This window comes from Paenibacillus sp. FSL F4-0236 (assembly GCF_038000135.1).
Taxonomy (GTDB): Bacteria; Bacillota; Bacilli; order Paenibacillales; family Paenibacillaceae; genus Paenibacillus_AQ.
Genome location: NZ_JBBOBK010000001.1, coordinates 4497590 through 4958962, shown reverse-complemented (window position 1 = coordinate 4958962; position 461373 = coordinate 4497590). Strand labels below are relative to the sequence as shown.

The following is a 461373-nucleotide window of genomic DNA, read 5'->3' as shown; positions in this document are numbered from 1 at the left end:
CCTTTTACCCAACATACATATTATCATTTTTTTTCGTTTATTGCACAGAAGAAAGGAGAATACATACAGCGAAATCAATATACATAGCTTATAGCTTGAAGTGCTAAAATAAGATGTATAAAGCTTTATTAATGGCAACATGAGATAACAATACAGTAGAAGTGGTGAAGATATGGGGATAACTGTAAAAGATATGCTGCAACTTCCTTCCTTTCGAGGAGCAAAGGTGCTAACTGGAAATAATAATCTACACCGCACCATTTCTTCTTTATCCGTACTAGAGGTTTCAAATGCGGATTATTCTTCTCGAATTGTCCATTCCATTCAAGAAGAGTGGTATGCGGAAGAGATAGTGATCAGCTCTTTTTACTCCATTAAGGACAGTGTAGAGAAACAGTGTGAAACGATTGAGTACTTGCACGAGCTTGGAGAAGTAGGATTGATCTTATACTATGTAGGAATTATCATTCCTGAAGTAGCTGACGAGGTACTGCAATTAGCAGAGTCCAAAAATTTCATCATCATTTGTATGCCGGAAAATGATTTTTCACTTCGTTACAACGAAGTGATTTATGAAGTGATGGAAGCGATTGTTCTGAACAATCAGACGATCAATGATAATTTTGTAAATGAAGCGTTAGAGAAAGTATCCCTTTTGCCAGAACACTCACGGAGCGTCGAAATTACGCTGAAAATATTGTCTGATCGGCTGAAAGCGAACGTCATCCTGACGAACACCCAGTTAGATATCGTAAATCAAGTAATGTGGCCCCGTAATTCATCGTTAAACGTGGGGTATATTATTGAGACCTTCGCCCCCTATTTGATGAATATGACGAAAGGACAAACAGAGCCTGTTTCAAATTGCTATGTGGAATACAAGAGTATTCATCAAAAAAACGGAGAAGCGCTGCATTTATTTTTGATTAAAGAGAACTCAAAATTACCTGCGAAGACCATCGATAAAATCAGCGAGGTTGTACAAGTAGCGATCAATTTGTGGGGGGATAAGCATAACGAGGTTAGCGAATATGCCTTGGTAAAAGCAATTATTAATGATGAAAGCGAAAAAATGCGAAGACTGGCTCATTTTCTCCACATTGATGTCTCTTCCATTCAGATGATGTGGTTAGTATATATTCACGATTTATCGCAAGAGAAACAAATTCGTGAAGAGCTGGAAGAGCATTTGTTCAAATATTATAAAACGGCGGTCATTCAAACTATCGATCATTGTATAATAGCCCTTATGGGAAATTGCTCTTACAAGTACAATGAGTATGAAATTGCAGGGGAGTATATTGACACGACGAATTCAGCCCCGCTTATTTCCGAAATGGTCTATGCTCCCCGAATGAGAAATACACAAGATGTACGACGCATGTATCGGCTGGTGAACAGTGTGGGACGGAAAGTCCATCTGATGTATGAGCATCGTAAATTGTACACAGCAGCCGAGATGCGTTCTATGAAACAAGCTATTGAGTTAAGTGAACAGGGAGAAGAAATACTTGAAGAATGGATGTCTGTGATTGACCCCATTCTAGGTGATCCAGAGTCGATAAAAACACTCATAACCTTCTTGTTAGATGCAAAGGGGAATTTTGATAACTGTGGGAAAATGCTGTTTGTTCATAAAAATACAGTAAAATATCGTATTAGAAAGATCAGTGAATTAATTGGCTATGATGTAACCGTCAACTCCGAATCTTACGATGTGTATATCGCTTGCATGATTTATCGACTCACACATAGCTAGTATAATCCGTAGTTTTTGTCGAATAAGACAAAAATCACGGATTTTTTTTTATTTTAGAAAAAGACGTAATCTCATGGTTCCTTCTATAATAAGAAAAATTACTTTTCGAGGAGGAGAACTAACATGAGAAAGGACGGAGCACCTCAGTCTTGGTTCACTCTGGGGATGGTATGGGCCGGAGCGGTGATCAGTATACCTGGCCTCCTGGTTGGGAATACGTTGATATCTGGTATGAGCTTACCTATGACATTATTGATCGCTTTTTTAGGGTACGCCATTATCGTTGTCCTTATGATACTTCAGGGGATTCAGAGTACGGATCTTGGGAAAACAACCGTTCAAGTCGCAGCCCAAGTCTTTGGCAAAAAAGGCTCGCGAACGATTTTATCCATTATTCTCGCTATTGCTTGCCTCGGTTGGTTCGGGATTCAGGCTAATGTATGCGGGGCGGCACTGGCGAACCTGCTGGCGGAGTATGGAGTGATAGTCCCAGTTCCCCTTGCTTCTTTAATTAGCGGTTTGGTTATGGTGATCTCAGCAATGTACGGAATGAAAGTGCTGAGAGTACTTAGTTATATTGCAGTACCTTTATTAATCGTGATTTGCATATATGGTTTAGTTCAAGTGTTCACTATGGATTCCGTGCAGAACATTTGGAGCTACCAGCCTGAGAAGCATATGAATTTCATGGATGGCTTAGCTGTAACAATAGGCTCATTTGCCTTAGGGGCTGTCATTGCAGGCGACTACTCTCAGTTCTCAAGAAAACGTTCTGACGTATTAAAAGCAGCGTTAATCGGAATTGTTCCTTCTGGCGTACTGATGATTAGTGTGGGTGCTATTTTATCGATTGCTTACCAGACTAGCGATATTGCGGCCGTCTTTATAAATATTACAACGCCTTTTATTGGGGGTACTGTTTTGATTCTGGCTGCTTGGAAAACGAATATGGTCAACGCAATCTCGGGTGGATTTGCGCTTACCAATGTATTGCATATTTCCAAAGAAAAAGAGAAATGGGCAGTAGGGATTGCTGGACTCATCGGGACTGTACTCGCCGTGATCGGTATCTTGAATTACTTCACGCCAGTGATGTCGATCTTGTCAGCTATGGTTCCGCCGGTAGCAGGGGTTATGATTGCATCCTATTGGATCATGAATAAAGGCGATAAGAACCGTTGGAAGGAAACAGAGGGCGTTAATCGTCTAGGGGTATTTTCTTGGCTGATCGGATCCATTATTGCTTGTATGCCCGTTGTGCTGTCCTTTTTCCCAAGCTTACCTCAATTATCAAATCAGCCATTACTCGGTATCGTCATTTCATTTGTCTTATACATTGTCTGCTACCGATTTGCTACCTCAAAAACTGTCATACTGGAGGGAAATAAATGAGATATTTAGATAAACAATCGATTGAACATATTGCCGTAGGCGCTGCATTTTTAGGCACAGGTGGAGGAGGAGATCCTTACATCGGTAAACTCATGGCTCTTTCGGCTATTGAAAAGTACGGACCTGTAAGACTTTACTCTGTGGATGAAATCGAGGATGAAGATTTTTTCATTCCTTCCGCCATGATGGGTGCGCCTTCTGTATTAGTGGAGAAATTTCCGAAAGGCGATGAGTTTGTTAAGGTGTTTCAGATGCTGGCCAAATATTTGGGCAGAGAAAAAATTACAGGCACGTTTCCGATGGAAGCAGGCGGAGTCAATTCGATGATTCCGATCGTCGTTGCAGCACAGCTGAATTTACCGCTTATTGATTGCGATGGGATGGGGAGGGCATTTCCTGAATTGCAGATGGTGACGTTTAACCTGGATGGCATTTCAGCTGCGCCGCTCGCAATTTCGGATGAAAAAGGGAACATTGGTATTTTTGAGACGATCGATAATAAATGGACCGAACGGTTAGCCCGTACAGCTACTGTGGAGATGGGAGCTAGTGCTTTGGTAAGTCTGTATCCAACGACGGGGGCTCAAATCAAGAACAGCGGTGTCCATAACATCGTGACGCTATCTGAGCAGATTGGAGAGATCATTTCTTCAAACAACAGAGATGCAAAAGTGAAGCTTGAAGAGCTTCTAAACCTGACATCCGGTCACGAGCTGTTCCAAGGGAAAATTACAGATGTCATCCGGGAAACCAAGGGTGGCTTTAATTTAGGGGAAATGATCCTAGAAGGCATTGATGGAAATAAAGATGAGCAAATGAAAGTTTATTTCCAAAATGAGAATCTGCTTGCCGAGAAAAATGGTCAGGTTATAGCCATGACACCGGATTTAATATGCCTAGTCGATTATGAAACTTTATTGCCTGTTACAACAGAAAGCTTGAAATATGGAAAACGCGTACGCGTCATTGGCTTGCCGTCACATCCCAAATGGAGAACGGAAAAAGGAATCGAAACGGTAGGACCGAGATACTTTGGGTATGATTACGATTATGCTCCTATTGAAGAATTGGTAAGTAAGGCGGTGGCTAAACATGTTTAGAATTGGAATAGATGTAGGTGGCACGAATACCGATGCTATTATTTTGGACGAGCAAAGCAGATTAATTCATAGCGTTAAATCCCCAACGACACTGGATATAAAAACGGGGATTGAGACGTCACTGCGTAATATATTGAAGGAAGCGAGCATTGATAAAACGAAAATCACACATGCAATGCTTGGGACAACGCAGTGTACTAATGCCATTGTGGAACGGAAGAAATTAGCCAAAGTTGGTGTGATTCGGTTAGGATTCCCTGCTACCGCTTCTGTTCTGCCATATACGGCTTGGCCTAAAGACATGGTGGAAAAACTATCAGGAAACTATGCATTAGTTCATGGTGGGTATGAATATGATGGTAAGTTGCTCAGTGAGCTTGATGAGGAGGAGATTAAAGAGCTTCTAGTAGAATGGCGAAATAAAGTAGAATCTATTGCGATCATTGGTGTGTTCTCATCCATCAAAAATGACCAGGAGCTCAAGGTTCGAGACTTAATCTGGGAAGCATACGGGACAAATTATCCGGTTTCTTGCTCCTCCTTGATCGGGTCTGTTGGCCTGATTGAACGTGAGAATGCAACCATACTGAATGCGGCTTTATGCAAAGTCATCGAGACCACTAGCACAGGTTTTGAAAATGCGTTAGAAGCAGAAGGGATTCAAGGCGCTGAGGTGTACTTATGCCAAAATGACGGTACACTTATGTCGATTGAATATGCTAAGCAATTTCCGATCCTTACGATTGCCTGTGGACCAACAAATAGCATCCGGGGAGCTTCTTATTTAGCGAACATTAAAAATACGATGGTACTCGATGTTGGTGGCACCACATCGGATATAGGTGTCTTACAGGATGGATTTCCAAGAGAGTCTTCTGTAGCAGTGGAAGTAGGAGATATTCGCACGAACTTTAGAATGCCAGACATTATCTCTGTAGGACTTGGCGGCGGAAGTATTGTTCGCGTAGACAATGGCAAGATTACAGTTGGGCCGGATAGCGTGGGCTATAAGATCACAGAAGAAGCACTCGTATTTGGTGGAAGCACCTTGACTACGACGGATATTGCGGTTCGCCTTGGGTTAGCTGACGTGGGAGATAAAAGTTTAGTAAGTCACATCGATGAACAATTTTCCAAACAAGTCCTATCCGTAATTTCTTCGATCATAGCCAAGGCGATTGATAAGATGAAAACTTCTTCCGAAGATGTACAGATTGTACTCGTAGGCGGGGGCAGTGTTATTATTCCAGATGGAATTCCCGGAGTAGCCAGCATTATTAAAGTAGAGAACGGTGGAGTTGCCAATGCCATCGGTGCATCGATTTCTCAAATTAGCGGACAGTATGAACAAATTTATATTTATTCGCGAGAGCCGCGAGAGCAGTCGTTAAGGGATGCTGAGGAAAAAGCGGTGAAACAAGCGGTATTGGCAGGAGCCGATCCTACTACGATTAAATTGGTTGAGGTTGAAGAGACGCCACTTGCCTATCATCCGGAAAATGCAACCCGATTAAGAGTTAAGGTTGTAGGTAAAATGAGTTAGAGACCTTTTGAACAGCTCTTTGAAGCAAAATAATTCCATGATGTAAAACTAGAAGCTTCTCATGAGTTCTTTGAACTTGTGTGAAGCTTCTTTTTTTATGAAAAATAGGATTGCTCAATATAGTCTAAATGAGTATTATGAGTAGGTATGTTCTTATAAAAATAGAGACAAATAGGATGGAGAGCACCATGACAACATCACGACAGAACGCATTGATTTTCTCGTTTACTTTTATGGCGTTTATTCTGGGTACGACGGAGTATATTATCGTTGGTTTACTCTCGGAAATATCCTCGAGCCTCGGAGTAACGTTAGCGACAGCCGGGGGCTTGGTATCTGGTTTCGCGATCGCTTATGCCATTGGCACACCCATTATGATGTCTTTGTTCAGCCGTATCCCGAAACGGATTACGATTCTTGTATCGCTTGTATTGATTCTGCTGCTGAATTTGTGGAGTGCTATAACTGGAACCTACAGTATGCTGCTAGTGACTAGAATAGTTACTGCTGTACTATGTGGTTTTGTTCTTTCTGTAGCCATTACGGTAGCGAATGAAGCGGTGGACCCGGAGAAAAGAGGCAAAGCGATCGCTACAATTTTGAGCGGTTTCGCTGTTGCGAATGTATTTGGTGTACCGATCGGCACTTTTGTAGGGCAGTATTTCAACTGGCCTGCAGCATTTGTACTAAATGGGGTATTAGCCGGAATTGCCATCGCGCTAAATTATGCCTATATTCCACGCAAACTACCGAAGCCTGTACCTAGCTCACTTAAGGATCAGATCGAACTGCTCACGAATGGACGCATTATTCTCGCGTTTCTCATTCCAGTTACGGCAGTGGGAGCGGTGTTTGTGATGTACACGTACATTACACCATTGCTGGAGCAAGTGATGAATATTCCTAAGAGCTCGGTTAGTGGCGTACTGTTTGTATACGGGATTGCCACGATTGTCAGCAACTGGATTGGAGGCAAGGTTGCAACCGGAAATGCGGTAAGTAAGCTTAGATTCGTATTTCTTATCCAAGCTGTGGTCTATATCATCTTTAGTTTGACCGCATCGATCTCGATTCTAGGAATGATCGTACTAATGATGCTAGCCGTAATGTCGAGTATTGTTAGCGCACCAGCCCAGCTCTATTTGATAGATTTGGCCAAGCAGTATTCACCAAGATCGAAGGACCTAGCTGCATCGTTGAATCCAGTAGCGTCTAACCTGGGAATCGCAGGAGGATCCGCAATTGGTGGAGTGGTTGCCCAGCATGGAGGATTAATCTCCCTTCCTATAGCTGCTTCCATCCTGGCGATATCAGCATGTGTGATTGCTTTGATATGTTATAAGTTGGATCAGCAAACTCAAGAAGGGGTTATTGCTCAGCATCATAACTTAACCTGAAGAGAAGTTATAGAGGTTGTCGGAAATAATCCGGCGGCCTTTTCGTATATCAACTAGTAATCTAGTAAAACAACACAAAAAATCCGTCGGAAGGAAAAATTCCATAGACGGATCGTGAGTTATTATATGCAAATCCAACCAAGGCCGGGGATTTCTTTCCAAGTGCAGTTACCAGGGCCGCTACCAGAGCCACTACCGGAACCACTACCAGGTCCCCCGCCAGATCCACTACCAGGAGTAGCTGGCATTGTGGGAAACGGCCCTTCAGCCATGGATATCATTTTTACGTCAATGACAGCACTTTTGCCATCTGCAAATAGCACACTAATTGAATCAGCATTAACTGTATTGACATAGGCTACAACCTTTTGACCACTACTTAAGGTGAAAATCCCCCATTTTCCGAGGAAAGGTTGAATATCAGTGATGGTTAGATATGCAAATACTGGGCCACCACTAGAATGCATCTGCATTCCTGGTTGTTGGGTGCCGCTTCCAGAATATATGGGCATGGGTCCGCCTGATTGCATGCCACCTGGAGTCATTGGTTGGAATGGGGGGAAACTACGACCTGGGCACACATAGTACGGATTTCTGAAGTAAAAATATCCCACTTATTAACCTCCTTAGATACCTCTAATTAACAGATACCTAAAGTCTATGCTCCTGCCTATGTATTGGTGTATGACACGAATAAGGGCTTCAACTTTACTATAATTGACTATATTCATAATTGTGTTATAATTCAAACATATGTTATTAATGCAACAATATATATTGGTAATGTAACAAATGAAATATCCTGGAGTTATTAGAAGGAGGAGTGTGATTCAGAACAGTAGTTGTTCCTGTGAGTTATTGGGGGAAAACCTGATTTGTAGCGGAAGCAGAGGAATTGCAACTTATACCGATACATATTAGGAGCACTTATTAGTTGCAGTTGCACGCACCCAGAGCTCGGTTCTTCACCTTCAATGGCTATGGAAAAACTAGTTACATGTAGTGCAATAACAATTGTTAGAATATTAACATTTTAAACGTTTTATAATTAATTATTAAGGGAGAAGTGAACAGAATGGACGTTAAAGATATATTAGGAAAAGTAGATCATACCCTCCTTGATGTTACTGCTACATGGGATGATATAAAGAATTTATGTGATGATGCGATGAAATACCAGACGGCCAGTGTTTGCATCCCAAGTGCTTATGTTAGAGAAGCTGCAAATTATGTAGAGGGCAAAATAGCAATATGTACAGTTATCGGATTTCCGAATGGTTATAGTGCACAAGCCGTTAAAGTATTTGAAGCAACAGATGCAATTACAAATGGAGCATCGGAAATTGATATGGTAATCAATGTGGGCTTCTTAAAAAGTGGACGTTATGAGGAAGTTTGCGACGAAATACGTGCCATTAAAAATGCATGTGGAAGTAGAGTATTAAAGGTTATTGTTGAAACCTGTTTGCTCACCCAAGAGGAAAAAGTGAAAGTATGTGAGCTTGTTACAAAAGCTGGTGCTGATTATATCAAAACATCCACTGGATTTTCAAAAGCTGGAGCAACTAAAGAGGATGTCAGCCTGTTTGCACAGAACATAGGTCAGAATGTGAAGATTAAAGCAGCTGGAGGCATTCGCTCTTTGGATGATGCTAAAGCATTTATCGATTTGGGCGCAGACCGTTTAGGAACTAGTGCCATAGTTAAAATTGTAAAAGGGCAGGAAGTATTGGGGTATTAGATATGGTATAATTCTGATAATTATACTTTATTATTAGTAGTTAGGATGAACCGGTATGGATAAGCAAGAGAGAGTAAATACAATTGTATCAATCCTAAAAAATAAAAGTGGCGCATCCATCAAAGAACTTTCACATCAACTTGATGTCACAGAAATGACTGTTCGCCGAGATATTAAATATCTAAAAGAAAATAAAATCGTTCAAGTTGTTTCAGGTGCGGTTATTTATAATGGTTCTGACCCTAATGAGAATAAACAAGATGAATATGATTTGACAACTCAAAAAAATAATCGAGCATCAGAAAAATATAATATAGGTAAGTTAGCAGCTTCACTAATCGAGCCTAACGATATTATTTTTATTGATATTGGTACAACAACCGCTCAAATCATCGAACATATTCCGTCAAATCATTCTGTGGAAATTGTTTGCTGTACTATGAACGCATTAATTGAGATTCATAAAAAAGGATTTAAGGATTTTATTCTTATTGGTGGTCATTACCGTCCAGAACTTCAAATGTTTGAAAGCAGAGAAGGGTTGGATTTAATAAGTAGAACACGAACAACAAAAGCATTTATTTCTGCTGCTGGAGTTAATGCTAAATTAGGCATTACTTGCACGAACAGTTGTGAAGTGGACACAAAGAATGCGGCAATTAATTGTGCCCTTGAGAAAATTTTAGTGATTGATTCCTCTAAGTTTGATATGGTTAAATCCACTTACTTTGCTTCGTTAAATGATTTTGATGCGATTGTAACCGATAGAGGTTTATCAGAAGAGTGGATTGAGAAAATCAAACAATTAAATATTTCTCTTTATCTAGCTTAGAAATTCAGCGCGTGCCGGTACTCAATCGGTGCGCGCTGTTTGTTTTTATACTTTTAAACTACTTTCTTATATGTTATAACTAATGCTACATTCTGAAGATCATTTGGCATTTGATTAGTTGAGGGGAGATTTAGTTTTTGCATTCACCACAGACACAAGACAACAAGAATTCGTTATATATCATTTTACTCATTTCGGGGATTGTTCTGGTAGCCTTTAATTTACGCCCTGCGATTACATCGGTAGGTCCATTAGTGGGTATTATTCAAGATGATGTGGGGCTTGCACATTGGAGTGCAGGTTTATTAATGAGTATACCTTTGATATCCTTCGCTGTTATGTCGTCTCTCGTTCCTAGAATCGCTGCTCGTTTATCCAACGAGAAGACGCTATTGTTAGGTTTGGTTATTCTTTTGGTCGGAATTTGCATTCGTTCCATTTCAATGACACTCTTTATTTTCGTTGGTACGCTATTGATTGGAGTAGGGATTGCCATCGGAAATGTTCTATTGCCGGTAGTTGTGAAGGAGAAATTCCCACAAAAGTTCGGTCTAATGACAAGTATCTATTCCACTTCAATGGGATTGTTCGCATCGTTAGCATCAGGTATTAGTATTCCTCTAGCCCATGGTCTGAAGCTTGGGTGGGACGGAGCCTTAATCGTATGGGGAATTCCGACAATCATAGCGATCGTGGTATGGGTCATTCTAATTAGATTAAATCCAGCCAAAGATAATGCAGTAAAAAGTGTAAGGATCAGTGCTAAGCAAATCTGGCGTTCACCACTCGCTTGGAAAATAGCGCTATTCATGGGATTTCAGTCTTCATTATTTTATATAACGATGTCTTGGTTACCTGAAATCTTATATAACTATGGCATAAGTAGGGGTACAGCAGGCTGGTTATTATCCTTCACACAAATTGTTGGCGTACCTGTTAGTTTTCTTGTTCCTATTCTTGCAGGACGACTACGCTCTCAAGTATGGATTGCATTCGCATTAGGCATGTGCTCCATTGTTGGTTATGGTGGCCTATGGATGGGCTCATCTTACCCCATAATGATCCTAAGTATTATCTTAATTGGTATCGCTTTGGGAGGGAATTTCCCATTGGCGCTAAGTTATATCGGAATTCGTGCCCGAAACGGAAATCAAGCTGCAGAATTATCTGGAATGGCTCAATCCACGGGATATATGCTTGCAGCCATAGGACCTATATTGATCGGTTATTTATACGATATGACCCAAGTGTGGACGATTCCACTGATCACACTGATCGTTATCTCTGGAGTAGTTACAACGTTTGGAATGTTGTCTGGCCGAGATAAGTATGTATAAAAAGACTCCCCATGTAGTAGACAGGTGTAATAATGAACCCTGCTGCTGTATGGGGAGTTTTTTTAAATCGTTTTATTTAAAATACTAAATATCTTTAGCGCTATTTGAATTCGTAGTAATTCTTCTGAATGCTTTAAGTCCAGATTTAGGATTTCCTTTATTTTCTCAATGCGATAGATAAGTGTGTTTCTGTGTAAAAACATAGCCTTTGAAGTTTCGGTGACATTCAGATTGTTAATAAAGTAATTTTCTAAAGTTAACATGTAGCTTGTACCATGTAATTGATCATGATCATAGATTTTACCTAGACACTTCCGAAAAAATTCTTCTAAGGCAACGACTTTGATATTTGCTTCCAACAGATGGTAAACCGAATAATCTTCGAAATGTGAGACCTTGTTTTGAAGGTTTTTTTGTTGCATCAATTTAATCATTTCGTTCGCCTCAGAAAAGCTATTATGCAGCGAGCTGATTGTACTGTATTGCTGACCAATGCCTATTAAGAGTGTTTCCTTCGTTCTTTCAATAAGTACCTCAAGCAGTTCATTTGCATATAACTTGGCATCACTAATCGCAACAGGAGGTCTTTCTTCATTTTGCCCTACTAGAATGATGACTCTATTATTTCTATAAAAGCACTTTATTTCTCCAATCGCTTTATGCGACAAGTCATAAATGATGTCCACACATTTTTTTGCAATAGACTCCATTTTGTACTTTCCGATAATCATATCTTCAAACTTGTCTGCTTCATTCATTTCAATATTTATCACCATACTGTAATACATATAGCTCGGATTTAATCCATGTAAATAACATAAGGTTTGCAGCGCTTCATGGGATGATATTTTCCCCGAAAGTAAATCATCAATGGAGTCCTGCTTAATTCTTATTTCAAGTTCGCTAATTTCCTTTGCTTTGATCAGCTCGAGTGCCATGATGGTGGAGGCTTGCTGCAAAATAATGTAATCAAATTCTGATAGCTCTTGCACTGTCTGCCAAATCACAATATAGCCATAAATATAGTTAGAAGCAGCGACAGGAATCACTCGACATTTTATTTCTGCACCTTCTGAATGATAGGTCCTCTTAATAGACTTTTTCATTTCATTTAGATTGGTAGGAATAGTATTGATGAACGCTTTATTAAAAACAGGCTGTCGATTTGAAAAATCAAGATAATACTCAAGAGGACTGTTGTTCTTAGCATGTTCAGTGTGATGCAATAATCGCCAATCCTTGTCTACGACAATAATAGGATTACTAATCGTTTCGGATAACATGGAAGTTATTTTGGCAATACCACCGCCTTCGAGGGTGATTTTGAAGAACAAGTTATGTATATCTAAAGTCTTTCTATTGAGCAAATCATATCTTCCGGAAACCTTCTCATTAATGATCGAGATCATGTTAGAGAGTGTGTATTCAAAGGGCAGTTCTAAAAGGGGCAACCCATACTTATTGGCTTCATCAATCATGTTCTGAGGAAGCTTGTCAAAGTACCGTTTCATTTTTACAACCAATCCTGAACAGTTCAGCTCCGCAAGTTCCTTAATAATTCGATTTTGTAGTTCTGCATTATTTTTAAAGATGTAGCCTGTTGATAAGAGTAGTTCGTTAGGTGAAAGCCAGTCAAAGGCGTCAGGATTCTCAATAATGTTAACGATGGATATGGATTTATCAATGCCTTGTTCTCCAGCAACAATTTTTATTCCCTCTATAGCCTTGATCTTCATTAAGTCTTTAACAGTTAGCAATTTTTGGCACGCTCCTTAGACACACTTTTAACACATTCGCTTGTATAACATGCACAAATAGGATGCACTCTTTTTGGTTCGCTTAAACGATGACGATCCCTACCAGTATATTATATATTAAGTGCGTAAGGTAGTTACGCTCGTCGTTACCTTTGTATGATGTAACCAAATCATATTATTCAATGCATTCATCCATCTGTTGAAGTGAAAAGGAGGTCAATCACCTTTTTTTAAAATATAAGGAATTAAAACAGAGGTGACTCTAGTGAGGTTTGCGAAATCCGGTGATGCAGAATTTATTCAACGAATCATTCATCATAAGTTTCATGGTTTTGTTCATAGCACGTTTAATCGCACAATCAATATTCAATGTTTGGATCGTGGAGATTTGTATACTATTGCGTGTAAGGGAATCGATAACGCTCCTAATACACTTATTATTGACTTAGAACACTTTGAAGAAGCAGATATCAGGGTGAATGACATTGTAAGTTCAGATCATTCCGTTTTATCAATTGCTAATAAGATGTCTATCACAATGAATGGTGTTAAGAAATGGAATTGTAAACTGCCTAAATATCCTTCAGAAGCTGATGTCTTAATAATGAATGTATCCACCATGAAGCAATATATCAAACTTCACGGAAATAACAGCAGAATTGAAAGGGCTTTCAAGAGCAGCAATCCTTTTGACGATGAAATGTCTAGAATGCTTCATGAACGGACGCAGTTACTTGTATCGGAATTGCAAAACAAGCGAATCTCTACTGCAATCACACATGCAACTTCGCTCATAGGCCTTGGACCAGGCTTAACGCCAGCCGGTGATGATTTCTTGGTGGGATTGTTTACCGTCATGGGCATCGAGAATCATCAATACTTTTCACACCAATCGTTTTGTGAAGAAGTCGTCTTACATGCGAAGGCTTTAACCAATGATATCAGCTATATGGCATTAGCTAAAGCAGCAGGTGGCCAGGTAAGAGAGTCTATAAGTGACTTAATGGAAGCTTTATTTAGAGGTAGCGAAGAGGAATTGCTATTGGCTTTAGATAGGGTACTGGCTATAGGGTCCACTTCGGGTACTGATATAGCTCTAGGAATTGTTGCAGGGCTGGAAATGAACATGTAAATGGGAGGTAAAAGTATGACTGTTCAAGTTTTAGTAAAACCAAACACGTATATCGATTCCGTATCTTTGATGTCACTTTCAACAAAAGCGAATCAGATCGAAATCGTAGAACAAGCCATTATTGCAATGGGTACTGAAATGAATAAAGAGGTCATTAGAAATGTTGGATTGATGACACCAGAGGTGGAAAGTGCGAAAACAAGTGACTTAGTGATTATTGTGAAGGCAGCATCTGAAGAGCTTTGTGAGGGCGCTTTCGAAAGCATCAATGAATTATTAACGAAAAAGAAAGATACATCTAAAGGAAAAAGTGAGGTTAAATACTCAACAATTTCCTCGGCAGTAAACGGTAATCCAGAAGCTAACTTAGCGATTATTGCTGTAAATGGGAGCTACGCTCCTAGAGAAGCAAGAAAAGCTCTAGAAAATAATCTTCACGTCATGTTATTTAGCGACAATGTAAGCATTGAAGATGAAATTCAATTAAAGACTTTAGCACAAGAAAAAGGCTTGTTAATGATGGGGCCAGACTGTGGGACTGCGATTATTGGTAATGTCGCATTGTGCTTTGCAAATGCCGTGAGAAAAGGAAATATCGGGATCGTTGGCGCATCAGGAACAGGTAGCCAAGAGGTAACGGTTCGTATACATGAATTTGGCGGTGGAATCACACAGTTGATAGGTACAGGCGGTAGAGATCTAAGTGAAGAGGTTGGCGGCATTATGATGCTGGCCGGAATTAAAGCGTTAGAAGAGGACGATGCAACAAAGGTTATTGTTCTCGTATCTAAACCACCAGCACCAAGTGTAGAAGAGAAAGTACTTGCACAAATTAAACAATGTAAGAAACCAGTCGTGGTTTGGTTTGTGGGTGGGAATGAAGAAAAGGTCACCCAAGCAGGCGGTCATTTTGCAAAAATGTCAAAAGAAGCGGCACTTAAAGCGGTACTTTTAGCTGGAGCAGACGAATCGAAGCTTAACAAACGTGCGTTAAATCTTCCGCTTATTGAAGAAGTGCGTGCGAAGTTAAATCCTCAGCAAAAATATATCCGTGGACTATTCAGTGGCGGTACGCTCTGTGATGAAGCGATGCACATTGCTATGGAGAAATTCGATAATGTCTACAGTAACATTCAGAGAGATCCTGAATATCGCTTAAAAGATGTTAGAGTAAGCCAAGATCATACCTTTATTGACTTCGGAGACGACCAATTTACACAAGGTAAACCACATCCAATGATAGATCCATCCACTCGGATTGAAAGATTTATTCAAGAAGCAAAAGATCCTTCTGTCGGTGTTATTGTGATGGACTTTGTTCTAGGCTTCGGAGCGCACGAAGATCCTGTGGGCGCAATGCTTCCAGCGATTATCGAAGCGAAGCAAGCCACTGAAGATGAAGGAAGACATCTAGAGATTATTGGATACATTCTTGGAACTGAGCTAGATAGTCAAAATATTGAAGGTCAAATTAATAAATTGTTAGCTTCTGGTGCTACACATGCAAGCAGCAGTCAGAACGCAGGTCTACTAGCAAGAGAATTCGTTGTGAAAGGAGAATAGTCATGAGTAAAATCAATGAACTTTTTACGAATAAACTAAATGTCATAAATGTAGGCATTGCGAACTTTAGAGATGATTTGTTAAAACAAAACGCGAATGTAACTCACTTGGAGTGGACGCCGCCAGGCAGAGGGAATCCAGAATTAATCGCTGCGCTGGATAAGCTTGAAGACCCAAGTGTTACAGATAAGATTGAAGCTGCTAACAAAGAGGCTGTTGAGCGAATTATTAACTCGCAACCGGTACTGATTGGCTTTGACCAAGCGATCAATGTGGTTCCTGGTATGACGAAAAATACGATTTTACATGCTGGCCCGCCAATCACTTGGGAACGAATGAATGGTCCGATGAAAGGTGCGGTAACAGGGGCTATTGTATTTGAAGGACTTGCCCCCAATATTGAAGCAGCAGCTGTACTAGCCGCGTCCGGAGAGATTATTTTCTCGCCATGTCATGAACATAACTGTGTTGGTTCCATGGCTGGTGTAACATCGGCTTCCATGTTTATGCATATTGTTGAGAATAAAACTTATGGAAATATTGCCTATACAAATTTAAGTGAACAAATGTCCAAAATCCTTCGTATGGGTGCCAATGACGAGAGTGTTATCCAGCGTTTGATTTGGATGCGAGATGTATTGGGTCCTATTTTAAGAGATGCGATGAAACTTAATCCAAATGGGATTGACTTGCGCCTAATGCTCTCACAAGCCCTTCATATGGGGGACGAGTGTCATAACCGAAATGTAGCTGGAACAACCCTGCTCATTCAAGCACTAACGCCTTATATTATCCAAACCGATTTCACGGTTGAACAGAAAAAAGAAGTGTTTGAATTCGTTAGCAGCAGCGACTATTTCTCGGGTCCGACATGGATGGCGCTTTGTAAATGTGCCCTTGATGCTGCGCATGGCATTGAGAATAGTACGATTGTTACCACAATGGCACGTAACGGAGTGGAATTCGGTATTCGCGTGAGTGGAATAGTTGGAAACGTATGGTTTACAGGTCCTGCACAACAAGTAATTGGTCCTATGTTTGCTGGATACAAACCTGAGGATTCTGGTCTTGATATTGGCGACAGTGCAATTACGGAGACCTATGGAATTGGCGGATTTGCTATGGCAACTGCACCGGCTATTGTTTCGCTTGTGGGGGGTACCGTTGATGATGCAATCAGCTACACCACAAAAATGGCGGAAATCACAACCACTGAAAATCCTAACGTGACGATTCCAATGCTTGACTTTATAGGGATTCCAACAGGTATTGATATTCAAAAAGTCATCCAAACAGGAATTATGCCGATTATTAATACAGCCATTGCACATAAAGATGCGGGGATTGGAATGATTGGTGCAGGTATCGTTAACCCTCCAATTGAAGCATTTGAACAAGCATTACTTGCATTAAGTGAAAATATTAAATAAGAAGAGGGCTAACTTGCTTAGCCCACCATTCTTATTTCGAACTAGACGAACATCTTTGTGCTAGGCTGTGAAGGAGTGAACAATTTTGGATAGTCTATCCTTGAATACAAAACTTATTGAGGCGAGTGAACAGGGAGAACTGGCTTCTGTTGAGAAACTATTAGGCGAAGGTGCCAGTGTTGAATATAAAGATGCTGCAGGGCGAACAGCGTTAATGGCGGCAACTCAAAACAATCAAATCGCGATTGCTAAAAGGTTAATAGAAGCAGGAAGTGACGTGAACACTAGAGATATTACACAACTCTCACCGTTTATTTGCTCAGCAGCAAATGGCTTTTATGAAATCCTGCGTCTCATGATTGCTGGTGGAGCTGATTTGAAGAGCGTGAATCGATTTGGTGGAACAGCGCTGTTACCATCGAGCGAAAAGGGCTATTTAAAAACAGTAGAAGTGTGTATTGATGCTGGGGTTCCAGTGAATCATGTCAACGACTTAGGCTGGTCAGCCCTACTTGAAGCAGTCATATTGGGGAATGGCGGACGACTATATTCTGACATTATTGAAGCGCTTGTTCATGCAGGGGCAGATGTGCATTTGCCTGATCGAGATGGGCTCTCATCCCTACAACGTGCCGAAGAGAACGGTCAGCATAAAGTCGTGAAGATTCTAGAACAAAGCTTCCAAGAAAATAACGAATATGTGAAGCAGGCAAAGGCTCTCGCTAACAACGATCAATATGAAGAAGCTATATCCATCATCAATAGAGCGCTAGAAGTGGATGCTGACAACCTGGATTTCATCTATTATAAAGGTTATTTCTTGCAGGAATTAAAGAGATACGAAGAGGCACTTCAATGCTATGAAAGCGTTTTATCTATGGATTCTGCTAATTTAGAATTTTATTTCTACACAGCGAATTGTTTGAGACTGTGGAAAAAACCGGAGGAGGCTCTTCAGGAATATGATAAAGCCTGTGAGCTGGCACCTAATGAAACGTTCTATCGCTACCACAAATCCAATTATTTAAGAGAACTTGGGCGACACCAAGAAGCAGTTATCGAGATGGATAAGCTGCTAGCGCTTCAGCCGAATAGATATGACTTCTCCTTTCATAAGGCGAACAGTCTAAGATCGCTTGGTAAGCATAAAGAGGCCATTGAGGCTATCGAGAACGCAATTAAGAATGATCCAACGAATCCGTTATACCACTCACACAAAAAGCAATCTCTTGAGTTACTCGGTTAGCGCATAAAAATTGCAACATAGGAGGCATCAGATGAAAGAGACTGTAATCGTTGCTATTGGCGGGAACTCATTGGTCAAGGAAAATGGGCTGGATTCGATTCATGACCAATCTGAAGCAGTAAAAGAAGTTGTCGTCAATATTGTTGATATGGTGCAAGAAGGCTACAATGTCGTCGTTACTCATGGTAACGGACCACAGGTAGGGTTTGGACTAAGAAGATCTGAGATTGCACATGAAATTGCCGGCATGTCTCCTGTTCCACTAGTGAATTGTGGAGCCGATACACAAGGTGGAATCGGTTATTTAATTCAACAAGCTTTAATTAATGAATTTGCAGTTAGAGGGATCCACAAGAATGTAGCTACGGTGATTACACAAGTCGAAGTAAGCTCAGAAGACCCTAATTTCAAGAATCCAACGAAACCAGTAGGATCCTTCTTTTCCAAAGAGCAAGCGGAAGAAATGAAAAAAGAACATCCGGAATGGAGCTTTGTAGAAGACTCTGGCAGAGGATACCGTAGAGTAGTTCCATCCCCAAGACCTATAGATATTGTGGAGAAAGACGCGATTAAGTCATTAATCAACGGGGGCTTTGTCGTTGTCGCTGCAGGCGGTGGAGGTATCGCAGTCGTGAAGTCTGATGATAACACGTACAAAGGTGTTGATGCAGTCATCGATAAGGATTTTGCAACGAGTCTTTTAGCAGAACAAATTCATGCGGAGACCTTAATTATTACAACGGGAGTGTCTAGAGTATGCATCAACTATGGTAAGCCGAATCAACAGGAGCTATCCAAAATGACGGTTGATGAGACCAAACAATATGTGCTAGAAAATCACTTCCCAGCAGGAAGTATGCTGCCTAAAATCGAGGCGAGTTTAAGCTTCTTAGAGAAAAGTGGAACGCGAGTTATTATTACGAATCCGGAAAGCTTGAAGGATGCGATGAATGAACAAGCAGGCACTCATATCGTGAAGTAATTTAAGCGAGGGGAAGTGTAGATATGGATCAAGCAAAGTTGGAACGAAATTATGATAGGTACAAATCATACGGTTACGGTGAGGAGTTACTGCCTAAAAAGCCTGAGCAAAGAGACTGGGGAATGTCCAACTATATAACCCTTTGGATGGGTGCTGTTCATAATATTATGTCGTATATGACAGTTGCAGGCTTCTTCGTCTTAGGATTGGATACAACACAGGTGCTCTTTGCCGTTATGCTTTCGGCCATTATTGTCTCCGCATTTTATGCTTTAAACGGATATTCTGCCTCCAAATATGGGCTGCCATTCGCGATGTTGCTTCGTGATTCATTTGGGGTAAAAGGAGCCATTATACCTGCATTAATACGAGGACTTGTTGCCGGATTAGTATTCTTTGGAACCACTACCGTTGTTGGTGCAGAATCATTAAATGTTATATTTGCTAGATTTATTCCGAATTATATGGATTTAGGCGGTGGCTTCACACTATTCGGGTTAGCATTCCCGACAATGATCTCCTATGCGATTCTTTGGACAGCAACGGTTCTGTTGTTCTTAGGTGGAATGAAAACATTAGGTAAGTTCGGTAACTGGTCTTCCCCAGTAGTGTATGTGTTTATTATTGGTGCTGCTGTTTGGGCGATCAAGATTGCTGGAGGGTTTGGTCCGATTTTAGAGTATGTACCAGCGAACCCAAGCTCAAGTCCATTAGTCTTTATTGCTTGCGTGAGTGCATTGGTATCTAACTGGGCGGGTCCTGTTGTGAATATGTCGGACTTCACACATCGTGCGAAATCACCAAAAGCGGCTATGATTGGATTGCCAGTAGGGTTTATCTTGTCTTATATTCTTTTTGCTATCACTTGTGTGGCCTTAATCACGGGTACAGAAATTGCGTTTGGTGAACCGATTTTCAATATCGTTCATGCCATTGATAAAATTGAAAACACTTTCGCTGTTGTTGTATTGATTCTAGCGCTAAACGTAGGAGCAATCGCCTTCGTAGTGTTTGCAAACCTATTGCCAGCTGGCTTGCAAATGTCATCTCTTTTCCCGAAAAAATTCACTGTAAAGACTGCAGGTGTCTTAACAGCCGTTGTTGGAACTTTGATTTTGCCATGGAAGCTTGTAGAAAGTACAACGACCTTATTCTACTTCTATAGCTTTATTGGGTCCATCTTTGGTCCAATTGCGGGCATTATGCTTTCAAGCTTCTTTATTCATCGGAAAAGAGTATTAAATCTTGATAATATCTATGTCCCAGCAGGCAGCAATGGTGAATATAAGAATGGTTACAATCCTGTTGCGATGGCTGTTCTAGCAGTCAGCTTCATCCTTCCTATGTCAGGTGCATTTCTTAAGGGTATCCCCTTCCTAGTTAGGATGAATGATTTTGCTTTCTTTAGTGGCTTAATTGTTTCTTTTGTTCTATACACCATCTTTAGCAAAACACTAAAATCATCCCAATTAAACTAGAGGAGGAATTTTGAAATGGATTACATGAAATTGGCCGTAGATGCAACGATCGAGGGTATGAACAAGAAATTTGGAGGCCCGTTTGGTGCAACGATTGTCCGAGGCGATGAGGTGATTGCAGCGGTTAGCAATACAATGATGAGAGACACGGATCCTTCCGCACATGCGGAAATGGTAGCTATCCGAGAAGCTTGCAAAAAGCTAGACACGATGGACTTATCGGATTGTGTAATTTATGCCACATGTGAACCGTGTCCGATGTGTATGGGCGCTATTATTTGGTCAGGTGTTAAAGAAGTTCATTATTGCAGCACAAGAGATGATGCGAAAGAGCACGGCTTCTCTGACATTCACCTTCGCGAATATTTTGTGGGTCATGATGAGAGTGTTGTTAATATGATTAAAGTGGAAGCTAGAGAAGATTGCGATCATTTATGGACGCATTTCCACGAATTAAACAAGAAATAATTCATACGGTCTCCTATATTTTCCGGCACTATTTTAGTGCCGGATTTTCCTGTTCTTCTACAGACCTACTCAGCAAGATGAAGCTGAAGGAAATCAATCACCTGATGAAGAGCTTTTTGCACAACAGGGTTATCGAAATCTTTTTCAAATACATGCTCTCCGTTTGGAATAGTAATAAGCTTTGCCGGTACTCCTTCTTTCACTAGCGCAGCTCTCATGAATACCGATTGTTCATACGGCACATCTACATCGTTCGTTCCGTGCAGTAACAATGTAGGGGGGAATTCCTTAGTTACATGATGAATAGGACAGAATTTGAGGATTTCTTCCTTATGTAGAGAAGGATTCAAGCCCGTCACTTCTTCGATCCAACGACCGGATTGTCTTGCATATAAATAGAGAAGAAAACGCTCGTCAACGCTTGCGCTCGTAATGATTTGATCGGACACTGTACCTTTTGCAATCTCCATGGAGACGATATCCTTTTCACAATAGAATTTACTTGGTTCGAGTGCCCATGGAGCGCTAATATCGCCATATCCATAGAAGGAGACAATCGCACGTGGCTTATGGGTAAACATTCCTGTGCTTAGTGCAAGGAAACCACCTGCTGAGCTTCCCACTACAGCGATCCTCGAGGGGTCAATGGAGAATTGTTTTGGTCCTTCATTCACTAACCATAGAAGGCCATCTTGGACATCTTCAAGGATGTCAGATAGGGTTGACCTAGGGGCTAATCTATAGTCAATCGAAAATAGCGCAAAGCCATTATTAGTGTAAAGTTGTATCATTTCCTCGGATAGATCTTCTCGATCACCCCAAAGTAGGCCGCCTCCGTGAATGTACACAATAGCAGGGGCTTGGGGACGGTTTGTTTCATAAAAATCAGCTTTAATTGTAAATTGATCATTTTCTTTAAAAATAATAGTCTTCTTCATAGCTATCCATTACACCTCATCAAGTAAGTAATTTTTAAAGACTAGCACTACCTCTATTGTATATCATTCACGAATTTTGATGAAACCATAATCATGAATACCCAGGATTGGAGATATTAGCATGGATAGAAAGAGAAGATATCAGGCTTTATTTGATAATATTAATCAATATAACTCGGGTGAGAAGGGCATCACTAGAATTGCCTATACAAATGAAGAGCAGACATGTACGAGTGCTTTTATGCGGATGTGTAAGGCTGAAAATTTAGATATCCGGATGGATCATTGCGGAAATGTGATTGCTAGAAGGAATGGGAAGATAGAAGGGCTCCCACCCGTTGTAATGGGCTCTCACTTGGATACGGTATATCAAGGTGGGAAGTACGATGGTGTAGTAGGTGTAACGGCTGCTTTGGAAGTGATCAAACGTCTAAACGAAAAAGGGATTGAAACGGATCATCCGATCGAAATTATCTCATTTGCCTGTGAAGAATCCTCGCGTTTTGGTATTTCAACAGTAGGCAGCAAAATAATGTCAGGGTTATTTCAGAAGGAGAAATATAGATCTTTGAAGGACAAAGACGGTATTACCATGGAAAAGGCATTTTCGCTATGTGCACTGGATTATAACAGTATTGATCAGGCGATTAGAGAGAATGAAGAATTAAAAGCGTTTTTTGAATTACATATTGAGCAAGGTCCTGTCTTAATAAACAATAATAAAAGAATTGGAATTGTGACTGGAATTGCTGCACCCGTGAGGCTTCATATTCAAATATCAGGGAAGGCATCCCACTCTGGAACGACACCTATGAATATGAGAAAAGATGCTTTTCTAGGTGCCTCAGAAATAGCACTTGAGCTTGAGAAAGCAGCCAAACTCGAACTAGAATTTGGAACGGTTGCGACGCTAGGGGTGATAGATATCTTGAATGGCGCTATGAACGTGGTTCCGGGAGAGGTGGAAATTAAAATTGATATCAGATCTACTTCAGTGGCATCCAGGCAACGTGTGTTAGACCATTTGTATCAAACAATATCCTTAGTACAAGAAAATAGACAACTTGTAATTGAGAGTACGGAAATTATTTCGGAGGAACCCGTCCTATTATCTGATGAGATCAGTCAGGTTCTAGTATCCATTTGTGAAGAGAAAGGGATATCGAGTCAACGGATGATTAGTGGGGCAGGGCATGATGCCATGAACATGAACAAACTTTGCCCAGTAGGGCTTATCTTTGTTCCTTCTGTAGATGGACTTAGTCATCATCCCAATGAATATACAGACTTGGATGATATCATTATGGGGATTGATATTTTAGAAGAAGCTGTTCTTCGTTATGCGTTTGTAAGACAAACATAGATTTTTTCACAGCCTTGTTCATTATTCTTCACATACTGAACAAGGCTGTTCTGCATATCTACTATAGTGTTTTGTTGACAACAACAAATGAGTATGTTAAATTTATCTTAAGTTAAAGATAATTAATGTAAAGATAAATTGTTGGGAATAGGGTTCTGTGAAACATAGGATGAAATGTTGGAAAGAAATTTTTTTTGAATGATATCTTAACATTAAGATAATTCAATTAATCTTTCTGAATCTAGGGAATTATATTACAAAATCAAACTAAACTTTAGGAGTGTATAATCATGAGAAATTTAAAAGGGATTCACCACGTTACAGCCATCACAAGCAGCGCAGAGAAAAACTACGAGTTCTTCACTTATGTATTGGGAATGCGTCTAGTGAAGAAAACCGTCAATCAAGACGATATTCAAACGTATCACTTGTTTTTTGCAGATGATAAGGGCAGTGCAGGAACGGATATGACGTTCTTTGACTTTCCTAACATTCCTAAAGGTGTACACGGAACCAATGAGATCGCCAAGACATCCTTCCGAGTACCAACTGATGCTGCATTAGACTACTGGGTAAAACGTTTTGATCGCCTGGATGTGAAGCATACCGGAATTAAAGAGCAGTTTGGCAAAAAGACTTTATCCTTCGTAGATTTTGATGATCAACAATATCAACTTATCTCCGATGAATTTAATGAAGGGGTCGCATCAGGTACACCATGGCAAAAAGGACCAATTCCTTTAGAGTTTGCGATCACTGGTTTGGGACCGATCTTTGTACGTATAGCTGACTTCAGCTATTTTAAAGAAATGTTGGAAAGAGTCATGCTGTTTAAAGAAATCGCTCAGGAAGAGGCTTATCATTTGTTTGAAGTCGGCGAAGGTGGAAACGGGGCGCAAATTATTGTTGAGCATAATGAGGGTTTACCGAATTCACGCCAAGGTTTTGGTACGGTTCACCATGCGGCTTTCCGAGTAGAAGACCGTGCGATGCTGGATGAGTGGACTAAGCATTTTGAAGACTTTGGGTTCCGTACCTCAGGTTATGTGGATCGTCATTTCTTCGAGTCGCTGTATACACGTGTTGCTCCACAAATCTTGTTCGAGCTTGCAACAGATGGACCTGGATTTATGGGAGACGAGGAATACGAAACGGTTGGAGAAAAGCTCTCATTGCCACCATTCTTGGAACCTAAACGTGAGCAAATCGAGAAATTAGTACGCCCTATTGATACCGTTAGAAGCACGATTGATTTCGTGAAAGAGTGAAGAAGGAGCTGGGGAGATTGATTTCGATTGATCCGAAGCAAAATAGTGAGCGGGAAAATTATAAATTATTAATTGGTACTGTAATTCCTAGGCCCATTGCTTTTGTCACTACTCAATCAGAAGATGGCATTTTGAATGGTGCGCCGTTTAGCTATTTTAATATCGTCTCGTCTAATCCTCCAATGGTTTCACTGTCTATTCAAAGACCGGCGGGGCGATTAAAAGATACAGCCCGTAATATCTATAACAATCAACAGTTTGTTGTGCATATTGTAGATGATGAGAATGTTGGGAAAATCAATCAAACCGCTGCCTCATTGCCAAGAGCAGAAAGTGAAATTGAACTTGCCAATCTTACACCGGTCCCAAGTAAAAATATAGCTGTACCTGGTGTATTGGAAGCAAAGGTTCGAATGGAATGTAAGCTTGTACAAGCGATACCTCTAGGAGCAGAAGAACCTGGGAGTGATTTGTTCATCGGCGAAATTGTTCAGTTTCATATCGATGAATCGATTTATCAGGAGGGGCGGATTGACCCTAGAGCCTTAAATGCAGTAAGTCGTTTAGCGGGAGCTAATTACTCTACGATTGGTGAGATTTTTGAAATTGAGAGACCGGAATAATAAACTAAGACCTGTTCGTAAGCGATGAAGCCTACCGAACAGGTCTTTTTGTGGGCTAATTATAGTTCATCAGCTACGCCAAGCAAACCGTAAGGTTTTCTCTCGAAGTTTATCTGGACTGATCGTTCCAGATATGTTATATTGCCATTACAGGAGGTGTTACCCATGGCAAGGACAAGAGAGTTTAACGAGGATCAAGCACTACATCAAGCGATGCTGTTGTTTTGGAAAAAGGGTTATGAGGCAACAAGCATACCGGATTTGCTGCAGGTTATGGGCATTAGCCGTTCTAGTCTTTACGATACTTTTTCTGACAAGCAAACGTTGTACATTGCCGCACTGGAACATTACAAAAAGGTAAGCTTCAATAGACAGGTCATTCTTGAACAGGCGTCAAGCGTTAGAGCAGGGATTCAACAATTTTTTGAGCAACATATTACTTCAGCGTACGATACGAGCCTACCCGGCGGGTGTTTTGTAACGAATGCAGCTACAACACTAGAGTCGCGGGATGAAAAAATAAATGAATTGATAAAGACTAGTTTTTTGAATTTAGAACAGGCTTTTTGCGAGCTTTTGGAAAAAGGCCGACAATCAGGCGAACTTGATAAAACCACTGATGTCAAAGCGTGGTCTTATTTATTGCTGAATTTACATCAAAGCATAAATATTATGGCAAAAGCAGATCAAGATCAGCAACGTGCCAAAGAGATGATAAGCTTTGTAATTGCAGGAATATAAATTTTTTTTGGTTATTCTGGAACGATCGTTCCGTTATTGTAAATCATCCTTAATGCGGAGAAGAGACTTATGAAAATATCATTTATCGGGCTTGGGAAAATGGGCTTTCCAATGGCCCAAAATTTGTTGAAAGCTGGTAATGAATTAATCGTTTTTAATCGTACTCGTGAAAAAGCGCAACCCCTAATAGATCAAGGAGCGCATTATGCCGAGACACCATTGGAGGCAGCACAAAAGAGCGATATGGTCATAACCATGCTTTCTGACGATGCCGCTTTGGAGGAGATTGTTGAGGGTCCGAATGGAATTTTGAATGGATTATCAGAAAAAGGAATTCACATATCTGCCAGTACGATCAGTGTAGATCTGGCTCGGAAATTATCCGCGGCGCATGCGGAGAGAAAGCAATACTTTGTGTCTGCCACAGTGCTGGGGCGTCCGGATGCCGCTAAAGCAGCTAAATTGCGCATCATTTTGGCAGGTCCGGAGCAAGCCAGACGACAGTTAATTCCTGTTTTAGAACAATTAGGTCAGGAAATATTCGAGATTGGGGATTATAGCGAAGCAGGAAATGTTGTGAAAATAGGCGTAAACTTTTTAATTGCTTCTATGCTGGAAGCTTTATCAGAAACGCAGCTGATGGTAGAAAAGTATGGCATAGAGCCAGCCCGTTTTATGGATGTGGTGAATGCTCTTTTTCAATCTCCCTTATATCAGAACTATGGGGCGATAATGACAGAACAGCGGTTTGAACCAGCAGGTTTTAAAATGAAGCTAGGGCTGAAGGATGTTGCACTGGCTATAGAGGCAGCGCAGTCCGTCCAAGCTCCTCTACCTTTGGGCCAACTTATCCATCATCATTTATCTGAAGGAATAGCCCGTGGTTATGGTGAGATGGATTGGACAGCTTTAATCCGTTGTCTAGAGCATTCTTCTTAAAAAATAGGGTTGCCCCAAATCTCTGTTGGTTGTAGTGCAGGAGAAAAATTAAAAGAGGTGTGATAAATCATGGAAATAGGTGTTACTTCGTTCGTAGAAACAAAGCCTGATATTGAGACTGGAATTGTAATGAGTCATGCACAGCGATTACGAGAAGTAGTCGAAGAAATCGTCCTTGCGGATCGGGTGGGACTTGATGTTTTTGGTATCGGTGAGCATCATCGTGAAGATTATGCAGCTTCTTCACCAGCAATCGTGTTGTCCGCTGCTGCGTCCTTGACTAAACGGATTCGCCTGGCTAGTGCTGTGACGGTCCTTTCATCTGCTGATCCTGTACGTGTGTTTCAGGATTTTGCTATGCTTGACGGCATCTCCAATGGACGTGCCGAGATTATAGCGGGCAGGGGTTCATTCGTTGAATCCTTTCCGTTGTTTGGTTATGGCTTACATGACTATGAGGAGCTATTCAATGAAAATATCGAACTGCTTATGAAAATACGGGGTTCCGAGAAAGTAACTTGGAAGGGAGGCCATCGGCCAGCAATTCATAATTTGGGCGTATACCCGCGGCCCGTCCAAAGCTCTTTACCAATATGGATTGGCAGCGGAGGTACGCAAAGCTCTGCCGTTCGTGCAGGACTTTTGGGTCTGCCATTGATGTTGGCGATCATTGGCGGGAATCCAATGAATTTTGCTCCGCTTGTAGAGCTGTACAAGAAGGCGGCGGCCCGCGCTGGACATGATGTATCGCAGCTTCAGGTGGGATCTCATTCGATTGGATTCGTCGCAGAAGATACGGAACGGGCAGCAGATATCTTTTTTCCATCTACCCAATACGGCATGAACAAGCTCGGGAAAGAACGAGGATGGTCGTATTATGACCGTTCCAGCTATGATGCGGCCCGAAGCTTTGATGGCGCATTGTACGTTGGAGATCCAGAAACAGTTGCTCAGAAGATCATTCATCTACGGAAGCATGTAGGTATTACACGCTTTATGATGTATGTTCCACTAAGCACGATGCCACATGAGCAGGTGTTGCGGGCTATAGAACTGCTCGGAACGGAGGTTGCTCCACGAGTACGAGAGGAAATTGCCAAGTGGGAAGCTGAGAAGGAATAGGAATTATACAAGCAATCATTATTGTATTGGAGGATTTTCATGAGTATCGATAAACGTATACTACCAGAATTAAGAGAGGCATATTCACAATTTCCAGGGTTTCAATTGGAAGAGAATTTAGAGTGGAGCAGAAGTTTAGTGTCGGCTCCGTCAGTGAAGAGATCAGAGCATGTAAACACAACCAGTCGAAAAATACCGGGTGTTGCAGGGGAGATGCTGGTGAAAATATATGAACCTGCTGGGCGAAATGCTGACAAGCTTCCAGCTATGCTGTGGATTCACGGGGGCGGATACGTATTAGGACATCCTGATATGGACGACAAGTTGTGTGAACGCTTTGTTCAGACGGCGAGATGTGTTGTCGTGTCGGTTGATTATAGGCTGGCACCCGAGCACCCCTATCCAGCTGCAATCGAAGATTGTTATGCTGGCTTGGTATGGATGACGGAGGAGGCGGGATCGCTTGGCATTGATGAGAATCGGGTTGCAATTGCTGGTGCAAGCGGTGGCGGCGGGCTGACAGCAGCACTTGCGCTGATGGCACGAGATAAAGGTGGACCCTCCATTATCTTTCAGATGCCGTTGTATCCGATGCTCGACAACCGTAACATTACGCCATCAAGCCATGAGATTACGGAAGAAGGTGCAATCTGGAACCGGACGGACAACTTAACGGCTTGGAACATGTACCTGGGCGAGGAGAACGATGCCAGTAGGATATCTTCCTATGCGGTACCAACGAGAGCGGAGAATTTAGCTGGACTGCCACCAACCTATACCTGTGTAGGTCAGCTTGATCTATTCCGAGATGAGACGATCGAATATGTAACACGACTTGCGCAAGCAGGTGTAGATATCGAATTTAACCTGTATCCCGGATGTTTTCATCTTTTCGAAATATTCGTTCCAGAAGCGGAAGTGAGTCAGCGCGCCGTTCAGAGCTATATGGATGCGATGGCCCGGGCACTTCACCCCAAACACTCTCCATCCCCAAGCGAGAGCTGTTAATAATGCAAGCACAAACCATATGATCATTGCTCCTTGTTCTAGGGTGGTCATTTCATCACACACAAAAAATACACCCTTAGAATAGACCGGACAAACCATAGGTTTATCAATGTCTATTCCAAGAGGTGTATTTCATAATATTAAAGCGGGTGATCTTAACGAAGCGTCTTGAGCGCACCGCTCCAAGCCAATACTTGATCAAGCATGCCATTTACATTGGTCAGGTGGAGATCCGCTGGTTTGAACACAGAACCGTTCTCGAAATCAGTGAACAGGGACAGGGCCGGATGTACACGAACGTCTGCTACTGACAGTTCTCCCAAGATTCCACGTAAATGCTCAGCTGCACGAGCGCCACCTACAGAACCATAACTCACGATACCCGCTGCTTTGTTGTTCCAAGCTTCACGCGCGTAATCGAGTGCATTTTTCAGTGATGCGGAAATACTGTGGTTGTATTCTTGAACGATAAATACGAAACCGTCTAACGTAGCAAGCTTTGTATTCCAAGCAGTTGCTTGTTCAGTAGCATCAACTTCTCCCATTAGTGGAAGTTTGAAGTCCGCGATATCTACGATCTCATAATTAGCATCTCCACGTGCATCTGCTACCTTTTTAACCCATTCCCCTACTTGTGGGCTTAAACGACCTTGACGAGTACTTCCCAGAATGATTCCGATGTTTAATTTAGACATTGTTTGTTCCTCCTCGATTTTTGTTCTACCAAATAGTTTGTCTAGAAATCCCATGAATTACACAACCTTTAAATAAATAATATTAAGCGTGTTACGCTCTAGTTGTCTTTAAATTAAGTATCTTTAACATGAGATAATAATACCGTTTTTAGTTTACTTTGTCAAGTAACTTAATAATAGTTAGTTTATAATTTTGTCTCACCTTTACAAATTTAGTTGTCTAGAATATAATTGTTTAAGCAACTATTAAAAAGAAGATGAAATGAGAAGAGGTCTGATCATGACGACAAAGCATAACCAATCCGAACTTACGTTAGGATTTATGATGGGAACGACCTATCGCAAATTAAGCGCGTTATTCCAAAATGGGCTAAAGGAATATGATATAACACCTGAGCAATGGTCAGTGCTTTTTCAAGTCGACAGAACGGAAGGGCTGATTCAGAAGGATATCGCGAAGCGTTCGGGTAAGGATAAACCAACTACGACGCGAATTCTGGATCACTTGGAGGGAAAAGGACTGGTCTATAAAAGAACCGGGGAGAATGATCGGCGTTCTTTTAAGGTTTATATTACGGAAAAAGGGAGAGCTCTGATTAAGGAGACTTTTCCTATTGAGGATCAAGTCACAGATGAGATTATGAACTGTATTTCCAGTGATGAATATGAGCTGCTCATGGGGTTGCTGCTAAGAATAAACAATCATATTGATCAAATAAATGATGGAGAGTAGGAACGTAAGTTATGCCAGAACAACAAGAACTACGTACGAAACTATGGACCAAGTCTTTTATTGCTTTAACGTTTAGTGCTTTATTTTTATTTATGAATTTACAGATGCTGCTATCTTCATTCCCGTCTTATGTTAAAAGTGAATTTCAAGCCGGAGATATTATGGTCAGCTTGGTTACAAGTGTATTTGCGCTAACTGCGATTGCTTCACGTTTTATGACTGCTTTTCTGATGCGGAGGGTTAGCCGCAATGTACTACTATATATTGGTTTAGCTATCGCGGCCGCCATAACCGGTCTTTATGTGGTAGCAGACTCAATCGGGTCACTATTGCTGATGCGGGTAGGCTATGGGATTGGGTTCGGGATTGCCAGCACGATTATTCCCACGATTGTTTCACAGATTATTCCTAGCAAAAGAATGGGTGAAGGGATCGGCTATTTCGGCTTATCAACCAGTCTTGCAATGTCCATTGGTCCTATGATTGGTTTGAACGTAATGAAGCAATCGGGGTTCGGAACACTGGCGATGATCGGAACATTCACCTTGCTTCTTGCCTTTCCAGTCTTATTGTTCTCACGTTCACTTCCAGCTGTACCGAAAAAACAGCCTATTGAGCGATCCATTGCACCATCCAAACCACTCAAGGTTCCTTTTAATACAAAGTTAGTATTGCCTGCAATACTGAATGTCTTACTCGCGATTACTTATGGTGGATTGCTTAGCTTTATCGCTTTGTTCGGCGAATCGGTGCATTTAGAGCAAGTGGGTTTGTTCTTCTTATTTAACGCGATTACAATCATTATTATTAGACCTATCTCCGGAAGATTATTTGATAAAAGAGGTCCGGCTGCTGTTCTGATTCCCGCAGCGGTTTGTGTCGTCGCGAGCTTAACAGTGCTCTCGTATACAACATCCATGCCAATGCTCATTATATCCGCATTGCTGTATGGACTCGGCTTTGGAGCTATCCAGCCTACTATACAGGCTTGGATGCTTCGGACATCTACACCTGCACAGTATGGTATGGCGAACAGTATGTTTTATAACTCAACAGATTTAGGGGTAGCCAGTGGGGCCATTATTCTTGGGGCAATCTCGGCGGCATCCGATTATGGGATGATGTATCGTTATTCTGCTGGGTTCATGGTGCTGTTTCTAATTATTTATATTGGGATTCAGATTACTAAGGCCAGAAATAACCCTTCAGCTTTAAGCCAATAAGGGATGATTTCAGATTAAGCTAATCTTTAGGTACTATTCATATCGTTTTAAGCTAAGGGGGTTATAGTAATCACATAACCCCCTTAAATATAGACCTTGACCCTGCCGGACGTTGGCAGGGTCCTTTTTTTGTTGATGAAGAGGACAGAGATCTGTAGATTAAGCCAATCTTTATCTACTATTCATATTCTTTTAAGCTAAGAGGGTTATAGTAATCACATAACCCCCTTATAATATAGACCTTGACCCTGCCATACGTTGGCAGGGTCCTTTTTTTATGTTCTTGCGCCATCCCGAAAACATAGGTAGTATACAGATTTTATCCACTAAGGACGGTATAATGAAGAAATCAGGGATGGCCAAAGAGTAGAGGAGAGGTTCACAAATGAATATGACATGGAATCTGGATAGCTTATATCCTTCCTTTGAGTCAGAGAAGTTAAAAGGGGATCGTGAGCTACTCGGTCAACTTATTATAGATTTAAAAGCCTGGGCTGAGGGCAATCTAAAGCTTGAGGGTGTTTCCGTCGCAGCGATCGAGGACTTTCTAAGACTCTACAACGATTATAAAAGCGTATATGTATGTTTATTAGCCTATGCAGAGTTAACGCTTAGCGCAGACAGTAGTTCTGAGGAAGCCATGAATCTTGCTGATGATATTGAACATTTGAGCTCAGAGATTGCTGGGGTAGTTGCGGGTTTTAAACGATGGATTAGCACTTGTGAACACATAGATGAGCTTATCGTTAGCTCAACTTATCTTCTGAAACATCAATTTTATTTAAAGGAGCTTCTTCTGCAATCCCGTTATGTGTTAAATGAGGAAGTGGAAGTTGCGATTGCCAGAATGCAGAGCACGGGTTCCAAAGCGTGGGGAAGGCTCTACATGGAGAGCGTATCGAGTACACTTGCAGATGTGGTAGTACAAGGGGAAACTAAGAAAGTAACGCTTGCAGAACTAAGGAGTATGGCCTATGAGAATAACGTTACATTAAGAAAAGCGGCTTATGAAGCCGAGGCTGAAGCTTGCAGTCGTATTGCTGGGGTTTGTGCAGCTTGCATGAATGGAATAAGTGGTGAGGCGCTAACGATTTATGGCATGCGTGGATATCAATCTTCTCTGGAAAAGGTGTTAGTGGCATCGCGAATGGACAGTGAAACTTTATCGGCAATGCTCGCCGCTCTTCAGGAGAGTTTGCCAGCTTTTCATACCTATTATCAAAAGAAAGCCGAACTGCTGGGACATTCCACAAAGCTGCCTTTTTACGATATTTTTGCACCGATTGGCGAAGAAAGTGTAAAAATCTCTTACGAAGATGCTCAAAAAACAATTGTCTCTAGCTTCGGAACCTTTAGCGAGGAATTGGCCAATTTAGCTCAAAAGGCTTTTGATCAGCAATGGATTGATGCAGAACCTAGAGCGGGTAAGGGTGGATATGGGCTCTGCATTGATATTTTTCCGATAGGCCAGAGCAGAATCATGACACAGTTCACTGGAAATGCTATAGATATTAGTATCCTTGCTCATGAGCTCGGCCATGCATATCATAGCTCCTGTCTGGGAGAAGAAACGATGCTGAACACAGATTATCCGATACCGATTGCCGAAACGGCTTCGATCTTTTGCGAGACGATCGTAAATCAGGCACTACTCACTAGTTCGACCAAGAAGGAAGCGCAGCTTCTATTGGAGAGAAGTATTTCCGATGCTGGGTATTATCTTGTAGACTTCTATGCCCGTTATTTATTTGAGCTTAAACTATATGAGAGAAGAACCTCGGGTCCGCTTCCTGTTCAAGAGCTGAACGAACTGATGATTGCTTGTATGGTGGAAGCTTACGGTGAGAGCATTGATCCTGATACGATCCATCCTTACATGTGGATGAACAAGGCCGGATATTTTATGGCTGGTTATGAATTTATGAACTTCCCGTATTCTTTCGGACTGTTATTCGCTAAAGGACTCTACGCAGAATATTTAAAAAAGGGCGAGGAGTTCGTCGCCCGGTATCGTCAGTTCCTTAGTGCTACCAGCAAGCATAATATTGCAGATGTAGCAAAGTTTATGGATATTAATGTACACTCCATTGATTTTTGGAGAGGTGCTTTAATGCTGATTGAAACCGATATTGAGGCATTCATCAGTACGACCTAAACAACTCTCCAGTTGTGATCACAGGTAGCTTCAATTTGGCCGCGTTTTTCAATGTAATTCGTGACAATTTCAGACATGTCGATCAGTACTTCTTTGACAATCGGCTTGCCCTTATACATCTCATAATCTCCACCACCGCTTGCTCTATAGTTGTTCATAACAACATCATATTCCTTAGAGTCCTCTACAGGCTGCCCACGATGCAGCAGATGGAGGACTCTTTTGCCTACAGGTTTATTGATATGAAGCTCGTAGTGGATGCCTTCCCACATATCATAATTGTAATGTTGCGATTTAGGTTCTACATAAGCAGGGTTAACAATTACATTTCCCTCTAGATCCTTTTGAAAATAGTTGGCGGTTTGTTCCAGTGCCTCTTTTATATCTTGTCCGGTCAGTCTTAGCACAGTTAGCGTGTTAGGATAAATGAAGTTGGAAAGAATATCTCTCCGAGTAATGGTGTTACTGAAGCCCTTGCAATCGTTGCTAAGTAAAGCTGCTGTCGAGATCTCTACACCTGTAGCCTCCATTTGTACCTTATTCATGAATTCTATAAAGGGATGGTCAGCCAATCGGCATTCATCTGCACTAGAAATAGAAAGGTCACCGATAACTGTACCTATTCTCTCATCCAACCAGGCTTCTGTTTCTGATTCAAGCGTGCTGCTAAGCTCTAGAATTGTATCATCTACAGCGGTCTTGTCGCCTACAGCAAGGAGTTCGGCTTGTTTACTCTTAATCTTCCAACGTTCGTTTTCTTTTTGAAAGACTACTGAAATCTTACCGAGGGAATGTCCATTACAACCAGGCTGTATGATCGTCACACCATTTAGCTCACTAGCTATGAAGCGATGCTGATGTCCGGTAATTAATACATCTAAGCCTTCAACCTCTGTGCACATTGCATAGGCTTGATTCTCTCCAGTTAGTCTCTCTACAGGTTCACCACTAAGGAGGTCGCGCTCGAACCCGCCATGATAAGCTACAACGAGTAAATCGGGCTGTTCTTCTTCTCTAATAGTGGCACACCAAAGCTTTACAGTCTCTAACGAATCCTTAAATTGAAGTCCTTCTATATGGACAGGATTCTCCCAGTGGGGAATGTAATGTGTGGTAACTCCTAGAATGGCTACTTTGATTTTTTTGTCTACCCATTTGATGATATAGGGTCTACCAAATGCAGGTTTACATGTCGCGCGATCTATAATTCCAGCAGATAACCAAGGAAATTTGGAATCCTGAATGGCTTTATTAAGCAGTGGCTTACCAAAATTAAATTCATGGTTGCCAATAATTGCAGCGTCATATTTCAATTCATTCAATGCAGCTATGCCTGGATTTAGTTTGTCACTGTACTGTGTGGCTGCATAATAAGCTAGCGGTGTACCTTGAATAAGATCACCGTTATCGAGAAGTATTAGCTCTGGACAATGGGATCTTTCTTGTTTAATAAGGCTAGCAATGGTTGCTAAGCCTTTTTGTCGTTTCTCACCCGTGCGGTAATCAATGGGCCCTAAATGCCCATGTAGATCACTTGTTATGAGGATTTCGCAGGTTAAGGTGTTGTCTTTATTCATGGGTAGCCTCCTACGGATAATAAGTTCAGACCTCATTCTATCAGATAATTTGGAAATTTTAAGAGATTAAAATAAATTTTACATATATTTAATAGTTAGAGGCCTTAGATTTAATACAAAATATTTATAGTCTAGAAGTACTAAAAAAAAGAGAACAGTGGAGGTCTTTCGTTTGAGAAAAATAAGTAAATTCGTATTGCCGCTAATGATGTCTATTACTTTGCTTAGTGGTTGTGGTGCTAATAACACTACTAATACTGCAAATCAAGGATCGACGGATGGAGCAAATGCACCGAAGGAAACGGCAGCTCCTGTAGCAGAGGGTTATGTTCCAGAGAAGCTCACAGTACAATTTGTCCCTTCCCAAAATGCGGATACGCTCGAAGCTAAGGCGAAACCTCTTGAAAAATTACTGGGTGATAAACTCGGTATTCCTGTAGAAGTAAGTGTCTCTACTGATTACAACACTGTTATCGAAGCTATGGCTTCCAAAAAAGTAGATTTAGGTTTCCTTCCTCCAACAGCTTACGTATTGGCAAAAGAAAAAGGAGCTGCTGAAGTTATTCTTCAAGCTCAACGTTTTGGTGTAAATGATGAAACGGGTGCTCCGACAGATGAATTGGCTGACTTCTATAAATCTATGATTATCGTTAAGAAAGATTCTGCGATCCAATCCGTTGCCGATTTGAAAGGCAAAAAAATCGCTTATCAAAACGTTACATCCTCAGCAGGTTTTGTATGGCCGGCTGCAACACTAATGGATGCAGGACTTGATCCGTTGAAGGATGTACAAGCTATCACGGTTAAGGGACATGACCAAGGCGTACTTGCTGTACTGAACGGTGATGTAGATGCCGCAGCTATTTTCCAGGATGCACGTAATATAGTCGTTAAGGATTATCCGAAAGTATTTGAAGATACTCGTGTTCTCGCCTTTACTGATAAAATCCCTAACGACACGATTTCGGTCCGTTCAGATATGAATAAGGAATGGATTGAGAAGATTCAGCAGGCGTTTATTGATATCGCTGCTGACAAAGAAGGACATGAGATTATCAAAGATATTTACTCGCATGAAGGTTATGTGAAGTCACAAGATAGCAACTTTGACATTGTTCGTGAATACAACAATAAAGTAAAAACAGAGTAGTTCAGGCCGTTCAAGGATACAACGATGTTGGTGTATAACAGGAACTAAGGATAGCCAGCTCCGGATTCCCCCCCGGACCTGGCTTTCTCTTTTATACGAATATACGAAAACACAAAAAGGAATGATTTTCATGATAGAGCTTCGTAATGTGTCCAAGACGTATCTAAACGGAACCAAAGGCTTAAACAACATTAACCTGACTATTCCAGCTGGAGAATTTGTAGCTATTGTTGGTCTTTCGGGTGCGGGAAAGTCAACCCTGCTACGTTCCATTAACCGGCTTCATGATATTTCAGAAGGCGATATTCTTATCAATGGGCAATCCATCACGAAGGCAAAGGGAAGCCAGCTCCGAATGATCCGTAGAAATATCGGAATGATCTTCCAAAGTTTCAACTTGGTGAAACGTACGACTGTGCTTCGTAATGTATTGGCAGGGCGGGTCGGCTATCATTCCACAATACGGACGATAATTGGCAAATTCCCACAGAAGGATATTGATTTAGCCTTCGAGTCTCTCGATCGGGTCAATATTGCTGAGAAGGCCTACACACGTGCAGATCAACTATCTGGAGGTCAGCAGCAGCGCGTGGCTATTGCTCGTGTTCTTGCGCAGGAGGCGCAAATTATCCTTGCAGATGAACCTGTCGCTTCACTGGATCCACTGACGACCAAGCAGGTTATGGATGATTTGAAAAAGATTAATATGGAGCTTGGGATTACGACCATCGTGAATTTGCATTTTATCGACCTCGCTAGAGAATATGCCACCCGGATTATTGGGCTCCGGGCAGGAGAAGTGGTCTTCGATGGTCCTGTATCCGAGGCCACCGATGAGAAATTTGCTGAGATTTACGGCAGACCGATTCATCAGGATGAGTTGTTAGGTGAGCCTGTAAGCGGAGGCATGTGATATGAGTGTGAATGCAGAGAAGCTACATCCCAAACCACCAAGGAAGATAAAGCATTATTTTACAGCCATTATATTAGTAGTATTACTGTGGAGAAGTGCGGTCTTGACCGATTCATCCATTGGAGAGCTGATCTCCGGTCTGCCAAATATGCTGGATCTGCTTAAGGAAATGTTCCCTCCAAACTGGGGGTATTTTGACAATATTATAGATGCGATGCTGGAGACGATCCGGATGGCATTGGTCGGTACAACGTTTGGTGCCATTCTGGCGGTTCCCATTGCCTTGCTGTGTGCAAGCAATATTACGCAAAGCCGATGGCTTCATTATCCGGTACGTATGCTGCTGAATTTGATCCGCACAATTCCCGATCTACTGCTGGCTTCTATTTTTGTCGCCATTTTTGGCCTCGGTGCGCTTCCGGGAATATTTGCTTTGACGGTATTTTCGCTAGGGCTGATCGCCAAGCTTACCTATGAATCGTTGGAGACGATTGAACAGGGACCTTTGGAAGCAATGACTTCAGTCGGAGCGAATAAGACTCAACGAATTATGTTCGGCGTCATTCCGCAGGTACAGGCTCATTTCATGTCTTATGTGTTGTATGCCTTTGAGATTAATGTTCGTGCTGCAGCAGTTTTAGGTTTGGTAGGCGCGGGTGGAATCGGCCATTACTATGAAGTGACATTAGGCTTTTTAGAATACGATAAGACTTGCACCATCATCTTGTTCACATTAGCAGTAGTCTTGATTATTGATTATGTAAGCACTAAGCTGCGGGAGAAATTAATATGAGTAAATCATGGAATACCCTAGTACCCAAACCTCGTAAAAATCGTTTCCGATGGCTGATTTATGTAGCATTAGCGGCAGTTTACATCTGGGCTTTTTCGGGAGTGCCGTTTAATGGATTTAAAGAAACTGCCGGGATCATTACTAAGGCAATCTTTGCCGGGATATTCTCTCCTGACTGGGCCTTCGTTTATTTACCAGATGGGGAGGATCTGCTTCGAGGATTACTTGAGACATTAGCTATTTCAATTTTAGGGACTTTTATCTCGACTTTCATATGTATTCCCTTTGCTTTTTGGGCTGCGGTCAACATGAGCAAGGGAAAGGCGATTTCGGGTTCCGGCAAGCTAATATTAAGCTTTATACGGACATTTCCTGAGATCATTATGGCTTTGCTGTTCATCAAGGCTGTTGGGCCGGGTTCATTTGCGGGTGTACTGGCACTAGGACTGCATTCCGTCGGCATGCTCGGCAAATTGTTCGCGGATGAGATTGAGAATATTGATAACGGTCCACTCGAAGCCTTAATCTCTTCTGGTGCCAGCCGCATGCAGGTGTTATGGTTTGCTGTTGTGCCGCAGGTATTGCCAGGCTTTCTATCCTACACTTTATACAGATTCGAAATTAACGTTCGCTCAGCTACGATTCTGGGTGTGATTGGAGCAGGCGGAATTGGCACACCGTTAATCTTCGCCCTCAGTTCACGGAATTGGGACCGTGTCGGAATTATCCTGCTAGGTATCATTGCGATGATTACGATTATTGATCTGATTTCCGGCATGATTCGGAAGAAGCTAGTGTAATAGAATCGCATAATTACATGTTAGACAAAGACCTCCTTAGGGTATGAATCGAGCCTATGGGGGTCTTTTTATGATTAGCGTACTATTCGGAAAAGCTATATAGAAGTAATAATACTTTTTGTGTTAACATATGTTGGTCTATCAGAATTGTAATGAAGGAGTTGAAGGTTTGGAATCTGCGCTTATTGGCAGCTTTGTATCAGCAATGGCTACGGTTCTTGGAGCGTTTCCGATCCTGTTCGTGAAGAGGTTATCTGAGAAATGGAAGGACGTTCTCGTTGCTTTTACTGCAGGTATAATGGTATCGGCTTCTACATTTGGACTCATGCCGCAAGCGATTAAAGAATCGGGGATTATCGCATTAACCTTGGGCCTGATTACAGGAGTTCTACTGCTTGATTTAATTGAAAAGAACATCCCGCATATCGACGTGGAGAATAAACCCGGATATACCAATATGGATTCCAAGGCGCTGCTCGTTTTGATTGCATTGTTCATTCACAATATACCAGAAGGTCTTAGTACGGGATTTAGTTATGCCAGTGAGCAGGCGAGTCTGGGTCCCACCGTGGCCATAGCGATTGGTGCGCAAAATATGCCTGAAGGATTGATTCTCGCAGTCTTTCTGATGAATTCTAGAACAACTAAGTTAAAAGCCTTGGGAATCGTTACGCTTACCGGACTTATGGAAATGGTATCTGCGGTTATTGGGTATTTTACGGCGAGTTACCTACATAATGTAGTGGGCTATGGTCTTGCTTTTGCCGCCGGGGCTATGCTATTCATCGTCTACAAGGAACTTATTCCAGAGAGTCATGGTCATGGTTACGAACGGCCTTCGACGTATTCGTTTATCTTTGGATTATTAATTATGGTGTATATCACGCAGATATTTGGGTGAGTAGGGAAAAGACGGCCAATGAAGTGCCAGAGCAGCTTAAGCTGCCTGACCTCATTGGCCGTCTTTATGGTTTAATCTATAATTATCCTCGCAAAATCGTCTCGATTTGCTCCAGCTCTTCTGCACTTAGCTCTGGTGCATTCAAGGAGGCGACTGCATCTTCAATCTGGCTCACCTTACTTGCACCGATCAAAGCTGAAGTGACTTTACCTCCGCGGAGTACCCAAGATAACGCTAGCTGAGACATTTTTTGTCCACGTGCAGCAGCAATCTCGTTCAGTTTGCGAACTTTAGCGATCTTCTCTTCCGTAATGGCATCTTCGGACAGGAATACACTTGGTCCAGCAGCGCGAGAATCAGGAGCAATTCCGTTAAGATAGCGGTCGGTCAGAATGCCTCCTTGTAGTGGAGAGAACACAATCGATCCGATACCCTCCTCAGTTAATACATCCTGCAAGCCATCTTCAATCCAGCGGGACATCATGGAGTAGTTAGGTTGATGAATCAGGCATGGCGTTCCAAGTCGACGCAGAATTTGTGCCGCTTCGCGTGTCTGTTCAGGGTTGTAATTCGAAATCCCAACATACAGCGCTTTACCTTGACGTACAATAAGATCCAGCGCAGCCATAGTCTCTTCCAGTGGCGTATTCGGATCTGGACGGTGGTGATAGAAAATATCTACATAATCAAGGCCCATACGTTTCAAGCTTTGGTCTAGACTGGAGACGAGATATTTCTTGGAGCCCCATTCGCCATAAGGACCGGCCCACATATAATATCCGGCTTTAGTCGAGATGACCATTTCATCACGATAAGGAGCAAGATCCTTCTTAAGGATTTGACCAAAGCTTTCTTCTGCGGAGCCAGCTGGAGGACCGTAGTTATTAGCGAGATCAAAATGAGTGATTCCAAGATCGAAAGCTCTTCTTGCCATGGCGCGACCATTCTCGAATAAGTCGTTTCCGCCAAAGTTATGCCAAAGTCCTAGCGAGATCGCCGGAAGGAGTAGACCGCTTTTTCCAGTGCGGTTATATTTCATATTGTCATATCTGGTAGCGCTTGCGTTATACATCATTATTTCCTCCTAAAAAGACTTATTTCTGATTACGTTACGTCCTTATTGTAGCGAAAGATCCCGGACAAACGTATGTCAGCAAGGAAGAAGTTTATAGCACAATGTCATTTTCGAGATGACGGATACGGTATTCTTTTGGAGAACAACCTTTCACCTTCTTGAACATTCGCGAAAAGAGTAAGGGGTCCTGATAGCCGACGGAACGCGAGATCTCACCGATAGTACAGAGGGTTTCTGTCAGAAGCTCGCATGCTTTAGCGACACGGTAATTCAATAAATACTGCTGTGGTGGCATACCAATGGTCCGTTTGAACAAGGAAGATAAATATTTGCGATCCAGCTTGAGAGAAGAAGACAGCATTTCCACCGAAATGTTCTCACAATAATGTGTATGCAAAAAGTGGAGACTTTGCTCGACGTAAATACTCTTTTGACGCGGTAAAGGTAGTACATCCGGAACAGCTGGCACCGCTTGTAGCAAGAGGGAGAAAAACTCATACATGATCGCTTTTAGCGGCAGGTCAAGACAATCCGAATTGTCGGCTCCTTCTGTCAGGCGTTCGTAGAGATTAGGCATAAGCTGTTTATCCATCGGGAAGATTGGTTGCTCAGGGGTCAAGGAGGTTTTGGATAAAATATATGATACCTGTTCTCCGGTAAAGGCTACCCAGGAATAGATCCAAGGATTGGTTAGGTCCGCTGCATAAGAAGTAACGATATGAGGGTAGGTAAGAAAAGCTTGTCCCGCTTGCAGGATATGGGTTTGTTCACCCACAGATACCTTTCCAGTTCCCTCATGAATGAAATGTATTTTGTAAACGTCACGAACTCCGGGTCCGAAAAAATGCCCAGGTAGACACTGTTCCCGCCCCCAGTAATGGAGATGCAGATCGGGATTACCTCTGAAGGGACGCTCAGAATTATAATTAAATATCGCCATGAATGCTTCAGTCTCTTTCTTTTATAGAGTTAACTAAGGATGATTGTGCCCATTTTCTTTTATTATACAGCATATTTTAGTGGGAACATTACTTGGAATGGTTTGCGAATTCTGTGATAGAAGTTTATCCCTGCCCAGTTTGGTTAAGTAAGCTATGAAGCTGAACGTATGAGCTAACTTCGATCACTAGGAGGTAATGGAGATGAATAAGAGAATAGTGGGTGTCTTTGCTGCCGAATACGAAGCTTCGAGGGCTATTGAAGAGTTGAAACGTCAAGGCTGCAGAACAGAGGACATATCGATTATCGCGAGAAATTCAGAGAGTGCGGATACGCTTAGAGATGAATCAGGGACCCAAGCGCCGGAAGGAATAGCTACTGGTGCAGCTACGGGTGGTCTGCTGGGTGGATTAACTGGGCTCTTGATGGGGATAGGCGCTTTGGCTATTCCAGGCATCGGGCCGATCATTGCAGCCGGACCGCTTGCGGCAACACTTGCTGGAGCGGCAATAGGTGCAGGCAGCGGTGGATTAGTTGGCGGTCTTATTGGACTAGGCATTCCTGAAGAGGAAGCCAAGCGTTACGATAACTACGTAGATGAAGGCCATATTCTTGTAATGGTGGATGTGGAGGGCGAGCAGAAAGAGGAAGAAGTGAAGCGGATCTTCGTACAGCATAATAGTCTGAATGCAGACCGTTTTGAGGATATTGCGAATATGAATACAGCTGAGAATCGAAATTATGATGGTAGTGTAAAGGAAAGCGATGCGCTCAGAGCCGCTGATCAACAAGAGGCGAGAAATTTGGCTCAAGCTACCGGAACCATGGATGCCATGGATACCTTAGCGAGTGAGCGCATTAGAAATAAATAAGAGATGATTATCTATTTAGTAATAAAAACAGACTATTTCACTAGCCAAGGGTGAGCTGGTGAGATAGCCTGTTTTTTTGTGTAATGCTATAGTGAGGCAACATTCTGTCTAACGGTTAGTCCATCCGGTATTTCTTTGCCAGGCAGGAAATGAATACTACGGATGTAGCGGATTGTTCGACTCTGTGCCCGCATGATGACCGAATGCGTCTCAGCGCGCTCTTTGCCGATAAAACGGACACCGTTCAGGAATTCACCTGAGGTGACGCCAGTGGCGGCAAAGAGTACGTCGCCTGTGCCAACCATGTCCTCCATGTATAACACTCTCGTAGGATTAGAAATTCCCATACGGACACAGCGCTGCTGCTCAAGAGGTCCATCGGGAAGCAAACGGCCCTGCATTTCTCCACCAAGACATTTCAGTGCGGCAGCGGCAAGGACGCCTTCAGGTGCTCCGCCCGAGCCCATGTACAAATCGACATCGCTATCCGGCAGGGCTGCTGCAATAGCGCCAGCCACATCGCCGTGACCGAGTAGCTTAATCCGTACACCCGCTTCTCGAAGACTATGAATGAGCTCCTCATGCCGTTTGCGGTCAAGTACCATTACGGTTAGCTCGGAGAGGGACTTGCCACTGAAGAGGCATGCTTTCTGGAGAGTGACCTCCACAGGGTCTTCAAGACTAAGCTTCCCGGCAAGCTCAGGACCGCAGGCGAGTTTCTCCATATAAATGTCTGGAGCATGCAGCAGGCTGCCCTTATCTGCTATGGCAATCACGGATTGGGCATTGTGAAGACCACAGGCCACCACTTCAGTGCCTTCCAGAGGATCGACGGCTACATCGACAGAAGGACCCTTTTGATTCCCGACTTTCTCGCCAATATAGAGCATTGGAGCATCATCCATCTCTCCTTCACCAATGACGACCGTTCCGTCGATGGAGACGGAATCAAACATGGAGCGGATGGCAGTCGTGGCTGCATCATCTGCCGCATTTTTATCTCCCCGCCCGATCCAGCGAGCTGAGGATAATGCACCTAGTTCAGTTACCCGTACAATCTCAAGAGCCAGTTCGCGATCCATTCTAATTCCCTCCAGTACATCCCATAAATTTTAATCTGAATGTTAGATATAACCCATAATAATACCAGCGGTTTCTTCTATAGCTTTGTCGGTAATATCGATTACAGGACAGCCTAGCTTATTGAACAGAGAAGAGGCATATTCCATCTCCTCTGTAATCCGCTCCAGACTTGCATATTGGGAGCCAGTCGGTAACCCAAGCGCCTTCAGCCGCTCGGAGCGAATCTTCAGCATATACTCCGGCTTCATGGTTAGTCCGATCAGTCGGTTCGACGGCAAGCTTAGCAGCTCTTTCGGAGGAGCAATTTCAGGAATAATCGGATAGTTAACGACCTTTTTCCCCCGATGGGCCAAAAAGATACTAAGTGGTGTTTTTGAAGTACGGGACATCCCTAGTAGAACGATATCGGCCTTCAGCATAGCGCCGAGATCGCGGCCATCATCACAGGCAACTGTGAATTCGATAGCCTCCATACGGCGGAAGTAGTTCTCATCAAGCTGGTGCAATAAACCCGGTCGCTGCTGAGGAGCGTCGTCAAACGTATCAATGAAAGCTTGCATCATTGGACCCATAATATCTACGATCCGAAGGTCAAGCCGTACAGCCTCTTCTTTAATCATTTCTCTTAGCTCCGGCTGCACCAGCGTATAGACGACAAAACCTTTATGCTGCGCGGCTTCTTCCATAAGCTTCCGGAGCTCATCTTCATGTCTAATGTTCCCGTATCTTTTGATGGTGATCTGCTGATTCTGGAATTGATGAATGACGGCCTGCACGACAGCTTCCGCCGTATCTCCTATAGAATCTGAGCAGATCGTTATTAGGTTGGAAGATTGCTCGATGCTCATGAATTCCTCCTGTTATCCTTTGGCTTCTAGTTCGAGGAGAAGTTTTACGATAGCAGTTTTCGTCAAGCGTCCTATGACATCCAGTTTCGTACCATTGTCTTCTGTGACGCTGGGAACAACTACCGGTAAACTATCTACCTCGTGAAAAATCATTTTATGTGCGGCATCAAGCACCGTCTCATCTGGTGAAGTTGTGACTACTTTGGGCTGGCGTGTCATGACCATGCTTACGGGCATGGATACAGCACCCGGATTGCCAAGGGTTACTTTCAGGAAATCCTTACGTGAAGCAACACCGGTGAGCTTGCCCTCTTCGTCACAAATAATAAGGGTGCCAACATCCTGTAGAAATAGCGTAACTACGGCATCTTGAACCGTAGTAGTCTCACGGATAATAATAGGTACACTTTGAATCTCTTTTACCTTTGTCTCCTGCAACAAATAATTGCTTCCCAGACGATTAGATGATTTGAGTCCCGGGAAGTAACCGACTTTAGGTTTAGCATCGATATATTTGAGCATAACCAGAACAGAGAGATCGGAGCGAATCGTTGGCCGTGTTAGATTCAGACATTCGGCAATCTGTTCGCCGGTAATCGGAGCTCTTTTGTTCACAATATCAATGATTTCTAGTTGACGTGATGTCAGTTCGATCGCAATTCCCTCCACTTCAGATAAAAAGGCATTCCTCTTTAGAAAAGAAGCGCCGTTAAGCGAATCCTCCTTTCATATATGAGTCATATATAGATGTTTTTAATTTAACTTGGTTATATAATACGCAATAGTGGTCATAAATGCAATATATAGTACGTCATATATTCATTTTTTTTGACGCAGATGTACGGACCCTACGCTTTAACATTAATTGTTTCAAGGCATCAGCATTGACCAGGATGGTCCCAGCAATGATAGTGAATACACCGAGGATCGTAACCCAATTCACGGCTTCATTATAAAAGAAAAAGCCAACCCCTACGGCAATCGGTGGAGAGATATAGAGCCAGGTAGAGGGAAACACAGGATTTGTCTTAGCGACGAGCCAGTAGAACAACGAATGACCGACCATCGAGCCGATTACGATTAGATAGAGCAGTGAACCTGCGATCTCGTAAGAGAGCAGAAACTCAGGATGTACATTTTCGGTGGCTAAGGAAAGAATGAATAACAGCACTCCACCATACATCATTTGGGCTGCATTTAGTGCGATTGGAGAGACCTCGGGCATGCTATTGATTACTTTTTTAGAATAAATCGCACCTACTGCGTAACAGCATTCCCCAATGAGGACAGCTGCGCAGCCGATGAGCCATAACGGTGAAATATCAACGACAAGATTAGGAAGAACGAGCAGCAGTACGCCAGTCAACCCGATGATACAACCATATAGTGAGATGGCAGGTGCTTTTTGACGAAGAATAGAAGTTTGGAGCAACAGAATCATGATCGGACCTGTGGCAGAGAGTACAGCTGCTAACCCGGAAGATACATATTGTTCAGCCCAGTAGAGACCTGCAAAGGTGCCAAAGGTTAACGCAGATCCGGTGAAGAGCATTTCTTTACGCAGGAGCAGGGAGAAGCTAGCTTTTCGTTTCCAGACCATCCATAGAAATAGAACAGCGCCTGCAACAAAAAATCGCAAGCCTGCTGAAAAGAAGGGCGGCGCACCGGCATCCACACCGATTTTGATAGCTAGAAAGGTCGTGCCGAAGATCAGACATACAAGTGCATAAGCGAATAAGATCATTTTGAAAGTCCCCTTTAGTGTGTGTATATAACGATCCTTGAACCAGTTCGTTAATCATATAGGGGAGAACACAGAACAGATGATGTTGAGTAGAACAGATGACTTCGGAAATCGTGTACAATACTGTAAATAGGAGTTGTTCGGAGAGGAGTTGCTGTGAGGTGAAAAAGTCAGCGAACGTGGAGCATAATCATCCCTTGTTTCGGCAGGTATATGAATTTCTAGTGAATCGCATGGAGCGAGGGGAGTGGGGGGCACATGATAAGCTTCCTTCTATACGGCTGCTGGCGGAGGAATTACAGGTACATCGACTGACAGTATTCAAAGCGTATAGAATGCTGACAGAGGATGGAAAAGTTTATGTGAAAGATAAATCAGGTTATTACGTATCGCCTGTTAGCTTGGTTCCTATTGTAGAAAAAGGAGCAGCAGTGACTGCCTATGCGCTCACTAATCCTCTTTCGGATATACAGAGAATGCCTGCTAAGTATCAGTTCTCACAGGCGCTGATTGATCCAGGTCTTTTGCCAAATCTTTTTCTATCCGACTATGTCAAAAAAGTGTTCGATTTATATCCCAAGGTCATGGGGACGTACTCTTCGGTTCAGGGAGATGAGGAGTTACGGGAGACGCTAAGTCGTCATTTTCGGAAGAAGCATTGGCTACAGTTATCTTCGGAAGAGCTGCTTATTACTTCAGGTGCGCAGCAGGCGATCAATCTGATTGCACGAATTGTGCTCGGGCCTATGGACACGGTGCTTGTGGAGCGACCAACCTACAGTGTGGCCATGGATATTTTTCGCCGGGAGGGGGCAAGGCTGGTTCCGGTGGAGATCACTCCGATGGGCTACGACTTGGAAGAAGTAGAAGCTTTGATGAAAAAGCATAAGCCGCGTATGTTCTACATTAATCCAACGCATCACAATCCAACTGGATACACGGTGCCTGTGCAACAGCGCAAGCTGTTGGTAGAACTGGCCGAACGTTATCGCTGTTTACTGGTGGAGGATGATCCGTTCCGCGATATGTATTTTGAAGAGGAGCCCCCGCCGCCCTTTTTTGCTTACGATACCGAAGGTTGGGTGATCTATATTAGCAGCTTCAGTAAATATGTAGCCCCAGGCTTACGGATCTGTGCGGTGGCTTGTCGCTATCCGTTTATGGAGCGCTTGATCACGGCCAAATCACTCGCGGACAATGGTACTCCGCTGCTTAACCAGAAGATATTCCTACATTACTACACGTCATCACGTTTGCAACAGCATCTCGGTAAGCTACGCATTGCACTTCAGGTGCATAAGGAGATTGTAGAGGAGGAGCTGGCTGGGACTGGGTGGGAGTGGACGCCTCCGCAAGGGGGCTTGAATTTATGGGTGAAGCTGCCGGACCATCTTTCGGCGGATCGACTGTTTGTCTCAAGTATGGCCCAGTCGATTGCTTTTGTGCCAGGAGAGTTGTTTGATCCGCTTGGTGAGATGAGGTCGAGGATTCGAATAAGTTACTCCTTTGCAAGCGAAGGGGTGCTACGTGAGGGGATTCAGCGGATGATTGCAATTGCGCGAGGGTTATGAGTAGGTACAGTAGACATGAGGAACTAATGAAGACTATTTAGGATGGAAAAGATTAGACTTGTATAACTTGTTTGGAAATTGTTGTAACACTTTCTTCTTCTGTTCCGTCTGTAGAGTAAAGAAGGAGGTTATTATGATGTTTAAGACCAAGTTCCGCAGTCCACTTATGATGTTCCTAAGTATAACGTTAATATTTATGGCCTTACTGACGGTGCGTCCCTCCGTTACTTATGCGTGTTCCTGTGTTGTACCTGCGGAGCCACTTGAGGCGCTGGAGTCAAGTTCAGCCGTCTTTACTGGGAAAGTAGTGGACAAAAAGGAGCCAAAGGGGACTATAATCTCATCTGCGGATCCAGTAAAAGTAACCTTTGAAGTCGATTCCAGCTGGAAAGGAATTAAGGGGAATAAAGTTACCTTGAGTACTGCTTTATCGTCTGCCAGCTGTGGGTTTGAATTCGTGGAAGGGGAAAGTTATATCGTCTATGCGTATGCTAATGACGAAGATGACTCTGGTAAATTAGAGGCCAGTTTATGCAGCCGAACGAAGCTGCTTGCCTCGGCATCAGAGGATCTGAAGGAGCTTGGACCTAGTATATCGGCAGGTACTCCTACAGCTTCTCCGGAGGTAACATCAAACCATTCGCCGAAATCCGAAACTGGGAATAATGGGGCGACTGAAGTTGAGGGGAAACCAGCTGCGGAGAGTGACTCTTTTCCACTTGTGAATGTAGGGATCAGTGGAATCATTATCGTTTTGATAGCGATAGCTGGCGCTGTACTCTACCGTCGTAGAGATGGTGGAACGCGTAAGAAATAAACTGTTGGTCTGATGAAGCGGTCGCCCGGGAAGTATTCGGGCGGCCGCTTATTTGTTTGAGCTGACCTTAAGTAGGTGGTGGGCGGTGTGGGTACTGGTGCTTAAGTATAGCTCGGGTCATCAAAACTCGAAGTAAGTGAAATCCTTCTTAAAATTGTCGTGGTTTACTCGATATTATCGATAATTAGGGAAAATCTCCCTGATTCAATCGTATTTTACTCTATATGATCGATAATTGGGGAATTCCTCCCTAAAATTCTGCGGAAATGCCCTATTTTTCCTATAATCGACTATTTATTAGGGAGAATTTCCGCAAAAAGTTTAATTTGCGCTTATAAAGTTCGAATTTGGGGGAGGATTTCCCTAATTATGAGTTCAAGGAGGGCAGAATTTTGTGAAATACGGTGAACATTAGATGTTGTAAGGTGAGACAAAGTAAATTTAGCTAATGTAAGTTGAAATCAGTTAAAGTTCGCTGCTGTAAGATGAATCCATGCTACAAGCTTCGTCACACCCACCCGAATAACCGAGCAAGCTGAGCGACAGCAAACGTAACACCAATGGCGATGCCGAGCGGGATGACTGCTGAGAGAACAGCCCACTTCATGCTTTTCGTCTCCTTATAGATGTTCACGAGTGTAGTGCCGCAAGGATAGTGGAGCAGGGAGAACAACATCATATTAAGTGCGGTCAGCCAAGTCCAGCCATGTGATAAAAAGACATCTTTGATGCTGCCCAAGCTGTCGATATCGACCATAGCTCCTGAGGACATATAGCCCATAAGCAGAATGGGCAGTACGATTTCATTCGCAGGAAGTCCTAGAATAAAGGCCATGATGATAAAGCCATCCATGCCGAGCATGTGTGCAAAAGGATCGAAGAATGCAGCCATATGATTCAGGACAGAATCTCCACCAACAAACAGGTTGCCAAGAATCCAAGTGATAATACCGGCAGGGGCAGCAACGACGATGGCACGAGTAAGTACGTTAAGAGACTTATCTTTAGAGGAAATAAGTATGGTCTTCCAAATTTGTGGACGACGATAGGGCGGGAGCTCTAGTGTATAATGCGTTGGAACACCGCGTAGCGCAGTTTTGGACATGACCCAGGAAACCGTCAGAGTAACGATGATGCCGATCAGCACCATCCCCATAAGTACGGAGGCGGTGGTGAGGGTACGGAGTGCGCCTGTCGTAGCCGCTCCTGCCATGAATAAGGAAGACAATAGAATCAATGTCGGCCAGCGGCCGTTACATGGAACGAAATTGTTGGTCAAAATCGCGAGCATCCGTTCACGCGGCGATTCGATGATTCGTGTGGAGAGGATGGCGGCGGCATTACAGCCGAAACCCATAGACATGGTCAAAGCTTGCTTGCCGTGACCACCTGATTTTTTGAACAACCGATCCATGTTAAAAGCAACCCTCGGCAGATATCCGAAATTCTCAAGCAGCGCAAACACTGGAAAAAATATCATCATTGGTGGCAGCATGACGCTGATGACCCAAGAGGTTCCTCGATATAATCCCAGAACAAGTACACCGTGTAGCCAAGCGGGGGCATGGATCGCCTCAAATCCGGCAGTGAGATAGCCTTCGATGAAGCCGAAGAAGGAAGCAAGCCAGCTTGAAGGATAGTTGGCGCCGGCAATCGTAATCCAGAACACGATACCGAGGATGGCGAGCATAATGGGGAATCCCCATATTTTTGAAGTTACGATATTATCTAGCTTATAAGTGCTGTTCAGCTTCTTCTTATCCCTATAGGTGACTGCATCCCCGCAGATGCCTGCGGATACGCCATAGATACCACTGACAATCTCATCCCGTATCGCTCCGCCGTCAGCGAGCTTTTTCGCGGTGGACAGCAAGGAATCTAGAGGATCTAATCCCTTAGTGATATGCGGTGACTCCATGACCGATGACCTCCTTTGCTTCAGGTAATTCTTTATTCTTCATATTCTCTTTAAGTGAGGTAAGAAGGCTGTCATCACCATCTAACAGGCGCAATGCAATCCAGCGGGCCGGGTATTTGCTGCCAATGGTTTGTTCTACCAGCGGTGTAAGCTCTGCAATTCCTCGTTCAATCTCCTCGTTGTACGTAATACGCAGTGGCTGTGCAGTGAATGCGCCTGTAGCCACTCGCTCCACCTGATCCAATAACGCCTCAATACCGATTTTATTGCGAGCCGATATCGCTACAACAGGCACGCCGAGACGTTTGGAAATACGTTTTAGATTGATGTCGATACCGAGCTTACGGGCTTCATCGATGAGGTTGATGCAGACTACAGCCCGCCCGGTAATCTCCAGCACTTGTAAGGCAAGGTTGAGATTTCGTTCTAGCGAGGTAGCGTCAAGAACAACTAGTGTCACATCGGGCTGTTCAAAAATAATATAATCTCTAGCCGCTTCTTCATCAGCAGAATTCGAGTACAGCGAATACGTACCAGGAAGATCTACTGCGAGGTACGTATGGTCCTTATGCTTAAACTCGCCTTCAGCAGTAATGACGGTTTTACCTGCCCAGTTTCCTGTATGCTGGCGCATGCCGGTCAGCAGATTGAAAAGCGTGCTTTTGCCAGTGTTAGGATTGCCTGCAAAAGCGACTGTGAAATGACTCATGCTTCTACACCTCCGATGACTTCTCCAAATATTAAAGAGCTTTCTTCTCTACGTAATGCAATGGTCGTGTTGCTTACCCGAAAAGCTATAGGATCTCCTAAGGGACTACGCCGTAACACCTCAACGGCATTACCGACTACAAACCCGAGATCCAGTAATCTTCTTCTAAGCACACCCTGAACTTCAATGCCGCTGATACGCAGTGTGCTTCCTTTAGCCGCTTCTGATAAAGGAATACTAGCTCCAGACATTAGATCCCCTTCTTTCATTTATTATTATTTGTATTTTTATGGTTATTATTTTGTGCATTGGAATTTTTCTTGTGGTCTGACACAATATTAGTATATGTGAACAACTTTGTCCCTGCAACAAGAATGTTTCCCTAAGGCAAAATTAATTTAGGCGCAAAAAAGCCCCTAACGGAAAGAAGGCTTGCGCTCTCCAGCCGAGGGGCTAAGGTTGAGTCAACTTATAGGCTTGTCTTTAATTGGAATAGTCTAATCCAAGTTTTTATTAGTCGTGAAGTTATGTCCAGCTTCCAAAATCAAGCGTGCGTCCAGTCTCTACTAAAGTCTTGGTATTACTTAGAACCTGCCACCAAGCGCTGATGCTGCCTGCATACGAAGGATCTTCAGGATGCCATTCATCATGGATAAGCGTGAGCTTAGTAGTTCCGCCCACTGGTTCAAGCAGCCAAGAAATACGCGATTCATATCTTTCATATCCTTTATGATAGGAGGGGCCGACCTTATGTGTGAAACGCAGTGCTTTTTGTGGGGTGAACTCCAGCAGAGTCCCATAGACATGCAGCGTTTCATCTCCATCTGCACCCGGTCCGATGTATTCCAGTAATTCTCCTTCTTTGAAGGTTGAACGAATAACGCTGCCGTAATAAATCTGCTTCGTACCTTCCGGAGAGATTAAGGTTTCCCATACCTGCTCAGGTGTTCCGCCAATATAAAATTCATAGTGTAGTTCCTTCATTCGTTATTCCTCCTTGATTTATAGGTTCATTTATTCCCTCAGACTCATTTACACTATACAAAAGGATCACTGACAACTACGGTCAGTGATCCTAAAGAATAATTTATGTCTTATAATGAGCTGCTAAATTGGAGGCTATGGAGGCTAGTCTTTCTCTAAGTGAGGAAGGCTCCATGATTCGTAATGTGGTTCCATAAGGCAACAAGAAGTAGGGTATATAAGTCAGTAAAGAAGTTTCGTCCACTTGAAAGCGGGCTTGTCCTTCCATGCGCTGTACCAGCGTATGTCCGAACAACCAATGACTGCATAGATCATTCAAGACTCCCTCGTCGGATGCGATGACTACTGTAACTAGTTTCTCTTCAGTATTACGTGCAGGCAGTAAGCTCTTTAACAAAAAATCACGTGCAGAGAAGTCAGCAGGACGAGCGAACACAGCTTCTGTACGGTGCAGTTCAATGATTCTATCCACCCTGAAACTACGAATTTCATGTCGCTCGTGGCAGTAAGCTACGGTGTACCATTGGCCCTTCCAGAGTACAAGTCCGTAAGGATCAATGGCACGGGATGATTTGGTTTCTCCATTACCCTTACGATATTCCATTTGCAGGGTGTATCCGTTCGCGGTCCCCAGTTCCAATTCTTGAATCAGATGGCTAAGCGGCGGGGAAGGAGAATGGATCGTCTCAATGCCATTCTCATGGCGCTCCATTTGTTCTAATTGCTGGGCATTGCTGTATCTTTTCAACTTGGATAGGGCTCGGTCCAGAGCTTCAACATAAGGATATCCGGTCCCCCTGGCAAAAGAAGAAGCTTGTAGAAGGGCACGCTGCTCTTCGGAGTCAAAGAATAATGGAGCCTCAATAAAATGTTCCGGTAAGCTGTAACCGCCACCAGGCCCGCTATCCGCAATAACGGGTACACCACTGATGCATAACGCATCGATGTATCTGTAGACAGACCGAACACTGATCTCTAACGCTTCCGCTAGTTCTCCGGCGGTTCTTCCCCGCTGCTTAAGCATCCAAAGAATGGATAACATATGATCAGCCTTGGACATAAATCTGGAGCCTCCTTGCTGCAGAAATTAGTAGTTCAACTATAGCAAAATGCTCATAGATCAGCCAGAATCCTTTCGATAGGATCTTATTGCTGTTTAACCATACGTTTTTTGCCATAAGTTCCGAGTCGCCATAAATATTCTACCGGTCCCATCCGGAACCGTTTGAGAATAAGGGTACTAGATATGATTTGTAGAAGCAGTATGGCCGCCGCTGCAATCATCTGTGTCGATACATGCACTGTACCAGGCCAATCTAACAGATTGGATAGTGTTAGTATAATAACGGTTTGCAATAAATAATTGGTTAAAGCCATTCTGCCTAGAGAAGCTAGGGGCGCAAGTAGTTTCTGTACAACTCCATGGCGCATGAGTAGGGTTAGCGTTGTCACATGAAAAATACTGACTGGAAGTCCGCCTACTGCGAAAGCTACATCCAGAGCGCCTGTTTTATCCATGATACTCTGTTGCGCAAAATACATCGGAATGATTAGCAGCAGAGAAACCACTTGGGTGATCCGTAATCCTAGCTTATACCGTGACGGATTCTGAAATAATCCAATCAGACCACTCCAATGCCCAAGCAGAAACATACCAAACGTTACCACTATCGGGCCTAAGTAGAGACCTGCAAGGGTGACCACAATGCCTGCAATCAATACAAAACTTGACTTTAACTTATAAAAAGGAAGGAGAATCAGTCCAATGACTGCATAGATGAGCAAGGTTTCACCGGGTTGGAAATAATGGTGCACCAGACCGATTAGAAATAAAATGAACAGCCTACGCAGAAATAATAAACGGGGCTTAGACTCCCCTTTAGCTTCAGCCCGGGATAAGAATAACTGAAAGCCAACACCGAATAAAAATGAGAATATCACAAAAAATCGGTGATCCACTGCTACATCAAGAAAACGAATAATCTGCAAATCGAGCGAGTTAAATTCCATCGTACCGAATACCATCTGACGAATGTTTATGAAGATGATACCCATTAGAGCAAAGCCACGGAGCACATCGAGTGTTACGATTCTTTTCACCATATTCTTTATACCATCATCTTCTTGAGACTTTGTATGTAGCGTGATCGCGCTATGATGAAATATATAGTTTGCACAGCAAGGAATGCACCAGATGTAATTAGGACAGGTACCGTTACATTCGTGATACTAATTTGCTTCAATACCGGTCGGATGACGACAAGCGTCTGGATAGTAGCGACAATGATCGGAATATAGAACAGCACAGAGATTTGTCTGGTGGCAGAAGCAGACATTTCTTTGACGCTTAAACCGATTTTAGACAAGGCATTATACATTTGCTTATCTGCATTCAGCTCAGTATGAAGCTTGAAGAAGAGGAAGCTGGCTGAAGAAAGTGAGAAGATAAGCGCGATAAAGATCCCTATAAAGCTAAGCATAGCCGTGCCTTGTTTGGTAGTTAGATAATCATCTGCTCGAGCATTTAATATGGAGATATATTGATTGTTGGTATTGTTGGAATCTCTACTCCACTGGATCAGTTCATTGGTGATGATGGTTTCAGGTGAGGTATCCACAGGTAGTGGACCGTCCCAAGCAGGGATTTTATATAGATATTTCACATATGATCTCGTGTACTTCGCTGCTGAAGAAGAGATATTCTTGTACAAGCTGTCATCTACAATTAAGAGTGAGCTTGAATATTGCCCCATGGGATGGTTCTTCGGAATTCGTACCTCTTTCAGCATAAGCTCCGCATCGTTTTGAACCTTCAGCAGAATCTTTTGATTAATAGTATAGTTCTGTGAATCCACCTGAGGGTTTAGCAGTAAGACAGCTTCTTTGTCAGATAAGGGAGCAACTTCGGACATATCCATTTTTGAAGTTAACTGATTGAACTGGGACCAGGATATTAAATCAATGCTTTGGGTAGCTTCTTTACCCAGACTCTGAATGGAGGCAGAGATTAGCTCGATTTTATTCTCTGTATACTCCACTTTAGCGTTTTGTAATTTATTATGAATGGGTTCTAAGTCAGGGGGAGTTTTCCCTGGTTTATAAATCGAATACTCCATAGCGAATGGACTATTTTTATAGAGTTCTACGTTTGCTTGATTAATCGATAAAATAAATCCTGACGCCATGCAAGCAAGCGAGGTTACAACCGTTACAAGAAACAGCATTCTTGCATTATCTTTGATCTTGTAACTCATCTCGGAAATCCATAACAGGTTGGTTCCGCGCCAAAGTCGCTTGCGGCTTAGTTTAAGCAGACGTATTCCGAGTACGGACAGCTGAGAGTAAAAAAAATAGGTACCTGCGATCCCCGTGACAGCAGCAACTAATAACGTAATTGGAGACAATTGCTTTCGAATGGCGAGTGCCCCTGCCGTCAATAACAGAAGCCCAAGGAGTGAGAGCAGCCAAGACACACGGGGCTCCTTTTTAGGTTTAACACTCCCTTTTAACAGATCAAGGACTTGATGTTTGCGGATAAATAACAATGTGAAGATAGAGATGACCAGAAACAGTGAGATAAACGAAATAGATGTGATCAACAGCGGTTTAACTGGCCAATAGAAGGGTAAATGATCCATTCCCATAATGGTCGTGCTGAGCAGCAAAAATAACTTGGATAAAAGCATGCCGAAAGACATACCTGTTACTATGGACAGTAGTCCGATCAGCATATTTTCTATAAGAATCAGTTTGTTGATCTGACCGGAACGTGCACCTAACATCATTAGTATGCCGAACTCCAGATTACGAAGTTTCAGAAATGCACTAATCGAGTAAAGAACGAAAAAGAAAGCAAAGACAAACACAATATAAGAAGCGATTTTCATACCAGCGGCTGAATTTGTACCTAGCTCGATACTGGCAACCCCAGGATGATAAATAAAGACGGAATATGAAAAGAAGATCATGACCATAAAAGCACTACTTAAGAAAAAGGCAAAATACGCCCGAGAATTACGCTTCACATTGTTAAACGCGAATTGAGGAAAGTTCATGACTATTCCCTCCCCAGAATGAAAGTGTGTCGATAATTTTTTGGAAGAAGGCTTGGCGGTTATCTCCCCGGTGAATTTCGGCTGCTAGCTTCCCATCTTTTATAAAAATAATCCGATTGCAGTAGCTCGCTGCCAGCGGATCATGTGTCACGAGCATTAGCGTAGTGCCTTCTTTGCAGTTAATATCCTCTAGCGACTCCATCACAATTCGTGAGGAATTAGAATCAAGTGCCCCTGTGGGTTCATCTGCTAGAATGATCGAAGGCGAAGTAATAATGGCACGGGCAATCGCTGTCCGCTGCCGTTGTCCGCCGGATATTTCATAGGTGCGTTTATTCAGAATTTCCGTAATGTTCAAGCGTGCAGCGACCTTTTGCAGCAAGGCTTCCATTTCGGAGAGCTTGCGATTATCCAGCGTTAGAGGAAGCACGATATTTTCGGCTACCGTTAAAGTCTCCAGGAGGTTAAAGTCTTGAAATACAAAACCGAGTTCTCTGCGACGAAAGTGAGCAAGGTCTTTTTTGTTCAAAAGATAAGGATTGCTGCCGTTGATATTCACCTCACCTGAGGAGGGCTGATCGATGGTAGACACCATGTTAAGCAGAGTGGTTTTGCCGCTCCCTGAGGGGCCCATGATGCCAACAAATTCGCCGCTTTCAATGCTAAGATGAATATCGGTGAGGGCCTGTGTCTTTACTTTGCCCGGATATACCTTATTAAGACCTTTGACTTCTAAAACATCCATTCCTATCATTCCTTCCATTACAATCTAATTTCATCCGTCCTTAAGAGGGGACGTGTTATGTATATAATTTACAAGATCGGGCTATGTGCTGCTATGGATTTACCTTAACGTTATCTTACAACCCGTTTAAGGTTATGTTCGTACGTGAAGCGAGTAGGCCATACATAAAGAAGAGGGACTCCGTAGCCATAAGTTAAGTATGACTAGAAGTACCCTCCGATCTTATTTCTGTAAATGGTCACTGTTGTGAAATGTAATTTGGACTGTAGTGCCTTCTCCAAGCTTAGATTGAAGCTCCACAGTATGTCCTAGCCGGATGCAAATTTCTCGCACTAGATACAGTCCCATTCCTGTTGACTCATGGTATTGGCGTCCACGTTCACCGGTGAAGTATGGATTAAACACTCGTTTGAGGTCTTCAGGAGAAATGCCGATACCTTGATCTGTAATATTAAGTAAGAAATCCGTTCCGATGTGCTTTGATGAAAGAGTTACGGTTTTATCGTTGCCGGAGGTGTAATTCACAGCATTGGTTAAGATTTGGGTTAGCATAAACATTAACCATTTGGCATCACTATATACGGTGAAGTTAGGATTGATTTGTATATTTACTTTTATGCCTCTTCGGATGAAAAGCCTGCGGTTCTCAGCTACAGATTCACTAACCACTTTACTGAGAACTAGCGGCTCCACTTGGAAATCATCCTCAAATTGATCCAGCCTTGAAGTATAAATCACCATTTCCAGCCCTCTGCGCAGACGTTCCAATTCCTCCTGAATACTTATAGCAGCCTCATCCTCAAGATCCTCTAGCGAAAGCTGAATGACTGAAAGTGGGGTCTTCATCTGATGAACCCAGCGGTTCATGAATACGATATGCTGATCCATTTGGCGGACATGCCCATTTACCTGCTCCTGATACTGGCGGTCAATAAGCTGTAATAACTCATGGATCGCTTCTGGTAGCGGGGTGTCTCCTAAGGAAACAAGATGTTCCTCTAGCATATTCTTGGGATTACTTAAGGCTGCGTATAATCTCCGGTGCTGAGCGTATCGGTAGCCAAGATACAAGAGAAGAACTGCAGTGCTCAGGGCTATGCCATAGAGCATGATCGAGAGGGGTCTATCCTCACCTGTCAGCCAATATAGTGGTGGAACAAGCAGTACTTGAAGCAGGTAGAATAGGATAAATGGAAGCTGGTCTCTCCAAAATAGCTTCATAGCATATCCTTAGTGACATTAAGCCGATAGCCAGCGCCTCTTACAGTTTCCACAATATCGCCAAGACCGAGGTCCTTGAGCTTTTTGCGGACACGGGTTATGTACACATTTAAAGTATTGTCATCTATAAAATGCTGATCCTTCCACATGAGATCTAGTAGACGCTCCCGGTTAACAACTCGTCCTTCTTTTAGCAATAAGGCTTCCAGTAGAACCGCTTCTTTCTGTGTCAGTTCGCTGGATTGCCCGCCATATTGAATCACAAACCGCTCAGGATAAAGAATTAGTTCTCCGGCTTGGAGCGTCCGTTCCTCTTGAATTTGTGAGTAAGAGCCGTAAGCTCTGCGTAAATGGCTGCGGATTTTGGCAAGTACGACTTCATAATGAAAAGGCTTGGTGATGTAATCATCCCCGCCATTTTCTAGCGCCATCACCTGATCCATTCCACTATCCCGAGCGGATATGAAAAGAATAGGGCAGAGTGAGGTAGTGCGAAGCTGGCGACACCAATAAAACCCGTCGTATTTAGGCAGGTTAACGTCCAGCAGAACAAGGTCAGGATGGTTGTCATTAAAAATCTCCAATACCCTGTTGAAATCCTCTACTATCACCGTACGAAATTCATATTTAGATAGATACGTGCTTAGAAGGCTTGCGAGCTTAGCATCGTCCTCTATGATTAGAATAGTCTCCATAGTTGTGCTCCTTTGATCAAATATAAGAATGCAGTGGTTCACACGGTTATACAGTAACACGCACTAGGAAAATTATGCAAAAAGGACGTCTAGCTGCCGAAAAATAATATGAGGAATAGTTGCACTTTGTACAATAGATTCTATCAAAAAGACATTGGAATTTGATTCTATTGCACATTCTGCAACCAATTGGTTACCAAAACGTCTTATTATTACAAATGGGTCGAATTCTAATGTACAAAGTACAACAGCATCCTATTTTCCTATAAAAAAGAATGCATCTATTGCACAAACTGCAATAGATGCATCAAAAAAAGTATTCTTAGAAGTAGAAGCCGAAACCTAGCACAGCGCTCGTACATGACGCTGGTTAGATCATTCTATTGATATTTAACCACAATTGCGTTGCTAATCTGGCGCCCAGGGGTCGTGAGATATTTGCCATTGTAGTATAATCCGCTCGATGCGCCGCCATCCAGATTCATGGCTTGATACGCTCCAGCCTGCTTCATCATTTCTGCGAGCTGTGGGATAGTAGCTCCACCAGTAGTTAGCAGAATTAGCTTGTGGTCGCGAGTGAGGCCGAGTGCGCTGCGGGCTCCGCCGCCTGTTAAGATTTTGGCATCTTTGAAGCCTTCTGCCGCAACATTAAGAGATACCTTACCATTCACAAGCAGACGTGGTCCGGCTTGGAGAGCCCCTTCCATAGATCCGGAAGCGAAATGGTTCGTAAACTCTAGTCCGGGAATAAGTGAGGCCAGGTGATTGCTGTCATAGGTGAAAATCGTGCGGCGATCTCCAGAGCTGTTTTTGAGCATTTTTCCACCACTGACCATGTAACCGTAAGGAGCTTTGTAGGCCCCTTTAGTATAGGCATCAAAGAACGTACCATTAATAGCCACTACGGCATTATTGCGCTTGGCTAGACTGCTCAGGTCTTCCACTTTTCCCACCGTATTTCCTGCTAGTACAACGTCGAGCTTCACTTTAGGATGCAGTAGGGATACCGTAACCGTTTGGGCTTTGAAGGATCTGCCGCCCACCTTGAAAGTTTTACTAGCACTGACAACGGGGGAAGAATCTGCTTTGATAAGTGCGCCAGTCAGTACAGGTACCGTTGATGAAATCCCGTTATTAGTAAGGGTTACAGAAGAGGCTTCCTGATTCCACTCTAATTGAAAGCCCAGCGTTTTGCTGATAAAGGACAAAGGGATATATACCGTACCGTTATCACTAAAAGCGGAATCGGTTAGTGTGACTGGCTTGTCGTTGACTAGCGCAGCTGCTTGTCCTACAGTAAGTGTAATCTTAGTGTCTGCGTTCGTAATGGTTATACGTTTGTCACTAGCATTCATTTCAGCATGTATACCAGTGAAATTATTTAAGAGACGCAGCGGGATGTACGAGTGATTATTCTTGGTCACATACACGGTGTTTTTCGGAACCGGAGCAGCACCAGCAGTGGAGGAACAAACTGTATAAACCGGAACCAAACATAGTAGAAATGCGAGAAAGAACGGAAACAATAACTTTTTCATATTAACCAAAATCTCCTTATCCTGTAGCTGATGTAAAAAGCGGTAAGGTTTATTATACCTCAAGTTCTAAAACATGGATAACCTCATTTTTCAAATATCCATGGAAAGATTCTGATAGAATGTAGATACCATTACAAGAATAGTACTAGAACTCAACAACTAAAGGGAGATCTTTATGACTACAATAGGTTTAATTCGCCATGGAAGTACCGCGTGGAATAAAGAAGGCAGAGCGCAAGGGCATACGGATAATCCATTGGATGCTGAGGGTGTGCAGCAGGCGGTTCTTCTTGCTGAACGGCTCAGCACTGAACAATGGGACTATTTATATTCGAGTGATCTGCTTAGAGCGCGACAAACAGCAGAGGTAATTGCAACAAGGCTTGGCATGGAGATCGCCGGTTTAGTACCAGGGATCCGTGAGATGAACGCAGGGCAGATTGAAGGTACTACGGAACAAGATCGCGTTGAACGATGGGGAAGTGAGTGGAAGAAGTTAGATTTGGGACTGGAAAGTCCGGAGGCTAGTGAGATCAGAGGCAGTCAGGCTATCGAAGATATCGCGGAGAAACATCCGGGCAGTCGTATATTGGTCGTTAGCCATGGTGCGATTTTACGGAGTAGTCTTAGAAGACTTTTTCCAGAACTGAATGTAACTGTTTTGCTGAGTAATACATCTATCACCCGGATTATTAAATCCGATTCGAGATGGAATTGCGAACTATACAATTGTGCACGGCATTTGAAGATATAATTAGTGTTCAGATAATGTTCAGAGCATTTTAATATAGTAATTGCTCAGATAGTTAATCATTTTTGTAGTCAGAAGGATGTGCGAATTTAAGGTGGCAGAGGTCCAGATTTACTTACAAACGTTATTCTCCATTCTCATCGCAGCAGCGGCCGGTTATTTAGTGCTAAGACTTTACCGGGATATTTCATCTAAAACGCCTCAAAAAAGAGCGATTCATACCGGTCTTTCCGTGATCATTATCGTCGCCTCCCTATGGGTCATGCACCAGCTAGGTGTAGAAACCTTACTGGGAAATGAAGTGGACGATGATGGGGTTATTATACCGCTGGTGGTCTATAGTCTTACGATAGCCCTATGCATGTTTTTACTTACACGCATGAATCTAGTATTGGCTGAAAGAGAGCAATTGAAAGAACTGGCGTATAAGGATGCTTTAACGGGGTTATTGAATAAGAATGGAATGGATCATTTTTGGGATCGATGCAAAGTAAATGAGCAGCTTGCTGTTTTGTTTCTGGATCTGAATCGTTTCAAATCGATCAATGACAGCTTGGGGCATCATGTGGGGGACTTACTGCTGCAAGAAGTGGGTAAAAATCTAATTCAATTCTCCAGCAAAAGAAAACGTCATATTTTCCGCGTCGGCGGGGATGAATTTGTGATTGTCGCCAAAGGTAGCACTCAGAAGGAAGCGGAGCAGCTTGCTGTGCGGATTCTGGAGAAGACGACTAAGAGTTACCAGCTTGGCGAACATAACTTGTTCGTATCCATGAGTATAGGGATCAGCATAAGTCATGGTAAGGTAGATCATTTTAGACTGCTAAATGAAGCAGATACAGCGATGTACGCTGCCAAACAGCTTGGTACGGGGCGTTACTCCGTCTATAAGAATTAGAATGAGTTGGTATAAAATACAAGCGGCAGCCATGGACCTCTACAATAGGTCCTAGACTGCCGCTATTTTTATTGGACTAACTATTCTACTTGAAATGAAATTATGCGCCAGGCGAATGAATGCTGTTAGTCACATCCTTGCGGCCTTTCATGAGGAACAAGCAGACAAGAGCAACTGCCATACTAATCGCCGCCACGTAGAACAGGATCGAGTAATCAAAGATATCAATCATAAGTCCCAATAGTGGAGGCGAACTGATGGCCGCAAGGGAAGAGACGAGATAATACATCCCAGTTCGTGTACCAATGCTCTCTTCTGTCCCTGTTGCCACAACATAAGGATAGGAATTGATATTAATACAAGCCCAGAAGACTCCACCTAGCAACAGTAACCCTCGAAGGAGCAATAAGTCCTTTGCAAAACCGACGAGAGCAAAAATGGTCATTAGTCCGCATACGCCGATGATGATCATTTTTTTCTTCCCGAATCTTCCGCCCAGCCAACCGCTCGGAATGGCGAACAGCACAAAGGCCAAAGAGAAGAAAGTGAGCGAGAAGGAGGCCGCCTGTTCGCTTAGGCCGAGATGATGTTTGCCATATAAGGTAAACAGTGTCTCAACGCCTTGATATGCTACGAACCAGAAGAAAATCGCCGCTAGCAAAAATACTGTGGTACGGTCAAGCTGACTTCGAAAGGAAATACGAGTTGGCTTGGTGGCAGTAGCTGCTTCTGAAGGAAGCTCCATTTGCACGTTTACGCCATCCCGATTTTCTTTTATGAAGCGTGATACGATAAACAGACATAACAAGGTAATCAGTCCAGCAACGATAAACGGAAGCGCTGGATTTGATTTATACAGGATCGAACCTACGCCGAAAGCGAGTATAGAACCGAACCCACCCATGAAATTAATCAGCCCGTTGGCCTTTGTACGCTGCTCTTCTGGCGTAATGTCCGGCATAAGGGCGACGGTTGGTGAACGGTATAAGCTCATGGCCAGATTCATTAGCATCATAAACAACAGAAGTGTAAATAGTCCGGTATGAAACGGAATCAGCATGGTTAGCACGGCAGCGAAAGGCATACCGATCATAAGATAAGGCATTCTGCGTCCAAAACGCGAGGTAGTGCGGTCACTACGGTTGCCAATCCAAGGCTGCAGGAATAAGGCAAAGTAATTATCAATCGTCATCAAGAAGCTGATAAGTGCCACACTATGTACGTATTTTTCTAGAAAAAAGGGTACAAATGCGTTATACAGACTCCACGTAATGCTGATGCTGAAAAAGCCGAATCCGAGCAACCAGACTTTTTTCACACAGTCACACTCCCTTATTATTTAGCTAGAAGCCCAGCCAGCACATCTGGATGATCTGTAATAATACCTGACACTCCAGCTTCGATTAAAGCCTTCATCCGCTCTGGATCATTAACAGTCCAAGGATGATAAGCGATGCCATGCTTAGCGGCTTCTTCGACGAATTCAGGAAGCACTGCTTGATGATAAGCATGTAGTGCGTTTGCGCCAAGCGTAGCTGCATAATCCCAAGGACGATACAGACCTTCCCCGTATAGAATTCCTGTCTTGATCTCAGGTGCGATCGTTTTACTGTGAGCTAGTGAATAATGGTTGAAGCTTGAAAAAATCACGCGATCGCTCATCTTGAACTCCCGTACAGCCGCGATAACCTTTTCCTCCATACCCGGGTAAAAGAAAGTACCATTTTTAAACTCGATGTTCAGTACTGTATCTCGACCTTGCAGCAGATCTAACAAATCTTCTAGCAACGGGAGTTTCTCGCCTTTGAACTCGGGACTGAACCAAGAGCCCGCGTCCACTTCCAGAATTTCTGCAAGGGTTTTATCCTTCACATAGCCACTTCCGCTTGTCGTACGGTTTAGGGTTTCATCATGAATAAGAACAAGCCCGCCATCCTTGGTCATTTGTACATCGGTTTCAATGCCGGTTGCACCTAACTCAAGACCTTTGCGGAACGCTGCCATAGTATTTTCCGGACACACTGCCGATGCGCCGCGATGCGCAAAATTAATAATGTTTTTCATCAGCTATTCATCCCTCCAACTTAGTGTTTGCTGTCGCCCTGTAGACGAGGGCTACTTTTCATATTCCACACGAAGACAAGAAACCCTGTCTAGAAATACTGACAGGGCTCTATTTCTTGAAATTTAACATGCAGTTAACCTTACTGCAAATTCTCGCCTCAATGATTCATAGCGCCATAAGGGATCCGTTCGAGCAGACCTGATCCATAGATGTTTTGCAGCTTCAGCTCTGGCATATGAATATAACCGATATAACAGTCGCATACCTTCATTCGGCAGGCTCTTACAGCGGATAGGCCTTCCAAGCCATCGCGGTAGAGATTGCCTATGACACCTCTGTCCTTATAGCAGCGTTTCACCAGTCCAGCGCCTTGTACATAAAAGACTTCATTTCCAGCGTTGCAGGTTTGACCAAGGCTCTCGTAATCCATAGCATTCACAGCAAAATGCGGATCAATTTTGCTAAGAATGGAAAGATCCTCGGCAGTATAGTAATCCGGTTTATCTTTATAAGCATTGACCCATAGATATACACTCTCCGGTAATGCTGCGCGAAGCGAGGCTATAGCAGGAAAGGCGCTGCGGATCCCAACGCTCCCTACACTGAAAGGCACATTATTCTCATACAAAGTCATGCATTGCGTTAGAAACTTATCCTCGCTCACCTGTCCGGGGTGGTAAGTAGCCCAAAAGGCAGCCTTGTTTCGATTCAGCTTATGAATGAAGTCAAGATTTGCTGAAAGGTTCGTCTGAATCGCTACCTTCTCCACATGCTCCATATTGGAGAGCAAGACCATCGCTTCTTTGTACCAGCGATGAATCAGACCTTCGCCATAAGGATTGAAAAAGATAGACAACCGATGGCCCGCTGTACCTTGCAGAGAGGCCCACTCGACAAAGGTTTCCAATCCTTGTCGATCCTTCGCGAGAGTGGCTGCGCTGTCTCTTGTTTTGCCGAAAGGACAGTAGGGGCAGTCATAGTTGCAGGAGGTGAGAGACCCACGGTAGTAGAGGACCGCATTCATGGCAATACGAACCTTTCCATCTGCTCTCGTATCTCTCCTGAAATAAACCAATCACCGATGGAATCGGAGTAGCCCATGCCTTCAGTAGTGAGGCGTAATACTCCATCTTCTTCTTTCCCTAAGCCGGTATGAAGTAGGTTAGACAGTTCAGGATAATCACTCCAGAGTGAATTTCCGAAGCGCAGACTATAATCTTCAAGCCTCAGACCTTCACTATGTAAAATCGCCTTTAGAATAAAGCGGCGCGTCTGTTCTTCTAGACTTAGCACAATTCCGTAATCTGCCGTATCGTAACGATCTGCACTGACGTAATCGGCAATAATGCTCTCGGTTGCTTTACGGCTCACCCCATAACGGGAAGCGTAATGCACATTGCGGGTATAGGACCTAGCCCCGCAGCCTAGCCCGACCATTCCTTCTTCCTGGCAGCTGTAGTCAAGAATGCGTTTATCCGTTCCTGCGGTTTCCTTGGCGAAACGGCGCATGGAATATTGGCGATAACCTCTGGCTTTAAGCAGCTGCCCAGCGGCCTTGTAGCAGTCTAGGCGAATATCTTCCTGACGCTGGATATCATCAGGCTTTACGATGGTATGCTCACGGGTATAGAGCGGATAAATAAAGATTTCCTCAGGATCATAGCTAAGCGTCTGATTTAGCGAATACAGCCAAGAATCGACGGTCTGCCCTGGAAGACCATAGATCAGATCCAAATTCAGAATGGGAAAATCATATTTTCCCAGCAGCTCCAGTGCGCGATACACCTCATCCGGATTTTGTGGGCGATAGATGGCCGCCGATTCAGCTGCGACAAAGCTTTGAATGCCCATGCTGACCCGATCCACCGTATATTCTTTTAGAATATTCAGCTTCTCTTCGGTGATCGTCTCCGGTGAAGTTTCCACTGAGATGGAGGCTGAGCTAATATCCAGTCCCATCGTATCAACGGCAATGTGGAACAAACGGCGCAGTTGATCTGCCGCCAGTAATGTAGGCGTACCCCCACCAATCGCGAAACGGGCATACGGCTTATGTTTGGTGAACGCGGCCCACTGCTTGGCTTGACGTTCTAGCGCGTCTACGTATGTAGCGTGAACATTCGCGCGTTTATCAGGCAAGGTGAACAGGTTGCAGAATCCACAGCGAGCACCGCAAAACGGGATATGCATATATAGAAAAAAAGATTCTGCAGGCTCATCTCGCCATAAGGATTCTAGTGGTATCGGAGGCTGTAGATCCCTGTAAGCTGTTTTGTGTGGATAGGAATACAGATAAGATCGGTAAGGGTTAGCAGTAATATTGTCTTTCCATTGGTGAAACTCTTCTAAAGAGAAGGACGATAACGTCATAACAGTTCTCCATCCTTTCCTTTTATAAAATAAATTCCCGATAAGGGACGTTCCATACGGTCTCGTGAGCCAAGCGATGCCCCTGATAGCCATCTTCACCAAAAGCGGTTCCATGATCAGAAAACGCCAGACAGAAGGTAGGATTACCGCGTTCCCGGAAGGCATCGAATAACCGGCCCAGTTCACCATCCACATATCGGAGTGCTGCGCGCTGGCTGTCTACGGAGTCCTTTTTAGCACCGGGTATAAAATAATGGTTCGGCCCGTGGATGGCTGAGACATTGAGGAACATGAACAATCTTTGTTCGCCCGGAGTATCCTTCAACAGCTTCAAGGCATGATTCACCTGATGCTCTGTGGAACGCGGATTGGTGACCCCAAACGTCATCCGCCAGTAGCTTTGCTGGAAATAGCTTGGTAACACACGCGCGAGTGGATTTTTTTTGGTGAAAAAAATAACGCCCCCAATACAAACCGTACGGTAGCCCTCGGCAGCAAGCCCGGAAACGATATCAGGTGTATCGAACAGCCAGGTATGGGGATGCGTCTTCATTCCGGTGTTTCGGGAATGGAACATTCGGATATGTTCCGTCTTATCCGTTGTGGCTGGAGTAGGCAAAAAACCGCCGAAGAAGGCGTGATGAGCCGCATAGGTAAAGCTGCCTGGGGTATGTCTTTTCTCCCATGATCCGGTTCCGCACAAGTTCGGGCAGTTTGATTCTTCCATAACAGCAGCATCATAACGAAGAGTATCGAGTGTGATCATAAGAATGTCATGAGTGCCGACGATGGTGTTCATATCCATTAAGATAATCCTTCCTTTATAAGCGGTGTGGAGGGAGGTGTGATATAGTCTCTAGCCGACAATACCTTCATTTCCCATTCGTAGGTGCTGCAGCCGCGGTATTTCACATCGTACAGCAAGTCGCCAAATGGATTGACATCCGCGACAAAACATTGCTGTGAACCCCCGGAGACGAGTACATCGATTCCGGCTACCCCGGAACGGGGAAAAGCAGCCAGTGCTTGCACAGCGGTATTCCGCACCTGCTCCTGTACGGATTCAGACAGACCGGCTTCCGAAAGAGACATCCGCTGGTTGCGTAAATGCAGATTCGTAATTGGTGTAGGGCTGACCCGAGCAACCGCGTGGCAGGCCTCGCGGAGAACGACTAGCTGGCGAATATCGAATGCTTTTCCCTTAAGCCCCGCTTTAGGGATCCATTGCTCAGCATAAGCACCGTGCTGGTAGATCCAGTTTATAATTCCCGAAATTGTGGCGGTATCCGTGTACCGTCGCAGTTTACCGGAATTATAGTAAATGGGTGGTCGAGTGATGTAATCCTCGACCCCCACTGTTGTTAAGGCAATTTCGGCCCCCGTCACAGGATGGATTTGATAGGCGATCACTCCAGAAGCGGCAGAACCAAAGGCCAGCTTAATGAATACCCGGTGCATGCGCCGGGATAACATCATCTCCCGGAGAGAGTCATAATCCGTAGGCTGCTGATCTTCGCCTACTGGGCGAGGGATTGGAATCCCTGCCTCGCTCAGAATCTGTTGTGTCTGGCGTTTATCGGTCATGGCCGCAATGTCAGTAGGGTCATTTAACCACAGTGAACCTGGACACGCGGTGTTGGCCTCTCGCTGTAGTCTAGCCAGCATTCGGCAGTAGCCACGGAACCATTGTGCTGGATGATGCAGGACACCTTGCATTTCCTTCAATTGACGGGCTACCTTCACGCGGAGTGGTCGCGGATCAGGTCTATCGGCAAAGGGATGAAGGGAATCGTCCATATCTTCCGAATCCGGTGCACCCAGAGCGATAATGGCTCGTTCTACCTCGAAGCTGCTGCCAGGCGATTCCAGTCTCAGTAGCGGGGGAGCTGCACTGAGATCTACTCCGTTATAAACGGAGGACTGACGGGGTATCTGTTTCTTCTGCTCTTCCATAAGATCGCCTAACGATCTTCCTTGCAGAAACTCAGCGTACGATAAAATAATGGCAGGGGGCATTCCAAGATCGGAACGCGCTTGCTGGATGCCGCTAGTCCGTTTATCACCGGGAATACCGATAACGATCATCGGCCTCATGAGAGGCTCACTCTGTGATGGAAGGATAACGCCAGTCTTCCTCATCATCGCTTTCCTGCTTGTCGCTAACATCAACAGGCAATCCACTTTGCTTCCAGCGGCTAATCATCTCGTCAGACATATAATGATGGCTTAGGTTTAATGCTTTTAATTTTTTGATTCTGTCGCTGGCTAGTAGCAATTCTGCCCCCTCGTCGCTTAGGGTACCGAGTGATAGATCGAGCGTATCTAGCTGATCCAGAATAGGAGCATTTGCTAATGCACCTGCGATCTCATCTTGGATCTGGCTATTTTTTAAACCTAGATAAGTAAGCTTAGGGAACTTTCCTACTTCTATAAGAGGGAGAAGATCTGCTAGGCTGCCGTCAAATCCGTAGTTATCTACGCCGAGATATAGCTCCAGCTTGCGCAAATTCGGCAATTGGCTAGTTGCAATCTGTTCAAGAACGGCTTTACCTAAGCCTCCACTTATAATAATCAGTTCTTCTAGCTTGTCGTGTTTGAGTTCTGAGAGGCTCAGCTCATTCCCACCTTGAATCGTGAGTGACTGTAGCTCTGGAAAAGCAGGGAGCAACGGCGATAGATCACTTTGGGTAATCCAAGAAATCTCGCATTCCTCATAGCCCATCTCGCCTATGAAAAGCTTGCGCAAAGCAGGGAAACTAGCACTATGCGTAACCAGTGACTCTACAACTTCTTCTGAACTATTTTCGTAGGCTTGCCCCCAATCACCGATAATTAGACTTGTCAGCGAAGAACTTTCAGGGCTGCTACTAAGTTTCTCAATTTCAGTGCCAATTCTTTGGCCTTCTTCGAATTCGTCGTATCCGATACTAAGCTTTACTTCCGTCATGGGCATTCCCTCCCGGAAAAATTTAACTTCGAAAATACCCTATCATCTGTAGCCGAGGGAGTCAAATCACAGGTTTAAATAATTATAGTCAAATTCGTCATGTCCTTGAGTTAATCATTTATGGTAGGTTTATGCTAGGGAGAATTACATTATTTTGAAATATAAGAAAGTATACGTTTCACGCTATATTTTATCCTTATATTTCTCGCTAAACGCTTACCGTCCTTATAAGGACGCCGAAGGCGATTATACTTGAAGGAGCTGTTCTGATGAAGATCAAAATTCAGGAATGGATAATAGAAGCGGATATTGCAAAGCTGCAAGCGGCTATGGAAGCAGGCGTAGTCAGCTCAGAAGATTTGGTAGCAGCCTATTTGGAACGGATTCATAAGTACGATATAGACATAAACGCAATCTTAGAAATCAATCCAGAGGCTAAAGACATCGCTAGAGCACTGGATATTGAACGTAGGGAACAAGGAAGTCGGGGAAGTCTACACGGTATTCCTATATTGTTGAAGGATAATATAGATACCGCGGATAAAATGCATACGAGTGCTGGGTCAATAGCTTTAGCAGGATCATTCGCGGCAAAAGATTCCTTCGTAGCTGCGAAACTTCGGTCGGCAGGAGCTGTTTTGCTTGGAAAGGCGAATATGTCGGAGTGGTCTAACTTCATGTCTAGTTCAATGCCAGCTGGGTATAGTTCCCGGGGAGGGCTAGTGCTGAATCCTTATGGACCTGGGAGCGTATTTGTCAGCGGATCTAGTTCTGGACCTGCAGCAGCTATTGCGGCGAATTTGGCAGCAGCATCGATCGGAACGGAAACCGCGGGATCAATTGTTGGGCCAGCCTGTCAGCATGCTCTCGTCGGGATCAAACCAACGGTCGGATTAGTCAGTCGTACTGGAGTGATTCCTATTTCAGTTAGCCAAGACACTCCTGGACCTATTGCTAAAACGGTTACGGATGCGGCGATTATTTTGGGGGCATTAACGGGAGTGGATGACAAGGATGAAGCAACATTATCGAGCGAGAAGCATGCTTTTACGGACTATACTCCATTTCTAGATAAAAGCTTTATACGGCAAGCAAGAATAGGTGTCCCACGGCATTATTATAACCATTTAGATGCAGAGCGACTTTCAATTATGGAAGCAGCTATCCAGACTTTGAAGAATGAAGGGGCTACGATTATAGATCCGGTTACGCTTTACGTTGAACAACAAAACTGGAATAATGATGTAATCTGTTATGAATTTAAAAAGGAGCTCAACGCGTATTTATCTGGGGTAGATGATTCCGTTCCGATTCACTCTTTGCAAGAACTGATAGTGTATAATGAGCTCCATGCTGAAATCGCATTACAATATGGGCAAGACACATTAACTAGGTCAGAGGAAGTAACTTTAACAGAAGAAGAATATCAGCAAAAGAAACAAGAATACAGAAAGCTAGCGCTCGAGCAAGGAATAGATTACGTGTTGGAACAATATAGTTTGGATGCGCTATTACTGCCAGGTGATGTAGATGGTATGTATATTGCGGCACGCTTAGGGTATCCGTTAATTACCGTTCCGGCAGGGTATGTAGAACAGGGCATTATTGATGCTGATGGTGATCCTACTCGGGGTCCCTTTGGTGTAGTTTTTTCCGGAAAAGCCTATAGTGAGCCTACGCTCCTATCCATAGCCTATGGGTTTGAACAAGCTACGCAGCATCGTGTTCCACCGCAACTGGAATAGGTATTGACTACTTTATTATAGAAGGAAGAGATCAGCTTGAAATATTGTCTAGAGTGTGGAACAGCGTTAGTAATGAAAGAAAGCGATGGGGAAGGGCAGGTACCTTATTGTAATGCATGCGAAACGTTCAGATTCCCTATTTTTAGCACGGCGATCAGTACAGCAGTATTAAATCGGGATATGAATAAGATTCTATTGATTCAGCAGTATAACCGACCAGATTATATATTGCTTGCAGGGTACGTGAATAAAGGTGAAGATGCGGAAACCACACTTATTCGTGAGGTAAAAGAAGAGGTAGGAATTGATATTGTAGCTTATGAGTATATGCGCAGCTTGTATTTCGCACCTTCTAATACGCTGATGCTGAATTTTATAGGTGTTGCAGATACGGAGGACTTAAGTCAGGTGAGTGCTGAGGTAGATCATGCAGAATGGTTTACTTTGGAAGAGGCCGCCAGTGCTATTAAAAAGAATAGTCTAGCCGAAACCTTCCTGTTGGCGATTATTGAAAAATTGCATGCAGATCAGGTACAGGTAAATCCAGTGTCGGTAGGAGGAACAATGTAAGATGATAGTATATAGCTTTCAGCGGAGAATATGGGTTTGACGATGCCAATTGTGCAGGAGATTCTTGAGCGGAGGTAAAACAATGTTTAATCAAGAGAAAAGAACAATGACGACCGAAAGATTGATTTTGAGACCCTTTGAATTATCTGATGCAAAACGTGTCTCTGAACTCTGTAATAATTATAATATCTACAAAAGTACGTTGACTCTACCTTATCCGTACACTATCGAATGTGCAATATCATGGATTGAAGCTCATGAAGAGAATTTTATCAATAATATGTATTATGAGTTTGCGATTACTGATAAAAGTACAAACGAGCTTTATGGAGCTATAGGACTGACAAATAAGCAAGCACACAGAAATGGTGAAGTTGGATATTGGATCGGTGAGGAATATTGGGGTAAAGGATACGCGACTGAAGCAACAAAAGCGATCATTGCGTTTGCTTTTTCAGAAAAGCATTATCATAAAGTATTTGCAAGACACTTTGCTTCAAATCCCGGCTCTGGGAAGGTAATGCAAAAATGTGGAATGGTGGAGGAAGGCATATTCATGCAACATATCTATAAAGAAAATAAATATGATGACCTTATTCATTATGGAATTATTAACTCTGAGGATTAAGCTACATAAAGTGAATTTTAAAGTTTTTACAAGCATATAAAACAAAAAGGAGCCGAGGGCTCCTTTTTATAGTTCTACCATTGACCTTTGCTGACAGATCGGATGGATTTTATTATTTAAGCTTATATACACGAGCTTCATAAGGACGAAGCTGAATTGTGTTTAGTTCTTCTTCTGGATTTACTTCGTAGTTGGCAATAAGCAATTCCTTCGCTTGGAATTTCACAGTAGAAGGAAGTTCGAAAGTCGTAGGCTCTCCGAAGAAATTCAATACAACCAGTAGCTGTTCTTCTCCAAGAGTACGTAGATAAGCGTATACCTGCTCATTCTCCTCGGCCAAGATTGTATAGTTTCCGTATACGATAATTTCATGCTGCTTACGCAGTTCAATTAGCTTCTTATAGTAGTGGAAAATAGAATCGGGATCAGCCAGTGCCTTCTCTACGTTGATATCTTTGTAGTTAGGGTTCACAGCCAACCACGGATTGCCGGTAGTGAAGCCTGCCTGCGGTTCCGAGTTCCATTGCATCGGCGTACGGCCATTGTCCCGACCTTTGATGTAAATGGAATTCATGATTTTTTCTTCCGAGTGTCCGGCAGCCAAGTATTCCTTATACATATTTACAATTTCAATATCCTTGTAGTCATCGATGGAAGCAAATTGTACATTTGTCATGCCGATTTCTTCACCTTGATAGATGTAAGGTGTACCTTGGAGCGTATGAAGCAGTGTTGCTAGCATTTTGCCAGACTCTTTCGGGAACAGCTTATCATCACCAAAGCGGGATAGCATACGCGGCTGATCATGGTTGTTCATATACAAGCTGTTCCAACCCTTACCGTCGAGTGCGACTTGCCACTTGGAAATAATGGACTTAATGTCCGCCAGCTTCCAAGGCTGTACATTCCATTTACCTCCAGGACCGGAATCGACGTCCATGAGCTCGAAATGGAATACCATGTTCAGCTCGTTACGATCCTCGGAAACATACAGTGAAGCTTCTTCTGGAGTGACATTAACGGCTTCGCCCACTGTCATGATATCGTACTTGGATAGCACCTCACGGTTCATTTCCTGCATATACTCATGTACGCGTGGACCGTTAACGAAATAGTCTCCACCGAAGTGGTACGTAGGCTGTTCTCCGTTACTTTCCCCAGAAACGCTAGGCAATTCCGGTACTTTGGAGATCAGGTTGATCACGTCCATGCGGAATCCGTCAATTCCTTTATCTAGCCACCAGGTCATCATATCGTAGATTTCCTTGCGGAGCTTTGGATTGTCCCAATTTAGATCGGGTTGTTTACGGGAGAATAGATGGAGGTAATATTCCTCCGATTTCTCATCGTATTCCCAAGCTGATCCACTGAAGAAGGAGCCCCAGTCGTTCGGCGGCTGTCCGTCTTTACCCGGACGCCAGATATAATAATCACGATAAGGATTATCCTGCGATTTGCGGGACTCTACGAACCAAGCATGCTCATCTGAGGAATGGTTGACCACAAGGTCCATAATCAGCTTCATGCCACGGCTGTGAAGACCAGCAAGCAGTTCCTCCCAATCGGAGAGCGTTCCGAAATCATCCATGATACTTTGATAATTACTGATATCATAACCGTTATCGTCATTAGGCGACTGGTACACTGGGCACAGCCACACCACGTCGACACCAAGATGGTTTAAATAATCAAGTTTCGAAATAATCCCTTGCAGATCACCAATACCATCCCCGTTACTATCTTTAAAGCTGCGGGGGTATATTTGATACACTACGCTTTCTTTCCACCATTTTTTATCCAAGGTTGTAATCTCCTATCTCTATATAGATCTTACTATTTTATTTAATGGATCCTGATGTAAGTCCGCTGATAATCCATTTTTGAGCGAACAAATAGACGATGAGCATCGGGGTTAATGCGAGCAAATATGAAGCGAAAGCTAAGTTAAAATCTGTACTGAACTGCCCCTGGAATACATATTGTACCAGCGGAAGTGTGTAGGAATCCTGATCGCCGAGCAGAACCAGCGGTAGCATAAAGTCATTCCAAGTAGATAGACAAGACAGGATACCGATCGTTGCACTAACAGGAGCAAGAAGTGGAAAAATAATCTTCCAGAACGTTCCGAAGGTCGATGCACCGTCTACAGTAGCCGCTTCTTCCAGTTCATACGGAATGGAACGGATATAACCGGTGTAAACAAACACGTTAAAAGCCAGACCATATACGACGTATAGAATAATAATCCCTACAATGTTGTTCATGTGCAGATCCGTAGTCACTTTGACCACAGGCAGCATGATAATCTGGAAAGGGATAAACATTGCGCTGATAAAATAGAAGTACAGCACTTTGAAAAATCTTCGCTTCATATTACGTGCAATAGCATAGGCTACCATGGAGTTGGTAAGCAATATGAACACGACTGTTGTAATGGTAATCACGGTACTATTTCCTAATGCATTGAAGAAATTCGTTGCTTTAATTGCATTGGAGAAGTTCTCAAAATGCAGGCCAGTTGGCAGCGAGAAGATTGATTGAGCCATTTCCTCGGGATTCTTGAGTGCGATGGCAATGGTCATGTACAGCGGAAACAGGATCAGTATTGAGCCTAGGGCGATAAGAATCGTTACAGGCCAGTTGGTTGATTTTTTGATCATAAGTCCATCTCCCGTTTCTGCAGAAATTTAAGCTGAAGGGCGGAGATAACGACAATCACGATAAAATAAATCACGGCGTTCGCCGATTGATAGGCAAATTCTCCGCCTTGGAAGCCGCCTGTGTAGATTAAGTGGGCAATGGATTGCGTTGAACGACCTGGACCCCCGCCTGTCAAGGCAACGATTTGGTCGAATACCATTAGACCGCCCTTCATCGCGAGCACCATATTGATGGTGAAGAAGGAAGCAAGCATTGGAAACGTAATGCTCCAGAATTCTCTCCAGCGACTAGCGCCGTCCAGATTGGAAGCTTCGTAAAGATCATGAGGAATGGTTTGAAGACCCGCCAGATAGAGAATCGTGTTATAAGCAATCCCCTGCCAAACGGCTACAATGACGATACCGATCCAAGCCCAGTCGGAGTTACCGAGAATGTTCTGTGATAGGAATTCGCTGCCGATTTTCGCACCCCAAATAGGGAATACATTAGCGAACAAGTAGTTAAAAATAAAACCAACAATCAATACGCTGAGGATATTCGGCAAGAAATATACGCCACGGAAAAAGTTTTTAGCTTTAATTTTGGCGTTAAGTCCAAGCGCAATCAACAAGCTGATGATATTGATAAGAATAGTGGTTAGAATGGCATATTTAAAAGTGAACACATATGAATTCAACACATTTTCATCTTGAAAAATGTTAATGAAGTTCTTAAATCCTACGTAATCAAAGCTGTCACTAAAGCCGTCCCAGTTCGTGAACGAATAATATATACCCTGGATTGCAGGAAAGGTATGGAAGGCAAAGAAAAGAAGTAATGCCGGTATAGTCATCAGATAAAAGGCGACTCGGCGTTTGGCCATCATGTAATCCTCCTCATTGTAAAAGCGAAAGAGAAGAGGGGAAGCCCCGTTCTCTTTCGCGGTTCATGTTTGTCTGATCAGTTTATTTCCGGTTAGCTACTTTATCCCATTCCTTATCAAGCTGTTCTAGGTAAGCTTTAATGTCTTTCTTTTGCAAGAAGGATTGGTTGATGGTATCCACTTTCATCGCACTTGGAATGTAGTGGTCAGCAAAGTCAGCCAAGTTGCCAGCGCTAAACGCTTCTTTGAAGCCATCCATCGTTGGATCATCTTGTGTTACACCTTTTACAGCTGGGAATGCTTTTTGCTCATTGATGTATAGGCTAACATTCTCAGGTTGAAGCAGGAAGTCTACGAATTTCTTTGCTTCTTCTTTATGTTTAGTGTTCTTGGAAATCGTCAGCAACGTATCTACACCAGAAATGACTTTGTTATCGGCAGCATCATTTGTTGCTGGGAATGGGAATACGCCAAGTTCAATGGAAGGATTGGCTTTCACGATTTCTGGGATCGCCCATACGCCTTGCAGGTACATTGCGGATTCACCTTTAGCGAATGCTGTGTTTCCGTCATTGTAACCTTTACCAAAAATATCTTTTTGTCCGTATTCCGTCAGCTTAAGCAGCTTTTCAGCAACCTCGTTAAAGCTGTCTGCGAAGGTTACAGTGCCTGCCGCACGCTCCTTGAAGAAATCATTCCCTTTAATGATCGTGGAGAGGGAGTTGAACGGCGTAAGTGTTGTCCATGAATCCTTAAGTGTCAGGTAAAAAGCATTTTTACCGCTGTCCTTGAACTTTTGAGCGACAGCCATGAACTCATCCCAAGTAGTTGGAACAGTAACACCGGCTTCAGCGAACATCGCTTTATTGTAAATGACACCACTTGCGTTTGAAGAGAATGGAAGACCATTCAGTTCGTCCGAACCCGTCAGGTCTTTCAGCATTTGAAGATATGCTGGCTGGATATTCTCAGCGAGTGGATCGCCTGTGAAATCTTCAAAAAGACCGCTGCCAGATAACGTCTTGTAGGTGTCAGTTGCTCCGATCCCTACCACGTCAGGAATATCTTTCTTCGCTGCACGAGTTTTCAATACCGTTTCAGCATCTGGCGGGTTAACCTGTGTGACAACAATATTTGGATTGGCTTCATTGAATTTCGCAACCAGCTTGTCGAAGGTGGCTTTGGCTTCGGTTTTATTTTGGAAAAACTCGACTTTTACCTTTTCACCGGAGGAGGCATTTCCACCACTATTTGCGCTGTTGTCAGCCGCATTGCTACCACAGGCACTAAGTACGGACATAGCCAGTACGCTAACCACTACGGGTTTGATTGTTTTTTTCATGATTAAATCCTCCTAATAATTTGTTGGTATTATGAACATGTAAGAGATTAAACATGTACGTAAATGAAAACTAATTGATATTCTGCTACTTATAGGCGGCAGATATGCATCACCAATAGAGAGAGTAAACGTTTACGTAAAAGGGGTAAAAAGACTCAGGTAAGTGATCTTACCGTTTGTCTTTCCACGATTAAGTGATCGACAATTTTACTATCCACAGTCTCGCCTGTTTCAATCATCTGAATAAGCTTCTCTACGGCGATCTTACCAATATCGTACAGTGGTTGACGCACTGTAGTTAACGGAGGAATAATCATTTTCGCCATTCCAAGATCGTCATAACCCATAATGGATATATCGTCGGGAACACTTAAACCATATTTGATGACCGTGGAAAGAGCACCAATCGCCATTTCATCACTAGCGGCAAAGACGGCAGTGACATCAGGGGCTTGCTCCAAGAGAGCTTCCATTGCAATGCTCCCGCTTTCATACAGAAAGTCTCCAAAGGTGAGATAGCGGCTGTCGAAAGGAATCCCACTCGCTTCAAGCGCTTTACGATATCCTTCGGCTCTGGGTGCACCAGCGATAGCATCGCTTGGATTTCCGCTGATCATGGCTATTTTGCTATGACCTTTGGAAATTAAGTAGAGGGTAGCATCATAAGCAGCCTGGTAATCGTCTACTTTCACGTAAGGTACACTGGCAAATTCCGTTTGAGAAGAAACCAACACAACTGGGATCTTCATGGTTTCTAGCACATCGTAATACTCTTTCTTCAAGACCTCACTAGAGTAAATAATGCCATCGACCTGCTTCTCCCTTAAGAGCTGTAAGTACTTTAACGTTCGTTTACCATCCTGGTCGGTATTACAGACCATTACACTGTAATTGCGGTCATTGGCCAATTCCTCAATGCCTTTAAGCAGATCGGAGGAGAACGCTCCAGAAACACTTGGAAACATTACACCAATCGTCTGCGTACGCTTATTGATTAGGCCACGAGCAATCGCGTTAGGTTGATAGCCGAGATCTTTGATAGCTTCATTTACCTTTTGTTTCGTCTTGTCGGAGTACCCACTTAAATTGTTTAGCACGCGAGAGACTGTTGCAATGGAAACGTTCGCTTTTTGTGCAACATCTTTAATTGTTGGGTTCATTCATACGACTCCTTAGATTACGGTTAGCCTTAGATTAAACGTTTACGCTTCGAAAATCAAATTACTTAAAAAGTATTACGTAAACGCTTACCCTGAATATAAATCCTGGCAGGTATGCTTGTCAACTCCACTTAAAAAATATGTGAATGATAGGAACCATGAAAGGTAATTATTTTTTAATAGAATGAAACCGATTAAATTACCAGAAAATCTCTGTTAAAGTGGTGTATAAGAGGGAGAAATGTAGTTGGAGCAGGATATTAAGAATACAGAGACCCAGAATTGACAAAAGAATATTAGAGGACTAACATTTAGACAGTAAACGCTTACGTGAAATCGGATTGACATGTTTATCGTTGGTTTAGTGTTTAACCGGATAAGGAGCTGCGCTTATGAATATTTATCTCGAAATTCCAGATGTGGATAAGCATTTTCCTTTTAGAAGTTTACTATGTGGAGGAGATACGCTGTGCTATCCGCATTGGCATAAAGAAATTGAAATTATATATGTAACTAAAGGAAGTCTAAATCTGGGAATAAACGATACCCCTATTCACATGGAGCAGGGTGAGGTTCAATTTATCAACGGTGGGGATGTCCATTATTTTCTCGCCTCACCTGAAAGCGAACGGGTAGTAATTCAATTCGATCTTAACCTGTTTCAGGAAGTCGCAGCTTTGAGCGGAAATGATTATTCGCTTCGTGAGGTTTTTACGCTTATGGAGCATTCTAGTTCAAAATGGCCCGAAGCAACCGCCGTGAAGATCAAAGGGCTGATTGAGAGTATTTATGAGGAAGACGTGCAGCGAAGAGATGGGTACGCTTACTTAATCAAAGCTAGATTGTTTGAACTATTGACCGTTATTTTACGGGAAGTGCCGAAGAGTACACTCAATAAACAGCCTAAGTTCTCGGAAGATACGCTGAACCAGTCTAGAGAAACACTGGAAAGATTAGAGCGGATTTTTATCTATGTAGAGCAGCATTACCAGGAAGCCATTACGCTAAATGAGGTAGCTAGCTATATGGGCTTTAGTCCGTATTATTTTACCAAGCTATTCAAGAAGAATACTGGTATGACCTTTATAGCTTTCTTAAACGAATATCGGCTTAACAAAGCTAAATGGATCTTAATTAATGAAGATTTGCCGATGTCTGCGGTGGCGGAAGCCGCCGGGTTTGGCAGCGTGAAGACATTCCATCATTTTTTCAAAGATGCCACGGGGATATCCCCCCTAAAATACCATAAGACAATATTCGGGAATAATACAGCAAGAATGCAGGAAGAAAGACGCCCCCGGGCTTTGTATGATAGAGATATCAAAACAGGAACAAGTGGAGGTTAGAACAAAAATGACATTAACAGTAGGAATTATCGGCTGCGGAGGCATTGCAAACGGCAAACATATGCCAGCGTTATCAAAAGTGGAAGGTGCTCGAATGGTTGCTTTTTGCGATATCGTTCCAGAGCGTGCTGAGAAGGCAAAAGCGGAGTTTGGGGATGAGGGCTCCGTGGTCTACACAGATTATAAAGAGCTTCTTAAAGATGCAAGTATAGATGTAATTCATGTATGTACACCAAACATTTCTCATGCAGAGATTTCCATTGCGGCAATGGAGGCAGGCAAGCATGTAATGTGTGAAAAGCCGATGGCTAAGACCACAGCAGAAGCGCAAGCAATGATCGATGCTTCAAAACGAACTGGGAAGAAGCTGACCATCGGTTACCAAAACCGTTTCAGACCAGATTCAGCTTATCTGCATACGGTATGCGAGAATGATGGTCTTGGAGAGATTTATTATGCTAAAGCTAAGGCGATCCGTCGTCGTGCCGTTCCAACGTGGGGCGTGTTTCTGGACGAGGAAGCGCAAGGCGGAGGTCCATTGATTGATATCGGTACTCATGCCCTTGATTTGACTCTTTGGATGATGGATAACTACAAACCAAAATATGTTGTCGGTAACGCTTATCATAAGCTGTCCGGTCGTAAAAACGCTGCGAACGCTTGGGGCCCGTGGGATCCTGAGAAATTTACAGTTGAGGATTCCGCCATTGGATTCATTACTATGGAGAATGGAGCTAGCATCGTTCTCGAAGCAAGCTGGGCGCTGAATACCCTTGATGTTGGTGAAGCTAAAACTGTGCTTTGCGGTACTGAAGGTGGAGCGGATATGGAAAACGGTCTGCGCATTAACGGAGAAGAATACGGCAAGACATTCGAGAAGCATATCAGCCTGGAAGCCGGTGGCGTTGACTTTTATGATGGCGCGGGAGATGATCCTGCATTGACTGAGGCTACTCAGTGGATCGAAAGCATCGTCAATGACACCGAGCCTGTAGTGAAGCCAGAGCAGGCGCTCGTTGTTACCCGCATCTTGGAGGCTATTTATAAATCCTCTGAAACTGGCATGCCTGTATTTTTTGAAAAGTAAGAAAGTATAAGTTCCACGTTATACTTAATCCTTACTTTTCTACGAGAAACGTTTGTCATCTTCTGAGGATGACAACGGCGTTTCTTCTTGAATAAACAGTCAAGTTTAACGACATAGATAACTATGAACTAGGAGTGTGTCCAAAGTGACCAGAGTAACGGTATGGAATGAATTCCGCCATGAACGGCAGGAAGAGAGAATTCTCAAGGTCTATCCGCAAGGGATTCACGGACAATTGGCAAGCTTCCTTCAGGAAGCTGGACTGGACGCTCAGACAGCTACGCTGGATGAACCGGAGCATGGACTGACACAAGAAGTGCTGGATAACACAGATGTACTGATTTGGTGGGGACATGTTGCCCATCAAGAAGTTAGCGATGAGATTGTAAATCGTGTTCACCAAAGAGTGCTTCAAGGCATGGGGCTAGTGGTGCTTCATTCGGGTCATATGTCCAAAATATTCATGAAGTTAATGGGCACCAGCTGTGATCTAAAGTGGCGTGAAGCAGGGGAGAAGGAGCGTCTTTGGGTCATGGACCCAAGTCACCCGATTGCTGAGGGCATTGGTGAATATATCGATTTGGAGCAAGAGGAAATGTACGGAGCACATTTTGATGTGCCAGCACCAGAGAGTCTAATTTTTGTCGGCTGGTTTGAAGGCGGCAATGTGTTCCCAAGCGGATCGACCTATCGTCGTGGGAACGGGAAGATCTTTTATTTCCAACCTGGTCATGAATCTTATCCAACCTATTACAACAAAGAAATCCAAAGAGTGATCATCAATGGCGTGAACTGGTGTGCACCAACGAAGCGTGATTATCCAGTTTACGGACATTCTGAAGCTTTGGAGCCAATCAAAGAAAAGGTGGTATTATAAATGAAATTAGGCGTATTTGATCCTGTATTTGGAAGTTTGACTCTCGATGAGATGCTTGATAAAATCGCTGCTGCTGGTTTGAATGCGGTAGAGATCGGTTCAGGAGGCAATCCCGGAAATGCCCACTGTCCAACAGATGAGCTGCTTGCCAGCGAATCAGCTCGTAAGGAATATCTGGAGAAGTTCACGAAACGTGGCATTATGATCAGTGCATTCAGTTGCCATAATAACCCGATTTCGCCGGATAAAGAAGAAGCTCGTGAAGGCGACGAAATTCTGCGTAAGTCGATCAAGCTAGCTTCGCTAATGGGCGTTAAGGTAGTGAACACTTTCTCGGGAACCGCGGGAGACAGCGACGATGCAAAAGCACCGAACTGGCCAGTTACACCCTGGCCTACCGTGTACAGCGACATCAAAACCTGGCAGTGGGAGCATAAACTAATCCCTTACTGGAAGGAAATCGGTAAGTTGGCTGAGGAGCATGGCGTTAAGATCGGTATCGAGCTTCACGGCGGATTCCTCTGCCATACTCCTTACACGATTCTGAAGCTTAGAGAAGCAACCTGTGATGCGATCGGCGCGAATCTAGACCCGAGCCATCTGTGGTGGCAAGGCATCGATCCTGTAGGCGCGATCAAGATTCTTGGTAAAGCTGGTGCGATCCATCACTTCCATGCCAAGGATACGTACCTGGATCAGGACAATATTAATATGTATGGTCTGACGGATATGCAGCCTTACGGCGATGTACAGACCCGTGCATGGACCTTCCGCTCCGTTGGCTGTGGACACAGCATATCTGAATGGTCGGATATCATGAGTGCGCTGCGTACTTACGGTTATGATTATGTGGTCAGCATCGAGCATGAAGACCCTCTTATGACGGTAGACGAAGGCTTCCAACGTGCAGTAACCAATTTGCAATCCATTCTTATTCGCGATCAACCACAAGGTATGTGGTGGGCGTAAGAATAGTTTAAGAACGAAAGGTCTTGATTCTCTAGTGTTTGTAGAGGATCAAGATCTTTTTTTGCGTGTTTATGTGGATGTGGGTTAGGATAATGTGCGGATGAAGAAAATAGCAGAAAGCAAGGTTCTAAGATGAATAAAGGAGAGACAACAATGTTACTAGAAGTTATTGCTACAACATTAAGTGATGCAGTACTGGCCGAGCGTTATGGAGCTGATCGAATTGAATTGATTACTGGGATCAGTGAAGGGGGATTGACGCCCAGTCTGGGACTTATTGAAAAAGTGCGCAATGCTGTCTCTATCCCGGTCAGGGTAATGGTTAGACCCCATGCCAGATCCTTTTATTATGATAAGGATGATATAGAAACCATGGAGCAGGATATTCAGCATATCGTATCTATCGGTGGGTTATCTGTCGTAATGGGTATGTTACGCCCTGATGGAACAATTGACGAAGAGTCACTTCAAAGGCTGCTTCATACTGCAAAAGGTTTGGAGGTGACATTCCATCGTGCTTTTGATGAAGTGAGGGATCAATTTGAGGCGTTAGAAATATTGATGCGTTATCCTCAAATTACTGACATTCTAACATCAGGAGCCGAGAATACAGCCCCTAAAGGTGCGGAACGTCTTGCTGCGCTGGAGCAGCTTACCTCGGAGCAATCTATATCTATTCTTGCTGGCAGTGGGTTAACGGCAGACGGGTTAAGTGATTTTATAAAACAAACGGGTGTGCGACGAGTGCATTTCGGTTCAGCCGTTAGAGAAGATGGAGATGCGCTAAAGCCGATAGATCCTCTTCGCGTGCAGGCTGTTCGAAACCTTCTGAATAAAAGGAAAGATCACTAGCTTACCGTCATTATTGATTCCATTCTTCGATAAACTTGTCAGCAGATTTCGATTTAATTTCCGTATATTGGATGATATTATAAAATTGGAATATTAAATTTACAAATGTTGATCAAGCCAAATATGACAATCGGAGGATGATCCACAGTGAGTAAGGTACAGTTCTCGGTTCAAGTAAGGTTAGTATCCAATCTGGAGCGTTCCAAGGAATTTTACGCTACAGTGTTAAGCTGTGAAGTGAATGATTGGTGGGCGGTACGCGATGAATTTGCACTGGGATTCAAGCTAATACAGGCAGCTCGTACGGAAGATGTTCAACCAAATATAGCCGGACAAGGTCAGATCACTCCGTGGGACACCTATGCTTATGTGGAGACTCATTCTGAGCTTGACGAGCTATATGAAGAGCTAAAGGGTAAAGGAGCAGAATTTGTTCAAGAGCCTGATCTTCAGGAAGCAGACTGGGGGAGCTGGAAGGATTTTGCGATTAAAGATCCGGATGGATACGTGATTGCATTTGGTTCAGGTAAGAAACATTAGTTGTCTAATCATGAAATACTGAGCATATAAAATATAGAGCTGATCTTTGGTTATCCAAAGGTCGGCTTTTTTAATGTGCGTTCACTTGGTTACAGTATTGCAATCTCTGCGTCAAATGTGGGGGACGAGTTGAAAAGAATAGGTACAGGTTGGTATGCAACAAAATTGAAATGATTTCGTCTTTATATATGGAGGTGGAGAAAATTGGGATTTTTCGTTTCGGGTGGCCGGTTTGAATCATTATTACAGCGGAACATGAAGCTGATGCTTGTATTTGGACTTCTGTTCGCTGCATGTTTTACAGGTGTGGGAAAGGCGGAAGCTGCTGCTGGATCCGATCTGATTATCGTGAACAAAAAGACAAACAAACTCGCGTATTTCAGTGATGGCAAGCTTGTGAAGACTTTTCCAGTCGCAACAGGAAAATCAAAGGAACTGACGCCTGAAGGCAGCTTCAAAATGGTAGTTAAAGTAAAGAACAGACCCTATTACAAAGAGAAAATACCCGGGGGTGATCCGGCCAATCCACTTGGCGACCGCTGGCTAGGGCTAGAAGTGAACGGAACTTATGGTACCACATATGCGATTCACGGCAATAATAATGAGTCCTCCATAGGAAAGTATGTCAGCGCCGGATGTATTCGAATGCATAATGATGACATCCACTGGCTGTACCCAAAAATAGCTAAAAATACAAGGGTCATTATTACAACAAGCACACTGGCTATGGAGAGTATTGCGACTAAAAATGGGTATTCCGTAGGAAGTAAGATGTTTGCTGGAGCTTTTGAGCTGGATGGAGTCACGACAAAGCTAAAAGATCCTTTTTTAATGGATAACTCCCGTGTATTTGTTCCGCTGAGAGAATCTGTAGCCTTGTTAGGTGGAACTTTACAGAGCAAAGCTGGAACAGGTGCACTGCTAATTACGATAGGAAATCTTACGGTGGCACATCAGCCTTTATCCGATCAGGCTGTTGTAAATGGAAAGACGCTTACGATACCAGCGTCCCGTAATGAAAATGGTCGATTGATGATTCCGCTGAGCATCTTGCCCGAATTATTTGGTATTCAGGTGCAATGGAGTTCACAGTCTCAGTCGGTAAAGATTATTTTATAACTATTCTTGAACTTTTAATTTTGGCTTAAATGGGTATATACTATATTCATTCAAACCAATTCGGACAATGACGGAGGACCACCGACTAATGAATAACTAACACGTTTCCTAGAAGAAGACCATAGAGCTTGTGAAGTGCATATGCACAAGTCACGGATCACCCGTTCAGGGTGATAACGGTCAGGGATACGTGTGTCGGTCGGGGGTCTTACGTTGCTTTTATATGAATAGATCTATTGTTTGGTTTACTCTGCACACAGCAGGTGATCACGGCCGTAGTCTATTCATGTTATGGCTTATTTCCCCCCCATCATACGCTATTTGACCGCAGAGCGCTGGCTGCGGTTTTTTATTTGCAATATAATCGGAGGAATGAAATATGACCCTAATAAAAGCAAAAAATATACGTAAAGAATGGAACGGGACCCTGTTGTTCGAGAAGGTGTCCTTTGAGATATCAGAAGGAGAGCGTGTGCTCTTGTTCGGTCGTAATGGAATCGGCAAAACCACATTGCTTAAGGGGCTGATCGGTCGCCTCCTCTTTGAGGAGGGAAGTATCTATCATGGTTTGCCACGTGAGGAATGGGGTGTGCTGGATCAGCAGCTAGAAGTGTCCGAAGAAGTGACCGCCTTGGATTACGTAATCGCCGGATCGCCAGAGCTCCCCCAATTGAAGCGCAGGCTTGAAATTCTCAGTCAGAGGTTGCAGGAGCAGAACGACGAGAGTGAAGCGGGACTTACTGAATACGCCGAAGTGTACGATCAATACTTGCAGCTTGGTGGATATGACTGGGAGGCAAAAGCGGAAAAATGCTTGAAGCAGCTCAAACTTGAGCGTTCGGTTTGGAATGTGCCGTACCCATCGCTAAGCGGTGGGCAAAAGACACGTGTTCAATTGGCAGCATTGTTAGCCCAGCAGCCGAAGCTGTTGATTCTAGATGAGCCGACGAATCTCTTAGATGGAGAAACGATGGAATGGTTGGAACAATGGGTCCATACCTATCCCGGAACTGTGCTTTATGTTTCCCATGATCGTACGTTCATCGATCGAACGGCGACGGCGTTGCTGGAGCTTAGTCCAGAGGGGTGTCGCCGGTATTCGGGTGGATATACGCAGTATCGGGAGCAGAAGGCGGTAGAGGCGCGAACGCTAGAGGGACAATATAAGAAGCAGGAACAGGAAAAGGAGAAGCTGCTGGAGAGCATCAGAAGGTATTCCGAATGGTTCCAACAGGCACACCGTGCTGCCGGACAGCATGATTTCCTGCGTGCGAAATCAAAGAAGAACGTATCTCGTCTTCATGCGAAGGAAGCTGCACTCGAACGCTTAAATAAGAACCGTGTGGAATTACCACGCGAGACAAGTAAGCTGAAGATGAAGCTGGAAAGTGAAGCGTTTATGGCGGACACTTTGCTGTCACTCCGTGAGATTGATTTTGCATATAAGGGTAGGGCGCCTGTACTGAAAAATTTCAGTTTGTCATTGAATCGAGGCGATCGTCTCGCTATTCTGGGTCCTAATGGTGTCGGTAAGTCTTCTTTGCTGAAGCTGATTGCTGGTATTCATCAACCTAGCAAAGGTGAAGTGCGGCTGCATCCGCGTACGAAGGTTGGTTATTTTGCGCAAGAGCTCGATAATCTAGCGGTGTCGTCCACCATTCTGGATAGTTTGCTTGAACTGCCAGGTATGACCCAAACGGAGGCACGAACGATTCTGGGCTGCTTTTTATTTTCGCGGGATGATGTATTTAAACGAATTGGTGATTTAAGTCTGGGGGAGAAATGTCGTGTAGCTTTCCTTAAACTGTACTTTGGAAAAGCTAACCTATTAGTACTGGATGAACCCACCAATTATCTGGACATTGACACTAGGGAACGAGTAGAAGAAGCGCTAAGGGTATATCCGGGAGGAATTGTGATGGTCTCACATGACCGGTATCTTCACACTAAAGTAGCTAATCGTTTGGTAATACTAGCACCGACTCAGGCACCGAAGTTTTTTCAAGGTTCCTATGAGGAATACATCTCAAAAGACAGGAGTCGAGTGCTTACCCGTAAAGAACAGACCCTTGAGGACGACCTCGTTCTTCTGCAGCTGCGTCTGAATCAACTGATCCAGAGCGGAACTAGGAATACAGAGGAGGAGAATGAAGCGTTAATGGCGGAAATCGTTAATCTGAGGGCGCAGATTCAGGAAATAGAGGGTAAGGAAAAAACTATACACTCATAGGGAAGAACCGACACAACCTAGCTCAGGATAGAGGGTATCTTGGGCTGGGTTGTTTTTTTATTCCGTTAGAAGTCATCACAGTCAAAGTGTATAATTGGGTGAATATGGATGTTTTGCGTACAGAAAATTTTGAAGAGGAGGCTGTAGAAATGACAAAACTAGGTTCTTTTATATTGGAATTACTTCGAATGTGTGTATTGCTTGTGTTGACCTTGTTTATTTTAGGCGGGGTAGAGAGATTTATATATCAATCTATATTTGGTCAGCCTGTGTATAACTGGAGTATGGCGCTCGGGAATTTATTGATATTTTTTATGCTGTATCGGAATCATTTTCAGTTTAAAGGTTGGTACAAATCGCAGAAAAATCAAAAGCTAACGATCCTCACTACGAGAATCATAACTGTTATATCGCTTGGACTTATCATCCTGCCGATCGGGCTCGGCTAAGCCTATGAGGATTAGAATCATCGGGGGCTGTGATGATTTTGAATGGAATCGGGGATATGATCAGGAAGCGATACATAGAATAGTTGAATTAACGAATAAATTTTCTGATAGACGGGTGATTCTAAAGCATAATAAGGAACTGGAAACCATTATTGAAGAGCGGATAATCAGGATGAATGAATAAAGTAAGCATAGAGAGTGAGGCCTAATATGGATAATTATAAGGTTGAACGTTTGGAGCAGGAGGATTTCATAGGCTTTTGGAAAAGAGTTCTCGCTACTATTCTTGATCTCCTTATCATTCTGATACCTGCGGTTATTGTATACTGGATATTCAATTCATTAGCTATATCCTTGCATTCGGAGATTCCCATCATCCTTGAGTATATTTTCTTCGTCGTGTTTGATGTTTTTATGATCGTTAGATTTGGAGGAACGCCTGGGAAGCTGGTTTTAAAGATGAAAATTGTCAATCAGCAAGGGAATATCCCAACGTTGAAGGAAGCACTAATTCGAAATATTTTCCGAATCATTAGTACGATTTTTTCAATGATTGTTGGCGTAAGCCTCTATGATCTCACTGTGATTTCCACCACTCTTAATTTATGGGCACCTTTAGCTACTGACCTCAGTAAAATACTTGGCCTCATCATGCTTGTGGATTATCTATTTGTCGCATTTACTCCCCGTAAACGGGCGCTTCACGATATGATGGCTGGTACTTATGTTGTTGATAAATCCGCAATCTAAAGGATGCTTTTATAAGCATTCTTTTTTAATATTAAGTTTTTTACTATTAAATATTTTACTATTAAATATTTTAGTGTTAAAATATATCTCGAAGCAGCTAATAATTATGAATATCTAAGGAGGATGTCTTGGAAAACCCAGATATTTTTAGACTCATACATGCAGTTGAATTATTCACGAATGAAATTATTGTTCGATGGATGAATGCTTTTGACCACAATATTGGGATATCTCCTGTTCTCGTCTTGGGAGAATTGAATAAAAAGGGTCCCCAGAAGCAAACTACTTTGGCTAAGAAGCTAGGTTATACGCCGGGGGCGATGACGAATATTGCCAATCGCTTAATTAAGCAGGAAATGGCCGAGCGCAAATATAACGAGGATGATCGCCGAAATGTACTGCTGTCTATCACGGACAAAGGCAGAGATGTACTGAAGGAAGCACAGCTAAAAGGGCAGGAGCTCCGAGCTGAAATGTTTCAGAAGCTCGATGAAGAAGAACTGCAGCAATTCTTGAAAATCTATGAAAAGTTGTTAACGAGCTTTGATAGCTCTGAAACATAAATGAAGTCATCTAAGAATCTTAATCACATTATAAAGGGGTATGAATATGGGAAGAGTTCAAGGTAAGGTTGCATTAGTAACTGGAGGCGCTTCAGGTATTGGCTTATCAGCCGCTACTTTAATGGCTAGAGAAGGAGCCAAAGTTGTCATCGCCGATTTTAATGTAGAGGCTGCCAAAGAAGCAGCGGCTAAGATTAAAAGTGAAGGTGGAGAGGCGGAAGGTCTTTTCCTGGATGCATCCCAAGCGGATTCGATCAAGGAAGCTGTTGATTTCACAGTCGCTCAGTATGGCACAATTACAGTCTTATTTAACAATGTAGGTCTAACTAATCTGCAAAAAGACCTAGATGTCGTCAACATAGATTTGGAAGAATGGGATCGCTTGATGAATGTGAACACCAAAAGTGTTCTGTTAGGCAGCCGGTTTGCCATTCCACATATGATTAAAGCGGGCGGGGGTTCGATCATTAACACAGCTTCCATGTCAGCATTTGCTGGAGATTCATTGCGCACGGCTTATGGCTCCTCTAAGGCAGCTGTTGTGAACCTAACTCGTTACATCGCCACACAATATGGTAAAGATAAGATTCGTTGCAACGGAGTGGCTCCGGGCCTGATCTTAACACCTGCGGCTGCAAGAAATATGCCGCCAGCTGTGCTAGATATTTTTCAGAAGTTCAACGCTCTGCCTTACCATGGAGAAGCGGATGATATCGGAAACACAGTGTTGTTCCTGGCATCGGATGAATCTAAATTCATTACTGGTCAAACGATTGAAGTAGAGGGTGGTCACTATATGTCCAACCCGAGCATTACGGACTTCCAGAATTACATGATGGAAGCTAAAGGTAAATAAAATCATGCGTAATTAAAAAATCCGGTCTATGCTCGTGTTCAACGAGCGGGACCGGATTTTTGTTTGTATAAGTGAGTTAGGCTAAGTCAGCTTACCTTTTGAACAGCTTGCATAAAGGTCTTCAATGCGGAGGACTTTGCCCCTTCGATCCATTGCTTCAAAACATCTGTCTGACCATTTACATACCACCCGAGTTTTTCCTTCAGCTCTTGGTCAAAGTTGTTAGGCTGTTTTGTTCGTTCAGCTATGAGCTGTTTAATCATTTGTGGCCAACGATACCCATTAAGACCAAAGCTGTGTTCGGGGTAATGTTCAGCCAGTGTCATTACAGAAGAAAGCGACTCACCAGCGTATAATTCTGCCGCTAAATAGCTGCCAATAAAACGATGGCTGTTATCATGCTCTAAGGCGATAGCAAATTGCTCCCGAGCTTCTGTAAGCTTGCCTTGATGCATGAGAGCTACGGCGTTTATAGAGCATACATAACTGTTTAATTCGATTGGGTTTAACTCGTTGTAGCGTGAATGAAATTCGTTATATGATTCCCAGTCCGCATGGTCAAAATAGTACTGTGACAATGTGAAGGCATAATTAGAATAAGGATGCAACTGTATGAGCTTTTGGAGTAGCGGAATCGCCTGATCTTCTAATGAGTCATCCTTCGTCAGGGAGGATTTAGCGAGCATCAGCTTCACAAGCATATGCAGGGCATGAGCATCCTGTGGATCATCGGCAACATTCTGTTGGTACATTTCTATGGCTTGATCAGGTTTCTTATTTAACAATAGTCTATCGGCTGTGGTTAATTCTCGTTCCTTGAGATAGAAGAAGGGCAGATTACCAACGGTGTCTTCGTTCAATCTGTAGCCATTACTACGGGTAAGCAGATGTCCATCCGCATCAAATGCTTCGATATTCCAAGAAAAGCGTGCTTCAGGATTCATGAACACGAGAAAAGATAGAGGATCAATCGATTCAAAGCCCTCTCCGCCACTGCCGTAGGAGAAACCACTATTGTAATAGAGTTCATCTACTGGAATAGAGACTTGATTGTCCGTGATATGGTCCCGAATCTGCGAACTGAAGGAGCTCCCCACCATTGAGACCCCACCGCTTAAACGATAGTAAGCCGCACCTTCAACAGCCTTCCAGTGGAAATCTACAGACTGACCCGTTATAGTCTCCTGATTAATAGGAGACTGAAGCTCAAGCAGAGGTTGTAGAACAATGCTCTCATTCAACCTATCATCCGGTTTAACTTCAATCCAATCGTCATACTGTACAGGCCAAGTCCATCCGTCGATCTGATCATAGCTAAGTCCAAGCTGCAATTGATAGAAGCCCGGAATCACACCGTGGAATTCGAAACGCCCTTCATCGTCGGTAACGATTCGGTACGGTTCAGCAGCTGTGATGCTGTGATTAACTTCGCTTTCAGCACGGAGAAAAATACCTGCGCGCGAGATTGGTGTCCCATTGCTTCGGGTTAGGGTTCCAGATATGACAGCTGTTGAGGTACTTCCCATATCTACAGCTGACTGAATGGCAGATATTAGCGCTTCAAGCTGCATTTCGGCTTCTGAAGTGCCCATCGTTGGTGCTGAACTTGATGATGAGCCCGCTGCTTCGCTGCCTACGGTGTCTTTATCAGAGTTACTAATGACAAGACTCATTTGTTTATGAATATCCTGCCAGTATTTTTTGTAGCTCTCCAAGCCATTGGTTACTACGGCAAGGGCTTCCTGCGCTTTGCCTTTCGTGAAGAGCAGGCGCCCGGTAAGCCATGCTTTTTGCGCTTCTAAATCTTTCTGATTCTCGTATGGAAATGTGGTTTGTTCAAGAATAGATTCAGCGGCTGTTGTATCCCCACGATTCAGGGCACGTTCTGCTTGAAGCAGCGCCAGTTCTTTTGCCACGCTAGAATTACTGTCTAACTGTTTCGCGGCGGTGTTTAGCGCTTGATCTCCGTCGTCTCTACGACCAAGAGCATCATATTCGTAGGCAAGCAGCTTTACCGCAAATATACGTGTATTATTCGCTGGCCCATCAAGAATGTATTCCTCTAGCAACGCGATTTTATCCTCTGACAGCAAGTCGGAAATACTCGGTTCATCATGATTCCACTGACTCATAGAGGGGCCAATATTTACGTCGTATCTATAGGGATCGTAGCCATGCTCCTTATCGATGATATTTGTTTGAATAAGCTCCATACGTTTACTGCCAGTTGTAGACTCTAGCTTTTTCAGAAGTTCTGTACGGGCCAGGTTAGATTGAATAGCTGGGCTTTCCTCCATTTGTGCCTTTGAGGAGGGCAGAAAGTTAAATAGAAGAATGAGCAGGGAGGCAGGGAGTAGCACGAATGACACTAGATGTTTGACTTTGATCTTAATTCGCATGTCTCTTCACCGCCTGATCATAGATATCCTTCCAGTACGTATTGCCCCCAGCCTCAATAAGTTCACGGTTCGGGTGCTGCTGGACGTTTTGTTGTGGTTGATGTTTAACCTCTGGTTGATGCAGAGTCAATGATACGACTAGAATAATGGCACCAATCGCGCCTATAGGTTTCAAAGGGATCTCGATTTCTTTATTCCAGAAAGCCAAGAGACGAGCTCCAAAGGTTGGAGGGTGGGTCATCTTGAGGACGCGTTCATGTCCTTCGAAGTGTATGGGTTGTAGTTCTTCATCTAGCTGTTGCTTGATAGCTCCGCGTTTCGTATTCTCCGTGTTCCCCGTATTCATAAGAAATGTCCCTCCTTCTCCAACATCTTTTTTAAGAGTGTCCGTCCTCTAACTAACCGGGATTTAATGGTATTCTCCGGTGTATTCAATTGCTCGGAAATTTCACGGATGCTCATCTCATGAAAGTAATATAACGTCAGACATTCGCGGTATACATAATCGAGATTCCTGATGAACTCGGCGAGTCTAACATTATGCCATTCCACCATAAAAAGCTCTTCTGCCCCGGCAGTGAAGCCCGAATCATCGCTGGCTTGTAGCTCTGACCCACCCGAGGGGAAAATATTACGCCAGCTCCAAGTCCGTTGCTTCATGCGGCAGCGGTTGACTACGATGCGAATGAGCCAAGCCCTTAACCGTTCCGGATCCTGCAACTGATTCATTTTGGCATAGGCTTGAATAAAAGTATCTTGTACCGCCTCTTCGGCACTCTGTCGATCTTTGAGCAGTAAGCAAGCGGTTCGGAGCAGCATATCGCCGTAATCGTCCATCAATAGGCGGAGAGCTGACTCATCCTTTGCTTTGATTCTCTCTATAATATTCAGATGAAGCTCCCCTCCCTTTACTAATAAGATGCGGCTTGGAGGATTAAGGTTGCGTTTGTGTGGAATATTTTTACTAAGGGGGAGTATCTCCCGAGATGATGTCCCGTAATTTATTGATGTTCAGCAGATTTGGGTAAATGATATTTAGACCAAGCCAAGCCCTCCTTGGCTGATGAAACTTTTTCATTTCAGCATCGTCTATATTTTCAGTTCCATTTTTTTGCAAGCTGGTTTTGAGCTAACCTACTAAGGAGATGGCATCATGTCGGTACAGATTAAATTTTTAGCAGCTTCTATTTTGCTCACAGGAATGATTGGATTAGCTGGATGCAGCTCGAACAATGAGCAAGCTAATTCTGCTTCCCCAACTACGGTGCCAACTGAAACGGTAACAGCAACCGCAGAACCAGAAGTTAGCCCATCAGCCACTCCTTCGGAAGCCGCACCAGCAGCGACCGCTTCCCCTATGGAAACTAATAAAGATACAGCCAATGCGAATCCGCAGAATAGCGACAAACAACTTCAAGAATTACTTGAGCTTGCTAAAAAGGGGAAGGTGCCCGGTGTTGAATATGCTGCTCATACCGGACTAATTGATGAGGTAGAAGCCGATTGGGGTAAACCTGATCAACAAGAGTCAGCGGGAAAAGGTATTTATGCTACCTATACTGATGAACATGTCGTATTCGGATTCAATAAAGGGAGCCTAATCTTCGATGTTCGTTCCAGTGATGCTGCACTGCAAGAGCTAACACTGAAACAGATCGAGTCTACACTGGGCAAGCCGGATGATACCAAAGTAAATGGCGAGGATAAGATCTACACTTATCAAGCCAATGATCAATTCCAGTTGAAATTCATTATTCCAAACTCGACGGGTAAGGTAGGTCACATCTCTGTTTTTAGTGAACAGGATTCCATTAATAATATGGCTGGATAAGAACGGCAATGGATGCAAGGAGCAATCATGCAGAGAAATCTGCGGGTTGCTCTTTTTGTATGTTTTTTTAATCTGGAGTACGCCTTGGATGGGCTGATATAATGTAACCAATGAGCGGATTCGGGGGAAAGAGAGGTTCTATCATGCAGCTGGAATTAATCGAAAGTGAATATAAAGTGACCGGAGATGGGATAACGATTGAATTATTCCCAAAAGAGTTTACGCTTTTTCAGTTCTTGTACAAAAATAGAGGGCGTACGTTTAGTCGAGAACAACTGTTGGATAAGGTGTGGCCGCTAGAATACCCGGTAGAGCGAACGGTTGATGATCATATTTATCGCCTTCGTAAAAAGCTTAGCAAGCTACAAGGCTTGGATATTAAGACTGTTCGTGGATTTGGCTATAGTCTGACGATGCGGGAACCCTCAGTAACTATGACCAATCCGACTACATATGACGCAAAGATGCAAGAGACGATGCGGGAGGTATTCGTAAAATATCATCAATACGGCCAAGGACGATCCATGTTAACCTTAGCGCGACAACAGGATGTTTTGGGGTATGAAATGGATCCGTTCTATTCGATCTATATTCATTTTGTGCAGGGAGATTTGGAATGGCTTCTGAACACAGAGGAAGTTGAGATAGAAGAGCGTTTCTATTCTTTGATGATCTGTTATATATTTTTGGGTGATCCGAAGAAGAAATTAGAGTTCTGTGAGCTAGTCCTTGAGAAAAAGATTCTTTTGCCGCCCCAGCATCGTGAAATGGAGATCCTTAATATTCTGGATTTGTACACATTTGCCGGGCAACCGGAAAAAGCAATAGAACGATTAAAGCTAACGCATGAAGTGATTAAAGAGCCTGGGTATGAGAACTTCATTCCTGTAACGGCCATTTCCGAAATGCTCGTACACTTGTGGATGGGGACAAAAGATCAGGAATTGGAGCGGATGGCAAAAGACATTGAAGTGCTTTTGCAGGAGAAACCTTTTTTGCGTGAGATCGGCAGTTATAAAGTTGCAAGAGGCTTGTGGTGTCTACGGCGCAAGTCTTGGCGTGAAGCAGAGCAGTTATTGGATGAGGCGCTTCAGGTGCTAGAGATGTCAGGATTCGTGCCGATGCGGATATATGCGTTATACCGAATTGTTCATTATTGTAACGAGTTTTCTCCACAGTCAACTTTGCATCAGAAATATGCAGATTTATTTGAACATGAGAAGGAAGAGCGGGGATTCCATCGTTTGGAGCAATCCTTGGAAAACGTGCTTATGAATATCGTGACAGCTCTCTGATAATTCTCTGACAATTCTCCGTTACATTAAGATCATGCTTCATATGTTCTTGTTCTTAATCGTATCTTGGAGGAATGTCCGATGAATGCTTCATCACAAGCAGGAACGAGTCTGCTAAAAAACAAAGTGTATATGCGTGTGTACAGCGCATATGCGACAGCCACTTTTGGGGATTGGTTCGATGCACTGGCGATTCAAGTACTCGTAGGGTACCGCTGGCAGGCTAGTCCGTTAATGCTGGCTTTGATTCCAGTCTCCATAGCTTTACCTGGGATTCTGCTCGGCTCCGTGGCGGGGGTAGCGGCTGACCGACTAAATAAGCTAAAGCTAATGCGGATGTGTGATCTACTAACGGCATTGTTAACAGTACTAGTTCTTTTCGCTCCCAGTATGGTGTGGCTACTCCCGTTACTGATGTTGCGTGCTGCTATCTCGACGTTAAATGTGCCTGCCCAGCAGTCGATGACCCGCAGTATGGTTAGAGAGGATCAGCTGCTTCAAGCCACTTCACTTAATGGAATCGTAAATCAGGGTTCCAAGATCGCTGGGCCTTTGCTGGGTGGTTTTGCATTGTCTGTGCTGACGCCACAGTGGTGTATTTTGATCAATGCTTGTCTCAGAGGCTGTTCTTACTTGCTCCTACTTACTGTTAAAAATAGTGAAGCAGGACAAGTCAGCTCAGAGAGCAAGGGGGGTCCAGAGGAGCATGTTTCTCTCCGCACGATGTGGAAGGAAGGCTGGAGCTTTATGCTGCGCAGCAGACTGCTGCTAAACAGCATGCTATTCGGTTTAGTTGGTGCGTTAGCTATTCAGATGATCGATTTTCAGTTTACAAGTCTATTCAGAATTATCGCACCTGCTGAGGAATCTATGCTGGGCTGGCTTGTCGCGGCAACTGGTGTGGGTGCAATATTGATGATCATGGTCATGAACAAAATGAACCGGGGAACAGGCTACGGCTGGAAGCTAGGTACGGGTTATGCACTTATTGGTGTATCGGTCGGAGGGCTTGGCCTGCTTCAGCCAGGCGTCACTAGCCTTCCTGTACTGCTGCTAGGATTCGTACTGGGTCTCGGAAACGGAATGTTTATGATTACCTTCAATTATTGTTTACAAAAAGAAACTCCCCCGCACATGACAGGGCGTGTGTTCGGTATTCAGAGCACCATTCTTAGCGGAGTTATGATTGGCGCTCCACTCCTCGGTGGAATACTGGTTCAGGCTGCTGGGCCTAGTCGAATCTTTTTAAACTTTGGTATCGTAATCGCTTTGATAGGTGTGCTTGGGATAGTATTTGGCCGCGTGCTGTGGCCTGTGCAGAAAGAGAAAAGTGATAGCTCAACGGAGCAATCGGGGAAGGTTAAAATGATGGAAACTTGAGGCTGCTGATAGTGAAGGTCAGGCAAACTAGCCAGACTAGAAAGCTTGAGTAGCACAGACTACCTAGCGGGCTTACCTAGCATTTAGTTGCAGAATCTGCAATTAAATGCTGTTCCATCGTTCAAAGCGAACTTTAGTTGTATTTAGTGCAGCTATAATTTGATTTTTTCTCTTTTGGGGTAGAAATGATGGTTTTTAGTTGCAGAAACTACACTTATTTGCTCAGCAGACCTCTTTTTACGCTTAATAGTTGTATAGAGTGCAATTAAGAGATTTCCTAGCTCGCTAGGATCGATTCTTGCCCGTAAGGGCTTTTTTTATGAAGGAATTCGGATAGAACACGAGAAATGTAAAGGTAGAGGAGGGGGAAGAATGACAACTTTTATTTATATGGTAAGGCATGGAGAGTCACCCAAGCTGCCCGGAGGAACTGAGAGAACACGTGGATTAACAGCGAAGGGGGAGGCGGATGCCCGTAAGATAACGGAGAAATTACGTCTCGAAGGAATTGAAGTCTTTTATTCAAGTCCATATCTTCGGGCTATACATACGGTTTCTGGCTTGGCGCAGGAGTTAGGGGCAGAGATTCAAAGTGTTGAAGATCTTCGGGAAATCCATTTTTCGGATGGAAATATGATCATGCCTGACCAGGAGCTATATCCATTACTGGAAACAATGTTTGCTGATCCGGATTTTGTTCCGGTTGGTGGAGAGTCCATTCATGCGTGTCAGAAGCGATCAGTTAGCGTACTGCAAGATATACTGAAACAACACAGTGGGCAAAAGATTGCGATTGGCACTCACGGTGCAGTCATGACGCTTATGATGAATTATTTTGACGCCAAATATGACCTGGATTTTCTACTACAAACCACAAAGCCGGATGTTTATAGAATGGAATTTACAGGCGCAACGTTAGTGGGTGTGGAAAGGTTGTGAACTCCCAAATTGGGATAAAGCTGTGATTATTCATAAGGATGGCCTAGCTTAGATAATGTTCGCTAGGAACCATCCTTTTGTTTATTTACAAGCTATAAAATCGCTTAGTATTCGCAGTTAGTATCTCTTCTGCTTGGCTGGAAGTGTAGCCATGTAGCGCTCCCCAAGCGGCAGCAACATCTCGAATCATAGATGGATGCGTGACTCTACCCGCAAAAGGTCCTTCAAATGGCCAAGGACCATCGGTCTCCGCCATGACAAGCTCTGGGGGATAGCGGCGGGCAAGCTCTTGGATCTCCGTCTCATAAAGGATGTCAGGGGTGAAAGAGATGTAGTAGCCATTCTTAATCATACGGGCAATGGCTTCTTCGGGTCCCTTGAACCAGTGGAAGTGGGCACGCTTTATACCATGTTTCTCTAAAAGATCACAGGCAATCAGCGCATCCTCATAGACAGCGTGCAGGACCACTGGTTTATCTATACGGGCGGCAAGCTCAAGCAACTGATCAAGAAGCTGAATGTAAGGCTCCATATCAAAAGCTTCGCCGCGCTCCAGCGCTTCAGCACGCGAATAATAAGGCAGTCCAATTTCACCTACAGCGATGAAATCCTCCCGGGCTTGACGCTCAATCCATTCCAGCAAAGAGGATAACTCAGCTTTCTGCGGTATGGGTTGCTCTGGATGAAAACCATAAGCTGGACGTACCACTCCGGGATAGGTAGCGGCAAGCTTTTGAGTGCGAACGCAAGAGTCTAAATTCATGGAGACAGCAATCAGGGCTTCGATCCCCAAGTTAGGAATCTCACTCAACATTTGTTCTGAAACCTCAGGCTCATATTGCTCTAAATGTACATGGGCATCAATCATAGCTGCTTACCCACCACATAAGAGGCATACTCCTCATGCGGCTCAAAACGAATGGATTCAGGTTCCATTCCATCATTCCCTGATTTGTAGGAAAAGGTTAATGTGCCAATACTCTCTAAAAATCCAATATAAACATTGGTTTCAGCTTTCAGCTTGCCTTCTTCTACCATGTAGTAAGTCACAGCACCAATCCCGGCTTTTTCGCCAAGATTGCCATCCCCGCCACGATCCGGATATCGCATAGTAACCATAGATGGAGTTGAACCTTTTACCTGAATTTGAATTAAGGCATCGCCTTTTTCATTGGAGATTTTTGAGGTAACAAATGCTGAGACAGCTTTATCTGCGGAAGGTACATTCATTTCTTTCCACTGGTCAGGCTTAATGACGTGAAGCTCCTGCATAGACATGCCCGTACCTGTTCCTAGCCACAGTATGACAACAACTTCTTCCTGCCCATCCTGATCTATGTCGGCATAATGAATCTCAGGAGTGTAACCTAACAATCTTGGTGCTTCCCAATTAAACGTATGCTTGTTACCGTTCACCTCTACAACAAATCCTTCGTAGGTACCGCCATTTTTGAGGGCAGTATAAAGCTTAACTTGGTCATTTTCTGTAGCAATCGCGAGAGGTTCGCTGGGTGTTCTTACGGTAGTACTAACATCCCCTGATGTAATGGAAACTTCATTTTGCGAGGCATTCAGCTGCGCAGTGGCACCAGAGAGAGAGTTTAGAGAGTCTGCCGGAATATAAAAAATACCATTTCGTAGAATTGCAGGTCCCCCCAGCTCATTTTGATAACCGTCACCTTGCATATACTCATTACCTGGCTTCAAAACATATTTACTGCTTCCATCAGAGATGGTTAAGGTTTTCGTAGCATTATCCCATTGTTGTTCAGATGAGTAGTACTCCATGAGTACTTTTGCAGGTACATAGACCTTATCACCTGAGAAAAAAGGTGGGAGAGAAGGAAGAACGGTTTCTCCATCAACGATTAGCTTCAGTGGTGCTTCAGTAGTTTGTGTTTGGTTAATTGCCATTGTTGTATCCATATCTATAGATGCCGATGCTCCGCATCCGGCTAAAAAGAGCGTGATAGCTCCGATTACGATGATTTTATTCATAATTACCTCCGAGGATTAAGTCCAATCCTCTTAAGTATAGATTAAATCAGCGCGTAGTAGGTCACTTTCTGTAAACAAAGCAGAGACAAGGTTGTTACGTTTGCTATTTATTTAAAAATACGGTCCGAGTAACTTGTGATTTAGGGTCTACCGTTAGACTTTTGGTATAGCGGATCTCCCCAATAGAACAACCCGGTCCGATGACAATATCTTCACCGCAGACGAGATCTGCTGTCGTTCGATATAACATGATGCTAGTCCCTTCAATCGTTTTGCAGGTAAGCTTCCGGAAGTAGGGGATTAGCGCATTCATTAGCTTCAAAGATGGCTTAACAGTAATGGTACCGCTAGATTTTATGACATTGATTGTGCTTCTGTTTCCTAAACGTAGCTCAATGGATGATTCAGCAGTTAACCTATGAATCTTCACAGCACCTTCGGCATAAAAGGTTTCGAGTGCAGCATCTTGTGCTGCAGAAAAGTATCCAGACGATTGCAGTCTGTGTGCCTGGATGTGTTGAACTCGTAGACCTCCTAGATTGATAACCTGTTCGGCTCTACAATGACCTCCAATCGAACAATCACCAGATACTTTTAACTTAGCGGTAGTAACATTCTTCTGTGCACTTAAATGGCCGACAACATCGATGCTATCCGCACGAACATCTTCTTTGAGGGTCAGTGAACCTCTTACTTTCAGCGGTGGACCGATCATTTCCTGGCGTTCAAAAAGATCATTAGCATTGGACATTTACAGGGGCCGCCTTTCGAAATATATTTTAATGATTAAAATATATAATTATTATAATATATAGTCAATATAGTATTTTGGACATAAAAAAACTGCCGTCAGTTTCCTGACAGGCAGCATATATAACCCAAAGCTTTTAGTTCATCATTTTATCCATTAGCACATTTATTTGTTCTAAGGTTCCTGAGATTTTATCCAAATCCGAGGTAGGAAAGGCTTCAAAGATATGGAGAATCCGCTGATGCCCTTGTTCTGTAAGGACAATGTTGACGACTCTGCGATCCTCCTTCGTCCGCACACGTTCGATAAGACCGGCATCTTCCAACTTATCGCACATCGAGGAAGCGGCTCCTGGTGTAATAATGAATCGTTCGGAGATGTCAGTAATGTTCAAGCTACCTATAAGCCTGAGCTGGAACAGCAGTAGGATCTGATTGTGAGTCAGGGTCTCCTGCTTGGTGATCATATCAATGAAGAACTGGGATTTCTGCTGCACATTTGCCATAGATTCCATAACCTTATGGATAGCATATTGTTTATCTTGCTCTGTGCTCATAGCCACGCTCCAATTTACTTTAGTTCCTAAAATATATAGAAGCTATAATAAGCTTGTCAAGTTAAGGGGCTCTCTCTTTCTTACAGGCGAATTTATTTAGCTAAGTAAATTTTGCGGGAAAGGATAGTTTGAGTGATGCCAGAGCGCGTGGTGCTTGGTCCATAACGGCGGTCAAACCACTTGAACCTGATGCAGCTCAAAAGGCTGGGTTAAATTCGTTAAAATAAATCGAACGATATCTCTTTGATTTACCAATATATAGTGTAAGACCGAAGGAGGGATTGAGAGGGATGAAACATCCAAATGAATATTCTCAGCTCATTGCGCTTACGCTAGCCGGCAGTCGTGAAGCGTATGGTGAGCTATATGAAGCAACGATCCGGGATGTGTATCAGACCGTTCATTTCCTCGTTCGCGAAACCTCCGATGTGGATGATATCGTTCAGGAGATTTACATTCAGGTGCACCGTTCTCTTGAACAATTTGACGTAAACCGCCCCTTTAAGCCTTGGCTGATGGGAGTGGTCATGCGGCAAATTCATGCCTATCGAAGAAAGAGATGGACGCATCTCCGAATGGTAAAAAAAGTAGAACAAAAAGATCTAATGCTGGAGCATGATTTCACGAGTGATGTTGTGGACAGGTTATCTAACCGCCGCCTGCTAGCAAGTGTAGATCGTCTTCCATTTAAGCTGAAGCAGGTGATTATTCTGCATTATTTAAACGAATATTCACAGGAAGAAAGTGCTGCGATACTGGGTATTCCGCTCGGAACCGTGAAATCCCGTATTCACGCTGCACTGCAGAAGCTTCGTCAGAAGCCAGACAATCATACTCTTTTTAAGGGAAAGGTGGAGGACCTGCATGAATTTCAATGAAGAGTTACGGACAGTTCTGCAGGAAGAGGCGAGAAATATAAGTGCCCCACCGGAACTGAAGGAGCAAATATTAAATAGGGCCGTAGCCAAACAAGGGGGAAGACGTATGAAGAAATGGCTCGTGGCAAGTATTATGGCGGCTGCACTATTAATTCCTACTGGAGCTTATGCCGGATATCATTATTTGGCAGACAACATGTATGGATCCCCAGCAACTGCTGCTACGATAGGAGTAACCCAGCAACAATATGACAGGCTTGAGGCCAAACTGCAAAACGCGAAGCAAAGCTTTGACGAAGAGGAATTCACAAAGCTGATGTCCTTACTAGAGGAATTGGGAGCTTATAATCTGCAAATGGCCGATGCTGAAGGCGTCTTTCACCTAGAACAGTTAGGTGCGAAGGACCAGAAGGCATATAAAGAGTTACAGGCTAAGCTTGAACCTTATTTCGAACAAATAAATGAAGCGAAAACATCAAAGAAATCAGTGCAATCCGTAGATCGTGATGCTTTCTGGAATGGATTGCTTGAAAAAGCTGAACAGAGGCTTACTAAAAAAGAGTTTGATGAGATCGAACGATTAATCGTAGATTTACAAAGCTATGATGCTAAGGTATTTGATGCAGATGGGAGTGTTCATATGGATCGGCTTTCGAAAGAAGAGATTCAAAACCAAGAGAAGTTAATTGAAACGCTAGATCCTTATATTAAAAAGCTGGATATGATGATTAAACCTAGCTCCTAGTTGAATTTAAATGCATGTATTGAATAACTATTGATAGTAATATCATAAGAAAAACCATCAGAAAAGGTCTATTACACCTTGTATTCTGGTGGTTTTTATCTTTTACTAATCTAAAGTCTATACATTGATCACCGAATAATTGCATAATGAAAAGGAATAGAAAAAAAGTATTTGACCACTGGAATAATTAGACATATATTTATTAAAATGCTATTTGCTTATCTATGAATTATGTTGGCGGAAGGTGGCTTTGATCATGAAGCAGATGACCATTCGTGCAGAACTGGCAGACTATCTCAAGAAGCAGGGGATAACGATCAATCAGTTCGCAGAGGTGTCTAAGGTAAATTCAGGCACGATCAGTAATATCATCAATGGGAATCGCCCAATAGCCATGCAACAATTAGATCGGATTACAGAAGGTATGGGATTAGAAGAAGGCTGCTACTATGATTTGTATGTGGATGAGTGTTTTGTTCACTCCAATCCGAATTGGAGACGTCTTCGGCCATTTCTATATCGCTGTGCAGAGCTGGATAAGCTGGAATGTATTGCACGGGTAGTTGGGATCATGATGGATAGCTTATCTTATACGCCTTCGTTATTTGATACTGCAGAAGATTTTTTTACGCTAGGGAAGCACAAAGCAGCAGCGATGTTATATCAGAGTGTGGCTGAGAGTGAGAAGTATCAACATTCAGAGCGGCTGGCCCTTTGCCAATACAGGCTATTCACGATCGCTTTGGGTGAAGATCGGGATGCTAATTTGCGAGCAGCTGTGCAATTTGAAGGATTTGTTAACCGGCTTGATGAGGTGGACCAGCTTGATGCGCTGAAAGATTTGGCGAATACATATAGTGCTTTACGACATTGGGACAAGGTAATGGCAATGGCTAAGGAAATGGGGAATAAAGCAACAATTCAATATCATGCTAAATACGACCGTGCCAGAAAAAGCAGGCTTCAAAAGGAACCTGAAATACCACTATTCTCATATATTCAATACTCTTACATGTTACGTTCAGTAGTTTATAGAGAGCTAGGAAATTATGATAGGGCTTTACATTATGTTAACATGTATATGGATATGAACTGGATTCGGGAAGACACGGAAGAAGCTTTGCAGCTTATGAATCAATGCATGGAGTGGGCACGGGCTAATATTAACTTGCTGCGAATTTTAAAAGGGGATATAACGGTGCTGCCGGAATATGTGGCATACCTTGAACAAAGGGAGGAAGAGATCCTCTCAGGTCTGTTCAAAATCCTTCAAGCAGCTAATTATTACCGATTTAACGTGGATGATATTCTTCTGCAGTTTGAGGGAAAAATATCAGATTGTAAAGACCGTCATCAGCTAGAGTTTAGATCCTATAATCAACAAATCTTTGAAGATAGATATACCAACTTGATGGCTGAGATAGCGTTTTATTATATAAGAAGAAATAAATATGAGATTAGTATAAAGTATATAATGGAAAGTTTAGAATATTCAGTAAAAATCAATAGCGAATCATGTATTATAAAATGTGTTGGAATGTTCGAAGAGCTTCGTCATACGGTATCTTTAGAAACGCAAAAAGAATACCGAAACCTAATTAGTAAGGTACAGCGAATCAACGAAAAGAAAAATGGCTTTGTTGTTAGCAGTGCATAGTAACGTAATTATTACCTTCCTTCTAGTATTTCTTAGAATCATTTCTTTATAGTACTGCACTTATTTGTAAAATATAGAATTTGACATATACCTCTAGTATATTAATTTGAGGAGGTAGTGTAATGAATAATCCAGAAATTATCCAAAAGAGAATAGAGGGTGCTAGAGCCAAACTTTATTTAATGGAAAGGGAATACGGTGGATTGTTACATCCAAATGTGATCAGACAGTCGATGAGGTTGGATGAATTAATCAATCAGTACAATAAAGCAATACATAGTGATAATGAGAGTTGAAACAAGAAACTGATCGTATAATTTTCTCTCTATTCAAAAGATAAGACCTACATAATGTTATTACATTTCTGTATAAAACATAAAGCCAGCGCTATGCGTGGGCTTTTTTTGTTTGTATGTTCCTAAAAAATAAATCTAACTCCCAGCTTGTCATGCCCGTCTGCATATTGCGGCCAAGTCCCTCATAGACATGTACTAATCAATGCATTCAAAACAGGTTAAGGGGATGATGTCATGCGCCGGACAATATGGGTACTCGCGATCATTATGAGCGTGGCCCTGGTGATGACGGGGTGCGGGAAGAAGGATGCCGCTTCCGTGGTCAAGGATTTGAACAATGTGGCCGACAAGTTGGAGAGTAAGCAGGGAACGTATCAAGCTTCAGGCATTATGACCCTATTCACCGGCGAGCAGCCGCAGGAGTATAAGGTAGAGGTATGGTACAAGAACCCTTCTTATTACCGGATCAGCTTGGCGAATGTACAGAAGGATATTACGCAGATCGTGCTTCGTAATGATGAGGGAGTGTTCGTACTTACACCAAGTATGAATAAGAGCTTCCGCTTCCAGAGTGATTGGCCGGACAATCAAGGTCAGGTTTATTTGTATCAGACACTAGTTCGGGGCATCGTCTCAGATAACAATCGTCAATTTGTGGAAGATGGAGATAACTATGTGTTTGAGGTAGCTGCGAATTATCAGAGCAATGCCCTTGTGCGGCAGAAGATTTGGCTGGATAAAAAGACTTATGAGCCTAAACAGGTTCAAGTCTCTGATTCTGAAGCCAAGGTAGTTGTAGACGTGAAGTTTGACACCTTTAAATTCGATACAGATTTCACTAAGGATTCCTTTGATATGCAAAAGAATATGACTACAGGTGCTGCTTCAGAAAGTACAGTAGCTCAGGTTGACGAAAATGGAAATCCGGTTGTAGTTCCTGAGGGTCAGGAGCAAGAGGGGCAACCTGTCGCTGCTGAGCTGGGTGACTTTGGTATTATCGAACCGGGGTACGTTCCGGCAGGTGTCGAGTTGAAGGACTCCCATAAAATGGAGGGGAACAAGGATCATGCTGTTCTCATCCGGTATGATGGGGTTTATCAATACACCATTATGGAAGCCCGTCCATTGGACCGTGCAGTAGCATTGGCTCCTGGAACGCTGATAGATCTTGGTTTTACCGCAGGACTTCTGAGTGGTGATGAGCAGCAGACTTTGACTTGGATGTCTGAGGGTATAGAGTATCGAATTACAAGTGCTAATCTTCCTGTTAACGAAATGATGCAAATTGCCGCTTCTATGGAGGCACAATCGGGTAAATAATATAAAGTAGGCGGATACTGCGTTTTGTGGGATTCTTTCCTCTACAACGTAGTATCCGCCTTTCTATATTTGCCAGCGCTCCAGCCGCTTTGAACTGAAGCGAAAAGATAACTGAGCTCACATTGACAGCCACCTTCCGTAGCATTACCATGAGTACTAAGACAATGATCATTACAGCTATGACGTTTTACTACAACGTAAGAAGGTGACTTTGAAGTGCAAGCAAGCTATCGACCGACAGTAGCCGAAATTAATCTGGATGAATTGCGTGCCAATTACGAAGCCTTTCGCCGCTACTTGCCGGCAGAGACAAAGTTTATGGGATGCGTCAAAGGAAATGCGTACGGCCATGGAGCAGTGGAAGTGACACGGGAACTGGAAAGACTCGGAGCAGATTATGTTAGTGTGGCTTTTTTGGATGAAGCATTGGAGCTGCGTCAGGCGGGAATACTGATTCCTATACTGGTGCTTGGCTACACTTCTCCAGAAGGAATAGCCGTTGCCTGGGAGAACCATGTAACTGTAACACTGTTCACACCGGAAGTATTAGAGGCTGTTAGACAGCTTCCTATAGATCCGGAACATCGGCTGAAGGTGCATATCAAGATTGATAGCGGGATGGGGCGACTGGGTCTTTTACCAGATGACGCACCCGCATTTATCTCTGAAGTGCAGTCTGTTGCGCAGGCGGAGCTGGAGGGTATGTTTACCCATTTTGCCAAGGCAGACGAACTAGACAAAAGCTATACACTGGAACAGCATCGACGGTTCATGAGCGTGGCGGAAACGCTGCGGGAGCAGAACATTCAGATCCCGATCATACATACGGGCAATAGCGCTACGGCCATTGATTCACCTTATTTATCCAGCAACATGGTGCGGGTAGGCATCAGCTTGTACGGATTTTATCCCTCAACTGAGGTAAACCGTCAGCTGGTAGAACTACATCCGGTAATGACGCTGAAGACGCAGGTTGTATATGTGAAGAGCCTGCCTTCTCATTGGGGCGTCAGCTACGGCACTCGGTACTTCACAGACAGCGAGGAGATTATCGCAACGTTACCTGTGGGGTACGCAGATGGATATTCCCGCATGCTAACTGGCAAAGCGGAGGTGTTAATACGTGGACGCCGCGTTCCTGTCGTCGGAACAATCTGCATGGATCAGTGTATGGTATCACTCAAATCTTTCGCTGAAGAAGCGGAACAAATTAAAGCAGGCGAAGAAGTTGTACTCATCGGCCGTCAAGCTGACGTGATGGTCACGGCAGACGAGTTGGCTCTCCATCTTGGAACGATTCACTACGAGGTAATTTGCATGCTGGCTCATCGGGTGCCGCGCGTTTATATCCGTGAAGGCACACTTCCTAAATTAGTAAATGCTCTGTTACAATCTTAAAGTTCTTGACAGTGATGTTATTCAAGGGAGAAAATAGAAGGAATTGTATCGTTTTAGGAGATATGACTAAAAGCCTATACGAACCGCCATTTCTAGTTTATAATGGGATGCAGCATACTTGATATACTGGCGGCATATATTCCTTGTATAAAATTCCTTGTATATTGCAACACTGGAACACAAGGGCAGAAGGTTTGTGGGGGTGGAAGAGAAGGTGGCCAATTTGCAGAACACCAAAAGAATCATGATCAGCTTGCCCGATCATCTCTTGCAGGAAGTGGACGGAATTGTTCAATTGGAGAATTCCAACCGGAGTGAATTGATTAGGCAGGCCATGAAGCTGTATTTGAGCGAACGGAGGAAACGTTCTATCCGGGAGTCCATGCAGCGCGGCTACATGGAAATGGCTAAGATCAACTTGACCATGGCATGCGAGGCGTTCCTCGCGGAGGAAGATGCAGACAGCACTCTTGGCCGCTTAGTAAGCGGGGTGTAGACATTGATCGTTAAACGTGGCGATGTTTTTTTTGCTGATCTTTCGCCGGTTGTAGGTTCTGAGCAAGGCGGAGTAAGGCCAGTACTGGTAATCCAGAATGATATTGGCAATCGCTTTAGCCCGACGGTAATTGTGGCCGCAATCACGGCCCAAATCCAGAAGGCTAAATTACCTACGCATGTGGAAATTGACGCAGCAGCTCATGGCTTTGACAGAGACTCTGTTATACTGCTGGAGCAGGTTAGGACGATTGACAAACAACGCTTAACTGACAAGATCACCCACCTTGATGATGAGACTATGAAGAAGGTGGATGATTCGCTGCAAATCAGCCTCGGACTGATTGATTTTTAATCACCCAGGGTTATAGATAATCCATGAGATAGGCGCCCGGGTATGAATCCGGGCGTCTTTTGATGTGCATTTTTACGAACTCATGGTAAAAAAGGATTAGGGGTTCACTTTTACAAAATGATCTGATAGTATTAGACCGTACGGTCGGTTTAGGAGGTGCTTAGAATCAGAGGACGTTCAGACGGAGAAGAAACAAAGAAACGAATTGTACTTAAAGCCACACAGTTGTTTGTTCAGAAGGGTTATGCAGCTGTAACCATGAATGAAGTTTGCGTAGCCTCGAATGTTAGTAAGGGCAGCTTATATCACCATTTTCCGAGCAAGGATGAACTTTTTCTATATGTGGTAGAAGAGGATACCGCGCAGTGGTTACAGGCGTGGGAAGATAAGAAGAATGAAATTGTTGGTGTTCAGGAGCGTTTATATGCTTTAGCCGAGCACTATGCAAATGATTTTCAGAATCCGTTGATTCGGGCACTTGAGGAATTCTCAAGAAGCAGAGTTCATCCGGAGGAAATCACTAAGCGGCTTGCTCATTTATATGAGGCTGCCTCGCATGCGTGTCGTGATCTTCTGAAAGAAGGCATGGACACGGGGTATTTTATTAAGGGTGATTTAGAGGATTATGTGATTATTGTAAATGGTATGCTCGAAGGGATCGGAAGAGCTGCTGAATGTTCTATTCCTGAAAAGACTCCGGATGATATCAAAAAATATTACCGGGAATCAGTACGATTGTTATTACAAGGGATATATACGGGGTAAGATATAATGGGGCTTGAAAGGAGCTTTACATTCAGGAATCAAGAAGGCTGAAGCTTCTTAAAGGCACCGGATTAGAAGGACTATTTTTTTGCTATAATTTAGACCGGATGGTCGGTCTCTAAAAGGAAACTATTCGAAGACTTGGCTTTAGAAACTACGGAGGTTAACACAATGTCATTACTACTTAGAAACAGGGGCGCTATGCTACTTGTTATGCTTAATATTTTTCTTGCTTTTACAGGGATCGGACTTGTAGTCCCTATCATGCCTACTTACATGAATGAACTTGGGATCACAGGAAGTACCGTTGGGCTGTTAGTGGCTTCATTCTCCCTTGCCCAATTATTAGTATCGCCATTCGCGGGCAGGTTATCCGACAGAATTGGCCGAAAAAAAGTGATCGTTGCGGGTCTGATCGTGTTTGCTTTTTCAGAGCTGCTCTTTGGTCTGGCGAATGTGTCCTGGCTCTTGTTCGTTTCAAGACTGCTCGGTGGTGTAGGCGCTGCGTTAATTATGCCAGCAGTTATGGCTTATGTAGCGGACACGACTTCTTTTGAAGAGAGAGCGAAAGGCATGGGGCTTATTAATGCAGCCATTACTACCGGATTTATTATCGGTCCAGGGATTGGCGGTTATCTTGCTGAGCTTGGCATGCGGGTACCCTTTTTCTGTGCGGCTGGTGCGGCTGGGATCGCAGCTCTAATCACAGTTTTGATCTTGCCTGAGTCTCTGTCTGTAGAGAAACGGATGGAAGCGAAGCTATCTAAAAATAATCAGGAGAGCTTCTTCACGCAATTGATGCGTTCTTATCGTGAACCTTACTTTTTCGGGTTAATTATTGTATTTGTTATGGCTTTTGGATTGGCTAACTATGAAACGGTGTTCGGATTGTTCGTGGACCATAAATTTGGCTTTACCCCTAAAGATATTGCTTTTGTGATTACCTTTGGCTCAATCGCCGGTGCTGTGGTGCAGGTATCCGCGTTTGGCTGGATTCTGAATAAATTCGGCGAGAATAAGGTAATCTCCACTTGCCTTATAACTGCTGCAATGTTTATTCTGTTGACGCTGTTTGTAAGTGGCTTCTGGGCGATTTGTGCGATTACCTTTGTCGTATTCTTGGCTATGGATATTCTTCGACCAGCGGTAGGCACCCAGTTATCCAAGATGGCGGGGGAAACGCAGCAAGGCTTCGTAGCAGGAATGAACTCTGCTTATACGAGTCTTGGAAATATCGCAGGGCCTATCGTTGCAGGGTATCTTTTTGATCTAAGTATTAACTTTCCATATGTGGCAGCAGCGTTTGTTCTAGCATTATGTTTTATGTTGTCACTTAGTTCTGGAAAAAGGGGAATGGGACAACGCGCGTAAACCACCCAATCTACCTCCTCTCTAGGCTGGACTTTGGAACAGAGCCGATCTGTGATACTATTTTAGTTATGAGAACAAGAATTGTATAAGCAGATTGTGTACGGGAAGAGGGATACTAATGACGGTAGATAACAGCAATACGGGAGTCATTACGGATGAGGCGGCCGCACAGCGGGAGCAGGAATTGATTACTGTAGCGATTGCCAAGGAATTGAACATTAGCCTGAAGCAGGTGCGTACAACGGTTGGACTGCTGGATGAGGGGAATACGATTCCGTTCATCGCCAGATACCGGAAAGAAATGACGGGTGAGCTGGACGAGAATGCGCTGCGTGATATTGAAGAGCGCCTGGCTTATCTTCGCAATTTGGGCGAACGTAAGAAAGACGTTATCCGCAATATTGAAGAGCAGGGCAAGCTGACCAAGGAGCTTCATGAACAAATCACCAATGCGGTCAAGCTGCAGGAAGTGGAGGACTTGTATCGTCCTTTCCGTCAGAAGCGTAAGACTCGTGCTAGTGTTGCGAAGGAAAAAGGCTTAGAGCCGCTTGCAAACTGGATGATGGAGCAGCAAAGACAAGGTGACCCACAAACTGAGGCAACGAAATATATAGATGCTGAAAAAGGAGTGGAGACCGCAGATCAAGCGCTTCAAGGTGCACTGGATATCATCGCCGAGAACATTGCAGATGATCCTGCGATCCGCTCTTGGGTTCGGCAATATACGGCAAGTCAGGGCATCCTTGTGTCTGAAGCTAAGGATGCAGAGCAGGAATCCGTATACGAGAACTACTATAGCTATCGTGAGCCTGTACACAAAATGCCACCTCACCGTATACTCGCTATTAACCGCGGTGAACGTGAGAATATATTAAAGGTAGGCATTGAGGTTGTCACTGACAAAATTCATGCCTACATTGCGCGGAAGATTATTAAAGGGCCATCCCCAGTGAAGGAACTGCTAGAAGCAGTAACTGAGGATGCCTATAAGCGTCTGATTGCTCCTTCTGTGGAGCGTGAGGTTCGTGGGGAGATGACCGAACGGGGTGAGAACCAAGCGATTTCGATCTTCTCTGGTAATCTACGTAGCCTACTGCTGCAGCCGCCCGTTAAGGGACGCTGTGTGCTGGGTGTTGACCCTGCCTATCGTACCGGCTGTAAGCTGGCCGTCGTAGACGATACTGGTAAGCTGCTTGAAGTAGCCGTGACCTATCCTACGCCGCCGAACAACAAGAAAATTGAAGCTGCTGCTAAGTTTAAAGAACTAATTGCTAAATATGGCATTCAGCTCATCGTGATCGGAAATGGGACAGGCTCTCGTGAGACCGAGCAATTTACGGCAGAAGTGATCGCCGAAATTGGCGATCCAGAGCTGGCTTACCTGATCGTTAATGAGGCTGGTGCGAGTGTTTATTCTGCTTCCAAGCTGGCGCAGGAGGAGTTCCCGGATCTGGATGTAGCAGAGCGTAGTGCAGCTTCTATCGCCCGCCGTGTGCAGGACCCGCTGGCGGAGCTGGTGAAGATCGATCCGAAAGCTATCGGTGTGGGTCAGTATCAGCATGACGTCTCCCAGAAGCATCTGGAAGAGAGTCTTAAGGCTGTCGTAGAATCGGCGGTTAACCATGTGGGCGTGGATGTAAATACGGCATCTCCTGCCTTGCTCTCTTATGTGGCTGGCGTTAACGGTACAATTGCTAAAAATATCGTTAAATATCGTGAAGAGAACGGTAAGTTCACGACTCGGAAGCAGCTGCAAAAGGTCCCTCGTCTGGGTGCGAAGTCCTATGAGCAATGTATCGGCTTCCTGCGGATTCCAGGTGGAGACAACACCTTGGATCGCACACCTATTCACCCCGAGTCATATCCGGTGGTGGATCGCTTGTTCCGCGAGCTAAGCCTCGATGTAAATAAGCTTGGCAGCAAAGAAGTGGCTTCACAGCTGGAGGCACAAAATGCCGAGGAGCTGGCTGTGAAGCTGGATGTCGGCGTGCCAACGCTTCGCGACATCCTGGAGAGCTTGCAGCGTCCGGGCCGCGATCCGCGCGAGGAGCTGCCGTTGCCGATCTTCCGCACCGACGTGCTGAAGATCGAGGATCTGGTTCCCGGCATGGAAATGCAGGGAACCGTCCGCAACGTGATCGATTTCGGCGCATTCGTCGATATCGGGATCAAGAACGATGGGCTGGTGCATATATCCCAGCTCAGCGGCAGCTTTGTGAAGCACCCGATGGATGTTGTCTCCGTAGGAGATAATGTCACCGTCTGGGTGATGGGTGTTGACCTGAAGAAGGGCCGGGTCAGCCTGACCATGCGTCCGCCGCGTGTTGAGGCAGGAAGTCTTAGCTAAAGTGAACTAAGTGAACAAAGAAAGCCATCTACTTCGTGAGGAGTAGATGGCTTTTTCTTTTGACTGAATGGTATTGAAACAAACAGCTGTATCTATGAAGATCTCGTTAAATTGTCTAACTTAATAGCTAACTCATTTAGATTGCTGATGCTAATCACCGTTTCAGAAACATGTTGTTGCTGGACCTCAGCGCTAGCGAGGACTTGTTCAATAGCTGCGGTATTCTCTTCGGTAATTGCAGCCACTGAATTAACTTCGCCGAGTACAAGGGTGGATGCATGCCGGATATGATCGCTCCTATCCTTCAGGTCTTCGGCTTGTTCAAGCACCTGGTGTGTATTATTTCGAATGCCCTCGAATAATCGAGCGATATCATCAGTGGAATTTTTTCCTGATTCTACAACTAGCAACCCGTTAGAAACCATATCGCCAACCTGGGCAATATTATTTTGAATGCTTCTGAGAATCCGGGCAATGTCCGCCGATGCATTGTGGGAGCTCTGTGCCAATTTTCGGATTTCATTGGATACGACTGCGAAACCTTTGCCGTGTTCCCCCGCATGAGCGGCTTCAATGGAAGCATTTAGCGACAAAAGATTCGTCTGCTCAGCAATTCCTACGATGCTGGAAACAATCGATTCAATCTTCTGATTTTCTTCATTCATTTGTGTCATCAAGCCAGCAGTACTCGTTACGATATCCGTAACTTCAGACATAGTTCCAGTTAAGCGAATGATTTCATCTTGCCCCTCTTGCGTAATTTGATCCGTTTCACGGCTTCTATTGCTCATGGAGACGGAGGCAGCATTTGCCTGCATAGCTGATTCGTTTAACTGCTGCATAGCATTTGAGATATCGCTAACACTCTGTGCTTGTGATTCTACTCCACTAGCTATCTCTTGGAAGGCGGTTACGACTTCTTTGGAAATTCGATCTGTTGTCAGTACGTTGTTATGCATTAGATTACTAGATTGACTCAGAACTCCTACGGATTCAGTAACACCTGTAAGGATGGTCTCCATTTCCGCTCTGGCACGTTCAGCTTCGTTGCTGCTCTTAGACATATTTTTGAACATTTTCGCACCAATCTGACTCTGATAGATCAGAACCAGTATCATCATGATGAGAAAAACGTTAACACTTAAGGCATCAACGGATTCGAAAGCGGGTTTGGTCATCAGAAAATAGTTGAGTAAGATGCAAGCTATCACTCCATTAAGGAGCAATGGGCGATAGTTGTGATAGAGGGATACGATGCCTAGACCCCAGTATAGAATTAACGTACTAATGATGTTTGCCCCTGCATCGATGTAGAAGTATGTAATGATATTAAAGCCAATAGCTGTTATGTACATAATATAGGGTGTAGCCACACGTTTCCAAATTAGTACCGTACACAATAATCCAAGGGGGACTGCTGCTGATATAATCGCCATGATTGTTTGTGGAAATCTGTAAAGCGAAATTGAACCGAACAACAAACAGCCCCAAAACAAGTAAATAATTAATTTGTTTCTCTGGTGTAATTCGGACATCTGATTCAAGGGCATATTCACACTCCATAATGTAATAGTACTTCTGATTTTTAAGTTTAAGAGATTCACGAAATGATGTCTATGATGTTAAGGTAAGTGTCTGCGATCCTTAAAAAAACACGAAAAAAACCTCCCTTAGGTAAAATGGAAGTACCACACAACCATTCAGATCCGAGAGAGGTTTCTTTTGTAATATTATTCCGCAATTATCAAGCTCGTGCGTTTGGTTTTAAACTTCTGCTGGAAGCTTCGATCTATATTACGGTCGGTAATAATGTACCCAATTTTATCGAGTGAGGCGATGCCGATGGTCACATCTTTCCCGAATTTAGTATGGTCAGCAGCAACATAAACTTCTTTGGAGAGATCGATAATTTTTTTGCGCGTTTGGGCTTCCTCCAGGTTATAGTCGGAGATGCCTTTTTCAAGGGTAATGCCGCTTGCGCAAATAAAAGCCTTAAGGATATTTAATTCACTGAAATTAAATAGATAATCATATGCAATGACAGACTGCTCATTTAGTCGGACCTTTCCGCCAATGATAATAAGCTCAACCGCACTGTTCATCAGCTCGTTTACCACAGGAATGGAGTTCGTAATGACCGTGAGATTCTTTTTATTCTTGATATATTTGGCGATCTGATAGGTGGTAGAGCCGCTGTCCAGATAGATACAATCCCCATCGTTGATATATTCGCTGCACTTTTGGGCGATCATTTTCTTTTCCTCTAAGTGACCGACCATCCGCGCATCCATTGGAGATTCAGCAAACTCCGATTCCACCAGTTTAATTCCACCATAAATCTTCTTGATCTTCCCTTGCTTGTCCAGCAGGTTGATATCTCTGCGAAGGGTATCGATAGAAATATTAAGCTCTTCTGCTAGCTCCGGCAGCTTCTGAACCTTTTTGAACATTAAGATTTCTATGATTTTCTTTTGTCTTTCCAGTGGAAACATGTAATCACCCATTCAAAGTTTATATCGCTTTCGATAGTTGAAGTATAAAGGGATTAATATAGGGTAGCAACTACTCCTTTCTAAGTTAGTCATGATATACTTATAATATACTCACAACTTATTTATAATTTACATACATTTTACGTAACTGTTTATCCTCAAAAACAAAACCTTTTTATACTGAGGTTGTACTTGAGGAGGTGGAACCTTTGCTTAAATTACAAAACATAAGCAAGCATTACGATAACAAGGTTGTTCTAGAGGATATTAGTCTAGACATCCAAGCAGGGGAAATTGTCTCCTTACTCGGCCCCAGCGGGAGTGGCAAAACCACCTTGCTAAACATCATCTTGGGATTGGCTAAGATGGAGCAGGGGCAAATCATTTTTAATGATCAAGATTTAAGCAATGTACCCATGAAGAAACGCGGATTTAATATAGTGTTCCAGGATTATGCGCTCTTCCCCAACCTTAATGCTTACGAAAATATCGTTTATGGTCTGAAAAATAAAAAAGGATTAACGTCGGAGCATGAGGTTCAGGAGTATATCGAGTTTCTGGAATTAAAGCCGCATTTAACGAAGAAGATCGGCGCTCTATCGGGTGGGCAGAAGCAAAGGGTGGCTTTGGCAAGAACGCTCGTAATGAAGCCCAAATTATTACTGCTCGATGAACCTCTAAGCGCACTGGATGGAATCATCAAGGAATCTATTAAAGCTCGGATTAAATCCATCGCCAGAGAATATAAGCTTACGACGATTATCGTCACCCATGACCCTGAAGAGGCGTTAACCCTGTCGGATAAAATTCTCATCATTAATCAAGGTCATATTGCCCAATTCGGAACGCCTCAAGAGATCATTCAACAACCTAGCAATGATTTTGTAAAAGAATTTATTCTGGGGCAACTGCAAGTGAAACGGGAAAATATCTATAACCTGTTCGGTGAACATTATGCCTAAAGCTAAACCGGAAATGCGGATCATTTTTATCCCAATCGTATTGTTATTTATCGTTTTCCTGATCTTGCCACTGGCAGTTTTATTTATCCGCTCGTTTGAAACGGGCCAAGGTTATTCGGTATCTAATTATCTCACCATTCTGGCAGATCAAGAGATTCGAGAGTCCATCGGAAATAGTATGAAGGTCTCCGGTGTTACGGCACTCATCACGACGGTTCTAGCTTTTATCCTAGCCTATTCTATCCACTGTACAAGAATCTATCGCCCGTTAAAAAGCATCATTAGAACTGGAATTCTGATTCCTATGCTGCTGCCTACGATTACTTACGGGTTTGCGATAATGTACTCTTTTGGCAACCAGGGACTGATTACTAAAATCTTCGGACGGAATTTATTCGAGATTTATGGATTTAGTGGTCTGTTGATAGGCTACGTAATTTACACCTTACCTTCTGCTTTCCTGCTGATTCATAATTCGTTCAAGTACATTGATAAAAAGTTCATCGTCGTATCCAAGCTTATGGGGGATGGGACGCTGCGAAGCTTCATGAACACGATCGTTCGGCCTTTGTGGGGCACTTTGGGAGGGGCGTTTGTTCTTTCTTTTATCCTAAGCTTCACGGATTTTGGGATCCCTGCATCGGTGGGGGGGACGTATAACGTGGTTGCTACTCAGCTGTATCAGGTCATGCTTGGGGCTATACCGGATTTCAACAATGGGGCAGTTATTGCTGTACTGATGTTAATACCGGCGGCGTTCGGGGTTGTACTGTTAACGTATCTTGAAAAATTCAACTTCCATTATGACAAGGTGACTGAAATCGAGATGATCCCGAATAAAGGCAGAGATTCGGTTCTTGGACTAATCTCATCCGTGATTCTAATCGGTCTACTAGCTGTATTTGCAGTCATGTTCGTTGCACCACTGATGAATGGCTATCCTTATGATCTTACGTTTACATTCAAGCATTTTGTGGATGTTTTTCAATCAAGCGATTTAATCAATGTATATAAAAATTCCTTGCTCGTAGCAGGACTGACGGCAATCGTAGGTACGATCGTGGCTTATGCTGCGGCTATCATCAATGTGCGAACGCCTATAAAAGGGAAAGCGACTTTTGACATCCTATCGATGGTGACGAACACGGTACCGGGTATGGTCCTTGGTCTGTCGTATCTACTTCTGTTCAATAACAGCAGTCTCAAAGGAACCTTTACGATTCTTGTGCTCTGCACCCTTGTTCATTACTTTACGACTCCTTATTTGATGGCAAAGAACTCTCTGGCGAAAATGAATCCATCGTGGGAAACCACTGCTGAATTATTAGGTGACAGCTGGCTGCAGACGATCCGCCGGGTCATTCTACCGAACTCTGCATCCACGGTGATAGAGATGGTCAGCTACTATTTTATCAATGCGATGGTGACCATTAGCGGAATTATCTTTTTAGTGACTGCCCAAACCTCGGTAGTTGCCAGCAAAATAAAAGAGCTGCAGCATTTCGCCAAATTTAATGAGGTGTTTGTCCTATCCATCCTGATCTTTTGCACCAACCTTATCATTAAGCTCCTAGGTGACTATCTCCAGAAACGGCACTCAAACTCTCGTTAGTTAACGATTTTAAATATAAAAAAACCAGTTAAAGTGAGGGAGAAATTATGTCTAAGAGAATTAAGGGATTCAAAGGAATTATGTTGTCTATCGTGGCTTTGAGTTTGGTGTTCACATTAGCAGGTTGTGGAAATAAAGCAGCGGGTGATGCGAGTAAAGTAGTGATTTTGACCAATGCGGATGAAGAAGCTGTAGCCTCTATGGAGACTGCGCTAAAAGGTGCGGGGTACGAAGGGCAATATCTCTTTCAATCCTTGGGCACTTCTGAGCTGGGTGGAAAGCTGATGGCAGAGGGAGACAAAATTGAGGCTAACCTGATCACGATGAGCTCTTATTTTGTAGAAAGTGCGCAAGAGAAACATGGCATGTTTAAAGATCTATCGTTTACGACTAACGCGCTAGATTCCTATTCAGCGTACTATACGCCGATTTTGGCGAATACCGGTGCTATTTTTGTAAACACAGCGGTGCTTAAAGATAAGGGCTTGGCGATGCCAACGTCCATTAAGGATTTAACAAAACCAGAATTTAAAGGCTTGGTATCTGTTCCGAACATTATGGACTCTTCGACAGGCTGGTTGTTGGTTCAGGCGATTATTTCGCAATACGGGGAGGAAGAAGGTAAAACGGTTCTGCATGATTTAGTTGCTAATGTAGGCCCACATCTGGAAAGCTCTGGTTCCGGTCCGATTAAAAAGGTAAAAGCAGGAGAAGTAGCTGCAGGCTTTGGACTTCGTCATCAGGCAGTATTAGCTAAAGAAGAAGGCGCACCGATTGACTATGTAGATCCAACAGAAGGTAACTTCTCGCTTACAGAATCCGTAGCCGTGGTGAAAAAAGACGATGCAACAACAGAGCTGGCTATGAAAATGGCAGAAACCATTATTAAAGATGCTAGAAAAGACTTAATTACAAATTACCCAGTGGCTCTATATAAAGATGAAACGGTTAGTGATATCCATAAGCCTGCACACAGTATGAAATTTGTTAAGCCGTTGACTGTGGAACTGCTGGAGCAACATCAACAATTCTTTAAAGAAAATAAATAAGATTAGAACAAGGAGTGAAGGGCCATGAACAACTATAAATTGCTGACACCCGGTCCATTGACAACTACTAACACGGTCAAAGAGCAAATGCTCTTTGACCGTTGTACTTGGGACCAGGACTATAAGAACATTACACAACAAATCAGATCCAGACTTCTGGATTTGGCAAGGGCAACGAACGATGAATATACGACAGTTCTCATGCAGGGTAGTGGTACGTTTGCAGTGGAATCTGTGCTTACTACGGCGATTTCAGCGGATGATAAGCTTTTGATTATTACAAACGGTGCCTACGGAGAACGTATTGTGCAAATGGCGCAATATATCGGACTCCATTATCGTGTGTATAGTACCCTATATAATGAATTCCCCCAAGAGGCAGAGCTTAGAGGGATTCTTAAAGAGGATCCAGCCATTACGCACATTGCGATGGTGCATTGCGAGACGACGACAGGGATTCTTAACCCGCTTGAGATGATCTCACAACTGGCAAAAGCCTACGATAAAACATTAATTATCGACGCGATGAGCAGCTTCGGTGGAATAGAGATTGATGTACCTGGGCTTGAAATTGACTATTTAATCAGCAGCGCCAATAAATGTATTCAGGGTGTTCCGGGATTTGGGTTTGTCATTGCAAAGCTGGATAAGCTGCTCACATGTAAAGGGAATGCACGTAGTCTATCACTTGATCTATACGATCAATGGAAGGCGATGGACGCGGATGGGAAATGGCGCTATACGTCTCCGACCCATGTAGTGGCTGCATTTTCGAAAGCGATTGAAGAACTGATCGAAGAAGGTGGCATTCCTGCAAGGGCAGCAAGATACCAGAATAATAACCGCATACTGAGAGAAAGACTTGCGAGAATAGGAATAGAGGCGTATATCACAGACGATAAGCAGTCTCCTATTATAACCACCTTTCTTTTTCCGAACGAGACATTCAGCTTTGAAGATTTCTATGAATATGTGAAAGAAAAAGGCTACGTCCTCTACCCAGGCAAATTAACGGAGCACGACACCTTCCGGATTGGGAATATTGGTGAGATTTACGAAGAAGATATTCAGAACTTATGTAATATTATCGAAGCATACATGGGAGGAATGACACAATGAATCAAGTCGAAGGCGTAATTCTGGATTGGGCAGGAACAGCGGTTGATTTTGGCTGCTTTGCACCGGTGAATGTGTTCCTTGATATTTTTCGGGAAGCTGGGCTTGAAGTTACGATGCAGGAAGCAAGAGCCCCTATGGGGATGCTGAAAATAGATCATATCCGTTCGATGTTATCCATGCCAAGAGTAGGTGCCTTGTGGGAAGAAAAGTATGGCAGAGCTTTTACTGAACAGGATGTAGAGAACCTGTATGCTGAATTCGAACCGGCATTGATGGCATCCTTATCCGAATATACTGATCCGATTCCGCAGGTTATTGAGACCGTCCAATTGCTCAGAAGCCAAGGACTAAAGATTGGTTCAACGACTGGATATACAGAGTCCATGATGGATGTTGTAATTCCGAATGCCGCTGGGAAGGGCTATCAACCGGATTATGTAATCACGCCAGATGGAACGCATTCACTGGGAAGACCTTACCCGTATATGATTTATCATAATATGGAAGCTTTAAAGTTATCGGCAGCATGGAAGGTTGTTAAGGTAGGCGATACGATTTCAGACATTCAAGAAGGTGTTAATGCAGGCGTCTGGTCCGTAGGTGTAATCATTGGAAGCTCTGAAATGGGCTTAAGCCAGGAGGAATTTAATTCACTTTCAGACGTGGAGAAGGAAACGGTGATCTCAGCGACACAAACCTCTTTTATTCAAAACGGGGCAGACTTTACGATTCAATCGATGAGTGAGCTGCCTCAGCTGATTGGGCGAATCAATGTACTGATTTCTCAAGGAATCAGACCTTATGCGAGATAATCATGAGCTGAAAAGAGAAGGTGACATCAACTTTATCCCTTTGCGGACAGAGTGGATGACCCAGTTAAGCGCTGTGAGTATAGATAGGATCGAAGCGGACGTGCGTGCATATATGCGACAATCCATGTCAACGCCGTGCTTGAACAGTATCGTAGATGCTGAGGGATGTTATATCACAGATGTGAATGGACGCAAATATCTTGATTTTCATGGAAATAGCATTCATCAGATTGGCTACAAGAATCCATACGTAACTGAAGCTGTGAAAAAACAGATCGACGAGCTACCGTTCATTCCAAGAAGATTTACGGCAGATATTGCGGTGAAAGCTGCAGAAGCTTTAATCAACAAAACGACCTCGAAGGACTATAAAGTATTATTTACGCCTTCCGGAAGTGCAGCTGTAGGTCTGGCCCTTAAGGTTGCTCGAAAATGGACGGGGAAGCATAAGGTCATTTCCATGTGGGAGTCCTTTCATGGCGCGGGGCTGGACACAATCGCTGTCGGAGGAGAATACGTGTTTAAAAAGGACATGGGCCCGCAAATGCCAGGAATGCTGAAAGCCATTCCTTTTAACGCATACCGCAACCTGCTGGGAAGTCATTCCCATGAAGCAGTGGCTACCTTCTGCCTCGACTATCTGGAATATATGATTCAGCATGAGGGAGAGATCGGGGCGATCTTACTTGAGCCTATTCGGGCGACGGATACGCATATCCCGCCTATCTCTTATTTCACAAGATTAAGAAAAATATGTGATGAATATGGGATTCTACTGATTTTTGATGAGATTCCTACAGCGCTGATGCGAAGCGGTAGGTTCTACGTCCATCAGAATTTCAATATCGAACCGGATATCCTCGTGCTAGGAAAAGGGTTAGGTGGAGGGGTGATCCCGCAAGCAGCGGTGCTTACCAGAACGCAATATGATTGTGCGGGGGATATTTCTTTGGGGCACTATACCCATGAGAAACCGGCGTTAGGAAGTGCAGCGATCTGTGCCACCATCGATTATATCGATGACTTAAATCTGCAGGAACAATGTATCAGCAGGTCTGAATTTGTAAGAGGGAAGCTTGACACTCTGTCGGCTAAACATCTTTGCATAGGAGATATCCGTATTGCTGGACTACTGATTTCTATTGAACTTGTGAAGTCCAGAGACACCAAAGAGAAGAATGAGGAATTAGCTGAGCGAGTACTGTATTATTGCTTGGAGAAGGGTCTTTCTTTTAAATTGGCTGGAGGAAACTGCATCACTTGGCATCCTCCGCTTATTGTATCTGAAGAGCAATTAACTTTTGCTGTTAATCTTCTGGATGAAGGATTGTGTAAATATAGTTGAGAGATAGGCAAGCTTCAAAACAGGTTTCTTCCGCTCCGTACATGGGGGGAGAAACCTGTTTTGTCGTTTAAGGAATGAAGACCTGCTCTTTTTGGGTAAGTTTAGAGTAACAGTTGAGCCAATAGATGAGATGAAGGGGACGGAGGAGGGTTTTGGAACTGGAGGAGCTTTAGTGTCCGTCTTTGTCTTCAGATTTCTACCACGAATACTGGTTTGAAATCAAGAAATCTGAAGACAAGAGCGGGCGGAAGTCCAAACATTCACCGCAGTTACAAGGTAGATTAATTATACGAATGGGCTGGGGCAGCATTTAAAAAGATACGCAACAGCTCGTCCACCGCAGTGTCTAGACGGGAATGATTGTTAGCTGCAAGCCAAACCTCTTGCACGATGATGTAGCTGCAGGAGCTGCTTTTTAAATAGCTGTATATAATTTGTGCTTCGTCAATTTCATGGCGAGTAATTGCTGCCGGGGCCTGGTTAAGTTCACCGCAGAAAGTGTCCATAATCGCTGATGTTATAACGGCTTGCAGGTAGGTAATATCGGGTTGATCGTATTCGAGCTTAGTATGCGCCAGGATACGATTGCCTTTGAGCAATATGAGTTTAAGCGTCTGTTCATCCATGGCCTCAAGGATCGCGATATTCTGATTCTCTGCAGCGAATTCGATAACCTTCTCTTTGTGATTCAGGAAGCTGATGGCTCCGATGTAATCCCTATATTTGGCGGCGGTTTCGAAGTCAAATTGCTCTGCAGCTTCAGTCATCTGTTGCTCCATCTCCACAAGGAGACTGGAATCCGTTCCGTTTAGTAGGGCTATGACTTTATCAATGATTGTATTATATTGAACGGCAGCATCGCCGCCAGCACACATCCCTATGCATAAGCCAAGCGAATGGTTTAGGCATAAAGAATTTTTGAAGCTTGGATTGCTGCAAAGGATTTTTGAGCTTTCCTTGATGCCTTGCACGGCTCTTTCCACGGTACTTCTGCTCGTGTAGGGGCCCCAAATATGGTTACCTTTTTGAACAGCAGGATCATAGGTAATCTCTAACGAAGGCATTTTATCATCCGTTCCTATTACGATATACGTATAGGCTTGCGGATTTTTCATTTTTCTATTGTACATGGGCTTTATTTCTTTAATTAATTTGCACTCCAGCATAAAAGCTTCAAATTCGGTATCTGTAAGGATAATATCCAAGTCTTTAATATGTCGAACGAGCTGTTTTACCTTTGGGGAATGAGACTTCGAGTTTTGAAAATAGGATTTCACTCTCCGTTTCAGCTGTTTCGCCTTACCCACATATATAATATGGCCAAGGCCATCCTTCATGAGATACACGCCGGGAGTCAGGGGAAGGCTTTTAAGTTTTTCTGTTAAATGAATAGTAACCCCGCCCTCTCATAAGAGTTGTTTGACTGATAGTTTTAGTATAAGCCTGCAACCTTCATTTGTTCAAATCAGTCTAAAGAGCGAGGGATCAAAAACGAGGAGGGATCTTATGTACTTCGCAAGAAATATCGGTGGTTTGGCGCTGATAGCAGCTATGTTATGGCTTACAGCATGCAGAGGAACGCCAGAAGCGGGAACGGAACCGAAGGTGACCCCAGAACAGACGCAAATGCAGATGCCTGAGCAAACGCCAGAGCAGACACAAACTGCACAACCAGCGGCTACTACGGAGCCACTACAGGAGACGGAGCCATCAAGCACGGATCAGCCACTGGATCAGGAGGGACTTCCGCCAACTGTAGAGGAAGCTGCGACGACAGTCATAAGGTCTATTAAAAATAAGGATATGAAGCAATTGGCCGCATGGGTACATTCAGATAAAGGGTTACGTTTTTCTCCATACGCATACGTAGATACGAAGAATGATCTTGTATTCAGCAAGGATGAAGTGGAAGGATTAATGAATGACTCTACCAAAAGAGTCTGGCGAACATTTGCTGGATCGGGTGATTTAATTGAGCTGACATTCGCAGATTACTACAAGCGGTTTGTCTACGATGCAGACTTCATTCAGACGGCCGAAATTGCTGTGAACAAGGGGCTTGGGCAAGGTACAACGATCAATAACTTGAACGAAGTGTATCCCAAGGAGCAATATGATTTCGTTGAATATCATATTACTGGCATCGATCCTTCTGTCGAAGGGATGGACTGGCGCAGCCTGCGTCTAGTTTTCGAGAAGATTGGAGAGGATCATGCACTAGTAGGCATTATTCACGATCAATGGACACCCTGAGAAGTAAGAAATTCTTATTAGTCCTTGGGTAGTTTAGAACATGGGGGAGAACCCAAAAAACGAAGGTGCCTCAGTAGCCATTTTACGGCTTTTGGGGCACCTTCGTTTGATTCGTTCCATAAGAATCGAGTCCGGAGCTTTTATTGCGTAGCGCTAGATGTAGATCCGGATACCGATTTAGCGATCGCTTTATATCCCTCTGGCAGATAAGTGACAACAGATGCTTTTGAGATCACCTGTGCGTACATTTTGCCTGGATCAGGAGCAGTCACATTAAAATAAATCACAGCGGTCTTGTCTTTGCCAAATTCGATTCGCTCAATCACTAGTCCATATCCAGAATGCGGTAAGTTGTTAACGGTCAATGTAGCCTTGTTTACTCCTTCACCCGCTTTGGTTAGTGTAACCTCAGTCTCATAGGTTGGAGTAGTAGGGCTGCCATTAGACACAATTACGCGTTTGGCAAAAGCAGCTGCATCGTAGGTCATCGCGGCTGCTTCCGAACGGGTAATGGCATCATTTGGCCGGAAATTACCGTTCTTATCGAGTGTGGCGATATGTGTATTCAACAGGATCTGGAGACTATTTATAACCTCTGTAGAAAGTTTATCGCCATCCTTAATGTCTACATACATGAGTGTAACCGGGAAGTTACCTTTACTTTGCAGTGCTTGCGTCAATAAGTGAGCGAACTGAGCACGGGTGATGGTTCCGTTAGGATCTACTGTTCGATCAAGTGAAAGACCATTTTGCTTGGCAGTCAGGAAGGCTGAAGCATACCAAGATTTGTCGTTCACCTTATCAAAATAATCACTAGCTTTGGATGAGCTGTTACCCGCCTCTGACTTCGGAGACAGATTCAGACCCCCAACGATGAACTGAATCCCTTGGGCAAAGCTTACTTTAGATTTAGGCGCGAACTTATCTTTGTCTACTCCATTTATAATCCCCTCTTTATGCAGGGAGTTAATTTTTGCTTCCGCAGGATCACCTTTCAAATCCGAAAAAGCAAAAGCGGATGCTCCAAATGACAGGCTTGCTGCTAGAATACCGCAGGCTATCGTCATTGTTTTGACATTACTTATGAATAATAATTTCTTCATTATGCGTCACCTCCATACTCTTAGATGGTAGATTAGACCAAAATGTTGCAGGCAATTTAAAATATTATAAATATTCAAGTAAAACGTTATCCGCGAAGGAGTGACTCGGCACCATCTACATAGATCTCAGTTCCTGTGACATGGAAAGACTCATCCGAGGCGAGAAATAATACTAGATTGGCTACTTGTTCAGGTTTACCGGGCGCATCTTCCAGAGGATGATTGCCTTTTGGAAATTCTACAGGAATCTTCACTTCTTGAAGATCATTACTCTTATCCGTATTATCTCCAATTTGAGTGTCGATTGATCCAGGACAGACCGCATTTACGCGGATACCGTATTGCGCCAGCTCTAGCGCAGCCATTTTCATAAAAGCGACTTGTCCAGCCTTGGAAGAGGAGTACGCAGCAGCGCCGATGTTCGAGAACACTCGATTTCCGTTAATAGAGCTAGTGATAATGATGCTTCCGCCATTTTCTTTCATATGGGGGATAGCATATTTTACTGTGGCAAAGGTACTGCGTAGGTTGGTATTTAGCGTCTGGTCCCAATCTTCGATTTCTAGTGTTTCTATTGGAGCCCATGTACCATTAATGCCAGCATTCGCAAAAATGATATCAATCTTCCGAGCCTCATCCGCAACCTTACGAATACTTTCTTCGACAAGACCTGGATTGGAAACATCGCATTCGATAACTGTAGCTGTTCCTCCAATGGATTCAATTTCACGTTTAGTTTCATAGGATTCCTCAGGGGTGCGATCAAGCATATATACCTTAGCTCCGTGCTGAGCAAACCTTATGGCTGTAGCTTTTCCAATACCGGACCCTGCGCCTGTGACTACTGCAACTTTATTTTGCAATCGTTGATCTAACATGATGAATTTCCTCCTTGGCGTTAGACTTCTTACTTAGTAATTACATACCCGGCATAGCTGAATTTAACCAATTTAGTAGGAGGGTGGAACAACAAGGAGGGATGTATTACTATGAGACATAAGGATGTGTACAATATAAATTTAGATCAATCTAGCTCATGATAGGGGTACTATAGATGATTCAGCAGCAGGGAGCAAAACGGATTAATGTGGGGATATTTGCCCATGTGGATGCCGGCAAGACAACAACAACAGAGCATATTTTGTATGAAAGCGGTCGCATTCGAGCGCTCGGCAGTGTAGACAGTGGGACAGCATTGACCGATTCTATGGATGTGGAGCGGCAACGAGGAATATCCGTTCGGGCGGCATTAGCTTCTTTTGAATGGAAGGGTGTGCAGATCAACCTCGTTGATACACCAGGACACGTCGATTTTCTGTCAGAGGTTGAACGGTCTTTGCGAGTGATGGATTGTGCGGTGCTAATTTTGTCGGCGGTAGAGGGTGTGCAGGCTCAAAGTGAGATGATTTGGAACGCGCTGAGGAAGCTGGGAATACCGACGCTTATTTTTATGAACAAAATGGATCGTGTAGGTGCAGACCCTGAGGCTGTGCTGGCGCAAGCGCGAAATTATTTGTCTAGTGATATCATTCCTGTACAGCAACCCACCGGGAAAGAGCAGGAGTACATAGGCGCAATAGATTTGTGGGGGAGCGATGCCGATCCTGCTGCACAGACTGAATTGTTGGAGGCATTGGCTGAGCGGGATGAAGATCTGCTAGAGACGTATATGTCAGGTAGTTCGATTGATCTTGCAGCTTGGAAAAAATATATGAAGACAGCTTCCGCTTCAGGACGCTTCTTCCCAATGGTTTATGGTGTTGCCGCCAAGGGGCTTGGCATTACTGCATTGCTGGACGCGATGGTTGAGTATTTTCCGCGAGCTGGTGGCAATGTTGAGGGGCCGGTGTCCGGCATTGTCTACAATATTCAGCGTGATAAAAGCATGGGGCGAATGGCGTTTGTCCGCCTTTATGAAGGAACGATCCGTAACCGCGATACGGTAATGAACTACACGCAGAATATTCAGGGAAAAGTGACCCAGATCCGCAAGGTCGAGGGTGGTCGTACTGAGGATGTCGGATCGCTTGAAGCGGGGGATATCGCTGTAATCTATGGTCTTTCAGGGGTACGGATCGGAGATGTACTCGGCCATCCGGAGGCGATTCCGGAGGAAGCGAAGCTGGCTGTACCGCTGCTAACGGTGCGCGTATTCTGGGGAACCGATATGGATGACCATAAGGTTATCGGAGCATTGCAGGAGCTGGCGGATGAAGATCCGCTCTTGGATGCGCAGTGGCTGCAGGATGAGCGAGAGCTGCATATCAAAGTAATGGGACCTATTCAGCTGGAGATTCTGAATAGTGTTCTGGAGGAGCGGTATGCGCTGAAGGTTACCTTCGGTCAGCCTTCTGTCATCTATAAAGAAACGCCAGCCTCTGCTGGGCAAGGCTTTATCGCTTATACGATGCCGAAGCCGTGCTGGGCGATTCTGCGGTTTCAAATTGAGCCCGGACCTCCTGGCAGTGGTTTAGTTTATGATTCGGTAGTGCGGAGTTCCGATCTGCTGCCGCAATATCAGAGCGAGACCGCACGGCGTGTACCAGAAGCCTTGCAACAGGGCTTGTACGGCTGGGAGGTTACCGATCTTAAAGTGACCTTAATCGAGGGACAGCATCATGTATGGCATACCCATCCGCTGGATTTTGCCGTAGCGACTCCTATGGGGATTATGGATGGACTCGCGCGGGTAGGCACTAAACTACTGGAGCCGATTCTTCAGGTTCGCATCGTTGTCCCTGAGGAGAATGGCGGCCGAGTGATGAACGACCTGGTTCAGATGCGCGGCACCTTCGAGCCACCTGTGCTGCAAGGCGAGCGGATGATCATCGAAGGCCGTCTGCCGCTGGCAACGTCGCTTGATTATCCTGTTACTTTAAGCTCCTATACGAAGGGGCGTAGCACGTTCACTTCTTTTTTTGCCGGCTATGAAGAATGTCCTCCAGACGTATCCGCTGAGCGCACCCGCCGGGGCGTGAATCCATTAGATCAGGCGAAATATATATTAAGCGTGCGAAAGGCGCTGCAGGGGTGAGATAAAATGAAGATCAGAGAAGCAACAGCTAGTGATATAGACGGGATCGCTTTCGTCCACGCTACGAGTTGGAAAACCACGTATAAAGGACTAATATCAGACGAGTTTCTTGATAATTTCACAGTAGAAGCTAGAAGGAAGCGTTGGATTCAGAATTTTGAAAATCCCAATAAAGACGAGGTAATGTATGTTGCTGAAGATGAGTCTGGGATGATCATTGGCTTTGCAAATGGAGGGGCGCGAAGAGAGCCGGATCTCTACGATGCGGAGCTTTACGCACTTTATTTGCTTAAGGAACACCAAGGAAAAGGTCTAGGGAAGCAGCTCATAAGAAGTGTAGCACAGAATTTATTGAAGAAAAATTATAGCTCGTTCATGACTTGGGTGCTGGTGGGCAATCCGGCGATTCATTTCTACCACAGCGTTGGGGGAGAGTCTATCTCAAGTATAGAAGTTAAGATAGGGAATGAATTATTAGAAGAAATAAAAATAGGATGGCAAGACATTAGAGGCATAGGGATTGATGAATGACTTTTTACGCAAAAAAAGACTCATAAGGGATACAAAACGCATACCCCTTATGAGTCTCATAATGATTTATTTAATGTACGTACGGCTGACCAGAACATCTGCAATTACATCTGTTGGAATGATGAATTCTCTAACGCCCATGTAGCCAGGAGCCACATCATATTTGTTAAAGGAAATAACCAGCTGGTACTTATCGTTGATATAGAAATCTTGATCTTTAGCTATATTTTCAAATTGATAAAAAAGGTCTTCATTGGGTTCATCTGTTGAAATCCAGTAGAACATATCTTTATCTGCTTTCATTTGGGAGCGCATCTGTTCTTTAATATTTTCACTTATGATACTGATATATCGATCATCCTTAAATAACATAGGCAGACTTAGCAGGATTTGATTCTTCTTGTCTATCGTATCGTGCTGCATTGTTGTTGACGATGAACCTACGGTATTTACCACGTATCTGCTAATAGCAAATAGCTCAGCATTGTCCGTTTTAACCTCAAAGCCTGTATCGACCCCTAAATGCCCCTCTCCGGATTGCTTTAAAGACTCCATCTCTGCTTGAAACTCATCATATAGTTTTTTGTTTTCTTCGAGATATTTTTCATTCAGAGTCGATTCCAGCTCTTTATTCTCTAGGTTAGTAATGATGGGGACCTTTATGTCTGCATTATAGGTCTGCTCATCCACTTTGTATTCTCTAAAAGTTAGCACTTTAACAATACTGTCTACACCAGGTATAGCGGAGAAGGCATTGGCAATGTTAACATTGACATTAATCCCAATCACGAAAAATAGGGCTGCCGCACAAACTCCAGATATCCACTGGTAACGTATTCTTCTTATCTTCCTTTTCTTTAATGCTTTACTTACAACGAAATCTAATTCCTCAGGAATAGGGAGTTTGTTATAATCTTCTATAATTTTTTTGATTTGGTTATCCATTCTAATTGATCTCCTTTGAGGATTCTTCCTGCATGTTGACTCTTAATAACTGGAGTGCTTGATATATTCTAGTCTTTACTGTATTGACGTTTTCATTTAATACTTCCGCAACTTCCTCGATCTTTAAATCTTCGATATATCTAAGGACGATGACATTTCGATACTTAAGGGGTAGATCATCCAGCGATCTTTCTAAATCAATATCTGGATACACGTCTATCGCACCAGGGATAAAAAAGTCGAGTGCTTCATCATCTACTGGTTGAACTCTTTTATGTTTCCTCAGAAAATCCAGAGAGGTAGTTACTACGATTCTAAACAACCAACTCTTTACGGATTCTGGGTTCTTTAGCAACCCTATAGAGGAGAGAGCTTTATAAATCGAATCCTGAACAACATCTAATGCATCCTCTTTGTTCTTCACATAGCTGTAAGCTAGACGGTATATGTTCTCCTTGTTATCTGTAATACAAAGAGTGAGTAATTTCTCTTTATTCCTCTTAAGCATATTCGTAAAACCCTTCTCTTTTTATATTGCGTAGCTTTAGTTTGTTAGATTACTATTCTCATTGATTCTCCTTTTGTATGGCTTTAGCTACAAGTGCGGCATAGGATTTGGCACCTTCTCGTTTTAGATGAACGCCATCCTCATAGAAGTAAGAATCCTTTCCTTCGCTTGAGGAATGCCAGTCTACAACCATAGCATTGGGGAATTCTAAAGCCACTTTCTTAAGCAAGGTATTCACAGTATTTTGCCATTTTTTCGGTACACGTGTGTTTACTAGTACGACTTGCTGAACATCTTCAAGTGAAATAAGTAATTTCCGCAATTGATTGGAGTTAAAAGCTCCGTTTGTACCTAGATTAATGATCACTCGAGTGCCAAGTTTCCCCTTCGTCCTAAGTTTATCGACCACTTCTTGTGCCTGTGACATCTGCCTGCCTACCTTACCATCGATAACAATGCCTGGCAGAAGTTCTTGTAGATAAGGAGCAGCATCGAGGATTACGGAATCACCTATCGCAGTAACACCTTTACCTGCTTCTTCTACCTGAGGCTGAGGTTCTGGCTTCTTCGGTGGATCTAATGGTACTGGTACAGGTACAGGTACAGGTACAGGCGTAGGTGTTGGTACATTTTGAGGGGGTACTAGTGTGACATTATGTTCATTCTTATCGGGATTAGTAATAGTGCCTGTATTCGGATCTGCGGATATCTTAGTATCCAAGTTGCTACTGCAGGATATGGACAATATGATTAACGGGACTGCAATAAAGATGAATAAGGGTCGAATCTTGAATTGCAGACGAATGCTTAATTTAGTACACCATCTTCCTAATAAACCTTGACGAATAGGTTCTTCGATATATTTCCACGATAGTGAGGCTAATAGGAGGCTAACTCCCAGCTGAAAAAGAACACGGAAACCATCGAACCCACCTGTATCTACTGTAGGATTAGTTAGAATGATGACTGGATAATGCCATATGTAAATACTATAGGAACGTACGCCAATCCAACGCAAGGGCTTGCAACCCATGATTTTAGCTAGTCGGCTCGCAGGATGTGCGAGTACAGCTATTACAAGTGCGGAAAGGATCGACACGAGAACCAAGCCGCCATAATAAAGAGATTGTCCGTACTCATTCGTCCGCCAAATCATAAGAATGAGGGTGATTAATCCGATTGCACCACTGAAGTCAAGGATATAGCGAGATCTGCGTGAAATCTTATCGGTCAAATTTTGACTCGGCCATGCTAGAGCGAGAGCGGCTCCAATCAGTAGAGCAAAAGCTCGAGTATCAGTACCATAATAGACTCGGCTTGGGTCAACTCCAGGTTGATAGATTAGCGCCATAGCAAGTGCCGAGAGGAATGCCCCTGTTAGACACATCACAATGAGTTTACCTCGTTGAGGTGCAAGGCGTAACCCTACAATAATAACCAATGGCCAAATGAAGTAGAACTGTTCCTCAATAGCGAGCGACCACAAATGACCTATAGGAGAAGGAGGTCCAAAGCTCTCGAAATAAGATACATCGTGAAAAATAAGCCACCAGTTATTGAAGTATAACGTTGAAGATATAAAGTCCCCTTGTAATGCTGCTAATCGTGAACGATCGAACAACAGAAGCCACATAGCAGTGACAAAAAGCATGACAAACATAGCAGGCAATAGCCGTCGCGCTCGTCTGATCCAGAAATCTTTAAGGTCGAACCGTCGGTCTTGCTTCCACCTTTGGATGATTTGATCCGTGATCAGATATCCAGACAGAACGAAGAATATTCCGACCCCTATAAGTCCTCCTGGAGCCCAATTGAGGTCGAGATGATACGCAATAACTGCGATCACAGAGAGTGCGCGAAGTCCATCTATTCCCGGCATATAACGCCTTCTAGTCGTGGAATTGTCAGGTTCTAAAGAGTTAGTCGATGGTGTAACCTTGATTTCTTTCATGGTAGTTCATTCCTTCGTCATCAGTTGTCTTATGTCAGCAAGACGTATGACTAACTTAAAAAAGTTCTTAACTTCTCTTGGTAAATAAAGGAGTGACCATGAATGGATCAGAAATCGGTACACAAGTGCCTATGAATTTAAAAAGGCATTCTAGAACAAAAAATCATTCTGGAATGCCATTAGCCTAATTAGCCGTTCTTAATTTCCACACGTAAAATATCGGTAACCATTTTAACCGGAACGTATATCGTATCGTTCTTTAGGATAGGAGCAGTACCTAAAGTGACAGGAGCCATTTTGGCAAAAAAGTAAGAATCTTTACCTAAGGTAACATTTGTCCACTGTGCACCTTTCTTTAGCTCAGCTGAGCGCGACGTTTGATTCCACTTGATTTCATATCCTAAACGATTCGCCACATCTCGTAATGACACCATTGAAACCCCATTAGCATTCTTAAATGTAGCTATTGTACTTAAATCGAGCTTCGGGTTGTTCGTAATATGGGTACTGAAACGAAATTCAGGAGTTCCCATGGCGCCTGGAGCAATACTATATTTAGGGAAGAGGATGACAACCTCACCATTTTCAATATAAAAACCTTGTTCTTCGTCGATCCCTTTGAAATCCTCAATAAAATAGTTCTCAGGTTCCTCATTGATCTTCGCAAGGATACCGGCATTCAACTTTTCCTTAAAGTCGTTTCCAAAGAAATCTGACAAGGCAATCCGCTTCGCTTGTTTCGTATTAAATACATTGTATGTATCTACACGAGGCATACCCGTTCCACCAGTTTCACCTTGAGAAGTAACGACAAGTGATATCATTCCAGAAGGGTTATCCGTTTTATTTTCCTTTAAGTCATAAATAATATTAAGCTCATATGGGCGATACTCAAAACCAGCCTTTTTAGCGTCTGCAGCTGCTTCAGTTGCATCCTTTTCCCAAAGAGCAAGGTCTTTCTGCGCATTAGAGAGAATGACACTGTTGATCTCTTCTTGAGCCTTCGTATCCAACATACCTACGATCTGTGGCACTTTAATATTTGTATTCAGAAGCTCCGTTGAAGATGTGAGAATTACTTCTTTGATTTGGATCCCAGTGTTATTGATGGTGGAAATCGTTACAGCTGAAATCGGGGCATTGATGGCAGGCTTCGTCGTGTTCACTGCATCAGCAAAAGCAGTGCCATTCATTGGTAACATGCCAGCGCTTATTCCCATAACCGTTAATCCGACTACACCAAACTTCAATACGTTAAAAGGGCTCTTTTTCATTGTTTGTTCACGCTCCATTTAGTTGTAATAAGTGTGTTATTAGCGCACTTACTAGCAAGACGTATTAGGAGTGTTGAAAAGTTTGGGGGGGATAAATGTTGATCGAAATTCGTCATCCCGCAAGAGTTCCTTTGATAGTCACTCCGAACCCTTTTCAGCCTTCTTCCGCGCCCGGAACCGCCGCACCTTCATGAGGTTGCCACAGGCCTTGTCATCGCAGTACCGCTTAGAGCGGTTGCGTGTATCATCATAGTACACCCAGAGACAATTAGGATTCTCGCAGATACGGAATCTTGAGGGTTCTTTTTCAAGCAAAGCCTCCGCAAAAGACGCCGCTATCTCCGCCATCACCTGCTCCCAACCGCTATGTAGTGGCAATAATGAAATCTCCGCTTGCTCGGCACTTTTCCATATCATTCGCCGCGTAACAGGACCCTTGTCCATATAGATATTGAGCTGCTTCAGCATTTCTCCATCCATCGATTTTCCTTGTACAATAGTCTGTACCCAGTCCCATAGTAGGGATCGAAGCTTCTTTAGCTGTTCCAGTTCTATCGTATTCGGCAGCTGTGTTTCTAACAGAGCATGCTTCTTCAGCCATTTCGCAATCCACTCCGGATCTTCGAGTTCATCCCGATCCTTATTCTTATCTCCTGTTCGCCAATCCCGCCAGTAACTATTAATGAAATCCTCCCACAACAAGTCCTGTTCATCCTTTCCGCACAACTCTCGATTACAACGATTGTAACAGTTAAAATTGTGATTAGCTAGTTACTTGATTGAATGCTGGAAATATGCTACATTTCTAATGTAACCACTATATGATGGTTTAAGTAGTTACATAATTCAGTAAGTATTAGGAGGTTGAACATGCAAAATAAAATCAGTGAGGTTCTGCTGCAAAATTGGGATTATTGCATGGATATCGAGGATTGGGCCCCGCCGTTAAGTGATGCACTGGAAGGCGTGGACAGTAAACAGGCACTTTGGAAGCCAGAGGGGGGTACAGTCAATTCCATCTGGGAGACGGTTAACCATCTAACATATTATAAGGTGCGTTTGCTGCGAAAGTTAAAAGGGTTGCCCAAACAACCTGATGCTGAAAGCAACGATGATACCTTTACTGTAACAACGGAAGGGGAAGAAGCATGGGCGAAGGCCGTTGCAGACCTGAAGGACGTGCACGCTGCTCTTAGAGAAATCATTGAGGCGTTGGAAGAAGGCGCATATGATTGGGGTGGTTCGGGTCATGCCCCAGGGGAAGAGGTAATGAGTCTTATCCTGCATGATTCATACCACACCGGACAAATTATTATGCTTCGTAAACTGCAAGGCTCCTGGGTTTCCAACCGTAGTTTTAATTAGAACCTCTACAATAAAAATATAAGCCACACTCCACTATACTGGTTTACCTGGTGCAGCGGTCGTGTGGCTTTTCTTTATTTTAACCTTTTGGGGTGCTTCGATATTGAGTCGGCGAGCATCCCATTATTTTTTTGAACAATCTAGAAAAGTAGTAGGGGTCCTGCATCCCGATAGCACTAGAGATTTCTTTAATATGTAGATCGGTTAATGCCAGCAGTTGACTGGCACGCTGCATTTTGAGGCGCAGATAGAATTCAATCGGGGGAACCCCGGTTTCTTGATTAAATAGATAAATTAGATGCTGCTTCGATAACCCCATATGCTTCGCTACATCCGGGAGTGAAATGGAGCTGTTGATTCGATCTGTCATGTAGCGAATGGCTTGCTCAAGATAACGTTCGTTCTTTTTATCTTGCGCAGAGTTCATGGTACTCAATCCCACGTGGCTGATCAGATGACGAATGCACTGAGACACATAGATATGATTACGCATGGCATAAGGCTTATCCGATAACAGGGCATAACATTGCTCGAAATCTTCGATCCATTGGGTATGAAGGTTCAGTGTAAAGGTTAGCGGCTCTACGTCCATGGCATAAGTTTGAATCAACGCAGCGGCATGCGTTCCTTTTAGATGCATCCAGTAGATCGTCCAGGGATTCACATCTGAAGCACCATATCGATGGGGTGTTCCGGCAGGAATGACAGCTAATTGCCGTTCTTTTATTTGAATCAGCTTATTGTGATGACTCTCCATCCACCCTTCACCCTCTACGCAATACATAAGAATATGCGAGTCACATCCTTGTGGACGCTCTCGATAATGAAACTTCGCTCTTGGGAAGCAGCCAATGTCACTTACATAGAAGGAATTTGTTAACGGATTCTCATGTAATTCATTCATCATGAAATCGGGCAGCACAAAAAGCTTCTGCTCATCGAAGCCATCCGGCTTTAATGAGATATCTGTCATGATAACCCTCCTTTTTAAGAACATAATTTATTTATTTGAATTAACAACCTATTCATAAGGAGAATATTATTTTTAGGATAAGAATATTGTCCATCAGTTACAGATTATCGTCAATTGTTTAAAAGCGCATACAACGATAAATTAGAGCTATATCACGAAGGAGGAGAGAACGAAATGAGTATGAAAGAGCCTTCTGCAATCTTAACGAACAGCGTCCGCATATGGGAGGAAATGGTTGAAATTCCTACCTATGAAACAGGTGAACCCGATAAAAATCCAATGTTCCTCGAGAAGCGAGTCTATCAAGGCAGCTCGGGGCGAGTATATCCACATCCTGTGGTTGATAAAATTATGGATGAGAAAGAAATGAAATCGTATCAGATGGTAATGCTCGAAAATGAATATGTACGCATCGAGATCATGCCTGAAATTGGCGGCCGTATCTATCGTGCTCTGGATAAGACAAACAATTATGATTTTGTTTATTATAATCGCGTGATTAAACCTGCGCTTGTTGGTCTGACAGGACCATGGATTTCAGGTGGAATTGAATTTAACTGGCCGCAGCATCATCGTCCGAACACGTTTGGCCCTGTGGAGCATGTAATTACGGAGAATGAAGATGGCAGTGCAACCGTATGGGTGAGTGAAATTGACCGGATGTATGGAACGAAGGTCACAACGGGCTTCACGCTGCATCCTGGAAAAGCCTATCTCGAAGTTACAGCACAGCTATATAACCGAACTTCGGAGCCACAAACCTTCTTATGGTGGGCAAACCCTGCGGTTGCAGTCAATGACCATACGCAATCGGTGTTTCCACCGGATGTCACAGCCGTATTCGACCATGGTAAGCGTGATGTGTCCAGATTCCCTATTGCAACAGGAACGTATTACAAGATGGACTATTCCGAAGGCGTAGATATTTCACGCTATAAAAATATTCCTGTTCCTACGTCATACATGGCGTACAAATCCGATTATAATTTCGTGGGTGGTTATGATCATGGGGTTGAAGCGGGTCTGCTTCACGTAGCGAATCACCATGTATCCCCAGGTAAAAAGCAGTGGACTTGGGGGAACGGCGAATTTGGTCAAGCGTGGGACCGTAATTTAACCGATGAGGACGGACCCTATATTGAATTAATGACAGGGGTATTTACGGATAATCAACCGGATTTCACTTGGCTCCAGCCGTATGAAGAGAAGTCATTCACACAATATTTCATGCCATATAAGAACATCGGTGTTGTGAAAAATGCTTCTATTGATGCCGCCGTTAATCTTGAGGTGGATGAGACTTTACGGACTGCCACTGTGATGGCCTATGGAACTTCGGTATTCGAGGGAGCGGTTATTGAACTTAGAGGACAGCATAGAACGTACGTGAAGGATACGATCACGCTCTCTCCAGAATTAACCTACAAATCGGTCATTACGTTAGATGATGCCGATCGACCGCATCACTTAATCCTAACGGTGTTTGATGTGAACGGAAACAGCCTCATATCTTATCGTCCAGCGAAGCCTAGCATTGAACAGGTTCCAGATGCAGCTAAGCCACTTCCACTACCGGAAGAATTAAAAAGCACAGAGCAGTTGTATTTGGCTGGAGTTCACCTGGAGCAATACCGTCATGCCACGTTCGAGCCAGAGCATTATTATGAAGAAGGCTTAAGAAGAGATGCATCCGATATTCGGCTTAATGTAGCTTATGGGACGCTGCTGCTTCGTCGAGGATTGTTCAAGCAAGCGGAAAATCATTTCCGTACGGCTATACGATCGCTGACTTGGTTCAATCCGAATCCATATGATAGTGAAGCATACTATCAGCTTGGTGTAGTTCTCAGACTGCAGGATCGCAAGGAAGAAGCATTTGCTGCCTTCTACAAGGCGGTATGGTCTGCAGCATTTCAAGACAGTGGATACTATGCATTGAGTCAAATTGCTTGTGAACGTGGGGCGTATGAAGAAGCGTTGGAACTTGCAACTAGAGCTTTGGCACGTAACACAAGAAACTATAAATCAAGACATGTAAAAACAGCACTTTTACGCAAGCTTGGACGTTACTCTGAGGCGATTACATTCGCAGAGGAGACATTGAAACTAGATATCGCGGACTTCGGGGCAGCGTATGAGAGAGTGCTTACGCTTACATTGCTCGGGCGACAAGAGGAAGCAGCTGAGGCTCAGATGAAGCTTGCACGGTTCATGCGAAACGATGTGCATAACTATTTAAATCTAGCTTCCGATTATGCAGGTAGTGGATTGTTCGCGGAAGCTGCACAGGTGTTAGAGCAAATTCGTAGGACATCGAATGAACCCAATTATCCGATGGTGCATTACACATTGGCTTATGTACACGAGAAAATGGGCCGTGAGGAAGATGCGACAGCGCAGCTTCAGCTTGCTCAAGCAGCATCTTCTGATTATTGCTTCCCGAACAGCTTGTTTGAGCTGCAGGTATTAGAAAGCGCGATTGCCTGCAATCCGCTAGATAGTAAGGCTCATTATTATCTAGGAAATCTATTCTATGATAAAAAACGTACCGACGATGCCATTCGCCATTGGGAGCAATCCGTCGCGCTTGATGATCGTTTCCCGACGGTTCATCGTAACCTTGCGCTTGCTTATTACAATAAGCGTAATGATGCTGAGGCTTCCTTGCAGTCACTTGAACAAGCTTTCCAGTGCAATACGAATGATGCGAGAGTATTCTACGAGCTGGACCAATTGTATAAGAAGATGGGTGTTTCTGCTCAGGAGCGGATGGCAAGACTGCAGCAGCATATGGAGCTGGTGGAGAAGCGGGATGATCTATACCTTGAATATGTGACCCTACTGAATTTGCTTAGCAAGTATGAAGATGCTTTGTCAGTTCTATTACGACGCCAATTCCATCCATGGGAAGGTGGCGAAGGGAAAGCTACGGGGCAATATGTTTTGGGGCTTGTTGAACTGAGTAAGCAGGCGAATCAGGTAGGCCAATATGAAGAGGCTATCTCATTATTAACACGTGCGCTTCATTATCCAGAGAATTTAGGTGAGGGTAAGCTCGATGGTGCGCAAGAGAATAATGTGTATTACGAGCTTGGTGTGGCTTATAACGGATTAGGCAATATGCAAGAAGCTGCACGACACTGGGCGATTGCGTCTCAAGGCTTGAAAGAACCAGCCAGCGCGATGTACTACAACGATCAGCCGCCAGAAATGATCTTCTATCAGGGCTTAGCATGGGTACAGCTGAATCATCCGAAGGAAGCGAACCGGCGTTTTAATAAGCTGATCGATTTCGCAGAAAGACATCTCTTTGATGAGGTGAAGATTGATTATTTTGCCGTATCCTTACCTGATTTCCTCGTATTTGAGGATGATCTGAATAGACGCAATCAAATTCATTGCTTGTTCATGATGGGTTTAGGTTTATTAGGCTTAGGGAAAATGGCAGAAGCGAAAGAACGATTTGAAGAAGCGTTGCACTTGGAGCCGAACCATCAGGGAGCTCGAATTCACAAGGCGATGTGCTTGGAATCATAAAAGAAATAAAGCAGTTTCATGATGAAGGAAAATAACTGGTTCGATTTGGAATTTTGTTTCAACTCTGAAAGCCCCGGGTTAATGGAGACTATCTACCAGCCTATATTCGAAAGGAGAGATTGATGATGGAACCGGGCTATAAAGATAGAAGCGTTGAAGTGGAGCATACAGAGGTGCAACGGAAATCGGATTCCAGTGTTGTCGCATCTACCTTTATTAAATATGCTGCTTATATTATTATTTTTTTCGGAGCACTTTTCTTCTTGGTCAGATATGTATTCCCTATGTTCTAATTCGGATTCCAACGAATCCTATACAAAAATCCATCCCCTGTAAGTAGCGGGATGGATTTTTGAATTTAACGAATCCTATAAATTTCTCTGGATGGAATCCGGTGATTCCGCAGAATTACGATAAAAGAACCAGCACTCGTTCAGCAGCTTGATCTGACGGCGGTCTTTTTTGTAATAGGCTTTCATCAGTTGATGGCAGAGCCACTGTGGCAAGGGTATCACTCCTCTAACTGCTTACGTAAGTTAGCATATGGAGAAATGAGCCTAAAGGTGACGATTTACAGAATGCTTTCTGCTTCCTCTTCGTACCACTGCTCTAATTGAGCTTGCAGCGCCCGAATCTCGGTCAGCAGGGAGATGAGTGGATAGTTCTTTTGCTCCTGAACAGAGGCAAAGGCCTGTTCCAATCTATTGATATAATCCAGACCGGACTCCAGGGAGTAATCTTCGCGTAGCAGATCCAATGAATCACACTCAGCAATAGCTAAGGGCAGATCAGGTACATTATCGGCTGTCAGCTTGTCGATTTCTTTGTTTAGACGTAAATTGAGCGCACTTAACTGGTACGCATATTCCTCGGGCATTTCCACGAATTGTAATTCTTGATGTTGCTGCAAAATTACATACCGCATTTTCGGCATTGGTCATTCTCCCTCCGTACTTGTCTTCCTTCTTGACAGTTTAGCCTATGCACAAGTTACAATTCAAGTAGAGATCTTAATTCCCGTGGAAAGGACTTGTGATAGAACGCTATGGAAACGATGAGCAACGAAGAGCTGCAGCTGTGGATTGAGCAGGTATCACGGGACAGCTTTGGCGTACCCTTTAGGCACAAGGCAAGCTTTAACAGCCGATTATCTTCAACAGGCGGTCGATATTTTACCAAGAGCCATAATATAGAGATTAATCCCCATCAGCTTGCTATGTTCGGTAGAGAAGAGACGGAGAAGATTATAAAACACGAGCTCTGCCATTATCATCTGCATTTGGCGAAGCGAGGGTATATGCATCGTGACACTGATTTCAAAAGACTGCTGGCACAAGTCGGCGGGAGTCGCTATTGTCAGACATTGCCGGGTGCGAAAGCTCGAAAGTCACTCCCTTACCGGTACAAGCTGATCTGTACAGCATGTGCTATGGAGTATCCGCGTAAGCGAAAAGTAGACCCAAAGCGCTACCGCTGCGGCAAATGTTCGGGTAAGCTGAAGCTGCTAGCGCTGGAAGTCCAGTAAGTAGAACAGCCCGTTATTTTATAACCAGACCCATCAATCCAACAAAGGAAACAGCTTGCTGAGGCGAAATGATACATCCCTCCAAATCTTGTATATCCACGATCAAGCCACTAAACTCGCAGTCACTAAGATCGATCCCGTTAAGCTTTGATCCTGACAATGTGGCTTGATCAATATTACATTCGCTGAAGCTGACTTTCTGGAAATTCGATTGGTAGTAATCAGAGCTCATCAATGAACTATTCTCAAAAGCAACCTGCTTCAGATTAGCCATTCGAAATGTTGCGAAATCCCCGATACAATCTACCACGCGAACATTCTGGAATCTGCCTCTTGTGAAGTCCGTACCGATGAGCTTGCAGTTCCTGAATTCGGTTCGATGAATAATTGCATTCGTAAAATCCACATTGGATAGATCGCATCGCTCAAAAATTACATCCATCAGTTCAATCCCAGTTAAGGACGACTCGATAATCGTAACATTTTTAAAAACCACTTGATCAAAGCTGACTTTATTCGCCTCTTGATTATCAATAACTGTATCGCTTATGCTGCAACGACTGAATTCATCTTTGGTTTGCAGCGAGTATATTTGCTCAGGGAGTAGGGCGTCTGGATCTGATATTTTTGGTGAATCCATTTTGAATTTCATATGTACCTCCATTTAATGAATGCTCGTTTCTAATTAAATTAACTATCTTAGGGTTCAGCAGATTTGTCAATTTGAGTAGCGCTCAGACCTTTCGGGAGATACGTACAAATACACCTTTTTCTGGATAAAATCACACATCGTTTTGTAAGCGTTGCCAACTTAAGATGGAAGGGAAGTCCATATTAGGTAGAGGGGGCACATTTATGAAAAGATTCAGGTCCGCGATGGCGGGTCTGCTCGCGATGCTGCTGATTTTCTCAAGCTTGCCTGTGATGGGAATCGGTAGCGGTTCCGTAGGAGCAGAAGGGGTTGGAGGAACAGGCGCAGGGCAAATTCCATCAGGGACGGTACTCATCAAGAATAAGTGGAAAAATAATTTCTTATATGAAACGTCTGATGGTATCGTGCGTTATGGCATGACCAATCCAGCGGACACATCATCGCATTGGACAGTGGAGACGGTAAATGGTCTGTCACGAATTAAGAATGTGAAGACGGGCCACTACATTACAATGTCTGGTAATAACGGCAAAGAGGATACGCTTAAGGCGGCAGATCTACAAGGATCAGGAAGTGTTACGGATCAATGGTTGATCGATACTTCCAATAGAAACGGATATATGATCATCCGAAGCGCAACAGTGCCAGAGAGTAAACTGGTTATCCACGAGGAGAATCAGCTTGGTTACGCGCAAGTAAGCTCGGATATCAATATTACGTTTGAGAGTCCGCAGTGGGCTTTTATTGATCTGAATTCAGTACCAGTAGCTGTAAGGCTGGAAAGCCGGATGCGTCCCGGTCAGGTAATGTATGAGGACGAAAAAGGAAATGTTCTCTACGGCAAACAGCCTTTGAAAAATGAAGCAGCCCAGTGGTATCTTGATCAGGGAACGGACGAAGGAACGTTGATGATTCGTAACCGTGAGACGGGTCATTATATTAAGCAGAATGAGCAGACTTGGGCAGGAGTTTTTTCGCAAGAAATCGATATGAATAATGTAAAGCTAAGTGAGTGGTTCCAAGAGAGTGCACCAGATCCAGATGGAACAGGCTTTATTACGCTTCGTAACAGTGGTTTAACTGATAGTGGGAGTCCGTTATGGCTAAATCCACAATTCAACGATGACAATAACGTGCGCTCTAACGGCTGGCCGGGATCAGCCTCTAATCCAAGTGCGCAGTGGAGCATCGTGCCAATTTCTGAATTTAAGCCGGTACGATTGGCTACTTATACAGATGCACAAGTAGCTACAGATTTTTTATATGAAGCTGCAGACGGCGAGCTTAAGCATGGCGTTATGGCTTTAGAGGATGCAGATTCATCCGATTATCTATGGTATGTAGAGGATTATGATGGCAATAAGCGTATCCGTAATGCGGAAACTAATCATTATATTTCATACACTGACGGCACAGCCAAGGCTGTAGAGATCAGTAAAAGTCAACTATCGGATCAGTGGAAATTTAAAGATTCTGATGATTATGATGATTACCTGACACTAGAAAATGTTGAGAGCAAAGACATCTATATCTCTACCTTGGGTGGAGGTAATGCTGGAGCAAATGGGGATGCGACTTCCTTGAGCGCCCAGTGGCAGCTTCTAGATCCCAATACACCGACTGATGGAACCATTCCATATTATCGAATTCAAAATGGATGGAAGTCTTTTTATTGGTATGAGTCTGCTGACGGCCTCTTGAAGTATGGAAATATGCAGAAGGATGGCTCCGATCAGTGGCTCGTGGAGAAATATAATGGCCGCAAGCTATTCAAGAATAAGAAAACAGGCCATTACATTAACACAGTGAACATGCCAGATGGCCATATTCAGGTCACTGAGCTTCCAGACAGGAATAATGTGGAGCGGGAATTTATATGGACAGGCAAAAATATTGGCGACAACACATACGTAATTAGCAGTGTTCTCGACAAGGAACCTAATAAATTCCCTGAGAAGTTTATTTCACTTCAAAATCTCACTAAATACGCCGAGTATGGTGTGATAAATCCAGGCTGGGGCAGCCCACAGTGGCGATTTGTTACCGTTACTGAGAAAAAGCCGGACTTGTTCCGCTTCAAACTAGACGCTGTAAATGGTGAGGATCAATATCTTAAGGATGGTCCTTTGTTGACTTCTCCAGATGTACTAGAGAAATTGCTAGAATCTAAGACTGTCACCGAAGCTGTCTATGATTCGCAGGACACTGAAGCAGTGGTGCCGCTGGATAAGTCGGAATCTGCAACCGCTGATCCAAATCCTGTAGCTTTAGCTGCTGTGAACGAGGATGTAACAGTAGGTCAGGCTACTTATGGTTCACTTGATATGAATGACGATACCTTTGTCTGGCAGCTGCAAGAAATAGCTGGCAGCAATGGATCTGTGAAGATTAAAAATAAAGGTACTGGACGTTACCTCTCCCTGGAGCATATAGGTGGTGCAGTAGATGAGATTGAGCCTAATGTTGCCGTTCAGACATTGCAAACCGTCTATGATGTATGGGGCAGCATTAAGTGGATTGTGGATATGCAGCCTTCAGGTCTGACTACTTTCAAGAGTGGATGGGCTGGCCACTATATGTATGGGGCTTCTGACGAGAATGGGAATCCGATTATAAAGATCAGTAAGGCTCCTGATGCAGCGGATAGAAACAGTGCTCATTTTGCCGCTGAAGCCGTTGAAGCAATTGAGCCACCGATCCCTGCTTACCCTATAAGATTTAAGAATGCAAGCAGTGGGGAGTATTTATATGAAAATGAGCATGGAGTTGTTCTGTACGGACAGCCGTCAGCAGACAATGGATTCTCGCATTGGAATATATCTGTGCAGGATGGCAAACAGACGATCATTAACCGAGCAACCGGTCATTATTTAACAGTGAATGGGGATTATTCTTACTTGGAGAGCAGTAATGCGGAACCGGCTATAGACGGAGCATCTGCATGGGAAGTAAGCTTGGCCTCGGATTATACGAATTACACCATTCGTAGTCTCTATGGAGAGTACGACGATGAATTAATAAACATTGCGAATAAGACAGGATATGCTGAACGGGCACTCCTACTAGAGAGTGACGGCTCAGCTCAATGGAAGCTTGAAGCAGCTCCACAGGAGTTTACTACTCCGTCTGGAGAACTGCGCAACAACAATACAACAACTCCAGTTCAGAACGATACCAACATTATAACAATCGTACCGAAAGGGACGACTGGCAAAGTATTGGCAGAAAAAGAAGGGGCAGTCGTATATGCAGAAGCTTCTGATAAGACGGCTCACTCCCAGTGGATCGTTCAGGATGTAAATGGACGTAAACGCATAATGAATGTTCAGACGAAGCAATATCTCTCTTTAAATGAAGGGGATCAAGTCGTCTTGTTATCTTCCGGGGAAACAGAACGTTCCCAGTGGACGCTGGAAGAGAAGTTAGGCTACAACCTCCTGCTAAGTGCTGATAGAACGGGCTTTCTTACTCACAGCGCATCGGCGGTTCAACTTGGTTCTGCTGTGGGAACCGATAGCACTCTTTGGAGCTTCTTGCCTATCCCTTCAGATGCGATTTATGCAGGAGGAGAAGCATTCCAAGGCGATCATGTTATACGGTTTGCAGTTAATGCCCAGCAAGCCGGTGAATATGATGCCGTTGTTCGTTACAAGAATACTTCCAGTGATGTAACAGATCTGTTGCTTGAGGTGAACGGCCTGAAGGAATCAGATAAAGTTAACGTGGTCAAGACTTCCTCTTGGAAGACTGTACAGGTGAAGCTGCAGCTGCGTGCAGGAATCAACACCGTTTCTCTAAGCAACGACAATATCGATTGGAATAAAGTAGGCATTGATAGCCTGACAGTAAAAAATAGCGTGAACAAAGTTTACCGCGGGGCAACAGTTCCTTATATTAGCTATGAAGCTGAGGATGCAGTGACTAACGGAACACTAATCGGTCCTTCGCGGAAATATCGCACTATGGCTTCTGAGGCTTCTGGACGACAAGCCGTCGCCTTGAAGAATACTGGGGACTATATAGAGTTCAAGCTTGCAGAAGCAGCTAATTCTATTGTTCTGCGCTATTCCATTCCGGACAGTTCGGATGGTGCTGGTGCTGAAGAAACATTGACTCTATATGTAAATGGAGTTAAGAAACAGCTTAATTTGACTTCAAAATATGCTTGGGAATATGGTAGCTACCCATGGTCAAATGATCCTCGTCAAGGTAGTGGACATCGCTTCTTTGATGAAATTCATGCTCTGATTGGCGATGCTCCTGCCGGAGCAACCATTCGTTTAGAGAAAGGAACAGGAGACCAAGCGACTTCATACGTCATCGACTTGGTGGATATGGAGCAGGTAGCCCCTGAGTTGACTCGCCCTGCCGGCTTTATTTCTGTAACGGATTTTGGAGCGGTAGCCAATGATGAGGGAGATGATACCGCAGCCTTTAAGGCAGCGCTTGCCGAAGCGAAGGCAACAGGGAAAGGGGTTTGGTTCCCGGTAGGTACCTTTAATGTCGGAGAGGGTCTGCTGGATCTGGATACAGCCGAAATCCGTGGAGCAGGCATGTGGTATACGGTTCTGAATGGCGCCAAATTTTACGGTCACGGTGGTAAGGTTGGTGTATACGATCTATTGATTGAAGGTGGCATTAATGTACGGGACGATGAAGCGTTCACTAACGCCTTCCATGGTGCTTTTGGCCAAGGCTCGGTCATTCAGAACGTATGGATTGAACATACCAAAGCAGGCTTGTGGTTAACACAACCTATTGGTGAGAAGGCTCGCACGAATGGTCTGTATATGGCAGGTCTTCGAATCCGCAATCTGATGGCGGATGGAATTAACTTTGCTGTAGGAACTGGCAACAGCATGATGGAACAAAGTGACATCCGCTATCCAGGGGATGATGGTATTGCGATGTGGTCGTTCACAGATGCCAAATTGAATGAAGTGAATGGCGCGGAACGGACATTTAGCTATAACAATACGGCACGTTTTAATAACGTCTCACTGCCATGGTTGGCCGATAACATTGTGGTCTTTGGTGGTAAAGATAACAAAGTTCAAGATAACGTGGTAAAAGATACTGTGACTAACGGAGCCGGGATCGCTGTATCTACCCGTTTCTCCGCAGAGCCGTTCCAAGGAACAACAATCGTTGAGCGGAATACACTGCTTCGCACAGGTAGTTATGATTCGGGATACGGGGTAAACCTCGGTGCGTTATGGCTGTACGCTGGTGAGAGCGACCTAAAAGGAAAAGTACTCATCCGTAACAATATGGCGCTCGACAGCACCTATTCTGGCCTGATTGCCCACGGTAATCTGAATATGGATGGCGTGGTTCTCACGAATAACGTGATTGACGGAGCGGGCACAAGCGGGATTGAGGTTACAAAGGAGCTGAAAGGAAATCTGCTCGTCGACAACTTGATTATTCGTGGTGAACGGATGAACCTCCTGTTCAATGCATCTCCTGAATTTAGCATCATTGAACAGAATCAAGGGATAGCCACAGCTGTTAAACCTTTCTCCATCAAGCTAGCAGATGGACAGAGCGGACCTGTTGTACTAGAACAAGGAAAGTCAGCTATTCTTCAGGTGTTGGACAAAGAAGGAGCGGATATTACTACACAAGCTACATTTAATGTTGTGAGCAGTGACATTGCTACTTTTACAAACAACAGTATTCATGGAGTTAAAGCGGGAGGCACAGACTTCACGGTAACTGTTGGCAATAATAAGAGGGTGTATACAGTTGAGGTGGTGTTACCTAATGGTGGGACGGATCCTGTGGATCCGACTGAACCATCGAGTACTCCTGATCCGGCGGGGTCAGTAAATCCTGTTACACCTGTCGCTACACCAACGCCAACACCAGCTGCTAATCATGATGCGCAGCTAAAAGCTAAGGCGACTGCTGGGCAAGCTCTTATCGAGATTTCAGCTAACGGAGAGGGTATAGCTCGCTTTAGCGCAGAAGCTTTACGCGATGCAGCAGCACTTAGCCCGAATGCGGTGCTTGTCATTGCCAGTGGCGATATGAGCTATCGCTTTCCGTTAGGACTCGTGGAGAGCGTGCTGAAAGCTGCACAAATGCCGGCAGGCACGCTAGAGTTTCAGCTAAGTCCGCTAAGTGGAAAAGGATTGGAACAACTGCTTGCCAAGGCTAAGCAGCAAGGCTTTATTGTACACGGAACTCCGGCCAGTATCACCTTAAAGGTTACAGATGGCAAAACCACTGTACCTACTAATGGTTTCGGTACTACGTATGTAGAGCGTACATTTATGATTAAGGAAGTACTGGATGCGAAGACGGGAGTAGTTCTTATATACGATGAGCAGACGGGTTCCTTCCGTTATGTACCTGCATTGTTCGAGATCGTAGGCGGGATGACCAAGGTTACTGTTAAGAGCAGCAGTGCTAGCGGGATATTCCTCGTTGCACAACATCCTGTAACTTTTGGAGATATTTCTTCACACTGGGCAAAGAACGAGATCGAAACGCTTGCCAGTCGACTGATCTTGACCGGACAATCCAAAGATAACTTTGCACCTCAGAATTCCGTTAGTCGTGCTGAGTTCGCAGCTATGCTAATTCGCTCTTTAGGCCTAGCCGCTGCGAACACAACGAAGACCTTCAGTGATGTGTCTGATTTATCATGGTATGCTGCAGACGCCAAAGCTGCGGCAGCCTTAGGACTGGTTCAAGGCTATGAGGATGGAACCTTCCGTCCGAACGCCCCTATTACACGGGAGCAAATGGCTGTTATGGCAGCTAGGGCACTGAAGCTGTTAAACCTTGGAGCAGGAGAATTGGGAGCTAACCCTGCGACAAATGTATTTACAGATTCATCTGCTATTTCTTCTTGGGCTAAAGAGGCTGTGAATGTCTTAACAGCAAAAGGAATCATGAAAGGCCAATCGGCAGATAGCTTTGCACCTGGTAATGATACTAGCCGTGCAGAGGCAGCCGTGATCCTATCAAGATTACTTAAAGCTGCCGGATTATTGAATTAAATTTCTACTAAAAGAGCAGCTATTCTCCAGTAATTGGAGAATAGCTGCTCTGCGTTTTTTGGACGAAGGCTGTCTGCCAGAACATATTTGGTTATTTTCATGCCAATAGCGACTAGAGGGTCCGTTAGTATGCCAAATAATCGATTATGCTGCGTAAAAGGTCAACTGGCTCCGATAGCGGCCTCATAGGCGATACAGCCTTATTTAAGCTTCCCCATCGACAAATTGACTCTGTAATTTCCGAACTTTAGCAGCTCGTCGAGAAAGTTATTCAAATCCTCTTGGCTTCCCGTACGAACACGTATCCAATAGCAGCCTTCTCCACTGACGCGATGCATTTCTTTTACGCTGTCATGCTGCTTTGCGAATGTTTGAAAGGCTGGATGTACCGTATTCGAACCTAGAAAGACCGTTATAAAGGCATTGATCGCCTCACCAACTTTATCTGGATTCCAGCGGACGGTGTAGCCTTCAATCACTCCGGTGTCCTGCATTTTGCGAATACGTGCACCCACTGCTTGGCCTGTCATATGCACTTGCTGCCCAATGTCTCTGTGACTGATCGTGGAATCATCAATTAGAAGCTGTAAGATGCGAAAATCCACATCATCTATGGAATAAGAACTCGTCATTATTTAAAATCCTTTCTGCGTGAAAGTAGAACAGGCCAATCTCTTTCCAATCTCAATGTATTCTGTTTCAAGGTCCAACTATAATTAATTGTAGCAGAAGATATCTGAAAGAAAGAAGGGCTTACGATGAAAATACAGCATATTCGCAACGCGACCCTATGGATGGAGTATGGGGGAAGTACATTTCTTATTGATCCTATGTTGAGTGAGCAGGGCGCTAATCCTCCCATTTTTAATACGGAAAATGACCGTCGGAATCCGCTTGTATCGTTACCGGGATCAGTAGACAAATGGCTGAATCCTAATGCAATAATAGTCACGCATCTTCATCCAGATCATTGGGATGCCGCTGCCGTTTCCTTGCTGCCGCATAATCTCCCGTTATTTTGTCAGGAGGGGGACAGGGATACCCTAGTAGAGCAGGGATTTGAGAACGTCTCGGAAATCACCGATAAGCTGACATTCCAAGGAGTAACTATAACACGTACCGGTGGACAGCATGGAACCGGAGAGATTGGCAAGCTGATGGGGAAGGTATCCGGGTTTGTCTTTCAGGCGGAAAACGAACCAGTTGTGTATTTGGCAGGAGACACGATTTGGGGTGATGAGGTGAAGATTGCACTCGATGCCTTTAAACCTGAGGTGACGATCGTTAATGCTGGTGGAGCGCAGTTTTTAACTGGAGGTCATATCACAATGAATGAGCAGGATGTCGTAGACTTATGCGAATATGCTTCTTCTACTAAGGTGATCGCTGTACACATGGACGCCATCAACCATTGCCTTGTTACCAGGGATAAGCTAAGAGCTCACTTGGAGAAGGAGGAGCTACAGGATCGAGTACAGCTTCCGCAAGACGGGGAATGGTGTTACGTATAAACTAAAGGGGGGAGTGATCCCCTCTTAAATCTAGCTAATGGCAGAAATAATGCATGAATTTGAAAACGATCACAAAAATTATTTTACCTGCTTGACTAGACCTTGAAATCATGATAAATTAATTCATGTTCACTTCTAATTTACTTCTAATGTTCCCTGATAGCTCAGTTGGTAGAGCACTCGACTGTTAATCGAGTTGTCACAGGTTCGAGTCCTGTTCGGGGAGCCATTTTTATGGAGAGATACCCAAGTGGCTATAAGGGGACCCTCTGCTAAGGGGTTAGACTGCGTAAGCGGTGCGTGGGTTCGAATCCCACTCTCTCCGTTCTGAATTACATAAGAAGAGCTTCCATTATGGGGGCTCTTTTTTTGTTACGTAAAATTATTTTCGGTTGCTAAATGTGATATATATGGAATTGAGGAAGTACCGGGACAGATCACACGAATGTGTGATTTGTCTTTTTTAATCTGAATTATCAGTGATTATATTCTATATTTTGGAAGGTAAATAGAGTGAGAAAGGCGAAAGTTTACTGAAGTATACGCAAAATAGAAGACGTTTGAGAAATCGATTTTAGCATCAAATACATCAGTGGTATCCTGAATCTAGAGACTATTAGACTGTATAGGAACAGATGATTAGGTGAGTGGTAGTTTGGAGTTGTGGGAGATTGACGAAAAAATTTGAAATGAGGAAAATTCATGGATACCAAACATAGGCAGGATCGACTTCAATATCTATTACAACATCAAGACAAAAAGAATAAAAAGATTATAACAAGTTCTTTGTTTGATGAATGCATACAAACTCTTGGAAAGCAGACCCTTATATTTAGTTCAGAGAAATCAAAGGAAATATATAAAGATTTTAGTGCAGAGTATGAAATCACATTTTATGGTCGAATCGAATGGTCAAATTATGATTTTATAGAAATAACGGCAGAAGTAATAGAAAACAACACAAGATATATTGATAGATCAAATGAGATGTATGTACTGTGGAGTCATGGCGAAAATCCAGTTATACAAACTACGTTAGAATCTGCATTAAAGAACTTAAATAATATAACTGCGGTCTCACCAGATATATGGTTTTATCGACCAAATGAATTTGTGATTGAGATCTTTCATGATGGAGTAATAAGAGGACATAAAAAATATTGAAATATTGTTTATGTGATTCATGAAGTCGTCAGCAAGACGAATTATATTCATGATCAAAAAGGCGATCATAAAAAAACATCTGTGGGAGCGTAATTAATGGATAATATATTATTGATAATATCTGGAGTTCTTCTTTTATTATTTAGTTTTTCAATGTTTATATTAATAATTCGAAGTGCAATTGATGGATCAAATATGTCAAAAAAAATGGATGTTTTAATTGATGAAATTAGAATGCTTAGAACAGAAATTAAGAACAACAAACATATAATTGATAAGAAAATTTGAGAGTGTTTCATTGAAGTAGAAACTTTCGATAGCATAGCGTCTACGCATCGTAGTCTTACTGATGGTCCACTCAAGGAATTTCGAATAGAGTTGAATCAGGAGAATAACCCTGCGAGGCTACCTACGTAAAACACATAAAGTTCATAGGATCTGCAAGGTGAAGTTTTTTTGTATGAATTCTATGCGTCTTTGAGCTTTGAAAAAAGGAAATAACCAAAAGGTGAACAAGCATTATAAAGGCGTAATCAAAGCAGAATTAACCTGCGGATAACGTCGTATTTCTGCTTTGTAAATTAACCGATGCTACGCAACTGAAGCGGCTTGGACGTCAGAAATGCATATGGCATACGACTTAATCTGAAAGGGTTTTATAATGCCATATTATAATTTTATTGTTGGACTACAGTCACAAATTCATTTAGCCTTAAAACCAGAAGGTATTGATCGTTAAATGAATCACTTTGATCAAAATTCTGAGAATTCAATATCCTGGTTTGTGGGTTTCTAGTGGTCACTTAAATGAGATAGGTTACTATTTATAATAGAGTGGTTAACCACTCAGAAACGTTAGTCGAAATGTTAGAGATAAACCATCAGGAGGAACTTATGTCGATTAATCCTAAGATATTTTATAGCACAAATGAAGAAACAGATTACGTCAGAAAAAAACTTATTGAATTTAACTCTAAACAAGTACCAAACGGCATTTATGAGGAGATAAATTTATGCTTGAAGGATGATAACGGAGATATTGTTGCCGGTATCAACAGTGCGATATGTTGGAATTGGATGGAAATTGGTATTTTGTGGGTGGGCGATAACTATCGTAGTCAAGGTTACGGGAAAAGATTATTGGAAGAAGCAGAGAAAGTTGCCAAAGCAAAGAAATGTACTTTTATCAAATTAGATACATTCAGTTTTCAAGCGCCCGAATTTTATAAGAAGTATGGATATAAAGTAATTGCAACTATCGAAGATGCTCCGCTTGGAAGTAAACACTTTTACTACAAGAAGGATCTTAGCTATGATTAAGGTGGCTTGAGGAAGGCATAAACCTAAAATCAAAGGAGAGAAACAACTGTGGAGCTTTTTAAACAAATACCCTTGTATAGATTTTTGGCATTATGTAATGAAAGTGGCATGGAAAAGACCATATTAGATTGTGGGGCAGGAGGAGATACTCCTCCACTAAGTTTGTTTGCGAGTTATGGATACGCTACATACGGAATAGAGATGAATGTTGAACAAATGAACAGAGCTAATCAGTTCGCAGCAGAAAGAGGGCAGAATTTAAACATACATCAGGGTGACATGAGACAGTTGGCATTAAACGATGAGTCGATGAGTTTTGTGTATTCTTATAATTCTATTTTTCATATGAAAAAACAAGATGTGAAAGAAGCGATAAATGAATTGAAACGGGTGCTAAAACCTGGTGGCTTATTATTTGTTAATTTTTTAACTATCAAGGATTTTCGAGTCGGTGACGGAGTTGATTTAGGAGAACATCAGTATGAGCAAATGGAAGATGATGAATTAGTAATTCACTCTTATTATGATTATGATGAGGCGGACTCTATGTTTTCTGATATGCAATTAATATATAAAGAAGATCGAGTGCTTGAAAGAAAGTTTGAAGGCGAATGGATACGACAAGGGTTTATCGATTACATATATATAAAATAGAGATATGATTCAACCTAAATTTGTTTCTCTAGGAGTTAATAGATATGAAACGTATCTATAAACATATAGAAGAATATACCGATCATGAAATCAGAGAGATTTTATTTAGACAAGAATTAGAAGAACTAATTTACTTGCCAATTTCAGTTGGTCTTTATCATCATAGTTGGAAGTTTGCTCAGGATATATGTATTAAACTAGCTCAGCATGAGGATGCAAGAGTGAGAGCTAATTCAATTTTTGGTTTGGCGCATATAGCAAGAACTAAAGGTCGATTAGATAAGAGACTAGTAAAACCAATCATTTTAAAAGAATTAAGATATAACGAAATCCATAGAGGGATAATATTAGATGCGATAAGTGATATAAATATATTTATGAAGTGGGAAATTGGAAGGAAGCATAATTTGTAGTCAGAGGAGTTGGTTTACATTATATAGCAAGGGCATATTTAACTGGATAAGTTAGAAAAGAGGTGTTTTTTTTTGGTGAACGAGATGGTAGTTATGTAACTTATACGCAGAAACATAGAGATATCATAATTACAGGAGTGACTGCAATCAACGATTTTTTGAATCGTAAAGATGTTTCTGAAAAGAGAGGTCTATTATTTTGTTTGGACAGGTACTTGGATCCATATTTCGGATATGATTTGCCGTACTTTGATGATATTATCTTGCTCCTTGAAAAACATCTACTCTTTAATCATAGTAAAGAAATCAACCAAGATATTCTTCAATTACGGCAAAAAATGCACTAATAGAGCTTTCAAAAAAACCGTGAGAGTACCCATATAACAGTTTGTTATTGAGATAATGTATCAAGAGAGTATTAATAAATGCTGTTAAAGATGTTTACTAAAAAAGGAGATGTGCCAATGAATAACAGATCAGACTTGCTAAATCAGTTTAAGGAATGGAATGGATTTGTTCTAGAAATTATTGATTTAGATTGGAAAACACCCATCGCTGAAGGAAAATGGACCATTCATGATGTTGTTAGTCATATTTTGTTGTGGGATAAATACTTCTATGAATCGACGATAGAACCGATAGCATGTGATAAAGCGATAACACTTCAACTTATTGATTTCGATCAATTCAATAATGATGCTGTTACATATGGTAAGACAAAAACCAAAGACGAATTAACAGAATTGACTATGAAGTATCGTAACTTACTATTAGATTGTATAAGTAGCCTTGAAGAGGGGAAATACTCGAAAAAATATGTTGACGGAAGGTTTTCCTTTGAGTCCTATTTAAAGGATTTTATATCGCATGACCGACATCATATGATGCAGATTAAAGAATTGGAATTAAAAGGGAGAATATGAACAACTTATTCTCCTTCCGTTTATCGGTTGGGAACAAGCTTTTTTTGTATGTACCAATGAGACAAATGTTATATCCAATCTAGCAGCCTCTTAAATATCCCTCGTTCTTACACAGACAGCTATACTTTCGTTTACACATCAAGGGGATATGTCTTATTATAACGGTCTTGTGGCGCAGATTTTTCTATTGAACTTATTCGTTACGAGGATCATGGTCCTAGAAGGAAGCTTCTTTATGTTCATGAGATACACAGCACTCCAGGGAACAATATGAGGAGATAAAGGTCAGAATTAGATCTGATTGGGATATAGAGATGGATAGAGATGATTGAAGAATCGAAGAATGCTACAGGCTGAAGTGGTGTGAAAAAAAAGTGCTTGCCATGTCTTATTATTTCTGGTATCATAATTTTTGTTGTCACGTTAGACAACCTTGCTAAGGCCCGTTGGTCAAGGGGTTAAGACACCTCCCTTTCACGGAGGTAACATGGGTTCGAATCCCATACGGGTCATATTATGCGGTAGTGGTGGAATGGCAGACACGCTATCTTGAGGGGGTAGTGGGTGTATACCCGTGGAGGTTCGAGTCCTCTCTACCGCATACAAATAAAAAAGTAAGAAATCCTTTGCTTCGCAGAGGTTTTCTTACTTTTTTTTATAGGGTTAGACAAGTTGATTAATTCTTGAAGGCTCTTGCATATTGGGGATAGAGCTGTCTGACACAGTCTGGGCAAATATCATGGGTGAATTGCAGAGAAAGCTGATGTTTTAAAAAATGTTCAATGTTGATCCATTCATCCTTAGAATTTCGAATGGATTTGCAGGAAGCGCAGATGGGGATTAACTCTTGTGTTGGCTGACATGTCGAACAGATGCTTGTGATCCCCGACATCTTAGTTCCTTCTATAAATACACCCAAATCATATAGAGAAATTATAAAAGCAGCTTCTAGGTAATAATCAGAGAGCAGCGGATAGATTTCCAAACGAAAGATACGCGTCCCTTTATAGGCGGTTTGTATGATGAACTCAGAGGTATAAATCTGTTGCTCTCTGCGGAGTATAATTTTCACCGAATCATAAAGCTTGGCCCATTGATCGGAATCGATGATCACATCTTGCAGAAGCTCCGAATAATAAGCTCCAATCCATTGTTTGTGAGGGGAGAGGCCGTATTCATGACTAAATGCTTTCCACTTCCTGTTGGTGAACTGGATAACTCCTTGGCTGTTGATGACCACTGCATTGTGCGGCAGATATTCAAGTGAATGGATAATGGAAGATGATAAGCATTTTGACAAAAGTCACCGCTCCCTCCTAGAGATCCTTCGGGATGACATGTTAATTAAGGGGGTCAGACGGCATTACATCAGACACTTGTCACCTGAGTCGCCTCTTATCGTCACTCTAGCCATATGATATAATCGGATAATACATAGTAACACCAATTATATACTTTTTTGCGTTATTTTGCAATAGATAATTACTTAAATAAGTCTTTTTTTATTTTTTTGTGAAGGGCGGTTTACGGATGCAGACCATATACGAACGTATAGAGTACTTAATTAAGCAAAAAGGTCTCACCAAGAAATCATTCTGCGAGCAGTTAAATATAAGCACAGGTAATATGGGAGATTGGAAGCGGGGCAAATCTACTCCGGGAACACATAAATTAATTGAGATCGGCGCTTTTTTTCATGTAAGTCTGGACTGGCTTATTTTAGGTAGAAATACATCTGAAATATTGAAAGAGAGCAATGAGGACTATGATTTCGGAGAAGTGAAGTTGAATGAAGATCGAACGAATGAATTGCTTCCAGAGGAAAAGGAATTCATTAAAGAATACCTAGCATTCACTGAATATCGTAAGCAGAAATGGGCCGACGAAAATTCTTAAATCAACGCCTTTACATTTCGGGGAAGTACATTTATAATAATGAATGTTGACCTCAAACAAAGTTTTATGTTTTATCTCACCGCGCGGTAGTGGTGGAATGGCAGACACGCTATCTTGAGGGGGTAGTGGGTGTATACCCGTGGAGGTTCGAGTCCTCTCTACCGCATACAGAATGACGGAAGAAGCCTTGCGATGCAAGGCTTCTTTTTTATGCTTAACGAGCAATCGGAAAGCTGTATTTTCGTATATTGGATAATGACAAAAAGGATACTGACCGCATATCACTTAGTGGGCTGAGTGATGTGGCCAGTATCCTTTTTTAAAATTTCTTATTGAATGGATTATTTCAGAAGCTTGGAGATATAGGATTCGATCTGCTGAGGAGTAGTTTTAGGAGCAAAACGTTTAAGGACACGGCCTTCTTGATCTACCAGGAACTTGGTGAAGTTCCATTTCACGCTTTTTGAGCCTAGAACACCAGGTGCTTCCTTTGATAAGTATTTGAATAATGGGTGTGCTTCATCACCTTTTACATTAATCTTCTCGAACATTGGGAAGGTTACCCCATAGTTAATCTCGCAGTATTCTGCAATTTCATCACTTGCGCCAGGCTCTTGGCCAGCAAACTGATTGCTTGGAAAACCAAGTACCTCAAATCCACGATCCTTAAATTTCTCGTACACTTCCTGAAGCCCTTTATACTGAGGCGTAAACCCACATTTGCTAGCTGTATTCACAACAAGGAGTACTTTACCTTTGTACTTGGACAATGATTCTTCTGCACCACGAAGAGTGTTGACCTCAAAATCATAAATACTCATGGATGCCACCTCCTTTGTAATTTCCAATATTAATTTATCACAATTTAATTGTACACTATTTATGAGGGGGAGCCAAATAAGAAAATTCTATGAACCATTAACGCCCATTCGGTTTATCAAATCACAGCAAAATGAATGATCATAAATTAAATGTATCTGTATATATTTTATGGAAATAATGACTGAATAAAGGCGTTGATCAGAAAAGAGCAATAAATAGCCTCCGTGTTAGGCGTCTTTGGTTGACATCACTCTTAAAATTCTTTAATATGTCTAAGTATCTGAGAATATGTTGCGTGTGCAATTTACAACCAAAAATTTAAATAATGGGTGATGAAGATGTCTTACAGACCGAATATTACGAATGTGACCAAAGCCAGCAGCAACGATAAGGAAGGATTGTACGAGTTCATTATCAAGCTTGCTGATGGAACGGAGTGCCGTGCGTTTTATAATCGGTTTCCGGAATGGAAAATGACGAACATCAGCCGCCTGCTTAAAACTCCATGTCCAATTTGCCGCAAAGATTTCATCTGTAAATGCATGGAGGCATTCACTGCTGATTTCGAAGGACAAATGATCGGTGATCAATGGATTGAAAAGGCAATTGCTGAATAATTAAAGAACGGTACATGTTGGCGCGGGATTCTATCCCGCGTTTTTGTTTACCCAAAATATGCGATACACTTATCTTTATAGGGAGGGGGAGCTATGAACGAGGAGCTGAACATTATGCAAAATAAGTCCATTGTGTTGATTGATGGGGTGTGTCATCTTTGCCAAGGTTTGATTCGTTTCATCATCCCGCGTGATCCCAAGGCTAAATTTCTATTCGCCCCTTTACAAAGTGAAATTGCCGCTAAGCTAATGAGTGAGGCTGGACTCCAACCTGGGCAGTTGAACACAGTTGTATTGCTGGAGAACGGTGTGTATTATACAGAGTCGGCTGCTGTACTGCGGATTGCACGTAGATTGAGATGGCCTTGGCCTGCTGCGTATATCTTCATTATAGTGCCGCGCCCAATACGGAATACCCTCTACCGCTATGTTGCAAGGAATCGTTACCGTTGGTTCGGGCGCGATGAGCAGTGTCTACTCCCAACACCGGAGATTAAACAAAGATTTTTGTAATCTGGGATTTGGCTAGATGTTATAATGTAACCATAATTTGGTATAATTAAGGACATTTAGCGAGGGGCGAAGGGATGTTGCGAAAGGCAGGGCTTTATCTATTAATAGTTATGCTAGTTTCTTTAGGTACGATGGGAACGGTATCCGCAGATGCTAAGCTCAAGGTAATGGTGAATAATTCGAGCGTGAATTATGGCGTGCAAATCGTCTCTGGACAGACGATGGTTCCGCTGAAGGCTTTTGAGAGCTTCAAGAATACTTCTATTCAGTGGGAAGCCCGTACAAAGCAAGTAACGATCGTTAGAGACTCCATGAAGATTATGCTTGCTGTGGGTTCTCGAACGGCGTGGAAGAACTCCGAATCTGTACAACTGGATGCACCTGCTAGCATCATGGATGGAAGAGTTACAGTGCCGCTGAGATTTATTGCGGAAGCTCTTGGAGCAAGAGTAACGGTAGATGCTACTACGAATACTGTCTGGGTTCAGGAACGTGCAAATGCGAAGCTTGTGCAGAATTATAATAGTAGGGACTTGGTAGTTTCCCGCATTGCTGCTTTACAATTCCCGGTTGAAGAAAGAGAACCGTCCCAATTAACGGGTGATAATGAAGCGTTGTCTATGTCGTATTATTTCCTGAAGGCAGATCTGATGGATATTTCATAATCTATGGGCATTTTGTATCGTATTATGAGATTAAAGACAACATTAGAACAGTCGTATGGGAAGCAGATTTGGACAATTCGAAAGAGGCTGATAAAAAAGATTTTACCGCGATATTCGGACACCCCATTGCAAAGGAATATGGTAAAGCCCCTGTTTTAGCCCCATCCTATGCCTATTATTATACGAGTGTATGGGGAAGTCAGATTATTTGCGGAATCGTTAATGCGGATGGAACGACTAAAGTATCAGGGAAGTCGCTGAACTGGGAGAACAACAAGCCCTTTATCGTGGCTATTCCCGGCGAGACGGAGCTTTAAGCGCTCTACAAGTCATATTAAATATGGAGATGAATTATGAATAAAGGCAAGCCCAAGGGATTTATGCGTTTTGATTGGCCTTTTCATTTTGTGACGATGCCGCTTGCGCTAATTTTGTTTGTGTGGTCGGCGATTTATGCTGTTCAAGAGATACGTGATGATGGTGCTTTAACGGTGCCATTGCTATTATTCGTGATGTCCTTATGCTTACTTTTTGCGATTACAAGAATTCGTATATATGCGACAAAAAATCAGGACCGCGTGGTGAGAGTGGAAGAGCAGTTCCGCTATTTCCGTCTGACAGGCGAAGCTTTGAGCCCAGAGCTTGAAATAGCCCAAATTATAGCGCTACGTTATGCGGGTGATGATGAGTTTCCAGGACTGTGTCAACGGGCGGTGAAGGAGAAGCTCATTCCTGCTGATATTCGGTCTGCCATTAAAAACTGGCGCGAAGATAAGATGAGAGTGTAGTATCCAGCTAGTGTGCGAAAAAACTTATTGCTGCCTTCATATATATATGCTACTATAGCTGTAAATTAAAGGAATAGTAACGGAAGCACCGTTCAATTACCGTATCCACGGTTATTGTCGGTGCTTTTTTTGCTGTCTTTTTTTGAGGAAATAATGGATTTCTTCTTATCGAAAGGAGCGTGGTTTCATGGCGGCAAGGATTGTGCTCGCAGTGCGTGAAAGTCAATATATCGAACCATTATTGCACTATCTTCATCACAGCGAGTACGGAGAAATGCTGCGTATTACGGCTTTTAGCCGAATGGATGCTTTTATCGAATTTATGAGGGGAGAGGACATCCCGGATGCTGTTGTGGGGGACTCTTCTTTTATCGAGGCTTGGCTAGTAGAGGGGAAAATCACGGTTCCATGGGCAGTTTTGAGTGAGGATGGAGGTTATCTCGGTAAGAGTTCTAAAAGCCTGGGAGGGGGAGTGATGATTGCCAAATATCAGGCGCTTCCTTCCCTCCTGGGAGCATTTCTCCAGTTATGTGAAGTTCAGAGAGGTAGAGGATCTTCTGTGCTAGATGAAACGCTGTTGCTGGGGGTTGTTTCTGCTAGCGGCAACATGGGCAAAACAACGATAGCATTGAATATGGCGAAGCAGCTTGGTGAAATGGGCCTTTCGGTGTTTTATCTGAACCTTGAGAGTGTAGACAGCAGTGGGTTGTTTCTCAGAATCCCTACAGGTCATACGGCTGGACTAGAGCGACTGCTATATGAAATAAAGGCTAATCGAGACAAGGATGAAGCGGATACGATTGAATTAGGACAATACTTCATTAGATATGATCACCTCCGAACTGCTGCTTTCAGACCAGTTATTAATGTGAAGGAAATGCTGCAGATGACTTTGCAAGATACGCTGGATTTGTTAGAGCGGCTGGTTGCGGAGAGAAACTTTGATGTTGTTATTGTGGACACCGGCAGCATCGAGGAAGAGCGTGCGAAAGCTGTGCTGCAGCGAAGTGGGGTTCTACTTTGGGTCCTGAAAAATGATGATGTAAGCATGTATAAGACTATGAGATGGCTGTCGCATTGCACCGCTCCTAACTCTGGCATGTCCCCCCATGTGATGGACAAGAGTAAATTTGTAGTGAATTTTGCAGTGGATCGTTTGGAAGAGTGGGTGCCTCCTGAAGGAATTATCATTGAAGGCGTATGTCCCTTTATCCCATCATGGACGCTGCAACACCGTGAGGAGCTCTTTTTGAACTCTCCACAATTTCAGCAGGAGATCTTGCAGTTGTGCAAGCGGATTGTAGAGCCAGCACTCCCATTAGTTTTTACAGGGAAGAATATCCATGAATGAGGAGATGTTCAGGGCGCTGCGTAGTGAGATTCGTGCAGGGCTTGATGTGACTTCTGCAGTTGGAAACCGTGAGCTTACTGGGTTTATCGAACGAACGATTCTAGAAAGTGAAAGCCTCCGTTACTTAACAGCACAGGAGAAGCATGAGTTAGTTAAGAGACTATTTGACTCCTTCCGAGGATTGGATGTGCTTCAGCCATTAGTGGATAATCCGGCGATCACGGAGATTATGATCAATAGTCATACTGAGATTTTTATAGAAGAGGAGGGTCAGATTCGTCGTCTTCCTTTGGAATTTGAATCCAGTAGCAGGCTGGAGGACATTATCCAAACGGTAGTATCCGGTGTTAACAGGGTAGTAAATGACTCCTCTCCTATCGTTGATGCCCGGTTGAAGGATGGATCCCGTGTGAATATTGTACTTCCGCCAGTCTCACTGAAGGGACCAGCGATGACCATACGTAAATTCCCGGAGAAGCCGATGACGATGAATGAATTGGTGAGTCATGAAGCTTTAAGTCAGGAAGCAGCAGAGCTACTGCAAATCTTAGTAGCTGCTAAATACAACATTTTTATAAGCGGGGGAACGGGCTCGGGAAAGACCACCTTTCTAAATGCGTTATCTCAGTTTATCCCTTCACAGGAGAGGGTCATCACAATAGAAGATTCTGCTGAGCTACAGATTGTAACGGTGCCAAATCTTGTTTCCCTGGAGACTAGGAACGCGAATACGGAAGGTAAAGGGGAGATTTCCATTCGAGATTTGATTCGTTCTTCGCTGCGGATGAGACCCAATCGAATTGTTGTGGGTGAGGTACGGGGAGCGGAATGCCTCGATATGCTACAGGCGATGAACACTGGACACGATGGAAGCTTGTCCACAGGGCATAGTAACAGCGCGCACGATATGGTCAGTCGACTGGAGACGATGGTGTTAAGTGCTGCGGATCTGCCGGTAACGGTTGTTCGTCAGCAAATCTCATCGGCGATTGATATATTCGTACACTTATCCAGGCTCCGTGATCGTTCTAGGCGAGTGATGGAGATTAGTGAGGTTGCAGGCCTGAAAGATGGAGAAGTGGTCTTGAACCCTCTATATGAATTTCGAGAGTCCGGTGAACGAGAGGGCCGGGTACAAGGAGGGCTGGTTTCTTGCGCAAACCCGCTTATGCATACAGCAAAGCTTAGAATGGCTGGTGTGACCTCCTATCCGTTATCACAGGCTGGATTCTGAATTCTAAAAGGGGGAAGAGGTAATGTTTAAGATTAAGTTTGCTGCTGAAAAGCCTAAGAAAGCTGATTCCAGAGGCCATTCATTATTGCCGGATTATACGGTATATGAGTTGACCTTGATACAGAAAACTCTGGCTATTGCAGTAGGTGGTTTGCTGCTGTTTGGAGTGGGATATCTTTTTTATCATCATTGGATACTGTCGTTACTACTTATGCCAGGTGGGCTGTATGCACCTCGTATGCTGCGTAATTATTTGCTGAAAAGACGCCGGAGTATGCTTAATTTACAGTTTAAACAGACGTTATTTTCATTGTCTTCCTCACTCTCAGCAGGGCGATCGGTCGAAAATGCTTTCCGGGAAGCGGTCCAAGACTTACGTATGCTGGACCCGGAGGGGGGCGGCGATATGATCTCGGAGCTAAATATTATCTGTACGCGCATGGAATACGGTCAGCCAGTGGAGGAAGCGCTTCGGGATTTCAGTGAAAGAGCAGGAATGGAAGATATTGAGCGGTTCGCTGACGTGTTCACTGTATGTAAACGTACAGGCGGTGATCTGGTAGAAGTAGTGCGCCGTACGTCTACGATTATTGGAGAGAAGCTGGATATTCAGCAAGATATTACTGTAAGCATTTCACAGAAGAAATTCGAAGCGAAAGCGCTGTTAATATCTCCACTAATTATGGTGATCTTTATGAGTTTGACTGCAGGAGACTACATGCAGCCCATGTACACAGGAGCGGGTATAGCCATATCGACGCTTGCATCAGTAGCTTTGTTTTTATGTTATCTCTGGACTACTAAAATAATGGACATTCCGCTGTGAAGGGGATGAAATCATGCGATGGCTATGTGCAGTAGTCACTATATTTTTACTTGTTGTCTGGGCTCTGTTACGAATTAAATGCGGAAAAAGATATGACGGATTAAGAGAACTTCCTATGGAAGGATTACGACTTCGGAAGCTGGGTGAACCGCTGCTGCTGCTCATTGAGAAAACCGGCATTGCCAGTCGTTTTCCATCGTTGATGTTCAGGATTCAACGTTCCCTGCAGCGAAGTTATGGGATGCGTTACAGTGCAGAACGGACCCTGTTGTTCATGGGTGAGATGCTTAGCTATAGTTGGTTGCTGCTTGTGGGTGGAAGTTTGATCACAGGGTTTAGCGGCGATCAGACAGGTCTGATTCTAGGTTTTTTCTTGGCGGTAGCTCTACCAGCTGCTATGGTGAGTGATTTACATAAAAAGGTGAGGGTGAGAGAGCAGAATATTATGCTCGAACTACCAGAACTTCTGAACAGTATTGTATTGCTGGTAGGAGCAGGTGAGACCGTGCAACGGGCGATTATCCGCTGTGTGGAGAGCCACCGGGGTGATGTTAATCACCCATTGTATAAGGAGCTTAGAATCATGACCAGTGAATGGGAAGGCGGGTATTCATTTCAGCAGGCATTTGAGAATTTTAGCAAGAGATGTGCAGTGCAGGAGGTATCGTTGTTCACGACGACGGTTCTTCTGAATTATCGCAGAGGTGGAGCGGATTTTGTGTTATCGCTACGCGATCTATCGCGAATGCTGTGGGATAAACGGAAAGCTATCAGCCGAACACGAGGGGAGCAAGCTTCCTCTAAACTAGTCTTTCCGATGGTAGTTATCTTTTTAATAGTAATTGTACTGGTGGGAACACCAGCATTCATGATGTTAAAAATGTAGGAGGGTGAAACAAATGATGACGACAATGTTGGGTAGTGTGAAGAATCTTTGGAAGGACGAGGAAGGTCTGGGGACACTGGAAATGATTCTGATTATTGCAGTGCTGATTGCGGTCGTTCTTTTGTTTAAGGACAAAATTCAGGAAGTAGTGGAGGCTTTGATTAAAACTGCGGGAGAAAAGAGCCAGGAAGTATTCGATTGAAAAAGCTTAAGGACGATCGAGGCAGCTTTACTATTGAAGCTTCAATTCTACTACCAATGGTCATGTGTATTACAATGCTTCTTCTGTTCTTCTGTTTGTATAGCTACCAGAAGTCTATGCTCCTGCAAGTGGCCTCAGGGACTACTGAGCGTGCGGCTTACAATTGGGACAACAGCCATAAAGAGGTTTCTGGCTCCTATGCTGCCGGTGAGTATGACTCCCTTTATTGGAGAATTGGAGACGATGCTTTGCTAGCCTCTTTATTCGGCGGAGAAGCTGGAAGTGATGGCGCGACAATAGAGCTACCTGGTGAAGTGTCAGAGGAAAGTGATCTACCAGTGCTTAAACTTAGACATTCGTCCTCTATGATTCCGAATAATATGCCGGGAAATTTGAACTACGCATATTCACTTGCAGGACGGAAAGTAAGTGCTGAATTAAATCGTCTACTGCACTTACCTGTACTTGATGAAGTTTTGTCTGATGAGGCAAAGCCAACTGTAAAAACTCAATCTATCATCGCTGAGCCTGTTGAGTTTATCCGTACGGTCGACCTGATGCGTTACTTCGGGGCTAAGTTCAAGGGAGGTTCAGAGGGTACTAGTGGGTCTGGAGTCCACATGGAGAAGAAGGATGCATCCGCGATGATGACCAAGCTTCAGGATAAGTGAATATTTCCTTGCTAATGGATCTTGTATCTATTGAAGGTAGGGATAAGGAGGGAGGTTTTGATGAGGAGCATCTTTACCAGTTGCCTTGTTAGCGGTAAGAGTCGAAAGAAACAGAGGCAGGGTAAAGTCAAAACGGAAGGTTCAGTCTCAATTTTTTTAATTATGGTACTGGCTTTCGTCTTTTTATTTACCGCTGTGCTGATTGACTATGCGCGGATTGCTGCCTTCAATGTTCAGGAGGAACGTTTAGCGAGGGCTAGCGTTCGCTCTGTAATGTCATCTTACGATGTTGAGCTACGAGAAAAGTATGGTTTATTCGCCTTTGGAGAGAGTGACGGGGATATGCTGCTGTCTCAGGTACTCAATGATAATATGCATAAAAGTGGTAGGAGTGACGCGTTCAATCTTGTACCCTTCGCTTTGGAATCGTCGTCTTTGAAATGGAGCAGGCCGCTGGGTAGCTATGATGTTGTGAGTCGACAAATACTGGAGGAAATGAAGTATAAGGCTCCGGTGGATTTTGCTTTGGAATTGGCAGGTAAATTCAAGCCGATGTCAGGAGTAATGGCAGAGGCCTCACGGGCTACTGAACTACTCAGTAAGCTACAGCCGTTATATGACGAGCGAGAAGAGGCTTTGGATCTTATGTTAGAGCAGAGAAGCCTGGCTGCGGAGAGTGGAAGAAGGTTACTTCAATGGATTATGAATCCGCCTGCAGAGTCCATTTCTGCCAGTTCACTCGGAAGTATGCAATCGGCGGCGGATATTCCCGCACAGTATAGTGACTATCTTGGGAAATATTACGATGATCTTTATCGTGATAGTAAAAAGCCTGCAAAGTACACTTATCAATTGTCTCTCTACCGGAGTCGAACTACTGAAATGTTATCGCGGCTTCCTGCCTTATTAACAGCTTTTCGTGAAGACCATGAAAGATCAATGGAGGGAGCGAATAAAGCGTTAAAGAAGGCAGAGCAATTGAATGACGAGATGAGAAATATATTGGAACAGTCACGAATGGAGGGGGTGGATCTATCAAATGATCCTGCTAATGACTGGGATATTCCGGCGAGCTCAGGAGAGATAAGCTCAGACCCGCTTAAAAAGCTGCGTGAGCAGGAAGATGCACTGATTCTCTCCTCAACTGATCTAAGTCAGATGGAGAATAGTATATCTATGCAGCAAAGTTCTTACGAGGCCATTGAACCTATCGTAACAGGAATGTCGGGTGTGCTGTATGAAGCTTTGAGTGAATATGGTGACTCCTATCAAATGATCTCTTCTGTTCTTGAAGCTTCACGCGTAGTGAATAACTATCTACAGAATTACGGTAAGAAGGGAAGTATTATCGTTAGTGATTTGGCTTTAATCGAACAGCACCGTAGCTCGGATAAAGAGCGTAAGCAATTGGAGAGAGAAGCAAAATCGAAGCTGGGTGAAGCGAAAGCATTGCTTGATAAGATTCGAATGATGGGTAACGGAGTGACAGATTCTCTGAAAAGCTATGATACACTTCGTCAATATTACGAGGAGAATATTGCTTTTAATAAGGAATTAGTATCAGATCCACTTGTTAAATCTGAAGTAAGCACTAACCCGTATACTGCTGGGAGTTCGGCGATGGAGGATATGGACGGAATCTATGCAGCGATGGGTGGCATTATGGGAGGGGCTAGAGATAGACTTTTTCAAACCGAGTATTCTGCTCTCTATTTTCAACATTTTGATGTTTCCAAGTTAGCTACTCTAGCACAAGGTTCTGAGGGCACAGCCGAACTTACAGACCAGCTTAATCCTCAAGCGCAAGAGCTGGAATACATTCTTTATGGATTTCATAATCCCGCTGGAAATGTAGCCGCAGCGTATGCTGAAATATTTGCCATGCGGCTGTCTATTCGAACGATGGAAGGTTTTATTGAGAAGGCAAGTTTAGGAAACCCATTGGCTGTTCTGGCCGCAGCACTGTTGTATGGGATCCAGCAAGCTATTCAGGATATGTTGTTACTCTGTGAGAAAGATTCCATACCACTGTCTAAATATTTACCGGCCCAGCTGACTTATCGTGATCATTTGCGTCTGTTCATGATGCTGCATGGAGGCGGGAATGTTCAATTATCTCGGATGCTGGCTCTCATTCGACTGAACACAGGAATAAATCCAGATGAAAGAAGTACGTATGTCTCATCGAATATTAAGCTTGGAATGCGACTATGGTTTCTACCGGGTGTTGTGAAGCTATTGGATTATAGCGCTGGGTATTCTGGAGAAGTGCAAGGCAGTACATATATGAGAGCAGTGCAGGCTGATTTTTCATACTAGCAGGAGGTTGGTAAGGATATGGGGGACGGGTACCGGATTAGGAGGAAGACGCAGGAAGAAGGCAGCATGGTAGTAGAAGCGGCGATGGTACTTCCGATCTTCCTACTGTTTGTTTTGTTCCTAATTTCTATCGTACAGATGACCTTGTATTCAACAGCCTTACAAAGCACAGCATCTGATACTGTGAAATCTATTTCAACGCATATGTACCCGGCAGCTTTGGCTGTGCAGAAATGGGGAGCAACAAGCGAAGCTGGCGCTAATCCAGTGAAGGATGGCACCGACCTATCCGCTGGCAATCAAGCCGAATCGAATTGGACGATTCCTCGCTTGTCACTTACAGATTGGGGCAGTAGTTATGCAATGTCATTACCTAAGCCGCTGAATGAGTGGGTCATGTCAGCTTTAGAGAAGGGCGAGGGACCTCTGCAGAAGCTACAGGCTGAGACCTCAGAAAGTGTACTGGATCTAGCGATAAAACCCCTATTAAAGCCGTATCTGTCATCAGACTTACTGGATTATGACCGAATTCATGTATCCAACATTATCGTGCCTGAGTTAAAGAATGGTACCCGACCTTACTTTGGATTGGTGGTTAGCTATGAGCTGCCGATGAAGGTTCCCTTTCTAAACCAACGCATTGTACTTGAGGCAAGTGCTGTTGAACGTCTTTGGATCGGGGATACAGGAGAGGGTACAAATAAGGGCAATGACGGCACTGGTCAACCAGAGGATTTTATTAAGATTTTGGAGAAACCGAATCCAGCTGTAGCCAATAAGCAAGGCAAAGTTCGTGCTAAAATTCCGCCGAATGCTTCCGCTAGCTTATCCGTTTTTTATAAAAGCGGGGGAAGCACTGCTAAATATTTAGGCTGGAAACAAGCGGATGCGGACGGATATATCGAGTGGGAGTGGAAAATTGGTGTGAATACCACACCGGGCTCGTGGCCATTTGTAATTCAGCTCGATGACGGTAGATCTATTGAGGTGATGTTCACAGTAGTGAAATGAGTGAAGGGGAAAGGAGTGTAATCCATGGCGGAGTGGGCCTTCTGGGGATGTCTGCCGTTTCTGGCAGCTGCATTTATTACGGATATAAAGTCGATGAGAATACCAAACTGGATCACTGTCTCAGGCTTGCTTGCTGGTCTGCTTGCTCAAGCGCTGATGAACGGCTGGGATGGACTGCTTAAGGCTGGTGTGGGTGGCGCTGCAGGATTTGCAGTGCTTCTAATTATGCATTTGATAGGGGCGGTTGGTGCAGGGGATGTTAAGCTTTTTGCCGGGATTGGGGCGTGGACAGGAATGCTATTTACATTGCAGGTCGTGATGTACTCCGTACTGTTTGGGGCCTTGATAGGCTGGCTAATTGTCTTAAAGAGACGGGAGACAGGCAGGCGTACGCGTAAGATCTTTAACACAATTTCCGGATTTATATTATTGAAGAGTTCATTCCTATTAAGAAATAAAGATAATGAACTGTTGAGATTTCCCTTTATGCTGGCTGTAGTCCCTGGTACCATTTGCGCTTATCTTTATTTTTAAAATAGGAGGTGGTGATGCTTGTTGTACGGATTATCCCGTGACTTTATGCAGCAGGACGGTATATATATGATGCTTGGCGAACCAGAAGGAATGCCGGTAGGTAAGCTTAATATGGTTCAAGCTCGTATGCTGATGAACACTGACATTCCTCATCATTTAAGGTTGTTACTTAGGGAAATTGATTTAAAGGTTACGATGGAATATGCTGTTCTGCGTAAAAAAATGCTCAGTCATTTGCTCAAAAGTGAGAAGTTGAGCATGACCTCATTTTTTGGATTACTTCTACAAATTGCGCAAGGGATGGAAGATGGCAGGTTATATATGCTTCGGGCGGATCAGTATGCTTTGCATGAAGATTATATTTTTATTGAAGGATCATTGCAGAGTGGTAAGGTATATCTCACCTATATCCCTGTTCAGGGGAATGAGCCTGTTTCTAGGCTGGGAGAGTCTCTCAAATCGCTGATCATGGTGATGATGGCTTCTATCACAGAGCTTACTGGGAGTGGTGTTCAAAGAGTACTGCAATACTGTGGGGAAGAAGAATTTACACCAGCGGGCTTAAAGGGTCTTCTCTCAGAGCTGTTGACAGAGGGCGACTCTAGTAAAGGACAATTCAGTAATAACGCAGAAATGGCATACACATCACCTAAGTTGACAGAAGTACGTCCGGCAGAGCCTGAAAGACGAATGCAAGAGAGAGTAAGGGAACTGTTTGTGAATGAGGTACCTGCTCCCCAGAAAAAAATGAGTGAGCGGAACGAGGATAAGGGTCTGCGTACGCAGCAGAATTCAGCTCCGTGGTTAAATAGCTATTCCAGTCCGAATCTTAGGGTGAAAGAAGAGGAAAGGTCTCTTCGGTCTACAGACGATAATAAGTTGACGAATTCACAACCCTCAAGCTCAAGAACCTATATTATTCTAGGTTGCTTATTGGGTGATGCATTATTATGGAAATTCCTATATTTGAATAACCCAAAACCGTTATGGCTAGCCGTTTGTGGGATCGCAACGATTGCCTTGGCTACTTTTAGCTGGATGGTATGGAGCGAAAGAATTAGGTTTGGAAGTGACGAAGAAAAGGAACATACGAGTGAGGATTCTGAAGATACAAACCGGAGTCCGAATCGAAGAGAACTGGAGTGGGATTTCGGTAGGAATCCTGTGACCCCTGTGCGTCCAGCAGCATCGATTCCAAAGGGAGATCAGCATCCATCCGACCCTTTATCTAACATTCCGTCTGTGCGATCTGAATCAAGGAAAGAGGAGGATAGTTCTGTAATACCACCAGGTCCAATAGCCCCAACCGCTTTATTATCACGGGAGGAAACACCTGAGCAAGGCAAACGAAATGAGAAGCTAGCTCGAAATGTTCCTTATCTCAAAAGAAGCGATGAGGAAGAGGTAGAGTCGGAAACTATAGCGTTAAACCGAACTAGTTTTATCATTGGCCGATCGGCAGAAGTAGCTCAGTATGTAGAAAGATCAGAAGGAGCTTCAAGAGTACATGCGGAGATATCTAGGAGCCCAAGCGGATACGTACTTAAGGATCTCGACTCCAGAAATGGAACGCTTTTTCAAGGCGAAGCCATGATCCCTTACAAAGAGTACCCGCTGTCAGAGGGGACCGTATTCAAGATTGTAAAAGGAAGTTACACATTCCACATGGGATGAAGAGTGCAAGTAAAGAGTGTTGATTCTGCTATTTTTGGCTTTTCAAATCTTCTAAAGCGATTTGAAGTGTAGGGAAGGTAAAGTTAAAGCCCTGCTCTAATGCCGCCGATGGAAGGACGCGTTGTCCTTTGAGCAAGATCTCAGACAATTCACCTACTGCTGTTTTTAACAGGATGGCGGGTAGTGGGAACCAATGCGGCCGTTTGTATACTTTGCTGATCGTTCTACCGAACTCTTCGTTCGTGACCGGATGTGGTGCAGTCGCATTAACAGGACCGGCGATGGTGGGATTCTGAATACAAAAATCGATTAGACGGACGATATCCGTCAGGTGAATCCAGGATACCCACTGGTTTCCCGCGCCGATGTTACCACCAAAACCCAGTAAATAGGGAAGCTTCATCTTGGGGAATGCTCCGTTTCGGTTACCGAGCACAACCCCAGTACGCAACTTGATCACACGGATATTCATGTATGCTTCATCAGTAGCTTCTTCCCATGTCATAACCACGTCAGAAGGGAAGTCCATGACATGGGCTGGCGATGATTCATTAAAAGTATCTTGCAAAGAGGTTCCGTAAATAGCCACAGCTGACGCCTGAATGACTACAGAAGGTTTGTGTTTCAAACGGTCGAGTAGCTTAGCAGCAGCGGAAACGGTTGCAAGACGGGATTGCATGATTGCCTTTTTACCACTTGGACTCCAACGTTGGCTAAGAGAAGCGCCAGCAAGATTGACCAAGGCATCCGCATTTTCTATGGGTGCTTGATCTTTGTTAAGGCTGTCCCATGTGTGGTAACTCAGCTTAGGATGATAAGGTGCAGTCTTAGGTAGATTGCGACCGACGATTGCAACTTCATTGCCTGCTAGTAGCCAGTATTTTGCTAGTTCGCTGCCAATAAAACCGGTGCCGCCACATATCACATATTTCATAAGGTGGGCCTCCGTTCTGAACGCAACATCAGATTATCAATCACTTGAACAAATGCTGGTAAGCAGAGTAGTCGATTTTATTCTTTTCAAGAAAATTGACGAGGAAACGATTGTCACGCCGTGGTGTGGCGACTATGTAACCTTTAATGCAGTGATCACGAGTAACCTCTTTTGCATTACTTTCCACAGCGATCTTACCGATCTCGGCAGCAATGGAATGTTTGGCGATATCGCGAAAAGGGCTGGGCACAGGCTGAACAAGCTGGTCTAAGAAAGCTTTTGATTCATCACTCCAGAGTGAACGGCTGCGTTCTACCCAGTAATTTTGCCAGTCCAGCTTTGATTTTCCATCAGCTTTCGGCAACACCTTTAGGAATTTCCGGAACATAAAAAAACCGCCGATACACATGGAACCCAGCAGCATAAATGTCCAGAAAGCGATAGAGTTCATGAACCAATTGCTCGGTGTTGCGGATAATAAACCAAGTCCTGATTGGATAGACATGCATACACCACCTTTTGGCAATGAGTATTCTCACATAATTTAATCTCATATTAAAGTATAGCTTATTTCCAAAGTTTTGCGAAGCAGAACCCAGCATATTGACCTTGTCTAGATTTATTTTTCTGATCACGGTAGAATAGGGGGTAATTCGTGAAGGAAAGAGGGAAGAAGTATGCTGAAAATAGGTTCACACGTGTCTTGCTCGGACAAGGGTCTTTTGACCGCAGCAAATGAAGCAAATGAGTATGGTTCCAGCTCATTTATGATATATACAGGAGCGCCACAGAACACGCGCCGCAAGCCGATTGATGCCATGTATCCGGTTGAAGGAAAGCAAGCAATGAAAGAAAACGGTGTGGAGGAAATTGTCGTCCATGCACCTTACATTATTAATCTCGCTTCCTATAAAGAGAATACGTATCAATTGGCTGTTGATTTCTTACAAGAGGAAATCCGCCGTACGCATGCGCTTGAGGTCAAGCATATCGTATTACATCCGGGTGCATTCACTGATAAGGATGCAGAATACGGTATTCAGCGGATTGCAGATGGACTTAATGAGGTTCTTGGGGGAACCAATGAAACGGAAGTTCATATCGCCCTAGAAACTATGGCTGGTAAGGGAACAGAGATCGGGCGCAGCTTCGAGGAGATTGCTTCTATTATTGATAAGGTTGAACATAACGAGCGTTTGTCCGTATGTCTTGATACTTGTCACATTCATGATGCTGGCTATGATATCGTTAATGATTTGGATGGCGTTCTAAACAAGTTTGATGAGATTATCGGCTTGAATCGTCTTGGGGTTATCCATATCAATGACAGCAAAAATCCATGTGGAGCAGGTAAAGACCGTCACACTCCAATTGGTTCGGGTTGGATCGGTTTTGATACGATTAACAAAATCGTCCATCATGAGAAATTGACAGGTCTGCCATTCATTCTTGAGACGCCATGGGTTGGTAAAGATGCGAAGAAACAGCGTCCGATGTATGAGGTAGAGATTGCTTTGCTCCGTGGTAACGTAGCGGAACGATTTGGACCGGAGTTTATAGAGGATGTTGAAAAACTGCGTGATTTTTTTGCTAATAAGGAGATCGATTCCCGTCAATTTGTGCTTAATGTCTGGGAGATGCTGAAGAACGATGCCAAGGCTAAAAAAGCTGATCCACGTGAACCGCTGGAGCGTCTATATGATGAAGTCATCGCTGCCGAGCTGTTCCCGCAATTGAGCGAGGAAGCCATTAATCATCGCTTGATTGCATGGTTAGCAGGCAAGTAAGTGCTCGTTCACGCATAAGTTAGACTTCAGATTGCACATGTAGATGAGAGGATGGGATGAGGATCATGGAATTACACGTAAAAAGAAACAATTCGTCAGGTGTTGAGTCTTATTCCAACCGGGCGCGTATGCTCATTTCTTGTCCTGACGGACCGGGAATCGTGGCGGCTGTATCACACTTTCTGTATCAGCATGGCGCGAATATTGTGCAATCGGATCAGTACACAATGGATCCAGATGGCGGAATGTTCTTCATGAGAGTTGAGTTTGACCTTCCCGAATTAGGAGATCGTCTGGAAGAGATACGTTCTTTGTTCGGCGGGGTGGCTGAACGTTTCAAGATGAACTGGAAAATTTTCAATGTTCGTCATAAGAAAAGATTAGCCATATTTGTCTCTAAAGAAGACCATTGTCTTGTGGAGCTGCTCTGGCAGTGGCAAGCTGGTGATCTAGAAGCCGACATCGCTCTCGTCGTGAGCAACCATTTGGATATGAAATCGTATGTCGAGTCCTTCGGCATTCCCTTTCACCATATTCCAGTTACAGCTGATACTAAGGCTGAGGCGGAAAAACGTCAGCTTGAGGTCATCGGAGACGACATTGATGTTATAATTCTGGCTCGGTATATGCAGATTATCTCGACGTCGTTTATTGAGCACTATCGCCACCAAATTATTAATATTCATCACTCCTTCCTGCCGGCCTTTATTGGTGGTAATCCTTACGCTCAAGCGTACCAACGCGGGGTAAAGATTATTGGAGCAACTGCTCACTATGTTACAGAAGAGCTTGATGGTGGCCCGATTATTGAACAGGATGTACAGCGGGTTAGTCACGGTGATGATGTCATCGAGCTGAAGCGGATTGGACGCACCATTGAACGGGTTGTTCTGGCTCGTGCGGTGAAGTGGCATATCGAAGACCGGATCCTCGTCCATCAAAATAAGACCGTAGTGTTTAAATAAAAGGTTATTTTCCGGTGAGAGCCTATGGTATGAACCTGAGCGCTTTTACCGGAACTCTATAATCTAATAGCTCTCTAAATCTCTACAGGTAAAAAAGCATTTTACCAGCAGCTTGGCTATTTACGCCAAGTTGCTTTTTGTCGTTTTTCAAAACTGTGTTTTTGAGGAGGTGGAAGGCTTGGCTCTACAGCGTGGGCAACTGTTGAAACGCAATTATTTCTTCGCAAGTCTCATTTTGATTACTGGAGTCGGTGGATTGCTAGGCTATGATCTCTACTTCAAGCCCTACGTACTATCCCGAACTGTGGTCAAAATCAAGGTGGAAGGCGGGGAGCTTCTTCCAAAAAACTATGAGCTGAAAGCAAGTGATTTATATCTGGATTCTGTTCAGACCAAGGATATACCTTCAGGTGTAATTACAGAAATCGCACAAGTGGAGCATAAAATTACGAATGTAAATCTGACCAACGGAAGTATTTTGACGGCATCCTTAGTGGATGTTAGTGATTTAGAACCTCTCAAAGATGAAGGGATTTTTCCTATACCAAAGGAAGCGATCTATGCCATCAATGGTTCACTGCGCAGCCGGGATAAGGTAGATATTTATCTTGTTGATGGAGACCGAGAGAGGCGGAGTGAATCGCTTAGCCCAAACAAGAAGGAAGAGGAGGAACTGATCGTGCAGAGCTCAATTAGTGAACCTGCAAAGGAGGTGTTTATATCTGGAGTCACCGTGAATTATGTGCGAACAGAAGACAATAATGATGTGCTGGATTCAGAAAAGGGAAACAACAATAATCGGTTCACTTCGACTGGCAAGGTGGCGACACCAGAATTGAAGCTGAAGAAAAGTGATGGCGAGCGGCTCGGACAATTTTTGGAGCAGGGAAAAAAGCTGTGGATCGTACGGGTCGAGTAGGAGGGAAGAGTCTTGAAAATATTTAGTCTAGGCATAGATCAGTTAACCATTAATGATATCAAAAATGCAGGATTTATTGTAATTACACAAAGCGTACTTCCTGATCCATCTCATGCAGAGAGCCATATGCTAATGGTTACCAGTGACCAGATTCAAGCTCAGTCACTTAGCGAACTGCGCCGGAATTATCCGAGCTCAATGATCCTATATGTATATTTGCAAAAGGGAATCAGTGGTTACCAAGCTGTACATATGCTGTGTGAAAGCTTAGGAATCTATTTTATCCCTCCTCGTTCTACCTCGTCAGTGGTGATAGAGAAGATTCGCTTTATTCTAGACGAGGACGGGGAGGAACGAAGTAATCTGGTTGGTTTTTTTGGATCTGGTCCTGGGATCGGCTGCACTAGTGTAGCCAAGCTGTTCGCAAGACGAATTGCCGCGGCAGGCCTTCGTGTTATTGTCCTTGGACTTGATTTATATGATCCCGGATATGACCGCAAAGCGACCATTAGTCTGGATAGGCTTCGATCAAGGCTCACAGGGAAGATGATTCATGATGAGGATCTTGAGCAATTGATTAAGCAAGACGGTTACTCATATCTCCCAGGTAATTACGATTACTTGAGTGCACAAGATTATCAGGAGGATGAGATTGAATATTTTTTGGCTAGGGCTGGGGCAAATGCAGATGTGGTTATTGCTGACTTTGGCTCTATTCCGGAAAGTGCTGCATGGTATGTCGGAATGCACAAATCGGCACTTCGTATGATCGTCACTCATCCAAAGCATGAATACAGACTCGAACCTCTACTAGAGCTTGCTGGGCATATGGATCTACGTCCACATGATTTTCAACTGATTATTAACCGCAGTAATGTGGAAGAAATATCTTCTCCTAAAAATCTAGCGCTTCGCTTCGGGACTGAAATCTTGCTGGAGCTGCCGTATTACCAACCTTTGCAGGAAAGCTTACCTTTAGGTAAAAAAGAGCTGCAGCATGTGGATGATAAGGTGCATTCTTTGCTCGTGTCCATGAGCCTGGCGCCAGAAGCTAAAAAGAAAGGTATATTCCTATGAATGGAAATCAACCGAGCCGTCCGTTGTTCTCTCTAAAACAAAGTATCCTACGCATGAGCAAACCGGGCAAGGAAGACTTTTATGCATTTTTGCAAAAAATGAAAAACGATATGAACGAAGGGCTGGAACGTGAGGATGATGCTTACTTCGAGTTAAATGCGAAGGCGCTAATTGGAGATCCGCAGGCGGTTAGCTTTTTTATGAATGAGATAGAGAAATACTTGAGGAAGACACCCTTTACGGGCAAGGTTCCAGAAGCATACAGAACGGCTGCAGAAGCGCTCTATCATGAGTGGAAGGGTTTTGGTCCGGCGTATCGTTGGTTTACTGATCGTGCATACAGTGAATCAACCGGGCTACAGATGATCGGAAAGCAGATCTTTTATAACCAGAAAGGTGAGTTTGTAGCTTATCCATATGAGATGCCTTCACTAGATCGGGTTGAACAGTTAAAGCGCTCCTTATTAAAAAGTGATCCCAACAAAAAGCTGAACAAGGACAACCCTTCAGTGGAGTTTAAAATGGATGACCCGCTCTGGCCTGGTCGATTTATTAGGCTTGCCATTTGGGTATCCCCGAGAGTATGGGATGGCTTCACCACAATATCGTTACGGCGGCAGGTTGTAGAGTTTCTGAGTCTAGAAGATCAGGCGGGTACAGAATGTATTCCTGCGGAAGCGGTTGAAATGATTCGGGCGTTATCGTCTACCTTTCGCAATACCATTATTGCGGGCGCTGTAGGCTCGGGAAAAACAACCTTTGCAAATACGATCGTCGGTGAGCAACTGCTCGGATCTTCATCCTGTATGGGTGTAGTAATGATAGAAAAGCATCCGGAGTCGATTTTACCTTACCAGATTAAAGGGCACCGAATTATTCCAATCCAGGCTGCGAACGAGGAATTGATGGAGGTAGGGGTAGAATCGCTGCGGCATGACCCAAACATTTTGTATATGACGGAAATGCGTTATAACGAATGGGAATTTTATCTGTGGAGTGGGGAAAAAGGGTATGACGGCATCACCGGAACCTTCCACACCGTTGATTCGGAGGATATTCCTTATCAAGGCGCTTTTGCCGTGTCGACAAGGATTGGCGGGAGCCTAAAGGGGCATTTGATCTCTGCACTGAAATCATGCGAGTTGGTCTTTATTTTGGAAAGTGTTCCGAACGGGAAGAAGCGGTTAACGCGAATATCGGAAGTCTTTTATGACGAGGAAAAGAACTCTGTATTTGCGAATGATCTGATGCGCTGGGAACCCCAGAAGATGTGTTGGTCCTATAATGACAAACTGACAAAGAACCTGATTCTGAAGATGACTAGGAAAAATGAGCAGGCAACACAGTTGCTCCAGAAAGAGCTGGGACAGCTTGCAGCAGCAAAACCAATGGATCAGCCTATCAAAGAAAGCTTGAAATCTAAGATCATTCTTAACGAGTGAGGAGGTGAAACCGTGGATTTATTATTGTATATTCTTCGTTTTGTCCTTCATTTGTTAATTGTATGGGGAATTTGGCTGCTCATTAAACCGCTAATCGAACGGCATTTACGACAGGTAGGTCAGAAAGTCGATTTTCGTATCAAACATAAAATGAGTATTTTTGGCAAAAGAGTTAGCTCGGTAAAAAAAAGGCTGTGGCTCTACCGTCATCTGGATAATCTTTTATATTTCGTACACCGAAAATATGAGCCGGGAATTAGCGTTATGCGTTTTATGACGCGTACAGCAATAGTGTTTATCGCGGTTTTTCTATCAGGACTACTGACGCTAAGCGAGCTTCCTGGGCAATTGAGCTTTAACAATCCTTTTCTGGAGGGGATAACTTTTAATGAAGGGCGTTCTATTCAAGGGGCTTGGAGATTTCCACTTTTTATGGCTGTGATTTCTGCTACGATTCCTTATTTTCGTATGAGATACATTTACGCGCAGAGGAAGGTGCATGGAAGCTATGATTTACTCGATGTAGTCAAAATCTCCACCAAATTCACTCACTTGTCGGTAGATTCCGTTCTCGATCGGACAGCGGATTTTCTTACGGATAAGAATGTGCTGAAGGGTCCTTTGAAACTGCTAGGGGCTGCATTTTCCAATTACAGTAATGAGAAGGAGCTTGTTGAGGAAGCAGGGAGATTTTCCAATGCGATTGGCACTACTTTCGCCCTAGAATTTATATCGGATTTGCTCTATGCCGAGAAGGAAGGAACCCGTTATTTAAAAAGCTCACTGATGCTGTTAAACCGTTCTATGGAGCAACAGAGAGAAACCATTTTGACTGTAAAAGCGGGAAGTAGAGATGCGATTAGCCTTGGCTTATACGGGAATCTTTTGGTGCTGGTATCAACGGTTGGCACCTTTATGTACATGCTGAAGCCTGATATCTATTTCCAATTGCAGTTTGAGACTACAGTAGGACTTTCTTTTTTGATGGTGATCGTCTCCGGTCTTTTTATTTCTTTTGTGATCAGCACTATTCTCGCCAGACCTAAACTGGACTACCACTAAGGTGATGAGCTATGGACAGATTGTTACTATTAGTTACTGTAATCGGGATTGTTTATGTCGCATTACTTGTCTTTGTAAGCAGTAGTAGTAAACAGGAAAGATATCTTGTCCGATTAGGACTACGGTGGAATGAGCTTGGGGATCGGGTGCAGGGGGATAGACTTCAGCAATTATTAAATGATTCTGGTTTATCGATTTCGGCCCGTAAAATTACGCTTTTCCGTTACTCTGCAGCGCTGATTTATTTAATAACTCAAGTCGTCAGTGATTTCATTCGTTCTAATTCTTTTTCTATTTATGACCCTCTAATTGCTCTACTTATTCTCGTAATCAGCAGTCCGATGCGCTATCTTCCGTTTGGCTGGGTGCTTGCATGGCTTCATCAAAAAACGGTTATTAAAAAAGACGGTGAGCTGATCTCTTTCATCCGTCTATATGAGAATAATCGGCTACGCAAGCGCGGATATGCGCAATTTGGCACTTTTTGCGGGAGTACGGCTGGACATTTTCAATATATACGTCAGGATCTGTACGAGTTGTCAGAACGAGCAGTAGATGTGGGTGTGGAGGGGGCGATTGAATGGTTTTGTGCAAAGTTTCCGGATAATCATAGTTTTATTAATGACATTCGGTCCATTTTGCTGGCTACTGAGGGTATGGATGACGACACAGAAGCGGCGAATTATTTGCGTGAGCAAGGTAAGATTATCTCCAAAATCTCCAGCGATCAGTATTTGAAAAAGTGGTCTTTTATCGGTGATCTATCTACGATCATTAATGTTATCCCATCGATTGCTACTTTTTTGATGATCGTCGCGATGGCGATGCAGTACATTTTACTGATCAAAGGGAATTTTAATGGGGTCGGCATGTTCCAGTGAAAAATTGTATATTCAATATTATTTAAAAAATATAAAATAAAAGGGAGATTTTAACAATGAAAAAGGACGCTATTTCTACAGGTTTGTTTATTGCTATCGGATTTTTATGTGTGGCCATCGTAATTGCCGTTTTGATTCCTGTAGTTCGAGATGTAATTGATGCTACGGATGATAACAAACCGACGATTCCGGGTGTGACATTTATTCAACCGCTGGATTCCAGCCAAACTGCAACTGCTCGGGTCTTAACCCATACTTCGGTTTAATTCGATTATGAAAAAAGACTCTATCTCCATAGCAATGTTTCTGGCTATTGGCTTTGTGATCGCAGGGATGTTTATCACAGTAGCTACGCATATCATTGGCAGCAGTCAAGACGATATCATCACACATACTAAGCAAGTAGAGCAATATTAGAAGGAGTCGTTTCTATTGAAGGAGACCGTCCTCCGGGCATTATTCATGTGGCTTGTCCTGTTTATTATCCTGCAGCCCATATTCACCTATATTGATTATCTGCTAGATTTACAGGTCAAAGCTAATACGTCCTACATCACACAAAAAGCTGCAACGGAGGGGATGGTCACAGCGTCTATGCGGAACGAAGTGATTTCAAATCTGAAGGCGATTGGGTTCTCAGAGGGTTCTATAGAAATTACGAGCAGTACAGATACCATTCAAGAACGCAAGCAACGAATTGATGTGTATGTAACAGCACCACGGATAAATTTGTTTCCTTATAACTTTTCCACGGTTTCTCAGCCGACCCGATATTATGGACATGGGTCAATTATGAGTGAATATCTCGATTGATTAAGGGATGAGCCTAATTTATGGATTACATTATTAAGCTGGCATTTGTCCTACTGATCTTTATCTACTCCTGGTTCTTTCAGATCCAGAATCAGGAGTGGGACATGCTGCGCAGCATACTAAAAGATGCAAACAATATCGCTGTTCATGATGCCGCGCAGGAATTAGATGAAACTGAACTCACACGAGGTCGTCTAATTATCGATCCCGCGCTTGCTTACGATACTTTTCAACATGCCTTGCAGGCGAATCTTGGGCTTGATAACGGCCTTTCTCCCCAAGTAGGCAGCCGTTTTAAGAATCAAGTAAAGATTGTGAAGTTTGATATTGTTGATGATTCCGATGGAGTAACTTTTCCGCTTTTATACGAGGATAGTGAATATGGCATTACCAAATACATAGAGGGTCCCTCGGTTATTGCCGTCATTGAGACGGAACATCCGTTGCTGATCTCCAGAGCCAAAACACAAGAGCCAATCAGAGTACCAGCAGTTCAGGAGTATAAGTTCAATAAGTAGGAAATCCAATTGAGACTAGGGAGAGATTTGGGATGAAGAAGAGAGTTGTAGAGGCGACTTTGGTAGCGGCAATGTTATTTAGTGTGGTTTTGGGGCAGGGACTGGTTGCAAAAGCGGAAACGATTACATCAGTAGTTACGGCTAAGCCAACAGCGACCGTGAAACCTACCGCAACGCCAACGCCTATTATGAGGGATAATCTGTTTAAATTTGGTCTGAAAAAAGAAGTGGATCTTCCGGTAACAATCAGCGCGGGAGGATTAACGTACACGTTGGAGAAGCTGATGTTTTACGATGTAAAGTCTAAAGAAGCACAATCTCTAATGAAGCTGTATGATTACTCTGATAATATTTATAAATCACCTACTAAATATATGGTATGGACTAAGCTCACCGTTGAAAATAAGGGGAGTAAAGTCATTCAATTAAGTGCTAAAGATTCGAGTGCAAAATGGGTTTTGAAAGTGGATGGTTTTAATCTTATTGCACCTGCACCTGGTAATAAAATGTTAGAGTTGAACAATAAGGAAGCATTGTATAATTGGGTGTTGAAACCGGGTGAAAAGCTATCTAGCTATCAGATGTATGGGTACATTAAAGACCCTTCAGTTATTTCTATATACGTTAATCTTGGAGGCGATTTTGAAGAAAAATACATTGTTAAACGTCCAGGGGAGTAATTTATATGAAGAAAATTTGGACTTTTCTACTTACTATTATACTAGTTTTTGTATATATCCCACAGAACATAAAGGCAGCTAATTCGCAAAGCAAAACAGTGTCAATACCTTCAGAAATTCTTAATGGGTCTGCAACTGCTCAAAAATCTTACTACTTAGATCTTCCAAGTGGAGTATCCAATTCGGCAATTAATGTCTCTTCTCTTAAATATAATGGCACTAATCAAAAAGTTGCTCTTACAATGGAGAACGGGAAAATAAAGGTTACTTTAAAGGGCGTTGAAGCAAAACAACGAATAGATAATGTACTCGGGTATAATGCTTCGTTTGGAACCCTTTTTTTTACGAATCCTGGTAATTCCATTTGGCGATATTCAGACGGTGTAAGATGGCAGATAAATGAATGGGACCCATACATTAATGCTCAGAAACATAACGATAGGAATGGACAAGGAAATGGTACACCTAGAAATGATCCCCCTGATATGACGGTAGTAACTCAATCAGCAGTATCACGTTCGGGAATTAAATGGTACAACCAAAACGTGAATGCGGTAATTGATTCATCTCAGATCATAGAGTCAACCGTCCAATTAGTTGTACCTAAAGATAGGCTTCCTTCAACCTATGTTAATCATAATGTTATAAATGGTAATCAATTTATTATTTATTATAAAACTAACGCAGCTTTAAAAAATTATGATCCTGAACAATTAAGTTCAAATTTTGATCCAAGTGGTCATGCGCTGGGGAGACGTTATAAAACAGACTTAAGCTACTACTTTACAGGTTCGGCTAATGTAACTACGTACAAATATAGTGGAAATGTCTCCTTTGATTACACTCTCCCTACAGAACCAACACTTACCGGTACGGTAACTCTAAATAAACCTAATCCAAATCCTACGAAATTGGGAGATAAAGATGAACCCGTTCAAATTTTGTTAATGGGGCAGCTGCAAGGATACAATGATGCTTCAAATATTGATGAGTGGGTGTTCTATGCTAAAGAGAAAGACAGGAACAATACACTCAAAACGAAAAAGGAATCTGCAAAGACATTTAACGTAAGCACTTTGTTTGACTTTGAGATCAAAAAGTCGAGTGTAACGGGCGAATATTTTACTCAGGAATATGCTTTAACCGTTCTCGTCCGCTTTAAAAAGCCAATCGTCACAAAGAGTGGAACCATTACCTCTCTGGAACAGCCTCTACAGATTTCAGCAGGTGTTTATAAAAACAATCCTCAAGTTACTTTTCCTCCAAATCCAACTATTCCAACAGAACCTGAAGGAAAGCCACCTATTGCAAGAATATCAACAGCTAGATACATAAAAGCAGGGTCTGATATGCTCGTTAGTGGAAATGCTTCCTATGATCCGGATGGATATATTACTGATTATGCTTGGAGCACATCTGGAGCGCAGGGAGAAATCGGAAATGTCCCAAGGGGGTATGTATGGTATACCATAGAGCAAGTTGGAGAGACATTTCCTATAGCTCTCACAGTCGTTGACAATGATGGACAAATAGGTAGTACAAGTACAGAAGTTACCGTCATTGAGCCGAAGCCAGCAGCAATTTTAAATATAGAAGGAATACTTAAACAAAATCGTAAAACGACATTGTTCAATAGAAGCCAGAGTCCAACACGCTTTCCGTTAATACCATCGAAAACACGAGTTACCATCACTGCTGTATCTGGCGGTACGAATGCAGATATTAAATATAGTGGTACTTTATCTGAACTTGAAAGCAAAGACATCTTATTTAAAAAACCTGGAAAATATAAGGCTACGATTTATGTGGAAAATACGCTTGGGTATTCTGATAGTGATGAGATTACTTTTGATATTGTGCCAGATGAAGCGCCGTACAACTATTTTACTCTGCCTGGAGTGGTATATCGAAGTCCTGATTACGGTAATAAAGCGGTGGTTTCATTGGATGATATCTCCTATTCGCCTGATAAAGATGTAGTGGGTCGGAGACTCTGGGAGTATCGCTATGATTCAAATAATGACGGGAGTTTTAGCGGAGAAGCATGGGTGATCTTCAGTAATGAGAACAAGGATCGCTTAAATTTAGAACTGAGCGAGGTAGGGAAATATGAAGTCCGACTTACTGTGTTTGAAGAGTTTGGTCAACCAACCATTGATGAGTTTGTGACAGAATCTGATCGGAAATCTACAAATTCAGATGGACAAAAGTTAAGCTCACGGATTGTAGAAGTGAAAAACCGAGCGCCAGAAGTTGATTGGTCCTGGTAGGAGAGGTGCTTAAATGAAAAAGACAAAAAAAATACTTTCACTAGTAATTATAATCACTATCCTATTCGGGGCTTTTCCTAGTCAGGGAGTGTATCTTCAGACAGCAGAGGCTGCGACTGGTGATCCTAATTTCATCACGTATAAAGATATAAATATACCCGCTGATGGTGATTTTTATGACGCTGGTTGGAACTATGGTACTATGCGTGGGACAATAAATAACCAAAAGCTAACGAATATTAAATATAATCGTACCACTAAGCAACTAACATTTGATATTAGTTCAGATGCAACATTGACTGTAGGAGTAAACTTGTATCGTTCAAACAGTGCTCTAGATAGACGTGTTGTTCGAGCGGATCTCTGTGTGGCGGCAATACCAGAGGGGGCACCATTAGATTTACCAGTCTACCAATATAATTGTCCGAGCCACTGGTCAAATCCAAATACCAATTGGACCCCATTGTATAGGAGCTTTTTTGATGGACCGTTTGACGAGAATACATTCGATCATACATTTAATCTTGTGACAGATGTTCCTTACTACAACTATATAGGGAATTTAAGTTACGGTGAACTTCCAAAAGGATTAGTTATTAATTACAGTTTTGGTGCAGGTCAACAGGACCCATTTGGTGGATATAGTCCAGATAAAGGATATGGAGGGCCGTATATTGGTTGGAGTTTTCAAAGAGTATTTCCTTTGATACCTAATAGTCCACCTACCATTTCGTTAAATACACCTAATAATCAAGTCCTGCAGAACGAGCCTGGAAGAAACATACTTAACATCGAGGGATATGTTCACGATCCAGATAATGATGATCTTATCGTAAGCGCTGAGATACCAAATATATTTTATAGGAAGACGGTAGTATCTCAAACGAAAGGGTATCAGTATTTCTCTATCCCTGTAGACGCTGTGGCTGATTCGATCCCGCCGGGCGATTATACGATGACTGTAAAAGTAGCAGATCCTTCAAATATGTCAGAATCCGCGAGTATGACCTTTAAAGTTACAAACCGACTGAAGCGAAACGCTTTTGTTCTCGTTAATAGTCCTATAGAGAATAGCGGCACCACCTACGAAGATTATGAGTGGGATGCTAAGTACGCTGATCGAGTGAGATATGATCATGATCCGAATTATTTTGATAACTCAATGGGGATTATAGGGGATTCGGGACTATGGAGGACGAGCCTTTACACTTCATTTCCGTATACCGGACAATATGTAGTGAGTTATCAAGCTAAGGATATACCGAAACAGGATGCTCGCTTTGCTGAATATCAGATGTGGAGTAAAGATGCCGCATCTACGATGAGCTTTAAAGTCCATCGCAAGCCAATAGCGCTTTTTTCAGCAAGGCTTATCAACGGAAATGTTCAATTAACAGATACGTCCTACGATTTAGATCATATTACAAGTTCTGATAAAGGGATTATGCAGTGGCAATGGCAATATAAAAAGAGTGTAGATGAGATGTGGATCGACGGGCAGCCGCCTGGGGGAGTTTTTGAAAAGGACGGTTACGATATACGTTTAAGAGTCCGTGATGTGGATGGAGATAATGGAGTCGGTGTATGGAGCGATTGGTGTCAACGTACTGTGGGGAATGCTGCTGTTAATCTACCACCTGTTGCATTATTTACCGTTAATCCGAATACCGTTTCTTATCGTAAATCTACGACCATTACAGACAAATCTTTCGATCCAGATAATGATCCATTGGATGTATATTACTGGACTGTAATCAAAGACGGATGGAATAAAGTATGGGAACATTGGGGTGGAGCAACAACACCTCCGAATATCGCTTCATTTGGAGAAGGCAATTATCAAATTAATCTTCAAGTACATGATAATCGTGGATTGTGGTCGGATTGGTACAGTCAAAATGTACAGGTAGTTAATCATCCACCGGCTGCAGCATTTACAATGCCTAACGAAATATACCGCGACACGATCATCACAATGGATAACTTAACACCAGATCCGGATGAAGATGGAGATGTTTTATCTTATGCCTGGAATGCAAAATTTAATGATTCTCCTTACTACTGGGCAGGAAACAACCGTTATCAATCAATGACCATTCGTGATCTTATAAATCGTAACGGTATCTCACATAAAAAGGCCATTTCTGATGGTTGGGAAATGCAGCTCACAGCCTCTGATGGAAGGTTAAGCTCTTATGCGACGCGTACATTTATGGTTAAGAATCATGTTCCTGTTGCTAAGATTAACGGACCTTCATCCGTAAATCAGTATGATACGAAACAATTTACATCAGGAGATATCGATGAGGATACATCAGATCAAGGCTCGTTAGAATACTACTGGAAAGTAACGAACAGTACTGGTGAAATGAAATCATATCTCACTCGGGATATTACGCTTACTTTCTCAGATCCAGGGGTATATACGTTAGAACATTGGGCAATCGATCAAATAGGAGATAAGTCGAATATCGCTGGATTGCAAGTCCAAGTGAAAGAGAATTTGGCACCTTCTATGACTTTAACTAGTCCTTCAGGTACAGCTTCGAACCCATCTGTGATTGACTCAGACCAAGGAGATCCATTAATTAAGTGGACATACGCAGATCCAGAAAATGATCCACAGGAGAAATATAGATTAGAGTTTTTTACGAAGGATGATCTATTAGTCTCCACGATAGAAAATCCGGATCCTTCAGGACTGCTCAGACAATATCAAATCCCAAATAATACATTTGAACGGTTTGAATACTTTACAGTGAAAGGTCGGGTATACTCCAAATTTTCATGGTCAGATGTATCAAATGAAAAAACATTCATCATCGATAACGCACCTAATCCGGGATTCACTCTGATCACAGATACTGGTAAAGATGCGACTAAGGTACCGATCTACCGGACGGACGTTCTGAACATTAAGAGTACCGCCTCTGATCCGGACGATCCAAAAGGAGATACAATAAGCCACAAGTATTTCTTAAAACCATCAAGTGGAACAGAAGCCCTAGCAAGCATTCAAAAGGACTTTACGAAGCAGTTTAGTAGTAATGGTGTATTCACCTTTAGACAGCTTGTAACGGATTCTCTGGGGCTGTACCGTGAAATATCCCATAGTATAACAGTTGTGAATAGAATTCCAACAGTTAATATTACGTATCCAACCAGTACGGACTCGTCAAAACCAACGATCGCAAGTACACTTACACCGATCATTAAATGGGATTATCAAGATGAGGACGGAGATATGCAGCAACGTTATAAGGTGCGAATTATTAACTTGGCCACTGGTGCAATCAAGGTCCAATCCGGTGAACAAGTATCAAGCGCTAAGCAATGGCAGATTCCAGTCGGTTCACTGATTGAGAATGAAAAATATGCCGTTGAAGTGGAAGTCTTTGATGGTTACAACTGGAGCAATATCTCTCCACGTAAATACTTCATGGTGAATTTACTGAGTATTAAAGGTGGCGTTAAGCACACCGAAGAGTGGAACAACAATCGTAAAGGCTACAATTTGAAAAAAAGCGGAAATGAGGAAAGTCCAAGAGGATACAACGTATTTTGGGCAGGAGAACGTTTTGTTCTGCAAGGTACAGCAACAGGTCTCCCGGATACTGTGCAAGTAACCATGAACGGAGGGTTCACTACGCAGCTCAGCCCAACTAACGACGATAAAACCTTCTGGAGAGGTGAAATGTACGATAGCTCTTTTGAAAAGCTACCAGATGGCCCTGTTACTTTTACCTTTACGGCTCAGAATGCGTATAACACCAAAACGGATACAGTTACCGTTGTTATATCATCGGATTGGTCGGAGTATTTCCAGAGTCATCGAATTAAGTAGAGTAGGAGCCTATATCACCCTATCTTTTTTGCGTGACTTCACAGGATCATGTTAATGTTGAAGTATTGTATCAAACATTGATAGGGGTAGGGGACATGATTCGAGAGTTAACACCAGCGGAAATGAAATCAATCTTGAATTCGATTAATAGGGAACAGCATTTTTTATACTATTCATACCTTACAGCTCGTAAGCATAATTCGGTACACTATGGACATTTTACTGACCAGGGAGAATTGCTCGGCGTATTGGCCTTTTTAAGAGGGCTTCCATTCTATGCTTTTTCCGTATTCCCTGTGGAGAAGTCATTTTGTCTCCGGTCCGTGCTTTCATTTATGAAAGAACAACTGAATTTACCTGATGATGCTGTCGGTAATGTAATCGTGAATGAAGAAGTTATGGCTGTACTCGCTTCACAGCTTGAACTTGTTAGGTCACCCAAAAAACTGCTTCTAATGAAGCATATCCATCAAGAAGCGTTACCGCCGGTGGATACAAGCGTTTTACAATTGGGTCCCCCTTATTTTGAACTCATTGAGTCGAAAATGGCCGATTTAGATACAATGGCGTTCTCAAAAGAAGAATTACAGTATCCGTTCTATGGTGTCATGGAACAACATGAGCTGATTGCGGTAGGTGGATACCATATTTATAGCGAAGATTACGTTGAATTGGGGAACATCGGAACGGATGTAAGATGGAGAAGGCAAGGCTACGGGAAAAAGATCTGTGCCGAGCTCACCCGAGCGGGGGGAAGGGTTACATCTAACGTATATTTGAATGTCCTTGAGGAAAATGTAGGCGCAATTTCTCTATATCAATCCATCGGCTTTGAGCTTATGTGCAAACAGTACATGGTCCAATTTGTTATTTGATGGTTAATGAAAAAGGACTAAGCGGATTTAAATCCGCTTAGTCCTTTTTCACAAGCATAGAACCTTTTATACGACCCCTTCAGTCCGGTCTTCATTCATTCGCATCATTCGTGCGGCAACCGAAGTAGTATGTAATGGTAAAGAGGATGGGCGCGCAGAGGCTCTCTGAGCTCTACGTAAATAATAGGATAGCTTGCCAGTAAAAATCTTATGTGCACAGAGTGAAAGCGCGAAATCTTCCGGTGTAACGAAGCAGGAAGGCTTATTCACAGGCTGAACTGCAGTTTCTTCAAATAAAGAGGCAACGAAATGGGAACAAAAATAAGCATTTTCTCTATCGATTTTAATATTCAGAAGCACACCGATTAATCCTAAAAGATGGTATTTATAACGCTCCTGATTTTGCATCATCCCTTGGACGTGATTGTACATCGTATCGTATTCCTCAGCGCTAACACGCAACTGATAGATGGAACAATTAGCACTGCTATAAAAAGGGTCGATAAAGTTCTCCTGGATTAGTCCTGCCACAAATGGATTGTGCATTTTTTTTCTTCCGAAGCTGTATACCTCCCGCAGTTCATAGTCAAAGGCGATCGAAGCATGATTCAGATCGGCTTTTGTAAACCACTTAATAAAACCACTAAAGGCCGTACCTGTACCGGTAAGCACAATAAAGATGTCCTTATTCGAACTCATGTTCAAAGTTCCTTTCCACTAGGAAATGTTGGGTAATGAATGAAAATTATGCTTAACTAACTCCATCTTACTGTATATTTGAGCATTGTAAAACAATCTTTAGTCGCAATTAAAAACTAGACCATAGACTAGTGCAATTCTGGCTTGTCTCATAGTTCTTGTGTGTATATAAATACGTCGATATTGCAAAAGATAAGCTGTTCAAATAAAGAGTTTTTAAAAACAATTGGAATTGCTTCCACACTAATGATACAATAAGAGTCAAAATGACATTCTTGAGATTTCAGAGGAGGAACTATTAAATGAGTGAACAAGAACAAGCGATTCAAAAGGAAGAAAACTCAACTGTAGATAACCTGTCCATTACAACGATTCGTACTTTGGCGATTGACGCCATTGAAAAAGCAAACTCCGGCCACCCAGGTATGCCAATGGGTTCTGCACCAATGGGTTACCAATTGTTTGCAAAAACAATGAAACACAACCCTGATCATCCAACATGGGTAAACCGTGACCGCTTTGTATTGTCCGCAGGACATGGTTCTATGCTTCTGTACAGCTTGTTGCACCTTAGTGGTTATGATCTTCCTATGGAAGAATTGAAAAATTTCCGTCAATGGGGCAGCTTGACTCCGGGTCACCCAGAAGTAGGTCACACCGCTGGTGTCGATGCAACAACAGGTCCACTTGGACAAGGTATTGGTATGGCTGTTGGTATGGCTATGGCAGAAGCTCAATTGGGAGCTACCTACAACAAAGATGAACATAAAGTGGTTGACCACTATACTTACGCTATTTGTGGTGATGGTGACCTGATGGAAGGGATCTCTTCCGAGTCCGCTTCACTCGCTGGTCATTTGAAACTGGGCAAATTGGTTGTATTGTATGATTCAAATGATATTTCCCTTGATGGTAAATTGAACCTTTCCTTCTCCGAGAACGTGGCTCAACGTTTTGATGCTTATGGTTGGCAAGTACTTCGCGTTGAAGACGGAAATGATCTTCCGGCTATTGCCAAAGCGATTACTGAAGCTCAAGCTGAGACTAGCAAACCGACTTTGATCGAAGTGAAAACTGTAATTGGTTATGGTAGCCCTAACAAACAAGGTAAAGGCGGCCATGGCGGTACTCACGGTTCCCCACTTGGAGCAGAAGAAGCTAAGCTTACCAAAGATTTCTACAAATGGGTATACGAAGAAGATTTCTATGTACCTGACGAAGTGCGTGCTCATTTTGCAGAAGTGAAGAAAAACGGAATCGCAGCTAACAAAGCTTGGGATGACAAATTCGCAGCTTACAAAAAAGCATATCCAGAGCTTGCTGCACAGTTCGAAACAGTAATCAACGGCGATCTTCCAGAAGGCTGGGATGCTAACCTCCCAACTTACACTACTGAAGATAAGGCAGTATCGACTCGTGTAGCTTCCGGTAGTGCGCTTAACGGTCTGACTGCTGGCGTTCCTCAGCTTGTGGGTGGTTCCGCTGACTTGGAAAGTTCCACTATGACACATTTGAATGGTTTGACATCGTTCACACCAGAATCTTATGATGGCCGCAACATCTACTTCGGCGTACGTGAGTTTGGTATGGCTGCTGCAATGAACGGTATTGCACTGCACACGGGTCTTAAAGTATTCGGAGGAACATTCTTCGTGTTCACAGACTACCTGCGTCCAGCCATCCGTTTGGCTTCGATCATGAAATTGCCAGTAACCTATGTACTGACACATGACAGTATTGCAGTTGGTGAAGATGGTCCTACGCATGAACCAATCGAACAATTGGCTTCCCTGCGTATCATCCCAGGTCTGACTGTTATTCGTCCGGCTGATGCTAACGAAACTTCTGCAGCATGGGCTTATGCTATGGAAAACAAAGAGAATCCAGTTGCTTTGGTTCTGACTCGTCAAAACTTGCCAATTCTTGCTGGAACAGTTGATGGCGTTCGTGAAAACATCAAACGTGGTGGTTATGTTGTTTCTGATTCCAAGAATGGCACTCCACAAGCACAACTGATCGCTACAGGTTCTGAGGTACAATTGGCTGTTAAAGCACAAGCTGCTTTGGCTGAAGAAGGTATCGATGTTCGTGTAATCAGCTTGCCAAGCTGGGATCTGTTCGAAAAACAAGATAAAGAATACCGTGATTCCGTAATTCTTCCAGGAGTTAAGGCTCGTCTTGCAATCGAAATGGCACAAACCTTTGGCTGGGAACGTTACACTGGTGACCAAGGCGATATCCTCGGCATCACTACTTTCGGGGCTTCCGCACCTGGAGACAGAGTAATGAAAGAATACGGCTTTACTGTTGAGAACGTAGTTAGCCGTGTGAAAGCACTTCTGTAATTAACTGAATAATCATTAGGGGGAGAACAAGTAATGAGTCAGTTTAACAACGCAACGATTGAAAAAGCAGCCAATGTATATTATGGCGGACAAGTAACAAGCCGTACGGTAATTTTGCAGGATGGAACTAAGGTCACCCTTGGTATCATGTTGCCTGGTGTATATGAATTTGGTACGGATGGTCCTGAAATTATGGAGATTCTGTCCGGCGATCTTAAAGTGCTGCTTCCCGGCACTGAGGTATGGCAGGAGATTAAGGGAGCGGCAACGTTCAATGTCCCTGGCAACTCAAAATTTGCGTTGGAAGTATTTGAAGTAACTGATTATTGCTGTTCTTACCCGGTTCTATAAAGACATAACTAAAGGAAGCTCTGCTGAAAAGCAGGGCTTCCTTTTTTTCTTGCACTACAAAGAATAATTTAGTATTATTATTGCAAACAAGCGTTCGTATTTTTAGATTGGAAATTCGTTAAAAAAGACCGCCTCTCACATTGGAAATCATGTGGAAACGGTCATGAGTAAGTGAAATGTTATTCGGATACAGTAGAACCCATTTTTTGTCCGATCCACTCTTCATAGCATTTCACTACAGCGGAGAGGTCTTCGTCGCCATAGCCTTGGGTAAACCCAGCTTGGAACATGCTTTTAGCTAGTCCCAGCATTGGAGAAGGGACGCCTGTGAAATCGCTGTGGGCGGAGGCTAACTTCAAATCCTTTAACATTAATGCAAGGGAGAACTGATTGCTGAAATCATTTTCTATGATTTTACGGCCTTTAAGCTCTGCTTGTTTGCTACCCGCAGAACCAAGCTGTACTAGTTCAAGGAACTTGTCAGCTGGAACACCTGATTTTACAGCGATAGCGAATCCTTCAGCCAGGGCAACGTTGTGAATGCCGACCATAGCATTATGAGCCAGCTTGGCTACAGCACCACTGCCGTTCTCACCCATATGTATCAGCTTTTTGCCCAAAGTATCGAATATATCGCGATGCTGTTCTATAACTTCAGCACTGCCGCCAACCATGAACACCAAGGTTCCTTCAATAGCTGCCGGCTTGCTTCCGGTCACTGGCGCGTCAAGGAAATGTCCACCTCGTGCTTCTACAGCAGTGGCAATTTCGTGAACTAGTCCTGGAGAAATTGTGCTGGAATCAATAATTAAGCCGCCTGGCTTAAGTGCATCAAGAATACCATCCTGACCATAAAACACTTCACGAACCGAATCATCATTACTGATCATGGTAATAATAACATCCTTACCTTCAGCGGCGGCACGTGGCGTAAGGGCAGTCAGGGCACCTTCTGCTTCAAGAGGTTTACATTTAGCTGCTGTACGGTTGTACACCGTCACCTGAAAGCCGCCACGAAGCAAGTTGGAAGCCATTGGCGCTCCCATTGTTCCAAGTCCGATAAAACCGATTTGTTTCATTTGTATAGCCACCTTCCGTTTTCTTCATTCTATCACGGCACTTAGGCTAGCACCACAGCTCAGCCATGCCTAATGATGCGGGAAACGCTTCCATGAAACTTTCGAAAACTTGGTTCTAAAGCCCGGGATGTGCCCTAAGACCTTGCCAGTCAAGGCAAATTAAAGTATCCTAATTATAAAGTTGTAACAAGCGGTTTCAAATTTAAAGAGATAAACAGGAGGTTTCCATTACCGATGTCTAAGAAGATTAATTTTGACTACACCAAAGCCCTTACTTTCTTCAACCAACAAGAAATTGACAACCTTGCCGCTCCAGTTAAGTTAGCGCACGAACAGTTGCATAATAAGACTGGTGTAGGTTCCGACTATCTTGGATGGATTGATCTTCCATCAGCTTATGATAAGGAAGAATTCGCACGCATTCAGCAAGCCGCAAAGAAGATCCAGAGTGATTCCGAAGTACTGATTGTAATTGGTATTGGTGGTTCTTATCTGGGAGCACGCGCAGCGATTGAAGCGCTCTCGCATTCTTTTTACAATAACCTTTCTAAAGATAAGCGCAAAACTCCAGAAGTTTATTTCGCTGGTAATAACATCAGTTCTACATACATCACGCATTTGCTTGATTTAGTAGAAGGCAAAGACTTCTCCGTGAACGTAATCTCCAAATCAGGAACTACGACTGAGCCAGCCATTGCTTTCCGCATTTTCCGCGCAGCTCTGGAGAAGAAATATGGTAAGGAAGAAGCTCGCAAACGTATTTACGCTACTACAGACAAGGAAAAAGGTGCCCTTAAGAAATTGGCTACCGAAGAAGGTTATGAATCCTTCATCATTCCAGACGATGTAGGCGGACGTTACTCCGTATTGACACCTGTAGGCTTGCTTCCAATCGCTGTAGCAGGTATTAACATTGAAGAGATGATGCAAGGTGCAGCTGCCGCTGCGGATGAGTTCAATAATCCAGATGTAGCTACTAACCAAGCTTATCAATATGCTGCAGTTCGTAATGCTCTGTATCGCAAAGGTAAGACAACTGAAATCCTCGTTAACTATGAGCCTTCCTTACACTTTGTATCGGAGTGGTGGAAACAATTGTTTGGCGAGAGCGAAGGTAAGGATTTCAAAGGGATTTATCCTTCTTCCGTTGATTTCTCTACGGATCTACACTCCATGGGTCAATTTATCCAAGAAGGTAACCGTAATATCTTTGAAACGGTAATCCAAGTAGATCAAGTGGCTCATCATGTGACCATTGAGAATGATCCAGATGATCTGGATGGCTTGAACTTCTTAACAGGAAAGACTATGGATTTCGTAAATAAGAAGGCTTTCCAAGGTACTATGCTTGCGCATACAGATGGTCAAGTACCTAACCTTATCGTTACTATTCCTGATCAAACACCATACACATTTGGTTATTTGGTTTACTTCTTTGAAAAAGCTTGCGGCATCAGCGGTTACCTGCTCGGTGTTAACCCATTCGACCAACCAGGCGTTGAAGCATACAAGAAGAATATGTTTGCGCTGCTTGGCAAACCGGGTTACGAAAAAGAAAAGGCAGAGCTGGAAGCAAGACTTACAGAATAGTATTGCAGCAGTAATTTAGAGACCATTCATACTAGTGTAAGTCACCAGGAGCAGTCCATAGGTAATCCAATACCGGGGCTGCTCCTGACATTATATGAAGACATCATATGTATATAAGGACTGGAATAATTATGTTAGAACATTATCGAACGGTGCGCTCTTCCGGTTCTAAGGAAGTCGTAATCCGCAAATCTCGCTTCATTGGTCATGTTATGCCAGTTGAGAATGAAGAAGAAGCATTGTTGTTTATCGAAGACATCAAGAAGAAACATCGGGACGCAACGCATAACTGTTCTGCTTATGTGATTGGGGAGAGAGACGAAATCCAGAGGCAATCGGACGACGGGGAGCCGAGTGGAACAGCCGGCAAACCGATTTTGGAAGTAATTCGCAACCAGGGAGTTAAAAATGTCGCAATTGTTGTTACCCGTTATTTCGGAGGCATTATGCTGGGTGCCGGAGGGCTAATTAGAGCTTATACGGATGGGGCAGTGCTTGCGCTTGAAGCAGGAGAAGTAATCACCCGTGTGCTAAGACGAGAGGTATTCGTAGAAATTGATTACACTTGGCTAGGCAAGGTTGAGAACGAACTTCGGGGAAGAGGTATTCAGACCGGCGAGACTTTGTTCACCGATAAAGTAACGTTGTTATGCTTACCGCGAAATGACGAGGGAGACGCATTTATGGCATGGATAACAGATCTAACCCAAGGGCAAGCCTTGGTAACAGAAGGGCGGCGGATTTACTACAGCGAAGGGGATTAGGTATATGGCAAGGAGAGCAGTGGAGCAGGAGTTGTCGAGGGAAAGAATATTAGAGGCCGCTAGGCATCTGTTTATTACCAAAGGGTATCGAGCGATTTCAATGCGAAGCATCGGTCAGCATTTGGGATACAGCCACGGCTCTCTCTATTATCATTTCAAAGAGAAGGCGGAATTGTTCTACGCCATTGTTGTCGAAGATTTTAATCATGTGGCTACTTTGCTTGGTCAAGTAATGAATAAGCCACCTGAAGAGGGTATGACTCGAGTAGAGCAGCTAATTATGGAGTTTATAAGGTTTGGAATAGATCATCCTTATCAGTATGAAATTATGTTCATGATTCGTGATGAAGAGCTGCTGGCTTATTGTAGGGCAGAGCAGGGACGATGTTTTGATTTATTCTCAAGTATTGTACGCCGTCATATGAAGGAAGAGGGATATGTATCCGAGGATTGGCAGAACGTGCCGCTAACCTTGTTCTTATCCGCTCACGGATTTATATCTTATTATATCCAAGATAAAGTATCATTTGAGGATGTAAAAGAGGCAGCATCAGCTCATATCAAGGTTTTATGTCGCAGCCTTTAACATGCTGTTTTTTTTATAAGTTCACACTTTAAAGCTGTGCATTGGTATAACGCTACTTCTCTGCTTGGTCAAAGTAATATTTAATTCTAGTTATATTTTAATGGCCGCTCCGTAGCAATAACGGAAGCGGCCATTCATCGTTTATCCCTCAATAATTTTTAAGAAACATTGTCTACGTCTAGGTCCATCAAACTCACAAAAATAAATACCCTGCCAACGTCCAAGTAATAGTTCGCCATCATGGATGATTATGCTCTGGGAAGGTCCGGATGTAATAGACTTAAGGTGGGAGGCAGTATTGCCTTCAGCATGTCGATACTTCGGGTGCTCCCAAGGGTAGACTTCATCCAAACGCATCAGAACATCATGCCTCACATCAGGATCTGCATTCTCATTGATTGCAATTCCTGCGGTGGTATGTGGACAATAAACTACGACCACCCCGCTACGCACCCCGCTTTTTTTCACAAAAGAAATGACTTCACGAGTAATATCCCGTAATTCATCCCGTTTCGTCGTAGTAATCTCCAGTGTATGCAGCATAATCATTCCCCTTCCTGTGATGTGCCACTTTTTCCTAACCTTTGTTATATATATTTTACCCCAAATTCACTTGAAAGTAATTGACGACAACGAGAAGGATTTGGTAAAGTAGTAATAATATAAAACCAAGTATATAAATAGGAATAATTAATGGAGATGTTGGTTAGTATACCGACCGGTTATCCGGAGGTGGGAGGGCAAAATCATTGAATTCGCTGCTTAGACACAAAGGTTGGACTTGGGGTTTCCGAACTACAATTTTGCTCTATTTTGTAGTATTGATCGTGCTGCCTATACTTGGGGTCTATTACAACTCTTTTTCACTGGGTTTCGGTAATTTTGTGGAAAGCATAAGCGACCCGATTGCCTGGAAGTCGGTGCTGTTAACCTTAAAGCTGGCGATTATCGCTACTTTAATTAATGTCTTTTTAGGAACAATGATTGCCTGGGTTCTTATTCGCTATCAATTCATTGGTAAAGCATTGCTTAATAGTCTTGTGGATTTACCATTTGCACTGCCGACGGCAGTTGGCGGTTTGATGATTTTGCTCTTGCTCGGACCTGGTAGTCTTATCGGCAAGGCTGCAGAAGCGCTTGGTTTTGAAATTGTTTTTCATCAACCGGCAATCGTAATTGCTATGGTCTTCGTAACCTTTCCCTTCGTGATTCGAGCGGTTCAGCCCTTGCTGGAGGAACTTGATCCTTCCGAAGAGGAAGCGGCATATACAATGGGTGCCAAGGGAACTAGAGTCTTCTGGCATGTTATTCTCCCCTCTATGGCTCCTGGGATGATCAGCGGTGGAATGCTTGCTTTCTCGCGGGCACTTGCTGAATTCGGCGCTGTAGTCCTCGTAGCAGGCAATATTCCAGGTCGTACACTCGTATCTTCTGTTTTTATTTTTGGTGAAGTTGAAAGTGATAATCCGGTTTCCGCAGCAGCGGTTTCTGTCATTCTCTTGACCTTATCTTTTCTCATTCTTTGGCTCATTAATATGCTGCAGATGCGGGGGAGACGCTCATGAGAAAATTGTGGATCGGACTCACCTACTTGGTGTTTTTTCTGCTAATCGCTGCGCCGCTAGGGAAAATGGCTATAGGTGCTTTTAGTGAAGGACTTGGTGGTTTCTGGGATGCTCTGACTAGGCCTGAAGCGCTGCATGCGCTTATGATGACTGGGCTTGTTGTGATCGTAGTTACGTTATTAAATACGTTGTTCGGAATTATGATGGCGCTGTATCTTGTTCGAGCGAACTGGATAAATAGACGTCTAAAGGGCTTGCTTAACAGTATTGTTGATTTGCCTTATGCTGTGTCCCCTGTTATTGGCGGGCTGATGATTGTCCTGCTGCTGGGTCCGGATAGCGCCTTGGGTGCGATTTTTGAAGGGATTGGGCTGAAGATCGTCTATGCGATTCCCGGAATGATCATTGCCACCTTGTTCGTAACCTTTCCTTTAATGGTGCGTGAGGTAATGCCGGTGCTTCAGGAGATTGGTTCACAGCAGGAGGAAGCTGCTTCTACACTGGGCGCTCGTGGCTGGACAATTTTTTGGAAGGTGACTTGGCCTTCGATTCGTTGGGCGGTTGTGTATGGGGTCATCCTTACGGTGGCTCGTTCACTAGGTGAGTTCGGGGCGGTGCTCGTGGTCTCGGGTAACATTATGAACAAAACCCAGACGGCGACGACGCTAGTCTATCAGGATGTTGAGAATTTTAATGTAACGGCTGCTGGAGGAATAGCGCTAGTTCTGGCTGCATTTTCCGCAGGTCTACTGTTGTTGATGGAATGGACCAAGAGAAGAAAGGAAGTGCAGTAATATGCATGTTGAAGTGCGGGGATTAAATAAGCATTTTGGAGATTTTCATGCGGTCAAGGACGTCAATTTCACCATTACAAAAGGTCATCTGATCGGACTGCTCGGCCCGAGTGGTGGCGGTAAAACTTCGATTCTTCGTATGCTCGCAGGGCTGGAGACACCGGATAATGGCGAGATCATTTTTCATGGTCAGACAGTTAACAATCTTCCTCCTCAAGAGCGTGGGATCGGCTTCGTTTTTCAGAACTATGCATTATTTAAGCATATGACTGTTTTTGATAATATTGCTTTTGGATTAAAAGTTAAGAAGGCCAGCAAAACTGCCATTCGTGACCGTGTTATGGAACTGGTGGAGCTTACGGGATTAAAAGGCTTCGAGAAGCGTTATCCGCATCAGCTATCTGGTGGACAACGTCAACGTGTAGCCTTTGCCCGTGCACTTGCGCCTGAACCACAGCTATTACTCTTAGATGAGCCGTTCGCAGCTATTGATGCGAAGATCCGTCAGGAGCTGCGCGCTTGGCTACGTGAGCTGATTGAGCGTGTTGGCATCACTTCCATCTTCGTAACACATGACCAAGACGAAGCGATTGAAGTCGCGGACGAGATTATGATCATCAACCAAGGGCAGTTGGAACAAAAGGGTACACCTTGGGATATTTATAAGGAGCCTAAAACACCATTTGTGGCAACTTTTATCGGGGAGTCGACACTGATTGAAGATGCTTCTGAGGTGAAGGGCTTTAAAGGCGCTGGTGACGGTAAGCCTACCAAAGCACTAATTCGTCCTGAGTATATTGAAGTTGGTAACCTGCATGAGTTCAAGATGGCTTCAGCTACGGAAAAAGGCGTCGTAAAGCATCTGCATTTCCGTGGAAGTGAATGGCTCGTTGAGGTTGAAGTTAATGGTCATAAGCTGGTCACTTACCGTTCTTTGGAGAAAGAAACATTGCAGCCGGGACAGGATATCTCAGTCCTTGTGCACCGCGCTTACCTGTTTAATGATGAGCGAAGCTGGATCCAGGAGAACAACCTGAAAGAAGATCCGATGCCGATATTTATTTAATATAAAATAAATAATATGATTTTCAATTTTTTTTTTGAAGAGTAGCGAATGTGATGAGCTAGGATTAGAGGAACTGAAGTATTGGTATAGAGTAATGGAGTGGAAGTTTGGAACTGTAGGAGTTGTAGCGACCGCCTTTATGCTCTAATTTCAACCGTAATACGGTTCCAATCAAGAAATTAGAGCATAACAGCGGCCGAAAGTCCAAACATTCCGCGTAATTACGGCAAATACCGAACTTTGTTACTTGAATTTTTAGTTCAGCCATAGAGCTACTTTCAAGGAAACATTAAAATCATTACCTCGAAGGATGTGGGCCGCAATGAATTTCAAAAGGAGCAGACAACTGCACGGATGTTTTGCTGCCCTAATGCTGGCCATACTCACGCTGGCGGCAGTCGGTTGCGGGAATGAGAAGGCGATTACGACGATGGCAGATCCTTCGAAGCAAGGGGATGTTACGCTAGTCGTTGGCGCATACAGTGTGGCTAAGGATGCGATGGAAGATATTTTGCCGTTATTTGCAGCGCAGTGGAAAGCGGATACTGGACAGGAGATTAGTTTTCAGCAGTCCTATGAAGCTTCCGGAACACAGGCACGTGCAATCGTAGGTGGGTTCGAAGCAGATGTTACACTGCTAGCCATGGAAGGTGATGTCGAGAAGCTGGTTAAGGCTGGACTCGTAGCGCCAACGTGGAAAGAGCAGGGTGAACAAGGCATGGTGACACGTTCGGTAGTCGCACTTGGTACCCGTGAGGGAAACCCCAAAGGAATTCACGATTTTGCGGACTTAGCCAAGCCAGGGATTAAAGTGTTATACCCAAATCCCAAAACATCCGGTGGTGCGCAGTGGGATATTAACGCGATCTATGGGGCTGGTCTGAAGCTGTCAGAGGAGCAAGAGGGCGTTAAGGATCCAGCAGCAGCGAAAGCTTTTTTAGAAAGTGTACATGCCAATGTGGAGTCTTTGGATAAGAGCGGACGTGCATCTATGGCTGCCTTCGAGTATGGAGTGGGTGATGTCATTGTCACCTATGAGAATGAACTGCTGGCCCGGATTGCTCAGGGTGTTAAATATGAAGTCATTATTCCTAGAAATACAATGCTGATTGAGAACCCGGCGGCTGTTGTAGAGAAGTATGCGGATAAGCATGGGACACGCACGGCAGCAGAAGCATTAGTTGATTTCTTGATGACCCCACAGGCACAAGAGATCTTTGCAAAATATGGCTTTCGTCCCGTAGATAAACAGGTCTATGCGGAGAACAAAAGCCGCTACCCCGATCCAGCGGGTCTCTTCGATATTAATTATTTAGGGGGCTGGGATGAGGTGCGAAGCACGCTTTATTCCAAGCGGGGAATTTGGTATCAGGTACTTGCCGGAATATAGGTAGAGGTGTAAAAATAGAGTCATCCTAGCAGGGCAACTGCTTAAGGGATGACTTTTTTGACGAAAGTATATATTTGGGGCCCCCGCAAAGTACCTGGGTACGCATCGAAGCAAAGCTTCACTTTGTGGGGATATTTTGGTGAGCATCTTTAAGATAGACATATGATAATTTAAGACTTCCTTGATGGGAACTGAAGGAGAGATAGATTATGGATACGTTGGTGTTTTTGGGTACTGGGGATGCCATGGGTGTTCCACGGATATATTGCAGCTGCGAGACCTGCACAGAAGCAAGGGAGCATGGGAGCAATGCAAGGCTGCGTTCCTCTGTACTTATAGATAATGGCAGTGACTTTCTAGTGATTGATTGTGGGCCAGATTGGCGACGTCAGATGGAGGCGCAGGGAGTTCGGAATATGCGAAGACTGCTGGTGACGCATGCTCATTTTGATCATATTGGTGGGCTACCGGAATGGGCAGATGCTTGTCGATGGACGGGCATTAAGGGTGAACTTTATACTCCAGCAGAAGTTATTCCTATTATCGAACGGCAATACCCTTGGCTGCGAAATCACATCGAGATGATTCCCTGTGATGAAGGGATAGAACTGGACGGCTGGAAGATAGATACCTGGAAAGTAAACCATGGTAAGAATGGATATTCGTACGCCTTTCGGCTAGAGAAGGAGGGTTATACATGGGTGTATTGTCCTGATTCCATATCTCTTGGGGCTGAGGAGACACGCCTGATGCATGGGGCGGACTTGCTGGTCCTTGGTACAAGCTTCTATTACGAAGCGGCGGAGCTATCCACCCGCTCTGTGTACGACATGACGGAGGCAGCGGAGCTACTGCAAATCGTGAAGCCTAAAAAGGCAGTGTATACCCATATGTCGCATGATGTGGATATGAGAGAAGCATATATTTTACCGGAGAACGTTACTCTAGCCCAGACAGGTATGAGAATTCCAATATACAAAAAACCATTCTCTTCACTTTAGAAGAGAATGGGCAAGTAGAAATAAACGGATTAAACAGTTAATTGTTCTGGTTCATTTAAAGGGTGACGTCCGCTTACCGCGAGCATGACTAAGGAAACAATGATGAGTATAAAACAGAGCACAAATGAATACCGGTAACCTACAATACTGGCTAAGCCCCCGCCAACAAGACTCCCAATCAGTCTACCGATCGTGGATGAATTAGAATAAAGCGTGGAAGCATACCCAGGCATGTTTGGAAGCAGATCCTGGATGTAGCTAATGCCAATCGCTGAAATCACAGCAACGAAAACGGCTAGTAGAACTTGGGCTGCAAGCATCTGCCACATCGCGCCTGAGAAAATGACAACGAGATAATATGCTCCTCCTAAAATGGCCCCGCACATCATCAAGGCTCGGTTACTGTACTTCGCACTGAGTAGACCGAGCATAATCATAAATGGAATTTCCAGCGCAGCACATATACTGCTGACTAGACCGACATCACTTGTCGATCCCCCTAGATTGTTTGTAATAAAGAGGGCCGTATTGATGCTGCTCGTCCAGTGAGCTACATACATGAGTATCAGAATCAGAAAAGGAAGCAGAATATTGCGGTTCTGACTGAGCCGGAAAGTTTTCACTTTTACTTCAGCCTTGTTGCTGCTCAGCTCTGTGTCTGTATTTGATTTGAGAAAGAAGAAAACGAGTAAGGCAACAAGCAGGAATACTCCGATCGTACCCGTGAAAATCCCCTTAAACCCAACAGCAGCGATTAGCAGCGTGCCGATTAAAGGACCTGTAATAAAGCCGAGAGAGAAAGCAGAACGCAAGGTAGAATTAGCAAACGCAGTATCCGTAAAATTGCTCTTATTCACTGCTTCTCTAGCAATGGCGAACAATTGTGGCATCCCTGGTACACCGAGGGCGGTGAACACAATCATGTAGATGAACAAGATCGTGAAATCCTGAATGAGCAAGTACCCGCTATAAGCCAGCGCATTACAGAGTGTGGCAACAAGGTAAATGTTTTTTCGATTTAAGCCGAGGTCAGAGCGTCTCCCGATTAGTGTACTGATCCATATTCCGGCAATTAACGTGGTGGCTAGAAAAACACCAAACAATCCGACAGATACGCCAAGCTGTTCCGTGAAATAAATGGATAAGAAGGGTGAACTGAGTGAAATCCCCATTCCCTGAAGTAGCATACATAAAAAGAGTAAGGTATAAGAGGGAATTGAAAATAATGCAGTAAGTCTTTTGATCATGTTGTGAAGTTACTCCTCTATTATTGTTAAGATAGTCAAACTGGTTCTAGTATACATGAAAAAGACAGTAACAATATATATGCGGTTTGGCTAAGGGGAATCACTCGTGTGAATCTCAGACTGTTGATGTCCCTTTTGTGATATCTATTGCATTCGGTATTCAGAATCATGTTTATACTTTATAATCAGAAAGTATTGCCGTCTTATATTTACATATATAGAATAATTATCAACGAAAGGAAGGGAATAAGTAGCTAATAGGGGAGAGGGTTGATTTTTTTTGAAGCAGAAAGGTGTTTTCTCAAGATTAAGTACATACATGTTAAGGCACAAGCTCTTATATACGGTTTTATTGTTTACGACTTTATTTGGGATTGTTCTGGATTTAACGATTGCTTGGCTGCTCTCAGTAATTACGGATGCGGCGGTTAGACTTGATGTGAAAGCTTTTAAAGGGCTGGTTATATTCGGATTAATCTACTTATTAGTGAGTGCAATCAACGGTTTTTTCGATCGCTATCTCAAAAATAAAATCTCAGCCAAGATCAGAAACGAACTGCGGCTAGATATGATGCGACATGCTTTAGCTCTTCCTCAGTCTTATTTTGACCGTAATCACTCCGGAGATTTGTTGTCCCGTTTTACTAATGATAATCAATCTGTGGGTAATGCTACCGGCGAGGTAATGATTGATTTAATCCGTAACCCTTTGCTTGCTCTTGCGGCTTTTGGTTATTTGCTCTATATTAACTGGCTACTGGCATTGATCTGTTTTGCAATGGGGCCTTTGATGTTCCTTACGGGAAAAATCTTCGGTTCAGCGATGCGTGAGAACAGTGTGAAGATTCAGACTAATATGAGCAAGATTACTTCCTTTTTACATGACATTCTAGGCAGTAGTATGGTGTTTAAATCCTTTAGCATTGAACGCAGACTAATGAAGCAGTATCAGGAACATAGTGAGAATATCACTTCCGAAGAATTAAAACGGGGAAGAATTGAGGGAGCTACTGGCTCATTCTCCTCTTTTTTGGGAAACTTTACGTTTCTTCTGGCGCTGGTCGTGGCTGGTTATTTTGTGGCAAAAGGATCACTTGAGGTCGGTGCGATGATTGCTTTCATCCAGCTCATGAATTATTTAGTGATGCCGTTCTCGGCATTGCCAGGACTGATCAATTCGATGCAGCAATCACTTGGGGCGGCGGGACGGATCTTTGAAGTGTTGGATAGCCCTGTAGAAGTGGAGGCTTTACCCGAAGCAGCTACGAAACAGCCTGAATTTGAGCGTATGGTCATGTCCTCGGTATCCTTCTCTTATCCGGGAGCGGAGAGACGTAGTTTGAACAAAATCAGCTTAGAGCTTCACAAAGGGGCTCAAATGGCAATTGTGGGACCGAGCGGTGGAGGGAAATCTACACTTTTTAAGGTACTCCTTGGGTTGTATGAACCTGATGAGGGTGAAGTGTTTATAAATAATGAGAAGACAAGCGAGATGAGTTTAGCTAAACTTAGGAGTCACTTCTCTTATGTGCCGCAAGAGTCAGGGCTTTATACAGGAAGTATCCGTGATAATATCCGAAATGGAAATCCAGATGCAGATGAGCATGAAATTTTGGAAGCTTTGCGACAAGCGAACGCTTATGATTTTGTAATGGAGTTGCCGGAGGGCCTCGATACAGATATCGGTGAGGAAGGTTCACGCCTGTCCGGTGGACAACGCCAGCGACTATCGATTGCGAGAGCGATTCTTAGGAACTCTCCAATTTTGTTGCTGGATGAAGCTACTGCTGCGCTTGATAATGAATCGGAGAAGCTGGTGCAGCAAGCGATTCGTAAATTAATGGGAGACAAAACCACACTCGTTATCGCTCACCGTCTATCAACGATTCAGAACGCTGATGTCATTCTAGTGATGGAGAACAGTGAAATTGTGGAGAGTGGTACCCACGAGGAGCTACTTGCAGCAGAAGGAAGATATCATGATTTGTACTATTCTCAGCTGGAAGAGGAAGAGGCTGGGGAGGGTGAGCAAGAGGCATTAGAGTTTGCATCTACAGGAATACCGAGCTTGCTGAAATAACAAAAGGGTGTTGCAACGTCATAAAATATGGCGTAGCAACACCCTTTTGAACTTTAAAACATTCTAAAAAGGGAAAAGTGACGGAGGGGAAGTCCAAACATTCCCCGTAGTCACGCACTTACCTTAATAGAAAAATCTTAAGTTTAACGTATATAAAACTATTAAGTTCAGCCGATTTAGTTTACTTTATTGAGAATGAATTTATCAATCGCGTATTTTACGCCATCTTCATTGTTGCTCAGGGTTACGAAATCAGCAATTTCTTTCAGCGCAGGAATAGCGTTCGCCATAGCAACGCCCAGACCGGCAGCTTCCAGCATCTCATGGTCGTTCCAAGAGTCACCCATAGCCATAGTCTCGGAGAGATCACAACCAAAATGATTGGCTAGGAATTCAAGCGCAATTCCCTTGGTTCCTTCATGATGCATGATTTCTAGGAATTGTGGTTTAGATTTGGTAATATGCACGGAATCGCCGAGCAATTCACGTAGAATTGGAGCCAGCTCATCCAAGAATGCAGGATCATCGATAATCAGCATTTTTGGTGTTTTTTGTGGGACAAGCTTCTCCCAATCTGGTTCAATATAATATGGCGTTTTGTTCAGGTCTGTATAATCTTTGATCTTCTGGTTGTCTTCACGGGCATACAGCTTGTCGTCAATGTAAGTTTGCAAATGCAGATTATGCTCCACACAGTAAGTGAACAGCTTGTGTACCGCATCTTGTGGTACGTAACGCTCATATAGTACCTTTTCATCGAGCAAGTTCTTAACGAGTGCGCCTTGGTAAGTGATGATTGGCACGTTAAGTCCAGTTTGACGGGCAATGGCTTGTGCAGAAGCATAAGCTCGGCCTGTAGCAAGGGTTACAACAACGCCAGCGGCTACAGCCTCTTCAAGCGCAGTCTGTGTAGCGGGTGTTACTTCCTTATCATCGTTAATTAGAGTGTCATCAATATCAATCGCGATCAATTTGTACATTTGTCTCTCTCCTTATCTCTTTCTAAATAAATGTAATTTGGAAAAATAATTCTTTTTATGTTGATTCTGACCCGGTTCCGGACTCAGCTCTGCCATAAGCATAGCTCCCAGAATACAACCACAACCGAGCAGAGCGGACATACCAAGCGTTTCTCCGCCAAAGACTAGGCCTGTCAGAACAGCGAATACAGGTTCTGTGGCATAAATAATGGCTACCCGGGAAGGCGTAGTGTACTTCTGGCAGGCGGTTTGAATCCAGAAAGCAAAAGCGCTGGTAGGACCAATAGAGATTAAAAGTGCCCAGAGAACGTCCGGGTCCTTGATAAGCTCTGCGCTGTGTGCCAGCGGTGCAGCTCCTTCAAAGATAAGCGAAGCGACAATGCTCAACAGTCCAACGAAGGCGAGCTGCAAGGTTGCCAGCGGCAACGCCGGATAATGAGGTGCATAAACGCCAGTATATGCGACTTGTAGCGCAAAAGCTATGGCGCAGAGCAAGATCAAAGCATCGCCTTTATTCAGGGACAAAGCAGAGCCGGTGAAGGTTAGCAGATAAAGACCTACTGCGGCAAGCGCCGCGCTGAACCAAGTGTAACGTGAAATGGCATGCTTTAGTAGCGCCAGAGAGAGAAACGGAACCAATACGACCGATAGACCGGTAATAAACCCGGTATTGGAGGTGGTTGTATATAGAAGTCCCATGGTCTGGAAGCCATAGCCCATAAACAAAAAAAGGCCTAGCAGCAGAGAATCACGTACCATGCGGAAACTTAGCTGTTTCCACTCCTTGCGGTAAAAAATAAAAGTGATTAGAGCCAGTAACAGGGCAGCACCTGTAAAGCGGATGCTGTTAAACGCGAGTGGAGGGAGCACTTTGACAGCATTTTGAACAATCAGAAAGGTGCATCCCCACATCATCGCCACAAGTAGCAGGCTGAAATCGGCCATACGGGAACGCTTCACTTCTTAGGTCATCCTCTCTTCGGCAAATGCCGTCCTTGTAAGAACGACAAGGTCAAGTTGTCCAAATTGTATCGTATATTCATGGGGAGGACAAGATAGGAATCGCTCAAAGGCTTATATTTAAAGGGATTTAAGGGATTAGGCTAGACAAAAAAACAGGGTCTTGATATACTTCGATAACCGCACATTTGTTCTTGTTTTTCGCATCTTAGAAAGGAGCGGTTTCACCATGATGGGCAGATCCCATTTAATAATCAGCACTGGGGTTACCCTATCTGTAATGAGTTTGATGTCACACGAGATTACGATTCCAGTTATTGCAGTCGCAGCGTTAAGCTCTTTGCTGCCTGATATCGATGAACCGAATTCGCTGCTTGTGCGCAAGGCGATTCCAGAATTTCTATTAAGAGCGCTGCAAATTGCTTTGATAGGCGCGGCGATCTATCTCTATTTTGCCGGAATCGTGGAACGTCCTTGGAATATTGTGCTTGCACTGCTAGTCGGAAGTGTATCTTTCCTGCCTAGTCGAAAGCTGCGCCATTTGGTCATGATCTTGATTGCCATAGCACTCTTTGCCTTCGGGGAAGCCTATGATCCATGGAACTACATTGCAGCGTGCGTGCTTGTAGTCTCATCGGTTGTTCCTCATCGTGGACTGACACATACCTTGTATGGAGTTGTGGGCTGGAGCGCCTTATTGTATTTTGCCTCAGCGGGTATAAATGATGGTGGCAGTCTGTGGATAGCTGGCGGTATGTCGTATGCACTTCATCTACTGGCAGACTCCCTTACTCAAAGAGGAATTACACCATTGCCGCCAATACCCTTTAAGCTGCGTCTAAAGCTAATGAGTACAGGCACGAAAAAAGGTGGAGCCGTAGAGAACATCTGCATCATGCTGACTCTAGCGTTCGTTGTCTATGTATTTATACTTTCTCCTTGAACTAAAATGAATATGAAAGAGGGGCTTGTCTATTCTTTACGCAAATTGCGCATAGGATAAGCAGGCCCCTTTATTTTTGTGTAACTATTCCTCTAAGAAAACCAGTCCGATAAAGTCCTCCGGCTCAATACGTCCGAAATAATGCTTCAAATCCAGATCAGCTAATGCTTCTCTAACCTCTACCTCATTATAACGTTTGCCACGAAGTGCATTTTCAACATCTACTACGTCACCAACCCCAAAGAAGTCACCATAGATTTTGATGTCCTTAATGAGGGAATCCTCAATATCCATACGAATATCAATAATTCCAGCAGGGAATTTACGTGTGTGTTTGACATTGCTTTTTGGTGACAGACCGTAGTTCCAGTCCCAGTTCTGGTAGTGCTCTTTGGAAATTTCGTGGATTTTGTCCCAGTCTGCTTCCTGAAGCTTATACTGAGGGACCTCGGATGGCTCCATGCCAAAGATCGAACGTAGGAGACCGGAGCGGAACTCTTCAATGGTCATGTCTGTACCTAGCAGCTCTTTGATGTTGGCTACGCGACTACGTACGGATTTGGTGCTCTTCGATTTGAACTTCTCTGGATTTACTTTTAGAGAAGCTTGTACATTGTCCAAATTGAGGTCAAACATCAGTGTGCCATGGCTGAACATGCGTCCACGTGTGGAGAATTGAGCGTTGCCGGAAATTTTTTGTTCGCCGACTTGAAGATCATTCCGTCCACTAAGCTCAGCGTTTACACCCATGCTTTGTAAGTAGTCGATCACCGGCTGGGTGAATTTCAGGAAGTTATGGAAGGACTGGCCGTCGTCCTTAGTAATGAAGCTGAAGTTAAGATTTCCGAGATCGTGATAGACCGCTCCACCGCCGGACAAACGCCGCACAACCTTAATATCATTCTCTTTAACATATTCCTGATTGATTTCTTCAATCGTATTTTGATGTTTACCGATGATGATAGATGGGCTGTTAATATAAAAAAGCAGGTAACTCTCGTCCATCGGCAAGTGTTTCAGCGCATATTCCTCAATCGCCAAATTGATGGAAGCGTCAGTAATCCCTGTGTTATCAATAAAAATCATAGTGAATTCCTCCGTTGCAGCAAAATTGATTACAGTTCTCATTTTAAACCAAAAGCAGTTTTTTAACAAAAGAGATCGCTTCGTGTTTCGGTGGAAATAAAGTATTAGACTAGATTCGTTGAATGATTGCGATTTTTAAATTGAAGAATTTCCAGCGCTCAGTCTTATTGTTAAGTACTTCATTATATCGAAAATCAAGAAATCTTTTGCATTTTTTCAGCCCATGGGTTACTATTTTTTATATTGACAAATTTGCAGGTCTAAATAAGGAGGTTACACGTTATGTGCCCTCGTACCAAAGAACAAAATGAGCTCATACGCATACAGCGCAAAGAACAGATCCTGGACGTCGCCGCGCGCTCCTACTTTCGCACGGGCGGCAACTTTGATATTCGCGACGTCGCCCGCGAGGCAGGTCTTGGTTACGGCACAGTATACCATTATTATCCCAACCGGCATTTATTAATAGAAGATGTGTTAGAAAGCGGCTTTGAGCGATGTGAGCAAGTTATCGCAAAATGGGCGGACATCAGCGGCAGCCCACCGGATGACAGGCAGTTGTTGATGTATTGTAAAGCGCTGCTCCAGCTGTGGCAGTCGGACGCCCGCGCATATCTCGTCTACAAAATGGCGGCGGAACATTATGTAGGCTTGTCTGAAAGGGATCGACACCACGCCAAGAGACGGTTTATGGAACGCCTGTACGTTCCACTCCAATCGATCGCCCAGTGCGAAGATGACAGCGTCGACCATATGCTTGCTGTGCTGGTCGGTTGCTGTGGGCTGCACTACTATGCGGGCAATTCCGATCTGAACGTCGATCGAATCGCCCGACTCGCTATCCAAGCTATTACGAAGGGGTCCTGATACGAACATGGTCATTTTAAAAAGCAAGCATGAAATTGAGGCTATCCGCAAGGCATGCCAAGTGGTGGCTGAATGTCATCGTACAATCGCCCCGCTTATCAAACCGGGTATTACCACCAACGAGATTGAGCGCATATTCGAGGACATTATGTTGAAGCACGGCGCAAAGCCATACCAGAAAGGCTATAGGGGCTATCAATATGCGACCTGTGCCTCCGCCAACGATGTAATCGCGCATGGCTTCCCTAGCAATAAGCCACTTGAGGAAGGCGATATCGTGACGATTGACACGGTCGCTGAGCTCGATGGCTGGCTCGGCGATTCGGCCTGGAGTTATGCGGTAGGGCAGATCTCGCCGATGGCCGAGAAGTTGATGCGTGTCACGAAGGAATGTCTTGATCTGGGCATCGAGCAGGCTCAGCCTGGCAATCGACTCGGCGATGTGACGAGCGCGATTCAGCGGCATGCGGAATCACACGGTTTCGGCGTCGTGCGCGACCTTCTCGCTCATGGCATCGGCCGCGACCTGCACGAGGAGCCGACTTATATGCATGTCGGCAAGCCTGGAAAAGGCCCACGTATCAAGGAAGGTATGGTGTTCACGATTGAGCCCATGATCACCGAAGGTACCTACTTGATGACAATCGATCCGGACGGCTGGACCGCACGGACGATGGACAACAAGCTCGCCGCCCAATACGAGCATACGATTGCCATTACGGCTGAAGGTCCACAAATTTTGACCGCGCAATAGAAAAAAAAGAAGTCGACCAACGAAATGGTCGACTTCTTTTTTTCGTATTCGGGGACAGCGTGTCCATAGATCTGATGAGGCTGCCAGTCTAGAACTTTATTATCTTTTGACATCTCGTAGATTTTAATGTCGATTTGAGGCAAGGGGTTATTCAGGTGATTCCTTTAGTGAGCATTGACGTATTCCCGGCAAAGACGCAATAATGGTGGCAATGAGATACATATCGAACAAACGAAAGTGGATAGAGGGAGTGTAAATATGCTTGAAAAATACGGCCACGGTGGTGATTTGCTAACAGCTGCGGAACTTTATGAGGAGGCTCGTGGCACATTTCTTGATTTCAGTGCAAACATCAATCCTATCGGGCCTCCGCCAGCCGTCTTAGAGCTACTTAGAACAGCATTGTCTACGGTGGTTGCCTACCCTGACCCTGGACATCGACGCTTCAAAAGTCTGCTAGCAGAGGACCTTGGTGTACATAGTAGTTGGTTGACAGTAGGCAACGGAGCCGCAGAATCTATGGCATTGTTGCTCCTTGCGATTGCTCCGCAAAAGGTAGGTATCGTAGAACCTTGTTTCTCTGAGTACCGGCAGCTAGCTGTGCAATTCGGCGCAGAAGTATTATCTGTTCAGGGGACAAGGGAACAGCACTTCCGAGCTGGAGTGAATGAGATTGCCGGGCTGCTGGAGAAGGTTGATCTGCTGTTCCTTGGACAGCCGAACAACCCTAATGGCGTTCAGTATACTGTGGATGAGCTGCGCTGGTTAGCGCAGAAGGCTGAAAGCTACGGGACGTATTTGGCTGTGGATGAAGCCTTTATTGATTTTATTCCAGAAGCAGAACGAAATACGCTTTTGCCGGATCTGGATCAGTTTCCGCATACGATTTTGGTACGGTCGATGACGAAATTTTATGCGATTCCCGGACTGCGTCTCGGGTTTGCCATTTCGCATCCGGAGCTGGCAAAGGCGATGACCGGAAAGCAGGTTACCTGGAGCGTGAACGGTTTGGCGCTGCTGGCAGGTGAAGCCTGCCTTGAGTGTGGGCACGAGTATGGACGTCGCACACGCGAACTGATCGCCACGGAACGGGAGCTGCTGCGGCAAGGCCTTATGCAGCTAGGCTGCGAAGTGCCGCCAGGCGAAGCCAACTTTCTGCTCTGTGGCCTGCCTTCGCCGTGGAGTGCGGCTGAGATGCAGACCCGTCTTGGGCGTGTCGGTATACTGGTGCGCAGCTGCGCTATGTACCCCGGTCTAGGAGACGAGCATATCCGAGTAGCCGTTAAGGGACATGAGGATAATGTCCGGCTGCTAAAACAGATGAAGGAAATTCTGGCGGATAAGTGAACTGTGTAGCTTAGAGGGCAGCGGGTTTGCTGTTAAAGTGTCTGGTGTAGCGCAGGGGGATGGGAGTCTACTGTAAGTGACACTCGCGGCGTAGAGAAGGCAGGGATTCTAATGAATAAGTGACTCAAGTACCGCAGAAGTTGCGATTTGATACCGGATGGCGTGCTTCAGCTCGCATGCTTAGGGTTGTAACAAAGTTTGGTGAGATAGCTTCTGATGGACATCCTCCAAAGTGCATTCGTTGTATTTCGTACAACAGAACTCGCTTTGCTGGCGTAGCAATTCGATTCTATAGCACTGTGTACAATAGAAATTTGAAAAATGATGTGAATTAGGTTTTTACGTGACATTCTATTGCAAGAAATACAGCAGAATGGCTTTTGCCAGTGAATAAAGCCGAATCTGTTGTATAAAGTGCAATAGATGGGTGAGGGACGGATTTTTAGGTGGATATTGGAGTATGTGTTGTAGTAGATTTTAGAGCAGATAGTCATTTGCTGAAATAGAGAATTAGGTAGTTTCTAAGTGAGGCGGTTGGGGAAGTACAGGCGCGACCGCGAAGCTGATTGGATGAATGGATAAAAGTAATGTGCTGTGGAAGGAGCAAGATCGATATATGGTGCAAGTAAAGATTCCATTTAACCTCGCAGGAGGCGTAAAAGAGTATCATTCGGCCATCTGGCCAGGGCTTGCTTTACAGTGGAAGGGAAACCATCTGCTACTAGAGCTACCTGCTGAAGCAGATGGTTTATCGAGTGCGTTCTATGGTGGAGGAATGAATCGGCTAGAGAGGGCCGTCAATTTATATGTTGACCGCAATTATGAATGTAGTGATCCTGTTCAGGATATGGAGAATAAGCTCCGCGAGTGGGGTTATTCAATGTCTGGCTGTGCCGGTCTGATGACGGCAGTACCGCTAGAGCATGCAGCGGTAGCTGAGGAAGACACAGGCTCAGCGGGTATTTTTGTTTGTGTTACTGCCGCCGCAGGAAATGCTGCGCGCGCGGGTGTGGAACGCAATGTGCTGGCTGTCTATCGCCCGGGTACGATTAACATAATGCTAGGTATTGATGGCTGCCTGACACCGGCGGCCATGGTCAATGCTGTGCAGACAGCTGTCGAAGCCAAAGCTGCTGCTCTGGCCGATCTCGGGATTACCGATCCTGAGAATGGGCTGATCGCTACCGGAACAACTACGGATGCGATAGTGCTCGCTGTGAGCCAAAGTGGGCGATACAAGGCAGAGCATGTTTACGCCGGAACCGCTACCGATCTTGGGGGCGCAATCGGGCGTCTTGTATATAGCGCTGTGACAGGGAGTTTGCTATCGGTTCAGGCAAGGAAGGACAGCTAATGAGAATAGGTAGCTGGAATTGCTGGAGAATGTACAGAGGTGATCGCTTGTGACAATCGCTTTAGTACTGCTTGCGGCTTATGTAATTGATCGGATCGTAGGTGATCCGCGTAGCTTGCCCCATCCCGTAATCGGTATGGGCAAAGCAATCACGGCTCTGGAGCGGGCGATCCGTCGTTTATGGTCCCACCCGCAAAGCCTGCACAGAGCAGGGGTGTTACTTCCGCTATGTGTGGCGGGTGGTGCTTGGGCACTGACAGCCATTCTGCTATGGCTGCTGTCATATATCTCACCGTGGCTCGTCTGGATAGCCGAGGCTTGGTTGATTTCAACCACGATTGCCTCCAAGGGACTAAAGGATGCAGGAATGGCGGTGTATGTGGAATTGCAGAAGGGCGATATCCCTGCTGCCCGCAAGGCGTTGGGGATGATCGTGGGGCGTGATACGACTTCGCTAGATTCCCCGGAAATTGTGCGCGGCACGGTAGAGACTGTAGCAGAGAATATCGTTGATGCGATTATTTCTCCATTGTTCTATGCGCTCATCGGTGGCGCGCCGCTTGCTATGGCTTATCGAGCAGTAAACACACTCGATTCCATGGTGGGATATAAGAATGATAAATACCGAGATCTCGGCTGGGCATCCGCTCGGCTTGATGATGTTGCCAACTTCATTCCAGCACGGATTACGGCATTGCTCTTGGCACTGTGTGCATGGCTGCTTCGTCTGGATTGGCGCAATTGTCTGCAAATGGTGAAGAGGGATGCGCGTCTCCATCCAAGCCCAAATAGCGGCTATCCAGAATCCGCTGTTGCGGGCGCACTTGGTATCCGTCTCGGAGGAGAGAACGTCTATCATGGTGTCGCTTCGTTCCGAGCCTATATGGGTGATCCGGTACGAGCGATGGAGCCGGACGATATTATTCAGACCTCGCGGATGATGATGCTCTCCTCTTCAATTTTTGTAGGCTTATGCGCGGTTGTGGCATGGGTTTGGATTGGAGGCTAATGCTAGACATGGCGTTTCCTTCTATAGAGCTAGAATTAGTACTTGTCCGCCACGGGCAAACTCAGTGGAATGCTGAGCATCGTTACTTAGGACATTCGGATCTCCCGTTGCTATCTAGTGCAGTAGAGCAGCTATCTCAACTTAAGCAGCAGTCTGAAGTATCGAATGATTTTTGGTGTGTATTTTGCAGCGATTTGCTTAGATGTCGGGAGACTCTAGCTTATATTTCTCCTTCTTTAGAGAAGGTGGCTGTCTACGATCCGCGCCTGCGTGAAATGAATTTTGGAGCTTTCGAAGGCTGTACTTATGAGGAATTGAAGGATAACTCACTATATAGAAGGTGGATTGATAATCCTTCCACAGTTACACCGCCGGATGGTGAAACATGGGAGCAGTTTGACGAACGGTTGCGTAGCTTCCTGTCAGATCTGGGGCGAGGGGCTGAGGATACATTTGTGCAGGCTGCAATTAGTGAAAAAAAGGCTGAGGTAATAACAAGCAGGGTGTTGGTAGTCACACATGGTGGTGTTATTCGGAATTTCCTTGCACAGTTAATTCCTGGTGTCACATTCTACAGCGCAGTTGCACCTTCTCCGGGAACAGCAATGGTACTCAGGCTATTTTGGCGGAACGGGCAATGGTCGGCAGATATTTCTGGAGATTGATGAGAAAATCAAATGAAAAAAAGGGTTCCACATATTAGTCATACCTAATATGTGGAACCCTTTATGTTTAAACTATCGTTCGCCCTCAGCAGAATAAAGTGGATAATTAGATGTTAGGTAACCATTCATTATAGGTATCTGCACGTGATTGCAATTCATTATACAGCATGCTGGCATGGTAACCGTCGCACACGGCATGGTGGAATTGCCCCGATATTGGTAATAGTATTTTTTTGTCTTGATGTAAATATTTTCCTATAGTAAAGATGGGAAGCAGGAAGGTTCCCTCGTTATACACGTTCAGGTTAAAGCCCGTGAAGCTGACCCACGGAATACTAGAAATAGGGAAGGTGTTCGGTGGTTCGTTTGCTTTAGCGATAAATTGTTTCACGCTTCCGTACATTTTCATATCATCCAAATAACGGTTATAGAAATCATTAAACTTTTCACCGTATGAAGTCCAGATGCTTGAAAAAGTCTTATCATCATCATGGAAAATTGTAAAACTAGGTGACATGCTATCCCAATAACCTAATCTACCTTCAGAATCAAAGCAAGTGCGGAATTCACTATGACGGTTCACCACCGTAGTTATCATGTGGATTAGTGCTGGGTACAGCTTAATTCCCTTATGCTTAAGCTCTGACAGTAGAAGGGTGATATCAATATTTGCGGTCATGCTATAGGTGCATCTGACATTGTTTAAATAATGTTCAAAATAGGGTTTTCTACTCCAGTTATCAATGACAATCGGGTTAAAAATCATTTGTTATGACCTCCTAAAATTATTTCATTTTTCATTTTAGGAGGTCTGCTGGACTGATTTCACCATATCCTTATCACAATCCTTTGAGAAAGTATTTTGTAACGATGAGTATACCATCATCATCGCCGTAATTAAAAATATATTTACTAGATCAAGTGGAAGGAAGATGCATTTATAATGTTGAGTGAAAAGTTGGTTATTGAAAAATTGCTTCAGCAAAAGCGTACGAGTGTTGCTTCCATCGTAGTGATGATGTGCGGTGTAGCGGGGTCGGGTAAAACAACCTTTGCTAAAAAGCTGGAGAAAGAGGGATTCGCCAGACTTTCGATAGATGAAGATATTTGGGCCACGCACGGACGTTTCGGGGTGGATTATCCAGAGCAGAATTATGAGTCCTATAAAGAAGAGTCGGAGATAAAGCTGCGGGGGGAGCTGGTGAATCTGCTTCAGGCAAAACATCATGTTGTCATCGATTTCAGCTTCTGGCAACGTCAGAGACGGAACGATTACAAGCAACTTATTGAGAGTTATGGTGGCGTGTGGGAACTGATTCACTTAAAAATTCAGCCAGATGAATTGCGTCAGAGACTGCTTATCCGGAGTGAACGTTTTGACGCTAATGCCGCATTTCCGATTACTGAGGACATACTAACCCGGTTTTTAAATGGTTTTGAGATCCCTGCTGGAGAAGGGGAGCTTGTGATCGAAGCATAGATCTATAACTTGATTTTTTGGGCATTTGTCCTCTCATAGAACCACAGCCGGATTAAAATCCCATGGCTGTGGTTCTTTTTTTAAGCGAGTGATTGTGCCATGATAGTCATGGGGGCGATTGAGAGATGTTTAAGGATTTTAAGCTCATAGCCGGACGGCCGGTGTATATACAAATTAAAGACTATATGAAGCACTTAATCATAAAAGGCGGTCTGCAAGGCAATCAAAAGCTGCCCTCCACACGAGAACTCAGCACATTGCTTAAGGTTAGCCGCAACTCCGTAATCTCTGCTTATGCAGAGCTTGAGGATGATGGATTTGCGTATGCCGTGCAGGGTCAGGGAAGTTATGTGGCACCTACACCTCCCGGCAGTGAAACAATCTCTTCCTGGACGATGGACTGGAAGACGCGTATCAATGATCATGCGCGGCTGGCGGAGGATCTGGATATCATGAAGCGCGGCATACGAGCGGAGAAGGGGACGATCTCCTTCACGAGCATCGCACCTGATGAGAGTCTTTTTGATCTAGATAATGTGAAACGCTCCTTTATGGATCGTATGTCGGTGGAAGGCAACGTCTTACTAAATTATGGATATGCCAAAGGGTATAAGCCTTTAATAGACTATTTGAAGCAGTATATGGAGCACAAAGGCGTTGAAATGAAAGGCAAGGATATATTGATCACCAATGGCTTTACAGAGGGATTCGATATTGTATTGTCTGCACTTAGCAAAAAGAATGGTTCGGTCATCTGTGAGAATCCAACGCATCATACGGCGATCAAAAATCTGAAGCTGAATGGCTTTGAGATCACCGGGATTCCTATGGAGCGTGATGGGATTGATCTGGTTGAGCTGGAGAAGGCATTGCAGGAGCAAGCTTTTGACTGTGCCTACTTTGTCCCCTCTTATCATAATCCGACCGGCATTGTAATGTCTCCCGAGAAAAGACAGAGGCTAATGAAGCTGATGAACCGGTACCAAATACCAGTGATCGAGGATGGTTTTAACGAGGAGTTACGCTATTCGGGCTCACATGTGGCTCCACTTATCGCAGCAGCAGGGAGCGGCAACAGCGTGATCTATCTAGGTAGCTTCTCAAAGGTATTATTTCCGGGACTACGCGTAGGCTGGGTGCTGGCAGATCAGGAGCTGATCTATTCTCTCGAAAGCGTCAAGCGCGCACGTACCATTCATACCTCGACGCTGGATCAATCCATTTTGTATCAGTACTTATTAGGTGGCCATTTAGAGAAGTATTTGAAAAAAGCCAGAGCGGAATATAAACGAAAATATGAATTAACCCTGCAATGCTGTAAGGAGTTTATTCCTTATACGGCGTTATCAGGGGATGGCGGATTGCATCTTTTTGTAACCTTCGCGGAGGGCTTTAATACAAGGACGCTGCTGGCGGCCTGCCATGAACAAGGGGTTATTTTTACAGCAGGAGATATATTCTTCACAGACGGTAAAGGTCAAAATACGATACGGATCGGTTTCTCCAGAGTGACGGATGAGGATATACGCAAGGGGATCGAGATTATTGGCAGAACAGCACGACAACTAATGGGATAAAGAGGTGCTTGAGATGAAGATGAAGGTAGGCGTAATTATGGGCGGGGTGTCCTCAGAGTATGAGGTATCCATGAATAGCGGTAGAGAGATTTTGAAGAATCTAGATCCCAATAAATATGAGGTTACTCCAATAGTGATCACCAAGCGTGAAGAGCTTATTGAGCAGGCAAAAGGAATCGATATCGCGCTGCTTGCGCTCCACGGAGCTTACGGAGAGGACGGTACGGTTCAGGGGACGCTGGAGACGATGGGGATTCCTTATACGGGTAGTGGCGTTTTGTCTAGCAGCATTTGTATGGATAAAGATCTTTCCAAAAAGCTTATGCGCTGCTCAGGCGTCAACACGGCGGATTGGCTGTGCTGGGATAGTATGAAGGATTATTCTCAAGAAGCCGTAGAGCGGATTGGGTATCCTGTTATGGTGAAGCCATGTGCAGGCGGTTCGAGTATTGGTATGGAAAAGGTGAGCAGTAGCGAGGAGCTGTTGAGCGCAGTACAGAAGGCTTTTGCTTGTGATCAGTCGATTCTGATCGAGAGCTACATTCAAGGCCAGGAAATTACTTGCTCTATTCTAAATGGAGAGATGCTGCCCGTTTTGGGAATCACCTCGGCGCATGCGGAGTGGTTCGATTACAGTGCGAAATACGAAGATGGCGGGGCAGACGAACGGGTCATTGTTCTACCAGCTGAGGTGTATGAGCGAGTACGTGATGCAGCCTTAACTTGCTACAAAGCACTAAAATGCAGCGTGTACGCAAGGGTGGATATGCTCATTAAGGATGGTATTCCATATGTGCTGGAGGTGAACACATTACCGGGCATGACGAAGGCGAGTCTTTTACCAAAAAGCGCGCAAGCGGCAGGTTACACCTTCAGCGGACTGCTGGACGAGATCATTTCCCTTTCCCTAACAGAAAAGAGTCCGAAAGAAGAGGTGCTCAGTCATGCATAATGAATGGATTACTCCGCGTGTACGGGAGATTGCTCCCTCGGGGATTCGGGCTTTTTTTGACCTAAGTACAGGGAATCAGGATATTATATCGCTTGGTGTAGGCGAGCCTGATTTCGTTACACCGGAGCATGTAAGAGCTGCCTGTATTCGTGCTTTGAATAATGGGGAGACGATGTATACACCAAATTCCGGCTTGTTGGAGCTTAGAGAAGAGATCGCCTCTTATCTGCACACAAGCTTCAATCTCCGCTATGAGCCAACTAACGAGATTATGGTTACAGTGGGGAGCAGTGAAGCCGTGGATTTGGCTCTGCGGGCCTTTATTACACCCGGGGATGAGATTATCGTCCCTTCTCCGAGCTATATTGCGTATTCGCCGATTACTCATTTGAACGGTGGGATTACGGTAGAGGTTGAATCTTCAGCCGAGCAGGGTTTTAAACTTACTCCTGAAGCGTTGCGGCAGGTGATTACCCCGCGTTCCAAGATTCTTATGGTTAATTTTCCGACTAATCCTACAGGAGCAGTAATGACTTACGAGGATTGGCTACCCATTGCACAGATTGTAAAAGAGAATAACTTACTTGTCATTTCAGATGAAATCTATGCCGAGCTAACCTATGATAGTCAGCATGTCAGTATTGCCTCCCTTCCTGGGATGTTGGAACGAACGATTGTCATTAGTGGCTTCTCCAAAGCTTTTGCGATGACTGGCTGGAGAGTGGGTTATGCTTGTGGTGATCAGGAATTAATTGCTGCGATGCTCAAAATCCATCAGTACACTGCGATGTGTGCTCCGATACTAGGTCAAATCGCTGCCATTGAATCACTGCGGAACGGTATGGAGCATAAGGACCACATGAAACGATGCTTTGATGAGCGAAGAAAGCTGCTGGTTAGTGGATTTCGATCTATTGGTTTACCTTGCCACGAGCCGGAGGGTGCATTTTATGTCTTTCCTTCCATCGCTAATACCGGAATGAAGTCAGAGAATTTCGCTTTGCAGCTGCTCAAGGAGGTTGGTGTTGCTGCGGTTCCGGGGCATGTGTTTGGAGCGGGTGGAGAAGGGTATATTCGCTGCTCTTATGCAGCATCCCTACAAAAATTGACGGAAGCGCTGGAGAGAATCGAAGGATTTATGAAAGTGAAGTTGTAATTCTAGTGGTCCCCATCTATCATAGATGGGGGCTTTTCTGTGTAGATAAGATAGAATAGGTTATACGGATCTATTTAATTGGAGGTTAAATTATGATTTCAACTATTCAAGAAGTAATTAAACGAATCACACCGGCTGATGAACAGTCTTTCCTAAAAGCGGAGCACCGCCTGAACATTCTAACTAAACCACCGGGCAGCCTGGGACAATTGGAGACCTTGGCCGTTAAGCTCGCTGGAATTTCGGGTACGGAGCAGCCTAGTTTCACCAAACGAACGGTAGTTGTGATGGCTGCCGATCACGGTGTATGCTGCGAGGGAGTTAGTGCATTTCCACAGGAAGTCACAATGCAGATGGCCTATAATTTTCTCAGCGGAGGAGCGGCTGTGAATGTACTGGCACGCCAAGCTGGGGCTGAGGTGAAGTTCGTTGATATCGGTGTTAACGGCGACCTTAGTCATGAGGATCTGATTGATTGTAAAGTGCGCCGAGGAACGGATAATATAGCCGTGGGACCTGCGATGAGTCGTGAAGAAGCGATGAATGCTGTGCTTGTAGGTATAAGAATCGCACAAGAAGCGATTGAGAACGGGACAGAGATTTTTATTACAGGTGAAATGGGCATAGGGAATACAACGGCTAGCGCAGCTATTCTGTGTGCTCTAAAAGGAATACCACCTGAAGTAGCCGTTGGAAGAGGAACGGGAATTGATGATGAACGTCTACTACATAAGATTGCAGTTGTGGAACGCGCTTTAAAGGTGAATCAACCGAATCCGGCAGATCCGCTGGATGTATTGTCCAAAGTAGGGGGACTCGAAATCGCTGGTTTGACTGGTCTAATTCTTGGCGCAGCTGCTGCTAGGGTACCTGTCATTTTGGATGGTTTTATTTCGGGCGCGGCAGCTCTTGTGGCGAAGGCGCTTGCGCCAGAATCCATTGCTTATATGATAGGCTCCCATCTATCAGGTGAACAGGGACATAAGCTGATGCTGGAGCAGCTTGGGCTTGAACCGTTGTTTAACCTGGGTCTTCGTTTGGGTGAAGGAACTGGAGGTGTATTGTCCCTTCATTTAATAGAAGCGATATGCCGCATTTTGAGTGAAATGGCCACCTTTGAAAGTGCAGGCATCTCTGGAGCTGGGAAACAATGAGTATTCTTGTAACGGGAGGCGCGCGTAGCGGGAAAAGTGGTTTTGCAGAAAAATTGATGTCGTCACTGACAGATCAGGCCTTCTATGTAGCAACTGGACAAGCGTTTGATGATGAAATGAAGGAACGGATTGCACTGCATCAGCATCAGCGCGCGCAAAGTGGGTATGCTTGGGAGACGTTAGAGGAGCCTTATGATTTGCCAGATCTTCTTAAGCGTTTATCTGGTGAAAAGGCGGTTCTCGTAGATTGTCTAACGTTGTGGTTATCGAATGTACTGCTAGCCATGGAAGGATTTACGGATAGGCAAGAGTTGATTGAGAGCGAAATTACAAGACTTGAAGACAGTGTGCGCACATTTCAAGGAAACCTCATTTTGGTCACTAATGAGGTTGGAGACGGTATTGTTCCGGAGTATGCGCTTGGCCGATTGTACCGTGATCTGGCAGGACGTATGAACGCGCTGCTTGCTCGGCAATGCGAGCAGGTTTTTTTAGTGACTGCGGGCATTCCAATTGAACTCAAGAGCAGGGAGTATCGTTTATGAGGGAGCGCAGGGATGCTGCCGCGGCTGCCTTTCAGTTTTTGTCCCGGTTTCCTGTAAAGAGTGACCCTGGATTTTCTCCTGAGCTGCTGCGCCGAAGTGTGCTGTTCTATCCTGTGGTGGGTGCAGCTATCGGACTGTGCGTAGCTGCTGGGGCAGCTTTGACGGGTTGGATTTTACCGGCTTGGCCAGCAGCTGTTATTACCCTCATCTTATGGGTAGGACTTACTGGCGGCCTGCATCTCGATGGTTGGATGGACAGTGCGGATGGTCTGCTAAGCTACCGACCAAGGGAACGGATACTGGAGATTATGAAGGACAGCCGTGTGGGTGCGATGGGTGTGCTCGCCTGCGTGCTGCTCTTGCTGTTAAAGGCCTCTTTAGTGGCAGCATTAATCGAAGGCTACGCCTATTACGAGCTGCCACTGCTCTTGCTGCCAGCGATCTGGAGCCGCTGGTATATGGTGCGGGCAATGGTGCGTTATCCCATTGCCCGCGGGAACGAGGGGCTGGCCGCGAGCTTCGCCGGCCTCGCTCCCTCGCATGAGCGGCGCGCGCTGGCGATAGCCGCGCTGCTCTCGCTAGCCGCAGCCGGTGCGCCTCTGGCGCTCGGCGCGGGCATAGCCGCGTGGCCGCTGCAGCTGGCGGCAGCGTTACTGCTGCCAGCTGCGGCCTTGGCCAGCGGCACCGTTGCTGCGCGGCGGATTAGCAGCCGGCTCGGCGGGCTCACCGGCGATGTGTATGGCGCGCTGAATGAGCTGCTAGAGGCTGTGCTCCTACTAGTATTAGTGCTGCTCCAGCACAATTTCATGTGAGTGGCTCCTGCGGGTGACGCATAGTAGCCAGCTGGCTCAATCTGTTTATATCCACTGCTGATGCTTGTGGGTCCAGTTGTTTGGTGGCCCGGATGCTTGCTTGTACACATACTTGCTAACCGTGATGACGTTGTATCATATTTTGCGAATCATTTGATATTTTTAGAGTTTAATAGGAAAGAGGGATGACATGGTTGCTACCATTCTACTATTTGTAATTGCCGGCCTTGCTGAGATCGGAGGCGGATACTTAGTATGGTTATGGCTAAGAGAATCAAGACCTCTCTGGTACGGTTTGGTAGGTTCTTTGATTCTGATAAGCTATGGCATCATCCCTACGTTGCAGAAGTTTCCGTCCTTCGGAAGAGTGTACGCAGCCTACGGCGGGGTGTTTATCGTGCTCGCTGTGTTATGGGGCTGGCTAGTAGACAAGAAAACACCCGATGTATATGACTGGGTTGGTGCTGTTATTTGTGTGATCGGCGTTTCGGTCATTCTTTGGGCGCCGAGACACTAACAAAACAACCCGTTCAACACTTTCGTGTGAACGGGTTGTTTTTATTTAAGCCTAAGCTTTAGATCTTAAATTGTTGCACAGCTTCCTGAAGCTTCTTAGCCTGCTCATATAGATGCTGCACGGTTACTGCATGTCCTTCAAGCTCTATACGTTGGCGCTCGGAGTTCTCGGATAGTGTGTCCGCACTTTCTTGGGATCTTGAAGTGATTTGTGCGGTTTCCTCAACGGAAGCACTAACTTCTTCTGTACTTGCTGAGATTTGCTGCGTCGCCGCAGATACGGATTGAATATTCTGATTGATGCTTTGGATCAGAATCAGAAGGTGATTGAAGGCATCGCCCGCTTCTGCCACCTTGCCTACCCCGGAGGCTACCTCAGAATTCACATGGTTCATCTCAGTAACGGAGCGATTCATATCTTCCTGAAGTCCGAGTAGGAAATCACGAATCTGCTCATTCGCATTACGGGATTGTTCGGAAAGCTTGCGTACTTCTCCGGCAACCACGGCAAAGCCGCGTCCATGTTCTCCTGCACGTGCTGCTTCGATCGAAGCATTGAGCGACAGCATTTGGATTTGCTTCGTAATTTCAGTAATGCTATGAACGACTTCTCCGATCATTACTGAACGTTCATTCATAACTTGTAATTGCTCCAGCGACTGCAGGGAGGCACGTTCAACATGGCGCATTTGCAGAACGGCGCTTTGGGCAATCTCATTACCGCCAATCGCTTCAGCGGAAGCTTCACTGATCTGCTCAGTGACTTCGGTGGCTGCTGAAGCAATATGCTGAATGCCGAAATTGATTTCTTCCATAGCTTTTGAATTATCTTGAGCGCTGCTCGCGATGGTCGTACTACCTTTACCAATTTCTACAACAGATGTACTAGAGTGGTCTGCCATTTCATTTAGGACCTCTACACGTTCTCTTAAAGAATTGGAATCGGTGACCACAGTATTTGAGGTGACGAGTACATGTCCAATCATTTCTTTTAGGCGCAGGGTCATCGCTTGGAAGCTTCTGGACAGTTGAGCTACCTCATCACTGCCTTTAACCGTTAATTCCTCTGTGAAATCTCCCTCTGCAAGACGGGCACTGTAAGCTGCAAGCTTTGAGATAGGACGAGTAATCCGCATGCTCATAAACCAGGCACCAGTTGAGCCTATGATCAGCGTTAGCAGAGTGATCCCGGCGCTGGTCCACAGAATACTGTCTGTTTTTTCTTGAATAAAGCTTACATCACTGCTGATTCCGATAACCATCGTACTTCCGGGAATTCCGATATAAGCTGACTTATGTACACCATGCGAATCCTTGTATGTATCGCTTAGTCCACTCTTTCCTTTAAGAGCTTGCTGCATTGCAGAGGATACCTTAACAATTTCCTCCGGCTTTAATTTTGCATCATGATCTACGGACAGAACCTCAGCTTCCTTGCCTTTTAGATTGAGTAGAAAAATAGTCTCAACCCCATGCTGCTTTCTCTTATCCTGAAAATAGAATTCAAGATTGGTGGCTGCTTGTTCGTTCTTCTTTAGTGCTTGCTGAGCATGCATTGTATTTATATTCTTATATACGTCCTGAGCAGCTGCAGTTAGAATTTGATTGATTTGTGGCATGACATAGCTGTTGAAAATACTGGTGGATATAAAGTAGAAGCTGGTACTTAACAAAAGAGACGTGAGTAATAGAACTACAAATAATAAACGCGTAAATCTGCGACTGATCGACTGCTTGAAACGAAACATATTGTTCTCCCCCTTTTTATGGGCAGCGAAGCCCCATTTCTTTATATCCCTACCGACTGCTATTGACTGGCAACCTGCAATATATTCCATAGTTATGTAATATATCAACTAAATGGATCGGGAATGAAGTGTTTGATACTATTCTATAGAATTAACCTCTGGATGAATAGTGAAAGTTTTAGTTTATATAGCATATTTTTCTGAAAAAGATGAATTATTACTGACACTTTTATTTTTAGTTAATAAAAATGGGTATAAATACCCATTTCATAAATTGTTTATTTTTATGGATTGTTTGACGACAGTGTGATAGAGTATTAATGTTTTGTTCCAAAACTTAATGTATGCCGCGGTTCGTAACCATCCCGCGTAAACAAAACTAGGAGGAGTTTAAGCAATATGTTTAATTTGATGTGGGGAGTTTTATTTGTTATTGTCAATTTTGCTTTTTTTCTACTCTGTTACCGCCTGTTCGGCAAAAGTGGAATGTATGCATGGGTAGGTATCGCTACTGTAATTGCAAACATTCAGGTAGCTAAGACGATTGCTATGCCATTTGATATCGTGATGACACTCGGAAATACGATGTATGTCACTTTGTATATGACCAGCGATTTGCTTAATGAGAAGTATGGAAGAGCAGAAGCACGTAAAGCGGTTTGGTTTGGCTTCTTCACCTTGCTTATGACGACAGTCATTATGCAGATGGTACTAGTATTTAAGCCGCAAGAGACCGATATTGCTCAGTCTTCTTTGGAGACGATCTTTGGTCTGATGCCTCGACTAGCGTTGGGTAGTCTGACTGCTTACTTCATTAGTCAGTTCCTAGACGTTCGGTTGTACTCCTGGATTCGCAAATATTACAGCACCTCAAGTCAGTTGTGGATTCGTTCCAACGGCAGTACGATGATTAGCTCCTTTGTGGATACACTAATCTTCTGTACCATTGCATTTGCTGGGTTGTATAACTGGAGTGTGTGGTTTGAAATTTTGCTTACAACGTATCTAGCGAAATTCTTACTAACCGCAGTAAGCACACCTATCTTATATATCGCCCGAACTTTTACTTTTGCTGAAGATGGAATACCATCATCCGCTCATAAGAAGGAATAAACAACAATACAGCCAGCGCGTACCGATCATAATCGATGCGCGCTGTTTGATTTTTCCAGTCGTAAGAGGGATCAAACGTTCCATATAAATATGTACATAAAATTAATATAAAGCTAAAATAAGCTATCGTAGCCATTCTAATTGTATCCCGAGCGAAGAGAGTGTACATAATCGGTAGTCACAGAAATTACGAATAGGTGTGGTGAAGGATGAATCTAGTAGTTCCTATACTGCGTTATGCAGCAGAACAGCCCGACAGCATTGCCTTAACCCATGACCAAGCAACGCATACCTATGCAACATTAGTGCAAGCGATGCGGAGAATTGCCAATGGTCTACAGCAAATGGGCCTTAGGCATGACAAAATCGCTATTTTATCTACGAATCGCATTGAATTTGTCGAGGTTTTCTTGGGGGCTATTTATGCAGGCTGTGTTCCCATTCCTTTAGATCCCAAGTGGAGTGCAAATGAACTGCGGGTTATTATAGAGCAGTGCCAGCCGACAATGATTTTTGCCGAGCCGGAAGCTGCAAAGAATTTGGTCTTCAAGGACCAAGCCATCCCAACGCTGACTTTTTCAAATGAACGAACAGGTTCCTATGATCAGTGGTTGAAGGCTCTGAAGCCAGAAGCTGAATTGGATGAGACGAACGAGTTATTATTTATCGGTTTTACTTCAGGCACAACGGGGCTACCCAAAGGATATATGCGTACCCATTTATCGTGGTTAAAGAGCTTTGAGGTATCGAGTGCTGCCTTTGAATTGGACGCTATAAAGGATGTTTTAGCACCGGGTCCGTTTGTGCATTCGCTGTCCTTGTTCGCTGTAATGCAGAGTCTGTATGGTGGAGCAAACTTTCATATTACGCAAAAATTTAGCTCCACACAGGTGTTAGAGCTGTGCAAGCAGATTCCGGGTGTGGTGTTGTTTGTTGTACCGACAATGCTTGAATCCATGATGCAGCAGGCTGTTCCTGGGCAGACGCAGATTGATGCGATTATTAGCTCAGGTGCAAAGTGGTCGGAGTTGTCCAAAAAAAAGGGCATAGAAGTGTTCGCTGGAACGCGTCTCTATGAATCCTATGGTTCCTCAGAAGCGAGTTATATTAGTTATTTGGATGTTCTGGAAGAGCATAATCCGAACTCTGTAGGCAAGCCCTATCCCGGAGTGCAAGTTTCCATTCGTGATGAAGAGCTCCGTGAAGTCCCTACGGGGGAGATTGGGCAGTTATATGTGCGAAGTGATATGATATTTCTAGGCTACCATCAATTGCCGAAGGAGACCGCAGCAGCTTTTCGAGAGGGATGGCTTGTGTTAGAGGATTATGTTTATCAGGATGAAGCTGGTTATTTATATCTGGCGGGTCGCTTGAAAAATAGAATTATCTCCGGTGGGCTGAACGTTTATCCAGAGGAAATAGAGCGAGTACTGGAGCATCTTCCGGAAATGCAAGAAGTAATGGTGCTTGGCGTCCCTGACGATTATTGGGGAGAACAGCTGGCAGTCCTCGTGAAATGGAATGGTGAAAAGCATTTATCTATAGACGAAATAAAGAATTATTGTCGCCAGTATTTAGCAAGTTACAAAGCGCCGAAGCAGCTGCTGACAGTTGATGAGTTTATCTATACAAGCAGTGGCAAAATTGCCCGGCAAGCGATGAAAGACTATGTGAAAAGAGCGATGGTATGATAGAAGCAGTAATTGTTATGGCAAAACGTACACCGATTGGCAGGATGGGCGGCTTATTAAGTACATTTGAGCCGGAAGCATTACTGGCGCCGCTTATTCAGCATATTGTGGCAGAGACGAACCTGCCCGTCGATATGATCGATGATGTGATTATTGGAAATGTGGTCGGTCCGGGTGGAAATATTGCCCGGGTAGCTGCGCTTGAAGCGGGACTGCCTGTTTCGGTTCCGGGCGTTACTGTGGATCGGCAGTGCGGTTCTGGGCTAGAGGCCATTAACATAGCAGCACGGCTTATTCAAAGTGGCGCAGGTGAGATTTATTTAGCGGGCGGTGTTGAGAGCACGAGTCGTGCCCCTTGGAAAATGGCTAAGCCCCAAACCTTGATGGGGGTTCCGCAGCTATATACCCGTGCTCATTTTACACCTAGCGCTTACGGTGATCCGGATATGGGAATTGCTGCGGAAAATGTAGCGCGGAAGTATGGGATTTCGCGAGAAGAGCAGGATCAATATGCCTTTAAAAGCCATCAGAAGGCCGTTCATGCTCAGCAAACTGGTAGGTTTCAGGAGGAGATTGTACCTCTTCTGGTTGAGGGGGAGTGGGTGAACACCGACGAATGTCCAAGGGCTAATACGAGCCTGGACAAGCTGCGAAAGCTGCCTTCAATCTTTGAAGAAAAAGGTACCGTCACCGCTGGAAATGCCTGTCCTATTAATGATGGTGCGGCGCTTCTATTAATGATGTCCCGTGAGAAATGTCGGCAACTCAAGCTTAAGCCTATCCTGCGTGTAGTGGATGCGCAAGCGGCAGGTGTGGATCCAAATTATTTAGGTATGGGGCCAGTTCCAGCTGTACAAAAGGTGTTACAGCGTCAACAGCTGACCATAGCCGATTTAGATATCGTAGAGTTTAATGAAGCCTTTGCTTCACAAGTTCTAGCCTCACTGAATGAGCTTCAGATCCCACAGGAAAAGGTCAATCTTGGAGGAGGCGCATTAGCTATCGGTCATCCATATGGGGCGTCCGGAGCGATTTTAATGACTCGCTTATGTGCTGAAATGCAGCATACGCCTTATCAAAGGGGACTTGCCACTTTGGGCATTGGCGGCGGGTTGGGGCTGGCTACGCTTGTGGAGGTTACGGAATGAACAGTGTCCGACATCAGATTCTTATGACTGCTGAGTGGATATCGGATTACGCACAGAGTATTGAGGCACCCGTGCAGACGACTAATGGCAATCTGATTGCTCCTTCTACGATGCCTATTATTTTTTGGCAGGTCTTCGATATTCCTTGGCTTAGCAAGGGAGAGCCCTTGCTTCACGGCACTCAGAAATTCTCATATCAAGCTCCGATTACGGCAGGGATGACGTTAGATTGTGAATTAGCATTAACGAGCAAGGTGCAAAAAGATGGCCGGCAGGGCAAGCTGACCTTTTACACACATACGCTGGTTTGTAAATGTGAAGGCGAGCTTATAGTCACCGCAGAAACTGTGTTAATTCGGGTAGGTGATGATCATGATGAGAAAATGCATAACGGCTGAGGCTATCCGGCAATATGCAGCAGCTTCCCAAGATCTGGCCGCTATTCATCTAGATGAGGATGCTGCAACTGAGGCTGGATTTAAGCGGCCCATTGCGCATGGGATGTATCTAATGGGATTAGCCCAATCCTTATATATCGAGGAGCATCAGGCACAGTGGATCACTCAATATGATATGAAATTTCATAAGCCTTTAGAGGTCGATAATGTCGTGATTTTTGATTTTTCGGAGGATGACTGCCTGGTTAAAGTGACCCTTACAACAGAAGCTGGCGATGTTATTGCTTCGGGAGCTTTTTCAGTGAAAGAGGTGTAGTGATGAACAAAGTAGCCTTAATTACTGGAGCAACCAGAGGGATCGGGCGTAGTATTGCCGTGCAGCTCGGCAAGTCCGGTTATATAGTGGTTGTAAATGGTACAAAACAAGTCTTAATCGATGAGGTTGTCCATGAGATTCGTCAGGCGGGTGGTGAGGCATCAGGATACTCTGCTAATGTAGCAGATCCAGTTGCGGTCACTGCAATGGTGGATGAGGTTATTACACGGTATGGCCGTATTGAGGTATTGATAGCTAACGCTGGGAATTTGCAGGATCAGAAATGTCTACGGATGACGGATGAAGAGTGGAAGGCTGTGCTGGATGTACATCTAAATGGCACCTACTATAGCATTCAACGCGTACTTCCATATATGCGCCAGACGGGTGGCGATATCCTGTTGATGACCTCTACGGCTGGACTAACAGGTTCTGTGGGTCAGGTGAATTATAGTGCAGCCAAAGCTGGAATACTTGGAATGACGTGGACACTAGCAGCGGAGCTGAAACGTGATCAAATTAGAGTCAATGCGATTTCGCCAGCCGCTTTAACAGATATGACCAGACCTGTCATTGATCATTTGAAAGCGAAACATGCCAGCCGTAATGATCCGTTCCCAGACTTTTGGCGAATAGGTGGCCCGGAGGATATTGCTTCCTTTGTGACTGCATTATTGAGTGAGTCTGATGCGGATTTAACCGGTGAAATCTTTGCTGTGAATGGATCAAAAGTGACGAAATGGGAGAAGCCTGCACCTGCATTTTCCGAGAACAGCATTGGGGCATTTTTCGCTACTTGGCATCGTCAAAAGGGGAGTGAATAAATGCTTACCTTCGATCAAGTTCATTTTTATTATAAAAAGGGTCAGCCTGTCCTAGAGGATATCAGCTTTACAATAGAAGCGGGGGAGTTTGTGGCGATTGTTGGCGCGAATGGCTCTGGCAAATCCACCATTGCAAAGCTCATGGACGGACTGCTGCTGCCGCGAAAAGGGGCTGTACAGTTTAAGGGCCTAGACACCACAAAGCCAGCTGATCTTGCAGATATTCATCAGCAAATTGGCTTTGTTTTTCAGAATCCAGAGGATCAATTTATCACCACAACCGTTATGGATGAGGTGCTTTTTGGTTTGGAGAACGTTCGTGTGCCAAGGGAGGAAATGCGCAGTCGATTGGAGCATGCCTTGCAGGCTGTTCATATGGAGGATTACCTGGACGCTATGCCACATCAGCTCTCTGGAGGTCAGAAGCAACGTGTCGCTATTGCGGCTATATTGGCGATGCGCCCGCAAGTCATTATTTTTGACGAAGCCACCTCTATGCTTGATCCTCAGGGAAGGCAGCAGGTGCTTGCCATTATGCAAGAGCTGCATCGTCAAGGGCTGACCATTATTCAGATCACTCACCATATGGAGGAAGTGCTTTCAGCAGAACGATTATTACTCCTGCATCAAGGGCGACTTGAGTATGATGGTGCTCCACTGGCTTTTTTTGAAACGATGCCTGTTGCGGACTATCAATTACATCTACCCTTTGCCGTGCGTGTACATGCATTGCTCCATTCAGAAGTGCCGCCAACAGCCGATTGGAAGGGGATAATTCGATCACAATGGTCTACAAATTAGATAATTTAAGTGTAAACTATGCTGATCATGTGGCTTTGCACAATATAAACTGCACCATTACTGCGGGCAAATGGATTTCGATTATCGGTCCCACGGGTGCAGGAAAGTCTACCTTTGTCAAAGTGCTGAAGGGCTTGACTCCCACCGTAAAAGGAGACTATTGGATTGATCAGAAGCCTGCTCCGAGAGATGCCAAAGGACAATTAAAGGTCGTCCCGGAGCTGGGCTTTGTTTTTCAATATCCGGAGCATCAGCTATTCGAAACCACGGTGCAAAAGGAGCTTGCTTTTGCTCTGAATCTGCAGGGTGCTTCACGCCAGCAAATCACGGAAGCGATTGAAAGGATTTTACCGCAAGTGGGTTTGTCAGAGGGCATTCTCCCGTTAAATCCATTCCAATTAAGCGGTGGAGAAAAGCGCCGTGTGGCCATTGCCTCCGTGCTGATGACGAATCCGAAGCTGCTAATTTTGGATGAACCGACAGCGGGGCTAGATCCAGCTAGCCAAGTATCTTTGCTGAAGCTACTGAAGACTTGGCAGCAACAAAATCAGCGCACCATTCTCTTCGTTTCGCATCAGATGGAGGATGTTGCTGAGTACTCGGATGAGGTTTTGGTTTTCCATAAAGGTCAGCTAGAAGGACATTTTGACCCCAGAACACTATTTATGGAAAAGGAAGAATTATTGGTGGAGCTGGGCTTGTCCATGCCTGAACCCGTACAGCTTTTGAAGCTAGTAGAGGAACTATCTGGCCAAAAAATAGAGGTTGCTAGCTGTAAAGAGCAGGATATCTTCGATGCTGTTCAGCCAATTTGGCATTCGAGGGGGCGTCTACATGGCTGATTCCGTAATAGTGGGTCAATATGTGGAGACGCATTCGATTTTCCATCGTTTAGATCCTCGTATAAAGCTTGTTAGTATCGTGATTCTCATGCTTAGCTTTCTGATGCTTGGAACATGGCTTAGCTATGCAGTTGCAACTGTTTTTGTATTCGGTATTTTGCTGCTGTCGAAGGTTCCTATTCATTTCTTCTGGCGGGGGCTGCGGCCGTTATTATTTGTTTTGCTGTTTACCCTTCTGTATAATGCTGTGTTCACCAAAGGAACGATCCTCTGGTCGTGGTCCTTTATTGAGGTAACTGAAGAGGGACTGCGAACAGGATTACGTTTTGTTTGGCGTATTATATTGCTCATCTTATTAGCCTCAGTATTAACGTTAACGACTAAACCGCTAGACTTAGCATATGGTCTTGAAAAGCTACTTGCACCTCTATCCAAAATGGGGGTACCCGTAGAACAATTCTCCTTAATGATAGTGATTGCGATCCGGTTTATTCCTACCATCAAGGAGGAGCTGGATCGTATTCTGCTCGCACAAAAGGCTAGAGGTTATGACCTTACAGCATTATCACTGCCTAAACGGATATTTGCTTATGTCCCGATCATTATTCCTTTGCTCTTCACGACGATTCAACGTGCTGAACAGCTGAGCTATGCGATTGATGCGCGTGCTTATGGAAATGGTAAAGGAAGAACTTCTTATAGGGTTTTGCAATTTCAGAAAATGGATTATCTGGCAGGGGGAATTGCTCTTTTATTTGCTGTGATTCTGCTGTGGTTAAAGATAGGAAAGGTGTAGATGAAGATGAAATGGAACACCCGTATTACGGAGTTATTGCACATAGAGTATCCTATTATTCAAGGTGGACTTGCTTATTTAGGTTACGCAGACCTCGCCGCTGCCGTTTCGAATGCCGGTGGATTGGGTCAGGTCACAGCGATGAGTCTTCCAAGTGCAGAGGCTTTACGTTCAGAAATAGAACGGGTACGTACTTTGACGGACAAGCCTTTTGGCGTTAATTTTGCCATCGGTGTGCATGGTATCGGTTATGAAGATCGGGTACAGGTCGCCATCGACGAGAAGGTTCCCGTGGTGAGTCTCACCGGTGGGAATCCGGCCCCAATACTGGAAATGCTACAGCAGACTGATATTAAAACGCTCGTGCTCGTCTCTTCACGTAGACAAGCCCAAAAAGCTGAACAATTAGGCGCTTCCGCAGTTATTGTTGTTGGGCAGGAGGGAGGAGGCCACTTGGGACGTGATGATGTAGGGACTATGGTGCTCGTTCCTCAAGTAGTTGATGCGGTTGATATTCCTGTGATTGCTTCAGGCGGGATCGGGGATGGCCGCGGATGGATGGCGGCCCATGCACTGGGGGCTGAGGGAATTGAAATGGGCACACGATTCGTTGCTACGGTTGAATGTGTTCATGCGGCTGCTTCTTATAAAAAAGCCCTAGTAGAAAGCTCCGAGTCAGATACAGTCGTAATCAAACGCTCTATCGGAGCGCCCGCGCGAGTATTGCGTAGTGAGTACATAGATAAGATTCTCGAAATTGAGCGTGTGACTCCGACTTATGAAGCCTTAAAAGAATATATTAGCGGTGCAGCCAACAAGCGCTGGATTTATGATGATGTCAAAGAAGAGGGCATCGGCTGGGCAGGCCAAGTGACAGGGATGATCCATGATATCCCTACAGTCTCGGAACTAGTCGGCAGGATGGTCAAAGACGCAGAGTCGATTCGCGGGATGTGGGGAATGCAGGCGTGAAGATGTCAGTAGAGCAGTTGTATCCAAAAGATGAATTAATGAACTGAAAGATAGGTATTAGATTGACGATGCTTTATTAAGCTAACGGGCAGGTTTGCTCAATCATCGGGCATTATCGGACTATATTTATGGGGAGCGATGGTGCGGCTAATCCGAGGCGTTATGCAAAAGAAGATAACAGTTGGTTAAATCTATCACGCTCCTCCAAAAAAGGGCAATGGCCGCTGTATTGGAATGGAACTAATTGCGAATTTTTAATCAGCTTATTTGTTTCCTGAGCTTGGGTAAACGGAACGACTTTATCATGAATTCCATGAATAATTAATGTGGGCACATCGATTTGTCCAAGATCGTTGTAAACATTCTCGTCTCTTAGCGTGACCATAATGGCGGAGGTCGACCAATTCGCAGCTTGTAAACCCATTAGAAAGAACCATTCGGATTTCGCTTCAGAAATGTACTGAAAGAAAAAAATCTCCGTTTGGTTTTGCAGCATTTTCGGACGGTCATTGTTTGTCTCTTCGATGATTTTATTCGTAAATTCTTTTGGAACGCTTGATGGAGACGCAGCGTCGATCAGGACGAGTTTAGATACCCCGTACCCTTTATAACGAGCCATATAACGAATTGATATAGCTCCTCCGGTAGAGTGTCCTGCCAGTGTTATGTTTTTTAACTGTAACGCTTCGATGACCATACGAAGATCATCTGCTAATCTATCGAAACCGTAACCATCGAATGGTTTATCCGAATTTCCGTATCCTCTCCAGTCCACTCCGATACAACGATATCCGAGCTTAGGAAGGAAATTGAACTGATATTCGAACTGGTTATGGTTTAGCGGCCATCCATGAATAAAAAGTATCGTTTTATTTCCCTTCGGATTGATGTCCTCTATAAATACTTTTACGCCCGGTTCCACAGTAACGAAGTATCCCAAGTGTATCGCCTCATTTTTTTTAATGTATTTCCCCGTTAAGATATTCGCCCTAGGCAAGGTTAATGCCTAATTTCAGCGTCAAATTGGGTTAAGATAGTACGTAGAGATTTCTGAGGAATAGCTTGAGTGAAACAATTTCTTCAGATCATTGAGCTCACGGGGTACGTTAGTGGAACAGCGGTTGCTTAGGCAGCCGTTTTTTTATTTGTTCAACTAACTGGCAGTTTAGTTGAAAAGAACATGCTATAGTTTTCTTGTGAACAACAAACTCGCGAAATTCCAAGTCGGTATTTCTATATAATAGACATCAAGATGTCTTTATCGTCTGTTTCTCCTATATTAACTGTGGTAAATTATGGAGAGTACTTATTTAAATGTCTTAGAAGAAAATGACTAGGGGAGAAATACTTCGTGGAAACTCACTCATCCAAATATCAAATGAAAAAGAGCTATATAATATTATTGCTAGTTTTCATATTAGTTATTTTAACCGGTTTTCGCATTTTATGGATGGAAGCGTTTCAATATCCCAAACAGGCGTCAATTCATAATGGGCAATTCGATTTACGCAATTGGAATGCAGAAGATGGCAGCATTCACTTACTTGATGGGGAATGGGAGTTTTATCCCTCGCAATGGTTGATAGGTGGTAGTCGGCAACAAATGTTAGGCGATAATGCGCCAAGACACATTCAGGTACCGGGAGGATGGAGTGAAGTTTTGCATGCTGACAAGCCATCTCCATACGGGTATGGCTCTTATCGTTTGCTTCTTTATGTAGACCCGGCGAAGCATCTTAATTATAGTATTCGTGTACCCAGTGTACGCACTGCATCAGAATTATATGTAAACGGTCGATTACTTACTAAATCCGGACAGGTGGCGACAACAAAGGATGAATATATTTCGAAGGACCTACCTTATTCTACAACCTTTACAGCAGATGACAACGGTGTAATCGAACTCGTGATTCAGGCGGCAAATTATGTGGATAGTCGAAGCGGGGGCATTGTCCGATCCATAAAATTCGGTTCAGAAGAAGCCATTGCCAAAGAGATGAAGGCTTCCATTTTTATGCAGTTTTTAGCAGCAATTATTTTTATTATGCACGCTGTCTATGCACTTATTTTGTATTTAATAGGAAATAAGGAAAAGAAGCTGCTTTATTTTAGTTTGCTTGCATTATGTGTAACGATCACGAGTGTCTTTAGTACGGATGAGAAGTTGTTCCATCAGTTATTTTACATTGGAATTGATTGGGATTTTAGGCTGACTAATATTGCTTTCGTTATTGCAGCCTATGCTTTGCTCCAGTGTACGAATCATCGCGAGCTTCCATATTGGTGTAGGATGTACCCTGTCTATAAAATAATGAATCTAGGGACTGCCGGCATCACGTTGTTTTTAAATCCAACTCAGGTGATCATGCTCTTCCCTATTTATTATGTATTAGGTGGTACTGCTGCAGTTATAACGCTGATTACGATGTTTAAAAAAGTAATTAAAGATTTAAAGAGCAATCTTTTACTCCTTTTCTCTTTTCTTGCGTTGATGAACTATGCTCTTTGGTCGTTAATCTTGCTGGATAGCGGTTTGAGTCTTGTCTATTATCCGTTCGATTTGATTATTGCGATAGCTTGTTTAGCCTCTGTATGGTTTAAAGATTATTTTATCATGCATGCGAACACGAAAGAGCTTGCGACAACATTGCAAAGGATGAATGACCATAAAGATCAATTCCTAGCAAATACTTCTCATGAATTTAAAAATCCGCTTCATAGTATTCTTAATATGTCACAATCCGTTTTAAAACGGGAGCGGCATTTGTTGCAGGAAAGGAGTATCAAAGAGCTTGAAACAGGTTTATCTGTAGGACGTCGAATGACATTGATATTAGACGATTTAATTGATGTGATGAGTTTACGGGAAGGCAATCCGCGCATACACAAAAGAGTCATATATATTCAGCCAATTGTGACCGGAGTACTTGATATGCTGCAATTAAATGCAGATGTGAAGTCTGTAAAAATTGCAAATCAAATTCCTGAAGATTTTCCTCCAGTAAATGCGGATGAGAACCGGGTTGTTCAAATCGTTTTCAATTTACTTCATAATGCTGTGAAATATACGAATGATGGGGTCATTTCGATTCAAGCTTTTGTAAAAGATGGACGAGCCTATATCGTTATTGCTGATACCGGGATCGGAATGGATGAGAACATGCTTAAGCGCCTATTCCGTCCGTACGAGCAAGCCAGCACGAGTGAGACTATGATTGATGGTGGCTTTGGGTTGGGTTTAAGTATAAGCAAGCAACTGGTTGAGCTTCATGGAGGTACGTTAGTAGTGTCCTCTGTTTTAGGAGAGGGCTCAAAATTCACATTTTCATTAAGGCTAGCAGGTTTGGAAGAGGAGGAAGAGAATGATTTGACCAACTCATTTGAACCATTACAATCCATGCCGATTCAAGAAATAGCCTCCTCAGTGTATATGGAAAAAGTGAAGATTCCGCCAGCTACGAATCAAACAACTTTAATAGAAATGAATCGTGAACGTCCGATTCTATTAGTTGTTGATGATGATCCTGTCAACCTTCAAGTACTTGAAGCCATACTACCACCAGACGAATATGATTTAACGATGGTAACGAGTGGTAAAGAGGCATTAGCTGTACTGGACACTAAGGAATGGGATCTGGTCATCTCCGATATCATGATGCCACAGATGTCCGGTTATGAGCTGACACGAATGATTCGTGAGCGGTTTACACTCACGGAGCTCCCTGTATTGCTCCTTACCGCAAGAAGCCAACCGAAAGATATTCAGAGCGGCTTTATAGCGGGGGCAAACGATTATGTGACGAAGCCAGTGGAAGCAATAGAAATAAAATCGCGGATTGAGGCGTTAGCTACGATTAAACAATCGGTTCGAGAACAACTGCGATTAGAAGCTGCATGGCTGCAAGCGCAAATCCAGCCTCATTTTATATTTAATGCGTTGAATGCTGTAACAGCTTTAAGTGATATTAATTTGGATAAGATGCGTATTTTGCTCGATGAATTCAGCAATTTTCTGAGGAATAAATTTGAATTTCAAAACATGGATAGGCTTGTTCCGATAGAAGAGGAGTTAAGTCTAGTACGTTCTTATCTATATATTGAAAAGGTTCGGTTTGAAGAAAGGTTACAGGTTATTTGGGAGACAGATGACTGTGGGGACATAAAAGTCCCATTTCTTACGATCCAGCCTCTCGTTGAAAATGCGATAAGACATGGCATAATGAAGCGCAATCGTGGAGGAACGATTCTTATTCGGATTTCTGTCTATGAGACGCATGCAGAGATAACCGTTGAAGACGATGGGGACGGAATAGACGAGGTCCAATTGCAAGGAATATTAGAAAGGAAAGCAGATAGTCGTTCAGGCGTCGGATTGATTAATACTGATCTGCGATTAAAACGACACTTTGGAACAGGACTCCATATCACAAGTACGTTAGGTACAGGGACAAAGGTAACTTTTCATGTACATAACAGGTTGAATAGTGGGGATAAAGCTAGGTGATAAATAAGTGATTTAATGAGGAGCAACCTTGGCCGCTCTAAGCTACATGGAAATACGACTCTATGTACTTTGCAGGAGTGATCCCGGATCCTAAAGTAATGTCTGAGGCGGATTTTGAACGGTGGATTGAGGCAGCTATGCTATCGGATTTTGTGGTAGCAGTAACTTTGGCAGTAACGGATATTGCGCAAGAACTAGCCGATAAATGGATTGTAAGTGGTGTAGAGCTGAAAATGTCGGAGGGTTGGAATTGTTACTGCTGGCTGCTCGGAAATCGCAAGGATAGTGAATTTTCCGAAGGGAAAAAAACGATATTTTGGGTGCGATGAGCGAAGAAACATGTGGAAAAGGCGGGAGACCATGAACGCACTACAGGAAGAAGCACTGGAAGAGATGAAAGCGGCAATTTATGAGTGGTTTGAGGAACAAGAGAAACGAAAGGACGTGGAGGGCGCTGTCAGGCGTACCACGCTGCAAGTGGGCATTTTTAACGACATTGTGCTGGATTATCGACCGGGTAGGACTAGCGTTGGCAGTTCGGATTTTAGAAGGAATGCTTCAGGGCGCAAGTCGATGAAGGCGTCTCCTTTTACGCAGGAGGAGGTCTTGCATGAGGTGCAGCCCCGGTTGACGAGCATCGTAAGGGAGAAACTGGACAAGTTGCATACGTCGGCCCTTATCGATTACCGATTTACCTTGAAGGGAAGATTCGCAACGGCAGACGGGCCCGTGAGATTAATGGTGTTTGACATCATATATGAAGAGAAAAAGCGGCAGCTTCTGGAGCGGGTTGAGTCCTATATCGAGCAAAAACTGGAGAAGGGTGCTTACCCGACAAAGCCGTTAGAAACTTTCTTTTTGACACGCCATCTGTTGGACCCGTATTTGTTCAACGAACCGGACGTCGGACGGACGATTGCTATATTTGACCGGATTCAGGCGTTGAATAAAGAACGGGCGCAAGCGCTGAGAGAGCATCGAAGCGATATCATTCGAGCTTTAACCCACTGGACCGAGGAAGTATTCCTGCCACGTCACTATGATGTTACGCTTTCCGAATACAGAACCAATGAAAATGGAATCAAGCCGGATAAGGCTCTCAAGCATATGGATGAGCCGAACCAGCCTATCGATCTGCTGTTGTACGGCGCTGTGATGACTCTTCGTTACGAGCCAAGTTACAGTAAAGCCAAGGGCATGACTTTTCTGGAGCTTGCGAGGCAGCTGGGCAGCGGCAAAGCCGAACGCATGTTGAAGGAAGGTAGCGACACCTTCGCGCGTGAAGACATTCATCTGCGTGACGAGTTGACTGAATGCAAGGCTAACGATGTGTTTTCCATCATTACGGTCGTTATTCGTAAAGAAGAGGCTGGTGCGTACGAACGGGCGATTTCGTTCATTCTCTCCCTACTACGGAAGGGTTTCCCAAAAAGCTACAAAATCAAGCTAAAATCCAGCGTGAGAGAGGCATTACCCATTAAAGGACTTGCCAAATCGGATACGCATCGTTTTTTCGCAAATGCACTGGCCTATTCCGAGCTGTACCCGTTATTGGAGGAATACGCTCGTGAGGCGATGGAAGAGTTCGTGTGGTACGAGGATACGGAAGGTGAGAAAAGCGTCATGCCGGGCAGTTATGCCGTATTCGGGTTGGGACTCACGGACGAGCGTTATTTTCCGTTGGTAGAGACCTATATGGCCCTTGTAGACGAGGAGCATCAGCTGGTGCAGGACAAGTTCACGGCTGTTTTCGCCGAGACCCATGGCATAACCGAACGCTCGATGCCCGCCTTGATCGCTTGCCTGCGTTGCTCTCATGATTCGCTGAAGCTGAGGATTCAGCCTGAACTGGAAAGTGAAGACAAGCTATCGCTATTGGTGCAGCATGTCGAGGCTTTGGCGGATTACGAGGCCGAACGAGTGCTGTATCCGATTTTAGGCAAGGCGGAGAAGCTGGCTGTATTGGCTCGAAAGGCGCAGGAACCGCGTAAGGGGCTGTTGCTTCGATTGCTAAAGGCAGCGGAACAAGCTTGACGATAGGGAGGCTATCCTGTGTGAAGATCATTCGCAAATTAGCATACCACGTCAAAAAACCTTGAGAAGACGATCGAAGCATTAAGAGCGTTAAGCGAAGGAGCATGCCGCGGCAGCTCCTTTTACTTTTTTCGCCGCTAGCCCCGTTACGGTGAACCTTACCATAAGTGACATGTGATAGATCTTTTGAAACAAGAAGCCGAAAACTTCTGAATTTTTGTAGAGATTTCAAACACGTTTATCATAATAAAAAATACACTTACAGCGATTGGGGATTAGAAAACTTATAACTGAGAGAGAATTCTGGAAAATACAACTGCAGTTGTTAGGAATGTATTTTAACACAAAGTTTTTGAACAAACGGGAAACGTTAGTTCAATGACAATAGCAGCAGTCTACTTATTTTTCAAAAGCTGGCGATTCTTCAATTCAAAAACCACGCTAAATCAACAGCTCCAGTCTGATACTTTATTTTCACTGAACAGCTCGTTTCTATTCAAGCGCTAATATAGTATAAATTAATGGAGAAAGCAAAAAAATGTGCCTATTAATAACCAAAAAACGGAGGCAAAGTCATGAGTGAGATTGCTAAAACATCAAAACCACCTTATATGCAGTGATTTTTACATCTGAACGAACTGATGGAGATAACCAATATGCGGAAATGGCAGATGAAATGTTGAAACTCACTTATAAAACAAGAGTTTGTAAGGTTGAAAGGGATTATAGATTTGAAAGGGTCTGAACAAGTCGAGTATGGTGCGGGGAAAAGAGAAAGCCCATCACAGTAAGTTGAAAGTGATTCATTTCCAACTTATTAGGGATGGGCTATCTTTGATTTTAATATTTTTCGGATACTCTTGATATTTTCTTTTCTACAAATGAAGAATAGTCAGTTCCTTAGGGAAGCTTGTTAAGGTTTCCGCACCTTCAGCTGTAATAATCAGATCATCTTCGATACGCACACCCGCTAGTCCCGGTACATAAATCCCTGGCTCGACGGTGAATACATTGCCGATCTCGATAATGTCATCGTTCTGTCCATGGAGTGATGGATATTCATGCACATCCATACCGAGTCCGTGTCCGACACGGTGCAAGAAATATTCTCCGAATCCGGCTTCCTCAATCACATCACGCGCAGCTTTGTCGACAGAACCGAAAGGAGCTCCAGGATTGGAAGCAGCGATCCCAGCTTCGTTGGCAGCCAGCACGGTGTTATAGATCGTGATTAGCTTGTCGTCCACGGATTCAATAGCAAAGGTACGTGTAATATCAGAAGCATAACCATCAGCATACACCCCAATATCAAACATCAGGAAGTCGCCTGGCTGAATGACCCGGTTGCCTGGAACACCGTGAGGCAGGGCTGTTTTTGGACCAGAAAGCACCATAGTGTCGAAGGAAGGGCCGGAAGCGCCAACCTTTTTCATTAGATATTCCAGTTCCGCTACTAAATCGTTTTCTGTAACGCCTGTTTTCACATGGGTAAGCACGCGGCGCAAAGCTTCCTCAACTAGCTCAGCGGCATGTTTCATGCGTTTAACTTCATCTGGGGTCTTTTTGGAGCGCATGCTGCGCAGCAATGGACCTATATCACTAAAACGTTCTGCTGGAACGGCTGCGGTTAGATGCTCAAAACGGGCTACTGAGAAATGTTCCTTCTCTATACCAAGAGTACCTAGCTTACTGCTGCCGAAACAATCTTTAAGCAGGTTATAGGGATTATCGGTATCATTATGAGTTATGATTTTGGTGACCGAAGAAGCTGCTTGAGCCGCTTCTGCATCTAGTGCGGGTAGAATGAGCATTGGCTCTTCTCCGCGTATCAACAGCAGACCGAGAAAACGTTCATGCGGATCGCTGGCGAATCCGGTTAAATAGTAGACATGTTTGGGATCTGTTACGAGCAGGGCATCAAGGCCTTCGCCCGCCATTTGCTGCTCTAGGCTTGTCAGAGCATTATTCATAGTTGGTGTTCCCCTTTCAACTTCACGATTAGAACTGCAATATTCCTATTATAGATCAAAAATAGACTAGACGCACGAGACGGACTACATCTATCGTTGGCTAATCATAACATGCCTATTCGCAAGCTTTCCGTAAAGAAGGATGCATATTTGATCACCTATACTTTTAAAACCTGACAAGAAGCTTTTCTTGAGCCTACTAGTTGGTGTAACATAATCTTAAATATACTTCTCGTAAGGTTAGGCGGAAGCTTATTGGGGTACGGTTGTTGAGAGAGGAGTGATTCTTGGGATGAGAGGTAAAATTGCACTTGTAACTGGAGCAAATTCTGGTATGGGGCTAGCGACGACAGTTGAACTGGCTCGCAAGGGAGCCAAAGTAATCATGGTATGCCGTAATCGCCAGCGTGGAGAGGAAGCACTGGCTGCCGCCAAGCAAAAGAGCCACTCCGTGGATATCGAGCTGATGTTGTGTGATCTGGCCTCGCTGGAGAGCATTCGCAGTTTTGCGGAGGAATTCACCCGGAAATATCCGATTCTAGATATACTCATCAATAACGCTGGGGTAGTCACGATTAAGCGTCAGCTTACGAAGGACGGCTTTGAGATGGATCTTGGTGTGAACCATTTGGGTCATTTTTTGCTCACGAATCTGTTACTGGAGCCTTTAAAAGCAGCAGAGCAAGGCCGTATCGTTGTGGTTGCTTCCGGTGCTTACAAAATAGGTGCACTTCACTATGAAGATCCAACTCTCGCACGCCGTTTCAATCCCGCAAAAGCCTATGCTCGATCCAAGTTAGCCAATATACTGTTCACGAAAGAGTTGGCAGCACGCCTGCAAGGGACAAGAGTAACGGTGAATTGCGTGCATCCAGGAGCAGTGGGCACAAATATAGGTGTTAACCGGGAGACAGGCTTTGGCAAGTCGATCCTTAAGCTGCTGTCATACTTCTTTTTAACTCCTGAACAAGGAGCCGATACAGCGATCTATTTGGCTACAGAATCTGATTTGCAAGAGGTAACCGGTCAATATTATTATCGACGAAAGAATCAGGAGTTGACTCCCAGAGCGAAGAATAAACAAGAGGCGCAGCGGCTGTGGCAATGGAGCCAGGAGCAGGTCGGCCTGAGGTAATTAACACATTTGGAGGAATCAAGGGATGAATTGGGAGAATAGCAGGATTGAAGATGCAAAACCTACAGACTTAACAGCTATTGTGGAGATTTATAACTCAACGATTGCTGGACGGATGGTAACTGCGGATCTGGAACCTATTACTGTTGCAGACAGAGAAAAATGGTTCAATGAGCATAACAGCCACCATCGTCCTTTATGGGTACTTAGGCAGGGAGATGAGATTGCGGCATGGTTCAGCTTTCAATCCTTCTATGGTCGTCCAGCGTATAATGCAACAGCAGAAATTAGTGTATACGTGAGTGAAAAGTTCCGTGGTGGTGGAGCCGGTAGAATTCTTTTGAAAGAGGCCATTGAGAAAGCACCTAGTCTCGGCATTAAGAATCTAGTTGGTTTTGTGTTCGGACATAATGATCCAAGCCTTGGTTTGCTAGAAAAATTCGGTTTTAAGCAGTGGGGATTACTACCCGGTGTAGCTGAATTGGATGGTATAGAACGTGATTTAGTGATTGTTGGACTTAAAATCTAATTGCCACAATTGAAACGCTTACATTTTGAGTGTTGAGCTTACACTATTTGTGTCACAATCAATCCATGTTTTTGACCAACGCTGCAAATCCCGGATAACTATCTCCAGGGCAAGTCCTTTATCCGTTAAGGAATATTGGATTCGCACAGGTGTCTCAGGGAATACTTCTCGAAGGACAATCCCTTCCAGTTCCAGCTCTTTAAGTCGTTCGGAGAGCAATCTTCCGCTGATGGGCAAGGCTGCTTCAATCACATTGAAACGTTGCGGTCCTTGGAGGAGCTGGTAGATAATTAAACCTGTCCAACGCCTGCCGATAATATCCATACTTTTTTGTAGCTGGGGACATAAATCAGTGGACTTCATATGGCTCACCTCTTAGTGAACATTATAAACGAAAAGACCAATAATTTAAACAAATTCCAATTTAATTCATTACTAGAAGGGATGATTGACAGTGGCTAAAAAAAAGAAAATGCCTACCACTCCGCGTCCTGCTGCGACCGATGGACCAGCTACGCTAAAAGACCTGTTGAGCAGTGATGTTCTTGGAAAGCTGAAGGCACAATCTGATGCGTTGAAAGCGGAAGAGAATGACCGCAAGGAAGCTGCTCGTAAAGCGGTTGAAGATCAGCGAAAAGCTGAGCAAAAGCGGCTTGAGAATGATTTTGCACATCTGTTGGAGAACAGTAATCAGGATTGGCACAAGTATAAATAACTGCTATAGCTAGCGGAAATAGATCATGTGATAAAGAGATGCCTATTAGGGTGTCTCTTTTTTAATGTTATTTATAAAATTCAATTGTTTTAAATTTTACTATACGAAAGGGTTGACCCTCAAAGTGGGCTTAGGTATAATCGAACATAGTGCAAATGAAAATCATTATCAATACCGATAATATCATCTATTTCCCAAACTATTTAACTATTAAACAGATAAGGAACAACTCATGAAACTAAAATATTTGTCCCTACTTCTAATAGTATTCTCATTTATATCTTTGTTTATAGGCGTAAAAGACATTTCACCTTTGGATCTTTTTTCGCTTACGGAATCTCAGATACAGACTCTGCTAGTCAGCCGGATTCCACGCTTAGCTGCACTGATTATAGCTGGTGTAAGCATGAGTATTGCCGGATTAATTATGCAGCAATTATCACGGAATAAATTTGTTTCTCCCACTACGGCGGGCACGATGGATTCCGCGAAATTCGGTATCCTCGTGTCCCTGATGCTGTTCACAGGGGCGACACCGATGCAGAAGCTGCTCGTTGCTTTTGTTTTTGCCCTACTGGGAACATTTATATTTATGAGAATCTTAGATCGGATCAAGTTCAAGGATAGTATTTTTATCCCACTGGTCGGACTCATGTTCGGGAACATTGTAGGCTCGATTACTACATTTTTTGCTTACAAAAATGATTTGGTTCAGAATATCTCATCTTGGATGCTTGGCGATTTCTCAACGATTATTAAGGGTCAATACGAATTAATCTATATCAGTATCCCACTTGTCATTCTCGCGTATGTTTTCGCCAATAAGTTCACCGTTGCCGGGATGGGGGAGGATTTCTCCGTCAATCTCGGTATGAACTACAAAGCGGTAGTGAACGTAGGATTGGTGATTGTAGCGTTAATTTCTTCAGTTGTTATTTTAACCGTAGGTACGATTCCATTCCTGGGTCTTGTTGTACCTAACATAGTAACGCTATACATAGGCGATAACTTGAAAAAAAATCTGGCGCATACTGCCATTCTCGGTGCGGTGTTCCTCCTGTTCTGTGATATTCTGGGCAGGCTCATTATATATCCGTACGAAATATCCATCAGTCTCACGGTAGGCGTCATCGGAAGTGGTCTATTTATCTACTTGCTGATGAGAAGAAAGGCGAATTAGTGATGAAGACGAAACTAACTATATTATCCTTAAGCGCTGTTGCTCTCATCGTCTTGTTTATGACCTATCATGTTATGGGGAATTGGGATTATGTTCTACCCAGTCGGGGGAGAAAGCTGGCGGCCATTTTAATTACCGGAGCGGTGATAGCTGTCTCTACCGTAGTTTTTCAGAGCATTACGAACAATCGGATTTTGACACCTAGTATTCTGGGGCTAGACTCTTTGTACATGTTGATCCAGACGTTCGGTGTATACGCCCTAGGCTCATCAAATATGACGTTTATGAATAAAAATGTGAATTTCTTGTTCTCAGCTTGCATCATGGTTCTGTTCTCAGGTGTGCTGTATAAGCTAATGTTCCGCAGAGAGGGTCAAAACATATACTTCCTGCTGCTCGTAGGACTTATTATGGGGACGATGTTCCAGAGTGCATCTTCTTTTATGGAAGTGCTCATTGATCCGAATGAATTCCTGATTCTACAAGGAAAAATGTTCGCCAGCTTCAACAACGTCAGCAGTGATCTACTGATATTGTCTACAGTTGTTCTAGCGCTAACTACGCTGTATTTCATGCGATTTGTGAAGTATTTAGATGTTATTTCTTTAGGAAAAGATGAAGCCATTAACTTAGGGATCAATTATGACTATGTAGTCAAAAGGCTGTTAGTTATTGTATCCATCTACGTTTCGATATCAACGGCTTTAGTAGGACCGATCACTTTCTTGGGTTTACTAGTAGCCAATGTGGGGCATCAGTTGTTCCGTACGTATAAGCATTCCTATCTGATTCCCGGCACGATTTTGCTAAGCATTATTGCTCTTGTCGGGGGACAGTTTCTAGTTGAACGTGTGTTTGGATTCACTACTACGGTTAGTGTAATCATTAATTTTGCAGGTGGCGTCTACTTTGTCTATCTGCTGTTAAAGGAGAATAAGTCGTGGTAGAAGTTAAGCATGTAACCAAGCGTTATGGCGGAGTTACCGTCGTTGACGATGTGTCTTTATCCATTAAAAAGGGTACTATTACCTCGTTTATCGGCCCTAACGGAGCTGGTAAAAGCACGTTGCTTTCCATGATCAGTAGACTTATCTCCAAAGACGCGGGAGAGGTACTGATCGAAGGGAAGGAAATTAGCAGCTGTAAGAGTAATGAACTTGCTCGTAAAATATCGGTACTAAAGCAGTCCAATCATATCAGCGTACGTCTTACCGTGAAGGAGCTTGTTTCTTTCGGAAGGTTCCCTTATTCACAAGGGAAGCTCACACCTGAGGATCGAGCGTTCGTTAACGAAGCGATTGCTTACATGGACCTTCAAGAGATGCAGGATAAATATATTGATCAGCTTAGCGGTGGACAACGTCAGAGAGCGTATATTGCGATGGTTATGGCTCAGGACACTGAGTATATTTTGCTCGATGAACCACTCAACAATCTGGATATGAAGCATTCTGTACAAATTATGAAGGTGTTACGCCGATTGGTAGAAGAGAAGGGCAAGACGATTGTGCTCGTCATTCATGATATTAATTTCGCTTCTTGTTACTCTGACTACATTGTAGCGCTCAAGAATGGGCGGGTAGCTTCATCGGGTACGGTGGATGAAATTATTGATACAGCAGTGCTTAGGGATGTATATGACATGGATATCCCTATAGAAACAATAGGTGGTCGTAAAATTGGTGTCTATTTTTAAACAAGACTCCGCTTATATTTCGGAAATTATTATGACGTAACGCTAGAAGTGATAGGCGCCAGCTTCTTGACGTATACGCGAATAATTCAAATAGCTTGACTATAAATTATAGGGGTGAATATTTTGAAGAAGAACGTATCTTTACTAATTATGACAGTGTTTCTTGCCGTAATCTTGGCGGCCTGTGGCTCCAATAATGCAGCAACTTCAGATAATAATACAGCAGCGGCAGGCAATACAGAGGCTAACACTGCACCGAATACAGAATCCAAAGAGCTTACTATTAAGCATGAACTTGGAGAAATTACGATTAAGACTAACCCGCAGAAAGTGGTTGTATTTGACTTCGGTACACTCGATACTTTGGATAAACTGGGCGTAGAGGTGACTGGAGTGCCTCAAAGCAATGTACCCTCTTATCTCTCTAAATATAGCGATGCCAAATATGAGAATGTCGGTGGTTTGAAAGAGCCTGACTTCGAAAAAATAAATAGTCTTTCTCCTGATCTGATCATCATTTCCGGCAGACAGCAAGATTCTTATGATGAATTCAGCAAAATTGCACCTACATTGTACGTTGCTGTAGATAATGCGAATTACATGGAATCCTTCACGAAAAATGTGAAGACGCTGGGCCAAATTTTTGGCAAGGAAGCTGAAGTAGAAGCTGAGCTTGCGACTATTACTGACTCTGTTAAAGCTCTGAATGAGAAAGCTAAAGCTGATGGTAAAAAATCTCTTATTATTCTTGCCAATGAAGGAAAAATCAGTGCTTATGGTTCAGGTTCACGTTTTGGTATTATCCATGATGTATTCGGATTTGCACAAGCGGATGATAAAATCGAAGTATCCACTCATGGTCAAAGCGTATCTTACGAATATGTAGCCGACAAGAATCCGGATTATCTGTTCGTAGTAGATAGAGATGCGGCTGTGAAGAGTGATGGCAGCAAATCCGGTTCAGCGAAGGATGCAGTTGAGAACGATCTCGTGAAGAACACAAATGCTTTTAAAAACGGTAAAATCATTTACCTTGATCCTAACTACTGGTACTTGTCCGGTGGCGGTTTAATCTCTGTTAGTGAAATGCTCAAAGAAGTTGAGGTTGTTCTGTAAGCAGAGTAACCTGGGGAATTGAATGATCAATGAATATTCAGATAATTATTAACAAGCCTGTTGGCAGGAGTAAACCTCCTTGTCAGCAGGCTTTTTTTCGCATTCTTCCATAGAAATACTGGTATATTCATACTAGTTGCTAAATTTAGCTGTAACTTTTTATGCGAGTATACGTGGTTAGGTTAAGGGGGGAGTGCATGAAGCGAAATTCACTGGATGAAATATATCAGATGTATGTGATGGATATTTACCGCTATTTGCGCTCCCTTTGTGGTGATCATCACGCGGCCGAAGATTTAATGCAGGAGACCTTTTACCGTGCTTATTTATATTTGGAGGATTGTAAAGACGAGAAGATTAAGCCGTGGTTGTTCCGTGTCGCGTACAATGCCTTCGTAGATTATAAGCGGAAGGAAGGACGCAGTACTGTTCAGAGTGAGGATTTTTTTAAACAGCTCGCCCATCCAGATACCACGGAAAGCACACTGCTTCGGCAGGAACGTTGGGAAGAGATGAGGATTGCGATAGGTGAGCTACCGGACAATCAGAGGCATGCACTGCTGCTACATGATTTTCATGGTCTTAGTTATCTGGAGGCATCGGACATTATGAATGTGGGTCTGTCCCAATATAAGATCTTAATCTTTCGAGCTAGACAGAAGCTGCGTGAAGCAGAGCGGAGGAGGAATGAACATGAGTGAGGAGTTCAAGGAGAAGTTAAGAAGGTACGGCGAAGGTACCCTTGCTGACGAGGATAGGGATGTAGTGGAGCGCGAACTGGAGAAGATGGAAGCTTATCAGGCTTATCTGGATGAACTCATGGGGGAAGAAAAGCCCGCTTCAAGTGAGGATAAGAGCATAAAATACGGAAAGAGTAAAAGAGACAGACCTGGCAAGGAAAAAAAGATCATCCGCCGCGGTAAATGGAGAGCTCGTATATCGAATACTTTAACGGTAATTTCTGCGTTCTTAATTTTCATGATTATTTGCAGTATTATCAGTGCGATATTTTATGGTACTGGGGAGAGAGTAGAGAAATACCGTGATGTTGTTTCTTCCGCTATTGCTGTCTCACAGCCGAATACGATTGTACATTTGAGCAGTGGTACCGGTCCATTTTTTAGTATGAATCTGACAAGTAAGATAGAGAAACAAGTGGGAGATGAACAAATCACTGTCGGAGATTATTCAATAAAGCTTCTATTTGGCTGGGCTAGGCTCTACAACTATTCCTGGACGAATGAGAGTAGAAGTGTTGGTTATTACTTTGTATATCCACAGGGGAAGAAGGATGCGGCAAATAGTATGGATGATAGCAGTGAGTGGGAGAGATTAGAGAAGCTCCCTGAGGGGACGGTAGCGGAAGCATACTTGTCTTTTGACCAATTATTTACGACAGATGAGCTGTTGAAGAAGTTTGAGCCTAAGAATCTTCAGCCTTTGTGGTTCGCGGCAGATACGGGGCCAAGGACACGAGAGCCTGTTGTTGATAATCCATTAGGATTTCCTTTCATGCCAATCTGGCATGCCGATGATATGACAGTAACGAAGGAATCGAAGGAAAAAAGGGGCTGGTTTGGTGGGGTGACTAGTCGTTCGAGTAGTTCTCCAGCTTTCGAGTTATATGGTGATGGTGAACTGCGTAATGCGAACTTCCTCAAGACGCTGCACTTGATGCAGGAGTATAAATCCATCTCCAAAAGGGTGATTCCATTCATTGGTCTGGATGATTCCATTAGATATATAGAGAAGAATGGAGTTAAGCTCTATGGAGCTGTTGTAACCGGTCCGGTGAAAGAACTTCTCAAGCTGAAGGAAGAAACATGGGTCAGCAGAATGCATGTTGGGGAAGTAAGGCTGTGGAATTGGCGGGATAGGGAGAAGTAGCTGCGGAGTGGAAGAAGTCACAGAACTTGCTTCTCGCTTAAGCAAATCGTACAATTATTTGAATATTAGATTTATGAATAAGTATGATAACCAAAGTTGAGGATGATAGATTAGGAGCTGAGATTTATGAAAGTAGGAGTCGTATCTGATACACATATGTCAAGAATGGCTAAGTCTCTGCCAAAGGCGTTGATTGCAGAGTTTCAAAATGTGGATTTAATCTTGCATCTCGGTGATTGGGTGAGTATGGGAATCTATGATTTACTGTCAGAACTAGCACCGGTAGAAGGGATTGCCGGAAATAATGATGGCGATGAGATCATTGCGCGTTTCGGAGAGCGCAAGATCATTACCCTTGAAGGAATCCGGATTGGCATGGTACATGGACATACGCCACATTCCCGTAAAGGAACGGATGGGAACGCACTGCTTGCTTTTGCGAATGATGAGGTGGATTGTATTCTCTTTGGTCATTCACATCAGCCCTTGCTAAGAGAGGAGAATGGTATCCTGCTATTTAATCCAGGTTCTCCTACAGATAAGCGGCGTGAGAAATTGTATTCTTTCGGAATATTAGATATCGAGGCGGGTAAGGTTAGTGCCCGGCATGTGTTCTACGATTCAAAGGAATAAGGCTCAATTGTCCAAATCATTCGGCGTTCTCTCCATGGTGAACGGCTCGGTAACCATTTACAATGAGGTTAAAACGGGCGAAGCCGGAAAGTGAGCGCTGATGATGAACAATTATCGGATAGAACGAGTGGTTCTGGATGATTTAGAACGGCTCATCCCATTATTTGATGAGTATCGAGTATTTTATAGAGCAGCCTCAGATCGGGAAGGTGCACGCGTCTTCTTAGCCGACAGACTAAAGCTGAATGAATCTGTGATCCTTATGGTGGTTGAGGGGGAAGGCGATGAGAAACGCGCGTGGGGCTTCACACAGCTCTATCCTTCTTTTTCATCGGTTACGATGGAGCGCCTCTGGATACTGAATGATTTGTTCGTTACTGCAGAAATCCGAGGGCAAGGGCTAGGTGCTATGCTGCTGGAAAGTGCTAGAGATTATGCGGTCTCTACGAATACGAAGGGCTTATCCCTGACAACGATGACAGAGAATGTGGGGGCGCAGCGGTTATATGAAGCGCATGGCTACATTCGGGATGATGAATTTTTTACCTATAACCTTTTTTTCTAAAGCAGCTAGAGAGAAAGACGAGTAAGGGGCGTTAAAGTGGAAACAAGTCATAAGTTGGCAATCTTTTTTGACCTCGATGATACGTTGTATGATCATCTGGTACCATTTAAAGAAGCGGTACGGGAAGTGCTCAGCCCAGATGAGAGTAGTCTGGACTTTGCTGAATTATTTTATAAAGTGAGACATCATAGCGATGTGTTGTGGCCGATGTATTTGCGCGGTGAGATTCCGCTTGAAGAGACGAGGGTGCGCCGTTTGGAGCTTGCTTTTGCCGAGTATGGTTTGCAGATTGATCGTGATCAAGCCACAGCGGTTCAAGCAGCATATATTGGACGTCAATATACGATTCAGATGATTGATGGCGTGCGTGAGCATCTTGAACGATTTATTGCGGATGGTCATAAGGTAGGCATTATTACGAATGGACCGAAGGATCATCAGATGAGCAAGATTCGTGGACTAGGCTTAGATCAGATTATTCCCGAGGACATGATCTTTATTTCTGATGCTGTAGGACTTGCTAAACCAGACCCGGAAATATTCATACATGTAAACCAAAAGACGGGTACTTTAGCGGACAATTCGCTATAAATAGGGGATACTTGGGCTAACGATGTAGTTGGAGCACTTGCGGCTGGATGGAAGGTTTGCTGGTACAATCCGAGAGGCAGACAACCGGCTACGGATCATAAGCCTAGTTATATTTTTACTAATTATAAGGAATTTGGCGAGCTTCCTCTTGTGTGAGAGAACAAGTCCTCCAAAGATATTAGAAAGCCATGCGAGAGAAACCTGCGCATGGCTTTCATTACTTTTATAACTAATTTTCGGGTAGTTGAATGCCGCGCCACCCGCTTACATCGCATTGTCCATGTTCGTTATTACCCACAGCAACCACCGTACCGTCCGATTTAAGACCGATGGTATGAGTGCAACCTGCCGTTACCGCCACTATATCGCGCCAGTCACTTATATTGCATTCGCCGTGCTTATTCCAACCCACAGCAACCGCTGTACCGTCTGATTTAAGACCGATGGTATGATGACTACCTGCCGCTATAGCCACAATATTATGCCAGCCGCTTACATCGCATTGGCCTTCGTGATTTCGACCCGCAGCAATCACCGTACCGTCCGATTTAAGACCGATGGTATGAAGGTAACCCGCCGCTATAGCTACTATGTCATGCCAATCACTTACATTGCGTTGGCCATACCGATTATTACCCACAATTGTCACCGTGCTGTCCGTTTTAAGCCCGACGGTATGCCAATCACCCGCTGCAACTGCTACTATATCACGCCAGTCGTTTACATTGCATTGGCCTTCATTATTTCGACCCACAGCAACTACCGTGCCATCCGATTTAAGTCCGACGGTACGACGCCAACCCGCGGCTACCGCCACAATATCAGCCCAGCCGCTTACATCGCATTGGTCATACTTATTCCAACCCACAGCCGTCACCGTACCATCTGATTTAAGCCCGATGGTATGAGCATTACCGGTATGAGCATTACCCGCCGCAACCGCTATCATATCGCACCAGTCACTTACATCACATTGGCCATATTTATTATCACCTACAGCCGTCACCGTGCCGTCTGATTTAAGGAGGGCGGTATGACGATAGCCCGCCGCTATGGAAGGTAGGGGTTTCACAAGGTTCATAAATCTCGCTCCTTCTATCCAAAAAAAGCTTGCTCCCTAGAAAGCCAGCTTCGGCTCAATGGGGCAAGCTTTTTCGTTTACTCTGCGAAGCTGTACGTTGGATCTGTCAGGTTCATTCTTTCTTTTATGCCTTTGGTGGCATAGATTTTGTTGTCGTCGGTAATAAAGAAAGCTTCAACATCATCAGGTAAAGCTTCAAGATATTTCATGCCCTCCTCGATTCCCATCAGGAATACCCCAGTGGATAAGGCATCCGCATCTGTTGCATTCGGGCTCATAATGGTAAGGCTTTTGAGACCGTTCTGTGAGGGATATCCTGTGCGTGGATCAAGGATATGATGATAACGAACATTATCCTGCATAAAATACCGTTCGTAAACACCAGAAGCATCGATGACCTCATCTGAGATTTTAATGGTTCCTAGCTGTGTGCCACGGCTTTGATCTGGATCCTGCAATCCGATATTCCATTCCGTTCCGTTTGGCTTCTTACCGAGAGCAATAATACTGCTGCCTCCGAGGTTAATCATAGCGCTATTTAGACCTTGCTCTTTCAAATAATCAGCGATACGGTCAGCGGCATAACCTTTACCAATGCCGCCCAGATCTAGCACCATATTTTCCTTCATCAGCTTTACAGTTTTCGCAGCTTCATCAATTTCAACATCCTTGTAATTGGTTAGGCTCTTCGCTTTATCAATTTCAGCTTGGGGAGGGACCTTATCTCCACCGCTACCGATATTCCAAAGATCGATTAACGGACCGATTGTAGGATCAAATAGCCCGTCCATTTCCTTTGCGTATTGTATGGATTGTTTAATTACATCCAGGGTCTCGTCAGAAACAACAACCGCTTCTTTTCCTGCTGCCTGATTGACTGCGTAAGTCTCTCCACCTTCTTTGGTGCGGCTAAGCTCCATATCCATTCGCTCCAGCATCTGCTGGATATCATCCATATTTTTCTGTTCTACTGTAGCACCGAACACTTTGATATTCACAACAGTGTCATAAATATAAAAGGTTTGAGAGAGAGACTTTTCCTCTCCTTTTCCGGATGTTGTTGCGCTACCCGTAGTTCCCGCTGTTTTATCGTCCTTATCCTTAGTAATTAGCCAAGCACCGACAGCTATGAGGGCGATGACGATTACAACGAGGATCAGCGTCGTTTTTTTGTTCTTGAACATATTCCACCATCCATAAAGTTAGTTTCTAAAACAAAACACATTATTTATATCATACCCCAGATAACAAGTTGATGGAAATTAATTTCATGACACATTTAGGGATATAATCGGGCGACATAGAAAAAAGCCCCGAATCCTGATTCGGAGCGGTGCTACAGATTTAGAAGTAAACGATGCTACTTAATCGAGCATATATTCACTATATTTATTCTTGCGAGGATTTAATACGAAGAGGATACCCTTGGCATATCCGCTAACAGCTTTGAAATTCCGTTTTAGAGTTGCTTTAGCCGTCAGACAAGTCAGTGTCCAGATCAAGGCAGCATAATTCATAAAAGGAGCTTTACGCAAGTTGAGCAGATAGTAGTGGTTGATGGCGGTAGCATGTGCTACAACGCCTGCCTTATCGCGAGAGCCTGGCGACTCATGATGGATGATTTTCATCGCGGGATTAATCACAAGCTTGCCATAGCGGCTAGCCAAATGAGACAAATAAATATCTTCGGCTATGGAATAGCTTGTCATCCATGGATAGGGTTTAATATCACGTAGTGCCGAGCGCCGGAAGGACATATTGCAGCCGTGAAAAAAATCAGTTTCAAATACATGCTTCTTCTCTCCCCAAAGGAATTGCGAGCCTGCAAACATACTTGCCGACAATCTGCCTGGTGATCCGGACATTTGTCCGGTTAGCATACCGAATAGCCTGCTTGGCATGCTACTATGTATGCCTTTGGCTACACCACCTACACCAACTATGGAATCATCGGCTGCATAAGTATCTAGCAGTCGTCGAATATATAAGGAGTCATCTAACTCTGCATCGTCATCTAAGTTAAGCATAATTTCTGCGTGGATCAGTCCTAGCGCTTCGTAACGGGAAAGCCAGAGACCAGGCTTAGTTTTGCGATGATAATGCAGTTTAGCCTGCGGTAATCCAGTTAGTATTTCACGATAATATGCTAATCTGTCCTCAGGGATCTCACCGTCGTCCACAATCCATAGCTCGATGGTGATGTCCTCAAGCTGTGTCTGCTTGCCAATAGACTCTATGCACACCGTAAGGTCTTCAATTCGGTTACGGGTAGGAATCACTATAGATAGATCATACATTTCTTGAATCTCCCTTCAGGACTTCTTTCTTCCGCTAATCTGAATGTAGTCTTCCGGCGAAATGGTTACCTTGATTCTATCGTTCCTGAAGAAGAGCGTATATACCACTTTCGTATACTTTTAGTTGGGATTCAGGTCTAAAGAGATTTTTTGAAAATAAAAGTTAAGTTTGTATTTTTCGGTTTTTAACTATATAATAGTAAGCGACGAATATTTAGTTATCAATCTTATTCAGCAGTTACAAATGAACAATAATATTAGGAGGTATTTTTCATGAGAATAGATATTTGGTCCGATTATGCGTGTCCATTTTGTTATATTGGTAAAAGACGTTTGGAGAATGCGCTGAGTCAGTTCCCGAACAGAGATCAAGTAGAGGTGGTATTCCGTAGTTTTCAACTGGATCCACATGCGAAAGTGAATGAGACTAAGAGTATTCATGAGATGCTGGCTTCCAAATACGGTATGACGATTGAGAAAGCAAAAGCAATGAACGCACAGCTAGCTGAGCAAGCACAAGATGTGGGGTTGAATTTTCAATTCGATACGATGAAGCATACGAATACTTTCGATAGTCATCGCCTGAGTCACTTTGCAAGCTCAAAAGGAAAAGGTGCAGAAATGTCCGAACGTTTGCTACGTGCCTACTTTACGGATTCATTGAATCTTGGAGACCGCAGTGTACTTGCTACACTTGCTGCCGAGGTAGGGCTGGATCAGGCAGAAGTTGCGGAAATGCTGGAGACAGATGCTTACACAGCTGAAGTGAACGGCGATATCGAGGAAGGAAGCCGTCTTAATATTACCGGTGTACCATTCTTCGTGTTCAATAATAAATATGCGTTATCCGGTGCACAGCCAGGACCTGTATTTACAGAGGTGTTGGATACTGTGTGGGCGGAGGAGCAAGCAGGGCCAACGCTGCAGGTGGTTGGCAATGGAAAATCCGAAGTATCCACGGATGATGGCTGCGCAGATGGATCTTGCAATATATAAAGTTCGTATAGTGTGGAGAAGAAGAGATGGAGAAGTATCCATTTCTTCTTTTTTTAATTCCGAAACTCTGCTCTGTTTTACACACTAAAAAGACAAGCGCCCCCGAATCTATACGGGAGCGCTTGTCTTTTTATGATGTGTTTATCTAAAAGAAGTGATAAAGCTTGTGAACAAGGTGCGGACATCGTACTGATGTTGATTGATTGGCTCGATAGGCCGGTTAATGCCGAGCAATGTGTATACTGCAGTTCTTGCTGCTCGGATAGAGTATTCTTCCGTGAATACAACATCATCTGGAATTTCGCAATATTGGCCAACGAAGGCAAGGTTAGTGGAGCCTTCAGGAACTACTTTAGGTCGGTCACTATTTAATCTAGGCATGAATTGTGAAGTGATATAAGGCATCATACATGGAATACAATTAGCAGTTGCCATGATCTCGTCCTTATGTTCTTCGAAATGAAGATGACCGATTAATTCTTCCATGATTTCTTCACCGGTACATTCGCTCATTTTCTTCTTCACGAAGTCTCCTACGTTGTCAGGGTACAAACCGTAACCCCAGAATACTTTTACATGCTCTGGTTGATTGCGGAAATGCGGTTGGAAAGCTAATACAACGGACATTAACCAGCTCGAATCTTTAAAGGTAACCAATGCGCCAGTACCTGCACGATTACGAGTGAATTTCTCCATAAGATCGAAGAATTTGGAATCTTGGAAGGTTACGGTAAAGGACTCCCATTTTGAACCATCGATATGATCATCAAAGGAGGATGGGTTGCCGAGACCTGGTTTTTTGGCAGCGATGTTCTCCCATAACTTCCATGAGCTACCCTTCCCATTGAGACGTGGGGCAGAGGTCATGGATCCAAGGCTCGATCCTTCAGTCATGGAGCCGTTCGTGACGATTACGATATCGTCTTCGCTTATGTTAATAACGTCTGGGACACCTTGGCGCAGGACGTTCATTTGGGTTACGGTAATGCCATCTCCGTCTTTGAACTGCAGGTCAGTTACTGTACATTTCAATGTAAAGTCTACACCAAAGCCTTCGAGATATTTGTGCATAGGTAAGATGATGGAATCATACTGGTTATATGGAGTACGGGTTACGCCTTCCAGTGTTTGAATTCTTGGGAACTCATGAACGAAGCGAATCATATATCGTTTAAGCTCTACCGCGCTATGCCAAGGTTGGAAGGCGAAAGTAGTAGCCCACATATACCAGAAGTTCGTGGTGAAAAAGTGTGGACCAAACCAGTCGTTAATCCGAGCTTTCCCCATTTTTTCTTCCGGTGTAATAATTAATTTACCCATCGCAAGCCGGTCAGCCATATCAAAGCCCATGGATAATACATCTTCCACCTCACCGTTGCGGTTAACGAGTCTAGCGTTAGCATGTGTTGGATTGGCGGTATCGAATTCTATAATCTCTTCTCTAACGGATTTCTCAGGATGGTCGAGGGAGGGAATCGACATGAGTAGATCCCATGTATTCTCATAGGTCTCATCGTTGAGCATCCGGCCACCGCGAATGACATAACCGTGCTCAGCGTCACCTGCGCCGTCGTTGCTGCCACCGAGAATCTTCATCTCTTCAATAATGTGAATGTTCTGTCCCGGAAAGTCACAGTCTCTGACCAGGTAAGCCGCGCCCGCTAAGGATGCAATTCCGCCACCGACAAAATAAACCTGTTTATTACCGTACTCTTTTTTCACAATGGTCGCCTCCAAGTTGTTGTTGAAATAATCACATTCTTAATGTAAACCAACTCCAATTTCGAAGGTATAATCAATCCTTTTAGAGTGTATGGATTTTAGTCATTACGGTCTATGTGTCTAGTTTTTAGACAAAAAAACCGCTGAACCCAAAGGTTACAACGGTTTGTTCTCATATTTGTGCAAAGCTTTTAGAAAATTCCCCTCAATGAGTACACTTAGCTTCTCGATAATGTGATCCGGATGCTCCTTCATCCCGTCTCTCATCCACTGAATGACAAGGCCTGTGAAGGCCAGTGTATAGAAGTTAGCAATGAAATGTTTATCTTCGTGGCTAACCTCCATCCCGGCGGACAGTTCGTTTATGACACCCATAATGAGATCATTCGTCACTTCGTATAGATACGCATCCAGATGATTTCTGCCCAGTGAGTTCAAGGTGTTGCAGCAAAAGGTTTTATTTCGTTCGATATAGCAGAAGATTCTATAAAAACCGTCCGTCCACGTACTGTAGCTACGATACTGGGCGATGCTCTCTACAGCCTCAGTCTTATAGATCCAACCGAGTAAATCAAATATATCTTGAAAATGATAATAGAAAGTTTGTCGATTTAGTCCGCAATGGTCCACGAGCTGTTTGACTGTAATTTTATTGAGCGACGTATGTTCCATTAGTTCTTTTAGAGAATGGGACAATGCATTTTTGGTTAGAAAAGAATTGGACAACGATCGATCATCTCCTCCGTTCAAGCTTTCGGCCACTGCTTAACCAGCAGACGAATTGCTTCCGCCAATAAACCGAGTGCAAATCCTCCACATGTAAAAAAGAAAAAAGCTAGGAATCCCGCGAGATCCTCCCAACCGGACATCTCTCTATAGGTGTAGCTTAGCATAATTACTGAACCGATGATTATTCCTGTTGTAGTGATTAACCAGAGTAGACGAGCTCCGAACCACGCTAAGACGTTAACGATACCAGATACAATAATGGAAAAGAGTGCGAAGCGCAGCAAGAGTGTGACATCTAATGTATGAGCCATCATAACGAATCTGTGCAGAATGAAAAGCAACCACAGAAAAACACCATAAACAGCCATCCAGATAAACCAACGGTTACTTTTGGTAGCAGGCAGGAATTTCATTTCTGGCTCACCTCTTTTTCCAAAGTACGAACGGTGTGCAGTAGGGATTATACGGAGAAAGATTCCAGTTCTTCTACACTTTGCAGAAGATGATTCAGCAGGTTCGGAATGTCCTCCATTTGCTCCTCCGTGATTTGCCTTTTGAATCGCAGCTCGATGCAGTTGTTGTAGGTTTCACCTTCTTGACCATAAATGAAGCTTAAAGACTGCACGGGCTGGAATTCAGGCCCCCAGATCGCTTTGAGAATACTCTCGATCGCCTGACATTCAGCAGGGATATCTTCGATCTCCATATAAAAACGTAACGAAAGATTGCAACCGGGATCCGTGTTAGGCACTTCCAGTATTTCATCGCTAAGATCTTTCACAGATGAAGTAAGAAAGACTTCGGCGGTTACGCTCCTGCCAGCCGTCAATTGGAAGGAAAGGCTAAATTCTCTGGACATCAATGCCATATTCAGAAGGTCGGAACGATCCGTAACTACTAGAATTCCGTCCAAATTATCGTAATCGTAGATTTGGTTCTCAAAAGCAATTTTAATATTATCGAAGACAGTAGGATGGAACAATAATGGCACCTTCTTTTGTTTATTAGTATTGTAACATGATCTAAATAGAAGTGAAAAAGATGCCCAGGGACCATATGGACCGGGCATCTTTCGCTTGTTACTCCATGACCTTGAACATGCCCGTCATACCCGGGGCATGATTCTGAAAGCCGTATCGTTCGTAAAAGGTATCATTCCCATGTGATGCGAAAAGTCCGACGAACGCGCCAGAAAAACAATGAGATCGAATATAGTGTATTAGCTGCTCAATAATGACATTACCAATGCCTTGGCCCTGAAATTCGGGAAGCACGGCTACGTCCTGGATATAGAAATACATATGACCATCGCCGACGATCCGCCCCATACCGATAACCTTGTCTTCCTGTACAACGACCATACCATACACCGAATGAGCCAGAGAGGCTGCGCTCATTTCCGTATTCACGTTCCCCCAACCGACAGCTTCCCATAAGGAGGCATGCTCCTCAGTCGTGGGTAAACGTTCAATACATTCATAATGATGTGCTGTTGTCATAGCTAATCACCCATTCTTTGTTAAGTTATTGTAGCGATTGTAGTGTAGTAAGCTCCACTGTAATCAGCCCCCTTAGGATGAATGGGTATTCACTGTGATCTTGTTAGTTCGTAGGTGCAGGTGCGGTATATTTCAGGAATGTCTTCGGAATCGGGCTTTCGAAGGTCATTAACTCTCCTGTAGTAGGATGAATAAAAGAAAGTACACGAGCATGCAGACCGAGACGGCCTACCGTTTTGGTCTCTGCACCATACTTCTTGTCTCCTGCGATCGGATGGCCGATATCTGCCATATGAACACGAATCTGATTTTTGCGTCCAGTTTCAAGCTTTACCTCAAGCAACGAGAAGTGGCGGTTCGCCTGAATGAGCTTATAATGTGTGATCGCATGTAGACCATCGCCTTCATGAGGACTGGAGTACATTTTCAGGGTAGAGGTTTCTTTTAGCCAAGAGCTCACTGTACCTTCAGGTCTTTTAACGGCGCCTTCAACTAGAGCTACGTAAGAACGTTCTTTCACGGTATCCTTCCATGTAGTTTGCAGTGCTTGCTGGATCCGTTCGCTTTTGGCAAACATCATTACCCCAGACGTATCGCGGTCCAAGCGGTGCACGACAAAAATTCGATTCTTAGGATTGCTGATGCGGACATGCTCCATAAGCTGGCGGTAAGCTGTTAATTCATTTTCTTCCGCAGTGGCAATCGACAGCAGTCCAGCATCCTTCTGAATAATGATTAGATCATCATCTTCATGGACGATGGTGAGTCCGATCATTTCCGCTACTTGTACAGGCTTCTCTTGATCAATCGTCACAGTTTGACCCGGATGCAATTGAAAATTATGCTGTGTGACTACTTTGCCATTCACTGCTACTTGTCCACGCGAGAGGATAGATTTAATAGCATTTCGTCCACGGCCTGTGATATGGATGAGTAAGAAGGGTAACAGCTCAGAAGGTTCATTTACTGTAAAAGACTTGGGCGCTGCGGGTGCTTTAGCTTTATGATTAAGCTTGCCATTTGGCTTGCTGTGGGAACGAGTACCTCTTTTGGCTGTTTCTTTAGGATTTCTTCTTGTGTTCATGACTGCATTCTCCGTCCTTTAATATTGTACTCCTCAATATACCATGGGCGGTTAAGAAATACTATGTGAAGGGCAGCAAGAAACGAATTCGATTTATAGATAGAATAGCTGAGCTAGTCCTATCAGCAGGAATAAGCTGAAATATATCCAACCGATCACATTAGCGTATTTCTTTTCCCGGTGCATAGCATTGACTGCATATATTTTAGTATCCACAGTAAGCAACAGAACACTGGAGATCAGCAGCGCAACAATTACGTAGGTTAGCTGGTGATAGAGCATAGTAGAGCCTCCTATAAACGTCATTTAATTTTGTTTAAGACCTACTCTGTCGATGTGAGTTTTCAACTTAACTTCAATACTGAGATTGGAATACTGCTGCTCCCAGTCATGTTTGTCACGAACATGTGCTTTCCAGTAGGAGGGAGCATATGCACGAATATATTCACCCATGCCAAAGACATCGGAATGTGCTTGTTGAGTTTCTTCAATAAGGTGGTTGAAAATACCGATCACTCTCTTTTGAAAGATATCTTCAATCTTTTCTAAAGAACGGCTGGAATCGATAGGGATATTACTACGTAAATGCTCATCTAGAGCCGCCTCTAAAGAGAGGTTATAGGTGATGTGAGGTTTGCCCTCTTTGAATTGAACTTTCACCCTCGTGAACCGGTCGTTGACCTTGAGCATCACCGGACCGAATTCATCAGCATAAAAAAGATCGGAGTATCCCCCGGGATTAATGCCCTTCATGGACATATATGCTCCAATCTCAATCGGAATCGTCGAACCGACCATCACTCCACCACTAAAGTAAGCTAGGCCTTTAATCATGATATTGTCTTCCTGATGTAATGAGACGTAAGGCAGATAACCACTTTCGCCCCATTTGGAATCTGCTGACCAGAATACACCTATATAATCAGCGGGAAATTTCCCCGATGTCACTGCTTTTTCCATGGTGGAGAGGATGTAAAGGGTCGGCACTCGCTGCAGTGGAGGATTAATATTCATGAATTTGGCAGCTTCCCCTTCGGATACTAGCAGCCAGGTCCGGCGACGAACTTCTGGATTTCGCCGCAAATAATCATTTAAGTCGTCCATGCTTTTTCTTGCTATGTCCTCACTAATAATAATTACTCGTAAATGAATTAGATAACGTGGATCAGAAATTTGCTGCTGCAAATTGTTCATGGCGTCATCTAATGTGTACCCGTATACTTCTACGACCCATACTGGATTTTGATTCCCGCCTCCGCCTTCACCCCCACTGCCTGGTCCGAGTGGAACTCTTCCCGGAACCGCAATTTGGGCGGTTACACGAATTTGGGGTAGGTTAATATTTGCGCTTTTAAGATGAGTGGTTTGGTCATCATTTGTTTTGCTGTCTGGAGGGACGGAATCAATGGATAACCCTAGCACCAATGCACGATCTTCAATTTCGAGCTGGTCCCAGCAACCTGCGAGCAATCCAGACAGGAGTGAGAGAATAAAAATAAGAACTACACGCTTATAAATTTTTTCATTCATGAGAAATGGCTCCTTTATTTCGGATTAAAGAGACTAACCATAATAAAAGAGGATAGAAGGTCAAAAAAATCAAACCGATTATCGCTGTAATGCTAGCAAATGAATAGACCTGAAATATGTTTCTCGGCAAAAGTGAAAAAGTGAAGATAAGTGGAAGTAAGAAACTGGATATTAGGCGGTGATCCTTGTGCCGCAGCACTTGTTGCAGAGAGTATGCGGCTAAGTAGTAGTTCGTAAAAATGGTAGTGAATATAGAAATCACCCAAATTATTATAAAAAGAGCATCAAACCGTTCTAATAGTCCTGCGCCGATGGATATGGAGCGAGCTGCTTCTAGGGTTGGATAGGACAGTAATTTGGTTTCCTGAGCTCCAAACATGCCTAGAGTGACCCACACGATCATTACATAAATGAATCCAATGATACCAAGCGCAACAGTGCCTGCTTTAAGGATCTGTTGAGGTTTTTTCATTAGAGGAACCAGCAGGATGATGACAAGTGTGCCTTGATAAAGGCCAGCGGATGTAATTGTTCCTTTGGAAAAGCTTGAAAAGGTGGTGTAATTTCCGGTGAGGGGTAGCAGGTTCAGAACATCAACATTTCTCATAGCTACCAATATAATTGCGATAACGGATAATAGAATAAAGGGTAAATAAAAAACATGTACATAAGTGAATTTTACAATATTTCTACGGATTGATAAGGCAACCAGTAGGAGCATTAAGAGAATTACTGCTTCGATTGGTGTCTTTTTAAAGACAACCGCAACACATACTTCTCCGAATTGGCGCATGGTGATCCCGGCAGAGAAAGCAAAAAACAAAGTAATAAGCATGGAGAAAATATCTGCGAGCCAAGTTCCGAGAAGGCGGCGGCTGAATACGAACAACGTTTCGTTAGGGAATTTTCGGCAGACAACAGCTGTAAACCAGCAACCCAAAAAAGCAACAGGTACGCCAGAAGCAGTTACGAGCGGTGCACCACTGTCTCCGGCTTCAGCCATATAACGAGGAATACTTAAGATTCCTATTCCTATAATCGTACTGATGATTACAGCCATGACTTGGATCGTTGTTATGGGGCGGTTACTATTCATCAGCTTCACTTTTCTCCTTAAAAATCAGATCGGTATGCATTTTGGGGATATCCTTCGCAAGAAGGTCAGGATCAGGTGTATTGAGAAAGCTTGGGCGACTTCGCATCCACCATAAAGGTACCCGAACGATACTATCCTTGAGGTCTTTCCAAATCGTAGGCACAAAGGGTGTCATGTAGGGAACGCCAAAGGATTCCAGGAATAATAAGTGGTTAACAATAACAATAGTGCCAAGCATTACTCCGTACAGGCCAAAGCAGCCTGCCAATATGATCAATGGAAATCTAAGCATTCTTGAAGAGATAGCAGCATTGTAAGCGGGTGTGGCAAAAGACCCTATAGTCGTTATAGCAACAACAACTACGGTAGTGGGACTCGCCAGACCTGCTGCTACGGCTGCCTGACCAATGACAAGCACACCTACAATAGAAAGAGCCCCGCCAATCATTTGCGGTAGGCGAATGGTTGCTTCGCGCAGCACCTCCATGAAGACTTCCATAATCAGAACTTCCAATACGGCTGGAAAGGGTACGCCAGCTCTTGCACCAGTTATTGCTACGGCGAACTCTGTCGGCAATAGCTCAGGATTGAAAGAGATAATGGATACATATAAGGCTGGGAAGAAAAGGGAAAATAATAATGCGATCAGGCGGATCATTCTTAGGAGGCTTCCTACAACAAAACGTTCTGTATAGTCATCCATCGTCTGAAAGAACTGATTGAAAAGCGCCGGGACGATGAGGCAGAATGGTGAGCCATCTACAAGGATGATGACTCGTCCTTCTAATAAAGAGGCTATAGATTTATCCGGACGTTCGGTTGGCTGAACCTGTGGAAACGGGGAAAGGGGATGATCTTCTATGAATTGCTCGATATACCCCGCATCAAGGATGCCGTCTACATTTATTGCTGATAATCGCTTCATCACCTTTTGAACTAGCCCTGGATCGGCTATTCCTTCGATATAACAAACAGATACTTTTGAGCGCGTCCGTACGCCAAGAGGGGCAGTTACTACACGAAAATCCGGTGTTTGTAGTCGATAGCGAAGCAAAGAGATATTGGATTCTAAATTCTCTATAAACCCATCACGCGAACCGCGTATGACTTGTTCAGTTTGAGGTTGCTCAATGCTACGATGCTCAATTTTACGCAGATTGAAGTAAAGTGCCTGATCCATTCCATCTATGATTAGAACTACATTTCCCTCCAGCAAGATAGAGGCTAGAGTATTTAGATCCTTAGTACGGTTACCTTGTGTTACTTGTACCGTCATACTCCAGATGTAATCAGGTAAATCCTTTAGATCTTTTGGAATTTCTGAGAGATCAGAGGAAACATTCATTAATGGCTTTAAAACATAGTTCTGAATCTGATTCTGGTCCACCACAGAAGAAAAAAAGATAATAGCCGCATCATGTCTACCGTACACCTTGAAGTTACGGACTATAAGATCGCTGTCTTCTCCAAAGACTTGTTGAATGAAGCTTATATTGCTCTCCAGGCTGGAATCCAGTGGCTTTACCGGACGATTGTCCTGGGCAGAGGACTCTTTGCGTGCAGGCTTATGTTTAAAAGAGGTATATTTTTGTTTCCAATTTTGCACGGTCGCTCCACCCTTCTATGAAATCTCTCTTCTTAAAGCTTGGCTTAAAAGAAGGCCTTTTATGTAAATATTTCAAAGGAAGAACATGGTGACCATAGTTAAGGAGTGTTGCTCAATACACTTTTGACCGCTAAACTAAAGATAGAAACGCTTAAGGGGTTATGAGAGATATGATGATGCAAGCACCTACTATTGAACAGGCGCAGGCTGAGCTGCAAAAATATTACGGTTATCCGGATTTTCGGGATGGTCAGAAGAAGATTGTTCAGAACTTGCTGGAAGGTCGCGACACACTCGGTATTCTTCCTACGGGAGGTGGGAAATCGATTTGCTATCAAGTTCCCGCACTGCTGCTTCCTGGGCTGACACTGGTGATCTCACCATTGATCTCTCTGATGAAGGATCAGGTCGATGCGTTAACCACGGCAGGTATTCCGGCAGCCTTTATTAATAGCACGTTAAGCGGGAAAGAAGTAAATGAGCGGATTCGAGCTGCCCGTCGCGGAGATTTGAAGCTGCTTTATGTTGCGCCCGAAAGGCTAGAGCTGGACTGGTTCCGTATGGAGATGGCTGAGCTGGCGATTTCCTGTGTGGCTGTGGATGAGGCGCACTGTGTATCTCAGTGGGGACATGATTTCCGTACAAGCTATTTGTCGGTATCGCCTTTTGTGAACGAGCTGCCAGAACGGCCGATCTTGGCTGCATTTACAGCGACGGCAACACCAGAGGTCATGGAGGATATGGTTCGGCTGCTGCGTCTGCGCGAGCCGGGTATTTTCATGACTGGACTTGGAAGAGATAATCTAGCGATGTCTGTGCTACGTGGAGAGAATAAGCGGGAATTCGTCATGGATTACACCGCAACGCATTCTCATCAGCCGGGTATTGTTTATGCGGCTACACGCAAAGAAGTGGATGATCTATATCAAAGGCTGCAGGCTTCAGGAATAGCGGCAGGCCGCTATCACGCAGGTATGAATGATCAGGAGCGGGCAGATAGCCAGGAAGGCTTCCTATATGATGATATCCGGGTCATGGTGGCCACCAACGCTTTTGGGATGGGGATTGATAAATCCAATGTCCGGTACGTAATTCATTATAATATGCCAAAAAATATGGAAGCTTATGTTCAGGAAGCGGGCCGTGCTGGACGTGACGGGGAGCCGAGTGAATGTATTTTGCTTTTTAGCGCACAGGATATTATGACGCAAAAGTTCCTGATCGAGCAGAATCCGCAGGATACGGACCGTAAAGCTAACGAATATCGCAAGCTTCAGCAAATGATTGATTATTGTTATACTACCCGCTGCTTGCGCAGTGCCCAGCTGGATTATTTCGGTGAGGAGCATGAGGACAAGTTATGCGGCATTTGCAGCTCATGTACAGATGAACGAGAGCTTGTAGATATGACCGTAGATGCGCAGAAGATATTCTCCTGCATTCACCGCATGCGGGAACGTTATGGAGTTGCGTTGGTGGCTTCTGTGCTGAAAGGCTCTCGCAATCAGAAGGTGATGCAATATGGTTTTGACAAGCTGCCAACGCATGGGGCGATGTCGAGCCGGACAGAGAAGGAGATCTCAGAGAGCATCAATGTACTCATCTCTGAGGGATATCTTGCTTTGTCTGAAGGACAATACCCCGTAGTGCGGCTCCAGCCTCTGGCTGCTGAGGTACTGCGCGGACAGCGTGAGGTCATGCAGCGAGTAGCGCGGCCATCACGAGCAGGTGCGGCATCTGGTACGCGAGTTCGTAGTCGCGGGCATGACCTGTCACCTTCGGCAGTCAATGAGACCGTCTTTGAGCAGCTGCGTCTGATCCGGCGAGAGTTGGCGGGACGTGAGCATGTGCCCTCATATATTATTTTTAATGATGCCACGCTGCGTGAGATGAGTGTGGTTTGCCCACAGACCGAAGCGGAAATGCTGAGGGTAAAGGGTGTCGGGGAAGTGAAATACCGGAAGTATGGTAAGGCATTCCTAGAGTTTTTTCAAAATGAAATGTAGAAAAGGTCGTGTAGCATTGAAAATCGTTCTGACCACGCTAAACGCAAAATATATCCATACCTCACTGGCGATTCGTTTGCTTAAAGCTTACAGTGAGCATGAATTTAAAGATATTCATTTGGTGGAGTACACTATTAAAGATCCCGTGATGAATATCGTGTCCGACTTGTTTCAGAAACGGCCAGATGTGATTGGCTTCTCCTGTTATATCTGGAATATCGAAGAGACGCTCAAGCTGATCGGAATTCTTAAGCAAGTGATGCCTGAGGTTACGATTGTTCTGGGAGGACCGGAAGTCTCTTATGAGCCGCTGCATTGGATGAAGAGAGAAGCTGGCATTGATTTCATCGTCAATGGAGATGGAGAAGAGACGTTCCATCATCTGCTGCAGGAGCTGAGAGACGACCGGAAATTTCATTTTGTGTACGGAGCTGCTTATCGTAAGGGAGAGGAGATCATTGTAAATCCACCTCGTCCCAAAAGCGATCTAAATACGCTGCCTACACCGCATCGTTTTCCAGAGGATATTCCAGATCTGAGCAAACGTATTGTTTATTTTGAGACGAGTCGTGGGTGCCCGTTTAACTGTCAATTTTGTTTATCCAGTATTGAGGTAGGCGTACGTTACTATGATATTGAACGAGTAAAGTCTGATTTACTCTACTTAATAGAAAATGGCGCCAAAATCATTAAATTCTTGGACCGTACCTTCAATATCAACCGCAACTATGCAATGGAAATGTTTCAATTCCTGATCGATAATCATCAAGGCTGTGTGTTCCAGTTTGAAATCACAGCAGATATCATGCGGCCAGAAGTTCTGGATTTCCTGTCGAATAATGCGCCTCCGGGCATCTTTAGATTTGAGATTGGTGTACAGTCTACAAATGATGAGACGAACGAGCTTGTTAAACGCCGCCAGAATTTCAAGAAGCTCTCTCGTACGGTAATGAAGATTAAGGAAAGTCGTAATATCGATCAGCATCTGGATTTAATCGCAGGGCTTCCAATGGAGGATTACACCACCTTCCGCAAAACCTTTAACGATGTATTCGTTATGGAGCCAGAAGAGCTGCAGCTTGGATTCCTCAAAATGCTTCGCGGGACGGGTCTGCGTGCACAGGCGGCAAAATATGAGTATACGTATATGGAACATGCCCCTTACGAAATTCTTAGCAGTCATATGATGACCTTCTCGGATATTATTCGTTTGAAGCGGCTTGAGGATGTGCTGGAGAAATACTGGAACAGCCACCGGATGGACCATACAGCCAAATACTTGATCCGTCACGTGTTTGATTCACCATTTGATTTCTTTCAGGAGTTCGGTGACTACTGGGAGGAGAGAGGCTGGCAAAAGATTGGGCATCAGCTAGAAGATCTCTTTACCCGTTTGCAGTCCTTCTTGATAGATCGTGGGACTCCATCTATGGATATTATTACTGGGCTAATGAAGCTTGATTATTTCCTAGGACACAAGTATAAGCCTCGCAAAATCTGGTGGGATTTCGTACTGGATAAGTCAGATTGGTCGAGTTACTTGAGGGATATCGCTGCTAATCCGGGTCAAATCTCTGCGCAGTTGGCACAAGCGGGACTCAGTGAAAGAGAGCTGCAAAAATATACGGTGCTTGAAGTGCTGCCGTTCTCGCTTGAAGCGGTGCTGGAATCCATCAGCGGTCTACGGGCGGATGGGGGTTCAGAGGAAGAGGAAGCAGACAATGCTAACGACGGGGCTGTACCTTCTCCTGAGTCATTAATACAGGGAGTTACAGAAAGTAGTTTAGAAGAGTCTGTCCAAACTACAAGCTCTGCTGTAGCCGTAGCTGAATCACCTTCCGTTCGAGAAGGTCGTACACTGCTAATCGTAATGTATCAGCAGAACGAGAGCCAACGCGCTCAGTATTATACGCTGCCTTTGTAATAAGGCGATTGTGTTGGGAGGAAAGACCGTTCCTTTGGGGGCGGTCTTTTTTTGTTACATACGCAAACGTCTTCTGAATTCGCAAGCGCTGTGTTTCAGTTACGCCTAAAGTGGCGCAAGAGGTTGTATTGGTTTCGTTTGCGAACATTCTGCTGAAGCTGGTAAGTTTACGCTCCCCACGTTTTTTTGATTTTAGAAACTTTCTGCTCAAAGAAGGGGAGCGTCTACAACAAGTGCCAATGTTTATCTAATCAAAAATAAGGGGTGTCCCAACTAGCCATTTCACGGCTTTTGGGGCACCCCTGTTTTGTACTTTTAAGCTGTAGTCGTAACCTCAGAAGGGAGATGCTGTTCTAACCAGTTAAGCACATCGGCTGTAACTTGATCCCGGTTCACCTCATTAAGCATTTCATGCCTGCCACCTGGATAGAGCCGATACTCTACGTCCGATATCCCTCGTTTCTTGTACAGCTCCGCAAGACGAGGAATGCCTTGGCCGCTCATCCCTACAGGATCCTTATCCCCACCAAATATATAAATGGGCTTACTTGTACATAATGTTCTAAGTGATTCCTCGGAATGGATCTCCCTTAGGAGGTGGAAAAAACCACGGAAAAAGCGTGTTGTACAAATGGCTCCGCAGAATGGATCGGCAATGTACTTATCAACTTCCGCATCATCGCTGCTCAGCCAGTCATATGCAGTTCTTACAGGAGAAAAAGCACGGTTGTAACTGCCGAATACTAAGCTGTTCAGTAGTACACTTCGGTGATGTTCACCCTTTAACTTGAGCTGTGCACTAGCCAGAGATTCTCCAAGGCGCAGCATACCGCGAGGACCATTTGTACCGCTTAGGATAAATCCTTCATAGATTTCGTTACCCTCTTCACACATCAGCTTTTGAGCCAGAAAGGAACCCATACTATGAGCGAATAGAAAGATGGGCTTACCTTCATGTTTGGAGAGTGCTTTGGCTGCTACCTGGAGCAGATTGCGTCGCATCCAATAGAATCCGTCCTCCCCAACATCGCCAAGCAGATCGACTTGACCAGCGGTTTTACCATGTCCCCGGTGGTCATTGACATATACTGCATAACCTACTCCGGTTAATGCTTCCGCAAAACGAGCATAGCGGATAGCTGTTTCACACATACCGTGAGAAATTTGCACGATTCCTCTAACTGGCACATCGGATTCAGGTAACCATTCATAGACATGGATATTTACACCTATGGGATCCGTTATGGTAAAGCTATTTTCCTTCATGGTCCATTCCTCCTAAAGGTTCTCGACTTATGGTAAATAAGAGCGAAGCACAGTAGAATGACCTTCGATAGCGTAACGGCCGAGACTGGAAGGAATCAGATAGCATTCTCCTGCAGCATAAGGTTGGGAGCCGCCATCCCAAGTAAGATGTCCGCTGCCTTCACAGATGACTAGAATAGTGAAGCTGTCTTCTGTAGTGGTGAGGTCCCATGAACCATTTACGATTCCTTTTTCTACGATAAAATATGGCGAAGCGGCAAGTTGCAGCCACTCTCCAGGGACTGCGTTATCTGTCTTCATCGAAGTAGCCCCGGCGCCTTCATAAGCTGTAACATTAAGTGAATCTTCAATATGAAGCTCACGTGGTTTTCCGTCCAGGCCTGGACGGTCATAGTCATAAATGCGGTATGTAGTGTCGGAATTTTGCTGGATCTCTGCTACAACGACACCAGCGCATAACGCATGAACGGTTCCGGCTGGAATATAGAAGGAGTCTCCTGCAGAGACAGATACTTCTTGAAGGCTATCCATAACGGTGCCTTTCTCCAGTGCTTCGCGCAATGTTTCACGGTCCACGCCTTCTTTAAGACCATAGATGATTTTGGCACCTGGCTTAGCGTCTAACACGTACCACATCTCTGTTTTACCCAGTTCACCTTGTGGCAATCCCTCATAATCATCTGTAGGGTGGACTTGAACGGAAAGATTGTCGTTGCAATCCAGCAATTTGATTAGTAGAGGAAATCTTCCACCCGTTTCTGAAATCCCTTTGCTTCCGAACCATTCATGGCCGAACTGCTCACGAATTTGATCTAAGCCTTGACCGGCTAACTCTCCGTTTACCACCGAAGACGTTCCATTCGCGTGATCGGCGATCATCCAGCCTTCGCCAATATGTCCTTCAGGTAGATCTAGGCCGAATTTCTCCAGCGCGCGGCCTCCCCAGACACGTTCTTTAAACTCCGGTTGAAATTTCAAAGGATATGGTTGAGTCATTGCTACATCTTCCTTCCCAAAAATAAAATAGTTTGATGCTTACAGTTTAAGAGGGGATTCCTTTTTTCTTTTCGAGCGCAATCATATAAGGTGAATCCGTGCGCTGCAGCTGACGATAAACAATGCTTTGTGCTACCTTTTGGGAAACAACTGCTGCCCAAGATTCAACGGCAGCGGCTTCTTTATCTCCACCTGCATGGCCGGGATAAAGAACTGCCGTAATGATCCCACCTGGACGCAGTAACTGGAGAGAAGCTTCCAAGGCTGCAATGGAGCTGTCCGGCTGAGTAATGATGTTCTTGTCGGCATCTCCTGAAGGCAAGTAGCCTAGATTGAACATTACAGCTCCAACGGTGCCATGCCAGTTCGCTGGAACAGCTTCAGCCATTTCGGCGTGACTACGTTCCAGCAAGGTGACGGTGGCGAGCGAGGGAGCTTCCTCTCTTGCAAGCCGCAGGCGCTCTTCAGCCAGCCTCAGTGCTGCAGCTTGAATGTCAAAGCCGTAGACTTCACCGCGAGCTCCGGTTGCTTTGGCTAGAAAAAGCGTATCAGCACCAGTACCTACTGTGGCATCAATCGCACGATCACCTAAAGTTAACCGCTCAGAGATTAATTTATGAGCAAAGCTTAAAACGGACATAAAGCCCATTAGCTCTTCCTCCAATACTTACCCTGCCAAGTATCACGAGCAACTAGCTCATCGTCAATGGCATTTAGCACTTCCCATTTCTTGAGGCTCCACATCGGTCCGATTAAGATATCCCGAGGAGCGTCTCCAGTCAAGCGATGTACAATCATTTCAGGGGGCAAAATTTCGAGTGAATCGGCAATGAGCTTCACATACTCGTCCTGTTCCATGAATCGTAGCAATCCAGCTTCGTATTGCTTCACCATGGGTGTTTTACGCATGAGATGCAGAAGGTGAATCTTAATTCCTTGCACATCCATGCGAGCCACAGCAGATACCGTTTCAAGCATCATTTCATGCGTCTCCTGTGGGAGACCGTGAATGATATGGGTGCAGACACGAATGCCATGACGCCGCAACTTCTCAACAGCATCTACATAACACTGGCTATCGTGAGCCCGGTTAATTAGCTCAGAGGTGGAGTCGTGTATAGTCTGGAGACCCATCTCTACCCACAGATACGTGCGCTCGTTTAGCTCGGCCAAATATTCGACAACATCATCCGGCAAACAGTCAGGCCGTGTAGCAATAGATAGTCCAACGACACCTGGCTGCTGTAGAATCACTTCGAAATATTCTCTAAGCTCTTCGACCGGAGCGTACGTATTCGTATAGGCCTGAAAATATCCGATGTATTTAGCGTTTGGCCATTTTAGATGCTGCTTGTCACGGATATTATTAAATTGGGTGACGAGATCATCTCGGCGACTTCCCGCAAAATCACCAGAACCTCTGGCACTGCAAAAAGTACAACCACCTTTAGCGATGGAGCCGTCACGGTTGGGACAGGTAAAGCCTGCATCAAGCATAACTTTGAATACCTTGGTGTTCAAATGTTCACGCATTTCGTAATTCCAGGTATGAAAACGTTTATCTCCCCAAAGCTGCGGAGGAGTAGTGTATTGAAGATTAGACACGAGGAGCTCCTTTCTGAAAATATAAACATAGATAAGTATCCTTATCCTTATATTTTTCTGAGACGGATGGCATCCTTTATAAAAGAACACACAGCCGTTTCTTATAATCCAATACATTGTATCAAAAAACAGAGCTCGGCGTAACATTCACTCCCGGTACTGGCATGAAAAATAGGCCGAAAGTAAGGCGCTTTCAACTTGAAAATGCTTACATAGTATGTTATATTCAGAGTGTGAAAAGCTGCTGTGGCTTAAAGAAATTCAGCCAGGAGTTCATAATTTCGTGTCGTCCGATCCATAATAATAACCGTGAGGTGATAGCAATGAATTCTCAAACGGTATATGCTGAGGGTAAAGATTCGATTGAAGTCCACTTAACGCCAGATGAAGCCCTTGCACTAACAGGTGTGGAATTTAACGGCAACCCTAAGATCAAGACAGATGCACAGCGTAAAATTCGCAGCGCATTCGAAAAAAAGACATTTGCCACAAGCTCAAACACAAAGTAGATCCTAATCTACCGGACAAGAATGAGCCTTAATTCCAAATATACACAACGAAGGAATTCCCCTGGATAGCTCATTTAAGAGCTGAGCCAGAGAATTCCTTTTTCTTTTTTACCTCAATCCCTTTACTTTTCGGGACAATTTCGGCACAATATTGCAAGTGACAGTTATCGTATAAGAGATAATCGGAGGAATACCTATGCGTTTACGCGGAAGAAAAGGAATACGTGAAAGTTTGGAAGAACAGACCGATCTAGTCATTCTTGACCCTCGGAGTTATAAAGGTGAGTGGTCTAAGCTGTTCGGAAATGATCATCCGATCCATGTGGAGTTCGGAATGGGCAAGGGACAGTTTATCAGCCAAATGAGCTTCAAATATCCCGATATTAATTTTATCGGCGTTGATATGTATGATGAGCTGATCCGCCGTGCTGGAGATAAGGCTAGAGCAGTATGGGAGCCGGCAGGTCATGAGACGCCGCCCAACCTGAAATTGGCACTCGCCAATATTGATTATGCAGAGGAAGTATTTGCTCCAGGAGAGCTGGAACGAATTTATCTTAACTTCAGTGATCCATGGCCGAAGAGTAAGCATGCTCGTCGTCGTTTGACACACCCGCGTTTTCTTGACAAATATCGGGGGCTGCTAAGCGACTTAGGTGAAATTCATTTGAAAACAGATTCTCGAAGCCTATTTGAATTCTCATTAAATGCATTTGCGGACTTTGGTCTACAGATGAAAAATATCTCGTTAGACCTACATGCGGACGGCATCATAAATGAGGATCATATTATGACGGAATACGAGACGAAATTTGTCGGACGTGGCGTGAATATCCATCGTTGTGAGGCCATTGTAGGTGCGGAAGCGCTCAAGCAGTATCAAGCTACCCGTTTGGACAAATATCGGTTGTAGTTACAAAGCACTACTCCAAAAGATGTGCTTCAATAATAAAGCGGCAGCCTCCAAGTGGTTTGGAGGCTGCCGCTTTTAAATTAACTATTCCAATAATTCGATAATGCTCTGAGCACATTGCAATGGGTGGTAACGGGCGATTTCCTCAAGATGAAGTTTTCGCTTATTCTGCACATCCTCGTAGTTGTTTAATAGACGTTCCATCCACATTACGACTACGTCTAAAGACTCTATCGGCTCTCCGAAACCTGCTGCGGTAAAATAGCGGCAATTCTCCTCCTCCTGCCCGGGCAGAGGGTTATAGAAAAGCATCGGTATTCCCTTAGCAAGCCCTTCACTGCAGGTCATTCCACCCGGCTTCGTGACGAGCAGATCGGACACCTCCATCAGCTTGTCAATCTCACGCGTAAAGCCGATCAAGGATATATTAGGATGATTATAACGTGAGTCTTCTTTCATTTCCTGAAGCAGCTCTTCATTCTTGCCGAGACAGAAAACAATCTGAATCTTCTCTCGCCATTCCGCCAGACAGGCATTTACAACCTGATCGTTCATGATCCCCCAGCCGCCGCCCATGACTAGTACCGTTGGCATATCCTTGAGATTGAATTGCTGTCGAATCTCCTGCTTTCCAGGATGCTGCCAAAAATTAGGGTGTACGGGTATCCCAGTAACCTGAATTTTTGCAGAAGGAATGTTTCGCATACGCAATTTGGATTTAACCTCTGGTGTTGATACCAGATAACGGTCTACCTCTGGACTGATCCAACTGGCATGTGCGTCATAATCCGTTATAACAGTTACGAGTGGCATCTTTAGGGTAGGATCCACTCTCTTAAGACGAGATACTACAGCACCCGGAATGAAGTGTGTGCAGACAATAACGTCAGGTTTCAACTGCATAACAACATTTTTGGTATGCGTATAAAATATACGATGCAGGGCAAGCGTGGTAAGACGATTAAATGATTTCTGGTGACGGTAGACATACCCCATCAGCTTTGGCTGAGTCGTTACCGTCTTACGGTAAGCAGACAGAATAATGGGTGCCATTTTGGGATTAAGGAAATTCCCAAGTTCTAGCACCTTCGTTTGTAAATTAGGTGACAGTTGGCGCAGACTGCTCGACAGCGCATAAGCTGCTTGAGTATGTCCTGCTCCAAAGCCTTCTGAGAGTATTAAAATTCTTTTTTTTTGCAATTTTGATTCACCTATTCTCAAAGGTTTTCCCGGTTTAACCATATATACTTCAGATCCATAAGGCTATAGTGCCCGCTGCAACACTGGTTCCGATCACTAAGCCTGCAAAGACATCAGATGGATAATGTAATCCCAGATAAATGCGTGAAAACCCGACAATACAGGCCAGCGGCAGCAGAATAACGGTCAAGGCAGGAAATGCTACCATATATGGGACCGTTGAAGCAAAGATAGCTGTAGTATGACCAGAAGGAAAGGAATGATCCTTTAATGGATTACGAAATGTGTTCGTATCCGGTAACGCCAGATAAGGCCGCATGCGTGGATACAGTTTTTTAGCGACAGCAACGGGCAAATGGCTAACAGCTAGAGCCGTCATTGCTTGCAGGCTAGCGGTTCTCCATGGCTGAGGAGCAAATGCCCATATCAGTATGTTGATAACAATTGTGCTTGTAGCTCCACCCAAATGAGTGAGATAGAAGAGCCAAAAGTTCAGAAAACGATTATGCATTCGACCGTTGATCCACTTAAAAAGGTGCCGCTCCCAGAGATGTAGCTTCATGAATAAATGTCTCATATCTTGTCCCTCCGCCAGTCGGCTACCGATAACAGGTGCTTATGAGCAGTCCGTTCTTTAGCATTAGATCTGTCTTAATCATACTTTTTAAAGGTAGTCCATTTCAAGGAAAAGCTCAGTTTTGCTAGAAATTTGCTAGTTTTGACTTAGAGCCGCTAACGCCGTACAATGATTCAAGCGGACTAAACATGTTTAAAAGGGTAAGAGATAAATAAGGATCCAAATAAATGGAATCCATACAATTCTTTTAAACAACACATATAAAAATTGTGAAGTCTGCCTAGAATAAGAATACTCTTGGTCTATTGTTAAGGGATGCAACAAAAGGGTCAGAAGGAACGTCAAGCAAGCTAGAGAGAAAAAAAAGAACACCGAGAGTGAAAAAAAGGGGGCATCAAAAGGTCATGACAGACGCACTGTTTGTTACGCTCCAAGTGATCTTGGCAGCAATCGCAGTATATCAGTTTACCTTTTCGTTATTTGGTCTGCACAAGAAAAAGACAAAGACAAAGTATAAGCCAGAAAAAACATTTGCAGTACTTGTTGCTGCACATAACGAGGAAGAAGTCGTCGGCGCGTTAATGGAGAACCTGAAGCAGCTTAACTATCCTTCAGAACTGTTTGACGTATTTGTAATTTGTGACAATTGTACAGATGGCACAGCTCGCATCGTTAGAGAGCACGGAATGAACGCTTGTGTCCGTACTAACCCGAATCTACGTGGTAAAGGTTATGCCATTGAATGGATGCTCAAGGAGCTTTGGGGCATGCAGCGTCAATATGACGCAGTTGTAATGTTTGATGCCGATAATCTGGCACATACTGAATTCCTAATGGAGATGAATAATGATCTTTGTTCAGGAGCACGTGTTATTCAAGGTTATATTGACACCAAGAATCCAGAAGATTCCTGGATTACTGCAGCGTATGGTGTGTCGTATTGGTATATTAACCGTTTGTGGCAACTTTCACGCCATAATTTGAATATGGCGAACTTCCTTGGCGGAACAGGAATGTGTTTCGAGACCAATCTCCTTAAAGAGATGGGCTGGGGAGCTACAAGCTTGGTTGAGGATCTGGAGTTTACGATGCGCAGTGCATCTCATGGTGTATATCCTAAGTTCAACTATGACGCAAAGGTATTTGATGAGAAGCCTCTAACTTTCAAGGCCTCTTCAAGACAGCGTCTGCGCTGGATGCAAGGACACTTTACTGTAGCTCGTCGTTATTTTTTTCCATTACTTTGGCAAAGTATTAAAGAACGTAGCTTAACGAAGTTTGACCTTGCGCTTTACGGAGCAAATGTGTACATTGTTTTGCTCACCTTCTTGATGACGGCGGTAATGTGGGTGGATATGGCCCTCTTTAACGGACCGAATATTGCTAATATTTACGGCAGCTTGCCAGTCTGGCTCGGTTTCCTTGCGATCGGTTTGAATCTGGTGACCTTTGGGATTGCGATGGCTTTGGAGAAGGTTAAATTCAAGAAGGTGTACGCTTATCTGGTGTTCTTCCCAATTTACCTGATCTCTTGGTATCCAATTACGTTCTATGCGTTCTTTACGCAGAACAACAAGCAATGGAGCCATACCAAGCATACGCGTGTCGTAAGACTTGAAGAAGTGCAAAGCAAGCAGGTATAAGATATTTAAGAATATTGAATAAAAGAATTGACACTCCGTTTGGAGTGGTGTATAGTATTCAAGTACGCAAATCATAGGGATTGCAAGAAGAAGCACCTGCTTCTCACCTGACTGGCATATTCGCCGGCTGGTTTTGATCTCAATGCTTTATGAATGTTAATGTTCATGAACGTTGATCAAACACGGGGTGTCGGGTGTTACCGGCACCCCTTTTTTATGGAGTAAGGCAGTATAGTTGTTAAAAAGATCCGGAGGTGGAGAGTTATCAGTAAGGAACATATGATCAATGATGAAATTCGGGCCAAAGAGGTACGGTTGGTTGGTGCGGAAGGTGAACAAATCGGAATTAAACCGATCCGCGAAGCGTTGCAAATGGCGATCGATCTTAATCTAGATTTAGTCAATGTAGCACCACAGGCTAAGCCGCCGGTATGCCGCATCATGGATTACGGCAAGTTCCGTTATGAAACGCAGAAGAAAGAGAAGGAAGCCCGTAAGAACCAGAAGGTCGTTGATATCAAGGAAGTCTGGTTCCGTGCTAACATTGAGGAACATGATTATCAAACCAAGTTCCGCAATGTGATCAAGTTCTTGGGTGAAGGCGATAAAGTAAAGTGCTCCGTTCGTTTCCGCGGACGTGAGATTACACATGCGAATATCGGCCAGAAAATCCTCGAGCGTGTTAAGAACGAAGTGGCTGATATATCTGTTGTTGAGCGCCAGCCTAAGCTGGAAGGTCGCAGCATGATTATGATCTTGGCTCCTAAAGCCCAATAAATCTGGAGTCACTTGCTTACATGCAATTTGGCGCCGCATAATATTCAAGGAGGAAACACCATGCCTAAGATGAAAACACATAGCAGCCTGAAAGGCCGCTTCAAAATTACCGGAACTGGTAAAGTAACACGTTACAAAGCTCACAAAAACCACTTGCTGTCCCACAAATCTAAACGCGCTAAGCGCGTTCTGAACGGTAATCCAGTAATGGCCCCTGGGGATGTAAGACGTTTGAAACAAGGATTGGCTAACTTGAAATAGTTTATCACACATTTTTGGGAGGTTTATTAATATGGCAAGAGTTAAGGGCGGATTTGTAGTTCGTCGTAGACATAAAAAAGTATTGAAATTGGCAAAAGGTTATTTCGGTTCTAAACACCGCATTTTTAAAACAGCTAAAGAACAAGTAATGAAATCGATGGTTTACGCTTACCGCGACCGTCGTCAAACTAAACGTAACTTCCGCAGACTGTGGATCGTTCGTATTAATGCAGCAGCTCGTTTGAACGGTCTTTCTTACAGCAAGCTTGTATACGGCCTGAAATTGGCTGGTGTAGAAGTTAACCGTAAGATGCTGGCTGATCTGGCTGTAAATGATCTTAACGCATTCAACTCCTTGGCTGGTATTGCCAAAGAGAAAATCAACGCGTAAGTGTTGTAATATAATCGAAAAGCACCGCCTGCGTGTTGCCCATGCAGCGGTGCTTTTTTGTGTGGTATGAAGTATATAGAATGAGGAAATGATTTCTCTGCCGTAAAAAAAACGAGAAAAAAACTCTGCTTAATGCAGAGTTATTCCCAGTACTTCACAGTATTGAGCTCGGCAGCGAGCTTTTTACTGATGGTTCTTCTTACTTTACGTAGCTCAGAACGTTCATTAGCTGATTCGCTGATCAATTTCTCTTCATCGGTCTCTGGGATTATGGCAGGAACTGGAGTGGGAGTACCATCCTCCCCAACTGCAACAAAGGTAAGGAATGAAGTGGCAGCGACGGCGCGCTCACCCGTATATAAGTTTTCTGAAATGATCTTTACGAATACCTCTATGCTTGTACGTCCGGTCCAAGAAACGAAGGATTCGAAGCATACGGAGTCTGTAGGTCGGATGGGCCTCAAGAAGTCAACAGAGTCTGTAGAGGCTGTAACGACATTGGCACGGCAATGGCGCATAGCTGAGATGGAGGCTACTTCATCAATGCCGCTCATAAGCTTACCGCCAAACAATGTTTTGTGATTATTAACATCATTAGGGAAAACGCGTCCGGTTTTGAAGACACGGGATTCACGGCAATATTTAAAAGCCGGCATCGTTTGTGGATTTTTTTCATCGGTCATATCTGATAACTTCCTTTCAGTGCAAATACTAAGCAATCATAATAATAGAAAACACATAAGTGTGCAATAATATTTGTAATGTGTTGGAATACTATACAAAGTAAAATAAGGTTTTCTAACATCATTCAAACATGATGATAACATGTCGTGTCATGGAAAGCGGTTACTTACGAAAAAGTACAAATATTTATTGACCTGAGGTCATTTATGGACTGGATTTTAGATTTTATTGCAGTTATAATTTGATCTATGGAATGTCCAAGTAGAACACAGATGACATCCAATATTTTAAGGGGGATCACATTCAATGAAAAAAGTTTTCAAGCTATCTCTTGTAATGTTGCTGGCATTCACAGTAGTATTGGCCGGTTGCGGAAACAACAACGCTAAGAATGCTGCAAATGGCGAGACTAATGCAGGAACAAATGGCGGAACAAATGCCGCAAAATCTGATTTCAAATTTGGTATGGTTACTGACATCGGAGGCGTAAACGATAAATCGTTTAACCAATCCGCATGGGAAGCATTACAAGCTCTTGAAAAAGAAACAGGTTCTTCCGTTAAATATTTGCAAAGTAAATCAAACGCTGACTATGAGCCAAACCTTAACCAATTCGTTAAAGATGGCTACAACTTGACTTGGGGTATTGGTTTTGATCTTGGCGACGCAATTAAAAAGGTTGCTGGTGAGAACGCAAATGCTAACTTGGCAATTATTGATAGCGTTGTAGATGCTCCTAACGTAGCATCCGTTACTTTCTCTGAGAACGAAGGTTCCTTCTTGGTTGGTGTGGTTGCTGGTTTGACTACAAAAACTAACAAGGTAGCTTTTATCGGCGGTATGGAAAGCCCAGTAATCAAACGTTTTGAAGTAGGCTTTAAAGCTGGTGTATTAGCAGTTAAGCCTGACGCTAAAGTTACAATTACTTATGCAGGTGCATATGACAAACCAGATACTGGTAAATCTCTTGCCGCTACATTATATAACGATGGTAATGACATCATCTTCCCTGCTGCTGGTGCAACAGGAAATGGCGTATTTAACGAAGCTAAATCCCGTAACAAAGCTGGCGGTGCAAAAGTTTGGGTTATCGGTGTAGACAAAGACCAATCCATTGAATTTGGTACGGACGTAACTTTGACTTCCATGATCAAACGCGTTGACGAAGCTGTGAAGAAGGTTTCCAAAGAAGTAATCGATGGTACTTTCAAAGGTGGTACTACAACTGTTCTTGGTTTGAAAGACAATGGTGTAGGTATCTCTGATACATCTAAAGTTAACGTTTCTGAAGAGATCTTGGCTAAAGTTGAAGATTACAAAAAACAAATCATTGATGGAACAATTACAGTTCCTACCGAGTAAGATCTCCCTTTTATTTGTCGGATTACAATAAGCAACAAAGAATAAGGCCGGTTATGTGCTGGCCTTATTCCTTGTTAAAGCACTGGTTATGATAAGTTGGACACAGTTATACCGTCTTGAAAAGGGCGGTACATCCGTGTCTGCATGGTAGTTATATATTCTGTGATGAGGGTGATTCCATGAGTGCTGCGGCTCCTGTCGTAGAGTTGAAGCAAATCACAAAACGATTTCCTGGTATTGTTGCTAACGATTCCATTAGCTTGACCTTAAAAAAGGGTGAGATTCTTGCATTGCTCGGTGAGAATGGTGCAGGTAAATCAACCCTAATGAATATCGTGTTTGGATTGTATCAACCGGACGAAGGTAGTATTGAAATCGACGGGAAACCGGTTATAATTGATAATCCCAATAAAGCGATTGAGCTTGGTATTGGTATGGTGCATCAGCATTTCAAGCTCGTGGAACCTTTTACGGTTACCGAGAATATTGTTCTTGGGATGGAGCCGAAGAAAGGTCTTAAAATTGACTATAAATCCGCTGCGGAACAGGTTCGGAAGCTATCGGAGCAATATGGCCTGCAAGTGAATCCAAATGCCGTTATTCATGACATTTCTGTAGGTATGCAGCAAAGGGTAGAAATTATGAAGACCCTGTACCGCGGAGCGGATATTCTCATATTTGATGAGCCGACTGCAGTACTTACGCCTCAAGAAATTACGGAATTGATGGCGATTATGAAGCGGCTTGTTGCAGAGGGAAAATCTATTATCCTGATTACGCATAAGCTTAAAGAAATTATGCAAATATCTGATCGGGTCACCATTATTAGACGCGGAAAAGTAATCGATACCGTAAATACCGCAGAGACTAATCCGAATGAACTAGCTGAGAAGATGGTTGGACGTGGCGTAACCTTCAAGGTAGATAAGAAGGCTCCTGAGGTTGGCAAAACTGTACTCGAGCTGAAGGATGTGAACAGCAAGAGTAAAGACGGTGTCTCGGTGCTGGACGGTCTTAGCTTTGATGTGAAAGCCGGAGAAATTCTCGGAATAGCTGGTGTAGATGGCAATGGACAGAGTGAACTGATTCAGGCCATTACAGGTCTGCGTAAAATTGATTCTGGTTCTATTCAGGTGTCCGGGAACGAAATAGCTAATTTATCCCCGCGTAAGATTACGGAGATGAATGTGTCTCATATTCCAGAGGACCGTCATAAGCATGGTTTGGTGCTTGATTTCTCAGTAAGTGAGAACATGGTTCTGGAAACTTACTATAAGAGTCCATATAACAAAAATGGCTTTATGCAAAATGATGTCATTGATAAATATGCTGAAGGTCTTGTGGAGCAATTTGATGTGCGTACACCTTCAATTCAGACCAAAGCACGTTCTCTATCCGGCGGAAATCAACAGAAAGCGATTATTGCTCGGGAAATAGATAAAGATCCGACATTACTTATTGCAGCACAACCAACACGCGGTCTAGATGTTGGGGCTATCGAGTTTGTTCAAAAGCAGCTTATCGCACAGCGTGACCAAGGAAAAGCTGTATTGCTCATTTCGTTTGAATTGGACGAGATTATGAATGTATCAGACAGAATTGCTGTAATCTATGAAGGCAAAATTGTCGGTGAAGTGTTCCCGCAGGATACGAATGACCAGGAACTGGGTCTTATGATGGCAGGCAGCTTGAAGCGGGGAGGTAAGGCAGTTGAGTAAATTCAAAAAAATCTTCACAACTGACAGCTATATCGTTCCTCTTGTCGCCATCGTACTTGGTTTTCTTGTGGGAGCAATAGTTATGCTTATGGGTGGTTATGATCCGATAACTGCTTACTCCGCACTGTTCTCACGTGTATTTGGTAACTTGTACAACTTTGGTGAAGCCGTGCGCGAAATGACGCCATTAATGCTCACTGGTTTAGCCGTAGCCTTTGCATTCCGTTCAGGGATGTTTAATATCGGGGCAGACGGACAAGTGATGATTGGTATGACAGCTGCAACCGTGGTGGGCATTAAATTTGCAGCCTTGCCAGGATTCATATTGGTTCCGCTTGCTGTTATTATAGCAGGGTTATGTGGAGGTCTGTGGGCTGGTATCGCTGGCTACTTGAAGGCCAAACGTGGGATTAATGAAGTTATTACCACGATCATGTTAAACTGGGTTGCTCTGTACTTGTCGAATTATATTGTAAGAGCATTTCTTTTACTTCCGGGACAGAATCGTTCCGAGGATATTCCAGCTTCACTTTCTATGACGTTCTTGAATTCTTTATTTGACAATGCACGTCTGCACTGGGGAACAGCTATTGCCCTTGCCGCAGCAGTATTCTTCTATGTCTACTTATGGAAGACTAAGCAAGGATATGAAATGCGTGCTGTTGGTTACAATCCTCATGCTGCCGAGTACGCAGGTATGAATGTTGGCCGTAACGTTGTAAAAGCAATGTTCATAAGTGGAGTATTTGCAGGGTTGGCCGGAGCAGGGGAGGTACTGGGTGTATTCCATTATCAATCTGTGTTCGCGGCATCACCAGGATATGGTTTTGATGGTATCGCAGTGGCTCTACTTGGTTTAACACATCCACTTGGTGTTGTTCTTGCTGCGATTCTCTATGGTACGTTGACTTATGGTTCTGCAGGAATGAGTTTTGCTGCAGATGTTCCTCCAGAGCTTATTCGTATCGTTATAGGTTCAATCATATTCTTTATTGCGGCACAAGGGATTGTGCGCTGGGTGCTTAAGCCCTTTTACTTCAAGCGCAAGAAAGAGAAGGTGTTATAGATGGATCTGCAGACGTTAGGTCAACTGCTTAATACAACGCTTGTTTTTTCCACAGCGCTTATTTTTGCCTCACTTGGCGGCATCTTCTCTGAACGCTCTGGTGTCGTAAATATTGGACTTGAAGGTTTGATGATGTTTGGTGCTTTTGCCGCAGCAGTGGGCGGTTATTATGCTCAAGATGCTGGGATGGGTGAATGGGCTCCTTGGATTGGCGTACTATGTGCTATGGCCGTCGGGGTAATTGGTTCACTAATTCATGCAGTTGCAGCTATTACCTTTAAATCGGATCAGACGATCAGTGGTACGGTTATTAACTTTTTAGCCGCAGGCAGTACGCTCTACATGGTAAAGCTGCTGTTTGATGGATCTGCTGAAACTCCACTAATCGATGGGTTTAACAAGGTTTCAATTCCTGGACTCTCCAAAATCCCAGTGATCGGTGAAGGGATATTTAATTCCTATCCGACCACTTATCTGGCCATTGTGCTGGTTATTGTTATTTATTTCGTTTTGTTTAAAACGCCATTTGGACTGCGTTTACGCGCAGTAGGTGAACATCCTAGTGCTGCAGACACCTTAGGGGTCAAGGTGAAGCGGATGAGATATATCGGCGTAATGCTGAGTGGATTGCTGGCTGGTATCGGTGGTGCTACAATCACTCTAACTACAACCGGAACCTTTGGACATAATACGATTTCAGGTCAAGGTTTTATCGCTATTGCAGCGATGATCTTTGGTAAGTGGAATCCGCTTGGTGCCTTTGGCGCTGCTGTGTTCTTCGGATTCTCTCAAGCGATCCGTAACTACGTACAATTGTTTGAATGGTCAAAGGACATTCCACAAGAGTTTATCTTTATGATTCCTTACGTATTAACGATCATTGTATTGGTGGGTGCTGTAGGTCGTTCCGCTGCTCCTAAGGCATTAGGTCAGCCTTACGATCCTGGTAAACGCTAGATCTTTTCGATTTTTTGCTTATATCATTATCAAGCCGTATTTCCGGACTTTTCCGGAGATACGGCTTTTTTTTGTTAGGATCGATATGGATAAACATTAAGAGGTAAGGGCAAGTGTACAGGCGAAGGTACTTTTGTGCGAATAAACTGTTTTGAAGATGGTGGGAATCAGAGGCATGCAAAACTTTTTGGAGGGGATATTATGACTAAGCCAGTTACGAAAAAGCAGGTTATGAGGCTCATAGGTAAACAGATCATCGCTGTGAAAAAAGATGGCACACAGGTTACAGGAAAGCTCCTTCGTGTATCAGGAAATCGTCTTATTTTGCAACGTGTAAGTGGTAAAAAAGTACAAACTAAAGCAATCATTCCATTAGTGTTGTTTGATTTGCTCGCCATTGGTACTGCCCCTTATGCTTATGGTGGAGGTTATGGCGGTGGCTATGGAGGAGGCTATGGTGGAGCTACACCTTATGGTGGCGGTTACGGATATGGAACTCCTTATGGAGGTTATGGGTACGGAGGCACACCATATTCACCTTTTGGATTCTTTTGAGTTCCGATAAGTGCTGCTTTGGCTAGGAGAATCGTTTCTCAAGCTCGTAACAAAAACTTAGTGATTGATAACGGGCTACGCTGTAGCCCAATTTTCGATAAAAGGCTAGCGCTGCTGCATTCCCTAGATCGACAGATACCTTAGAACGATGACAACCGCGAGAAAGTGCAAATCTTTCTGCCCGATCCATAAGCATATTTCCCAAGTGTTTTCGCCGAGCATCTGGTGCAATGGCTAGCATATCGATGTAGAGTAAATCACCATGCAGCAAGAAATGGACAAACCCGTTTGGATCGCTTTCATAGTCGGGACAGGTGACAAGTGTGATTCCGTGTCCTAGACGACGGGGTAAATCCTTTTTGATTTTAGTGATTTCAGTTTGCGGCAGATGAGATAATGGAACGAGCTGTCGCTCGATTAAATCAAAAATAACAACGTCATCCTGCTTCGGTCGACGATAACGAATCATAGAGCGTCCCCTTTCCACGCATTGTCGTACATCATATGTTGGGAGAGGGGCAGGCGTTCCGAGAGGGTAGAAGCAGGAGTTGTGACGATTTTAAAAATAAGGGTATTGACTATCCGTGATAGGAATCATATAATGTGTCTAAACATTTTAACGAACATACATGTATCGGCAATGATGAGGACGAAGTTTTAAGGGCTCTTTTGCTCAGAGAGTGTGAGGATTTGCTGCAACCTCCACCGAAATCCCTTATATACGAGCTCACCTCGGAGCTGTTTCCCTGAAAGGTCCACTGGCTAGAGTGGTGGAATTATTAGGGGGAATCGTTTAGTCCGCGTTACGGACTTCAGGTTACAGAGATTAGGGCCCTTGCCTACATCGATGGATTTTTGTATACCTGATAAGGCGTTGCATCGCGAGATGTAATGCAAACATGGGTGGTACCACGGAAGATCAACCTTTCGTCCCTCACGCGCTAATACTGTGCGTGGGAGGCGGAAGGTTTTTTTGTTTTATAAATAACTATTTGCTGATGTATAGAGGACGGTCCGTCATTTGCATAATGAATGTTAAATATCGGAGGAGGAATACTGATGAGCGCGCAAATACCGGAATTACGGTCTACAGAGCAGCTAAAAGAAAAATGGATGGAGCCGGAAGTTATTACCGGTTCGGAAATACTACTCCGCAGCCTTGTATTGGAGGGTGTAGACACAGTATTCGGATATCCAGGTGGAGCTGTATTGTACATTTATGATGCATTGTACGGCTTTACGGATTTCAATCACGTGTTAACACGTCATGAGCAAGGAGCGATTCATGCAGCTGACGGTTATGCTAGAGCAAGTGGCAAACCAGGGGTGTGTATCGCAACCTCGGGTCCTGGCGCAACAAACCTTGTAACAGGTATTGCTACAGCATATATGGACTCCACTCCATTGGTCGTAATCACAGGTAACGTTTTCTCAAGCCTGATCGGTACAGATGCTTTCCAGGAAGCAGACATTACCGGAATCACGATGCCAATCACTAAACACAGCTACTTTGTAAGAGATGTTGAGGATCTCCCTCGCGTAATACATGAAGCTTTCCATGTGGCGAATACCGGTCGTAAAGGTCCAGTATTGATCGATATACCGAAAGATGTGTCGGCAGCAAAGACGTTGTTCACACCAGTGAAGACCGTAAATCTTCGTGGCTACAACCCTTGTACAGTTCCAAACAAACTGCAGCTTGATAAACTGGTTCGTGCGATTGAGGTTGCTGAACGTCCGATTATCATTGCAGGTGGTGGAGTTATCTACTCTGGAGCACATGAGGCTATGTTCGAATTCGTGAAACGGACAGAGATTCCAATAACTACAACCTTGCTGGGACTTGGAGCCTTCCCAAGTGCTGAAGAGCTTTGGATGGGAATGCCAGGTATGCATGGCACATATACCGCAAACAATGCGATTCAGCAATGTGATTTGCTCATTAATATCGGTGCCCGCTTCGATGACCGTGTTACGGGTAGGCTGGACGGCTTCGCGCCAAAAGCCAAGATCGTGCATATCGATATCGATCCTGCAGAAATCGGAAAAAATGTATCGCCTGATATTCCGATCGTTGGAGATGTAAAAACTGTACTGGAAATGCTGATTCCTGAGGTTGGCCGTGCATCTAAGGCTGATGCTTGGAGAACGCATATCGCGCAGTCGAAGCTTGATCAGCCACTTCGGTATAAAGATTCGGAGACAGAGCTTAAACCACAATGGGTTATTGAAATGATTAATGACACCACTAATGGTGAAGCGATTGTTACTACGGACGTTGGCCAGCATCAGATGTGGGCAGCACAATATTACAAGTTCAATCATCCGCGTTCATGGATTACTTCAGGTGGTCTTGGAACGATGGGCTTCGGATTCCCATCAGCTATCGGTGCGCAAATGGCACATCCTGAACGGTTGGTAGTATCGATTAACGGGGATGGCGGTATGCAAATGTGTTCCCAAGAGCTGGCGATTTGTGCGATTAACAATATACCTGTCAAAATCGTTGTTATTAATAATCAAGTGCTTGGAATGGTTCGCCAATGGCAGAATCTTATCTATGACAAACGTTATAGCTATACAGACCTTGCAGGTAGTCCGGATTTCGTTAAGCTGGCTGAGGCCTATGGTGTAAAAGGTCTACGGGCGACGAATAAGGAAGAAGCACGTGATGCATGGCAGAAAGCTCTGGAAACACCGGGTCCAGTATTGGTAGAATTCGTTGTTCCAAAAGACGAGAATGTCTACCCGATGGTAACTCAAGGTTCAACCATCGATCATATGCTGATGGGGGATGAATAACAGTGACAAGACATACGATTTCTGTACTCGTAAATGACCAGCCAGGTGTGCTTCAACGGGTGTCAGGCTTGTTCGGTCGCCGTGGATTTAATATTGAGAGTATTACAGTCGGCCAGTCCGAAGAGGTTGGATTATCCCGGATGGTTATCGTTACTCTTGGCGACCAGCATACCCTTGAACAAATCGAGAAGCAGCTCTATAAGCTAATTGATGTTATCAAAGTTGTTGATCTTGGAGCTAAGCCAATGGTTGCACGCGAGCTGGCTCTGATTAAAGTGAATGCTGATCCAAGTGAGCGTCCGGAAATTTTGGGTGTAGTTGAGACTTTCCGTGCTTCAGTTGTCGATATCGGCAGCACCACTATACTGGTGCAGGTAGTTGGGGAGACACAGAAGATTGACGCGATGATCGAGCTCTTGAAGCCTTATGGAATCAGAGAGCTGTCTCGCACAGGTGTTACGGCTATGGTACGTGGCAACTCTTAAATAGTTTATTTTGCGACTTTAACGGATTACTGCTTGATTGCATTAATCTGATATGATATGAATGACATTCCCGCTAAAGAGCGGGAGCTTGAGGAGCAGCTTGATCTAATCGACGAATCCAGTTCTCTTGAAGCACCCGCTCTTTATGATGGGTCTCAAATTAAAGGAGGATATTGACAATGGCAGTTACAACGTACTATGAACAGGATGCAGAACTTAGTGTATTAAAAGGAAAGACAATTGCGGTAATCGGGTACGGTAGCCAAGGACATGCCCAAGCACAAAACCTACGTGACAGTGGTCTTCAAGTTGTCATCGGTCTTCGTGAAGGTAAATCTTTTGAAACTGCGAAAAATGACGGTTTTGAAGTATTGCCAGTAGCTGAAGCAGTATCCCGTGCAGATGTTGTGCAAATCTTAATGCCAGATGAAACTCAAGCATCCGTATATAAAAATGAAGTGGAACCAAACCTCAAAAAAGGCGCAGCTTTGATGTTCTCCCACGGATTTAACGTACACTTTGGACAAATCGTTGCTCCTAAAGATGCGGACGTGCTGCTCGTAGCACCAAAATCTCCAGGTCACATGGTTCGTCGTACTTATGTTGAAGGCTTCGGCGTTCCTGGCTTGATTGCAATCGAACAAGATGCAACAGGTAAAGCGAAAGAAATCGGTCTTGCTTATGCAAAAGGTATTGGTTGTACACGTGCAGGAGTTATCGAAACTTCTTTCCGCGAAGAAACCGAAACCGACTTGTTCGGCGAACAAGCAGTACTTTGTGGTGGTGTATCCGCACTGATCAAAGCTGGATTCGAAACTTTGACAGAAGCAGGCTATGCTCCTGAAATGGCTTACTTCGAATGTCTGCACGAATTGAAACTGATCGTTGACATGGTATACGAAGGCGGATTGTCCAGCATGCGCGATTCCATCAGTAACACTGCGGAATACGGTGACTATGTAACTGGACCACGCATTGTAACTGAAGATACTAAAAAAGCAATGAAAGCTGTTCTGACAGATATTCAAGAAGGTAAATTCGCTCGTGACTTTATCCTTGAGAACCAATCCGGACGTGCTTTCCTTACCGCTACTCGCCGCAACGAAGCTGCTCACCCAGTAGAAGTTGTAGGTAGCCAATTGCGTGAAATGATGCACTGGATTAAGAAATAATTATAATCATACTTATGATTAAATAGTATTACCTTCAAATGCGGCCGTGACTTTGCGAGCCGCATTTGAGAGTTTCAGCACAATTTTTGGGAGGTGCTTAGCATGCGGAAAATTTATGTGTTCGATACGACACTGCGAGATGGAGAGCAGTCACCAGGTGTGAACCTCAACACGCGTGAGAAAGTGGAGATCGCTTACCAGTTAGAGAAGCTGGGAATTGATCGCATGGAAGCGGGTTTTCCTGCAGCTTCTCCAGGTGATCTAGCTTCTGTTAATGCGGTGGCAAGAGCTGTGAAGAACGTCACGGTAATCGGCCTTTCTCGTTCTAGAGAGACAGATATTGATGCTGTAAAAGAAGCACTACAGGGAGCGCAGGACCCTTGTATTCATATTTTTCTAGCTACATCTCCTATTCACCGCCAGCATAAGCTACGGATGGATAAGGCTCAGGTGTTGGAAACTGCACAGTCTGCTATCCGATACGCTAAGAAATATTTTCCTAAGCTCGAGTTTTCATTAGAAGACGCGGGCCGTACGGAGTATGATTTCATGGCTGAAATGGTCGGTATGGCTATCCGGGAAGGCGCGAATGTTGTCAATATCCCGGATACAGTAGGCTATTTGAATCCTTCGGAGTACGGAGCTATCTTTAAATATCTAAAAGAGAATGTGCCTGATATTGAACGCGTACAGCTTAGTGCCCATTGTCATAACGATCTTGGCATGGCTACAGCAAATACACTGGCTGCGATTCAGAATGGTGCAGATCAGATCGAAGGAACGATCAACGGTATTGGTGAACGTGCCGGGAACACAGCGATTGAAGAAGTGGCATTGGCGCTGGAGACACGTGCTGAATTCTTTGGCGCAAAAACTTCCTTAACTTTGTCCGAGATTTCTCGCACAAGTCGCTTGGTCAGCAAGTTGACAGGTATGGTAGTCCCAGGGAATAAGGCGATTGTAGGAGCTAATGCATTTGCTCATGAATCGGGTATTCACCAGGACGGAATGCTGAAAGAGAAAACCACTTATGAGATCATGACACCGGAGACCATTGGACTTAAAGAGAGCAAACTGGTACTTGGTAAGCACTCTGGACGCCATGCTTTCCGCGATAAGTTAAGTGATCTAGGGTATGTTTTATCTGAAGAAGAGCTTAATACAGCTTTTTCAAGGTTTAAGGACTTGGCGGATAAGAAAAAAGAAGTGTCGGATGAAGATATTTTGGCATTAATTGAAGAGAAACTAATTGATACGCCAGAAGTATTCAGACTTCAGACGATTTACGTTACTTACGGTAATAAAGCTGTTCCAACTGCTAAGGTGATTATCGATGGTCCGGAAGCGGAGCCTATTGTAGCAGAGGCAGAAGGCAATGGTTCTGTAGATGCCATCTACAATGCAATTGATAAAGCCACGGGTGAGGAAGTTACCCTTGGGGACTATTCCATTAAATCCGTCTCCCGTGGTAAAGATGCACAGGGCGAGGTTCATGTAGTACTGTCGCAGGGTGAAGTTGCTGCACAGGGCCGTGGACTTAGCACCGATATTCTGGAAGCGAGTGCCCGTGCTTATATTGATGCGCTTAACAAGCTTCTAGAGAAGCGTAAAACTTACACCAAACGTGACCACGCAAGTATATAAAATGTACATTGTATTTTTTATTTTTTAAGTAGTATTACGCTTACTATTAAGATCTAGAAGAGAATACATGAGATACGACAGGGATATGCGAGTTTCCATCGCATATCCCTGTTTTTTTATTTGGAAGAAAAAGTATGGAAAAGACTTGTACAGGACTCTGTTCAGATTATGTATAGATGCATTATTTACAATAGATGTAAGCATGGCGATTAGTAGAAGGAGAAAAAATCAAGGAGGTCACTGCGGAGCATTAGAGCATAAGAGCACAAGATCCAAAGTATAGAACTTGGGAAAGCACAATAAACGAATTGAAAAGGAGGCATTTTAATAATGTTATCAAAAAAGAAAATAAGCGCATGGCTCATAGTATTATTACTTGTGACGCAGTGGGCTTATAGCTTTGGCTTCGGGTTCAATACGCCAGCATATGCGAGTGGAAATGGTACTGTGATTGGAGATAATCTCATTACTAGTGTTTCGCTTGCAGTATACACCGATGATAAATACACAAATACGGTTACGGAAAGCGTATATCAGCTTGATTCCTATTCGGAATTAAACTATACATGGGCAATTTCAGATGGGCATGGGTATAAGGAGGGTTCTACCTTTACGTTTGATCTTCCAACACAGTTTGAACTTTATAATGATCTGAATGGTAATCTCATTTTTGACGATGAGCCTGTAGGGACTTATACGGTTGACAAAAATACCAATAAAGTTGTATTCACATTTAACAAATATATTGAATCCCATGATCAAGTGGGCGGCACCTTTACAGTAAGGTCGCTACTGAGCTCCAAAAAGATTACAGGCTCTGCTAAGCAGACAATAACATTCCCTATTCAGGGAGGAACTCAGACCATTGAGCTTAATTTTAAGCCAAAGGTTAGCTCTACGATAGAAAAAAACGGTTCACCGAAACCGCAGTATTATAACCCAACAAGCATTGCTTGGACGGTTGATGTAAACAAGGTTCTGGATAGTGTTTACAATGCAGAGGTTACAGACAAGCTTCCTTTGGGATTGTCTTTAAATACCGTATCTATTGCTGTTTATGAGCTTGACGTGAATGTCGATGGGACTGCAAGTCTTGGTAGTTTGGTGAATAGCGGCAAGTATGATGTATCCGCCTCCTCTTCAGGTGAGCTTAAACTTAAATTTACGGATAACCCGATTACCAAGGCCTATCGAGTTCAATTTTATACAGATATTACCGGTTCAGGTATAGATGCAGCATCGTTCTATAATGAGGCTATTCTAACTGGGGATGGCGGGATTTCTAAGAAAGCTAGTACTACAGTTACAGTTGGGCGCGGCAAGCCGCTGTCGAAAGAGTCCACTGGATACGATGCGGCAACTCAGACGATTTCTTGGGCTGTTAATTTCAATTACAATGAAAAAACAATTTTAGCGGCAAATGCTATCTTAAAGGATATGTTTAACAACTCCCAAGATTTAATCCCTACCTCTGTCAAAGTCTATCCGGTAACGATTGACAGCAATGGTAAAGGGATCAAAGGCGCAGAACTTGCTTCAAGCGAATATACGGTGACGCCAACAACTGCAACGGGGTTAAATGGTTTTGATCTGAAATTCAACAATGATTTAAGTTCTGCTTACCGAATTGAATATCAGACAAAAGCAAATGGCCGTGTATTTGATGATGGCCAAATTACGAACAAGATTACTTATGATGGAAAATCAGAAACTGGAAATCGCGATATTAAACAGCAAATTCTTCATAAGAACTATAGCAATGTTAATTATGCGACAAAGACTATTGATTGGACGATTCAAATTAACGATGACAGCAAGACTATGGAAAATTTAGTGGTGACCGATACTTTTGGCAACGCGGGATTAAAGCTAATTCCTGGCACATTAAAGGTTAAACCGACCAAAGGTGGAACTGCTACCGTTCATACTGTTGTATACAATGATCATAATCCACCTGCAGTGGACGATGGGTTTGTAATTACTTTTAATGGTTCAATTAATGAGCCTTATACTATTACTTATACAACAAGCTTTAACTATGATTGGCTGGCTTCGGGCAAAACGCAATTTTCAAATAAAGGTGCACTCGATTGGAAAGAAACGGTGAATGGGGTACAGGAGCCAAAGCATAAAGAAGCGACCTCAACCTTTAATCCAAGAGATGAAGTTAAAAAAAATGGGAAAAAGAGTGGGTCCTACAATGCTGTAACAAAAGAGATCACCTGGAATATTGGTGCCAATTATAATCAGAAAACGTTAAGCCAAGCACAATTGGTAGATACCATTTCGGCTGGGCAAGTCGTCAACGTGGATTCTGTAAAAGTTTATAAATGGGAATATGGGAAGAATGGTGATCCTTCTCCTCAAGCTAACGTGAATTCCGCTGATTATAATGTGAAGCTAAATGGTAATGAGCTGAAGGTGACATTTAATAAAACCATTAATTATGCGTTCTACGTCACTTTCAAAACTACATTCGCTGATCAAGCGATTGATTCAAATGAAATTAAAAATACAGCCATATTGTATGACGGTACGAAAGAAGAATCCGCAAAACTGGAAGCCACTGTTAGTATTCCACAAGGTGGGGAATACGTTAATAAAGGCGGCGATCAGGACGGCAATAAAATACATTGGACAGTTAACATCAACCGTAACCAATCTTTTGTAAAAGAAGCAGTAATTACAGATATTCCGAGTGATAATCAGATCCTACTGTCTAATACTTTTCATGTCTATAAAACGACTGTTAAAGCTGATGGGACTATAACACCAACCAATCAAGAGTTGATCAAAGATACGGATTATAAGCTGGAGATTACTGCGGACAGCAATGGAAAGGAAAGCTTTGAGCTTAGTTTCCTAAAGGATATTTCGGAGGCTTATATTCTGAAATATGACTCCCTGATTACAGCACAGAACAATGATAAAGTAACCAATAAAGTTAGTTTTGATGGTAAGAACGTCAAGGTAATAACAAATGAAAGTACCAAGGAAATTACAGTTAAGCTTTCCAGCGGTTCTGGAACAGGAAGTGGTGTAAGAGGACCCCTGACCATTACGAAGATAGACTTTAGTAATCCTGCAAAGCTACTAAGTGGAGCTACATTTGATCTATATCGCGTTGTTGACAACGATAAGATCTGGATAAAGGACGGTACTACAGATATAAATGGGATACTCGAATTTACCAAGCTAACCGGTGGGAAATATGTAGTGATTGAGAAAACAGCACCTGTGGGTTATGTACTTGATCAAACACCACATGAAGTGACTATTGCCTTGACGACAGGGGTAAGTCTTGAGGTGAAGAATAAAGTTCCAACACCAACAGCAACACCCGCTCCGACAGTAACACCGGCGCCAACGGTCACACCGACGCCGACAGCAACGCCGACGCCGACAGCAACACCGACGCCGACAGCAACACCAACAACAACACCGACGGCAACGCCGACAGCAACACCGACGGAAACACCTGTGTCGACAGTAACACCTACGTCGACGCCAGACAATCCAATTTTCCCTGTGTCGACCCCGACGTCAATACCGGGAGTAATCGTTACGGCTACTCCATCCGCAACACCTGTGGTGGCGACACCAACGGTAGCACCAACAGCAACACCAACTATTACGGCGGTGCCAACTAGCACGCCTATAGTTCCGAAGGTGACGCCACCTGTAGAGAAACTGACTACAGATGAGGAAGTTCCTCTTGAAGGTGAAATCCCACTTGGGGGCGTGCCGAGTGTCGGTGAAAAGCCAGATCATGGTAAGGTGACAATTACTAAGGATGGCAAGTGGATTTATACACCAGATCCAGGCTTCATTGGCAAAGACAAGTTCACGATCATTGTGACAGATAAGAATGGAAATGAAGAAGAGATCGAGATCGAGATTGATGTCGAGGAAGTACCGACAGGTACAGTGAAAGAACCAGGGGATAACAGCAGTAAACCAACAGAGCTTCCGAAAACGGGAGAAGACAGTGCACTTCCTATTTACTTAGTAGGTGGAGGTCTAGTTCTTGTGGGATTTGTGTTAGCTCGAAGATTTAAACGAAGTAATTAATATATCGTAATGATAAGGGTGCTGTCCCGGCACTCAACACCCATAGGATAAAAGTCAACGGAGCAAGGCTCCTCCTGTTATTGGAGGAGCCTTGCTCTTTATTTTTGGTCTATGGCTACTCGTTTCATAACCTTCTTCACTTGCTACCCAACTCCCAACGAAGTGAACCTTGACGAAAATGGGATTTTCACTCATTATTCGTAATGTAGCGCCAGCGACACTATTTAGCATATATCTTTTTTTTACTAATTAGTAAGCGCTATCATAAAATGCGCTGGGAGATGATACCATGGAATTTATGTATTTAGGAACTGGAGCAAGCGAGGGTTATCCAGCTTTATTTTGTCAATGTGAACGTTGCTCTATGGCGATGGAGCTTGGTGGCAAGAATATTCGCGCTCGTACAGGAGCGCTTATTAACTCTGATTTGCTGCTGGATTTCTCACCTGACATGTATATGAATAAGCTTCGTTACAAATTGGATTTGGGGAAAGTTAATCATTTGATTGTTACGCATTCGCATACGGATCATTTTGCAGCAGCAGAGCTCATGATGAGGCATGAACATTGGTATTGTCAGCTGCAGGAGAGTGGAAAAAAACTGCATATTTACGGAAATGAAACGGTAGAAGAAACGATGAAGTCAGCTCTTCGCTATGATTATGGAACCGATACGATTGAAGATCCTTTTTACGAGTTTCATATCATACAACCTTTCATGCCCTTCACTCTAGGAGAAGTGACAGTAACCGCATTGCCAGCCCATCACAAGCCGGATGAACATAGCTTTATCTATCTACTTGAGCAGAATAACACAAGATTCTTATACGGCAATGATAGTGGTATATTCAGTGATGAAACCTTCAATTATCTACGTGATAAGCACCTGGACGTTGTTAGTCTGGATTGTAATTATGGGCTAGAGGATAGATATGATTATCATATGGGGATCTCCGGTTGTCGGATTGTAAGAGAACGTTTGCTTGACCAAAATAGTTGTGATACTAGTACATCATTTATTCTGACTCATTTCTCTCACTACAGCGCAGAGTTGCATGATACTTTAGTTAAGAATACAGCAGAGGAGAATTTCATCATTTCCTATGATGGGATGAAAGTCTTCTTAGCATGACGTGATGATAGTCTATCTATAATTAAAAGAATAGTCATTACCCGTAAAATCCTCCCTTGAGGAAAGGACTACTTTACGGGTCTTTTTTATAGCTTTAAGGGCTCAAAATGAGTAGATACGGAGGTAGAGAATGAAGCTGCTGGCTACGGGAAAAGTAAAATGGTTCGTCTATCAGAAAGTTGTCATCGTATTTATCGTCTTTTTGATTCCGCTCATTTCGATGAATATTTGGGTGAATTATAAGGGGATGTCATTCACCAAAAATACGATTTTGGACTCATCCCTGGCTGGGGCGTCATTCTATTCCAAGCAACTGGATAAAGAGATATATTTCATCCGCAATCAACAATTACAATTTCAAGAAGATAAAAACATACAGAAGCTTAGTTTCCGAGGCGAAAGTTTAGAAAAGTATGAAGAGGTAGAATTAATCGGTAATGCTGAAGATCTATTGAATCGGATCATTGCCTCAAGCGAATATGTGGTTAACGCCGGGGTATATATTAAGTCTCTGGGCAAAACGATCTCTGGTAAGACGGGGGTCACGGCCATTCCTAATATGGAGTACGAGAAAATTTCCTCGTTACTTAAGGTTAAGCAGAAGCCTTCATTCTATCGGAGCGGTGATGCGATTTTCCTTATAGAAACAGGAGATAATGCGGAGCTTTGGTCGTATATTGAAATCTCAAAAGGTAAGCTATTGGAGGCACTAAATCAAATCGCAACCTTATATCAAGAATCGGAGGTATTTTTGGGAAGTAATGAGCTGGGCAATATTCTATCTACTACAGACGATCAGTTAGTATCTACTGAGGTCCTTAGGCTCATCACCAAACAGGATCAGTTTAATTCCGATATCCCAGAAATAAACAAGGTGAACGGTAAAAGTTACTTTATTGCCCATAACTTTATCAGTTCTTTGAATCTATCCTTGATTATGTACGTGAATCAGAATGAAATCACAAGGCCCTTAAGCCAATTTAATACACTACTATATGCCTCTTTCGTCATCGCTATTGTGGTAATGATACTTTATTCTTATTCGGTAAATCTAATGATTCATAGGCCCTTATCCAAATTGGTTAAGACATTCCGTATGGTAGAAACGGATAATCTTGATTTAGTCATCGAGTCAAAGACCAAAGATGAGTTTTACTATATATTTAATAGTTTTAATCGCATGGCTTCTAGACTTAAGCGTTCTATTGAGGAGAATTATGAACAGAAGATTGCCCTGCAGCATTCGCAGTTGAAGCAATTGCAGTCACAGATTAACCCGCATTTTCTCTATAACAGCTTCTTTAATATTTACATGATGTGTAAAGTAGGAGATTCCGATAGTGCGGCTGAGCTCTCACAAAAGCTAGGGAGCTACTACCAATACATCACAAGAAGTGGATCGGACGAGGTGGCTTTCTTTAAGGAGTATCAGCATGCGCTTGATTATTGTGAAATTCAGTGTATTCGCTTCTCGAATCGTATTTCTTTCGAATATGAAGAAATACCCGTTTTGGCGAACGCGATTTTAGTACCGAGGCTGATTATTCAGCCGATTGTTGAGAATGTTTTCGAGCATGCTTTCGAAGACGACTCCCGACAAGGGGTTGTCTATATTGGTGCCGAATGCGAAGAGGGAATAGTAATTATCACAATTGAAGATAACGGTAATCTTTTAAAAGATGAGGAAATAGAGTACTTGCAGAAGAAACTTGCGATGGGTCTGAAACAAGTTGAGAAGACGGGATTAATCAACGTTAATAATAGACTCCAATTGAAGTACGGACCAGATAGTGGCTTGTTTGTCTCACGCAGCAAATACGGAGGATTGAGGGTAGAACTGATAGTTAAATATGAGAGTAAGGAAGTGTGATTATGTATAGATTACTAATCGTAGATGACGAGCCTGTGATTGTGAATGGATTAGTCCAACTGTTTCAGGATAACTCAGAATTTGAACTGGATATACGAAAAGCTTACTCCTCAAGCGAAGCTCTTGAAATTGCTAAGAAAACGAAATTGGATATTTTGGTTAGCGATATTCGTATGCCTCAGAAGAATGGTCTCCAGCTCGTGGACGAAATCGTCTATTATTGGCCATTATGCCGAGTGATTTTCCTTACAGGATACAGTGAATTTGATTATGTATACGAAGCGATTCGTAAGAATGTGGACAATTACATTCTGAAAACGGAAGGAATTGAACCTATTTTCGAAGCTGTGAAGGCAGCAGTCGACAAGCTAGACGAGGAGAACCGTCGTAGACTTCAATTGGAGAAGGCACAAATGCACTATCAAATCGCTAGTTCCTTCCTAAAGAAAGAGCTGATGGAGCGGGTGCTGAGCGGGGAGTCTATTACTTCTATACTCAATAATGTACGTTACAAGGATGTAGAGTTCGGCATTGCATTAGATCGTCCTTCGTTCTTTCTTGTTGGTATCTTGGATCGACTAGATGATCCTAAATTTAAAATGCCTCCGTCTGTTCAGCGTATTTTCCATGATCACCTGCCTACATCTATTGCATGTGAAGAAGTGATTTATGATGATCGTGTATTCATATGGCTGCTTCAACCAGATGAAGGATTGCTGAATCGCTTTCGTAGTGGCTATCCAGATCAAGGGGTGAATTGGCCTGGAATCGTTGCTTATATGAGAGGGATATTAGAGCCTGTACAGAATGAGTGTGATGAGCTGCTAAGTGTCTGCGTTTCATTCGGAATATCGGGGGATTTACTTAACCATTGGGAATCAATCCATCTTCAAGTTGAAGCAGTGCGCTCTATGATTCTTAAGAGAGCTTTATTAGGTCAGCACATGCTTATCTTAGACCTTGAGAAACTAAGTCAACTTGAGGATACGATGCACAAAGCTGGAGGAATCGAGCAGGAAGATTTCAAGACGCTAATCATCGAACAAATTCACCAATTTGTGCAGGAGAACCTATCTGGGGATCTATCGCTTACCTCAATTGCTGCAGAGGTGCATCTTAATCCGTCCTATTTATCTCGTTATTATAAACAGACGACAGGACAAAATTTATTAGAGTATATCCAGTCGACGAAGCTGCATGTTGCTCTGCAGCTGATGAAGAATACAACTCTGAAATTAAATGAAATCGCCATCCGGGTCGGTTTTGAATCACCATCCTACTTTACAACATTCTTCAAACGCAAGATGGGTTTATCTCCACAGGATTATCGGAATTCAAAATAAGTAAATAAAGTGAAAGTGATGTAAAAAAAGTGAAATTGAAAGCGGTTTCCTCTGTGACTAAAATAATAACTAGGAACACTGATTAACAACAAGAATTGCAGCAAACAAAGGGGGGAAGCGTTCAGATGAAAAAAATGAGACCATGGAAAATGATTTTGTCAGTAACGATGATTCTTTCATTATTGTCAGCATGTGGAAGTCAAGGGGATGGAAATGCGAATGCACCATCTACGCCTAAGGAAGAGACTACGAATAGTGCGACAGACAGCGCCACAGCACCTGATCCACTAGGGAAATACCCGGAAACGGTCACTGTTACAGAAATACTAGGATATAATCCACCAGAAGATCCAAGAACTCCAAGCGGAATAACACCGGAACAAAATGCCTACCTGAAAGATCTCAAAGAGATGATGAATATTGAAGTGAAATACAAATGGACCGTTCCCTCTGCCCAGTTTGAACAGAAGTTCTCGCTTGCAATGGCATCGGGGGATCTACCCGATGTGATAGAAGTTGATCAGAAGAACTATGAGAAACTTAAAAAGCAAGATATGCTTGCTGATCTGACAGATGCTTATGCACAATATGCGTCACCAGCTCTTAAGGCTTATATGGACTCAGATGGTGGATTCGCGATGAAAACGTTCAGTGCGGATGGTAAGCAATTAGGTATTCCTGCATTTGAAGATCCCTTCTTATCCACGCAGCTGCTATGGATTCGTCAAGATTGGCTTAATAATCTAGGTTTACAGGCACCGAAGACGATCGATGAGCTTGAGAAAGTTGCACAAGCATTCACACATAATGATCCAGATCAGAATGGTAAGAATGACACCTATGGTATCGCCATGCAAAAGAATCTCTTCTTTTGGGGATTTGATGTCAGAGGTTTCTTTAATGGATTCGGTGCTTATCCTTCCGTTGGTGATAAACAATCGGCTTGGATTAAAGGCGGCGATGACAAATTGTTACCGGGATTGATTCAGCCTGAAGTGAAGACTGCACTTGGTAAGCTACAAGCATGGTATAAAGATGGAATTATTGATAAAGAGTTTGCACTAAAGGATGAGAATAAGGCTGTAGAAGATCTGACTGCAGGTAAAGTGGGTATTTCCTACGGAGAGTGGTGGTATCCGAACTGGCCGCTTAACTCCAGCGTAGACAAAGATCCAAAGGCGGATTGGATTGCAATTCAGCTTCCAGGGATTGATGGTCCAGCTAAATCACTCGTTCCAAAAATCCGCAGCAACAAAATTTTCGTTGTGAACAAAAAGATGAAGAACCCCGAAGCAGCGATTAAGATGCTCAATTTCTACATCGAAGTTGGTAATAAGAAATACAAGGATAAGAACAAAGCGGCAGATGGCTATGTATACAACTGGTTTAACCCACGGATTGCCAACCCTGTTGATATTGATACGATTTACAGGGAAGTAAACAAAGCGCTCGATGCTAATCAGACTGAAATTACAATAGACGATGCAAATTATAAGACCGTTGCGGATACTTTCAAAGCGACTAAGGACTTCCTGGCAGGCGACACATCTAACGCTACCAAAGGTGTAAACTGGGGTCAATATTATAGCCGGGCTGCAAAAGACGGTGGCTGGGGCTTAACACGACAAATTAAAGAAAATCAACAATTTGTATACAACGAGTTTTACGGTCTTCCTACACCAACAGTAGTGGAAAAGGGCGGTCAGCTGGATAAGTTGATGCAAGAGTCCTTTACCAAGATTATCATGGGTGGTTCTCTTGATGATTTCGATAAATTCGTGGATAGCTGGAAGGCACTTGGCGGTAATGAAATTATCGATGAGGTCAATGAATGGTATAGCACGGAAGCTACGAAATAAATCATAGGGACAAGAAAGCGGGTGAGGTGAGTCGGGTGAGCCGACTCACCTCCCGTTTTAAAATGAGTAAGTTGGTGAGGAGGGCATCTATGAAATCACTGAAGAAAGAATATCCGCTTCATATCATGTTAATACCGGGTGTGATTGTTACACTGATTTATGCCTACGGACCGATGGCCGGCCTGGTTATGGCGTTTCAACAGTTTGAGCCGTTATCCGGTTTTTTTAAATCTGATTTTGTGGGATTAGATAACTTCCGTTATGTATTTAATTTACCGGATTTCAAGCAAGTACTTTGGAATACGCTAGTCATAGCTATCATCAAAATGGTATTGTCTCTGCTTGTCCCGCTCATTCTAGCTCTATTATTAAATGAGCTTACTAAGAAATGGTTCGCAGGTTTTATTCAATCCGCCATTTTCCTCCCGTTCTTCCTTTCATGGACTGTCCTTGGGGGTGTCATTATTGAATTATTCTCTCTCAATGGACCTATTAATGGCTTAATTTCCTCTATGGGCTTAGAACCTATCATGTTCATGCTTGATAATGGTTGGTTCAGGGGGATTATCATTGGCTCGGATGTCTGGAAAGGCATGGGCTACAATATGATCATCATGCTTGCTGCCATCACAGGAATTAATGCGACGCTGTATGAAGCGGCAGAGGTAGATGGTGCAGGGAAATGGAAGCAAATGCTTAACATTACGCTTCCAGGTATAGCACCGATTATTATTTTACTTAGTGTATTAGGTCTCGGTGGTATTCTTAACGCAGGTTTTGAGCAGATATTGATTATGTATAACCCGACTGTATATGCAGGCGCAGATATAATAGATACATTTGTCTATCGATTGGGGATGTTCAGCCAACAATTTGGACCTGCGGCAGCAGTGGGTCTCTTTAAATCGATAATATCTTTATTTATGGTATCAACAACTTACTATGCAGCGTACAAATTTAACAATTACCGCATATTCTAGGAGGTGGAGATGGTGCTACATAAACAATCATTCAGCAGAAAGTTATTTATCGTGTTCAATACGCTGTTGTTAACTTTCATTACCATACTCGGCATTATCCCATTTGTACACTTACTCTCCATCTCACTTAGCTCGAATACAGCTGCGATGGCTGGAGAAGTGAAGCTTTGGCCCGTCGGCTTTTCCTGGGATGCTTATGTATATTTAGGAGAAAAGGTAGAGTTCTTTCGTTCCTTGGGAGTCTCCGTAAAACGAGTAGTGCTCGGTTCAGTAGTTAACTTGTTTCTAGTATTTATTACTGCTTTTCCGCTTTCCAAATCGAATGATCAGTTTAAATTTAGAACCGTATATGTATGGATATTCGCGATTACGATGTTTTTTGGAGGCGGCTTAATTCCGACGTATATCATAGTGAAGAATACAGGCTTAATCGATTCCATTTGGGCGCTTATCTTACCAGGTGCATTGAATGTATGGAATATGGTTCTGATGCTTAACTTCTTCAGATCTATTCCAAGAGAATTGGATGAAGCGGCTACGATTGATGGTGCCGGACATTGGAGAGTACTTTGGCAAATTTATTTACCGATATCCCTTCCATCCATCGCAACGATTGGGTTATTCACCATAGTTGGGCATTGGAACGCTTGGTTTGACGGTATCCTTTACCTGAATTCACCTGAGCATTATCCGCTACAGACCTATCTTTCTACCTTGATTATGTCTATCAATGCCCAGATGTCATCGATGTCCATTGAGCAGCTCAAGGTGATGGAGAACCTAAGTGAGAAGACGATCCGAACGGCGCAAATATTCATGGGCGCATTGCCAATTATGGTAGTGTATCCATTCTTACAAAGGTATTTCGTAAAAGGAATGACGGTTGGGAGTGTTAAAGAATAAAGAAATAGAGTACAGACATAACATAAAGTCTCATATGAAGGAGCAGATTGCGATGAAGAAAGTTACTGTTGCTTTAATTGGAGCGGGCCTGCGAGGAATTAATTATTCAGAATATGCGATTCAGCACCCCAATGAGCTTCAAGTTGTAGCTGTTGCAGAGCCGAATGCGAAGCGGAGAAATAAATTTAAGGCAAGACATAAGCTGGCTGATGATATGTGCTTTACTCATTGGGATGATTTTTTTGCCTCCCCGAAAGTAGCAGATGCGGTATTTATCTGTACCCAAGACAATCAGCATTATGTGCCAACAATGAAAGCACTGGAGGCAGGGTATCATGTACTATTAGAAAAACCGATGTCCCCTGATGCCAAGGAATGTGTACTTATGGGGGAAATGGCCTCTAAAGTGAATCGTGTCTTCTCGATATGCCATGTATTGAGATATACCAATTTCTTCTCTACGATCAAGGAACTGCTGGAAAGTGGTGCGATCGGACAATTGATGTCCATTCAACATAATGAGAACGTGGGTTACTGGCATCAAGCTCATAGCTTCGTAAGAGGGAATTGGCGCAAAAAGGATGAGTCCAGTCCGATGATTCTCGCTAAGTCCTGTCATGATCTGGACATTCTTTCCTGGTTGACAGATTCAGAATGTGTTCGAGTGTCTTCCTTTGGCTCACTGTCCCATTTCAAATCTAGTGAAGCACCGGAAGGAGCCCCGCTACGTTGCACAGATGGATGCCCAGCAGCAGATAAATGTCTCTATTATGCTCCTAATCAATATTTGACGGAGGATACGGATTGGCCTACATCGGCAATTAGCGATGATCCAAGCTATGAAGCTCGCCTGAATGCTCTTCAGGAAGGACCTTATGGACGATGTGTCTATCATTGTGATAATGATGTCGTCGACCATCAAGTGGTAAATCTAGAATTCGCTAATTCCGTAACTATAGCCTTTACAATGAGTGCGTTTACCAAAGATGTAAGTCGTACCCTCAAGCTGATGGGTACCACGGGAGAAATTCGCGGTGCGATGGAAAAGAATGAAATTGAAGTGATCCATTTTGGCAGCGGTAAGGTAGAGAGAATCTCGTTCGAGAATGCAGGTGGTCATGTTGGTCATGGCGGCGGCGATATGGGGTTAATCAAAGATTTTGTTAAGCTGGTTCGAGCGGAAGGAAAGATTCAGGGTCTTACATCAGCAAATCATTCCGTTCAAAGTCACCTTATGGCTTTTGCAGCGGAGCAATCTCGCATCGAGGGTAACAGTATTGTTCTGAAAGAATTTGCTCAAAGTGTCTGTAATGATGAAGAGGTGAAGCAACGATGAATGCTCCGCAGCCATTTCAGACGATGTTATTAAGTTCGTTGGTTAAGGTATTTGCTGATGAAGTGCCGAATCATGAACCCTATCACAGTGCAACCGCACTTGTCGGGGAAACATTTTCGTTCCAAGTCGCTTATACCTCAGATACACTTTTAAAGAATATTGAAGTAGAGATAAAGTCATCTCTTCCAGATCTAATATGTATAAGATCCGTTGGACTTGTTCCCTCAGAAATGCCTTGTTTCAAAAATCATGATGACGATGTGCTAAGAACTACGCCGGGATTATATCCAGATCCATTGTATACGCTGGATCAACAATCTATTTCATCGATCCCGGGACAATGGCGATCTTTATGGGTGGCGATAACCTTGGATGAAACAATGAGTACGGGGCTTCGCTCTATTCAGGTCCTCTTCCAATCATCTGAAGGGCAGATGTTAGGTAAATCGGATGTATTCGAGTTAACCGTTATCCCTGCAACACTACCGCCGCAACAGTTAATTCATACGGAATGGTTCCATGTGGATTGTCTTGCTACAAAGTATGGTGTCGAAGTATTTAGTGAAGCACATTGGGCCCTTATAGAACGTTATGCAGATACGATGGTTAAGCATGGCATGAACATGATCTTAACTCCGTTGTTTACACCGCCTTTGGATACAGCCATTGGTGGAGTACGTCCAACCGTTCAATTGATTTCCGTGACTAAAGCGGGAGATCGTTATGAATTCGGATTTGATCTGCTTACTCGTTGGGTATCGATGTGCCGCCGACTTGGCTTCAAATACTTTGAGTTCTCTCATTTATTTACTCAATGGGGTGCAAAATGTGCACCAAAAATAATGGTAACCATTCAAGGTGAAGATCAGCAACTATTCGGCTGGGATACGGACGCATCCTCGGCGGAATACCGTAGTTTCTTGGATCAATTTTTACCTTGCTTAGATCAATATTTGAAAGAGCAGGGAATAGACCAGCAAAGCTGGTTCCATATTTCAGATGAACCAGGAGAGGAACATTTGGAATCGTACCGAGCTGCAAGTGAGATCATTTATAAACATTTATCAAGTTATCCGATCATGGACGCTTTGTCCGAATTGGAGTTGTATGAACAGGGCCTGGTGAAAAGGCCGATTCCTGCGAATACGCATATTGAACCGTTCTTAGAACATCAGGTTCCAGACCTTTGGACGTACTATTGCTGCGCTCAAGGTGAACAAGTATCCAACCGGTTTTTCAACATGCCGTCTGCTAGAAATCGTATAATCGGGTTTCAATTGTATAAATTCGGATTACAGGGCTTCTTGCATTGGGGTTATAACTTCTGGTACTCGCAATATTCATTGAATCAGCAGCTGGACCCTTATCGTACGACTGACGCTGAGCATGCATTTCCCTCAGGAGATGCCTACTTGGTCTATCCGGGAGAAGAAGGCCCGATTGAATCCATTCGACTGGAAGTTCTATATGAAGGGTTGCAGGATTTGCGCGCACTAGAATTACTTGAGCAGAAAATTGGCAAGAAAGCAACGATAGCAATTATGGAAGAGGGTCTGAGTACATCGTTGACCTTCTCTGTATACCCGAGGGATCAGGGAACATGGCTCTTAGAGGCAAGAGAGCGGATCAATCAAGCGATAGCAAGTTATTCTACTTAAGTGATCATACCATTACGAGGTGTTGAGAATATGGCAACTTTTCATTATTCAGGATCTTCCTTTTATTATAACGATCAGGCGATACGGCTTATCTCAGGGGCCATCCATTATTTTCGGACTCTGCCGGAACATTGGGAAGACCGTCTTATCAAATTAAAAGCTTGCGGCTTCAATACGGTTGAAACCTATGTGGCATGGAATTTACACGAGCCGAAGAAAGGCCAACATAATTTTGAAGGTATGGCAGATGTAGTCCGGTTTATTGAATTGGCAGGAGATTTGGGTCTGCATGTCATCGTTCGTCCCGCACCTTATATTTGTGCAGAATGGGAATTTGGTGGACTGCCATCTTGGTTGCTAGCTGATTCGGATATGCGTCTTCGATGCTACCATAAGCCATTTCTAGATCATGTAGATGCGTATTATGATGTATTGCTCCCCAAATTACAACCACTGTTATGTACAAATGGTGGCCCGATCATTGCTATGCAGATTGAGAATGAGTACGGAAGTTACGGCAATGACAAGCGCTATTTGACTCATTTAAAAGACAGCATGATTTCCCGTGGGATAGATGTACTACTATTCACTTCCGATGGACCTGAAGACGCGATGTTACAGGGAGGTATGGTCCCAGGTGTGCTAGAGACGGTGAACTTTGGATCACGTCCAGTAGAAGCATTCAACAAGCTCCGTGAATACCAACCAGAGGCTCCAATCATGTGTATGGAATACTGGAACGGTTGGTTTGATCATTGGCGTGAGGAGCATCATACGCGTCCGGCTGAGGATGTAGCGAAGGTATTGGATGAGATACTTAGTTTAGGCGCATCCGTTAATTTCTATATGTTCCATGGCGGAACTAACTTTGGGTTCTACAACGGAGCGAATGGACATACGTTTGACAGCTATGAACCAACAATTACTAGTTATGACTATGATTCCTTACTGAGTGAATCCGGTGAGCCGACAGCTAAATATTATGCAGTTCGTGAAGTGATCTCCAAATATGTAGATCTCGGACCCATTGAGTTACCAGCTCCTGTCGCTAAGAGAGCATATGGGAGAGTAGAGATGAAGGAGCAGACTTCACTTACCGCAAACTTGAATCGTATTTCTGCACCTATTCACTCTGTATACCCTGAACCGATGGAGAAATTGGGTCAGGATTATGGCTTTATTCATTATAGTACGTTCCTTACAGGACCTCGTCCCAAAGATGAGTTCTTCATCCAGGATTTACATGATCGTGCATTAGTCTTTCTGAATGGAGAGCTCACTGCAACCTTAGATCGTGTAGAGCCAGAGGTGAAATTAGAGTTCGAGGTTCCGGCCGAAGGGCTGCATGTTAGTATACTTGTGGAGAATTTAGGACGCGTCAACTATGGTCCTTTTATGAGAGATTGTAAAGGGATTACTGAAGGGGTACGTTATGGACGGCAGTTTCTGTCGGAATGGACGACTTATACGTTGCCATTAACGGATTTATCTGGTCTGCAGTTTGAAGGTTTATTCAGGCAAGTGGAACCTAGTTTCTTCCGCAGCACCTTGGTTGTGGATGAACCTTGTGATACGTTCTTGAGCATGGAAGGATGGACTAAAGGCGTCGTGTTCATTAATGGGTTCAACCTTGGACGCTATTGGAATATCGGACCACAGAAAACAATGTATGTGCCAGGTCCTCTATTGAAACAAGGCAACAATGAGATTGTCATCTTTGAATTGCACAGCACTTCAGATACCGCTGTTACGTTCGTAGATCAACCGGAACTAGGATAATAGGGCATAGCTCTGCCAACAACATGTTAGAATTGCGGCTTATTGAACCATGTCTGAATTTGCTTCGGACAAGTTTGTTCAATCTTGCGTAATTCGCTAGCTTCGTTTAACTAGCTGTTTCAAACGCAGCAATTAATATATCGTAACAACAAAGACACCCGAATAGATCCGGGTGTCTTTGTTAAATAGAAACTATTTCTTGCTGCGTATTCTAAGGTTATGTAGTTCCCATTGTTCATACCAATCTTGAACAACGGCAGGAAGACCAATACTTAGATCGCCTTTCAATAATTCAGTCAGATTCTTGTATTGTTCTTCCACTGCGGATCGTTCCCCAATACTGTCGTAGACCTTCATTAATCCTAAATGTCCTTGTTCAAAATAGGGCTGAAGCTGTACTACCTTTTGATACACAGTGACAGCTTCGGGAACTCTGTTGTTGTCGATATAGAACTGGGCCATTCCCATAGCATGGTGTAGCCAAATGGTGCGCAGACGTTGTCGTTCGCCCTCCGCCCACAAATAATCGTAATCTCCAAAATAATCCCCTGAATAAAGCTCAAATAACCTTTGATGTTCTGCACAATTGTCCTCTCCGATGGATTCGAGTGCAAGAATGTTGTGCTCCCACTGGGCTGCATCGATTAGAAGCGGCCCGGTCTCAAGCGTATACCCTTCCCCGCCACTGACGTTGCTGATATGCAGATCTACCTCACTCTGCTTTAAACATTGTCGTACTTGATAAATGGTTGTGTAGAGATGGGTAGAAGCCTTTTTAAGGTTGAAATCTGGCCATAGTAGGTCAATCAGGGTATCTTTACTGACGAATCGATTGCGATTATGAAGCAAGAAAGCAAACAATTCTTGTGCCTTAGAAGTTCTCCAACGGAGATTGTTTAAAGGTTGTCCTCCTCGTTCAAAACGCAGCGATTGAAAACAACGAATCGTTAGTTCATGTGCTACCTCTGTGCTTTTTGGTGCAAACTTCAATCTGTCCTCCAAGCGTTGTACTGTTTTGAATAAACGGTCATGTCGCACGGGCTTCAAAATATAATCAATGGCATTTAACTCAAAGGCTTCCACTGCATATTGGTTATACGCGGTCACGAAAACGATATTAGCGTTTGGACACACCTCTTGTAGAATTGCGGCAGCTTGAAGTCCGCTCACTTCAGGCATTTCAATATCAATAAAAATAACGTCAGGCTCCAAGGCTGGAGCTTCTTGTATAGCTTGAACAGGATCTGTATAGGACGCGATGATATGAACAGCTTCCATTTCTTTTAACATGAATTCTAACTTTACGAGAGCAAGGCGTTCATCGTCCACTAATACTGCTTGAATCATTGTTATTTCACCACTCAATATAGTATTTTTTAGCAAAAAACAATAAACTCTTCTTTATTTTTCGGTTCATTATAGTCTGTCTGTGACTAGGTATTTTTGTGATTCATATTTCTTTTTTCAGAAGGGATTATGAAACTTACTGAAGTACCTAGCCCTTCCTTGCTTTTAATTTGCAAACCCTTAGCATAGACACGTAACAAGCGTTTATGTGTATTAAGAAATCCAATCCCTCTTGTTACATTAGACTGACTGCTCAGCAGTTGCTCGGAAGTCATACCTTTACCATTATCAGCGATTGTAATCTCGATGTCATCAGCTAGTTCTTTGATGGATATTGAAAGCGTACCTCCTTTGGAGCGGCTTAATATACCATGCCTAACGGCATTTTCAACGAGTGGCTGAATGGTCAAGGGAGGTAACTGAAAATGTAGATTTTCTGTTAACTCCCAGTTGATGGTCATCCTGTCCTCAAAGCGCTCTTTCTCTATGTACAGATAGGCACGGACAAGCTCAAGCTCGTGTTCAATCGGTATCATCGGCTCAGCGTTCAAGAAGTTAAAGCTTAAGCGTAAATAAGAGCTAAAGGCATCAATAAGGTGACCCATACGCTGTGTATCAAAAGATGCCAGAGCAGATATAGAATTTAATGTGTTGAATAAAAAATGTGGTTGTATTTGCGCTTGAAGATATGCTGCTTCCAGACGAAGCCGTTCATTTACGGACTGTTTTAAGTCTGTTAAGGAACGTACCCGTCCTCTTAGCTCCATAGCGTTCATGGGTTTCATTACATAGTCGTTCGCGCCCGAAACAAATCCGGTGTAGATATCTTCCGGCTGGCTACGTGCGGTCAGAAGTAGAATAGGAAGCTCAGCTATAGTAAAACGTTCACGAATTCTCTGTGTTAATTCATAGCCGGACATCTGGGGCATCATTACATCTGTAATGATTAAATCCCATTGATCAGTATCCAGTTTTATTAAAGCATCAATTCCACTGGTTACCGTAACCATTTCATAGTCTTTGATGGATAGTACGCTAATAAGGATTTTTAGATTAACCGGGTCATCGTCGACAGCCAAAATCTTAGGTCTTCTTCCATCCGTTGAAGTAGCAGATGTAGTGTTAAATACGGATAGACTAATATGAGATAGTTTGTCCGTGTATTCTGTCACTGTTGAGAATTCTAAATTGAATTTTTGAATGTTTGAATCGGATAGAGGCATAGTAAAAGTAAAAGTAGAGCCTTTGCCAAGTGAAGATTTTACGCTAATCTCTCCACCGTGAAGTTCAACTAACTGTTTACAAATACTTAAGCCCAATCCAATTCCACCACTTATTGCTGTCACACTTGAGTCACCCTGTTCATAGGGTTGGAAGGCTCTAAGCTGTGTTTCCTCGTTCATTCCAATGCCAGTATCCGTAATATGGATGCGCGCCACACCCTTATGAATATCCGCATGGACCCTAACTGAGCCTACACTCGTATATTTCACAGCATTTTGAAGCAGATTGAACAAAATCTGAATGAGTCTTTTCTCATCTGCCACAATAGAAGGAAACGAGTCGGGAATCTCCGAGATTAGTGTAATGTGCTTACCTTCCGTTAGGAACTTGAGCATATCGAGTACGCCAACAGCTACGGATTGAATGGGAACATTTCTTAACTGTAATTGAATGTTGCTCTCACGAAGCTGTGATTGATCTAGAAGATCGTTTATCAGTAAAGACATACGTCTTCCGACGGTAATTAGCAGTTCTAGATTACTTGCGTTCTGATGCATTAAAGAGTCTCTCTCACTGTCTAAGACGGTCTCAGCAATATTAATGATGCTATGTAGGGGGTTTTTCAGCTCGTGAGAGGTATTAGCTAGAAAATCATCCTTTTGCGTAACGGTTCTTTGCAGGCTTTTTGCCAGATTTTCAGTCTGTTTAGTATTCCAGAAATAGCGCTTAAACCCAAAAGTCGCAAAGCATAGAAAGGCAATAATCAGGTCGAAAGGATAATAGGTAACGTCAACCAGATCGAAATTTTTGAACAATCCCCAATGATTGCTGTTAATGATGGCTAGGATAGATAGCAATAGAAAAATAGAACCATCGTTGTTTTTAAGCGCAGATTTCAGAAAGAGAACTACAACTTCTAATGATAGAACGAATATATTGATGAAAAAAAGAAGCGTATATGATTCGTAATAGTGGACAACGGGACCGAGCAGTATGAAAAGGATATGTACCAAGGATAAGCTGGTCAGGATCCGAACGCTTTTAATTTTTAAATTATGGAACATTAGTTGCTTGCTTGTCAGTAAGATGAATATAAAAGCCATAATATTAGATATGATTAATAGTTTTAAGCTCCATTGGTAGTTTAAGGGAAGCATATGCAGCAAAAGCTTGTCATCATCAATGAGTACTGTAGTTATAGCGGAAATTACCAACAGAAAAAAATAGATCAACATCTTTTGCCGCGGACCAATGGTATATAATATTGCTGCATAGACGGCATGGAGTAGAAGTACTACACATAATAACAGTTGAAGGCCTATAGAAACGTTCCTCTGTTGTGTTAAAGTTTTTTCGTTACCAAATAAAATGGGTTTAAAAATACCGCCTGTATGAGCTAAAGAGTAGTTGGCTACATGAATCACAATTTCAATCTCAGTCTTATCCGTTGTAAAAGATACGGAGTAAGGTAATACACGAGCAACATAGTCTTCTTTATTGGCAGATGGAGAACCTGAATTTCCCAGTAGTTCACCATTGATATATATTTCCGAAGAAGTCCGAACCCCGGATATGAGTATGCCATAAGACTGCTTTTCGTTTTTATCTACAAGAATCCGTAACCGATAAGAGCCGTAGCCAAAAGCAGACTTTTCGCCATTATGAATGGCATCGTTCCACTGATCCGGGACTTGTATATATTTTTTAGGGGGAGCTTTGTTTAGAGATTCTTTATTGAAAGTGGGAAGCAGCGTATTAGGATAGAACTCCCATTGGCCTTTTAAGGTAAGGAGCTTGTCTTGATTTAAGTCTTTATTCCGTAAATCGAGAACTCCTTTGACTAATTGTGGTTGTATGGCATGAGGCGATGCCCAAACCCATAGGAAGCGAAATCCAGTAAGTATAGTAAGAAATAGCACGATAATTAGAAAGAGTTTTCGTTTAGTCATAGTAATTAAACATTATTCGACAAAAAACAATATATTCCTTTCACAAAAATATTTCAAAAATTTTAAAAAAAGTTACGGCAAAGTTGCAGGGGATTAGAATTGGCTGGCGTCTAACGTTATGTAGGTGAAGGAGGGGAGAAAGCTGGAAGAGAAGGAATGGATTTCTGCTGTGCTGAACGGTGAGCATCAGGCCTTTGGGCATTTGGTGACACGTTATCAAGGCATGGTATACAGAGTGTGCGTCAAGATTACTGGAGAAGCCGAATCGGCCAAAGATATGGCCCAAGAGGTTTTTATAAAAGCATACAAAGCGCTCCCCTCCTTCAGAGGACAATCTACCTTCTCGACATGGCTTTATCGGATAGCCTATCGAACCTGTCTGGACTGGAAACGGGCCAATGATAGGGAGTGGAGGCATCGGAGTGCGGCTGATTACACTGAGAATGATTGGGTAACATCTCAAACACCAGAGCAAGAGGTGCTAGAGCAGGAACAATCAGCTGAGCTGGGTGAGAATGTGAACAGCCTTGCGGAACCGTACCGGTCGGTCGTACAGCTGTACTATTTTCAACGAAATTCTTATCAAGAGATAGCGGAGCAAAAGGGTGTTTCCGTTAAGACTATCGAATCGCAGCTTTATCGTGCCAGACAGATGATGCGTAGACAAAGGGAGGAATTGCGATGAATTGTGCAATAGTGAAGGAATGGATGCCACATTACATTGACGGCCTACTGTCTCCAGATATGGAGCTGCGTATCCGGTTGCACATACAATCCTGTCCTGATTGCGCGCAGTGGCTGGAGGAAGCTAAGGAAATGTCCGCTCTTTGGTCAGAAATGGAAAAGGACAGTGAATATCAGCATGAACAGATGGACTTTCCAGATCTCGCAGCTGGTGTTATGTCCCATATCGAGCAGCTCGAAACAGGACGCAGAGAGCGAGCTGTTAAAGCGACAAGCGTAAGACGTCGTTATGCTCCTAGAACATCTTGGATGCATTATGCGGTGGCTGCCTGCTTGAGCTTCTTATTGTTACAGTTTGGCGTTTTTGAGAATTTGGCTTATGGGATTACTGAAATTAATGGTCATGTGTCGAATTCGGTGACCCAATGGTTTGGTGGTTTTAGAAAATAGTCATAAAGAGATTTATAAATAATAGATGGATTCAGGTAAACTGAAAAGTTTATGCTATCCAAATTTTAGGAGGATGTATTATGATTAAGAAGAGACGTTGGCTCACTTTTATGCTAGCTATGGTTCCTGGTGTAGGTCATTTGTACTTAGGCTTCAAAAAGCAGGGGCTGCAGTTTATGATCGGGGCTTCCTTATGTATTATGTTTATTCCGTCTGAGCCCATGATCTTCCCTTTTGCGCTAGCTGCACTATGGTTTTACCAATTGTTTGATGCCCTGCAGAAAGCGGCTTGGATGAAAATAACTGCAGCCGAACATGAGCGTATGATGTTCCATCCTGACAGCTTCGGAGAACCTTGGACGATGGGGATGTCCTCTATGCCGGGTTACCCACATGAAGATGTGAATCCGGCTTGGGTTGGTGTTGGATGTGTTGTTGCCGGTTTCCTTATGCTGGTGATCTCAGCATTTCCGACGCTTTGGAGAATGTTAATTGAGATTAACATTGGTACGATCTTGCTATCACTGGGTCTGATTGCGTACGGTCTGAAGATGCTAAGAAACAATACGAGAGCGTAAGAAACGGGGATTTGACTATGGGGAGATGGAAAATCGGGAGTTTTACTGCAGCTATAGGCTGCATTGCACTTGGTGTCATTATTGTGATGGCTCAGTATAATATGATCAGCTATGAAGTACTTGGTTATTTATGGCCAGCACTGTTGATCTTGTTCGGACTCGAGATGTTGCTAAGATTGTTTATCAAATCCGATGCCAAAAGTCGTGTGAGCGGTTGGGCAATCCTATTGATCATCCTGTTGGTTGGAGCAAGCAGTGCACAGAGCGTAATGGCCGGCGGCTCACTCAGCAGTTTAATCGGGAATACACATTTAACTCCACTAAGCGGCAATGTCGAAGTGAAAGACAATATTACAACGCTGAAAATCGTACTTCCAAGTGGAAAAGTAAAGGTCGAGGGAATAGATGGAAGCTCATTGGATTATGAGGGAAGCTTACTCCTACCTGGAAAATCGCAAAGTGAAGCCGAAAGTGCGTTGGAAAAGAAATGGAAAGTAAAAACTGAGGGAGATACACTGATTATGGAGCTTGATACAGATCATAATTGGTTCTCTAATATTCAGTTTGGATTTAATACTAAAAGTCCTTATTTAAATGTAAGTGTACCTAGCAGCCTTGCCGTTGAGGTAGATACTAGTGACGGGTCAATAGAAGCCTGGGATTTAAAGTCTGGCTTAGTGGTTGACACTAGTAATGGGGTTATAAATATTCATGATGTTGCTGGCGGAGTTGAGGCAGATACCAGCAATGGCTCACTAACTGTTCAGAACATCCAAGGTGGAGCGCAGCTCAAAAGCTCTAATGGTGCGATTATATTGGATAATATAGATGGAGCGTTGACGGCAAAGAGCAGCAACGGCAAGATCACTATTAATTCAGCAGTGACTGGAAAATGGAAATGTTCGTCTAGTAACGGAAAGATTACGGTGGGGTTGCCAACTGTGTCCGATGCGAAGATTACAGCGGATACTAGCAATGGCTCACTGAAGGGGAATGTCCCTTGGGATCTAGACGGGGACAGCTTTGGCACTGCCATTCTTGGTAAAGGAACTTATACTGTGGACCTAAGTACGAGTAATGGAAGTGTAACCGTGGACACAGCTGAATAAGTACGAACAATAAAGGGAGTTAAGGCTTCAGCGATTGGTTCTGCTGAAGCCTTAGCTCCCTTTTTCAAATTATAAGAAACCTACCAAGCGTAAGCTTTAGGAGCTTCTCCGCCCGGTCCTGGGAAGATCTCATCTAGACGTTTAAGGACAGATTCATCTAGCACAATCTCAAGACTGCGCAGTGCACTCTCGAATTGCTCTAGTGTGCGTGGTCCAATAATTGGTGCGGTTACAGCAGGATTGGCTAATAACCATGCTAGTGCTACATTATCTTGTGGTTCCCCAAGCTCCATACATAAGCTTGCAAAAGCCTCAAGCTGATCTTTGTATTGCTCTACGCGCTCAGCATTTCCTCCACTGCGGCTGCCTTCTATTTTCTTAAGTGCATTGCGTCCAAGAAGACCTCCATCCAGTGGGCTCCAAGGAATAACGCCTAATCCATGATGGAGAGAGGAGGGTAATACTTCAAGTTCAGGAAGGCGACAGGTGAGGCTGTATTTATGCTGCTCAGAAATCAAACCTAAAAAGCCACGTGCCTTCGCTTCTTGTTGGGCTACAGCGATATCCCATCCCGCAAAGTTACTGGAGCCGACATAACCAATCTTTCCTTGGTTTACAGCAAGCTCGAAAGCCCCCCACAGCTCGTCCCAAGAGACACTACGGTCAACGTGATGCATCTGGTACAATTCAATATGATCGGTCTGGAGACGCTGCAGAGACCCCTCTAGATGGCGGCGTATAATATAAGATGATAGTCCACCCTCATCATTAGGCCCATCGAGCTTATCGCTCATTGCACCGTATACTTTGGTAGCTAACACGACCTTTTCACGTCGCCCACCACCTTGCTTAAACCAACGACCAATAATCGTTTCTGTTAAACCGGAATTCTCACCCCAACCATAAATGTTAGCGGTATCAAAAAAATTAACACCTGCGTCGAGTGCAGCGTCCATAATACGGAAGGCTTCTTGTTCATCTGTTTGTGGGCCGAAGTTCATTGTTCCGAGACATAGCCGACTGACCTTCATACCGGATTTGCCAAGCTTAGCATATTGCACTTCGTATTCACTCCTTAGGTAGATGATTTCAACTTAATTGTAAACATCTTCAGAAATAAGAGCAAATATGAAGCGGCAATTTGAATAAGTTGTCTTATCTCATTGAATTATAGGCTATGCCTATCAACTCAATAGAATCTATATCTTTGTCCTTTACGACTGGGTATGATACAACAATATAAAGAAGAACTATGTCTGTTAAAGCAGACCACTTGAGGAGTGACTGAGATGAGTGAGGTTAAAAAAATCGCCGTAATCGCAGGGGACGGTATTGGACCTGAAGTAGTAGCTGAAGCAGAAAAAGTATTGAAAGCAACGGAAGAAGTATTTGGTTATGCTTTTAAAACGGAGCACGCTCTTTTTGGAGGCATTGCAATAGACGAAAGAGGCACACCGCTGCCGGAAGATACACTGGAAATCTGTCGCAGTGCTGACGCCGTATTACTGGGCGCTGTAGGCGGACCGAAGTGGGATAACAATTCTAAGGAGCTTCGTCCTGAAACCGGATTGCTTGGCATTCGCAAAGCACTTGGATTGTTCTCAAACTTACGTCCAGCAGTCGTATTCGATTGCCTTAAGGACGCTTCGACATTGAAGCCAGAAGTGCTGGAAGGTACCGATCTTATGGTCGTTCGTGAGCTGACTGGTGGGATTTATTTTGGAGATAAACTGCGTCGTCAAGGTGAACATGGTGAAGAAGCAGTGGATACCTGTGTATATAACGTAATGGAAGTGGAACGAATTGTACGTCAGGCTTTTGAGATTGCTGGCAAGCGTCGCAATAAGCTGGCAAGTGTTGATAAAGCGAATGTACTTGAAACTTCTCGTTTATGGCGTGAGGTCGTAAATAAGATTGCTCCAGAATATCCTGAGGTAGAGGTTGAGCATGTACTCGTTGATAACTGCGCAATGCAGCTGCTGCGTCGTCCAGCTAGCTTTGATGTTATCGTTACCGAGAACATGTTTGGTGACATTCTGAGCGACGAGGCTGCGATGTTGACAGGCTCTATCGGTATGCTTGCTTCCGCTTCGATGGGCGATGGTAACTACGGTCTCTACGAGCCCGTTCACGGCTCCGCACCTGATATTGCCGGACAAGGACTTGCGAACCCGATTGCAACAATCCTGTCCTTAGCACTAATGTACCGTTTAACCTTTGGTTATGAGGATGCGGCTGCTGCGATAGAGGCTGCAGTAGCTGAAGTATTGGATGCAGGACACCGTACAAGTGATATCGCCGTAGATAAGAGCAAAGCGATCAGTACATCTGAAATGGGCAACCTGATTGTTGCAGCTATCCGCAAAGCATAATAAAATCTAATTTCTAATTACGATTATAGGGGAATTTGTCTAAGATTGACTTTGATTTTGTACGATGATACCATTTGATATGTAGACAAGATGTAAATTATTCCAGCATATCACGACAAGAAATGGTTGGTTTCTTACATAATCAAAGGAGGATTTTGGCAATGGCTGAACGTTTAGTAGGTAGACCAGCTCCAGATTTTACTATGCAAACCGTATCAGGTGATGGTAAGGATTTTGGTAAAGTCTGTCTGTCCGACTATCGTGGCAAATGGCTGGTATTCTTCTTTTATCCTCTGGACTTCACTTTTGTATGTCCGACTGAAATCACAGCTCTCAGTGAAGCAGCTGCGCAGTTCGAAGCGCTTGATACAGAAATTCTCGGCGCAAGTGTAGATTCGATCCACAGCCACAAAGCATGGATCAATACACCTAAGGATTCGAATGGTCTTGGCCGTTTGAATTTCCCGCTTGCTGCTGATATTACTAAACAAGTTGCTAAAGACTACGGCATTCTGATTGAAGAAGAAGGAATTGCATTGCGTGGATTGTTCATCATTGATCCTGAAGGTGAATTGAAATATCAGGTCGTTAATCACAATGATGTAGGTCGCAGCGTAGAAGAAACACTTCGTGTCCTGCAAGCCCTGCAATCTGGTGGCTTATGCCCAATGAACTGGAAACCAGGTGACAGAAACCTTTAAATGTTGTTCTGCTATTATCTGATCTTTGATATTCTGATTTCGACCTCCTTGCAGAAGTTTTTTCTGTAAGGAGGTTTTTTGCACCAAAAAAGGCTTAAATAAAAAATGGATTTGAAAATAGGCGTGAAAAGTTATATTATGTCCTCGAGTGGAGGAATCTCCATTGGGGTAATGTAATACAATAATAAAAACTCAGATGGGTTAGTTATTCTAAGGAGGGTGAACAAATATGAGCTTTTGCTGTGGAGCGAGTATGGTAGGAACAAAGGGAACCCTTAAACATTATCGCACGCAAGTCCATAATGTTCCCCTGCTTTTTTGTCCGGTATGTCATCGTGTAGAGGTTCACTATAAGGTCGAAAACGAGTATGAGATCTTGGCGGAATACGCACATGGAGACGGTGTTACTGATGTGGATTTTCAGGACTATGTCATGGAAGACGAAACTGCAATATTCGAGAATGTCATTAACATCGAGAGTGAAGAGCCTCTAGCTATTGTGCGGAGTCAGATCGATATGGCGCTTGACCTGCTTGCTGTAGCCAAACAGATTGAGGATACGAAATGGGAACGGGAATTGAAGAAAAGATTAGCTGTGATGAGTCAAAGACGCCTTCGTCTGCAACAGAAAGCGTAAGATTATTACAATTTGGGTCTGACCCATTTCTTTATCAAGGCCTTCGCAACTGCGAGGGCTTTTAGCTTTTTCTGAATTTTTCTTAAACGTGTTTAAATCAATTGAACGAATAAATAGTAATAAATATAATTAGATGTGATTTTTTATATGTCTTTGGAATCATTTTATGAATTTTTTTATCATTCGACAGTTTCTCTGATTGCGTTGTCTACTTCACTTGGATATGATTGGAATATAATTGAACCGGTTGGAAAAAGTGCAACGATTACCGAATGTTCTGGCGGCTTCGTCATATACTCAAATACATAGTAATTTGATGTCGCTTTAGCGTCTTCGTCAAATGCAGTAAAAGGGGGAACTTCGTATCGTGATTAGCCAATATCAAGAAAGTCTTCTATTACCGGGAAGAACCTATCAGTCAGGGCCTGTGGATACTACATACGAGGATGTACTAGAGAATATTGACAGCGGAATCATGCTTTTTGATGAAGAGGGAGTTATAAGTTTTGTAAATAAGCAAATGTACGGGATGCTAGAATTAACCCGTCACTCCCTTGTCGGCTGTACAATATCACACCTATTATCTAACGTTAGACTAAGCCGCTTTAAGAAAAAGCAAGTACTGCAAAGCTATAGAGAGATGGTATACAAAGGAAAATCAAATTATGAATTTTTAGACGAGTATGGCCGTTACTGGAAGGTTACATTATGCTGTGGAGAGCAAATGAAGGGTTGTTATTTGTTTACAGTTAAAGAAATCTCCGATTATAAGTTGATTGAGCAAACGGCTTACCAGAACGATAGTTTGGCTATGCTAGGTAAATTATCTGCATCTATTGCACATGAAATCCGGAATCCATTAACTGCAATTCGTGGATTTATTCAATTGCTTCACCCGCATCTACAGCAGCTTGGGAAGCAGGAATACGGCAAGATAATCTTGGCAGAGATCGATCGTGCCAATGATATCATTCATGAATTCCTTACTTCCTCCAAGCCGTCAGTTCCTCAAGTGGGAATGATTCCTGTGTCAGCTTTACTCAAGGAAGTAGTGCTGCTTACAGAGAGCGAAGCCCTGATGAAAGGTTGCCAGATCAATCTACATCCTTTTCAGGAGGGAGATATGATGATTTCTGGAGATGTAAAACAAATGAAACAGGTAGTCCTCAACCTGATTAGAAACGCTATGGAGGCCGTTGCGGATAGAGCAGATGGTCTAATGGGTATAATAGAGGTTGGAGCCCACAGAGAGGGTTCTGAAGTCCGTATGTTCATTTCTGATAACGGAAAGGGAATGGATATCCGTACACTGGACAGGTTATTTAGTCCATTTTTTACAACTAAGGAGAATGGGACAGGACTAGGGCTTTCCGTGAGTGACCGAATCATCAAAAATCATGGCGGATGCATTTCTGTCAGTAGTAGAGTTAATGAAGGTACTCATTTTGTAATCTCATTGCCATTAATTCATTAATCCATTAGTACATTCGTTTAGAATATAAAGTGTTTAAGAGGCTGATCCCTGCGGATAATACAGATGCAGAGATCGGCCTTGCTTATGTTACAATGGGGGTTGGTTTTGGGAGACAAATGGAGGTAGACACAATGAATATAGAATTTAATAGTGGCAGTGCCATTAATGAAATACAGGGTGATGCCCTTATTCTTATCATCTCTGAGTCGGAAGCCCAACATGGAGGCCTCTCAGAGAGGTGGAATGACAGAATTCGATTATTAGGAAAGTCAGGTCTCTTTAGTGGGAAGCTGAATCAGACTTATGTACTGCCATTAGATTATCCATCTGGTTGTCCTGTAGCTATTTTAGTTGGAAAAGGGGACCAATTAATTAGTACTGAAGACCTACGTCAAATGGCGGTTCAGATAGCACGTGCAGCACTTCGATTGAAGGCAATACAGCTAGTGTTTCAGTTGCCTGAAGGTGTTCAGGAGCTAACAGAAGATAAGGATATCGTATCTATTGCCTATGCGTTGTCTGAGGGGTTGTCACTTGGTTCCTATCGTCGTCCCACCTATAAGCAGGAGCAATCTCAATATATAGGTCCAAACTCGGTTATTTTTACTATCGAGAAGAAGCCAGCGGATACTTTCGAGCGTGACTGGAATCTTGGCATGCAGAGAGGGCTGGCTTTTGGTGAGGCTACGAATCTGGCACGGAACTTGACGAATATGCCCGGCAATCTGCTGACTCCATCTGACCTAGCTATGGCCGCTATAGAAGTTGCTGAACGTTATGGATTTCCTTCCGAAGTGCTGGATGAACGAGAAATTGAGCAAAAAGGAATGGGCGGATTGCTCGCAGTCGGAAAAGGAAGTGTAAACCCTCCGCGAATGATCGTCATCCGTTACCAGGGAACGGCGCACTGGGATAATGTAGTGGGGCTGGTCGGTAAAGGGATTACTTTTGATACGGGGGGGATTTCCTTAAAAAGAGCCCCAGGGATGGAAGAGTTAATCAGTGATATGGGAGGCGCAGCGGCTGTGCTTGGAGTTATGGAGGCATTAGGCCGATTACGTCCACGAATTAATGTCTTAATGGTCATTCCATCCGCTGAGAATATGCCATCTGCTAATGCCTTTAAACCCGGGGATATCATTACATCAATGAGCGGAAGAACTATAGAAATATTGAATACCGATGCAGAAGGGAGACTTGTACTTGGGGATGCGCTGACCTATGCCCGGGAATGGGGAGCGAAACGAGTTATTGATGTCGCTACGCTGACAGGTGCAGTGTTGTCGACATTAGGAGATATAGCTACAGGTGCTGTTACTAACAACGAGGAATTTATGGAGCAGTTTCTGACAGCAGCTAATGTTTCGGGTGAAAAAATATGGCAGCTTCCGGCTTACCCGGAATTCCGCGAAATGCTAAAGAGCGAAGTGGCCGATATCCGTAACACTGCAGGAAGATTCGGGGGAGCCACTACCGCTGGGTTATTTGTAGGTGAGTTTGCGGAAGGTCTGCCGTGGATACACCTAGATATTGCTGGAACCGCATTTCTTTCTAAAGAACGTGGAGTTAATCCTAGAGGCGGTACAGGAGTCATGGTTCGCACATTGGTTCAGTGGTTGCTCAGCGAAAGCGAATGATTAGCTCTTCATAATCAACAAAAAGACCTCGCCCTAGGACAATGGATGGAAGACCGACCATTCCCTAAGGCGAGGTTTCTTTGCTTTTGTAAGAATGCTGAAGATTAAATATTGCCACTGGATTTTTTAGCCTTTGATTGAGAAGTAAAGGATTGAATACTGTTCATTATTTTATCGCGAGTTCCCTTATTCTTCAGTAAATAGGCTACGCCCAATGCGGCTGTTGTGAAAAATGTTTTTTTTGTGTTCATAGTGATTACCTCCTTAGGTATAGTCTGTAGTTGCTTATAACAAACATACCCGAAAGCAATGCAAGCTAAACTATGAACCCTTTCATATAACGGTTAGGCAAGCCTACTTCTTCTTATTAACAGGTGTTGAGCAGCAGGAGAGGGGAGAATCTAAAGACGCTGCAGAACAGGTCTTGCCCTTATCACAGCCAGCGCAAGCGCCTTGCTTGCCCTTTTGCACATGTCGATAGATGATCCAGCCTGAATAACCGAAGATCAGAGTGACGATTAGAACATTTATCATTATGGTGCCCCACTTTCATTAAGAGAATCAACGAATTACAAGTTCTACGACCAGCCTAATAATCGCCCACCTTGGAAAATAACAAAAGATACGATATATGCCAGAGCAAGAGAATAGCCAATGGAGAAGAAAGTCCATTTCCAAGAGGCTGTTTCTTTTTTGATAACCCCTACAGTGGCCAGACAAGGAATATATAACAGGATAAAGGCCATAAAGCTGATTGCACTCAGCGGTGTAAAGACTTGTGAAATTTGATTCTCTAATCCAGCGGTATCTGGTGCGTGATAGATGATATTCATCGTAGACACAACAACCTCTTTCGCTAAAAATCCTGGGACCAAGGTAGAGCCAGCCTGCCACGTTCCGAAACCAAGCGGTTCCAGTAGTGGTGCAATCATGCCTCCGAATTTAGCTAGATAGCTATGATCCATTTCTACACCAAATCCTCCAGGACCAGCATAAGACATAAACCAAATAATAGCTGATCCTGCTAGAATAATCGTTCCCGCTTTACGAAGGAACCCTTTGCCCTTCTCCCAAGTGCTGCGCGATAAGGTTTTGATCTGCGGCATACGGTAAGGAGGAAGTTCGATGATGAAGACGGAGGATTCATTCTTGAATAAGTATTTAGAGAATACCTTACAAAGAATTAGGGCAAACACAATCCCCATGACATACATAGATAGAACGGCAAACGCTTGTTGCTCAGGGAAGAATACAACTGCGAATAATGCATAAACAGGTAATCTTGCAGAACAAGACATCAGCGGCATTAACAGGGTTGTCAGCATGCGGTCTTTGGGCTGTTCGATGCTTCGCGCCGCCATAATGGCCGGTACATTGCAACCAAAACCAATGATAAATGGAATGAATGCTTTTCCGTTCAGTCCCATTCGTTCCATGGTGCTGTCCATCAACAAGCAGACCCTTGCCATGTATCCGGAATCCTCTAAGAAGGAAATGATGAGAAAGAGAATGAAGATTTGCGGAACAAAGACCAGTACGCCGCCTACACCACCGATGATGCCATCTACAATCAATGCATGCGTGAAGCCTGAAGCTCCAATGGTCTGAAGCAGTGAGTTCGTTCCATCACTAATAGGGCCGGATATCAGGCCGTCTACGATATCCGATAGGGGGCCGCCAACCCAGTCAAATGTAGTCTTAAAGAGAGCATACATAAAGAAAATAAATAAGGGCAGTCCCCAAAATCGATGAGTCAATACCGAATCTAATCTTTCGGTTAAGTTATGGGGCTTCTGAGCTGTCGTATCAAGGACTTCGACACAAATATTACGAATATACTCCATACGGTTCGAGCGAATCCATTGCGGGAGTGTCAGGGCGAGTTTTTTGATTTGTAGCTCACTCTGACAAGACTCACAGATATTTAGCAGTCCCGTAACATCTATACGCGACTTCAGAAACTGAAGTATAACCGGATTCTGCTCCAATAGCTGTAGAGCGACCCAACGGTGATTGGGCAGATCTTTTATAGAACGTAATTCCTTTTCTATAGAAGATATCGCTCGCTCGACGACCTCACCATAATTCAGCTTGAACTTTACAGCAGGAATAGCTGACGATTCCTCGAGGATGCTGAGCATCTGTACGCTGCCTTTACCGGTTCTTGCTATAAGTGGGAGGACGGTGACACCCAATCTTGATTGTAAAATGGTTTGATTAATATGAATACCACGCGCATTAGCGACATCAATCATATTAAGACCGAGTACAGTAGGCTTGCCATACTCAAGTAGTTGAAGCGTGAGCAGCAGATTACGTTCCAGCTGGGATGCATCCACGATATTGATTAATGCTTCAGGGGATTCTTCTATCAGATATTGGGCTGCGACCCCTTCATCACGGGAGAGTGGATGCAGAGAATAGATCCCGGGCAAATCAATGAGCTTGCCTGCCCCGTTCTTCAGATTTCCGATCTTTTTCTCAACCGTAACGCCTGACCAGTTACCTACATATTCGTATGAAGTCGTTAATGTATTGAAGAGAGAGGTCTTACCTGTATTGGGATTGCCCACAAGAGCTATAGAACTCAAGATACGTTCACCTCAATCAGAGAAGCTTCTTTGCGGCGTATGGCGAACAGCTGGCCGTTACATTCTAGCGTAATCGGTCCCCAAAAAGGTCCCTTTCCTTTAAGACGGATGTTCACACCCTCTGACACTCCGAGATCGGCAAGACGACGGCGTAGAACGGGGTTCATTCCTTCTATTTTATGAATATTTCCAGCAGCGCCAGGTTGTAATTGCAGTAAGGAACAGCAGGTAGAAGTAGCTATTGTAATCCCTCCAAAAGAGATTGAGAATCAATCTCAACTGTTTTCTTGTAATGTAGCATTTTTAAGTGTTTGTATACTGTGACATTTGTCCCTGACCTACTATGGTAATTACTTTAAAGTGCTAAAGGCGAAATACCTTTACAATTTATTCTTCATTAAAGTATGATTGAACGATATAAATTGCATAGTAAAGCTATGCTAGAGGTTATAATGATTGCAATAGCACATACGATGATTGCAGGAATTGAAGGGAGATAATTATGAAGACTAATCAATGTAAAATTGTTGACTGCACCATTCGCGATGGGGGGCTCGTTAACAACTGGGATTTCAGCGTGGAATTTGTGCAAAATTTGTATGCCGGCTTGAATGAGGCTGGTGTTGACTATATGGAAATCGGTTATAAAAACTCCCCTAAACTGCTCAAAGGAGCAGAAGGTGCTGGACCATGGCGTTTTCTGAACGATGACTTCTTACGTAAAGTTATCCCGCAAAAGGGACATACGAAGCTTTCCGCTTTGGTTGATATCGGTCGTGTGGATGAGAATGATATTTTACCTCGCAGCGAAAGTATGCTGGATCTGATTCGGGTAGCTTGTTATAGCAAAGATGTGGAGAAAGCCTTACAGCTGGTACAAACCTTCCATGATCTAGGCTATGAGACAACGATCAATATTATGGCTTTGTCGAATGTAATGGAGAATGAATTATTAGAAGCTTTCGAAATGATTCGTGAGAGTGTAGTTGATGTGGTATACATTGTGGATTCATACGGTAGTCTAGATCACAACGACATCAATTACTTAGTTGAGAAGTTCAAAACTCATTTGCCAAACAAACGCCTGGGCGTACATACCCATAATAATCTTCAACTCGCGTTCTCCAATACGTTGATTGCTGCTGAGAAAGGTGTAGAGCTGCTGGACGCTTCCTGTTATGGAATGGGACGTGCTGCGGGGAACTGTCCTACAGAGCTGCTAGTGACTCATTTGAAGAATACACGCTACACATTGCGCCCTGTAATTGATATCATTGAACGCCTGATGATTCCTTTACGTGAAAAAGAAGAGTGGGGCTATATCATTCCTTACATGATCACTGGAACGCTTGATGAGCATCCACGTTCAGCAATGGCGCTTCGCGCATCGGTGGATAAGGATAAAGCGGTTGATTTCTATGATAAGCTTACAACACCAGAGGTTAACTTCGGAGATAAATAAACCTGTTGTTCAGAAGCACTGAACCCGTTCGTAGGGGGAAGTGCTTTTTTTTTGAATAAAAATAAAATTTCTATAAGTTTCTCTGATAAATGATTCTAATATTTTTCGCTAAAATACTTACCGTTCTAATAAGAAGCCTGAAGGTATTTTTGCTTGCCTGCTAGAAGAAAATGGTTTATATTTATGCAAGATTTATGAATAATCGCCATAAAAATACGACCTCACAAAAGAAATGTAACTTTAAAGACCGATCTAGCCGATATTTATACATAGGACAAGACTATACATAGTTGCTTAATAATCGACATCATTTTCAGACGCGAGGGATCTATGAGACAAGAAGAGAAAAAGACAATTCAAGCGGCTATTATAGGAGCCTTACTGTTCCTATTCATTCAAATTTTCCATACATCGTTAAACCGATTGGACAATTGGGAAATTATTTCTGCACTCTATCTCATTGTCGGCTGTTGTACTGTTGCTTTTGGATTTGCGATATTTGCACAGGGCTGGTTGTTCTTCTCTAGCAGATTATCTAAAGGAAGATTATATGTCGCAGCTCTTTTTGGTGGAATATGTATTATTGACTTCTTGCATACACTCGGCTTTGTAGCATTTCCATTGATTTCATCGTTTATAACCCCTGAGGAATCAAGGTGGCTGCTTACCTTTTCACGACTATCCAGCGGGCTGGGTATATTGTTTATTTTTAGTAGAGAAGATAAACCAGTGACCGTTACCGAAAAAAGAAATGTATTCAGAATCGCCTTCATGTTGATCGTGCTCTTCATCGCATTATTTGTATTTATCCACTCAGCAGTGCCTGAGTTATTTACTAAGCCTTGGATGAGTACACTTAAACAATTCGTTGATCTGGCAGTACTTTTTGTTTATTTAGCAGGTGTTGCTGCCATCGTATTTCCTGGGAATAATGAAAAGTCAGCCTCGCTGCTTGTTATTATTCGGGCACTTATCTTTTTCTCGCTAGGCCAGGCTTTTTTTATGACTCCCATAAGTGGCGGAAATATTGATGATCTCTTTGGGATGTTATGTAGCGGAATTGCTTATTACCAGTTGCTTACCGGCGTGTATCGCCTGACAATTGAAGAGCCATTTTACGAGAAACAGCTGGCCGAAGAACGGATCAATTATTTGGCGTATCATGATGATTTAACAGGACTTCCTAATAGACGTCGGCTGACACAGCGTGTAGAAGAAATGATTGATGCTGGAGAGACGGACACAAATGATCAATTCTCAGCTTTGGCCATTATGAATATTAATCATTTTAAGAATATAAATGACTCTCTGGGTCATTATGCCGGAGACCTTTTATTGAAATTGGTATCTGAGCGTCTCAGTAATGAGGCTAGATCCAGTGAAGAGCTGTATAGTATGGGAGCGGATGAGTTTGCTTTTCTAATGACAGAAAGAGCAAGTCTTGGAGAATGCTTGGCACGAGCTACAGAGTTGCTCAGATTATTTGAAGCCCCCGTTAACATAGAATCTGGCGAGTACCATATCTCACTCAGCTTGGGGATGAGTATTTATCCCGGTGACGGGGAAACTGCTGAACATCTCATTCAAAATGCGGATACTGCTGTTCATAATGCGAAGGAACAGGGTGTGGAGATTCGTCGTTATATCCCAGCCATGCAGATGAAGGCAAAGGAACGCCTGAAGCTGGAAAATGACCTTCGAAGAGCGCTTGAGCGTGATGAATTCTATCTCTTATATCAGCCAAAGGTGCAGCTGGAGACAGAAGAGATTGTAGGTATGGAAGCTTTATTGCGCTGGAATCATCCTAAGCGTGGTATTGTCTCACCTAATGAGTTTATTCCATTAGCTGAGGATAGCGGGCTAATTGTTCCAATTGGGGAATGGGTACTGAAGACGGCGTGCCTGCAAAATAAACAGTGGCAGCAAGCAGGCTACCAGCCGATATGCGTCTCTATCAACTTATCTATGCGTCAATTCCTTCAGCCGAACCTGGCTGGTAAAATTCATTCCATTCTGACCGATATTGGTTTGGATCCATGTTATGTAGATCTTGAAATTACAGAGAGTATGACCTTGGATAAAGAAACGGCTTTTGATCAGCTGAAGCGCTTGAAAGAGCTAGGTGTGTTCATTAGCATCGATGATTTTGGTACAGGTTATAGCTCATTGCACTATTTGAAGGATATGCCGATCGACAGGCTAAAGATTGACAGATCGTTTGTCTCCGAGGTTATGGAGGACAGTAATAATGCAGCAATAGTCTCCACGATTACTTCTATGGCGCATCATTTGAAGCTCAAGGTTACCGCAGAAGGGGTGGAGAACAAGGAGCAGCTGCAGTTTTTGCGTGAGCAGCATTGCCATGAAGCTCAAGGGTTTTTGTTCAGTAAACCTATTCAAGCAGCTGAATTTGAGACCTCATTTTTGAAAAAGGCTCCCCTTGGCGCTTCCTTGTAAAATATAAGAAAGTATAAGTTTCACACCATACTCTATGTCTTATATCTCGCATAAAAAAATGTTGATTTTTATTTATGGGGGTGATACAATATCTCTTGTACTCACTTTCCAATGCGGGTGTAGTTCAATGGTAGAACTTCAGCCTTCCAAGCTGATAGCGTGGGTTCGATTCCCATCACCCGCTCCATAATTTAAACTTTCAAATCCTTGCGATGCAAGGATTTTTTTATGTTTTGGTTGATGGTTTTGTCATGAACTATTCTTAGATATCACAAAGCCAGGCTCCTCAATGAAGAGGAGTCTGGCTTTGTTATACTACCTGATTCTCTTAAACAGTCTTCAAGAACTCAACAATGGTGAGCAGTCCCTTATCAAAGTTCTCCAGGTTGAAATGCTCATCCGGTGCATGCAGGTTCTCATCATCAAGGCCAAAGCCCATCAGGACCACGGGTGCTTCAAGTACACGGGAGAAGCTTTCCATGATCGGAATGGAGCCACCGTCTTTGGTGAAGAGGGCACGGGTACCGTATACTTTGCCGTAAGCGTCTGCGGCAGTTTGCAGTATAGGGTTCGATGGATCGATGTTAAAGGCACGCGCCTTCTCCATTTGCGTCACATGCACTTTCGCTCCGGTTTGAATATTAGCCTTCAGATGCGCTTCAACGGCATCAAGAACATGCTGTGGATCCTGATCGCCAACGAGACGGCAAGTAATCTTGGCATGTGCTTCTTTTGGAATAACTGTCTTGCTTCCTTCGCCTTGGAAGCCGCCATACACACCGTTAAGTTCAAGTGTAGGGCGAGCACCAATACGTTCTACAAAAGAATAACCTTCTTCGCCGTATAACGCATCGAGTCCAAGTCCTTCGCGAATCTTATCTTCATTCACGCCTTGCTTCACGAATTCCTCACGTAGCATTGGAGAAAGTTCAGGTACACCATCATAGAAGCCTTCTACAGAAACACGACCTTTGTCGTCATGAAGGGAGCTGAGCAGGGACACGAGAGCGTGCAGTGCATTCGGAACACCACCACCGTAAGAGCCGGAGTGCAGGTCTGTAAGAGCTGTAGTTACGCTCACTTCAAGTGATCCTAGGCCACGTAGTCCTGTGCAAATTGCAGGGCGACCACGTTCCAGCAGGGAAGTATCGGAGACTAGCACCGCATCCGCAGCCAGCTTTTCTTTGTTAGCTTCCAGGAATGGAGGGAGATTTGCGCTGCCGATTTCTTCTTCGCCTTCGATACAGAGCTTGATGTTAACAGGAAGAGTACCTTCTTGTTTCAGGATTGCTTCAATCGCTTTGAGGTGAATGAATACTTGTCCTTTGTCATCCGTTGCTCCACGTGCATACAGCTTGCCGTCACGGATCTCTGGTTCAAACGGAGGTGTAGTCCACAGGTTTAGCGGATCTACTGGCTGCACATCGTAGTGGCCGTATACAAGAATGGTTGGTTTACCCGGAGCATGAAGATAGTCAGCATATATGACGGGATGTCCCGCTGTCGGATGAAGTTCAATGTTCTCAAGTCCGGCTTTCTTTAGTGTGTCTGTCAGCCAATGGGCTGCAGCTAGTACATCATCCTTATGCTCAGACAAGGCAGAAATACTTGGAATCTTGAGCCATTGTTTTAGTTCCTCGAGATGTTCATCCCGGTGTGTTGAAAAATACGTTTCATATGACATAGTGTGTATGTACCTCCTTAAGTTTTGCTGCGCAAAACCGGCTATGAGCTTAATCGCCATGCGTGACCGTCTTGTTTAGCATTCTATAGGAATTATTATACTGGAGAACTCACTATGGATCAAAAGCGATTAGAAAGACGTCTTATCTGATCCTCGTGACCGGAGCTTTTTTTCGCAATTAATAGTTCCTTTCCGGTTGTTGATTACTAACAGTAACCATGATAAGCTGATTAAACTTAAGGGACAAGAAAGCACTATTACATGCTTGAGTTCCTATGGAGGTAACCACTTTGGATCATTCAATGGACGAACCCATTCGGCTAATGCCGACGCTAGAGGATTGCTCCATCACCCGCCAGATTCTCGACAGGGTTGGGGACAAATGGAGTGTGCTCATCATTGTTAATTTGGGTGCAGAAGCATTGCGGTTTAAAGAACTTCAGCGGCGTTCTGGTGGTATATCACAACGGATGCTGACCCAAACCCTGCGTCATTTAGAACGAGATGGTATAGTTTGGCGTAAAGTTACGCCTACGGTACCTTTGACTGTTGAATATGGTCTGACAAGTTTAGGAGAGTCCTTGCTGGATCCTTTAACTTCCCTAGTGGAATGGGTCAATAGAAACAACGCTGAAATCGCCAAAGCGCGTATAGGGTATGATCGTCAGCACGAAATGTTGGAGTAGCAAGCTAGGTGTACAATTTACTGGGATAGAGGATGGATTATTTTGCAAAAGAAAAGTGAAAAAAACACATTTTTATATACTTACACCTGTTCAGAGGACGAGTTATCACTATGTCAGATGGAGCTTCGTTGTCTTTTTGGAGAGGAAGTACCTTCTTCAATCTTTAAGAGTGAGGTAGAGGTGGATGTCAGCCGCAGTCCCTTCATAAAAGAACGAATTGATGTTATGTACGAGGGAGACAGCTTGCCTGAGATTTATGATCAAACGGAGCAGGTGGAGCTTGGCGGTAAGACATTTAAGGTTATTTTTGTGAAGACCAATGATCTGCCCCCTGCGGACAAAATAGAATATGATGAGCGAAGAGTGATCGAGCGGGAAATTGGGCTGCGGATTGAAGGGGAAGCGGATGTAAACCATCCAGAGCTGGTATACGGCATTGTTACGCTGGGCGGTCGCTGGTACTTTGGAGCTTATCATAAGAACAAGGCCACCTGGTTCCGTCAAATGAAAAAGCCGCGTAGCTACTCTATCGCGCTTAGCACACGTGTAGCCCGAGCTGCGGTCAATATAGCCGTTCCGAATCCGGAAGGTGTACGAGCTATCGATCCTTGCTGCGGCATCGGAACAGTAATGGTAGAAGCCCTCTCGATGGGAATCAATATGGTTGGACGTGACATTAACCCTCAAATCGCGATCGGTGCCAGAACGAATATTGCTCATTTTGGATTCACAAGTGAGGTTACGCTTGGAGATATTGCTGACATCACAGAACATTACGATGTAGCTATTGTAGATATGCCTTATAATCTATATTCTAGTATTACACCTGAGGAACAGTTTGCGATTCTAGTGAATGCGCGCCGGATTGCAGATCGGGTAGTTATCGTTGCGATTGAACCGATGGATGAGATGATCACGGAGGCTGGATTTACGATTATAGACCGCTGTGAAGCTAAAAAAGGTTTGTTCTCCCGTCATTTAATGCTTTGCCAGTAATCCTAATCAAGTTATTTAAAGGGGTGCAACAATGGAGCAGAAATGGTTAACCTGGGCTAAAGAAATACAGGCCATCGCACAGACTGGACTAACTTACGCTAAAGATGTCTATGATATAGAACGGTATCAAGCTTTGCGGGAGCTAAGTGTAGATATCCTCGCTAATTATACGTTCGAAAGCAAGGAGAGAATAAGACTCTCCTTTGCTAGTGAGGGTGGCTATTCTACGCCGAAAGTGGATATCCGTGGTGTTGTTTTTCGGGATGACAGAATCCTGCTTGTCCGCGAGAAATTGGATGGAAAGTGGGCGCTTCCCGGGGGCTGGGGAGATATCGGTCTGTCACCGAGTGAAGTCGTTGTTAAGGAAATTCAAGAAGAATCAGGATTTGAGACAGAAGCAATTCGCTTGCTGGCTGTTTTAGATAAGAAATTTCATAACCATCCTCCGGAGCCGTATCACGTGTATAAGTTTTTTATTTTGTGCAGAATTGTAGGCGGCGAGGCGCTGCAAGGGGTGGAGACGAGTGAAGTATCCTTTTTTGCTGAAGATGAACTGCCTGAGCTCTCATTAGAGAGGAATACAAGTGAGCAGATTGAAACGATGTTTGAATATTTACGAAATCCAGAAAAAGTAGTAATATTGGACTAAGAATTTGCATATTATGTATGACTTCCGTAAAGTGATGTTTTTAATGATGTAAATGATGGGTAATAACTATTATGTAAGCACTTACAAAGTTGGTATTCTAAGCTTTTAGGTCGAGCGGTCTACATTTTTTCCTCTACTGTGACGATAAGAATTTTAGGAGGGGATCGCATGGAACAAGAAGAGTTGAGCATTCCATTGAAACAGGAAAATGTGGTGCGCCCTGCAGAGGGCAATATTGCCACTGGGCTGGTTTGGGGTATCTTAATCAGCATTCCGTTATGGATCTCTGTGATTGGCTGGATTCTGGGGTTTTGGCGCTGAGCCGTATTTTAATAATTATCTAACTCTATTAGTTGTATAGTATACATCAAAGGCGGTCTCTTCGTAACTGAAGAGGCCGCCTTTTTAGTTTCCTGTGTTTCTCAAGATTTCGAATATACCAGTCTAAAGTTCTCGCAAACTACCTTCATCTTTGGATCAAAAGGCTTCTTCAAGAACGCTAAGGACTCTCTGCTGAAGAACTTCTCATGCTCATGGCGCCACGACTCTAACGTTCTGTCATCCTCGCCTTCGCTATAGGCAAAGTCAGCGCCTACCTCATCAAAAGGTGTAATTTGCACATCTGTCGTAACGATCACTGCTTGTGGATTACCACGGCCGTCCAGCAGGATACTATGTCGCCCAATTTCTGGTAAGGTCTCGTCACATACTGCATAAATTTCATAGTTCGAAGCGGTTCCTGTCTTAATCCTGCGGATCACCAGATCTAGCAGTTCATCGGCCATTTGAGGACTGTCGCCAAAGGCCCAAGCCTCGTAGTTATCCGCTGCTTGTGGATGAAGCTGGGTGTATTCTTCCCAAAAAAGCTTAATCTTCGTTTCGTTGCTCATATCCGTATCTCCTCATGTAATAATCGTTAGTGTCCCGCAGTTTCCATCCAGCCCGCATAGAGCTCATCTAGTTGCTCTTGCACTGCATCGCGTTCTTTCTGTAGCTCGGCGAGCTCTGCCGCATTGCTACTGATCAGTGGATCTAGCATTTTGGCATCGATTTCCCCAAGCTGATCCTCAACTTCGGCAATAGCCTTTTCCCAATCAAAGTGGATACTCTTCTTGCGGGAACTGGACGAGTTAGCCGTGGTGACATTAACATTCACGGAACGGTTAGATTGAGGCTTACCGGAGCGTGCAGTGGTTCCATCTGAAGAGAAAGGTTTAGGCTGATCAGGAATAGAGACTGGTGCTGCTAACGCCTGTTCAGCTTGCTTCTCCTTGTAATACTCATAGTTGCCGTTGAAAACTCCAAATCGTCCACTTTCAATGGACCAGAGCTTATGGAACAGACGATTAATGAAATAGCGATCATGTGAAACGGCCAGCACTGTACCTGGGAATTCTTCTAATGCTTCCTCTAGCGCTTCCCGGGAGTCAATGTCTAGATGGTTCGTTGGTTCATCCAGAATTAACAGGTTTGGTTTACGATGCATCAACACAGCGAAACGCAGGCGGGTCCATTCCCCTCCGGATAGATTCGTGATGTCTTTGAATACATCGGCACCGTAGAATAGGAAACGTGCGAGCTGCCCGCGCGCTTCACCTTCTTCTAGTCCGGCCTCTTCACGGAAGTAGCGGATTACGGATTGTTTGTTATTGTCAGGGACAGCCTCTTGCGCGAGATAGCCAACAACGGTTCTTGAACCAAGCGTGCAGCTTCCGGTGTCTGGCGTCTCCTGACCTAATATAATTCTTAAAAGTGTACTTTTCCCTGCCCCGTTACCACCGATAAGTGCCGTAGTCTCTCCGTAGCGAAGAACTTCGTTTGCGTCTGTAAACAGGCTTCGCTCTCCATATGCCTTACCGATATCCTCCAGTATGACGACTTGATTCCCGGAGCGATCATTTTGTTGTAGCTGCAAATCCATCGATTTGCGCTCAAGAATAGGACGTTTAACCTTTACCATACGATCCAGTGCTTTTTGCATGGAAGCTGCTCGCCGGTAAAAGGCAGGGTTTGGGGGAGTTCCCCGATTCCCAAATTCGATGAGGCGTTTGATACTCTCCTGCATTTGCTTTATCTTTTTCTGTTGTTCTTGATAATCAGCAAATTGTTGAAGTAGACGTGTTTCCTTCTCTATTTGATAGCCGCTGTAGTTGGTATGGAAGGTAAAAGCCTCGCCATCCTCAATCTCGATCACTTTTTTGACTACAGCGTCGAGGAAGTAACGATCATGGGAAATGGCTAACACTGTACCGTCATAGCTCTGTAAGTACTGCTCTAACCACTCGATGGCGTTCATGTCTAGATGATTGGTTGGCTCATCGAGTAGAAGTACATCAGGTCTACGCAGTAGCAGCTCTGCGAGTCCGACTTTAGTTTTCTCGCCGCCAGAAAGAGAGGAGAAGAGTCGGTTATATTGCCCAGTTCCGATTCCTAGACCAATGGCAACTCGCTGAATGGTGGATTCAATTTCGTAGCCTCCTGCGGTCTCGAATTTATCCTGAAGGCTACCATATTCTTTCAGCAGCCGATTCCATAGCGTTTCATCCGTTCCGGTATTGAAGGCGGACATTTCAAGCTCCAGCTCTCGCAGGCGTTGTTGCCATTGCAAAGGTTCAGCAAAGCTACGCTGTAGAACTTCATATACAGTTTCTTTTTCGTTAACCTCTTGAATTTGAGCCAGCATTCCTACTACACTACCTTTGCGAATTGAGATTTGCCCTTGATCGGGGTGCTCTTCGCCATTCAGTAAGTGGAAAAGTGTAGTTTTACCGCAGCCATTGCGGCCGATTAGACCGATTTTTTCTCCTTGGCGGATATCGAAGGTGATGCTATTTAGTACGAGCTGTGCACCGTGGTATTTTTGAACATTTTGGCATTGAATAATCATATATATTCTCCTTTAAGAATGCCCTTTGCACCGCCAGAACCCTTAATCGAAACTGGAATTCTGTAAAAAACCATAAAAAAAGACCGTAGGGAAATTTCCCCACGGCCTTATCATTCTCCGGTTAACTGATCCGTCCGGGTGATGGCAGGAAAGGCATTTCACAATTGTGTAGTGTTATTAAATTCATGGAAATGGACAGACTTCTCCCGTTATCGCCATTTACATGAGCAATGCCAGCTATCGCTTTAGGTAGCCGACTCATAACACTGTTGGTCCAATTGTGATCCATTCCTTCCACACCCCTTTCTTAACAAATTTAATGACAGTGTAAACAATAATCGGAAATTTAGCAAGTAAAAAGATGGAAGAGCGAAGTTTTACACTGCATAGAATATGAAATGTGGAATAATATGGTTCTATGTGGGAGGAGACAAGCCACTAAAAATAACAGATGAAAAGGGGAAGTTATATGGCGATTTTTGACGGATTGATGGGTAATGCATCACAAGTAAATCTAGCGGAGGTACAACGGGAATATGCACAAATCCTTGCCCCTCAAGAGAAAATTGAACGAGCCTACAAGCTGATTAGAGATATGTTTATTTTTACAGACAAACGATTGATTCTGGTGGATAAACAGGGACTGACGGGGAAAAAGACGGACTATCATTCCATCCCATACAAAAGCATCTCGCATTATTCCGTGGAGACGGCAGGGCACTTTGATCTGGATGCGGAGTTATGTATTTATATTTCTAGCAGCACTATGCCGCTCAAGAAGACCTTTAATAAATCCGTGAATATTTATGAGGTACAGGCGGTATTGTCACAATATATTTTAAAATAGTTTAGTTAGACCGTGTAGCGGAGTACCAGACCACCATAGGCAAAAGCGGCTATGATGACTAAGGCAGGATGCAGCTTAAGCCGCTTGATGGCCCAGAATGCGATTGCGGCAATGAACAGTGTTTGCCAGATTCCGATAGAGTTCGTAGGACCTTTGACCATTGTCCAAGTGAGCGCAGCCATCATAACTGCAATAACCGGTTGAACAAGCAATGTCATCCCTTTCACTACGGGGGATTGCTTGTATTTTTGCATGACCTCTAACAGGATAATAAGCGCTACTGCGGAGGGCAAGACGGTTGCTAACAAAGCTACGATGAGTCCTAACCAGCCGTAGACATCATAGCCGACGTAAGCTGCGACTTTGGTAGCAATCGGGCCAGGCAGTGCATTGCCAAGTGCAAGCATGTTAGAGAATTGTTCATCGGTCAGCCAGCCGTAATGGGGAACGATTTCTTGATACATCAATGGAATAGAGGAAGGACCACCGCCGTATCCAAGCAAATTCGCCATGAAAAATCCGTATATGAGCTCTAACCAGTCCATCAATTTGATCCTCCTTGTTGTTGCTTCGCGATGATCCGGTAATGAACGGCTCCGTAACCTAGAAAAAGTACGATTACGAGAGCTGGATGTATGTGAATTATTTGTAGCAGAAGTAAGGCGAGAAGGATGAAGACAGCGCTGAGATATTTTCCTAGCCCTTTATAGGTTTTTTGCGCAAACTCATATGCCATTATTCCTAACATGACAGCAATGACAGGAGATACCCCCGCGATCATTCCAGCTACTACTTTTGAGCTACTTAAATAATTTACAGCCGATAACAGTATGATCATAGCCAGGCAGCTAGGTAAAATATGTGCCAGAACTGACAGTATCGCCCCCCTAACTCCTCGAAGTTTATATCCAAGATAAGCCGCCATTTTGGTAGCAATAGGTCCCGGTAGCGCGTTGGCAATCGCCAATGTCTCCCCGAATTCATCATCGCTTAGCCAAGTGTAGCGAGTTACCGCATCATGCCGAATTAATGGAATCACGGAAGGCCCTCCGCCATAGCCGACAATCCCAGTTCTGAACATGGCGATAGCTAATTGTACATAGTCTTTATGGATGGATATCACGTGAGACCTCCCCTTGTTTTTAGAGCCCATTCTATACAAATCATATGTGTGAAGCTACGAGGTTGACTAGAAATTAGCTAATCTTTGTGCATGAATCACAAAAAGAGGATGGTTATTTTGAGGTTTGGCGTAACCGATTGACAAGGGATTTTTATGTAATGTTAAATGACATTAATTAAGTGAGAAGTTAATAGGGAGATGGGGAACATGGCGGAGAAACCTGTAATAGGCACAAAAACAATGGTCGTCAGCCCTCATTATTTAGCTTCGGCTGCGGGTGCGCGCATTTTGGGAAAAGGGGGTAATGCCTTTGATGCGGCGGTGGCGGTTAGTGCGACGCTCGCTGTAGTCTACCCGCATATGACGGGGCTTGGTGGGGACTCGTTCTGGTTGACTTATAGCACAGAAGAGGCGCGTGTCCGGGCGTATAACGGAAGTGGACGGTCGGGTTACGGAGTTCGCAGAAGTTGCTACGCCGGAGAGGGAGCTATTCCGAGGCGGGGGATCCGCAGTGCCATCACCGTGCCGGGGATGGTGGATAGCTGGGATGCCATGCTCAGCAAGTATGGCCGCTTAACGCTGGCAGAGGTGCTGGAGCCAGCCATCGGCTATGCTCAGAGTGGGTTTCCGCTGTCGCCAGACCAGCGGAATAATACGCTGTTTGCTGGAGCAACGTTGTCGGCGGAGGCATCCGCGATTTATATGCCGGGTGGAGTGGCTGTGTCTGCTGGATCGAGATTTCAGCAGACACAGCTGGCGGCAACCCTGAGGACGTTGGCTGCGGGTGGACGGGACGCTTTTTATAAGGGGAATATTGCTGAAGATATTTGTGATTATATGCTGGCAGCTGGGGGCTATCTCACACGGGATGATTTTGCGGATCATCAGGGGGATTGGGTCGAGCCGATTCATGCGGAATATCATGGGCATACGGTGTATCAAGTGCCGCCAAATTCTCAAGGGTTTACGGGGCTGATGAGTCTTAATATATTGGAGCATTTTAATTTCGGAGAAATCGAGCATGGCTCTTATGATTATTACCACCTGCTTGTTGAAGCGCTGAAGCTGAGTTTTCGTGATCGGGATAGAGTGCTTACAGATCCGGATTTTAGTGCTATTCCTTTGGTGCAGTTGCTGGATAAGAACTATGCAGGGCAACTAGCCTCTACGATCTCGATGCAAAAAGCGGCACAGCTGACAAGTCAGCCTATTGGTAGTGATACTGCATATGCTGCGGTGGTGGATAAGGAGGGAAATGCGGTTTCCTTTATTCAGAGTCTGTATTTTGAGTTTGGCTCAGGTGTGGTTGCTGGGAATACAGGAATTCTGCTTCAGAATCGGGGTTCGTTTTTCTCGCTTGATCCGAGCCATATCAATACGCTTGAACCGCATAAGCGCAGCTTCCACACACTGATGCCAGCCATGGCCTGCCGCGAGGGCAAACCTGTGATTCTATATGGTACGCAAGGTGGTGAAGGTCAGCCGCAAACTCAAACGTTGCTACTTACAAGGATGCTGCATTATGGGATGAATCCGCAAACTGCTGTAAGTGAACCACGTTTTGTATGGGGGAGAACGTGGGGGGAACCTACGCAGGAGCTGAAGGTAGAGGGACGGGTAGCGGATGAGGTGCTGGCAGATCTGGCGGGAGCTGGTCATATTGTCCGGAAAGTGGAACCATATGACGGGAGCGTGGGTCATGCTCACGCGATATCCATAGATGACAATGGATATCGTAGTGGGGGGACAGACCCGCGCTGCGATGGCGCTGCGATAGGTTGGTAGGGTGAGATGCTCTCTCCAAATCCCCCAATTTGCTCCTTCCGTTATTTGGTAGGAAGGATATCGTGAGAGGATTCTCGGAAAGGCAAATGGGAAAATCCTAGTTTAACGGAGCGATAGGTTCTTAATAGAAATGACGGATGACGGGTTGATTATGATCAGAGAAGGAATGGTGAGGGGAGGAGGAAGGAGAAATGATTCTGGATAATCGGTATGGCGCGTTCATAGATTCTGAGCTAACAGTCGGACGTTTAGGGAATGGGATATTGGACGGAATGACCTTTGCTGTAAAAGATGTGTATGCGATCGCAGGGCACAGCTCTTCTGCAGGTAATCCAGATTGGCTGCGGAGCCACAATCCCTCTACAGAACATGCAGCAGTAGTACGCCAGCTGCTCCAGTCGGGAGCGACGCTTCGAGGAGCGACTCATACGGATGAGTTAATGTACAGTCTGGGCGGTGAGAACCATCATTATGGAACGCCCATAAATCCACGTGCTGCAGGCTGTATCCCAGGTGGTTCTTCTAGTGGATCGGCAGTAGCGGTAGCTTCAGGTAGTGTTGATTTTGCGCTCGGAACAGATACAGGTGGTTCTATTCGAGTCCCTTCCGCCTATTGCGGAGTATATGGCTTTCGCCCGACGCATGGTGCTGTGAATATGGAAGGTGTGATCCCGTTATCACCGCAATTTGATACAGTAGGCTGGATGGCTGATCGTATGGATGTGCTCCAGAAAGTGGGGGAGGTTTTACTTGGAAATGGGCGCATGGATGAAAAAGTAACGATGAGCATAGATGGAAATTTAGAATTGAATATAGAGAACGGTGGGGGAAAAAATGAAGAGGAAGAATTGGAGAATAATATACAAAAAAACATAGAGGATCAGATACCGAAGAGCAAAGAAAATCATGTGGAATATAATTCTAGAAAGGATAAAGAGGATGATTCACAAAAGAAAATGGGGACTTTATTTGTCGCTACGGACTGTTGGGATTTGGTTGCCCAAAAGGATGTAAGTATTCTAGTGGACGGATTGAATCGTTTGCGGACTGGTGCTGATCATTTCCTCAAAACTGAAATAGCTCGAGAAGGTTTAAAAGTCTGGATGGATGTCTTTCGAGAGCTACAAGGCAATGAGATCTGGACAACCCATAGCGCCTGGATTGAGAAGGTGAAACCAGTTTTTGGGCCTGATATTGCGGCCCGGTTCTCTTGGGCTGCCAGCTTAGCGGGCAAGGACCACAGTATCGCTCAGAATAAGCGAAAGGAGATTTCTACCCAGTTGCGCAAGCTGCTGGGAGAAGATAATTGTCTTGTGATTCCGACAGTACCTGGTCCTGCACCGCTGCGTGGTGGGGATTTACGTCAATTGGAGGAGAATCGTAGTGGGGCGATGATGTTGAGCTGTATAGCTGGACTGGCAGGCCTGCCTCAAGTAACGTTACCTATGCTCTCTACAAATGGACTGCCGCTGGGATTGTCGGTTATCGCCGGACATGGTCAGGATCTTCGGTTACTCTCATGGGTGAAGGAGGTTTGGCGGAGGTCTTGAGATGACGGGACTTGATGGGTTTTGAGATGATAGGTGAAATTGGTTTTAAAAAAATGATCTCAATGTGATGAAGTAGGTTCAATAATGGTGTGTTAGAGTAAAAGATAAATTCAGCGCTCAAAAGTTGGCTTAAGACCAGTGTTTCAGTAAACACCTCCACGTGAAGAAGAAGAGCGGTATAAATCCCGTAGAATTCGAGAAATTGGCCCGTATAGCTGAAAATAACGGTATAAATCCCGTAGAATGTGCGAAATTGGCTCATATAGCTGAAAATAACGGTATAAATCCCGTAGAATGCGCGAAATTGGCTCATATAGCTGAAAATAACGGTATAAATCCCGTAGAATTCGCGAAATTAGCCCGTATAGCTGAAAATAACGGTATAAATCCCGTAGAATGCGTGAAATTGGCTCATATTGCGGGGAAGAAGGGCGAAAATGCCCCGGAATCCAGTAATTCCGGCGATATAGCCGGAAAGAGGGGTATAAATACCCTAGAATCCAGTAATTCCGGCCATATTTTAGGGAAGAGGGGTATAAATCCCCCAGAATCCAAGAATTCTGGCGATATTACCGGAAGAAGGGGGATAAATGCCCCACACCACAAAGGTCAGCCACGACACGCTCGCGTTTCATCTGAACACGCAAACAAAGCACCTTCCGTGAAGAAGGTGCCATGCCCCGTCCGAGCTCTATTCTACGAATGCTTCGACTTCTATTTCTACTAACAATAGTGGATCAATAAGTGCTTTTACCTCTACCATGGTTGCTACAGGCTGAATATCTTTGAAAAATTCGCCGTGTGCTTTGCCGACTTCTTCCCAGCGTGAGATGTCTGTCACGAACATTCTTGTTCTAATTACATGCGACAAATCAGCATCTAGCTGGTTTAGCGCTTTTTCGATGGTATGTAGAATGAATTTCGTCTGCGCGTATGGATCTCCTATACCGACTATTTCCCCGTCTTGCATGGCTGTTGTTCCTGCGACTTCGATACGGTTGCCGATTCGAATGGCACGAGAATATCCAACCACCGACTCCCAGGGTGAACCCGTAAACACTTGCTTTTTACTCAAAAGATCCCCTCCAAATCCATCCTAATATTGTCCGATCTAATTATACTACTCACACAAGTGATGTGAACTAAAGATTAATGGTTCATCAGTTATGTTCATTTAGTGTTATATTAACTAACATAATAATCGTTAAATTTTATTTTGGCTCTATCCAAAGAGGTTCATTTTAATTATAATGTTACATAAAATAACATTATGAATCAAAAATGGTTCAATTGATCCTAAAAAGGAGGGATGGCATGCATCTTACGGTTGAAGAAGCGTTGTCCATTTATCCTTTGTCCGAGGCGAAGCTTATCGCGGGGTCCAAGGGGAAACATCGAATTGTGAAATCGATCAATGTGATGGACGCACCTGATATTTCGGATTGGATCAAAGAAGGCGAGATGCTGCTAACGACAGCCTATTTAATCAAGGACAATCTGGAGGATGCCTCTGCTTTGCTGCAGACGCTGAATCGAAGGGGCTCATCGGCCTTGGGTGTTAAGCTGGGACGATTTTGGGATGAAGTACCGGAGCAGCTGATCGCAGAAGCTGAGAGCCTTAACTTCCCCTTAATCCAGTTGCCGTTCCAGTTCACTTTTTCGGATCAGATGAATGGCCTGTTTCGCGCTGAGCTTAGCCGGAGCACTCACGTTCTGCAGAGTATAATGGAGAAGCAGAAAAAGCTGATGCAATTTGCCCTGCGATCTGTCCGCAGCCGTCCATTGTTTGACTCGGTGTCTGATGTGATTGGCCATTCACTTGTAGTGGTTAGCGCACGCGGGGATGTAATCTATAACAATTCTGAATACCAGACCTCACAGTTGCTGGAGGGATGGCCCTGGCAGAAACGGAATCAACGTTTTCGTGTAGAGGATCGTGCAGGTTATCGCACACCACTAATACAAGGAGAAAAGTGCTCGGGATATTTATTGTATTGTTCCATCGACCCTTTATTGCTCCCGGTGGAAGAGAGCTTGTTCGTTCAGGGTGCTGAACTTATTTCATATCATATTCACTCAGGATACGAGGATTATTTTGAACAGGCAGAACATAGGGAGTTCAGTGGATTGTTGAGACGTTGTCTAAATGGTAACTTATCTTACGCCGATTTAGCACAGGCTACGCTCGAATTGGAAATTGAACTGTTTCAGTTGCCATTTCAACTAGTATTAACTGATATTGTTGCGACTGTTGAAGAACGCCAAAGTGAGCTGCTTAGATTAAAAGAAGAATACACTGAACACCCCGTACTGCGGGATTTAAAGGCCATTCATGTGATTGTAGACCAAGGATTATTGTCCATCTATCCGGCAGCTCTTCAGAGTCCTGAGCAATTTCGGGATGTAATCCAGGCTTGTTTTGACAACCTGAAGTTTGACAAGGGGTATTATCCACGAGCTGCGATAAGTAGTTGTAAATTGAAGCCGGATGGGCTGAAGGAGGCTTTTGCGGAGGTGAAGGAATGTATGGGGATGCTTCAGTTTGAGGGAGTGCATGGGAATGTTGTGCATTATCGGCAGCTTGAGCTTTCCTTGCTTCTTGGGCAAATCCCGACAGAGGTCATGGAGAAATATTGCAACGGAACGCTTAGAGGACTGCTTAGTCGTGAGCCGGAGTATGTACGAGAAATGCTGCGGACGCTGGAGGTTTATCTAGAGAACGATGGGCATGTCAATGAGACAGCCAAAAAGTTGTTTATTCATCGGAACACGGCTACCTACCGGATCGAGAAGCTTAGTGAGCTCTTGGATGTCGATTTTAAAAAAATAAATGATCTAATGAGGCTGAAGTTAGTGTTCATGTTTCGGAGAATGCTTGGGCGGGACTAAGGTCTGGATTGAAATGCAAACACGGAGGAGGGGAACCTCGTGAATACACATGAGATCGCAATGCATATTCAAACCCATCAGGCGCCTGCGGTGCTGGCAACGCTAATAGAGGTGGAGGGACACTCGTATCGTAAAGCCGGAGCGGTGATGTTGTTTTTTGAAGGAGGTACGATTGGGAGCCTGAGTCCAGGTTGTCTGGAAAACGATCTGCAGCTGCGAACTTCTGAGATCTGGGAACGAGGGCTGCCCGAAATTGTGGAATACAACATGCTGTCTCCGGATGATCTGTCCTGGGGTGAGGTTGTCGGCTGTGGAGGCAAAATCAAAGTAGTGCTTGAACCCGTGCAGGGTCAGCTCTACAAGCTTTTAGTGCAGGCGAGTGACAGATTGGCTAGGGGAGAGAAGCTAATTCTGTTCCGCGAAGCAGTGGAGAACGATTTTGCCTATAAGCTGGAGCTGGATCCAGACAATGAACTGCCGCAGAGCAAGAAACATCCGAAATTATCCCACTCGGCAAAAGAAAACCTAGCGGCAGGTCGCTTTATGGCCGCTCCAGCAGAATTGACAGCATTCCATACGTCTTTCGTGCCAAGACCGCGGCTTGTGATTTTTGGCGGGGGACGTGATGTGGTTCCAATTGCGGAACTTGCTGACAGAGTTGGCTTTCGGGTTGCGGTTGCGGATTGGCGCGAAGGAAGCTTGCACAATAAGTTTCCTCGAGCTGAACAAGTAATTTGTTCCCCCATGGAGGTTGTTCAGCGATTGGGCGTAGCTCGAGAGGATTATGTATTGATTTGCAGTCATCAACTTGGGCGGGATAGACAGTTCCTGGAGAGTGTGATTCCGCTTGCTCCTCTATATATAGGGATTATTGGTTCGAAGGCGCGGATAGCTCTTTTACTGGAAGGGCTTGAGGCCCCTGCATCTTTGCATGCGCCTGTTGGGTTGCCCATTGGTGGAGAAGGTCCGGAGGAGATTGCGGTCAGTATTATAGCGGAAATTATTCAAATTAGAAGGGTAGGCTCACGAGAACTGCCCAAAGGAGTGGATAGTATTGAAGGTAGCAGGAATATATTTGGCAGCGGGGCAGAGCAGGCGGATGGGCGTGTCCAAGGTTTCACTGAAATTATCGCAGGAGGTCTCGCTCGGGAGCGTCGCGCTTAGCGAATTGGATCGCTGCAATCTTGAACCGCTTATCGTAGTGGTGCGTGCGGATGACAACTTGGAATGGCTGCCACCCGCGATTGAACCGCAAGGATCTAGACGTACCGAAACTTGCTTAACCGCACATCTAGGATTGTCTTTTTCCCTGCGCTGCGGCCTTAATGCGGTATTACCTTTACAGCCCGATGCAGTAGTTGTGGCGCTTGCGGATCAGCCATTTATTACTACAGCATTAGTGAACCGTCTAATACAAACGTTTGAACAATCTCCGGAGATGGATTATGTCGCTAGCGTCAGCAATGGGTCGGCTATGCCCCCGGCTTTGTTCTCGAAGACGTTGTTTCCAGCACTACAGGGATTAGATGGAGATCGAGGAGCGGCGGGGATATTGCGTTCACCTGATTATAAGGGGATTGTTCTGGAATCTGAGTCTGCCCATTATTTCATGGACGCAGATACAAAAGAAGATTTTGGTGAGATTCAGGAGCAATGGATTCTGAGAAATGGAAAGTGAAGTAAAAAGTAGTCTAAAAAGTAATCTGAAATAGTGTTCCTTTTCCACTTCTGGTCATATAATATGACACGAAACTCACCTTTCAAAAACCAATTAGTGCATTACACACAAAAAAAGTTCTGATTCTTATATTCATATACAAACGTATGTTATATAAATTTACGCCAAGGCCACCTCTAAGTATAGTAGAAGTACATTAATGGTTGCAGCCATGATGAGAGATGATTTGGAGGAGGAGAATTATGAAAAAAAGGGGTCAGTTCATAACATCTTGTCTTGCATTAATGGTTCTAATGACGGTGGCTTTGGTGGGGTGTGGCAGCAATAATAATACTTCTACAAATGCAACGGAGGCACCAGTGACAACTACAGCGGCAACAGAGGCAACTGCAACAACAGAACCGGCTGCAAAGAAACCGACGGTTGCTTTTGTTTATATCGGACCTCCAGGAGATGGCGGCTACACGTACCAACATGACCAAGGACGGCTGTATATGGAGAAGGAGCTGGGGATTAAAGCTGACTTTGTAGAAAATGTCCCTGAAAGTGCTGACGCCGAAAGAATCATCACAGAGCTTGCGCAATCACACGACATCGTGTTTACAACGAGCTTCGGATATATGGATTTTACATTAAATGTAGCGGGCAAATTTCCCAACGTGAAGTTCCTGCATGCTTCGGGTTACAAAACCGCAGAGAACATGGGGACCTACTTCGGGAAGAATTATCAAGCCAGCTATTTGAGCGGGATTGCAGCAGGGAAAATGACCAAAAACAATCAGCTGGGTTATGTCGGCGCTTTTCCGATCAGTGAAGTGATTTATAACTTGAATGCTTATACCCTTGGAGCACAAAGTGTCAATCCTGATGTAAAGGTGAACGTCGTATGGACGAATACATGGTATGACCCGACGACCGAACGTCAAGCGGCAATCAGCTTGCTGGATAAGGGTGCAGATGTGCTTTTGGCCTATCAGGATTCACCTGCAACACTGCAGGCTGCTGCTGAACGAGGGGCTTTTGCCGGGGGAAATGACTCGGATATGAGCAAATACGCTCCGGACAATTATTTGACGAACCCGGTATGGAATTGGGGGCCGTATTACGTAAAAGCTGTGCAGGCAGTTAAAGATGGAACCTGGAAGAGCGAGCAATATTCTGGTGATATGGCTGACGGTATGGTGGAGCTGGCTCCTTTCGGGAACAAGATCCCAGATGATGTGAAAAAGCTTGTCGAAGACGCCAAAGCCAAAATTATCAGTGGTGAGCTTGAGGTTTTCACAGGTCCGATCTCAGATAATCAAGGGAATGTAAAGGTTCAGGAGGGTCAGAAGCTGACCTTGGAGGAAGTGTTGGGCATGAACTGGCTCGTAAAAGGTGTGGAAGGAACTATCCCGCAATAATGTTTAAAAATAGGGAATAAGATGTGCACAATCTATGGGTGGGGCGGGTTCCGTTAAGCGGAAACTTCCCCACCCGTACTACAACTTGAAGGAAGGAGGGGTTCAGGCCATGCGGGGAACTTCAGTTGAAATGCGGGGGATTGTGAAGAAATTCGGCTCGGTAACCGCCAGTGATCAAGTCGACTTTTCGGCAAATGCGGGTGAGATTCATGCGTTGCTTGGGGAGAATGGGGCCGGGAAGAGCACGGTGATGAGCATGCTGTCAGGGGTGTACAGAGCAGATGAAGGAGAAATCTTCATTCATGGGAAAGGTGCTCAGATCCGTTCTCCTAAAGATGCTGCGCAGCTGGGTGTAGGTATGGTGTTTCAGAACTTTAGGCTGGTGCAAAGCCTCACAGCAGCAGAAAATATCGTGCTTGGCGAAAAGTCGTCTTTCTGGCGCGGCCGTAAGTGGATGAAGAACAAACGCGAGGAGATAGAGGCATTAGCGGAACGGTTTGGACTGAATTTCCCGGTGGATCGCCCGATCTGGCAGTTGTCCGTGGGTGAGCAGCAGCGTGTTGAAATCGTTAAGACGCTGTATCGCGGGGCTGACATTATTATTCTGGATGAACCAACCTCTGTATTGACCCCGGGAGAGGTGGAACAGCTATTTGAAACGCTGCGGGTCATGAAGCAGGCAGGAAAAACGGTCATTATGACTACTCATAAAATGAAAGAGGTTATGGCGTCCTCCGATCGGATTTCCGTCATGCGCAAAGGGAAAATGATCGCCACACTGACCACGGCAGATACAGATGAACTGGAGCTGGCTCGTCTGATGGTGGGCAAGGAAGTAACCATCACCCGTCAAGAACGGGAAGCCACTGAAGGGGATTCTTTATTAGAAGTGAAAGATGTGGACGTATATGCCGATCACGGGCGAAAAGCACTGGATCACTTCTCTCTGAACGTATGTAAAGGGGAGATTGTAGGCGTAGCTGGGGTAGCTGGCAACGGGCAAAAGGAACTGGCTGAAGTGTTAACAGGTCTTAGAGGCTGGAAAAGTGGTGAAATCACGTTTGATGGAAAGACGGTGAAATCGGCTTCGGTTAGAGAGGCAATTGATTCAGGAATCTCCCACGTGCCGGAGAACCGGATGAAGAGCGGTTTAGCTGGACGCCTCGGATCGGTGGATAATCTGTTGTTTAAGTCTTACCGCTCAGAGGAGCACTCCAAATTTGGTTTCTTGAAGTCCGCGAAGAACCGTTTGTGGTCACAGGAGCTGGTCCAGCGCTTTAACGTCAAAACACCTGAGCTGGAGACGCCAGTACAACAGTTGTCAGGTGGTAATCAGCAGAAGCTGCTCTTTGCACGTGAAATCAGTCATCGGCCTAAGCTGATGGTAGCCGTTCATCCGACACAAGGGCTGGATGTAGGTGCCACGGCTGGTGTTCACGACCTTCTTATGGAGCTGCGTGGTTCAGGTAGTGGCGTGTTGTTAATTTCGGAGGATTTAGATGAATTGCTTCAGTTGTCCGACCGGATTCTAGTGATCTATAACGGCTCAATTATTGGTGAGAGTACACATGAGGAAGCGAATCGAGAGAGCATCGGACTACTAATGGCTGGTATTCATAATAGAGAGGAGAGCGCCGTATGAGCCTGGAGAATGGAAGAAATACCGCAGCAGCTTTCCTGGAACCCCTCCCCTCTCACTCCGGAAAACGATTCTCTCTACGTTTCGAATACGATGCCAGCCGCATCCGTTCTCCTTGGTGGACACCTATTGTATCTATAATTTTAGCGTTATTGTTGTGTGCCCTATTTATTGCGGCGAATGGCATGAATCCGGTGCTGGTCTATGAAAAAATGTTTCGTGGCGCATTTGGCACTGCGTATGGGCTCACGGAAACGATGGTTAAAGCGATCCCGCTACTCCTATGTGGGCTTGGGATTGCTGTGGCTTACCGCATTTCGGTATGGAATATTGGAGCAGAAGGCCAGTTAACCGTTGGGGCTATGGCGGCCACAGCGGTCACGATTTATTTTCCTGACTTACCTTCATTCTGGTCCCTGAGCTTAATGCTGCTGTTCGGGATTGCCGCGGGTGCGCTTTGGGGACTATTGACTGCTATTCCGCGGACGCATTTTGGAGTGAATGAGCTAATCACTTCATTAATGCTGAATTATGTTGCCCTATTGGCGCTCGATTACGTGGTATTCGGACCTTGGAAAGATCCTAAAGGTTTTAATTTCCCGGGATCACATATGTTTACTGCGGCTCAGTCGCTGCCTGTTCTCGGAAGTACAAGATTGCATATTGGATTGTTATTTGGACTTATCGCCGTTGTGATTTATTACTTAATGATTCGTTTTACCAAGTGGGGTTACGAGCTCCGTCTGATTGGGGCCAATCCTGTTGCAGCCAGATACGCGGGGATTCCTATCAAGCGCCATATTATTATCGTCATGCTGATCAGTGGGGGGCTCGCCGGGATCGCTGGCATGGCGGAGGTCTCCGGTGTTACACACAAGCTGATGCAGGGCATTTCACCGGGTTATGGATACACCGCCATTATTGTGGCTTGGTTGGCCAAATTGAATCCACTCGGTCTAATCGTTACTTCTATTTTATTCGGTGGCTTAATTGTTGGCGGATATAGTGTTCAAACCATCGGGCTGCCCTCATCGATATCAGAAATGCTGCAGGGTTCCATCCTGTTTTTCTTGATTGCTGGCGATATGATCTATCGTTTCCGCATTCGTCGTAGCCGGGTTCAGCTGAAAGGGGGGAGATAGGCGATGGATTTTACAACACAGCTACTTATTGCCGCTATTTCCGCAGGGACCCCGCTGCTGCTGGCTACGCTGGGAGGCATTCTAAATGAACGAGCCGGCATTATACAGCTTGGGGCTGAAGGTCTGATGCTGATGGGAGCGGTCACCACTTGTATCGTGTATATTCGCTCCGGAAACCTGTTGCTGGCTCTGCTGGCTACCGTAGCTGTAACGGCTGTGCTTGGTTTGCTGCATTCTTTTCTCTGTGTGACCTTACGGGCGAATCAAACGATGTCCGGTCTTGCGATGACCTTGTTCGGCAGTGGGTTGAGCGCTTATCTTGGTAAACCGATCAGCGGCATTCCTTTGCCGGGAACCTCCCCTAAGCTGCATCTGGCTTGGCTGGAAAATGTACCGTTCATCGGAAAAATATTCGGCAACATGGATTACCTAACCTGGTTCAGCCTGCTGCTAGTGCTTGCTTTGCATCTGCTAATTCACCGCACTTCATGGGGCCTGCATTTGCGGGCAGTCGGAGACAGTCCGGCTACCGCAGATGTGATGGGGATCCGTGTGCAGCTTATCCGCTACAGCTATGTGATCACCGGTGCTGCTCTCATCGGCCTGGCCGGAGCGGATATGGTATTGGCCTATGCGCCAACCTGGAATGAAGGGCTGACAGCCGGTCGAGGCTGGATTGCGGTAGGGCTAGTGATTTTTGCCAGATGGAATCCGCTGCGCGCCTTGTTCTGCGCTTACTTTTTTGGGGCATTGGATTCACTTGGCTTCCGCATTCAATTGCTGGGCAGTGCAGTTCCGCCCTATTTTCTCAAAATGATTCCGTACCTTGTGACCATTCTGGTCCTGATGTACCTGGGGTACCGCAATCGCAACAAACCATCCGGTACACCGGAGGCGCTCGGAGTTCCTTATATTCGGGAACAAAGGTTTTAAGGCAGGCTATACGAGAAGGGAAGCGGCAATCTGGTACTCAAAAAGGGAGGCGGAGTGTATGGGAGTTATACGGGAAGAGGATGGAAGGCTACCTGAAGTAATTCAACCCCACAGCCTGCACGAAGCTTGGGAGAGAAAAACGGCGTTTGGAGACAGTTCCCGATATGTCGCAGGAGGAACATTGCTGAGAACAGGGTGGGAAAATGGAACGGATCATATGCCCAAACAGCTGATTGATCTTCGGCAAATCACAAATCTCGGCGACATTACCTTAACGGAATTTCACTTATCTCTGGGCGCTCTTGTTCCACTCTCCCAGTGCCGCAGTAATGAGCATTTGCAGGCCGTGGCTCCTGCGCTGCAAGAGGCTGCACGTTGCATAGCGGCTCCGTCGGTGCGTAATCTTGCCACGCTCGGGGGCAATATCGCTTCTGGCTTCGGAGATATTCTACCTGCGTTACTGGTCTATGACGCGGAGTTAATCTCCTTTGACGGCAAATTTATGACGGCACTACCTTTGATAGAGTGGCTAAACAATCACTGGAGCGGGATAAAACCTGCGGCAGATCTTGTGGCTGAGATTCGCATCTCACCTACTTGCTTAGAGAGTCCGTTAACGGATAGGCTAGAAATTTTTCGTAAGGTTGGCCGCCGGGAAGCGTTCACCCCTTCACTTGTAACGGTAGCAATCTCAGCATCAATCGATGAGGAACACCGTTTCCGTGAGGTGCGTATCGCCGCAGGTGGGGGCTCTGGGCGGCCGCAGCGACTAAGTAGAGCTGAAGTTATGCTTGAAGGTGTGAGGTATACAGAGGAGCTGTTGGCTTCTTTATATGAAGGGGTTGAGAACAGCTTTGAGACGTATAGTGATCCCTTTGCAACAGAACTTTACAAGAAAAAGACTGCTGGGAATTTGGTTGTATCTGAGCTGTGGAAGGCTATGAATATACGGAGTTAAGAGGTGAATAACCCGACGAAAGGAGAGAGGGAAAATGCTGCTGAATAAGGAATCCAGCGGTAGCCGCTGGCGTACACGACCCGATGGAGAGGGCAAGGTATCCGGTAAGCTGCAGTATTTGACCGACATGAGGGCAGAAGGAATGTTGATCGGCCGTGTGCTCCGCAGTGAGCAGGCACATGCTCGTATTTTGTCCATACGTATTGAGAAGGCCATTGAAGTCCCTGGTGTACACGCTGTTATTACTCATGAGGATGTGCCCGGACTTAACGGCTTTGGCATAGCTTTGCCGCATCAACCGGTATTTTGCAGTGATCGTGTGCGTTACACTGGCGATGCGATTGCGGCAGTTGCGGCTGAGACGGACGAAGTTGCGGAATACGCCTTATCTCTTATCGAAGTGGATTATGAGCTTCTACCCGTGCTGGAGAATCCGGAAGAGGCGATGAAAAAGAACGCAATTTTGCTGCATGCCGAGGGAAACGTACTTCATCATACGGAATATCGGAAAGGGGAGCCGGAAGCGGTATTTACGGATTGCTGCCATGTGGTAGAGGAGTCTTACTATACACCACGCCAAATGCACACCTATATGGAGACTGAAGGTGGACTGTTTATCCCAGAGGATAACGGACGGCTTACCGTATATTCAGCTACACAACATGGGTTGATGGATCGCCTGCAGCTATCCAGAATCCTGGCTATTCCTCAAGAAGATATTCGCGTCATCTCGAGTCCTATCGGCGGGTCCTTTGGAGGAAAAGACGAGCTGAATGTACAGCCGTATGGAGCGCTGCTGGCCTTGCGGACACACCGTCCGGTAAGACTGCATAATTCGAGAGCTGAATCGGTACGTGCAGGACTAAAACGCCATCCCATGAAAATCACCATGAAGACTGGCTGCGACCCCGAAGGAATCATCAGGGCACATCAGGTCAGAATTATTTCGGATACGGGAGCTTATGCAACACTGGGGGCGGAGGTGCTCAACTTTGCGACAGAACATGTGATGGGCCCCTATATCATCGATCATGTGGATGTGAAGGGTTTTGCTGTATATACCAATAACGGTGTATCTGGTGAATTTCGCGGTTTTGGCGGCAATCAGGCGATTTTCGCTTTGGAGGGACAAATCGATCGATTGGCTGAGCGATTGCAGATCGATCCGTGGGAAATGCGCCGCCGCAATTTGCGTAAATATGGAGATCTGGGGCCACTGGGTCAGGAAATTGCTCAGACCGATGGTGCCTTTCAGGTGTGGGAAGCGCTGGCGGGTTCGCCTCTTATGACTGAGGCTGCATCTACAGACAGTGATTCAGGTGTTGTGGAACCTTGGATCTTAACTGGAACGGGTGCTGCTATAGCTATGCATGGTGCAGGACTTGGCTATGGTATTCCCGATCCGGCGGGTGGTAGGCTCTCTTTGACGCTAGAGGGCAAGATTGAGGCGGTGTTTGGTTACGAGGAGTTTGGTCAGGGCTTAATCGCAACAATGGAACAAATGCTGATTGAACAGTTTGGCTTGGCGGCAGAGGATCTAAGCATCGTCATTGGCGATACGGATGTTGTGCCCGATAGCGGATCTAGTACGGCTTCCCGATCAACTAGCATGATGTGGATGGCCTTGAAACGGCTGCGTCCAGACTTCACCGCTCGAGTGCTGCAGGCAGCTGCGATGATAAAGCCGGAGCTGGATAACTATGAAATGAAGCTCGGCCCTGGCGGCATTTGGCTAAAAGACGGCGGTCTGCTTCTGACTTACAAGGACTTGGCACAGCGTATTTCTGAACCCATTGTCTGTAATACAAAGTTTACTTATCCAACCACACCCTTTAAAAGAGTGGGGGCACATTTCCTATACACCTATTCTGCAATCGCAGTCCGCGTGGAAGTTAATTTGCTTACAGGACGTGTTCGTGTACTGGACCAATATCATGCGGTAGCGGCGGGACCGGTGGCTAATCCGCAAGGTTATCTTGGACAGATCGAAGGTGGCAGCAGTATGGCGGTCGGTTTCACCTTGTCAGAGGATGCTGTGATGTCTGGCGGCAGCTATGTCACCAAAAATTTAGACACCTATTTGGTGCCGACCATTGCCGATATGAATGGCAGCATTCAGGTGCAGCCGATAGAGGAGTTGCCGGATCATGACACGTACGGTCCTCGCGGCATTGGAGAGGTGGGTTCCGTCAATTTAGCTCCGGCAGTCGCGTCAGCCATATTTCAGGCTGTAGGGAAGCGGGTAACCAAGCTGCCCATTGATCCCGAATGGCTGCAGTCTACACCGTTTATTCCACAAAAGGTGGTGAACATCCATGCCGAGCCATAATTCAGATCCGAATCTAGATGGAGATAACCTTGCCCCCTTATCGTCTGAGGAAGTTTTTGCAGAAGAGAGGTTCACCTTTAATTGCAATCTTAATGGGAAAGCGATATCCACGGAGATTCCACCCTCCCGCCGGCTTTTAAAGGTCATACGTGAAGATTTGGAGCTGACCGGCACAAAACGTTCTTGTGAGATTGGCCGCTGCGGGGCATGTATGGTGCTGGTGGATGGACGTCCAATGAATTCATGTCTGGTCATGGCCTATCAATGCTCAGGTGCGGAAATTACAACAATTGAGGGTCTTAGTGAAGTAGGCCTGCATCCCGTTCAGCGGGCTTTTTTAGAAGAGGGGGGGTACCAATGCGGTTATTGTACACCAGGGATGGTTATCTCGGTGGTTGCTCTGCTGGAAGAAAACCCGCATCCTACTCAGGCTGAAGTGGAAGAAGCTTTATCGGGTAACATTTGTCGCTGTACGGGGTACGGTGGCATTTTACGAGCTGTTAACAAAGCTATTGGAGGTTGAATGGATGGTCGTTTCTGAAGGCAGGTTTACGTTGGAAGAGATAAATGCCATGAGTATAATGGATTTTGTGAAGCATCTAGGCGGCATTTTTGAACATTCACCGTGGGTAGCAGAGGAGGCTTATAAGCAGATTCCATTCCATTCTTTAGAGCATTTGCATAGCACCATGATGCAGACCCTACTGAGTGCTGACCGGAGCCGAATGGAGGGACTATTAAAAGCTCACCCGGATTTGGCGACTAGGCTTCAAGTTACGGCTTTGTCTGCCTCAGAGCAGCAGGGAGCTGGACTGGATCGGCTAACAACGGAAGAGTTCAATCTATTAAATGATCTGAATCGAAAGTATACGGACAAATTTCATTTCCCTTTTATTCTAGCTGTTCGTGGCAAAAACAAAGATGACATTATCGGCGCCATTGGAGTGCGAGTTGAGCGTTCCCCTCAGGAGGAATGGGTTCAAGCCTTTTCTGAAGTCGGTACAATTACGAGATTTCGCTTAAGTGATTTAATTATTCATTCATCATGAACGGGGAGGGTGTCAGCCATGCTGGAACCAATTAACGGACGTACAATGTTTTATGGAAAAAGTGATGTGTTAACTTATCGTACCTATGCTAAACCGCTGGCCGTTATCCCCGTTCCCGAATCTTCCTTCACGGGCTGCGACAACATTATATTCGCACATAATATTACACTCGCGGTCACGGGTGAGGCGTTTCTTCCTTCTTTTTCAGAGGGGGATAATTCCATGGTTGTTGCTACCGATTCTATGAAAAATTTCATCCTGCGCAATACCGCGGACTACACTGGAAGCACAACGGAGGGGCTACTGCAGCTTCTAAGCAGCCGTTTTCTCGATAAATACGATCATGTCACCGCAGTTTCAGTTTCCGCAGACCGGTTACCTTTTGAACAGGTGATGGTGCCCGGGGGTGAGGGGCTTAAACAGAGTCATTTAGTACTGCGTCACTCCAATAATGAATCTTATTCGGCTTCGTTAACTATAAAACGTGGAGAGAATGGGACTGAGGTTATCGCTCATGAATGCCGATTGAAGGATTTACAGCTGATAAAAGTGAGCGGAAGCTCGTTTTATGGATTCGTCCGTGATGAGTACACAACATTGCCGGAGAGCTTTGACCGTCCGCTTTATATTTTTCTGAATATTAACTGGACCTACAGTGATGTTGAGCATGCTCTGGATGGAGATCTAGGCCAATATGTGGCTGCGGAGCAGGTTCGCGATATCGCCCATAGCGCTTTTCATGAGCTGAACAGTCCCTCAATCCAATCGTTGATTTATCGAATTGGGCTGCGCGTATTGTCCCGTTTTCCACAGCTGGCTACCGTTTCATTTGAATCCAATAACCGGACTTGGGAAACCATTGTTGAGCCTGAAGAAACTAAAGGTGGAGTCTTCACCGAACCTCGTCCACCCTATGGCTTTCAGGGCTTTTCTGTCAGCCGTGCAGATCTGGCCGGAGAGACAGCGTAATGAGCGGGCGTCTTACCACCCATGTGCTGGATCTGTCGCGGGGGATTCCTGCTACAGGTCTGACGCTTCAGCTCTGGAAGCTTACGGATGGGATGAGCAAGCTTCTGTGTGAAGAAGTCACGAACAGTGACGGGAGGCTGGATGCTCCGCTGCTGGAGGGAAACAAAATGGAGGCTGGATGTTACGAGCTGCTGTTTATGGTCGGAGATTACTACCGTAGAGCTGATGCCAAAGCGTCAGCAGCTGACATAGGAGTAACAGAAAGCTCAGTAGATACTCAACGTGAGATGTCTTTTTTTCTAGAACAGATACCTATTCGCTTTCATATAGAGAGCTCCATGCAACACTACCATGTACCTTTGCTAGTAGCTCCTGGTGGGTATAGCACATATCGAGGAAGCTAGGGAAGATTTCAGGAACGGAGGAGGTGGCAGCTCATGAAGGAATCCTATGATCTTGTGATTAAGAACGGGAATGTAGTGCTATCCTATCAGGTGCTTAAGCTGGATATTGCTGTATCAGAGGGTAAGATTGTCGCACTTGGGGAGGAGCTTTCGCTTGCGCCGCTAACCAAAGTCATCGACGCAGATGGGTTCTATGTCCTCCCCGGCATGATTGATATGCATGTCCACTTTAATGAGCCAGCGTTTGGACATTGGGAAGGATTTCGCAGCGGTTCTGCGGCGCTGGCAGCTGGCGGCTGCACAACCTATGCAGATATGCCGCTTAACGGCAATCCACCTACTGTGAACGAGGCTGCGCTTCGTCAAAAGGTAGATGCTGCGGCTGGAAACTCTGCCGTTGATTATGTGCTGTGGGGTGGGCTCGTTCCCGGCAATCTGGATGATTTAGAAGTTTTGGCAGCCGCTGGCGTCACTGGGTTTAAAGCCTTTCTCTCCAATCCTGGAGGGGAGGGCGAAGGCAGATTCCGTGAAGTGGATGAGGATACACTCTATCAAGGGATGCAGCGAATCGCTTCTCTGGGCGGGATTCTGGCGCTGCATGCAGAAAGTGAGGCTATCACGGCGGTGTTGACCGCAGATGCAGTGCGAAATGGCAGAACCAGCGCAAGTGATTTTGCGGCTTGCCGCCCTGCTGAAGCAGAGCTGGAGGCAGTGTCCAGGGCGCTGCTGTACAGTGAACGTACGGGCTGCCGGTTGCATTTTGTTCATATCAGCACGGCCGCCGCCATTGAGAAAATCTATGAAGCTAAGCTTCGAGGTCTGGACGTTTCGGCAGAAACCTGTCCACATTATCTGGTCCTCACTGAAAATGATATGGAGGCTTTAGGCCCTGTGGCGAAGTGTGCGCCTCCGCTGCGAAGTGCGGTGGAGCAGGATAAGTTATGGGAGATGCTGGCCCAAGGCAAAATCGATCTGATTGCTTCGGATCATTCCCCCTGTCCAACGGAATTGAAGGTGAAGCCGGACTTGTCTTTTTTTGCAGCTTGGGGTGGGATCTCGGGTGCACAGAGCAGTCTGGAGCTTATGTTCCATGAAGGCGTGAATGTGCGGGGGGTGCCTGTTACATTAATTTCCAGTCTACTCGCAGGGCAACCCGCAAAACGTTTTGGAATAGAGCATCGCAAAGGCGCTATAGCTCTAGGTCTAGATGCAGATCTAGTTCTGCTGAATCCAAGCACAACCTATACGCTGACTGCGGAGGATTTATTATATCGCCACAAGCACAGCCCCTACATCGGAAGAACTTTATCCTGCAAGGTAGTTGCTACGATCTGTCGCGGGAATGTGATCTATACCTCTGAAGAAGGAGTGATCAGTGAGGGAGGTGGACAGTGGCTGCGAATTAGGAAGGAGCAGTACAGCCTATGAATGATTCCAGAGTTCAAGCGTCGACTCAGAAACTGCTGGAGCTGCTGGAGGAGCTGGCGGCATTCAGCACACCTGGGCCAGGAGTTACTAGACTGCTATATACGGAGGAATGGAGCCAGGCGCAGATTTTTTTGCAGGAAAAAATGGCTGGGCTCGGCTTAGAAGTTTCCATAGACAAGGTTGGCAATGTATATGGACGATTGAGTGGACGCGATCCGCAGCAAAAGGTTATTTTAACCGGATCGCATATCGATACTGTAGTCAATGGCGGAAAATATGATGGTGCCTATGGGATCGCTGCGGCTATGATTGCGCTTCAAGATTTGCAGAGGAACTTTGGCCAGCCGCAGCGGACGCTTGAGGTCGTATCTTTTTGTGAAGAAGAGGGGAGCCGATTTCCGCTTGCTTATTGGGGCTCGGGCCATGTCACGGAAAGGTATGACGGAAGCGAGGCCGAGACCTGTATGGATGCAGATGGAGTAACATTACAGGCAGCAATGGCGAAATCCAGCTTTTTGCAAGGTGTAACAGATGAGAATGGAGCCAGAAATGATATTGGCGCTTTTGTAGAGCTGCACATTGAGCAGGGAATTATTCTGGAGAAAACAGATACGCAGATAGGCGTAGTTCAGGGGATTGTTGGACAGAGACGCTATATGGTCAAGGTCAGTGGTATTGCTAATCATGCGGGCACGACACCGATGTTTATGCGGCAGGATGCACTGGCTAGTGCGGTTGAAATGCTGTATGTGCTTGAAAGTGCTGCTAAAACGGCTGGTGAACTTCTTGTAGCAACCTCGGGCAAGCTTGAGGTGTATCCGAATACGCCAAATGTGATCCCGGGTGAGGTTCTTTTTACATTAGATATCCGCCATAGTGAAGAGGACGAACTAGAACGTTTCTGTGAGAAGCTTCTTGCGGAATGTAATGAAATTGCTGTTAAACGTGGGGTGACTCTTGAGGTTACATCCGTGCTCCACACAGTCCCTGCGCCTATGGATACGAAGCTATTTGCAATGCTGGAAAATATCTGCCGCCAACAGGGGAAGACGTACCGTACGATGGTAAGTGGAGCGGGACATGACGCCCAGTTGTTTGCGCCGCGTTGCCCCACTGCGATGATTTTTGTACCCAGTCGTGCGGGTATCAGCCATTCACCGGAAGAGTATACATCCCCCGAGCAGCTTGCGGCTGGGCTTGAGGTGCTGACTGCGATGTTATACGAGTTAGCTTATTAAAAGAGTTCGACGAACTTTAAAATATATGGAAGTATATCTTTTACTCTATACTTTATCCTTATATTTCTCGCTGAAATGGAGCCCGTCCCTCAAAGGACGGCATAGCCGTTTCTACTTGAAGGGAGAGATCGTCATGAAGCGTTACGAAGATTTGTCACCGTCCCTGCGCTGCATTATGACTCCGGGTCCGGTGGAGGTGGATCCGCGTGTCCTGCGGGCGATGTCTTTTCCGGTGCTGGGGCAGTTTGATCCAGAGTTCACCGATATGATGAATGAAACGATGGAAATGCTGCGGGAGCTGTTCGCTACCCGAAATGCATGGGCTTACCCTGTAGATGGGACCTCTCGCGCTGGTATTGAGGCGGTGATGGTCAGCTTAATCCTGCCGGGGGAACGTGTGCTGATTCCGATCTTTGGCCGCTTTGGACACCTGCTTCATGAGATTGCTGAACGTTGTGGTGCTGAGGTATTCGTTCTGGAAAAGCCATGGGGAAGTGTGTTTGAACCGGAGGAAGTGATAGCAGCTATGGAGACTTTTAAGCCAAATGTGGTAGCGATGGTGCATGGGGAGACCTCTACAGGACGGGTGCAGCCACTCGCGGAGATTGGCAGAGCCTGCCGCCGAATGGATGCTTTATTCATAGTGGACGCAGTTGCAACCCTTGGGGGCATTCCTGTCGAAACGGATGCTTGGATGCTGGATGTGGTTGTAGGAGGTACTCAGAAATGCCTGTCTGTTCCTTCTGGTATGGCACCGATAACATATAATGACCGCGCTGAAGCTAAGCTTATGTCCCGTAAACGAGTAGAACGTGGGATTAGAATCAGCGATGTTCAGCCTGGTGAGTTGTCTTTTGTCCGCAGCAACTATTTCGATCTCGGCATGCTTCAGGATTACTGGAGTCCACAACGTCTCAATCATCATACAGAGATGACCTCTATGCTCTATGCACTGCGGGAGGGCTTGCGACTTGCGCTTGAAGAAGGAATGGATGCCAGATTCGCCAGACATCAGCTCCATGAAAAGGCACTTATAGCTGGATTAACAGCGATGGGGCTTGAACTTTACGGGGAGCCTTCCTGCAAACTTACCGTTGTTACCTGTGTGCTGATTCCTGAGGGCATAGACGGGGAATCTGTACGCACGCTGCTGCTGGAGCGGTTCGGAATTGAAATTGCCAGCTCCTTTGGACCTCTGAAAGGAAAGATCTGGCGCATTGGCACGATGGGCTTTAGCTGCCGTACGAATAATGTGCTGCGTTTGCTTGGAGCTTTGGAAGCAGCGTTGCTGCGACACGGATTTGAAGTTTTTTACGGACTTGGTGTTCAAGCGGCACTTGACGTATATGAGGAAAACGTAAGATAATCGTTGGAATAGATGCTGGCGGGTGAGTTCATACCAGGGGCATGTCCGGAGTGTTGGACAATCTTTGGATTAAGAAAACGGCTATCATCTACAGGGATGACGGAGCCGTTTTTTCGTACAATATCAGATTTGCCAACTATGATATCAACACAGCCGATGGTTAAGCAATCCTCTATTATTATGAATCTATTCACTACATCAAGAACGCACTTGGATACTAACGGGGGAGAGATGAAAATGACAACTTTTACAAGAAAGCCTTTAGCAGATTGTGTACCTGAGCTTGTGGCTACGGCAAGAGGAGATAAACCGGCAACACTAGTAATTACAGGTGGAAAGCTGGTTAATGTATGCTCTGGTGAAATTTTAGAAGGAATGTCTGTTGGTATACAAGGTGGACGTATCGCTTATGTTGGTAAAGATGTGACACATATGATTGGTGAAGGAACGCAGGTTATTGAGGCGAACGGTAAGTATATAGCTCCGGGACTACTCGATGGCCATTGTCATATTGAGAGCACACAGCTGACCGTTACTGAATTCTCCCGTGCGGTTCTGCCGCTGGGTACAACAGGTGGTTTCTTTGATGCTCATGAGATTGCTAATGTATTCGGGCTGAAGGGGATTCAATTGATGCTCGATGAGATGCGGGGAACACCGTTAGCGGCTTACATGCAGGTGGCTTCTTGTGTGCCTGCGGCAGGTGCGGAATTCGAGACAACGGGAGCTTCTATTGGACCAGAAGAAGTGGCAGAAGCCTTTACTTGGGGACCCGATGTGATTGCGCTGGGTGAAGTGATGAATTTTCCTGGCGTTGTTTATGGCGATGAGAAAATGCTTGGCGAAATTCAAGCTACGCTGAGGGCAGGTAGATTTGTAGATGGTCATTTCACATGGCCTTCCAGCGACTGGAGATTGCCCGTGTATGCTGCGGCAGGTGTGACTGGCGATCATGAGTGTGTGACGGCAGACGATGTGATTGAGCGCGTTAGACTGGGGATGTATGCCAAAATGCGCCGGGGTTCCGCTTGGCATGATGTGGCTAAAACAATTACGGCCCATACAGAACACGGCATAGATACACGCCGAATGATGCTGGTAACGGATGATCGTAGTTCGGAATCCTTACGAGATGAAGGGCATATGAATTTCGTCCTGCGTGATGCTATTGCTCAAGGTGTTAAGCCTATAACGGCTATCCAAATGGCTACCATTAATACCGCTGAACGCTTTGGTTTAGCGCGGGATATCGGATCTATTACTCCGGGTTCTTTTGCAGATATCATCCTTTTAGACGGGAATTTGGCGGATATTAATGTAGTGCTGACAATTGCCGCAGGTGTAGTAGTTGCGGAGAACGGAGTAATGACGGCAGAGCTTGCTAAATTCGCCTATCCGGAGGAAGTGTTGGCTTCGGTTCATTTGCCACAGCGTCCTACTTCAGAAGATTTCATTATTGCTGCTCCAATTCAAACAGGTGAACTTACTACAAGAGTTATTAAAGTAAGAGAAAATCATGTGGAGACTATTGAGCGTATGGTTTCGATACCTGTAGTGGAGGGGCAACTGGATGTAAATGCTATAGAAGGTTTGTGCAAAATCGCAGTGCTCGAACGTCATAAAGGTACAGGCAATAAATCAGTGGCCGTTGTCGAAGGCATTGGATTTAAAGAGCCGGCTGCCATTGCAATGACGGTTGCTCACGATAGTCATAATGTACTCGTCATCGGCAATGATGATGAGTTAATGGCTAAAGCTGCAAATGCGGTGGCGGATGCCCAGGGTGGTGTTTGCATGATCACATCCAGTGGGGAAACATTATTCCCGTTGGCTATTGCAGGTCTAATGTCCACGGAACCCTTCGAAATTGCTGCTGCAAAATCAGCTGCGATCAGCAAAGCGCTATATGATGCTGGCTGTACTTTGAACTACGCATTTATGACTTTATCGTTGCTTGCATTGGCGGTTATCCCGACGCTACGCATCACGGATAAAGGACTTGTTCGGATCTCGCCTGAAGGAATACAGTTAGTGCCATTGTTTGTTTAAGTAAAGTTAACTGAATAATAATTAGGCAAAAGACTGTTTTGAGGTCGATGATGACCATTCAGAACAGTTTTTTGTTGTGAAAATAAGAAAGACTAATTTTTTAAATATAAATATTAAACAGATGGACAAAGATTGAAACATTTTTCTGTGGAATTAATGAAAAAATATTAACAAAGCGTAGTCAGTTGACGATAATAATGTTAAATTAGATAAAAATTAAAGTGATTGGATAGAGTTAATTTTACATTATTGGCATTTAACGAAATTATAGATATCATCAGGTTTCAGGTAACCCAACTAAGAGGGACGAGGTGCATGAGAGATGATCAGACTAGAAACGCAAGACATTCTGAATATTAGCATGAAGCAAATTGCTACTATTTTTAAAATGAAGCCGCTTGAGCTGAGATTTGTCACTGATTTTCAGGGTGAGAAATATCTCTTAACTAATGATAAGCTACACCTCAGCAATCAGCAGTACTGGGCGAAGGTTATGGAATGTGTCTTTGATGATCATGTTAGACCTGTGCTAATGTGTGAGGTGTTATATTTCCTGCGTAACGAATTTCTGGAAAGTGATATCAAGATATGCTTCTCTTATGATTATGCAGAGGATGGGAATGGAGAAGCCACTGCAACCGCTGAAGTATCTTTTAATGATTCAGCTGATTTGCAGCCAAGTGAGATTGCTGAGCTGATCGATTTTGCATTGACCTTACAGGACAAGCAATGGTTCCATGAACTGACTACTAAATATAAGCAGCTTACAGCATAAGCATCTTAGTGATCCTTAGATCCTATGAACGGATATAACAAACCGTCTTATCTCAGCAGAGAATATCTGCGGATAAGACGGTTTTTTTGTATTACCAGCCCATGGCATTTCGTTCAACATGCTGAGCTAAAAAATGAAGCCAGTCCTCATGATTATTCAAGCAGGGGATTGCAGTGAAGTCTTCAGCATGTCCTCCTCCAGCCACAAATTGCTCGCGCCCTTCTATGGCTAGCTCGTGCAGCGTTTCCAGACAATCCGTTACAAGTCCCGGTGAGAAAATCAAAGGTTTATGAATTCCGCGTTCCGCTAGCTTTCCCAAAACATCTGCTGTAGAGGGACCTACCCATTCTTCGCGACCGAAGCGTGATTGAAAAGTAAGCTGCCAGCGTTCAGGCTCCCAATTCATAGCTGAAGCGAGAAGACGCGCAGTTTCCATACATTGCTCTGGATAGGGATCGCCTGTATCTGCATATCGTTTGGGGATCCCGTGAAAGGTCAGTACGAAAAAATCAGGATTAGAGCTCAGAAGTTCCATTTGCTGCAGTAAATGCGACTTCATGGCTGAAATATAACCGGGTTCATTATAATAGGCATCCATAAATCTGAGAGCAGGAATAAGGCGCTTTGTTACCGGTCCAGTGGAGCTTTGGCGTCCTAGTGCAGCGAAACTCGCTTGATCGAAGACAGATGCCGTCGTAGTGGACGAATATTGCGGGAATAGCGGCACAATGATGATGCGTGTGACTCCGTTAGCTTCCAATGTGTTCATCGCTTGTTCCATACTTGGTTCGCTATATGCTAAGCCAAGCTCTACCTGATACCGTGAACCTAGAAGCGCTTGCAAACCAGATCGCTGAGCTAATGAGTGGAAGAGTAAAGGTGATCCTTCTGTTGTCCAGATTTGTCTGTACAGCTCAGCCGACCGCCGAGGACGTGTACGCAGAATAACGCCTCGCAGCAGAGGTTGCCAGAGCAGTGGTGTATAATCTATGATTCGGCGGTCGGATAAAAAACGTTTCAGATAAGGACGTACCGCCTTTGCAGTAGGTGCAGTAGGTGTGCCAATTTGGGCGAGAATAACTCCAATAGGTGGCTGTTTGTTCAAAGCTTTGAACTCCTTTCCCATGTTAGAGATCGTTCTAAAATAACATATCTATTCTTGGATACACAATAATCGAGATCACGTTATCTACTTTGGGAATAGGAAGTGGGTGTATTTGTTTGGAGAAAATAATGAAAAATTACATTTATGAGCAAATAGTGATGTTTCTTATAGGGTATGTGATTTTAGATACAGAGGAATTGCGGAAAAGTTTGGTAGTATCAAACCAGAAATTGATTGAAAAAGCGCCTTCATTTTTTTCTGATATTATATGTGAATTATTTCACCTTTGATGCGGTTTATTGTAAAAAGGAATGAATAGATTTAAGGCATTATTTTTTTGGAAAGTGATGGTTCGCGCATAGGCATGAGAGGGGGGATGGGTTCTTATGAAGAGAGATGTAATGCTTCATAAGAAGAGAAGGGGCGCCGTGAAAGGTAAGTTTGGTTAAGAAAAGCTATATATCACTGGGGACTTGGTAAAGGAGAATTTTATTGAAAAAACTAATTTCTTTAACGGTTAGCGCGGCAATATTGTTAGCGCCATTTGCTTACACACTTAATGTGCCTGCTTTGAACTTGAAGGTGGATGCAGTATCCGCAGCTTCTGAAGAAGCGGATGCACCAGCAGCTAAACCAACAGCAAAACCAGCAGCAACAGCAAAACCAGTAGCAACACCAAAAGCAACAGCAAAACCAGTAGTAACACCAAAGCCAACAGCAAAACCAGTAGAAACACCGAAAGCAACGGTAAAACCAGTAGCAACACCAAAGGCAACAGCAGCACCAGCAGCAACGACAAAACCAGCTACAACGCCAAAAGCAACCACTGCTCCAGCGGCTACAGTAGTTCCAGCAGCGACTGTTAAGCCTGTGCCTACAGCATTGCCGGTTACAGTTAAGGAAAATGTATATCAAGATGGAGTTTACGTAGCGTATGGCGATGCTTACTCCAAAGGTACCGAAGGCGCTAAGATCGAAATTAAAGATGGGAAAATTACTAGCATCGATCTCCTGAGAACCAGCCCTAAGCTGATCGACAGAGATGCTCGTAACAATTATAGCGCTTTATGGCAAGCTTATGGATTGATGACGAATAAATTGATTGGCAAGACAAGAGATGGAGCAGCTGCAGTAGATGCTGTTTCGGGAGCAACACGCTCTAGTAATGGATGGAAATTGTCTGTAGACAGAGCGTTTGAAAGAGCTCTAACAGTGAAAGATACAGATGCAGTTTACTTTGATGGTGTTCATATGGGCATAGATCCTACAGGTAAATATGCAGTATTTGCAACCTACGAATCCAATAAGCTCACAGCTGTTAAAGTGTACCCGCTGAACAATGCTGGTGATTTCGTGGATGAGAAGGCCTACACAGCTGAGCAATCCGCAGCAGTTGCAGCTATAACACCAGCATTGCTGGCTAAAGGAACAGCTGCAGAGCCTGTTGTAGGACTCGAAGCCGACTTTAAGGCTGCGATTAATGCTTTCTGGGATGCTGAGCAGAATGCAAAGATTAACAATACTTCTGCTTATGTAGACGGATTCTATTCCTCTTATGGGACTGCAAGAAGTGTTGGTGTTGAAAGAGCTGACATCGTGATCCGCAACGGTAAGCTAGTGGATGTGAAGCTGTTCAGACTTGGGAACAACCTCATTGACAGAGGTGCAACGGCTTATGCAGAAGTTGTAAAAGCTAATGCTCCGATGACAGCTAAGTTGCTTGCTAATGGATCTTACTTCACTAACTATGATGAGAAAGTAGATGGAATTTCTGGCGCTACAGAAAGCAGTCACGGTTGGAACCAAGCCGTAGAAAGAGCTTTCGAGAAAGCACTGAAAGTTCCAGATGAAGTTAAATATTTTGACGGAAAATTCGCAGGTGTAGATAACCAATCTAAAGTATTACTGCTTGTTGATGTTGCTTCAGATGCAGTTACAAACGTTAAATTAAGCTTGTTTGGTGCTGACGGCAAGCTGATCGCTGATGACAAACTAAGTGCAGAACAAAAATCGCTGGTGGGTACACTTACTTCAGGATTACTTGAAAAAGGTGTGCAAATGTCCGATATCACAGGTCAAGAAGAGCTATCCGCAGCTGCCAAAGCTGCTCTGACTGATGCTTTGACTAATGCATCCAAAGTTCAAGGAACCTATAAAGACGGAACCTTTACTGCATTTGGTGATGCCTATGATAAAGGAACAAACAGAGCAGACGTTACACTGCGTAACGGTAAGATCGTTAATGTTGCTTTGTATCGTGTAGGAATGAATCTTGTGGATAGAGGCAAGGCTGCTTACCCAGAGGTGGTAAAAGCAATTCCGCAATTGACTTCTAGCTTCCTTGCAGCTGGTACTAGAGAAGCTGTGCAAGATGTAGACGCTGTTTCCGGTGCAACAAGTAGTAGTGTAGCTCTCAAGACTGCGGTGGATAGAGCATACGGGAAAGCTGAGATTGTTGAAGCTAACAAAGCGGCTTACTTCGATGGAATCTTCATTGGTGTAAGTACGGATAAGCTTGTAAATGTGATGACGTATGTAGAACATGGCGTTCCTGTTAAAATGCTCGTTTACTATTTAGATAAAAACGGAAGTACAAGAACGGTCAACCAGTTGACTGACGCTGAGCTGGCTGTGAAGAGCGAGATTGAGTCGACTTCAACGGGCTATAGTTTACACAAGTATGGATATCGTGCAGCAGCCTTCGGAAATAATGATGCTGAGAAAGAAGTATCTGCTAAAGTGGTAGAAGCTATTAAATCAGCACTTGAATCCGCTGGTAAATAAGCAATTTTCAATCAATAGTTAATCTATAAAGGGGGTTATTCTAAGCCATATTATGGCCTGTGGAGTAACCTCCTTTATCTACCTGTACATAAAAATGAAAATAGATCGTATAGTGATTTAAAGGGATTTTGGACGTGAGTGTCTAAAGTTTAATATAGAGAGCAGGTACAAAGCCTGTTATTAATAGGAGGCTTCAACATGACACAAATTAAACAGCTCGCTCCACAGGATGAATTTGTTGGCTTTTATCTCTTAAGAGAGCTAGCGATCAAACAAACGAACGGTACTCCTCCAAAGGATTATTTCGACCTAGTCTTGGGGGATTCCAGTGGACAATTGTCCGCGAAATATTGGGATGCCAGCACAACCGATAAAGAAACTTTTTTTCCTATGGCACTGGTGAAGGTTCGTGGGATTGCGCACACTTATCGTGAGAAATTGCAAATCAAAGTAACCAAAATCAGATTGGTGAACGATGAGGATGGCGTTGCGCTAACGGATTTTATTCGCTCCGCTCCTATTCGTCCAGTAGACCTTATTCATACGATTAAAGGGGTTATGGCAAGCATCACAGATCCGGAGATTGCCTCGATTGTCTCCTTTTGTGTAAGCAAAGTGGAAGAGAAATTGATGCATTATCCGGCTGCCAAAACGCATCACCATGCTTATTTTGCCGGTCTTGCTTATCATATGGTTCGCATGCTGGAGATCGGGGATTTTTTGTGCAAGCAGCGTCCGTTCCTGAATCCAGATTTAATGAAGGCTGGAATTATTCTGCATGATATCGCGAAGCCGGAGGAGATGATCTCTCAGCTCGGAATTGTCTCAGAATATAGCGTTCAGGGGAAGTTGATTGGTCATATCTCGATGGCATCTAACTGGATTACAGAAGCGGCCATCCGCTTAGACATTGATTTGAATTCGGAGAAGGTTCTGGCGTTACAGCATCTCGTATTATCACACCATAACCTGGGCGAATGGGGCAGTCCTGTTCAGCCGCAAACGGCTGAGGCCGTAGCGCTGCATCATATTGACGCGATGGATGCGAAGCTGCAGATGGTCGAGGATGCGCTGGATACCACACCAGAAACGGAAGAATGGACGCCATTCATCAGAGGACTGGAGAATAAAGCAGTTTATCGGATGAAGATCTAGCGTGTTGTGTTGATCTTGGTTGGTGATCTGGATGAACCGATGGGATGTTCACTGATCGCTGATAAAATATACGGAATTCTTCCCTATAATTAGCACGATAAGGGTCTATTCGAAGTCATTATAGAGCGTAAATGTAGAATTACAGGGAGCTATTCCCTATAATGACCAGCAAGGTCAGATTTCTTCGTAGTGAATGAATCGACTTGTATGCTATATTCCTCCATCTATGCAAAACACCCAACCAGCTGTAATGAGCCTGTTGGGTGTTTTTTGGTAAATAACTTAATAGTTTCTTACAAATAGAAGTTTTTCGTTCTTTGATTGTTCACAGGTTTCTTAGCAGGTTTACTCTTTCGAGCAGAAAAAGGAGTGTATCCACCAGCAAACATTGTTCCGCTAGTATATCCTTGGCTGCTGGAGAGCAAAAGCGGGTCAAGGTGTGATTCTCGCTCCATAAGCATTAATAGAACCAAGGCAGCAGCGCGCGCGTCATCGAGAGCGTCATGGTGCTTCAGCTCAATGCCGAAATGCTCGGAGACTACATTAAGTTTATGAGAGGGAAGCTCGGGCAGCATTTTTTTGCCTAGTAAATAAGTACATAAGTATTGAAAGCTCGGATAGCTTATGGACATCCCATCGAGGCAATACCGCAGTACACTCATATCAAAAGCGGCATTGTGCGCTACAACAATTCGTCCGTGCAGCAAAGGTTCAACGGTGGGCCATAATTCGTGGAAAGTAGGCTGACCGATTACCATGGAGGGGGTGATGCCATGTATCGAAATGTTCATGCCGTCAAACCGCTGTTGCGGATCGATCAGCCAAGAATGTTCTGCTGTGATTACGCCATCTTTAACTTCCACAAGTCCCAAAGCACAGGCGCTGGATCGACTGGAATTCGCCGTTTCAAAGTCAATTGCTATAAAGTCCATCGTAAAGCTCCTCATCTATCATATATACATTCATATTAAAGTAGTAAAATGATAAATACAATCTAGTACAAGTTACATATAGTAGTTGAGTAAAAATATGAATTCCCCATATGGCTAAAAGCAGCAAAGGAAAAGCGGATTATTCGAGCATAAATAATGAAAAAATCTAAACAGAATAATCGAATACTATACATGGAGCCATAACCATCTACCAGAGTAGAAATGTTGTGGCTTTTTCAAGTTTCGTTATCTTGCTATCCTATTCAAGAATCCGTACACTGCAAAATAGATGTTGTATATTATTGTTAAGCTCAGATACGGGAGGAAATACTTTGGGAGCTGTAATCACTAAATTTTTTGAATATGGGCAAGCAGAAATCGATTACCTCGGAAGTGTGGACCCAGTGCTAGGTGCGGCGATGGCGCGAATGGGGAAAGTGGAACGTGTGATTATTCCGGATCTTTTCACTGCACTTATCTATGCCATAGTAGGTCAGCTAATATCAGTCAAAGCGGTTCGAACTATCTGGACAAGAATGCAGGTTCAATTCAGAGAAATAACTCCGCAGCAGCTAGCTATACACACAGCAGATGAGATTCAGGGTTGCGGTATGACGATGAAAAAGGCGGTTTGTATTCATGACATTTCCAAGCTGATTGCTGATGGAGAGTTTAAGCTGGAGGAATTATATGGATTGTCCGATCAAGAGGTTATTCAAAGACTCATGAAGTTAAAAGGTATTGGTAAGTGGACAGCAGAGATGATGTTAATTAATTGTATGGAGCGCCCAGATGTAGTCAGTTGGGGAGATATCGCCATTCGTCGCGGCATGATGAAGCTGTATGGGCTTGATACGCTTACCAAAAAGCAATTCGAACAATACCGTCTCAGGTACTCACCACATGGTTCGGTAGCTTCCATATATTTATGGGAGATTTCATTTCAATAATTAATACGTAGGGAGCACTATAGTGGATAAAACAATAAAGGAACAGCTAGTGGAGTTGGCAGATGCGGATTACCAGAAGTTTTCTGCGGCTTTACTTCCGACGATCGATAATGTGATAGGAGTCAGGCTACCGGAGCTACGTAAACTCGCCAAAACCATTGCAAAGGGTGACTGGAGAGCCTATTTGGAGCACGCCGACTCTGATTTTTTTGAAGAGGTAATGCTGCAAGGTATGGTACTTGGTTATGTGAAGACAGATCCTGAAGAAATTCTGCATTATATTGCGGACTTTATTCCTAAAATCGATAACTGGTCGGTATGTGATAGCTTTTGCACGGGGCTGAAGTTTACCTTGAAGAATAAAGAGCAGATGTGGGACTTTATAGTGCCGTATCTGTTATCTGATAAAGAATATGAGATTCGATTTGCGGTAGTGATGATGCTTAATTTCTTTATTGAAGAAGCGTACATCAGTCGGATTCTACAACTACTCGATAAGGTCAGACATGAGGGGTATTATGTGAAAATGGCGGTTTCTTGGGCGCTATCGATGTGTTATGTGAAGCTGCCTGCGGCTACGATAGATTATTTGAGAACTAACACTTTAGATGATTTCACCTATAACAAGGCTTTGCAGAAAATCACAGAGTCTTACCGAGTAGATCCGGAATCGAAAAAAATGATTCGCGGGATGAAGAGGAATAGAAAAAACAAGCCCCTTATATAGCTCAGTAGCTGAGAAATAAGGGACCTGTTATTATATTTATTTTTTGTCGGTATTGATTTTCCGGTTGCGGATACGTTCAATTTCATCATCAACAGCACTACGAAGGTTGGGGTCAATGGACGAAGCTACGCCTGCGCCTGAGTTGGATTTATACTTAGAGTTTTCTGCCAATGCTTCCCACTCGAAAATTTTCTCTTCCATTCGTTCGAAGCCACGTGAAGCGGTACCCACATTCGGTCCTTTTACACTGTTACTATGAGGAGCTGAGCTTAGTGTTTCTGTAGCTTGCTGAGCACGAGCGATAAGTTCAGTTCTTTTCGCTTTAAGATGTTCGCGCTCTTCTTTAGCTCTAGCGATGTTGATCTCCAGCTCTGCCAGGGATTGCTGAGTTTGTGCCTGACTATTGATACTCTCATCCAGCTGTTCTGTATACCGCAGCTTGGCCATGAGTGCAAGGCGTGCTCTTTCTTCATTTCCTTGCTCAACCGCCTGAACGGCTTCAGCTTCGCTTTGCTCTATCAGCTGAGTATATTCTTGCTTACGGCGTTCCAATACACTCGCTGTAACTTTTAAATCACGTTCATTGCGTTCTGCCGTAGCTATTTCGTTCTCAAGATCGCGTAGATACTGACCCGTCAGTAGCACTGGGTTTTCTAATTTGTTCAGACCTTCGTGTAGGGCAGCTTTAGTAAGGGTGGAAATTCTTTTAAATAAACTCATATTATATCTCTCCTTAGTATGTTTGATTGGTATGAAAGGACGATCTGTTAATAGAAATCATGTCCATCCGAAAAGCTGCCAAAAGGTTCTTTAGGGACGATGATGCTGGCGATAAAGTAAAAGATAAGTACGGTACCGAAGCTGAAAAGTGCTGCAGCAACCGTTACGAGACGGAGAATTGTGGCATCGATGCCTGACCAACTGGCAAGACCTCCGCATACACCACTAATCTTTTGGTCACTTCTGGAACGATATAATTTTTTCATTTATTATTGTCATCCTCTCTTATGGGGGTAATTGTGTTTAAATCTTGCAACCCGCTTGCTTATGTACTCATTGTATAGCCTTTCTGAATGCGGCAAAACGGCCTGAAGGCGGTTTTATATACCAGACCTGAGTCGAGGTTCGTTCCCGCAGGAAGGCGGGGGAAATAAGTTCATGATTGTGGATGAACTACAAATCCCGGTTGAAGTTAGGTACAATAAAGAGAGGAATACTTGTGGTGGTGTCGAAATATGCTTATATATGACTACTACGGAATAGGGGGCTGAATATGAGCTTTTTTAACAAGGTAAAGGCAGGCGTGAGCGAGGCTGGCAATAAAGCAAAGACAGTGGTGGAGATCAATCGTTTGAAATTACAGAACAACAGCAAGCAGAATGACATTGACCAGCAGTATCAGGTAATGGGTAAACTGTTGTTTGAAGCTGTAACACAAGGAGCAGGACCATTGCCGAGTGAGCAGATCGAGAAGAATATTTCCCGTATTCTTGAACTGAAATCGGAGATTGAGGTCAATCTGCAGCAAATTGCGGGGTTGTCCGATGTGAAGCAGTGTAAAGCATGCGGTGGCAATGTGGCAATCGAGGCTCGCTTTTGTCCGAGTTGCGGATCAACTTTTGAAGTGGCTCAAGAGCCAATTCGTGATGTAACACCATCGTCGATTACTTTGGATAAGAAGGAATAAAGCTACTGCATGTAAGAAATTCATGAACAAAAGGACAGCTTAATAGCTGTCCTTTTTTTATTTTTAGGAGAGAAGTCGTTTAAACCTTGGCAGCAAAACGTTTTTTTAAATAATACACAATTAGCAACATAAGCGGCAGAACAAATGCACAGGTGAAATCCCAATCTACCCAGTAGGTGGGGATTTCCTTTACATAAAAAATGATGTCTTTGGCAATCAGTTGTGACATACCAAATAACAAAAATCCAGTGGGTAGGATCAGAGGACGGTGGCTTTTGAGTTTAAATAATTGGGCTGTACCTAATGTTAAAGCATAGTAATAAATGGCTGTTTTAAAGTACGTGCTGATAATCCATGCTGTAGCCATAAGCGCTTCGATACGTTGTAGAGAATTAGCAATATTAATTTTTTGAGCAAGAATATATGCGGCATAAAATTGATGTTCAGAAGCGTAAACACCAAGAACGGTAAGGGAAAAAAATAAGATGAGGTTAAGTCCCAGAGCTCCGATGATCAGGGCTATGAAAATGTCCCGGCTTGTTTTGCTATTCTTCTGAGCATAAGGATATACCATAAGAAACACGCATAATTCACCAAAAGGATAAAAAACACCATACATCAAAGTATGGAGCATGTCCGGTACTGGTGTGTTCATAATGGGGTATAAACGTTCCATTTTGACATCGGGAGTCAGCAGAAGCAGCAGACCGATCAAAAAAATTGCAAACAAAGGGAAAAAAAGCTGAGCTGCCCGTCCCAATGTTTCCAGACCCAGTCGTACACCATATACCAGCAGGAAAATAGCCATAAAACGGATAACCCCACCGGGTGTCTTCTCGTAAATCTGTGTACACATGAAATCTTCAATTTCTCTTATGTAAGTGGAAGCGGCAATCAGGAAGAACACTAAATAGAACAAGGCTACAGCAGTTCCGGCCCATTTTCCTAGAATTTGTAGGCTAAGCTCGATAATATTCTTGTTTGGTTCAATGTCTGCTAAGCAGAGCAACAGTTTTATGGTCGCTAGGCCCAAGGGAATACTAATCAAAGCAGCAATCCATGCATCTTGTTTCGCTCCTGATATCATTAACGCTGGATACACAAGCGCCATATCCCCAATAAATGTGAATAGCCCGAGTATAATCATTTGATTGGTACTAATTCGATCTTTCTCCAAACTCATATACCCCCTCAAATTTATTGGACTAGTTTTAGTATGGTTGTAGTTACCAGAATTATGCCATTCCGAATTTTAATCAGAAAGGAATAATTATCAAAATTAACATCAAACTATACTCATTAATCTAAGTGAAGTGGAGGCTACATCGTGAAAAGTTCGGAGACGGGTACACTATCAAACCGATTGAAAACCAATATTGATCAGTTGAACGGATTGCTGGGCGGAAGTTCTGATGTAGTGATAAAAGAGTTGCAGATAGAAGAAAATACTAATATTTCTTTGATTTACATAGATGGTCTTGTGGATACTCAGGTACTGCATAATTCAATTTTGTATTCTTTGCAGGAACATATTCCTTATGAACAGCTGGGAAAGCTTGAGCCCGAGCAGAAGATTGAGATTATTAAGAAACAGATATTAATAGCCGGTGATCTAACCGTTATCGTTGATTACAGCCAATTCGTACACGAATTGCTGTCCGGTAGTGTAATGCTGCTGCTCGATGGGACATCCACCGCTCTCCGAATCGGCTTACCAGGCTGGGAAGATCGCAATGTAGGGGAGCCCAGTTCCCAATCGGTTGTTCGAGGTCCAATGGAAGGATTCACTGAGAATTTACGGACGAATACGGCACTGGTTCGGCGGAAAATAAAAGATAGCCGTTTATGGCTGGAAACCGTTCAGATCGGAAGGGTAACTCAAACCAGCGTATCCATTATGTATCTAAGCAACATCGCGAATAAGGAGTTGGTGCAAGAAGTAAAACGCCGTCTGAATAAAATTGATACGGACAGTATTCTCGAGAGTGGATATATTGAAGAATTTATTCAAGAGACGGTATTTACACCATTTCCTACCGTATACAACAGTGATCGTCCAGATACGATTGCAGCAGGTATTTTGGAAGGGAAAGTGGCCATTATTGTTGATGGAACTCCTTTTGTACTTTTGGTACCCACATTTTTTGTAGCATTTTTTCAGTCTGCTGAGGATTATTACCAAAGGGCCGATATTGGAACATTGCTGAGATTAGTTCGTTTTATTTCGTTTTTTATCACTTTGCTTGCACCTTCATTGTATGTTGCGATTACTACGTATCATCAGGAGATGATACCGACCAATCTTGTAATTAGTTTAGCTGCCCAGCGGGAAAGTGTCCCTTTTCCTGCTTTTGTCGAGGCGCTGATCATGGAAATGACTTATGAGATTTTGCGGGAGGCCGGGGTGCGGATACCCAAAAATATTGGACAGGCGATTTCCATTGTCGGAACGTTGGTGATAGGGCAAGCAGCAGTTGCAGCGGGTTTTATTTCATCTGCAATGGTCATTATTGTATCGCTTACAGCCATTTCTAGCTTTGTTATTCCGGAGACAGGAATGTCTATAGCTGCGCGGATGATCCGTTTTGTGCTTATAGCTTTGGCCGGATTTATCGGATTATATGGAATTCTATTCGGTATTTTTATCATCGTACTGCATTTATCGAGTTTGCGTTCTTTCGGAATGCCTTATATGAGTCCGCTCGGACCTTATAATTCAAAAGACTTAAAAGACTCTATCTTTCGCTTTCCGTGGCCTTTTTTAAAGACAAGGCCTGCTGAGAACAAGACGCAGAACCTATTTCGTCAAAGTACTTCTAGTGATGAGGAATCAACGCAATGAATAAAAAATTAGTTAGAGGCGTTCTCCAATTGATGATAGCTCTCCAATTTACTTTAGTGCTAAGTGGCTGTTGGGAGAGAAAGGAGCTGAATGAGGTAGCCTTTGTCCTGGGGTTAGGGATCGACAAGGCTGAAACGGGTTATACAGTTTCGATGCAGGTCGTTATTCCATCTGCGATTTCCTCACAATCGTCTGGAGGAGGGGGAGGCACTGGAGTCCCAGTGGTTGTTTATAAATTTACGGTACCTACGTTTTATGATGCACAACGTATGTTGAATTTGGATAGTTCCAGGACGAGTTATCTTGGTCATATCCGGGTGTTAGTGATTGGAGAGGAACTTGCACGCTCCGGAGTGGGCGAGATACTCGACGTATTTAAAAGAAGTCGGGAAGCTCGAATGGATTTCTACGTCATGGTTGCCAGAGATACAACCGCCAGCGATGTCTTGAATGTCCTTACACCTATGGATAAATTACCAGCGAACAAATTATTTAGTTCCCTAGATAATTCTTATAAAGATTCAGCAAAAACAGTCGCTGTCACGCTGGATGATTTTATTGAAAATTTATTGGCTGAAGGTGAACATCCTGTACTGACCGGAGTGGAAGTTATGGGAGATCCCAAAGAGGGGGGAGATAAAAGCAATGTAGAGCGAACAATGCCTAAGGCGAGATTGGAATACCATACTGTAGCTGTGTTCAGAAAAGACAAACTGATCGGTTGGCTAAACGAGGGTGAAACGATTGGTTACAATTATATCAATGATAAGGTAACCTCACATTCTGGCGCGATAGCAGGGGAAGACGGAAAGCCTATTGTTATCGAAGCGATCCAGGCTTCAACCAAACGCAAAGTGAAAATTATTGATGGGGAGCCGCATATTTACCTTGACGTTAAGACGCTTTGCAACATTGAAGAAGTGCAAAGTACAGAAAATTTGGAATCGGAAAGCACCATAAAACGTTTGGAAAAGGAAACAGAGGAACGGATTATAGAGCGGATGCAAAACACTGTGGAGCAAGTAACTAATCGCTTCAATGTTGATATTATGGGATTTGGACAATCGATCTACCATGCCAGTCCTAAAGCTTGGACAAAGCTACAGCAAAAAAAGGGCGACGATTACCTTAAATCATTGCCCATCCATTATAGTGCCTCAGTAGTTATTAACCGCGTAGGTCTAACTGATAATTCTTTTCTTGAAAAAATCAAGGAGTGAGTCTAATGGTGTTATTGTTTTTTTTGGCGCTTGCTGTAGGTTGTATGGCACTTGATTTGCCTAAATTAATGCGAAAGCGCCGAGTACGTGATCTTAGCGTATATTTTATATTTTGGATTTTAGGACTTGGCGCGACCGTATGTGCGTTGTTAAAATTGAACATCCCGAGTCCTCTGTTTCTGATTATTCTTATCTATAAGCCAATAAATAATTTATTTGGAGTATGGTTTCATTAACAACGACGGATTTACAAATGATCAAACCCCTTAGAATAAGCATCGGATAAAACTTCTGGTTTATCTGATGAAATTCTAAGGGGTGTTTTTTTTATGACGATCAAAACCAAATTCTCAATTGTTGTAAAAACAGATTAAAATATTCATTGCTATATACAATTAAATACAATAAAGTTGTCATATAGAGGATAATTTTGTCGATTTTTCTGCAAAAATGTTCCAATCCATATTGCATCAGGCGATATTAGGGTCTATGAGGTTCGAATCCTCCTCCTGAAAAAGACATAAGAAAGTGGTGCGCATATGAGTAGCAACAGATTTGAGAACAAAGTAGTTATTATTACAGGTGCAGGTACCGGAATCGGAAAAGCTACAGCCTTAAGAGTAGCAAGAGAGGGCGGTATTGTAGTAGTTGCCAATCGATCAGATGCTGGCGCTAACACAGTTGAGGAAATTAAGGCTCTAGGTGGGGAAGCGATGTTTGTTCGGTCAGATGTTTCTCTCGAAGCAGACTGCAAAAATATCGTAGATCAAACATTAGCAGCTTATGGAAAAATTGATTGCCTATATAATAACTCAGCAATTACAGGAGACAATACGGATGTTATAGACTATGATCCGTTGTTGTTTCAAAAAGTGATTCAGACAAATCTCACTAGCCAATTCTACATGTTGCATTATACATTACCTCATATGAAATCTGGAGCTTCTGTTCTAAACTGCTCCTCTTTGCATGGTGTTTTTATCGGGATGGCCAATGATGCAGCTTATTCAGCAAGTAAACATGCTATTGTGGGGATGACTAAATCGGTTGCCAAAGAAGTAGGTCACCGTAACATTAGAGTAAATGCCCTTTGCCCAGGACCTATCCCTACACCAACCATGAACAGATATGAAAAGCTGTTGTCAGATGATGTAGAGATGCTTCAATCTCTTATCGCTTCTGGAACGGCTCTGGGTAGATACGGTACGCCTGAGGAAGTAGCTGCGTTTGCATGCTTCCTACTAAGTGATGAGGCTTCGTTTATTACAGGTACAGCACATGTGATTGACGGGGGCTATTCCGCAACAAAGTAATCACGGATTGATTTACTTATATAACAACTAATATATAGTATTAAAGGCTTTGCGGCGTATTCTGATTCCAAAAATCTGAAGGATGACTGGATTGGAATCGGAAGTCGCACGCAGAGCCTTTTTTAGTTGTCTAAAAAAATAGATTCTTCGTATTTTGGCAAAATGAATGGCTGCAAGAGACAGTAGATACACAAAAATGAATGAATTAAGGAAAATATGACCATGGATATGTTGGAATTTGTAGAAATTTGTATTTTAATATAAATAAAAAAAGAAATTTGTCGATAATAATATAGGTAATATGTATTAGTTAAGATTCTAGAAAGGGTGTTGTTATAAAAACGATACAGGAAGTAGATGTCGTCGCCCTGAAAAAGCATGGGGCGGGTATTTTTTGTCTGTGAAGTTACATACATTTCATCTCTATTATTAAAAAAATAACGTTAAAACTTGGAGGGAAAATAATTATGTCATACACAATTAAGTACAACCAAAATGAGAACCATATCGATGTAGTATCTATTGATTTTTCAGCTGAAGATGTTCCAGGATACCTGAAAGATTTTGAAAATATCATGAAGCTTGTTAAACCTAAATTTACAGGAACAACTGATGTAACTGATTCTAAAAGTGTACTTACTCCTGAGGTTGCAGCTATGCTAGCCCCTACAGGTGCTATGGCGAGTGAAGCTGGTCAAGCAGGATGGGCTTATGTAACTAAAAACCCAATTTGGAAGATGCAATTGAAACGTATTTTTGGTAGAGATTTTGCAGATGCTTACGATACCTACGAAGAAGCTAGAACATACCTGAAAAGCTTGCAATAATCTAATCCTACAGTTAGCAAAAAGTGCGGAGAATTTTCTCCGCACTTTTTTGCTTTATCTATATTTAAAATTGAAAATCTTCATCTTTCAGCGGTTCCACGTTAAGCGCCCGGACGTATCCGTTACCTTTTTTCGAGAAGAAATCATGCTGCTTGGTGTGGGTACTGATGCCATTCTGAACAATCGGGTTGATCTCTTCCTCGTCGAATAGCGGATCATGCCCCAGATTCATCATGGCTTTGTTAGCATTGTATCTAAGGAAGGTCTTGACCTCGTCCACCAGTCCGATGGGAGCGTAGATCTGCTCGGTATAACGTTCTTCATTCTCATGTAGCAGTCTAAGGAGGTTTACCAGCTTCTGGTGTAGCTCACGCTGCTCGTCATCTGGTAGCCCGTCAAAGATCTCCTGCGCCAGCACACCGACATATACGCCATGGATGCTCTCATCCCGCAGAATAAGGTCGATGATCTCACCGCTGCATGTCATTTTGCCTTGGCCAGCTAGATAAAGCGGGTAGAAGAAGCCACTGTAGAACAAGTAGCTCTCGAGCAGCACTGAGGCTGCCATGGCAAGGTACAGATCTTTGGGTGAATCTATTTTTTTGTAATATTGTGATATGGTCTCTGCCTTGAACTGCAGATAAGGGTTCTCTTCAACCCAGCGGAACACACTGTCAATCTCCTCTGTGGAGGACAAAGTGGTGAAAATGCTACTGTACGATTTGGCGTGAATCTGTTCCATCATGCCCATAAAGCCAAGCACAGCCTTGCGCTGAAGACCTTCGACATGCTCCATAATCTGCGGCATACCTACTCCGCCTTGAATCGTATCCAGCAGCGTGAGTCCGCCGAGTACCTTCATATAGGAGTCCTTTTCTTGCTCACTGAGCGTGAGCCAGGACATTTTATCATCGGATAATGGAATTTCATCGTCCGTCCAGAATTGCATAATGTTCTGATTCCAGAACATCAATGAGAAATCGTCGTCGGGACGGTTCCAGTTAACGGCTTGGATAGCGGTCATAATATGGCAATCTCCTTTTCTGCGGCTATAGCCTTCCAGTTAGATCGAGCAGGTGAGGCATTCCTCGACGGACAGCTTTTTGGTCCGGGTGTAATACAGCGACTTCAGGCCTTTATGCGCCGCGTACAGATAGGAACGGGCCAGTTCTCTGGTTGAGACATCACTGTTCACATGCAGAACGGTCGAGATGCCCTGGTCGATATGGGGCTGAATTTCCGCGATCAAATCGATCACCTTGAACTGATCCATTTGGTAAGCCGATTTATAGAAAAATACATTGTCTGGACGCAGGTACGGCATCGGATAGTAAGTCGTTGAATTAGCATAAGTCCGTGTCTCAATCTGCTCTACAATAGGCATAACGCTTGAAGTAGCATTTTGAATATAGGAAATGCTGGCTGTCGGCGCAATTGCCAAACGGTAAGCATGGTACAGGCCATTTGCTTTTACTGCATCCCGCAGTTGTTCCCAGTCCGCAGGGGTTGGGATGAAAATATCTCCGAACAGCTCTTGTACCCTTGGCGCTACAGGGCGGTAATCCGTAGTCAGGTAACGCTCAAAATAAGCTCCTGTAGCATAATCAGAAGCCTCAAAACCATGGAAAGACCGGCCGGTTGCAGCAGCGATCTCCATGCTTTTCTCCAGTGAATGGTAGTTCATGGTCATGAAGAAGGTCCGGGCAAAATCGCGAGCCTGTTCGCTTTCATAAGCGATCTTGTTCTTGGCCAGATAGCCGTGCAGATTCATGACGCCGAGACCGACGGAGTGCATCTCTTTGTTAGCTTTGGCTACGCCTGGGGCATTAGAGATGCTGGTCATATCACTGACTGCAGTCAAGGCGATCATGCCTTCATGTACCGATTCACGGATTTTGCCATGCTCCATCACGTTGACAATGTTCAAGGAAGCCAGATTGCAGCTTACATCACGGCGGATGGTATCTTCCTGTCCGTAGTCAGCAATTTCTGAGGTCTCCTGCAGCTGGAAGATTTCTGTGCAGAGGTTGGACATTTTGATCTGTCCGACGTTTTTCAGGGCATGGGCCTCATTGGCGTTGCTCTTGTTCATAATATATGGATAGCCAGATTCCAGCTGGATCATGGCGATTTTGGTCAGCATATCCCGTGCGCTCATGGCCTTTCTCTTTTTGACACGTGGATCGGCTAGCAGCTTATCATACATTTCATCCAAATCCATGTCATCAAGATGTGTGCCATAAGCCTTGTACACACTGTAAGGGGCAAATACATGGAGCGGTTCATTGTCCTTCGCCAGCTTATAGAAGCGATTCGGAATGATCAGGCCGATGGACAGGGTTTTGAGTCTTGTTTTTTCGTCGGCGTTGATCTTCTTACTGTCGAGAAATTCAAGAACATCCCATCCAAAAATATTGTAGTAGGCGGCTCCAGAACCTTTACGTTGACCCATCTGGTCAGCATAGGAGAAGCCGTCTTCCATCAGCTTGAGCACAGGTATAATGCCCTTCGCCGCATCCTCGACACCCTTGATTGTCTCTCCGCGAGAACGGAGCTTGGACAGGTTGACAGCCACGCCACCGCCGATCTTCGATAGCTGCATGCAGGTGTTGAGCACATAGTTGATCGAATTAAGCGAGTCATCCATTTCGATAAGAAAACAGGAGACAAGCTCACCGCGCCGGCTCTTGCCGGCATTCAAGAATGTCGGAGTCGCTGGCTGCAGACGCTGCTCCATCATCGAACGGGCAAGCATGCCGGCAGTAGCGGCGTTGCCGCGTCCAAGATGAAGGGCGACTGCCGCCACACGGTCCGGATAATGCTCCAGATATTGCTTGCGGTCATTGCTTTTTACAGCGTAATCCGTATAGAACTTCGAAGCTGCCATATAGGATGGAAAGCTGAAGTTGTAGGCATGGGTAATTTGGTAAACTTCCTCAATTTCAGCCACGCTGTACTGCTCGTAAAAATTTTCGTAGAAATCCTGTTCAATCATATAATCAACCTTGGCTTTTGTATTCGCAAAAACCAGGCTCCGCCGTTCTACATCCCGCATAAATTCGGCTACTGCCTCAAGGTCTTTATCCAATTGAAAGAAACCACTTTCGTCTCTCTTCATCAACATGTTGTTTAGTTCAATATGCCGCAACTCGGCTCACCTCCTGTTTAATTCGTTCCACATCACCAAATGTGCCCGATAGCTCAAATTTACCGATAACTGGTACATTGTACCGATCTGCAATCAAGTCTGCGCTATGCGCGAACAGCTCGCCCCAGTTCTTGTTGCCGCTGGCGGCGATGCCTTTCAAATTGGAATAATTGTTCTTCAAGAAAGTAGACACCTTCTCTGGAATCTGTCCAAAGCCGGTGGTATATGTAATAAGCACATAGGGCTCGTCAATGGTCATATGCTCTTCAATCTGCACAGCTGGCAGCTTAAGCTTACCAATGAAGCGTTTGACGTTTCCGGTTTTTGAATCGTATGCGACTAGCATGGAGTCTCTCCCCCTGTATATATTACTGTAAAGATTGAATAGATAAGCTATAAATACTGGAAAATCATATGCATACTATATTTAGTGTGCGTTGTTTATTTTAATCACTATATGTTGAAAAGTCAACATGAAAAGTGCATCCTAACTAGTTGGAAATTGGTCTAGTAAACGCTCTATTAAAGTGTTAATATCACGAAAATACGCAGGTTGGAGCGGTTTGCTAAGGCAGCTGTGTTGTTTTTTGTGATGGATCTTACTGCATCTTTTTTATCATGACAAATTAGCGTCACTCCGTTGAGCAGAACTGGGAGCAGATGGATGAGATCATTAATGAAACTAAAGCGGAGAGACTAACAATGGGTTTGTACAATTTCCCCCGTACATGCACTTCTAGGCATCTACCCACATACAATAAGATGACCATGAACCCGTAAGGCTAACAGATCGGTTTCATTGTACAAGTGCGGGAGGTGTCGCCAAGTTGCCTGGATTCTTAAGTACGATCGCGTTGCTAATCAAAGAACTGACGTTGCTGGTATCCTACGTAAGGAACAACGCATTTCCACAGCCGCTCTCGGAGCAGGAGGAAAGCAAATACTTAGGCATGATGGCTGAAGGGGATGCTAAAGCCCGAAATTTGCTTATCGAGCACAATTTGAGACTTGTCGCCCATATAGTAAAGAGGTTATGGACACGATACGATGTCAGTCCAAGCTCATAGCATTAAATCCTGTGATGGAGAGTAGAATATTGATCATTTTAGTTTACTAGTTCCGTTGCTTTAATCTGAAGTTCATTGGTAAATATCCAAGAGTTATAGTTATTTAAAAAGGTGTGAAGGTTATAAATAATGGATTTGAGCCTGAAAATTAATTAAGAGTCGATTCGTCTTAAACTCAGGGAGATGATTTAAAACAGTGGAAATATAATAGAGTGCTGGTAATGATTGAAAAGTATGAAGTGATCACTGATAAAGCTGTATCATGAGTTTTAAGCTGCAGGAGTATGGTTTATTAATATTAACAGACTGCTCAAGTGTTGAGCAGTCTGTTTGACGAATATTTTGGTTAGGAATAATACTTAACGTCCTGACTGTAAATGTAGAGGAGAATTAGATGTGAAATTTAGAGTTTTATAAAGAAGGAGCATGCCAACTATTCAAATCTTTCGGTGAGCTCCCTATCTCGTGCCAATTCCCATTTGCGTTCAGAACGGATTTCTTCACTGAATGCTCTCTCTTCTTGGATGGCCCATTGTGAGACAATGTGATCCTCATGTTGTTTTAGCTGGGATATTAGTGGAATATATCTTTGCATAGCTTCTGCCCGAGAACCACTCCAAGAAGTCGGTCTAAATGTGTGTTTAAATTCCTCCAAAACTAAAACTGGATCGGAGGAATTCTTAATCAAAGTAATGGCGATTGGTGTCCACTCGATTCCATGTCCAAAATTTTTGTATGGCAATATAACAGATGATATTATTGGATTACGAACCTCTGGATCAATAGCACACCAATAAAGAATTACATCGTCATTGATGGCAGATAACGGATTTGTTGAAGAGTGTATTTCATCTGAAACTAGACGAGCCATGCTATAAACAACTTCTTCTTTTTCTAAAAAAACATCAAGAAATAATAATGGGTGTGTTAAAGCTATCGCTTCCAAAACATCATCAAAATCGGTGAGATAAATTTCATAGTTTTCGAGTGCTGTGGCAATTTTATTGGCTACTATTCGGATGTTTTCCGTCGCTTTTTCCTCTTCTTTATCAGAAAAACAGTATTTTACTAATAATGCTAGTTCATAATCCTTATGGGCTGCATAATTACGACTAAATGAATATTGCACGAGTAGTTCTTGTCCTAATGCAATAATTTCATCACTAATATTTCCCTTGTTCTCTCCGTGAATTTTCATTTGGAGTATTTTGATTGCAACGATGTTTCCTTCACTTTTTGAGGAAATGAGCTGTACTAATTCACAGAATTCACTATCGTCGATAGTATCGAGTACCCTTCCATACGATAAATTTTGATACATCCAAATTGGAGCTTTCTCTAGTTCAAGTGCCTGTTTTAAGCGTCCTAATCCTTTTTGGTTGATACTTACACTGGTCTGAAAGATAGGGAAATTTGCAGATAAATGCTGATTCATAACGGCTTCATCTAATAAGTTTTCACATAATTCATTATTAGTATTAGAAAGTCCATTTAAGTATCCTCGAAACAACTGAAAGTTACGCTTGGATTCCGGTATAGAGTCTAAATGATGTAGCATATTATTCCATATTCCTCTTAAATCACCAACGCTTTCCGACAAACCTTGGCCGAAATCAAAAATTCTTAGCCCCTCATTGCTTAAAAGTTCCGGCATCATTTTATCTACTAACTCCATATTGTAACCAATTTCTTGCCCAAGTGAGCGAGCAGTGTTTTGTATTTTAGCATAACTTTCAGTTATATCAGCTTCTTCTTCAATAGTATCAATTATGTCCAAAGCGCTTTTATAACCAGAGAGTGCGAATAGTCTGGCTTTATCAATCAAAGAACGTGGTGCCAGAATCTTAGTCAGATTATTTAATCTTTCAATAATACTTGTTGTCATTTCTTTTGCATCAAATCTAATTGTACTTTTTACGGCAGTCCATCCATCATTCCAAGTATGTTTCGCAGCAATATATTTAGTCATTATTTCTAATTCATCATACATCGCAGCTTTAGTCCATAAACCTCTGAATTTCATAGACAGAAGAGATCTAATTTTAAGGGCTAAAGAATTTTCAGCAACCGCTAATGGTAATACGTAATCAATAAATGTCTTGTACCAATGATTTATATCTGTCCTACATTTTGGTGACCAGCCATAGTCTCTTACATGAGCGCCAAATTCAAAACTGTAACTTGAACTGAAATGCCATGCTTCTAATGCTGCACTTAACAATGATACACCCAAATCTACTTGGTCTTCTGAGTCAGACTCTATTAAAGTAGAAATTACACTAACTCGCTGCTCGGGAGTTGCATGAGTGCCTGAGAGATAAATATAGAACAAAGATTTTAATAACTTTCTTATTGAATTATTATTTTCTTCGGAGTTTTCAACCAAAGCAAATCGACATAAAAGACGGGTAGCTCTTTCGAATAAAAGTGGGTCATATGCTATAGATCTAAGAATTCTAGTAAAATCAATGTAATGATCATTCTCACGTGAAAAAAATATATGAGAATTTTCCTTACTAATAACACCTTCTAGAAGAGATAAAACTGAGTTCGGATCTACAGGTGCTATATTTCTAAGTAGAGAAACACCGAACGCATTTAAACCCATAATATTGCCTAACAACCCAGAATCGGAAAGCCATTCTCTAGAAATCTCCTTTGCTGAATATGAATTGTGTAAGTATCCTAGTCGTCTAGAGAATGATTTTAATAATCTTTCTGATCCGCTATTAAAAAAAGTATCAGTTATAATATTAGCTGGTATGTTCTGAAGTGCTCTTTCAGCAAGTCTGTTTGCTATCGCATGTGGAAGCACTGCTCGCCAATGACTTCTCTCTTGAACAAGTTCACGTCGTTTGAGTTCAACTACATTTTCATAGATTTCACGAGCACTAAGATTTATTAGAGAACCAATTATTTTTAGTTCGTTATCGTCGACTTCACTTGTTCGAATGTCAAATGAGTAGACAAGCGAGCACACTTCCGCCACTTTGAGGAGTTTGTTATCCGGGATATTCCTTTGTTGAAATAATTTCTCGAATAAATCGTAATCTCTTAGTTGAGATATATCTTCTCCCTTTTCAATAGTTTTTGCTAATGCAATAGCAATGCGTGCATTACCACCTGCAAATTCGGCTATAGTTCTAGCACCAATTTCAGTTATATGAGCAAATCGGTTAAGAATAATTTTCTCAATTAAGTCACTGGATGCTGGCTCCAGACGATAAACTTCAGTTTCTTCAGGTTGATCATCTCTCACATCATATTCAACAGTCAGAAGACTAAGTTGACTTCCGGCTGCTGAACATATAGAAGTTAATCTTCTATGTAATTCTGGTGGACAGTTATCAACTATAAGTATTAGTGGTCTTTGGGAGGTAGTTAACATTTCAGCAAAATTTCTAGGGTCAGGATGGGGGCTATCACTAATATCCGAGTAAAATACATGAGATGAATTAAGTGCTCTCTCACCAATTCGACTATCAAATAAAGACTGTATTAAGCGTGTTTTTCCCACTCCAGATAAACCTATTAGACGTACTGAGGATCCTGGACGACTAAGAATACCTCGAAGTTCTTTTATTCCTTCTGTTACAGAAATTGCGTCGGATTTTAGCCTTGTTGTGTTATATAGACGGACACAGCCATCTGTAATATATACTTCATCAGTCCCACCCGGGCTGTTTGCCCAATTTCCGTAGGTTTTCCATCCTTGAATTGGACGACCTATCTTATGGCGTACCCACAAAATAAGGGAAGGATGAGAACGAACCCAACCAGCAATTCGCTCACGGTCATAAAAATCAACCTTAAGATGTGCCGCTTTTAAGTAATCCGAAACTGCGGTATGCATCGCTGTCCTACGATTTCTTAAAGCTGAGTCTGCTGTGGAGCCCTGGCTACTTACAATTATATATGCCCCATTATTATCCGCTAAATCTTTAATAACCTGCCGAAGCTGATTATCAGGACGCATTTCATCAATAATCGCAGCTCTTGGCATATCAGGTTTTTTAACCTGAAATCCCGTATTAGACCTTGGAATAAAACCATCATTTTGTAATGCTAAATCTACTTCTACACGAACATCTATACCACCATCACTAGCGTTTTGGTGTCCTCCCCATGTAACACCTGCAATTGGTAATCCCATATTATGCAGTTCTGCTTCACAAAGGAGCCCGATAAGTGATCTTAGGTCTGTATCATTAAGTTCTGTAATATCGTTTCCTGTTATATCTAGCATAAAAACCTCCTTTTAATAATTTTTGGATGATTTTTTTAAAAACTATTTTAAGTCGAAATCATATTTTATTTATACTATTCTTGTCTAATTCAAACAGAACATTTAGCATTTGGAAAAAGCTTTTTGGATTCTTTAACTTTCTCAGTAGAGCGAGAATCGAACCGTAAGTTAAGAAGTTTCTATTTTCAAGGAAGTACAGGGATTTAGAGAGCAGACTAGGATATCAGATATTTACATTGTTTAAAGGAAGATTACTTGAAAAAGCTATATAAGTGAATAAAGAAGCAAGGAAGTAAGTTGTTAGTTATTGAGCTATCTGAATGTTAAACATAATCAATATATTGAAAACACTACCCCTACCATATATTGTTTTTACAGATTTAAAATAACCCAACATATTGTATTTGTAAATATATTTTTACGAATATTCGTTCTGTAAAGGTTATTATAAGTTAGCCCACAATTAGTCCGCGTATTATCTGTAAAATTACATATGAATGGACGTGCCTGAGATTGATTGTTCTGAAATAATCGATTAAGAATAATGGTTTATTTACCAAAAAAGAGGTAATATGTTACATAATTGTGTAGACAGCTCAAGAGTGAGTAACTTGGGCCCTTTTCTGTGAATAGATGTAGCTCATTATACTTATTTCGGAGGAAAAGGAAATAAATTGTCGAACTCTATATAGTGCATTTTATTATATTAATGAAAATTGGTCTGGAAATTGGGAATCAATTTCTGCTCATTGGAGACTTATTATGGAGAGCGTATTTAAAGATTCGTTCAGCCTTATAGTGCCTGAAAATCATAGCAGTATTATTAATAAAGTAGCAGTAACAATTGAAGATTCTCATTAACTGCAGAGAGGCAGGTTAATATGGATTTCTTAAAATTACTACCTTTTCCACAAGTGATTAGTATTTTTGGTGTATTTATGTTGCTTGTTATTGTTATTGATTTTTTTAGGACCGCACCACCTGCTCGTCTGCTTGAAAATAGTAAAACAAGGTTATTACGAAGAATCATTAATGAACTAACTATTTTCATAGTAATTACAATACTTATTCTTTTTTTCGTATCTCCTCATGAAAGACCAATATTAATGGCAAGTTTATTTGGTGGGGTTATCATTACGAGTATTTTAGGACTCATATATGCAGAAGCTAAAAATAGTCGACTTCAATTATTTATTAACAGGTTGATAATAAAAATAATCGGAGAGAAGGGCTTCAAATTCTATAGAGTAGGGTTAAGTGCTGCGCATACACTTTTACTACTAACCTTTTATATATATTATACCGTGTTGATAACTAGTGGATTAAAAGAAGCATTAAATTTTAGTGGGACAACTAATTTTGATATTATTTATTATGCGTACTATGAGAATAAGTTTGTTGTATACGCATTTTTTATTCTAACGAGCACTATGTTCTTTATGTTTAAAAAACTGTATATGTCTCCAATAAATAAGATTTTTAAGGAGACTTTTAATAAGATACCTAAAGTTAGAATAAAATTAACCTCTGGAGAAGTGTTACAAGATCTATATATTTTTCAGACATCAGATGTGAAATTTATAATGGCAAGTAATGAAATTAACATCTCAAAATATTCAAAAACCTACCATATTCATAAAGATAAGATTGATTATATAGAGGCCAATAGTGATTCGAAAATTATTGATATGAAACAACAAAACCTTAAGAAGATATAATGATCTGATTCAACCCACATTGTAGGTAAAAATTTTATATCTGAGTATAGAGAATAATAAATAAAAGTAAGGAGGTATTAGATGATATTTAATATAGTATCAGAGTACCACCGGCAGTCTTTATTGGATAAACATCACAGATTCTTATCGTGGCAGCACTGCTATCGTTTTTTTAAAGGTAATCATGAGATGTTCAATGAAGAAAGAGTATTCGACCATGCTTGTTTACATTTATCTTTTTATCTGGCAAGTTGGGGGATGCTTAGAGGAGGGACATTTTTACTTCAAAAGGATTACAAAGTTCATGAATATCTTTTAAGAAAAGTTTTTATAGAAAAGAAGTATAAACAGTTCTACTCTCCTGAGCATGGCAATACTCCTTCACATCAATATTATGATGAAATTGAGATGCTCATAAAAGATGTGAAAGAATCCTATTCGAGTAATGTTACACCCGTTAATGGTAAAAATGAGATCATCTCAGTTAGTGACACACTTGCTTCAAAAATACTGTTAGGGCTATTTGGAATTGTTCCCGCTTACGATCGTTTTTTTGTGAGTGCGATGAAGATGCATGGATTAAACAAAACATCCCTTAACCGTGAGTCACTTGTTACTTTAGTAGATTTCTATCTGGATAATGAAGTCGAATTTAAGAAGTGTAGGGATTTAATCACAAGTGAAGGTAATGAATATACCCCTATGAAACTAGTTGATATGTACTTTTGGCAAGTCGGCTACATGATGAGTGAACCAAACAGATTTCCTCAATATGAACTTGAGATGATCAGTAAGTTTGCGGAGAATCAAGCAGCTATTAACAACAGACGCAGGAAACCTTCTACTCCAAGTAATAAAGATTCAGCTAAAAATAGCAGAGGTCTCACTGATGAAATTAGGCTATACATATTTGAGACTATTGTAAATGCAACAAAACAAGGTTTGGTTTATATCGATTTAATCTCAGGCGAAATACATAAAGAATTGAATTTGTCGAATAGAGTGCCTTCAGTATGTAGTGCTATGCTCAGTATTGAAGATGTAGAGATCGAGATTCTAAATGATACGCCTAGTGGTATGAGTTCAACAAAAAAGGTTCGTTATTGGTTACAAGAACGATAGGGGGTTCGTCCATTGAAGAATCTTAGAAAGAATCATCACTATGTATCACAATCCTATTTAAAGGCCTGGGCGAATAAACATAATAGAGTATGGACTTATCGGACTTTAGTTTCGCATAGTTCAGTCCCGGAGTGGTTTCAATCATCCGTTAAGAGCATAGCTAGTCACAATCATCTATTTACACGTAGTATTCTATGGGCTGATTCAGATGAAATTGAAGTATGGATGGATCAGGAAATAGAGACACCCGCGCAAATTGCTTTATCTAAAGCTCGTTCTGATGAGCCTTTGAGTAAACAAGAATGGGAGCAGCTGCTCAGATTTGTTGCACTTCAAGATATTCGTAATCCTGAAAGGTATATAGAACAATTAGAACGATGGAAGTTAGAGATACCAACTATCATTGAAGATGCGATGCAGACAGCTCTCAGTAAAATGAAAGCTGATCCTAATGAGGGGCTTATTCCCGCAGACAAGGAATATAATGATAGCAAATTAATTCCAATGAAAGTAACTAAGGAAATTGGCACTGCATCTGAGTTGGGACAGTTGAAAACAGAAGTATTGTTGGGGCGTGGAGTTTGGTTATTTTCTATCCGTCACATACTTACTACTACTTATAAGGTTCTGAAAGAGCATACATGGAGTATACTTCGTTCTCCTGGAGAATTGCTTTGGGTTACAAGTGACAATCCATTAGTGAGGTTGAATTATTATGGAGATGGATCTTATGATTTTAAAGGGGGATGGGGAAATAAGGGGGCAGAAATCATCTTTCCACTATCACCTAGATTATTGCTATATACTCAAATCGGTAACAAAGTAAGAATAAATAATGTTACCAGAGAGTTAGCTGAGACCCTTAATCGATTTATTGTTGAGAACGCGCACCGTCATATATTTGGATTAAATCCTGTAGATGAAATAAGTGAGATTTATCCCAGAATTGTTAATCAAGTGGCCTACGAACATGAGAAAAGAGAGTGGGAGACTTGGCATGTACGTCAAAAGAAGTTAGAACAGGAATACTAACAAATAGTAGGGGATCATACTTATAGAAATGATATTTCAGAAGATGCAAGTCTGAAAATTATTAACATCTTTGAGAGAGGTTCTTATGAAAACTAAATTTTATGTCGTTGTTAAAGGGAGAAAAATAGGGATTTTTGATATTTGGGATGAAGGAGCCAAACAATACGTAGAAGGATATAAAGGGGCTGTATACAAGTCATTTTCTAAGATTGAATTGGCTGAAATGTGGTGGGAGCAAATGTTACCAGAATCAAAAAGTCCGATCTTTCATTTTGATACTGCAAAATATACTGTTCGAAATTACTCTTCTCCCAAAGAAGATGAGGAGTCAGGGCCATATTTTACTTATCTTATTATTGATCCACGTACTAAAATACCATTTTATGTAGGACAAACTCGTAACTTGGAACACAGGAAAAGTAATCACTTAAAAGATTCGCATAAATATAGAGCTTATAAGAAGATGATATCCAGCATACAGTTAGAAGGCCTTGAACCACAGTTTCAGATCGTTGATATCCAACCAACTCTTACAAATTCACTTCGTTCAGAAACAGAGTGGGTGAAGAAACTTGCGTACCAAGGAATTCGTGTCTTAAACGGTTGGAGGGAACATAAGGAATGGATAGATTTGATTATGAGCAATAGGACACATGAATCTAATAAACAGCAGTAAAATGAGTAATAGTCATGTCAAAGTGGCAGTGGATTAAATCAAGTATTACATCAGGTAAAGAGCGATTTTATTTTCGCGATCGAAACTTACGATAAAATTCTTCATGCTCCTTTATTCGTATATTCGCATTCCTCGTGTAGTATGACTGCGTATAATTTAGAGTGGTTTGAAGTTTTTGATGGCCTAGAAGTTCCATTAAGGTTAATAAATCCATACCTTCATCTCGCATATGAGTAGCGAAGGAGTGCCTGAGGCTATGAATTCTCAAATCAGGTAAATTGGCCAAGAGGAGAAATTTCTTAAAGAGATTACTTGCGAATTGTCTAGTAATAGGGATGGTTCTTGCCTTTCCGGGGAAAAGACATTCGTTGTCTTTTAATTCGTTTATAGACTGGTACTTACGTAGGAGGGCTCCAAACCCTTTGCGAAGTACAATAACCCGTTGGATTTTATTTTTTGTTTTAAGAAGTGTGATCATCTCATCCTCATAATTTATATCAGAAACTTTCAATTCTGTTATTTCAGATATTCTACAACCTGTAGTTAAAAGTAATGAGAACAAGAGAGTATCCCGGATCAAGTTGTCACTATGGGATATTAAACTGTGTAAGAACCTTAACAATTCATGTCTGCTGAGTATTCGTATAGACTTAGCATCGGGATTATAATCGTTGAGTTTGAATCTCATTTGAGGCACGATATTAGGAAAATTACGGTTGTTTGTTAAAAACTTAAAAAAACTCTTTATTGCAAGCGTAGAAGATTCTAAATTAGAGAAACCATTCTTTACTTGATTCAATAAATAGTGGTCTATGATCTCAGCATCTAAAGGTTTGTAAGCGATGATTCTGTCACCATTTTTGAGCTGATAAATTTTATCAAGGTTCACTTCATCTGGATTACAGTGAAGTAGATCCGCAAGGAAATCGCAAAAATGATAGAGACATCTTAGATAACTTTTGAATCTATCTTTGGAAAGTCTACTTATCTTTTTATAGTTATTGATTTCTTTAATAAAATTGATCATGTTAATTCTCTCCAATTCCCATAATTTGAGCAACTAGCTTTTCAAGCGGAAATGGATACTTATTTACTGCATTTTTCAAATCGATGGGACGACGCTTTGTATAGATTCTTGTAGTTTCAATACTATTGTGGCCTAAAATTTCTTGGAGGTCGTATATTGCCATACCTGCAGATAATGAATTATACGCAAATGTATGTCGTAAACTGTGCACAGTATACACTCCTTTAATCCCGAGTTTTTCATAGATGCCTGTCACCATTCGTTGTATATTACGAATCATGAGGGGTTCGCGATTGTCATAACATCTTTTTGAAAAGAGTAAAGATTCGTCTCTTATGTCCCAATGATAGACTCCGGTTCTCGCTAAATAGTCTAAAATGACTTTTTTTACTTGTGGATACATGGGGATGTAACGCTGTCTGTTTCCCTTTCCTTTTCGTATGAAAATAAGGTCCTCATGAATCTGAAAGTCACAAATCCTCAGGTTCGCAACTTCACTCACTCGACATCCAGTTCCGAGCATAAAATAGATTAAAGCAAAATTCAAAAATGGCCAGTTAGTTTGTTTGGCTTGATTTAAAATTTGAGGTATAAGCTCATCGGGGAGATATCTAGGTAGAAGTTCGCCTCTGAATTTTTCGATCTTGAAGCGTAAATCCTCACTCACGTATCTTCGTGTATGAGCAAAATCCATCACGTTTTTTATGATCGCTTGGTAGGTGTTGAAGGTCCTAGCTGTTAATTTCTCTTCTTTCCTAGGCTTACAAGTATCAGTGAATTCGAAAAAAAGCTCCTCTGTTAAATCTACCATTTTAAACTCGGATTCTTTAAGTAATAAGAATCTAGCAAATTTTCGAAGGACTGTGATGTAATACTTTATGGTGAGTTCTGATTTTATTCTGTTCATCTTTAAGGTTAGGATATATTCCTCAATAACATAAAGTATGGTTTTTTCGTCTCGAATAGCTTTCTTGCCTTCAACAAGCACCAGAAAATCGTTGACATCAATTTTGTAGAGTTCACATATTTCCTCAGGAGTTATATTAACTTGGTATTCAAAGTCCATGTTACACCTCATTCACTCGATTTAAAGGATTACGGGGGAGGGTTTTAGCCAGCAAACGTTGCACACTTCTATGAATATACCATTCCGTTGAGCGACGATGTTTGTGCCCCATTGATTCAGATACTTGATCAAAATCATTGAGATTATCAAGAGCATTAGTTGCATAAGTATGCCGGAGTGATTTTGCACTAAAGCGTATTGTTCCAAAACTAATCTTATTACTATGATTAAACATTGAACTTATCATCTGTGAAGTTATAGGAGACCTTGTTCGATGAGTAATAAACAGATTATTGTGTTCCACTGGATATATAGCGCGTGTGAAATGAAGATACTCATGAATCATATCCGTTAGATCCTTACTCATTTTTAGGGTTCTTGTTTTGGATTTAAATGAATGAAGAGTAATAAGTCTTTCAGTTAATCTCAGGTCATCTAGATGAATATTAGCTACTTCAATCGGACGGCAACCAAGTTCCATGATGAGCAATACAATGCACATATCCCTGATTTTTGAATTTGAACTGCTTTTTTCTATCGATTCAAGTAGAACATGTACTTCCTCAAGATTTACATATTCGTTTGATCTATTGGCTTGGGCACGCAGCGACTGCGGGATAATATAACGAATGTAATTTACTTTAAGAGTAGATAACATATCCAAAAATAATTTCATTGAAAAAAGCACTCTGTTCAAGGTGCTTTTTTTAATTTGGTTTAGATGCATCCGTTCGACTAAGTGTTCTTCATAGGAAACAACCATCGATTTAGTGAGTTTTTTGCAATCATGAATCGAATGTAGAGGGGTTACACCCATAAATTGCCGTTGAACATAACCTATAAACTTACCAACATGATAGGTATGATGCTTCAATGATGTATGTGAGTATTTTTGAGCATAGTGATTTTTAAATGTAAGAATTAGCTGAGGAAATTCAGAGCTACCACGGACATGAAATCTCTTTTTGTTACGCTTTACAATATGTTTTTCAATATCTAGTAACAACTTGTTTGCAAACATAGGATCAGCACCAGATCGTTCGATAATGGTCTTCAGTGTAGTGTAATTAACTTTTTTCTTTCCTAGATCAGTTTCTGTGAAGTGTTGAGTATGTTGTATCATTTTAGGTATCATCAATAATCCCCCCTCAAAATCTATTATTCTAGTATTTATTGATTTATATACTTGGTTCGTATAAAATTGGAAGTACAACAAACAACACTAATTTTCCTTGTTACTAATGTTTTAACAGGGACGGAGAAGTTGCTCAGGCGACGATAAATAAATGGGAAAACATCGTTAGGATCAGTTCGGAAAGATTAGGATTTTTTGCTGATCCATTTTTCCTTTATTATCCATTCGTGACGTAAAATTTCTCTTTTACGTAAAACACTTTATTTTAGTAAAGTTTTTTATGCTGTTTTAATGGAGTACGAAGCTTAGTTCAATTGAACTAAGCTTTTTTATGTGGACTTTGCTGGGATATCTTTGATAAACATGTGAAATATCTAGAAAGGAAGTGTGGTAAATAGATATTTCAAGCGTACATAACCCAAGCTTCTTAGCTAGAAATATTGCAAATAAAAATGTGTATTCTATCTTACTTCTGATTGAAACGGGAGAAGATCTTGGGATTAATAAGTATTATAAGATAGTGATGGAATCTATTGAGAGATTTTAAACAGAGAAAGAATGGATTGAATATCATAGGTAATTAAAGTGTATTTCATTAATTATCACTCTCTCGAATTCGAAAATTGATCAAATCATAATCAAATCTGTAGAAAAACCTAGGGATGGAGGTGGGGGCATGGATAACAGATATTTACAGATTTATAGGGTACTAATAATTTTGTATGCTTTAAACCGCGTGATCCCCTTTTTTAAACATTTTACAGATCGGATTCGAGGCTATGAGTATTGATAATGCATGCACTTTGTAATTGATTATGTATTATTTACGTTAAATACTCGAACTGCTCATTTGTATTTTTGAGAATACAAATGAGCACCATCACCTTACAGCTTATACACTTTACTTGGTGATAGCATGGGAATGAGTAGTTTAACCGAAGAGTCTTCTTATTTAAATAGGATGTTAGAGGCCGGAAAAAATGTTGGCAGAGGAAAAATGACCGATAAGTATTACCAAGAAAACTTCCTTAATAAGGGGCAGTTTGTTTGTAATCCGTTGTTAAGATTATCGGCAGATGATTATCATAGGTTTTTAGCGAGGTTGTCTTTAAAGATACGACGTGAATTTCTACTCAAATCCACCGGTATGACATATAGAGAAGTTGCAAAAATTATTGGTTATGCTAGTCATACACCAATTCAAAAGTTCATGGGATCGGGTTCTTTCAATACAAAAATTTCACAGAAACTCATAGCTCAATTAGCGATACTTTTTCGTGTCCCTCCTGAATGGTTAATGGAAGAAAGAATAACGGATAATGAATGGGTAACGTATCACTTTCATCATTTAGGTCTTGAAAAGAAGAAGTTGATCTCTTTTTTAGAAATCTTGAATAGTGTGAAAGATACGGAGGTCTGGATACGAAATTTTATTCTTAAGGGAGTTAATCCTGATAACTCTCTATTTCTCAGAGTTGAATGTAGGAATGGGAATTTCCTTGTGGAGATCTTTAATCAGTTAGGAGTTATAAGGGAATATAACGAGTTGTTAGCAGCATTAAATAGCAAGTTTGACTGTGTTTTTGGAGATGTACTTACTGCCATTCCTAGTCAAAGGAATGCAGCGATTATATGTATAGCAAACCACCAAATGGATTTTAATACACCCATTGATTTTAGAACATTGGATTTTTGAAAATACAAATGAAAAGCGGTAGCTATTACTGTGAAACCTTCTGATAACTTGATTATCAGGAGGTTTTTATTTTGTCTAGAGTAGATCAGAAAAACAGAGATAAGGCATTAGAGATTATTAAGCAATGGATGAAAGATGAAGAAGAACGAATTAAAATGATGGAAGTTGCGAAATGCACGAAAAAAAATGAACAATAATACTCCAGGAGTAAACAAATTAGAAACAATTAAGAATGCGTTGAAAGTAACTGATGCAGCGAAAGCAAAAGGAAAAGTCATCGATTATATATTAAAGAGAATTATCAAATAACCGACTAATTGCAGTCGGTTTATTTTTAATTCAATTGGATACAATAGATAAATAAGAACACATGTTCTTATTATGTAAATTTGGTAAATGGCTCTCGTGAAAATCAAAGGTTTTCATACAACAAAAAAATCTGTGAATAGTCCTATTCAAACTATAGGGATGTTGTGAAGAGATAAAAAACAAGTTATTGAATAGGAGGGATTCTTTGTACACCGCAATTTACGTTCGTGTATCGACTGGTATGCAGGCGGTTGAAGGCCATAGCTTAGAAAGCCAGGTAGAGCTCTGCATGCAAAAAGCAAAGGAGCTTAGCATTCTTGAACATTCTGTAAAGGTCTTTAGGGAAGAGGGGGCAAGTGGTGAAGATATTGAACGACCAGCAATGAATGAGCTACGTGAATTAATTAGTGCAGGACAGGTTAGACAAATCATAATTACCCATCCAGATCGTCTCTCACGTGATTTAACAGATAAGTTGTTCTTGTGCCGGGAGTTTGAGTCACGTGATGCTCATCTGATCTTTGTTGATACGGAGTATCAAAGCACTCCTGAAGGACAGCTTTTCTTTAATTTGATGAGTGTTATTGCTCAATATGAGCTTTCTCTAATTAAGAAGAGGACTGTTCGGGGAAGGCTGAAGGCCGTAGAAAAGGACAAAAAAATCATGCCTATGCGCGTGGCCCCCTTCGGATATGATTGGGTCGATGGGCAGCTTAATGTGAACCAGAAGGAAGCAGAGTATGTAAAACAGGTTTATCACTGGTATCTAAATGAAAATATGACAATCCGACAAATTGGGAACAGGCTTTTCAAAATGGGAGTCCGTCCAAAACGTTCCGTCAATGGAAACTGGGGAGGAAGTTCAATAAGTCGGATGCTTAGTTCGGAAATATATATCGGCAAGTATTAATACAACCGTAGAAAAGTGAAGAAACTCAAGGGACAAAAAAGTAGATTTGGTAATCCCAAAAAAACATACACAATACGAGAAAAAAACGACTGGATTATGGTTGAAATTGAGCCGATTATATCCGAGGAGGTATATGAACAAGCGCGCCAACGGCGTATTAAGAATTTTACTCGTTCGGGAAATGTACATTTTAATTACTTGTTGAGATCATTTATTCGGTGTGGTCATTGTGGTCGTAAATGGGGAGGGACTACATACACGGGTCGAAAGGATAAGAAGACAGGTAAAAGAGTTAAATACACTTGCTACCGATGCCTTAATCTTTTTCCTAGAGTATATGGGATATCCCAACCTTGCCCTTCACGCAGTATTCGAGCAGAGGTGCTAGAAGAGTTTATTTGGGATATGGTCATGGAGGCATTGTCTAATCCAGAAGACTATATGCAGAGATTAGAGGGGCAAGTAGAAGAAGTCATTGATGAATTACTTTTTACTGCTGGTATGATCCAAAGCCAGATCGTTGAAAAGAGAAAAGAAATGGATAAGTTGAAAATCATGTTCCGACGAGATGTAATTACGGAAGATGAGCTAGCAACTGATTCCTATAAGTTAATTCGTGAGATTAATGAACTGCAATCACAATTGGAGTTATATGAAGGGCAGGTCAAAACGCACAGAGAACAACACTACTCGCATGAGGCGAATCTTAAGATAGTCGAGCAGATAAACGATTTTATTAGCAGTAAAGGAGCAGAACTGGCATTTGAGGATAAACGCTTTATCATTGAAACACTCATTGATGAAATTGTTCTCAAAGCAGAAGATGGAGGATTTAACATTAGTGTAGTCGGGAGCCTAAGCGAGCTTACAGGAGGTCAGGATGGAGGAAGTAAGAGCGATATTCCACTGACGTTGAATAAGAAACTTTCCTTACCAACTCGGCGTAAGGGTAGCATTAATGGTTGATGCTACTCGTTTGCCAAACGTAAGTTTAACCTTTCTGTATGATACTTAGCATAGTTAAGTGATTTTTAATGAGAAGACTATTTTTTTATGATGCTGCTTTCTTATGTACATGCACTTCTAGGCATTTACCCACATACAATAAGATGACCATGAACCCGTAAGGCTAACAGATCGGTTTCATTGTACAAGTGCGGGAGGTGTCGCCAAGTTGCCTGGATTCTTAAGTACGATCGCGTTGCTAATCAAAGAACTGACGTTGCTGGTATCTTACGTAAGGAACAACGCATTTCCACAGCCGCTCTCGGAGCAGGAGGAAAGCAAATACTTAGGCATGATGGCTGAAGGGGATGCTAAAGCCCGGAATTTGCTTATCGAGCACAATTTGAGATTAGTAGCTCATATAGTGAAAAAATTTGATAATACTGGGGAAGACATGGAGGATTTAATCTCCATCGGTACAATTGGCTTAATTAAAGCGATTGAAAGTTACCGACCGAACAAAGGCACAAAGCTGGCCACTTTTGCAGCCCGTTGTATTGAAAACGAGATCCTGATGCACTTAAGATCATTGAAAAAGACCCGCAAGGATGTTTCATTACATGATCCGATAGGGACTGATAAAGAAGGAAACGAAATTACACTCATCGATATCCTTGGCTCCGAGGCAGATGATGTCATTAAAGAGGTCGATCTTAAGATTGAGAAAAGTAAGATTTATCGAAACCTTGATATTCTGGATGACCGGGAAAAAGAAGTCGTAGTGGGTCGCTTTGGATTAGACACGGGTGGTGAGGAACGAACGCAGCGGGAGATAGCCAAGGAGCTTGGTATCAGTCGCAGCTATGTGTCACGGATTGAGAAGCGAGCGCTCATGAAGCTGTATCATGAGTTTTATAAGGCGAAGCGCTAGGATCTTAGATAATAACTGAAGATTCACTATAGAGTGCTTTAAAAGCGACTTGCCAACAGGGAAGTTGCTTTTTTGTTAATTCAAGTAGTTGGGATAAATGAACATAAAAAAAGCATATTCAGAAAATTAACTTTTTAACTGTTGAGGGGTGTTATTATGACATACAAAGAAATATATGATCTCCATATTCAATTGTTACATGTATATGAGAACAATGAAAAGCACCAAGGTCCATATCAGAAGCAACTTAATTATTTTAAGAGACAGTTTTTTATAGCTGAAGATATAGTTCAACGAATTTTTGTTCTAAATCAGTTAATAAAAATTCATGAAAAAAGTAGAGGAATAAAGATAAAGTGGTGTTCAGAAGAATACTATAAATGATGCCTAGGTTTAATATAGTTTTGTATGTAGGAATAAGCTTCTAGATAGGTAACCTTAAAATGATCGTTAGCAAAAAAAGGAGTAGTAATAATTGTCGAAAGACTTATATCTACAGGAGTTGAAATGTTGTAAAAATAAAACGGAGATAATGAAAACATATTTTTGAGTCACTAGCTAATACATGGGATTTTGGAGGTGGATGTATGAACAATTCAACAAGTAAACATATGATGGATAAACCCTACATTAAAGACGTGATTCGTGAACTTACACTTCTGGGATATGAGGACGATGAGGCTACGAAAATTCTAATCAAATACTATAGACCATTAAAGAGGAGCTGGGGTTTTGGGCCAAATGCTCACAATTTCGCAAAAGAAATCGATTTAATTCATAAAGCTGTTATCAAGAAATTCAATCCTTCTGAACCTGGTCAGATCTTTATAGGTCATTTGAAAAATCGAATAAAATCAAATCTGAAAGATAAGCCTTGAATTGAGGTATAGAATGAAGATAACAATTTCCTTAGGGGCCCCCAAGATGATACATAGATTTTGTGGAAGGTATTGTGTTAAGTTTTCGAATACTTATTGTTAACTTTGACTGAAAAGCTTATTGGAATAATTTGCATATTCGAGAGGACTAATATTTCATAGTTATTGTGGAATGACAATTAATTAGGAGATGTATTGGCGGAATAGCAAATAGGGGCGGAGAACCCTATTTTTGTCAAACTACAATACTTGAAAAATATTCCAAAACAGGTTTGCGGATCTGAAAGCTTTAATGAAGATGGCGAGCGAATAGTGCTTACAAAATAGTAACAGAGTAAGTCTTTAAATAGAGGGCTGAACCAAAGAGTTCAGCCCTTCTCTTATTAAAATGTATATCCTAGCCTTCCTAAACGAACGTATAATGCTTGGACACTTACTTTAAAGTCATCAGCTATTTTATCAAGTTCTTCTGATTCATGAAGAAAGTCAATTCCATTTTTCAAACGTTTCATAACTGTTTCTTTAACTAATTCTTCAGGCATGAGTAAGGCAGCAGCAAGAAAGATGAATTAGATCAGCTTCTAATTGAAGTGGAACGAAAGCTCGAATTAAAAGAAAATGACTATAAAAGCTTATTAGAGATGCTACATACTTATGAAAAAAATTTGAAATTAAATGAAACCAACGTGTCTAATACTATAAAACACGGGTTATCTAGAGACTCAAGAAAATTTGATTAGAGAACTTGGAGAAACTGAAAGTAAACTATTTAAGAATACAAAAGATGTTGAAGCAAATAATAAAAAGCTAAGAGAATATACTCAGTTGAAAAAAATTCCAACATATTATATGAAAGTTATATGAGCACAAGTAAAGCTATATTTGGGTTAGAGGAGATTGGAGAAGATAGGATAAAGAATGTAACTCAGAATTATGAGGCTAGAGGTAGTAATAGGGCTTTAGCAACAATTGTGTGGTATTTTAATTTGTTGAAAATTAAGTCTGAGTTAAATCCAAAAGCCATTAAATTCCCATTAGTTCTTGATAGTCCTAATAATGTTGAATCAGATGATATAAAAGAGAATGCATTATTTGAATTTATTTTTAGTAATCTAGCTATTGGAACTCAGTTAAAATTGTCCACATTTCCGTAAATGATTTTCCTGAATTAGAAATTGATAATGTCATCGAATTGAAAAACGAAAAGTATCATCTATTAAATACAACTGATTATGAGTCGAATGAAGGCATCTTAAAATTGATCTTTGAGAAGGAGTGAAATACATCAAATAGCTCCTTATAAAATAAAGCTTCTTGAATCACTCTTAAAGTTGAGGGATGCTTGAGTAGTAAGGATTTTTCTTGTGTTAGTAATACTAAAACCATAGCCTTCTCTAACGCTGGCAACGATGAAGTCAGGGTTCGATCCTTTGTTTTGAAGTTTGAGAGCGAACACGTAGGTTCAGTGCGTGCCCTTATTCATTGATTTTTTTGTAAGAAGAGAGCGTTTTTACAAACTAAGCCCGAATAATACAGCGAGTGGATATGTAAAAATGTATGTCATAATAACACCCCTCAGCAGTTAAAAAGTTATGCTTTTTGCAGGATACAGCTCCATCAGCATCCTCCTTTCAATCCGCGTTACATAGCTGCGGCTGATACCCAGCTCTTTGACAATCTCCCGGCTGTTTGGGAAGCGGAGCATATTATTGATAGAATTATGGGTGAAGATAGATGGCATAGTGCCCCTCTTAAATAATTATTAAAAGACCTTGATTGGCATGATGCCTTTCAAGGTCTTTTCTTTGGTAAGGACTACCCATTGTTGAGGAAACTAACAAGGAATTAAGAGATCGAATTGTAGTGTTAGAAAGATGAATAGATGGACTTACTAAAGAAATGGATAATTCGAAGAATAGTATTTCTTATTATCCTCAGGTGTATTTCAGGGAGCAATGGGGATTTCCTCGGTGAATCAAAGTAATAATAGACTGAAATTTTGAAAGTAGCGGAGAGCCCTTCCAGATATAAAAGTCATATTTCTGAATGAGTGATGTCTTTTTACAGTAGTCTGTTTTTATCTCTAATTTTTTATTAATCCCACACAATTAAAAGATGCATTTTAGCAAAGTTTATAGTGAAATTGATCATTTTTCATGAGTTAATCATTATTTATCATCCTAATAAATTCCTATGATCCTAATAAATTCCTATGATTCCTAAGAATGTCATATGTACATAAGTAATTCCTACCTATAGTATATATAGAAGATATTAGGATATAAGATAATATATTATAAATAAACACTAATTCGGGATTAGATGAAATTTATAAAATGCAATAAAATATCCTATCATTTCTCTAATATCTACTACTCACTTTTCTTATGTATATAGTGTCCAAGGGGGCTTGAAAATGTATGGAAAAAATGTTGCCTTTAAATCTTAATGTGAATATGAATATTAATTGTTTTGATGTTTATAGGTTAAGCATTATTTTATCGAATACGAAATCAATTCCATGGTTTATTGAAAGATTTATTAATTTGCAAGTTGATGAGCATTTCGAATGTAACTATTATGATTTAGGGGCAACTAATCCTACAGAATATGAGTTTATTTTTGATGAAGTTCTATCGATAAGTAAAGTTAATTCGGTACAAGATATACTAAAGATGACTATAGAAGCTTTGAAAAATAACAAATATCTATTAATCACTCTTAATCAAAGATATTTCAGAGAAGATTATAAAATTAATGAAATTGATTCGGTTCATGGAACATTAATTGTAGGTTTTGATGAAATTGAACAAAAGCTCTTTTATTTAAGTAATGTTCGAAATAAATGGTGTGTAGAATTTTTCTACTTCTCTGAACTCAAACAAGCATTTTTTTCTGCGTTAAATATTATTGCGAAAGATGATCATATAAATGATTGGCTTCCATTTCTAAATAGAGTAAATGAACCGGTGTCGATTATTGAATTAAAAAATAATAATAGCAGAGAGGCTCGATTTAATATATTGTATGATACTTTTAAAAATTATTTGAATGGTGTTGAAAGTAAAGCGCGGGTATCAACTTTTTCTCGTTGGCAAGGGATTGCTATATATAAAGCTTATTATGAAGCGCTTAATGAAATTTTAATTAATAATAACCCAAATGACTATTTTAAACCTTTTAGGATTCACAATATTGAAATAGGTATGAGACGTATATTAGAAAATAAAGCAGGAATATCATACAGATTGAAATATTTAGAATTAACGTATGATATTAAGTTTGAACGAGTTATATTTCAAAGGTTGGAAAAAATAACGAAAACTTTAGAGATTGCAGTTGCATTATATTCAAAATTCTTACTTACATCTGATATTAAAAATTTAGAAAAGGCGAATATTTATCTTAAGGAAGCCGAAGAGTTAGACGTACTTATTTTTTCTCAGCTTGCTGATACCATTTTGAATTATATGAAGTCTGGTCTAATATCTATGGCGTATGATCACTGCTAACAAGTAGAAAAAATAACATCTCATTAAAAATCAAAACAGAAGAGTGCGAGATGTAAGGGTAAAGTTCAAAAAAAATTGGTGATCAAAGTTCTGATCTAAGCAACGCTTGATGGAAGTTTGATCACAGGCTCAGTTTTGTGATTGCTAGATCTATCACATGTGAGAGACTGTATTCAAAACACCACCGATTGCTCTCAGGAAATTTGAACTAGATAAGTATAGCATTTATCAGATTTGTAACTCTGTGAATTATGTTTCGTTTTATTAATCTTAATAAAAACGGAATAGGGCAAATCTTACTTCAATTTCTGTATCTCCAGACCGTCTACAGTAGCGAATTAACGGGTTATTCAGTTCCAGAGTATTTAAATGAAATCATTAAAAGTGGTTGGAATTTAACATAATGCTTGTCGAGTTTGATTTACTGTAACCTGTAAAATGTGTTGTAGCTCAAAGGGAGTCAGTATTCTGATGCTAACAAATTTTTCAGTCATGAAGTTTTAAAAATATAATTACGGAGGTAAATAAGTTAGATGTCAGATAGTATTGTTCTTGAAGATAAAGTCAAAGCGATCGTTAAAAAGATCTTAGAAATTAAAGATGAAATAAATATTAGTGATGATTTGACTAATATTGGTTTAGATTCATTAAAAACTGTGATGATGGTTATTGATTTAGAAGTGAGTTTTCAGATTGTGATTGAGGATGAAGAGTTGCTATTTGAAAATTTCACAAATATAGAGAAGATATTGAGATTAGTTGAAAGTAAGATTGATACATAAAATATATCGTGGTGATTTTTTGGAAAAGAGTGTGTTGGTATGATGCGATCTGGTATTAAAACAATATGCTTACTGCAAGTTGAGTTTAATGGATTTACACCTTTAGGTGGGGCAGAAAGCATTGCAATCGAAGTTGCAAAAGGATTGAGCGATAACTTTCAAGTAATAATATTACATGGCGTAAAAGACCCACTTAAACTTGATGAAATTGAATATCATGGTGATGGTTTTTATAGTCTTGCTTCGTATTTACATGATGATGATATCCGTTATAGGGGGGAAATAAGCCCGGAATTAACAAAGAAATCAAAAGAAATATTAAGATGCTGTGAAGTCTTAATTTCATTTGAGAGAGTATTGAAAGAGCGAGTTGCACCAGTGAATATAACGGTACTGGGTGGTACAGGATACCTGCATTGCGGTGATGTTGTAAAAAGCAAGAATTGGGATAAATTAATTGTCCCCTCTAAATTTGTTTATGAATGGTGTGTTGCGCATGAGGGAATTAGTCGTGAGAAAGTAATCATAATTCACAATGGTATAAATACAATGGAACTGCTAAATGGTAGAAAGGAACAACGTGATTTAAAGAGCGAAAGTCTTCTTATTCCATCACGGCCAGATGTGAAGAAGGGTTTCAAAGAGTCAATCGATTTGGCAAATCTTTTGAATGAAAAAGGATTGAAATATTCAGTGAAAATACTAAAACAAAAATCTTTTATTAGTAATAAATCGTTTTATTCTGATTTAGAAGAATATTCAAAAGCGAAAGGGGTTAATCTTTTATATATGGATTGGGTATCAAAATCTAATGTCAGTTCGTTATATAATTCGTCAAAATTTTCGACAATGATTGGAGAAGTTCCTGAAGGTTTTGGTCTTAGTGTGATAGAGTCAATTTTCTGTGGAACACCTGTATTGGCAAAAAGACATGGAGCTGTATCGGAAGTATTGCCACCTGATCATGGTGTGATTTTTTTGGATGAAATTGACCTTTTGAGTATGACATCAGTGAATTTTGAAAATGCAATTGAAGAAGCAAGAATGCAATGTTTACAATATGGTAGAAAGTATATTAATGATCATTATAGTTTGAAAAGTATGATTAATTCTTATATTAAATTAGTGATGCATGAAAAATAGAAGTATGCAAGGAGAATTAATCGTTATGATGATGAGATGATTTATTATGTTGGAATAGTATGCTTTATTTCTTTTGATGAAAATTTAATGTTAATAATCGTGACTAAATATTATTTATAAAAATTCATGGTGTAGTTTTATTCATGATAAAAAGACAAAGGTTTCATTTGAAATAAATAGTTTTGTTTCTTGGTTATGAATTAATCATAATACCTTCATATAGAGGAGAATGCAAATTTTAATTTTGGGGTGAGTTATTTAATAAGACCGATTAACGTACAGCAAGTTGCATATTGTATGTTGTATTGGCTCTAACTTAAGATGATCGTGAAGCTAGACAGATAGAGTAATAAGAGTTTATAAAACAATTTATTTTAATATTTCACTACCAAAATTTTCAGTTTAATAAGTACAGTATAGTCTACTATTTAAATCAATTGCTATGAATGGATAAGTAATAAATAGTTTTCTATAAAATATCATAATTTTTATTGATAAATAATTAGGTGGTTAGTATCTAAGTGGAAAATACATACTTTGAACGAAAAATCAGTTTTAAAAATTCATTTTTTATAATTTGTTGGGCTTTAAAAGTGATATTCTTGACATCACCACTCTTACTGGTAATCCTACTATTTATGACTATCGTAGAAGGTGTCGGACCGCCACTTACTATTTATGCAACGAACCAACTTATTGATATTGTAATTGAAATAAATGGACAGGGTGTAGAAGGATTTTTAAGAGTAGTACCATGGATTATATTACTTACTTCTGCGTTTATATTCTCACAAGAAATATGGGGACAATTTCGAGAACCATTGTTTATGCTGCTTAAACAAAAGGTACAGCATGTATTGGATCGTAAAGTGCTTGAAAAATCTTCAAAGCTACCAATTCTTTTTTTTGAGGATAATGATTCTTTTAATATTTTAGAGCGGAGTAAAAATCCTGGAGATAAGCTCGAAAACCTTCTATTTTATATCTTTGATTTTATGAAAGTGTTAATTGGATTGGTAGGCATAATATATCTGTTTTGGTCAGTTTCCCCATGGATTTGTTTGCTTTTTATCATAGCGATGATCCTCCCTTCTATATACGAGGTCAGATATTCAAAGAAGTGGATGAATTTCATGTACGATAGGACGGAAGATCAACGTCGTGTAGGGTATGTAGAAGGTCTTTTGACAGGACGGGAAGAACAAAAGGAGTTACGGGTCTTTGGTTTGACCCAAGTACTCAGTGATAGATGGGAAAGTATGAGGAAAATTCAACGAGATGTAGAAATGAAAAAGAAGAAGAAACTGGAACTCTTCAGGCAACCAGCTATATTGTTGTTTTATGCAGTTGAAGTTGGTAGTGCAATATACTTGGCATTAGTGCTGTCAAATCAAAATATATCGACAGGTACTTTTGCTGCTTTATTTCTTGCAGTTGAAAGATTACTTTTCTCTGGATTGGCTTTAGGTACATTAATAGGTTTAATCCAGACAAGTGCAATAGATACTGGTTATGTTCGTGAATTTCTTGGTTTTCATAATTATGAGTCGGAAGAATCAAGATCAAAATTATTTCCTCAACCTATGATTCAAGGTATTTTTTTTGAAAATGTTACTTTCACATATCCTGGGCAGAATGAGCCAACGATAAATAGCCTCAATTTACATCTGCGCCCAAATGAGAAAGTAGCTTTGGTAGGAGGAAACGGTGCAGGCAAAAGCACAATAGTTAAGATGTTATTGGGACTTTATTCTCCTTCTACTGGAACTATTTCTGTAGATGGTATTAATTTTGAAGAAATTGCTCATGAAAGTTTACGTAACTGTATCTCTGCAACTTTCCAAGATTACTACAATTTTGAATTTACAGTCGCTGAGAGTATTGCACTAGGTAGAGCGCACATTTCGGATAAAAGTGCGGAAAACATGGAGTTAATAATTGAAGCGGCTAAGAAAGGTGGAGCAAATGATTTTATAAATGCACTACCTGATGCATACAGTACACCAATCGGTTATGAGCTCGACGGTGGACAGGGACTTTCTGGTGGACAATGGCAAAGGATTGCTGTAAGTAGAACTTTCATGAGTGAACCATTACTATTCGTTCTTGATGAACCCACAGCTGCACTAGACCCACAAGGTGAAGCGGACATGTATGAACAATTTATTGCGGTTCAGAACCGTGCAGTTTTATTGATTAGTCATCGACTAGGTTCAGCACGCTTAGCAGATCGAATTTTATTACTTAAAAATGGAAGCATTATTGAGGATGGTACTCATGATGAACTTCTTAAGGCTGGCGGTGAATATGCACAGATGTGGGAGGCACAGTCTCAATGGTACAAATAAAAGAAAAACATTCCGGTATACTTTGGATGTTACTTCGCTTCATGAAATGGATGATATTTACAGATCCGCTCAGGTTTTTCGTTGTGTTTGGTCTAAGATTATTTACAGGGCTTGTACCAGCAGTTAAATTAGTTGTTATTAGCAAGATAATCCAACAATCAATTGGCATTTATCAAGGAGCTCCTGTTGATAGATTACTATATTGGATTGCTTTGTGGGCAATAATTATACTTTTTGGACATTGTTTTACTCTAATGGAGACACTGGTTACAGAGCGTTTAAGGCAGGAAATGGAGGATAGTTTACTACGTCAACTGCATGAAAAAGCATATAAATTACGTTTAGAGGTGTTTGAACGGGCTGATCTTCATGATTTACTCAAAAGAGCGAAAAAAATGACAGAGCCAGGAGAATTTTTGAACTTATTATGGATGTTTTTTTCTCTCTTTAGTTCCAGTCTTACAATTGCATCTGTAGCTCTTGTTGTAGGTAGATGGAACATCTGGCTTCTTATAGCGATTCTTCTTACAGCATTACCATCACCAATTGCTCAATTCATTCAAGCACGTTCTATGTACTTCGTTGAGAGAAAACAAATGTCCTCTGAGCGAATGCTTCAATACGTGGTAAGGTTACTTACATCGCGTACAGCTGCTAAGGAATTGCGTACATTTAACTCGGCAGCATGGCTCATTCAAAAATGGGAACAGACATATTGGAGCGTAGCTAAGGTTCTATTCAGGCACTCATCTGCGCAATATCTCACAATTGGTATATTATCAATTATAGGTGTTATTGGTCTAATGTCAGGAGTTACTTGGGCTGCATGGACAGTTGCAACTGGAAGTTTACTCGCATCTCAATTTGGAGCAATGCTATATGCATTACAGTCTGTTCGTGAGGGAGTGAACTCAATAGTTGGGAAATCAGGTGATTTTCGTAAAAAACTATTTATGATAGGTGATCTTTTCGAATACCTTGATTTAGGCCCGGAGGAAATAAAGGGTGATCGCAAACTACTGGGTTTAGGTGATATACGAATTGAAAACATGTCATTTCACTATCCTCAGAGACTAGAAAAGAGCCTAAATGATATTACATTAACAATAAAAGAGGGAGAACGTATAGCAATTATTGGAGGTAACGGTTCTGGTAAGACAACACTTGCGAAGGTGTTGATGGGTTTGTATCGACCAACAGAGGGAACCGTCGATTATGGGGAGCTCAATATTGTAAATATCGATACAAATGATCTTACAGATCAATCTGCAGCCGTCTTTCAAGACTTTATACGTTATGCTTTTACACTAAAAGAAAATATTGCTTATGGCAGATTTAATCTCATGGAAGATAGTAGTGCGATCGAAGAAGCAGCTGTACTAGGGGGGGCTGATGAAATAGTATCTGCACTTCCTGATGGTTACAATACCCTTCTGACACGTGAATTTTCAAATGGTACAGAACTATCAGGTGGCCAGTGGCAAAAGGTGGCTATTTCACGTGCTTTTATGCGGAAAGCAAAGTTTATTGTATTAGACGAGCCTACGGCTGCCCTTGATCCGATAGCAGAAACAGCTGTATTTGAACGTTTTTCCAGTGTTGCGGGAACTAATACAGCGATACTAATTTCACATAGGCTTGGTATGGCTAGGTTGTGTGATCGAGTATTGGTCATGAATGGTGGCAGAATAGTTGAACAAGGAAAACATGAAGAATTAATTGGTGCTGGAGGAGAATACGCTAAGATGTGGAAAATTCAATCTCAATGGTACGCTTAGTTATTAGTTTTATTGGGTAAGCTCAGTAGCGCAAAAGAGTTTGTGTAAGAAAGCAGAGAGTAACTCCTCGGGTATCCGTTAATAGCTGTGAATGTTCCTTGGGGCGGGGGGAGATCCCGCCCAACAAGGAAATCAAGCTAATTCTTTTGGCCTTCCTGCACCTGATATCACGCTTCAAACATTTCGTTCAGCATCTCTTTACTTCCAGATCACCGAAGCCGTGTTTGACCCGTTGGGCAAAACGCTCATTGTAGTCTGTTAAGTCGAGGTAGCCAATTTTCACTGACGTACCCATATTGGTGAGACTTTTCATTGGCTTCAGGCGTTTACGCGGAACCTTTAAATCCCCACATTTCCGTATTTCTATACAGGTCTCGAATGTAATATCCGTTGCGACTACTGCGTGCTCTAGCTTCATTGCATCGACATAAACGTCTGGGTTTCTGCTCGCATCATTGATTCCAGGTTATCTTTGATAAACTGTGTAAAAATTTTCGGATAGATTATTCATTAGATTTTCGGGACAATAGTCATCGAGTATGGTTCCTCCTTGATGGTGTCACAATACCGGAGATACCCAGTTTTTTGTTGCTTGCTAGAAGCTTATTGAGCGAAATTATATAGAATAGAGAAAAAATGTAGTTAATTATCTTAAACTTACAAATAATGAAAATTCTTTACTTAATTAGCTGAAAGGAAAAGATTTAGAAATTTCACTTTATAAGTAAAATAGTAATCTAGATAATATGATCATTAAAGTTAATCAAATTGGAGACATGATACAATGATGAGTTTCGAAAAAAACATAATGGTTATTGCTCCTCATTATGATGATGAGATAATTGGTTGCGGAGGGACTTTAATAAAATACCGTGACGAAATAAAAGAACTTTCAGTGGTACATCTAACAAAGGATAGTATTCGCCAACAAGAATTTATGTGTATACAAGATCAGTTGGGAGTATCTGATCACTTTCATCTGGATTTTAATGATGGTTATTTGTTAGAACAGTATAAGGAATGTGTTATTCAATTAATTGACATTATTCAAAATAAAAAACCGCAAATATTAATGATTCCACATAGAATAGATAGCCACCCTGATCATCAAGCTGCTTATAAAATTGCTATGGATGCAATTGAGAAAGCTAGGTACTGGAATCCAAAAGAAGGAGGGGGATGTCATAAGGTATCTTACATTTTGGAATATGAAGTATGGTTTCCGCAAAAGGAGGTATCAGTTGTGGTAGATGTTACAGAGAATATTGAAATTAAAAAATCTTTGATGAATTTATATAAATCTCAATCTGTATTTCCTTATCCTAAACTTATCGAAACACTCAATGGGTGGCGAGGTTTAATCCATCAGCGTGGTGGAATGATTGAAGCTTACCATGTTTCCTGTATATAAAAGGAGTTAAACTAATGAAAAATGGATACTATTTGTCCGTCTATATTCATATTGGTGAAATACCAAGCGTTGTAGATAGTTATCATCGGCATGACCAAAATATTTCGCTTTGGAAAAAGGATGGTGATTTAATTGAACTAATTCATTATTGGGAATTAGAAAGAATAAGCGGTATCAAATCACATAGCAGATCGCTTTTTAGCGTAATTGAAGCAGTAGAATTTATAAATGAATTATTGTCCATGTACAATGTTACAATTAATGACATGGAAGAAGTTTGGGGTACACCGCAATTAGATAATACAAAAGATTATTTTTCAGACGAATTAATTAACAGTCTACCATTTCATTCAATTGCTCACTTATTCTCATCGATATTTATGGATACAAAAATATTTTATGATGAGACTATTATTGGTTTAGCAGTAGATGGTGGCCCTGATAACATACTTGATAATGGACATTTTAGGAAAAAAAATCATTATGCAGGTTGTTTGGTGAAAGAAGGTTCAGTAAAAGACATATTTCCAATTTCCTCGCCAGGCTTAATTTGGTCAGAGGCAGCAGATTATTTCGGATTACGTGAAGGTACTTTAATGGCATTGGCCAGTGCAACAGAAAGTAAATTAATAAATTTTAATTATGACTTGCCTAATAATATTTATAGCATGGGGGATAGGAAAGTAGCAAGGGATTATCTAAATGAGTTGTGGAGAACAATCGATAAATTAAATGAGCATGATATTGGGATTTCATTTAATGGTTTTGATAAAAGATTCACAGAAATAGAGAACAAAATAAGCATGGCTGTAAAAGAAATACAGAATATCTCAATACAAATCATGGAAGAAAATATTAATAAAATTGTAAGTGAATATAACATTGATACTCAAAATGCTTATTTAGCTCTTTCTGGAGGATATGCATTAAACTGTCCTACCAATAGTTACTTAATGGAAAAATTTAAATTCAAAGGATTCTTGGCTCCTCCGTGTATTAATGATTCTGGAATATCATTAGGAATTGCACTGTATGTTTTTTATAAAAGATTAAGTAAGAAAAAAATTGATTTTAAGTTAGCGCATCCTTTTTATGGTGATAAGAACTTACTTTCTACGGATGGTTTAGAAGTATATTCTCAATACATAAAAGAATCATCTGAGTTTGACTTGGACGTCGTATTAAATGATTTGGAAACGGATCCGTTTATTTGGTTTGATGGTAGAGCAGAGATCGGACCTAGAGCATTAGGAAATAGAAGTTTATTCGCGGATCCGAGAAATAATAAATCAAAGGATGAGCTTAATCGAATAAAGCAGAGGCAATGGTGGAGGCCAGTTGCTCCAATTATATTAGAGGAAGAAATATCTAATTGGTTCGAAAATTCTTATCCTTCTCCGTTTATGCTTCATACATTCAAAGTAAATAAAGACAAAGAAAAGTATGTGCCTGCCATATTACACTTAGATAAAACCGCAAGAGTACAAACTATTAAAAGTGAAAGTAATAATCAATTAATTTATCGGATCATTAAGGGGTTTTATAATAAAACCGGGGTACCTATTATATGTAATACTTCTCTAAATGATAACGGTGAACCGATAATCAACTCCTTTCATGAAGCTATGAATTTTGCATTGAGAAAAAACATTAGAATTGTTTATTTCAATGGCCAAAGATTTGAGTTAATGAATCACGAAAAATATAAAAATACTCAACCATTACAAAGAAATAAAAAGTTTTTTGAACATAATAATGTTGAAAGTGTTCTAAAAAAATACAACCCTTTTAATTTGCCTATGGATGTAGTTGATTATTATTATAATGTTTCTGATTTATTTATGAATTTTTCTTTATCCAATGAAAAAGATGTGGAATATATACTCAAGCAAAAAAAAATTATAGATAGAATTATAAAATTACAATAAAAGGGAGTCTATTACTATGTGTGAAAATATTAAAAAAATCAATAAAAATGTAAGGGAAGCATTGGCGACTTTATCAATTCCCCTTGATGTTGAAACTATAGGAGATAATGAATCACTTCAAGATGAATATGGTCTTGATTCTATAGTATTAATGGAATTCATGATCATTCTGGAAGAAAAGTTTTTCATTGAATTCGATGAAAATATATCATTAGAAACGTTAAATACGATTTCAGGGGTAACTCAATATATCAATCGAATTAATAATTACAATGGATAAAATTGGATTGTATTTAGAGAATTGTATGAAGGAAAATACGAAACGTATCTTTTTAAAGTTAAAAAATAGTGATGTGTCATATGGATTTGCATATGAAAAAATACTTTCAATTAAAGAGATGCTTCTAAAATCTGGAGTGAAATCCAGGGATAGAGTAATACTACTTTGTAACAATAACAATGAATCAATTGTTCTTGGTTTCTTGTCGATTCTATTCCTCGATGGGGTATGTTGCATTTCTCGCCCTGAAATAATCTCTGAAAATCACAAACTTAATGCTAAATGGTTAATAAGTGTTGGTGATTTCGAAAGTGTTGAGTATTTAAAAATTTCCGAAGATCATGGTGTATGTTTATTTAAAAAAATATATTATGAGAAGTTCTTTAATACACCACTAAACACAATATTGATTGCTCCAACTTCAGGAACTACATCTTTAGTGAAATGGGTGGTTTTATCGCATGGTAGCTTACTTTATAATATATCCGCAATAAAAGAATATATGAATGTTCAGCTAAGCGATACCCTATATATGATTAAAAATATAAGTCATATATCTACTCTTACTTCAGATGTATTACTCTCTGTCATATCAGGTGCATCTTTAGTAGTAAGTAATGAGGTTTTTTCTCCTCAAAATATAAATTATACAGTTCATACAAAAAAAGTGACTAAAATAACTATTGTTCCAACAATTTTACAGCTAATGCTTCGTTATAATGTCGAATTACTTAAAAGTCTCGACACTATCTCAATTGTAGGAGCGCCAATAAAAGTTGATCTATTGCAAACTGCTATAGAACGTTTGCCTGGGTCGAAAATTCTATGTGGATATGGTTTAACTGAAGCTTCTTCTAGGGTTACTTTTCTACCGTATCAAGATCTTTCTGCAAAGCTTGGTTCCATAGGAAAACCAATTGAGGGAACAAATATTCGATTAATAAAAGATGGATTAGAGGTAAATGATTCAAACGAAGTAGGAGAGATAGTTATCTCAGGTTCAGGAGTTATGACAGGATATCTCAAAGATGGGGAAATAGAATATATACATGAGTTATTTACTAAAGATTTAGGGTACAGGGATAAAGATGGATTTTATTACCACGTGGGAAGAAACGACGAATTGATCATTTTGAACGGGAAAAATATATCGTACTTGTACATAGAAGAAGCTATTGAATCATTAGTTGAAGTTGATTCTGCACACGTTTTTAAGAAAGAACGATCTGGTATTGGTGAATATTTAGTTGCAATTTTAGTGATGAAAAAGGATAACGAAATAACAAGCAAGGGTATCTATTCAATTTTAAAAACTATATTACCTAGTTATATGTTACCCAAAAGACTGTATTTAACAAATGAATCCCCATGTAGTGTATTAGGGAAGATTTCAAGAAGGGCGCTCGAAAGTTGGGTAGAAGAAAAAGGTGGAGAAGATATTGAAGGCATCGGTAATCATACCAGTTTTTAATCAAACTGAAAGATTGATCTTTACTCTAAAAGCATTAGAAAAACAAACATTCAAAGGAAATTTTGAGGTTATTGTAGTTGATGATGGATCAAGTGTACCAGTTGAAAATATTTTGTATAATACATCATTTAATTATGATCTTAAAATTATCACTCAACCTAATCAAGGGCGGGCTAAAGCAAGAAACACAGGTTTTTTAAACTCTCAAAATGAAATCCTTATTTTTTGTGATGCAGATAGAGTGCCTGATAAGGAGTTCATTAAAGAGCATCTGCGTAATAAAGGTGAACGAGTTACAATTGGGTGTGTTAAAGAAGTTTATTTCTCAGATCTTTCAATTATTAATAAATTTTTATTAAAAGATCAAAACATACTTGCCAAAAAATCTAGAATACCGGCATACCCTAAAATGATATATGAGTTATTTGACGAAGATGGTAATACTGATTCATCGATTTCGTGGATTGCTACATTTTCAGGGAATATGTCAATTTCAAGAAGTCTATTCTCAGAGATTGGTGGATTTAATGAATTATTCAATGAGTGGGGGTTTGAACATTTTGAACTAGGATTCAGGGTTTTCAAAAAAAAAGAAGGATTTGTTTACAACAATAGAGCAATTAATTTTCATTTGGCTCATACTCGAAATATAGAATTATTAAAAATTAATATAACGAGTTCCTTAGAATTAATAAACAAATTACATCCGAATGAAGACTTAATTAGGGAATTCTGTGAATTTATTAATGGTAACAAGAGTATGCAAGAAATTGAAAAAAATAGAAACGCTCTTTGGTTAAGAAAAGCAACAAAAGAGCATAATTTTTCAATAAAATAATTAACCAGTTTTTTTAATGATCACCTAATGACTATTACAGTAAGGGGCTACAAATGATACTTCAAAACTGGATTGTTAATAGTAATGTAACACTATCCACTATAACAGTTTTTCCAATTGAAAAAAGAACTAATACTGTTGCAGTTTTACTATTGGCTGGACTAAATAAGCCGATGTGTGATCAAGAATACTTTATGAGTAAAATGGCACGTAGATTGGCAAGTAAAGGATTTTATGCGATTCAAATAGATACCAGAGGTCACGGGGATAGCTCAGGGGATTTTAAGGATATTACTGCTGAGAGATTTTGTGAGGATGTTTCATTAGCAATAAAATATATCAAAGATAATCTTGCTGAAACCATTTTCTGTGTAGGTAGAGGTGTAAGTGCAACTTTGTTAAGTCTAGCAACAGGAAACGATGTTAAGGCAATTGTGGGAGTAAATCCACTTATCTTTAATTTAAATTCAGTGAAGAAAATACTAAATCCAATAGTAGAAGGTAACCAAGAAATTAGTACGCTATTTAAAATGGTGACTTCTAACAATTATGTAACGGAAGAAGAATATAGTTTATTAACAGCACTGATTGATTTGGGAGTTATTGAAAGTAATCGCTCTTCACGTCAACTATTAAGGGAACTTTTAAATATGGACTTAAATATAATTTATAACAATATCAAATGTGATACTCTTTGGTTAATTGATAGTTGCAAGAACAAGGATGGATTTGTGGAGTGGTCCCCATCAACACCATTTCCGTATATCCTTGCTATGCCGGAGTATACTTCTCTGCGTATGGATCCTTTATGGCAACATAATGTTATAGAAAGAGTAGTATCTTGGATAAGTGAACTAAAATTACAATAAGGCGGCGTAATTTATATGCAAATACCCATTCACATATTAAAGAAATCTAAGTGTATAGCTGGTATTATGCATATTCCAGATGTACGTGTACAGGGGACCCCTATAGTAATACTTTGTTATGGATTGAATGGTAATAGGGTTGAAAACGAACGACTTCTTGTAAAAGCTGGTAAAGAGTTTATGGATGCAGGAATTGTTTTTGTGAGATTTGATTATATAGGGTTAGGAGTAAGTGATGGAGAGTTCTGGGAAGTATCCAACACTTCTAAGGTCGAGGATGTATTGGCAGTAATAAATTATATAAAGGGATGCTTTCAAGAAGAAACATACAATATATTTCTTTTAGGTTTTAGTGATGGAGCTAAAATTGCAAATATTGTTGCAAACCTAAGTGATGAAGTGAAGGGATTAGCGAATTGGAGTCCAGTTTTTGAAACTATGGATAACATGTCTAGCACATCCCAACGACTTGTTAGAGAACCGTTAACAAATGAAATAGTGTTGCCAATCTTAGGATTATGGATGGGAACGCAGTATCTAAGAGAATTAAAAAATGATTCTTATATGGAATTATTCAGTGAATTTATTGGACCAAAATTCTGTGCTTATGGTGGAAGTGATGTGATTACTAATTCTGAACGGCAAACATTACTTGATAAGGTTGGAGAAAGCAACAATGTAAAGATCATTACAATTTCGGGTGCAAGTCACGTATTTGAGGATCATAAAATGTCCTCTCAACTAATAAACGAATCAATAGATTGGTTTAAAGGTATTTCAAAACAACTTTTAATTAATAATTAAACTTCAAAAATTCCTAGGATTTATATTAGAATTTCCTTTAAATAACAGCTTACTTTTTTGAACGTTTATTTAAATCAGCTGTTTATTATTTTAAAATATTTATTAATTGAGCATTGTGCATTAATCAGCCATCGGTACACAAAGTGATTTTGAACATGAAAAAGGACTTCACCCCATTTTGGAGAAGTTTTCAAGTGGCCAAATGAGAAAACACAAAGTAGTGAAGTCACCATGTGTATTCTCCATAAAAGTCTGTTTTTCTTTGGTGAAATGTAAAAAGTTGAATCTAAAGAACAACTACCTTTCTCTTTCAGCGAATTTTGACCTACGTCCTTATGCTAGAAAACTGAGGAATTCTTCACCCCGAGAGCGGGGGGACTTTACGCCAAGGGATTATTCGCGCCTTACTAACCTGCTCCCTTGGAGAACATCGATACGTTTACCGGCTAACAACGCAGACTCGAAATCCACTTTCGTTTCTATTACCAGTATTGACTTCGTCTAGATCGAGCACTTTAACGATTTGACTCAAAAAGATATTGCAAAGCGAATGTTTGAGAATCTCGTGGCTCGTTCCAGGAGGCTGGAATCATCGATGAAATCCATATCGTCATCGACAGAGCCGTTTTACATGCTATGAGAAAAAAGAACCAACACGTAAAAGCGAGTTTAGAGGCAATACCAACTTGGGAGTCAAACTTGATACATTTTGAAACTAATTGAATTGGTTCGGCTTATAAGCTGCTTCTGGCCGTCGATGCAAGATTGAACTTCCGTTGGTCCTAAATGAAGTTTTGATCAACTAATCTAAAAAAAGGGGAAATTATTTTGGCGAAAAATATAATTCTTATTGGAAGTGCGCATCAGGAAATGAACGTAGATTCCATTCAATATTGTTATGATTTAGGTGCTTGGTTAGCTGAAAATAATGTTAGTTTAATGACAGGTGCTTGCTCTGGAGTACCATACTATGTGGGTAAGGGAGCAGTTGATAATGGTGGACGTGTAATAGGGTATTCTCCAGCTGTGGATAATCAAGAACATCTGGAAAAGTTTGATTTTCCTACTGATGGGTGTAGTGAAATTTACTATCTTGAAGGTGAATACAGTAAAAACGATGCCTTTTTAATTAGATCTATGCAAATGATGGAAGCCTCTGATCTTGTAATCAGTTTATATGGGAACTGGGGGACGTTGAATGAACTGGTTTTTTCTGTGTTTTCAGGTAAAAAAATTATTACAGCTGCTTTCTTGGGGGGAGCTAGTGATATTTTTTCTGGAGTATTTAAAACACTCGATTCACAGGGGGCATATCATTATGGAGCAAAGCTACTAGTTGCTAATACAGTACATGATTTGAAAAGTATTATTAAAGAGGAATTACCGGCTTATGTCTAAAGGAGTAGTATATATTGCTACAGGAGAAAAATATATATCTGAGGCTATTTTTTCTGCTACTCAACTAAAAAAGATTATGCCGTCAGTACATGTTACTATTTTTTCAGATCAATACTTTTCATCACCTGCTGTTGATTCATTGGTGAAAATTAATGATCCACAATTTGGGTTTATAGATAAGGTTAAGTATATAAAAGAATCGCCGTATGACAAAACTTTGTTTTTAGACACAGATACTTATGTAGTAGACGAATTGACTGAATTATTCAAATTACTAGATACATTTGAAATTGCGGCACCTTATGCCCCTATAGACGATGTTGTTGAAGGTGTTCCAAAATCATTTCAAGAGATGAATACAGGTGTAATCTTATTTAGAAACACCTCAAAGGTAAAAAAGTGTTTTTTGGATTGGTTGATTTTTCATCAAAGAGAATGTGAGATAAGTATTGAAGAACCGCCTGACCAACTATCATTTCGTGAAGCTGTATATAAAAATAAGCTGCATCATCATTTGCTAGCTCATGAATATAATTGTATGATTTCATTTCCTGTTCTTTTGCATGGAAGGGTCAGCATTTTTCATGGAAGAAATATAAGTATTGAGTTATTAGCAGAGAAAATCAATGAATATAGCGATTATTATCGAATTTTCCATCCGGTTATAGGGATTATCTTTGAACGCGATGGAGTTAATTTAATCGAACATCTTAATTAAACATTAACAAGGAGGGGGTAAAGTGAAGGTATATCAAGTTGAAATATCAAATTATTGCAATCTCGAATGTGTATATTGTCCTCATCCTCATCAAACACGAAAAAAAGGTTTTATGTCATTTAAGACATTTAAAGATGCAGTAGAATTAGTCATCCGATGTGAGCAAAAGGAAATCTATTTGCATAATTTTGGAGAACCCTTACTCCATCCAGATATAATATTATTTATAAATTATTCCATTGAAAAAGGTTTAATACCGAATTTTTTTACTAATGGAGTTCTTCTTGATTTGGACACTGCAAGGAAGTTATATGATGCTGGTTTACGCCACATCTCTATTTCTGAACATACAAATGGAGAAATTGATCGGATTAAAGCATTATTAGTTGAAAATAGTATAAATATTGAAATAACGCATTTTTTTCGAAAAAGTGATAAAAAACATAATTGGGCTAACCAAACAAAAACAAAAGATAAGTTCGCTTATTCAAGTAGTAATAATCAATCTTGTATTTTCGAGAGACAAAACGCATTCGTGATATTATGGAACGGAAAAATCAATACTTGTTGTATAGATGTAAATGGTATAGATGAAAATATTTCTATAGAATCAATCCTTAATGGTGAAAGGTACATCTTTCGTCCGATTGCATTATGTTCGACATGTAACCTCATGAGAGGAGAAGAGGTTCTGTGATGTAATATTTATAGTGAATATTCGCATCATCTCTCACGAAAAGGTTAGGAAAGCTCTTTTTAGAATGAGTCAGGTAGCGATGCAATACTAAGATTCTTATACAAGAAAATCTGTAAAAGAGAGCATATTAAATTCACTTATATATCCATGAAGTATAACGAGGCGATATTAATGATTTATCGAAAGGGAGCGTAAGAATGACTAAAAGAAAATTGTATTTCGAATTTCCGAATTTTGGTTTTGGTCCTGCGAGTACTACGATTGAGTTAATTAAATATTTTAATGATAAGTTTGATTGTATAATAGTTTCAACAGGACAAGCATTAGTTTTTGTGCAAAAGGAGTTCCCTCAAAATGAATCGATAAATATTGATACATCTGATAAAAATTTTATTGGGTATATGAAAGAATTAATTCCCGCCAATTCCACTATAATTTCGAATACTAATCCGGATTTCATCAAGATTTCTCAAAAAGAAGAATATGATGTTATAGGCTTGGATACTCTTTTTTGGATGTGGCCTGAAGTAGGACAATTTATTCAGCATGAGAATTATCTAGTACAACATTATTTTGGTTCTTCACAAAAGGGAATTGATTCTTATAAATTTAAAGGTATTAATTATGTAAAACCTTTAGTTGATTATGAGGGAATACAATTAGTTAATCAAAATAAAAATAAACAAAAAAATAACATTGTCATATCTTTTGGAGGTATGGCCACTCCATTTAGTAATAGTCTTGGTTCTTCATTCGCGAAGTGGATACTAGCATATTTGATACCTAAACTAAAATGCAAACTTGAAGATTCTTATAAAATTTATATTATAGGTGGGTTAGTTGATCTAGAGTGGGTCCCCAAGTTCAATGATCTAGGAGTGGAAATAGAAATAATAAATTCATGTTCAAAGGATTTATTCCGCAATCTTTTAGCTAACTCTAAATATCAGTTTTTGACACCAGGACTCACTTCAATTTATGAGGCAGCATTATTAGAAATTGTTCCGTTTTTTCTACCAGGATTTAGTGTGAGTCAGTTTTTACAACAAAATGATTTAATCTATCAAACTAACTATCAATCAAGCATTTTATGGCCTGAACACACCAATATACTAGAGCTAATAAATAATAAGCCCGAATCAGAGGGGATTAATATCGTAAGTAAATACGTTTATAGTAATATAATCACTCCCTTACATACTCAGGACTTCTTACATGAAAAGATAATTAATTATCTTTCTGAAATAGAGTACAACAATGATTATAAGATACTATCAGGCTTAGTTAATGAATGGGAAAAACTCCCTGATGCTCAGGGGATGTTAGAAAAGTATTTGTATAGTAGAAATTTTAGTATTTCAGAGGCAATGACGACTAGGTAAGGGTTCTTTGGTATAACAATCAGTTTATCAACATGTTTTTGAATTTGTTAAACAGGAAGATTAGGAAAATAGCGATATGTCCAGAAGAGATAATTTACAAGAATAATAGAGAGTAAGGTAATGTTAAATGACAATTTCGTTAATTATTACAGCACATCATTCGAGATATTTAATTGAGGCGTTACTTTCAATTAGTACTCAAACAACAAAGAAATTCGATCTTATTTGCATTGCAGATATCCATTCAGATGAGCAATCTTATCATACTTTCCAGGAGATTTCTCCATATATTAAATGTAATGATATAAAAATCGTGAAAATCATTGGGAATGGCACTGCTGGATATACTAGAAATATTGGATTTGAGATGGCTAAAACAAAGTGGGTTACTTACTTAGATGGTGATGATTTGCTACATCCTGATGCTCTTAGAATTGTTTGTGATTTCATAAATGATCCTGAGAATAGTGATATTAGTATCTTTTCAAGTGGCATGATAAGAATTATGGGGGATGGAGCATTAAATCCGTGGAAGGACTCTCTAACTTACCTTCCTCCAATAAATATTTACAAAATTGATCCTGAAACAATAGATGAACCGACATATATGAATCAATTACAAGTAGTAAGAAAGGATTGCTGGAAGAAATATAAGTATAATGAGACGGCAAATGGAGAGGACATCGACTTTTTGTTACATCACTTACTAATAGGGAAATTCAAAAAAATACCGCATTACTTATATTATTTTCGAGACACACCTAACAGTTTTTCTAAGAAAGAGTTTGAAAATAGTGATATCTGCACCCAACGTTATGATAACGGATACTACTTAGACCTTTTTAATAATAATTTCCAGGAATCATTTAGGATCAATTTTCGATAAATGTTTTAATTTTTATAAATTATTAAAATTTTCATACTAAATGAGGTTTGCAAATGATACTTCAAATGATTTGCAATATATCTAAAACTATAAAAATACAATTAGAAAGTACTGGTAATCATGTACTTATTAAAGAAAATACAGGACAAGAAATAATTATTACGGGTACTTCGCAAGAAATATTAAAGTCTCTTTTGAGTAAATACCAATTGATTCAAGATCACAGGTATGTATTAATTGATAAAACAGAGGTTATTTCATTAACTGATGGTATCTTATGCCTTTATACAACCTATTTTAGTAGGAGTATCTTTGACTCTTTAGGTAATTCAATTGATATTACGTTTGCCCATGCATTTCCATTGTCGTTAGCATCACAATTCAGAGATTCTATGATGAAAATATTGGATGAAGTTATACAGTTGAAACAACTTGTTCTAATACCATCATCTGAGCTTGTTCTTGTAGACACAAAGAACTGTGAAAAGAATCTAGAGATCCTTAATAAAAAATATAATAAATTGTTGAAAAAAAACGACGGATTAGTAGTGAAATTAACTAGAGATTTACCGCATCTATTTGATGACTGGAAGTTATTTTGCAATGATAGATTTGATGAAGATGTTGATAATATACTAATAGACATTTTCAAAAAAATATACATTGAAGAAGAAGTAACAGTTAAAGAGTTTTGGCTTGGAGATGAATGTATGTGTCGATGTCTTCTCTATTATGATCATAAAAATAAAATAGTATTTGATATTATCGCACCATGGAATATGAAGTACAAAAAAAATCGCCCAGGCATTTACTCTTTATTGATTAACATCATCGAGGCGACATCGATAGAATATAAATATTGCTTGTGTTACGGAGAGTTCCCTTATAAACAAAAAATTCTTGAGTACTTCCCGAGAATAAGATTGGATGATTTATCAATTTGCATGGATTGAAGGTGGAGCATGAAAGAAAATACATATAAAAAACCAGTTATTTATCAACAAAGAAAGCATTTCCTTGATTGTGTAGAGTACTTGATTTGCTCATATATAACATCTTATGGTTATAATTATCACTGGTTGTTGTATGATTCCTTGGGATTCTATTTTAATTCTAAAACAAATCAAATTTTCAGTGAAAATAATACAAGTAAAAAGAAATTTTATGAAAATTTAGAACGAATGTTTGGTGTTGAGATTCGGAATTATTCAAAGGATAGCACAGACCAATTAATTCGTAAAGTTATAGATAGTGGTAGTTGTTTGTTTATTGCTGGCAACGGATTCTATTTACCTTGGGTAAGCAATTACCAAAGAAATTCTAATGTGCATTATTTTATGTTAACCAATTATTCAGATGACGATAAAGTGTTTGTTATAGATTATGTACCAGAATTTAAAGGTTGGATTAGAACAACTCAAATAATAGCATCAATGAAGGAGGTTTCTTTCCCCTCGGATTGTATAGAATTATCAATTCCTTCACTCAGTACAGAAATTGAAGAAATATTATCTGCTGAATTAAACGAGTTTCATATTGGAATAATCGGTAAAGAAGTTGAATCAATTAATATTTCATCTGGATTGTTCGCTATAAAAAACTTTCTACAAGCATTATATAATTTAAACGATGAAGGAGTAGAATTTTTAGAAACGTGGAGTCTCTCATTAAAATCAATAATAGATTCAAAATGTTCTTTTCTAGAATTTATTTATTTTATGAAAAATGATCTTAATTATAGCATAAATCCAGTTGTGTTTTCAACAATTGATCAAACCATAAATTCTTGGGAGAGCTTTAGAATCTGCTTGCTTAAATCAAAAATAACAGGGAAATACGATGCGAAAAAAAATATAGAGAGATTATCTCGAGTGTACAATATGGAGTTAGAATGTGCAGATGTATTGAAAAAATTTCTGTGAACGAATTCTCACTAGTGTGAACTCAAGGAAATGAGGATAATAAATGATAATTAATGAGTATAACAACACCCTACAAAAAATAAAGGGCTATGTAGAAAAAAAAAGTCCCACATTTGGTGAATTTATAGAAAATGCCAGCACATTTTATTCAGATAGGACCTCAATAAAATTAACAAGAAAAAAATCACAGTCCTTACTTGCTGAAGGAGTTCCCCTTTTCAATAATATTGAGATAGAAACGATTAATAGATGCAATGGGAAGTGTTCTTTTTGTCCAGTCAATAGGAATAACGATAATAGAGAATATAAATTAATGGATGAAGAGCTCTTTAAATCAATATTAGATCAATTGTATGAATTAGATTATTCTGGAAGTTTAGGGATGTATTCAAACAATGAACCACTACTTGATAAAAGGATTATTAAATTAACTAAGCAAGCAAGAGACAAGTTGCCAAAATGTACATTATATATGTATACCAATGGAACATTACTAACTTCCGATAAGTTTAAAGAGTTGATTGAATATTTAGATTTTTTGGTAATTGATTGCTATAATGATGAACTTAAACTAACTGATAATATTAAATCAATTCACGATTATTCTATACATAATGATTTAGAAAATAAAGTGCTTATTTATTTAAGAAAAGAAAACGAAATTTTGGGAAATAGAGCGGGACAGGCTAAGAATAGGAATACTCTCCCGTTTATTATGAAATCAGCATGTTTGTTACCGTTTGAACAGCTTATTGTCAGATCTAATGGAAAAGTTGGCCTGTGTTGTTTTGATGCACTCGGAGAAATGACGATGGGGGATTTAAGAAAAGAAACAATCCAAAGTGTTTGGTATAACGAAAAATATAATAAAATACGAGAAATAATGAGTAGTGATAGATCAAGAATTCCACTCTGTGAAAAATGTGATTCAGTCATACCCCAAGTTTCGATAAGGTAAGTAGAGGGTTGAAGCTGTACTCAGTAACAATAATCCCTTAACTTGATACACTTGTTACGGAATTAGGGATTTACATAAGAAGTACTAAACTCTTGAATAGGGATTGATATTTATTCTTCACACACTTGCTAGTTACGACATAAGGATAAGATCATTTGAAATTGATATGCACCTTTGAAAATATGGATTGCACTAAATGTATTAGGTAACACTATAAAGTTAGTTCTAACAGTGGGAATATTCTTCAAATAATGATAAGGAGGACATTTTTTCTTTAAGTGCCCTCCTTTTTCAGTGATGAAACATTGTAATGATCATCTTAAATATGATTAAGTGAGCAATGCTGTTCCATTCGAATACTTATTGTCATCGTCTCCTCATCATATGTGGAGTGCTGAAACATAGATACATTATTTTGGGACGAATTCGGAACGAAAATCGTCACCAAGCATCAGGATAGAATTGAATAGAACATACGATAGTGTGGTGGGAGCTTAATCAATGAGGTTTCTTTCTGCAACTGCATACAGTAACCTAAACTATCTCTATCGCTGGCGCAGTGATGATTCATGTTTGGATTATGAATTAAAGTTTGACATCGTATCGTGTCCACAACCTCAAAAAATTCGATAATACTGGGGAAGACATGGAGGATCTGATCTCCATCGGAACTATTGGTCTGATCAAAGCTATTGAAAGCTACCGTCCAAACAAAGGCACAAAGCTAGCCACTTTTGCTGCTCGTTGTATTGAAAACGAAATCCTGATGCACCTTAGATCTTTGAAGAAAACACGTAAAGATGTATCTCTCCACGATCCGATTGGGACAGACAAGGAAGGTAATGAAATTACACTTATCGATATCCTCGGCTCGGAAGCGGATGATGTCATTAAAGAAGTTGATCTGAAGATCGAGAAAAGTAAGATTTATCGCAATCTTGATATACTGGATGACCGGGAAAAGGAAGTTGTGGTGGGGCGGTTTGGATTGGATACGGGCGGTGAGGAACGAACGCAGAGGGAGATTGCGAAGGAGCTTGGGATCTCACGGAGTTATGTTTCGCGGATAGAGAAGAGGGCACTCATGAAGCTGTATCATGAGTTTTATAAGGCGAAGCGGTGAGATATAGACGATAATTAGAGATTCACAATAGAGTATTTAAAAGCGACTTGCCAATAGGGGAGTTGCTTTTTTGTTAATTCAAGTAGTTGGGCTAAATGAACATAAAAAAAGCATAATCAGAAGAATATCTTTTTAGCTGCTGAAGGTACTATTCAATGTCCGAACCGGATGTCAAGGCACTTTTCTAAAAATACACGAGCTAGGTATTAAGATCCGAGTATAGGGCGGTTTTTAAATGAGGATACGTATGAAGGGCAGATTGATCAATTAATGAGAGATTATGGAAGATTCCAAGTTATGGACGATGCTATGCTTGGCGCTGCTCTAAGTCTATTTTCCGGTGGAAGTAAAGATAAAGTTTTAAAAACTCAATTAAGCGGTAAAACCTTAAGATTAATAAATAAAGAAATAGCTATGTTAGCGGAATATTTGGGTTTTACAAAGACGAAAGTAAAAATTAAGGATAAACTAGTGTATAAAAATGGTAAACTCTATATTACCCAAGATCTTGATTTGCATATTGGAGGTATATGTAAATTGATTTAAAAAAAGGGATATTTGGTTGAGTAAAGATACTCATTTGGGTACTTATGATGCGTTATTAAATAGGATTGGAGATTGAAATGTACAAATTCTTTTGGAGGATTACTAAATATAACCCAGCTAACCGTATTAATGATGTATACACAAAAAATGAATGGACCTCAATAAGTGATGTCGGGAATTTGTATCCATCTGGAGATTTTTTAATTGAAAATTATTTAGAAACTGAATCATTATATATAACGGCTATAAATTTAATAATGAATGAGAATAATTTAAACACAATTCAAGTAGTAGATCTAGAAAAATATAACTTTGACGTGGAGAAAGCTGAATTCCATTCCATCTACACTGACGAGATGAAAAGTATTTATAACAGTGTGAAAAATGGCGACTATATCTCTGTGTATGAGTTGAAATTACTTTCTCAATTAATTTTAAGAGAAAAGATTTGGTGTAAATTTCAAAGTAGAGAGATGTTTGTTCACTTTGGTTTTGATTATTACATGTATTTAGGGAGTGTGAAGGAATGTAATGATTCTTTAATAAAGATCAGTAATTCAGGCTTATTTGTTGAGAGTTTTGAATCACCTTATTTGGAAGAATAGTAGTGCTTTAGCCACATATGAGTGTAATAACTCTATGTGGCTTATTTTTTGTGATTTAGCATTTGACATTCTGAGTATGGCGGTGGTTGAGATTATAGTTATGATGCTCTAAATCGTCTAACCTCCGTCAACGATGCATTAAAGCACACACGCTTTACGTACGATGGGGATGGTCAACTTGCGAAAGTCACGGTGCAAGCTAAAGGTGGAACTGAGCAAACGCTGAATACCAAGAGTTATAACGAAGTTGGGTTATTGACGAGCAAGCTGGACGGGCTTCTCAAAGTGAAAGCTTATCCTATAATGCATTAGGGCAATTAACCAGCAAAACCAATCGTAACGGCAGTGTGTTTGGATACAGCTATGACGAAATTGGAGCGCTCAAATCCAGTACGGTCAGCGGGATGATCAATAACGTATTGCAGACACAGAAAACTGAAGTGATCTATAACGACGGTTAGACCTAAAAATGTAAAGGCATCGATGGATAGCTCTAACTCCTCTAATAAGTTGAGGGCGGAAGTCAATAGCCAACGGAATAGTACAAAAGGGAAGGATTTGTTGAGAGTCAAGGAAAATGGTGATTTTATCAGCCTTTTTCTGGTGCAGATTCCACAAGAGTGACAAGAGCAATCATTGAAACAAACAGTGGAAGGTGAAAAGATGAGTGCTAAATTTAATGCAATAATATTTACAAAAAACGTAATTGATTTAAATTGTCTTCTCAGAGTCGTGCAAGTAAAAGGGCTTGAAGCTACTATTAATGAGATTGAGTCTGTAGAAAATTGGGACTTTGGCGATTTGCAAATTCATGCGTGTGAAAGTAGTACAAATGAAATTACAGTGCTTCTTGAGGAAGGGAGAATTATATCGATAAATGGAAAGATTAGCTCCAATAAATTTGTTGTGATTTTAAGCAAGATAGGAAATATTTACGAGACAAGTATTTCTCTAGACACAAAAAATATTACTTACTTAAATTGTGATACGCTTGATGAACTTACAGGCCTTTTTATGATGAAATCTCGGACATATTGTTATCTACTGAGATGGCTAATAATTTAATTGTTTCAGCATTAGGCGTGGAGGTGATTGTGGAATATTATGACGATTTTTTTAAGCTCTATCTTAATAGTCATAATGTGGTGAGATGGGTTTTGGGAATTCATGAGACAAGAAGAAATTATAGTCTTAAGGGCTACAAGCAGGTGGCAACTAATATTTGGGATAAAGTTACTTGATTTTAAAATTTCCACCACACCCATGAGGTTTCTTTTTGTCTTTCAAGTCATCACATCCAGTGGCGAAAAACTAGACTAAATCGGTTCGTACTCTTAGCATAATTGATCGAGAAGAGCAAGATTTACCTTAACCTCGAATTTTGGATGAACGCGAGAAAGAGGTCGTTGTCGGCTGCTTCTGACTGGATACCTGAGGGGAGGAGCGGCCGCTAATGAGCTGTATCATGAGTTTTGTAAGGCGAAGCGGTAGGATCTAGCGGTAATTTAGATAATAAGTAGAGATTCACAACAGGGTATTTTAGAAGCAAATTTCCAACAGGGAAGTTGCTTTTTTTTGTTAATACAAGTAAAGGGTAGTGAAAGTGATAATATTTCAATGTACAGACGGACTAATAAGTCTAATTATCAAAGTTTAATAGTCGAGCCGAAGGAGATATTAAAGCTCAAAAAGAATGGGGATTTGTTTAGGCAACTTATTGATGATGAAGCTCTCTCATTCAGTACGAAAAGAGGGATGGATTGGGTTACTACTATGGATGCTGTTAATGCAACAGGTATCTTAATAGCCGATCAAGATGGGACGTCTCATGTCAGCGTATATCCAACTCCATGGGCTAAAAAGTTAATTGGTGATGTTGATGATTGGCTTATGACATTCGAGAATGCAAACACCAACCTCACTTTTATACAGTATTATTAAGATCGATTGGTTAAGAATATTAGTTTGTAGGAGGTAAACATGGCTACTATTAAAATATGGGGAAAGGAACTGGTTTGTAACTGTTGCAGTCAATCAAACTGGGATCACTCCAAAATTAGAGTAACTATTTGTGATATTAGTAAGGGAGAAGAAGATTCAATACAATCTAGATATCTATTTAGTTGTACAACTTGCGGTGTGGAGGTAATGTTTGGAAAAATATATGATTGGGAAAACAGTAGTAGAAATATTGTGATTGAAGAAGAAAATTCAAGATAGTTAAGTGAAAGGCCACATAGGAGCGTAACAACTCCATGTGGCTTTTTAATTGTTTGCGTGCCCAGAGGCACGTAAATCCAGTTCGTGTCTAGGTTATTACATCGTATCGTGTCCATAACCTCAAGGATTTGATCTCCATCGGAACGATCGGGCTGATCAAAGCGATTGAGAGTTATCGCCCGAACAAGGGCACGAAGCTCGCGACCTTTGCGGCCCGTTGTATCGAGAATGAAATCCTGATGCACCTTAGATCTTTGAAGAAAACACGTAAAGATGTATCTCTCCACGATCCGATTGGGACAGACAAGGAAGGTAATGAAATTACACTTATCGATATCCTTGGCTCTGAAGCTGATGATGTCATTAAAGAGGTCGATCTTAAGATTGAGAAGAGCAAGATTTATCGTAATCTTGATATTCTGGATGACCGAGAGAAAGAAGTTGTGGTGGGTAGGTTTGGGCTGGACACAGGTGGGGAAGAGCGGACGCAGCGGGAGATTGCCAAGGAGTTAGGGATCTCGCGGAGTTATGTTTCGAGAATAGAAAAAAGGGCGCTGATGAAGCTTTATCATGAGTTTTATAAGGCGAAGCGGTGAGATATAGACGATAATTAGAGATTCACAATAGAGTATTTAAAAGCGACTTGCCAATAGGGGAGTTGCTTTTTTGTTAAGGCAAGTTGTTGGGCTAAATGAACATAAAAAAAGCACATTTAGAAAATTAACTTTTTAACTGCTGAGGGGTGTTATTATGACATACAAAGAAATTTATGATTTCCATATTCAATTGTTACATGTATATGAGAACAATGAAAAGCACCAAGGTCCTATCAGAAGCAAATAATTTACTTTAAGAGACAGTTTTTTATAGCTGAAGATATAGTTCAACGAATTTTTTTTAAAATCAGTTAATAAAAATTCATGAAAAAAGTAGAGAAATAAAGATAAAGTGGTGTTCAGAAGAATACTTTAAAATGATGCATAGATTTAGTATATATATTTTGAATGTAGGAATAAGCTTCTAGATAACTCTAAAATGATCGATAGCAAAAAAAGAGTAGTAATAATTGTTGCTAGACTTATATCTACAAGAGTTGAAATGATGTAGTAATAATATGGATATAATGAAAATATATTTTTGAGTCACTAACACGCCCTAGTCGCTTTTGATTAAAGAGGATGAATCTGCCGATCAGATCCAATAACCTCGTGAATATCTCTGGAATGTGGATAACCCGAAGCGGTTTAGTAATTCCATGACGTATTTAACACAGCGTTAATACTATATGTGGACAAGTAGGAGGGGGTTGAGGTGAAAGAGGATCTTATGATTAACAAAAAACTTGTTTTTATTTGATTAGTACTATATAGTTCTATCTATGACAAATAAAAAATTGAACATTGGATCTGCTAAATCTAAGAGTTCCAATCCGGTTAACCGGACCAAGGCAGTTGAAGTGGCTGCACAGTTATTTCTGCGTCAGGGGTACAGCTACGTTAGTATGGATGAGGTAGTACGGGTTAGCGGAGTATCTAAGTCGAATATTTATTACCATTTTAAAAACAAGGAGGAATTACTTCATGCTGTGGTGCAGTACTGGATCGCCCAGTATGAATCAGATCTTTACCTGCTGCTCAGTCAGCGTGAACGAGAGGTAACAGAACGCATCTATTCGTTTATGGCGTTACTGTCCGCAGGCATAGAGGGTCGGGATTATGAAGGAAGTTGTCCGTTTATTACACTGTATATGCAGACACCAGCCAGTGCACCGGAAGTAAAAGAAAGCATATCCCGTTTCTTTCGTGAGTTGCAGCCGATGATGGAGAAATTGTTCCAACAGGGGCTGGATGGCGGGGAGTTTCGTAAAGGAATCGAGCCGGGGCCAGCAGCAGCATTATTTATTGCGGCAATGGAAGGTTCCCTTGTGCTTGCGGAGACCGCGCGTGATACAGGAATTATTGAACAATCAGCACGTACTTTTTGTCAGATGCTTCGGTAAACGAAGCTGTTTTTTTGAATATAATTAGTACTTCATAGTACTATAAGGGGCGAATACACAATGAATGTTCATACTACTCGTGAAACAAATACGGAGCACACTAGGGACATAAAGCAGGTTATTAACAAGAGGGCAATTGAACCTGCAATCATTTTCATGACAGGCAGTACAGGCTTTATCGGTAAGGAAACAGTAAAACAACTCGCGGCTGGGGACACAAAATTGTTGTTGCTTGTTCGTTCCGAACCAAGAGCCAGAGTTGTGCTGCAAGCTTACGGAGTGAAGAACTTCGACCGAATTACATTTATCCACGGCGATTTGTCCAAACCAGGTCTCGGCCTTGTATTGACTGATCGGCAGCTTGTTCTCGAAGCAGACGTCATCATTCATGCTGGCGGCACGATGGATGTTACTCTGGAGCGTAAAGAAGCAGAACAGATTTTTATGAACGGCGCGAAGGAAGTGGCGGAACTGGCTGGCGAGATCCATCGTACACGCGGACTGAGACACTTTATCCATGTTGTTGGATTTATGAGCCCGTATGGACAACGGGACGAAAAGGGGGAATACATTCAGGTCAACAAACTAGAAAATCATGAAAGTGCATATGAAGAAATGAAATTTCACGCTGATCTGTATATCCGTGAACATGCAGAGGCGAATCAGTATCCGTTGTCTGTTGTCAATCCAAGTACAGTGGTGGGACCGCGGCCCACGGGTGAAACCGAGCAAACGGGTGGTATCGGACTGCTCATTCAGGCGATTCAGAAACGATTCATGCCTGTTGTACCGGGAGGTTCATCGTATTGGTTGCCGCTTGTGGAGAATGATGTGGTTGCAAAGACCCTTGTCTTTTTATCCAAAGAAACAGCTCCAGTGGGAGGAACGTATCCACTTTTGGCGCGCAAAGAAGATAGTCCTAGCATGAAGGAATTACTGCATCTTCTGTCACAGCAAATGGATGTTCCAAAGCCCAAATGGGCTGTACCACTGACATGGGTTCAATGGGCGATGAAATCAGGCGGTACGCGGATCAGCGGTGTTCCAGCAGAATCGGTTTCTTTTATCACCAACAGAACATTTCCGGTGGAAGAGACGGAGGCTCTGTTCACACGTATGGGACAATCCTGGCCTGATATCAGGGAACAGCTTCCATTTGTGACAGCCGACTTGGATTATCGTCTCCGTCATGTATCATCTGGGACTTTGCCAGCCGGTTGTATTCGATCACGGATTGGAAATTTGGCTGCACTTGGTTGGGATGGTGAAGGAGAGCCGTGGATCATCGTACATGGTTTGCTTAGTTGTGCCGATGAGATGTTACCTTTGGGAGAACGGCTTCGGGAACTGACAGGAAACCCGGTATGGCTTGTCGATCTGGCCGGATTCGGTCGGTCACCTGTTCATCAGAAGAGTGAAGCGTTTGAAGGCCAGGTGCATGAACTACTCACCGCACTTCGCGAGTTGGAAGGCCCGATGAAGCTGATCGGTCACTCTGTTGGGGGCGCAATTGCGGCTACAGCGGCATTCAGGAGCGGACGCACAGATATTCAGCTTGGTTTATTGCAGCCCGTAGGTCATAACTCTAACCAGACAGCTCTGCGTATGGCTTCCCGTATGCCAAGAGATTTCGTGCGTACCCTTCTGGCCGGGCGATCCGAAGCTGGCTGGAATCGTATGCTTCAATCAAAACGTGACACGGATCACCGTGTAATTAGAAGATTTGCAGAAAAGGTGAGGTCCAGTATGCAATCTCCACGCATTGCGGGTGCGCATACCGATTTGTTACGCTGGATTCATACCGGGAAGGGCAAAGGAGTCCAAGACAAGTTATCGATGGGGATGTGGAGTAAAGCTGATCAGGCGAAGAGCACAGTAGTGGTCTGGGGCAAGGAAGATGAGGATTACCACTATCCTGAGGAAATCGATCCACAGGTTAAATGCGTAGGTGTACCCTATGGTCATTATTTTCCGGTATTTCAGCCCCATGATACTGCTGCGATTCTTGTAGAGTGGTTCAATACCAAGAGATGAGACGAGTCCAGTTCTCTACGGTGCAGGAATCCCGCGAATACTGTCGAAAGGGTCAAGTTCGATTAGGGTGTGTCTTAGAACTCCTAAAGGAGCAGATTTTGCCGAATTTAGTTCCAAGCCAGAAACTTTTTCGCAGGCGTACCGGGGTACGTCAAGAGAAAGTGACGCAGCAGGGGGACGAAAAGGCGGTGAAAGATGCCCTTAAGTGAGATTTAAGACACGACCTAATTGATTTGAGAAGTCACTTTCTAAGTAAAGAATTTTGGATATATGTTCTAAATAAACTTAATAATGTAGTTCGAACGGGATATGACTACAGAAGAATTGATACTGAGTTTTTCTCTGTAGTTAAGGGTCTTTTTCGTTGCAATATTACAGATGAGGTTAAAAGAATTTTAGGACAAGTAAATGCAGTGCTTCAACAGATAAATAGTATGGGAAAATAGTAGTAGAAATATTGTAATTGAAGAAGAAAATTCAAGATAGCTAAGTGAAAGGCCACATAGGAGTGTAAGAACTCCATGTGGCTATTTAATTGTTTGCTTGCCCAGAGACATGCATAATTCAGTCCATTTCTAGTTATTACATCGCATCGTGTCCACAACCTCAAAAAATTCGATAATACTGGGGAAGACATGGAGGATCTGATCTCCATCGGCACCATCGGCCTGATTAAAGCTATCGAAAGCTATCGCCCGAACAAAGGTACAAAGCTGGCCACTTTTGCTGCCCGTTGTATTGAAAACGAAATTCTGATGCACTTAAGATCTTTGAAGAAGACTCGTAAAGTTGTATCTTTGCACGATCCAATTGGGACAGACAAGGAAGGTAATGAAATTACACTCATCGATATCCTTGGCTCCGAGGCTGATGATGTCATTAAAGAAGTAGATCTGAAGATCGAGAAGAGCAAGATTTATCGTAATCTTGATATTCTGGATGACCTAGAGAAAGAAGTTGTGGTGGGTAGGTTTGGGCTGGATACAGGTGGAGAAGAGAGGACGCAGCGGGAGATTGCCAAGGAGTTGGGGATCTCGCGGAGTTATGTTTCGCGGATAGAGAAGAGGGCGCTCATGAAGTTGTATCATGAGTTTTATAAGGCGAAGCGGTAGGGTCTTAGATATAGTCTAGAAAAAAATAGAGTTTTGCAATAGAAAATTTTAAAAAGCGACTTGCCAACAAGGAGGTTGCTTTTTTTTGTTAAGTCAAGTGGGTGAGACTTAATGAATATAAATGTAGTGAGCTATTCACGTCCCTATTTTAATCGCAGCTATCGAGAATTGATTAACTGATTTTGTTCCGGCATCCATTGGTGTAAAGAAATCATAGCGATCATATCGCTTATCCTTTTGGGGTATTGCTGGCCAAATTATACGAGGTTTGTGGATCTCTTTTTCTTTATCTTTGGGCTGGCGTGGGGGGCATATATTTCCTATTATTTTCGCAGGGTAAGTATAGGATATGGAGTTGCAATGTTATTCCCCATCGATCCTGTAACATCCGAATGGCAGTTTTTTTGCTGCATACTTGAGATGAATTTCTGAATTTTTCTCCTGCCCCCGCTTGCATTTTTTTGTCCATTGTCGCTGAAGCAAACATAGGACAAGAATATCACGAAATTATACTAGATGAGGTCTTTATCCTGACCTATAATGAAAATAACAAATTTTATTTTCTAGTATTTTACAAGATTTGTGTTTGCCCAAAACAATGATCAGCAAGACTCATTTAGATATTGCTTATACAGATCTTGCACGGAATGTTGCAGAATGCACTATGTCTTTATTTTTTCCTAAAGCGTTCGAAACGGCTACCTATTTAAATACAGAAAAAACATCATGGAATAATAAGAAATATCATTAAGATTAGCCTATTCAATCTGTAAACTGTAGTTATATTATGTCCTGTGGTAGATAATGGAATGATAAGTTACCTCGATGGAATAGGAGTCATTTAACAAAGTAGATTGCCTGCTCTAGTACGCTATTGAAGGTGATCTTCTTTGTCATAACTGGACCCGATAATAAGTTACATATACATGTATGGAGGGTTTCAATGTTCAGATATAGAGATAAAGGGATTACTAAGCATTTTATCGGAACTTTTGTGTTGATTATCATCGTCCCTTTCATCTTGTTTATCACAATATTTTATAAATATTATTCAGCATCATTAATTCAAAGATCCATTGATCAAGTTGATCAACAACTGGATATCGCATCTAACAATATGAATTCTGAGCTGAAACGAGCCTCACTTACCATTGCTACAATCGCTAATGTGAACGACAACATGATATTAGATGCAGTCTCAGCGTGGAGCAGAAGTGCGACTTCCGTAGAAAAAATTCAACTTGCGCGTGAGATCGATGCATACTTGAATATTATCTCAAACTATAGTAATGAGATTGTCAGTGTTATTTTTACATTTAAGGATGGAGGCTACTATTATTTTAAGAACCCTCCAACGATGTCCGGTGCTAACATTCGCAATCTGCCATGGTATCAGGAGGCGTTGAGGAGCAGCAATGGAACAACATTCATTGTTGATAGCCTGAACGGTATTACTTCAGATAAACAGGACATGTTTACCTTATTGCTTCATCCGGATCAATCTTTGGAATCAGAGGTTGAGATGGTTTATTTGACGACTCACGCCTCCCTTCCAGATTTCATTCATTCTAATCCTAAAATTAAACAGTTCATTATTGATCGAAACGGTAATCGAATTGTGAATCAGAACAATCATGATAAGATAGATCCTGAAATCATGATGGAACTGTCCAAGATGGTACAAAAGCCATCTCATACTAATGATGATGATTACTCCTTTATTAAGATAAATGGAGAGAAAAAGCTTCTTAAGCTGTATTCGTTCGAGAAGACAGATTGGAGTATCGCCAATATTTTAGATGAGAGCATGGTTACGAGGGACGCTGATCAATTCTTAAAGATATCCCTCATTTTTATGTTTGGTATTTCCGCTTTTTTTATAATTTTCCTACTTTGGTTTTTCCAAGACCTGCTTAGGCCGCTGCAGAATCTCATTCGAGCGATGAAAAAGGTGGAGAGAGGTGATTTTCTGATGGAGGTCAAGGCAGACGGAAGAGGCGAGATTAAGCGGCTGGGCCATTCCTTTAATCGCATGGTTTCTCAGATCAGAGATCTTATGCAAGAACGGGATTTGAAGGAACGAGCGCGCAGCCAGGCTGAAATTGAAGCTTTGCAGTCACAAATTAATCCACACTTCTTATCGAATACATTGAATTCTGTTCGACTTATGGCGATGATAGCAAAAACAGACAATATTCGTAAAATTATTGAGAGCCTATCTGCCCTTCTGACTCATGTATTTCGTGAACCAAACTCGCTAGCCCCGATCGGTCAGGAGATCAAGGTACTAGAGTCATACGTTCATATTATGCAGGTTCGTTATGGGGGGAAGCTGAATATCCAGTTTCATATTGATGATACGCTTTTGAATTACAGCATGCCCAAAATGCTGCTTCAACCGATTCTTGAGAATGCTATTTTTCATGGACTGGATCAACAAAATATGAATGATCTTATTGAGGTGAAAGCGATTCGGCATGAGCTTGGAGTATGCTTTTCCATCACGGATTATGGTAAAGGAATGACAGACGATCAAATTAGTGAATTGCTGAATCAGGGTGAGAAATACCAGCGTGGGAATTTTAGCGGGATCGGTGTACATAATGTGTTACAACGAATTGAGCTTAATTATGGTCATCCTTACGGCGTGGAAATTGATAGTAAGTTAGACAGAGGTACCATCGTTACTATTCTACTTCCATTGATATGAACATGATTTTTCATGGAAAGGACGACCGAGAGATGAATGTAATGATCGTAGAAGACGAGACTATTATGAGATTGGCATTATCTACGCTGATTGACTGGGAATCGAACGGATTTCGGATTGTTTATGAAGCGAGTAATGGTTATCAAGCCCTTCAGTATATCAAGGAAAATCGAGAGATTGACATTGTGATTACGGATTTGAAGATGCCTGTGATGGATGGTTTAGAGCTTATTGATGAGCTTAATCAGGTTATTGGGACTTCTCCACATGTTGTCATTTTAAGTGCGTATGATGATTTTGAATTTGTAAGAAAGGCATTTAAGAGGGGAGTCAATGACTACATTCTTAAATCGGAGATGGATCCGAATGTTGTCCTGAATCTCTTGAATCGGATCAAGCACGACTTTGAAGTTGAACAGACCATGACAAGACAATCGAGAGAAATCCGTAATGGAGAACAGGTACGATTGAAACAGCAAACCATCCGGGAATGGCTTGAAATTGGTGTGAGTCCTCAGTCCGAACCATCAATTCTGGAGGATTTGAACATGAGGCTGGAATGGAATAGTATTACAATTTCCTTGATTAGAGTAGAAAGCTCTGCCGAGGTGCGGGAGCGATATGGATCATCCATTGGGGAGTTTGTAAGTTCCGTTGTAAAGTCAATTGATCAGGTGCTAACAGAGGTAGGAACAGGTGAAGTTATTAGTTGTAATCCATATGAGTACGTAGTAGTGTTATCGTTTCGAACGAGTAGTTTAATGTATGTGCGACAGCATATTTCACAGATCATGAATCAAATCATATTTGTACTGAAGGAATACATCAACATTCAAGTCACGATAGGCGTAAGTGAGATGTGTGAAGAGGTAAAGCAAATCCCGGCGTATTATCTTCAAGCTCGAAAAAATGCTGATTTGCGCTTCGTTATTAATAAGCATCAAATCATTTATCCTGAGGATGCCAGACATTTCTTGAAGCAGTCGGGAGAGACCTTAATCGGGAAAGAGAAAGCCTTGCTGGATGCACTGAAGGTGGGGAAAGAGCAATCGGTGCTGCAAGAACTAGATAAAATGTTCACACTGATAAAGCGTTCTGCCTCCATGGGAAATGAGGTACTGCGTACTCGATATATGGAACTCTTAATGATATTAGTGAAGTTCATGTATGATAACGGTTTTGTGAATAACCAGGAAATGAATAAGATTGAGGACGTATATCGAATGGCTTGGCAGATTGACTCCGCCGCTAAATTACAAACCAGGATTTCAAGTTTGGTTCAGCAGCTTCTTCAAGAGATGGATAGGAAAGCGGGGCAAATGAATCGGGTTGTAGCCGTTGCTCAAGCTTTTATTATGGAGCATTATGATGAAGATATTACCCTTCGGAAAGTAAGCGAAATCGTACATCTAAGTGAAAGTCATTTCAGTACATTATTCTCCAAGGCGGTAGGGGAGACTTTTAAAGAATTTGTAACAAAAGTACGCATGGAAAAGGCAATGGAAAGTATGAAGAAGGAGCCTTATCTAAAGATATATGAGATTGCAGAGCGTACCGGATATGCTAGTACGGAGCACTTTAGCCGGGTTTTTAAGAAGGTGACTGGCATGAGTCCGAATCAGTTTATGAAAACGGTTTCTAAGTAACCGAAAACTATATCATGATTTCGAAAACGGATACCGTCTAAAAAGATGGTATCCGTTTTTACTTGACATAATTGAGAATCAGAGGGGCTGATAGGAGGAGGAAACTTCGTAAAATTTATCAAGAAATCCAAATTATCGTCATTAAACTATCCATGGAGGGAAAGTAAGATGTAAACATAAAACATTCGAAGACGCCAAATAGAAGCACTTAGTAATCGGAATGATCTTCCTATGAATCTCCATGAATTCAATAACTTTCGTAAGCGATTTCATTACGGAGTATAACTCATAGGAGGTGATGCTGACTTCGTAGCTAATGCATTAAAGGTTAATTGAAATTATTTGGAAGTAAATAGATCTAATCCTGAAGGAGGATGAAAATGTCACTATCAAAGGTAATTAAAAACTTAGCCATTGTGGTAGTCTCTGCACAGCTGAGTAGTATTACTATTCCTGCATTTTCAGGAATTGCGGATGCAGCAGCTAATGATGGAATCATTGAATCAAATATAATGTCTGTTCAATTAGATCAGAATTTCCCAAGAGTAATAAAGTATGAATTCAAAAATAAAGTTCTGAATGGATCAGAAGATGTACTAAACACAATAAGAATTAACGGAACAGACTATGTACCGAAAGTAGAGTACACAGAAGAGGCAGACAAAGCCTACTATGTGCTAACTGTTGATGAGCTGAATGTAGTCATTAAGCTAACAATGAAAGTAGTAAAAAATTCATTTGATTTCGAAGTAACAAAGGTGGAGGAAAATGGTACATCTAGAATACATACCATTGAAATTCCGAACCATAGCTTGGTGTCAGTAAGAAGTACAGAAACGGGTGCTAAATTTGTCGGTTCCAGAATGGAAAACGCTGTTTATAAAAAAGGTGATGTGTATCAAGATGTATCAGGTACTCCCACGGTAGATAGTTCACCAAAAAACTATATGTACGCGTTCATTAACAATGATCAACTGGCAGCAGCTGTATGGTCGAATGCATATGGTGATACAAATGCCGATGGAGATAATGACAATCACCGGATTGTGAAACAAACGACCAAGAAAACGGATTACTCCCGTACAGCTTTGTGGAGTGCTTCATGGGTATACCGCGGGAACAGTATGCCTGATGAGATAACTGAACCATTACCACATTCGAAAGTAGTTATCACAGAGGACGCAAATGCTGATGCTAAAATAGATTGGCAGGATGGAGCTGTTGCATTCCGTAATATCATGAGTAATCCCGTGGGCAGCGATCGCATGTCTGAACTTGTTGTTCACCGTATACCGATGAACTTTGGCAGCCAGGCAACCAACCCATTCTTAAAGACTTTAGATGAAACAAAGAAAATATATCTATCAACTGATGGGCTTGGACAGTGGGTGGAATTAAAGGGTTACCAAGCAGAAGGGCATGACTCCGCACATCCGGATTACGGCGGACATATAGGTGTACGTCAGGGCGGACAGAAGGATATGGATACGCTTGTAAGAGAAGCGCAGAACTATAATGCTTTTATGGGTGTACACATTAGTGGTACAGGTGCCCACCCAGAAGCAAAGGCATTCGATGATCAATTAGTAAATATCAATAAAGGCGGTTGGGACTGGCTTGATCCATCCTATGACTTTGATGACCCAACATACCGTAGAGAAGTTTATTCTGGCAACAGAATGAACCGCCTACAGATGTTAAAGGATGATGCGCCAACACTTGATTTTATTTATGCCGATGCATGGTATGAACAAGGTTTTAACGGAAGAAGATTTGCAAGAGAAGTGAATTCTTTGGGATGGACCCTTACTACTGAATTTCCAAATGTATTAGAAGATGATGCCGTTTGGAATCACTGGTCGGTTGACTATGATTACGGCGGTAAGAACATCAAGGGCTATAGCAGTGATATTGCTAGATTTGTGCGAAATCATCAGAAAGATACGTGGATTGCTCGCCATCCAATCCTAGGCGGTACGGAGGCAAATGATGCAGAAGGATGGCAGGGTAGAGTAGATTATGATGAAATGATTGATATTGTATTCAAAACAAATCTGCCAACGAAATATCTGCAAAGTTTCCCGATGACGAAGTACGATGTAAACAATAATGTGGGAAGAGTCGAATTTGAAGGAAATGTCATTGCTGAAAGAAAAAATGACGGAAAAAGAACCTTCACGAAGGATGGTAAAAAGCTTCTTGAAGAAGATGTAACAATTACACCAGCTTCAGAGGGCGGTAATACTTACGATAAGGTAACTTATTCAAACCTCAAATACTTGTTGCCATGGTCGCCAAATGCCGATAAGACAGATAGCGAATTGGCTGGTGCTGAAGAAAAACTTTATCACTATAATGAAGTAGGCGGTACAACGACTTGGGAACTTCCAACAAGCTGGAACAATGTAACATCAGTTAAGTTGTATCGATTAACAGATACTGGTAAGAAGCTTGAAAAAGAGATAAACGCAGTTAATGGAAAAATCACGATTGATATTGCTGCAGCAAAACAGGCTTACGTTGTTTATAAAGGAGACGTTACGCCAAAGGTTGAAGATATGAATTGGGGATTTGCGATGCCTGCAAAGGACCCAAGCTTTAACAGCGGAACATTAGACAACTGGTCGATTATCAAAGGTGGAGACAGTGCTGCAACCGTAGAACGTAACCATCGTGGACAATATGAATTAGTCGTCAAAGAAAATACGGAAGAGACTGTATTAGAGACGGAGTTATCAGGATTGAACCCTGGAACCTACTCGGCTTCCATATATGTTCAGGTAGGAAATACGCCAAACAGTACAAATGCAACTGATCCAAACACGGCAGGAAATGCAAAACGTAGAACGACGATTGGCGTGAAAGATTTTGGCGGAGCAGACATTACGAACTATACGGAAAGTTCACCCCTGCAAAACTACATTTCAGCTGACTCCAAGCACAGCACCAATATGCAACGAATGAGAGTCGTGTTTGATGTTGCGGCAGGACAGGATACAGCCACATTGTACTTGAAAGTAGCTCCAGGAACAGCGACTGTAACATTTGACGATGTCCGCTCTGTACCTACCAAGCGAGTTGTACCGCAATCTCCAGAGGTAGTCGTAGCAGAAGATTTTGAACATGTGGACCAAGGGTTGACTCCATTTGTCATAGCAGATGCTGACGGAGTAAGTGATCCACGTACTCACTTATCAGAATTACACGCTCCATACACCCAGAAAGGTTGGAATGGAAAAGCAGTTGATGACGTATTAAATGGCGAATGGTCCATTAAGTCCCATAAAACAGGTAGCGGTCTTATCATGAGAACATTACCGCAGACTTTAAGATTTGATAAAGGAACAACTTACGAAGTATCTTTCAAATATGAAAGTCAGTTCGATAAGAAGATTAATTTCGTTGTCGGTAACGGTACGAAGGAAATGATGAATGTACCTATGCCGCAGGCAACCGTTCCTACACCGTTTACGGTTAAATTTACAGCAAGCACGGAAGATTTCTGGATTGGAACAAGAAATACCGCTGGAGATTCAGCAGGAGACTTTATCCTTGATGATCTAGTGGTTAAAGAATTAAAAGATGCTACCATTGAACCACCACAAATTACACCTGTCGACTTATCTGTTATACCTGTAGATGGTATCACTGCAAGTGCAACGGGTTATGAACCAAGTGAGGCACCAGAAAATGTTCTTGATGGAAACATAGGTTCATTGTGGCACACAGCTTGGAATGGAAGTGATAAATTACCACAATCCATTACGCTTGATTTAGGTAAAGATTACAGTGTAAACAGAGTAGATGTAACGCCAAGACAAAGCCAGCAAAATGGAATGATAAAGAAATATGAGTTATATACAAGTGCTGATGGAGTGAACTTTGAGAAGGTAGCAGAAGGTAATTGGGAGGTTAATGTAGATACAAAGTCTATAAATATTAATAATCCTAAGCCAATAACTCATGTTAAGTTAACAGCGTTAGAAGGAATTAATGGTTGGGCGAGTGTAGCTGAAATGCGAGTTGCTCAAGAAGCTCCATCTATAACTGGACCAAATACCGTTACAGTTAGTACTGCAGTTGGTATGCATCCGGAAATGCCTGCAACTGTAAAGGCAACACTGAGCAATGGCACAGAAATGGATTTGCCAGTGCAATGGCCAACCATTACCCCTTCAGAATATGCTGAAGAAAGAGAATTTGAAGTAATAGGACACATTAATGGCGTTGAAGCTGCAGCGATTACAGCTACTGTAACCGTAACAGCGAGTGGGGCAGTAGATATCGTAGATGCAAAAGTGATGACGGTTTACACGACAGTAGGAACTGCACCTATGATGCCAGCAACGGCTAAGATGGTAACCTCAACTGGTACAGTTGCAAATGTACCTGTAACTTGGAATGAAATAGCTGAAGGTAGCTACCAGAATGTTGGATCATTCAAAGTAGAGGGTATAGTAGAAGGTACTAATATCAAAGCACAGGCTATTGTTATAGTTACGGAGCGTCAAGCTACAATTAGTGAAATTCCTAAAATAAAAATGAGCACATTTATTGGCGTAAAACCGCTTTTACCAAACATGATCGAAGTAACGATGAGTGATAATTCAAAGCGTTTTGTAGCTGTGACGTGGGACCTTATTACGGATGAGCAGATTAATAAAGAAGGTCAATTTTCTGTAAATGGTACGATTGAAGGTACTGACATGAAAGCCGTTGCTCAAATTACAGTAAAAGAGGATCCGAACATTGCTTTGAAGAAGCCTGCAACCGCAAGCAGTCAGCAGTCAGGTAATACAGCAGCTATGGGTAATGATGGTCAAATATCGACTCGTTGGAGCGTAAGTGATCCAAGTAAGGAACATTGGTGGATGGTTGACCTGGGAGCACAGTACGATGTTACGGGTTCAAAGATGACTTGGGAAACAGCTTCAAGTACGATGAAGTATAGAATTGAAGTGTCTTCTGATGGCGAAACCTGGAGAAAAACGGTGGATAAGTGGGATAATCCAGTCACTGAAAGCGCTACAGAAGATATTTGGTCAGCTCAAAATATTAAATTTATAAAAGTAACTGCTCTTGGTGTTGGCTCAGCATGGGCAGGGTTCCGTGAGTTTGAAGCTTACGGTGCTAAATCAACTGTAGATCCAGGTCAAGAATATGTGGTTGAAGTCGTACATGGTAAAGGTAGCGGAAATTATGCTCAAGGAGCCACCGTTACAATCGCAGCTTATGGCGCACCAGAAGGCCAACAATTTGACAAATGGATGACTGATAACATTAGTGTTGAATTCGAAGATGCAAGTGCACAAGCTACCACATTTGTCATGCCTGGTGAAGCTGTTAAAGTAACAGCAACTTATAAGGACGTAGTAGCTCCAGGTCAAGAATATGCGGTTAAAGTCGTACATGGTAAAGGTAGCGGAAATTATGCTCAAGGAGCCACCGTTACAATCGCAGCCTATGGCGCACCGGAAGGCCAACAATTTGATAAATGGATGACGGATAACATTAGCGTTAAATTCGAAGATGCAAGTGCCCAAGCTACTACATTTGTCATGCCTGCTGAAGCTGTTAAAGTAACAGCAACGTATAAGGACGTTACACCAACAGACGCAACTGCACCAACATGGTCAGAAAATAAAGCATTAACGACTTCGAATGTTGGCAGAACTAGTCTTACACTTTCATGGACGGCAGCAGCGGATGATACGGGTGTAACAAGCTATAAAGTTTACAAGAACGGAAGCGAACTAGTTACATTAGCAGGAGATATCACTAGCTATACAGTCAGTGACCTGTCGTCTGACACGACATATAACTTTAAAGTTGAAGCAGGCGATGCAGCAGGAAACTGGAGCGTGAATGGTCCGAGTGTATCGGTGACGACTAGCTCTTCGGGTAGTGGCTGGACACCGTCACCAGATCCAACGCCAACACCAAGCCCTACACCTACACCAAAACCAGAAGATGATAATAAGCCAACGAAACCAGCAGATCCAGTACAACCAACTAAGCCTGAACTTCCAAAAGTAAAGCTTACTGATCTTGCGGATCATTGGGCTAAGGCTTTCATTGAAAAATCCGTTGAACTTGGTTTTGTAACTGGCTATGAAGACGGGACTTTCCGTCCGAATGGTACTGTAACACGTGGTGAATTCGCAACGATGTTAGCAAGAGCGCTGAAATTGGAACTTGGCGATACGGAGTTTAGTTTTGCTGATCAAAAGCAAACCCCAGCATGGGCTAAAGCCTTCATTCAAGCCATTGCTAAAGCCGGTTTCATTAAGGGATACGAAGATGGCACATTCCGTGCGAATAAAGAAATAACACGATCTGAATTAGTAGTCATTGCCGTTCGTGCACTGGGACTTGAAGTGAATCCAAAGGCAACACTGACGTTTGATGATGCTGATCAGATTCCAGTATGGGCAAGACCTTATGTGGCAACAGCAGCAGAAGCAGGCTTAATTAATGGGAATGGGGATGGCAAATTTAATCCGAATGCCTCTTCCACTAGAGCTGAAGCAGTCACTTTGATTCTAGCTATGCTAAATTCAAAAAAATAGAAGTAACTTCGAAGAAGATCATCTGCTCTAGTGTAGGTGATCTTCTTCCTTCTTCAAGAGATCGATAGCCAAAACTATATCATGATTTCTAATGTTTTATCATTCAGGTCTCATATCGGAAGGGCTATGATATAAGCAGCAGATGAGTAATAGCCTGCATCAAATAAGTATAGGGGGAATGTAAAATGTATAATGCTCGACCACGTATTACACGCATACTAAGTATGATCATGATTTCTGCCTTAACGATTCCATTGTTTACAGGTTGTGCTAAAGGGGAAACGGTTGCTGATAAGGGGCAATCTACTACTCAGCCGGATACTAAGCAGGAGCAGAAAGAAGAAAAGAAGGATCCTGTTACATTAAAACTCCCGATATGGTCAACAATTACGGAGGATTTATTTACAAAGCTGGATCTTGTAAACGAATACAAAAAAGAACACCCGAATGTCACCATTGAATTGGAACTGTTAAAGGATACGGAGTATGAAAATACGATGAAGATCCGGAATTCAGCAAACGAATTGCCAGATATTTTGCCACTAAAATCAGCATGGCTAATTAATTTCAAGGATAATATCTTACCTCTGGATGACTTGGATGCAGCCAAGAATAACATGTTCGCAGCTGATTTCAAGGTGGATGATCATATTTATGGTGTACCCGATAGCCAATTCAATGAGTTTGTCTGGTATCGGAAGAGTGTGTTCCAGGAATATGGACTTGAGATTCCAAAGACTTGGGGAGAGTTCGTAACGGCTGCTAAAAAGATTAAAGACGGCGGCAAATATATTCCGATTGCGATGGGCGGAAAAGACGCATGGCCGGATTATCCTTTTAACGAGTTTATGCCTTCACTTGTAGCGGGTGATGGGGATTACTGGTCAACGATGGCGACGATCGATGAACCTTTTACGAAAGGCCAGGCCTTCTATGATGCTTCTGCGAAAATTCAGGAGCTGTACGATGCAAAGGTTATGGGTCCAGATCCCCTCGGTGTTGGCTTTGATCAATCCAAGCTGATGTTTGCTTCCAAGCAGGCGGCGATGATTGCTCTTGGTCAATGGTTCGGCAGTGATTTGAAATCGATGACAGATGTGGATATGAATGATATTGGCGCCTTCTTGCTACCGGTTCGTGACTCCGTAGATCAGCCATTCAATACGATTTCCATGGTAGACACGTTCTATACGATTCCGAAAACTTCGAAGAATCCAGAAGAAGCGAAAGAATTCATTAACTGGTTCTTCAGCGATGCATGGTATTCGAAATTTTTGACAGAGGCGCAGCTTCAATCAACGATGAAGGATACTAAGATTGATCTAGGTACCATGTTCGACGGAGCTTTTGATGTATCCAATCTGAATTATGTGCTTAATAAAGGCGGCAATGAGGATTATAAGAAGATCGAATCGGCTATTAAGTTCGATGTGAAGAAAATGGGGCAGGACATGATGTCGGGCAAGGATTTCAATAAGATGATGCAGGAAATGAATAAAAGTTGGAAAAATGCCCGTTCCAAATAAAAATAAATCTCAATTCGAAAGTTGAGTAAAGAGGAAAGTGGCTACCGTTTAGATAGCCACTTTCCAAGTATAGAAAGAAATGGAGAGGTAGAAATGAAAACGATTTCTAAGCAGAAAAACATACTGTTATTCAGCTTTTTATTGATTCCTATATTCCTGCTATTGGTGTTTGTACTTTACCCGCTTATAGAGCTTATCAGACTAAGTTTTACCGACTGGAATGGTGTTGAAGCCCATCAAGTTTATATAGGTTTTGACAATTACATTAAGATGTTTACGGATTCATCTGATGTATGGCTATCCCTTCGCAATAACGGCATCTACTTCATTTTTCATTCAATTATGATTCCGCTTGAACTAATGATTGCGGTTTTATTGGATAGTAAGATTCGTGCCAGTAAGTTTTTTAAGACCATCGTATTTATGCCTTACATAATCAATGGGGTTGCTATTTCGTATATTTTCGCCTTCTTTTACAGTCCTATTAATGGTGGGTTAAATGGCATTCTTGATGTGCTTGGGCTAGAGTCGCTCATACAGAACTGGTTGACGAATGATTCTATAGTTAACATTAGCTTAGTGTTTGTATCGATTTGGCGATTCTCAGGCTTCCATGTCATCTTATTCTTAGCCGGCTTACAATCCATTCCTCAGGATCAATTCGAGGCAGCAGAAATCGATGGTGCCAACAACATTCAGAATTTCTGGTATATTATCCTTCCTGGTGTGAAAAAGGTACTCGAGGTTATTTTGTTCTTAAACGTCGTTGGGGCACTGCAAGTGTTCGATATTCCATATATTATGACACAGGGCGGTCCGGGTCATGCGAGTAGTACATTCATATTATATACCCTGGAGACAGCCTTTAAATTTAACAGCTTCGGTATGGCTTCTGCGATGGGCATCACGATGTTAATTCTCATTTTAATCCTGAATGGTGTACAGAACAGGCTGTTCAACCTAAAGGGGGTTGGTGAGGAATGACGACAACTCGTTTAGCAATCCCTATCAAAAAGCTTGCCTTGTATTTCATTCTAATTATGATTTGTATGATTATCTTTATCCCCTTGCTTATAACGTTATTCGCTTCATTTAAAACTTCGGTGGAAATTGGCTCTGAATTTGCTCTGAAATTGCCTGTAAGCTTTGATTTCGATAACTACAAAGTTGTACTGGAAAAGGGGAAGTTTTTACAGGGCTTTGGTAATTCTTTATTCCTTATTACATTCAGTGTCATCATTAATTCTCTATTGGGAACAATGACTGCTTATGCGATTAATAGATTTGATTTTCGCTTGAAGAAGATCATACTCGGTCTCTTTGTAGCAGGTATGATTATGCCTGGTATGATTACTGAAATTTCACGGTTTACCATTATTAAAAATCTTGGACTATATAATACAATTTGGGCTCCAATCGTGATTTATGCAGCAACAAATCTGGTACAGCTCTATATTTATACGCAGTTCATAAATAGTATTCCCAAAGAATTGGATGAGAGTGCGATGTTGGATGGTTGTTCGTACTTTAAAGTTTTTACTAAAATGATTTTCCCACTTCTACTGCCGGCAACTGCAACATTAGCAATTATTAAAGCGGTTGATGTTATGAATGATATGTATGTTCCGTATTTGTATATGCCGTCAAGCACACTAAGAACGTTGACTACGACGTTGATGTATTTTAGTAGTTCAAAGTTTGGAAGTTGGGATTATTTAAGCGCTGCGATTATATTGGTTATGTTGCCGACACTTGTGATTTACCTTGTATTTTCAAAGTACATTTTCAAAGGTATCGTTGCAGGCGCAGTGAAATCATAAGGAGGGATCTTAGTTGAGCAGCGAAGGACGAATGACAGTCCCCATAGAAGCAGGCATGGATTACGATTTAATGAAAGACATTCTTGAGCGATGGGGAGCTGATGCAGTACGGAATAGTGATGGAACGGATCTGCCTGACCAGTTGCAGGAGATGAAGATGAAAGTCTATTCCACGTATTTCCCGACAAGAAATGATCAGCTGTGGGCACACGAGCATCCCGATCAACGTCAGCAAATGTACATTATGACGCCCCATACTACGGCTGTCGAGGAGTCGCTGCAAATTGAGCTAATGAAGGGCTATTATCGGGAACAGCTTGAAGTAGATTACGATCATGATCCCAAGCGATGGTGGGAAGTTATTAACCGAACGACAGGAGAAATCGTGGATCCTGAAAGCTGGAGTGTCGATCCTATAACAGGAATTGTTACCCTCCATCAGGTGAACAGATTCCATAGCTATACCGTTACGTTTCTAGTCTGGCAAATTTGGGATCAGACCCAGATGTACAATCATATTACGAATCAATGGGGAGATAAGCCGCATGAGATTCCGTATGATGCTCGCCACTCGCCAACGTGGGCACATATAACAGAGTATATGAAAGACTGGCTCGAAGCTAACAAGCATGTTGATGTAGTACGTTTTACCACCTTCTTCTACCACTTCACCATAATCTTTAATGAGTTAGCAAAGGAGAAGTATGTCGACTGGTTTGGCTATTCGACGACAGTTAGTCCGCTAGCGCTGGAGCAATTTGAGGCGGAGTATGGTTACAGGATGCGTCCAGAGTATCTTGTTGATCAGGGGTATCATAATACGCCTTTCCGCAATCCGAGCAAACAGTATCGCGATTGGATACAATTTCAACACAAATTTGTCTGTAAACAGAGTTGGGAATTGGTTGACATCACCCATCAAGCAGGACGTGAAGCGATAATGTTTCTGGGCGACAATTGGATCGGTACTGAACCCTATGGCGATCTGTTTCCGTCTATTGGGCTAGACGCTGTGGTAGGCTCTGTTGGTAATGGTGCCACGTTGCGAATGATATCCGATATACCTGGTGTGAAATATACAGAGGCCCGTTTTCTTCCGTACTTTTTTCCGGATGTATTCTATGAGGGAGGCAATCCAACGGCTGAAGCAATTGATAATTGGGTAAAGGCGAGAAGAGCAATTCTACGAAAACCAGTCGACAGAATCGGTTATGGCGGTTATTTGAGCTTGGCTGCTTCATTTCCTGACTTTATAACATGTGTGGAACAGATAAGTGACGAATTTCGGACGCTATATGAGCGAATGAATGGTACGAAGGCATATACGCCTAAGTTTAAAGTAGCAGTGCTCAATTCTTGGGGCAAGCTTCGCTCTTGGCAGACTACGATGGTAGCCCATTCTCTTTGGTACAAAAAAATTTATACCTATCTAGGCATGCTCGAGTCGTTAAGTGGATTAGCAGTTGATGTTGAGTTTATTAGCTTTGATGATGTGCTAGAGTCGGGTATACCGGAAGATATAGGAGTCATTTTGAACGCCGGGGATGCAGGAACCGCCTGGAGCGGCGACGATTATTGGGCAAATGAAGCAATCATTGCTTGCTTGAAACAGTTTGTCTATAATGGTGGCGGCTTTATTGGAATTGGCGAACCAAGTGCGTTTATGCATCAGGGACGTTTCTTTCAGATGAGCGATGTGCTGGGTGTCGATAAAGAAATAGGCTACACCTTAAGCTACACTAAGTATGATCAAGAAAATGCGAGCGATCACTTCATTATGGGGGGACAGGTTAAGCCGATTGATTGTGGAGAAAAAGTTGAATTTATTCGCAGTGTAAGTGAGCAAACGAATATCATTCAAATGCAAAGAGGCGATATTGCCGTAGCGGCAAATAGTTTTGGGCAAGGACGCAGCGTTTATATTGCGGGATTACCTTACTCACCGGCAAATAGCCGCTTACTGCTTCGATCGATCTATTGGGCTGCAAGTGCAGAGAATGAGATGTTAACATGGTATTGTGATAATGTAGAAACGGAATGCGCCGTTTATTTGGAAACTGGCTGGGGAATCGTCATTAACAACTCACAGGATCCGCAACGAACGAAGCTGTATAAAAATACTGAGAGCTATATTGAGGTTGAGCTTAAACCGGGCGGTCATGAATGGTTTAGGGTGGATAGTCTAACTAAATAGCTCGGTAAATAAGTTTGGATTGTTATTAACATAGAACAGAGGTAATCACAATACGGCTAAATAAAACAACAACGCTTGGGCATGATGAGCCCAAGCGTTGTTGTTTGCTGAGTAAAGAGCGAGCCATTACATTAATCATAAGCTTTATCCTTGTCTTCATGCTTCTTATCCCCGGTAACTGGACATCTGCTCAAGGGCACTCTTAATGTTAACGGAATTTATTATGGGACAGTAGAGCTTGAACTCTCTGATCAGAACCCGGGATCTGGAGTTTCTTCAACCCGCTATAACCTGGATGATGGAGGATCTTGGCGGAGCTATAGTTAACCGCTCTCTTTCTCGGACAAAAGAGTATATCATATTCCGTTGTGGCAGTCTTCGCTGAGAATAGCCACACATTGGCACTCAAAAACGTTAGAATCGTGTGGGCAATTGATTTAAATATATTTGGTGGAAAATCCTCGATGAGTAAAAAGAGCATGATTGATAAGAGCGGATATGTTCTATGTCTTTTTTGTGCTTTTGTAATTTGTACTGAATTTACATCGCATCATGTCAACAACCTCAAAAAATTCGATAACACCGGGGAAAACATGGAGGATTTAATCTCCATCGGAACCATCGGCCTGATTAAAGCCATCGAGAGCTATCGCCCGAACAAAGGCACAAAGCTGGCCACTTTTGCTGCTCGTTGTATTAAAAACGAAATCCTGATGCACCTTAGATCTTTGAAGAAAACACGTAAGGATGTTTCCCTCCACGATCCGATTGGGACAGACAAAGAGGGTAATGAAATCACGCTAATCGATATCCTTGGTTCTGAAGCGGATGATGTTATTAAAGAAGTGGATTTGAAGATCGAGAAGAGCAAGATTTATCGTAATCTTGATATTCTGGATGATAGGGAAAAAGAGGTTGTCGTTGGGCGATTTGGGCTAGATACAGGTGGGGAAGAGCGGACGCAGCGGGAGATTGCCAAGGAGTTGGGGATCTCGCGGAGTTATGTTTCGCGGATAGAGAAGAGGGCGCTCATGAAGTTGTATCATGAGTTTTATAAGGCGAAGCGGTAAGACTGATGACAATTACACAGTAATTATCCATTAATAATAAAACTTGAAAAGCGACTTGTCTAAGGATGAGTCGTTTTTTGTGTAGATAGGGTTCACCCTACTTATGATACGGTTCATCGCACTATCTGTAACGGCAAGTTGTAAGGCCATCCCTTTCGGGATGGCCCTTCCTGTAAACGTGGTTACTCGAGTACTCTGTCATTTTTAATTGAATTTCTTTTAATTAATAGTTCCTAGTAATCTGGAAACAATTGCTGCAAACTCTGCTCTAGTAATATCTTTTTCAGGCTTAAATGTACTGTCTGCGTATCCTGTAATAATATTATTGGATGCGAGTGCATCAATGAAATCATAATACCATGCATTTCTTGTAACATCTTTGAATGATGTGTTTCCAGTACCTGTTAGCTTAAAAGCTCGAGTGATTAGTGCCGCTAATTCACCACGACTAATCTTCTCATCTGGACGGAATCTTCCGTCACTATATCCGTTCATCAAGCCTGATCCAGCAGCTGCACCAATAAACTTATTCGCCCAATGAGTTGGAGATACATCTATAAAGTTACTTTCTTGTCCTTCAAGTCCCATGTAAGTTGCAATTACTTTAATTGCTTCGGCACGAGTCAAACCTGAATTTGGACGGAATGTTCCATCGGAATAACCGGTCAATAATCCCTTAGCAATTAGTGCGTCAATGCTTGCTTTTGCCCAATGATTCATTGTATCTACAAAACTAACAACTTTCGGCTTATCTGCTGGTGTTATTGTTTCTGCAGGTGCCGTTGTTTCTATAGGCGTTGTTACTGCTGGAGGTGTACCTCCTCCAGCATTTGGATTGGTTGGTCCATTATCTGTGTTTGGATTAGGATTAGTAGAGTTTGAAACATATTGAAGTGCTGGAGCAAATGTTGTAAGTAGTCTAGCTTGACTTTGTTGCTCAAGAGCGTAGCCCATGCCTAAAATTTTTGCATCGTCCCATGCTCTACCAACCAGTTGCATAGAAATAGAATATCCGCTGTCATTCGTTCCTACAGGAACAACTACCGTAGGGAGACCCACATTAGAGGTTAATACGCCCGTGTTACGGTCAGAACTTAATTGAGAAGCTGATGCGTCATTGTTATATACGTCACTAATAAAACCTGCATAAACAACAGCATCAACGCTATTCGCGTCCATCCAGTTTTTAATAACTTCCTTATAGTCGGTTCTATACTTAATGTAATCTTGTACAGCTTGTTCAGTCATACGAGTTGGAGTACTATATCCTCTTTGATTATAGATAAGCACCTTATCTGAAGCTAGTACACTTGCTCCATCAATATAAGGGAAGTCCTTATGAAGCTCAATATAACGTGCCCAACCTTCAGTAGATCCATTAATACCTGAAGGACGACTAGGGCCTGATGGTACAGCTGACATTTCAACCATTGTCGCCCCCGCTGCTTGAAGCTCTGAGAATTTATCCATCACTGCCCGTCCAGTATCATCATCAGCATATGCAGATACAAAGGATGCAGGAATATATCCAATTTTCTTTCCTTTCAATGCATTAGCATCCAGAGATTCCTTCCAATCCACTGGACGCTTATGATCTGCATCAGCAGTGACTGTGAAAATATCTTGTGGGTCCGTACCCGTTGTAGTATTCAATATAATAGCTAGGTCAGTTACTGTTTTAGCAATGGGACCTGCATAATCTTGTCCCCAAGTGAGTGGAAGTACTCCTGTAGTACTTGCCATACCGTCTGTACCCCGGAAGCTTTTTAAGCTAGCGCCTGTAGTTGGTGCATAGAGAGATACCCCTGTTTGCGATCCCATTGCTGCTGCTGCAAAATCAGCTGCAACAGATACTGCAGACCCGCCGCTTGAGCCAAAAGATGTTTTTGATGGATAGAGTGCATTCCATGTTTGCTGCCAGCCGCTCTCACTAAAGCTTCCGCTGTTAGCAAACTCAGAAGTATTTACTTTACCAATAATTACAGCTCCAGCTTCCCGCAGCTTTTTCACTTGGAATGCATCGGAATCAGGCTGCCAGCCTTCAAGAGCTTTACTGCCACCTGTAGTAGGCATATCCTTTGTATCATAAATATCTTTTATCGCAATTGGAATACCCAATAAATCACCTTTTACACCTTGTGCACGGGCATCGTCAGCAGCTTTTGCTTGGTTAAGCGCAGTTTCAGATACATGCAGGAATGCATGGAATCCCAATTGTCCCTCATCGTATACCTTAATTCTATCTAAATAGGCTTGAGTAATTTGTATAGAAGTAGTTTTACCATTAATCATATCCTTCTGCATTTCTGCAATTGATTTATTCTTAACATCATACGGCGATGAAGTTATTAATTCTTTGGCCGCAGGAGCATTTGGAATATCCAGATGATCTCCAGTATCAAGTCCCTCTATAGCAGATATATCCCAGTTGCTAATTGAACGAATTTGTGCTTTTGTTAATCCTGTTACATCCAGCAGACTATTAAGTCCATCTAGCATAGCAACCAGATTTTTCAACCCTTCTTCACCAGCTTCTCCAACTTGTACATAATTTACTAGGGACTTTGATTCGCCCGGCCCAATATTTAGTGAATTAATGAACCCATAGAAATTCGCTTCATTTCCATACTCAGCTAAGGGTACTGTGAATGGATCCTGTTGCTGATTCCCTAGACCTGTTAATCCATTATCAAACGGCTTTGGAGATCCCACTGCAACGCCTAGCGGCTTATTGTTTCTGGCACTGCTATCTACAACAATCCATGAATCATCTGTTGTTACCTTTAGATCGCCTGAGTAGGTTGCCTTAATGACTGAAGCATTTGTTGTTGTACCATATCCTAAAGAGCCACCGAATGATACATCAACTTTTATATCGACATCATTTTTATTAGTGAATGTATCAAAGAATCTCGTTCGATTATGAATAGTATCCACATACACCTCACGTGTTACAGTTACATTTCCTAGATTTACAGATTGAGCCGAAGTAAACTTATTAACGCCATCGTATTTCAAGTCAAACCCACGCATCATTTGACCATTCATCAGTGGAGCTGAAGGCGAGGACACTTTAACAAAGATATTGCCGAAACCTTGTACTTGTGTAGCACCAACTGTACGTAAACTTCCTGTGTCTAAGCTAGGAGCAAAAACATCGTGAATCTCCCATACTGTGCCACTTTCTGAAGTAACTCTAGTTAAAGCGTCAGCTGTTTGGAACGGAATTACACTCGTAGCAATAACAGATAACACAATTGAAGTAGCTATAAATTGCTTTTTACTCCAATTTTTTTTTGCTGGTGAATATTCAGATCGGGTGGAACCAGAATGATCTCTTTTAGTTTCACGTAGACGTTTGAACTTATTCATGTGCGTAATCTCCTTTTCCTTTATGTATTTTATTATTTAATGTTAGGAAATATAACACTTGTATTTGTTTCAGTCAATAAATATTATGAATTTAATATATTTTGAGTTTAAAAAAAGAAAAAAACGGCTCTTTTAATTATTGTGTGTAATGTATATGTTAACTATTATATTAAATATATTACGTTATATGATAGGTTTTGAGGTCCGTAGGATATTGAGTATCATCATCCGGCTGCATCATCAAAAACCTTGAATTTCACGAAATCAAAAAGAAGAGGAACAGCTAATAATTAACGGAGGATATTATGTTTTTCATTTCATGAAAGTGGAAGATTTCTATATGGGAGAATGGCATAAAGCAAAATCACTGATGATTCCAGATGCACTAGCCCGCAAGATCAATAATGGGCATCCTGAAAAGAGTAAATTATCTGCTGGGAAAGAAGCCATAAGAATGGCCAGGTAGTATATCTGGAATAAGTGGAATTTCATTGTGGAAACCACTTTAGCGGGTGGTAACGTTATAAGGCAGATGAGGGATACAAAGGAATAAGGCTTTGAAATTATTGTGTTTTATGTGGGACTAGCAGATGTTCGGCTAAATATTGAATGTATTGCTCTACGTGTGAAAAACGGTGGCTATCATATTGAAACCGAGGATATTGTTAGACGCAATTTAACAAGTATGAATAATCTCACTTAGAGTTGATTGATCAATTAATTGTTATTGATAATAGTAAAGCTGATGGCGAGTTTATTCTTGAAGCAGTTAAAAGCGGGATAAAGTGTTATTAAAATGGATTACCAAAATGTACACAAGAAATCAATCGGAAACTACAAATTAAATATAATATGCAAAAGTAAACCAATTCGAATCAGAAACGATCGTAATTGGTTTATTTTTTTTGACATCACATCGTGTCCATAACCTCAAAAAATTCGATAATACTGGGGAAGATATGGAGGATCTGATCTCCATCGGCACCATCGGCCTGATTAAAGCTATCGAAAGTTATCGCCCGAACAAAGGGACAAAGCTAGCCACTTTTGCTGCCCGTTGTATCGAAAACGAAATTCTGATGCACCTGTGTTCGCTCAAGAAAACACGTAAAGATGTATTTCTGCACGATCCGATTGGAACGGACAAAGAGGGTAACGAAATCACGCTCATAGATATCCTTGGCTCCGAAATTATTTTTAGGTCTACCATAGTTTCGTGTAAGTGCGAACGATTCAATATTTCTGAAGGTGACTCCCATGATCGTGCTTCCAAGTTGCCCCTACTGCGGGAAAAATGCGCTAAATCCATAACCACGGCAACCGGATTAAGCAGACCCATCGCAGGATGATTCTCATAATAAGCAAGTAATTCTTTCGATGTCCTGCCTAGAATGATGTCCTGCAAAGAGTCACCACGCAAATCATGCAACCCCGTTTTGCAGATATGACCTTCCCGGATAGCAAAATCATCAATACCTAACACCCCTCCAAGTTTCACTCGTTCCTCATGATAACATCGGTTTTTTTTGAGTGTCTACTTGAAGGGCACACTACCACTTGTCGATTTTTTTATAAGATTAATATATAAAACAAGTCGAATACGTATATCCCCAAAGTGCTTTGATTTGCTGGTTGAAAACAAAAAAAACGCTATTCAGATTCTTGATCAGTTTATAGAAGCGCTCTGTAAATAAGTTTCAGTATATTCTGGTACTAATAGCGTTTGTTGGTTGAGCTTTCTCTTGAACTCCCCAGGTGGCATTCCCATTTCTGCTGAAAAAACAGTGGTAAAATAGTGAACTGTTTTAAAACCTGACATTTCTGAAATTTCTTTGAGGGTAAGGTCGGTATCTGAGAGGAGGATGCTGGCTTTTCTCATTCTCTCTCTTTTAATATAATTTGAAAACGATTGGCCTAATTCATCCTGGAAAATACGTGATAAGTGTCTTTCTGAAATGTGAATAAAATCCGCTACATCGCTCATTTTCAATGATTGAGATAGGTTGTCATGGATGTATAGCTTCGCTTGATATACTAAGGACGAATAAATACGAATTTCTTTATTCTTTTTGTATTTAATTTGTTGTTCATTAAATAAACCAACAATACTTGAATAGAAAGAGGAACATAAGCCTTGAAAGCAGTCGTTGAACAATAGGTGAAAATCACAGGCCATAACGAGGATCGAAGTCCATAGTTTTACAACGGGAGATTGGCTAGCATTATTAATAATGAATTTTTTCGTTTTTTCTAGATTAGTGAAAAGTTCTATTAATTTCTTTGTTGATTTTGTTTTTATAATTTCAAATCCAACAAAAATAATTTCCAATCCAGTTTCGCTTAAAATTTGGTGTTTAACGAAGGGGCGGGAAAGGAAAAGGGACCCACTCGTTATATGAAATGAATGTCCATCATCCATATACTCACCTTCACCGTTGACAATATAACACAGTTCAAAATAAGAATGTTGATGTGGCTTGTTATTGTAATGATCGGGTTGAGCACCCCAATAGTGAATTAGAATGGAAACATCACTTCCATTGACTTGAATAGATTCCTGATTAAGAGCAATTGAACCATCTATAAACAAATCAGTCCATTCCATGGCTGTCTTCCCCTTTCAAAATAATGATGAACCACATTAATGTTCCCGCTTTGATAGTAGCATATTTCTCCACGAGTGTA

The 461373-nt window shown here is 42.8% G+C and carries 416 protein-coding genes, 6 tRNA genes, 6 pseudogenes and 1 riboswitch; of the genes and pseudogenes, 304 read left to right on the top strand and 124 right to left on the bottom strand.

Annotated elements, in window-relative coordinates; all coding sequences use genetic code 11:
- Positions 1 to 172: 172 nt before the first annotated feature.
- The 5 genes from NSQ29_RS22305 to NSQ29_RS22285 all read left to right on the top strand — a co-directional run bounded on the left by NSQ29_RS22305 (position 173) and on the right by NSQ29_RS22285 (position 7191).
- On the top strand, positions 173 to 1759 hold the full coding sequence (locus NSQ29_RS22305) for a PucR family transcriptional regulator (RefSeq protein WP_076283942.1): 1587 nt from the start codon (positions 173 to 175) through the stop codon (positions 1757 to 1759).
- A 123-nt stretch (positions 1760 to 1882) separates the two neighbouring features.
- The gene (locus tag NSQ29_RS22300; RefSeq protein WP_341061251.1) at positions 1883 to 3151 is read left to right on the top strand and encodes a cytosine permease; all 1269 of its coding nucleotides are present in this window, start codon (positions 1883 to 1885) and stop codon (positions 3149 to 3151) included.
- Positions 3148 to 4251, top strand: coding sequence for a DUF917 domain-containing protein (locus NSQ29_RS22295; RefSeq protein ID WP_341126113.1), 1104 nt, complete (start codon positions 3148 to 3150; stop codon positions 4249 to 4251). The genes NSQ29_RS22300 and NSQ29_RS22295 overlap by 4 nt, the downstream gene beginning before the upstream one ends.
- The gene (locus NSQ29_RS22290) at positions 4244 to 5794 is read left to right on the top strand and encodes a hydantoinase/oxoprolinase family protein (protein WP_341126112.1); all 1551 of its coding nucleotides are present in this window, start codon (positions 4244 to 4246) and stop codon (positions 5792 to 5794) included. Before NSQ29_RS22295 ends, NSQ29_RS22290 begins: the two co-directional genes overlap by 8 nt.
- Before the next feature lie 188 nt (positions 5795 to 5982).
- Entirely contained in the window at positions 5983 to 7191 is a 1209-nt protein-coding gene (locus tag NSQ29_RS22285; protein WP_042185304.1) for an MFS transporter, read from the top strand.
- A 122-nt stretch (positions 7192 to 7313) separates the two neighbouring features.
- Here the strand turns inward: NSQ29_RS22285 and NSQ29_RS22280 are convergent, their stop codons facing one another.
- Positions 7314 to 7805, bottom strand: coding sequence for a hypothetical protein (locus tag NSQ29_RS22280; protein ID WP_341126111.1), 492 nt, complete (start codon positions 7803 to 7805; stop codon positions 7314 to 7316).
- A 461-nt stretch (positions 7806 to 8266) separates the two neighbouring features.
- Here NSQ29_RS22280 and deoC point away from each other — a divergent pair, with 461 nt between their 5' ends.
- The 3 genes from deoC to NSQ29_RS22265 all read left to right on the top strand — a co-directional run bounded on the left by deoC (position 8267) and on the right by NSQ29_RS22265 (position 11101).
- Positions 8267 to 8932: a deoxyribose-phosphate aldolase gene (deoC, locus tag NSQ29_RS22275; protein WP_341126110.1), complete on the top strand. Its 666-nt coding sequence runs from the start codon at positions 8267 to 8269 to the stop codon at positions 8930 to 8932.
- 55 nt (positions 8933 to 8987) lie between these two features.
- Complete coding sequence (locus tag NSQ29_RS22270) at positions 8988 to 9764, top strand: DeoR/GlpR family DNA-binding transcription regulator (RefSeq protein ID WP_042185310.1); 777 nt, start codon at positions 8988 to 8990, stop codon at positions 9762 to 9764.
- A gap of 137 nt (positions 9765 to 9901) precedes the next feature.
- Entirely contained in the window at positions 9902 to 11101 is a 1200-nt protein-coding gene (locus tag NSQ29_RS22265; protein ID WP_341126109.1) for a CynX/NimT family MFS transporter, read from the top strand.
- Positions 11102 to 11163: 62 nt separating this feature from the next.
- Here NSQ29_RS22265 and NSQ29_RS22260 read toward each other — a convergent pair whose 3' ends face one another.
- Entirely contained in the window at positions 11164 to 12837 is a 1674-nt protein-coding gene (locus NSQ29_RS22260) for a PucR family transcriptional regulator (RefSeq protein WP_341126108.1), read from the bottom strand.
- A gap of 286 nt (positions 12838 to 13123) precedes the next feature.
- Here NSQ29_RS22260 and NSQ29_RS22255 point away from each other — a divergent pair, with 286 nt between their 5' ends.
- From NSQ29_RS22255 to NSQ29_RS22225, 7 genes are all read left to right on the top strand, one after another.
- Positions 13124 to 13990: a DUF2877 domain-containing protein gene (locus tag NSQ29_RS22255; RefSeq protein WP_341126107.1), complete on the top strand. Its 867-nt coding sequence runs from the start codon at positions 13124 to 13126 to the stop codon at positions 13988 to 13990.
- A gap of 15 nt (positions 13991 to 14005) precedes the next feature.
- A complete protein-coding gene (fdrA, locus tag NSQ29_RS22250) occupies positions 14006 to 15553 on the top strand; it encodes an acyl-CoA synthetase FdrA (protein ID WP_341126106.1) in 1548 nt (515 codons plus the stop codon).
- Between the two features lie 2 nt (positions 15554 to 15555).
- Entirely contained in the window at positions 15556 to 16983 is a 1428-nt protein-coding gene (locus tag NSQ29_RS22245) for a YlbE family protein (protein ID WP_341126105.1), read from the top strand.
- A 100-nt stretch (positions 16984 to 17083) separates the two neighbouring features.
- Positions 17084 to 18229 carry an ankyrin repeat domain-containing protein gene (locus NSQ29_RS22240; RefSeq protein WP_218641856.1) on the top strand — a complete coding sequence of 382 codons (1146 nt, stop codon included), beginning with the start codon at positions 17084 to 17086 and terminating at the stop codon, positions 18227 to 18229.
- A 31-nt stretch (positions 18230 to 18260) separates the two neighbouring features.
- Positions 18261 to 19211, top strand: a complete 951-nt coding sequence (arcC, locus tag NSQ29_RS22235; protein ID WP_341126104.1) for a carbamate kinase — start codon at positions 18261 to 18263, stop codon at positions 19209 to 19211.
- Between the two features lie 23 nt (positions 19212 to 19234).
- Entirely contained in the window at positions 19235 to 20689 is a 1455-nt protein-coding gene (locus NSQ29_RS22230) for a cytosine permease (protein ID WP_341126103.1), read from the top strand.
- A gap of 15 nt (positions 20690 to 20704) precedes the next feature.
- Positions 20705 to 21157 carry a nucleoside deaminase gene (locus NSQ29_RS22225; protein WP_042124600.1) on the top strand — a complete coding sequence of 151 codons (453 nt, stop codon included), beginning with the start codon at positions 20705 to 20707 and terminating at the stop codon, positions 21155 to 21157.
- Between the two features lie 65 nt (positions 21158 to 21222).
- Here the strand turns inward: NSQ29_RS22225 and NSQ29_RS22220 are convergent, their stop codons facing one another.
- Positions 21223 to 22095 carry an alpha/beta hydrolase gene (locus NSQ29_RS22220; protein WP_341126102.1) on the bottom strand — a complete coding sequence of 291 codons (873 nt, stop codon included), beginning with the start codon at positions 22093 to 22095 and terminating at the stop codon, positions 21223 to 21225.
- A gap of 121 nt (positions 22096 to 22216) precedes the next feature.
- Between NSQ29_RS22220 and NSQ29_RS22215 the strand changes: the two genes are divergently transcribed.
- The 7 genes from NSQ29_RS22215 (at position 22217) to NSQ29_RS22185 (ending at position 29159) form a co-directional block, all read left to right on the top strand.
- The gene (locus NSQ29_RS22215; RefSeq protein WP_341126101.1) at positions 22217 to 23458 is read left to right on the top strand and encodes a Zn-dependent hydrolase; all 1242 of its coding nucleotides are present in this window, start codon (positions 22217 to 22219) and stop codon (positions 23456 to 23458) included.
- Between the two features lie 290 nt (positions 23459 to 23748).
- The gene (locus NSQ29_RS22210; RefSeq protein ID WP_341126100.1) at positions 23749 to 24726 is read left to right on the top strand and encodes a ring-cleaving dioxygenase; all 978 of its coding nucleotides are present in this window, start codon (positions 23749 to 23751) and stop codon (positions 24724 to 24726) included.
- 17 nt (positions 24727 to 24743) lie between these two features.
- Positions 24744 to 25349, top strand: coding sequence for a flavin reductase family protein (locus NSQ29_RS22205; protein ID WP_341126099.1), 606 nt, complete (start codon positions 24744 to 24746; stop codon positions 25347 to 25349).
- A gap of 165 nt (positions 25350 to 25514) precedes the next feature.
- The gene (locus NSQ29_RS22200) at positions 25515 to 26090 is read left to right on the top strand and encodes a TetR/AcrR family transcriptional regulator (RefSeq protein WP_339245446.1); all 576 of its coding nucleotides are present in this window, start codon (positions 25515 to 25517) and stop codon (positions 26088 to 26090) included.
- Between the two features lie 69 nt (positions 26091 to 26159).
- A complete protein-coding gene (locus NSQ29_RS22195) occupies positions 26160 to 27029 on the top strand; it encodes an NAD(P)-dependent oxidoreductase (RefSeq protein ID WP_341126098.1) in 870 nt (289 codons plus the stop codon).
- 69 nt (positions 27030 to 27098) lie between these two features.
- The gene (locus NSQ29_RS22190) at positions 27099 to 28151 is read left to right on the top strand and encodes an LLM class flavin-dependent oxidoreductase (RefSeq protein ID WP_076283968.1); all 1053 of its coding nucleotides are present in this window, start codon (positions 27099 to 27101) and stop codon (positions 28149 to 28151) included.
- 39 nt (positions 28152 to 28190) lie between these two features.
- Positions 28191 to 29159, top strand: a complete 969-nt coding sequence (locus NSQ29_RS22185; protein WP_341126097.1) for an alpha/beta hydrolase — start codon at positions 28191 to 28193, stop codon at positions 29157 to 29159.
- Between the two features lie 155 nt (positions 29160 to 29314).
- Here NSQ29_RS22185 and NSQ29_RS22180 read toward each other — a convergent pair whose 3' ends face one another.
- A complete protein-coding gene (locus tag NSQ29_RS22180) occupies positions 29315 to 29854 on the bottom strand; it encodes an NADPH-dependent FMN reductase (protein WP_042124617.1) in 540 nt (179 codons plus the stop codon).
- A gap of 280 nt (positions 29855 to 30134) precedes the next feature.
- Between NSQ29_RS22180 and NSQ29_RS22175 the strand changes: the two genes are divergently transcribed.
- The 3 genes from NSQ29_RS22175 to NSQ29_RS22165 all read left to right on the top strand — a co-directional run bounded on the left by NSQ29_RS22175 (position 30135) and on the right by NSQ29_RS22165 (position 33965).
- Positions 30135 to 30587 (top strand): MarR family winged helix-turn-helix transcriptional regulator, encoded by a 453-nt coding sequence (locus NSQ29_RS22175; RefSeq protein WP_042185346.1) that lies wholly within the window; start codon positions 30135 to 30137, stop codon positions 30585 to 30587.
- 11 nt (positions 30588 to 30598) lie between these two features.
- Complete coding sequence (locus tag NSQ29_RS22170) at positions 30599 to 31810, top strand: MFS transporter (protein WP_341126096.1); 1212 nt, start codon at positions 30599 to 30601, stop codon at positions 31808 to 31810.
- 385 nt (positions 31811 to 32195) lie between these two features.
- Positions 32196 to 33965: a M3 family oligoendopeptidase gene (locus tag NSQ29_RS22165; protein WP_341126095.1), complete on the top strand. Its 1770-nt coding sequence runs from the start codon at positions 32196 to 32198 to the stop codon at positions 33963 to 33965.
- Here NSQ29_RS22165 and NSQ29_RS22160 read toward each other — a convergent pair.
- Entirely contained in the window at positions 33962 to 35542 is a 1581-nt protein-coding gene (locus NSQ29_RS22160) for a bifunctional metallophosphatase/5'-nucleotidase (RefSeq protein WP_341126094.1), read from the bottom strand. The two genes, NSQ29_RS22165 and NSQ29_RS22160, sit on opposite strands and share 4 nt — an antisense overlap.
- 172 nt (positions 35543 to 35714) lie before the next feature.
- Here NSQ29_RS22160 and NSQ29_RS22155 point away from each other — a divergent pair, with 172 nt between their 5' ends.
- The 5 genes from NSQ29_RS22155 (at position 35715) to NSQ29_RS22135 (ending at position 40099) form a co-directional block, all read left to right on the top strand.
- Positions 35715 to 36692 (top strand): phosphate/phosphite/phosphonate ABC transporter substrate-binding protein, encoded by a 978-nt coding sequence (locus NSQ29_RS22155; protein ID WP_076283973.1) that lies wholly within the window; start codon positions 35715 to 35717, stop codon positions 36690 to 36692.
- 130 nt (positions 36693 to 36822) lie between these two features.
- Positions 36823 to 37605, top strand: coding sequence for a phosphonate ABC transporter ATP-binding protein (phnC, locus tag NSQ29_RS22150; protein ID WP_149646544.1), 783 nt, complete (start codon positions 36823 to 36825; stop codon positions 37603 to 37605).
- A 1-nt stretch (position 37606) separates the two neighbouring features.
- Positions 37607 to 38398, top strand: a complete 792-nt coding sequence (gene phnE / locus NSQ29_RS22145; RefSeq protein WP_042185358.1) for a phosphonate ABC transporter, permease protein PhnE — start codon at positions 37607 to 37609, stop codon at positions 38396 to 38398.
- Positions 38395 to 39198 (top strand): phosphonate ABC transporter, permease protein PhnE, encoded by an 804-nt coding sequence (phnE, locus tag NSQ29_RS22140; RefSeq protein WP_042185360.1) that lies wholly within the window; start codon positions 38395 to 38397, stop codon positions 39196 to 39198. The genes phnE (NSQ29_RS22145) and phnE (NSQ29_RS22140) overlap by 4 nt, the downstream gene beginning before the upstream one ends.
- A 169-nt stretch (positions 39199 to 39367) precedes the next feature.
- Positions 39368 to 40099: a ZIP family metal transporter gene (locus tag NSQ29_RS22135; RefSeq protein WP_341126093.1), complete on the top strand. Its 732-nt coding sequence runs from the start codon at positions 39368 to 39370 to the stop codon at positions 40097 to 40099.
- Between the two features lie 82 nt (positions 40100 to 40181).
- Here the strand turns inward: NSQ29_RS22135 and NSQ29_RS22130 are convergent, their stop codons facing one another.
- Positions 40182 to 41171: an aldo/keto reductase gene (locus NSQ29_RS22130; protein WP_371915722.1), complete on the bottom strand. Its 990-nt coding sequence runs from the start codon at positions 41169 to 41171 to the stop codon at positions 40182 to 40184.
- 94 nt (positions 41172 to 41265) lie between these two features.
- Positions 41266 to 42114, bottom strand: a complete 849-nt coding sequence (locus tag NSQ29_RS22125; RefSeq protein WP_339269148.1) for an AraC family transcriptional regulator — start codon at positions 42112 to 42114, stop codon at positions 41266 to 41268.
- A 202-nt stretch (positions 42115 to 42316) separates the two neighbouring features.
- On the opposite strand from NSQ29_RS22125, the gene NSQ29_RS22120 reads away from it, so the two are divergent.
- Complete coding sequence (locus NSQ29_RS22120; RefSeq protein ID WP_076299198.1) at positions 42317 to 42985, top strand: general stress protein; 669 nt, start codon at positions 42317 to 42319, stop codon at positions 42983 to 42985.
- A gap of 86 nt (positions 42986 to 43071) precedes the next feature.
- On the opposite strand, the gene glpX is transcribed toward NSQ29_RS22120, so the two are convergent.
- From glpX to NSQ29_RS22100, 4 genes are all read right to left on the bottom strand, one after another.
- Positions 43072 to 44067 carry a class II fructose-bisphosphatase gene (gene glpX / locus NSQ29_RS22115; protein ID WP_042185368.1) on the bottom strand — a complete coding sequence of 332 codons (996 nt, stop codon included), beginning with the start codon at positions 44065 to 44067 and terminating at the stop codon, positions 43072 to 43074.
- 42 nt (positions 44068 to 44109) lie between these two features.
- Positions 44110 to 44916, bottom strand: a complete 807-nt coding sequence (locus NSQ29_RS22110) for a pyruvate, water dikinase regulatory protein (RefSeq protein WP_445739171.1) — start codon at positions 44914 to 44916, stop codon at positions 44110 to 44112.
- Between the two features lie 12 nt (positions 44917 to 44928).
- Positions 44929 to 45585, bottom strand: a complete 657-nt coding sequence (locus NSQ29_RS22105; RefSeq protein WP_149646549.1) for a helix-turn-helix transcriptional regulator — start codon at positions 45583 to 45585, stop codon at positions 44929 to 44931.
- Positions 45586 to 45727: 142 nt separating this feature from the next.
- On the bottom strand, positions 45728 to 46660 hold the full coding sequence (locus NSQ29_RS22100; protein WP_341126092.1) for a DMT family transporter: 933 nt from the start codon (positions 46658 to 46660) through the stop codon (positions 45728 to 45730).
- Between the two features lie 161 nt (positions 46661 to 46821).
- On the opposite strand from NSQ29_RS22100, the gene NSQ29_RS22095 reads away from it, so the two are divergent.
- Positions 46822 to 48231 carry an aminotransferase-like domain-containing protein gene (locus tag NSQ29_RS22095; RefSeq protein ID WP_341126091.1) on the top strand — a complete coding sequence of 470 codons (1410 nt, stop codon included), beginning with the start codon at positions 46822 to 46824 and terminating at the stop codon, positions 48229 to 48231.
- 133 nt (positions 48232 to 48364) lie between these two features.
- The gene (locus NSQ29_RS22090) at positions 48365 to 49048 is read left to right on the top strand and encodes a hypothetical protein (RefSeq protein ID WP_143759394.1); all 684 of its coding nucleotides are present in this window, start codon (positions 48365 to 48367) and stop codon (positions 49046 to 49048) included.
- Positions 49049 to 49556: 508 nt separating this feature from the next.
- On the opposite strand, the gene NSQ29_RS22085 is transcribed toward NSQ29_RS22090, so the two are convergent.
- The 11 genes from NSQ29_RS22085 to NSQ29_RS22035 all read right to left on the bottom strand — a co-directional run bounded on the left by NSQ29_RS22085 (position 49557) and on the right by NSQ29_RS22035 (position 60913).
- Positions 49557 to 50966 carry a nucleoside recognition domain-containing protein gene (locus NSQ29_RS22085; RefSeq protein ID WP_042185383.1) on the bottom strand — a complete coding sequence of 470 codons (1410 nt, stop codon included), beginning with the start codon at positions 50964 to 50966 and terminating at the stop codon, positions 49557 to 49559.
- Positions 50944 to 51675, bottom strand: coding sequence for a FeoB small GTPase domain-containing protein (locus NSQ29_RS22080; protein WP_042185385.1), 732 nt, complete (start codon positions 51673 to 51675; stop codon positions 50944 to 50946). Before NSQ29_RS22080 ends, NSQ29_RS22085 begins: the two co-directional genes overlap by 23 nt.
- On the bottom strand, positions 51672 to 51926 hold the full coding sequence (locus NSQ29_RS22075; protein ID WP_042185387.1) for a FeoA family protein: 255 nt from the start codon (positions 51924 to 51926) through the stop codon (positions 51672 to 51674). The genes NSQ29_RS22080 and NSQ29_RS22075 overlap by 4 nt, the downstream gene beginning before the upstream one ends.
- Before the next feature lie 274 nt (positions 51927 to 52200).
- On the bottom strand, positions 52201 to 52659 hold the full coding sequence (locus NSQ29_RS22070; RefSeq protein ID WP_042185389.1) for an SRPBCC domain-containing protein: 459 nt from the start codon (positions 52657 to 52659) through the stop codon (positions 52201 to 52203).
- Between the two features lie 103 nt (positions 52660 to 52762).
- The gene (locus NSQ29_RS22065; RefSeq protein WP_341126090.1) at positions 52763 to 53719 is read right to left on the bottom strand and encodes a helix-turn-helix transcriptional regulator; all 957 of its coding nucleotides are present in this window, start codon (positions 53717 to 53719) and stop codon (positions 52763 to 52765) included.
- 86 nt (positions 53720 to 53805) lie between these two features.
- Positions 53806 to 54762: a DUF418 domain-containing protein gene (locus NSQ29_RS22060; protein ID WP_341126089.1), complete on the bottom strand. Its 957-nt coding sequence runs from the start codon at positions 54760 to 54762 to the stop codon at positions 53806 to 53808.
- A gap of 5 nt (positions 54763 to 54767) precedes the next feature.
- Positions 54768 to 56714 carry an ABC transporter permease gene (locus NSQ29_RS22055; protein ID WP_341126088.1) on the bottom strand — a complete coding sequence of 649 codons (1947 nt, stop codon included), beginning with the start codon at positions 56712 to 56714 and terminating at the stop codon, positions 54768 to 54770.
- On the bottom strand, positions 56689 to 57459 hold the full coding sequence (locus NSQ29_RS22050) for an ABC transporter ATP-binding protein (RefSeq protein WP_076299208.1): 771 nt from the start codon (positions 57457 to 57459) through the stop codon (positions 56689 to 56691). The genes NSQ29_RS22055 and NSQ29_RS22050 overlap by 26 nt, the downstream gene beginning before the upstream one ends.
- A 222-nt stretch (positions 57460 to 57681) precedes the next feature.
- Positions 57682 to 58680: a sensor histidine kinase gene (locus NSQ29_RS22045; protein ID WP_339269168.1), complete on the bottom strand. Its 999-nt coding sequence runs from the start codon at positions 58678 to 58680 to the stop codon at positions 57682 to 57684.
- A complete protein-coding gene (locus NSQ29_RS22040) occupies positions 58677 to 59375 on the bottom strand; it encodes a response regulator transcription factor (protein WP_341126087.1) in 699 nt (232 codons plus the stop codon). The genes NSQ29_RS22045 and NSQ29_RS22040 overlap by 4 nt, the downstream gene beginning before the upstream one ends.
- A gap of 380 nt (positions 59376 to 59755) precedes the next feature.
- The gene (locus NSQ29_RS22035; RefSeq protein ID WP_042185401.1) at positions 59756 to 60913 is read right to left on the bottom strand and encodes a phosphodiester glycosidase family protein; all 1158 of its coding nucleotides are present in this window, start codon (positions 60911 to 60913) and stop codon (positions 59756 to 59758) included.
- A 175-nt stretch (positions 60914 to 61088) separates the two neighbouring features.
- Here NSQ29_RS22035 and NSQ29_RS22030 point away from each other — a divergent pair, with 175 nt between their 5' ends.
- The gene (locus NSQ29_RS22030; RefSeq protein WP_341126086.1) at positions 61089 to 61667 is read left to right on the top strand and encodes a histidine phosphatase family protein; all 579 of its coding nucleotides are present in this window, start codon (positions 61089 to 61091) and stop codon (positions 61665 to 61667) included.
- A 91-nt stretch (positions 61668 to 61758) separates the two neighbouring features.
- Positions 61759 to 62562, top strand: coding sequence for a GGDEF domain-containing protein (locus NSQ29_RS22025; RefSeq protein ID WP_341126085.1), 804 nt, complete (start codon positions 61759 to 61761; stop codon positions 62560 to 62562).
- A 100-nt stretch (positions 62563 to 62662) separates the two neighbouring features.
- On the opposite strand, the gene NSQ29_RS22020 is transcribed toward NSQ29_RS22025, so the two are convergent.
- The 7 genes from NSQ29_RS22020 to NSQ29_RS21990 form a co-directional block, all read right to left on the bottom strand.
- Positions 62663 to 63880 carry an SLC45 family MFS transporter gene (locus NSQ29_RS22020; protein WP_339801013.1) on the bottom strand — a complete coding sequence of 406 codons (1218 nt, stop codon included), beginning with the start codon at positions 63878 to 63880 and terminating at the stop codon, positions 62663 to 62665.
- A gap of 17 nt (positions 63881 to 63897) precedes the next feature.
- On the bottom strand, positions 63898 to 64626 hold the full coding sequence (locus NSQ29_RS22015) for a glycerophosphodiester phosphodiesterase (RefSeq protein WP_076301059.1): 729 nt from the start codon (positions 64624 to 64626) through the stop codon (positions 63898 to 63900).
- A gap of 158 nt (positions 64627 to 64784) precedes the next feature.
- The gene (locus tag NSQ29_RS22010; RefSeq protein WP_339269174.1) at positions 64785 to 65651 is read right to left on the bottom strand and encodes an STM4011 family radical SAM protein; all 867 of its coding nucleotides are present in this window, start codon (positions 65649 to 65651) and stop codon (positions 64785 to 64787) included.
- Entirely contained in the window at positions 65648 to 66997 is a 1350-nt protein-coding gene (locus NSQ29_RS22005; RefSeq protein ID WP_341126084.1) for an STM4012 family radical SAM protein, read from the bottom strand. Before NSQ29_RS22005 ends, NSQ29_RS22010 begins: the two co-directional genes overlap by 4 nt.
- A 22-nt stretch (positions 66998 to 67019) precedes the next feature.
- Complete coding sequence (locus tag NSQ29_RS22000; protein ID WP_042185413.1) at positions 67020 to 67802, bottom strand: STM4013/SEN3800 family hydrolase; 783 nt, start codon at positions 67800 to 67802, stop codon at positions 67020 to 67022.
- Positions 67802 to 69139 (bottom strand): STM4014 family protein, encoded by a 1338-nt coding sequence (locus NSQ29_RS21995; protein ID WP_341126083.1) that lies wholly within the window; start codon positions 69137 to 69139, stop codon positions 67802 to 67804. Before NSQ29_RS21995 ends, NSQ29_RS22000 begins: the two co-directional genes overlap by 1 nt.
- Positions 69099 to 69944 carry an STM4015 family protein gene (locus NSQ29_RS21990; protein ID WP_341049904.1) on the bottom strand — a complete coding sequence of 282 codons (846 nt, stop codon included), beginning with the start codon at positions 69942 to 69944 and terminating at the stop codon, positions 69099 to 69101. The genes NSQ29_RS21995 and NSQ29_RS21990 overlap by 41 nt, the downstream gene beginning before the upstream one ends.
- Before the next feature lie 269 nt (positions 69945 to 70213).
- Between NSQ29_RS21990 and NSQ29_RS21985 the strand changes: the two genes are divergently transcribed.
- The 3 genes from NSQ29_RS21985 to NSQ29_RS21975 all read left to right on the top strand — a co-directional run bounded on the left by NSQ29_RS21985 (position 70214) and on the right by NSQ29_RS21975 (position 72887).
- Complete coding sequence (locus tag NSQ29_RS21985; RefSeq protein ID WP_341126082.1) at positions 70214 to 71689, top strand: amidase family protein; 1476 nt, start codon at positions 70214 to 70216, stop codon at positions 71687 to 71689.
- A 36-nt stretch (positions 71690 to 71725) separates the two neighbouring features.
- Positions 71726 to 72259 (top strand): NAD(+) diphosphatase, encoded by a 534-nt coding sequence (locus NSQ29_RS21980; protein WP_076283997.1) that lies wholly within the window; start codon positions 71726 to 71728, stop codon positions 72257 to 72259.
- Positions 72260 to 72341: 82 nt separating this feature from the next.
- Entirely contained in the window at positions 72342 to 72887 is a 546-nt protein-coding gene (locus NSQ29_RS21975; protein WP_341126081.1) for a GNAT family N-acetyltransferase, read from the top strand.
- Between the two features lie 112 nt (positions 72888 to 72999).
- Here NSQ29_RS21975 and NSQ29_RS21970 read toward each other — a convergent pair whose 3' ends face one another.
- From NSQ29_RS21970 to NSQ29_RS21950, 5 genes are all read right to left on the bottom strand, one after another.
- The gene (locus tag NSQ29_RS21970) at positions 73000 to 74688 is read right to left on the bottom strand and encodes a glycoside hydrolase family 13 protein (protein ID WP_076301066.1); all 1689 of its coding nucleotides are present in this window, start codon (positions 74686 to 74688) and stop codon (positions 73000 to 73002) included.
- A gap of 37 nt (positions 74689 to 74725) precedes the next feature.
- Positions 74726 to 75547 carry a carbohydrate ABC transporter permease gene (locus NSQ29_RS21965; protein WP_179085741.1) on the bottom strand — a complete coding sequence of 274 codons (822 nt, stop codon included), beginning with the start codon at positions 75545 to 75547 and terminating at the stop codon, positions 74726 to 74728.
- Positions 75544 to 76410 (bottom strand): carbohydrate ABC transporter permease, encoded by an 867-nt coding sequence (locus NSQ29_RS21960; protein ID WP_042185429.1) that lies wholly within the window; start codon positions 76408 to 76410, stop codon positions 75544 to 75546. Before NSQ29_RS21960 ends, NSQ29_RS21965 begins: the two co-directional genes overlap by 4 nt.
- Before the next feature lie 82 nt (positions 76411 to 76492).
- The gene (locus tag NSQ29_RS21955; RefSeq protein ID WP_052404174.1) at positions 76493 to 77752 is read right to left on the bottom strand and encodes an ABC transporter substrate-binding protein; all 1260 of its coding nucleotides are present in this window, start codon (positions 77750 to 77752) and stop codon (positions 76493 to 76495) included.
- Positions 77753 to 77907: 155 nt separating this feature from the next.
- A complete protein-coding gene (locus tag NSQ29_RS21950; protein WP_042185431.1) occupies positions 77908 to 78912 on the bottom strand; it encodes a LacI family DNA-binding transcriptional regulator in 1005 nt (334 codons plus the stop codon).
- A gap of 392 nt (positions 78913 to 79304) precedes the next feature.
- Between NSQ29_RS21950 and NSQ29_RS21945 the strand changes: the two genes are divergently transcribed.
- The 13 genes from NSQ29_RS21945 to NSQ29_RS21885 all read left to right on the top strand — a co-directional run bounded on the left by NSQ29_RS21945 (position 79305) and on the right by NSQ29_RS21885 (position 90550).
- Positions 79305 to 80258 carry an AraC family transcriptional regulator gene (locus NSQ29_RS21945; RefSeq protein WP_094872500.1) on the top strand — a complete coding sequence of 318 codons (954 nt, stop codon included), beginning with the start codon at positions 79305 to 79307 and terminating at the stop codon, positions 80256 to 80258.
- A gap of 7 nt (positions 80259 to 80265) precedes the next feature.
- Entirely contained in the window at positions 80266 to 81345 is a 1080-nt protein-coding gene (locus NSQ29_RS21940) for a Gfo/Idh/MocA family protein (protein WP_042185435.1), read from the top strand.
- 145 nt (positions 81346 to 81490) lie between these two features.
- Positions 81491 to 82222 (top strand): ThuA domain-containing protein, encoded by a 732-nt coding sequence (locus NSQ29_RS21935; RefSeq protein WP_042124690.1) that lies wholly within the window; start codon positions 81491 to 81493, stop codon positions 82220 to 82222.
- Entirely contained in the window at positions 82223 to 83191 is a 969-nt protein-coding gene (locus NSQ29_RS21930) for a sugar phosphate isomerase/epimerase family protein (protein WP_042185436.1), read from the top strand.
- A 153-nt stretch (positions 83192 to 83344) separates the two neighbouring features.
- Complete coding sequence (locus NSQ29_RS21925; protein ID WP_341126080.1) at positions 83345 to 84043, top strand: copper homeostasis protein CutC; 699 nt, start codon at positions 83345 to 83347, stop codon at positions 84041 to 84043.
- A 147-nt stretch (positions 84044 to 84190) separates the two neighbouring features.
- Positions 84191 to 84583, top strand: a complete 393-nt coding sequence (locus NSQ29_RS21920) for a VOC family protein (protein ID WP_339245508.1) — start codon at positions 84191 to 84193, stop codon at positions 84581 to 84583.
- Positions 84584 to 84787: 204 nt separating this feature from the next.
- A complete protein-coding gene (locus NSQ29_RS21915; RefSeq protein ID WP_341126079.1) occupies positions 84788 to 85702 on the top strand; it encodes a L,D-transpeptidase family protein in 915 nt (304 codons plus the stop codon).
- A gap of 379 nt (positions 85703 to 86081) precedes the next feature.
- Entirely contained in the window at positions 86082 to 87932 is a 1851-nt protein-coding gene (gene abc-f, locus NSQ29_RS21910; RefSeq protein WP_341126078.1) for a ribosomal protection-like ABC-F family protein, read from the top strand.
- A gap of 149 nt (positions 87933 to 88081) precedes the next feature.
- Positions 88082 to 88381: a hypothetical protein gene (locus NSQ29_RS21905; RefSeq protein ID WP_341126077.1), complete on the top strand. Its 300-nt coding sequence runs from the start codon at positions 88082 to 88084 to the stop codon at positions 88379 to 88381.
- A 4-nt stretch (positions 88382 to 88385) separates the two neighbouring features.
- Entirely contained in the window at positions 88386 to 88565 is a 180-nt protein-coding gene (locus NSQ29_RS21900; RefSeq protein ID WP_341126076.1) for a hypothetical protein, read from the top strand.
- Positions 88566 to 88591: 26 nt separating this feature from the next.
- Positions 88592 to 89131, top strand: a complete 540-nt coding sequence (locus NSQ29_RS21895) for an RDD family protein (protein WP_341126075.1) — start codon at positions 88592 to 88594, stop codon at positions 89129 to 89131.
- 128 nt (positions 89132 to 89259) lie between these two features.
- Positions 89260 to 89694 (top strand): MarR family winged helix-turn-helix transcriptional regulator, encoded by a 435-nt coding sequence (locus NSQ29_RS21890; RefSeq protein ID WP_042185446.1) that lies wholly within the window; start codon positions 89260 to 89262, stop codon positions 89692 to 89694.
- A gap of 46 nt (positions 89695 to 89740) precedes the next feature.
- The gene (locus NSQ29_RS21885; RefSeq protein WP_042185448.1) at positions 89741 to 90550 is read left to right on the top strand and encodes an SDR family NAD(P)-dependent oxidoreductase; all 810 of its coding nucleotides are present in this window, start codon (positions 89741 to 89743) and stop codon (positions 90548 to 90550) included.
- Between the two features lie 86 nt (positions 90551 to 90636).
- Here NSQ29_RS21885 and NSQ29_RS21880 read toward each other — a convergent pair whose 3' ends face one another.
- Genes NSQ29_RS21880 through NSQ29_RS21870 form a run of 3 tightly spaced genes read right to left on the bottom strand, consistent with a single transcriptional unit; the run spans position 90637 to position 93789 of the window.
- On the bottom strand, positions 90637 to 92949 hold the full coding sequence (locus NSQ29_RS21880) for a carboxypeptidase-like regulatory domain-containing protein (protein ID WP_341126074.1): 2313 nt from the start codon (positions 92947 to 92949) through the stop codon (positions 90637 to 90639).
- Positions 92939 to 93295: a hypothetical protein gene (locus tag NSQ29_RS21875; protein ID WP_076301074.1), complete on the bottom strand. Its 357-nt coding sequence runs from the start codon at positions 93293 to 93295 to the stop codon at positions 92939 to 92941. The genes NSQ29_RS21880 and NSQ29_RS21875 overlap by 11 nt, the downstream gene beginning before the upstream one ends.
- Positions 93292 to 93789, bottom strand: coding sequence for an RNA polymerase sigma factor (locus NSQ29_RS21870; RefSeq protein WP_341126073.1), 498 nt, complete (start codon positions 93787 to 93789; stop codon positions 93292 to 93294). Before NSQ29_RS21870 ends, NSQ29_RS21875 begins: the two co-directional genes overlap by 4 nt.
- Positions 93790 to 94102: 313 nt before the next feature.
- Between NSQ29_RS21870 and NSQ29_RS21865 the strand changes: the two genes are divergently transcribed.
- The 4 genes from NSQ29_RS21865 to NSQ29_RS21850 all read left to right on the top strand — a co-directional run bounded on the left by NSQ29_RS21865 (position 94103) and on the right by NSQ29_RS21850 (position 98394).
- Complete coding sequence (locus NSQ29_RS21865) at positions 94103 to 94780, top strand: YjgB family protein (protein WP_340974431.1); 678 nt, start codon at positions 94103 to 94105, stop codon at positions 94778 to 94780.
- 110 nt (positions 94781 to 94890) lie between these two features.
- Positions 94891 to 96075 (top strand): winged helix-turn-helix domain-containing protein, encoded by a 1185-nt coding sequence (locus NSQ29_RS21860; RefSeq protein WP_341126072.1) that lies wholly within the window; start codon positions 94891 to 94893, stop codon positions 96073 to 96075.
- A gap of 81 nt (positions 96076 to 96156) precedes the next feature.
- Positions 96157 to 97455: an MFS transporter gene (locus NSQ29_RS21855; RefSeq protein ID WP_341126071.1), complete on the top strand. Its 1299-nt coding sequence runs from the start codon at positions 96157 to 96159 to the stop codon at positions 97453 to 97455.
- 372 nt (positions 97456 to 97827) lie between these two features.
- Positions 97828 to 98394: a histidine phosphatase family protein gene (locus tag NSQ29_RS21850; protein ID WP_341126070.1), complete on the top strand. Its 567-nt coding sequence runs from the start codon at positions 97828 to 97830 to the stop codon at positions 98392 to 98394.
- An 85-nt stretch (positions 98395 to 98479) separates the two neighbouring features.
- Here the strand turns inward: NSQ29_RS21850 and NSQ29_RS21845 are convergent, their stop codons facing one another.
- From NSQ29_RS21845 to NSQ29_RS21830, 4 genes are all read right to left on the bottom strand, one after another.
- Positions 98480 to 99262 (bottom strand): TatD family hydrolase, encoded by a 783-nt coding sequence (locus NSQ29_RS21845; protein WP_341126069.1) that lies wholly within the window; start codon positions 99260 to 99262, stop codon positions 98480 to 98482.
- A complete protein-coding gene (locus tag NSQ29_RS21840) occupies positions 99259 to 100392 on the bottom strand; it encodes a copper amine oxidase N-terminal domain-containing protein (RefSeq protein WP_341126068.1) in 1134 nt (377 codons plus the stop codon). The genes NSQ29_RS21845 and NSQ29_RS21840 overlap by 4 nt, the downstream gene beginning before the upstream one ends.
- Positions 100393 to 100495: 103 nt before the next feature.
- A complete protein-coding gene (locus tag NSQ29_RS21835; RefSeq protein ID WP_339269208.1) occupies positions 100496 to 101143 on the bottom strand; it encodes a hypothetical protein in 648 nt (215 codons plus the stop codon).
- 136 nt (positions 101144 to 101279) lie between these two features.
- Positions 101280 to 101699 (bottom strand): MarR family winged helix-turn-helix transcriptional regulator, encoded by a 420-nt coding sequence (locus NSQ29_RS21830; protein WP_076284020.1) that lies wholly within the window; start codon positions 101697 to 101699, stop codon positions 101280 to 101282.
- Positions 101700 to 101989: 290 nt separating this feature from the next.
- On the opposite strand from NSQ29_RS21830, the gene NSQ29_RS21825 reads away from it, so the two are divergent.
- From NSQ29_RS21825 to NSQ29_RS21775, 11 genes are all read left to right on the top strand, one after another.
- Entirely contained in the window at positions 101990 to 102577 is a 588-nt protein-coding gene (locus NSQ29_RS21825) for a sigma-70 family RNA polymerase sigma factor (protein WP_341126067.1), read from the top strand.
- Positions 102564 to 103322, top strand: coding sequence for a DUF3600 domain-containing protein (locus NSQ29_RS21820; protein ID WP_076298388.1), 759 nt, complete (start codon positions 102564 to 102566; stop codon positions 103320 to 103322). Before NSQ29_RS21825 ends, NSQ29_RS21820 begins: the two co-directional genes overlap by 14 nt.
- A gap of 256 nt (positions 103323 to 103578) precedes the next feature.
- On the top strand, positions 103579 to 104979 hold the full coding sequence (locus tag NSQ29_RS21815; RefSeq protein ID WP_339801082.1) for a helix-turn-helix transcriptional regulator: 1401 nt from the start codon (positions 103579 to 103581) through the stop codon (positions 104977 to 104979).
- Positions 104980 to 105101: 122 nt separating this feature from the next.
- Positions 105102 to 105275 (top strand): aspartyl-phosphate phosphatase Spo0E family protein, encoded by a 174-nt coding sequence (locus NSQ29_RS21810; RefSeq protein ID WP_076284026.1) that lies wholly within the window; start codon positions 105102 to 105104, stop codon positions 105273 to 105275.
- 234 nt (positions 105276 to 105509) lie between these two features.
- Positions 105510 to 106595 carry a LolA family protein gene (locus tag NSQ29_RS21805; protein WP_094872533.1) on the top strand — a complete coding sequence of 362 codons (1086 nt, stop codon included), beginning with the start codon at positions 105510 to 105512 and terminating at the stop codon, positions 106593 to 106595.
- Positions 106596 to 106811: 216 nt separating this feature from the next.
- On the top strand, positions 106812 to 107993 hold the full coding sequence (alr, locus tag NSQ29_RS21800) for an alanine racemase (protein WP_339269216.1): 1182 nt from the start codon (positions 106812 to 106814) through the stop codon (positions 107991 to 107993).
- A gap of 214 nt (positions 107994 to 108207) precedes the next feature.
- Positions 108208 to 108489: a CopG family ribbon-helix-helix protein gene (locus NSQ29_RS21795; protein ID WP_025698676.1), complete on the top strand. Its 282-nt coding sequence runs from the start codon at positions 108208 to 108210 to the stop codon at positions 108487 to 108489.
- Positions 108490 to 108492: 3 nt separating this feature from the next.
- On the top strand, positions 108493 to 108843 hold the full coding sequence (locus NSQ29_RS21790) for a type II toxin-antitoxin system PemK/MazF family toxin (RefSeq protein WP_042124727.1): 351 nt from the start codon (positions 108493 to 108495) through the stop codon (positions 108841 to 108843).
- A 156-nt stretch (positions 108844 to 108999) separates the two neighbouring features.
- Positions 109000 to 109608 (top strand): TetR/AcrR family transcriptional regulator, encoded by a 609-nt coding sequence (locus NSQ29_RS21785; RefSeq protein WP_341061318.1) that lies wholly within the window; start codon positions 109000 to 109002, stop codon positions 109606 to 109608.
- A 171-nt stretch (positions 109609 to 109779) separates the two neighbouring features.
- Positions 109780 to 110979 (top strand): MFS transporter, encoded by a 1200-nt coding sequence (locus tag NSQ29_RS21780; RefSeq protein ID WP_076284029.1) that lies wholly within the window; start codon positions 109780 to 109782, stop codon positions 110977 to 110979.
- 118 nt (positions 110980 to 111097) lie between these two features.
- The gene (locus NSQ29_RS21775; RefSeq protein WP_341049858.1) at positions 111098 to 113326 is read left to right on the top strand and encodes a Tex family protein; all 2229 of its coding nucleotides are present in this window, start codon (positions 111098 to 111100) and stop codon (positions 113324 to 113326) included.
- Positions 113327 to 113418: 92 nt separating this feature from the next.
- Here the strand turns inward: NSQ29_RS21775 and NSQ29_RS21770 are convergent, their stop codons facing one another.
- Together NSQ29_RS21770 and NSQ29_RS21765 are read right to left on the bottom strand one after the other, a co-directional pair.
- Entirely contained in the window at positions 113419 to 114762 is a 1344-nt protein-coding gene (locus NSQ29_RS21770; protein ID WP_339801092.1) for a methyl-accepting chemotaxis protein, read from the bottom strand.
- A gap of 294 nt (positions 114763 to 115056) precedes the next feature.
- Positions 115057 to 115818 (bottom strand): DeoR/GlpR family DNA-binding transcription regulator, encoded by a 762-nt coding sequence (locus NSQ29_RS21765; protein WP_149645227.1) that lies wholly within the window; start codon positions 115816 to 115818, stop codon positions 115057 to 115059.
- 209 nt (positions 115819 to 116027) lie between these two features.
- Here NSQ29_RS21765 and NSQ29_RS21760 point away from each other — a divergent pair, with 209 nt between their 5' ends.
- Genes NSQ29_RS21760 through pbfA form a run of 6 tightly spaced genes read left to right on the top strand, consistent with a single transcriptional unit; the run spans position 116028 to position 122717 of the window.
- Positions 116028 to 116780 carry an ABC transporter ATP-binding protein gene (locus tag NSQ29_RS21760; protein WP_042124736.1) on the top strand — a complete coding sequence of 251 codons (753 nt, stop codon included), beginning with the start codon at positions 116028 to 116030 and terminating at the stop codon, positions 116778 to 116780.
- Positions 116773 to 118392, top strand: coding sequence for an ABC transporter permease subunit (locus NSQ29_RS21755; RefSeq protein ID WP_341126066.1), 1620 nt, complete (start codon positions 116773 to 116775; stop codon positions 118390 to 118392). The genes NSQ29_RS21760 and NSQ29_RS21755 overlap by 8 nt, the downstream gene beginning before the upstream one ends.
- A 47-nt stretch (positions 118393 to 118439) precedes the next feature.
- A complete protein-coding gene (locus NSQ29_RS21750; protein ID WP_341126065.1) occupies positions 118440 to 119441 on the top strand; it encodes an extracellular solute-binding protein in 1002 nt (333 codons plus the stop codon).
- A gap of 24 nt (positions 119442 to 119465) precedes the next feature.
- Entirely contained in the window at positions 119466 to 120560 is a 1095-nt protein-coding gene (gene phnW / locus NSQ29_RS21745; RefSeq protein WP_341126064.1) for a 2-aminoethylphosphonate--pyruvate transaminase, read from the top strand.
- Entirely contained in the window at positions 120557 to 121372 is an 816-nt protein-coding gene (phnX, locus tag NSQ29_RS21740; RefSeq protein ID WP_341126063.1) for a phosphonoacetaldehyde hydrolase, read from the top strand. The genes phnW and phnX overlap by 4 nt, the downstream gene beginning before the upstream one ends.
- A complete protein-coding gene (gene pbfA / locus NSQ29_RS21735; protein WP_341126062.1) occupies positions 121362 to 122717 on the top strand; it encodes a (R)-1-hydroxy-2-aminoethylphosphonate ammonia-lyase in 1356 nt (451 codons plus the stop codon). The genes phnX and pbfA overlap by 11 nt, the downstream gene beginning before the upstream one ends.
- A gap of 281 nt (positions 122718 to 122998) precedes the next feature.
- On the opposite strand, the gene NSQ29_RS21730 is transcribed toward pbfA, so the two are convergent.
- Positions 122999 to 124054, bottom strand: a complete 1056-nt coding sequence (locus NSQ29_RS21730; RefSeq protein ID WP_341126061.1) for a UvrB/UvrC motif-containing protein — start codon at positions 124052 to 124054, stop codon at positions 122999 to 123001.
- 169 nt (positions 124055 to 124223) lie between these two features.
- Between NSQ29_RS21730 and NSQ29_RS21725 the strand changes: the two genes are divergently transcribed.
- Entirely contained in the window at positions 124224 to 124970 is a 747-nt protein-coding gene (locus NSQ29_RS21725) for a hypothetical protein (protein ID WP_339269237.1), read from the top strand.
- A 140-nt stretch (positions 124971 to 125110) separates the two neighbouring features.
- Here NSQ29_RS21725 and NSQ29_RS21720 read toward each other — a convergent pair whose 3' ends face one another.
- Complete coding sequence (locus tag NSQ29_RS21720) at positions 125111 to 126073, bottom strand: S-layer homology domain-containing protein (protein WP_341126060.1); 963 nt, start codon at positions 126071 to 126073, stop codon at positions 125111 to 125113.
- Between the two features lie 86 nt (positions 126074 to 126159).
- Positions 126160 to 126951, bottom strand: a complete 792-nt coding sequence (locus NSQ29_RS21715; protein WP_341126059.1) for an SDR family oxidoreductase — start codon at positions 126949 to 126951, stop codon at positions 126160 to 126162.
- A gap of 176 nt (positions 126952 to 127127) precedes the next feature.
- On the opposite strand from NSQ29_RS21715, the gene NSQ29_RS21710 reads away from it, so the two are divergent.
- Positions 127128 to 129107, top strand: a complete 1980-nt coding sequence (locus NSQ29_RS21710) for a translation factor GTPase family protein (protein ID WP_339801111.1) — start codon at positions 127128 to 127130, stop codon at positions 129105 to 129107.
- A 6-nt stretch (positions 129108 to 129113) separates the two neighbouring features.
- Positions 129114 to 129638: a GNAT family N-acetyltransferase gene (locus NSQ29_RS21705; protein ID WP_339269241.1), complete on the top strand. Its 525-nt coding sequence runs from the start codon at positions 129114 to 129116 to the stop codon at positions 129636 to 129638.
- A 66-nt stretch (positions 129639 to 129704) separates the two neighbouring features.
- On the opposite strand, the gene NSQ29_RS21700 is transcribed toward NSQ29_RS21705, so the two are convergent.
- The 5 genes from NSQ29_RS21700 to NSQ29_RS21680 all read right to left on the bottom strand — a co-directional run bounded on the left by NSQ29_RS21700 (position 129705) and on the right by NSQ29_RS21680 (position 135018).
- On the bottom strand, positions 129705 to 130583 hold the full coding sequence (locus NSQ29_RS21700; protein ID WP_042124758.1) for a DUF3298 and DUF4163 domain-containing protein: 879 nt from the start codon (positions 130581 to 130583) through the stop codon (positions 129705 to 129707).
- Position 130584: 1 nt separating this feature from the next.
- Positions 130585 to 131091, bottom strand: a complete 507-nt coding sequence (locus NSQ29_RS21695; protein WP_341126058.1) for an RNA polymerase sigma factor — start codon at positions 131089 to 131091, stop codon at positions 130585 to 130587.
- Between the two features lie 58 nt (positions 131092 to 131149).
- Positions 131150 to 133042, bottom strand: a complete 1893-nt coding sequence (locus NSQ29_RS21690) for an acyltransferase family protein (protein ID WP_339801120.1) — start codon at positions 133040 to 133042, stop codon at positions 131150 to 131152.
- 188 nt (positions 133043 to 133230) lie between these two features.
- Positions 133231 to 134334: a stalk domain-containing protein gene (locus NSQ29_RS21685; protein WP_341126057.1), complete on the bottom strand. Its 1104-nt coding sequence runs from the start codon at positions 134332 to 134334 to the stop codon at positions 133231 to 133233.
- Between the two features lie 120 nt (positions 134335 to 134454).
- Positions 134455 to 135018 (bottom strand): CGNR zinc finger domain-containing protein, encoded by a 564-nt coding sequence (locus NSQ29_RS21680; RefSeq protein WP_339801126.1) that lies wholly within the window; start codon positions 135016 to 135018, stop codon positions 134455 to 134457.
- A gap of 168 nt (positions 135019 to 135186) precedes the next feature.
- Between NSQ29_RS21680 and NSQ29_RS21675 the strand changes: the two genes are divergently transcribed.
- Positions 135187 to 135681, top strand: coding sequence for a DinB family protein (locus tag NSQ29_RS21675; protein ID WP_339801129.1), 495 nt, complete (start codon positions 135187 to 135189; stop codon positions 135679 to 135681).
- Positions 135682 to 135760: 79 nt separating this feature from the next.
- Here the strand turns inward: NSQ29_RS21675 and NSQ29_RS21670 are convergent, their stop codons facing one another.
- The gene (locus tag NSQ29_RS21670; protein ID WP_339801132.1) at positions 135761 to 136654 is read right to left on the bottom strand and encodes an AraC family transcriptional regulator; all 894 of its coding nucleotides are present in this window, start codon (positions 136652 to 136654) and stop codon (positions 135761 to 135763) included.
- A gap of 174 nt (positions 136655 to 136828) precedes the next feature.
- Between NSQ29_RS21670 and NSQ29_RS21665 the strand changes: the two genes are divergently transcribed.
- Together NSQ29_RS21665 and NSQ29_RS21660 are read left to right on the top strand one after the other, a co-directional pair.
- A complete protein-coding gene (locus NSQ29_RS21665) occupies positions 136829 to 140191 on the top strand; it encodes a tetratricopeptide repeat protein (RefSeq protein ID WP_341126056.1) in 3363 nt (1120 codons plus the stop codon).
- A 122-nt stretch (positions 140192 to 140313) separates the two neighbouring features.
- Positions 140314 to 140484, top strand: a complete 171-nt coding sequence (locus NSQ29_RS21660) for a hypothetical protein (RefSeq protein ID WP_156113060.1) — start codon at positions 140314 to 140316, stop codon at positions 140482 to 140484.
- A gap of 75 nt (positions 140485 to 140559) precedes the next feature.
- On the opposite strand, the gene cmpA is transcribed toward NSQ29_RS21660, so the two are convergent.
- Complete coding sequence (gene cmpA / locus NSQ29_RS21655) at positions 140560 to 140697, bottom strand: cortex morphogenetic protein CmpA (protein WP_094874036.1); 138 nt, start codon at positions 140695 to 140697, stop codon at positions 140560 to 140562.
- A gap of 65 nt (positions 140698 to 140762) precedes the next feature.
- Positions 140763 to 141125, bottom strand: coding sequence for a hypothetical protein (locus NSQ29_RS21650; RefSeq protein WP_042124766.1), 363 nt, complete (start codon positions 141123 to 141125; stop codon positions 140763 to 140765).
- Positions 141126 to 141245: 120 nt separating this feature from the next.
- Here NSQ29_RS21650 and NSQ29_RS21645 point away from each other — a divergent pair, with 120 nt between their 5' ends.
- Complete coding sequence (locus NSQ29_RS21645; protein ID WP_081382729.1) at positions 141246 to 141716, top strand: SprT family protein; 471 nt, start codon at positions 141246 to 141248, stop codon at positions 141714 to 141716.
- A gap of 13 nt (positions 141717 to 141729) precedes the next feature.
- Here NSQ29_RS21645 and NSQ29_RS21640 read toward each other — a convergent pair whose 3' ends face one another.
- Positions 141730 to 142368 carry a pentapeptide repeat-containing protein gene (locus NSQ29_RS21640; protein ID WP_042124771.1) on the bottom strand — a complete coding sequence of 213 codons (639 nt, stop codon included), beginning with the start codon at positions 142366 to 142368 and terminating at the stop codon, positions 141730 to 141732.
- A gap of 203 nt (positions 142369 to 142571) precedes the next feature.
- Between NSQ29_RS21640 and NSQ29_RS21635 the strand changes: the two genes are divergently transcribed.
- A complete protein-coding gene (locus tag NSQ29_RS21635; RefSeq protein WP_341126055.1) occupies positions 142572 to 149378 on the top strand; it encodes an S-layer homology domain-containing protein in 6807 nt (2268 codons plus the stop codon).
- 200 nt (positions 149379 to 149578) lie between these two features.
- Here the strand turns inward: NSQ29_RS21635 and NSQ29_RS21630 are convergent, their stop codons facing one another.
- Positions 149579 to 150010 (bottom strand): Lrp/AsnC family transcriptional regulator, encoded by a 432-nt coding sequence (locus NSQ29_RS21630; RefSeq protein WP_149645207.1) that lies wholly within the window; start codon positions 150008 to 150010, stop codon positions 149579 to 149581.
- A gap of 126 nt (positions 150011 to 150136) precedes the next feature.
- Between NSQ29_RS21630 and NSQ29_RS21625 the strand changes: the two genes are divergently transcribed.
- The 11 genes from NSQ29_RS21625 (at position 150137) to NSQ29_RS21575 (ending at position 155964) form a co-directional block, all read left to right on the top strand.
- Positions 150137 to 150889 carry an MBL fold metallo-hydrolase gene (locus tag NSQ29_RS21625; protein WP_341126054.1) on the top strand — a complete coding sequence of 251 codons (753 nt, stop codon included), beginning with the start codon at positions 150137 to 150139 and terminating at the stop codon, positions 150887 to 150889.
- 153 nt (positions 150890 to 151042) lie between these two features.
- Positions 151043 to 151118 (top strand) — tRNA-Asn (locus NSQ29_RS21620).
- Positions 151119 to 151125: 7 nt separating this feature from the next.
- Positions 151126 to 151214, top strand: a tRNA-Ser gene (locus tag NSQ29_RS21615).
- Between the two features lie 377 nt (positions 151215 to 151591).
- Positions 151592 to 152053, top strand: a complete 462-nt coding sequence (locus tag NSQ29_RS21610) for a CDI toxin immunity protein (RefSeq protein ID WP_341126053.1) — start codon at positions 151592 to 151594, stop codon at positions 152051 to 152053.
- 96 nt (positions 152054 to 152149) lie between these two features.
- Positions 152150 to 152341 carry a hypothetical protein gene (locus tag NSQ29_RS21605; protein ID WP_339245606.1) on the top strand — a complete coding sequence of 64 codons (192 nt, stop codon included), beginning with the start codon at positions 152150 to 152152 and terminating at the stop codon, positions 152339 to 152341.
- A 606-nt stretch (positions 152342 to 152947) separates the two neighbouring features.
- Positions 152948 to 153373 carry a GNAT family N-acetyltransferase gene (locus tag NSQ29_RS21600; RefSeq protein WP_341126052.1) on the top strand — a complete coding sequence of 142 codons (426 nt, stop codon included), beginning with the start codon at positions 152948 to 152950 and terminating at the stop codon, positions 153371 to 153373.
- A gap of 48 nt (positions 153374 to 153421) precedes the next feature.
- A complete protein-coding gene (locus tag NSQ29_RS21595; protein ID WP_341126051.1) occupies positions 153422 to 154027 on the top strand; it encodes a class I SAM-dependent methyltransferase in 606 nt (201 codons plus the stop codon).
- 44 nt (positions 154028 to 154071) lie between these two features.
- A complete protein-coding gene (locus NSQ29_RS21590) occupies positions 154072 to 154440 on the top strand; it encodes a hypothetical protein (RefSeq protein WP_341126050.1) in 369 nt (122 codons plus the stop codon).
- 464 nt (positions 154441 to 154904) lie between these two features.
- Positions 154905 to 155363 (top strand): DinB family protein, encoded by a 459-nt coding sequence (locus NSQ29_RS21585; RefSeq protein ID WP_341126049.1) that lies wholly within the window; start codon positions 154905 to 154907, stop codon positions 155361 to 155363.
- A 440-nt stretch (positions 155364 to 155803) separates the two neighbouring features.
- Positions 155804 to 155875, top strand: a tRNA-Glu gene (locus NSQ29_RS21580).
- Between the two features lie 6 nt (positions 155876 to 155881).
- Positions 155882 to 155964, top strand: a tRNA-Leu gene (locus NSQ29_RS21575).
- Positions 155965 to 156039: 75 nt separating this feature from the next.
- On the opposite strand, the gene NSQ29_RS21570 is transcribed toward NSQ29_RS21575, so the two are convergent.
- Positions 156040 to 156663: a hypothetical protein gene (locus tag NSQ29_RS21570; RefSeq protein ID WP_076284053.1), complete on the bottom strand. Its 624-nt coding sequence runs from the start codon at positions 156661 to 156663 to the stop codon at positions 156040 to 156042.
- A gap of 230 nt (positions 156664 to 156893) precedes the next feature.
- Between NSQ29_RS21570 and NSQ29_RS21565 the strand changes: the two genes are divergently transcribed.
- A complete protein-coding gene (locus NSQ29_RS21565) occupies positions 156894 to 157259 on the top strand; it encodes a helix-turn-helix domain-containing protein (RefSeq protein WP_076298363.1) in 366 nt (121 codons plus the stop codon).
- A gap of 83 nt (positions 157260 to 157342) precedes the next feature.
- A tRNA-Leu gene (locus NSQ29_RS21560) sits at positions 157343 to 157425 on the top strand.
- A gap of 175 nt (positions 157426 to 157600) precedes the next feature.
- Here NSQ29_RS21560 and NSQ29_RS21555 read toward each other — a convergent pair.
- Entirely contained in the window at positions 157601 to 158080 is a 480-nt protein-coding gene (locus NSQ29_RS21555; protein ID WP_341126048.1) for a glutathione peroxidase, read from the bottom strand.
- A 339-nt stretch (positions 158081 to 158419) separates the two neighbouring features.
- Here NSQ29_RS21555 and NSQ29_RS21550 point away from each other — a divergent pair, with 339 nt between their 5' ends.
- The 15 genes from NSQ29_RS21550 to NSQ29_RS21480 all read left to right on the top strand — a co-directional run bounded on the left by NSQ29_RS21550 (position 158420) and on the right by NSQ29_RS21480 (position 171372).
- Positions 158420 to 158698: a hypothetical protein gene (locus NSQ29_RS21550; protein WP_042124803.1), complete on the top strand. Its 279-nt coding sequence runs from the start codon at positions 158420 to 158422 to the stop codon at positions 158696 to 158698.
- 93 nt (positions 158699 to 158791) lie between these two features.
- Complete coding sequence (locus NSQ29_RS21545) at positions 158792 to 159211, top strand: thiol-disulfide oxidoreductase DCC family protein (protein ID WP_340974479.1); 420 nt, start codon at positions 158792 to 158794, stop codon at positions 159209 to 159211.
- A gap of 110 nt (positions 159212 to 159321) precedes the next feature.
- Positions 159322 to 159876 carry a copper amine oxidase N-terminal domain-containing protein gene (locus NSQ29_RS21540; protein WP_341126047.1) on the top strand — a complete coding sequence of 185 codons (555 nt, stop codon included), beginning with the start codon at positions 159322 to 159324 and terminating at the stop codon, positions 159874 to 159876.
- 68 nt (positions 159877 to 159944) lie between these two features.
- On the top strand, positions 159945 to 160193 hold the full coding sequence (locus tag NSQ29_RS21535; RefSeq protein ID WP_341126046.1) for a hypothetical protein: 249 nt from the start codon (positions 159945 to 159947) through the stop codon (positions 160191 to 160193).
- Between the two features lie 36 nt (positions 160194 to 160229).
- Positions 160230 to 160664: a DUF6526 family protein gene (locus NSQ29_RS21530; protein ID WP_341126045.1), complete on the top strand. Its 435-nt coding sequence runs from the start codon at positions 160230 to 160232 to the stop codon at positions 160662 to 160664.
- A gap of 187 nt (positions 160665 to 160851) precedes the next feature.
- Entirely contained in the window at positions 160852 to 162015 is a 1164-nt protein-coding gene (locus NSQ29_RS21525; protein WP_341126044.1) for a hypothetical protein, read from the top strand.
- Positions 162008 to 163249 (top strand): CpaF family protein, encoded by a 1242-nt coding sequence (locus tag NSQ29_RS21520; protein ID WP_341126043.1) that lies wholly within the window; start codon positions 162008 to 162010, stop codon positions 163247 to 163249. Before NSQ29_RS21525 ends, NSQ29_RS21520 begins: the two co-directional genes overlap by 8 nt.
- A gap of 22 nt (positions 163250 to 163271) precedes the next feature.
- Positions 163272 to 164075, top strand: a complete 804-nt coding sequence (locus NSQ29_RS21515; RefSeq protein WP_341126042.1) for a type II secretion system F family protein — start codon at positions 163272 to 163274, stop codon at positions 164073 to 164075.
- Between the two features lie 10 nt (positions 164076 to 164085).
- Positions 164086 to 164961, top strand: a complete 876-nt coding sequence (locus NSQ29_RS21510; RefSeq protein ID WP_445739199.1) for a type II secretion system F family protein — start codon at positions 164086 to 164088, stop codon at positions 164959 to 164961.
- Positions 164962 to 164974: 13 nt separating this feature from the next.
- Positions 164975 to 165163, top strand: coding sequence for a Flp1 family type IVb pilin (locus NSQ29_RS21505; RefSeq protein ID WP_341126040.1), 189 nt, complete (start codon positions 164975 to 164977; stop codon positions 165161 to 165163).
- Positions 165160 to 165834, top strand: a complete 675-nt coding sequence (locus NSQ29_RS21500) for a TadE family protein (RefSeq protein ID WP_341126039.1) — start codon at positions 165160 to 165162, stop codon at positions 165832 to 165834. The genes NSQ29_RS21505 and NSQ29_RS21500 overlap by 4 nt, the downstream gene beginning before the upstream one ends.
- A gap of 60 nt (positions 165835 to 165894) precedes the next feature.
- Positions 165895 to 168153: a hypothetical protein gene (locus tag NSQ29_RS21495; protein ID WP_341126038.1), complete on the top strand. Its 2259-nt coding sequence runs from the start codon at positions 165895 to 165897 to the stop codon at positions 168151 to 168153.
- Between the two features lie 18 nt (positions 168154 to 168171).
- Positions 168172 to 169164: a TadE/TadG family type IV pilus assembly protein gene (locus tag NSQ29_RS21490; protein WP_341126037.1), complete on the top strand. Its 993-nt coding sequence runs from the start codon at positions 168172 to 168174 to the stop codon at positions 169162 to 169164.
- 24 nt (positions 169165 to 169188) lie between these two features.
- Positions 169189 to 169698: an A24 family peptidase gene (locus NSQ29_RS21485; RefSeq protein WP_341126036.1), complete on the top strand. Its 510-nt coding sequence runs from the start codon at positions 169189 to 169191 to the stop codon at positions 169696 to 169698.
- An 18-nt stretch (positions 169699 to 169716) separates the two neighbouring features.
- Positions 169717 to 171372, top strand: coding sequence for a DUF6382 domain-containing protein (locus NSQ29_RS21480; RefSeq protein WP_341126035.1), 1656 nt, complete (start codon positions 169717 to 169719; stop codon positions 171370 to 171372).
- Positions 171373 to 171400: 28 nt separating this feature from the next.
- Here the strand turns inward: NSQ29_RS21480 and NSQ29_RS21475 are convergent, their stop codons facing one another.
- Together NSQ29_RS21475 and NSQ29_RS21470 are read right to left on the bottom strand one after the other, a co-directional pair.
- The gene (locus NSQ29_RS21475) at positions 171401 to 172306 is read right to left on the bottom strand and encodes a TIGR01777 family oxidoreductase (RefSeq protein ID WP_341126034.1); all 906 of its coding nucleotides are present in this window, start codon (positions 172304 to 172306) and stop codon (positions 171401 to 171403) included.
- Between the two features lie 40 nt (positions 172307 to 172346).
- On the bottom strand, positions 172347 to 172811 hold the full coding sequence (locus NSQ29_RS21470; RefSeq protein WP_042124904.1) for a DUF2621 domain-containing protein: 465 nt from the start codon (positions 172809 to 172811) through the stop codon (positions 172347 to 172349).
- A 172-nt stretch (positions 172812 to 172983) separates the two neighbouring features.
- Between NSQ29_RS21470 and NSQ29_RS21465 the strand changes: the two genes are divergently transcribed.
- The 15 genes from NSQ29_RS21465 (at position 172984) to NSQ29_RS21395 (ending at position 189439) form a co-directional block, all read left to right on the top strand.
- On the top strand, positions 172984 to 174093 hold the full coding sequence (locus tag NSQ29_RS21465) for a deoxyribonuclease IV (RefSeq protein ID WP_341061338.1): 1110 nt from the start codon (positions 172984 to 172986) through the stop codon (positions 174091 to 174093).
- Positions 174094 to 174158: 65 nt separating this feature from the next.
- Positions 174159 to 175058: a formyltetrahydrofolate deformylase gene (gene purU / locus NSQ29_RS21460; protein WP_341126033.1), complete on the top strand. Its 900-nt coding sequence runs from the start codon at positions 174159 to 174161 to the stop codon at positions 175056 to 175058.
- A 178-nt stretch (positions 175059 to 175236) separates the two neighbouring features.
- Positions 175237 to 175977, top strand: a complete 741-nt coding sequence (locus NSQ29_RS21455) for an SAF domain-containing protein (RefSeq protein WP_341126032.1) — start codon at positions 175237 to 175239, stop codon at positions 175975 to 175977.
- Positions 175978 to 175989: 12 nt separating this feature from the next.
- Positions 175990 to 177054 (top strand): hypothetical protein, encoded by a 1065-nt coding sequence (locus tag NSQ29_RS21450; protein ID WP_341126031.1) that lies wholly within the window; start codon positions 175990 to 175992, stop codon positions 177052 to 177054.
- On the top strand, positions 177051 to 178496 hold the full coding sequence (locus NSQ29_RS21445) for an ATPase, T2SS/T4P/T4SS family (protein ID WP_341126030.1): 1446 nt from the start codon (positions 177051 to 177053) through the stop codon (positions 178494 to 178496). Before NSQ29_RS21450 ends, NSQ29_RS21445 begins: the two co-directional genes overlap by 4 nt.
- 12 nt (positions 178497 to 178508) lie before the next feature.
- A complete protein-coding gene (locus tag NSQ29_RS21440; protein WP_340974623.1) occupies positions 178509 to 179558 on the top strand; it encodes a hypothetical protein in 1050 nt (349 codons plus the stop codon).
- Positions 179559 to 179569: 11 nt separating this feature from the next.
- Positions 179570 to 180439 (top strand): hypothetical protein, encoded by an 870-nt coding sequence (locus NSQ29_RS21435; protein WP_341126029.1) that lies wholly within the window; start codon positions 179570 to 179572, stop codon positions 180437 to 180439.
- Positions 180440 to 180495: 56 nt separating this feature from the next.
- Positions 180496 to 180705, top strand: a complete 210-nt coding sequence (locus tag NSQ29_RS21430) for a hypothetical protein (protein ID WP_076298286.1) — start codon at positions 180496 to 180498, stop codon at positions 180703 to 180705.
- A gap of 7 nt (positions 180706 to 180712) precedes the next feature.
- Positions 180713 to 180856 carry a hypothetical protein gene (locus NSQ29_RS21425; RefSeq protein WP_156113062.1) on the top strand — a complete coding sequence of 48 codons (144 nt, stop codon included), beginning with the start codon at positions 180713 to 180715 and terminating at the stop codon, positions 180854 to 180856.
- Between the two features lie 15 nt (positions 180857 to 180871).
- Positions 180872 to 181252 (top strand): hypothetical protein, encoded by a 381-nt coding sequence (locus NSQ29_RS21420; protein WP_076284074.1) that lies wholly within the window; start codon positions 180872 to 180874, stop codon positions 181250 to 181252.
- A 20-nt stretch (positions 181253 to 181272) separates the two neighbouring features.
- Positions 181273 to 181770: a hypothetical protein gene (locus NSQ29_RS21415; RefSeq protein WP_341126028.1), complete on the top strand. Its 498-nt coding sequence runs from the start codon at positions 181273 to 181275 to the stop codon at positions 181768 to 181770.
- 32 nt (positions 181771 to 181802) lie between these two features.
- Complete coding sequence (locus NSQ29_RS21410; RefSeq protein ID WP_341126027.1) at positions 181803 to 182450, top strand: hypothetical protein; 648 nt, start codon at positions 181803 to 181805, stop codon at positions 182448 to 182450.
- 5 nt (positions 182451 to 182455) lie between these two features.
- A complete protein-coding gene (locus NSQ29_RS21405) occupies positions 182456 to 184720 on the top strand; it encodes a PKD domain-containing protein (RefSeq protein ID WP_341126026.1) in 2265 nt (754 codons plus the stop codon).
- A gap of 13 nt (positions 184721 to 184733) precedes the next feature.
- Entirely contained in the window at positions 184734 to 188564 is a 3831-nt protein-coding gene (locus NSQ29_RS21400; RefSeq protein ID WP_341126025.1) for a hypothetical protein, read from the top strand.
- Between the two features lie 95 nt (positions 188565 to 188659).
- Positions 188660 to 189439 carry a GNAT family N-acetyltransferase gene (locus NSQ29_RS21395; protein WP_341126024.1) on the top strand — a complete coding sequence of 260 codons (780 nt, stop codon included), beginning with the start codon at positions 188660 to 188662 and terminating at the stop codon, positions 189437 to 189439.
- Positions 189440 to 189505: 66 nt separating this feature from the next.
- Here the strand turns inward: NSQ29_RS21395 and NSQ29_RS21390 are convergent, their stop codons facing one another.
- On the bottom strand, positions 189506 to 190138 hold the full coding sequence (locus tag NSQ29_RS21390; RefSeq protein WP_341126023.1) for a hypothetical protein: 633 nt from the start codon (positions 190136 to 190138) through the stop codon (positions 189506 to 189508).
- Positions 190139 to 190440: 302 nt separating this feature from the next.
- On the opposite strand from NSQ29_RS21390, the gene tkt reads away from it, so the two are divergent.
- The gene (gene tkt / locus NSQ29_RS21385) at positions 190441 to 192483 is read left to right on the top strand and encodes a transketolase (RefSeq protein ID WP_341126022.1); all 2043 of its coding nucleotides are present in this window, start codon (positions 190441 to 190443) and stop codon (positions 192481 to 192483) included.
- Between the two features lie 33 nt (positions 192484 to 192516).
- A complete protein-coding gene (gene ppnP, locus NSQ29_RS21380; protein ID WP_042185578.1) occupies positions 192517 to 192834 on the top strand; it encodes a pyrimidine/purine nucleoside phosphorylase in 318 nt (105 codons plus the stop codon).
- Between the two features lie 179 nt (positions 192835 to 193013).
- Here ppnP and NSQ29_RS21375 read toward each other — a convergent pair whose 3' ends face one another.
- Positions 193014 to 193913 (bottom strand): NAD(P)-dependent oxidoreductase, encoded by a 900-nt coding sequence (locus NSQ29_RS21375; RefSeq protein ID WP_339801228.1) that lies wholly within the window; start codon positions 193911 to 193913, stop codon positions 193014 to 193016.
- 234 nt (positions 193914 to 194147) lie between these two features.
- On the opposite strand from NSQ29_RS21375, the gene NSQ29_RS21370 reads away from it, so the two are divergent.
- The 3 genes from NSQ29_RS21370 (at position 194148) to NSQ29_RS21360 (ending at position 196853) form a co-directional block, all read left to right on the top strand.
- Positions 194148 to 195503: a glucose-6-phosphate isomerase gene (locus tag NSQ29_RS21370; RefSeq protein WP_042185583.1), complete on the top strand. Its 1356-nt coding sequence runs from the start codon at positions 194148 to 194150 to the stop codon at positions 195501 to 195503.
- A gap of 131 nt (positions 195504 to 195634) precedes the next feature.
- A complete protein-coding gene (locus NSQ29_RS21365) occupies positions 195635 to 196267 on the top strand; it encodes a YigZ family protein (RefSeq protein ID WP_042185585.1) in 633 nt (210 codons plus the stop codon).
- Positions 196268 to 196271: 4 nt separating this feature from the next.
- On the top strand, positions 196272 to 196853 hold the full coding sequence (locus NSQ29_RS21360) for a TetR/AcrR family transcriptional regulator (protein ID WP_076284085.1): 582 nt from the start codon (positions 196272 to 196274) through the stop codon (positions 196851 to 196853).
- A gap of 141 nt (positions 196854 to 196994) precedes the next feature.
- Here NSQ29_RS21360 and NSQ29_RS21355 read toward each other — a convergent pair whose 3' ends face one another.
- Positions 196995 to 197396: a secondary thiamine-phosphate synthase enzyme YjbQ gene (locus NSQ29_RS21355; RefSeq protein ID WP_339269321.1), complete on the bottom strand. Its 402-nt coding sequence runs from the start codon at positions 197394 to 197396 to the stop codon at positions 196995 to 196997.
- A gap of 206 nt (positions 197397 to 197602) precedes the next feature.
- Between NSQ29_RS21355 and cysT the strand changes: the two genes are divergently transcribed.
- The 5 genes from cysT (at position 197603) to NSQ29_RS21330 (ending at position 202669) form a co-directional block, all read left to right on the top strand.
- Entirely contained in the window at positions 197603 to 198418 is an 816-nt protein-coding gene (gene cysT, locus NSQ29_RS21350; protein WP_042185592.1) for a sulfate ABC transporter permease subunit CysT, read from the top strand.
- Positions 198415 to 199212, top strand: coding sequence for a sulfate ABC transporter permease subunit (locus NSQ29_RS21345; protein WP_341126021.1), 798 nt, complete (start codon positions 198415 to 198417; stop codon positions 199210 to 199212). The genes cysT and NSQ29_RS21345 overlap by 4 nt, the downstream gene beginning before the upstream one ends.
- Position 199213: 1 nt before the next feature.
- Entirely contained in the window at positions 199214 to 200278 is a 1065-nt protein-coding gene (locus NSQ29_RS21340; protein ID WP_042124940.1) for a sulfate/molybdate ABC transporter ATP-binding protein, read from the top strand.
- Between the two features lie 322 nt (positions 200279 to 200600).
- On the top strand, positions 200601 to 201668 hold the full coding sequence (locus NSQ29_RS21335; protein ID WP_341126020.1) for a sulfate ABC transporter substrate-binding protein: 1068 nt from the start codon (positions 200601 to 200603) through the stop codon (positions 201666 to 201668).
- A gap of 209 nt (positions 201669 to 201877) precedes the next feature.
- Complete coding sequence (locus NSQ29_RS21330; protein WP_341126019.1) at positions 201878 to 202669, top strand: MBL fold metallo-hydrolase; 792 nt, start codon at positions 201878 to 201880, stop codon at positions 202667 to 202669.
- Between the two features lie 29 nt (positions 202670 to 202698).
- On the opposite strand, the gene NSQ29_RS21325 is transcribed toward NSQ29_RS21330, so the two are convergent.
- Positions 202699 to 203916 (bottom strand): sugar efflux transporter, encoded by a 1218-nt coding sequence (locus NSQ29_RS21325; protein ID WP_341126018.1) that lies wholly within the window; start codon positions 203914 to 203916, stop codon positions 202699 to 202701.
- Between the two features lie 319 nt (positions 203917 to 204235).
- On the opposite strand from NSQ29_RS21325, the gene NSQ29_RS21320 reads away from it, so the two are divergent.
- Complete coding sequence (locus NSQ29_RS21320; RefSeq protein WP_341126017.1) at positions 204236 to 205996, top strand: ABC transporter ATP-binding protein; 1761 nt, start codon at positions 204236 to 204238, stop codon at positions 205994 to 205996.
- A gap of 176 nt (positions 205997 to 206172) precedes the next feature.
- On the opposite strand, the gene NSQ29_RS21315 is transcribed toward NSQ29_RS21320, so the two are convergent.
- Positions 206173 to 206976 (bottom strand): Cof-type HAD-IIB family hydrolase, encoded by an 804-nt coding sequence (locus NSQ29_RS21315; RefSeq protein ID WP_042124947.1) that lies wholly within the window; start codon positions 206974 to 206976, stop codon positions 206173 to 206175.
- A gap of 12 nt (positions 206977 to 206988) precedes the next feature.
- Positions 206989 to 207936 (bottom strand): DMT family transporter, encoded by a 948-nt coding sequence (locus tag NSQ29_RS21310; protein WP_339245680.1) that lies wholly within the window; start codon positions 207934 to 207936, stop codon positions 206989 to 206991.
- 229 nt (positions 207937 to 208165) lie between these two features.
- On the opposite strand from NSQ29_RS21310, the gene NSQ29_RS21305 reads away from it, so the two are divergent.
- Positions 208166 to 208879 carry a metal-dependent hydrolase gene (locus NSQ29_RS21305; protein WP_339801239.1) on the top strand — a complete coding sequence of 238 codons (714 nt, stop codon included), beginning with the start codon at positions 208166 to 208168 and terminating at the stop codon, positions 208877 to 208879.
- 84 nt (positions 208880 to 208963) lie between these two features.
- Here NSQ29_RS21305 and NSQ29_RS21300 read toward each other — a convergent pair whose 3' ends face one another.
- Positions 208964 to 209965, bottom strand: a complete 1002-nt coding sequence (locus NSQ29_RS21300) for a lipoate--protein ligase (RefSeq protein WP_339804181.1) — start codon at positions 209963 to 209965, stop codon at positions 208964 to 208966.
- A 282-nt stretch (positions 209966 to 210247) separates the two neighbouring features.
- On the opposite strand from NSQ29_RS21300, the gene NSQ29_RS21295 reads away from it, so the two are divergent.
- From NSQ29_RS21295 to NSQ29_RS21270, 6 genes are all read left to right on the top strand, one after another.
- Positions 210248 to 210832 carry a TetR/AcrR family transcriptional regulator gene (locus NSQ29_RS21295; protein ID WP_341126016.1) on the top strand — a complete coding sequence of 195 codons (585 nt, stop codon included), beginning with the start codon at positions 210248 to 210250 and terminating at the stop codon, positions 210830 to 210832.
- Between the two features lie 7 nt (positions 210833 to 210839).
- Positions 210840 to 211586: a type I methionyl aminopeptidase gene (gene map / locus NSQ29_RS21290; RefSeq protein ID WP_076284095.1), complete on the top strand. Its 747-nt coding sequence runs from the start codon at positions 210840 to 210842 to the stop codon at positions 211584 to 211586.
- Between the two features lie 258 nt (positions 211587 to 211844).
- Positions 211845 to 212933, top strand: a complete 1089-nt coding sequence (gene cobD / locus NSQ29_RS21285) for a threonine-phosphate decarboxylase CobD (protein ID WP_341126015.1) — start codon at positions 211845 to 211847, stop codon at positions 212931 to 212933.
- Positions 212934 to 213507: 574 nt separating this feature from the next.
- Positions 213508 to 214287 (top strand): adenosylcobinamide amidohydrolase, encoded by a 780-nt coding sequence (locus NSQ29_RS21280; protein WP_262495571.1) that lies wholly within the window; start codon positions 213508 to 213510, stop codon positions 214285 to 214287.
- 49 nt (positions 214288 to 214336) lie between these two features.
- A complete protein-coding gene (cbiB, locus tag NSQ29_RS21275) occupies positions 214337 to 215296 on the top strand; it encodes an adenosylcobinamide-phosphate synthase CbiB (RefSeq protein ID WP_341126014.1) in 960 nt (319 codons plus the stop codon).
- Between the two features lie 8 nt (positions 215297 to 215304).
- Positions 215305 to 215961: a histidine phosphatase family protein gene (locus tag NSQ29_RS21270; RefSeq protein WP_341126013.1), complete on the top strand. Its 657-nt coding sequence runs from the start codon at positions 215305 to 215307 to the stop codon at positions 215959 to 215961.
- 106 nt (positions 215962 to 216067) lie between these two features.
- On the opposite strand, the gene catA is transcribed toward NSQ29_RS21270, so the two are convergent.
- Positions 216068 to 216727 (bottom strand): type A chloramphenicol O-acetyltransferase, encoded by a 660-nt coding sequence (gene catA / locus NSQ29_RS21265; protein WP_341126012.1) that lies wholly within the window; start codon positions 216725 to 216727, stop codon positions 216068 to 216070.
- 177 nt (positions 216728 to 216904) lie between these two features.
- Between catA and NSQ29_RS21260 the strand changes: the two genes are divergently transcribed.
- The 8 genes from NSQ29_RS21260 to NSQ29_RS21225 all read left to right on the top strand — a co-directional run bounded on the left by NSQ29_RS21260 (position 216905) and on the right by NSQ29_RS21225 (position 224154).
- Positions 216905 to 217441, top strand: a complete 537-nt coding sequence (locus NSQ29_RS21260; RefSeq protein ID WP_042185621.1) for an AAA family ATPase — start codon at positions 216905 to 216907, stop codon at positions 217439 to 217441.
- A 125-nt stretch (positions 217442 to 217566) separates the two neighbouring features.
- Positions 217567 to 219018 carry a MocR-like pyridoxine biosynthesis transcription factor PdxR gene (gene pdxR, locus NSQ29_RS21255; protein WP_042185623.1) on the top strand — a complete coding sequence of 484 codons (1452 nt, stop codon included), beginning with the start codon at positions 217567 to 217569 and terminating at the stop codon, positions 219016 to 219018.
- A gap of 19 nt (positions 219019 to 219037) precedes the next feature.
- The gene (locus NSQ29_RS21250) at positions 219038 to 219970 is read left to right on the top strand and encodes a D-alanine--D-alanine ligase (protein ID WP_341126801.1); all 933 of its coding nucleotides are present in this window, start codon (positions 219038 to 219040) and stop codon (positions 219968 to 219970) included.
- Positions 219963 to 221126 (top strand): aminotransferase class I/II-fold pyridoxal phosphate-dependent enzyme, encoded by a 1164-nt coding sequence (locus NSQ29_RS21245; RefSeq protein ID WP_341126011.1) that lies wholly within the window; start codon positions 219963 to 219965, stop codon positions 221124 to 221126. Before NSQ29_RS21250 ends, NSQ29_RS21245 begins: the two co-directional genes overlap by 8 nt.
- A gap of 92 nt (positions 221127 to 221218) precedes the next feature.
- Positions 221219 to 222280, top strand: a complete 1062-nt coding sequence (cobT, locus tag NSQ29_RS21240; protein WP_339801258.1) for a nicotinate-nucleotide--dimethylbenzimidazole phosphoribosyltransferase — start codon at positions 221219 to 221221, stop codon at positions 222278 to 222280.
- The gene (gene cobU, locus NSQ29_RS21235; protein WP_341126010.1) at positions 222277 to 222825 is read left to right on the top strand and encodes a bifunctional adenosylcobinamide kinase/adenosylcobinamide-phosphate guanylyltransferase; all 549 of its coding nucleotides are present in this window, start codon (positions 222277 to 222279) and stop codon (positions 222823 to 222825) included. The genes cobT and cobU overlap by 4 nt, the downstream gene beginning before the upstream one ends.
- Positions 222822 to 223637 (top strand): adenosylcobinamide-GDP ribazoletransferase, encoded by an 816-nt coding sequence (cobS, locus tag NSQ29_RS21230; protein ID WP_341126009.1) that lies wholly within the window; start codon positions 222822 to 222824, stop codon positions 223635 to 223637. Before cobU ends, cobS begins: the two co-directional genes overlap by 4 nt.
- 190 nt (positions 223638 to 223827) lie before the next feature.
- Positions 223828 to 224154, top strand: a complete 327-nt coding sequence (locus NSQ29_RS21225) for a YnfA family protein (protein WP_341126008.1) — start codon at positions 223828 to 223830, stop codon at positions 224152 to 224154.
- A 58-nt stretch (positions 224155 to 224212) separates the two neighbouring features.
- Here NSQ29_RS21225 and NSQ29_RS21220 read toward each other — a convergent pair whose 3' ends face one another.
- Positions 224213 to 225901, bottom strand: a complete 1689-nt coding sequence (locus NSQ29_RS21220; RefSeq protein ID WP_076284102.1) for a methyl-accepting chemotaxis protein — start codon at positions 225899 to 225901, stop codon at positions 224213 to 224215.
- A 343-nt stretch (positions 225902 to 226244) separates the two neighbouring features.
- Positions 226245 to 226290: riboswitch (PreQ1 riboswitch) on the top strand.
- A gap of 10 nt (positions 226291 to 226300) precedes the next feature.
- Here NSQ29_RS21220 and NSQ29_RS21215 point away from each other — a divergent pair.
- The 10 genes from NSQ29_RS21215 to NSQ29_RS21170 all read left to right on the top strand — a co-directional run bounded on the left by NSQ29_RS21215 (position 226301) and on the right by NSQ29_RS21170 (position 234802).
- Complete coding sequence (locus NSQ29_RS21215; protein ID WP_149645151.1) at positions 226301 to 227014, top strand: queuosine precursor transporter; 714 nt, start codon at positions 226301 to 226303, stop codon at positions 227012 to 227014.
- Between the two features lie 209 nt (positions 227015 to 227223).
- Positions 227224 to 228705, top strand: coding sequence for an AMP-binding protein (locus NSQ29_RS21210; protein WP_341126007.1), 1482 nt, complete (start codon positions 227224 to 227226; stop codon positions 228703 to 228705).
- Positions 228702 to 229853 (top strand): thiolase family protein, encoded by a 1152-nt coding sequence (locus NSQ29_RS21205; RefSeq protein ID WP_341126006.1) that lies wholly within the window; start codon positions 228702 to 228704, stop codon positions 229851 to 229853. The genes NSQ29_RS21210 and NSQ29_RS21205 overlap by 4 nt, the downstream gene beginning before the upstream one ends.
- Positions 229850 to 230251 carry an FAS1-like dehydratase domain-containing protein gene (locus NSQ29_RS21200; RefSeq protein ID WP_341126005.1) on the top strand — a complete coding sequence of 134 codons (402 nt, stop codon included), beginning with the start codon at positions 229850 to 229852 and terminating at the stop codon, positions 230249 to 230251. The genes NSQ29_RS21205 and NSQ29_RS21200 overlap by 4 nt, the downstream gene beginning before the upstream one ends.
- A complete protein-coding gene (locus NSQ29_RS21195) occupies positions 230226 to 230567 on the top strand; it encodes a MaoC family dehydratase (protein WP_283910630.1) in 342 nt (113 codons plus the stop codon). The genes NSQ29_RS21200 and NSQ29_RS21195 overlap by 26 nt, the downstream gene beginning before the upstream one ends.
- Positions 230568 to 230569: 2 nt before the next feature.
- Positions 230570 to 231391, top strand: coding sequence for an SDR family NAD(P)-dependent oxidoreductase (locus NSQ29_RS21190; RefSeq protein WP_341126004.1), 822 nt, complete (start codon positions 230570 to 230572; stop codon positions 231389 to 231391).
- Positions 231392 to 232192 carry an energy-coupling factor transporter ATPase gene (locus NSQ29_RS21185; RefSeq protein ID WP_341126003.1) on the top strand — a complete coding sequence of 267 codons (801 nt, stop codon included), beginning with the start codon at positions 231392 to 231394 and terminating at the stop codon, positions 232190 to 232192.
- Entirely contained in the window at positions 232177 to 233034 is an 858-nt protein-coding gene (locus tag NSQ29_RS21180) for an ATP-binding cassette domain-containing protein (RefSeq protein WP_341126002.1), read from the top strand. The genes NSQ29_RS21185 and NSQ29_RS21180 overlap by 16 nt, the downstream gene beginning before the upstream one ends.
- Positions 233027 to 233830, top strand: a complete 804-nt coding sequence (locus NSQ29_RS21175) for an energy-coupling factor transporter transmembrane component T family protein (RefSeq protein WP_042185644.1) — start codon at positions 233027 to 233029, stop codon at positions 233828 to 233830. The genes NSQ29_RS21180 and NSQ29_RS21175 overlap by 8 nt, the downstream gene beginning before the upstream one ends.
- Positions 233831 to 233836: 6 nt before the next feature.
- On the top strand, positions 233837 to 234802 hold the full coding sequence (locus tag NSQ29_RS21170; RefSeq protein ID WP_341126800.1) for an NAD(P)H-dependent flavin oxidoreductase: 966 nt from the start codon (positions 233837 to 233839) through the stop codon (positions 234800 to 234802).
- Between the two features lie 160 nt (positions 234803 to 234962).
- Here NSQ29_RS21170 and NSQ29_RS21165 read toward each other — a convergent pair whose 3' ends face one another.
- A complete protein-coding gene (locus tag NSQ29_RS21165; protein WP_341126001.1) occupies positions 234963 to 235742 on the bottom strand; it encodes an alpha/beta fold hydrolase in 780 nt (259 codons plus the stop codon).
- A gap of 411 nt (positions 235743 to 236153) precedes the next feature.
- Here NSQ29_RS21165 and NSQ29_RS21160 point away from each other — a divergent pair, with 411 nt between their 5' ends.
- From NSQ29_RS21160 to NSQ29_RS21150, 3 genes and pseudogenes are all read left to right on the top strand, one after another.
- On the top strand, positions 236154 to 239306 hold the full coding sequence (locus NSQ29_RS21160; protein ID WP_341126000.1) for a hybrid sensor histidine kinase/response regulator: 3153 nt from the start codon (positions 236154 to 236156) through the stop codon (positions 239304 to 239306).
- Positions 239307 to 239347: 41 nt separating this feature from the next.
- Positions 239348 to 239611: pseudogene (locus NSQ29_RS21155) on the top strand (DNA alkylation repair protein); the annotation flags it as partial.
- 55 nt (positions 239612 to 239666) lie between these two features.
- Positions 239667 to 241340 (top strand): DUF6138 family protein, encoded by a 1674-nt coding sequence (locus NSQ29_RS21150; protein ID WP_341125999.1) that lies wholly within the window; start codon positions 239667 to 239669, stop codon positions 241338 to 241340.
- A gap of 875 nt (positions 241341 to 242215) precedes the next feature.
- Here NSQ29_RS21150 and NSQ29_RS21145 read toward each other — a convergent pair.
- On the bottom strand, positions 242216 to 243310 hold the full coding sequence (locus NSQ29_RS21145; protein WP_076284112.1) for a M24 family metallopeptidase: 1095 nt from the start codon (positions 243308 to 243310) through the stop codon (positions 242216 to 242218).
- A 292-nt stretch (positions 243311 to 243602) separates the two neighbouring features.
- Between NSQ29_RS21145 and NSQ29_RS21140 the strand changes: the two genes are divergently transcribed.
- Both NSQ29_RS21140 and NSQ29_RS21135 read left to right on the top strand, forming a co-directional pair.
- Positions 243603 to 244445: an SDR family oxidoreductase gene (locus tag NSQ29_RS21140; RefSeq protein ID WP_341125998.1), complete on the top strand. Its 843-nt coding sequence runs from the start codon at positions 243603 to 243605 to the stop codon at positions 244443 to 244445.
- A 25-nt stretch (positions 244446 to 244470) separates the two neighbouring features.
- A complete protein-coding gene (locus NSQ29_RS21135; protein WP_076284114.1) occupies positions 244471 to 244974 on the top strand; it encodes a GNAT family N-acetyltransferase in 504 nt (167 codons plus the stop codon).
- Positions 244975 to 244992: 18 nt separating this feature from the next.
- On the opposite strand, the gene NSQ29_RS21130 is transcribed toward NSQ29_RS21135, so the two are convergent.
- Positions 244993 to 245337 carry a winged helix-turn-helix transcriptional regulator gene (locus NSQ29_RS21130; RefSeq protein ID WP_341125997.1) on the bottom strand — a complete coding sequence of 115 codons (345 nt, stop codon included), beginning with the start codon at positions 245335 to 245337 and terminating at the stop codon, positions 244993 to 244995.
- Positions 245338 to 245446: 109 nt separating this feature from the next.
- Between NSQ29_RS21130 and NSQ29_RS21125 the strand changes: the two genes are divergently transcribed.
- From NSQ29_RS21125 to NSQ29_RS21075, 11 genes are all read left to right on the top strand, one after another.
- Complete coding sequence (locus NSQ29_RS21125) at positions 245447 to 245689, top strand: YqkE family protein (protein ID WP_143759304.1); 243 nt, start codon at positions 245447 to 245449, stop codon at positions 245687 to 245689.
- Between the two features lie 232 nt (positions 245690 to 245921).
- Positions 245922 to 246869, top strand: a complete 948-nt coding sequence (locus tag NSQ29_RS21120; protein WP_060624871.1) for an ABC transporter permease — start codon at positions 245922 to 245924, stop codon at positions 246867 to 246869.
- Between the two features lie 2 nt (positions 246870 to 246871).
- Complete coding sequence (locus NSQ29_RS21115) at positions 246872 to 247816, top strand: iron chelate uptake ABC transporter family permease subunit (protein WP_042125012.1); 945 nt, start codon at positions 246872 to 246874, stop codon at positions 247814 to 247816.
- Entirely contained in the window at positions 247810 to 248565 is a 756-nt protein-coding gene (locus tag NSQ29_RS21110) for an iron ABC transporter ATP-binding protein (RefSeq protein WP_341125996.1), read from the top strand. The genes NSQ29_RS21115 and NSQ29_RS21110 overlap by 7 nt, the downstream gene beginning before the upstream one ends.
- Before the next feature lie 123 nt (positions 248566 to 248688).
- Entirely contained in the window at positions 248689 to 249681 is a 993-nt protein-coding gene (locus tag NSQ29_RS21105; protein WP_306035189.1) for a siderophore ABC transporter substrate-binding protein, read from the top strand.
- Positions 249682 to 249878: 197 nt separating this feature from the next.
- Positions 249879 to 250382, top strand: coding sequence for a sigma-70 family RNA polymerase sigma factor (locus NSQ29_RS21100; RefSeq protein WP_042185661.1), 504 nt, complete (start codon positions 249879 to 249881; stop codon positions 250380 to 250382).
- Complete coding sequence (locus tag NSQ29_RS21095) at positions 250375 to 251568, top strand: anti-sigma factor (RefSeq protein WP_341125995.1); 1194 nt, start codon at positions 250375 to 250377, stop codon at positions 251566 to 251568. The genes NSQ29_RS21100 and NSQ29_RS21095 overlap by 8 nt, the downstream gene beginning before the upstream one ends.
- 126 nt (positions 251569 to 251694) lie before the next feature.
- The gene (locus NSQ29_RS21090; protein ID WP_042185664.1) at positions 251695 to 252201 is read left to right on the top strand and encodes a metallophosphoesterase family protein; all 507 of its coding nucleotides are present in this window, start codon (positions 251695 to 251697) and stop codon (positions 252199 to 252201) included.
- Positions 252202 to 252301: 100 nt separating this feature from the next.
- The gene (locus NSQ29_RS21085; RefSeq protein ID WP_341125994.1) at positions 252302 to 252766 is read left to right on the top strand and encodes a GNAT family N-acetyltransferase; all 465 of its coding nucleotides are present in this window, start codon (positions 252302 to 252304) and stop codon (positions 252764 to 252766) included.
- Positions 252767 to 252802: 36 nt separating this feature from the next.
- A complete protein-coding gene (locus NSQ29_RS21080; RefSeq protein WP_341125993.1) occupies positions 252803 to 253357 on the top strand; it encodes an HAD family hydrolase in 555 nt (184 codons plus the stop codon).
- Entirely contained in the window at positions 253358 to 253513 is a 156-nt protein-coding gene (locus NSQ29_RS21075; RefSeq protein WP_341126799.1) for a hypothetical protein, read from the top strand. It abuts the gene before it with no gap.
- A gap of 73 nt (positions 253514 to 253586) precedes the next feature.
- On the opposite strand, the gene NSQ29_RS21070 is transcribed toward NSQ29_RS21075, so the two are convergent.
- From NSQ29_RS21070 to NSQ29_RS21060, 3 genes are all read right to left on the bottom strand, one after another.
- On the bottom strand, positions 253587 to 254438 hold the full coding sequence (locus NSQ29_RS21070) for an RCC1 domain-containing protein (protein WP_340974667.1): 852 nt from the start codon (positions 254436 to 254438) through the stop codon (positions 253587 to 253589).
- A gap of 77 nt (positions 254439 to 254515) precedes the next feature.
- Positions 254516 to 255622 carry an FAD:protein FMN transferase gene (locus tag NSQ29_RS21065; protein WP_340974668.1) on the bottom strand — a complete coding sequence of 369 codons (1107 nt, stop codon included), beginning with the start codon at positions 255620 to 255622 and terminating at the stop codon, positions 254516 to 254518.
- A gap of 180 nt (positions 255623 to 255802) precedes the next feature.
- The gene (locus tag NSQ29_RS21060; RefSeq protein WP_076284123.1) at positions 255803 to 256735 is read right to left on the bottom strand and encodes a glycosyltransferase family 2 protein; all 933 of its coding nucleotides are present in this window, start codon (positions 256733 to 256735) and stop codon (positions 255803 to 255805) included.
- A 273-nt stretch (positions 256736 to 257008) separates the two neighbouring features.
- On the opposite strand from NSQ29_RS21060, the gene NSQ29_RS21055 reads away from it, so the two are divergent.
- Positions 257009 to 257731: a DsbA family oxidoreductase gene (locus NSQ29_RS21055; protein WP_076284124.1), complete on the top strand. Its 723-nt coding sequence runs from the start codon at positions 257009 to 257011 to the stop codon at positions 257729 to 257731.
- 141 nt (positions 257732 to 257872) lie between these two features.
- Here the strand turns inward: NSQ29_RS21055 and NSQ29_RS21050 are convergent, their stop codons facing one another.
- The 10 genes from NSQ29_RS21050 to NSQ29_RS21005 all read right to left on the bottom strand — a co-directional run bounded on the left by NSQ29_RS21050 (position 257873) and on the right by NSQ29_RS21005 (position 266997).
- Positions 257873 to 259453 (bottom strand): oleate hydratase, encoded by a 1581-nt coding sequence (locus NSQ29_RS21050; protein ID WP_076284125.1) that lies wholly within the window; start codon positions 259451 to 259453, stop codon positions 257873 to 257875.
- A 156-nt stretch (positions 259454 to 259609) separates the two neighbouring features.
- Positions 259610 to 260179, bottom strand: a complete 570-nt coding sequence (locus tag NSQ29_RS21045) for a TetR-like C-terminal domain-containing protein (RefSeq protein WP_042125036.1) — start codon at positions 260177 to 260179, stop codon at positions 259610 to 259612.
- A 20-nt stretch (positions 260180 to 260199) separates the two neighbouring features.
- Positions 260200 to 260595, bottom strand: coding sequence for a hypothetical protein (locus tag NSQ29_RS21040; protein WP_076284126.1), 396 nt, complete (start codon positions 260593 to 260595; stop codon positions 260200 to 260202).
- Between the two features lie 47 nt (positions 260596 to 260642).
- Positions 260643 to 261164: a hypothetical protein gene (locus tag NSQ29_RS21035; RefSeq protein WP_042185682.1), complete on the bottom strand. Its 522-nt coding sequence runs from the start codon at positions 261162 to 261164 to the stop codon at positions 260643 to 260645.
- Positions 261165 to 261261: 97 nt separating this feature from the next.
- Positions 261262 to 261681 (bottom strand): GNAT family N-acetyltransferase, encoded by a 420-nt coding sequence (locus tag NSQ29_RS21030; RefSeq protein WP_341125992.1) that lies wholly within the window; start codon positions 261679 to 261681, stop codon positions 261262 to 261264.
- A gap of 103 nt (positions 261682 to 261784) precedes the next feature.
- The gene (locus NSQ29_RS21025; RefSeq protein WP_341061382.1) at positions 261785 to 262765 is read right to left on the bottom strand and encodes an RluA family pseudouridine synthase; all 981 of its coding nucleotides are present in this window, start codon (positions 262763 to 262765) and stop codon (positions 261785 to 261787) included.
- Between the two features lie 93 nt (positions 262766 to 262858).
- Positions 262859 to 263047 carry a CLC_0170 family protein gene (locus tag NSQ29_RS21020; protein ID WP_149645127.1) on the bottom strand — a complete coding sequence of 63 codons (189 nt, stop codon included), beginning with the start codon at positions 263045 to 263047 and terminating at the stop codon, positions 262859 to 262861.
- 24 nt (positions 263048 to 263071) lie between these two features.
- Positions 263072 to 264295: a Ger(x)C family spore germination protein gene (locus NSQ29_RS21015; protein WP_340974672.1), complete on the bottom strand. Its 1224-nt coding sequence runs from the start codon at positions 264293 to 264295 to the stop codon at positions 263072 to 263074.
- Positions 264288 to 265391 carry a GerAB/ArcD/ProY family transporter gene (locus NSQ29_RS21010; RefSeq protein WP_339269412.1) on the bottom strand — a complete coding sequence of 368 codons (1104 nt, stop codon included), beginning with the start codon at positions 265389 to 265391 and terminating at the stop codon, positions 264288 to 264290. Before NSQ29_RS21010 ends, NSQ29_RS21015 begins: the two co-directional genes overlap by 8 nt.
- Positions 265384 to 266997 (bottom strand): spore germination protein, encoded by a 1614-nt coding sequence (locus NSQ29_RS21005; RefSeq protein WP_341125991.1) that lies wholly within the window; start codon positions 266995 to 266997, stop codon positions 265384 to 265386. The genes NSQ29_RS21010 and NSQ29_RS21005 overlap by 8 nt, the downstream gene beginning before the upstream one ends.
- Positions 266998 to 267167: 170 nt before the next feature.
- Here NSQ29_RS21005 and recQ point away from each other — a divergent pair, with 170 nt between their 5' ends.
- Together recQ and NSQ29_RS20995 are read left to right on the top strand one after the other, a co-directional pair.
- A complete protein-coding gene (gene recQ / locus NSQ29_RS21000) occupies positions 267168 to 269003 on the top strand; it encodes a DNA helicase RecQ (protein WP_341125990.1) in 1836 nt (611 codons plus the stop codon).
- A gap of 16 nt (positions 269004 to 269019) precedes the next feature.
- Positions 269020 to 270927, top strand: a complete 1908-nt coding sequence (locus NSQ29_RS20995) for a B12-binding domain-containing radical SAM protein (protein WP_341126798.1) — start codon at positions 269020 to 269022, stop codon at positions 270925 to 270927.
- 315 nt (positions 270928 to 271242) lie between these two features.
- Here the strand turns inward: NSQ29_RS20995 and NSQ29_RS20990 are convergent, their stop codons facing one another.
- From NSQ29_RS20990 to NSQ29_RS20975, 4 genes are read right to left on the bottom strand one after another with little or no spacing between them, the layout of a single operon-like run.
- Positions 271243 to 272193 carry an alpha/beta hydrolase gene (locus NSQ29_RS20990; protein ID WP_341125989.1) on the bottom strand — a complete coding sequence of 317 codons (951 nt, stop codon included), beginning with the start codon at positions 272191 to 272193 and terminating at the stop codon, positions 271243 to 271245.
- Positions 272194 to 272220: 27 nt separating this feature from the next.
- Entirely contained in the window at positions 272221 to 273189 is a 969-nt protein-coding gene (locus tag NSQ29_RS20985; RefSeq protein WP_042185697.1) for a type I phosphomannose isomerase catalytic subunit, read from the bottom strand.
- Between the two features lie 46 nt (positions 273190 to 273235).
- Entirely contained in the window at positions 273236 to 273838 is a 603-nt protein-coding gene (locus NSQ29_RS20980; protein WP_339269423.1) for a class I SAM-dependent methyltransferase, read from the bottom strand.
- Complete coding sequence (locus NSQ29_RS20975; RefSeq protein ID WP_076286344.1) at positions 273838 to 274794, bottom strand: TIGR01212 family radical SAM protein; 957 nt, start codon at positions 274792 to 274794, stop codon at positions 273838 to 273840. Before NSQ29_RS20975 ends, NSQ29_RS20980 begins: the two co-directional genes overlap by 1 nt.
- Positions 274795 to 275117: 323 nt before the next feature.
- On the opposite strand from NSQ29_RS20975, the gene NSQ29_RS20970 reads away from it, so the two are divergent.
- Both NSQ29_RS20970 and trmB read left to right on the top strand, forming a co-directional pair.
- Positions 275118 to 275303: a hypothetical protein gene (locus NSQ29_RS20970; protein ID WP_042125061.1), complete on the top strand. Its 186-nt coding sequence runs from the start codon at positions 275118 to 275120 to the stop codon at positions 275301 to 275303.
- Between the two features lie 196 nt (positions 275304 to 275499).
- Entirely contained in the window at positions 275500 to 276216 is a 717-nt protein-coding gene (gene trmB, locus NSQ29_RS20965; protein ID WP_036679523.1) for a tRNA (guanosine(46)-N7)-methyltransferase TrmB, read from the top strand.
- 84 nt (positions 276217 to 276300) lie between these two features.
- Here the strand turns inward: trmB and NSQ29_RS20960 are convergent, their stop codons facing one another.
- Positions 276301 to 277416, bottom strand: coding sequence for an MGDG synthase family glycosyltransferase (locus NSQ29_RS20960; RefSeq protein ID WP_081382712.1), 1116 nt, complete (start codon positions 277414 to 277416; stop codon positions 276301 to 276303).
- Positions 277417 to 277465: 49 nt separating this feature from the next.
- Positions 277466 to 277993, bottom strand: coding sequence for a phosphatase PAP2 family protein (locus NSQ29_RS20955; RefSeq protein ID WP_042185706.1), 528 nt, complete (start codon positions 277991 to 277993; stop codon positions 277466 to 277468).
- 404 nt (positions 277994 to 278397) lie between these two features.
- On the opposite strand from NSQ29_RS20955, the gene NSQ29_RS20950 reads away from it, so the two are divergent.
- From NSQ29_RS20950 to rplT, 4 genes are all read left to right on the top strand, one after another.
- Positions 278398 to 279636: a glycosyltransferase family 2 protein gene (locus tag NSQ29_RS20950; protein WP_042185708.1), complete on the top strand. Its 1239-nt coding sequence runs from the start codon at positions 278398 to 278400 to the stop codon at positions 279634 to 279636.
- Positions 279637 to 279915: 279 nt separating this feature from the next.
- Positions 279916 to 280413: a translation initiation factor IF-3 gene (gene infC, locus NSQ29_RS20945; protein ID WP_036679510.1), complete on the top strand. Its 498-nt coding sequence runs from the start codon at positions 279916 to 279918 to the stop codon at positions 280411 to 280413.
- Positions 280414 to 280473: 60 nt separating this feature from the next.
- A complete protein-coding gene (rpmI, locus tag NSQ29_RS20940; RefSeq protein ID WP_036679507.1) occupies positions 280474 to 280674 on the top strand; it encodes a 50S ribosomal protein L35 in 201 nt (66 codons plus the stop codon).
- A 31-nt stretch (positions 280675 to 280705) separates the two neighbouring features.
- The gene (rplT, locus tag NSQ29_RS20935; RefSeq protein ID WP_042125073.1) at positions 280706 to 281065 is read left to right on the top strand and encodes a 50S ribosomal protein L20; all 360 of its coding nucleotides are present in this window, start codon (positions 280706 to 280708) and stop codon (positions 281063 to 281065) included.
- Between the two features lie 140 nt (positions 281066 to 281205).
- Here the strand turns inward: rplT and NSQ29_RS20930 are convergent, their stop codons facing one another.
- Entirely contained in the window at positions 281206 to 281748 is a 543-nt protein-coding gene (locus tag NSQ29_RS20930) for an acyl-CoA thioesterase (protein WP_042185711.1), read from the bottom strand.
- A 307-nt stretch (positions 281749 to 282055) separates the two neighbouring features.
- Between NSQ29_RS20930 and NSQ29_RS20925 the strand changes: the two genes are divergently transcribed.
- From NSQ29_RS20925 to NSQ29_RS20905, 5 genes are all read left to right on the top strand, one after another.
- Complete coding sequence (locus NSQ29_RS20925; RefSeq protein ID WP_042185713.1) at positions 282056 to 283111, top strand: BMP family lipoprotein; 1056 nt, start codon at positions 282056 to 282058, stop codon at positions 283109 to 283111.
- 179 nt (positions 283112 to 283290) lie between these two features.
- A complete protein-coding gene (locus NSQ29_RS20920) occupies positions 283291 to 284829 on the top strand; it encodes an ABC transporter ATP-binding protein (protein WP_042125080.1) in 1539 nt (512 codons plus the stop codon).
- Complete coding sequence (locus NSQ29_RS20915) at positions 284822 to 285895, top strand: ABC transporter permease (protein ID WP_341125988.1); 1074 nt, start codon at positions 284822 to 284824, stop codon at positions 285893 to 285895. The genes NSQ29_RS20920 and NSQ29_RS20915 overlap by 8 nt, the downstream gene beginning before the upstream one ends.
- Entirely contained in the window at positions 285896 to 286852 is a 957-nt protein-coding gene (locus tag NSQ29_RS20910; protein ID WP_042125085.1) for an ABC transporter permease, read from the top strand.
- Positions 286853 to 287053: 201 nt separating this feature from the next.
- Positions 287054 to 287407 (top strand): hypothetical protein, encoded by a 354-nt coding sequence (locus NSQ29_RS20905; RefSeq protein ID WP_042125087.1) that lies wholly within the window; start codon positions 287054 to 287056, stop codon positions 287405 to 287407.
- Between the two features lie 22 nt (positions 287408 to 287429).
- Here the strand turns inward: NSQ29_RS20905 and NSQ29_RS20900 are convergent, their stop codons facing one another.
- Positions 287430 to 287876 carry a GNAT family N-acetyltransferase gene (locus NSQ29_RS20900; protein ID WP_042125089.1) on the bottom strand — a complete coding sequence of 149 codons (447 nt, stop codon included), beginning with the start codon at positions 287874 to 287876 and terminating at the stop codon, positions 287430 to 287432.
- 590 nt (positions 287877 to 288466) lie between these two features.
- Here NSQ29_RS20900 and ilvB point away from each other — a divergent pair.
- The 14 genes from ilvB to NSQ29_RS20830 all read left to right on the top strand — a co-directional run bounded on the left by ilvB (position 288467) and on the right by NSQ29_RS20830 (position 310441).
- Complete coding sequence (ilvB, locus tag NSQ29_RS20895; RefSeq protein ID WP_042125091.1) at positions 288467 to 290209, top strand: biosynthetic-type acetolactate synthase large subunit; 1743 nt, start codon at positions 288467 to 288469, stop codon at positions 290207 to 290209.
- Positions 290206 to 290694 (top strand): acetolactate synthase small subunit, encoded by a 489-nt coding sequence (gene ilvN, locus NSQ29_RS20890; protein ID WP_170880323.1) that lies wholly within the window; start codon positions 290206 to 290208, stop codon positions 290692 to 290694. Before ilvB ends, ilvN begins: the two co-directional genes overlap by 4 nt.
- 179 nt (positions 290695 to 290873) lie before the next feature.
- Complete coding sequence (ilvC, locus tag NSQ29_RS20885; protein WP_036679485.1) at positions 290874 to 291866, top strand: ketol-acid reductoisomerase; 993 nt, start codon at positions 290874 to 290876, stop codon at positions 291864 to 291866.
- A 102-nt stretch (positions 291867 to 291968) separates the two neighbouring features.
- Positions 291969 to 293510: a 2-isopropylmalate synthase gene (locus NSQ29_RS20880; protein WP_341125987.1), complete on the top strand. Its 1542-nt coding sequence runs from the start codon at positions 291969 to 291971 to the stop codon at positions 293508 to 293510.
- Between the two features lie 330 nt (positions 293511 to 293840).
- On the top strand, positions 293841 to 297581 hold the full coding sequence (locus NSQ29_RS20875) for a collagen binding domain-containing protein (RefSeq protein WP_341125986.1): 3741 nt from the start codon (positions 293841 to 293843) through the stop codon (positions 297579 to 297581).
- 289 nt (positions 297582 to 297870) lie between these two features.
- Positions 297871 to 298713: an MBL fold metallo-hydrolase gene (locus NSQ29_RS20870; RefSeq protein ID WP_042125099.1), complete on the top strand. Its 843-nt coding sequence runs from the start codon at positions 297871 to 297873 to the stop codon at positions 298711 to 298713.
- Between the two features lie 130 nt (positions 298714 to 298843).
- Positions 298844 to 300583 carry a sensor histidine kinase gene (locus tag NSQ29_RS20865; protein ID WP_341125985.1) on the top strand — a complete coding sequence of 580 codons (1740 nt, stop codon included), beginning with the start codon at positions 298844 to 298846 and terminating at the stop codon, positions 300581 to 300583.
- Between the two features lie 2 nt (positions 300584 to 300585).
- Positions 300586 to 301926, top strand: a complete 1341-nt coding sequence (locus NSQ29_RS20860) for a response regulator transcription factor (RefSeq protein WP_341125984.1) — start codon at positions 300586 to 300588, stop codon at positions 301924 to 301926.
- Positions 301927 to 302051: 125 nt separating this feature from the next.
- Complete coding sequence (locus NSQ29_RS20855) at positions 302052 to 303785, top strand: extracellular solute-binding protein (RefSeq protein ID WP_341125983.1); 1734 nt, start codon at positions 302052 to 302054, stop codon at positions 303783 to 303785.
- Between the two features lie 89 nt (positions 303786 to 303874).
- A complete protein-coding gene (locus NSQ29_RS20850; RefSeq protein ID WP_339269438.1) occupies positions 303875 to 304765 on the top strand; it encodes an ABC transporter permease in 891 nt (296 codons plus the stop codon).
- 9 nt (positions 304766 to 304774) lie between these two features.
- Complete coding sequence (locus NSQ29_RS20845) at positions 304775 to 305668, top strand: carbohydrate ABC transporter permease (protein WP_341125982.1); 894 nt, start codon at positions 304775 to 304777, stop codon at positions 305666 to 305668.
- A gap of 52 nt (positions 305669 to 305720) precedes the next feature.
- On the top strand, positions 305721 to 307004 hold the full coding sequence (locus tag NSQ29_RS20840; protein WP_042185725.1) for a Gfo/Idh/MocA family protein: 1284 nt from the start codon (positions 305721 to 305723) through the stop codon (positions 307002 to 307004).
- Entirely contained in the window at positions 307001 to 308662 is a 1662-nt protein-coding gene (locus NSQ29_RS20835) for a DUF4091 domain-containing protein (RefSeq protein WP_341125981.1), read from the top strand. The genes NSQ29_RS20840 and NSQ29_RS20835 overlap by 4 nt, the downstream gene beginning before the upstream one ends.
- A 30-nt stretch (positions 308663 to 308692) precedes the next feature.
- On the top strand, positions 308693 to 310441 hold the full coding sequence (locus tag NSQ29_RS20830; protein ID WP_341125980.1) for a glycoside hydrolase family 35 protein: 1749 nt from the start codon (positions 308693 to 308695) through the stop codon (positions 310439 to 310441).
- Positions 310442 to 310633: 192 nt separating this feature from the next.
- Here NSQ29_RS20830 and NSQ29_RS20825 read toward each other — a convergent pair whose 3' ends face one another.
- Entirely contained in the window at positions 310634 to 311788 is a 1155-nt protein-coding gene (locus tag NSQ29_RS20825) for a response regulator (protein WP_341125979.1), read from the bottom strand.
- An 86-nt stretch (positions 311789 to 311874) separates the two neighbouring features.
- On the bottom strand, positions 311875 to 314961 hold the full coding sequence (locus NSQ29_RS20820) for a hybrid sensor histidine kinase/response regulator (RefSeq protein WP_341125978.1): 3087 nt from the start codon (positions 314959 to 314961) through the stop codon (positions 311875 to 311877).
- A gap of 124 nt (positions 314962 to 315085) precedes the next feature.
- Between NSQ29_RS20820 and NSQ29_RS20815 the strand changes: the two genes are divergently transcribed.
- The 4 genes from NSQ29_RS20815 to NSQ29_RS20800 all read left to right on the top strand — a co-directional run bounded on the left by NSQ29_RS20815 (position 315086) and on the right by NSQ29_RS20800 (position 317782).
- The gene (locus NSQ29_RS20815; protein WP_042185733.1) at positions 315086 to 315646 is read left to right on the top strand and encodes an RNA polymerase sigma factor; all 561 of its coding nucleotides are present in this window, start codon (positions 315086 to 315088) and stop codon (positions 315644 to 315646) included.
- Entirely contained in the window at positions 315643 to 316095 is a 453-nt protein-coding gene (locus NSQ29_RS20810) for an anti-sigma factor family protein (RefSeq protein ID WP_341125977.1), read from the top strand. The genes NSQ29_RS20815 and NSQ29_RS20810 overlap by 4 nt, the downstream gene beginning before the upstream one ends.
- A gap of 80 nt (positions 316096 to 316175) precedes the next feature.
- On the top strand, positions 316176 to 316673 hold the full coding sequence (locus tag NSQ29_RS20805; protein ID WP_042185734.1) for a hypothetical protein: 498 nt from the start codon (positions 316176 to 316178) through the stop codon (positions 316671 to 316673).
- Between the two features lie 17 nt (positions 316674 to 316690).
- Positions 316691 to 317782 carry a DUF4097 family beta strand repeat-containing protein gene (locus NSQ29_RS20800; protein ID WP_042185736.1) on the top strand — a complete coding sequence of 364 codons (1092 nt, stop codon included), beginning with the start codon at positions 316691 to 316693 and terminating at the stop codon, positions 317780 to 317782.
- Between the two features lie 80 nt (positions 317783 to 317862).
- On the opposite strand, the gene NSQ29_RS20795 is transcribed toward NSQ29_RS20800, so the two are convergent.
- Positions 317863 to 318843 (bottom strand): aldo/keto reductase, encoded by a 981-nt coding sequence (locus NSQ29_RS20795; RefSeq protein WP_042125126.1) that lies wholly within the window; start codon positions 318841 to 318843, stop codon positions 317863 to 317865.
- A gap of 228 nt (positions 318844 to 319071) precedes the next feature.
- On the opposite strand from NSQ29_RS20795, the gene leuB reads away from it, so the two are divergent.
- The 5 genes from leuB to NSQ29_RS20770 all read left to right on the top strand — a co-directional run bounded on the left by leuB (position 319072) and on the right by NSQ29_RS20770 (position 324603).
- Positions 319072 to 320154 carry a 3-isopropylmalate dehydrogenase gene (leuB, locus tag NSQ29_RS20790; protein ID WP_341125976.1) on the top strand — a complete coding sequence of 361 codons (1083 nt, stop codon included), beginning with the start codon at positions 319072 to 319074 and terminating at the stop codon, positions 320152 to 320154.
- A 161-nt stretch (positions 320155 to 320315) separates the two neighbouring features.
- Positions 320316 to 320855 (top strand): peroxiredoxin, encoded by a 540-nt coding sequence (locus tag NSQ29_RS20785; RefSeq protein WP_341125975.1) that lies wholly within the window; start codon positions 320316 to 320318, stop codon positions 320853 to 320855.
- Between the two features lie 229 nt (positions 320856 to 321084).
- Entirely contained in the window at positions 321085 to 321492 is a 408-nt protein-coding gene (locus NSQ29_RS20780) for a hypothetical protein (RefSeq protein ID WP_042125131.1), read from the top strand.
- A 367-nt stretch (positions 321493 to 321859) separates the two neighbouring features.
- The gene (locus NSQ29_RS20775; protein WP_076298229.1) at positions 321860 to 322966 is read left to right on the top strand and encodes an ATP-binding protein; all 1107 of its coding nucleotides are present in this window, start codon (positions 321860 to 321862) and stop codon (positions 322964 to 322966) included.
- A gap of 131 nt (positions 322967 to 323097) precedes the next feature.
- Complete coding sequence (locus tag NSQ29_RS20770) at positions 323098 to 324603, top strand: leucyl aminopeptidase (RefSeq protein ID WP_341125974.1); 1506 nt, start codon at positions 323098 to 323100, stop codon at positions 324601 to 324603.
- Positions 324604 to 324707: 104 nt separating this feature from the next.
- Here NSQ29_RS20770 and NSQ29_RS20765 read toward each other — a convergent pair whose 3' ends face one another.
- From NSQ29_RS20765 to NSQ29_RS20750, 4 genes are all read right to left on the bottom strand, one after another.
- A complete protein-coding gene (locus NSQ29_RS20765) occupies positions 324708 to 324854 on the bottom strand; it encodes a hypothetical protein (protein ID WP_179085847.1) in 147 nt (48 codons plus the stop codon).
- A 103-nt stretch (positions 324855 to 324957) separates the two neighbouring features.
- The gene (locus NSQ29_RS20760) at positions 324958 to 325137 is read right to left on the bottom strand and encodes a FeoB-associated Cys-rich membrane protein (protein ID WP_076286329.1); all 180 of its coding nucleotides are present in this window, start codon (positions 325135 to 325137) and stop codon (positions 324958 to 324960) included.
- Positions 325138 to 325181: 44 nt separating this feature from the next.
- Positions 325182 to 327194, bottom strand: coding sequence for a ferrous iron transport protein B (gene feoB, locus NSQ29_RS20755; RefSeq protein ID WP_341125973.1), 2013 nt, complete (start codon positions 327192 to 327194; stop codon positions 325182 to 325184).
- Positions 327191 to 327409, bottom strand: coding sequence for a FeoA family protein (locus tag NSQ29_RS20750; protein WP_094869966.1), 219 nt, complete (start codon positions 327407 to 327409; stop codon positions 327191 to 327193). The genes feoB and NSQ29_RS20750 overlap by 4 nt, the downstream gene beginning before the upstream one ends.
- Before the next feature lie 287 nt (positions 327410 to 327696).
- Here NSQ29_RS20750 and NSQ29_RS20745 point away from each other — a divergent pair, with 287 nt between their 5' ends.
- From NSQ29_RS20745 to NSQ29_RS20735, 3 genes are all read left to right on the top strand, one after another.
- The gene (locus tag NSQ29_RS20745) at positions 327697 to 328656 is read left to right on the top strand and encodes an aldolase catalytic domain-containing protein (protein WP_339269465.1); all 960 of its coding nucleotides are present in this window, start codon (positions 327697 to 327699) and stop codon (positions 328654 to 328656) included.
- Positions 328657 to 328986: 330 nt separating this feature from the next.
- The gene (locus tag NSQ29_RS20740; RefSeq protein WP_341125972.1) at positions 328987 to 331113 is read left to right on the top strand and encodes a putative bifunctional diguanylate cyclase/phosphodiesterase; all 2127 of its coding nucleotides are present in this window, start codon (positions 328987 to 328989) and stop codon (positions 331111 to 331113) included.
- A 113-nt stretch (positions 331114 to 331226) separates the two neighbouring features.
- A tRNA-Gly gene (locus NSQ29_RS20735) sits at positions 331227 to 331300 on the top strand.
- A 141-nt stretch (positions 331301 to 331441) separates the two neighbouring features.
- On the opposite strand, the gene NSQ29_RS20730 is transcribed toward NSQ29_RS20735, so the two are convergent.
- Entirely contained in the window at positions 331442 to 332797 is a 1356-nt protein-coding gene (locus NSQ29_RS20730) for a dipeptidase (RefSeq protein WP_339269469.1), read from the bottom strand.
- A 290-nt stretch (positions 332798 to 333087) separates the two neighbouring features.
- Between NSQ29_RS20730 and NSQ29_RS20725 the strand changes: the two genes are divergently transcribed.
- The 4 genes from NSQ29_RS20725 to NSQ29_RS20710 all read left to right on the top strand — a co-directional run bounded on the left by NSQ29_RS20725 (position 333088) and on the right by NSQ29_RS20710 (position 335449).
- Positions 333088 to 333483, top strand: coding sequence for a winged helix-turn-helix transcriptional regulator (locus tag NSQ29_RS20725; RefSeq protein ID WP_341125971.1), 396 nt, complete (start codon positions 333088 to 333090; stop codon positions 333481 to 333483).
- A 42-nt stretch (positions 333484 to 333525) separates the two neighbouring features.
- Positions 333526 to 334479: a TRM11 family SAM-dependent methyltransferase gene (locus NSQ29_RS20720; RefSeq protein WP_339801400.1), complete on the top strand. Its 954-nt coding sequence runs from the start codon at positions 333526 to 333528 to the stop codon at positions 334477 to 334479.
- Positions 334480 to 334510: 31 nt separating this feature from the next.
- On the top strand, positions 334511 to 335128 hold the full coding sequence (locus NSQ29_RS20715) for an NUDIX hydrolase (RefSeq protein ID WP_339801403.1): 618 nt from the start codon (positions 334511 to 334513) through the stop codon (positions 335126 to 335128).
- A gap of 168 nt (positions 335129 to 335296) precedes the next feature.
- Positions 335297 to 335449 (top strand): hypothetical protein, encoded by a 153-nt coding sequence (locus NSQ29_RS20710; protein WP_156113065.1) that lies wholly within the window; start codon positions 335297 to 335299, stop codon positions 335447 to 335449.
- Between the two features lie 101 nt (positions 335450 to 335550).
- On the opposite strand, the gene NSQ29_RS20705 is transcribed toward NSQ29_RS20710, so the two are convergent.
- From NSQ29_RS20705 to NSQ29_RS20695, 3 genes are all read right to left on the bottom strand, one after another.
- Positions 335551 to 336018 (bottom strand): ASCH domain-containing protein, encoded by a 468-nt coding sequence (locus NSQ29_RS20705; protein ID WP_042125149.1) that lies wholly within the window; start codon positions 336016 to 336018, stop codon positions 335551 to 335553.
- 26 nt (positions 336019 to 336044) lie between these two features.
- On the bottom strand, positions 336045 to 338015 hold the full coding sequence (locus NSQ29_RS20700) for an ABC-F family ATP-binding cassette domain-containing protein (RefSeq protein ID WP_341125970.1): 1971 nt from the start codon (positions 338013 to 338015) through the stop codon (positions 336045 to 336047).
- 121 nt (positions 338016 to 338136) lie between these two features.
- Positions 338137 to 338304: a hypothetical protein gene (locus tag NSQ29_RS20695; RefSeq protein WP_156114741.1), complete on the bottom strand. Its 168-nt coding sequence runs from the start codon at positions 338302 to 338304 to the stop codon at positions 338137 to 338139.
- A gap of 180 nt (positions 338305 to 338484) precedes the next feature.
- Here NSQ29_RS20695 and NSQ29_RS20690 point away from each other — a divergent pair, with 180 nt between their 5' ends.
- The gene (locus tag NSQ29_RS20690) at positions 338485 to 338862 is read left to right on the top strand and encodes a PH domain-containing protein (RefSeq protein WP_341125969.1); all 378 of its coding nucleotides are present in this window, start codon (positions 338485 to 338487) and stop codon (positions 338860 to 338862) included.
- Between the two features lie 5 nt (positions 338863 to 338867).
- On the opposite strand, the gene NSQ29_RS20685 is transcribed toward NSQ29_RS20690, so the two are convergent.
- Together NSQ29_RS20685 and NSQ29_RS20680 are read right to left on the bottom strand one after the other, a co-directional pair.
- Positions 338868 to 339407, bottom strand: a complete 540-nt coding sequence (locus NSQ29_RS20685; RefSeq protein ID WP_341125968.1) for a chromate transporter — start codon at positions 339405 to 339407, stop codon at positions 338868 to 338870.
- Positions 339407 to 339985: a chromate transporter gene (locus NSQ29_RS20680; RefSeq protein ID WP_445667156.1), complete on the bottom strand. Its 579-nt coding sequence runs from the start codon at positions 339983 to 339985 to the stop codon at positions 339407 to 339409. Before NSQ29_RS20680 ends, NSQ29_RS20685 begins: the two co-directional genes overlap by 1 nt.
- A 207-nt stretch (positions 339986 to 340192) precedes the next feature.
- Between NSQ29_RS20680 and ggt the strand changes: the two genes are divergently transcribed.
- The 3 genes from ggt (at position 340193) to NSQ29_RS20665 (ending at position 344047) form a co-directional block, all read left to right on the top strand.
- Entirely contained in the window at positions 340193 to 341770 is a 1578-nt protein-coding gene (gene ggt, locus NSQ29_RS20675; protein ID WP_341125967.1) for a gamma-glutamyltransferase, read from the top strand.
- Positions 341771 to 341961: 191 nt separating this feature from the next.
- Positions 341962 to 343320: an amidase family protein gene (locus NSQ29_RS20670; RefSeq protein WP_445739170.1), complete on the top strand. Its 1359-nt coding sequence runs from the start codon at positions 341962 to 341964 to the stop codon at positions 343318 to 343320.
- Positions 343321 to 343480: 160 nt separating this feature from the next.
- On the top strand, positions 343481 to 344047 hold the full coding sequence (locus NSQ29_RS20665; RefSeq protein ID WP_341125966.1) for a hypothetical protein: 567 nt from the start codon (positions 343481 to 343483) through the stop codon (positions 344045 to 344047).
- Here the strand turns inward: NSQ29_RS20665 and NSQ29_RS20660 are convergent.
- Entirely contained in the window at positions 344012 to 344395 is a 384-nt protein-coding gene (locus NSQ29_RS20660; protein WP_339269485.1) for a RidA family protein, read from the bottom strand. The genes NSQ29_RS20665 and NSQ29_RS20660 overlap by 36 nt on opposite strands.
- A gap of 239 nt (positions 344396 to 344634) precedes the next feature.
- Here NSQ29_RS20660 and NSQ29_RS20655 point away from each other — a divergent pair, with 239 nt between their 5' ends.
- The 18 genes from NSQ29_RS20655 to NSQ29_RS20570 all read left to right on the top strand — a co-directional run bounded on the left by NSQ29_RS20655 (position 344635) and on the right by NSQ29_RS20570 (position 365569).
- Positions 344635 to 346209, top strand: a complete 1575-nt coding sequence (locus NSQ29_RS20655) for a PucR family transcriptional regulator (RefSeq protein ID WP_341125965.1) — start codon at positions 344635 to 344637, stop codon at positions 346207 to 346209.
- 39 nt (positions 346210 to 346248) lie between these two features.
- Positions 346249 to 347373, top strand: a complete 1125-nt coding sequence (locus NSQ29_RS20650) for an XdhC family protein (RefSeq protein ID WP_341125964.1) — start codon at positions 346249 to 346251, stop codon at positions 347371 to 347373.
- Positions 347315 to 347887 (top strand): NTP transferase domain-containing protein, encoded by a 573-nt coding sequence (locus tag NSQ29_RS20645; protein WP_175617362.1) that lies wholly within the window; start codon positions 347315 to 347317, stop codon positions 347885 to 347887. The genes NSQ29_RS20650 and NSQ29_RS20645 overlap by 59 nt, the downstream gene beginning before the upstream one ends.
- A gap of 242 nt (positions 347888 to 348129) precedes the next feature.
- Positions 348130 to 349290, top strand: a complete 1161-nt coding sequence (locus NSQ29_RS20640) for a BMP family ABC transporter substrate-binding protein (RefSeq protein WP_341125963.1) — start codon at positions 348130 to 348132, stop codon at positions 349288 to 349290.
- A gap of 109 nt (positions 349291 to 349399) precedes the next feature.
- Positions 349400 to 350932 (top strand): ABC transporter ATP-binding protein, encoded by a 1533-nt coding sequence (locus tag NSQ29_RS20635; protein WP_341125962.1) that lies wholly within the window; start codon positions 349400 to 349402, stop codon positions 350930 to 350932.
- The gene (locus NSQ29_RS20630) at positions 350929 to 352071 is read left to right on the top strand and encodes an ABC transporter permease (protein ID WP_341125961.1); all 1143 of its coding nucleotides are present in this window, start codon (positions 350929 to 350931) and stop codon (positions 352069 to 352071) included. The genes NSQ29_RS20635 and NSQ29_RS20630 overlap by 4 nt, the downstream gene beginning before the upstream one ends.
- A 3-nt stretch (positions 352072 to 352074) precedes the next feature.
- Positions 352075 to 353004, top strand: coding sequence for an ABC transporter permease (locus NSQ29_RS20625; protein WP_042185778.1), 930 nt, complete (start codon positions 352075 to 352077; stop codon positions 353002 to 353004).
- Positions 353005 to 353062: 58 nt separating this feature from the next.
- Entirely contained in the window at positions 353063 to 353962 is a 900-nt protein-coding gene (locus NSQ29_RS20620) for an FAD binding domain-containing protein (protein ID WP_341125960.1), read from the top strand.
- 34 nt (positions 353963 to 353996) lie between these two features.
- Positions 353997 to 356291, top strand: a complete 2295-nt coding sequence (gene pucD, locus NSQ29_RS20615) for a xanthine dehydrogenase subunit D (RefSeq protein ID WP_341125959.1) — start codon at positions 353997 to 353999, stop codon at positions 356289 to 356291.
- On the top strand, positions 356278 to 356814 hold the full coding sequence (locus tag NSQ29_RS20610) for a (2Fe-2S)-binding protein (RefSeq protein ID WP_341125958.1): 537 nt from the start codon (positions 356278 to 356280) through the stop codon (positions 356812 to 356814). The genes pucD and NSQ29_RS20610 overlap by 14 nt, the downstream gene beginning before the upstream one ends.
- A 4-nt stretch (positions 356815 to 356818) precedes the next feature.
- Positions 356819 to 357340: a 2-oxo-4-hydroxy-4-carboxy-5-ureidoimidazoline decarboxylase gene (gene uraD / locus NSQ29_RS20605; protein ID WP_341125957.1), complete on the top strand. Its 522-nt coding sequence runs from the start codon at positions 356819 to 356821 to the stop codon at positions 357338 to 357340.
- An 18-nt stretch (positions 357341 to 357358) separates the two neighbouring features.
- Positions 357359 to 358309, top strand: coding sequence for a factor-independent urate hydroxylase (gene pucL / locus NSQ29_RS20600; protein WP_341125956.1), 951 nt, complete (start codon positions 357359 to 357361; stop codon positions 358307 to 358309).
- Positions 358309 to 358713, top strand: coding sequence for a hydroxyisourate hydrolase (uraH, locus tag NSQ29_RS20595; protein ID WP_341125955.1), 405 nt, complete (start codon positions 358309 to 358311; stop codon positions 358711 to 358713). The genes pucL and uraH overlap by 1 nt, the downstream gene beginning before the upstream one ends.
- 33 nt (positions 358714 to 358746) lie before the next feature.
- Complete coding sequence (locus tag NSQ29_RS20590; protein WP_341125954.1) at positions 358747 to 360141, top strand: allantoinase; 1395 nt, start codon at positions 358747 to 358749, stop codon at positions 360139 to 360141.
- Positions 360138 to 361379 carry an allantoate deiminase gene (allC, locus tag NSQ29_RS20585; RefSeq protein ID WP_341125953.1) on the top strand — a complete coding sequence of 414 codons (1242 nt, stop codon included), beginning with the start codon at positions 360138 to 360140 and terminating at the stop codon, positions 361377 to 361379. The genes NSQ29_RS20590 and allC overlap by 4 nt, the downstream gene beginning before the upstream one ends.
- Positions 361380 to 361512: 133 nt before the next feature.
- The gene (locus NSQ29_RS20580; protein ID WP_341125952.1) at positions 361513 to 362745 is read left to right on the top strand and encodes a pyridoxal-phosphate-dependent aminotransferase family protein; all 1233 of its coding nucleotides are present in this window, start codon (positions 361513 to 361515) and stop codon (positions 362743 to 362745) included.
- A gap of 231 nt (positions 362746 to 362976) precedes the next feature.
- On the top strand, positions 362977 to 364794 hold the full coding sequence (gene ade / locus NSQ29_RS20575; protein ID WP_340974727.1) for an adenine deaminase: 1818 nt from the start codon (positions 362977 to 362979) through the stop codon (positions 364792 to 364794).
- A gap of 322 nt (positions 364795 to 365116) precedes the next feature.
- On the top strand, positions 365117 to 365569 hold the full coding sequence (locus tag NSQ29_RS20570; RefSeq protein WP_042185792.1) for an IDEAL domain-containing protein: 453 nt from the start codon (positions 365117 to 365119) through the stop codon (positions 365567 to 365569).
- 91 nt (positions 365570 to 365660) lie between these two features.
- On the opposite strand, the gene hemH is transcribed toward NSQ29_RS20570, so the two are convergent.
- Positions 365661 to 366674, bottom strand: coding sequence for a ferrochelatase (gene hemH / locus NSQ29_RS20565; RefSeq protein ID WP_218640901.1), 1014 nt, complete (start codon positions 366672 to 366674; stop codon positions 365661 to 365663).
- Positions 366675 to 367166: 492 nt separating this feature from the next.
- Here hemH and NSQ29_RS20560 point away from each other — a divergent pair, with 492 nt between their 5' ends.
- Positions 367167 to 369458, top strand: coding sequence for an FMN-binding protein (locus tag NSQ29_RS20560; protein WP_341125951.1), 2292 nt, complete (start codon positions 367167 to 367169; stop codon positions 369456 to 369458).
- Between the two features lie 198 nt (positions 369459 to 369656).
- A complete protein-coding gene (locus NSQ29_RS20555; RefSeq protein WP_042185798.1) occupies positions 369657 to 370613 on the top strand; it encodes a 3'-5' exoribonuclease YhaM family protein in 957 nt (318 codons plus the stop codon).
- Between the two features lie 293 nt (positions 370614 to 370906).
- Here the strand turns inward: NSQ29_RS20555 and NSQ29_RS20550 are convergent, their stop codons facing one another.
- Positions 370907 to 371545 carry a 3'-5' exonuclease gene (locus tag NSQ29_RS20550; RefSeq protein ID WP_076286301.1) on the bottom strand — a complete coding sequence of 213 codons (639 nt, stop codon included), beginning with the start codon at positions 371543 to 371545 and terminating at the stop codon, positions 370907 to 370909.
- 332 nt (positions 371546 to 371877) lie between these two features.
- Between NSQ29_RS20550 and NSQ29_RS20545 the strand changes: the two genes are divergently transcribed.
- A complete protein-coding gene (locus NSQ29_RS20545; RefSeq protein WP_339245914.1) occupies positions 371878 to 372495 on the top strand; it encodes a DNA-3-methyladenine glycosylase family protein in 618 nt (205 codons plus the stop codon).
- A gap of 22 nt (positions 372496 to 372517) precedes the next feature.
- Complete coding sequence (locus tag NSQ29_RS20540; protein ID WP_076298202.1) at positions 372518 to 373222, top strand: DNA alkylation repair protein; 705 nt, start codon at positions 372518 to 372520, stop codon at positions 373220 to 373222.
- A 36-nt stretch (positions 373223 to 373258) separates the two neighbouring features.
- Here the strand turns inward: NSQ29_RS20540 and NSQ29_RS20535 are convergent, their stop codons facing one another.
- Both NSQ29_RS20535 and NSQ29_RS20530 read right to left on the bottom strand, forming a co-directional pair.
- On the bottom strand, positions 373259 to 373942 hold the full coding sequence (locus NSQ29_RS20535; protein ID WP_076286298.1) for a PspA/IM30 family protein: 684 nt from the start codon (positions 373940 to 373942) through the stop codon (positions 373259 to 373261).
- A gap of 47 nt (positions 373943 to 373989) precedes the next feature.
- Entirely contained in the window at positions 373990 to 374208 is a 219-nt protein-coding gene (locus tag NSQ29_RS20530) for a PspC domain-containing protein (RefSeq protein WP_042185808.1), read from the bottom strand.
- Positions 374209 to 374495: 287 nt separating this feature from the next.
- Between NSQ29_RS20530 and NSQ29_RS20525 the strand changes: the two genes are divergently transcribed.
- Positions 374496 to 374909 carry a zinc ribbon domain-containing protein gene (locus tag NSQ29_RS20525; protein ID WP_076286297.1) on the top strand — a complete coding sequence of 138 codons (414 nt, stop codon included), beginning with the start codon at positions 374496 to 374498 and terminating at the stop codon, positions 374907 to 374909.
- A gap of 79 nt (positions 374910 to 374988) precedes the next feature.
- On the opposite strand, the gene NSQ29_RS20520 is transcribed toward NSQ29_RS20525, so the two are convergent.
- Positions 374989 to 376092, bottom strand: coding sequence for a GerAB/ArcD/ProY family transporter (locus NSQ29_RS20520; protein WP_340974736.1), 1104 nt, complete (start codon positions 376090 to 376092; stop codon positions 374989 to 374991).
- 144 nt (positions 376093 to 376236) lie between these two features.
- Between NSQ29_RS20520 and NSQ29_RS20515 the strand changes: the two genes are divergently transcribed.
- The 5 genes from NSQ29_RS20515 (at position 376237) to NSQ29_RS20495 (ending at position 381111) form a co-directional block, all read left to right on the top strand.
- Entirely contained in the window at positions 376237 to 377751 is a 1515-nt protein-coding gene (locus tag NSQ29_RS20515) for a spore germination protein (RefSeq protein ID WP_341125950.1), read from the top strand.
- Positions 377748 to 378971, top strand: coding sequence for a Ger(x)C family spore germination protein (locus tag NSQ29_RS20510; RefSeq protein ID WP_341125949.1), 1224 nt, complete (start codon positions 377748 to 377750; stop codon positions 378969 to 378971). The genes NSQ29_RS20515 and NSQ29_RS20510 overlap by 4 nt, the downstream gene beginning before the upstream one ends.
- A gap of 5 nt (positions 378972 to 378976) precedes the next feature.
- Positions 378977 to 379207: a hypothetical protein gene (locus tag NSQ29_RS20505; protein ID WP_341125948.1), complete on the top strand. Its 231-nt coding sequence runs from the start codon at positions 378977 to 378979 to the stop codon at positions 379205 to 379207.
- 303 nt (positions 379208 to 379510) lie between these two features.
- On the top strand, positions 379511 to 380284 hold the full coding sequence (locus tag NSQ29_RS20500) for an SDR family NAD(P)-dependent oxidoreductase (RefSeq protein WP_341125947.1): 774 nt from the start codon (positions 379511 to 379513) through the stop codon (positions 380282 to 380284).
- Between the two features lie 467 nt (positions 380285 to 380751).
- Complete coding sequence (locus NSQ29_RS20495) at positions 380752 to 381111, top strand: hypothetical protein (RefSeq protein WP_042185820.1); 360 nt, start codon at positions 380752 to 380754, stop codon at positions 381109 to 381111.
- A gap of 64 nt (positions 381112 to 381175) precedes the next feature.
- On the opposite strand, the gene nrdF is transcribed toward NSQ29_RS20495, so the two are convergent.
- From nrdF to nrdI, 3 genes are read right to left on the bottom strand one after another with little or no spacing between them, the layout of a single operon-like run.
- A complete protein-coding gene (gene nrdF / locus NSQ29_RS20490; RefSeq protein WP_339269540.1) occupies positions 381176 to 382135 on the bottom strand; it encodes a class 1b ribonucleoside-diphosphate reductase subunit beta in 960 nt (319 codons plus the stop codon).
- A gap of 39 nt (positions 382136 to 382174) precedes the next feature.
- On the bottom strand, positions 382175 to 384259 hold the full coding sequence (nrdE, locus tag NSQ29_RS20485; RefSeq protein ID WP_341125946.1) for a class 1b ribonucleoside-diphosphate reductase subunit alpha: 2085 nt from the start codon (positions 384257 to 384259) through the stop codon (positions 382175 to 382177).
- Positions 384246 to 384605 carry a class Ib ribonucleoside-diphosphate reductase assembly flavoprotein NrdI gene (gene nrdI, locus NSQ29_RS20480; RefSeq protein WP_042185827.1) on the bottom strand — a complete coding sequence of 120 codons (360 nt, stop codon included), beginning with the start codon at positions 384603 to 384605 and terminating at the stop codon, positions 384246 to 384248. Before nrdI ends, nrdE begins: the two co-directional genes overlap by 14 nt.
- Before the next feature lie 481 nt (positions 384606 to 385086).
- Between nrdI and NSQ29_RS20475 the strand changes: the two are divergent.
- A pseudogene (locus tag NSQ29_RS20475) lies at positions 385087 to 385290 on the top strand (RNA polymerase subunit sigma-70); the annotation flags it as partial.
- A 469-nt stretch (positions 385291 to 385759) separates the two neighbouring features.
- Here the strand turns inward: NSQ29_RS20475 and NSQ29_RS20470 are convergent.
- The gene (locus NSQ29_RS20470) at positions 385760 to 389572 is read right to left on the bottom strand and encodes a hypothetical protein (RefSeq protein ID WP_341125945.1); all 3813 of its coding nucleotides are present in this window, start codon (positions 389570 to 389572) and stop codon (positions 385760 to 385762) included.
- An 881-nt stretch (positions 389573 to 390453) separates the two neighbouring features.
- On the opposite strand from NSQ29_RS20470, the gene NSQ29_RS20465 reads away from it, so the two are divergent.
- The 4 genes from NSQ29_RS20465 to NSQ29_RS20450 all read left to right on the top strand — a co-directional run bounded on the left by NSQ29_RS20465 (position 390454) and on the right by NSQ29_RS20450 (position 394120).
- On the top strand, positions 390454 to 391290 hold the full coding sequence (locus NSQ29_RS20465) for a hypothetical protein (protein ID WP_076276641.1): 837 nt from the start codon (positions 390454 to 390456) through the stop codon (positions 391288 to 391290).
- Between the two features lie 81 nt (positions 391291 to 391371).
- Positions 391372 to 392412 (top strand): hypothetical protein, encoded by a 1041-nt coding sequence (locus tag NSQ29_RS20460; RefSeq protein WP_076307328.1) that lies wholly within the window; start codon positions 391372 to 391374, stop codon positions 392410 to 392412.
- A gap of 12 nt (positions 392413 to 392424) precedes the next feature.
- Entirely contained in the window at positions 392425 to 393444 is a 1020-nt protein-coding gene (locus tag NSQ29_RS20455; RefSeq protein WP_341125944.1) for a DUF4238 domain-containing protein, read from the top strand.
- 85 nt (positions 393445 to 393529) lie between these two features.
- Positions 393530 to 394120 carry a ribonuclease H1 domain-containing protein gene (locus tag NSQ29_RS20450; RefSeq protein WP_076276638.1) on the top strand — a complete coding sequence of 197 codons (591 nt, stop codon included), beginning with the start codon at positions 393530 to 393532 and terminating at the stop codon, positions 394118 to 394120.
- Positions 394121 to 394187: 67 nt separating this feature from the next.
- On the opposite strand, the gene NSQ29_RS20445 is transcribed toward NSQ29_RS20450, so the two are convergent.
- The 3 genes from NSQ29_RS20445 to NSQ29_RS20435 are packed head-to-tail and all read right to left on the bottom strand — an operon-like array spanning position 394188 to position 397348.
- Complete coding sequence (locus tag NSQ29_RS20445; RefSeq protein WP_076276637.1) at positions 394188 to 395147, bottom strand: tyrosine-type recombinase/integrase; 960 nt, start codon at positions 395145 to 395147, stop codon at positions 394188 to 394190.
- Between the two features lies 1 nt (position 395148).
- The gene (locus tag NSQ29_RS20440; RefSeq protein ID WP_076307326.1) at positions 395149 to 396213 is read right to left on the bottom strand and encodes a tyrosine-type recombinase/integrase; all 1065 of its coding nucleotides are present in this window, start codon (positions 396211 to 396213) and stop codon (positions 395149 to 395151) included.
- 1 nt (position 396214) lies between these two features.
- Positions 396215 to 397348 carry a tyrosine-type recombinase/integrase gene (locus NSQ29_RS20435; RefSeq protein ID WP_076307325.1) on the bottom strand — a complete coding sequence of 378 codons (1134 nt, stop codon included), beginning with the start codon at positions 397346 to 397348 and terminating at the stop codon, positions 396215 to 396217.
- A 922-nt stretch (positions 397349 to 398270) separates the two neighbouring features.
- Between NSQ29_RS20435 and NSQ29_RS20430 the strand changes: the two genes are divergently transcribed.
- From NSQ29_RS20430 to NSQ29_RS20405, 7 genes and pseudogenes are all read left to right on the top strand, one after another.
- Positions 398271 to 399044: a helix-turn-helix domain-containing protein gene (locus tag NSQ29_RS20430; RefSeq protein ID WP_076276634.1), complete on the top strand. Its 774-nt coding sequence runs from the start codon at positions 398271 to 398273 to the stop codon at positions 399042 to 399044.
- A 71-nt stretch (positions 399045 to 399115) separates the two neighbouring features.
- Positions 399116 to 399241 carry a hypothetical protein gene (locus tag NSQ29_RS20425; RefSeq protein ID WP_256718977.1) on the top strand — a complete coding sequence of 42 codons (126 nt, stop codon included), beginning with the start codon at positions 399116 to 399118 and terminating at the stop codon, positions 399239 to 399241.
- A 317-nt stretch (positions 399242 to 399558) separates the two neighbouring features.
- Positions 399559 to 400263, top strand: a complete 705-nt coding sequence (locus NSQ29_RS20420; RefSeq protein WP_341125943.1) for a recombinase family protein — start codon at positions 399559 to 399561, stop codon at positions 400261 to 400263.
- A gap of 96 nt (positions 400264 to 400359) precedes the next feature.
- Positions 400360 to 400662 (top strand): annotated as a pseudogene (locus NSQ29_RS31605) (zinc ribbon domain-containing protein); the annotation flags it as partial.
- A gap of 12 nt (positions 400663 to 400674) precedes the next feature.
- Entirely contained in the window at positions 400675 to 401229 is a 555-nt protein-coding gene (locus NSQ29_RS20415; RefSeq protein ID WP_341125942.1) for a hypothetical protein, read from the top strand.
- A gap of 208 nt (positions 401230 to 401437) precedes the next feature.
- Positions 401438 to 402139: an RNA polymerase sporulation sigma factor SigK gene (sigK, locus tag NSQ29_RS20410; protein WP_042125228.1), complete on the top strand. Its 702-nt coding sequence runs from the start codon at positions 401438 to 401440 to the stop codon at positions 402137 to 402139.
- A 587-nt stretch (positions 402140 to 402726) separates the two neighbouring features.
- Positions 402727 to 403017, top strand: coding sequence for a hypothetical protein (locus NSQ29_RS20405; RefSeq protein WP_076276631.1), 291 nt, complete (start codon positions 402727 to 402729; stop codon positions 403015 to 403017).
- Between the two features lie 383 nt (positions 403018 to 403400).
- Here the strand turns inward: NSQ29_RS20405 and NSQ29_RS20400 are convergent, their stop codons facing one another.
- Positions 403401 to 403559 (bottom strand): hypothetical protein, encoded by a 159-nt coding sequence (locus NSQ29_RS20400; protein WP_175619021.1) that lies wholly within the window; start codon positions 403557 to 403559, stop codon positions 403401 to 403403.
- 318 nt (positions 403560 to 403877) lie between these two features.
- Between NSQ29_RS20400 and NSQ29_RS20395 the strand changes: the two genes are divergently transcribed.
- The 6 genes from NSQ29_RS20395 (at position 403878) to NSQ29_RS20370 (ending at position 412580) form a co-directional block, all read left to right on the top strand.
- Complete coding sequence (locus NSQ29_RS20395) at positions 403878 to 404171, top strand: hypothetical protein (RefSeq protein WP_076276629.1); 294 nt, start codon at positions 403878 to 403880, stop codon at positions 404169 to 404171.
- Positions 404172 to 405437: 1266 nt separating this feature from the next.
- Positions 405438 to 406529, top strand: coding sequence for a hypothetical protein (locus tag NSQ29_RS20390; RefSeq protein ID WP_076307324.1), 1092 nt, complete (start codon positions 405438 to 405440; stop codon positions 406527 to 406529).
- 533 nt (positions 406530 to 407062) lie between these two features.
- Complete coding sequence (locus tag NSQ29_RS20385) at positions 407063 to 407311, top strand: acyl carrier protein (RefSeq protein WP_076276627.1); 249 nt, start codon at positions 407063 to 407065, stop codon at positions 407309 to 407311.
- Between the two features lie 39 nt (positions 407312 to 407350).
- The gene (locus NSQ29_RS20380) at positions 407351 to 408454 is read left to right on the top strand and encodes a glycosyltransferase family 4 protein (RefSeq protein ID WP_076276626.1); all 1104 of its coding nucleotides are present in this window, start codon (positions 407351 to 407353) and stop codon (positions 408452 to 408454) included.
- Positions 408455 to 408975: 521 nt separating this feature from the next.
- The gene (locus NSQ29_RS20375) at positions 408976 to 410802 is read left to right on the top strand and encodes an ABC transporter ATP-binding protein (protein WP_076276625.1); all 1827 of its coding nucleotides are present in this window, start codon (positions 408976 to 408978) and stop codon (positions 410800 to 410802) included.
- On the top strand, positions 410790 to 412580 hold the full coding sequence (locus NSQ29_RS20370) for an ABC transporter ATP-binding protein (protein WP_076276624.1): 1791 nt from the start codon (positions 410790 to 410792) through the stop codon (positions 412578 to 412580). Before NSQ29_RS20375 ends, NSQ29_RS20370 begins: the two co-directional genes overlap by 13 nt.
- Before the next feature lie 187 nt (positions 412581 to 412767).
- On the opposite strand, the pseudogene NSQ29_RS31600 reads toward NSQ29_RS20370, so the two are convergent.
- A pseudogene (locus tag NSQ29_RS31600) lies at positions 412768 to 412911 on the bottom strand (IS256 family transposase); the annotation flags it as partial.
- A gap of 453 nt (positions 412912 to 413364) precedes the next feature.
- On the opposite strand from NSQ29_RS31600, the gene NSQ29_RS20360 reads away from it, so the two are divergent.
- From NSQ29_RS20360 to NSQ29_RS20275, 18 genes are all read left to right on the top strand, one after another.
- A complete protein-coding gene (locus NSQ29_RS20360) occupies positions 413365 to 413991 on the top strand; it encodes a PIG-L deacetylase family protein (RefSeq protein WP_076276623.1) in 627 nt (208 codons plus the stop codon).
- Positions 413992 to 414005: 14 nt separating this feature from the next.
- Positions 414006 to 415919, top strand: a complete 1914-nt coding sequence (locus NSQ29_RS20355; protein ID WP_076276622.1) for a carbamoyltransferase C-terminal domain-containing protein — start codon at positions 414006 to 414008, stop codon at positions 415917 to 415919.
- Positions 415920 to 415935: 16 nt separating this feature from the next.
- Positions 415936 to 416199 (top strand): acyl carrier protein, encoded by a 264-nt coding sequence (locus tag NSQ29_RS20350; RefSeq protein WP_076276621.1) that lies wholly within the window; start codon positions 415936 to 415938, stop codon positions 416197 to 416199.
- Positions 416192 to 417670 carry a class I adenylate-forming enzyme family protein gene (locus NSQ29_RS20345; protein ID WP_076276620.1) on the top strand — a complete coding sequence of 493 codons (1479 nt, stop codon included), beginning with the start codon at positions 416192 to 416194 and terminating at the stop codon, positions 417668 to 417670. Before NSQ29_RS20350 ends, NSQ29_RS20345 begins: the two co-directional genes overlap by 8 nt.
- Positions 417639 to 418508 (top strand): glycosyltransferase family 2 protein, encoded by an 870-nt coding sequence (locus NSQ29_RS20340; RefSeq protein ID WP_076276619.1) that lies wholly within the window; start codon positions 417639 to 417641, stop codon positions 418506 to 418508. Before NSQ29_RS20345 ends, NSQ29_RS20340 begins: the two co-directional genes overlap by 32 nt.
- Positions 418509 to 418561: 53 nt before the next feature.
- Positions 418562 to 419377, top strand: a complete 816-nt coding sequence (locus NSQ29_RS20335) for a serine aminopeptidase domain-containing protein (protein WP_076276618.1) — start codon at positions 418562 to 418564, stop codon at positions 419375 to 419377.
- Positions 419378 to 419392: 15 nt separating this feature from the next.
- On the top strand, positions 419393 to 420181 hold the full coding sequence (locus tag NSQ29_RS20330) for an alpha/beta hydrolase family protein (RefSeq protein WP_076276617.1): 789 nt from the start codon (positions 419393 to 419395) through the stop codon (positions 420179 to 420181).
- 828 nt (positions 420182 to 421009) lie between these two features.
- The gene (locus NSQ29_RS20325) at positions 421010 to 421579 is read left to right on the top strand and encodes an SLOG cluster 4 domain-containing protein (protein WP_076276616.1); all 570 of its coding nucleotides are present in this window, start codon (positions 421010 to 421012) and stop codon (positions 421577 to 421579) included.
- Complete coding sequence (locus NSQ29_RS20320) at positions 421572 to 422297, top strand: hypothetical protein (RefSeq protein WP_076276615.1); 726 nt, start codon at positions 421572 to 421574, stop codon at positions 422295 to 422297. Before NSQ29_RS20325 ends, NSQ29_RS20320 begins: the two co-directional genes overlap by 8 nt.
- Positions 422298 to 422319: 22 nt before the next feature.
- Entirely contained in the window at positions 422320 to 422994 is a 675-nt protein-coding gene (locus NSQ29_RS20315; protein WP_076276614.1) for a radical SAM/SPASM domain-containing protein, read from the top strand.
- A 197-nt stretch (positions 422995 to 423191) separates the two neighbouring features.
- Positions 423192 to 424376 (top strand): hypothetical protein, encoded by a 1185-nt coding sequence (locus NSQ29_RS20310; RefSeq protein ID WP_076276613.1) that lies wholly within the window; start codon positions 423192 to 423194, stop codon positions 424374 to 424376.
- Positions 424377 to 424503: 127 nt separating this feature from the next.
- Positions 424504 to 425262, top strand: coding sequence for a glycosyltransferase family 2 protein (locus NSQ29_RS20305; protein ID WP_076276612.1), 759 nt, complete (start codon positions 424504 to 424506; stop codon positions 425260 to 425262).
- 53 nt (positions 425263 to 425315) lie between these two features.
- The gene (locus tag NSQ29_RS20300) at positions 425316 to 426215 is read left to right on the top strand and encodes a hypothetical protein (RefSeq protein ID WP_076276611.1); all 900 of its coding nucleotides are present in this window, start codon (positions 425316 to 425318) and stop codon (positions 426213 to 426215) included.
- 9 nt (positions 426216 to 426224) lie between these two features.
- On the top strand, positions 426225 to 427184 hold the full coding sequence (locus NSQ29_RS20295) for a hypothetical protein (protein WP_076276610.1): 960 nt from the start codon (positions 426225 to 426227) through the stop codon (positions 427182 to 427184).
- A gap of 43 nt (positions 427185 to 427227) precedes the next feature.
- Positions 427228 to 428142, top strand: a complete 915-nt coding sequence (locus NSQ29_RS20290; protein ID WP_076276609.1) for a radical SAM/SPASM domain-containing protein — start codon at positions 427228 to 427230, stop codon at positions 428140 to 428142.
- 592 nt (positions 428143 to 428734) lie between these two features.
- Positions 428735 to 429265, top strand: a complete 531-nt coding sequence (gene sigK, locus NSQ29_RS20285) for an RNA polymerase sporulation sigma factor SigK (RefSeq protein ID WP_076193608.1) — start codon at positions 428735 to 428737, stop codon at positions 429263 to 429265.
- A gap of 270 nt (positions 429266 to 429535) precedes the next feature.
- A complete protein-coding gene (locus NSQ29_RS20280) occupies positions 429536 to 429811 on the top strand; it encodes a toxin C-terminal domain-containing protein (RefSeq protein WP_341125941.1) in 276 nt (91 codons plus the stop codon).
- Between the two features lie 65 nt (positions 429812 to 429876).
- Positions 429877 to 430416, top strand: coding sequence for a hypothetical protein (locus NSQ29_RS20275; RefSeq protein WP_139331162.1), 540 nt, complete (start codon positions 429877 to 429879; stop codon positions 430414 to 430416).
- A 317-nt stretch (positions 430417 to 430733) separates the two neighbouring features.
- Here NSQ29_RS20275 and NSQ29_RS31595 read toward each other — a convergent pair whose 3' ends face one another.
- Entirely contained in the window at positions 430734 to 430988 is a 255-nt protein-coding gene (locus tag NSQ29_RS31595; protein ID WP_445739169.1) for a hypothetical protein, read from the bottom strand.
- 64 nt (positions 430989 to 431052) lie between these two features.
- Here NSQ29_RS31595 and NSQ29_RS20260 point away from each other — a divergent pair, with 64 nt between their 5' ends.
- The 15 genes and pseudogenes from NSQ29_RS20260 to sigK (NSQ29_RS20190) all read left to right on the top strand — a co-directional run bounded on the left by NSQ29_RS20260 (position 431053) and on the right by sigK (NSQ29_RS20190) (position 455316).
- Entirely contained in the window at positions 431053 to 431481 is a 429-nt protein-coding gene (locus tag NSQ29_RS20260; RefSeq protein WP_341125940.1) for a hypothetical protein, read from the top strand.
- A gap of 636 nt (positions 431482 to 432117) precedes the next feature.
- The gene (locus NSQ29_RS20255) at positions 432118 to 432357 is read left to right on the top strand and encodes a hypothetical protein (RefSeq protein ID WP_341125939.1); all 240 of its coding nucleotides are present in this window, start codon (positions 432118 to 432120) and stop codon (positions 432355 to 432357) included.
- Positions 432358 to 432396: 39 nt separating this feature from the next.
- Entirely contained in the window at positions 432397 to 432636 is a 240-nt protein-coding gene (locus tag NSQ29_RS20250; RefSeq protein WP_076307465.1) for a hypothetical protein, read from the top strand.
- Positions 432637 to 432752: 116 nt separating this feature from the next.
- A pseudogene (gene sigK / locus NSQ29_RS20245) lies at positions 432753 to 433232 on the top strand (RNA polymerase sporulation sigma factor SigK); the annotation flags it as partial.
- Positions 433233 to 434014: 782 nt separating this feature from the next.
- Positions 434015 to 434635, top strand: a complete 621-nt coding sequence (locus NSQ29_RS20240; protein WP_341125938.1) for a TetR/AcrR family transcriptional regulator — start codon at positions 434015 to 434017, stop codon at positions 434633 to 434635.
- A gap of 60 nt (positions 434636 to 434695) precedes the next feature.
- Positions 434696 to 436669, top strand: a complete 1974-nt coding sequence (locus NSQ29_RS20235) for an alpha/beta fold hydrolase (RefSeq protein ID WP_341125937.1) — start codon at positions 434696 to 434698, stop codon at positions 436667 to 436669.
- Between the two features lie 581 nt (positions 436670 to 437250).
- Positions 437251 to 437781, top strand: coding sequence for an RNA polymerase sporulation sigma factor SigK (sigK, locus tag NSQ29_RS20230; RefSeq protein WP_341126795.1), 531 nt, complete (start codon positions 437251 to 437253; stop codon positions 437779 to 437781).
- A gap of 943 nt (positions 437782 to 438724) precedes the next feature.
- A complete protein-coding gene (locus NSQ29_RS20225) occupies positions 438725 to 440491 on the top strand; it encodes a cache domain-containing sensor histidine kinase (RefSeq protein ID WP_341125936.1) in 1767 nt (588 codons plus the stop codon).
- Between the two features lie 32 nt (positions 440492 to 440523).
- The gene (locus NSQ29_RS20220; RefSeq protein ID WP_341125935.1) at positions 440524 to 442137 is read left to right on the top strand and encodes a response regulator; all 1614 of its coding nucleotides are present in this window, start codon (positions 440524 to 440526) and stop codon (positions 442135 to 442137) included.
- A 380-nt stretch (positions 442138 to 442517) separates the two neighbouring features.
- A complete protein-coding gene (locus NSQ29_RS20215; RefSeq protein ID WP_341125934.1) occupies positions 442518 to 448706 on the top strand; it encodes an endo-alpha-N-acetylgalactosaminidase family protein in 6189 nt (2062 codons plus the stop codon).
- A 185-nt stretch (positions 448707 to 448891) separates the two neighbouring features.
- Complete coding sequence (locus tag NSQ29_RS20210; protein WP_341125933.1) at positions 448892 to 450232, top strand: ABC transporter substrate-binding protein; 1341 nt, start codon at positions 448892 to 448894, stop codon at positions 450230 to 450232.
- Between the two features lie 93 nt (positions 450233 to 450325).
- Positions 450326 to 451216, top strand: a complete 891-nt coding sequence (locus NSQ29_RS20205; protein WP_341125932.1) for a carbohydrate ABC transporter permease — start codon at positions 450326 to 450328, stop codon at positions 451214 to 451216.
- Positions 451213 to 452052, top strand: coding sequence for a carbohydrate ABC transporter permease (locus tag NSQ29_RS20200; RefSeq protein WP_341125931.1), 840 nt, complete (start codon positions 451213 to 451215; stop codon positions 452050 to 452052). The genes NSQ29_RS20205 and NSQ29_RS20200 overlap by 4 nt, the downstream gene beginning before the upstream one ends.
- 31 nt (positions 452053 to 452083) lie before the next feature.
- Entirely contained in the window at positions 452084 to 454246 is a 2163-nt protein-coding gene (gene gnpA / locus NSQ29_RS20195; protein WP_445739198.1) for a 1,3-beta-galactosyl-N-acetylhexosamine phosphorylase, read from the top strand.
- Positions 454247 to 454710: 464 nt separating this feature from the next.
- Positions 454711 to 455316, top strand: coding sequence for an RNA polymerase sporulation sigma factor SigK (gene sigK, locus NSQ29_RS20190; protein ID WP_341125929.1), 606 nt, complete (start codon positions 454711 to 454713; stop codon positions 455314 to 455316).
- Positions 455317 to 455535: 219 nt separating this feature from the next.
- Here sigK (NSQ29_RS20190) and NSQ29_RS20185 read toward each other — a convergent pair whose 3' ends face one another.
- Positions 455536 to 458688, bottom strand: a complete 3153-nt coding sequence (locus tag NSQ29_RS20185; protein WP_341125928.1) for an amidase family protein — start codon at positions 458686 to 458688, stop codon at positions 455536 to 455538.
- Between the two features lie 319 nt (positions 458689 to 459007).
- On the opposite strand from NSQ29_RS20185, the gene NSQ29_RS20180 reads away from it, so the two are divergent.
- Positions 459008 to 459154, top strand: coding sequence for a hypothetical protein (locus NSQ29_RS20180; protein WP_341125927.1), 147 nt, complete (start codon positions 459008 to 459010; stop codon positions 459152 to 459154).
- 457 nt (positions 459155 to 459611) lie between these two features.
- Positions 459612 to 459879, top strand: a pseudogene (locus NSQ29_RS31590) (sigma factor); the annotation flags it as partial.
- Positions 459880 to 460354: 475 nt separating this feature from the next.
- On the opposite strand, the gene NSQ29_RS20170 reads toward NSQ29_RS31590, so the two are convergent.
- The gene (locus NSQ29_RS20170) at positions 460355 to 461293 is read right to left on the bottom strand and encodes an AraC family transcriptional regulator (protein WP_341125926.1); all 939 of its coding nucleotides are present in this window, start codon (positions 461291 to 461293) and stop codon (positions 460355 to 460357) included.
- Between the last annotated feature and the right edge of the window lie 80 nt (positions 461294 to 461373).

Excerpts from the sequence above, each read along its gene's own strand:
- NSQ29_RS22305 (WP_076283942.1), top strand. The coding sequence starts at position 173 with ATGGGGATAACTGTAAAAGATATGCTGCAACTTCCTTCCTTTCGAGGA.
- NSQ29_RS22300 (WP_341061251.1), top strand. The coding sequence starts at position 1,883 with ATGAGAAAGGACGGAGCACCTCAGTCTTGGTTCACTCTGGGGATGGTA.
- NSQ29_RS22295 (WP_341126113.1), top strand. The coding sequence starts at position 3,148 with ATGAGATATTTAGATAAACAATCGATTGAACATATTGCCGTAGGCGCT.
- NSQ29_RS22290 (WP_341126112.1), top strand. The coding sequence starts at position 4,244 with ATGTTTAGAATTGGAATAGATGTAGGTGGCACGAATACCGATGCTATT.
- NSQ29_RS22285 (WP_042185304.1), top strand. The coding sequence starts at position 5,983 with ATGACAACATCACGACAGAACGCATTGATTTTCTCGTTTACTTTTATG.
- deoC (WP_341126110.1), top strand. The coding sequence starts at position 8,267 with ATGGACGTTAAAGATATATTAGGAAAAGTAGATCATACCCTCCTTGAT.
- NSQ29_RS22270 (WP_042185310.1), top strand. The coding sequence starts at position 8,988 with ATGGATAAGCAAGAGAGAGTAAATACAATTGTATCAATCCTAAAAAAT.
- NSQ29_RS22260 (WP_341126108.1), bottom strand. The coding sequence starts at position 12,837 with ATGAAGATCAAGGCTATAGAGGGAATAAAAATTGTTGCTGGAGAACAA.
- fdrA (WP_341126106.1), top strand. The coding sequence starts at position 14,006 with ATGACTGTTCAAGTTTTAGTAAAACCAAACACGTATATCGATTCCGTA.
- NSQ29_RS22245 (WP_341126105.1), top strand. The coding sequence starts at position 15,556 with ATGAGTAAAATCAATGAACTTTTTACGAATAAACTAAATGTCATAAAT.
- arcC (WP_341126104.1), top strand. The coding sequence starts at position 18,261 with ATGAAAGAGACTGTAATCGTTGCTATTGGCGGGAACTCATTGGTCAAG.
- NSQ29_RS22230 (WP_341126103.1), top strand. The coding sequence starts at position 19,235 with ATGGATCAAGCAAAGTTGGAACGAAATTATGATAGGTACAAATCATAC.
- NSQ29_RS22225 (WP_042124600.1), top strand. The coding sequence starts at position 20,705 with ATGGATTACATGAAATTGGCCGTAGATGCAACGATCGAGGGTATGAAC.
- NSQ29_RS22220 (WP_341126102.1), bottom strand. The coding sequence starts at position 22,095 with ATGAAGAAGACTATTATTTTTAAAGAAAATGATCAATTTACAATTAAA.
- NSQ29_RS22215 (WP_341126101.1), top strand. The coding sequence starts at position 22,217 with ATGGATAGAAAGAGAAGATATCAGGCTTTATTTGATAATATTAATCAA.
- NSQ29_RS22210 (WP_341126100.1), top strand. The coding sequence starts at position 23,749 with ATGAGAAATTTAAAAGGGATTCACCACGTTACAGCCATCACAAGCAGC.
- NSQ29_RS22200 (WP_339245446.1), top strand. The coding sequence starts at position 25,515 with ATGGCAAGGACAAGAGAGTTTAACGAGGATCAAGCACTACATCAAGCG.
- NSQ29_RS22195 (WP_341126098.1), top strand. The coding sequence starts at position 26,160 with ATGAAAATATCATTTATCGGGCTTGGGAAAATGGGCTTTCCAATGGCC.
- NSQ29_RS22190 (WP_076283968.1), top strand. The coding sequence starts at position 27,099 with ATGGAAATAGGTGTTACTTCGTTCGTAGAAACAAAGCCTGATATTGAG.
- NSQ29_RS22185 (WP_341126097.1), top strand. The coding sequence starts at position 28,191 with ATGAGTATCGATAAACGTATACTACCAGAATTAAGAGAGGCATATTCA.
- NSQ29_RS22180 (WP_042124617.1), bottom strand. The coding sequence starts at position 29,854 with ATGTCTAAATTAAACATCGGAATCATTCTGGGAAGTACTCGTCAAGGT.
- NSQ29_RS22175 (WP_042185346.1), top strand. The coding sequence starts at position 30,135 with ATGACGACAAAGCATAACCAATCCGAACTTACGTTAGGATTTATGATG.
- NSQ29_RS22170 (WP_341126096.1), top strand. The coding sequence starts at position 30,599 with ATGCCAGAACAACAAGAACTACGTACGAAACTATGGACCAAGTCTTTT.
- NSQ29_RS22165 (WP_341126095.1), top strand. The coding sequence starts at position 32,196 with ATGAATATGACATGGAATCTGGATAGCTTATATCCTTCCTTTGAGTCA.
- NSQ29_RS22160 (WP_341126094.1), bottom strand. The coding sequence starts at position 35,542 with ATGAATAAAGACAACACCTTAACCTGCGAAATCCTCATAACAAGTGAT.
- phnC (WP_149646544.1), top strand. The coding sequence starts at position 36,823 with ATGATAGAGCTTCGTAATGTGTCCAAGACGTATCTAAACGGAACCAAA.
- phnE (WP_042185358.1), top strand. The coding sequence starts at position 37,607 with ATGAGTGTGAATGCAGAGAAGCTACATCCCAAACCACCAAGGAAGATA.
- phnE (WP_042185360.1), top strand. The coding sequence starts at position 38,395 with ATGAGTAAATCATGGAATACCCTAGTACCCAAACCTCGTAAAAATCGT.
- NSQ29_RS22130 (WP_371915722.1), bottom strand. The coding sequence starts at position 41,171 with ATGTATAACGCAAGCGCTACCAGATATGACAATATGAAATATAACCGC.
- NSQ29_RS22125 (WP_339269148.1), bottom strand. The coding sequence starts at position 42,114 with ATGGCGATATTTAATTATAATTCTGAGCGTCCCTTCAGAGGTAATCCC.
- NSQ29_RS22120 (WP_076299198.1), top strand. The coding sequence starts at position 42,317 with ATGAATAAGAGAATAGTGGGTGTCTTTGCTGCCGAATACGAAGCTTCG.
- glpX (WP_042185368.1), bottom strand. The coding sequence starts at position 44,067 with ATGGATCGCGAACTGGCTCTTGAGATTGTACGGGTAACTGAACTAGGT.
- NSQ29_RS22110 (WP_445739171.1), bottom strand. The coding sequence starts at position 44,916 with ATGAGCATCGAGCAATCTTCCAACCTAATAACGATCTGCTCAGATTCT.
- NSQ29_RS22100 (WP_341126092.1), bottom strand. The coding sequence starts at position 46,660 with ATGATCTTATTCGCTTATGCACTTGTATGTCTGATCTTCGGCACGACC.
- NSQ29_RS22090 (WP_143759394.1), top strand. The coding sequence starts at position 48,365 with ATGATGTTTAAGACCAAGTTCCGCAGTCCACTTATGATGTTCCTAAGT.
- NSQ29_RS22085 (WP_042185383.1), bottom strand. The coding sequence starts at position 50,966 with ATGGAGTCACCGCATATCACTAAGGGATTAGATCCTCTAGATTCCTTG.
- NSQ29_RS22080 (WP_042185385.1), bottom strand. The coding sequence starts at position 51,675 with ATGAGTCATTTCACAGTCGCTTTTGCAGGCAATCCTAACACTGGCAAA.
- NSQ29_RS22075 (WP_042185387.1), bottom strand. The coding sequence starts at position 51,926 with ATGTCTGGAGCTAGTATTCCTTTATCAGAAGCGGCTAAAGGAAGCACA.
- NSQ29_RS22070 (WP_042185389.1), bottom strand. The coding sequence starts at position 52,659 with ATGAAGGAACTACACTATGAATTTTATATTGGCGGAACACCTGAGCAG.
- NSQ29_RS22065 (WP_341126090.1), bottom strand. The coding sequence starts at position 53,719 with ATGTCCAAGGCTGATCATATGTTATCCATTCTTTGGATGCTTAAGCAG.
- NSQ29_RS22060 (WP_341126089.1), bottom strand. The coding sequence starts at position 54,762 with ATGGTGAAAAGAATCGTAACACTCGATGTGCTCCGTGGCTTTGCTCTA.
- NSQ29_RS22055 (WP_341126088.1), bottom strand. The coding sequence starts at position 56,714 with ATGAACTTTCCTCAATTCGCGTTTAACAATGTGAAGCGTAATTCTCGG.
- NSQ29_RS22050 (WP_076299208.1), bottom strand. The coding sequence starts at position 57,459 with ATGGATGTTTTAGAAGTCAAAGGTCTTAATAAGGTATATCCGGGCAAA.
- NSQ29_RS22045 (WP_339269168.1), bottom strand. The coding sequence starts at position 58,680 with ATGAAGCTATTTTGGAGAGACCAGCTTCCATTTATCCTATTCTACCTG.
- NSQ29_RS22040 (WP_341126087.1), bottom strand. The coding sequence starts at position 59,375 with ATGGAGACTATTCTAATCATAGAGGACGATGCTAAGCTCGCAAGCCTT.
- NSQ29_RS22035 (WP_042185401.1), bottom strand. The coding sequence starts at position 60,913 with ATGAAAAAGTTATTGTTTCCGTTCTTTCTCGCATTTCTACTATGTTTG.
- NSQ29_RS22030 (WP_341126086.1), top strand. The coding sequence starts at position 61,089 with ATGACTACAATAGGTTTAATTCGCCATGGAAGTACCGCGTGGAATAAA.
- NSQ29_RS22015 (WP_076301059.1), bottom strand. The coding sequence starts at position 64,626 with ATGAAAAACATTATTAATTTTGCGCATCGCGGCGCATCGGCAGTGTGT.
- NSQ29_RS22010 (WP_339269174.1), bottom strand. The coding sequence starts at position 65,651 with ATGAATGCGGTCCTCTACTACCGTGGGTCTCTCACCTCCTGCAACTAT.
- NSQ29_RS22005 (WP_341126084.1), bottom strand. The coding sequence starts at position 66,997 with ATGACGTTATCGTCCTTCTCTTTAGAAGAGTTTCACCAATGGAAAGAC.
- NSQ29_RS22000 (WP_042185413.1), bottom strand. The coding sequence starts at position 67,802 with ATGGATATGAACACCATCGTCGGCACTCATGACATTCTTATGATCACA.
- NSQ29_RS21995 (WP_341126083.1), bottom strand. The coding sequence starts at position 69,139 with ATGATGAGGAAGACTGGCGTTATCCTTCCATCACAGAGTGAGCCTCTC.
- NSQ29_RS21990 (WP_341049904.1), bottom strand. The coding sequence starts at position 69,944 with ATGACGGAAGTAAAGCTTAGTATCGGATACGACGAATTCGAAGAAGGC.
- NSQ29_RS21985 (WP_341126082.1), top strand. The coding sequence starts at position 70,214 with ATGAAGATCAAAATTCAGGAATGGATAATAGAAGCGGATATTGCAAAG.
- NSQ29_RS21975 (WP_341126081.1), top strand. The coding sequence starts at position 72,342 with ATGTTTAATCAAGAGAAAAGAACAATGACGACCGAAAGATTGATTTTG.
- NSQ29_RS21965 (WP_179085741.1), bottom strand. The coding sequence starts at position 75,547 with ATGATCAAAAAATCAACCAACTGGCCTGTAACGATTCTTATCGCCCTA.
- NSQ29_RS21960 (WP_042185429.1), bottom strand. The coding sequence starts at position 76,410 with ATGGCCAAACGCCGAGTCGCCTTTTATCTGATGACTATACCGGCATTA.
- NSQ29_RS21955 (WP_052404174.1), bottom strand. The coding sequence starts at position 77,752 with ATGAAAAAAACAATCAAACCCGTAGTGGTTAGCGTACTGGCTATGTCC.
- NSQ29_RS21950 (WP_042185431.1), bottom strand. The coding sequence starts at position 78,912 with ATGAACCCAACAATTAAAGATGTTGCACAAAAAGCGAACGTTTCCATT.
- NSQ29_RS21945 (WP_094872500.1), top strand. The coding sequence starts at position 79,305 with ATGAATATTTATCTCGAAATTCCAGATGTGGATAAGCATTTTCCTTTT.
- NSQ29_RS21940 (WP_042185435.1), top strand. The coding sequence starts at position 80,266 with ATGACATTAACAGTAGGAATTATCGGCTGCGGAGGCATTGCAAACGGC.
- NSQ29_RS21930 (WP_042185436.1), top strand. The coding sequence starts at position 82,223 with ATGAAATTAGGCGTATTTGATCCTGTATTTGGAAGTTTGACTCTCGAT.
- NSQ29_RS21925 (WP_341126080.1), top strand. The coding sequence starts at position 83,345 with ATGTTACTAGAAGTTATTGCTACAACATTAAGTGATGCAGTACTGGCC.
- abc-f (WP_341126078.1), top strand. The coding sequence starts at position 86,082 with ATGACCCTAATAAAAGCAAAAAATATACGTAAAGAATGGAACGGGACC.
- NSQ29_RS21905 (WP_341126077.1), top strand. The coding sequence starts at position 88,082 with ATGACAAAACTAGGTTCTTTTATATTGGAATTACTTCGAATGTGTGTA.
- NSQ29_RS21900 (WP_341126076.1), top strand. The coding sequence starts at position 88,386 with ATGAGGATTAGAATCATCGGGGGCTGTGATGATTTTGAATGGAATCGG.
- NSQ29_RS21895 (WP_341126075.1), top strand. The coding sequence starts at position 88,592 with ATGGATAATTATAAGGTTGAACGTTTGGAGCAGGAGGATTTCATAGGC.
- NSQ29_RS21885 (WP_042185448.1), top strand. The coding sequence starts at position 89,741 with ATGGGAAGAGTTCAAGGTAAGGTTGCATTAGTAACTGGAGGCGCTTCA.
- NSQ29_RS21880 (WP_341126074.1), bottom strand. The coding sequence starts at position 92,949 with ATGCGAATTAAGATCAAAGTCAAACATCTAGTGTCATTCGTGCTACTC.
- NSQ29_RS21875 (WP_076301074.1), bottom strand. The coding sequence starts at position 93,295 with ATGAATACGGGGAACACGGAGAATACGAAACGCGGAGCTATCAAGCAA.
- NSQ29_RS21865 (WP_340974431.1), top strand. The coding sequence starts at position 94,103 with ATGTCGGTACAGATTAAATTTTTAGCAGCTTCTATTTTGCTCACAGGA.
- NSQ29_RS21860 (WP_341126072.1), top strand. The coding sequence starts at position 94,891 with ATGAGCGGATTCGGGGGAAAGAGAGGTTCTATCATGCAGCTGGAATTA.
- NSQ29_RS21855 (WP_341126071.1), top strand. The coding sequence starts at position 96,157 with ATGAATGCTTCATCACAAGCAGGAACGAGTCTGCTAAAAAACAAAGTG.
- NSQ29_RS21850 (WP_341126070.1), top strand. The coding sequence starts at position 97,828 with ATGACAACTTTTATTTATATGGTAAGGCATGGAGAGTCACCCAAGCTG.
- NSQ29_RS21845 (WP_341126069.1), bottom strand. The coding sequence starts at position 99,262 with ATGATTGATGCCCATGTACATTTAGAGCAATATGAGCCTGAGGTTTCA.
- NSQ29_RS21840 (WP_341126068.1), bottom strand. The coding sequence starts at position 100,392 with ATGAATAAAATCATCGTAATCGGAGCTATCACGCTCTTTTTAGCCGGA.
- NSQ29_RS21835 (WP_339269208.1), bottom strand. The coding sequence starts at position 101,143 with ATGTCCAATGCTAATGATCTTTTTGAACGCCAGGAAATGATCGGTCCA.
- NSQ29_RS21830 (WP_076284020.1), bottom strand. The coding sequence starts at position 101,699 with ATGAGCACAGAGCAAGATAAACAATATGCTATCCATAAGGTTATGGAA.
- NSQ29_RS21825 (WP_341126067.1), top strand. The coding sequence starts at position 101,990 with ATGAAACATCCAAATGAATATTCTCAGCTCATTGCGCTTACGCTAGCC.
- NSQ29_RS21820 (WP_076298388.1), top strand. The coding sequence starts at position 102,564 with ATGAATTTCAATGAAGAGTTACGGACAGTTCTGCAGGAAGAGGCGAGA.
- NSQ29_RS21815 (WP_339801082.1), top strand. The coding sequence starts at position 103,579 with ATGAAGCAGATGACCATTCGTGCAGAACTGGCAGACTATCTCAAGAAG.
- NSQ29_RS21810 (WP_076284026.1), top strand. The coding sequence starts at position 105,102 with ATGAATAATCCAGAAATTATCCAAAAGAGAATAGAGGGTGCTAGAGCC.
- NSQ29_RS21805 (WP_094872533.1), top strand. The coding sequence starts at position 105,510 with ATGCGCCGGACAATATGGGTACTCGCGATCATTATGAGCGTGGCCCTG.
- NSQ29_RS21780 (WP_076284029.1), top strand. The coding sequence starts at position 109,780 with ATGTCATTACTACTTAGAAACAGGGGCGCTATGCTACTTGTTATGCTT.
- NSQ29_RS21775 (WP_341049858.1), top strand. The coding sequence starts at position 111,098 with ATGACGGTAGATAACAGCAATACGGGAGTCATTACGGATGAGGCGGCC.
- NSQ29_RS21770 (WP_339801092.1), bottom strand. The coding sequence starts at position 114,762 with ATGGCGATTATATCAGCAGCAGTCCCCCTTGGATTATTGTGTACGGTA.
- NSQ29_RS21765 (WP_149645227.1), bottom strand. The coding sequence starts at position 115,818 with ATGTTTCCACTGGAAAGACAAAAGAAAATCATAGAAATCTTAATGTTC.
- NSQ29_RS21755 (WP_341126066.1), top strand. The coding sequence starts at position 116,773 with ATGCCTAAAGCTAAACCGGAAATGCGGATCATTTTTATCCCAATCGTA.
- NSQ29_RS21750 (WP_341126065.1), top strand. The coding sequence starts at position 118,440 with ATGTCTAAGAGAATTAAGGGATTCAAAGGAATTATGTTGTCTATCGTG.
- phnW (WP_341126064.1), top strand. The coding sequence starts at position 119,466 with ATGAACAACTATAAATTGCTGACACCCGGTCCATTGACAACTACTAAC.
- phnX (WP_341126063.1), top strand. The coding sequence starts at position 120,557 with ATGAATCAAGTCGAAGGCGTAATTCTGGATTGGGCAGGAACAGCGGTT.
- pbfA (WP_341126062.1), top strand. The coding sequence starts at position 121,362 with ATGCGAGATAATCATGAGCTGAAAAGAGAAGGTGACATCAACTTTATC.
- NSQ29_RS21730 (WP_341126061.1), bottom strand. The coding sequence starts at position 124,054 with ATGAAGGATGGCCTTGGCCATATTATATATGTGGGTAAGGCGAAACAG.
- NSQ29_RS21725 (WP_339269237.1), top strand. The coding sequence starts at position 124,224 with ATGTACTTCGCAAGAAATATCGGTGGTTTGGCGCTGATAGCAGCTATG.
- NSQ29_RS21720 (WP_341126060.1), bottom strand. The coding sequence starts at position 126,073 with ATGAAGAAATTATTATTCATAAGTAATGTCAAAACAATGACGATAGCC.
- NSQ29_RS21715 (WP_341126059.1), bottom strand. The coding sequence starts at position 126,951 with ATGTTAGATCAACGATTGCAAAATAAAGTTGCAGTAGTCACAGGCGCA.
- NSQ29_RS21710 (WP_339801111.1), top strand. The coding sequence starts at position 127,128 with ATGATTCAGCAGCAGGGAGCAAAACGGATTAATGTGGGGATATTTGCC.
- NSQ29_RS21705 (WP_339269241.1), top strand. The coding sequence starts at position 129,114 with ATGAAGATCAGAGAAGCAACAGCTAGTGATATAGACGGGATCGCTTTC.
- NSQ29_RS21700 (WP_042124758.1), bottom strand. The coding sequence starts at position 130,583 with ATGGATAACCAAATCAAAAAAATTATAGAAGATTATAACAAACTCCCT.
- NSQ29_RS21695 (WP_341126058.1), bottom strand. The coding sequence starts at position 131,091 with ATGCTTAAGAGGAATAAAGAGAAATTACTCACTCTTTGTATTACAGAT.
- NSQ29_RS21690 (WP_339801120.1), bottom strand. The coding sequence starts at position 133,042 with ATGAAAGAAATCAAGGTTACACCATCGACTAACTCTTTAGAACCTGAC.
- NSQ29_RS21685 (WP_341126057.1), bottom strand. The coding sequence starts at position 134,334 with ATGGAGCGTGAACAAACAATGAAAAAGAGCCCTTTTAACGTATTGAAG.
- NSQ29_RS21675 (WP_339801129.1), top strand. The coding sequence starts at position 135,187 with ATGCAAAATAAAATCAGTGAGGTTCTGCTGCAAAATTGGGATTATTGC.
- NSQ29_RS21670 (WP_339801132.1), bottom strand. The coding sequence starts at position 136,654 with ATGACAGATATCTCATTAAAGCCGGATGGCTTCGATGAGCAGAAGCTT.
- NSQ29_RS21665 (WP_341126056.1), top strand. The coding sequence starts at position 136,829 with ATGAGTATGAAAGAGCCTTCTGCAATCTTAACGAACAGCGTCCGCATA.
- NSQ29_RS21660 (WP_156113060.1), top strand. The coding sequence starts at position 140,314 with ATGATGGAACCGGGCTATAAAGATAGAAGCGTTGAAGTGGAGCATACA.
- NSQ29_RS21650 (WP_042124766.1), bottom strand. The coding sequence starts at position 141,125 with ATGCCGAAAATGCGGTATGTAATTTTGCAGCAACATCAAGAATTACAA.
- NSQ29_RS21645 (WP_081382729.1), top strand. The coding sequence starts at position 141,246 with ATGAGCAACGAAGAGCTGCAGCTGTGGATTGAGCAGGTATCACGGGAC.
- NSQ29_RS21640 (WP_042124771.1), bottom strand. The coding sequence starts at position 142,368 with ATGAAATTCAAAATGGATTCACCAAAAATATCAGATCCAGACGCCCTA.
- NSQ29_RS21635 (WP_341126055.1), top strand. The coding sequence starts at position 142,572 with ATGAAAAGATTCAGGTCCGCGATGGCGGGTCTGCTCGCGATGCTGCTG.
- NSQ29_RS21630 (WP_149645207.1), bottom strand. The coding sequence starts at position 150,010 with ATGACGAGTTCTTATTCCATAGATGATGTGGATTTTCGCATCTTACAG.
- NSQ29_RS21625 (WP_341126054.1), top strand. The coding sequence starts at position 150,137 with ATGAAAATACAGCATATTCGCAACGCGACCCTATGGATGGAGTATGGG.
- NSQ29_RS21610 (WP_341126053.1), top strand. The coding sequence starts at position 151,592 with ATGGATACCAAACATAGGCAGGATCGACTTCAATATCTATTACAACAT.
- NSQ29_RS21605 (WP_339245606.1), top strand. The coding sequence starts at position 152,150 with ATGGATAATATATTATTGATAATATCTGGAGTTCTTCTTTTATTATTT.
- NSQ29_RS21600 (WP_341126052.1), top strand. The coding sequence starts at position 152,948 with ATGTCGATTAATCCTAAGATATTTTATAGCACAAATGAAGAAACAGAT.
- NSQ29_RS21590 (WP_341126050.1), top strand. The coding sequence starts at position 154,072 with ATGAAACGTATCTATAAACATATAGAAGAATATACCGATCATGAAATC.
- NSQ29_RS21585 (WP_341126049.1), top strand. The coding sequence starts at position 154,905 with ATGAATAACAGATCAGACTTGCTAAATCAGTTTAAGGAATGGAATGGA.
- NSQ29_RS21565 (WP_076298363.1), top strand. The coding sequence starts at position 156,894 with ATGCAGACCATATACGAACGTATAGAGTACTTAATTAAGCAAAAAGGT.
- NSQ29_RS21555 (WP_341126048.1), bottom strand. The coding sequence starts at position 158,080 with ATGAGTATTTATGATTTTGAGGTCAACACTCTTCGTGGTGCAGAAGAA.
- NSQ29_RS21550 (WP_042124803.1), top strand. The coding sequence starts at position 158,420 with ATGTCTTACAGACCGAATATTACGAATGTGACCAAAGCCAGCAGCAAC.
- NSQ29_RS21545 (WP_340974479.1), top strand. The coding sequence starts at position 158,792 with ATGAACGAGGAGCTGAACATTATGCAAAATAAGTCCATTGTGTTGATT.
- NSQ29_RS21540 (WP_341126047.1), top strand. The coding sequence starts at position 159,322 with ATGCTAGTTTCTTTAGGTACGATGGGAACGGTATCCGCAGATGCTAAG.
- NSQ29_RS21530 (WP_341126045.1), top strand. The coding sequence starts at position 160,230 with ATGAATAAAGGCAAGCCCAAGGGATTTATGCGTTTTGATTGGCCTTTT.
- NSQ29_RS21525 (WP_341126044.1), top strand. The coding sequence starts at position 160,852 with ATGGCGGCAAGGATTGTGCTCGCAGTGCGTGAAAGTCAATATATCGAA.
- NSQ29_RS21520 (WP_341126043.1), top strand. The coding sequence starts at position 162,008 with ATGAATGAGGAGATGTTCAGGGCGCTGCGTAGTGAGATTCGTGCAGGG.
- NSQ29_RS21515 (WP_341126042.1), top strand. The coding sequence starts at position 163,272 with ATGTTTAAGATTAAGTTTGCTGCTGAAAAGCCTAAGAAAGCTGATTCC.
- NSQ29_RS21505 (WP_341126040.1), top strand. The coding sequence starts at position 164,975 with ATGATGACGACAATGTTGGGTAGTGTGAAGAATCTTTGGAAGGACGAG.
- NSQ29_RS21495 (WP_341126038.1), top strand. The coding sequence starts at position 165,895 with ATGAGGAGCATCTTTACCAGTTGCCTTGTTAGCGGTAAGAGTCGAAAG.
- NSQ29_RS21490 (WP_341126037.1), top strand. The coding sequence starts at position 168,172 with ATGGGGGACGGGTACCGGATTAGGAGGAAGACGCAGGAAGAAGGCAGC.
- NSQ29_RS21485 (WP_341126036.1), top strand. The coding sequence starts at position 169,189 with ATGGCGGAGTGGGCCTTCTGGGGATGTCTGCCGTTTCTGGCAGCTGCA.
- NSQ29_RS21475 (WP_341126034.1), bottom strand. The coding sequence starts at position 172,306 with ATGAAATATGTGATATGTGGCGGCACCGGTTTTATTGGCAGCGAACTA.
- NSQ29_RS21470 (WP_042124904.1), bottom strand. The coding sequence starts at position 172,811 with ATGTCTATCCAATCAGGACTTGGTTTATTATCCGCAACACCGAGCAAT.
- NSQ29_RS21465 (WP_341061338.1), top strand. The coding sequence starts at position 172,984 with ATGCTGAAAATAGGTTCACACGTGTCTTGCTCGGACAAGGGTCTTTTG.
- purU (WP_341126033.1), top strand. The coding sequence starts at position 174,159 with ATGGAATTACACGTAAAAAGAAACAATTCGTCAGGTGTTGAGTCTTAT.
- NSQ29_RS21445 (WP_341126030.1), top strand. The coding sequence starts at position 177,051 with ATGAATGGAAATCAACCGAGCCGTCCGTTGTTCTCTCTAAAACAAAGT.
- NSQ29_RS21435 (WP_341126029.1), top strand. The coding sequence starts at position 179,570 with ATGGACAGATTGTTACTATTAGTTACTGTAATCGGGATTGTTTATGTC.
- NSQ29_RS21430 (WP_076298286.1), top strand. The coding sequence starts at position 180,496 with ATGAAAAAGGACGCTATTTCTACAGGTTTGTTTATTGCTATCGGATTT.
- NSQ29_RS21425 (WP_156113062.1), top strand. The coding sequence starts at position 180,713 with ATGAAAAAAGACTCTATCTCCATAGCAATGTTTCTGGCTATTGGCTTT.
- NSQ29_RS21415 (WP_341126028.1), top strand. The coding sequence starts at position 181,273 with ATGGATTACATTATTAAGCTGGCATTTGTCCTACTGATCTTTATCTAC.
- NSQ29_RS21410 (WP_341126027.1), top strand. The coding sequence starts at position 181,803 with ATGAAGAAGAGAGTTGTAGAGGCGACTTTGGTAGCGGCAATGTTATTT.
- NSQ29_RS21405 (WP_341126026.1), top strand. The coding sequence starts at position 182,456 with ATGAAGAAAATTTGGACTTTTCTACTTACTATTATACTAGTTTTTGTA.
- NSQ29_RS21400 (WP_341126025.1), top strand. The coding sequence starts at position 184,734 with ATGAAAAAGACAAAAAAAATACTTTCACTAGTAATTATAATCACTATC.
- NSQ29_RS21395 (WP_341126024.1), top strand. The coding sequence starts at position 188,660 with ATGATTCGAGAGTTAACACCAGCGGAAATGAAATCAATCTTGAATTCG.
- NSQ29_RS21390 (WP_341126023.1), bottom strand. The coding sequence starts at position 190,138 with ATGAGTTCGAATAAGGACATCTTTATTGTGCTTACCGGTACAGGTACG.
- tkt (WP_341126022.1), top strand. The coding sequence starts at position 190,441 with ATGAGTGAACAAGAACAAGCGATTCAAAAGGAAGAAAACTCAACTGTA.
- ppnP (WP_042185578.1), top strand. The coding sequence starts at position 192,517 with ATGAGTCAGTTTAACAACGCAACGATTGAAAAAGCAGCCAATGTATAT.
- NSQ29_RS21375 (WP_339801228.1), bottom strand. The coding sequence starts at position 193,913 with ATGAAACAAATCGGTTTTATCGGACTTGGAACAATGGGAGCGCCAATG.
- NSQ29_RS21370 (WP_042185583.1), top strand. The coding sequence starts at position 194,148 with ATGTCTAAGAAGATTAATTTTGACTACACCAAAGCCCTTACTTTCTTC.
- NSQ29_RS21365 (WP_042185585.1), top strand. The coding sequence starts at position 195,635 with ATGTTAGAACATTATCGAACGGTGCGCTCTTCCGGTTCTAAGGAAGTC.
- NSQ29_RS21360 (WP_076284085.1), top strand. The coding sequence starts at position 196,272 with ATGGCAAGGAGAGCAGTGGAGCAGGAGTTGTCGAGGGAAAGAATATTA.
- NSQ29_RS21355 (WP_339269321.1), bottom strand. The coding sequence starts at position 197,396 with ATGCTGCATACACTGGAGATTACTACGACGAAACGGGATGAATTACGG.
- NSQ29_RS21345 (WP_341126021.1), top strand. The coding sequence starts at position 198,415 with ATGAGAAAATTGTGGATCGGACTCACCTACTTGGTGTTTTTTCTGCTA.
- NSQ29_RS21340 (WP_042124940.1), top strand. The coding sequence starts at position 199,214 with ATGCATGTTGAAGTGCGGGGATTAAATAAGCATTTTGGAGATTTTCAT.
- NSQ29_RS21335 (WP_341126020.1), top strand. The coding sequence starts at position 200,601 with ATGAATTTCAAAAGGAGCAGACAACTGCACGGATGTTTTGCTGCCCTA.
- NSQ29_RS21330 (WP_341126019.1), top strand. The coding sequence starts at position 201,878 with ATGGATACGTTGGTGTTTTTGGGTACTGGGGATGCCATGGGTGTTCCA.
- NSQ29_RS21325 (WP_341126018.1), bottom strand. The coding sequence starts at position 203,916 with ATGATCAAAAGACTTACTGCATTATTTTCAATTCCCTCTTATACCTTA.
- NSQ29_RS21320 (WP_341126017.1), top strand. The coding sequence starts at position 204,236 with ATGTTAAGGCACAAGCTCTTATATACGGTTTTATTGTTTACGACTTTA.
- NSQ29_RS21315 (WP_042124947.1), bottom strand. The coding sequence starts at position 206,976 with ATGTACAAATTGATCGCGATTGATATTGATGACACTCTAATTAACGAT.
- NSQ29_RS21305 (WP_339801239.1), top strand. The coding sequence starts at position 208,166 with ATGATGGGCAGATCCCATTTAATAATCAGCACTGGGGTTACCCTATCT.
- NSQ29_RS21300 (WP_339804181.1), bottom strand. The coding sequence starts at position 209,965 with ATGATTTTTATTGATAACACAGGGATTACTGACGCTTCCATCAATTTG.
- NSQ29_RS21295 (WP_341126016.1), top strand. The coding sequence starts at position 210,248 with ATGTGCCCTCGTACCAAAGAACAAAATGAGCTCATACGCATACAGCGC.
- map (WP_076284095.1), top strand. The coding sequence starts at position 210,840 with ATGGTCATTTTAAAAAGCAAGCATGAAATTGAGGCTATCCGCAAGGCA.
- cobD (WP_341126015.1), top strand. The coding sequence starts at position 211,845 with ATGCTTGAAAAATACGGCCACGGTGGTGATTTGCTAACAGCTGCGGAA.
- NSQ29_RS21280 (WP_262495571.1), top strand. The coding sequence starts at position 213,508 with ATGGATAAAAGTAATGTGCTGTGGAAGGAGCAAGATCGATATATGGTG.
- NSQ29_RS21270 (WP_341126013.1), top strand. The coding sequence starts at position 215,305 with ATGGCGTTTCCTTCTATAGAGCTAGAATTAGTACTTGTCCGCCACGGG.
- catA (WP_341126012.1), bottom strand. The coding sequence starts at position 216,727 with ATGATTTTTAACCCGATTGTCATTGATAACTGGAGTAGAAAACCCTAT.
- NSQ29_RS21260 (WP_042185621.1), top strand. The coding sequence starts at position 216,905 with ATGTTGAGTGAAAAGTTGGTTATTGAAAAATTGCTTCAGCAAAAGCGT.
- pdxR (WP_042185623.1), top strand. The coding sequence starts at position 217,567 with ATGTTTAAGGATTTTAAGCTCATAGCCGGACGGCCGGTGTATATACAA.
- NSQ29_RS21250 (WP_341126801.1), top strand. The coding sequence starts at position 219,038 with ATGAAGGTAGGCGTAATTATGGGCGGGGTGTCCTCAGAGTATGAGGTA.
- NSQ29_RS21245 (WP_341126011.1), top strand. The coding sequence starts at position 219,963 with ATGCATAATGAATGGATTACTCCGCGTGTACGGGAGATTGCTCCCTCG.
- cobT (WP_339801258.1), top strand. The coding sequence starts at position 221,219 with ATGATTTCAACTATTCAAGAAGTAATTAAACGAATCACACCGGCTGAT.
- cobU (WP_341126010.1), top strand. The coding sequence starts at position 222,277 with ATGAGTATTCTTGTAACGGGAGGCGCGCGTAGCGGGAAAAGTGGTTTT.
- cobS (WP_341126009.1), top strand. The coding sequence starts at position 222,822 with ATGAGGGAGCGCAGGGATGCTGCCGCGGCTGCCTTTCAGTTTTTGTCC.
- NSQ29_RS21225 (WP_341126008.1), top strand. The coding sequence starts at position 223,828 with ATGGTTGCTACCATTCTACTATTTGTAATTGCCGGCCTTGCTGAGATC.
- NSQ29_RS21220 (WP_076284102.1), bottom strand. The coding sequence starts at position 225,901 with ATGTTTCGTTTCAAGCAGTCGATCAGTCGCAGATTTACGCGTTTATTA.
- NSQ29_RS21215 (WP_149645151.1), top strand. The coding sequence starts at position 226,301 with ATGTTTAATTTGATGTGGGGAGTTTTATTTGTTATTGTCAATTTTGCT.
- NSQ29_RS21210 (WP_341126007.1), top strand. The coding sequence starts at position 227,224 with ATGAATCTAGTAGTTCCTATACTGCGTTATGCAGCAGAACAGCCCGAC.
- NSQ29_RS21205 (WP_341126006.1), top strand. The coding sequence starts at position 228,702 with ATGATAGAAGCAGTAATTGTTATGGCAAAACGTACACCGATTGGCAGG.
- NSQ29_RS21200 (WP_341126005.1), top strand. The coding sequence starts at position 229,850 with ATGAACAGTGTCCGACATCAGATTCTTATGACTGCTGAGTGGATATCG.
- NSQ29_RS21195 (WP_283910630.1), top strand. The coding sequence starts at position 230,226 with ATGATGAGAAAATGCATAACGGCTGAGGCTATCCGGCAATATGCAGCA.
- NSQ29_RS21190 (WP_341126004.1), top strand. The coding sequence starts at position 230,570 with ATGAACAAAGTAGCCTTAATTACTGGAGCAACCAGAGGGATCGGGCGT.
- NSQ29_RS21185 (WP_341126003.1), top strand. The coding sequence starts at position 231,392 with ATGCTTACCTTCGATCAAGTTCATTTTTATTATAAAAAGGGTCAGCCT.
- NSQ29_RS21180 (WP_341126002.1), top strand. The coding sequence starts at position 232,177 with ATGGTCTACAAATTAGATAATTTAAGTGTAAACTATGCTGATCATGTG.
- NSQ29_RS21175 (WP_042185644.1), top strand. The coding sequence starts at position 233,027 with ATGGCTGATTCCGTAATAGTGGGTCAATATGTGGAGACGCATTCGATT.
- NSQ29_RS21170 (WP_341126800.1), top strand. The coding sequence starts at position 233,837 with ATGAAATGGAACACCCGTATTACGGAGTTATTGCACATAGAGTATCCT.
- NSQ29_RS21150 (WP_341125999.1), top strand. The coding sequence starts at position 239,667 with ATGAACGCACTACAGGAAGAAGCACTGGAAGAGATGAAAGCGGCAATT.
- NSQ29_RS21145 (WP_076284112.1), bottom strand. The coding sequence starts at position 243,310 with ATGAATAATGCTCTGACAAGCCTAGAGCAGCAAATGGCGGGCGAAGGC.
- NSQ29_RS21140 (WP_341125998.1), top strand. The coding sequence starts at position 243,603 with ATGAGAGGTAAAATTGCACTTGTAACTGGAGCAAATTCTGGTATGGGG.
- NSQ29_RS21135 (WP_076284114.1), top strand. The coding sequence starts at position 244,471 with ATGAATTGGGAGAATAGCAGGATTGAAGATGCAAAACCTACAGACTTA.
- NSQ29_RS21130 (WP_341125997.1), bottom strand. The coding sequence starts at position 245,337 with ATGAAGTCCACTGATTTATGTCCCCAGCTACAAAAAAGTATGGATATT.
- NSQ29_RS21125 (WP_143759304.1), top strand. The coding sequence starts at position 245,447 with ATGCCTACCACTCCGCGTCCTGCTGCGACCGATGGACCAGCTACGCTA.
- NSQ29_RS21120 (WP_060624871.1), top strand. The coding sequence starts at position 245,922 with ATGAAACTAAAATATTTGTCCCTACTTCTAATAGTATTCTCATTTATA.
- NSQ29_RS21115 (WP_042125012.1), top strand. The coding sequence starts at position 246,872 with ATGAAGACGAAACTAACTATATTATCCTTAAGCGCTGTTGCTCTCATC.
- NSQ29_RS21100 (WP_042185661.1), top strand. The coding sequence starts at position 249,879 with ATGAAGCGAAATTCACTGGATGAAATATATCAGATGTATGTGATGGAT.
- NSQ29_RS21095 (WP_341125995.1), top strand. The coding sequence starts at position 250,375 with ATGAGTGAGGAGTTCAAGGAGAAGTTAAGAAGGTACGGCGAAGGTACC.
- NSQ29_RS21090 (WP_042185664.1), top strand. The coding sequence starts at position 251,695 with ATGAAAGTAGGAGTCGTATCTGATACACATATGTCAAGAATGGCTAAG.
- NSQ29_RS21085 (WP_341125994.1), top strand. The coding sequence starts at position 252,302 with ATGATGAACAATTATCGGATAGAACGAGTGGTTCTGGATGATTTAGAA.
- NSQ29_RS21070 (WP_340974667.1), bottom strand. The coding sequence starts at position 254,438 with ATGAACCTTGTGAAACCCCTACCTTCCATAGCGGCGGGCTATCGTCAT.
- NSQ29_RS21065 (WP_340974668.1), bottom strand. The coding sequence starts at position 255,622 with ATGTTCAAGAACAAAAAAACGACGCTGATCCTCGTTGTAATCGTCATC.
- NSQ29_RS21060 (WP_076284123.1), bottom strand. The coding sequence starts at position 256,735 with ATGTATGATCTATCTATAGTGATTCCTACCCGTAACCGAATTGAAGAC.
- NSQ29_RS21055 (WP_076284124.1), top strand. The coding sequence starts at position 257,009 with ATGAGAATAGATATTTGGTCCGATTATGCGTGTCCATTTTGTTATATT.
- NSQ29_RS21040 (WP_076284126.1), bottom strand. The coding sequence starts at position 260,595 with ATGAAATTCCTGCCTGCTACCAAAAGTAACCGTTGGTTTATCTGGATG.
- NSQ29_RS21030 (WP_341125992.1), bottom strand. The coding sequence starts at position 261,681 with ATGACAACAGCACATCATTATGAATGTATTGAACGTTTACCCACGACT.
- NSQ29_RS21025 (WP_341061382.1), bottom strand. The coding sequence starts at position 262,765 with ATGAACACAAGAAGAAATCCTAAAGAAACAGCCAAAAGAGGTACTCGT.
- NSQ29_RS21020 (WP_149645127.1), bottom strand. The coding sequence starts at position 263,047 with ATGCTCTATCACCAGCTAACCTACGTAATTGTTGCGCTGCTGATCTCC.
- NSQ29_RS21015 (WP_340974672.1), bottom strand. The coding sequence starts at position 264,295 with ATGAATGAAAAAATTTATAAGCGTGTAGTTCTTATTTTTATTCTCTCA.
- NSQ29_RS21010 (WP_339269412.1), bottom strand. The coding sequence starts at position 265,391 with ATGAATAGTAACCGCCCCATAACAACGATCCAAGTCATGGCTGTAATC.
- recQ (WP_341125990.1), top strand. The coding sequence starts at position 267,168 with ATGATGATGCAAGCACCTACTATTGAACAGGCGCAGGCTGAGCTGCAA.
- NSQ29_RS20990 (WP_341125989.1), bottom strand. The coding sequence starts at position 272,193 with ATGAAGGAAAATAGCTTTACCATAACGGATCCCATAGGTGTAAATATC.
- NSQ29_RS20985 (WP_042185697.1), bottom strand. The coding sequence starts at position 273,189 with ATGACTCAACCATATCCTTTGAAATTTCAACCGGAGTTTAAAGAACGT.
- NSQ29_RS20980 (WP_339269423.1), bottom strand. The coding sequence starts at position 273,838 with ATGGGCTTTATGTCCGTTTTAAGCTTTGCTCATAAATTAATCTCTGAG.
- NSQ29_RS20970 (WP_042125061.1), top strand. The coding sequence starts at position 275,118 with ATGAATTCTCAAACGGTATATGCTGAGGGTAAAGATTCGATTGAAGTC.
- trmB (WP_036679523.1), top strand. The coding sequence starts at position 275,500 with ATGCGTTTACGCGGAAGAAAAGGAATACGTGAAAGTTTGGAAGAACAG.
- NSQ29_RS20955 (WP_042185706.1), bottom strand. The coding sequence starts at position 277,993 with ATGAGACATTTATTCATGAAGCTACATCTCTGGGAGCGGCACCTTTTT.
- NSQ29_RS20950 (WP_042185708.1), top strand. The coding sequence starts at position 278,398 with ATGACAGACGCACTGTTTGTTACGCTCCAAGTGATCTTGGCAGCAATC.
- infC (WP_036679510.1), top strand. The coding sequence starts at position 279,916 with ATGATCAATGATGAAATTCGGGCCAAAGAGGTACGGTTGGTTGGTGCG.
- rpmI (WP_036679507.1), top strand. The coding sequence starts at position 280,474 with ATGCCTAAGATGAAAACACATAGCAGCCTGAAAGGCCGCTTCAAAATT.
- rplT (WP_042125073.1), top strand. The coding sequence starts at position 280,706 with ATGGCAAGAGTTAAGGGCGGATTTGTAGTTCGTCGTAGACATAAAAAA.
- NSQ29_RS20930 (WP_042185711.1), bottom strand. The coding sequence starts at position 281,748 with ATGACCGATGAAAAAAATCCACAAACGATGCCGGCTTTTAAATATTGC.
- NSQ29_RS20925 (WP_042185713.1), top strand. The coding sequence starts at position 282,056 with ATGAAAAAAGTTTTCAAGCTATCTCTTGTAATGTTGCTGGCATTCACA.
- NSQ29_RS20920 (WP_042125080.1), top strand. The coding sequence starts at position 283,291 with ATGAGTGCTGCGGCTCCTGTCGTAGAGTTGAAGCAAATCACAAAACGA.
- NSQ29_RS20910 (WP_042125085.1), top strand. The coding sequence starts at position 285,896 with ATGGATCTGCAGACGTTAGGTCAACTGCTTAATACAACGCTTGTTTTT.
- NSQ29_RS20905 (WP_042125087.1), top strand. The coding sequence starts at position 287,054 with ATGACTAAGCCAGTTACGAAAAAGCAGGTTATGAGGCTCATAGGTAAA.
- NSQ29_RS20900 (WP_042125089.1), bottom strand. The coding sequence starts at position 287,876 with ATGATTCGTTATCGTCGACCGAAGCAGGATGACGTTGTTATTTTTGAT.
- ilvB (WP_042125091.1), top strand. The coding sequence starts at position 288,467 with ATGAGCGCGCAAATACCGGAATTACGGTCTACAGAGCAGCTAAAAGAA.
- ilvC (WP_036679485.1), top strand. The coding sequence starts at position 290,874 with ATGGCAGTTACAACGTACTATGAACAGGATGCAGAACTTAGTGTATTA.
- NSQ29_RS20880 (WP_341125987.1), top strand. The coding sequence starts at position 291,969 with ATGCGGAAAATTTATGTGTTCGATACGACACTGCGAGATGGAGAGCAG.
- NSQ29_RS20875 (WP_341125986.1), top strand. The coding sequence starts at position 293,841 with ATGTTATCAAAAAAGAAAATAAGCGCATGGCTCATAGTATTATTACTT.
- NSQ29_RS20870 (WP_042125099.1), top strand. The coding sequence starts at position 297,871 with ATGGAATTTATGTATTTAGGAACTGGAGCAAGCGAGGGTTATCCAGCT.
- NSQ29_RS20865 (WP_341125985.1), top strand. The coding sequence starts at position 298,844 with ATGAAGCTGCTGGCTACGGGAAAAGTAAAATGGTTCGTCTATCAGAAA.
- NSQ29_RS20860 (WP_341125984.1), top strand. The coding sequence starts at position 300,586 with ATGTATAGATTACTAATCGTAGATGACGAGCCTGTGATTGTGAATGGA.
- NSQ29_RS20855 (WP_341125983.1), top strand. The coding sequence starts at position 302,052 with ATGAAAAAAATGAGACCATGGAAAATGATTTTGTCAGTAACGATGATT.
- NSQ29_RS20850 (WP_339269438.1), top strand. The coding sequence starts at position 303,875 with ATGAAATCACTGAAGAAAGAATATCCGCTTCATATCATGTTAATACCG.
- NSQ29_RS20845 (WP_341125982.1), top strand. The coding sequence starts at position 304,775 with ATGGTGCTACATAAACAATCATTCAGCAGAAAGTTATTTATCGTGTTC.
- NSQ29_RS20840 (WP_042185725.1), top strand. The coding sequence starts at position 305,721 with ATGAAGAAAGTTACTGTTGCTTTAATTGGAGCGGGCCTGCGAGGAATT.
- NSQ29_RS20835 (WP_341125981.1), top strand. The coding sequence starts at position 307,001 with ATGAATGCTCCGCAGCCATTTCAGACGATGTTATTAAGTTCGTTGGTT.
- NSQ29_RS20830 (WP_341125980.1), top strand. The coding sequence starts at position 308,693 with ATGGCAACTTTTCATTATTCAGGATCTTCCTTTTATTATAACGATCAG.
- NSQ29_RS20825 (WP_341125979.1), bottom strand. The coding sequence starts at position 311,788 with ATGATTCAAGCAGTATTAGTGGACGATGAACGCCTTGCTCTCGTAAAG.
- NSQ29_RS20820 (WP_341125978.1), bottom strand. The coding sequence starts at position 314,961 with ATGACTAAACGAAAACTCTTTCTAATTATCGTGCTATTTCTTACTATA.
- NSQ29_RS20810 (WP_341125977.1), top strand. The coding sequence starts at position 315,643 with ATGAATTGTGCAATAGTGAAGGAATGGATGCCACATTACATTGACGGC.
- NSQ29_RS20805 (WP_042185734.1), top strand. The coding sequence starts at position 316,176 with ATGATTAAGAAGAGACGTTGGCTCACTTTTATGCTAGCTATGGTTCCT.
- NSQ29_RS20800 (WP_042185736.1), top strand. The coding sequence starts at position 316,691 with ATGGGGAGATGGAAAATCGGGAGTTTTACTGCAGCTATAGGCTGCATT.
- leuB (WP_341125976.1), top strand. The coding sequence starts at position 319,072 with ATGAGTGAGGTTAAAAAAATCGCCGTAATCGCAGGGGACGGTATTGGA.
- NSQ29_RS20785 (WP_341125975.1), top strand. The coding sequence starts at position 320,316 with ATGGCTGAACGTTTAGTAGGTAGACCAGCTCCAGATTTTACTATGCAA.
- NSQ29_RS20780 (WP_042125131.1), top strand. The coding sequence starts at position 321,085 with ATGAGCTTTTGCTGTGGAGCGAGTATGGTAGGAACAAAGGGAACCCTT.
- NSQ29_RS20770 (WP_341125974.1), top strand. The coding sequence starts at position 323,098 with ATGAATATAGAATTTAATAGTGGCAGTGCCATTAATGAAATACAGGGT.
- NSQ29_RS20765 (WP_179085847.1), bottom strand. The coding sequence starts at position 324,854 with ATGAACACAAAAAAAACATTTTTCACAACAGCCGCATTGGGCGTAGCC.
- NSQ29_RS20760 (WP_076286329.1), bottom strand. The coding sequence starts at position 325,137 with ATGATAAATGTTCTAATCGTCACTCTGATCTTCGGTTATTCAGGCTGG.
- NSQ29_RS20745 (WP_339269465.1), top strand. The coding sequence starts at position 327,697 with ATGAAGACTAATCAATGTAAAATTGTTGACTGCACCATTCGCGATGGG.
- NSQ29_RS20740 (WP_341125972.1), top strand. The coding sequence starts at position 328,987 with ATGAGACAAGAAGAGAAAAAGACAATTCAAGCGGCTATTATAGGAGCC.
- NSQ29_RS20730 (WP_339269469.1), bottom strand. The coding sequence starts at position 332,797 with ATGTCATATGAAACGTATTTTTCAACACACCGGGATGAACATCTCGAG.
- NSQ29_RS20715 (WP_339801403.1), top strand. The coding sequence starts at position 334,511 with ATGGAGCAGAAATGGTTAACCTGGGCTAAAGAAATACAGGCCATCGCA.
- NSQ29_RS20710 (WP_156113065.1), top strand. The coding sequence starts at position 335,297 with ATGGAACAAGAAGAGTTGAGCATTCCATTGAAACAGGAAAATGTGGTG.
- NSQ29_RS20705 (WP_042125149.1), bottom strand. The coding sequence starts at position 336,018 with ATGAGCAACGAAACGAAGATTAAGCTTTTTTGGGAAGAATACACCCAG.
- NSQ29_RS20700 (WP_341125970.1), bottom strand. The coding sequence starts at position 338,015 with ATGATTATTCAATGCCAAAATGTTCAAAAATACCACGGTGCACAGCTC.
- NSQ29_RS20695 (WP_156114741.1), bottom strand. The coding sequence starts at position 338,304 with ATGGATCACAATTGGACCAACAGTGTTATGAGTCGGCTACCTAAAGCG.
- NSQ29_RS20690 (WP_341125969.1), top strand. The coding sequence starts at position 338,485 with ATGGCGATTTTTGACGGATTGATGGGTAATGCATCACAAGTAAATCTA.
- NSQ29_RS20685 (WP_341125968.1), bottom strand. The coding sequence starts at position 339,407 with ATGGACTGGTTAGAGCTCATATACGGATTTTTCATGGCGAATTTGCTT.
- ggt (WP_341125967.1), top strand. The coding sequence starts at position 340,193 with ATGGCGGAGAAACCTGTAATAGGCACAAAAACAATGGTCGTCAGCCCT.
- NSQ29_RS20670 (WP_445739170.1), top strand. The coding sequence starts at position 341,962 with ATGATTCTGGATAATCGGTATGGCGCGTTCATAGATTCTGAGCTAACA.
- NSQ29_RS20655 (WP_341125965.1), top strand. The coding sequence starts at position 344,635 with ATGCATCTTACGGTTGAAGAAGCGTTGTCCATTTATCCTTTGTCCGAG.
- NSQ29_RS20640 (WP_341125963.1), top strand. The coding sequence starts at position 348,130 with ATGAAAAAAAGGGGTCAGTTCATAACATCTTGTCTTGCATTAATGGTT.
- NSQ29_RS20635 (WP_341125962.1), top strand. The coding sequence starts at position 349,400 with ATGCGGGGAACTTCAGTTGAAATGCGGGGGATTGTGAAGAAATTCGGC.
- NSQ29_RS20630 (WP_341125961.1), top strand. The coding sequence starts at position 350,929 with ATGAGCCTGGAGAATGGAAGAAATACCGCAGCAGCTTTCCTGGAACCC.
- NSQ29_RS20625 (WP_042185778.1), top strand. The coding sequence starts at position 352,075 with ATGGATTTTACAACACAGCTACTTATTGCCGCTATTTCCGCAGGGACC.
- NSQ29_RS20620 (WP_341125960.1), top strand. The coding sequence starts at position 353,063 with ATGGGAGTTATACGGGAAGAGGATGGAAGGCTACCTGAAGTAATTCAA.
- pucD (WP_341125959.1), top strand. The coding sequence starts at position 353,997 with ATGCTGCTGAATAAGGAATCCAGCGGTAGCCGCTGGCGTACACGACCC.
- NSQ29_RS20610 (WP_341125958.1), top strand. The coding sequence starts at position 356,278 with ATGCCGAGCCATAATTCAGATCCGAATCTAGATGGAGATAACCTTGCC.
- uraD (WP_341125957.1), top strand. The coding sequence starts at position 356,819 with ATGGTCGTTTCTGAAGGCAGGTTTACGTTGGAAGAGATAAATGCCATG.
- pucL (WP_341125956.1), top strand. The coding sequence starts at position 357,359 with ATGCTGGAACCAATTAACGGACGTACAATGTTTTATGGAAAAAGTGAT.
- uraH (WP_341125955.1), top strand. The coding sequence starts at position 358,309 with ATGAGCGGGCGTCTTACCACCCATGTGCTGGATCTGTCGCGGGGGATT.
- NSQ29_RS20590 (WP_341125954.1), top strand. The coding sequence starts at position 358,747 with ATGAAGGAATCCTATGATCTTGTGATTAAGAACGGGAATGTAGTGCTA.
- allC (WP_341125953.1), top strand. The coding sequence starts at position 360,138 with ATGAATGATTCCAGAGTTCAAGCGTCGACTCAGAAACTGCTGGAGCTG.
- NSQ29_RS20580 (WP_341125952.1), top strand. The coding sequence starts at position 361,513 with ATGAAGCGTTACGAAGATTTGTCACCGTCCCTGCGCTGCATTATGACT.
- ade (WP_340974727.1), top strand. The coding sequence starts at position 362,977 with ATGAAAATGACAACTTTTACAAGAAAGCCTTTAGCAGATTGTGTACCT.
- NSQ29_RS20570 (WP_042185792.1), top strand. The coding sequence starts at position 365,117 with ATGATCAGACTAGAAACGCAAGACATTCTGAATATTAGCATGAAGCAA.
- NSQ29_RS20555 (WP_042185798.1), top strand. The coding sequence starts at position 369,657 with ATGACACAAATTAAACAGCTCGCTCCACAGGATGAATTTGTTGGCTTT.
- NSQ29_RS20550 (WP_076286301.1), bottom strand. The coding sequence starts at position 371,545 with ATGGACTTTATAGCAATTGACTTTGAAACGGCGAATTCCAGTCGATCC.
- NSQ29_RS20535 (WP_076286298.1), bottom strand. The coding sequence starts at position 373,942 with ATGAGTTTATTTAAAAGAATTTCCACCCTTACTAAAGCTGCCCTACAC.
- NSQ29_RS20530 (WP_042185808.1), bottom strand. The coding sequence starts at position 374,208 with ATGAAAAAATTATATCGTTCCAGAAGTGACCAAAAGATTAGTGGTGTA.
- NSQ29_RS20525 (WP_076286297.1), top strand. The coding sequence starts at position 374,496 with ATGAGCTTTTTTAACAAGGTAAAGGCAGGCGTGAGCGAGGCTGGCAAT.
- NSQ29_RS20520 (WP_340974736.1), bottom strand. The coding sequence starts at position 376,092 with ATGAGTTTGGAGAAAGATCGAATTAGTACCAATCAAATGATTATACTC.
- NSQ29_RS20510 (WP_341125949.1), top strand. The coding sequence starts at position 377,748 with ATGAATAAAAAATTAGTTAGAGGCGTTCTCCAATTGATGATAGCTCTC.
- NSQ29_RS20505 (WP_341125948.1), top strand. The coding sequence starts at position 378,977 with ATGGTGTTATTGTTTTTTTTGGCGCTTGCTGTAGGTTGTATGGCACTT.
- NSQ29_RS20500 (WP_341125947.1), top strand. The coding sequence starts at position 379,511 with ATGAGTAGCAACAGATTTGAGAACAAAGTAGTTATTATTACAGGTGCA.
- NSQ29_RS20495 (WP_042185820.1), top strand. The coding sequence starts at position 380,752 with ATGTCATACACAATTAAGTACAACCAAAATGAGAACCATATCGATGTA.
- nrdF (WP_339269540.1), bottom strand. The coding sequence starts at position 382,135 with ATGACCGCTATCCAAGCCGTTAACTGGAACCGTCCCGACGACGATTTC.
- nrdI (WP_042185827.1), bottom strand. The coding sequence starts at position 384,605 with ATGCTAGTCGCATACGATTCAAAAACCGGAAACGTCAAACGCTTCATT.
- NSQ29_RS20470 (WP_341125945.1), bottom strand. The coding sequence starts at position 389,572 with ATGCTAGATATAACAGGAAACGATATTACAGAACTTAATGATACAGAC.
- NSQ29_RS20465 (WP_076276641.1), top strand. The coding sequence starts at position 390,454 with ATGGATTTCTTAAAATTACTACCTTTTCCACAAGTGATTAGTATTTTT.
- NSQ29_RS20460 (WP_076307328.1), top strand. The coding sequence starts at position 391,372 with ATGATATTTAATATAGTATCAGAGTACCACCGGCAGTCTTTATTGGAT.
- NSQ29_RS20450 (WP_076276638.1), top strand. The coding sequence starts at position 393,530 with ATGAAAACTAAATTTTATGTCGTTGTTAAAGGGAGAAAAATAGGGATT.
- NSQ29_RS20445 (WP_076276637.1), bottom strand. The coding sequence starts at position 395,147 with ATGATCAATTTTATTAAAGAAATCAATAACTATAAAAAGATAAGTAGA.
- NSQ29_RS20440 (WP_076307326.1), bottom strand. The coding sequence starts at position 396,213 with ATGGACTTTGAATACCAAGTTAATATAACTCCTGAGGAAATATGTGAA.
- NSQ29_RS20435 (WP_076307325.1), bottom strand. The coding sequence starts at position 397,348 with ATGATACCTAAAATGATACAACATACTCAACACTTCACAGAAACTGAT.
- NSQ29_RS20430 (WP_076276634.1), top strand. The coding sequence starts at position 398,271 with ATGAGTAGTTTAACCGAAGAGTCTTCTTATTTAAATAGGATGTTAGAG.
- NSQ29_RS20415 (WP_341125942.1), top strand. The coding sequence starts at position 400,675 with ATGGAGGCATTGTCTAATCCAGAAGACTATATGCAGAGATTAGAGGGG.
- NSQ29_RS20405 (WP_076276631.1), top strand. The coding sequence starts at position 402,727 with ATGAACAATTCAACAAGTAAACATATGATGGATAAACCCTACATTAAA.
- NSQ29_RS20400 (WP_175619021.1), bottom strand. The coding sequence starts at position 403,559 with ATGCCTGAAGAATTAGTTAAAGAAACAGTTATGAAACGTTTGAAAAAT.
- NSQ29_RS20395 (WP_076276629.1), top strand. The coding sequence starts at position 403,878 with ATGAGCACAAGTAAAGCTATATTTGGGTTAGAGGAGATTGGAGAAGAT.
- NSQ29_RS20390 (WP_076307324.1), top strand. The coding sequence starts at position 405,438 with ATGGAAAAAATGTTGCCTTTAAATCTTAATGTGAATATGAATATTAAT.
- NSQ29_RS20385 (WP_076276627.1), top strand. The coding sequence starts at position 407,063 with ATGTCAGATAGTATTGTTCTTGAAGATAAAGTCAAAGCGATCGTTAAA.
- NSQ29_RS20380 (WP_076276626.1), top strand. The coding sequence starts at position 407,351 with ATGATGCGATCTGGTATTAAAACAATATGCTTACTGCAAGTTGAGTTT.
- NSQ29_RS20370 (WP_076276624.1), top strand. The coding sequence starts at position 410,790 with ATGGTACAAATAAAAGAAAAACATTCCGGTATACTTTGGATGTTACTT.
- NSQ29_RS20360 (WP_076276623.1), top strand. The coding sequence starts at position 413,365 with ATGATGAGTTTCGAAAAAAACATAATGGTTATTGCTCCTCATTATGAT.
- NSQ29_RS20355 (WP_076276622.1), top strand. The coding sequence starts at position 414,006 with ATGAAAAATGGATACTATTTGTCCGTCTATATTCATATTGGTGAAATA.
- NSQ29_RS20350 (WP_076276621.1), top strand. The coding sequence starts at position 415,936 with ATGTGTGAAAATATTAAAAAAATCAATAAAAATGTAAGGGAAGCATTG.
- NSQ29_RS20345 (WP_076276620.1), top strand. The coding sequence starts at position 416,192 with ATGGATAAAATTGGATTGTATTTAGAGAATTGTATGAAGGAAAATACG.
- NSQ29_RS20335 (WP_076276618.1), top strand. The coding sequence starts at position 418,562 with ATGATACTTCAAAACTGGATTGTTAATAGTAATGTAACACTATCCACT.
- NSQ29_RS20330 (WP_076276617.1), top strand. The coding sequence starts at position 419,393 with ATGCAAATACCCATTCACATATTAAAGAAATCTAAGTGTATAGCTGGT.
- NSQ29_RS20320 (WP_076276615.1), top strand. The coding sequence starts at position 421,572 with ATGTCTAAAGGAGTAGTATATATTGCTACAGGAGAAAAATATATATCT.
- NSQ29_RS20310 (WP_076276613.1), top strand. The coding sequence starts at position 423,192 with ATGACTAAAAGAAAATTGTATTTCGAATTTCCGAATTTTGGTTTTGGT.
- NSQ29_RS20305 (WP_076276612.1), top strand. The coding sequence starts at position 424,504 with ATGACAATTTCGTTAATTATTACAGCACATCATTCGAGATATTTAATT.
- NSQ29_RS20300 (WP_076276611.1), top strand. The coding sequence starts at position 425,316 with ATGATACTTCAAATGATTTGCAATATATCTAAAACTATAAAAATACAA.
- NSQ29_RS20295 (WP_076276610.1), top strand. The coding sequence starts at position 426,225 with ATGAAAGAAAATACATATAAAAAACCAGTTATTTATCAACAAAGAAAG.
- NSQ29_RS20290 (WP_076276609.1), top strand. The coding sequence starts at position 427,228 with ATGATAATTAATGAGTATAACAACACCCTACAAAAAATAAAGGGCTAT.
- NSQ29_RS20280 (WP_341125941.1), top strand. The coding sequence starts at position 429,536 with ATGAGAGATTATGGAAGATTCCAAGTTATGGACGATGCTATGCTTGGC.
- NSQ29_RS20250 (WP_076307465.1), top strand. The coding sequence starts at position 432,397 with ATGGCTACTATTAAAATATGGGGAAAGGAACTGGTTTGTAACTGTTGC.
- NSQ29_RS20240 (WP_341125938.1), top strand. The coding sequence starts at position 434,015 with ATGACAAATAAAAAATTGAACATTGGATCTGCTAAATCTAAGAGTTCC.
- NSQ29_RS20235 (WP_341125937.1), top strand. The coding sequence starts at position 434,696 with ATGAATGTTCATACTACTCGTGAAACAAATACGGAGCACACTAGGGAC.
- NSQ29_RS20225 (WP_341125936.1), top strand. The coding sequence starts at position 438,725 with ATGTTCAGATATAGAGATAAAGGGATTACTAAGCATTTTATCGGAACT.
- NSQ29_RS20220 (WP_341125935.1), top strand. The coding sequence starts at position 440,524 with ATGAATGTAATGATCGTAGAAGACGAGACTATTATGAGATTGGCATTA.
- NSQ29_RS20215 (WP_341125934.1), top strand. The coding sequence starts at position 442,518 with ATGTCACTATCAAAGGTAATTAAAAACTTAGCCATTGTGGTAGTCTCT.
- NSQ29_RS20210 (WP_341125933.1), top strand. The coding sequence starts at position 448,892 with ATGTATAATGCTCGACCACGTATTACACGCATACTAAGTATGATCATG.
- NSQ29_RS20205 (WP_341125932.1), top strand. The coding sequence starts at position 450,326 with ATGAAAACGATTTCTAAGCAGAAAAACATACTGTTATTCAGCTTTTTA.
- NSQ29_RS20200 (WP_341125931.1), top strand. The coding sequence starts at position 451,213 with ATGACGACAACTCGTTTAGCAATCCCTATCAAAAAGCTTGCCTTGTAT.
- gnpA (WP_445739198.1), top strand. The coding sequence starts at position 452,084 with ATGACAGTCCCCATAGAAGCAGGCATGGATTACGATTTAATGAAAGAC.
- sigK (WP_341125929.1), top strand. The coding sequence starts at position 454,711 with ATGAGTAAAAAGAGCATGATTGATAAGAGCGGATATGTTCTATGTCTT.
- NSQ29_RS20185 (WP_341125928.1), bottom strand. The coding sequence starts at position 458,688 with ATGAATAAGTTCAAACGTCTACGTGAAACTAAAAGAGATCATTCTGGT.
- NSQ29_RS20180 (WP_341125927.1), top strand. The coding sequence starts at position 459,008 with ATGAAAGTGGAAGATTTCTATATGGGAGAATGGCATAAAGCAAAATCA.
- NSQ29_RS20170 (WP_341125926.1), bottom strand. The coding sequence starts at position 461,293 with ATGGAATGGACTGATTTGTTTATAGATGGTTCAATTGCTCTTAATCAG.